This window comes from Sphaerisporangium sp. TRM90804 (genome assembly GCF_029846175.1).
GTDB lineage: Bacteria > Actinomycetota > Actinomycetes > Streptosporangiales > Streptosporangiaceae > Sphaerisporangium.
Genome location: NZ_JARWAC010000015.1, coordinates 1 through 411,633, shown reverse-complemented (window position 1 = coordinate 411,633; position 411,633 = coordinate 1). Strand labels below are relative to the sequence as shown.

Annotated in this window: 370 protein-coding genes, 6 tRNA genes, 3 pseudogenes and 1 riboswitch; of the genes and pseudogenes, 221 read left to right on the top strand and 158 right to left on the bottom strand. The window is 72.4% G+C overall.

Annotation, left to right across the window (positions count from 1 at the left end; genetic code table 11):
* The first annotated feature begins 536 nt into the window (after positions 1-536).
* Both trpS and PYR91_RS20455 read left to right on the top strand, forming a co-directional pair.
* A complete protein-coding gene (trpS, locus tag PYR91_RS20460; RefSeq protein ID WP_347943345.1) occupies positions 537-1,580 on the top strand; it encodes a tryptophan--tRNA ligase in 1,044 nt (347 codons plus the stop codon).
* Between the two features lie 142 nt (positions 1,581-1,722).
* Positions 1,723-3,483: a substrate-binding and VWA domain-containing protein gene (locus PYR91_RS20455; protein ID WP_279781752.1), complete on the top strand. Its 1,761-nt coding sequence runs from the start codon at positions 1,723-1,725 to the stop codon at positions 3,481-3,483.
* 178 nt (positions 3,484-3,661) lie between these two features.
* On the opposite strand, the gene PYR91_RS20450 is transcribed toward PYR91_RS20455, so the two are convergent.
* Positions 3,662-4,144, bottom strand: coding sequence for an Lrp/AsnC family transcriptional regulator (locus PYR91_RS20450; protein WP_279781751.1), 483 nt, complete (start codon positions 4,142-4,144; stop codon positions 3,662-3,664).
* Positions 4,145-4,306: 162 nt separating this feature from the next.
* Between PYR91_RS20450 and PYR91_RS20445 the strand changes: the two genes are divergently transcribed.
* Entirely contained in the window at positions 4,307-5,212 is a 906-nt protein-coding gene (locus PYR91_RS20445; protein ID WP_279781750.1) for a phenylalanine 4-monooxygenase, read from the top strand.
* Positions 5,213-5,477: 265 nt separating this feature from the next.
* Here the strand turns inward: PYR91_RS20445 and hisN are convergent, their stop codons facing one another.
* The 3 genes from hisN to aroA form a co-directional block, all read right to left on the bottom strand.
* Positions 5,478-6,263, bottom strand: coding sequence for a histidinol-phosphatase (gene hisN / locus PYR91_RS20440; protein WP_279781748.1), 786 nt, complete (start codon positions 6,261-6,263; stop codon positions 5,478-5,480).
* A gap of 141 nt (positions 6,264-6,404) precedes the next feature.
* Positions 6,405-7,400, bottom strand: a complete 996-nt coding sequence (rsgA, locus tag PYR91_RS20435; RefSeq protein WP_279781747.1) for a ribosome small subunit-dependent GTPase A — start codon at positions 7,398-7,400, stop codon at positions 6,405-6,407.
* A gap of 26 nt (positions 7,401-7,426) precedes the next feature.
* Positions 7,427-8,704 carry a 3-phosphoshikimate 1-carboxyvinyltransferase gene (aroA, locus tag PYR91_RS20430; RefSeq protein WP_279781746.1) on the bottom strand — a complete coding sequence of 426 codons (1,278 nt, stop codon included), beginning with the start codon at positions 8,702-8,704 and terminating at the stop codon, positions 7,427-7,429.
* Positions 8,705-8,818: 114 nt separating this feature from the next.
* Here aroA and PYR91_RS20425 point away from each other — a divergent pair, with 114 nt between their 5' ends.
* A complete protein-coding gene (locus PYR91_RS20425; protein ID WP_279781744.1) occupies positions 8,819-9,586 on the top strand; it encodes an SOS response-associated peptidase in 768 nt (255 codons plus the stop codon).
* A gap of 185 nt (positions 9,587-9,771) precedes the next feature.
* Positions 9,772-10,104, top strand: coding sequence for a TraR/DksA family transcriptional regulator (locus tag PYR91_RS20420; protein WP_279781742.1), 333 nt, complete (start codon positions 9,772-9,774; stop codon positions 10,102-10,104).
* A 16-nt stretch (positions 10,105-10,120) separates the two neighbouring features.
* Here the strand turns inward: PYR91_RS20420 and PYR91_RS20415 are convergent, their stop codons facing one another.
* Complete coding sequence (locus PYR91_RS20415) at positions 10,121-10,861, bottom strand: methyltransferase domain-containing protein (protein ID WP_279781740.1); 741 nt, start codon at positions 10,859-10,861, stop codon at positions 10,121-10,123.
* Between the two features lie 237 nt (positions 10,862-11,098).
* On the opposite strand from PYR91_RS20415, the gene PYR91_RS20410 reads away from it, so the two are divergent.
* The 9 genes from PYR91_RS20410 (at position 11,099) to PYR91_RS20370 (ending at position 18,179) form a co-directional block, all read left to right on the top strand.
* The gene (locus PYR91_RS20410) at positions 11,099-11,704 is read left to right on the top strand and encodes a sigma-70 family RNA polymerase sigma factor (RefSeq protein WP_279781739.1); all 606 of its coding nucleotides are present in this window, start codon (positions 11,099-11,101) and stop codon (positions 11,702-11,704) included.
* 76 nt (positions 11,705-11,780) lie between these two features.
* On the top strand, positions 11,781-12,056 hold the full coding sequence (rsrA, locus tag PYR91_RS20405; protein ID WP_279781738.1) for a mycothiol system anti-sigma-R factor: 276 nt from the start codon (positions 11,781-11,783) through the stop codon (positions 12,054-12,056).
* Between the two features lie 57 nt (positions 12,057-12,113).
* The gene (locus tag PYR91_RS20400) at positions 12,114-13,046 is read left to right on the top strand and encodes an NAD-dependent epimerase/dehydratase family protein (protein ID WP_279781736.1); all 933 of its coding nucleotides are present in this window, start codon (positions 12,114-12,116) and stop codon (positions 13,044-13,046) included.
* A gap of 106 nt (positions 13,047-13,152) precedes the next feature.
* Positions 13,153-13,296 (top strand): hypothetical protein, encoded by a 144-nt coding sequence (locus tag PYR91_RS20395; RefSeq protein ID WP_279781734.1) that lies wholly within the window; start codon positions 13,153-13,155, stop codon positions 13,294-13,296.
* 37 nt (positions 13,297-13,333) lie between these two features.
* Positions 13,334-14,689: an HD-GYP domain-containing protein gene (locus PYR91_RS20390; RefSeq protein ID WP_279781732.1), complete on the top strand. Its 1,356-nt coding sequence runs from the start codon at positions 13,334-13,336 to the stop codon at positions 14,687-14,689.
* A 65-nt stretch (positions 14,690-14,754) separates the two neighbouring features.
* Positions 14,755-15,963, top strand: a complete 1,209-nt coding sequence (locus PYR91_RS20385) for an HD domain-containing phosphohydrolase (protein ID WP_279781791.1) — start codon at positions 14,755-14,757, stop codon at positions 15,961-15,963.
* 135 nt (positions 15,964-16,098) lie between these two features.
* On the top strand, positions 16,099-16,272 hold the full coding sequence (locus tag PYR91_RS20380) for a hypothetical protein (protein WP_279781731.1): 174 nt from the start codon (positions 16,099-16,101) through the stop codon (positions 16,270-16,272).
* Positions 16,273-16,496: 224 nt separating this feature from the next.
* The gene (locus PYR91_RS20375) at positions 16,497-17,870 is read left to right on the top strand and encodes a biotin carboxylase N-terminal domain-containing protein (protein ID WP_279781729.1); all 1,374 of its coding nucleotides are present in this window, start codon (positions 16,497-16,499) and stop codon (positions 17,868-17,870) included.
* A gap of 96 nt (positions 17,871-17,966) precedes the next feature.
* A complete protein-coding gene (locus PYR91_RS20370) occupies positions 17,967-18,179 on the top strand; it encodes a biotin/lipoyl-binding carrier protein (protein ID WP_279781727.1) in 213 nt (70 codons plus the stop codon).
* A 14-nt stretch (positions 18,180-18,193) separates the two neighbouring features.
* Here the strand turns inward: PYR91_RS20370 and PYR91_RS20365 are convergent, their stop codons facing one another.
* Positions 18,194-18,571, bottom strand: coding sequence for a hotdog domain-containing protein (locus PYR91_RS20365; RefSeq protein ID WP_279781725.1), 378 nt, complete (start codon positions 18,569-18,571; stop codon positions 18,194-18,196).
* A 430-nt stretch (positions 18,572-19,001) separates the two neighbouring features.
* Between PYR91_RS20365 and PYR91_RS20360 the strand changes: the two genes are divergently transcribed.
* Positions 19,002-20,774 (top strand): serine/threonine-protein kinase, encoded by a 1,773-nt coding sequence (locus tag PYR91_RS20360; RefSeq protein WP_279781723.1) that lies wholly within the window; start codon positions 19,002-19,004, stop codon positions 20,772-20,774.
* A 58-nt stretch (positions 20,775-20,832) separates the two neighbouring features.
* On the opposite strand, the gene PYR91_RS20355 is transcribed toward PYR91_RS20360, so the two are convergent.
* The 5 genes from PYR91_RS20355 to PYR91_RS20335 all read right to left on the bottom strand — a co-directional run bounded on the left by PYR91_RS20355 (position 20,833) and on the right by PYR91_RS20335 (position 26,194).
* Positions 20,833-22,479: an acetolactate synthase gene (locus PYR91_RS20355; RefSeq protein WP_279781721.1), complete on the bottom strand. Its 1,647-nt coding sequence runs from the start codon at positions 22,477-22,479 to the stop codon at positions 20,833-20,835.
* A gap of 75 nt (positions 22,480-22,554) precedes the next feature.
* Positions 22,555-23,553, bottom strand: a complete 999-nt coding sequence (gene bioB / locus PYR91_RS20350) for a biotin synthase BioB (protein ID WP_279781720.1) — start codon at positions 23,551-23,553, stop codon at positions 22,555-22,557.
* Positions 23,554-23,581: 28 nt separating this feature from the next.
* Complete coding sequence (gene bioD, locus PYR91_RS20345; protein WP_279781718.1) at positions 23,582-24,298, bottom strand: dethiobiotin synthase; 717 nt, start codon at positions 24,296-24,298, stop codon at positions 23,582-23,584.
* A gap of 10 nt (positions 24,299-24,308) precedes the next feature.
* Complete coding sequence (locus PYR91_RS20340) at positions 24,309-25,043, bottom strand: GntR family transcriptional regulator (RefSeq protein ID WP_279781716.1); 735 nt, start codon at positions 25,041-25,043, stop codon at positions 24,309-24,311.
* Entirely contained in the window at positions 25,040-26,194 is a 1,155-nt protein-coding gene (locus PYR91_RS20335) for an 8-amino-7-oxononanoate synthase (RefSeq protein WP_279781714.1), read from the bottom strand. Before PYR91_RS20335 ends, PYR91_RS20340 begins: the two co-directional genes overlap by 4 nt.
* Positions 26,195-26,363: 169 nt before the next feature.
* Here PYR91_RS20335 and PYR91_RS20330 point away from each other — a divergent pair, with 169 nt between their 5' ends.
* Positions 26,364-27,821, top strand: coding sequence for a PAS domain-containing sensor histidine kinase (locus PYR91_RS20330; protein WP_279781712.1), 1,458 nt, complete (start codon positions 26,364-26,366; stop codon positions 27,819-27,821).
* Between the two features lie 66 nt (positions 27,822-27,887).
* On the opposite strand, the gene PYR91_RS20325 is transcribed toward PYR91_RS20330, so the two are convergent.
* A complete protein-coding gene (locus PYR91_RS20325) occupies positions 27,888-28,142 on the bottom strand; it encodes a WhiB family transcriptional regulator (RefSeq protein WP_279781710.1) in 255 nt (84 codons plus the stop codon).
* A 286-nt stretch (positions 28,143-28,428) separates the two neighbouring features.
* The gene (locus tag PYR91_RS20320; protein WP_279781709.1) at positions 28,429-29,382 is read right to left on the bottom strand and encodes a diacylglycerol kinase family protein; all 954 of its coding nucleotides are present in this window, start codon (positions 29,380-29,382) and stop codon (positions 28,429-28,431) included.
* 59 nt (positions 29,383-29,441) lie between these two features.
* On the opposite strand from PYR91_RS20320, the gene PYR91_RS20315 reads away from it, so the two are divergent.
* Positions 29,442-29,819 (top strand): hypothetical protein, encoded by a 378-nt coding sequence (locus tag PYR91_RS20315; protein ID WP_279781708.1) that lies wholly within the window; start codon positions 29,442-29,444, stop codon positions 29,817-29,819.
* A 6-nt stretch (positions 29,820-29,825) separates the two neighbouring features.
* On the opposite strand, the gene PYR91_RS20310 is transcribed toward PYR91_RS20315, so the two are convergent.
* From PYR91_RS20310 to sodN, 3 genes are all read right to left on the bottom strand, one after another.
* Positions 29,826-30,626, bottom strand: a complete 801-nt coding sequence (locus PYR91_RS20310; protein ID WP_114033944.1) for an RNA polymerase sigma factor SigF — start codon at positions 30,624-30,626, stop codon at positions 29,826-29,828.
* Positions 30,623-31,060 (bottom strand): anti-sigma factor, encoded by a 438-nt coding sequence (locus PYR91_RS20305; RefSeq protein WP_279781707.1) that lies wholly within the window; start codon positions 31,058-31,060, stop codon positions 30,623-30,625. Before PYR91_RS20305 ends, PYR91_RS20310 begins: the two co-directional genes overlap by 4 nt.
* Before the next feature lie 208 nt (positions 31,061-31,268).
* Positions 31,269-31,670, bottom strand: a complete 402-nt coding sequence (gene sodN / locus PYR91_RS20300) for a superoxide dismutase, Ni (RefSeq protein ID WP_279781706.1) — start codon at positions 31,668-31,670, stop codon at positions 31,269-31,271.
* An 89-nt stretch (positions 31,671-31,759) separates the two neighbouring features.
* Here sodN and PYR91_RS20295 point away from each other — a divergent pair, with 89 nt between their 5' ends.
* On the top strand, positions 31,760-32,107 hold the full coding sequence (locus PYR91_RS20295; protein WP_279781704.1) for a S24 family peptidase: 348 nt from the start codon (positions 31,760-31,762) through the stop codon (positions 32,105-32,107).
* Here PYR91_RS20295 and PYR91_RS20290 read toward each other — a convergent pair.
* Positions 32,065-32,619, bottom strand: coding sequence for a CGNR zinc finger domain-containing protein (locus PYR91_RS20290; RefSeq protein ID WP_279781702.1), 555 nt, complete (start codon positions 32,617-32,619; stop codon positions 32,065-32,067). The two genes, PYR91_RS20295 and PYR91_RS20290, sit on opposite strands and share 43 nt — an antisense overlap.
* A 460-nt stretch (positions 32,620-33,079) precedes the next feature.
* On the opposite strand from PYR91_RS20290, the gene PYR91_RS20285 reads away from it, so the two are divergent.
* Together PYR91_RS20285 and PYR91_RS20280 are read left to right on the top strand one after the other, a co-directional pair.
* Entirely contained in the window at positions 33,080-34,210 is a 1,131-nt protein-coding gene (locus PYR91_RS20285; protein ID WP_279781789.1) for an NADP-dependent malic enzyme, read from the top strand.
* Between the two features lie 522 nt (positions 34,211-34,732).
* On the top strand, positions 34,733-36,097 hold the full coding sequence (locus tag PYR91_RS20280; RefSeq protein WP_279781700.1) for a hypothetical protein: 1,365 nt from the start codon (positions 34,733-34,735) through the stop codon (positions 36,095-36,097).
* Positions 36,098-36,206: 109 nt separating this feature from the next.
* Here PYR91_RS20280 and PYR91_RS20275 read toward each other — a convergent pair whose 3' ends face one another.
* The 4 genes from PYR91_RS20275 to PYR91_RS20260 all read right to left on the bottom strand — a co-directional run bounded on the left by PYR91_RS20275 (position 36,207) and on the right by PYR91_RS20260 (position 42,680).
* Positions 36,207-37,301 (bottom strand): trypsin-like peptidase domain-containing protein, encoded by a 1,095-nt coding sequence (locus PYR91_RS20275; protein ID WP_279781698.1) that lies wholly within the window; start codon positions 37,299-37,301, stop codon positions 36,207-36,209.
* A gap of 356 nt (positions 37,302-37,657) precedes the next feature.
* Positions 37,658-39,193: a hypothetical protein gene (locus tag PYR91_RS20270; protein WP_279781697.1), complete on the bottom strand. Its 1,536-nt coding sequence runs from the start codon at positions 39,191-39,193 to the stop codon at positions 37,658-37,660.
* Positions 39,194-39,759: 566 nt separating this feature from the next.
* Complete coding sequence (locus PYR91_RS20265; protein ID WP_279781695.1) at positions 39,760-40,980, bottom strand: serine protease; 1,221 nt, start codon at positions 40,978-40,980, stop codon at positions 39,760-39,762.
* Positions 40,981-41,171: 191 nt separating this feature from the next.
* Positions 41,172-42,680: a hypothetical protein gene (locus tag PYR91_RS20260; RefSeq protein ID WP_279781693.1), complete on the bottom strand. Its 1,509-nt coding sequence runs from the start codon at positions 42,678-42,680 to the stop codon at positions 41,172-41,174.
* Between the two features lie 268 nt (positions 42,681-42,948).
* Between PYR91_RS20260 and PYR91_RS20255 the strand changes: the two genes are divergently transcribed.
* The gene (locus tag PYR91_RS20255) at positions 42,949-43,602 is read left to right on the top strand and encodes an SSI family serine proteinase inhibitor (protein ID WP_279781692.1); all 654 of its coding nucleotides are present in this window, start codon (positions 42,949-42,951) and stop codon (positions 43,600-43,602) included.
* 123 nt (positions 43,603-43,725) lie between these two features.
* Positions 43,726-44,352: a Uma2 family endonuclease gene (locus tag PYR91_RS20250; RefSeq protein WP_279781691.1), complete on the top strand. Its 627-nt coding sequence runs from the start codon at positions 43,726-43,728 to the stop codon at positions 44,350-44,352.
* Positions 44,353-44,383: 31 nt separating this feature from the next.
* Here the strand turns inward: PYR91_RS20250 and PYR91_RS20245 are convergent, their stop codons facing one another.
* On the bottom strand, positions 44,384-44,794 hold the full coding sequence (locus PYR91_RS20245; RefSeq protein WP_279781689.1) for a DUF2000 family protein: 411 nt from the start codon (positions 44,792-44,794) through the stop codon (positions 44,384-44,386).
* Positions 44,795-44,965: 171 nt separating this feature from the next.
* Between PYR91_RS20245 and PYR91_RS20240 the strand changes: the two genes are divergently transcribed.
* A complete protein-coding gene (locus PYR91_RS20240; RefSeq protein ID WP_279781688.1) occupies positions 44,966-45,889 on the top strand; it encodes an AraC family transcriptional regulator in 924 nt (307 codons plus the stop codon).
* Between the two features lie 170 nt (positions 45,890-46,059).
* Here PYR91_RS20240 and PYR91_RS20235 read toward each other — a convergent pair whose 3' ends face one another.
* Positions 46,060-46,899 carry a L,D-transpeptidase gene (locus PYR91_RS20235; RefSeq protein WP_279781687.1) on the bottom strand — a complete coding sequence of 280 codons (840 nt, stop codon included), beginning with the start codon at positions 46,897-46,899 and terminating at the stop codon, positions 46,060-46,062.
* A gap of 232 nt (positions 46,900-47,131) precedes the next feature.
* Entirely contained in the window at positions 47,132-47,887 is a 756-nt protein-coding gene (locus PYR91_RS20230; protein ID WP_279781685.1) for an Ig-like domain-containing protein, read from the bottom strand.
* Between the two features lie 729 nt (positions 47,888-48,616).
* Between PYR91_RS20230 and PYR91_RS20225 the strand changes: the two genes are divergently transcribed.
* A complete protein-coding gene (locus tag PYR91_RS20225) occupies positions 48,617-49,588 on the top strand; it encodes a zinc-binding dehydrogenase (protein WP_279781683.1) in 972 nt (323 codons plus the stop codon).
* A gap of 270 nt (positions 49,589-49,858) precedes the next feature.
* On the opposite strand, the gene PYR91_RS20220 is transcribed toward PYR91_RS20225, so the two are convergent.
* The 6 genes from PYR91_RS20220 to PYR91_RS20195 form a co-directional block, all read right to left on the bottom strand.
* Positions 49,859-50,632 (bottom strand): PadR family transcriptional regulator, encoded by a 774-nt coding sequence (locus tag PYR91_RS20220; protein WP_279781681.1) that lies wholly within the window; start codon positions 50,630-50,632, stop codon positions 49,859-49,861.
* Positions 50,629-51,423: a DUF4097 family beta strand repeat-containing protein gene (locus tag PYR91_RS20215; protein ID WP_279781679.1), complete on the bottom strand. Its 795-nt coding sequence runs from the start codon at positions 51,421-51,423 to the stop codon at positions 50,629-50,631. The genes PYR91_RS20220 and PYR91_RS20215 overlap by 4 nt, the downstream gene beginning before the upstream one ends.
* A gap of 105 nt (positions 51,424-51,528) precedes the next feature.
* A complete protein-coding gene (locus PYR91_RS20210) occupies positions 51,529-51,705 on the bottom strand; it encodes a DUF6104 family protein (protein WP_279781677.1) in 177 nt (58 codons plus the stop codon).
* A gap of 104 nt (positions 51,706-51,809) precedes the next feature.
* The gene (locus PYR91_RS20205; RefSeq protein WP_279781675.1) at positions 51,810-55,550 is read right to left on the bottom strand and encodes a multifunctional oxoglutarate decarboxylase/oxoglutarate dehydrogenase thiamine pyrophosphate-binding subunit/dihydrolipoyllysine-residue succinyltransferase subunit; all 3,741 of its coding nucleotides are present in this window, start codon (positions 55,548-55,550) and stop codon (positions 51,810-51,812) included.
* A 312-nt stretch (positions 55,551-55,862) separates the two neighbouring features.
* A complete protein-coding gene (locus PYR91_RS20200; protein WP_279781673.1) occupies positions 55,863-56,528 on the bottom strand; it encodes a phenylalanine--tRNA ligase beta subunit-related protein in 666 nt (221 codons plus the stop codon).
* Positions 56,529-56,615: 87 nt separating this feature from the next.
* A complete protein-coding gene (locus tag PYR91_RS20195) occupies positions 56,616-59,243 on the bottom strand; it encodes a glycoside hydrolase family 9 protein (protein WP_279781671.1) in 2,628 nt (875 codons plus the stop codon).
* A 280-nt stretch (positions 59,244-59,523) separates the two neighbouring features.
* Here PYR91_RS20195 and PYR91_RS20190 point away from each other — a divergent pair, with 280 nt between their 5' ends.
* From PYR91_RS20190 to PYR91_RS20165, 6 genes are all read left to right on the top strand, one after another.
* On the top strand, positions 59,524-60,096 hold the full coding sequence (locus PYR91_RS20190; RefSeq protein ID WP_279781669.1) for a helix-turn-helix domain-containing protein: 573 nt from the start codon (positions 59,524-59,526) through the stop codon (positions 60,094-60,096).
* Between the two features lie 56 nt (positions 60,097-60,152).
* On the top strand, positions 60,153-61,493 hold the full coding sequence (locus PYR91_RS20185) for an MFS transporter (protein ID WP_279781667.1): 1,341 nt from the start codon (positions 60,153-60,155) through the stop codon (positions 61,491-61,493).
* Positions 61,494-61,549: 56 nt separating this feature from the next.
* Positions 61,550-62,659, top strand: coding sequence for an MBL fold metallo-hydrolase (locus PYR91_RS20180; protein WP_279781665.1), 1,110 nt, complete (start codon positions 61,550-61,552; stop codon positions 62,657-62,659).
* Between the two features lie 157 nt (positions 62,660-62,816).
* Positions 62,817-63,332 carry an NAD(P)H-dependent oxidoreductase gene (locus PYR91_RS20175; protein WP_279781663.1) on the top strand — a complete coding sequence of 172 codons (516 nt, stop codon included), beginning with the start codon at positions 62,817-62,819 and terminating at the stop codon, positions 63,330-63,332.
* The gene (locus PYR91_RS20170; protein WP_279781662.1) at positions 63,329-63,835 is read left to right on the top strand and encodes a flavin reductase family protein; all 507 of its coding nucleotides are present in this window, start codon (positions 63,329-63,331) and stop codon (positions 63,833-63,835) included. The genes PYR91_RS20175 and PYR91_RS20170 overlap by 4 nt, the downstream gene beginning before the upstream one ends.
* A gap of 148 nt (positions 63,836-63,983) precedes the next feature.
* Positions 63,984-64,586 carry a DUF305 domain-containing protein gene (locus tag PYR91_RS20165; RefSeq protein ID WP_279781661.1) on the top strand — a complete coding sequence of 201 codons (603 nt, stop codon included), beginning with the start codon at positions 63,984-63,986 and terminating at the stop codon, positions 64,584-64,586.
* 137 nt (positions 64,587-64,723) lie between these two features.
* Here the strand turns inward: PYR91_RS20165 and PYR91_RS20160 are convergent, their stop codons facing one another.
* A complete protein-coding gene (locus PYR91_RS20160; RefSeq protein ID WP_279781660.1) occupies positions 64,724-65,782 on the bottom strand; it encodes a dihydrodipicolinate reductase in 1,059 nt (352 codons plus the stop codon).
* Positions 65,783-65,987: 205 nt separating this feature from the next.
* On the opposite strand from PYR91_RS20160, the gene PYR91_RS20155 reads away from it, so the two are divergent.
* The 9 genes from PYR91_RS20155 to PYR91_RS20115 all read left to right on the top strand — a co-directional run bounded on the left by PYR91_RS20155 (position 65,988) and on the right by PYR91_RS20115 (position 76,522).
* Positions 65,988-66,884, top strand: coding sequence for an SDR family oxidoreductase (locus tag PYR91_RS20155; protein WP_279781659.1), 897 nt, complete (start codon positions 65,988-65,990; stop codon positions 66,882-66,884).
* Between the two features lie 155 nt (positions 66,885-67,039).
* Positions 67,040-68,221 carry an ROK family transcriptional regulator gene (locus PYR91_RS20150; RefSeq protein WP_279781657.1) on the top strand — a complete coding sequence of 394 codons (1,182 nt, stop codon included), beginning with the start codon at positions 67,040-67,042 and terminating at the stop codon, positions 68,219-68,221.
* Positions 68,222-68,373: 152 nt separating this feature from the next.
* Positions 68,374-69,882 (top strand): sugar ABC transporter ATP-binding protein, encoded by a 1,509-nt coding sequence (locus tag PYR91_RS20145; protein WP_279781655.1) that lies wholly within the window; start codon positions 68,374-68,376, stop codon positions 69,880-69,882.
* Positions 69,879-70,943 (top strand): ABC transporter permease, encoded by a 1,065-nt coding sequence (locus tag PYR91_RS20140; RefSeq protein ID WP_279781653.1) that lies wholly within the window; start codon positions 69,879-69,881, stop codon positions 70,941-70,943. Before PYR91_RS20145 ends, PYR91_RS20140 begins: the two co-directional genes overlap by 4 nt.
* A gap of 178 nt (positions 70,944-71,121) precedes the next feature.
* Entirely contained in the window at positions 71,122-72,180 is a 1,059-nt protein-coding gene (locus tag PYR91_RS20135) for an ABC transporter substrate-binding protein (protein WP_279781652.1), read from the top strand.
* A 16-nt stretch (positions 72,181-72,196) separates the two neighbouring features.
* Positions 72,197-73,378 carry a Gfo/Idh/MocA family oxidoreductase gene (locus tag PYR91_RS20130; RefSeq protein WP_279781651.1) on the top strand — a complete coding sequence of 394 codons (1,182 nt, stop codon included), beginning with the start codon at positions 72,197-72,199 and terminating at the stop codon, positions 73,376-73,378.
* Positions 73,379-73,446: 68 nt separating this feature from the next.
* Positions 73,447-74,454 carry a sugar phosphate isomerase/epimerase gene (locus PYR91_RS20125; RefSeq protein ID WP_279781649.1) on the top strand — a complete coding sequence of 336 codons (1,008 nt, stop codon included), beginning with the start codon at positions 73,447-73,449 and terminating at the stop codon, positions 74,452-74,454.
* Between the two features lie 102 nt (positions 74,455-74,556).
* Positions 74,557-75,174: a PadR family transcriptional regulator gene (locus PYR91_RS20120; protein ID WP_347943331.1), complete on the top strand. Its 618-nt coding sequence runs from the start codon at positions 74,557-74,559 to the stop codon at positions 75,172-75,174.
* Positions 75,164-76,522, top strand: coding sequence for an NAD(P)/FAD-dependent oxidoreductase (locus PYR91_RS20115; protein ID WP_279781645.1), 1,359 nt, complete (start codon positions 75,164-75,166; stop codon positions 76,520-76,522). Before PYR91_RS20120 ends, PYR91_RS20115 begins: the two co-directional genes overlap by 11 nt.
* 59 nt (positions 76,523-76,581) lie before the next feature.
* Here the strand turns inward: PYR91_RS20115 and PYR91_RS20110 are convergent, their stop codons facing one another.
* Genes PYR91_RS20110 through PYR91_RS20100 form a run of 3 tightly spaced genes read right to left on the bottom strand, consistent with a single transcriptional unit; the run spans position 76,582 to position 78,385 of the window.
* Positions 76,582-77,667, bottom strand: a complete 1,086-nt coding sequence (locus tag PYR91_RS20110) for an alcohol dehydrogenase catalytic domain-containing protein (RefSeq protein WP_279781643.1) — start codon at positions 77,665-77,667, stop codon at positions 76,582-76,584.
* A 17-nt stretch (positions 77,668-77,684) separates the two neighbouring features.
* Positions 77,685-77,876 carry a ferredoxin gene (locus PYR91_RS20105; RefSeq protein WP_279781641.1) on the bottom strand — a complete coding sequence of 64 codons (192 nt, stop codon included), beginning with the start codon at positions 77,874-77,876 and terminating at the stop codon, positions 77,685-77,687.
* A gap of 41 nt (positions 77,877-77,917) precedes the next feature.
* Positions 77,918-78,385, bottom strand: coding sequence for a pyridoxamine 5'-phosphate oxidase family protein (locus PYR91_RS20100; protein WP_279781639.1), 468 nt, complete (start codon positions 78,383-78,385; stop codon positions 77,918-77,920).
* A gap of 149 nt (positions 78,386-78,534) precedes the next feature.
* Here PYR91_RS20100 and PYR91_RS20095 point away from each other — a divergent pair, with 149 nt between their 5' ends.
* Both PYR91_RS20095 and PYR91_RS20090 read left to right on the top strand, forming a co-directional pair.
* Entirely contained in the window at positions 78,535-79,182 is a 648-nt protein-coding gene (locus PYR91_RS20095; protein ID WP_279781638.1) for a class I SAM-dependent methyltransferase, read from the top strand.
* 98 nt (positions 79,183-79,280) lie between these two features.
* On the top strand, positions 79,281-79,742 hold the full coding sequence (locus PYR91_RS20090; RefSeq protein ID WP_279781637.1) for a nuclear transport factor 2 family protein: 462 nt from the start codon (positions 79,281-79,283) through the stop codon (positions 79,740-79,742).
* 123 nt (positions 79,743-79,865) lie between these two features.
* Here PYR91_RS20090 and PYR91_RS20085 read toward each other — a convergent pair whose 3' ends face one another.
* From PYR91_RS20085 to PYR91_RS20050, 8 genes are all read right to left on the bottom strand, one after another.
* The gene (locus PYR91_RS20085; RefSeq protein ID WP_279781635.1) at positions 79,866-80,834 is read right to left on the bottom strand and encodes an NAD(P)-dependent alcohol dehydrogenase; all 969 of its coding nucleotides are present in this window, start codon (positions 80,832-80,834) and stop codon (positions 79,866-79,868) included.
* A 61-nt stretch (positions 80,835-80,895) separates the two neighbouring features.
* A complete protein-coding gene (locus tag PYR91_RS20080; RefSeq protein ID WP_279781633.1) occupies positions 80,896-81,114 on the bottom strand; it encodes a helix-turn-helix transcriptional regulator in 219 nt (72 codons plus the stop codon).
* A complete protein-coding gene (locus PYR91_RS20075; RefSeq protein WP_279781631.1) occupies positions 81,114-81,539 on the bottom strand; it encodes a hypothetical protein in 426 nt (141 codons plus the stop codon). Before PYR91_RS20075 ends, PYR91_RS20080 begins: the two co-directional genes overlap by 1 nt.
* 92 nt (positions 81,540-81,631) lie before the next feature.
* Complete coding sequence (locus PYR91_RS20070; RefSeq protein WP_279781629.1) at positions 81,632-81,976, bottom strand: MmcQ/YjbR family DNA-binding protein; 345 nt, start codon at positions 81,974-81,976, stop codon at positions 81,632-81,634.
* Between the two features lie 42 nt (positions 81,977-82,018).
* Positions 82,019-83,275 carry an MFS transporter gene (locus PYR91_RS20065; protein ID WP_279781628.1) on the bottom strand — a complete coding sequence of 419 codons (1,257 nt, stop codon included), beginning with the start codon at positions 83,273-83,275 and terminating at the stop codon, positions 82,019-82,021.
* Positions 83,276-83,321: 46 nt separating this feature from the next.
* Entirely contained in the window at positions 83,322-84,134 is an 813-nt protein-coding gene (locus tag PYR91_RS20060; RefSeq protein WP_279781626.1) for a transporter substrate-binding domain-containing protein, read from the bottom strand.
* Positions 84,135-84,146: 12 nt separating this feature from the next.
* Positions 84,147-85,490: a hypothetical protein gene (locus tag PYR91_RS20055; RefSeq protein WP_279781623.1), complete on the bottom strand. Its 1,344-nt coding sequence runs from the start codon at positions 85,488-85,490 to the stop codon at positions 84,147-84,149.
* A gap of 232 nt (positions 85,491-85,722) precedes the next feature.
* Entirely contained in the window at positions 85,723-86,265 is a 543-nt protein-coding gene (locus PYR91_RS20050; RefSeq protein ID WP_279781621.1) for a TetR/AcrR family transcriptional regulator, read from the bottom strand.
* A 175-nt stretch (positions 86,266-86,440) separates the two neighbouring features.
* Between PYR91_RS20050 and PYR91_RS20045 the strand changes: the two genes are divergently transcribed.
* Positions 86,441-87,664 carry an FAD-dependent monooxygenase gene (locus tag PYR91_RS20045; protein ID WP_279781619.1) on the top strand — a complete coding sequence of 408 codons (1,224 nt, stop codon included), beginning with the start codon at positions 86,441-86,443 and terminating at the stop codon, positions 87,662-87,664.
* 13 nt (positions 87,665-87,677) lie between these two features.
* On the opposite strand, the gene PYR91_RS20040 is transcribed toward PYR91_RS20045, so the two are convergent.
* The 3 genes from PYR91_RS20040 to PYR91_RS20030 are packed head-to-tail and all read right to left on the bottom strand — an operon-like array spanning position 87,678 to position 90,709.
* The gene (locus PYR91_RS20040; RefSeq protein ID WP_279781617.1) at positions 87,678-88,760 is read right to left on the bottom strand and encodes a prenyltransferase; all 1,083 of its coding nucleotides are present in this window, start codon (positions 88,758-88,760) and stop codon (positions 87,678-87,680) included.
* Positions 88,757-89,470 carry a class I SAM-dependent methyltransferase gene (locus PYR91_RS20035; RefSeq protein WP_279781616.1) on the bottom strand — a complete coding sequence of 238 codons (714 nt, stop codon included), beginning with the start codon at positions 89,468-89,470 and terminating at the stop codon, positions 88,757-88,759. Before PYR91_RS20035 ends, PYR91_RS20040 begins: the two co-directional genes overlap by 4 nt.
* Entirely contained in the window at positions 89,471-90,709 is a 1,239-nt protein-coding gene (locus PYR91_RS20030) for a glycosyltransferase family 4 protein (protein WP_279781787.1), read from the bottom strand. It abuts the gene before it with no gap.
* 393 nt (positions 90,710-91,102) lie between these two features.
* Between PYR91_RS20030 and PYR91_RS20025 the strand changes: the two genes are divergently transcribed.
* Entirely contained in the window at positions 91,103-92,128 is a 1,026-nt protein-coding gene (locus PYR91_RS20025; protein WP_279781614.1) for a GDP-mannose 4,6-dehydratase, read from the top strand.
* A 30-nt stretch (positions 92,129-92,158) separates the two neighbouring features.
* Here the strand turns inward: PYR91_RS20025 and PYR91_RS20020 are convergent, their stop codons facing one another.
* Complete coding sequence (locus tag PYR91_RS20020; RefSeq protein ID WP_279781612.1) at positions 92,159-92,959, bottom strand: SAM-dependent methyltransferase; 801 nt, start codon at positions 92,957-92,959, stop codon at positions 92,159-92,161.
* Positions 92,960-92,961: 2 nt separating this feature from the next.
* A complete protein-coding gene (locus PYR91_RS20015) occupies positions 92,962-94,164 on the bottom strand; it encodes a cytochrome P450 (RefSeq protein ID WP_279781611.1) in 1,203 nt (400 codons plus the stop codon).
* 270 nt (positions 94,165-94,434) lie between these two features.
* Between PYR91_RS20015 and PYR91_RS20010 the strand changes: the two genes are divergently transcribed.
* From PYR91_RS20010 to PYR91_RS19965, 10 genes are all read left to right on the top strand, one after another.
* Positions 94,435-95,301 (top strand): fumarylacetoacetate hydrolase family protein, encoded by an 867-nt coding sequence (locus PYR91_RS20010; protein ID WP_279781610.1) that lies wholly within the window; start codon positions 94,435-94,437, stop codon positions 95,299-95,301.
* Complete coding sequence (locus PYR91_RS20005) at positions 95,298-96,596, top strand: L-fuconate dehydratase (RefSeq protein WP_279781608.1); 1,299 nt, start codon at positions 95,298-95,300, stop codon at positions 96,594-96,596. The genes PYR91_RS20010 and PYR91_RS20005 overlap by 4 nt, the downstream gene beginning before the upstream one ends.
* Positions 96,593-97,339 (top strand): SDR family NAD(P)-dependent oxidoreductase, encoded by a 747-nt coding sequence (locus PYR91_RS20000; RefSeq protein ID WP_279781607.1) that lies wholly within the window; start codon positions 96,593-96,595, stop codon positions 97,337-97,339. The genes PYR91_RS20005 and PYR91_RS20000 overlap by 4 nt, the downstream gene beginning before the upstream one ends.
* A 141-nt stretch (positions 97,340-97,480) precedes the next feature.
* Positions 97,481-98,536, top strand: coding sequence for a sugar ABC transporter substrate-binding protein (locus PYR91_RS19995; protein ID WP_279781605.1), 1,056 nt, complete (start codon positions 97,481-97,483; stop codon positions 98,534-98,536).
* Entirely contained in the window at positions 98,536-100,035 is a 1,500-nt protein-coding gene (locus PYR91_RS19990) for a sugar ABC transporter ATP-binding protein (protein WP_279781603.1), read from the top strand. Before PYR91_RS19995 ends, PYR91_RS19990 begins: the two co-directional genes overlap by 1 nt.
* Positions 100,032-101,072: an ABC transporter permease gene (locus PYR91_RS19985; protein WP_279781601.1), complete on the top strand. Its 1,041-nt coding sequence runs from the start codon at positions 100,032-100,034 to the stop codon at positions 101,070-101,072. The genes PYR91_RS19990 and PYR91_RS19985 overlap by 4 nt, the downstream gene beginning before the upstream one ends.
* A 53-nt stretch (positions 101,073-101,125) precedes the next feature.
* Complete coding sequence (locus tag PYR91_RS19980; RefSeq protein ID WP_279781600.1) at positions 101,126-101,428, top strand: L-rhamnose mutarotase; 303 nt, start codon at positions 101,126-101,128, stop codon at positions 101,426-101,428.
* 53 nt (positions 101,429-101,481) lie between these two features.
* Positions 101,482-102,435, top strand: a complete 954-nt coding sequence (locus PYR91_RS19975; RefSeq protein ID WP_279781599.1) for an aldo/keto reductase — start codon at positions 101,482-101,484, stop codon at positions 102,433-102,435.
* 39 nt (positions 102,436-102,474) lie between these two features.
* Positions 102,475-103,320 (top strand): amidohydrolase family protein, encoded by an 846-nt coding sequence (locus PYR91_RS19970; protein WP_279781597.1) that lies wholly within the window; start codon positions 102,475-102,477, stop codon positions 103,318-103,320.
* Positions 103,321-103,542: 222 nt separating this feature from the next.
* Complete coding sequence (locus tag PYR91_RS19965) at positions 103,543-104,121, top strand: superoxide dismutase family protein (RefSeq protein WP_279781595.1); 579 nt, start codon at positions 103,543-103,545, stop codon at positions 104,119-104,121.
* Positions 104,122-104,140: 19 nt separating this feature from the next.
* Here PYR91_RS19965 and PYR91_RS19960 read toward each other — a convergent pair whose 3' ends face one another.
* The 4 genes from PYR91_RS19960 to PYR91_RS19945 all read right to left on the bottom strand — a co-directional run bounded on the left by PYR91_RS19960 (position 104,141) and on the right by PYR91_RS19945 (position 108,406).
* Positions 104,141-105,745: a serine/threonine-protein kinase gene (locus PYR91_RS19960; protein ID WP_279781593.1), complete on the bottom strand. Its 1,605-nt coding sequence runs from the start codon at positions 105,743-105,745 to the stop codon at positions 104,141-104,143.
* Positions 105,746-105,859: 114 nt separating this feature from the next.
* Positions 105,860-106,531 carry a FadR/GntR family transcriptional regulator gene (locus PYR91_RS19955; protein ID WP_279781592.1) on the bottom strand — a complete coding sequence of 224 codons (672 nt, stop codon included), beginning with the start codon at positions 106,529-106,531 and terminating at the stop codon, positions 105,860-105,862.
* 98 nt (positions 106,532-106,629) lie between these two features.
* The gene (locus PYR91_RS19950) at positions 106,630-107,790 is read right to left on the bottom strand and encodes a steroid 3-ketoacyl-CoA thiolase (protein ID WP_279781590.1); all 1,161 of its coding nucleotides are present in this window, start codon (positions 107,788-107,790) and stop codon (positions 106,630-106,632) included.
* Positions 107,791-107,872: 82 nt separating this feature from the next.
* The gene (locus tag PYR91_RS19945) at positions 107,873-108,406 is read right to left on the bottom strand and encodes a TetR family transcriptional regulator (RefSeq protein WP_279781785.1); all 534 of its coding nucleotides are present in this window, start codon (positions 108,404-108,406) and stop codon (positions 107,873-107,875) included.
* Between the two features lie 403 nt (positions 108,407-108,809).
* Between PYR91_RS19945 and PYR91_RS19940 the strand changes: the two genes are divergently transcribed.
* The 5 genes from PYR91_RS19940 to PYR91_RS19920 are packed head-to-tail and all read left to right on the top strand — an operon-like array spanning position 108,810 to position 113,631.
* Entirely contained in the window at positions 108,810-109,895 is a 1,086-nt protein-coding gene (locus tag PYR91_RS19940; protein WP_279781588.1) for an acyl-CoA/acyl-ACP dehydrogenase, read from the top strand.
* Complete coding sequence (locus PYR91_RS19935; protein WP_279781587.1) at positions 109,895-111,049, top strand: acyl-CoA dehydrogenase family protein; 1,155 nt, start codon at positions 109,895-109,897, stop codon at positions 111,047-111,049. The genes PYR91_RS19940 and PYR91_RS19935 overlap by 1 nt, the downstream gene beginning before the upstream one ends.
* 25 nt (positions 111,050-111,074) lie before the next feature.
* On the top strand, positions 111,075-112,028 hold the full coding sequence (locus PYR91_RS19930) for a bifunctional MaoC family dehydratase N-terminal/OB-fold nucleic acid binding domain-containing protein (protein ID WP_279781585.1): 954 nt from the start codon (positions 111,075-111,077) through the stop codon (positions 112,026-112,028).
* Positions 112,028-112,435 carry a MaoC family dehydratase gene (locus PYR91_RS19925; RefSeq protein ID WP_279781583.1) on the top strand — a complete coding sequence of 136 codons (408 nt, stop codon included), beginning with the start codon at positions 112,028-112,030 and terminating at the stop codon, positions 112,433-112,435. The genes PYR91_RS19930 and PYR91_RS19925 overlap by 1 nt, the downstream gene beginning before the upstream one ends.
* A gap of 23 nt (positions 112,436-112,458) precedes the next feature.
* The gene (locus PYR91_RS19920; protein ID WP_279781580.1) at positions 112,459-113,631 is read left to right on the top strand and encodes a lipid-transfer protein; all 1,173 of its coding nucleotides are present in this window, start codon (positions 112,459-112,461) and stop codon (positions 113,629-113,631) included.
* Between the two features lie 12 nt (positions 113,632-113,643).
* On the opposite strand, the gene PYR91_RS19915 is transcribed toward PYR91_RS19920, so the two are convergent.
* The gene (locus tag PYR91_RS19915; RefSeq protein WP_279781579.1) at positions 113,644-115,476 is read right to left on the bottom strand and encodes a hypothetical protein; all 1,833 of its coding nucleotides are present in this window, start codon (positions 115,474-115,476) and stop codon (positions 113,644-113,646) included.
* 406 nt (positions 115,477-115,882) lie between these two features.
* Between PYR91_RS19915 and PYR91_RS19910 the strand changes: the two genes are divergently transcribed.
* The 5 genes from PYR91_RS19910 to PYR91_RS19890 all read left to right on the top strand — a co-directional run bounded on the left by PYR91_RS19910 (position 115,883) and on the right by PYR91_RS19890 (position 119,982).
* Entirely contained in the window at positions 115,883-117,046 is a 1,164-nt protein-coding gene (locus PYR91_RS19910; RefSeq protein ID WP_279781578.1) for an ABC transporter ATP-binding protein, read from the top strand.
* A complete protein-coding gene (locus tag PYR91_RS19905; protein WP_279781576.1) occupies positions 117,039-117,704 on the top strand; it encodes an ABC transporter permease subunit in 666 nt (221 codons plus the stop codon). The genes PYR91_RS19910 and PYR91_RS19905 overlap by 8 nt, the downstream gene beginning before the upstream one ends.
* The gene (locus tag PYR91_RS19900) at positions 117,701-118,372 is read left to right on the top strand and encodes an ABC transporter permease subunit (protein ID WP_279781574.1); all 672 of its coding nucleotides are present in this window, start codon (positions 117,701-117,703) and stop codon (positions 118,370-118,372) included. The genes PYR91_RS19905 and PYR91_RS19900 overlap by 4 nt, the downstream gene beginning before the upstream one ends.
* Before the next feature lie 33 nt (positions 118,373-118,405).
* Positions 118,406-119,320, top strand: coding sequence for an ABC transporter substrate-binding protein (locus tag PYR91_RS19895; RefSeq protein ID WP_279781572.1), 915 nt, complete (start codon positions 118,406-118,408; stop codon positions 119,318-119,320).
* A 260-nt stretch (positions 119,321-119,580) separates the two neighbouring features.
* On the top strand, positions 119,581-119,982 hold the full coding sequence (locus PYR91_RS19890) for a RidA family protein (protein ID WP_279781570.1): 402 nt from the start codon (positions 119,581-119,583) through the stop codon (positions 119,980-119,982).
* A 187-nt stretch (positions 119,983-120,169) separates the two neighbouring features.
* Here the strand turns inward: PYR91_RS19890 and PYR91_RS19885 are convergent, their stop codons facing one another.
* The 3 genes from PYR91_RS19885 to PYR91_RS19875 form a co-directional block, all read right to left on the bottom strand.
* Entirely contained in the window at positions 120,170-120,475 is a 306-nt protein-coding gene (locus tag PYR91_RS19885) for a hypothetical protein (RefSeq protein ID WP_279781568.1), read from the bottom strand.
* 304 nt (positions 120,476-120,779) lie between these two features.
* Complete coding sequence (locus PYR91_RS19880) at positions 120,780-121,070, bottom strand: hypothetical protein (RefSeq protein WP_279781566.1); 291 nt, start codon at positions 121,068-121,070, stop codon at positions 120,780-120,782.
* Positions 121,071-121,187: 117 nt separating this feature from the next.
* Positions 121,188-122,225, bottom strand: coding sequence for a hypothetical protein (locus PYR91_RS19875; protein WP_279781565.1), 1,038 nt, complete (start codon positions 122,223-122,225; stop codon positions 121,188-121,190).
* Positions 122,226-122,479: 254 nt separating this feature from the next.
* On the opposite strand from PYR91_RS19875, the gene PYR91_RS19870 reads away from it, so the two are divergent.
* The 5 genes from PYR91_RS19870 (at position 122,480) to PYR91_RS19850 (ending at position 127,016) form a co-directional block, all read left to right on the top strand.
* Positions 122,480-122,851 carry a YciI family protein gene (locus PYR91_RS19870; protein WP_279781563.1) on the top strand — a complete coding sequence of 124 codons (372 nt, stop codon included), beginning with the start codon at positions 122,480-122,482 and terminating at the stop codon, positions 122,849-122,851.
* An 8-nt stretch (positions 122,852-122,859) separates the two neighbouring features.
* On the top strand, positions 122,860-124,095 hold the full coding sequence (locus tag PYR91_RS19865; RefSeq protein ID WP_279781561.1) for an RNA polymerase sigma factor: 1,236 nt from the start codon (positions 122,860-122,862) through the stop codon (positions 124,093-124,095).
* A 448-nt stretch (positions 124,096-124,543) separates the two neighbouring features.
* Positions 124,544-125,287, top strand: a complete 744-nt coding sequence (locus PYR91_RS19860) for a 3-keto-5-aminohexanoate cleavage protein (RefSeq protein ID WP_279781559.1) — start codon at positions 124,544-124,546, stop codon at positions 125,285-125,287.
* 158 nt (positions 125,288-125,445) lie between these two features.
* Entirely contained in the window at positions 125,446-125,925 is a 480-nt protein-coding gene (locus tag PYR91_RS19855) for a flavin reductase family protein (protein WP_279781558.1), read from the top strand.
* Between the two features lie 185 nt (positions 125,926-126,110).
* The gene (locus tag PYR91_RS19850; RefSeq protein WP_279781557.1) at positions 126,111-127,016 is read left to right on the top strand and encodes a maleylpyruvate isomerase N-terminal domain-containing protein; all 906 of its coding nucleotides are present in this window, start codon (positions 126,111-126,113) and stop codon (positions 127,014-127,016) included.
* Between the two features lie 47 nt (positions 127,017-127,063).
* Here the strand turns inward: PYR91_RS19850 and PYR91_RS19845 are convergent, their stop codons facing one another.
* Entirely contained in the window at positions 127,064-127,537 is a 474-nt protein-coding gene (locus tag PYR91_RS19845; RefSeq protein WP_279781555.1) for a MarR family winged helix-turn-helix transcriptional regulator, read from the bottom strand.
* A gap of 58 nt (positions 127,538-127,595) precedes the next feature.
* On the opposite strand from PYR91_RS19845, the gene PYR91_RS19840 reads away from it, so the two are divergent.
* Positions 127,596-128,009, top strand: coding sequence for a cupin domain-containing protein (locus tag PYR91_RS19840; protein WP_279781554.1), 414 nt, complete (start codon positions 127,596-127,598; stop codon positions 128,007-128,009).
* Positions 128,010-128,060: 51 nt separating this feature from the next.
* On the opposite strand, the gene PYR91_RS19835 is transcribed toward PYR91_RS19840, so the two are convergent.
* The 3 genes from PYR91_RS19835 to PYR91_RS19825 all read right to left on the bottom strand — a co-directional run bounded on the left by PYR91_RS19835 (position 128,061) and on the right by PYR91_RS19825 (position 132,659).
* Positions 128,061-129,752, bottom strand: a complete 1,692-nt coding sequence (locus PYR91_RS19835; protein WP_279781553.1) for a S49 family peptidase — start codon at positions 129,750-129,752, stop codon at positions 128,061-128,063.
* A 9-nt stretch (positions 129,753-129,761) separates the two neighbouring features.
* Positions 129,762-132,053, bottom strand: a complete 2,292-nt coding sequence (gene glgB, locus PYR91_RS19830; RefSeq protein WP_279781552.1) for a 1,4-alpha-glucan branching protein GlgB — start codon at positions 132,051-132,053, stop codon at positions 129,762-129,764.
* Between the two features lie 135 nt (positions 132,054-132,188).
* The gene (locus PYR91_RS19825; RefSeq protein ID WP_279781551.1) at positions 132,189-132,659 is read right to left on the bottom strand and encodes a hypothetical protein; all 471 of its coding nucleotides are present in this window, start codon (positions 132,657-132,659) and stop codon (positions 132,189-132,191) included.
* A gap of 266 nt (positions 132,660-132,925) precedes the next feature.
* Between PYR91_RS19825 and PYR91_RS19820 the strand changes: the two genes are divergently transcribed.
* Positions 132,926-133,498, top strand: coding sequence for a DUF6506 family protein (locus PYR91_RS19820; protein ID WP_279781549.1), 573 nt, complete (start codon positions 132,926-132,928; stop codon positions 133,496-133,498).
* 476 nt (positions 133,499-133,974) lie between these two features.
* Here the strand turns inward: PYR91_RS19820 and PYR91_RS19815 are convergent, their stop codons facing one another.
* From PYR91_RS19815 to PYR91_RS19805, 3 genes are read right to left on the bottom strand one after another with little or no spacing between them, the layout of a single operon-like run.
* A complete protein-coding gene (locus PYR91_RS19815; protein WP_279781547.1) occupies positions 133,975-135,402 on the bottom strand; it encodes a phosphotransferase in 1,428 nt (475 codons plus the stop codon).
* Positions 135,399-137,111, bottom strand: coding sequence for a maltose alpha-D-glucosyltransferase (treS, locus tag PYR91_RS19810; RefSeq protein WP_279781545.1), 1,713 nt, complete (start codon positions 137,109-137,111; stop codon positions 135,399-135,401). The genes PYR91_RS19815 and treS overlap by 4 nt, the downstream gene beginning before the upstream one ends.
* A gap of 53 nt (positions 137,112-137,164) precedes the next feature.
* Positions 137,165-139,192 carry an alpha-1,4-glucan--maltose-1-phosphate maltosyltransferase gene (locus PYR91_RS19805; RefSeq protein ID WP_279781543.1) on the bottom strand — a complete coding sequence of 676 codons (2,028 nt, stop codon included), beginning with the start codon at positions 139,190-139,192 and terminating at the stop codon, positions 137,165-137,167.
* A 458-nt stretch (positions 139,193-139,650) separates the two neighbouring features.
* Here PYR91_RS19805 and glgP point away from each other — a divergent pair, with 458 nt between their 5' ends.
* The 16 genes from glgP to PYR91_RS19725 all read left to right on the top strand — a co-directional run bounded on the left by glgP (position 139,651) and on the right by PYR91_RS19725 (position 161,820).
* Complete coding sequence (glgP, locus tag PYR91_RS19800; RefSeq protein WP_279781542.1) at positions 139,651-142,251, top strand: alpha-glucan family phosphorylase; 2,601 nt, start codon at positions 139,651-139,653, stop codon at positions 142,249-142,251.
* Positions 142,252-142,437: 186 nt separating this feature from the next.
* Entirely contained in the window at positions 142,438-144,597 is a 2,160-nt protein-coding gene (locus tag PYR91_RS19795) for a glycogen debranching N-terminal domain-containing protein (protein WP_279781540.1), read from the top strand.
* A 58-nt stretch (positions 144,598-144,655) separates the two neighbouring features.
* Positions 144,656-145,801 carry a glycosyltransferase family 4 protein gene (locus tag PYR91_RS19790; RefSeq protein ID WP_279781538.1) on the top strand — a complete coding sequence of 382 codons (1,146 nt, stop codon included), beginning with the start codon at positions 144,656-144,658 and terminating at the stop codon, positions 145,799-145,801.
* A 242-nt stretch (positions 145,802-146,043) separates the two neighbouring features.
* Positions 146,044-147,132 carry a beta-eliminating lyase-related protein gene (locus PYR91_RS19785; protein ID WP_279781537.1) on the top strand — a complete coding sequence of 363 codons (1,089 nt, stop codon included), beginning with the start codon at positions 146,044-146,046 and terminating at the stop codon, positions 147,130-147,132.
* A 94-nt stretch (positions 147,133-147,226) separates the two neighbouring features.
* Positions 147,227-148,000 (top strand): enoyl-CoA hydratase-related protein, encoded by a 774-nt coding sequence (locus PYR91_RS19780; RefSeq protein ID WP_279781535.1) that lies wholly within the window; start codon positions 147,227-147,229, stop codon positions 147,998-148,000.
* Between the two features lie 128 nt (positions 148,001-148,128).
* Complete coding sequence (locus PYR91_RS19775; protein WP_279781533.1) at positions 148,129-148,638, top strand: SRPBCC domain-containing protein; 510 nt, start codon at positions 148,129-148,131, stop codon at positions 148,636-148,638.
* Between the two features lie 355 nt (positions 148,639-148,993).
* Complete coding sequence (locus PYR91_RS19770) at positions 148,994-149,659, top strand: hypothetical protein (protein WP_279781531.1); 666 nt, start codon at positions 148,994-148,996, stop codon at positions 149,657-149,659.
* Complete coding sequence (locus PYR91_RS19765; RefSeq protein WP_279781530.1) at positions 149,656-150,888, top strand: DUF6395 domain-containing protein; 1,233 nt, start codon at positions 149,656-149,658, stop codon at positions 150,886-150,888. The genes PYR91_RS19770 and PYR91_RS19765 overlap by 4 nt, the downstream gene beginning before the upstream one ends.
* Positions 150,885-151,727, top strand: coding sequence for a M55 family metallopeptidase (locus PYR91_RS19760; RefSeq protein ID WP_279781528.1), 843 nt, complete (start codon positions 150,885-150,887; stop codon positions 151,725-151,727). The genes PYR91_RS19765 and PYR91_RS19760 overlap by 4 nt, the downstream gene beginning before the upstream one ends.
* A gap of 5 nt (positions 151,728-151,732) precedes the next feature.
* Positions 151,733-153,385: an FAD-dependent oxidoreductase gene (locus tag PYR91_RS19755; protein WP_279781526.1), complete on the top strand. Its 1,653-nt coding sequence runs from the start codon at positions 151,733-151,735 to the stop codon at positions 153,383-153,385.
* A 4-nt stretch (positions 153,386-153,389) separates the two neighbouring features.
* Positions 153,390-153,914 carry a YbaK/EbsC family protein gene (locus tag PYR91_RS19750; RefSeq protein WP_279781524.1) on the top strand — a complete coding sequence of 175 codons (525 nt, stop codon included), beginning with the start codon at positions 153,390-153,392 and terminating at the stop codon, positions 153,912-153,914.
* A 369-nt stretch (positions 153,915-154,283) separates the two neighbouring features.
* Positions 154,284-156,422 (top strand): serine/threonine-protein kinase, encoded by a 2,139-nt coding sequence (locus tag PYR91_RS19745; RefSeq protein WP_279781522.1) that lies wholly within the window; start codon positions 154,284-154,286, stop codon positions 156,420-156,422.
* Positions 156,419-158,416 carry a serine/threonine-protein kinase gene (locus PYR91_RS19740; protein WP_279781520.1) on the top strand — a complete coding sequence of 666 codons (1,998 nt, stop codon included), beginning with the start codon at positions 156,419-156,421 and terminating at the stop codon, positions 158,414-158,416. Before PYR91_RS19745 ends, PYR91_RS19740 begins: the two co-directional genes overlap by 4 nt.
* A 98-nt stretch (positions 158,417-158,514) precedes the next feature.
* Positions 158,515-159,732, top strand: a complete 1,218-nt coding sequence (locus PYR91_RS19735) for a serine/threonine-protein kinase (RefSeq protein WP_279781519.1) — start codon at positions 158,515-158,517, stop codon at positions 159,730-159,732.
* Positions 159,733-160,073: 341 nt separating this feature from the next.
* Positions 160,074-160,853 (top strand): electron transfer flavoprotein subunit beta/FixA family protein, encoded by a 780-nt coding sequence (locus tag PYR91_RS19730; RefSeq protein ID WP_279781517.1) that lies wholly within the window; start codon positions 160,074-160,076, stop codon positions 160,851-160,853.
* A gap of 13 nt (positions 160,854-160,866) precedes the next feature.
* Positions 160,867-161,820 carry an electron transfer flavoprotein subunit alpha/FixB family protein gene (locus tag PYR91_RS19725; protein ID WP_279781515.1) on the top strand — a complete coding sequence of 318 codons (954 nt, stop codon included), beginning with the start codon at positions 160,867-160,869 and terminating at the stop codon, positions 161,818-161,820.
* A gap of 69 nt (positions 161,821-161,889) precedes the next feature.
* Here the strand turns inward: PYR91_RS19725 and PYR91_RS19720 are convergent, their stop codons facing one another.
* The 5 genes from PYR91_RS19720 to PYR91_RS19700 form a co-directional block, all read right to left on the bottom strand.
* Entirely contained in the window at positions 161,890-162,588 is a 699-nt protein-coding gene (locus tag PYR91_RS19720) for a hypothetical protein (protein WP_279781514.1), read from the bottom strand.
* Positions 162,585-163,451 carry an ABC transporter ATP-binding protein gene (locus PYR91_RS19715; RefSeq protein WP_279781512.1) on the bottom strand — a complete coding sequence of 289 codons (867 nt, stop codon included), beginning with the start codon at positions 163,449-163,451 and terminating at the stop codon, positions 162,585-162,587. The genes PYR91_RS19720 and PYR91_RS19715 overlap by 4 nt, the downstream gene beginning before the upstream one ends.
* Positions 163,448-163,807 (bottom strand): GntR family transcriptional regulator, encoded by a 360-nt coding sequence (locus PYR91_RS19710; RefSeq protein ID WP_279781510.1) that lies wholly within the window; start codon positions 163,805-163,807, stop codon positions 163,448-163,450. Before PYR91_RS19710 ends, PYR91_RS19715 begins: the two co-directional genes overlap by 4 nt.
* Before the next feature lie 162 nt (positions 163,808-163,969).
* A complete protein-coding gene (locus PYR91_RS19705; protein WP_279781509.1) occupies positions 163,970-165,181 on the bottom strand; it encodes an MFS transporter in 1,212 nt (403 codons plus the stop codon).
* Between the two features lie 722 nt (positions 165,182-165,903).
* A complete protein-coding gene (locus PYR91_RS19700; protein ID WP_279781507.1) occupies positions 165,904-166,413 on the bottom strand; it encodes a TetR/AcrR family transcriptional regulator in 510 nt (169 codons plus the stop codon).
* A gap of 57 nt (positions 166,414-166,470) precedes the next feature.
* On the opposite strand from PYR91_RS19700, the gene PYR91_RS19695 reads away from it, so the two are divergent.
* Both PYR91_RS19695 and PYR91_RS19690 read left to right on the top strand, forming a co-directional pair.
* Positions 166,471-167,631: a cysteine desulfurase family protein gene (locus PYR91_RS19695; protein ID WP_279781506.1), complete on the top strand. Its 1,161-nt coding sequence runs from the start codon at positions 166,471-166,473 to the stop codon at positions 167,629-167,631.
* Positions 167,632-167,676: 45 nt separating this feature from the next.
* On the top strand, positions 167,677-168,627 hold the full coding sequence (locus PYR91_RS19690; RefSeq protein ID WP_279781505.1) for a MerR family transcriptional regulator: 951 nt from the start codon (positions 167,677-167,679) through the stop codon (positions 168,625-168,627).
* Between the two features lie 139 nt (positions 168,628-168,766).
* Here PYR91_RS19690 and PYR91_RS19685 read toward each other — a convergent pair whose 3' ends face one another.
* Positions 168,767-169,819, bottom strand: a complete 1,053-nt coding sequence (locus PYR91_RS19685; protein WP_279781504.1) for a DUF695 domain-containing protein — start codon at positions 169,817-169,819, stop codon at positions 168,767-168,769.
* Between the two features lie 257 nt (positions 169,820-170,076).
* On the opposite strand from PYR91_RS19685, the gene mnmA reads away from it, so the two are divergent.
* On the top strand, positions 170,077-171,147 hold the full coding sequence (gene mnmA, locus PYR91_RS19680; RefSeq protein WP_279781503.1) for a tRNA 2-thiouridine(34) synthase MnmA: 1,071 nt from the start codon (positions 170,077-170,079) through the stop codon (positions 171,145-171,147).
* Between the two features lie 78 nt (positions 171,148-171,225).
* On the opposite strand, the gene PYR91_RS19675 is transcribed toward mnmA, so the two are convergent.
* Positions 171,226-171,861, bottom strand: coding sequence for an MBL fold metallo-hydrolase (locus PYR91_RS19675; protein WP_279781501.1), 636 nt, complete (start codon positions 171,859-171,861; stop codon positions 171,226-171,228).
* 97 nt (positions 171,862-171,958) lie between these two features.
* Between PYR91_RS19675 and PYR91_RS19670 the strand changes: the two genes are divergently transcribed.
* The 9 genes from PYR91_RS19670 to PYR91_RS19630 all read left to right on the top strand — a co-directional run bounded on the left by PYR91_RS19670 (position 171,959) and on the right by PYR91_RS19630 (position 184,629).
* Positions 171,959-173,002 (top strand): methionine synthase, encoded by a 1,044-nt coding sequence (locus tag PYR91_RS19670; RefSeq protein ID WP_279781499.1) that lies wholly within the window; start codon positions 171,959-171,961, stop codon positions 173,000-173,002.
* Positions 173,003-173,295: 293 nt separating this feature from the next.
* Complete coding sequence (gene ligA / locus PYR91_RS19665; RefSeq protein WP_279781498.1) at positions 173,296-175,554, top strand: NAD-dependent DNA ligase LigA; 2,259 nt, start codon at positions 173,296-173,298, stop codon at positions 175,552-175,554.
* A 192-nt stretch (positions 175,555-175,746) separates the two neighbouring features.
* Positions 175,747-177,816, top strand: coding sequence for an EAL domain-containing protein (locus tag PYR91_RS19660; RefSeq protein ID WP_279781496.1), 2,070 nt, complete (start codon positions 175,747-175,749; stop codon positions 177,814-177,816).
* A 151-nt stretch (positions 177,817-177,967) separates the two neighbouring features.
* Positions 177,968-178,267: an Asp-tRNA(Asn)/Glu-tRNA(Gln) amidotransferase subunit GatC gene (gene gatC / locus PYR91_RS19655; RefSeq protein ID WP_279781494.1), complete on the top strand. Its 300-nt coding sequence runs from the start codon at positions 177,968-177,970 to the stop codon at positions 178,265-178,267.
* Positions 178,264-179,754, top strand: coding sequence for an Asp-tRNA(Asn)/Glu-tRNA(Gln) amidotransferase subunit GatA (gene gatA, locus PYR91_RS19650; RefSeq protein ID WP_279781492.1), 1,491 nt, complete (start codon positions 178,264-178,266; stop codon positions 179,752-179,754). The genes gatC and gatA overlap by 4 nt, the downstream gene beginning before the upstream one ends.
* 17 nt (positions 179,755-179,771) lie before the next feature.
* Positions 179,772-181,259 (top strand): Asp-tRNA(Asn)/Glu-tRNA(Gln) amidotransferase subunit GatB, encoded by a 1,488-nt coding sequence (gene gatB, locus PYR91_RS19645; protein ID WP_279781783.1) that lies wholly within the window; start codon positions 179,772-179,774, stop codon positions 181,257-181,259.
* A gap of 548 nt (positions 181,260-181,807) precedes the next feature.
* Positions 181,808-183,733 (top strand): VanW family protein, encoded by a 1,926-nt coding sequence (locus PYR91_RS19640; protein WP_279781490.1) that lies wholly within the window; start codon positions 181,808-181,810, stop codon positions 183,731-183,733.
* Between the two features lie 48 nt (positions 183,734-183,781).
* Entirely contained in the window at positions 183,782-184,207 is a 426-nt protein-coding gene (locus PYR91_RS19635) for a helix-turn-helix transcriptional regulator (protein ID WP_279781488.1), read from the top strand.
* 5 nt (positions 184,208-184,212) lie between these two features.
* The gene (locus tag PYR91_RS19630; protein WP_279781486.1) at positions 184,213-184,629 is read left to right on the top strand and encodes a VOC family protein; all 417 of its coding nucleotides are present in this window, start codon (positions 184,213-184,215) and stop codon (positions 184,627-184,629) included.
* Positions 184,630-184,731: 102 nt separating this feature from the next.
* Here the strand turns inward: PYR91_RS19630 and PYR91_RS19625 are convergent, their stop codons facing one another.
* Complete coding sequence (locus PYR91_RS19625) at positions 184,732-185,907, bottom strand: PQQ-dependent sugar dehydrogenase (protein ID WP_279781485.1); 1,176 nt, start codon at positions 185,905-185,907, stop codon at positions 184,732-184,734.
* A gap of 81 nt (positions 185,908-185,988) precedes the next feature.
* Between PYR91_RS19625 and PYR91_RS19620 the strand changes: the two genes are divergently transcribed.
* From PYR91_RS19620 to ilvC, 5 genes and pseudogenes are all read left to right on the top strand, one after another.
* Positions 185,989-186,897, top strand: coding sequence for a 2-hydroxyacid dehydrogenase (locus PYR91_RS19620; RefSeq protein ID WP_279781483.1), 909 nt, complete (start codon positions 185,989-185,991; stop codon positions 186,895-186,897).
* A 224-nt stretch (positions 186,898-187,121) separates the two neighbouring features.
* A complete protein-coding gene (locus PYR91_RS19615) occupies positions 187,122-189,815 on the top strand; it encodes an EAL domain-containing protein (RefSeq protein ID WP_347943312.1) in 2,694 nt (897 codons plus the stop codon).
* 326 nt (positions 189,816-190,141) lie between these two features.
* Positions 190,142-191,899 (top strand): annotated as a pseudogene (locus tag PYR91_RS19610) (acetolactate synthase large subunit); the annotation flags it as partial.
* Positions 191,896-192,420 (top strand): acetolactate synthase small subunit, encoded by a 525-nt coding sequence (gene ilvN / locus PYR91_RS19605; protein WP_279781481.1) that lies wholly within the window; start codon positions 191,896-191,898, stop codon positions 192,418-192,420. The pseudogene PYR91_RS19610 and the gene ilvN, both read left to right, overlap by 4 nt.
* A gap of 61 nt (positions 192,421-192,481) precedes the next feature.
* A complete protein-coding gene (ilvC, locus tag PYR91_RS19600) occupies positions 192,482-193,468 on the top strand; it encodes a ketol-acid reductoisomerase (protein ID WP_279781781.1) in 987 nt (328 codons plus the stop codon).
* Positions 193,469-193,554: 86 nt separating this feature from the next.
* Here the strand turns inward: ilvC and dacB are convergent, their stop codons facing one another.
* The 4 genes from dacB to PYR91_RS19580 all read right to left on the bottom strand — a co-directional run bounded on the left by dacB (position 193,555) and on the right by PYR91_RS19580 (position 198,196).
* A complete protein-coding gene (gene dacB, locus PYR91_RS19595; RefSeq protein WP_279781479.1) occupies positions 193,555-195,117 on the bottom strand; it encodes a D-alanyl-D-alanine carboxypeptidase/D-alanyl-D-alanine-endopeptidase in 1,563 nt (520 codons plus the stop codon).
* 119 nt (positions 195,118-195,236) lie between these two features.
* On the bottom strand, positions 195,237-195,776 hold the full coding sequence (locus PYR91_RS19590; RefSeq protein WP_279781477.1) for a DUF1707 and FHA domain-containing protein: 540 nt from the start codon (positions 195,774-195,776) through the stop codon (positions 195,237-195,239).
* 91 nt (positions 195,777-195,867) lie between these two features.
* A complete protein-coding gene (locus PYR91_RS19585) occupies positions 195,868-197,187 on the bottom strand; it encodes an MFS transporter (RefSeq protein WP_279781476.1) in 1,320 nt (439 codons plus the stop codon).
* 115 nt (positions 197,188-197,302) lie between these two features.
* The gene (locus PYR91_RS19580; protein ID WP_279781474.1) at positions 197,303-198,196 is read right to left on the bottom strand and encodes a hypothetical protein; all 894 of its coding nucleotides are present in this window, start codon (positions 198,194-198,196) and stop codon (positions 197,303-197,305) included.
* 211 nt (positions 198,197-198,407) lie between these two features.
* Between PYR91_RS19580 and serA the strand changes: the two genes are divergently transcribed.
* The 3 genes from serA to PYR91_RS19565 all read left to right on the top strand — a co-directional run bounded on the left by serA (position 198,408) and on the right by PYR91_RS19565 (position 202,903).
* Positions 198,408-199,997 (top strand): phosphoglycerate dehydrogenase, encoded by a 1,590-nt coding sequence (gene serA / locus PYR91_RS19575; RefSeq protein ID WP_279781472.1) that lies wholly within the window; start codon positions 198,408-198,410, stop codon positions 199,995-199,997.
* 541 nt (positions 199,998-200,538) lie between these two features.
* A complete protein-coding gene (locus tag PYR91_RS19570) occupies positions 200,539-201,603 on the top strand; it encodes a 3-isopropylmalate dehydrogenase (protein WP_279781470.1) in 1,065 nt (354 codons plus the stop codon).
* A gap of 202 nt (positions 201,604-201,805) precedes the next feature.
* Positions 201,806-202,903, top strand: coding sequence for a branched-chain amino acid aminotransferase (locus PYR91_RS19565; protein ID WP_279781468.1), 1,098 nt, complete (start codon positions 201,806-201,808; stop codon positions 202,901-202,903).
* Positions 202,904-203,041: 138 nt separating this feature from the next.
* On the opposite strand, the gene PYR91_RS19560 is transcribed toward PYR91_RS19565, so the two are convergent.
* The gene (locus tag PYR91_RS19560) at positions 203,042-203,692 is read right to left on the bottom strand and encodes an O-methyltransferase (RefSeq protein ID WP_279781466.1); all 651 of its coding nucleotides are present in this window, start codon (positions 203,690-203,692) and stop codon (positions 203,042-203,044) included.
* Between the two features lie 326 nt (positions 203,693-204,018).
* Here PYR91_RS19560 and cimA point away from each other — a divergent pair, with 326 nt between their 5' ends.
* Together cimA and PYR91_RS19550 are read left to right on the top strand one after the other, a co-directional pair.
* On the top strand, positions 204,019-205,593 hold the full coding sequence (cimA, locus tag PYR91_RS19555) for a citramalate synthase (protein WP_279781465.1): 1,575 nt from the start codon (positions 204,019-204,021) through the stop codon (positions 205,591-205,593).
* A 68-nt stretch (positions 205,594-205,661) separates the two neighbouring features.
* On the top strand, positions 205,662-206,039 hold the full coding sequence (locus PYR91_RS19550) for a signal peptidase I (protein ID WP_279781462.1): 378 nt from the start codon (positions 205,662-205,664) through the stop codon (positions 206,037-206,039).
* Between the two features lie 89 nt (positions 206,040-206,128).
* Here the strand turns inward: PYR91_RS19550 and PYR91_RS19545 are convergent, their stop codons facing one another.
* Entirely contained in the window at positions 206,129-207,658 is a 1,530-nt protein-coding gene (locus PYR91_RS19545) for a heparinase II/III family protein (protein ID WP_279781779.1), read from the bottom strand.
* Positions 207,659-208,405: 747 nt separating this feature from the next.
* Positions 208,406-208,798: an antibiotic biosynthesis monooxygenase gene (locus tag PYR91_RS19540; RefSeq protein ID WP_279781461.1), complete on the bottom strand. Its 393-nt coding sequence runs from the start codon at positions 208,796-208,798 to the stop codon at positions 208,406-208,408.
* Between the two features lie 433 nt (positions 208,799-209,231).
* Here PYR91_RS19540 and PYR91_RS19535 point away from each other — a divergent pair, with 433 nt between their 5' ends.
* From PYR91_RS19535 to gltX, 3 genes are all read left to right on the top strand, one after another.
* Entirely contained in the window at positions 209,232-212,783 is a 3,552-nt protein-coding gene (locus PYR91_RS19535) for a HEAT repeat domain-containing protein (protein ID WP_279781459.1), read from the top strand.
* 96 nt (positions 212,784-212,879) lie between these two features.
* Positions 212,880-213,656, top strand: coding sequence for a fumarylacetoacetate hydrolase family protein (locus PYR91_RS19530; protein ID WP_279781457.1), 777 nt, complete (start codon positions 212,880-212,882; stop codon positions 213,654-213,656).
* A 28-nt stretch (positions 213,657-213,684) separates the two neighbouring features.
* Entirely contained in the window at positions 213,685-215,049 is a 1,365-nt protein-coding gene (gene gltX, locus PYR91_RS19525) for a glutamate--tRNA ligase (RefSeq protein WP_279781777.1), read from the top strand.
* Positions 215,050-215,161: 112 nt separating this feature from the next.
* On the opposite strand, the gene PYR91_RS19520 is transcribed toward gltX, so the two are convergent.
* On the bottom strand, positions 215,162-217,159 hold the full coding sequence (locus tag PYR91_RS19520) for a M3 family metallopeptidase (RefSeq protein WP_279781455.1): 1,998 nt from the start codon (positions 217,157-217,159) through the stop codon (positions 215,162-215,164).
* Positions 217,160-217,355: 196 nt separating this feature from the next.
* Here PYR91_RS19520 and PYR91_RS19515 point away from each other — a divergent pair.
* From PYR91_RS19515 to PYR91_RS19505, 3 genes are all read left to right on the top strand, one after another.
* Positions 217,356-217,427, top strand: a tRNA-Gln gene (locus tag PYR91_RS19515).
* Positions 217,428-217,631: 204 nt separating this feature from the next.
* Positions 217,632-217,707, top strand: a tRNA-Glu gene (locus tag PYR91_RS19510).
* Positions 217,708-217,746: 39 nt separating this feature from the next.
* Positions 217,747-217,819, top strand: a tRNA-Glu gene (locus PYR91_RS19505).
* Between the two features lie 173 nt (positions 217,820-217,992).
* Here PYR91_RS19505 and PYR91_RS19500 read toward each other — a convergent pair.
* Both PYR91_RS19500 and PYR91_RS19495 read right to left on the bottom strand, forming a co-directional pair.
* Positions 217,993-219,540, bottom strand: coding sequence for a hypothetical protein (locus tag PYR91_RS19500; RefSeq protein ID WP_279781453.1), 1,548 nt, complete (start codon positions 219,538-219,540; stop codon positions 217,993-217,995).
* A 421-nt stretch (positions 219,541-219,961) separates the two neighbouring features.
* Complete coding sequence (locus PYR91_RS19495; RefSeq protein WP_279781452.1) at positions 219,962-220,678, bottom strand: IclR family transcriptional regulator; 717 nt, start codon at positions 220,676-220,678, stop codon at positions 219,962-219,964.
* Between the two features lie 140 nt (positions 220,679-220,818).
* Here PYR91_RS19495 and leuC point away from each other — a divergent pair, with 140 nt between their 5' ends.
* The 4 genes from leuC to PYR91_RS19475 all read left to right on the top strand — a co-directional run bounded on the left by leuC (position 220,819) and on the right by PYR91_RS19475 (position 223,500).
* The gene (gene leuC / locus PYR91_RS19490) at positions 220,819-222,195 is read left to right on the top strand and encodes a 3-isopropylmalate dehydratase large subunit (protein WP_279781450.1); all 1,377 of its coding nucleotides are present in this window, start codon (positions 220,819-220,821) and stop codon (positions 222,193-222,195) included.
* A 12-nt stretch (positions 222,196-222,207) separates the two neighbouring features.
* Positions 222,208-222,795, top strand: a complete 588-nt coding sequence (gene leuD / locus PYR91_RS19485) for a 3-isopropylmalate dehydratase small subunit (protein ID WP_279781448.1) — start codon at positions 222,208-222,210, stop codon at positions 222,793-222,795.
* Entirely contained in the window at positions 222,774-223,034 is a 261-nt protein-coding gene (locus tag PYR91_RS19480; protein WP_279781447.1) for a hypothetical protein, read from the top strand. The genes leuD and PYR91_RS19480 overlap by 22 nt, the downstream gene beginning before the upstream one ends.
* A gap of 166 nt (positions 223,035-223,200) precedes the next feature.
* Entirely contained in the window at positions 223,201-223,500 is a 300-nt protein-coding gene (locus PYR91_RS19475) for an HU family DNA-binding protein (RefSeq protein ID WP_279781445.1), read from the top strand.
* Positions 223,501-223,570: 70 nt separating this feature from the next.
* On the opposite strand, the gene PYR91_RS19470 is transcribed toward PYR91_RS19475, so the two are convergent.
* A complete protein-coding gene (locus tag PYR91_RS19470) occupies positions 223,571-223,774 on the bottom strand; it encodes a hypothetical protein (protein ID WP_279781444.1) in 204 nt (67 codons plus the stop codon).
* A gap of 10 nt (positions 223,775-223,784) precedes the next feature.
* Positions 223,785-224,540 carry a TetR/AcrR family transcriptional regulator gene (locus tag PYR91_RS19465; RefSeq protein ID WP_279781443.1) on the bottom strand — a complete coding sequence of 252 codons (756 nt, stop codon included), beginning with the start codon at positions 224,538-224,540 and terminating at the stop codon, positions 223,785-223,787.
* A gap of 253 nt (positions 224,541-224,793) precedes the next feature.
* On the opposite strand from PYR91_RS19465, the gene PYR91_RS19460 reads away from it, so the two are divergent.
* A complete protein-coding gene (locus PYR91_RS19460; RefSeq protein WP_279781441.1) occupies positions 224,794-226,281 on the top strand; it encodes an MFS transporter in 1,488 nt (495 codons plus the stop codon).
* Between the two features lie 10 nt (positions 226,282-226,291).
* Here PYR91_RS19460 and cofC read toward each other — a convergent pair whose 3' ends face one another.
* Positions 226,292-226,975, bottom strand: a complete 684-nt coding sequence (gene cofC, locus PYR91_RS19455; protein WP_279781439.1) for a 2-phospho-L-lactate guanylyltransferase — start codon at positions 226,973-226,975, stop codon at positions 226,292-226,294.
* Positions 226,976-227,093: 118 nt separating this feature from the next.
* Here cofC and PYR91_RS19450 point away from each other — a divergent pair, with 118 nt between their 5' ends.
* The 4 genes from PYR91_RS19450 to PYR91_RS19435 are packed head-to-tail and all read left to right on the top strand — an operon-like array spanning position 227,094 to position 231,241.
* The gene (locus tag PYR91_RS19450) at positions 227,094-227,774 is read left to right on the top strand and encodes a lysophospholipid acyltransferase family protein (protein WP_279781437.1); all 681 of its coding nucleotides are present in this window, start codon (positions 227,094-227,096) and stop codon (positions 227,772-227,774) included.
* Between the two features lie 53 nt (positions 227,775-227,827).
* Positions 227,828-228,835: an NAD(P)-dependent glycerol-3-phosphate dehydrogenase gene (locus tag PYR91_RS19445; RefSeq protein WP_279781435.1), complete on the top strand. Its 1,008-nt coding sequence runs from the start codon at positions 227,828-227,830 to the stop codon at positions 228,833-228,835.
* Positions 228,836-228,849: 14 nt separating this feature from the next.
* Positions 228,850-230,085, top strand: coding sequence for an aminotransferase class I/II-fold pyridoxal phosphate-dependent enzyme (locus PYR91_RS19440; RefSeq protein ID WP_279781434.1), 1,236 nt, complete (start codon positions 228,850-228,852; stop codon positions 230,083-230,085).
* Between the two features lie 40 nt (positions 230,086-230,125).
* Positions 230,126-231,241, top strand: coding sequence for a D-alanine--D-alanine ligase (locus tag PYR91_RS19435; protein ID WP_279781432.1), 1,116 nt, complete (start codon positions 230,126-230,128; stop codon positions 231,239-231,241).
* A gap of 15 nt (positions 231,242-231,256) precedes the next feature.
* Here the strand turns inward: PYR91_RS19435 and PYR91_RS19430 are convergent, their stop codons facing one another.
* Positions 231,257-231,706, bottom strand: coding sequence for a DUF3515 family protein (locus tag PYR91_RS19430; protein ID WP_279781431.1), 450 nt, complete (start codon positions 231,704-231,706; stop codon positions 231,257-231,259).
* Positions 231,707-231,734: 28 nt separating this feature from the next.
* A complete protein-coding gene (locus PYR91_RS19425; protein ID WP_279781429.1) occupies positions 231,735-231,968 on the bottom strand; it encodes an Lrp/AsnC ligand binding domain-containing protein in 234 nt (77 codons plus the stop codon).
* 69 nt (positions 231,969-232,037) lie between these two features.
* Here PYR91_RS19425 and PYR91_RS19420 point away from each other — a divergent pair, with 69 nt between their 5' ends.
* The 3 genes from PYR91_RS19420 to thiD all read left to right on the top strand — a co-directional run bounded on the left by PYR91_RS19420 (position 232,038) and on the right by thiD (position 235,419).
* Complete coding sequence (locus PYR91_RS19420) at positions 232,038-233,006, top strand: thiamine-phosphate kinase (RefSeq protein WP_279781427.1); 969 nt, start codon at positions 232,038-232,040, stop codon at positions 233,004-233,006.
* A 76-nt stretch (positions 233,007-233,082) separates the two neighbouring features.
* The gene (locus PYR91_RS19415) at positions 233,083-234,573 is read left to right on the top strand and encodes a hypothetical protein (protein WP_279781425.1); all 1,491 of its coding nucleotides are present in this window, start codon (positions 233,083-233,085) and stop codon (positions 234,571-234,573) included.
* 48 nt (positions 234,574-234,621) lie between these two features.
* Positions 234,622-235,419 (top strand): bifunctional hydroxymethylpyrimidine kinase/phosphomethylpyrimidine kinase, encoded by a 798-nt coding sequence (gene thiD, locus PYR91_RS19410; protein WP_279781423.1) that lies wholly within the window; start codon positions 234,622-234,624, stop codon positions 235,417-235,419.
* Positions 235,420-235,503: 84 nt separating this feature from the next.
* Here the strand turns inward: thiD and rpmB are convergent, their stop codons facing one another.
* A complete protein-coding gene (rpmB, locus tag PYR91_RS19405) occupies positions 235,504-235,689 on the bottom strand; it encodes a 50S ribosomal protein L28 (RefSeq protein WP_279781776.1) in 186 nt (61 codons plus the stop codon).
* Positions 235,690-236,320: 631 nt separating this feature from the next.
* Here rpmB and PYR91_RS19400 point away from each other — a divergent pair.
* Both PYR91_RS19400 and recG read left to right on the top strand, forming a co-directional pair.
* A complete protein-coding gene (locus PYR91_RS19400; RefSeq protein ID WP_279781421.1) occupies positions 236,321-237,931 on the top strand; it encodes a DAK2 domain-containing protein in 1,611 nt (536 codons plus the stop codon).
* 359 nt (positions 237,932-238,290) lie between these two features.
* Complete coding sequence (recG, locus tag PYR91_RS19395) at positions 238,291-240,468, top strand: ATP-dependent DNA helicase RecG (protein WP_279781420.1); 2,178 nt, start codon at positions 238,291-238,293, stop codon at positions 240,466-240,468.
* A 716-nt stretch (positions 240,469-241,184) separates the two neighbouring features.
* Here recG and PYR91_RS19390 read toward each other — a convergent pair.
* The gene (locus tag PYR91_RS19390) at positions 241,185-242,180 is read right to left on the bottom strand and encodes a helix-turn-helix transcriptional regulator (RefSeq protein WP_279781418.1); all 996 of its coding nucleotides are present in this window, start codon (positions 242,178-242,180) and stop codon (positions 241,185-241,187) included.
* 248 nt (positions 242,181-242,428) lie between these two features.
* On the opposite strand from PYR91_RS19390, the gene PYR91_RS19385 reads away from it, so the two are divergent.
* The 11 genes from PYR91_RS19385 (at position 242,429) to ftsY (ending at position 253,157) form a co-directional block, all read left to right on the top strand.
* Positions 242,429-242,884 carry a hypothetical protein gene (locus tag PYR91_RS19385; RefSeq protein WP_279781416.1) on the top strand — a complete coding sequence of 152 codons (456 nt, stop codon included), beginning with the start codon at positions 242,429-242,431 and terminating at the stop codon, positions 242,882-242,884.
* 703 nt (positions 242,885-243,587) lie between these two features.
* Positions 243,588-244,157: a 16S rRNA (guanine(966)-N(2))-methyltransferase RsmD gene (gene rsmD, locus PYR91_RS19380; RefSeq protein WP_279781415.1), complete on the top strand. Its 570-nt coding sequence runs from the start codon at positions 243,588-243,590 to the stop codon at positions 244,155-244,157.
* A gap of 15 nt (positions 244,158-244,172) precedes the next feature.
* The gene (gene coaD, locus PYR91_RS19375; protein ID WP_279781413.1) at positions 244,173-244,649 is read left to right on the top strand and encodes a pantetheine-phosphate adenylyltransferase; all 477 of its coding nucleotides are present in this window, start codon (positions 244,173-244,175) and stop codon (positions 244,647-244,649) included.
* A gap of 48 nt (positions 244,650-244,697) precedes the next feature.
* Positions 244,698-245,273, top strand: coding sequence for a YceD family protein (locus PYR91_RS19370; protein ID WP_279781411.1), 576 nt, complete (start codon positions 244,698-244,700; stop codon positions 245,271-245,273).
* A gap of 1 nt (position 245,274) precedes the next feature.
* The gene (gene rpmF / locus PYR91_RS19365; protein WP_279781409.1) at positions 245,275-245,454 is read left to right on the top strand and encodes a 50S ribosomal protein L32; all 180 of its coding nucleotides are present in this window, start codon (positions 245,275-245,277) and stop codon (positions 245,452-245,454) included.
* 266 nt (positions 245,455-245,720) lie between these two features.
* Entirely contained in the window at positions 245,721-246,434 is a 714-nt protein-coding gene (gene rnc, locus PYR91_RS19360) for a ribonuclease III (RefSeq protein WP_279781774.1), read from the top strand.
* 4 nt (positions 246,435-246,438) lie between these two features.
* Entirely contained in the window at positions 246,439-247,293 is an 855-nt protein-coding gene (gene mutM, locus PYR91_RS19355; protein ID WP_279781408.1) for a bifunctional DNA-formamidopyrimidine glycosylase/DNA-(apurinic or apyrimidinic site) lyase, read from the top strand.
* A complete protein-coding gene (locus PYR91_RS19350) occupies positions 247,290-247,589 on the top strand; it encodes an acylphosphatase (protein ID WP_279781406.1) in 300 nt (99 codons plus the stop codon). Before mutM ends, PYR91_RS19350 begins: the two co-directional genes overlap by 4 nt.
* Positions 247,590-247,778: 189 nt before the next feature.
* Positions 247,779-247,970 (top strand): hypothetical protein, encoded by a 192-nt coding sequence (locus PYR91_RS19345; protein WP_279781404.1) that lies wholly within the window; start codon positions 247,779-247,781, stop codon positions 247,968-247,970.
* A 226-nt stretch (positions 247,971-248,196) separates the two neighbouring features.
* Positions 248,197-251,877 (top strand): chromosome segregation protein SMC, encoded by a 3,681-nt coding sequence (gene smc / locus PYR91_RS19340; RefSeq protein WP_279781402.1) that lies wholly within the window; start codon positions 248,197-248,199, stop codon positions 251,875-251,877.
* Positions 251,878-251,981: 104 nt separating this feature from the next.
* A complete protein-coding gene (gene ftsY, locus PYR91_RS19335; RefSeq protein ID WP_279781401.1) occupies positions 251,982-253,157 on the top strand; it encodes a signal recognition particle-docking protein FtsY in 1,176 nt (391 codons plus the stop codon).
* A 6-nt stretch (positions 253,158-253,163) separates the two neighbouring features.
* Here the strand turns inward: ftsY and PYR91_RS19330 are convergent, their stop codons facing one another.
* Complete coding sequence (locus PYR91_RS19330) at positions 253,164-254,228, bottom strand: PLP-dependent cysteine synthase family protein (RefSeq protein WP_279781399.1); 1,065 nt, start codon at positions 254,226-254,228, stop codon at positions 253,164-253,166.
* 293 nt (positions 254,229-254,521) lie between these two features.
* Between PYR91_RS19330 and PYR91_RS19325 the strand changes: the two genes are divergently transcribed.
* On the top strand, positions 254,522-255,115 hold the full coding sequence (locus tag PYR91_RS19325; RefSeq protein WP_279781397.1) for a sigma-70 family RNA polymerase sigma factor: 594 nt from the start codon (positions 254,522-254,524) through the stop codon (positions 255,113-255,115).
* A gap of 385 nt (positions 255,116-255,500) precedes the next feature.
* Positions 255,501-257,189, top strand: coding sequence for an MFS transporter (locus tag PYR91_RS19320; RefSeq protein ID WP_279781395.1), 1,689 nt, complete (start codon positions 255,501-255,503; stop codon positions 257,187-257,189).
* 124 nt (positions 257,190-257,313) lie between these two features.
* Here PYR91_RS19320 and PYR91_RS19315 read toward each other — a convergent pair whose 3' ends face one another.
* Entirely contained in the window at positions 257,314-258,150 is an 837-nt protein-coding gene (locus tag PYR91_RS19315) for a DMT family transporter (RefSeq protein ID WP_279781394.1), read from the bottom strand.
* A gap of 567 nt (positions 258,151-258,717) precedes the next feature.
* On the opposite strand from PYR91_RS19315, the gene PYR91_RS19310 reads away from it, so the two are divergent.
* Positions 258,718-259,605: a polysaccharide deacetylase family protein gene (locus PYR91_RS19310; RefSeq protein ID WP_279781392.1), complete on the top strand. Its 888-nt coding sequence runs from the start codon at positions 258,718-258,720 to the stop codon at positions 259,603-259,605.
* A 127-nt stretch (positions 259,606-259,732) separates the two neighbouring features.
* Here PYR91_RS19310 and typA read toward each other — a convergent pair whose 3' ends face one another.
* Positions 259,733-261,583, bottom strand: coding sequence for a translational GTPase TypA (typA, locus tag PYR91_RS19305; protein ID WP_279781390.1), 1,851 nt, complete (start codon positions 261,581-261,583; stop codon positions 259,733-259,735).
* A gap of 516 nt (positions 261,584-262,099) precedes the next feature.
* Here typA and PYR91_RS19300 point away from each other — a divergent pair.
* A complete protein-coding gene (locus PYR91_RS19300) occupies positions 262,100-262,894 on the top strand; it encodes an alpha/beta fold hydrolase (RefSeq protein ID WP_279781388.1) in 795 nt (264 codons plus the stop codon).
* Between the two features lie 245 nt (positions 262,895-263,139).
* Here the strand turns inward: PYR91_RS19300 and PYR91_RS19295 are convergent, their stop codons facing one another.
* The gene (locus PYR91_RS19295) at positions 263,140-264,576 is read right to left on the bottom strand and encodes an aldehyde dehydrogenase (RefSeq protein ID WP_279781386.1); all 1,437 of its coding nucleotides are present in this window, start codon (positions 264,574-264,576) and stop codon (positions 263,140-263,142) included.
* A gap of 404 nt (positions 264,577-264,980) precedes the next feature.
* Between PYR91_RS19295 and PYR91_RS19290 the strand changes: the two genes are divergently transcribed.
* The gene (locus tag PYR91_RS19290; protein ID WP_279781384.1) at positions 264,981-265,847 is read left to right on the top strand and encodes a hypothetical protein; all 867 of its coding nucleotides are present in this window, start codon (positions 264,981-264,983) and stop codon (positions 265,845-265,847) included.
* 294 nt (positions 265,848-266,141) lie between these two features.
* Here PYR91_RS19290 and PYR91_RS19285 read toward each other — a convergent pair whose 3' ends face one another.
* Positions 266,142-267,470 carry a GH1 family beta-glucosidase gene (locus PYR91_RS19285; RefSeq protein ID WP_279781382.1) on the bottom strand — a complete coding sequence of 443 codons (1,329 nt, stop codon included), beginning with the start codon at positions 267,468-267,470 and terminating at the stop codon, positions 266,142-266,144.
* A gap of 70 nt (positions 267,471-267,540) precedes the next feature.
* Between PYR91_RS19285 and PYR91_RS19280 the strand changes: the two genes are divergently transcribed.
* Positions 267,541-268,197, top strand: coding sequence for a TetR/AcrR family transcriptional regulator (locus tag PYR91_RS19280; RefSeq protein ID WP_279781379.1), 657 nt, complete (start codon positions 267,541-267,543; stop codon positions 268,195-268,197).
* Positions 268,198-268,225: 28 nt separating this feature from the next.
* On the opposite strand, the gene PYR91_RS19275 is transcribed toward PYR91_RS19280, so the two are convergent.
* Positions 268,226-269,158 (bottom strand): aldo/keto reductase, encoded by a 933-nt coding sequence (locus tag PYR91_RS19275; RefSeq protein ID WP_279781377.1) that lies wholly within the window; start codon positions 269,156-269,158, stop codon positions 268,226-268,228.
* Positions 269,159-269,238: 80 nt separating this feature from the next.
* Between PYR91_RS19275 and PYR91_RS19270 the strand changes: the two genes are divergently transcribed.
* Positions 269,239-269,640 carry a MerR family transcriptional regulator gene (locus PYR91_RS19270; protein ID WP_279781375.1) on the top strand — a complete coding sequence of 134 codons (402 nt, stop codon included), beginning with the start codon at positions 269,239-269,241 and terminating at the stop codon, positions 269,638-269,640.
* Between the two features lie 153 nt (positions 269,641-269,793).
* Here PYR91_RS19270 and PYR91_RS19265 read toward each other — a convergent pair whose 3' ends face one another.
* Together PYR91_RS19265 and PYR91_RS19260 are read right to left on the bottom strand one after the other, a co-directional pair.
* Positions 269,794-271,875, bottom strand: coding sequence for an ABC transporter ATP-binding protein (locus PYR91_RS19265; RefSeq protein ID WP_279781373.1), 2,082 nt, complete (start codon positions 271,873-271,875; stop codon positions 269,794-269,796).
* A gap of 127 nt (positions 271,876-272,002) precedes the next feature.
* Positions 272,003-272,149, bottom strand: a complete 147-nt coding sequence (locus tag PYR91_RS19260; protein ID WP_279781371.1) for a hypothetical protein — start codon at positions 272,147-272,149, stop codon at positions 272,003-272,005.
* Between the two features lie 879 nt (positions 272,150-273,028).
* On the opposite strand from PYR91_RS19260, the gene PYR91_RS19255 reads away from it, so the two are divergent.
* The 3 genes from PYR91_RS19255 to PYR91_RS19245 all read left to right on the top strand — a co-directional run bounded on the left by PYR91_RS19255 (position 273,029) and on the right by PYR91_RS19245 (position 276,136).
* On the top strand, positions 273,029-274,312 hold the full coding sequence (locus PYR91_RS19255) for an extracellular solute-binding protein (RefSeq protein ID WP_279781369.1): 1,284 nt from the start codon (positions 273,029-273,031) through the stop codon (positions 274,310-274,312).
* A gap of 73 nt (positions 274,313-274,385) precedes the next feature.
* Positions 274,386-275,264 (top strand): sugar ABC transporter permease, encoded by an 879-nt coding sequence (locus PYR91_RS19250; RefSeq protein ID WP_347943304.1) that lies wholly within the window; start codon positions 274,386-274,388, stop codon positions 275,262-275,264.
* Positions 275,261-276,136, top strand: a complete 876-nt coding sequence (locus PYR91_RS19245) for a carbohydrate ABC transporter permease (protein WP_279781367.1) — start codon at positions 275,261-275,263, stop codon at positions 276,134-276,136. Before PYR91_RS19250 ends, PYR91_RS19245 begins: the two co-directional genes overlap by 4 nt.
* A 46-nt stretch (positions 276,137-276,182) precedes the next feature.
* Here PYR91_RS19245 and PYR91_RS19240 read toward each other — a convergent pair whose 3' ends face one another.
* Entirely contained in the window at positions 276,183-277,193 is a 1,011-nt protein-coding gene (locus PYR91_RS19240) for a DUF5937 family protein (protein WP_279781366.1), read from the bottom strand.
* A gap of 71 nt (positions 277,194-277,264) precedes the next feature.
* Here PYR91_RS19240 and PYR91_RS19235 point away from each other — a divergent pair, with 71 nt between their 5' ends.
* Entirely contained in the window at positions 277,265-278,620 is a 1,356-nt protein-coding gene (locus tag PYR91_RS19235) for an MFS transporter (protein WP_279781364.1), read from the top strand.
* On the opposite strand, the gene PYR91_RS19230 is transcribed toward PYR91_RS19235, so the two are convergent.
* Positions 278,571-278,957 carry an ATP-binding protein gene (locus tag PYR91_RS19230; protein WP_279781362.1) on the bottom strand — a complete coding sequence of 129 codons (387 nt, stop codon included), beginning with the start codon at positions 278,955-278,957 and terminating at the stop codon, positions 278,571-278,573. The genes PYR91_RS19235 and PYR91_RS19230 overlap by 50 nt on opposite strands.
* A gap of 188 nt (positions 278,958-279,145) precedes the next feature.
* Between PYR91_RS19230 and PYR91_RS19225 the strand changes: the two genes are divergently transcribed.
* Genes PYR91_RS19225 through PYR91_RS19215 form a run of 3 tightly spaced genes read left to right on the top strand, consistent with a single transcriptional unit; the run spans position 279,146 to position 280,835 of the window.
* Positions 279,146-279,973, top strand: a complete 828-nt coding sequence (locus PYR91_RS19225) for a helix-turn-helix transcriptional regulator (RefSeq protein ID WP_279781360.1) — start codon at positions 279,146-279,148, stop codon at positions 279,971-279,973.
* Positions 279,964-280,152 carry a DUF397 domain-containing protein gene (locus tag PYR91_RS19220; RefSeq protein WP_279781358.1) on the top strand — a complete coding sequence of 63 codons (189 nt, stop codon included), beginning with the start codon at positions 279,964-279,966 and terminating at the stop codon, positions 280,150-280,152. Before PYR91_RS19225 ends, PYR91_RS19220 begins: the two co-directional genes overlap by 10 nt.
* A gap of 32 nt (positions 280,153-280,184) precedes the next feature.
* Positions 280,185-280,835 carry a formylglycine-generating enzyme family protein gene (locus tag PYR91_RS19215; protein ID WP_279781771.1) on the top strand — a complete coding sequence of 217 codons (651 nt, stop codon included), beginning with the start codon at positions 280,185-280,187 and terminating at the stop codon, positions 280,833-280,835.
* 105 nt (positions 280,836-280,940) lie between these two features.
* Here PYR91_RS19215 and PYR91_RS19210 read toward each other — a convergent pair whose 3' ends face one another.
* Both PYR91_RS19210 and PYR91_RS19205 read right to left on the bottom strand, forming a co-directional pair.
* The gene (locus PYR91_RS19210) at positions 280,941-282,695 is read right to left on the bottom strand and encodes an MFS transporter (protein ID WP_279781357.1); all 1,755 of its coding nucleotides are present in this window, start codon (positions 282,693-282,695) and stop codon (positions 280,941-280,943) included.
* A complete protein-coding gene (locus PYR91_RS19205) occupies positions 282,692-283,474 on the bottom strand; it encodes an SDR family oxidoreductase (protein ID WP_279781355.1) in 783 nt (260 codons plus the stop codon). The genes PYR91_RS19210 and PYR91_RS19205 overlap by 4 nt, the downstream gene beginning before the upstream one ends.
* Positions 283,475-283,545: 71 nt before the next feature.
* Here PYR91_RS19205 and PYR91_RS19200 point away from each other — a divergent pair, with 71 nt between their 5' ends.
* The gene (locus tag PYR91_RS19200; protein ID WP_279781353.1) at positions 283,546-284,478 is read left to right on the top strand and encodes a LysR substrate-binding domain-containing protein; all 933 of its coding nucleotides are present in this window, start codon (positions 283,546-283,548) and stop codon (positions 284,476-284,478) included.
* A 164-nt stretch (positions 284,479-284,642) separates the two neighbouring features.
* On the opposite strand, the gene PYR91_RS19195 is transcribed toward PYR91_RS19200, so the two are convergent.
* Complete coding sequence (locus PYR91_RS19195; RefSeq protein ID WP_279781351.1) at positions 284,643-285,359, bottom strand: haloacid dehalogenase-like hydrolase; 717 nt, start codon at positions 285,357-285,359, stop codon at positions 284,643-284,645.
* Positions 285,360-285,472: 113 nt separating this feature from the next.
* Here PYR91_RS19195 and PYR91_RS19190 point away from each other — a divergent pair, with 113 nt between their 5' ends.
* The 3 genes from PYR91_RS19190 (at position 285,473) to PYR91_RS19180 (ending at position 287,703) form a co-directional block, all read left to right on the top strand.
* Complete coding sequence (locus PYR91_RS19190) at positions 285,473-286,681, top strand: helix-turn-helix transcriptional regulator (RefSeq protein ID WP_279781349.1); 1,209 nt, start codon at positions 285,473-285,475, stop codon at positions 286,679-286,681.
* A 315-nt stretch (positions 286,682-286,996) separates the two neighbouring features.
* On the top strand, positions 286,997-287,284 hold the full coding sequence (locus tag PYR91_RS19185; RefSeq protein ID WP_279781347.1) for a hypothetical protein: 288 nt from the start codon (positions 286,997-286,999) through the stop codon (positions 287,282-287,284).
* Positions 287,281-287,703 carry a hypothetical protein gene (locus PYR91_RS19180; RefSeq protein ID WP_279781345.1) on the top strand — a complete coding sequence of 141 codons (423 nt, stop codon included), beginning with the start codon at positions 287,281-287,283 and terminating at the stop codon, positions 287,701-287,703. Before PYR91_RS19185 ends, PYR91_RS19180 begins: the two co-directional genes overlap by 4 nt.
* A gap of 194 nt (positions 287,704-287,897) precedes the next feature.
* On the opposite strand, the gene PYR91_RS19175 is transcribed toward PYR91_RS19180, so the two are convergent.
* The 7 genes and pseudogenes from PYR91_RS19175 to PYR91_RS19145 all read right to left on the bottom strand — a co-directional run bounded on the left by PYR91_RS19175 (position 287,898) and on the right by PYR91_RS19145 (position 293,961).
* A complete protein-coding gene (locus tag PYR91_RS19175) occupies positions 287,898-288,926 on the bottom strand; it encodes a LacI family DNA-binding transcriptional regulator (protein ID WP_279781343.1) in 1,029 nt (342 codons plus the stop codon).
* Positions 288,927-289,011: 85 nt separating this feature from the next.
* On the bottom strand, positions 289,012-289,176 hold the full coding sequence (locus tag PYR91_RS19170) for an ATP-binding protein (protein ID WP_279781769.1): 165 nt from the start codon (positions 289,174-289,176) through the stop codon (positions 289,012-289,014).
* 55 nt (positions 289,177-289,231) lie between these two features.
* Positions 289,232-289,495, bottom strand: a pseudogene (locus PYR91_RS19165) (HAMP domain-containing sensor histidine kinase); the annotation flags it as partial.
* A gap of 83 nt (positions 289,496-289,578) precedes the next feature.
* Positions 289,579-290,376: an IclR family transcriptional regulator C-terminal domain-containing protein gene (locus PYR91_RS19160; protein ID WP_279781767.1), complete on the bottom strand. Its 798-nt coding sequence runs from the start codon at positions 290,374-290,376 to the stop codon at positions 289,579-289,581.
* Positions 290,377-290,700: 324 nt separating this feature from the next.
* Positions 290,701-291,801, bottom strand: coding sequence for a DNA alkylation repair protein (locus tag PYR91_RS19155; RefSeq protein WP_279781341.1), 1,101 nt, complete (start codon positions 291,799-291,801; stop codon positions 290,701-290,703).
* Positions 291,802-292,322: 521 nt separating this feature from the next.
* Positions 292,323-293,039 carry a CoA-transferase gene (locus PYR91_RS19150; protein WP_279781766.1) on the bottom strand — a complete coding sequence of 239 codons (717 nt, stop codon included), beginning with the start codon at positions 293,037-293,039 and terminating at the stop codon, positions 292,323-292,325.
* Between the two features lie 64 nt (positions 293,040-293,103).
* The gene (locus tag PYR91_RS19145; protein WP_279781339.1) at positions 293,104-293,961 is read right to left on the bottom strand and encodes a CoA transferase subunit A; all 858 of its coding nucleotides are present in this window, start codon (positions 293,959-293,961) and stop codon (positions 293,104-293,106) included.
* Positions 293,962-294,206: 245 nt separating this feature from the next.
* Here PYR91_RS19145 and PYR91_RS19140 point away from each other — a divergent pair, with 245 nt between their 5' ends.
* The 5 genes from PYR91_RS19140 to PYR91_RS19120 are packed head-to-tail and all read left to right on the top strand — an operon-like array spanning position 294,207 to position 298,529.
* A complete protein-coding gene (locus tag PYR91_RS19140; RefSeq protein WP_279781337.1) occupies positions 294,207-294,341 on the top strand; it encodes a hypothetical protein in 135 nt (44 codons plus the stop codon).
* Complete coding sequence (locus PYR91_RS19135) at positions 294,338-294,616, top strand: hypothetical protein (RefSeq protein ID WP_279781335.1); 279 nt, start codon at positions 294,338-294,340, stop codon at positions 294,614-294,616. Before PYR91_RS19140 ends, PYR91_RS19135 begins: the two co-directional genes overlap by 4 nt.
* Positions 294,617-294,654: 38 nt before the next feature.
* Positions 294,655-296,082 (top strand): benzaldehyde dehydrogenase, encoded by a 1,428-nt coding sequence (locus PYR91_RS19130; RefSeq protein WP_279781765.1) that lies wholly within the window; start codon positions 294,655-294,657, stop codon positions 296,080-296,082.
* A 59-nt stretch (positions 296,083-296,141) separates the two neighbouring features.
* The gene (locus PYR91_RS19125) at positions 296,142-297,338 is read left to right on the top strand and encodes an MFS transporter (protein ID WP_279781333.1); all 1,197 of its coding nucleotides are present in this window, start codon (positions 296,142-296,144) and stop codon (positions 297,336-297,338) included.
* Positions 297,339-297,356: 18 nt separating this feature from the next.
* Positions 297,357-298,529 carry a glycerophosphodiester phosphodiesterase gene (locus tag PYR91_RS19120; protein ID WP_279781332.1) on the top strand — a complete coding sequence of 391 codons (1,173 nt, stop codon included), beginning with the start codon at positions 297,357-297,359 and terminating at the stop codon, positions 298,527-298,529.
* On the opposite strand, the gene PYR91_RS19115 is transcribed toward PYR91_RS19120, so the two are convergent.
* Both PYR91_RS19115 and PYR91_RS19110 read right to left on the bottom strand, forming a co-directional pair.
* Entirely contained in the window at positions 298,526-299,041 is a 516-nt protein-coding gene (locus PYR91_RS19115) for a cysteine dioxygenase family protein (RefSeq protein WP_279781330.1), read from the bottom strand. The genes PYR91_RS19120 and PYR91_RS19115 overlap by 4 nt on opposite strands.
* On the bottom strand, positions 299,038-299,931 hold the full coding sequence (locus tag PYR91_RS19110; protein ID WP_279781328.1) for an amidohydrolase family protein: 894 nt from the start codon (positions 299,929-299,931) through the stop codon (positions 299,038-299,040). Before PYR91_RS19110 ends, PYR91_RS19115 begins: the two co-directional genes overlap by 4 nt.
* Positions 299,932-300,130: 199 nt before the next feature.
* Between PYR91_RS19110 and PYR91_RS19105 the strand changes: the two genes are divergently transcribed.
* Positions 300,131-301,144 carry a LacI family DNA-binding transcriptional regulator gene (locus tag PYR91_RS19105; protein WP_279781325.1) on the top strand — a complete coding sequence of 338 codons (1,014 nt, stop codon included), beginning with the start codon at positions 300,131-300,133 and terminating at the stop codon, positions 301,142-301,144.
* Between the two features lie 39 nt (positions 301,145-301,183).
* On the opposite strand, the gene PYR91_RS19100 is transcribed toward PYR91_RS19105, so the two are convergent.
* Positions 301,184-301,561 (bottom strand): phage holin family protein, encoded by a 378-nt coding sequence (locus PYR91_RS19100; RefSeq protein WP_279781323.1) that lies wholly within the window; start codon positions 301,559-301,561, stop codon positions 301,184-301,186.
* 166 nt (positions 301,562-301,727) lie between these two features.
* Between PYR91_RS19100 and PYR91_RS19095 the strand changes: the two genes are divergently transcribed.
* The 4 genes from PYR91_RS19095 to PYR91_RS19080 all read left to right on the top strand — a co-directional run bounded on the left by PYR91_RS19095 (position 301,728) and on the right by PYR91_RS19080 (position 304,370).
* The gene (locus tag PYR91_RS19095; protein WP_279781321.1) at positions 301,728-302,003 is read left to right on the top strand and encodes a hypothetical protein; all 276 of its coding nucleotides are present in this window, start codon (positions 301,728-301,730) and stop codon (positions 302,001-302,003) included.
* 30 nt (positions 302,004-302,033) lie between these two features.
* Positions 302,034-302,432, top strand: coding sequence for an OsmC family protein (locus PYR91_RS19090; protein ID WP_279781319.1), 399 nt, complete (start codon positions 302,034-302,036; stop codon positions 302,430-302,432).
* 650 nt (positions 302,433-303,082) lie between these two features.
* Positions 303,083-303,230: riboswitch (cyclic di-AMP (ydaO/yuaA leader) on the top strand.
* A 304-nt stretch (positions 303,231-303,534) separates the two neighbouring features.
* Positions 303,535-304,173, top strand: a complete 639-nt coding sequence (locus PYR91_RS36405) for a hypothetical protein (protein ID WP_347943295.1) — start codon at positions 303,535-303,537, stop codon at positions 304,171-304,173.
* Between the two features lie 120 nt (positions 304,174-304,293).
* Positions 304,294-304,370, top strand: a tRNA-Lys gene (locus tag PYR91_RS19080).
* A gap of 152 nt (positions 304,371-304,522) precedes the next feature.
* On the opposite strand, the gene PYR91_RS19075 is transcribed toward PYR91_RS19080, so the two are convergent.
* The gene (locus PYR91_RS19075; protein ID WP_279781317.1) at positions 304,523-306,166 is read right to left on the bottom strand and encodes an FAD-binding protein; all 1,644 of its coding nucleotides are present in this window, start codon (positions 306,164-306,166) and stop codon (positions 304,523-304,525) included.
* Positions 306,167-306,453: 287 nt separating this feature from the next.
* Between PYR91_RS19075 and PYR91_RS19070 the strand changes: the two genes are divergently transcribed.
* A complete protein-coding gene (locus PYR91_RS19070; RefSeq protein WP_279781315.1) occupies positions 306,454-307,725 on the top strand; it encodes a cation:proton antiporter in 1,272 nt (423 codons plus the stop codon).
* A gap of 23 nt (positions 307,726-307,748) precedes the next feature.
* Here the strand turns inward: PYR91_RS19070 and PYR91_RS19065 are convergent, their stop codons facing one another.
* Together PYR91_RS19065 and PYR91_RS19060 are read right to left on the bottom strand one after the other, a co-directional pair.
* Positions 307,749-308,603: a hypothetical protein gene (locus PYR91_RS19065; RefSeq protein WP_279781313.1), complete on the bottom strand. Its 855-nt coding sequence runs from the start codon at positions 308,601-308,603 to the stop codon at positions 307,749-307,751.
* 260 nt (positions 308,604-308,863) lie between these two features.
* On the bottom strand, positions 308,864-309,892 hold the full coding sequence (locus tag PYR91_RS19060; protein ID WP_279781311.1) for an alpha/beta hydrolase-fold protein: 1,029 nt from the start codon (positions 309,890-309,892) through the stop codon (positions 308,864-308,866).
* A gap of 310 nt (positions 309,893-310,202) precedes the next feature.
* Between PYR91_RS19060 and PYR91_RS19055 the strand changes: the two genes are divergently transcribed.
* Positions 310,203-310,655, top strand: coding sequence for an STAS domain-containing protein (locus PYR91_RS19055; protein WP_279781309.1), 453 nt, complete (start codon positions 310,203-310,205; stop codon positions 310,653-310,655).
* 12 nt (positions 310,656-310,667) lie between these two features.
* On the opposite strand, the gene PYR91_RS19050 is transcribed toward PYR91_RS19055, so the two are convergent.
* From PYR91_RS19050 to PYR91_RS19035, 4 genes are all read right to left on the bottom strand, one after another.
* Positions 310,668-310,994, bottom strand: a complete 327-nt coding sequence (locus tag PYR91_RS19050; RefSeq protein ID WP_279781307.1) for an antibiotic biosynthesis monooxygenase — start codon at positions 310,992-310,994, stop codon at positions 310,668-310,670.
* Positions 310,995-311,139: 145 nt separating this feature from the next.
* Positions 311,140-311,718 (bottom strand): DinB family protein, encoded by a 579-nt coding sequence (locus PYR91_RS19045; protein WP_279781305.1) that lies wholly within the window; start codon positions 311,716-311,718, stop codon positions 311,140-311,142.
* Positions 311,719-311,800: 82 nt separating this feature from the next.
* A complete protein-coding gene (locus PYR91_RS19040; RefSeq protein WP_279781303.1) occupies positions 311,801-312,529 on the bottom strand; it encodes a 4'-phosphopantetheinyl transferase superfamily protein in 729 nt (242 codons plus the stop codon).
* On the bottom strand, positions 312,526-313,356 hold the full coding sequence (locus tag PYR91_RS19035) for a metallophosphoesterase (RefSeq protein ID WP_279781764.1): 831 nt from the start codon (positions 313,354-313,356) through the stop codon (positions 312,526-312,528). The genes PYR91_RS19040 and PYR91_RS19035 overlap by 4 nt, the downstream gene beginning before the upstream one ends.
* Positions 313,357-313,487: 131 nt before the next feature.
* Between PYR91_RS19035 and PYR91_RS19030 the strand changes: the two genes are divergently transcribed.
* The 4 genes from PYR91_RS19030 to PYR91_RS19015 all read left to right on the top strand — a co-directional run bounded on the left by PYR91_RS19030 (position 313,488) and on the right by PYR91_RS19015 (position 319,553).
* Positions 313,488-315,134, top strand: coding sequence for an ABC-F family ATP-binding cassette domain-containing protein (locus PYR91_RS19030; protein ID WP_279781301.1), 1,647 nt, complete (start codon positions 313,488-313,490; stop codon positions 315,132-315,134).
* Positions 315,135-315,303: 169 nt separating this feature from the next.
* Complete coding sequence (locus tag PYR91_RS19025) at positions 315,304-316,293, top strand: C40 family peptidase (protein ID WP_279781299.1); 990 nt, start codon at positions 315,304-315,306, stop codon at positions 316,291-316,293.
* 190 nt (positions 316,294-316,483) lie between these two features.
* Entirely contained in the window at positions 316,484-318,031 is a 1,548-nt protein-coding gene (locus PYR91_RS19020) for an oligopeptide:H+ symporter (protein ID WP_279781297.1), read from the top strand.
* A 64-nt stretch (positions 318,032-318,095) separates the two neighbouring features.
* Entirely contained in the window at positions 318,096-319,553 is a 1,458-nt protein-coding gene (locus tag PYR91_RS19015) for a glycosyl hydrolase (RefSeq protein ID WP_279781295.1), read from the top strand.
* Positions 319,554-319,608: 55 nt separating this feature from the next.
* On the opposite strand, the gene PYR91_RS19010 is transcribed toward PYR91_RS19015, so the two are convergent.
* The 3 genes from PYR91_RS19010 to PYR91_RS19000 all read right to left on the bottom strand — a co-directional run bounded on the left by PYR91_RS19010 (position 319,609) and on the right by PYR91_RS19000 (position 321,859).
* On the bottom strand, positions 319,609-320,304 hold the full coding sequence (locus tag PYR91_RS19010; protein WP_279781293.1) for an MBL fold metallo-hydrolase: 696 nt from the start codon (positions 320,302-320,304) through the stop codon (positions 319,609-319,611).
* 68 nt (positions 320,305-320,372) lie between these two features.
* Entirely contained in the window at positions 320,373-321,176 is an 804-nt protein-coding gene (locus PYR91_RS19005) for a VC0807 family protein (RefSeq protein WP_279781291.1), read from the bottom strand.
* Positions 321,173-321,859 (bottom strand): TetR/AcrR family transcriptional regulator, encoded by a 687-nt coding sequence (locus PYR91_RS19000; protein WP_279781289.1) that lies wholly within the window; start codon positions 321,857-321,859, stop codon positions 321,173-321,175. The genes PYR91_RS19005 and PYR91_RS19000 overlap by 4 nt, the downstream gene beginning before the upstream one ends.
* Before the next feature lie 158 nt (positions 321,860-322,017).
* Here PYR91_RS19000 and PYR91_RS18995 point away from each other — a divergent pair, with 158 nt between their 5' ends.
* The 4 genes from PYR91_RS18995 to PYR91_RS18980 all read left to right on the top strand — a co-directional run bounded on the left by PYR91_RS18995 (position 322,018) and on the right by PYR91_RS18980 (position 323,768).
* A complete protein-coding gene (locus tag PYR91_RS18995; RefSeq protein ID WP_279781287.1) occupies positions 322,018-322,299 on the top strand; it encodes a DUF6458 family protein in 282 nt (93 codons plus the stop codon).
* Between the two features lie 252 nt (positions 322,300-322,551).
* Positions 322,552-322,944: a ChaB family protein gene (locus PYR91_RS18990; protein ID WP_279781285.1), complete on the top strand. Its 393-nt coding sequence runs from the start codon at positions 322,552-322,554 to the stop codon at positions 322,942-322,944.
* Between the two features lie 102 nt (positions 322,945-323,046).
* A complete protein-coding gene (locus tag PYR91_RS18985) occupies positions 323,047-323,502 on the top strand; it encodes a hypothetical protein (protein ID WP_279781283.1) in 456 nt (151 codons plus the stop codon).
* A 2-nt stretch (positions 323,503-323,504) separates the two neighbouring features.
* Positions 323,505-323,768: a DUF4235 domain-containing protein gene (locus PYR91_RS18980; RefSeq protein ID WP_279781281.1), complete on the top strand. Its 264-nt coding sequence runs from the start codon at positions 323,505-323,507 to the stop codon at positions 323,766-323,768.
* Between the two features lie 147 nt (positions 323,769-323,915).
* Here the strand turns inward: PYR91_RS18980 and PYR91_RS18975 are convergent, their stop codons facing one another.
* From PYR91_RS18975 to PYR91_RS18965, 3 genes are all read right to left on the bottom strand, one after another.
* Positions 323,916-324,929, bottom strand: coding sequence for an SDR family oxidoreductase (locus PYR91_RS18975; protein WP_279781279.1), 1,014 nt, complete (start codon positions 324,927-324,929; stop codon positions 323,916-323,918).
* Positions 324,926-325,180, bottom strand: a complete 255-nt coding sequence (locus PYR91_RS18970; protein WP_279781277.1) for a hypothetical protein — start codon at positions 325,178-325,180, stop codon at positions 324,926-324,928. The genes PYR91_RS18975 and PYR91_RS18970 overlap by 4 nt, the downstream gene beginning before the upstream one ends.
* Positions 325,181-325,355: 175 nt before the next feature.
* A complete protein-coding gene (locus PYR91_RS18965; protein WP_279781276.1) occupies positions 325,356-326,237 on the bottom strand; it encodes a glycosyltransferase family 9 protein in 882 nt (293 codons plus the stop codon).
* 383 nt (positions 326,238-326,620) lie between these two features.
* On the opposite strand from PYR91_RS18965, the gene PYR91_RS18960 reads away from it, so the two are divergent.
* The gene (locus PYR91_RS18960) at positions 326,621-326,899 is read left to right on the top strand and encodes a BON domain-containing protein (protein ID WP_279781274.1); all 279 of its coding nucleotides are present in this window, start codon (positions 326,621-326,623) and stop codon (positions 326,897-326,899) included.
* On the top strand, positions 326,896-327,636 hold the full coding sequence (locus PYR91_RS18955) for a metallophosphoesterase (protein ID WP_279781272.1): 741 nt from the start codon (positions 326,896-326,898) through the stop codon (positions 327,634-327,636). Before PYR91_RS18960 ends, PYR91_RS18955 begins: the two co-directional genes overlap by 4 nt.
* 358 nt (positions 327,637-327,994) lie before the next feature.
* Here PYR91_RS18955 and PYR91_RS18950 read toward each other — a convergent pair whose 3' ends face one another.
* The 4 genes from PYR91_RS18950 to PYR91_RS18935 all read right to left on the bottom strand — a co-directional run bounded on the left by PYR91_RS18950 (position 327,995) and on the right by PYR91_RS18935 (position 329,735).
* Positions 327,995-328,144 carry a GPGG-motif small membrane protein gene (locus tag PYR91_RS18950; RefSeq protein WP_203983256.1) on the bottom strand — a complete coding sequence of 50 codons (150 nt, stop codon included), beginning with the start codon at positions 328,142-328,144 and terminating at the stop codon, positions 327,995-327,997.
* A 203-nt stretch (positions 328,145-328,347) separates the two neighbouring features.
* The gene (locus PYR91_RS18945; RefSeq protein WP_279781268.1) at positions 328,348-328,866 is read right to left on the bottom strand and encodes a DUF6328 family protein; all 519 of its coding nucleotides are present in this window, start codon (positions 328,864-328,866) and stop codon (positions 328,348-328,350) included.
* 108 nt (positions 328,867-328,974) lie between these two features.
* A complete protein-coding gene (locus PYR91_RS18940; RefSeq protein ID WP_279781266.1) occupies positions 328,975-329,220 on the bottom strand; it encodes a hypothetical protein in 246 nt (81 codons plus the stop codon).
* Positions 329,217-329,735, bottom strand: a complete 519-nt coding sequence (locus tag PYR91_RS18935; RefSeq protein ID WP_279781264.1) for a DUF1360 domain-containing protein — start codon at positions 329,733-329,735, stop codon at positions 329,217-329,219. Before PYR91_RS18935 ends, PYR91_RS18940 begins: the two co-directional genes overlap by 4 nt.
* A gap of 107 nt (positions 329,736-329,842) precedes the next feature.
* Between PYR91_RS18935 and PYR91_RS18930 the strand changes: the two genes are divergently transcribed.
* Positions 329,843-330,445, top strand: coding sequence for a nucleotidyltransferase (locus tag PYR91_RS18930; protein WP_279781262.1), 603 nt, complete (start codon positions 329,843-329,845; stop codon positions 330,443-330,445).
* A 113-nt stretch (positions 330,446-330,558) separates the two neighbouring features.
* On the opposite strand, the gene PYR91_RS18925 is transcribed toward PYR91_RS18930, so the two are convergent.
* On the bottom strand, positions 330,559-330,924 hold the full coding sequence (locus tag PYR91_RS18925) for a PRC-barrel domain-containing protein (protein ID WP_279781260.1): 366 nt from the start codon (positions 330,922-330,924) through the stop codon (positions 330,559-330,561).
* Between the two features lie 237 nt (positions 330,925-331,161).
* On the opposite strand from PYR91_RS18925, the gene PYR91_RS18920 reads away from it, so the two are divergent.
* From PYR91_RS18920 to PYR91_RS18895, 6 genes are all read left to right on the top strand, one after another.
* Positions 331,162-331,238 (top strand) — tRNA-Lys (locus tag PYR91_RS18920).
* Positions 331,239-331,414: 176 nt separating this feature from the next.
* Positions 331,415-331,858, top strand: coding sequence for a nuclear transport factor 2 family protein (locus tag PYR91_RS18915; RefSeq protein ID WP_279781258.1), 444 nt, complete (start codon positions 331,415-331,417; stop codon positions 331,856-331,858).
* Positions 331,859-332,033: 175 nt separating this feature from the next.
* Positions 332,034-332,933: a manganese catalase family protein gene (locus tag PYR91_RS18910; RefSeq protein WP_279781257.1), complete on the top strand. Its 900-nt coding sequence runs from the start codon at positions 332,034-332,036 to the stop codon at positions 332,931-332,933.
* An 83-nt stretch (positions 332,934-333,016) separates the two neighbouring features.
* Positions 333,017-333,880: an SDR family oxidoreductase gene (locus PYR91_RS18905; RefSeq protein ID WP_279781255.1), complete on the top strand. Its 864-nt coding sequence runs from the start codon at positions 333,017-333,019 to the stop codon at positions 333,878-333,880.
* Between the two features lie 497 nt (positions 333,881-334,377).
* The gene (locus tag PYR91_RS18900) at positions 334,378-335,601 is read left to right on the top strand and encodes a hypothetical protein (RefSeq protein WP_279781253.1); all 1,224 of its coding nucleotides are present in this window, start codon (positions 334,378-334,380) and stop codon (positions 335,599-335,601) included.
* Positions 335,602-335,687: 86 nt separating this feature from the next.
* Complete coding sequence (locus PYR91_RS18895) at positions 335,688-337,034, top strand: pentapeptide repeat-containing protein (RefSeq protein ID WP_279781251.1); 1,347 nt, start codon at positions 335,688-335,690, stop codon at positions 337,032-337,034.
* A gap of 102 nt (positions 337,035-337,136) precedes the next feature.
* Here PYR91_RS18895 and PYR91_RS18890 read toward each other — a convergent pair whose 3' ends face one another.
* The gene (locus tag PYR91_RS18890; RefSeq protein WP_347943287.1) at positions 337,137-338,801 is read right to left on the bottom strand and encodes an ATP-binding protein; all 1,665 of its coding nucleotides are present in this window, start codon (positions 338,799-338,801) and stop codon (positions 337,137-337,139) included.
* Between the two features lie 194 nt (positions 338,802-338,995).
* Positions 338,996-339,133 carry an FxSxx-COOH cyclophane-containing RiPP peptide gene (fxsA, locus tag PYR91_RS18885; protein ID WP_279781247.1) on the bottom strand — a complete coding sequence of 46 codons (138 nt, stop codon included), beginning with the start codon at positions 339,131-339,133 and terminating at the stop codon, positions 338,996-338,998.
* A 301-nt stretch (positions 339,134-339,434) separates the two neighbouring features.
* Here fxsA and fxsT point away from each other — a divergent pair, with 301 nt between their 5' ends.
* Positions 339,435-341,897, top strand: a complete 2,463-nt coding sequence (gene fxsT / locus PYR91_RS18880) for an FxSxx-COOH system tetratricopeptide repeat protein (protein ID WP_279781245.1) — start codon at positions 339,435-339,437, stop codon at positions 341,895-341,897.
* 18 nt (positions 341,898-341,915) lie between these two features.
* Here the strand turns inward: fxsT and PYR91_RS18875 are convergent, their stop codons facing one another.
* The 3 genes from PYR91_RS18875 to PYR91_RS18865 form a co-directional block, all read right to left on the bottom strand.
* The gene (locus PYR91_RS18875; RefSeq protein WP_279781243.1) at positions 341,916-343,262 is read right to left on the bottom strand and encodes an HEXXH motif domain-containing protein; all 1,347 of its coding nucleotides are present in this window, start codon (positions 343,260-343,262) and stop codon (positions 341,916-341,918) included.
* A complete protein-coding gene (locus PYR91_RS18870; protein WP_279781241.1) occupies positions 343,259-344,467 on the bottom strand; it encodes an FxsB family cyclophane-forming radical SAM/SPASM peptide maturase in 1,209 nt (402 codons plus the stop codon). Before PYR91_RS18870 ends, PYR91_RS18875 begins: the two co-directional genes overlap by 4 nt.
* Positions 344,468-344,626: 159 nt before the next feature.
* Positions 344,627-346,999 (bottom strand): serine/threonine-protein kinase, encoded by a 2,373-nt coding sequence (locus tag PYR91_RS18865; protein WP_279781239.1) that lies wholly within the window; start codon positions 346,997-346,999, stop codon positions 344,627-344,629.
* 325 nt (positions 347,000-347,324) lie between these two features.
* Between PYR91_RS18865 and PYR91_RS18860 the strand changes: the two genes are divergently transcribed.
* From PYR91_RS18860 to PYR91_RS18850, 3 genes and pseudogenes are all read left to right on the top strand, one after another.
* Positions 347,325-349,133, top strand: a complete 1,809-nt coding sequence (locus PYR91_RS18860) for a hypothetical protein (protein WP_279781237.1) — start codon at positions 347,325-347,327, stop codon at positions 349,131-349,133.
* A 43-nt stretch (positions 349,134-349,176) separates the two neighbouring features.
* A pseudogene (locus PYR91_RS18855) lies at positions 349,177-349,785 on the top strand (class E sortase); the annotation flags it as partial.
* On the top strand, positions 349,785-349,949 hold the full coding sequence (locus tag PYR91_RS18850; RefSeq protein ID WP_279781235.1) for a hypothetical protein: 165 nt from the start codon (positions 349,785-349,787) through the stop codon (positions 349,947-349,949). The pseudogene PYR91_RS18855 and the gene PYR91_RS18850, both read left to right, overlap by 1 nt.
* Positions 349,950-349,964: 15 nt before the next feature.
* Here PYR91_RS18850 and PYR91_RS18845 read toward each other — a convergent pair whose 3' ends face one another.
* Together PYR91_RS18845 and metE are read right to left on the bottom strand one after the other, a co-directional pair.
* On the bottom strand, positions 349,965-351,179 hold the full coding sequence (locus PYR91_RS18845) for a glycosyltransferase 87 family protein (protein WP_279781233.1): 1,215 nt from the start codon (positions 351,177-351,179) through the stop codon (positions 349,965-349,967).
* Between the two features lie 20 nt (positions 351,180-351,199).
* Positions 351,200-353,545, bottom strand: coding sequence for a 5-methyltetrahydropteroyltriglutamate--homocysteine S-methyltransferase (gene metE / locus PYR91_RS18840; RefSeq protein ID WP_279781231.1), 2,346 nt, complete (start codon positions 353,543-353,545; stop codon positions 351,200-351,202).
* A 295-nt stretch (positions 353,546-353,840) separates the two neighbouring features.
* Here metE and PYR91_RS18835 point away from each other — a divergent pair, with 295 nt between their 5' ends.
* The 4 genes from PYR91_RS18835 to PYR91_RS18820 are packed head-to-tail and all read left to right on the top strand — an operon-like array spanning position 353,841 to position 357,360.
* Positions 353,841-354,173, top strand: a complete 333-nt coding sequence (locus PYR91_RS18835; RefSeq protein ID WP_279781229.1) for a PadR family transcriptional regulator — start codon at positions 353,841-353,843, stop codon at positions 354,171-354,173.
* Positions 354,170-355,474 carry a hypothetical protein gene (locus PYR91_RS18830; protein ID WP_279781226.1) on the top strand — a complete coding sequence of 435 codons (1,305 nt, stop codon included), beginning with the start codon at positions 354,170-354,172 and terminating at the stop codon, positions 355,472-355,474. Before PYR91_RS18835 ends, PYR91_RS18830 begins: the two co-directional genes overlap by 4 nt.
* On the top strand, positions 355,471-356,451 hold the full coding sequence (locus tag PYR91_RS18825; protein WP_279781224.1) for a sugar phosphate isomerase/epimerase: 981 nt from the start codon (positions 355,471-355,473) through the stop codon (positions 356,449-356,451). The genes PYR91_RS18830 and PYR91_RS18825 overlap by 4 nt, the downstream gene beginning before the upstream one ends.
* Positions 356,452-356,460: 9 nt before the next feature.
* Positions 356,461-357,360 carry a LysR family transcriptional regulator gene (locus PYR91_RS18820; protein WP_279781223.1) on the top strand — a complete coding sequence of 300 codons (900 nt, stop codon included), beginning with the start codon at positions 356,461-356,463 and terminating at the stop codon, positions 357,358-357,360.
* A 15-nt stretch (positions 357,361-357,375) separates the two neighbouring features.
* Here the strand turns inward: PYR91_RS18820 and PYR91_RS18815 are convergent, their stop codons facing one another.
* Entirely contained in the window at positions 357,376-358,224 is an 849-nt protein-coding gene (locus tag PYR91_RS18815) for an NAD(P)H-binding protein (protein WP_279781221.1), read from the bottom strand.
* Between the two features lie 319 nt (positions 358,225-358,543).
* On the opposite strand from PYR91_RS18815, the gene PYR91_RS18810 reads away from it, so the two are divergent.
* Both PYR91_RS18810 and PYR91_RS18805 read left to right on the top strand, forming a co-directional pair.
* Entirely contained in the window at positions 358,544-359,137 is a 594-nt protein-coding gene (locus PYR91_RS18810) for a hypothetical protein (RefSeq protein ID WP_279781219.1), read from the top strand.
* Between the two features lie 108 nt (positions 359,138-359,245).
* Positions 359,246-359,797 carry a hypothetical protein gene (locus PYR91_RS18805; RefSeq protein WP_279781217.1) on the top strand — a complete coding sequence of 184 codons (552 nt, stop codon included), beginning with the start codon at positions 359,246-359,248 and terminating at the stop codon, positions 359,795-359,797.
* A gap of 9 nt (positions 359,798-359,806) precedes the next feature.
* Here the strand turns inward: PYR91_RS18805 and PYR91_RS18800 are convergent, their stop codons facing one another.
* Together PYR91_RS18800 and PYR91_RS18795 are read right to left on the bottom strand one after the other, a co-directional pair.
* Positions 359,807-360,973, bottom strand: coding sequence for a HAMP domain-containing sensor histidine kinase (locus PYR91_RS18800; RefSeq protein ID WP_279781215.1), 1,167 nt, complete (start codon positions 360,971-360,973; stop codon positions 359,807-359,809).
* Positions 360,970-361,662 (bottom strand): response regulator transcription factor, encoded by a 693-nt coding sequence (locus PYR91_RS18795; protein ID WP_279781213.1) that lies wholly within the window; start codon positions 361,660-361,662, stop codon positions 360,970-360,972. The genes PYR91_RS18800 and PYR91_RS18795 overlap by 4 nt, the downstream gene beginning before the upstream one ends.
* Positions 361,663-361,839: 177 nt before the next feature.
* On the opposite strand from PYR91_RS18795, the gene PYR91_RS18790 reads away from it, so the two are divergent.
* The 8 genes from PYR91_RS18790 (at position 361,840) to PYR91_RS18755 (ending at position 368,469) form a co-directional block, all read left to right on the top strand.
* On the top strand, positions 361,840-362,922 hold the full coding sequence (locus PYR91_RS18790; RefSeq protein WP_279781212.1) for a peptidoglycan-binding protein: 1,083 nt from the start codon (positions 361,840-361,842) through the stop codon (positions 362,920-362,922).
* Positions 362,919-363,653: an ABC transporter ATP-binding protein gene (locus PYR91_RS18785; protein ID WP_279781210.1), complete on the top strand. Its 735-nt coding sequence runs from the start codon at positions 362,919-362,921 to the stop codon at positions 363,651-363,653. Before PYR91_RS18790 ends, PYR91_RS18785 begins: the two co-directional genes overlap by 4 nt.
* Positions 363,654-363,738: 85 nt before the next feature.
* Positions 363,739-364,875, top strand: a complete 1,137-nt coding sequence (locus PYR91_RS18780; protein ID WP_279781763.1) for an ABC transporter permease — start codon at positions 363,739-363,741, stop codon at positions 364,873-364,875.
* Between the two features lie 300 nt (positions 364,876-365,175).
* Positions 365,176-365,457, top strand: a complete 282-nt coding sequence (locus PYR91_RS18775) for an ATP-binding protein (RefSeq protein ID WP_279781208.1) — start codon at positions 365,176-365,178, stop codon at positions 365,455-365,457.
* Between the two features lie 285 nt (positions 365,458-365,742).
* Entirely contained in the window at positions 365,743-366,621 is an 879-nt protein-coding gene (locus PYR91_RS18770) for an AraC family transcriptional regulator (RefSeq protein ID WP_279781205.1), read from the top strand.
* Positions 366,622-366,680: 59 nt separating this feature from the next.
* Positions 366,681-367,118: an SRPBCC family protein gene (locus PYR91_RS18765; protein WP_279781204.1), complete on the top strand. Its 438-nt coding sequence runs from the start codon at positions 366,681-366,683 to the stop codon at positions 367,116-367,118.
* A 175-nt stretch (positions 367,119-367,293) separates the two neighbouring features.
* Positions 367,294-367,920: a DUF2306 domain-containing protein gene (locus PYR91_RS18760; protein WP_279781202.1), complete on the top strand. Its 627-nt coding sequence runs from the start codon at positions 367,294-367,296 to the stop codon at positions 367,918-367,920.
* Positions 367,921-368,130: 210 nt separating this feature from the next.
* Positions 368,131-368,469: a LuxR family transcriptional regulator gene (locus PYR91_RS18755; protein ID WP_279781200.1), complete on the top strand. Its 339-nt coding sequence runs from the start codon at positions 368,131-368,133 to the stop codon at positions 368,467-368,469.
* 60 nt (positions 368,470-368,529) lie between these two features.
* On the opposite strand, the gene PYR91_RS18750 is transcribed toward PYR91_RS18755, so the two are convergent.
* Entirely contained in the window at positions 368,530-369,633 is a 1,104-nt protein-coding gene (locus PYR91_RS18750; protein ID WP_279781198.1) for a Gfo/Idh/MocA family oxidoreductase, read from the bottom strand.
* Positions 369,630-370,430, bottom strand: coding sequence for a sugar phosphate isomerase/epimerase (locus tag PYR91_RS18745; RefSeq protein WP_279781196.1), 801 nt, complete (start codon positions 370,428-370,430; stop codon positions 369,630-369,632). Before PYR91_RS18745 ends, PYR91_RS18750 begins: the two co-directional genes overlap by 4 nt.
* Positions 370,431-370,944: 514 nt before the next feature.
* On the opposite strand from PYR91_RS18745, the gene PYR91_RS18740 reads away from it, so the two are divergent.
* On the top strand, positions 370,945-371,769 hold the full coding sequence (locus tag PYR91_RS18740; protein ID WP_279781194.1) for an aquaporin family protein: 825 nt from the start codon (positions 370,945-370,947) through the stop codon (positions 371,767-371,769).
* Positions 371,770-371,864: 95 nt separating this feature from the next.
* Complete coding sequence (gene glpK / locus PYR91_RS18735) at positions 371,865-373,382, top strand: glycerol kinase GlpK (protein WP_279781192.1); 1,518 nt, start codon at positions 371,865-371,867, stop codon at positions 373,380-373,382.
* Between the two features lie 108 nt (positions 373,383-373,490).
* Here glpK and PYR91_RS18730 read toward each other — a convergent pair whose 3' ends face one another.
* Both PYR91_RS18730 and PYR91_RS18725 read right to left on the bottom strand, forming a co-directional pair.
* Positions 373,491-376,709, bottom strand: a complete 3,219-nt coding sequence (locus tag PYR91_RS18730; protein WP_279781190.1) for a hypothetical protein — start codon at positions 376,707-376,709, stop codon at positions 373,491-373,493.
* 508 nt (positions 376,710-377,217) lie between these two features.
* Positions 377,218-377,505 carry a hypothetical protein gene (locus tag PYR91_RS18725; protein WP_279781188.1) on the bottom strand — a complete coding sequence of 96 codons (288 nt, stop codon included), beginning with the start codon at positions 377,503-377,505 and terminating at the stop codon, positions 377,218-377,220.
* A 229-nt stretch (positions 377,506-377,734) separates the two neighbouring features.
* Here PYR91_RS18725 and PYR91_RS18720 point away from each other — a divergent pair, with 229 nt between their 5' ends.
* The 3 genes from PYR91_RS18720 to PYR91_RS18710 all read left to right on the top strand — a co-directional run bounded on the left by PYR91_RS18720 (position 377,735) and on the right by PYR91_RS18710 (position 379,767).
* Entirely contained in the window at positions 377,735-378,133 is a 399-nt protein-coding gene (locus tag PYR91_RS18720) for a tetratricopeptide repeat protein (protein ID WP_279781186.1), read from the top strand.
* A gap of 11 nt (positions 378,134-378,144) precedes the next feature.
* Positions 378,145-378,873: an amino acid racemase gene (locus tag PYR91_RS18715; protein WP_279781184.1), complete on the top strand. Its 729-nt coding sequence runs from the start codon at positions 378,145-378,147 to the stop codon at positions 378,871-378,873.
* Between the two features lie 264 nt (positions 378,874-379,137).
* The gene (locus PYR91_RS18710) at positions 379,138-379,767 is read left to right on the top strand and encodes a DUF1524 domain-containing protein (protein ID WP_279781182.1); all 630 of its coding nucleotides are present in this window, start codon (positions 379,138-379,140) and stop codon (positions 379,765-379,767) included.
* Positions 379,768-379,823: 56 nt separating this feature from the next.
* Here PYR91_RS18710 and PYR91_RS18705 read toward each other — a convergent pair whose 3' ends face one another.
* The 5 genes from PYR91_RS18705 to PYR91_RS18685 all read right to left on the bottom strand — a co-directional run bounded on the left by PYR91_RS18705 (position 379,824) and on the right by PYR91_RS18685 (position 384,853).
* Entirely contained in the window at positions 379,824-380,399 is a 576-nt protein-coding gene (locus PYR91_RS18705) for a hemerythrin domain-containing protein (protein ID WP_279781180.1), read from the bottom strand.
* A gap of 94 nt (positions 380,400-380,493) precedes the next feature.
* Positions 380,494-381,381 (bottom strand): carbohydrate ABC transporter permease, encoded by an 888-nt coding sequence (locus PYR91_RS18700; RefSeq protein WP_279781178.1) that lies wholly within the window; start codon positions 381,379-381,381, stop codon positions 380,494-380,496.
* Position 381,382: 1 nt separating this feature from the next.
* A complete protein-coding gene (locus tag PYR91_RS18695) occupies positions 381,383-382,483 on the bottom strand; it encodes a sugar ABC transporter permease (RefSeq protein WP_279781176.1) in 1,101 nt (366 codons plus the stop codon).
* Between the two features lie 41 nt (positions 382,484-382,524).
* On the bottom strand, positions 382,525-383,781 hold the full coding sequence (locus PYR91_RS18690; protein ID WP_279781175.1) for an extracellular solute-binding protein: 1,257 nt from the start codon (positions 383,779-383,781) through the stop codon (positions 382,525-382,527).
* A 73-nt stretch (positions 383,782-383,854) separates the two neighbouring features.
* On the bottom strand, positions 383,855-384,853 hold the full coding sequence (locus PYR91_RS18685) for a LacI family DNA-binding transcriptional regulator (protein ID WP_279781173.1): 999 nt from the start codon (positions 384,851-384,853) through the stop codon (positions 383,855-383,857).
* 137 nt (positions 384,854-384,990) lie between these two features.
* Between PYR91_RS18685 and PYR91_RS18680 the strand changes: the two genes are divergently transcribed.
* Positions 384,991-387,288: a glycogen debranching N-terminal domain-containing protein gene (locus PYR91_RS18680; protein WP_279781171.1), complete on the top strand. Its 2,298-nt coding sequence runs from the start codon at positions 384,991-384,993 to the stop codon at positions 387,286-387,288.
* A gap of 100 nt (positions 387,289-387,388) precedes the next feature.
* Here the strand turns inward: PYR91_RS18680 and PYR91_RS18675 are convergent, their stop codons facing one another.
* Positions 387,389-387,937, bottom strand: coding sequence for a DUF1707 domain-containing protein (locus tag PYR91_RS18675; protein WP_279781169.1), 549 nt, complete (start codon positions 387,935-387,937; stop codon positions 387,389-387,391).
* 157 nt (positions 387,938-388,094) lie between these two features.
* Between PYR91_RS18675 and PYR91_RS18670 the strand changes: the two genes are divergently transcribed.
* Both PYR91_RS18670 and PYR91_RS18665 read left to right on the top strand, forming a co-directional pair.
* Positions 388,095-388,946, top strand: coding sequence for a DUF4253 domain-containing protein (locus PYR91_RS18670; RefSeq protein ID WP_279781167.1), 852 nt, complete (start codon positions 388,095-388,097; stop codon positions 388,944-388,946).
* Positions 388,947-389,165: 219 nt separating this feature from the next.
* Positions 389,166-389,399, top strand: a complete 234-nt coding sequence (locus PYR91_RS18665) for a DUF5302 domain-containing protein (RefSeq protein WP_279781165.1) — start codon at positions 389,166-389,168, stop codon at positions 389,397-389,399.
* A 14-nt stretch (positions 389,400-389,413) separates the two neighbouring features.
* Here PYR91_RS18665 and PYR91_RS18660 read toward each other — a convergent pair whose 3' ends face one another.
* Together PYR91_RS18660 and PYR91_RS18655 are read right to left on the bottom strand one after the other, a co-directional pair.
* Complete coding sequence (locus PYR91_RS18660) at positions 389,414-390,505, bottom strand: hypothetical protein (protein ID WP_279781163.1); 1,092 nt, start codon at positions 390,503-390,505, stop codon at positions 389,414-389,416.
* A gap of 1 nt (position 390,506) precedes the next feature.
* Positions 390,507-391,775 carry a hypothetical protein gene (locus PYR91_RS18655; protein ID WP_279781161.1) on the bottom strand — a complete coding sequence of 423 codons (1,269 nt, stop codon included), beginning with the start codon at positions 391,773-391,775 and terminating at the stop codon, positions 390,507-390,509.
* Positions 391,776-391,998: 223 nt separating this feature from the next.
* Here PYR91_RS18655 and PYR91_RS18650 point away from each other — a divergent pair, with 223 nt between their 5' ends.
* Complete coding sequence (locus PYR91_RS18650) at positions 391,999-392,460, top strand: ATP-binding protein (protein ID WP_279781159.1); 462 nt, start codon at positions 391,999-392,001, stop codon at positions 392,458-392,460.
* 28 nt (positions 392,461-392,488) lie between these two features.
* Here the strand turns inward: PYR91_RS18650 and PYR91_RS18645 are convergent, their stop codons facing one another.
* The 3 genes from PYR91_RS18645 to PYR91_RS18635 all read right to left on the bottom strand — a co-directional run bounded on the left by PYR91_RS18645 (position 392,489) and on the right by PYR91_RS18635 (position 397,641).
* Positions 392,489-393,652, bottom strand: a complete 1,164-nt coding sequence (locus tag PYR91_RS18645) for an acyl-CoA dehydrogenase family protein (RefSeq protein WP_279781156.1) — start codon at positions 393,650-393,652, stop codon at positions 392,489-392,491.
* Positions 393,653-393,755: 103 nt separating this feature from the next.
* Positions 393,756-395,990: an accessory Sec system translocase SecA2 gene (secA2, locus tag PYR91_RS18640; protein ID WP_279781761.1), complete on the bottom strand. Its 2,235-nt coding sequence runs from the start codon at positions 395,988-395,990 to the stop codon at positions 393,756-393,758.
* 124 nt (positions 395,991-396,114) lie between these two features.
* Positions 396,115-397,641 (bottom strand): MDR family MFS transporter, encoded by a 1,527-nt coding sequence (locus PYR91_RS18635; protein WP_279781155.1) that lies wholly within the window; start codon positions 397,639-397,641, stop codon positions 396,115-396,117.
* Positions 397,642-397,957: 316 nt separating this feature from the next.
* Here PYR91_RS18635 and PYR91_RS18630 point away from each other — a divergent pair, with 316 nt between their 5' ends.
* Positions 397,958-398,890 carry a DMT family transporter gene (locus PYR91_RS18630; protein WP_279781759.1) on the top strand — a complete coding sequence of 311 codons (933 nt, stop codon included), beginning with the start codon at positions 397,958-397,960 and terminating at the stop codon, positions 398,888-398,890.
* Between the two features lie 226 nt (positions 398,891-399,116).
* On the opposite strand, the gene PYR91_RS18625 is transcribed toward PYR91_RS18630, so the two are convergent.
* The gene (locus tag PYR91_RS18625; RefSeq protein WP_279781153.1) at positions 399,117-400,259 is read right to left on the bottom strand and encodes an FAD-dependent monooxygenase; all 1,143 of its coding nucleotides are present in this window, start codon (positions 400,257-400,259) and stop codon (positions 399,117-399,119) included.
* Between the two features lie 54 nt (positions 400,260-400,313).
* Here PYR91_RS18625 and PYR91_RS18620 point away from each other — a divergent pair, with 54 nt between their 5' ends.
* The 5 genes from PYR91_RS18620 (at position 400,314) to PYR91_RS18600 (ending at position 406,199) form a co-directional block, all read left to right on the top strand.
* A complete protein-coding gene (locus PYR91_RS18620) occupies positions 400,314-401,078 on the top strand; it encodes a TetR/AcrR family transcriptional regulator (RefSeq protein ID WP_279781151.1) in 765 nt (254 codons plus the stop codon).
* A gap of 241 nt (positions 401,079-401,319) precedes the next feature.
* Positions 401,320-402,543, top strand: coding sequence for a phosphotransferase family protein (locus PYR91_RS18615; protein WP_279781149.1), 1,224 nt, complete (start codon positions 401,320-401,322; stop codon positions 402,541-402,543).
* Positions 402,543-403,763, top strand: a complete 1,221-nt coding sequence (locus PYR91_RS18610; RefSeq protein WP_279781147.1) for an acyl-CoA dehydrogenase family protein — start codon at positions 402,543-402,545, stop codon at positions 403,761-403,763. The genes PYR91_RS18615 and PYR91_RS18610 overlap by 1 nt, the downstream gene beginning before the upstream one ends.
* On the top strand, positions 403,760-404,938 hold the full coding sequence (locus tag PYR91_RS18605; protein ID WP_279781145.1) for an acyl-CoA dehydrogenase family protein: 1,179 nt from the start codon (positions 403,760-403,762) through the stop codon (positions 404,936-404,938). Before PYR91_RS18610 ends, PYR91_RS18605 begins: the two co-directional genes overlap by 4 nt.
* 91 nt (positions 404,939-405,029) lie before the next feature.
* The gene (locus tag PYR91_RS18600; RefSeq protein WP_279781143.1) at positions 405,030-406,199 is read left to right on the top strand and encodes an acyl-CoA/acyl-ACP dehydrogenase; all 1,170 of its coding nucleotides are present in this window, start codon (positions 405,030-405,032) and stop codon (positions 406,197-406,199) included.
* Positions 406,200-406,626: 427 nt separating this feature from the next.
* On the opposite strand, the gene PYR91_RS18595 is transcribed toward PYR91_RS18600, so the two are convergent.
* A complete protein-coding gene (locus PYR91_RS18595) occupies positions 406,627-407,193 on the bottom strand; it encodes a TetR/AcrR family transcriptional regulator (RefSeq protein ID WP_279781758.1) in 567 nt (188 codons plus the stop codon).
* Between the two features lie 288 nt (positions 407,194-407,481).
* Here PYR91_RS18595 and PYR91_RS18590 point away from each other — a divergent pair, with 288 nt between their 5' ends.
* On the top strand, positions 407,482-408,243 hold the full coding sequence (locus PYR91_RS18590; protein WP_279781141.1) for an NERD domain-containing protein: 762 nt from the start codon (positions 407,482-407,484) through the stop codon (positions 408,241-408,243).
* 60 nt (positions 408,244-408,303) lie between these two features.
* Here PYR91_RS18590 and PYR91_RS18585 read toward each other — a convergent pair whose 3' ends face one another.
* The gene (locus PYR91_RS18585; RefSeq protein WP_279781140.1) at positions 408,304-409,674 is read right to left on the bottom strand and encodes a VWA domain-containing protein; all 1,371 of its coding nucleotides are present in this window, start codon (positions 409,672-409,674) and stop codon (positions 408,304-408,306) included.
* Between the two features lie 168 nt (positions 409,675-409,842).
* Positions 409,843-410,712, bottom strand: coding sequence for a MoxR family ATPase (locus tag PYR91_RS18580; protein WP_347943273.1), 870 nt, complete (start codon positions 410,710-410,712; stop codon positions 409,843-409,845).
* 90 nt (positions 410,713-410,802) lie between these two features.
* Between PYR91_RS18580 and PYR91_RS18575 the strand changes: the two genes are divergently transcribed.
* Positions 410,803-410,876, top strand: a tRNA-Lys gene (locus tag PYR91_RS18575).
* Between the two features lie 226 nt (positions 410,877-411,102).
* On the opposite strand, the gene PYR91_RS18570 is transcribed toward PYR91_RS18575, so the two are convergent.
* Positions 411,103-411,633: RICIN domain-containing protein (locus tag PYR91_RS18570; RefSeq protein ID WP_279781139.1), on the bottom strand; the 531-nt coding region annotated here is incomplete at its 5' end.

Here is a 411,633-nt window from a genome sequence, read left to right as displayed (position 1 = left end):
GACACCGCCGGACAAAATTTTGAATGACAGGTGACGCGAGGGAGCCGTCCACGGATTGTGGGTGGCTCCCTCGCGTTTTCCTGTTCGCTGGTCGTGTGTTGAGGGCCGTCCACGGTGTGGGCGGCCCTTTTCGCGTTCACCGGAGTTTCGACAGAGCCTCGTCGGGACGCGGAGACGGGCCGGTTCCAGCTCGCGGAGGTGTCCCCCCGTACGGGGCTTTCTTGGCCTCCGGGCACGGCGCTACACTGGCCGCATGAGTCGTTTGTCGTGTCTGAGCTGGTGGCGCTCCTCGTAGGAGCGGCCATCACTCGTGCACGACCCGGGCCGTTCGCATGAACGGCCCTTTCGCTTTTCTCCTGCACGCGGGGGCCGCCATCGCGATCGGCGCAGCCCTCGCCAGACAGGAGAGACCCGTGATCACCCACCCCGCCGCCGAGCCCGCGACCCGGCACCGCTCTCTCGCCCTCTCCGAGCCCCGGGTGCTCAGCGGCACTCCCGGCGCGGACGACCCGCCCCGAGCCGGCACGGACGGGCTGATGGCCGCCCGGGAGCGCCGTGGCGTCCTGGAGGCGCGGATCCACGACGACCCGGGCCGGTTCCGCGTGCTGACCGGCGACCGCCCGACGGGGCCGCTGCACCTCGGGCACTATTTCGGCACCCTGCACAACCGGGTGCGGCTGCAGAACCTCGGCGTCTCCATGTTCGTCGTGATCGCCGACTACCAGGTGCTGACCGACCGGGACGTCGCCGACCGACTCACCGAGCACGTCGAAGGGCTCGTACTGGACTACCTGGCGGTCGGCGTCGACCCAGGCCGCTCGACCGTCTTCACCCACAGCGCGGTCCCCGCCCTCAACCAGCTTCTGCTGCCGTTCCTCAGCCTCGTCTCGGTCGCGGAGCTGGGCCGCAACCCCACGGTCAAGGACGAGATCACCCACTCCCGCCAGTCCTCGGTGAGCGGCCTGATGTTCACCTATCCCGCCCACCAGGCCGCCGACATCCTGTTCTGCAAGGCCAACCTGGTGCCGGTCGGGCAGGACCAGCTTCCGCACGTGGAGCTCACCCGCACCATCGCGCGCCGCTTCAACGGCAGGTACGCCGGCGCGGGCGCCTCGGTCTTCCCCGAGCCCGAAGCCCTGCTGTCGGACGCGCCGCTGCTGCTGGGCACCGACGGCACCAAGATGAGCAAGAGCCGGGGCAACGCCATCGCCCTGTCCGCGACCGCCGACGAGACCGCCAGGCTGATCAGAGGGGCCCGAACCGACGCGGAACGGCACATCACCTACGACCCCGAGACCCGCCCCGAGGTGTCCAGCCTGGTGCTGCTCGCCGCACTGTGCCTGGGCCGCGATCCCCGCGAGGTCGCCGACGAGATCGGGGCCGGCGGCGCCGCGGCCTTGAAGCGCACCACCACCGAGGCGGTGAACGAATTCCTGGCCCCCATCAGGCGCCGCAGGGCCGAATACGCCCGAGACCGGGCCGGAATCCGCCGGTTGCTGAATTCGGGCAACGAACGGGCCAACGCGGTGGCGGAGACCACGCTCGCCGAGGTGCGGGCGGCGATGAAGGCCCATTACTGAGACGGCCGGCGAATTTCGTCCGACTCTTATTCGGGCGCTCCTGTTGAATCGGCAGTCGGAAGCCGCCGGGCACGCTACCATTCGCGTACTCAGGGCAGATCTTCGCCGTATACGGCTGGTTCGCGCGCTAAGGGGTGATGTCGTGGCGGGCAGGCACCGCAATCCCGATCCCCTCGGCTATGACGCCTGGGGGCGCGACACCCCGTCCCCGCGTCAGCGGCCCGCGTACGGTTCCACGGCCGTCGACCGCGCGCGACGCCGCGTCATCGGCGCCCTGGCGGCGTGCGCGGTCCTGCTGGCGGCGCTGGCCGGCGGCGCGTACGGCCTGGTGTCGTCCCGGGTGGGGTGCGCGGAACGACCCCAGCTCCGTGTCATGGCGTCGCCCGAGATCGGGCCGGCGCTGGAGAAGGTCGCCCGGTGGTACACCGAGAACGGCGGCTGCGCCACGGTGGCGGTGCGCACGCGCCCGTCCGCGGAGGTGGCCGACGACATCGGCGCCCGCAAGGGCCTCACGGACGTGTGGGTGCCCGAGGCGTCGGTGTGGGTGGCGCTCGCGCGCCTTCAGGGCGCGGGCAAGGTGCTGCCCGTGCGCCCCATCTCGGTCGCGCGCTCGCCCGTCATCCTCGCGGTGACCCGCGAGACCGCGGCCAAGCTCGCCGCGCGGGGAGGCCAGCCCACCTGGACGCTGCTCGTCCCGACCGCGCAGACGAAGAAGCGGCTCCCCGGGGCGTTCACGACACTGCTGGCCCCGAACAGGTTCGCCTCGGGCCTGGCGGCGGTCAACGTGCTGAACGCGGTCGTGGCCGGTCGCCCCGACATGAGGACGATCGTGCGCGGCATCACGTCCAACCTGAAGAGGTCGGTGCTGCCGTCCGAGAACGCCCTGTTCGGCGTCGTGGACGAGCCGCGCGGCGGCGACCCGGTGCTCGTGTCGAGCGAGCAGGCCATCTGGCGGTTCAACGGCCGGCGGGGCGCGGCGCCCCTGACCGGGCTGTACCCGCGCGAGGGGGCCATCTCGCTTGACTACCCCTACGTGCCCGTAACCACCGACCCGGCCACGCGGGAGGCCGCCGAGCGCTTCCGCGCGGCCGTCCAGTCGGGCCCGGGCCAGGCGGTGCTCAGGGAGGCCGGGTTCCGCGACACCGGGGGCGGGGCCGGCCCCTCGATGGACGCCCGGCGGGGCCTGCGCCCGCAGCCCCCGCGCGAGATCCGGAATCCCGACGTCCAGACGACGCTGCGCGGCCTGCTGACGATGCGGATGCTGCTCGCCGACACCCGCGCCCTCCTGCTGCTCGACGTGAGCCGCTCCATGGCCGAGCGTGTGCCCGGGAGCACGGCGACGCGCATGGAGGCGACCGCCGGGTTCGCCGAGGAGGGGGTCCGCGGCCTGCCGAAGAACAGCGACATCGGCCTGTGGATCTTCTCCACCGGCCTGGGGGACGGCAAGGACTTCAAGGAGCTCGTGCCGGTCGGCCCGGTGAACCGGCACGGCCCCGAGGTCGTCGAGGAGCTGCGCGGGCTGCCCGGGCGCACCCGCGGCGGCACCGGCCTGTACGACTCGGTGCTGGCGGCGTTCCGGTCGGCCTCGCGCAGCCAGGCCGAGGGCATGCTGAGCACGATCGTCGTGTTCACCGACGGCAGGGACGACGACACGCGCGGCATCTCCCGCAAGGCACTGCTCGCCACCCTGGCGGAGGAGTTCGACGCGGTCAGGCCGGTCACGATCACGCTGATCGGATACGGCCCCGGCGTCGACGCCGGGGAGCTGCGTACGATCGCGCGGGCGACCAACGGCGCGGCCATGGTCGCCCAGACCTTCGAGCAGGCCCGGCAGCTCTTCCTCCAGGTGATGGCCAACCGTGTCTGCGTGGACCGCGAGAGGTGCGCCACCCGGCAGGAGTGACCGCCGGCAGGCCGAGCCCGCGCGAGGGGGGGCGATCAAGGCGGCTCAGGCTCCCGCGGCCGCACGGCTCCCGGCGGCCGCACCTCCCGGCGGCCTCAGCGCTCCCGGGGTCAGGGGCTCCCGGCGGGTTCCGGGGCTCCGGGGCTCAGTGCTCCCGGGCTCGGGGCTACCGGTGGGCTCAGGGCTCCCTGCGGGCGGCGACGTCCAACAGGGGCTCGATGCGGTAGGGCACCTGGGTCGACAGCGCGATGGTGGTGTCGGTGCGCTGCACCGCCGGTGAGGCGAGGATGCGGGCGATGATCTCCTGGAGGTGCGAGGTGGTGCGCGCGACCACCCGGCACAGCAGGTCGCCCTGCCCGCTGGTGCCGTAGGCCTCCAGCACCTCGGGCACCACCTCCAGCGCCTCGACGGCCTCGGTCAGCCTGCCCTGGGCGATCTGCAGGGACACGAACGCCATGATGGGGTAGCCCACCTCGGCCGTGACGACCGTGGGCCCGAAGTCGCCGATCACGCCGCGCGCCACCAGCTTGTCGACCCGTGACTGCACCGTGCCGCGGGCGACCCCCAGCAGTCGGGCGAGCTCCATCAGCCCGATGCGCGGGTGCGCGCGCATGGTGGCGAGCAGGCGGCTGTCCAGGGCGTCGATGGGACCGTGGGCCATGGCCCTGAGACTAGAGGGAGGCGAGGGGCGCGAACACCCGCGTGATGGTTCGCTGTGCGAAACGACCAGTCCGGGGCCGCCGGATGCCCCGAATCTGGGCTGGATGCCCATCCAAACTGCTCGCTCTTGCCAGCAAATGCGGCGATTGCCGTTAATTGTGGCATGTTCGAAGAAGGCCAGTACTTCGCGCCCGTGGCCACCGAGGACGACGGCTCCGTGGTGGTCCGCCTCGCCGCCGGCCATCCCGGCTTCGCCGACCAGGCGTACCGCGAGCGCCGCAACGCCATCGCCGCGCTGGCGATCGGCCACACCCGCGGCGACCCCGTCCCGGACGTCGTCTACACCGCCGAGGAGCACCGGGTGTGGGAGCTGGTCTCCCGCGAGCTCAAGATCAAGCACCGCCGGTACGCGACCGCCGACTACCTGGAGGGAAGCGAGCGCCTCGCGCTGCCCGCTGACCGGATCCCGCAGCTCCAGGAGGTCGGCGACCTGCTGGAGCCGCTGACCGGGTTCCGCTACCTGCCCGCCGCCGGTCTCGTGCCGCTCCGCGACTTCTACGGCGTGCTGGACGACGGGCTCTTCCACTCGACGCAGTACATCCGCCACCATTCGGTGCCGTTCTACACCCCCGAGCCCGACGTCGTGCACGAGGTGATCGGGCACGCCAACGCGCTGGCCTCCGACCGGTTCGCGAGCCTGTACCGGCTCGCCGGCGCCGCCGCGCGCCGGGTCGAGACCCAGGAGGCCCTGGAGTTCGTCTCCAAGGTCTTCTGGTTCACGCTGGAGTTCGGCGTGCTGGCCGAGGGCGGCGAGGACCGCGCCTACGGCGCCGGCATCCTGTCGTCCTACGGCGAGATCGAGGAGTTCCGCGGCATGGACATCCTCCCGCTGGACCTCGCGGTGATGGGCACCACCGGGTACGACATCACCAAGTACCAGGACGTGCTGTTCCGCGCCGAGTCGATGAGCCACCTGGAGGACGTGGTCGGCGCCTTCTGGGCCACCTGCGACGACGACAGCGTCGCCCGCCTGGTCGCCGGCAGGGCGGTCGTCAGGAGCGACGTCTAGGGGTGCTCCCGCGCCGTGACGGGCGCGTCACCGTTGGTGAACAGCACTCTGGCGGGGCGGCAAGGCGCGCCGTGATGGGGCGTGCCGTAGCGTCGAAGGTCCGACGGGCGAGGAGGACGGCGTGCTTCCAGGATGCGGCAACTGCAGTTGCTACCTCGACGACCGAGTGATCTCCCGGCCACCGGACGAGCGCTGACCGTCCGGCCGTGAGCGGGCCCGGCGCCTCCGCCGAAGGGCGGGCGCCGGGCGGCCGTGCCGGCGCGGGTCAGTCGCCGAGGCGTTTGAGCACCTCGCCGTGCAGCATGCGGTTGGCGCACACCAGGCTGCCGCCGTCGACGTCCGCGGCGCCCGACAGGTCGGTCCAGACGCCGCCGGCCTCCTCGATGATCACGGTGAGGGCCGCCATGTCCCACGGTGAGAGGTCGGGCTCGGCCGAGATGTCCACGGCGCCCTCCGCGACCATCATGTGCGACCAGAAGTCGCCGTAGGCGCGGGTGCGCCACACCGTGCGGGAGAGGTCGAGGAAGCCGTCCAGGCGCCCGCGCTCCTCCCACCCGCCGAAGCTGGAGTACGACAGCGACGCGTCCTGCAGGCGGCTCACCGACGAGACCGAGCAGCGGGTGGCCTTGGTGAGGCTGCGGCCGGTCCACGCGCCTCCGTCGACGGCGGCCCACCACCGGCGGCCGAGCGCGGGGGCCGACACCACCCCGGCGACCACCCGCCCCTCCTCGACCAGGGCGATGAGCGTGGCCCAGACGGGGACGCCGCGCACGTAGTTCTTGGTGCCGTCGATGGGGTCGATGATCCAGCAGCGGGAGCCGTACCCCCGGGTCCTGCCGAGCTCCTCGCCCACCACGGCGTCGCGTGGCCGGGCGCGCCGCAGCGTGCCGCGGATGGTCTCCTCGACCGCGCGGTCGGCGTCGCTCACCGGCGTGAGGTCGGGCTTGGTGTCCACCCGCAGGTCGACGGCCCGGAACCGGCGCATGGTGAGGTCGTCGGCGCTGTCGGCCATCACGTGCGCCAGGCGCAGGTCATCGCTAAAGCCCGTCACAGGGACAAACGCTATCGTGCCGTGCCCGCGTTCAGCAGTCCCAGGGCGTCACGGGCGGATCTCCGTACGTGATCGAGACGGTAGCGCCGGGTCCGCCGGGGTTCCGGCGGGGGCGCGGCTCCCGTCGGCGTGCCGCGGCCGTCACTCGTCGTCGGGGGCGCCGTCACGGCTGCCGAGGAGGCGGCGCAGCGACTCCAGGCGCACCGGGCCGGCGTGCCCCTCGGCGACCCAGGCGTCGAGCGCGCACTCCTCGCTGCGGTGGTTGCAGCCCTTCGGGCAGCGGGTCGCGCCCTCGGCGAGGTCGGGGAAGGCGGCGAGCACGTTGTCGATCACCACGTGGCCGAGCCCGAAGCTGCGCACCCCCGGGGTGTCGATGATCCACCCGCCGCCCGGCAGCTCCAGCGCGACCGCCGAGCTGGAGGTGTGGCGCCCGCGCCCGGTGACCAGGTTGACGTGGGACACCGCCCGACCGGCGTCCGGGACCAGCGCGTTGACCAGGGTCGACTTGCCGACCCCCGAGTGGCCCACCAGGACGCTGAGGCGGTCGTCGAGCTTGGCGCGCAGCTCGTCGAGGTCGCCGCCCTTCTGCACGATGAGGTACGGCACGCCGAGCGGCTCGTAGCGGGCCACGAGGTCGTCGGGCGCGGCGAGGTCGGCCTTGGTGAGGCAGAGCAGGGGGTCGATGTCGGCGTCGAAGGCCGCGACCATCAAGCGGTCGATCATGCGGGGGCGCGGGGGCGGGTCGGCCAGCGCGGCGACGATCACGAGCTGGTCGGCGTTCGCCACGATGGGGCGCTCGACCTCGTCGTTGTCGTCGGCGCTGCGCCGCAGCATGGACGTGCGCGGCTCGACCCGCACGATGCGCGCCAGCGAGTCGGGGCCGCCGGAGGTGTCGCCGACGACGCTGACCCGGTCGCCCACCACGATGCCCTTGCGGCCGAGCTCGCGCGCCCGCATGGCGGTCACCGGGACCACCCGCCGGTGCTTGTCGCGGACGTCGGGCTCGGTGAGCGCCGTGCCGACCAGGCAGGTGTAGCGGCCGCGGTCGACCGCCACGACGACGGCCGCCACGGCGTCCTCGTGCGCGGGACGGCGCCGGGTCCTCGGCCGGGAGCCCTTCCCCGGCCGGACGCGCACGTCCTCCTCGTCGTACTCCCGCTTCCTCAGGTGCCTTCCTCCAGCATCCGGGCCCACATGCGGGCGAACTCGGGGAGGGTCTTGCCGGTGGTGGCGATGTCCTCGACCCGCACCCCGGGGACCGCCAGGCCGATCACCGCCCCGGCCGTCGCCATGCGGTGGTCGGCGTAGGTGTGGAAGACGCCGGCGCGCAGGGGACGCGGCCGGATCACCAGGCCGTCGGCGGTCTCGGTGACGTCGCCGCCCAGGGCGTTGATCTCGGCCGCCAGGGCGGCCAGCCGGTCGGTCTCGTGCCCGCGAAGGTGCGCGACGCCGCGCAGCGTGCTCGGCGAGCCGGCCAGCGCGGCCACGGCCGCGATCGTCGGCGTCAGCTCCCCGACGTCGCGCAGGTCGGCGTCGATGCCGGTGATCGGCCCGGTGCCGGTGACCTTCAGGCCCTCGGGCGTGCGCGAGACGGCGGCGCCCATGCGCGGCAGCAGCTCGCGAAGGGCGTCCCCGCCCTGCGTGGTGTGCTCGGGCCAGCCGGGCACGGTCACGGAGCCGCCGGTGATCAGGGCCGCTGCCAGGAACGGGGCGGCGTTCGACAGGTCGGGCTCCACGGTGAGGTCGCGGGCCGCGATGGAGCCGTGCTCGACACGCCAGACGTCGGGCTCGGAGTCGTCGACCCGCACCCCCGCCGCGCGGAGCATGTGGACGGTCATCGCGATATGCGGCATGGAGGGCACCGGCGGGCCGCTGTGGCGGACGACCACTCCCTTGTCGAAGCGCGCGGCCGACAGCAGCAGCCCGGAGACGAGCTGGGAGGACGCCGAGGCGTCGAGGGTGACCTCACCGCCGGACAGCGGGCCGCGCACCGTGAACGGCAGGGCGTCGCCGCGCACCTCGGCGCCGAGCGCGCGCAGCGCGGCCAGGATCGGGCCCATCGGCCGGGTGCGGGCGTGCGGGTCGCCGTCGAAGGAGACCTCGGTGTCGGCCAGCGCCGCCATCGGCGGCACGAAGCGCATGATGGTGCCCGCCAGCCCGACGTCCACCGCCGCGCCGCCGCGCACGGGGCCGGGCAGGACCCGCCAGTCGATGGAGTCGACGCTCTCGCCGAGCGGGGTCAGCTCCGTGCCCAGCGAACGCAGCGCCGCCACCATGAGGTCGGCGTCGCGGCTGCGCAACGCCAGGCGCACGACGCCGGGCCCGTCGGCGAGCGCGGCGAGCAGCAGCGCGCGGTTGGTCACCGACTTGGACCCCGGCAGCCGTACGGTCGCCTCGACCGGGCCGGCCGCTTCCGGGGCGTTCCACAGGGGAGCTGGCATAGCCCCGAGCCTACCGGGACCGGCCTCCGATGACAGGCGACGCCCGGCCGCCGGACCACGCGCCACTTGACCGACTTATGACCATCGCGTCCCGGAGGGTGGCAGTCTTGTGGCATGTGCGGGAGATACGCGTCAGCGCGCAAGCGCCAAGAACTGGTGGAGGAGTTCCAGGTCGGGCTCGACGGCTCCTCCGAGGAGCTGTCCGCGGACTACAACGTCGCCCCGACCAAGAAGGTCTACGCCGTGCTCACCCGTCCCCATGAGGACGAGAAGAAGGGGAAGAAGGCGGAGAAGGGCGCGGACGCGCCCGAGCCGGTCCGCCAGCTCCGGGTGCTGCGGTGGGGGCTCGTCCCGAGCTGGGCCAAGGACCCGTCGATCGGCTCCCGGCTGATCAACGCGCGGGTCGAGACCCTGGCCGAGAAACCGTCGTACCGCAGGGCGTTCGCGCAGCGCAGGTGCCTGCTGCCCGCCGACGGCTACTACGAGTGGTACAAGGTCGACAAGAAGACCAAGCAGCCGTTCTTCATCCACCCCGCCGACGGCGGGGTCATGGCGATGGCGGGGCTGTACGAGTTCTGGAAGGACCCCGGGCGGGCCGACGACGACCCGTTGAAGTGGCTCACCACCTGCACCGTCATCACCACCACGGCCGAGGACTCCGTCGGGCACATCCACGAGCGCATGCCCATGCTGATCAAGCGGGAGAGCTGGGGCGACTGGCTCGACCCCGCGCTGACCGACCTGGACGACGTGCGGGCCATGCTCACCACGGCCGTGCAGACCGGGATGGAGTCCTATCCCGTCTCCAGCGACGTCAACAGCGTCAGGAACAACGGGCCGCGGCTCATCGAGCGGGAGAGCCCCGATAAGGCCCTGTTCTGAAACCGGCGGGCCGCATCGCCGAAAGGTTGACGCGCGGCGGTGTAAGCAGGCGTTCGAGTGGGCATCCGGTGAGGAAAGCGATGACTCGTACGCTGAGAGTCACCGCCTGCATGTCCCCCACAGCCAGGCGGGAGTTCCGGGGGATCCCGTCCGAGGCCGTGCTTTCTTCCCGGAGGTGCGGATTCGTGGACGACGCGACCGCTCGGAACCAACTGAAGAACATGCTCGCCGAACTCGACCGGTCGATCACGGTCCTGCGCGGCGATCCAGCGCCGCCGGACGGCAGGTCGGCGGCCGACGCCGGATCCGACCTCACCGGCGCCGACCGCGCGCAGGCCATGATCGACGTGGCCACCCGCCAGCGCACGGCCGTGCTCGACGCCCTCAAGCGGCTCGACTCCGGTGACTACGGCACCTGCGTCGACTGCGGCGACCCGGTGCCCGAGGGCCGGCTGGCGGCACGCCCGGAGGCCGCGCGCTGCGTCGAGTGCCAGTCGGTGCGCGAACGCCGCCGCTGACGCAGCCCGCCGGCGCTCACCCGGGCCTGCGGGCGCTGGCCACCAGGTGGATCCCCACCGTGTCGTCGTCGTCCGGGTGGGCCTCCAGCTCCGTGCGCACCAGCCAGTTCAGCGCCTTGGAGTCGTTGGCCAGCACGTGGTCGACCGTCGAGGGCGACAGCACCGTGCGCGGACGCACCCACTCCACCTCCAGACCGGCGTCGGTGAGCAGCTCGCGGAGCTGGGCGCTGGTGAAGCAGCGGGTGATGCTGCCGTCCGGCCAGGGCACGAGCATGACCTCGCTGGTCTGGCACAGGTGGGCCCAGTAGTTCTGCTCGGCCATGATCGCCATGCCGAGCACGAGCGAGTCGACGGAGGCCAGCACCCGCCCGCCCGGCTTCAGCACGCGGACGACGTCCTCCATGGTGGACTCGGCCATCAGCTCCAGCGACAGCACGCGCTCCTCGGCCACCACGGCGTCGACGCAGGCGTCGGGCAGGAAGCCGAGGTCGTCGGCCCGCACCCGGCCGATCCTGTTGGAGGCGTCACGCAGCCACGGCTCGCCGGTGCGGCGGAAGTCCACCACCTCAAGCACGTGGTGCCCCGACTTGGCCGCCTGGGCGGGCCAGCGGCCCCTGCCGCCCGAGAGGTCGAGCAGCAGGCACGGGCGCTGCGGCAGCCACCGTCTCAGCTGCTCGGCCACGACGGCGTGGTAGAAGGTCCAGTACGGCCCGAGCGTTCCAGAGCCGTTCAGTTCGCTGGCTGGGATGGGCAGCACAAGTCGCTCCTGGACGGTCGAGGCTCTCCGGGGATTGCCGCCAGCCGGTACGTATCTTTTTCCCCGTACCGGGTCGTTCGTCACCTTCTACTTACCGGGAACAGATGCTATGCCGCGCGTGTTGAAGACGGGCGTAAACACGCGAGGAGGTTCCGTCCCATGCTGATGGCCGAGGTCGGTGATCGGTCGGCTGTGCACCAGCCGGTATTCTCGGCTTTGTACAGCACGTATAAGGGGGTGGGTCCAGTCTCCAAGACAGCCGAGGAGACGCTGGAGCAGAGAAGCCAGCGGTTCGAGCGGGACGCTATGCCGTACCTCGACCAGCTGTACTCAGCCGCGCTCCGGATGACCAGGAACCCCGCCGACGCCGAGGATCTGCTCCAGGACACCTTCGCCAAGGCGTTCGGTTCGTTCCACCAGTTCCAGCAGGGCACGAACCTCAAGGCCTGGCTGTACCGCATCCTCACCAACACCTTCATCAACAGCTACCGCAAGAAGCAGCGGGAGCCGAAGCAGGCCGGCACCGAGGAGATCGAGGACTGGCAGCTCGCGCGCGCGGAGTCGCACACGTCGAGCGGCCTGAAGTCCGCCGAGATCGAGGCCTTGGAGCACCTGCCCGACAGCGACGTGAAGGACGCTCTGGCGGCGCTGCCCGAGGAGTTCCGCATCGCCGTCTACCTGGCCGATGTCGAGGGTTTCCCGTACAAGGAGATCGCCGACATCATGGGCACGCCCATCGGCACCGTGATGTCGCGCCTGCACCGCGGGCGACGGCAGTTGCGGACGCAACTCGAGGATTACGCGCGTGGACGCGGGCTTGCGCGATCGGAGGAGCCGTCGTGATCGTGCGCGGTGAGGCGGGGTCGTCACCGATGACGGCCGTTTCCGGCGGCGCGGCCGCCGGAGGGAGGTGTTGTCGATGAGCTGTGGAAACCATCACGACACCGACTGCAAGGAAGTGCTGGACAAGGTCTACACCTTCCTCGACGGCGAGATCGACGATCACCGCCGGTCCGACATCCGCCAGCACCTCGACGAGTGCGGGCCCTGCCTTGAGGAGTACGGGTTGGAGACGGTCGTGAAGCAGCTCGTCGCCAAGCACTGCGGGTGCGACACCGTCCCTGAGGACCTGCGGGCCAAGGTGCTCAGGCGCATCGAGTCCGTCCGTTCCCAACTGGCCGAAGCCACCGACTGACGGCCGCCGCCGCGGGCGGGGCGCGGCCCCGCCGGCGATCTTTACTAGGATGCCGGGATGCGGGTACTCGTCACCGGCGGTGCCGGTTTCATCGGATCCACCCTCGTCGACCGCCTTCTGGCCGACGGCCATGACGTCGCGGTCGTCGACGACCTCTCGTCGGGGCACAGGTCGAACGTCGACGCCGCGGCCGAGAGCCCGAACTTCCGCCTGCACGATCTCGACATCCGGCAGCCGGCCCTGGTGGGCCTGGCCGCCGGCTGGCGGCCGGAGGTCGTCTGCCATCTGGCCGCGCAGATCAGCGTGCGCGCCAGCGTCGCCGACCCCGTGCGCGACGCCCGGGTGAACGTCGAGGGCACGGTCAACGTGCTGGAGGCGGCCCGCGCGGCCGGCGCGAGGAAGGTGGTCTACGCATCCTCGGTGGCGGTCTACGGCCGCCCGGCCGCGATCCCGGTGCCCGGCGACGCGGCGACCGACCCGCGCTCGCCGTACGCCGCCTCCAAGCTGAGCGGCGAGAGCTACCTCGCGACCTACCGCGCCCTGTACGGCCTGGAGTCGACCACGCTCGTGCTCTCGAACGTCTACGGCCCGCGCCAGTCGCCCGAGGGTGAGGCGGGTGTCGTGTCGATCTTCACCGACGCGCTGCTGCGCGGTGAGCCGACCGTCGTCTACGGTGACGGCTCGCAGACCCGCGACTACGTCTTCGTCGAGGACGTCGTCGACGGCTTCGCCCGCGCGTGCGGGCAGCGGGGGAACGGCGGCAGGTTCAACCTCGGCACGGGCGTGCGCACGTCCGACCGCGAGCTGCACTCGCTGGTGGCCGCCGCCGCCGGGGCCGCAGACCGGCCGCGGTTCGAGCCGGTGCGCCTCGGCGACCTGCCGCACATGGCGGTCGACCCGGCCCCGGCGCTCGACGGCCTCGGCTGGCAGCCGCGCACCGAGCTGGCGACCGGCATCAAGGCCACGGTCGAATGGGCCAGGTCACGTTAGCTGCCGGTAGTGGTTTGATTACGCTTTGGATGCGATTCTTCGACTTCCCGTACGCGTCACGGCGGTTTCTGTAGCCTGAAGCCGGACTTCGATGGGGAGGGGGCGCATGATGAAAGCACTGGCCACACGCATGGTGTTGACCATTGGATCCCGCGCGCCGGGGTGGGGTCCCGGCCTGATCGCTCTGATCGCTCTGGTCGTGCTCGTCGGCGGCGCCGACGGCGTGCCGACGGGAATCTCCTGGACCTGAGCGCGGCCCGTGACGGCCCAAGCCCGAGGCGGTGGCAGTGCGTGATCTCCCCTGGCCGGCCAGGCTCTACCTCGTCGCCATCGTCGGGGTGGCCGTCGCGCTCATCGGGCGGGGCCTGGCCACCCCCGGTCACCTCGACGGCCGTGAGCTGCCCACCCTCCTCGTGCTGGCGCTGCTCTTCCTGGTCTGCGAGTCGGTTCCCACCCTGCTCAACGTCGAGCAGGCGGCGATGTCGGTCAGCTTCTCCGCGGCCCTCGCGGCGGTGGTGCTCGTGGGCGACGTCGGGGCCGCCATCGTCGGAGCGACCGCCGTGCTCAGCGTGCGGCCCGGCCTGCCCATGCACAAGCGCCTGTTCAACGGCGCCCAGTTCGCGATCTGCGGCTACGCGGCGGGGGTGGTCTTCGAGCGGCTCGGCGGCCCGCAGGACGCCCCGGGCGTCGACCGCTTCGCCGACCTGCTCGGCCCCTTCATGGGCGCGGCGGCGGTGTTCGTGCCGCTCAACTTCGTGCTGTTCGGCGTCATGCTCTGGCTGGCCGGGCAGCTGCGCGCCGACGAGGTGCCGGTGCGCAGCCTGGCCCCGTTCCTGGTCTCCTACCTCGGGTACGCGACGTTCGGCCTGCTGATCGCCGGCCTGTGGGCCACGGTGCAGTCGATCTCCGCGGTCCTGGTGCTGCTGCCGCTCTTCATCGCCCGGTGGGCCTTCGGCCAGTACCTCGCGCAGCAGCGCTCCTACGACGCCACGATCGCCGCCCTGTGCCAGGCGGTGGAGACCAAGGACTACTACACGCGCGGCCACTGCACCCGGGTCTCCAGCTCCTCGACGATGATCGCCCAGGAGATCGGCATGGGCCCCGAGCGGCTGCGGGCCATCGGGTACGCCGGCATGCTGCACGACGTCGGCAAGCTGGGCGTCCCGACCAAGGTCCTGCAGAAGGACGGCCGCCTCACCGAGGAGGAGCTCGCCGCCATCCAGCTCCACCCCATGCGGGGCCTGGAGATCGTGCAGGGCATCGACTTCCTCGACGAGGCGTTCGCGGGCATCATGCACCACCACGAGCGGCAGGACGGCAAGGGCTACCCCATGGGGCTGGCGGGCGCCGAGATCCCCGAGTTCGCCAGGGTGATCGCCGTGGCCGACGCCTTCGACTCGATGACCTCCGACCGCGCCTACCGCAAGGCCAAGTCGCTGGAGGAGGCCATGGCCGAGCTGCGCAAGGGCGCGGGCACGCAGTTCGACCCCGTCATGGTCAGCGCCTTCATCAGGGCGATCGACCGGCACGGCTGGACGCCGCCCGGCAGGCCGCCCGCGCCCGAGGCCGGCGAGATCGTGGAGACCATGGCCAAGGACCACGACGACCCCACCAGGCCGATCGAAGTGGTGTCCGAGCGGTGAGCACCGTCACGCGCCCCCTGCGGGGGCTCGACTCCGGCCAGCTCCTGCTGATCTGCGCCGCCGGCATGATCACCGTGGCGGGCGTCGCCCACACCGCGGCGGTCGGGCTGCTCGACCCCGAGATCGCGATCGCGTTCGGCGCGCTGGTGGCGGCGGGGGAGCTCGCCAGGCTCACCATGCCCGGCAACCGGGAGGTCGCGCCCATCGGCGCCGCCGCGGCCCTGGGCTACACCCTGCTGCTGGACGTCGGCGGCCAGCCCACCGGGCACTCGGCGCTCCAGGTGGTCGCGGTCATGTCGGCCGGCATGTCGGTGGGCGCGCTTCCGCACCTGGCGGTCGGCAGGCCGCCGCGGCTGGACGCCATCGCCCGGCGGCTGCTCACCGGGGCCCTGCTCGCCTTCGCCTACCGGCCGCTGGCCCCCGCGCTCTACGACACCACCGAGGGCGGCAGGCGCTGGTGGCTGGTGCTCGGCGTCATGGCGGTGCTCATCACGGTGATGCTGGCGGTCGACGTCGTGATCGCCGCCGTGCTGCGGGCCGAGCAGGTGCGCACGGCGCTGGGCGTGGCCGTCCGCGACGAGGTGGGCATGGCCGCGCCGCTCGGCGCCGCCGTCGCAGCCTCCGGCATCCTGCTGGCGCTGGCCTCCCACAGCATGAACCTCGCGGCCCTGCTGGTGTTCGCGGCGCCGCTGCTGGTCACCCAGATAGCCTTCCGCAAGTACGCCGGCATCCGGGCCACCTACCTGCAGACCGTGCGGGCGCTCGCCCGGGTGACCGAGGTCGCCGGCTACGTCGAGCCGGGGCACTCGCGCCGCGTCAGCCGCCTGTCGCTGGCGATCGGCCGCGAGCTGGGCATGGCCGAGCCGGAGCTGCTGGAGCTCGAGTACGCCGCGTTCATGCACGACATCGGCCAGCTCTCGCTGCGCGACCCCATCCCCGGCGGCGCCACGGTGCTCACCGAGGCCGAGCAGGCACGCAGCATCGCCGAGCTGGGGGCCGAGGTCATCCGGAAGACCGGCGTGCTCGGCCGGGTCGCCGAGATCGTCCGCCGCCAGGTCGACCCGTTCTCCGGGCCCGACATGCCGCCGCTGGCCAGCCGCATCATCAAGGCGGCCAACGCCTACGACGACCTGGTGGGCGGTTCCACCGACCGCGACCGCGCGGCGGCCACCCTGGAGCGGCTGCGGCTCGACGGCGGCGACGAGTACGACCCCGAGGTCGTGCGGGCGATGGCCAGGGTCGTCGACCGCCTCGGCCCGCTCCAGCACCACTGAGCCCCACGCACGGGACGCCTTCCGGCGCCCTCGACGTGGTGGGACGGCCCGAGTCGCTGACCGGCGCGGGGGCGATGGCCTTCCCCTCGCCGGAGGAGGCCGCCGCGCGCGTGGAGCGAGGGGGACCGCGCGCTGGTGGCCGACCGCCTCCACACCCGGTTCGTCGGGTCGCCCGAGGCCGTCGTCGAACGGCTGCGCGTCCTGCGCCGGGCGACGGGGGCGGACGAGCTGCTGGTCACGACCATCACCCACGACCACCGCGACCGCGTGCGCTCGCAGGAACTGCTCGCCACGGCCTGGCGCGGCTGAGGGGCGCGTCCGGCCGCCGCCCGTTCGGGGGGCGGCGGCCAGGGCCCGTGTGCGGGCTTTTCTGAGCGCTGACCGTGCCCTTTCGCGTGCGGGGAAACGGCCGCGCGGTCACCCGCCGGTTGTGTACTTCCTACAGACGGGACACGGGGGATCGGTGGTTTCGGGGGAAGGTTCCCGGCACCGCTCCACCCATAGGCTGGTGAGCCGTCGAAGGGAGCCGGCCGGTGTTCGAGAGCGTTCTGGTGGCCAACCGCGGGGAGATCGCGCGGCGCGTCGTGCGCACGGTGCGACGCATGGGTCTTCGAGCTGTGGCCGTGTACTCCGAGGCCGACGCCGACCTGCCGTTCGTCCGGGAGGCCGACGAGGCCTTCCTGCTCGGGCCGGCCGCGCCCGCCCGCAGCTACCTGGACGTCGCCAGGGTGCTGGAGGCGTGCCGGGCCACCGGCGCCCAGGCCGTTCATCCCGGTTACGGGTTCCTCGCCGAGAACGCCGCCTTCGCCCGGGCCGTCATCGACGCGGGCCTGGGCTGGATCGGCCCGGCGCCGGAGGCGATGGAGCGCATGGGCGACAAGATCAACGCGCGGAACCTGATGGAGGCCGCCGGGGTGCCGGTGGCCGCGGGAACCCGCGAGCCGGTGACCTCTGAGGCCGAGGCGCTGGCCGCGGCCGAGCGCATCGGCTACCCCGTCATGGTGAAGACGGCCGGGGGCGGCGGCGGCATCGGCATGGGCGTCGCGCACGACGCCGCGGGGCTGGCCAAGGCGTTCGCGACGGCCGCGCGGGCCGCCGAGCGCTTCGGCGGCGAAGGCGGCGACGCCGCCCGGGGGCCGGCGATTCTGCTGGAGCGCTACGTCGCGCGGGCGCGCCACGTCGAGGTGCAGATCCTCGGGCTGGCGGACGGCACGGTGGTGGCGCTGGGCGAGCGCGACTGCTCGGTGCAGCGGCGCCACCAGAAGGTGGTGGAGGAGTCGCCGTCGCCGGGCGTCTCGGCGGAGCTGCGCGAGCGCATGCTGGCCGCCGCGGTGCGCGCCGGGGAGGCCGTGGACTACCAGGGGGCGGGCACCGTCGAGTGCCTGGTGGACACCGAGGCCCAGGAGTTCGTGTTCCTGGAGATGAACACCCGGCTCCAGGTGGAGCACCCCGTCACCGAGCTGGTGACCGGCGTCGACCTGGTGGAGCAGCAGGTGCTGGTCGCGGCGGGGGAGCCCGCCACGGTCCCGGCGGCGCCGCGGGGGCGCGCCGTCGAGTCACGCGGGCACGCCATCGAGTTCCGGGTGTACGCCGAGGATCCGAAGCGGTTCTTCCCCGGCCCGGGGAAGATCGACGTCTGGGAGGAGCCGGCCGGTCCCGGCATTCGCCTCGATTCTGGATATGTCGCGGGAAACACCGTCACGCCGTTCTATGATCCGCTGATGGCCAAGCTGTGCGTTCACGGCGCCGACCGCGAGGAGGCGCTGGAACGGGCGCGCGAGGCCGTGGCCGCCTTCCGCGTCGAAGGGCCCAAGAACAACCTCCCCTTCTTCGTCGAGCTCCTGGAGAACGCGGAGTTCGTCTCCGGCGACTACGACACCGGGCTGGTCGGCCGGATGCGGGCATGACGCCGGCGGAGCCGTCGCGCGCCGGCGACCACGCGCGCGAAAGGGCCGGGCGGGGGCCTTCTGGCAGAGTTGAGACATCGATGGAGGGGAGTTCCGGTGGCGGAAGTACGGGCCGAGATGGTGGCGAACGTCTGGAAGGTCGTCGTGACCGAGGGGGACAGCGTCAGCGAAGGCGACACGCTGGTCATCCTGGAGTCGATGAAGATGGAGATCCCGGTGCTCGCCGAGGATTCCGGCGTGGTCATCGGCCTGAAGGTGGCGGAGGGCGACGTCATCCAGGAGGGCGACCTGATCGCCGTCATCGAGTGACGAACCGCCGCGGCTCAGGCGAGGCCGGCGAGGAAGCGCTCGCGGTCGACGACGACACGCTCGATGGTGGCCGTGGCCACCGTGCGCCGCCGATCGCGGGCGGTGACCTGGAAGACCAGGCGCCGCCCGTCGACCTCCACGAGCTCGGCGCGCACCTCGACGTGCGTGCCCACGGGGCTGGCCGCGCGGTGCTCCAGCAGCACCTTGGTGCCGACCGAGGTGTGCCCGGGCGGCAGGCGGTCGTGAAGGGCACGCGTGGTGACCGCCTCGGCGATGGCCAGCAGCCGGGGCGTGCCCAGCACCGGGACGTCGCCGCTGCCGACCTTGATCGCGGTGTCCTCGTGCTCCACCATGAACAGCAGCTCGGCGCGCAGCCCTGGCTCGATCGTCATGCGGGCCAGCCTAGAGGCGCCCATCGAGCCCCGCGCCGCCGGCCGGGGCCCGGCCCCGTTCCGTCGCGCCGGCTTGCCCGGTTGACGACCCCGGTGGGAGACGATGGAATACGCTTCTGGCGTGAGCCCTTACTGCGACCACTGCGGGGGTCCCCAAGGGGACGCCCAGCACCCCGAGTGTCGCTCCGCACGGCTTATGGAACCACCCCGCTACTGCGCGGCCTGCCGTCGCCGCCTGGTGGTGCAGGTGACCCCGCGTGGTTGGTCGGCCCGGTGCGCCGAACACGGGGTGACGGTCTACTGACCCCGGAAAGTCTGTGACCACAGGGTTTTGTGATGACGGCGTGACCTCGCCGCGACACTGATCCGCTTGGTTGGAGAACCGCGGGGTGGCTTCGGGTTAGAAGTGATTGGGGTTAGCGGGGGAGAAATGGTGGCCCAAGGGACCACGCTGGCGGGGCGTTACCGTCTGGACGTCCGGCTCGGCGCCGGAGGCATGGGCGAGGTGTGGCGCGGTGAGGACACCGTGCTCGCCCGCACCGTCGCCGTCAAGGTGCTGTTACCAGGCCGGATGGACGACCCCGGCTTCGCCGCCCGCTTCCAGGGGGAAGCGCGGGCGATGGCGACGATCAACCACCCGGGTGTGGTGGACGTCTACGACTACGGGGTGAGCGACGTGCCCGGCGACGGGCCCACCGCCTACCTGGTGATGCGGTTCGTCGACGGCGAGCCGCTCGACCGGCTGCTCACCCGGCTCGGCCGCATCGCGCCCGAGCCGGCCATGGAGCTCATCGCCCAGGCCGCCGCGGCGCTGCAGGCGGTGCACGACAAAGGCATCGTGCACCGCGACGTCAAGCCCGGCAACCTGCTGGTCCGCCCCGACGGCACGCTGGTGCTCACCGACTTCGGCATCGCCCGGGCCGACATGGGCCACCGGCTCACCGACGCCGGCATGGTGCTCGGAACGGCCGCCTACTGCGCGCCGGAGCAGGCCGAGGGCCAGCCGGTCACCCCGGCCGTCGACATCTACGCCCTCGGCGTGGTGGCCTACGAGTGCCTGGCCGGGTACCGCCCGTTCGACGGCGACACCCCGGTCACCATCGCGCTGAAGCACATCCGCGAGGAGCCGCCGCCGCTGCCGCCCGACGTGCCGCCCAGCGTGCGTCACCTCGTCGAGCGAGCCCTCGTCAAGGACCCGGCGCGCCGCTGGCACAGCGCCGCCGAGATGAGCATGGCCTCCCGCCAGACCATGCGCGACGACACCGGGCCCTCCTCGGCGGTGTTCGGCGTGGCCGGGCTGACCGGCATGGTCTCCTCCGAGCAGACCACGTCCGCCGGAGCCCACCCCGGGCACGGTCCCGCCGGCGTGCCCGAGACCGGCGCCCACGCGGCCCGGCCCGCCTGGCACGAGGGCGATCCTGGCGCCACCGCGGCGACGCCGCAGCCCTACATCATGGGCGCGTCCGGCTCCCTCGGCCCGGCCGCGCACGCGCCCCCCATGACACCGTCCCGGGGCTTCTCGACCTCCCAGGGGCCCGCCGCCGACCCCACCGCCGCCTCCGGGCCGCGTGGCGCGCGCGGCGGGCGCAGGGGCGTCAGGTCCAAGCGCCGCGGGCCGGGGCTGCTGGTCGGCGTCATCGCCGCCGGAGCCCTGCTCGGCGGCGGCGGGGCGCTGGCGTTCAACCAGTTGGCCAACACCGGCGCCCAGGCGGCCGGCGTCGTCGTGACACCGTCGGCCACCCCCGGCGAGAGCGAGCCGCCGCCCAAGCGCGGCACGCAGCGCAGCCCCCGCCCCACCCCGGTGCAGCGCCCCGAGACCGAGCCCGTCAGGCGCACCGAGGAGGCCTCGCCCTCCCCGAGCCCCACCGGCGCCAAGCCGTCCCCGACGCCGACCCGGAGCCCCTCCCCCTCACCGTCCCCCACCCCCAGCAAGTCGCCCACCGCCAAGAGGGTGGTGCCGGCGGTCATCAACATGAGTGAAGATCAGGCGAGGGCCAAGCTCAAGCAGGCGGGCTTCAAGGCCAAGGTCGACCTCAGCGGCGAGCCGAGCGGCGAGGGCTGCACCCGCGTGCTCGACCAGTCGCCCACGCCGGGCACGTCCCTGGGAATCGGCCAGGCCGTGACGATCGTCGTCCAGCAGGGCATCCCCTGCGACGAGCCCGGCGACGGCGAGACGCCGACGCCGTCCCCGACGCTTCCCTGACGGGCATGCCGGGTCGCCGGCACCGGGGCGCGCGCGCCGGGGTGCCGGTGGCCGGGCGTCAGATGCCGGAGGTGGCCCGCGGGTAGGCGACCTGCGGGTCGGTGGCGATGTTGACCATGTAGGGCACGCCGGAGTCGAACGCGCGGCGCAGCGCGGGCCCGATCTCGGCGGGGGAGGTCACCAGCTCCCCCGCGCCGCCGAGGGCGGCGACCACCTGGTCGTACCGGCACTGCGGCTGCAGCTCGGCGGCGACGTCGTAGCCGTAGAGCATCTGCATGGGGTGCTTCTCCAGGCCCCACATGCCGTTGTTGCCGCAGACCATCACGACCGGCAGCTTGTGGCGCACCAGCGTGTCGACGTCCATGAGCGACAGCCCCGCGGCGCCGTCGCCGAGCAGCAGGACCACCTGCGACGACGGGCGGGCGATGCGCGCGGCGATGGCGTAGCCCAGGCCGGTGCCCAGGCAGCCGTAGGGCCCGGGGTCGAGCCAGCAGCCCGGGCGGCGCGGCTCGACGTACTTGCCGGCGTACGACACGAAGTCGCCGCCGTCGCCGATGACCACGGCGTCGTCGGCCAGGACGCGGTTGAGCTCGCCGTAGATGCGCATGGGGTGGATGGGGTCGGCGTCGGACTCCAGCAGCTCGGCGTCGCCGGCCTTGGAGGCGGCGCAGGCGTCGTTGAGCGTGGTCAGCCAGTCTTGGTACGCCTTGGGCGACACGCCCGCCTCGGTGCAGGCCATGCTGAGGCCCCAGAACAGCACCGACAGGTCTCCGGCGGTCGACCCGGCGGTCTCGACGTGCGTGGCGAGCTGCGAGGGCGCGTCGCCCAGGTGCACGACCTTGGTGGGCGGCGAGCCGTCCCTGCCGCTGAAGACGCCGTAGGCGAGCCGGAAGTCGAGCGGGGTGCCGGCCACGATGACGAGGTCGGCCTGGGAGAACGCCATGCCGCGGGCGCGCGTGACGAGCAGCTCGTGTCCGGCGGGCAGGACGCCGCGCCCCTGGCCGTTGGCGATCACCGGGATGCGGAAGGCCTCGGCGAAGTCGCGCGCCGGGAGCTCGGCGCGGTCCATCCACACGTCGGAGCCGACCACGAGCACCGGGCGCTCGGCCTCGGCGATCAACCGCGCGATGGCGGCCAGCGCCTCGCCGTCGGGCTCCAGCGGGGACGGCGTGAGCGTCTCCGCCTCGTGCGGCGGAGAGGGCGCGAACAGGTGGTCCATGTAGAAGTCGAGGAACACCGGGCCGCGGTGCGGGGCGATGGCCGTGCGGAAGGCCATCTCGACGTCCTGGCCGATCGAGTCGGCCCCGCCGGCCGTGAAGGCCAGCTTGGTGATCGTCTCGAACATCGGCGGGTGGTCCATCTCCTGGAGCGCCCCGGAGCCCCACCGCGACTGCGGGGCCCGGCCGCCCATGATCACGACGGGGGAGCCGTTGAAGTGGGCGGTCGCCACACCGCTCACGCCGTTGGTGATCCCGGGGCCGGCGGTGAGCACCGCGAGGCCCGGCCGGCGCGTGAGCCGCGCCGTGGCCTCCGCGGCGAACACCGCGCTCTGCTCGTGCCGTACGTCGACGATGCGCATGCCCTGGTGGACGGCGCCGTCGTACAGCGGGAAGACATGGCCGCCCGAGAGGGTGAACATGACCTCGGCGCCATAGGCTTGTGAGACGGCGACCGCGATGTCGCCGGCGTGCTTTGCGGAGTCCATGATGTGCACTTACCTTTTCTGTCCCCGGTCAATCCTCAAGCCGGCTTTTCGCCCTGCTCGAGCCCGACTCTAGGGTCAGAGGGTCGGTGACAGCGCCTTGATGGGCATCTTGAGGTCGGCCAGGAGTTCCAGGTCGCGTTCCGGCGCCCGGCCGAGGGTGGTCAGGTAGTTGCCGACGATGATGGCGTTCACGCCGCCGAGCATGCCCTCGCGGGTGCCGAGGTCGCCCAGCGTGAGCTCGCGCCCTCCGGCGTACCGCAGGATCGTGCGCGGCAGGGCCAGCCGGAACGTCGCCACCGTCTTCAGCGCCTCGCGCCCCTCGACCAGCGGCTGGGAGGCGAACGGCGTGCCGGGGCGCGGGTTGAGGAAGTTCAGCGGCACCTCGTCGGGGCCCAGCTCGCCGAGCTGCCCGGCGAACTCCGCGCGCTGCTCGATGGTCTCGCCCATGCCGATGATGCCGCCGCAGCACAGCTCCATGCCGGCCGCGCGCACCATCTCGCAGGTCTGCCAGCGCTCCTCCCAGGTGTGCGTGGTGACCACGCTGCCGAAATGGGAGCGCGCGGTCTCCAGGTTGTGGTTGTAGCGGTGCACGCCCATCTCGGCGAGTTCGTCGACCTGCTCCTGGGTGAGCATGCCGAGGGAGCAGGCGACGTTGATCTCGACGGCCTCGCGGATCGCCTTCACGCCCTCGCGCACCTGCTCCATGAGCCGGGCGTCGGGGCCGCGCACGGCGGCGACGATGCAGAACTCGGTGGCGCCGGTGGCGGCGGTCTCGACGGCGGCGCGCACCAGGGAGGGGATGTCCAGCCACACCGACCGGACCGGCGAGGTGAACTGGCCGGACTGCGAGCAGAAGTGACAGTCCTCCGGGCAGCCGCCGGTCTTCAGGGAGATGATGCCCTCCACCTCGACCTCCGGGCCGCACCACGCCATGCGCACCTCGTGCGCCAGCGCCAGCAGCTCGGGAAGGCGGTCGTCGGGCAGTTCCAGGCACCGCAGGGCCTGGGCGGAGGACAGGCCCCGGCCCTCCTCGAGAACCTGAACCCGGGCGATTTCCAGGATGTCCATACTCATCGGTTCTGCTGCTCCCTTGTCGGTTGCGTCACAGACTAAGGGCTGCCCTGAACCGGGAAGGGTCGAAACCGCCGCCGAGGGGGGACCCCAGGCCGGCGCGTGCCGCTTCGGCGAACTCCGCGCGCCCGAGAGCGCCCGCGCCCTCGGGCAGCACGCCGGCGAGCGGCCGGGCGGCCAGCATCTCCAGATCGGGGACGTTGCACCGCTCGGCGAGGCCGGGCTCGTGCGGCCAGGACCCGATGACCACCCCGGCCAGGTCGAGCCCGCGCCCGGCCAGCGCCTCCAGCGTCAGCGCCGTGTGGTTGAGCGTGCCCAGCCCGGCCCGGGCGACCACCAGCAGCGGGGCGCGCAGCGAGCGGGCCAGATCGGCGATCGTGGCCCCCTCCTCGTCGAAGCGCACGAGCAGCCCGCCCGCGCCCTCGACGAGCACCAGGCGGTGCGTCTCCGCCAGCTCCATGACACGGTCGGCGACGGCCGGCAGGGAGACCGGCGGGCGTCCTGACGCGCGGGCGGCGGCCGCGGGGGAGAGGGGGTCGGGGAAGCGCGCGAACTCGAACGTGGTGGTCACGCCGGAGAGCCTGACCACCTCGTCGAGATCGCCGGCCTCGCCCGCCGCCACGCCGGTCTGCGCGGGCTTGACGACGGCGACCGGCACCCCGCGCTCACGAGCCAGCGCGGCCAGGGCGGCGGTGACCACGGTCTTGCCCACGCCGGTGTCGGTGCCGGTGACCACCAGGACGCTCACCGGCACCACCCTAGGGGCTGTTCCTCGGCGGCCTGCGGAGGCGGGTGACGAACTTGTAACGGTCGCCGCGGTAGAGCGACTGGGCCCACTCCACCGGGTCGCCGGCGGCGTCGAAGGCGTGCCGGGTCAGCAGGAGCATCGGCAGGCCGACGTCCACGCCGAGGACCTGGGCGTCGTACGGGGTGGCCAGCACCGTCTCTATGATCTCCTCGGCGTCGGTCAGCTCGACGTTGTAGGCGTTACGCAGCGTCTCGTACAGCGAGGCGTTGACCTCCAGCTCGCGCCGGAGCCGCGAGAAGCGCCTGGCCGACAGGTGAGTGGTGTCGATCGACATGGGCTCGCCGTTGGCCAGTCGCAGCCGGTGGATGCGCAGCACGCGCCCGCCCGGGTTGATGGACAGGCGCCGGGCGAGGGTCTCGTCGGCGGTGACGTAGTTGATGTCGAGGATCTTGGTGTCGGGTTCGAGGCCGACCGACCGCAGATCCCCGGTGTAGGAGGTGAGCTGCAGCACCTGCGCGACCTTCGGCTGGGCGACGAACGTGCCCTTCCCCTGGATGCGCAGCAGCCTGCCCTCGACGACCAGCTCGGTGAGCGCCTGCCTGACGGTGGTCCTGGACGTCTCGAACCGCACGGCGAGCGTCCGCTCGGGCGGCAGCGCCGCGCCCGCGGGCAGGGACTTGGTGAGCTCCAGGAGGCTGCGTTTGACGTCGTAGTACTTGGGGATCCGGGGGGAGTCTTCCGTCACACGTTCACCTTCATCTCGGCCACGGCGGTGAGCGCGCCTCCGATCACCGCGAGATCATCCGAACTCAGGTTGGCCCGCGCGGTCAACCTCAGACAAGACCGGCCGTGCGGCACCGACGGAGGGCGGAAGCACCCCGCGCGCACGCCGTGCCCGGCGAACGCCGCGGCCGCCGACAGGGCGGCGTCCGGCGGGCCGAGCACGACGGCCACGACGGCCGCCGCCGGGCCGGTGGCCGCGAGGCCGCGTTCGACGGCCGCGCGGGCCAGGGCCGACGCGTTGTCACGAGCCTGTCCTGCCAGCTCAGGATGGTCGCCCACGATACCAAGAGCCGCGAGGGCCGCGGCGGCGGCCGCCGGCGCCAGGCCGGTGTCGAAGATGAACGCCCGCCCGGTGTCCACCAGCGTGTCCACCACCTCGGGCGCGCCCAGGACGGCGCCGCCCTGCGAGCCGAGGGATTTGGACAGCGTGACCGTCGTCACCACGTCGGGCGCGCCGGCCAGCCCGGCCTGGTGCACCGCGCCCCGCCCGCCCCGGCCCACCACGCCCAGCGAGTGCGCCTCGTCGACGACCAGCAGCGCCCCGTGCCGGGCGGTCGCGTCGTGCAGGGCGGCCAGCGGGGCGAGGTCGCCGTCGACGGAGAAGACGGCGTCGGTCACCACCAGCGCGTGCCGCTCCGAGCGCCCGGCAAGGGCCTTCTCCACCGCCTCGACGTCCTTGTGCGGGGTGACGACGACCCGTGCCCGCGACAGGCGGCAGGCGTCGATGATGGAGGCGTGGTTGCCCTCGTCGCTGACCACCAGCCCGCCCGCGCCCAGTGTGGCGACGGCGGCCAGGTTCGCCAGGTAGCCCGAGGAGAAGACCAGCGCCCGCGGCGCGCCCAGGAACGCCGCCAGGCACTCCTCCAGCTCCGCGTGCAGGGTGGTGGAGCCGGTGACCAGCCGCGACCCGGTGGAGCCGGTGCCCCACTCCTCGGCCGCCCCCACGGCGGCCGCGATGAGCCGCGGGTCGCGGGAGAGCCCGAGGTAGTCGTTGGAGGCCAGGTCGAGCAGGCCGTCGTGGTCGGGTGTGCGGGGGCGCAGCGATCGCCGGAGCCCGGCCGCCTGACGTTCGGCGGCGGCCGTGCGCAGCCGCGCCAGAGGATCGGTGTTCATGGCCTCACTCGGATCGGCCGCCACGCGGCGGCCGGGGGTCGGGTGCGGCCGCCCCGGCTGGCCGGGCGCTGCACGAGTGCGCGGGCACGACTGTGCTCCACCGGGGAATCTTCCCAGCATGAGGCCGCTCGATTCGCCTTCGGCCCGGGTTAGCACGCATGATGCACACGTGCCGACTCTCAGCGACCTGGTGGCCCGCCACACCACCTGTGATCCCGCCGATCTGGAGTGGATGCACTCCCTGGTCTCCGACTGGCAGCTCCTGGCCGACCTGTCCTTCGCCGACCTGATCCTCTGGGTGCCGCTTCGCGACGAGTCCGCCTGGGTGGCGGTCGCGCAGATGCGGCCCACGACGGGGCCCACCGTCTACCACGACGACGTCGTGGGCACCATCGTCACGGCGGGCGAGCGGCCGCTCATCGACACCGCGTGGCGCGAGCGCCGCATCTGCCGCGAGGGCGACCCCGACTGGTCGAGCGGGGTGCCGGTGCGCGAGGAGACCATCCCGGTGCGGCGCGACGACCACTTCGTGGCGGTCATCCAGCGCTCGACCAACCTGTCGTCGGCCCGCACGCCGTCGCGGCTGGAGCTGACCTACCTGCAGAGCGCGTCCGACCTGGCGCAGATGGTCGCCGAGGGCCGGTTCCCCTTCCCCGAGGAGGGCCCGGTGCTCGTCCGCTCGCCGAGGGTCGGCGACGGCCTGCTGCGCCTCGACCGCTCCGGCCGGGTGACCTACGCCTCGCCCAACGCCCTGTCGGCCTACCGCCGGCTGGGGCTCAACGCCGACCTGGTGGGCTCCGAACTGGGCAAGACGACGGCGGCGCTGTGCTACTCCGGCGAGCCCATCAACGAAGACCTGATGCTCGTGGCCAGCGGCCGCACGCCCAGGGAGACCGAGGTCGAGGCGGGGGCCAACGTCGTTCAGCTGCGTGCGATCCCGCTCATCGTCGGCGGCGGCAGGATCGGCGCGCTCGTGCTCATCAGGGACGTCACCGAGCTGCGCCGCCGCGAGCGCGAGCTGCTGACCAAGGACGCCACCATCCGCGAGATCCACCACCGGGTGAAGAACAATCTGCAGACCGTCGCGGCGCTGCTCAGGCTCCAGGCGCGGCGGCTGCAGGTGCCCGAGGCCCGCGAGGCGCTGGAGGAGGCCGTGCGCCGGGTGGGCTCGATCGCGATCGTGCACGAGACGCTGTCGCACACGCCGGAGGAGATCGTCGACTTCGACGACATCGCCGACCGCGTCATCGCCATGACCCGCGAGGTGTCGGCGGCGAGCGTGGCGCCGCGCCGGGTGGGGAGTTTCGGGATGCTGCCCGCGATGATCGCCACCCCGGTGGCGATGGTCCTCACCGAGCTGTTGCAGAACGCCGTGCAGCACGGCTTCGCGTACGGCAGCGGCACCATAAAGATCATCGTGTCGCGCACGGAGGAGCGCCTGGACGTCACCGTGGCCGACGACGGCGTGGGGCTGCCCGAGGGCTTCGACGTCGACGCGGCCACCAGCCTCGGCCTGCAGATCGTCCGCACGCTGGTCGTGGGGGAGCTGTCGGGGCGCCTGTCCGTCAGCCCGCGTCAGGGCGGCGGCACGGAGGTGTCGCTGACCATCCCGGTACTGCCCGCGTGACGACGCGCCGGCGCGAGCGCGCACGGCGGGGCGACGGGGGCGAGTTACCTGGTTGTGCGGCGGGTTTCAGACGCTGGCGCGGGCACGGGCGCGAGCGGTGCGGCGCTTGAGGGCGCGGCGCTCGTCCTCGTTGAGCCCGCCCCAGACGCCGGCGTCCTGGCCCGACTCGATGGCCCACTTCAGGCACGGCTCGACCACCGGGCACGAGCGGCAGACCTGCTTGGCCTCTTCGATCTGCATGACAGCGGGGCCGGTGTTGCCGATCGGGAAGAACAGCTCGGGGTCCACGTCACGGCAGGCAGCGCGGTGGCGCCAGTCCATGCGTTCCACTCCTTCGTAGGTGGAGCTCGCGGCTCCGTCCGGGTGACGGATGTTTGTGAACACTTTCACTAAGCAGGGCGAAAAATTTGCCCGGACCACGGTGGGGGTCCAGGAAAGAGTTCCGCGTGAGCGCCGCTGACCTTTGAGAAGGAGTTGTTCCCAAACGTCCTACGTTCCGACGTCGTGTTGAGCTTTTCAGGCAACCCCAGGTCACGCAAGGGGTTTCGGAGAACGTTTTGCCGGTTATGGATGTCGGATGCATCACACTATGACCAGATGTGATGGATTAGACCAGAACTTGTAACGCGGCAGGAACGGAGCGGAAGGTCACCCGCTCGCACTCGCCCAGATAGTCGCCGTCGAGCTGGAACGCGACCGGCCGGTGCGCGGCGAGCGTGAACTCGTCCTCGTCGTGCAGATGCAGCAGATGCCCGGCCCTGGGGGCCCGGTCGCCCTCCCGGGTGATCTGCCAGACGACGTTGGCCATGGCCGCCGGACCCAGCCGGCGCAGGCCCAGCAGGTCGAGCCCTCTGTCGAACGCCGCGCGCGGGGTCGGGGTGACCGCGCGGGCGCCGATGTAGGACCAGGGCGTGGCGTTGGAGACGATCGCCATGAACACGCCCTCGACGGGCGCGCGCCCGGGCCGTTCCAGCCGCATCGCCGGGTGGCGCCGGTCGGTCATGAAGTAGTGCCGCAGGGCGGTGTAGACGTAGCGGGTGGGGGACGCCTTGTACCCCGCGCTGCGCAGCCCCTCGACCGCGCGGATCACCTCGGCGTCGTAGCCGAGCCCCGCGCAGAACGTGAAGTAGCGGCTGGAGCCCGGCGGGCCGGCGGCGCCGCCCTCGTCCCAGATCGCCTGGCCGAGGCTGATGGTGCGGCGCCTGCCCGCGCGGATCGCCTCCAGCACCGCGCCGGTCGCCTCCACCGGGTCGTTCGGCAGGCCGAGCGAGCGGGCGAACACGTTGGCGCTGCCGCCGGGGATCACCATGAGCGCGGGCCGGGGGCCGTCGAAGGCGAGCATGCCGTTGACGGCCTCGTTGATGGTGCCGTCGCCGCCGAGGATCGCGACGACGTCGAACCCCTTCTCGATCGCGGCGCCGACCAGCTCGCGCGCGTGCCCGCGGTAGCCGGTCTCCTCCACCGACAGCTCGACGCTCGCCCCCAGCGCGCGCACCAGCACGTCGCGCGTGCGCCGGTTCGTCGACGTCGCCTTGGGGTTGGTCAGGAGGAGTGCGCGCATGCCGCCAGCGTATCCACCGGCCGGTGGGCCGCCGCACCGGTCGAGTAGGGTGGCCGACTATGGTGAGCCGTCCGACGACGCTGGTCGTCGCCGCAGCGGTCCTGGCGATCGAGGGCGCCGCGGGCGTCGTGCTCGGCGGTTACGTCGGGGTCGAGACCGTCGCCGGCTCCCCGGCCGACGTCGGCGGCTCGGCCGCCGTCGCCGCGATCGGCGTCCTCATCGGCGCGGCGCTGCTGTGGGTCGCCTGGGGCCTGCTGCACGCGGCCCGGTGGAGCAGGGCGCCCGGCGTGGTCACGCAGATCTTCTCGCTGCCGGTGGCCGTCTCGCTGCTCCAGTCGCGGCAGTACGCCATGGGAGCCCTGCTGATGGTCCTCGCGCTGGCGGGGCTGGCGACGCTGCTCGCGCCGCCCACCACCCGCGCCCTGATCGAGAAGTGACGCGCGTCAGTCTTCGGCGGTCAGGCCCTCACGCAGCTGGGCCAGGGTGCGCGCGAGCAGCCGCGAGACGTGCATCTGCGAGATGCCCAGCTCGGTGGCGATCTGCGACTGGGTCATGTTGCCGAAGAACCGCAGCAGCAGGATGCGCTTCTCGCGCGGCGGCAGCCGTTCGAGCAGGGGCTTGAGCGACTCGCGGTACTCGACGCCCTCCAGGGACTCGTCGACGATGCCGAGGGAGTCGCTGACGGCGGGCGCGTCGTCGTCGCCGGAGTCGGGCGCGTCCAGGGAGACCGTGGAGTAGGCGTTGGCGGACTCCAGGCCCTCCAGCACCTCCTCCTCGCTCATCTGCAGGTGGGCGGCGAGCTCGGCCACGGTGGGCGCCCGGCCCTGCCGCTGCGACAGCTCGCTGATGGCCTTGGTGAGCGAGAGCTTCAGCTCCTGCAGGCGGCGCGGCACGCGCACCGCCCAGCCCTTGTCGCGGAAGTGCCGCTTGATCTCACCGACGATGGTCGGGGTGGCGTACGTCGAGAACTCCACGCCGCGGGCGAGGTCGAACCGGTCGATCGACTTGATGAGCCCGATCGTGGCGACCTGCGTGAGGTCGTCCAGCCACTCGCCGCGGTTGCGGAACCGCCGGGCGAGGTACTCGACGAGCGGCAGGTGAAGCTCGACCAGCTCGTCGCGGATGCGCTGGCGGCGCGGGTCGTCCGCGGGCAGCTCCGCCAGTTCGCCGAACAGCCCACGGGCCCGGACCCTGTCGGGAACGGTGCTGTCACTGCCCGCCACGGCACGCGTCCTCTCGGTCACAACGGCCTCGCTACGCCTCGGCGCTTGTGCAGGACGATGGCCATGCGATCGGGGGTGTCGGTCTCGGCGTCGACGTCGTCGGCCAGGGCGGTGAGCACCATCCACGCGAAGTCGTCGCGCTTGGGCTCGGCCCGGCCCACCGTGCGCACCTCGACCCTGACGATCATCTCCTCGCCGGTCAGCTCGAACTCGGCCACCAGGTCGGTGCCGGGCACGGCGTGGCCGAGCAACATGGCACAGGCCTCGTCGACCGCGATACGGAGATCCTCGATCTCGTCCAGGGTGAAGTCGAGCCGTGCCGCCAGCCCGGCGGTGGCCGTCCGGAGCACCGACAGGTAGGCACTGGCGGCGGGCAGCCGCACGCTCACGGCGTCACGGATCCCCGCGAGACCACCGGGGATGCCTTCTGCACGCGTCGCTGTCTCGTCGGTCACGTTCCTCCTCGCGCAGAGCTGCTGATAAGCAACTTACCGTCCCGTGGACCCCGGTGCGGGACTGGGACGCGCCGATAGTCGTGATCTTGCCCGATTGCGGCCGGTTTCCCTGACGCGCCGGTGACCCTGCCTTGACGTCCCGGTCGTGACAAGCCTCTGGCCTCGCGTGATCATGATGCCACGCGAGGCCAGAAAGGGGGCCCGGGACTCAGGCGGCCTTGGTCTCCCAGAAGATCTTCGAGATCTCGTCGATCTTTCCGAGGAGCTCCTCGGCCTTGGCCACCTCGACGGTGCCCTTGCCGCCGGCGGCGCCGGCCAGCTTGGTGGCCTCCCAGAAGAGCTGGTGCAACTGGGGGTACTGCTCCAGGTGCGGAGGCTTGAAGTAGTCGGTCCACAGCACCCACAGGTGGTGCTTGACCAGCTCGGCCCGCTCCTCCTTGATGTTCAGGGCGCGTGCGCGGAACACGGGGTCGTCGTTGTCGGCGTACTTCGTCATGATCGCCTTGACGGACTCCGCTTCGATGCGGGCCTGGGCGGGGTCGTAGATTCCACAAGGCAGATCGCAGTGCGCGGAGGCGACGTGGCCCGGCCGCAGCAGTCGTGCGAGCATCGGTTTCCTTCCGTACGTGGTGAGGGACGGCACTGTCCTGTTCCCAACCTACTCGCCTTGATTCCCTGCGGAGGAAGGGGATGCGATCCATGAGAGTGCGCATCGAGGGCGACTCGATGCTGCCGGTCCTGCGCCCGGGCGACTGGCTCGTGGTGCGCCGCGGCGCCCGGGTGCGGCCCGGCGACCTGGTCGTGGCCAGGCTGCCGGACGACCCGGCACGGATGATCGTCAAGCGCGCCGCGTGGCGGGACGGCGACGGCTGGTGGCTGGAGAGCGAGAACCAGCGGGCGCCCGGGCGAAGGGACAGCTGGGACTTCGGCGCGGTGCCGGGGTCCGCGCTCGTCGGCCGCGTGCTTTTCCGGTACTGGCCGCTCGCGCCGCGCCGGGCGGCGTCTCAGCCGCGGTGGCCGCTCAGGTGGCGCCGGCGGGCGCGGTAGGCGGCGACGTTGGCCCGGCTGGCGCAGCGCTCGGAGCAGTAGCGGCGCGAGCGGTTGGAGGAGGTGTCGAGGTAGGCCCGGCGGCAGGGGGCGGCCTGGCAGGCGCCCAGCCGGTCGACGCCGAGCTCGGTCACCAGGGCGGTCAGCCCCATGACGGCGCCGGCGGCGTACTCGTCGGGCAGGTGACCGCCCTCGGTGAGGTGCAGGTGCCACCGCTGGCCGTCGTGGCGGGAGAGCTGGGGGCGCACCGGATGGCGGGCCAGCAGGGAGTTGAGCCGGTCGACGGCCTCCTGCTCGTCGCCGCGCGCGGCGGCCGCGAAGACGGCGGCCAGCTCGCGGCGCAGCTCGCGCAGGATCTCCAGGTCGGCGCGGGTGAGGCGGCCCGCCTGCCGGGCGCGCCCGGCCTGGGCGAGCAGGCGCTTGGCCCCCTCCGGCGTGTCGAGCGCGTCACCGCTGTTGACCAGCAGGACCGCCAGCTCGGCGTATGAGGTCAGGTCCACGTCAGCGTCCACGGCTGTAATGGATGGGTGGGCATGACGAGTATTACACGGCTCACCGTCGCAGGGGTGGGGCGACGGTCACCCCGGACGCCCGCCTGCCGATCCCAGGGGGTCTCTGGGGTGCTGGTTGGACTAACAAAGTGCGACCTTCGGGTATGAGCGCGACAAGGGGGAGATTGGACGATATGTCGGGACCCCGGGCATTCGAAGCCGGTGTCCGTCCGCTGATTCGCCGTTTCGCCGGCATCGGCAGGCGTCTCGACATGTGGCACAATCGAGCAACGGGTGACCCCCGTACCCCCTCAAGAGACGACCGTCAACGACGACGGCCGCCGGGCGGCTACAGAAGCCTGGGCCTCGTTCGCCTGCGGCGTCTACCGAAGGAATCCGTCCTTACGACACAGGGGTCGCTGTGGCAGTCACGCCAGTCTCCGTCTCTCTCGAATCCCTCGATCTCGATCCCGCGTTCGCCATGCATCGCGGTGGCAAGCTCGAGGTCCGCTCCACCATCCCGGTCCGCGACGCCGACGATCTGTCCCTCGCCTACACCCCGGGCGTGGCCCGGGTCTGCAGCGCGATCGCCGAGCAGCCCGAGCTGGCCAAGGAGTACACCTGGGTCTCCAACCTCGTCGCCGTGGTGAGCGACGGCACCGCCGTCCTCGGTCTCGGCGACATCGGCCCCGCGGCGGCGATGCCCGTCATGGAGGGCAAGGCGCTGCTGTTCAAGGAGTTCGCCGGCGTCGACGCGGTGCCCATCTGCCTCGACTGCACCGACGTGGACGCCCTGGTCGAGACCGTGGTGCGGCTCGCCCCCTCCTTCGGCGGCATCAACCTCGAAGACATCAGCGCCCCCCGCTGCTTCGAGGTCGAGGACCGCCTGCGGGAGCTGCTGGACATCCCGGTCTTCCACGACGACCAGCACGGAACCGCCATCGTCGTGCTGGCCGCGCTGCGCAGCGCCGCGCGGCTGACCGGGCGCGCCTTCGGCGAGCTCCGCGCGGTCGTCGCCGGCGCGGGCGCCTCGGGTGTGGCCGTGACCAGGATCCTGCTGAACGCCGGCATCGGCGACATCGCGGTCTCCGACTCCAAGGGCATGATCTACCAGGGCCGTGAGGGCCTGAACTCCTCCAAGCGGGCCCTGGCCGCCGACACCAACCGCGGGGGCTACACCGGCTCCACCGAGGAGGCGCTGGCCGGCGCCGACGTGTTCATCGGCCTGTCGGGCTCCACGTTGCCGGAGTCCGCCGTGGCCTCCATGGCGGACGACGCCATCGTCTTCGCGCTGTCCAACCCGACCCCGGAGATCCACCCGGACGCCGCCCGCAGGCACGCGCGGGTCGTGGCCACCGGCCGGTCCGACTTCCCCAACCAGATCAACAACGTGCTGGCGTTCCCCGGCGTCTTCCGGGGCGCGCTCAACGTCCGCGCCTCCACCATCACCGAGAACATGAAGGTCGCCGCGGCCGACGCCCTCGCGGCGGTCGTCGGCGACGACGTGTCCGCCGACTACGTGATCCCGAGCCCGTTCGACCCCCGGGTCGCGCCCGCGGTGATCGCGGCGGTCGCGGCCCAGGCCCACGTGGACGGTGTGGCCCGCCTGTGAACGCTTGAGGCCGCCGCTTCGCGCGACGATCCCGCCCGCCCCCGTGGCCGGGCCGGGCCCCGTCCACCGGGAGCGGCCCTCGAGCCGCCTGAATGTCTACGGCGGCGTTGCCGCGACGCCGCCGTAGGCTCCACCCTCTTCTCCGCTTCCTCCGCGCGCCCCGCTTCTCTCCCGGCGCCTTCGTCTCCGCGCTCCGCGCCCCCTTCCCCTCGGGCGCCGCCTTTCCTTTGGGCGTCCCCTTTCCGTTGGGCGTCCCCTTCCCCGCCCCGCGCTCGCCGGGCCCGTCGTGTCTCCGTCCGCGGGCCGCGGCCGTCGTGCCCCCCTTTGCGGGCCGCTCCGTCCCGCGCCTCGGTCGCTCGGTCAAGTTTACGGAATGTCCGCCCCATGTCACGGATCGTGCTATAACAGGAACCCTCCGTTACTGTCGGGCGAGGGTGCGCACGTGACTTCACATACGTGCGTAAGGGCATGCGGCGGTCGGAGCGCCTTCGACCGGACGCACCCGTCCTTTGGGGAACGACCATGCGACGCGAACCGAACCACCTTCTGCGGCAGCTCATCGCCGAGGCGGCCTTCTCCCACAAGGGGCTGGCCCGCAGGCTCAACGAGCTGGGAGCCGCGCGTGGCCTCCCCGGGCCGCTGCGGTACGACCACAGCTCGGTCCTGCGCTGGGTGGCGGGCCAGCGACCGCGCGAGCCGGTGCCCGTGCTGCTCGCGGAGCTCTTCGCGCTGAGGCTCGGCCGCCCGGTCACCTCGGCCGACCTCGGCATGGCGGGGGGAGCCACGCCCCTCGACCTCGGACAGCACTTCGACCACGCGTGGCAGGAGGGTGTCGAGACCGTGACAGCACTTTGGAGGGCGGACATGGAGAGGCGCAGGTTCCTGCTCGACTCCGCCTTCGCCGTCGGCGCGGGCTCGGCCGGTGCCCTGAGCTGGCTGACCTCCCCGGGCGAGGGCGCGCCCGAGGCCACCGGCACCCGCAGGGTCGGCGCGCCCGACATCGCGGCCATCCACGAGGTCGCCCGCTCGTTCGGCGAGCTGGACAACCGCTTCGGCGGCGGCCGGGTGCGCGCGGCCGTCGTCCGCTACCTCGACTCGGCGGTGGCGCCGCTTCTCAAGGACGGCGCCTATGGCGAGGCCACCGGCAGGGCGCTGGCCTCCGCCGCCGCCGAGGTCACCCGGCTGGCGGGCTGGATGGCCTACGACCTGGAGAAGCACGGCCTGGCGCAGCGCCACCTCATCCAGGCGCTGAGCCTGGCGCGCGGCGCGGGCGACCACGGGCTGGGCGGCGAGATCCTCGCCGGCATGGCGCACCAGGCCATCTACATAGGGCAGCCCCGGCACGCGCTCGACCTGGCTCGGGCGGCGCAGGCGTCGGCCCGCCGCGCCGACGTGCCGTCGCTGCTGGCCGAGGCGTGCGTGCTGGAGGCCCACGCCCACGCCGCGCTCGTAGACGGCGCGGCCTGCGCCCTGGCGCTGCACCGGGCCGACCTCGCCTTCGACCGGCGGCGGCCGGGGGAGGAGCCCGAGTGGATCCGCTACTTCGACGAGGCGTATCTCGCGGCGAAGTACGCGCACTGCTTCCGCGACCTCGGCGACGGGCCCCAGGCGGTGCGGTACGCCCGCAGGTCGCTCGACATGGACGGACGCTACGTGCGTGGGCGCATGTTCAACCTGTCGCTGCTGGCCTCGGCGCACGCCCTGTGCGGGGAGGTCGACGAGGCCTGCCAGGCGGGCGCCTCGGCGCTGGATCTGGCGGCCGGCCTGCAGTCGGTGCGCACCCGGTCGTACGTCGCCGACCTGCGCAGGAGGCTGGAGCCGCTCGGCGGCGAGCCGGCCGTCGCCGCGCTGGTGCGGCGCACCAGGGAGCTGGCCCCGGCCGCGTAGGCCTTCCTGGCGGTCTGGCCCCGGCGGGGCGCGGGAACGCCGAAGGGCCCGGCCGGAGCCGGGCCCTCCTGGGTCGATCAGCGCCGGGGACGTCCGGCGCTCGGGGGCACTACTTGGCGAGCTTGCCGGTCCAGAGGTTGGCGGCCTTCTTGTAGATGCCGTAGGTCTCGCTGTCGAAGTACGGCGAGGTGGCGAAGTCGTAGCGGCTGTCGCCGTTGGAGTCGCCCACCAGGCTGGTCACGCCGTTGATGTAGCCCAGGCGCTTGGTGCTGCTGTACTGGGTGATCCAGGGGCCGCCGGAGGCGCCCGCGGTCATCGAGCACTTGATGCCGATCTGCGCCTCGGCCTTGAACGCGGAGGCGGGGCCCACGGCGGAGGTCTTGCCGTAGCAGTACTTCGGCGTCTGTCCGGTGAACGGCTTGTCGCCGTCGGGGTGCGGGCCCGCGGGGTAGCCGAAGGCGTAGACCGTGCGGCCGATGGGGGCGTTCCAGGTGAAGCCCTGGCCGCCGACGTTGTCGCCCAGGCGACCGGCGTCCTCCCAGACCGGCTTGTTCCAGCTGTCGGCGGTCACGCCGTTGTAGACGCTGACGAACGCGTAGTCGCTGTCGAAGTCCTCGTAGACGGCGAAGTCGTAGCTGGTGTACGCGGACTGGCCGACGTAGATCCCCCAGGGAGCCTTGGCCTGGTAGTAGCCCGGGATGAACACCCACTCGTCGAGCGTGTCGCGGTTGGAGTCGGTGTCGTAGACGCAGTGCGCGGCGGTGGCGACCAGGTTGCGGTACTTGGCCTGCACCGACGACGCGGAGCACCAGTAGTCCTTGCCGTCCAGGCGGAAGAACACCTTGCCGATGGTCCTCGGCAGGTTGACGTTCTTCACCTTGGTCGGGGTGACCTTCTCCATGCCGATCGGCGGGATGGTCCCCGACTTGCCGTCCGGCTCCGCCTCGCCACCGCCCAGCTTGATCTTGCTGGTGACGGCGCCGTCCTCGGTCAGCTTCGTGGCGGCCTTGAGGCGCTTGCCGTTGCCGGCGGTCCACGCCTTGACGGTCTTCAGCGCGGCGGCCTTGCTGGTGGCCAGCCCGTCCTTCGCCGGAGCGGCGGAGGAGGCGGCGCCGGCGGCCGTGGCCAGGGACGCGGCGATCATGCCGGTGGCGATGGCGACGCCGCCAAGGGGGAGCACGATGCGCTTGACTCGGGTGTTCAATGAGACTCCTTGTTATGCCGCAGGAGGTGACTCCTGCCCCACTGACCCCACGAAAGGGGCGGTTAAGAACCTATCGGGGCGGATCATAGGAATGGGCCTAAACCAACGGCCCCGATCACAGCCCGGCTGAACAGGCTTTTCTGACACGCCCCCGGGTGGGGAGGCGCGGGCGGCGAGCCACTGGTGGAAACGGTCCAACGACCCGTGCCCGCGGCCCGTGGCGAGCCCGGCTCGGCTCCCTGTGTGACGCGAATCACATGGGGGGAGCGGAGCCTCAAACAGCGCGGGACCCGGCACTTTCGTGCCGGGTCCCGCTGGTACCGCTATGCGGCGTCGTGCTCTAGCTGGCTAGACGATCAGGCCTTGGTGACGAGGTCGCCGTCGCCGGCCACGATCTTGCCGGACCAGAGGCTGGCGGCCGACTTGTAGATCGCGTAGGTCTCGCTGTCGAAGTACGGCGAGGTGCTGAAGTCGATCCGGCCATTGGCGTCAGCGTCACCGATGAGGCTGGAGACACCGTTGATGTAGCCGAGACGCTTGGTGCTGCTGTACTTGAGCAGCCACGGGCCACCGGAGGAGCCGGCGGTCATCGAGCACTTGAGGCCGATCTGGGCCTCGGCCTTGAACTTCGCGGCGGCCTTGGCGGCGAAGGTCTTGCCGTAGCACCACTTCGGCGTGAGGCCGGTGAACGGCTTGTCACCGTCGGGGTGCGGGGCCGCGGGGTAGCCGAACGCGAAGACCGGCTGGCCGACCTTCTGGTTCCAGGTGAAGCCCTGGCCACCGACGTTGTCGCCCAGGCGACCGGCGTCCTTGTACAGCTCGATCACGTAGGTGATCTTGTAGTACTTGGTGCTGCTGCCCGTCTTCACCTTGTACTGCACGAAGTAGTGCGTGATCGTGTACGCGGAGTCGACGATCTTCTTGTAGCCGGGACCGGCGTACTTGGTGTAGGTCTCCTCGTCGACGATCTCGGTGTTCGTCAGAGCGGGGGCCTTCTGGAAGTTGACGTTGGAGCCCGCAGCGGGAGCCTTGTCGAACTCTTCCTTCGTGACTTCCTTGGTGGCGATGTCGGCGTCGGCGGTCGTCCAGGGGACGATCGTCTCGCTGCCGGTGGTCTTGGTCCAGACCGGCGCCTTGGAACCGAACTCGTCGACGAGCTTGTCGTACTCGACCTTCGTGATCTCGGTGTCCTTGGCGTACTTGTAGCCCTGCCACTTGTCGTAGGCGTCCTTGGTGACGACCTTCTCGCCGGCGTAGGAGATGCCGTTGTAGACCGTGACGAAGGCGTAGTCGCTGTCGTAGTCCTCGTACACCGCGAAGTCGTAGTGGGTGTACGCGGTCTTGCCGACGTAGATGCCCCAGGGGGACTTGCCCTGGTAGTAGCCGGGGATGAACACCCAGTTGTCGAGGGCGCCTTCCTGGACGTTCTCGTCGAACACGCAGTGCGCGGCGGTGGCGACCAGGTTGCGGTACTTGGCCTGCACCGACGACGCGGAGCACCAGTACTCCTTGTCACCGACGGTGAAGAACACCTTGCCGATGGTCTTGGGCAGGTTGACGTTCTTGACCTTGGTCGGGGTGACCTTCTCAAGACCGGTGGGGGGAACGGTGCCGGTCTTGCCGTCGGGCTCAGCGTCGCCGCCGCCCAGCTTGACCTTGCCGGAGGTCTGCTGGTCGCCGGTGAACTGCGCGGCGGCCCTGAGGTTGGCGCCACGGTTGCTCTGCCAGAAGTCCGCGGTCTTCTGCGCGGTGCTCGCCGACGCGAGCGACACGGTCTTCTTGACGGGGGCGGTGGTCGCGTTGGCCGACGTGACCAGGGTGGCGCCGATCATGCTGGTGGCGGCGATGGCGCCACCGATGGGGAGGGCGAGACGCTTGACTCGGGTGTTCAAGAAAGCTCCTTGGGCTGGACGTGGAACGCATCTTGCGCCCCATGCGTCAGTAAAGGGATAGCCAGAACATACCGACAAGATCTTGTCCGCGGTAACCGGAAACGATGCGATTTTTACGCCTTCGTCCGGCCGTGATCTTGTCGTGATCGCTCGTTCGGTGAACATCTCCTGTCAAGTCGCCCCAACGCGGGGATATCCACCCAGATCAGAGCCGGAGTGGGGCCGAGGGGATCACTGTGACGGGAGTGAACCGTTCGGTAACGTCCGAAGGGTGGGTGTGACGCAGATCACACCGAAACCATGGAGCCGATGGCGGGGGTCGTTACGTCTAACGCCCTCACCCGCGGTGAGAAGCGGACATAACGGACGGAGGTGGAGCATCGTCCCCCCTGGAACGGAACAACGGTTTCCGCATGGACGAGCCGGAGGCGCGACCAGGCCACAGCGGTGCTCGACGGCCGGAGGGCGGGCCGGCGGCACCCCGGCGGCCCCGGAGACGACTGAGGGCCCGGCGGGTGCCGGGCCCTCAGCGAAGGGTCTGTCTCAGGTGATCACGCGCGCGGGCCTTAGTCGGTCTTCTGCCGGGCGGCGTACGCGTAGACCTGGTAGGTCGAGGTGGTGAAGTACGGGGAGGACACCCCGTCGTAGCGGCCGTCGCCGTTGAGGTCCCACGTCAGGCTGTTGACGCCGTTGAGGTACCCGATGCGCTTGGCGCCGCTGTACTTGATCACCCATGGGCCGCCGCTCGCCCCGGCCGTGAAGGCGCACTTCTTGAAGAGCACGCCGTTCTCCAGCGACCACTTCGCCGAGGCGACCTTGCTGGTGGCCGTGGTCAGGCAGGACTCCATCTTCCGGCCGGTGAAGGGCCGTGTTCCGTCGGGATGGGGGCCGGCCGGGTACCCGAAGGCGTAGGCCGCGACCACCGCCCCCCGGTTCCAGGCGAAGCCCTGGCCGCCGACGTTGCCCTCCAGGCGACCGGTGTCGACGCCCTTGTACATGGGCAGGCCCTTGAGGTCCTTCTTGACGACGCCGTTCGCGTCCTTGTACGGGTCCCAGCGGTAGCCGTGGTGGACGGTGACGAACGCGTAGTCGTAGTCGAAGTCGCCCATGACCGCGAACTTCTCGCTGAGGTTCAGCGTGTGGCCGACGAAGACGCCGTACGGCGTCGCCCGGTCGCCGGCGGTGTACGACGGGATGAAGACCCAGTACTCGACCGGCTTGGCGGTCTTGACGTCGAACGCGCAGTGGGCCGCCGTGGCCACGAGGTTCCCGTACTTCTTGGAGTGCAGGGAGGACGCCGAGCACCAGTACTCGGCGTCGCCGATGCGGAAGAAGACCTTGCCCACGGTCGGGGGCAGGTTCACGTTCTTGGAGGTGAGCGTCCGGGGGGCGGCCTTCGGCGGGACGGAGCCGTCCACGGCCCTGGCCTCTCCCGCCCGTGCCGCGCCGGTCGACGACGACGCTCGCGCGCCGGCCGCCGCGGTGGCGAGGGCCGAGCCCGGGGCGGTGGCGCCGGCGGTCGCGCTCCCGCTGGGGGAGGGCACCGCGCTGGTGGTGGTCCTCGGCTCGTAGCTGCTCGCCTGGTTCAGCCGCTCCGGAGTCCACCAGTCGAGGACCTTCTGCTTGTCTGCCTGGCTCTGCGCGAGCGGAATCGAGGTGATCCCGGCGGGCGCCGGCAGCTCCCGGCTCTGCGCCTGTGCCGGCCCCGGAAGGGCGGACAGCATCACGGCGGCGGCCGCCAGGGCGCCGCTGAGTGTGAGCGCGATCCGCTTCGCTCGGGGGAGCATCAGAACCTTCCGCAGGTGATAAGTCGAGCAGACAGGGGTGAAGGGCGATTTTTCCAGATCAACAGCGGGATGGCAGCGCCTTGGCCGGAGCTGGACTCACATCGTTATGAGGCGTGTGTGGTGAGTGATCGCTGGTGGTACGCCGGTGGGGGCCGGGCGGTGCCGACCCCCACACTCTGGCGCGGGACGCGTCAGCTGCTCGTAAACTTGCCGGTCCACTGGTTGGCGGCGTACTTGTAGATGCCGTACGTGTCGCTGTTGAAGTACGGCGTGGTGATGCGGTCGTAGCGCTTGTTGCCGTCGGTGTCGAGGGTCAGGCTCACGACGCCGTTGAGGTAGCCGGTCCGCGAGCTGCTCTTGTACACGATCAGGAACGGACCGCCGGTGGCGCCGGGCGTGAAGGCGCACTTGATGGCGAGCTGCTCCTCGGCCTTGTACTTGCTGACCGCGGGGGCGGCGGCCGTCTGGCCGTAGCACCACTTCATGGTCTCGCCGGTGTAAGCCTTGTTGCCGTCGAGGTGCGCCGCGGTCGGGTAGCCGAAGCTGAACTGCTTGGCCTTCGTGCTGCGGTTCCAGGTGAAGCCCTGGCCGCCGACGTTGTCGCCGAGGCGGCCGGCGTCCACGAAGGTCTTGAGGTAGAAGACGGTCTTGTAGTACTTGACCGACGTCGACTTCTTCACCCAGTACTTCACGTAGTAGTGGGTGATCGTGTAGGCGCTGTCGACCATCTTCTTGTAGCCGAGGCCCTTGTAGTTCTTGTACGTGACCTCGTCCACGATCTCCGTGGCGGTCTTGCCGGGGGCCTTGGCGTAGTTCTTCTTGGAGTTGGCCGCGGGCGCCGCGTCGTAGACGTCCTTGGAGACCTCCTTGACGACCCGCTCGCCGCCGGCGGTGCCCCAGGGGAGGACGACTTCGGCGCCCGTCGTCTTCGACCAGCAGTCGGCGGTCTCGCCGCCGTGCTCGTCGAAGCACTTCTGGTACTCGTCCTTGGTGATCTCGACGTCCTTGGCCCACTTCGGGCCCTTGGCGGCGTCGTAGGTGGTCTTGTCGACGACCTTGTCACCCGTCTGCTTCACACCGTTGTAGACGTTGACGAACGCGTAGTCGTAGTCGTAGTCCTCGTAGACCTTGAAGTCGTCGTGGAGGTTGACCTTCGCGCCGACGTAGACGCCCCAGTTCGCCTTCCCCTTGTAGTAGCCGGGGATGAAGACGAAGTTGTCGACGAACCGGTTCTTGTCGGTGTCGTACACGCAGTGCGCGGCCGTCGCGACCAGGTTGCGGTACTTCGACTGGATCGACGTGCCGGAGCACCAGTAGGGCTTGCCGTCGACGTTGAAGAACACCTTGCCCACGTTGGTGGGCAGGTTGACGTTCTTGGAGACTCCGGCCGTCTTGCCGCCGGCGCCGATCGGCGCGACCGAACCGGCCTTGCCGTCCGCGGACGCCTTGCTGGTGCTCTTCTTCAGCTTGCCGGAGAGCGTGGAGTCCTCAAGGTAGTTCTTGGCGGACTTCAGCTTGCTCGGCGTCCAGGATCCCGCGATGGCCTTCGCGTCGATCCCGCTGCTGGCGAGCTTGCCCGACTCCAGGGGAACGGGTTTGGCCTGCGCGCCGGCGGGGGTGGTGAGGGTGACGCCGATCATGCCCGTGACGACGAGTGCGCCGCCTAGGGGCAGGATCAGACGCTTGGCTCGGGGGTTCATTGCACTCCTTCTTTGTCATGGGATGCCCGGGAAGGTCCCATGCGTACGTAAAGAGACACCTGAGACCGTACTCCGGCGATCTTGGTCACACGTTACGAAAGTGGACAAAACTCACAGTCCGTTACCGGCTTGTTATGAAACGGGCGGAACCGGAGATGTAACTGGTGCGTCCAACTTCGCTTCGCGATCAGGGGACCGTCGCTGATCGGCGAGCGGACGCACGGGAAACCGGCGGCCACTCACCGTCCAGCGAGATCGGGGGATCCGAATGCGACACCTCTTCACCGTCCTGAGCACCGCGGCCCTGTCCCTTGGCGTCACCGGAGCCCCACCCGCCACCGCCGCCACGCCGACGTCCCGGCCCGCCTCCGCGGTCACGCCCGCGCGCCCGTTCCTCGCGCCGTCGTTCGCGCCGGCGGGCGCCCAGCCTTCGGCCCCCGGCGCCCGGCTGTCCATGCCCAGCGTCCGGCTGGCCGAGCTGACCCGGCTGGCCGAGCTGAAAGCGAAGCGGGCGAACGTCAAAGCGGCGCCGCACGCTCCCGGCACCGAGTCCCTGCGCGACGCCGCCCATGCGCACCACGGCGAAGCCGGCGTCCCCAAGCGCCAGCCCGTGAGCCGCGTCCTCCTGCTCACCATCGCGCGGGGCGAGAACGCCACCCCCGCCGACCGCGTCGCCTACCTCCAGTGCACGCCCAAAGGCGGCACCCACACCAAGGCCGACGAGGCCTGCCGCCAACTGGACCGTGTCTCCGCCAACCTCAACGACCTGCACGTCTCCCCGGACGCCCGCTGCACCAAGGAGTACAACCCCGTCACCGTCTTCGGCGCGGGCCTATGGGGCGGCAGCCGCCTCTCCTACGAACGCACCTTCGGCAACCCCTGCGAACTCCGCGCCTACACCGGAGCCGTCTTCGACTTCTGAACACACAGTCGTTGATCACCTTAGGTGTTCTTCCGCATACGCATCGCGATCGGGCTATGGTCGTCGCGCTGACTGGCTCGTCATGCTGAGACGGTGCAGACTGCTGGTGTGGAAGGAGACCGGGTGAGCGCGCTTCCCCAGGAGGGATGGCTCGTGCCACGTGGCGGGCGGGCTCATCTCGTGCTGCTTCCTGATCATCCCGGGCCTTACACCGTCGAAGACTGGCTCGCGCTTCCGGAAACCGAGGAGCGTGTCGAGTTGATCGACGGGAGTTTTGTGGTGAGTCCTGCCCCCGCCACCGACCACGCCCTTTGCGCGCAGCGGCTCGTCCGCATTCTTCTCGACGCGGCGCCGGATGACGTCGAGGTGGTAGAGGCGGCGAACGTCCAGGTGGGCGAGGAGGGGTTCATCCCTGACGTGGTCGTGGGCCGGGCGGAGCCGATCGCGCGGGGATCCGTCGTGCTGGGCGCGGACGACGTGCTGATGGTCGTCGAGATCGTCGGTCCGGGGAACGGTAAGCGCGACTACGTGGTGAAGCCTCCGTCTTATGCAGAGGCCGGTGTTCCGGTGTTCATGCGTGTCGAGTCGCACGGGCGTGGCGTCCGGCCCCTGGTGGAGGTGTTCCGGGAGCGCGACGGCAAGTACGAGCCGCTGGCCGAGGCCCGGGCGGGCCGGTCGTTGTCCGTCGCCGAGCCGTTCCCCATCGAGTTCGAACCGGCCGCGCTCGCGGGGGCCCGCCGGCCGCGTTAGGCCCAGGGCGAGCCTGGGCCCGGGGCGGGTGTCAGGTGTGGAGGGTCAGGCCCTTGAGGGTTTTGTCCAGCTGGGTGCGGGGGCCGTAGACGGCCAGGCCCACCAGGGGGAGGGCGTCGGCGGGGGCTTCCAGGACGGCGGCGCGGTTGGCCTCGTCGTGGGTGGTCTTGAACATGTCCTCTATGTAGACGGCCGTGGGCAGGTCTCTGCTCAGGGCGCGGGTGTGGGTGCGGGCCAGGGCCTCGGCGTCGGCGGAGTAGACGAGGATGGGCTGACGGATCATGGCGAGGTAGGTGTTGCCCGCCGCGTCGGCGTAGGGCTCGCCCATGACGTCCTCGGCTCCGCCCGCTATGGCGCTCGCCAGGAACGCGGTCACGTTGAGCTTCTGCCAGTCGGCCAGGTCCTCTCGGACGACGATGCCGATCTTGGTGTCGAAACGCATGCGACCAGGTTGGCGGGGCACGCGCCGTGGGTCTTGTACGCCGGTGCGCGGGCGGTCGTCCGCCGCACGCGGGCCGGCGGGCCATTCGCCGCGCGCGGCGGGGCCGGCGTGCGCCGCGTGTGGCGGGCCGGCGTGCGCCGCGTCTGGCCGGGTGGGTGGGGAGAATGGGGTATGGCTCGGGACTGGTCGCGGTACTGGCGTTCTCCGGATCGGTCGCTGGAGGCGATGTACGCGCACTTCGAGCGGCACGTCTATCACCGGCACAGCCACGAGGCGTACTCGTTCGGCATGACCGAGGAAGGGGCGCAGAGCTTCACCTGCCGGGGGGCGGCGCACACGAGTGCGGCGGGCATGATCATGGCGTTCAACCCCGACGACCCGCACGACGGGCACGCGACCAACGAGCGGGGGTTCACCTACCGCATGGTGCACGTCGGGCCCGAACTGGTGGCCGAGGTGCTCGGCGAGGCCGCCGGGCGCGAGGTGGGGCTGCCCCTGTTCACCGAGCCCGTCATCCACGACCCGGAGCTGGCGCGCAGCCTGCGCGCCCTGCACGAGGCGCTGCTCGGCGACGCGACCCCGCTGCACCGGGACGAGCTGCTGGACGCCGTCGTCCTGGCGGCCGCTCGACGGGCCTCCGCCCGTGTGCCGGCGTCTGCGCGTCTCCCTCGGCTGGACGGGGTGGGGGACACGTCCGCCGGGAGCGCCTCGAAGGCGGGGGGCGCGAGACCGGGACGGCTGGACGGGTGGGCGGTCGAGGGAGGGCGGGTGGACGTCGGCGCGGCCCGGGTGGTGCGGGAGGTGCTGCACTACTCCGACGACCGGGACCTCTCGGCCGCCGACCTCGCCTCGGCCGCCGGGCGCAGCCGCTTCGCCGTCTACCGGTCGTTCCAGGCGGTCTACGGCATGGCCCCCAGCGACTACCAGCGCCAGGTCCGCCTGCGCGAGGCCCGGCGCCTCGTGGCCGAGGGCCGCTCCCTCGCGGACGTCGCCGCCATGACCGGCTTCACCGACCAGAGCCACCTCACCCGCTGGTTCACCCGCTACTACGGCGTGACCCCCGGCGCCTACCGGCAAGCGGCCCCCACGCCCTGACCCGCCACGCGCAGGGGGCCGTCGGCTGGGCGCCCCCCGGCCGGCGACCACCAGCCGGCGACCTCGGCCGGCTCGCTGGTGCGGCTCCGCGCGCGTGCTCTCCGCGTCGCCAACCGATGCCCCGAGTAAGAACCTGAAGCGGTCCCGGCCAGGTGGCCGGGACCGCTTGCCTACTTGGTTATGACGATCATGGTGCCCAGGGGGGTGCGGGAGACGGCGTTGAGGGCTGGTTTGGGGAGGCGGACGCAGCCGTGGGAGACCGCTTTGCCGAAGGTGCTGTCGTCGGGCCAGCCGTGGAGGCCGATGGTGCCGGGGCCGCCCTCGTAGGTCTCGAGCTTCTCCGAGTGGGAGCCCAGGGGGAGGATCAGCGGGCTGTAGGTGACCTCGGGCGGGGTCAGGGAGGCGAGCAGGAAGGTGCGGCCCACGGGGGTGGGGGTGGCGGGGGCGCCGATGGCCACCGGCCAGGAACCCGTCTCGTGGCCGTCCTTGAGCAGGGTGAGGCGGCGTTGGGTCAGGTTGACGCGCACCTGGTAGGGGCTGCGGTCCTGCTTCACACCGCCGCCGCCGGTGTGGATCCAGCCGGTCGCGCCGTTGGGGCGGGTCGGCAGCAGGACGCGCGTCCACTCGGGGCGGGTCTCGATCACCGGGACCCAGGTCGGGTTGCCGAGCTGCTTGACCGGCAGCACCGCGATGGGCGGGCCGCCCGGCTCGGCGTACACGACCTTGGCGGCCGTGGGGTGCAGGATCCGGCCGTCCCCGCCGGACGTGGGTGCGGTGTCGACGCTCGCTTCGCTCAGCTTGCCGTAGGTGGTCGCGCGGGGGAGGGCGGCGATCTGCTTCTTGGTGAGCGCGACCGGGATGACCGGCTTCGGCGGCGCAGGTGGCGCGGCCAGCTCGCGGTCGGCCTTTCTGACGGTGAAGTACACGATCACCGCCAGGACGGCGACCACGGCGGCGACCGCCGCGGCGATGATGGCGATAGTGCGTACTGACTGACGGCGGACGTACATGTGACCCCCCGGGATGCTGCCGGCTGCGTCGGGACTGGGTGGGTGGCGGCGGGCGCAGGTGCCGCGCGGGCCTGCCGCTCGTGGAGGAAGGCCTTCGTCGCCGAGCCCGGGCGCTCGGTGTGGAGGTCGAACGCACCGGTGGGCGCGGTGTGGGACGTTCGGGCTTGCCGGGGGGGAAGAGCCTGAGGGCCCGCCGGAAGATCGGGCGGGCCCTCTGGGCGTCGTGCTGTGGTCAGCCGGTCACTGCGAAGTGCTTCACGACGGGCTTGTGGTAGTGCTTCTTGTGGTGCGGCTTCCTGTAGTGGTGGCGCTCCTCGGGGACCCACCGCTGCTTGCGGTGGTCCCAGTACTCGCGACCGCCGCCGCCCGTGTCGTGGTGGCCCTCGATGTGGCGGCGGATGCCCTTGTCGACGAGCGTGATCCAGTCGTTGTCACGCTTGTGCCAGTACTTCTCGCAACGACGGCGCAGCTTCTCCCACTCGCGGCCGCGCGACTCGGTGATGCCGCCCCCGTCGCCGCCCTCGTCGCCGTGGTCGTGCCTGAAGTGGCGGCAACGGTGGGCGAGGTTGTCGTCGTCGTCGTGGATGACGGTGGTGTCCTCATCGTCGTCCTCTTCGACGACCTCGTCGTCCCGATCCCGGTTCTTGTCGTGGCGGTCCCTGTCGAGGACGGTCTGGACGACGCCCGCGGACGTGCTGGTGAGGAAGCTGCCGTTGCCCTGGAAGACAGCGGTGATGGTGTGGGTGCCCTCGCTGAGCTCACACGTGGTGAGGGTGGCCTGGCCGGACCCCTGGAGCTGGGCGGTGCCCAGGTCCCGCGTGCCGCTGCGGAACACGACGGCTCCGGTCGGCAGGATCGCGGTTCCGGTGGCGGCCACCGTGGCGGTGAACGTCACGCACTGACCCTCCTTGGAGGGGTTCAGCGAGGAGGACACGGTCGTGGTCGTGGTGTACGGCTGCCGGACCCGGACGGCGAACGTCGCCGTCACGGGCGCGCCCGGAAGCACGACTGCTGCCTTCGTACCGAGGCCTTGCGGTGCCGCGACAGCGCCGGCGCTGCCTGGGGCCGCCGCGACCACGCCCATCGCGAGGGCGCCCGTGACAGCTGCTGTCAGCCACGAACGACCGACGTTACGGTGGTGAGAGCGGAGATGACCGACGTCTATCATAAAGCGGTCCTTTTCTTTTTGCAGTTCAAAGTAAAGGAGCACCTCGAAGCTGGCGCGCCTGCGTATTCGACCTTACTCATGGTCGACGTCCGTACCGTTGTCCGACATGCGGGAGATTCGCGCTAGCAGGCAAAAAATAGGCGATCGCTAGTCGGTGCTATATCCCTTTAAATCGGATATGTGAGATGACCCGAATCGCCGGAATCTCCTGGCCACGCTGGGCATACGGCCTCACCTGCGCGATCCCGCCGCGACTACAGGTAATCAGCGATGTTTTTCGAAGTCGCATTAGCCGACGGCGTGTCGGCGTGGGGTGGCGGGCGGATTTAGCCGGGTTTGCGGGATTATTCCAATAATCGCCGGGATGCGGGGGAATCCCGGCTCGCGCGAGCCGCGGAAAACGGGAGACCGGGTCACTGCCGGCGCCGCCACGAAGAACGGCGGCGACGCGAAACCCGTGCCCGGGGGCCGCGCCGCCGGGGCGCGCTCACCGCGGGAGCCGGCGGCGCCGCCCCGGACGGCCGCGGGGCGCGGAGATAGGGTTCCGGCATGTTCGCCGTAACCTGCACACGCACCGACGCCGACAACCCGCTCGCCGGCCTCACGCTCGGCGAGGTCCCCGACCCCGCCCCCTCCGGCGGGTGGACCACGGTGTCGGTCAGGGCCGCGGCCCTCAACCACCACGACCTGTGGACGCTCAAGGGCGTCGGCATCCGCCAGGACCGGCTGCCGATCGTCCTCGGCTGCGACGCGGCCGGCGTCGACGAGGACGGCAACGAGGTGATCGTCCACTCGGTGATCGGCACCCCCGTACACGGGGACGAGACCCTCGACCCCCGCCGCTCCCTGCTCTCGGAGGTCCACGACGGCACGTTCGCCGAGAAGGTCGCGGTGCCGCGCGCGAACCTGGTGCCCAAACCGGCGGCGCTGTCGTTCGAGCACGCGGCCTGCCTGCCGACGGCGTGGCTGACCGCCTACCGCATGCTCTTCGACAAGGCCGGGCTGGAGCCGGGGTCCACCGTGCTCGTCCAGGGCGCCGGGGGCGGCGTGGCGACCGCGCTCATCGCGCTCGGCCGGGCCGGCGGCTACCGGGTGTGGGTCACCAGCCGCTCGGAGGACAAGCGCGCCAAGGCGCTCGAACTCGGCGCCGACCAGGCGTTCGAGCCCGGCGCCCGGCTGCCCGAGCGGGTGGACGCCGTCATGGAGACCGTGGGCGAGGCCACCTGGGCCCACTCGCTGAAGTCGCTGCGCCCGGGCGGGAGAATCGTCGTCTGCGGCGCGACCAGCGGCGCGGTGCCGCCCGCCGACCTCGCGCGGGTGTACTTCCTGCAGCTGTCGGTGATCGGTTCGACGATGGGCACCCGCGAGCAGCTCGGACGGCTGGCCGTCCTGCTGGGGCAGACGGGCGTGCGGCCGCTCGTCGACCGCGTGCTGCCGCTGACCGAGGCCGCGGAGGGATTCGCGGCGATGCGGCGAGGCGAGGTCTTCGGGAAGGTCGTCTTCACCGTGGGCGGGGAGTGATCGCCGCCCGCCCGGTGGCGTACCGCGCCCGCCCGGCGGCCCGGGCCCGCCCGGGGCACGCCCTGCGCGTGTGGTGACCCCGGCCCGCCCGCGCCGCCTCCGGCCGCGGGGCCGCCGGGAGTGACGCCGCCGGGAAGACCGCCGGCGGCGGCGAGGCGATCGGCGGGGCCGGTGCGGAGACCGGCCCCGCCGGGGCGGGCTCGACCGGCAGGGCCGGCCCGGCCGGTGAGCCTCGCAGCAGCGGGGGGCGCAGGCCGTACTGGCCCATCATCATCGCAGCGCCGCCCGGATGCGGGCCGCGGCGTCGTACAACGCGTCCTGCGCGGTCGCCAGGGTCTCCTCGGTCACCGACGACGACGCCGCGGCGCCGCGGATCTCGTGCACGAACTCGGCGAGCATGGTTCCCAGCTCGGTGTCGTGGTCGCGCGACCCCCCGCCTTCGAAGGTCTCGCCCCAGACGCTGTGCAGCCAGTCGGTCTTCCAGCGCTGGGCGTCGTCCCGCCAGGCGCGCCGCTGGCGCTGGAGCTCCTGCTTGTGCTCCTGCCAGGTGCGCTTCTGCTCGCGCCAGATCCTGCGGGACTCGTCCTTGGCGGCCCGCAGCTCCTCCTTGGCGGCGCGGACACCGTCCTTGGCGTCGTGCTGATCCTTGGTGTTCTGGCGCACGTCGCGGGCCATCTGCGTCAGCTCGTCGCGCAGGGAGCGCACGGTGTCGCGCACGTCCTCCTTGACCTCCCGCGCGATGTCGCGGACGGAGTCGGAGATCTCCTGCTCCAGCTCCGCCAGCTCGTCCAGCCGGGCCTCCAGCTCGGCCCGGCCGCGGTCGGAGATGGTGAACACCTTCTTGCCGTCCACGACCTCGTGGGTGACCAGGCCCTCCTCCTCCAGGCGGGCGAGGCGGGGGTAGATCGTGCCGGGTGAGGGGGAGTACACGCCGAGGAAACGGTCCTGAAGCAGGCGGATCACCTCGTAGCCGTGCCGGGGGCTCTCCTCCAGCAGCTTCAGCAGGTACAGGCGGAGCCGTCCATGGGCGAAAACGGGGCTCACTGGTCTCTCCTCAGAAGGGTCACGTCGGCGGAGATGGTGGTGGCGGACACGGAGGCCATCCCGCCGCCGAGTCTGCCCGACAGGGCCTTCTGGCCGGGACGATCGCTGCCGTCCAGGCCGGGGAAGGCGGCCGTCAGGCGGCCCGACGTCGAGCGCAGGGTCACGTCGGTGTCGACGGAGTCGGGCAGGCAGATGACGATCTCGCCCGACACGCTGTGCAGGCTGACGTGCCCGGTGGGCGGCAGTTCGAGGTCGGCGGTGATGCGGCCGGAGACGGTGTTGGCGCGCAGCCGTCGCGGCGTGCCGCCGGCCACCGTCAGCTCGCCCGCGACGCTGGTGAAGGACAGGTCGCCCGCCAGGCCCCGGCTCTCGACGGCGCCGGACACCGTCTCGGCCTCGATCTCGCCGCTCACGCCGTCGAGCACGATCTCGCCCGAGACGCTCTTTACGTTGGTGCGCCGTTCGAAGCCGGCGACGACCGCGGAGGCGGAGATCACTCCCGCCTGCACCGGGCAGTCCTTCGGCACGGTGATCGTCAGCGTGGTGTCCCGCCGGCCGGGGCGGAGCCAGCCCAGCACGCCGTCCCAGGTGAGGTCCTTGTAGGCGATCGTCAGGCGGCCGTTCTCGTCGTGCTCGACCAGCAGGGGAGGCGTTCCGATGTCGCTCACCTCCAGCGTCGGCGGGCCATCGCTCGCCAGGACGGCCAGGCGGCCGGCCACGATGCGCACGCTCAGCGCGCTGACGTCGCCGAACCTGAGTTGTTCCGGCTTCTCGATGGTCCACTTGGGCATGGGCTCGCCCTTCGACGGCTCTTACGCGGTTGCCTACACAGAACACGATATGTCGCGTTGGCGAAAAGTCAAGATGTATCGCGTATGGTCCGCGGACGCGTAAGGCTACTCCTCCTCGTCGTCCAGGCGGGCCAGCCAGGTGGCGAGGCGCTCGACCGGGGTCTCGAACTCGGGGTTCAGGTCGACGAACTCGCGCAGCCGCTCGGCCAGCCAGGTGATGCCGACCTCCTCCTCCCCGCGCCGCTCGACCAGCTCCTCGATACCCCTGTCGGTGAAGTACATCGCATCTCCAGGACACAACACGAAATATGGAGAAGCCCCCCACGGAACCGCCCGTGGGGGACTTCCTCGGTCACGCGGACCCGGCGACCCGCGCCGGGCGGACGCTAGGTGAGGCTCTCGCTGACGATGTGCTCCAGCTCCGCGTCGTGGGCGGCGTGCGAGCCGACCGCCGGCGAGGAGTTGGCCGCACGGGACACCCGGCGCAGGCCCCGGCCGCCCAGCAGCCCGGGGTCTTCGGCGAGCTTCAGCGTGAGGTAGGGCCACGGGCCCATGTTGATCGGCTCGTCCTGCGCCCAGACCAGCTCGGTGTCCAGACCGTAGCGCGACAGCTCGGCCCGCAGCTCCTCGGCCGGGAACGGGTAGAGCCGCTCCAGCCGCACGACCGCGACGTCCGTGCGCTCCTGCTTGTCGCGGCCGGCCGCCAGGTCGTAGTAGACCTTGCCCGAGCACAGCACCACCCGCCGCACGTCGGACGGGTTGACCGTGGAGTCGCCGATCACCGGCCGGAACGCGCCGGAGGTGAACTCGGCCGCCGCGGAGGCCGCCGCGCGGTGCCGCAGCAGCGACTTCGGCGTGAAGACGATCAACGGCCTGCGGCGGTTCGACAGCACCTGCCAGCGCAGCAGGTGGAAGTAGTTGGCCGGGGTTGTCGGCTGGGCCACCGTCATGTTGTCCAGGGCGCACATCTGCAGGAAGCGCTCGATGCGGGCCGAGGAGTGGTCGGGGCCCTGGCCCTCGTAGCCGTGCGGCAGCAGCAGCACCACCGAGGACCGCTGGCCCCACTTCTGCTCACCCGAGGAGATGAACTCGTCGATGATCGACTGCGCGCCGTTGGCGAAGTCGCCGAACTGCGCCTCCCAGGCCACCAGGGCGTCCGGCCGCACGACGCTGTAGCCGTACTCGAAGCCCATCGCCGCGAACTCCGACAGCAGGGAGTCGTAGACGTAGAACTTCGTGATGCCCTCGTTGAAGGACTTCAGCGGCGTGTGGTCCTCGCCGGTGTTGCGGTCGACCAGCACGGAGTGCCGCTGCCCGAAGGTGCCGCGCCGGGAGTCCTGGCCGACGAGGCGCACGGGGTGGCCGTCGATCAGCAGGGAGCCGAACGCGAGGGTCTCGCCCATGGCCCAGTCGATGGCGTCCTCGGTGACCATCTGGCCGCGGCGCTGGAGCACCGGGGCGAGACGGGGATGCACCGTGAAGCCGTCGGGCAGGGTGAGCTGGGTCTCGACGACCCGCTTGACCGTCTCCTCGCTGATCGCCGACGGGGTGTCGTCGTGCGACCAGGGCACGAGCTCGTCGGGGGCGGGCTTGACGACCGCGCCGGGCTCCAGGGGCTTCTTGGCCGCCTCGCGGGTCTCGGTGAAGGCCCGTTCGAGCTGCTCCTGGTAGTCGCGGAGCGCCTGCTCGGCCTCCTCCACCGTGATGTCGCCGCGGCCGATGAGCGCCTCGGTGTAGAGCTTGCGGATGGACCGCTTGGCGTCGATCAGGTCGTACATCAGCGGCTGGGTGAAGCTGGGGTTGTCGGCCTCGTTGTGGCCGCGGCGCCGGTAGCAGACCAGGTCGATGACGACGTCCTTGCGGAACGCCTGGCGGTACTCGTACGAGAGCTTGCCCACCCGGACGACGGCCTCGGGGTCGTCGCCGTTGACGTGGAAGATCGGCGCCTGGATCATGCGGGCGACGTCGGTGGCGTACACGCTCGACCGCGAGGAGGCGGGCGAGGTGGTGAAGCCCACCTGGTTGTTGACCACGACGTGGACGGTGCCGCCGGTGCGGTAGCCGCGAAGCTGCGACAGGTGCAGCGTCTCGGCGACCACGCCCTGGCCGGCGAAGGCGGCGTCGCCGTGCACCAGGACGGGCAGGACGGTGAAGCCCTCCTCGCCGCGCTCCAGGAGGTCCTGCTTGGCGCGGACCACGCCCTCCAGGACGGGGTCGACGGCCTCCAGGTGGGAGGGGTTGGCCACGACGGACGCCGCGATCGTCTGCCCGCCGGGGGCGGTGAAGTCGCCGGAGGCGCCGAGGTGGTACTTGACGTCACCCGAGCCGTGGGCGCTGCGGGGGTCGAGGTTGCCCTCGAACTCGCCGAACACCTGGGCGTAGGACTTGCCGACGATGTTGGCGAGGACGTTGAGGCGGCCGCGGTGGGCCATGCCGATCACGACCTCGTCGAGCTCCTCCTCGGCCGCGGAGGACATCACCGAGTCGAGCAGCGGGATGAGGGACTCGCCGCCCTCCAGCGAGAAGCGCTTCTGCCCGACGTACTTGGTCTGCAGGAAGGTCTCGAACGCCTCGGCGGTGTTGAGCCGGTGCAGGATGTGCAGCTGCTCCTCGCGGGTGGGGCGGACGTGCGGCCGCTCGACCCGGCTCTGGATCCAGGCCCGCTCCTCGGGGTTCTGGATGTGCATGTACTCGATGCCGACCGTGCGGCAGTAGGAGTCGCGCAGCACGCCGAGGATCTCGCGCAGCTTCATCAGCGGCCTGCCGCCGAACCCGCCGGTGGGGAACTCGCGCTCGAGATCCCACAGGGTCAGGCCGTGCGACTTGATGTCGAGGTCGGGGTGCTTGCGCTGGTTGTACTCCAGCGGGTCGGTGTCGGCCATGAGGTGGCCGCGCACGCGGTAGGCGTGGATCAGCTCGATGACCCTGGCCGACTTGGCGACGTCGTCGTCGTGGCTGGCGGAGATGTCGGCCACCCAGCGCACCGGCTCGTACGGGATGCGCAGCGCCTGGAAGATCTCGTCGTAGAAGCCGTCCTCACCGAGCAGGAGCTGGTGGATGCGGCGAAGGAACTCCCCGGACTGCGCGCCCTGGATGATGCGGTGGTCGTAGGTGCTGGTGATCGTCATGACCTTGCTGACGGCCAGCCGGGTGAGCGTCTCGGGGGAGGCGCCCTGGTACTCGGCGGGGTACTCCATCGCGCCGACGCCGATGATCGTGCCCTGGCCGGGCATCAGGCGCGGCACCGAGTGCACGGTGCCGATCGTGCCGGGGTTGGTGAGGCTGATCGTGGTGCCCTGGAAGTCGTCGACGCCGAGCTTGCCGGCGCGCGCCTTGCGGACGACCTCCTCGTACGCCATCCAGAACTGGCGGAAGTCGAGCGACTCGGCGGTCTTGATCGACGGAACCAGGAGCTGGCGGCTGCCGTCGCTCTTCTGCACGTCGATCGCGAGACCCAGGCCGACGTGCTCGGGCTTGACCAGGGTGGGCTTGCCGTCGACCTCGGCGTAGGAGTGGTTCATGTCGGGCATCGCGGCCAGCGCCTTGACGATGGCGTACCCGATGATGTGCGTGAACGACACCTTGCCGCCGCGCCCGCGCGACAGGTGGTTGTTGATGACGATGCGGTTGTCGATCAGCAGCTTGGCCGGCACCGCGCGCACGCTGGTGGCGGTGGGGACGGCGAGGCTGAGATCCATGTTGGCGGCGGTGCGGGCGGCGGCGCCGCGCAGCCGAACCTCCTCGGCCCCCGTCGCGGGCTTCGCGGCGGCGGGCTTGGCCTCGGCGGCGGCCGGGGCGGGCCGCGCGGGCCGCGCGGGCTGCTCGGGCGCCGGAGGCGCGACCGCCGCGGGAGCGGTGTCCCGTGGGGCCGGCTTGGCCTCGGCGGCAGGCGGTGGCGCGGGCGCTTCGGAGGTCGCGGGTGCGGCGTCGGCGGTCGCTCCGTTGACCCCCCCGGGCGCCGGCACGCGGCTCGTTCCGGAATCGGGGTTGTAGTCAGCGAAGAAGTGCCACCAGGCGCGGTCGACCGACTCGGGGTCCTGGAGGTACTTCTGGTAAAGCTCGTCGACAAGCCACTCGTTCTGCCCAAAGCTGGCCAGCGGGTTTGTCCGCGACGACTCTGACGACACGGCCGAAATCGCCCTCTTCCGCAGATCGGCGTTGTTGATTAGAGAACCTGTCCAAGGCTACTCGCCGAAAACAGTGACGTGTGCGCTCTCGGGCTTGCTCTTCGCCCGATCCTCCCAGGACCATTCAAACTGGTCACGCCGGGGTGGTCACTCCGGGGGGTGAGGGCCTGCTTACCCGGGAGCCCGTTCTGTATCGCTCCAACGCCATGGTCACGCCCCCGGGGCCCTTCGGCGCGGAGGGCCGTCCGGCGTGATGGACACCCGGCCCGCCGCCGGGCGCGTGGGGGCTGTGGTGATGGCGCGTTCAGGCGGTCAGGCGGGGCTGACCAGGCGCGACTCGATGCGCACCAGGGGGCTGATCGTCCGCAGCAACCCCGCGAGCTCCTCGCCCGCCGCCGAGAGGGCCTCCAGCGGCATCGGCGCCAGCCGTTCGAGCAGGAAGAGCGCGTCCACGGTGTCCTCGGTGATGCGCGTGCGCACGCACTGGCGCCAGTTCCACCGCCGGCAGGTCACCCCGCGGTCGTCCCGCCAGACCACCTCGCCGATCTCGGGGTGGTCGACGACCGGCTCGCCCTTGTCGGTGGTGTCGAACGGCTCGTCGCCGGTCGCCCGGATGAGGCGGGCGGGGCCCTCGTAGCGGGTGAGGTCCTCCCCGCCGACGGGCAGGGCGTGGCGGACGCTGACGGAGTTGTAGGCGTCGACGATCAGGTTGACCTCGGGCGGCGGCGTGCGGCGCACCAGGGCGTCCACCGACGGGCGGGTGCGCTGCGGCTTGGCGCCGAACGCGCGGTAGGCGTCCTGCCAGGCGACGATGTGCTCGTGGGCGGGGGTCACCCCCGCGGCGCCGGCCTCGGCCAGCAGCTCCCGGGAGGCGGCGTCGGACGGCCCGTTGCGCAGCCCGTACGCGGCGACGGCCAGCACCCGGAAGTCGGGGCGCAGGGCGGCGACCGCCTCGTCGATCCAGATGGCTTCGATCACGCGCCAACCCTAACCGCGGCCCGCGGGTCTCGCGGAGCCCGCGGCCGGGGGCCCGGCCCGCCGTACGCGGCGGGCCGGGCTCGGGGGTCAGGCGCAGGCCGCGCCGTTGAGGGTGATCAGGTCGGGCGCCGGGTTGGCGCCGACGCCGCCCTTGCCGTTGAAGCCGAACGTGATCGAGCTCCCCGGCTGGATGCGCGCGTTGTGCGACAGGTTCTTCGCGGTCACGGTCGCGCCGCTCTGGCTGAGGGACACGTTCCAGGGCGCCTCGGTCTTCTGGCCGCCGAGGAAGGACCACACCAGCGACCAGCCGTTGATCGCCGTGGTCCCGGTGTTCTTGATCGTGACCTGGGTGGTGAAGCCCGAAGGCCACTGGCCGTGGGTGGTGTAGGTGACGTCACAGCGACCGGCCGCCCGCGCGGTGCCGTCGCCCTGGCCGGCGACGAACGCCGAGATCCACGCGAGCGGCGAGTTCCAGTTGATGGTCAGCTCGTTGGTGGACCAGGACTCGATGTCGTCGATGTAGCAGAACTGCGGCCGGCAGCCCTGCAGCTTCTCCGCGGCCGTCGGGTCCTGGAGGAAGGAGTTCGGGCCGCCCGCCAGGGTGCCGGCGGGCGGGTTGGGCAGGGCGGGGTCGAGCTGGTTGGCGTACCACCGGCTGTGCTGGTTGCGCGAGGCCACCTCGCCGTAACCGGTGACGTACGACTGGTTGAGCGCGTTGCGGCCGAAGATGTACCCGATGCCTTCCAGCACCCCGTTCCGGTACTTGGGTGTGCCGGTGATGTCGTAGGCGGAGGCCATCACCACCATCATGTTGAGCACCAGGTTGTTGGAGCCCCAGTCGTACTGGGCCGGGTTGTACGGCGTGCCGTACGGGTGGGCCTCCACCGCGGCGAGGTAGGCGTCGGCGCCCTCGACGACCGACGCGCGCACGTCGGCGCGGCCGGGCAGGTCGTTAGGGACGGTGGCCAGGTCGAGCCTGCCGAGAGCGGCGACGCTGCCCCAGTCGAAGCCGCGCTCGCCGAAGATGTCGGCCGTGTGCTGCGGCGAGGCCAGCACGTAGTCCTTGAACTCCCTCTCGCCGGTGGTGATGAACAGCTCGGCGGCGGCCCAGTAGAACTCGTCGGCGACGTTGTCGTCGTTGTAGGCGCCGCCGCCGGTCGCGTCGGACGGCGAGGCCAGGATGGCCGGGTTGGCCTTGGCGGCGGCCCACGCCCTGCGCGCGGCGCTCAGGTTGGCGGCGGCGAACGCCGCGTCGTACGGGGCGTACAGCCGCGCGGCCTGCGCGGCGGTGGCGGCCAGGTTCAGCGTGGCGGCCGTGGACACCGGGTGCAGCTCGCGCTTCTGCGGGTCCAGGTGGGGCATCAGCGGCAGCCCGGTCCAGTTCTGGTCGTGGATCTTGTGGTGCGCCATGCCCGCGTACGGCTTGCCGGCGGGCACCTGCATCTTGAGCAGGAACTCCTGCTCCCACCGGGCCTCGTCCAGGATGTCGGGGACGCCGTTGCCGCTCTCGGGCAGCGCCAGCATGCCGTCGCCCAGCGGCGCCGCGGTGGCGGCGTTCTTGGTGCGCTCGAACTCGCTCATGAGCTGGGCGACCGAGATGCCGCCGTTGACGACGTACTTGCCGTGGTCGCCGGCGTCGTACCAGCCGCCGGAGACGTCGAGGCGGTAGTCGCACACGCCCGGCTGGCAGGGCACGTCGGTGTCGCCCTGGTTGGGCGCGACCCCGACGTGGCCGGCGGGCCGGCCGTACCCGGGGCGCAGGTCGTCGCGGATGGCCACGCCGCTGCGCTGGGTGTAGTAGAACTTCAGCGCGTCGGTGCGAAGCGTCTGGTAGGCGGCCGGGCTGATGTCGAAGGGCCGGCTGGTCTCGCCGTCGGCGGTGAGGGTGTAGCCGGTGCCCGCCGTGGTGTAGGAGCCGAAGTCGATCGAGTGGACGTTCTGGCCGGAGCTGGCGTCCAGGCCGCGCGGCGTGGAGGTGCCGGACGCGACGACGGTGCCGCCGGCGTTCTTCAGCTGCCAGGGGAGCGCGGCCTCGGCGTCGGTGACGACGGTCGCGTCCTTGGGGCCCTTGGGCAGGTAGGCCACCTGGTTGACCCGGACCCGCGGGCCGGTGTCGGGCTCGTACTCCTCGGGCTCGGCCCCGCCGCGCAGGCTGATGTCGTCGACGCAGAACCGCCACGGCGTGGCGCTGCCGCCGAGCTGGAACACCACCTGGCCGTTCGGGAGGCTCACGGGCGAGGTGAACGTGAACGAGTGGGAGGTGGTCTCCGGGGTGAGCTGCGGGTTGGCCGCCAGGTACGCCGTGTACGGGTCGACGGGGAGCTGCACCAGGGCCCTGACGACCCTGGACGGGTCGGCGGCGCCGGAGAACGCGAAGGCGTAGGTCTCGTCCTGGACGAGCGGGATGTCGTCCTGGCCGATGATGACGTCCCACGGGTTGATCGTCCCGCCGGGGATGTCGGCGCACAGGCGCCCGTCGGCGGCGTCGAAGGCGATGTTGGCGGTGTGCCACCAGGGGGTGGTGACCCCGTCGTCGAAGGTCCCGTTGCGGATCTGCTCGGGCCCTTCCGGCTCGGCGGCCGTCGCGGACGCGCCCGCGGCGCCGGCCGCCGTCGTGTCGCGGGCCTCGGCCGGGGCGGACAGGAGGGAGGCGGCCAGCGTGGCCGCCGCGGTGACGGCGAGTGAGGCCGTCCACCGCCGGAATGGTCTGATCACGCGATTCCTCAAGGGTGCGATGCTGCGCCAGCGGGAGCCCGGGTGAGTGGGAGCGCTCCCAAATCCGCCGGAAGCGACGGTTTCCGCATGGTTCCAACGGGTCAGGGGGCCGTCAATGCCGGCCGTCGTCCCGCCGCGCCGCCGGAGGCGCATGGGCGCGCCATGGCCCGTGGGTGCGTCGTGCGGGCCGGGGACGGGCGCCCGGGAGATGAAAGTTTCAGCTCGCGGATATTCCAAAGGTAGCTTTGCAAAAGCAACTTTGCAAAGCTACCTTTGCCATATGAGCGACGACGTCTACCGCCTGAAGGACCCTCAGGCACTCAAAGCCGTGGCCCACCCCCTGCGGGTGCGTCTGCTCGGCTCGCTGCGCATGGACGGGCCCGCCACCGCGACCGAACTGGCGGCCAGGTTCGGAGAGAGCTCCGGCTCCACCAGCTACCACCTGCGCCAACTCGCCAGGTACGGCTTCGTCGAGCCCGATCCTGAGCCGCGCGACGCCCGCGAGCGCCGCTGGCGCGCGGTCCACCGCTACACCGCGTGGAGCGAGTCGGAGCTCGGCGCCAGCCCGGAGGGGCGGGAGGCGGCCGGGTTCATGCGCGAGCGCCAGTTCGAGGTGCTGACGCGCGACCGCGAGCGGTTCGAGCGCGAGCGGGAGGCATGGGGGCCGGAGTGGAGGGAGGCGGGCGGCATGTCCGACGACATCGGGCGCCTCACCCCCGCCTCGCTCTCCCTGCTGTTCGACCGCGTCTTCGACCTGGTGCGCGAGCTGGAGGCCGCCGACGAGGGCCTGCCCGGCACCGAGCGGGTCGCGATCCATCTCGCCGCCTTCCCGACGAGGGGGTACACCGCATGACCGCCCACACCGGGCCGTCCGCGCCGGCGGATCCCTCCCAGCCCTCCGATCGGCCCGTGCCGGGCACGAAGCCCTCCGGCGGAGGGCCCGCGACCGCCGGAGTCCACCCGGGCCGGCCGTCCGGCGGGCACGCCGGCCCACCGGGGCACGGCCGGCACCTGCTCTCGGCCGCCGCCGCGCGGCGGCGGTACGCGCTGATCAGCGCGCTGACGTGGCTGCCGCCGGGGCTGATGATGGCGCCGATGGTGCTGCTCATGACCTCGCGCGGGCTCAGCCTGGCGCAGGTCGGCGTGGTGATCGCCGTCTTCTCGACCGTCGTCGTGGTGCTGGAGCTGCCGACGGGCGGCCTCGCCGACGTGGTCGGGCGGCGGGCGGTGCTCGCGATCTCGGGCCTGGTGACCGTGGCCGCCCTCGGCCTGATGGCCGTCGCGACCTCCATGTGGCCGTTCGTCGTCTCGGCGGTCCTGAAGGGCGTGGCGAGGGCCCTGTCCAGCGGGCCCGCCCAGGCCTGGTACGTCGACACGCTGCACGCGGCCGAGGGGCCCGGCGCCGACCTCAAGCCCGGCCTGTCCAGAGGGGAGGCCGCGGGCTCGTTCTCGCTGTCCGCGGCGGTGCTGGCCGGCGGGTTCCTGCCGCTGGTCGCGCCCGGCGGCCTGGCGGCCCCGGTGGTCGCGGGCGCGGCCGCCGGCGCGGTGCTGTTCGTCGTGGTGCTGGTGGCGATGCCCGAGCCGCCCCGCCCCCGCCCCTCGGCCCGCGAGGTGCTGCGCGACGTGCCGGTCACCATCGGGACCGGCCTGCGGCTCGGCCTGCGGGACGCGGCCCTCGGCCGGCTGCTGCTGATCGCCCTGCCGCTGGGCGCCGGGCTCAGCGCGATCGAGATGCTCACTCCGGGAAGGCTCGCCGCACTCACCGGAGAGGCGGAGTCGGGCAGCTCGGCTTATGCCGTGGTCGCAGCCGCCGGGTTCGCCGCCAGTGCTCTCGGTAGCTGGCTGGCCCCCGGGGCCGCTCGGCTGCTGCGAAGCTCGACCCGGGCCGCCGTGGCGGGCGTGCTGGTCACCGCGCTGGCGTTCGGCGCGCTCGCCGGCTCCTCGGCTTTGACGGGGCTCGCGGGCATCGCGGCCGCGGCGGCGTCGTACACGCTGATGTTCGCCGGGCTGGCCGTGACGGGCGTGCTGCGCGCCGAGATGATGCACGGGCGCGTGGACGCCGCACGGCGGGCGACGCTGATGTCGGTCGACTCGCTCCAGCTCCAGTTCGGCGCCATGGCGGCCGCGCTCGGCCTGGGCTGGCTGGCGACCCGCGCGGGCCCGGCCCCGGCCTGGTGGGTGGTCGCCGGCGTCATCGCGCTGTCCTCGGCGCTGTTCCTGCGGCTTCCGCGCCGGACCCACCCCGAGTAGAACAACATTCGGTGAGCGGTGCACAATCGGTTGCGTCCATGCCGAAGGGAGCGGGGATGACCGACCAGGTGGCGAGACCGGCCGTGAGCGCGACGGCGAAGGCGGGACGCAGGGTGACGCCGGCCAACGAGGAGCAGCGGGCGGCGTGGCACGGCGGGACGCTGCCCGAGGTCGAGCGGGTGCGCCCGGGGCTGTGGTCCATACCGGTGCCGATCCCGATCAACCCGCTGAGGTACGTGCTGGTGTACGCGCTGGAGCTGCCGGACGGCGTGGCCATCGTGGACGCGGGCTGGAACACCGACGAGGCGTACGCGGCGCTGGACGCGGGGCTGGGGGTGGCCGGGTACACGATGGCCGACGTGCGGGCGGTGCTGGTGACCCACATCCACCCCGACCACTACGGGCTGGCCGGACGGGTCCGCGAGGCGTCGGACGCCTGGATCGGCCTGCACCCGGCGGACGCCGGCCTGCTGCGCGAGCGCTACGACGACTCGGCGATCGACACGCTGGTCGCGCGGGAGCGCGCGATGCTGCTGCGCTCGGGCGCGCCGCCGCTGCAGCTCGACGAGCTGAGCACGGCCTCCATGATGATCCGCCACTACGTGACGATGGCCGCGCCCGACCGGCTGATCGAGGACGGCGCCTCCCTCGGCCTGCCGGGCTGGGACCTTCGCGCGATCTGGACGCCCGGCCACTCGCCCGGGCACCTGTGCTTCGTCTCCCCCTCGCGGCGGGTGCTGTTCTCCGGCGACCACGTGCTGGCGAGGATCACGCCGATCGTCGCCGTGCACCCCCAGTCGGCGCCGAACCCGCTGGCCGACTACCTGGACGCCCTGGCGGCCGTCCGCGACCTGGAGGTCGACGAGGTGCTGCCCGCGCACGAGTACCGCTTCCTGGAGCTCGCCGACCGCGTCGACTACGTCATGGCGCACCACGCGGAGCGCCTGGCGGAGATCGAGGCGGTGGTGCGCGCCGCGGACGGCGTCGCGTGCTGGGACGTCGCCACGAGGCTTACTTGGTCGCGGCCGTGGGAGGAGATCCCGGCGTTCATGCGGCGGGCGGCCTCGAACGAGACCCTGGCCCACCTGGTCTACCTGAAGGCCCGTGACCGGGTCCGTCACGTGCCCGGCGAGCCGGATCTGTGGCACTCGGGACATTCCATGTAATCCGGGTAGGAAATATTGACATTACGGACGGGCCTCCGTAGCGTCGAGGACATCGACCGGGTCACCCCCACCGGGCGTCGGCACCGCCGAGCGACCTCGCTCCGACCGGCGGCGGCGGCGCCTCACGGGAACGGAGAGGACGAATGGTGAGCGGCAGATGAGCTTCGTGACGTTGGTCGCCAACCCCCGCCCGGGCTCGCGCACCAGGACGGCGGCCGAACGCGCCACGGACCTGGTGGCCGGGCGCATCGGATACACGGGGGAGCGCGAGGTCGTGGACCTCGCCGGCCTCGCGCCCGGGTTGCTGGCCTCCCCGCCGCCGGCCGAGGCCGGCAGGGCCCTCGAACTGGTGGGACGCGCGCGCGTCCTGCTCGTCGCGAGCCCGACGTACAAGGGCACCTACACCGGCCTGCTCAAGGTCTTCCTCGACCGGCTCCCCACCCAGGCGCTCGCCGGCACGACGGCCCTGCCCCTCCTGGTGATGGGCGACCCCCGGCACGCCCTGGCGGTCGAGACCCACCTGCGGCCCCTGCTGGTCGAGCTGGGCGCCACGGTGCCGACGCCCGGCCTGGCGCTGCTGGAGTCCGAGATCGCCTCGCTGGAGGAGGTGCTCGGCCCGTGGGCGGATCGGGTGTCGCCTCAGATCGCGCTTACGGAAGGGGTGAGCGCATGACCGAGACGCTTCCCGAGAGGGCGGTGGACGGCGACCGGTTCCGGCGCGCGCTGGCCCATCACGCGGCGGGCGTCGTCGTGGTGACCGCCGGTTCCCAGGGGGTGCCGGTCGGCCTGACCGCGACCTCCTTCTCGTCGGTCAGCCTCGCCCCGCCGCTGGTGTCGTTCTATGTCGACCAGGCCTCCACGACGTGGCCGAGGCTGCGCCAGGCCGACGGCTTCGCGGTCAACGTCCTGGCCGGCGACCAGGCCGACGTCGCGGCCCGGTTCGCCCGCAAGGGCGTCGACCGGTTCGCCGCGCCGACCCGGTGGACGCCCGGGGCCGACGGCGTCCCGCTGCTCGACGGCGTCTGCGCCCACCTGCTCTGCGCCCCGCACGCGACGATCGAGATCGGCGACCACATCCTGGTGGTCGGGCTGGTCACCGGCACGCTGATCGGCACCGCCGGACGCCCCCTGCTCTACCACCAGGGCCGCTTCGGCCGGTTCACGCCGCACCCCTGACCGCCCCCGCGACTGCCCGGCGTCCGGGCCGCCACGGGCCGATCGGGCGCGACGGTGAACGCCGCGGGCCCGGCGCGCGTATCCCCCGGCGAAGGGGCGGGCCCGGGCGGGCCCGCGCGAGGACGCCGCCGAGGGGACGAGGACGCCGATGGGCAAGGGTTTCAGCATCCCGGCGGCCGTCCTGGGCGCGCTGCTCGCGCTGCTCACCGCGGCGGGGTGCGCCTCCGTGCCCGGCCGGGCGGCGAACGCGCCGATGGCGGTGTCCGGCGCCGGGTACGGCATCAGCGAGGCCGACATCCCCTACAACCTCACCGACGTCCTGTTCGCGCGGGAGATGATGCTGCACTACCGGCAGTCGGCCGCGTTGGCGCGGCTGGCCGGCGGGCGCGGCCGGGACGCGTACGTCAAGAGCCTCGCGGCGAGGATCCTCGCCGAGGAGCCGGCCAAGGCCGAGGTGCTGGCCGGGCGGCTGAGGGCGTGGGAGTTCCCGGTGCCCGACCCGAAGAACCCGCCCAAGCACGAGATGCCCGGCATGCTGTCCCCGGCGCAGTTGCTGCTGCTGGAGCGCGAGTCGGGCCCCGGCTTCGACCGGCTGTGGCTCACCACGCTGGCCCGGCACGCGCACTACGGCGTGCTGCTCGCCGACAAGGCCGAGGCCGAGGGCAAGGACCGCGCCACCGTGGACCTGGCGCGCACGGCCGCCGCGGCCCAGCGCGCCCAGGTGGAGGAGATCACCGCCCGCGTGTCCTGACACCGCCGGCGGCGCCCCGGACGTGTGATCATCCGGAGACGCGATCGTCCCGGACGCGTGATCGTCCCGTATAAGCGGTCGTCCCGGACGCGCGCTCGTCCCGGACGCGCGCTCGTCCCGGGCCCGCCCCGCGCGGCTCAGGCCAGGCGCACCGCGCCCCGGCCGGTGGCCAGCGGGAGGTCGAGCACGGTGCGGATGCCCGGCGGCGCCGCGCACACCGAGGCGATGGAGTTGACCGCGTGCGCGGCGGCCCCCGCCAGCCCGTGGGAGACCTCGTCAATGGTGATCATCATCTGCGGACGGCCCTCCATGTGGATGGCGAAGCCCGGCGTGGGCCATCGCTTCACCCGCGAGGCGTCCGACTTGTACACGCACTCCACCGTCATGAAGGGCCGGCCGCGGATGAGCCCGGTGAACACCCAGCGGGAGGCGCACACCGTGCCCGGCGGCACGACGCCGGCGTTGATCGTGAGCTCCTCGGTGGCCAGCTCGTACTCGTCGCTCTCCTCGACCTCGTCCAGGTCGACGCCGAGCGCGCCCGCGACGAGCTGGACGCTCTCGGAGAACAGCGCCCGCTGCACGCTGCGGAAGGGCCGCACCGCCGTGGCGTAGTCCTTGGGCGCGCGGCCGAAGCCGATCAGGTCCATGACGATCTGCCGCGACGGGTGGCCGACGAAGTCGGAGCACTCGCGCACGTAGATGTGGTCGAGCCGGGCGGAGAGGCCGGACAGGGCCAGCGGCAGCAGGTCGCTCATGAAGCCCGGGTTGATGCCCGTGCCGTACACGGAGGTGCCGCCCTCACGGCAGGCGGTCTCCAGGCGGTCGACCACCCCGCGCCCGTACACCTGGGGGTAGATGAAGCCGGTGGTGGTGATCACGTTCTTGCCGGAGGAGAGCAGCGCGCAGACGGTCTCCAGGTCGCTGGTGTAGTCGCCGCCGAAGTACGCGGCGGGCAGCGGCATGTGCAGCACGCAGTCGGCCTCGGCGGCGAGCACGCGGTCGACGTCGTCGTCGCAGAGCACGCCCGCCTCGTCGAGCCCCACCAGCGCCCCGGCGTCCAGGCCCACCTTGTCGGGGTCGTAGACGAGCACGGCGGAAAGCTGGAACTCCGGGCGGGTGATCAGGCTGCGCAACGCATAGCTTCCGACGGCGCCCGTGGCCCACTGGATGACACGGAGGGGCGGCTGTGCGCGCATGCTGGGCCTCCAGCCCGGGTTTCGGACGGGGCCATGGAAGGGGGGTCGACGCTGACCACGCCCATGCGGGGTGGAAACTATAGCAGTTCTTCTCCCGTCTGATCACTATCCGAAACCGCACAAGCGGCCGTCCTGTACCGGCCCCCGGCGGCGCGGTTATCGTGTGAGCTCCAGAATGATGTTCTCCTCGAAGGAGTGGGCGGCAGTGTCGGAGCTCAGGTTCGATGGGAAGGTCGCGATCGTCACGGGTGCCGGCCACGGTCTCGGCAGGTCGCACGCGTTGCTGCTCGCCGAGCGCGGCGCCAGGGTGGTCGTGAACGACCTGGGCGGGGCCCTGGACGGCACCGGGTCCTCCACGGGCCCGGCCGCGGAGGTCGCCGAGATGATCACCAAGAACGGCGGCGAGGCGCTGGCCAACGCCGACAGCGTCGCGACGCCCGAGGGCGCCGAGGCCGTGGTGCGTGCCGCGGTGGACACGTTCGGGCGGCTGGACATCCTCGTGAACAACGCGGGCATCCTGCGCGACAAGTCGTTCGGCAAGATGACGGTCGAGGAGTTCGACGCCGTGCTGGCCGTCCACGTCCGCGGGTCCTTCCTGATGAGCAGGGCCGCGTTCGGCCACATGAAGGAGCAGCGGTACGGCCGCATCGTGAACACCTCCTCGCCGGCCGGGCTGTTCGGCAACTTCGGCCAGGCCAACTACTCCACCGCCAAGATGGGCCTGGTCGGTCTGACCAAGACGCTCGGCATCGAGGGCGCCCGCGCCGGCATCAAGGCCAACGCCATCGCGCCGATCGCCTGGACGCGCATGACCGAGGCGCTGCTGCCCGCCGAGTTCGAGCAGCGGTTCACCGCCGACCGGGTGAGCCCCCTGGTGGCCTTCCTGGCACACGAGAGCTGCGAGACCAGCGGCGAGGTGTTCAGCGTCGGCGCGGGGCGGGTGTCGCGCGTGTTCGTGGCCGAGGGGCCGGGGTGGCGCACCGACGACCTCACCATGGAGTCGATCCGCGACAACTGGGACGCCATCTGCGCCGAGGAGCCGCACCTGACCCCCACCACCCTCGGCGAGCAGGCCAGCGCGTCCATGAAGGCGATGCTTTAGCCGGTCGCCTCACCGGCGGCGACGCCCGCCGGTGAGCATCCGCACAGGCTTTCGTTTATAACGGCGAAAGTTATGAATTGTCATCGAAAAGGGCTTCCCGGGGCGGCGGAAGTGAACTAGCTTCGGCCTCACATCACTCCGTTCCCGGAGGCCCTGTGAAGCGACTGCCCGTACGCCCCGAGAACGTGCATCAGGCCACCTTGCTGCGCCTGCTGCGCGACGGGGCCCGGTCGCGTGCCGAACTCGGTGACGACGTCGAGCTGTCGCGTTCCAAGCTGAACCTCGAACTCGACCGCCTCATCGAGCTGAGCCTGGTCCACCAGGCCGGGCTCGCCGCCTCGCGCGGCGGCCGGCGGTCGGGCATGGTGCGGCTGTCGCCCCACATGCGCTTCGCCGGCATCGACATCGGCGCCACCTCGGTGGACGTCGCGGTCACCGACGGCGAGCTGCGGGTCTGCGGGCACGTGAGCGAGGCGTGCGACGTACGACAGGGCCCCGTGGAGGTGCTGGGCAGGGCGATGGAGCTGCTCGGCAAGCTGCGCCAGCAGGGGCACTTCACCCAGTTGCACGGCGCCGGCATCGGGGTGCCCGGCCCGGTCAGCTTCAGGGAGGGCGTCCCCGTGGCGCCGCCGATCATGCCGGGCTGGGACCGCTATCCGGTCAAGGAGGCGGTCAGCCAGGAGCTCGGCTGCCCCGCCATGGTGGACAACGACGTCAACCTCATGGCCATGGGGGAGCTGCACGCCGGCCTGGCACGGCAGGTGGACGACTTCCTGCTCATCAAGATCGGCACCGGAATCGGCTGCGGCATCGTGGTCGACGGCAAGATCTACCGGGGCGTGTCGGGCAGCGCCGGCGACATCGGCCACATGCGGGTCGACGACCAGGGCCCCACGTGCACCTGCGGCAACACCGGGTGCCTGGAGGCCTACTTCGGCGGCGCCGCGCTGGCCAGGGAGGCGATGCGCATCGCCCCGCGCTCGGTCTACCTCGCCGAGCGCCTGGCCGTGGCGGGCCGGCTGACGGCCGAGGACGTCGCCGCGGCGGCGGTACTGGGCGACCCCGGGGCGATCCAGCTGATACGTGACGGGGGCCGGCAGGCCGGCCAGGTGCTCGCCAGCCTGGTCAGCTTCTTCAACCCCGGTCTGGTGATCATCGCCGGCGGCGTGGCGCGCCTGGGCCACGTCCTGCTCGCGGAGATCAGGAGCGTCGTCTACCGGCGGTCGCTTCCCCTGGCCACGGGCAACCTGCCCATCGTGCTCTCCGAGTTGGGGGACACCGCGGGTGTGATCGGGGGAGCCCGGCTCATCAGCGACCACGTGTTCTCCGCCCCATGACCCCGCATCCGTGAACGATCCGTCCCGCCCAACGACCCCGCCCCGCCGTCTTCGCGAGCGATTCGCCGCGTCCGCCCGCTGAACCCCCCATCCCCCATCCCGACAGCCCCCACTGCCCCCCGACCGCGCGTAGAACCACCACCGGAGGCCCCGTGAGCGACCTGCTCGTCATGCGAGGGATCGTCAAGCAGTTCCCCGGCGTGCGCGCCCTCGACGGCGTCGACCTCGACGTCCGCGCCGGCGAGGTCCACTGCCTGCTCGGCCAGAACGGCGCGGGCAAGTCCACGCTCATCAAGATCCTCGCGGGCGCGCACCGGCCGGACGAGGGCACCATCACCCTCGGCGGCGAGGAGGTGCGGTTCGCCAACCCGATCGCCGCCATCAAGTCGGGCATCTCGACCATCTACCAGGAGCTCGACCTGGTCGACGGCCTGTCGGTGGCCGAGAACATCTTCCTCGGCCACGAGCAGGCGGCCTACGGCTTCACCCGCCGCGGCGAGATGAACAAGGAGGCCTCCAAGCTGCTCGGGCGCCTCGGCCACGGCGAGATCCGCCCCACCAGGGAGGTGGGACGGCTCTCCTCTGCGGGGAAGCAGATCGTCAGCATGGCCCGCGCGCTCTCCCACGAGACGCGGCTGATCGTCATGGACGAGCCCTCGGCGGCCCTGGCCCACGACGAGGTGGGCAACCTGTTCCGGGTCATCAGGGACCTCACCGCCCAGGGCGTGGCGGTCGTGTACATCTCGCACCGGCTGGAGGAGATCCGCGAGATCGGCGACCGGGTCACCGTGCTCAAGGACGGCAGGACGGCGGCGGTCGGGCTCCCGGCCCGCGAGACGCCCACCTCCACGGTCGTCTCGCTGATGACCGGCCGCGACGTCGAGTACGTCTTCCCCCAGCGCCCCGCGCCCGGCTCCCACGAGGGCCGCCCCGAGGTGCTGAAGGTGGAGGGCCTGACGGTGGCCGGCCACTTCGCCGACGTCTCCTTCTCCGTGCGCGAGGGCGAGATCGTCGGCCTGGCCGGTCTGGTCGGCTCCGGGCGCTCGGAGATCGTCGAGGCCGTCTACGGCGCGCGCCGCCCCAGCACCGGGCGCGTCGTGCTCTCCGGCGAGACGGTGCGCACGGGAAGCACCACCAGGTCGGTCCGGCTGGGCATGGGGCTGGCGCCCGAGGAGCGCAAGTCGCAGGCCCTGCTGATGAACGAGAGCGTCGGCCGCAACATCACGATCGCCGGGCTCGGCAGGTACGCCAGGTTCGGGTGGGTCGACCGCCGCGCGGAGCGCGAGGCCGCCGACCGCCTGGTCAAGACGCTCGACATCCGGCCCCCCGACTCGCGCCGCCCGATCAGGACCCTGTCCGGCGGCAACCAGCAGAAGGCGGTCTTCGCCCGCTGGCTGGTGGAGGGCCGCAAGCTGCTGCTGCTCGACGAACCCACCCGGGGCGTCGACGTGGGCGCGCGGGCGGAGCTGTACGCGGTGATCCGGCGGCTCGCGGACGAGGGCGTGGGCGTGCTGCTGGTCTCCAGCGAGGTCCCCGAGGTCCTCGGCCTCGCCGATCGGGTCCTCGTGCTGCGCGAGGGCAAGGTCATCCACCAGTCGGACGCACGCGATCTCGACGAGTCACGCGTACTAGACATGATCATGGAAGGGAGCGCGTTGTGACGGACGCACGCGCGTCGGGCGGCGGCTCGCAGAGCACGCCTCCACCGGTCGACGAGCACGCCAGGGTCGAGGCGGCCCCGGGGAAGGGCGGCGGCCGGCCCAATGGGGCGGGCATCCTGGGACGGGTGGGCGAGGCCCGCCACCTCGGCCTGGTGGTGGCTCTGGTGCTGCTGGCCGTGGTGGGCCTGGTCACCACCCCGGGCAGCTTCGCCACCTCGTCGAACCTCGTCAGCATCCTGGCGCTGGCCTCGACGATCGGCGTCATCACCGTCGGCATGACCTTCGTCATCATCGGCGGCGGCATCGACCTGTCGGTCGGCGCCATCATGGCTCTGGCGTCGGTGTGGGCGACGACCCTCGCCACCCAGTCGTACGGGCCGTGGGTCATGTCGATCTGCGCCATCCTGGTCGGCACCGGCGCCGGGCTGCTCAACGGCTTCCTGATCTCCTACGGGAGGATGGTGCCGTTCATCGCCACGCTGGCGATGCTGGTCGCCGCCCGAGGGCTCGCCCAGCGCATGTCCGACCGCAGGACCCAGCTCGTCCAGCCGGACAACAACGCGATCGTCGAGCTGTCGACCACGCGGGTGCTGGGGCTGCCGCTGCTGGTGTACATCTTCGCGTTCGTGGTCATCATCGGGTGGATCGTGCTGAACCGCACGACCTTCGGCAGGCGCACCTACGCGGTGGGCGGCAACCCGGAGGCCGCCCGGCTGGCGGGCATCGACGTGCGGCGCCACACGATGATGCTGTACGCGCTGTCCGGCCTGTGTTGCGGCATCGCCGCGGTGATCATCATGGCCCGTACCACCACGGGCTCCAGCACCCACGGTGACCTCTACGAGCTGGACGCCATCGCCGCCGTCATCATCGGAGGCACGCTGCTCACCGGCGGCCGGGGCACGATCATCGGCTCGATCCTCGGACTGCTGATCTTCACGCTCATCACCAACCTGTTCATCCTGAACGGCCTCAACACCAGCGACCAGCTCATCGCCAAGGGGCTGATCATCGTGATCGCCGTTCTCCTCCAGCGCCGCAGCCTGGAGACACGAACCTGACCGGGCCCCGGGCCCGCGGCGCCCCCTCGGGGGACCGCGGGCCCGGGGCCCGAAAACCGGCCACGCCGCCGGGCCGCCGGCCCCGCGGTCCTGGCGTCCCTGCTCAAAAAACCCGGCTCGGCGGAGCGGCGCTCCGCCGAGGCCCGGTACCCCCCATGAAAAGAAGGAGACAGTCACCATGGAAAAGCGTGTCGCCAGGCGAGGATTCCTCGCCGGCGGAGCCGTTCTCGGCGCGGGGGCCCTGGTCACCGCCTGCACCGGCAACGAGCCCGCGGCCGCCCCGAGCGCGGCCGCCCCGCAGGCCGCGACGGCCGGCACCGACAACGACAAGGCCGGCACCTCGGTCGTCATCGGCTTCTCCGCTCCCGCCGCGGACCACGGCTGGATCGCGGCCATCGCCAAGAACGCCGAGACGCAGGCCAAGCAGTACACCGATGTCGAGTTCAAGCCGGTCGAGCCGACCAACGACATCAACCAGCAGATCTCCGCGGTCGAGTCGCTCATCGCCGCCAAGGTCGGCGCGCTGGTGATCCTCCCGAACGACGGCGAGCAGCTCAACCAGATCGGCCGCCGGGCCATGGACGCCGGCATCCCGGTGATCAACCTGGACCGCGTCTTCCCGGACAAGCTGTCGTACCGCACCTGGATCGGCGGCGACAACTACGGCATGGGCGTGGCCGCCGGCACCTACATCGGCAAGAAGCTCAAGGACGCGGGCGCGTCCAACCCGGTCATCCTGGAGATCCAGGGCATCGCGACCCTGCCGCTGACCCAGGACCGCAGCAAGGGCTTCGCCGACGCGCTCAAGACCTACGGCTTCAGCGTCACCGCGAAGCAGGACGCCAAGTTCACCGTCGAGTCGGGCACCGCGGTCGCCAGCAACCTGCTCCAGGCGCACGCGAAGATCGACGCCATCTGGAACCACGACGACGACCAGGGCATCGGCGTGCTCGCGGCGATCAAGGAAGCCAACCGCAGCGAGTTCTTCATGGTCGGCGGCGCGGGCTCGGCCAACGCCATGCGGGACATCCAGGCGGGCAGCGGCGTCCTGGAGGCCACGGTGACCTACAGCCCCACCATGGCGTCCTCCGCCATCAAGCTGGCCAGGCTGATCGCCCAGGGTAAGGGTATGAGCGACCTGGTCGAGAACCAGGTACCGCAGTCCATCACGCTCGCCTCGGAGACCATCACCAAGGAGAACGTGGCGCAGTACCTGCCGCTGGGCTTCGAATCCTGAATCGGGGGTTTATCCAATGAGTGACACCAGGCCGGCACTCGGGGTCGGGATGGTCGGATACGCGTTCATGGGGCGCGTCCATTCCCAGGCGTGGCGCAGCGCCGGCGCGTTCTTCGACCTGCCGGTCGTGCCGGCCATGGCCGTACTGTCCGGAAGGTCGCCGGACCGTACGGCCGCCGCCGCCGCCCAGATGGGCTGGGCGGCGGTGGAGACCGATTGGAAGGAGCTCATCAAGCGCGACGACGTGCACATCGTCGACATCTGCACGCCGGGCGACTCCCACGCGGAGATCGCCATCGCCGCGCTGGACGCGGGCAAGCACGTGCTGTGCGAGAAGCCGCTGGCCAACACCGTCGCCGAGGCCGAGGCCATGGCGAAGGCGGCCGAGCGGGCCGCCGGGCGCGGCGTGCGCAGCATGGTGGCCTTCAACTACCGCAGGGTGCCCGCGGTCTCGCTGGCCCAGCGCATGGTGGCCGAGGGCCGGCTGGGGGAGGTGCGGCACGTCCGCGCGCAGTACCTCCAGGACTGGATCGTCGACCCGGAGTTCCCGCTGGTGTGGCGGCTGCAGAAGGACAAGGCGGGGTCCGGGGCGCTGGGTGACATCGGCTCCCACATCGTGGACACCGCCGAGTTCGTCACCGGGCAGCGGCTGACGGGCGTCTCGGGCCTCACCGAGACCTTCGTCAAGGACCGCCCGGTCGCGGAGGACTCCGCGGGGCTGGCCGCGGCCGGCCACTCGGAGACGACGGGGACGGTCACCGTCGACGACGCGGCCGTGTTCATGGGCCGCCTGTCCGGCGGCGGGCTCGCGTCGTTCGAGGCGACCCGCTTCGCGACCGGCCGCAAGAACGCCATGCGCATCGAGGTCAACGGCTCCCTGGGCAGCCTGCACTTCGACTTCGAGTCGATGAACGAGCTGTGGTACCACGACCACACGATCCCCGCCGAGGACGCCGGGTTCCGGCGCATCCTGGTCACCGAGGCGGGCCACCCGTACGCGGGAGCGTGGTGGCCGCCGGGGCACGGGCTCGGGTACGAGCACACCTTCACCCACGAGGTGAAGGACTTCCTGGAGGCGATCGGCGCGGGCACCGACCCGGCGCCGTCGTTCGCCGACGGGCTGCGGGTGCAGCGGGTGCTGGCGGCGGTCCAGGAGAGCGCGGACAACGAGGCCCGCTGGACGCCCATCGCCGGTTGACCGCCGCACACCGCTCGTCAAGCATCTAACCCCGAGACCCTTGGGCCCGTAAGCACGAAGGAGTGGACATGACGCGACCGATCACCCTGTTCACCGGCCAGTGGGCCGACCTCCCGTTCGAGGAGGTCTGCCGCCTGGCCGGCGACTGGGGGTACGACGGCCTGGAGCTCGCCTGCTGGGGCGATCACTTCGAGGTCGACAAGGCGCTGTCGGACGACGACTACATCCCCCGCAAGCTGGAGATCCTCGACAAGCACGGCCTGAAGGTGTGGACCATCTCCAACCACCTCGTCGGGCAGGCCGTCTGCGACAGCCCCATCGACGAGCGCCACAAGGGCATCCTGCCGGCGCGCATCTGGGGCTCCGGAGACCCCGAGCAGGTGCGCCTCGCGGCCGCCGAGGAGATGAAGGACACCGCGCGCGCCGCCGCCAAGCTCGGCGTCAGCACGGTGGTCGGCTTCACCGGGTCGTCCATCTGGCACACCGTGGCGATGTTCCCGCCGGTCTCCCCGTCGATGATCGAGGCGGGCTACCAGGACTTCGCCGACCGGTGGAACCCGATCCTCGACGTGTTCGACGAGGTGGGGGTGCGCTTCGCCCACGAGGTGCACCCGAGCGAGATCGCCTACGACTACCACACGACCGTGCGCACCCTGGAGGCCATCGGCCACCGCCCCGCGTTCGGCCTCAACTGGGACCCCTCCCACATGGTGTGGCAGGAGCTCGACCCGGTGGGGTTCATCCTGGACTTCGCCGACCGCGTCTACCACGTGGACTGCAAGGACGCCAAGGTGCGCTCCGGCGACGGCCGGCGCGGCCGCCTGTCGTCCCACCTGCCCTGGGCCGACCTGCGCCGCGGCTGGGACTTCGTCTCCACCGGCAGGGGAGACGTGCCCTGGGAGGACTGCTTCCGCGCCCTCAACTCGATCGGCTACGACGGCCCGATCTCCATCGAGTGGGAGGACGCGGGCATGGACCGCCTGTCCGGCGCTCCCGAGGCCCTCGCCTTCGTGCGCGGCCTCAACGCCATCACCCCGCCCACGGCGTCCTTCGACGCGGCCTTCTCCTCCGACTGACCCGGCCGCCGTCTCCCTGACGGGCGGTCGCCAGCACCTGGCGGGTGCCGTGAGCTTCCCCCTCCGGCACCCGCCGGCCCGCCGGAAGGCGGGCGGTTGACTATGTGCGAGTACTCGTGTGAGAGTACTCGCATGAGTAGTACCCGTCTATTCGTTCTCGGCGCGCTCGCCAGGGGAGGGCCCATGCACGGCCATCAGATCCGGCAGACCGCGCAGACCGACCGCACCGAGCTGTGGACCGACATCAAGGTCGGCTCCCTGTACGGCGCACTGCACCGCATGGCGGCCGAAGGGGTGATCGAGGAGATACGCACCGAGCAGGAGGGGAACCTGCCCGCGCGCACCATCTACGGGATCACCGACGACGGCCGCCTGGAGCTGGCGTCCCTGCGCGACGCCGCGCTCCGCGACACCCGGCTGGCCACCGACCCGGTCGACCTCGCCCTGCAGCTCAGCCAGGACGTCCCCACCCCGGTGCTGACCGCCGCGGTCCGCGACCGGCTGGGCGCCCTGGCGGCCGAGCTGGCCCGGTGGGCGCGGCTGAGGGAGGTGGCCACGCCGCACCTCACGACGCTGGAGGCCCTGGGCTTCGACCACACGCTCATGCGGCTGGAGACCGAGGTGGCCTGGCACGAGAAGCTGCTCGCGGCGCTGCCCGTCCCGGAAGGCGCGGCCGGTGTGGACGGCGCGACCGGCGCGGAGGTGTCCGATGGCGCCTAAGGTGATCGTCGTGGGCGGCGGCATCGGCGGGCTGTGCCTGGCGCACGCGCTGCGCGGCGCGGGCGTCGCCGTCCGCGTGTACGAGCGCGACCGCGACCCGGACGACCCGGTGCGCGGGTACCGCATCCACGTCAACCAGATGGGCAGCAGGTCGCTGCGCCAGTGCCTGCCCGCGCCGCTGTGGGAGGCGTTCCTGGCCACCGCCGGGCACCCCGGGCCGGGCTTCCGGTTCCAGGACGAGCGGCTGCGCGAGCTGCTCTTCGTCGAAGAGGCGCTGATGAGCGGCGGCTCCACCGCCCCCGCCGACGTCCACCACGCGGCGAGCCGCGCCGCGCTGCGGCGGCTCCTGCTGGCGGGCCTGGACGGCGTGGTGCGCTTCGGCAAGGTCTTCGAGCGGTACGAGACCGAGCCGGACGGCCGCGTCACGGCGCGGTTCTCCGACGGCACCTCGGCCACCGGCGACCTGCTCGTGGGCGCCGACGGCGCGAACTCGGCGGTGCGCCGGCAGTACCTTCCCGGGCCCGGCAGGGTGGTCACCGACGCCGTCGGGTTCGGCGCCCGCCTGCCCCTCACCGAGGCGACAAGGAAGTGGGTGCCGGCCGGCTTCCAGGCGGGGCTGAACCTCGTCCTGCCGTCCCGGGGGTGCGCCATGTTCACCGCGTCGTTCACCGGGCGCCGCCAGGCCCTCGGCTACCAGGGCGCCGAACGGCTCGACCGCGACCTGGCCCCCTACGGGCTCGACCTGGCCTCGCTCACCGACGACCTGGAGGACTACGTCCTGCTCGCCGTCATCGCCCACAGGCGCGCCATCCCGCCCGGCGCGGCGGGCCTGGACGGCGAGGGGCTGAAGAGCCTCGTGGCGGGCATGACGCCCGGCTGGCACCCCGGCGTCCGCAGGATGGTCGCCGAGGCCGACCCCGCCACCGTGCAGCTCATGCCGTTCAAGACCTCGACCCCGGTGCCCGCGTGGCCGACCACCGCCGTCACGCTGCTCGGGGACGCGGTGCACAGCATGCCGCCCGTCATGGGGTTCGGCGCCAACGTCGCCATGCGCGACGCCGCCCTGCTGTCCAGCGTGATCGCCGCCGTCCACCGGGGCGAGGACACGCTGACGTCCGCCGTCCGGTCGTACGAGAAGGAGATGCTCGACTACGGGTTCGGCGCGGTGCGGACGGCCGGGCGCATGACCGACCTGCTCATCGCGGGCAGCCCTCTCGTGCGGAACGTGGCCAAGGGCTGGCTCCGCGCCTGCGCCGTCGCCGGCCCGCTGAAGCGCATGAGCTTCGGCACCCGCTGGACGGACGAGACGCGGCAGGAGCCGGAGCGGGTGGCCGCCCGCCTCGGCTGAGGCGGGCGCGGCCCCCGGGCGTGCCGGGGGCGTCCAGGGGAGGACGCCCCCGGCGGGCCTCAGTCGAACATGACGACCTGGCGCAGCACCTCGCCGCCCCGGAGCGCCGCCACGGCGTCGTTCAGGTCGGCCAGGCGGATCCTGGAGCTGATCATGCTCTCCAGGTCGAGCCTGCCGGCCTTCCACAGGCCGGCGAGGAACGGGAAGTCGCGCCGCACGTCGCTGCCGCCGTACAGCGAGCTGAGCAGGTTCTTGCCCTCGAACAGCAGGTTGAAGGCCGACAGCGGCACCACGTCGTCCGCCGCGCCCGCGCCGACCACGACCACGTCGCCGCCGCGGCGGGTGGCCTGCCAGGCGGCCATGATGGTGGCCGACCTGCCGACCGCCTCGAAGCCGTAGTCGAACCCCTGGCCCCCGGTCAGCGAGCCGATGGCCTCCATGAGCTGGTCGGGGACGCAGGTGTCCGTCGCGCCGACCTTCTTGGCCAGCGCGTGCTTGGACTCCAGCGGGTCGACCGCCAGGATCGTCGTGGCGCCGGACACCCGCGCGCCCTGGATCACCGACAGCCCGACGCCGCCGCACCCGATCACGACCGCGGTGGAGCCCGGCCTGACCTTCGCCGTGTTGATCGCGGCGCCCACGCCCGTGGTGATGCCGCAGCCGATCAGCGCCGCGACCTCGAACGGGACGTCGGGGTCGACCTTGATCGCGCCCTGCCAGGGCACCGCGATCTCCTCGGCCCACGTGCCGCACCCGGCCATGCCGTACGCCGGGGTGTCCGCGCCGTAGCGGAACCTGGCCAGCGTGAAGCTCTCCATGACGTAGGTCATGCAGAGGAACGGCTGGCCCCCGATGCAGTTGGGGCATGCCCCGCACGCCGGCGTCCAGTTGAGGATCACGTGGTCGCCCGGCTGGACGGTGCTCACGTGCTCACCCACCTCGACGACCACGCCGGCGCCCTCGTGACCGAGGATCACCGGCAGCGGCATGGGCAGGACGCCGGTCATCACCGACAGGTCCGAGTGGCACACACCCGTCGCCTTGACCTTCACCCGCACGTCGGTGGGACGCAGCGGGGTGAGGGTGAAGTCGTCGCGGATGTCGAGTTTCTCGTCGCCTACGGCGTGCAGCAGCGCGGCTCGCATGGGACCTCCTAGGGGCCCTACTCCTCCAGGGAGAGGGCGGCTTTGGGGCAGGACCTGACCGCGTGACGCACGCGGTCGAGCTCCTGCGGCGGGGGTTCGGGGAGAAGGACGTGCAGGTTGTCGTCGTCGTCCACTTCGAAGACTTCGGGAGCCAGGCCCATGCAGACGGCGTTGGCTTCGCAGACGTCGTAGTCGACCTTGATCCTCATCGGGGAGTGCCCTTCTCGCGTGAGTACGGATAAGTGCGAGATTAGGCGGAAGCGGGGGCTGCCATCTTGCGATGATCCCAAGAGACCACGCGTGTCGCCTCCACGGAGTAGGCGACCCGCTTACGGGCGGTGATCTCCACGTAGTCGCGAAGCTCGCCCGCGGCCTCGGCGCCGGCCATCCGCCCGGTGATCGCCATCCCGGCCTCCAGGACCTCCTCCGGCGCGTCGATCAGGCGCGCGGTGCCGTACACCAGCACGCCGCGCAGCTCGGAGTAGTCCTCCCCAGTCTCGATCAGGCAGCTCACGCGGGGGTCGCGCTCCATGTTGCGCGTCTTCTGCGCCTTGCCGTACGTCCAGAAGACGATGCGGCCGTCGACGAGCGCGTAGAACATGGTGACCATGTGGGGCGTGCCGTCGGGGTTGATCGTGCCGAGCTGCAGCTTGCGCGCGTCCCGCAGGAACGCCGCCACCTCAGGCTCGGACATCGCTATGCGAGCACGCTGGTTCACCTGCAAAGTAGAACATGTTCCACCAGGGCCGACAAGGGCCCCTGTAATGCTGTTCGGCCCCCTATGGATCTACGAACGGGGTCGGCGGTGGGCAGGTCGAGGAGGGGCGGGTAAGGTTCACCCGCATCGCCGTACATAAAGGAAAAATCATGACTGATGCGTCCTTACCGGCGGACCTGCGCTACGTGGCCGAGCGCGCGAAGGGGTTCATGCCGCGCGAGGAGGGGATGATCCTCTTCGACGTCGCACGCGCGTACGGTCCCCGCGGCCCCATCTGCGAGATCGGCAGCTACTGCGGCAAGTCCGCGATCTACCTCGGAGCCGCCGCCCGCATGACCGGCTCGGTAGTCTTCACCGTCGACCACCACCGGGGGTCGGAGGAGATCCAGCCCGGCTGGGCGCATCACGACCCCACCCTGATGGATCCCCGCTTCGGCAAGATGGACTCCCTGCCCTTCTTCCGCACGGCGATCGCCTCGGCCGGGCTGGAGGAGCACGTGATCGCGATCGTGGGCCGCTCCGCCACCGTCGCCCGCCACTGGAACACCCCGCTGGCGATGCTGTTCATCGACGGCGGCCACGCGGAGGACCCGGTCACCCAGGACTACGAGGGATGGTCGCCGCACGTCATGCCCGGGGGAGCCCTGGTCTTCCACGACATCTACCCCGACCCCAAGCAGGGCGGCCAGGCCCCGTACCGCGTCTACCAGCGGGCGCTGGCCTCGGGCGCCTTCCGGGAGGTGCGCGCGGAGGGCTCCATCCGCGTCATGGAGCGCGTGGAACCCTCCGGCGGCTGAGCCGGGCGTAAGGCGTCGAAGGCTGACGCCGGGGTTTGCCGTGCCGGGGTACCGGGGATCGCGTCCTTCGTACCCGCCGCGCGACCAGGGGAAGCGCCATGGCACCGCCGTTCCCGCCGTTCACCCGTGAGAGCGCCCTCGAGAAGGTCCGGCTGGCCGAGGACGCCTGGAACAGCCGGGATCCCGAGACGGTGGCCGGGGGGTACACGCTGGACTCCCGGTGGCGCAACCGGGCGGAGTTCGTCCGGGGGCGGGACGCGATCGTCGCCTTCCTCGCGCGCAAGTGGGTCAGGGAGCTGAACTACCGGCTGATCAAGGAGCTGTGGGCGTTCGAGGGGAACCGGATCGCCGTCCGCTTCGCCTATGAGTGCCACGACGACTCCGGCAACTGGTTCCGTTCGTACGGCAACGAGAACTGGGAGTTCACCGAGGACGGGCTCATGCCGGCCAGGCACGCCTGCATCAACGACCTGCCCATCGCGGCGGCCGACCGCGCCTACCACTGGCCGCTAGGGCGGCGCCCCGACGGCCATCCCGGACTGAGCGACCTCGGCTTCTAGTCTCACGGCGCGGAAACACGGTGGCACCGGGCCACGCCGGCGCGCCTGACGCGCGAGCCGTGGCGCGGGGGCGCCGGACGAGGGGCAGCCGCCCGGCCGGTCACCCGGCCGGGCGGCTCGTGGTCACACGGTGATGACGAGCTTGCCGCGCGCGTGCCCGTCGCTCAGGTAGCGGATGGCGTCGGGCACCTCCACCAGCGGGTACGTCCTGTCGACGGCGGGGGTGACCTTCCCGGCCTCGATCAGCTCGGTCAGGTGCCGCAGGTCCTCCTCCCGCACCGTCGCGAACACGCCCCGCAGGTCGTGGCCGATGAACGGCGACATCACCAGCGCGCGCAGGGTGCGCAGGACCGCGCCGCCGACCCACATGCCGGAGTCCTCGCCGCCGACCATGACCAGGGTGCCCTTGGGCGTGAGGGCGCGCCGCAGGTGCGCCAGCGGGCGGACGCCCCCGATGTCCAGGATGAGGTCGTAGCGTGCCGGCCGGTCCGCGAAGTCCTCGCGCGAGTAGTCGATGACCTCGTCCGCGCCGATCGAGCGCACCAGGCCGGTCTTGGCCGTGCCGCACACGCCGGTGACGTGCGCCCCGAGCGCCTTGGCGATCTGCACCGCGAACGTCCCCACGCCGCCCGACGCGCCGATCACCAGCACCCGCTGCCCGTGGGCCAGGCGCCCCGCGCGCAGCCCCTGCAGGGCGGTGCAGGCCGACACCGGGACGGCCGCCGCCTGCTCGAAGGTGAGGTTCGCCGGCTTGGCCGCCAGCCTGCCCTGCTTCGCGCACGCGAACTCGGCGAAGGAGCCGCCGCAGGAGCCGAAGACCTCGTCGCCGGGCTTGAACCGGGTCACGCCCGCGCCGACGGCCTCCACCCGCCCGGCGACGTCCGAGCCGGGACGCGCCTTGGGCGCGCGGAGCCCGAAGCCCATGACGCGCATGAGGTAGGGCGTGCCGGTCATGGAGTGCCGGACGCCCTGGTCGACGCCTGCCGCGCGCACCTGTAACAGCACCTCGTCGTCCCCGGGAACCGGGGTGTCGACGTCTCTGAGCCGGAGGACGTCGGCTGAGCCGTAGGTGTCCTGGACGATCGCCTTCATGATGGTCTCCTGTGATCGTGGGGCGGGGGCCGGGGGCCCCGCGCGGGGGACGCGGAGGCGGTCACGCCTCGGCGTCGGGGTACTGGAAAACCTCGTCGAGCGAGACGCCGAACACCCGGGCGATCTGGAACGCCATCTCCAGGGAAGGCGAGTAACGGCCCTGCTCGATGGCGATGACGGTCTGGCGGGTCACGCCGAGCCGGTCGGCCAGCGCGGCCTGCGTCATCTCCCCGCACGTGAAGCGCAGGACGCGGATCCTGTTGGTGACCCTGGTCGCCATCACCGCTGGAAGCCCCGGCGGTAGGCGGCGACCTTCGCGATGGACTGGAGGATGGCCGACAGGACGAAACCCAGGTACATGGCGTTGGCGATCCAGAAGTGCGGCAGCCGCGCCATCGCCATGACCAACGCCGCGACGCCGCCGATGACGACGAACGACTGCCCGATGAACCCGCCGAACCGATGGATCTCCCGGTCGCGCTCGTCCTTCCTGCCGGCGTCCCGGGGCGAGGCGATGCCCAGCGCCATGTTCAGCACGATCGAGACGGCGATGGCGCCGCCCACGCTCCACAGCAGCGGAGCCTGGTACGGCACCTCGGCGAGCGGCGTGTCTCCGGCACGCCCCAGGACGACGGCGACGTAGACGGCGTACGCGACGATCGCGACCACGCCTAAGATCCACGCGCGCTTCTCTTCGGGTGCCATACCGTGAATGTAAAGCAACGCGGACATGATGTCTACTTTTCTTTACATCTCCCGGTGCGAGACGAGAACGCGGGACGGAGCGCCGCCCGGAGTCAGCGGGCGGACTCCAGGGCGTCGACCAGCCTCTTGGGCGCGGTCAGGCACCAGGCCTCGGTGACGAGCTCGCGCAGCTCCTCGGGATCGACCCGGTCGAGGTGGACGACGACCCAGCCGAAGCGGCCGGAGGTGTACTGCTTCTCGAAGACGTCGGGCCGCTCGGCCACCAGGGCGATCTGCTCCTCGATGGTGGCCTTGAGGCCGACGGTGGCGGTGCGCTCCCACAGGTAGCCGAAGCCCTTGCCGCGCACCTTGATGCCCGTCCACTCGGGGCCCTCGTGCTGCGTGACCTCCGGGAGGCTCGTCACCATGGCCAGGAAGTCGTCGATGCTCACACCCATGGCCCACGTCTACCAGGGCGGTACGACATTCCGGTCACGCCGCTACGACGCGGCGGGCCTCGGCGCGATGGCCAGGCCCGCCACGGTGACCGCCAGGGCGGCCACCACGTACAGGGAGACGGCGGTCGTGCTGCCGAAGCGGTCGAGCAGGACGATGGCGACGATCGGGGCGAGCGCGCCGCCCGCCACCCCGGCGAGCTGGTAGCCGAGCGAGGTGCCGCTGTAGCGCACGCGCGTGGCGAACAGCTCGGCGATGAACGCCGCCTGGGGGCCGTACATGGCGGCGTGGAACAGCAGGGCGACGCCCACCGCCAGCACGATGGCGGGGAAGCTCCCCTGGTCGAGCAGCGGGAAGAACACGAAGGCCCAGACGGCCGCGCCGGCCGCGCCCGCCAGCGGGACGACGCGGCGTCCGGCGCGGTCGGAGAGGTGGCCGAAGAGCGGGATCAGCACGAGCTGGGCGGCCGAGGCGATCGAGAGCGCGCTCAGGCCGGTGTTCCGCGAGACGCCCACGGTGCCGGTCAGGTAGGTGAGCACGTACAGGGTGAAGACGTAGAACGCGACGTCCACCCCGATGCGCGCGCAGAACGCCGCCGCCAGGGCGCGGGGGTGGGTGCGGACGACCTCGGCCAGCGGCCTGCGCGAGCGCGCCGCCACCTCGGTGAACAACGGGGACTCGGCGATGCCGGCCCGGATCCAGAGGCCGACCAGGGCGAGCAGCCCGGAGAGCAGGAACGGGACCCGCCAGCCCCAGGTCAGGAACGCGTCGTCCGACAGCGCCAGCTCGCCCAGCGCGAGCGCCCCGGCCGCCAGCAGGTTCCCGGCGGGCACGCCGGCCTGCACCCAGCTCGCGTCCAGGCCGCGCCGGTCGGGGCGGCCGTGCTCCATCGACAGCAGCACCGCGCCGCCCCACTGCCCGCCGAGGCTCAGGCCCTGCACGAAGCGCAGCACGACCAGCAGCACGGGCGCGGCCACGCCGATGGTCGCGTAGGTGGGCAGCAGGCCGATGAGGAACGTGCCCATCCCCATCACCAGCAGCGTGACCGCCAGCACGTTCCTGCGGCCCACCCGGTCGCCGAAGTGGCCGAACAGCACGCCGCCGATCGGCCGGGCGACGAAGCCGGCCCCGTAGGTGGCGAAGGCCAGCAGCGTGCCGGTCAGCGGGTCGGCGCCGGGGAAGAACAGCCGGCCGAAGACGAGCGCGGCGGCGGTGCCGTACAGGAAGAAGTCGTACCACTCCAGCGACGTGCCGAGCAGGCAGGCCAGGACGACCTTGCGCGACCGCGCGGCCGTCGTCATGCCCGCCGCTCCCGCCGCTCCCGCCGGGGCGCGCCGGAGGCCGCCGTCATTCGCAGCCCTCGAAGCGCGGCACGTGGACGGACGTCAGGTCCAGGCCGGTGCCGTCGAACCACTTGGCGATCAGGCGGGCGGCCGTGCCGTCCTGGTACATGTCGGTGATCGCGCGGTTGATCGCCTCGCAGCCGTCCAGGTCGCCCTTGCGGATGCCGACGCCGGTGCGCTGCTCGTTGAAGCGCGCGTTCACCAGGCGCAGCCGGCCCTTCTCGCGGGCGGCCAGGCCGGCGAGGATGACGTCGTTGGTGGTGATCGCGTCGAGCTCGCCCTCCTTGAGCAGGGCCACGCAGCGGTCGTAGTCGGCGGCCGGGACGAGCCGGGCCTTGACCCCGCGCTCCTCCACGACCCGCTCGGCCGCGTTGGACCCCTCGACGGCGCAGATGCCCTTCCCCTCCAGGTCGCGCACGCCGGCGATCCCCTCACGGTCGGCGCGCACCATGATGTCCTGGTAGGAGACGTGGTACGGGCCCGCGAAGGCGACCCGCGACTTGCGTTCCTGGGTGACGGAGAACGTGGCGAGCACCAGGTCGGCCCGCCCGTCGAGCAGCACCCGCTCGCGCTCGGCGGCGAGGACGGGGATCAGGCGGATGCCCGCCCCGAGCTTGCGCACCAGGTATCGGGCGACGTCGACGTCGTAACCCTCGAAGCCGCCGTCGGGCAGGCGCAGGCCGAGCCCCGGCAGGTCGGGCCGTACGCCGACCACCACGGTCCGCTTTCCCGCGACCGACTCGCGCTCGGGCGCGCCGCAGGCCCCCGCGAGCAGGACGGCCAGCGCGACGGCCGCCGGCAGCGCGCGCACGGACATGCCCTCCCCCTCTCAGCGGTACTCGTCGAGCCGCGGCCAGATGCCGGCGACGACCAGCACGGCGATGGACACCATCGCCACCGGCAGCAGGAACCACAGGTCGGCCAGGGCGTCCTCGCCCCGCGCGATCGACCGCTCGAAGGAGGTGCGGTGCTGCCCGGCCAGGTCCAGCAGCGTCGCGTCGTAGCGGTCGAAGTCCGAGGTCAGCGGGCCGAGCAGCACGCTCAGGGCCTGCCCGGTCTCGCCGCCGGAGGCCCGGCGGCGCAGGTCGGCGTCCGACCGCTGGAGACGGTCGTAGGCGGCGAGCACGGGCCGCGTCCCGGACGCGTCCCGCATGGCCAGGGCGGAGCCGAGGAACCCGGCGAACGCGGGCCGCCGCCCGCCCTCGGGCGCGGCGGCGGCCGCGGCCACCCGCTCGTGGTAGGCGTGCACGCTGGTCGCCTCCAGGTACAGCACCGACTGCGCGGCGTCCAGGTAGGTGTGCTCGTAGGTGTCGGCGCGCTCGGGGTCGAGCAGGTAGCGGGTCTGGTCGGCGTGCATGCCGTTGCCGATGGCGCGCGCCCTCGCCAGCAGCAGCACCGCGTCGAACCCGTCGCGCTTGGCGGCGACCAGGGCGTCCGCCTCGCGGGCCGAGACGTGCAGGCCGGTGAGGACGTACATCGCGGTGACGGCCGAGGCGAGCACGAGCGCGGGGCCGAACAGCCGCCGGAACCGCCGGGCCAGGTACACCTGCAGCGCCACCAGGCAGCCCAACGCCAGCACGCCGGCGGCGGCCACGACCGCGCGCCCGGTGGTGAGGGAGGAGCGGGTCTCGTCGTGCACCCGCCGGACGGTCGTGCCGCTCTCCAGGGTGAGGTTGTACGCCTGGGGGAGCAGCTCCTCGCGCATCAGGTCGGTGGCGGCGCGGTAGGTCCGCAGCACCCGCTCCGGAGGCGGGCCGGCGTCGTACCCCGCCTGTTCGGCCAGCAGCAGGGCCCGCGCGGCCGTCCGCTCGTACCGGCCGAGCCCGTCCAGGACGGCCTGGACCGTCCGGCCCTCCCGGGCGTCGTCGCCGGCGAGCGCGGAGGCCCTCAGCAGCGCGCGCCCGGCCTCGGTGCGGCTGCGCTCGTACCGCAGGAGCGCCTCGGCGCGCCGCTCATCGCGCCCGCCGCCCATCAGCAGCAGGAGTGCGACCTGGCCGTCCATGTCGCTCAGGGCCAGGTACAGCCCCGCGGTGGCCACCACCTGCGGCCCCGCGTCGTGGCCGATGGCGCGCAGTCCGGTGCGGGCGCCCTGGGTGATGACGGCGAGCGTGGCGAACAGCAGCACCAGCGCGGCCACCGTGACGCCGGAGATGAGCCGGATGCGCGCGGGCACCGCGCCGCCCCTCGCCTGCCCGCCGGGCCCCGCGCGAGCCGGGCCCCGGAGGACCGGCCGGGCCCTTGACGTCGTCGTCAAAGGCCTTGCACCTCCCGTATAGGACGAACGCGAAGAAACCCGACGCTTGCCTATCAGTGCGATATGCCGCCATTAAGGAGGCTCGCGAGATGGGTGTCAAGCGATCTACGAGGCCGCGTTCCGCCGCTTCCCGGGCACCCGGGGCGCTCGCTCAGCCGGGGATCCCCAGCGCGCCGCAGGCGGCGTCCACGGCGGCCGGGCGCAGCTCGTCGGCGGGCAGATGGGCGAACATGACGGTGCAGTCGGCCAGCCCTCCGACGGCCACCACGGCGCGCGCCTGGTCGGCGAGCGCGGGCGCCGGCCCCACCAGCAGCGTCACCAGCCGCTGCCGCCAGCCGGCGGTCCTGGACGCCAGGTCGAGGTAGGCCAGCGCGCTCAGCTCGCGCACGACCAGCAGCGTGACCTCGCGCTGCTGGTAGTACAGGTCGAAGTACCTCTCCAGCAGCCGCCGCGGGTCGACCCGCCCGGCGGACTCCTGCTCGGCCAGCAGCTCCTCGACCTGGTCGATCAGCGGCTGCACGAGGCTGCGGACGAGGTCCTCCCTCGACGCGAAGTGGTAGTAGAGCGCGGGCTTGGTGATGCCGAGCCGGTCGGCGATCTCGCGCAGGGACGTCTGCTGGATGCCCTGGGCGCCGAACAGCTCCAGGGCGGCCGCCTGGATGCGTTCCCTCGTGCCGCTCGGTCTCCTCGGCATCGTCCCTCCGTCGGCCCGGCCCGTCGTGGAGCCCGCGCGCCGGTGATCCGGCTGGCGGTCCGGGCGTCGCCGAGTTTACTGACTTACCGGTGAGTAAGTACTTGAGGCGGCCCGACCCGATGACTTACCTTCCGTTAAGTAAACAAACCGGCGCAGCGGACCGCGGAGGGCTCCGATGACAGCAGCGAACACCGACGTCCTGATCTCCGGCGCGAGCGTGGCCGGGCCCGTCCTGGCCTACTGGCTCCGGCGTCACGGCCTCACCCCCACCGTGGTCGAGCGAGCCCCGGCGCCGCGGCGGACCGGCGGTCACGCGGTCGACCTCTTCCGGCCCGCCGTGGACGTCGCCGAGCGCATGGGCGTCCTGCCCGAGATCGAGGCCATGCGGACGACGACGCGGGTCGTCTCCCTCGTCACGGGGGACGGCGGGCGACCGGTCGACATCGACGTCGAGCGGCTCATGGCGGCGGCGTCCGGCCGCCACGTCGAGATCATGCGCGACGACCTCGCCGAGATCCTCTACCAGCGCACCCGGCACGACGTCGAGTACGTGTTCGGCGACTCGATCGAGAGCCTCGACGAGGACGCCGGCGGGGTGACGGCGACCTTCGAGAAGGGCCCGCCCCGCCGGTTCCACCTGGTGGCCGGCGCGGACGGCCTGCACTCCACCGTCCGGCGCCTCCGGTTCGGCGACGAACGCGACCACGCGCACCACAGCGGGGCCTACCTCGCCGTCTTCTCCCTGCCCAACCACTTCGGGCTGGAGCGCCGCATGCTGGCCTACAGCGGCGCGGGCAAGGCCGTCGCCGTCTACGCCGCGGGGCGCGACGCCGAGGCCAGGGCCGTCTTCCTGTTCAGGCGGCCCACGGAGCTGCGGTACGGCCACCGGGACGTCGAGCGGCAGAAGGCGCTGTTGCGCGAGGCGTTCGCGGGGGACGGGTGGCACGTGCCCCTGCTGCTGAAGGAGCTGGAGCACGCCCCCGCGTTCTACTTCGACTCGATCACCCAGATCCGCATGGACACCTGGTCGCGCGGGCGGGTGACGCTGGTCGGCGACGCCGGCTACAGCCCGGGGCCCGCCGTCGGCGGCGGCACCACCCTCGCCGCCGTGGGCGCCTACGTGCTGGCCGGCGAGCTCAAGGCGGCCGGCGGCGACCATCGCAGGGCCTTTCCCGCCTACGAGGCGGAGCTGCGGGAGTACGTCCTGCGCACCCGGGAGGCCGGCATGGGCGCCGTCAGGAAGCTCATGCCCTGCACCCGCTTCCAGGCGCGGGCGCAGGCCCAGGCGGGGCGGCTGTTCGGGCTGCTCCCCGTCAGCGTGTCGCGCGGGCTGCTGGCGCTCCAGCGGCGCGGCGCGTACCTGCACGACGCCGTCCGGCTGAAGGACTACGAGGGCTGAGGCGGGGGCGCGCTCAGGTGCGGGTGGGGGCGGTGGAGCAGCCGCAGGCGGCGGGGTCGGACGCCGGGACCGTCGAGCGGCCGGCGTCGCGGAACAGGCCGGAGGCGGGCGTGGCGCCCGACAGCGCGTCGGCGGCCAGGACCACGGCGGCGGCGGTGTAGGCCGACTGCTCGTGCGGGAACCACTTGCGGTTCACGAACTGCCAGCCCGTCCAGTAGGAGCCGTCCTCGTGCCTGAGGTGCTGCATGTCCTGGTACACGGCCAGCGCCCGCGCGGTGTCGCCCAGCGCGTCGAGTGCCATCACCAGCTCGCACGACTCGGCGCCGGTGACCCACGGCTGGTCGGAGACGCAGCGGATCCCCAGCCCCGGTACGACGAACGTGTCCCACTCCCGCGCCAGCCGGTCGGCCCCGGCGGGGCCGCGCACGGCGCCGCCGAGCACGGGGTAGTACCAGTCCATCGAGAACCGGCTCTTGTCGGCGAACGCCTCGGGGTGGGCGGCGAGCGCGTGGCCGAGCAGGTCGGCGGCCAGCTCCCAGTCGGGCTGCGGCTCGCCCAGGTGCTCGCCGAGCAGCACGCCGCAGCGCAGCCCCTGGTAGATCGAGGCGCAGCCGGTGAGCAGGGCGTACTGGGCCGCCAGGCCCGCCGCCGAGCGCTCCCAGACGATCTCGCCGCGCGCCGTCTGCAGCCCCACGACGAAGTCGAGCGCCCGGCGCACCACCGGCCACATCGACCGCGCGAACGTCTCGTCCCCGGTGACCAGCAGCTCGTGCCAGACGCCCACGGCGGCGTACGCGGCGTGGTTGCTCTCGCCGTTCGCCTCGGTGGCCCGGCCCCGGACGATCTTCATCGGCCAGGAGCCGTCGTCGCGCTGGTGCGAGGCCAGCCACGCGTAGCCGCGCCGTGCCGGGCCGGTCAGCCCGGCGGTGGTGAGCGCCATCAGGCACTCGACGTGGTTCCAGGCGTCGACGTGGCCGTCCGGCCAGGGCACCCCGCCGTCGGGCTCCTGGACCGCCGCGATGCTGCGCGCCGTGGCGACGACCTGCTCAGCCGTGATGACCCCGGGGACCGAGGGGATCGTGCCCCCTCCCGTCATGCGGGCTTCCGGGCGTAGACCACCACGCTCTTGCCGATCAGGGGGTTGAGCACGGCCTCGGCGAGGCGGGTCGCGGCCGGGCGCTTCATGATGTCCCAGACCAGCAGCTCGTGGTAGGCCTTGGCGAGCGGGTGGGTGTCGTTGTCCACCCCGACGGCGCACTTGATCCACCAGTACGGGGAGTGCAGGCCGTGCGCGTGGTGGTGCGGGCCCACCACCAGGCCGGTGGCCTTCAGCTTGGCGGCCAGCTCGGCGAGCGTGTAGATGCGGATGTGGCCGCCCGGCGCGGTGTGGTACTCCTCCGACAGCGCCCAGCAGATGCGCTCGGGCAGGAAGCTCGGCACGGTGACGGCCACCAGGCCGCCCGGCTTGAGCACGCGGACGATCTCGCGCATGGCGGCGGTGTCGTCGGGGATGTGCTCCAGCACCTCCGCCGCGATCACACGGTCGAACGACGCGTCGGGGAACGGCATGGCCAGCGCGTCGCCGGTCACGGTCTCGCCGGTGGCGCCCTTCGGCACCTCGCCGGCCTTGTCCATGGCGGCGAACATCGACCCGACGCTCTCCAGCTCGGCCGCGTCCTGGTCGAACGCGACCACGTCGGCGCCGCGCCGCAGCACCTCGAAGGCGTGGCGGCCGCCGCCGCAACCCAGGTCGAGCACACGCTGGCCGGGGCCGACCGGCAGCCTCCCGAAGTCCACCGTCAGCACTTACCGCTCCCCTTTCGCCTTCCCGCGCGCCTGGATGGCCTCGCGGTACGCCTCGACGGTCCGCATGGCCACCACGCGCCAGGTGTACCGCTCCATCGCCCGGTCGTATCCGGCCCTGCCGACACGCTCGCGCTCCTCGGGGGAGTCGTGCAGGCGGCGCAGCACGCCGGCCAGCTCCTCGGCGTCGCCGGGCGTGACCTGCACGGCGGCGTCGCCGACGACCTCGGGCAGCGCCCCGGTGCGGCTGGCCACCAGCGGGGTGGCGCTGGCCATGTGCTCGACGGCCGGCAGCGAGAACCCCTCGTACAGCGAGGGCACGACGGACATCTCGGAGGTGGCGATCAGCTCGCCGAGGGCCTCGTCGGAGATGCCGTGCACGAAGGTCACCCGGTCGCCCAGGGCCAGCTCCTGGACGAGCTTCTCGGTGGGCCCGCCCGGGGTGGGCCTGCTGACGACGGTGAGGTGCACGTCGCGTTCGGTGGCGAGCTTGGCGACGGCGCGCAGCAGCGTGGCGACGCCCTTCATGGGGGAGTCGGCGCTGGCGACCGCGACGATCGAGCCCTTGCGCCGCGCCAGGTGGGGGCGGGGGTGGAAGTAGCGGGTGTCGACGCCCAGCGGGATCAGCCGCATGTTGCGCTGCGGCACGTTGAAGTCGCGGTGGATGTCGGCGAGGCTCGACTCGCTCACCGTGAGGATCGGGTTCAGGCGCGGTGCGACCATGCTCTGCATGCGCACGAAGCCGTACCAGCGGCGCATCGAGAGCCGCTTGAGCCCGGACGCCGCCTTGAGCTCGATGCGCCGGTCCACGCTGATGGGGTGGTGGATCGTGCCCACCACCGGGAAGAGCTTCTGGATGCCGAGCAGGCCGTAGCCGAGCGTCTGGTTGTCCTGGACGACGTCGAAGTCGCCCTGGCGGCTCCGCAGCTCGCGCAGGGCGCGCAGGCTGAAGGTCAGCGGCTCGGGGAAGCCGGCCGTCCACATCGTCCCGACCTCGAGCAGGTCGATCCAGTCGCGGTACTCGCGAAGGCCGGGGGTGCGGAACGGGTCCTCGTCGCGGTAGAGGTCGAGGCTCGGCACCTTGGTGAGCGCGACGCCCTCGTCCAGCTCGGGATAGGGCTGTCCGGACAGGACCTCCACGTGGTGCCCGAGCGCGACCAGCTCGCGGCTCAGATGGCGCAGGTAGACGCCCTGCCCGCCACAGGTCGGCTTGCTCCGGTACGACAGGAGGGCCACGCGCAGCGGGCCGTCCCCGGGTGCGCCGGCTCCGGGCCGGCCGGCCTGTTCCCCCGCGTCGTCTGGACTCGCCACGGACACCCCTTTCGACAGCGGTGCTCGGCAGCCACCCGTAAGGAGGCATGGACCGCGAAGGCCGATCTTAGCCGCGAACCCTACCATCCAGCAGGGGAGGGGTAGCTAACATGAAATTGTGCCTCAAATCACTCCTACCTGCCGCGAACTGCGAAGTCAGCCGAACCGAGCGCAGCTCGGTAGAACGCGTTCTACGCTGCTGGATCGCGCCATCCCGGCCCTCGCATAGCGCTTGCCGGGTGACATGACGGTACATTCGCGTCTTGTAGCCACGAGTTCGGGCGTCGCATGCCGGACGCATGCCCGAAGAACCAGGAGGACCCGTTGGCCAAACGCGCGCTGATCACTGGCATCACGGGCCAGGACGGCTCCTATCTCGCCGAGCACCTGCTCGAAGAGGGGTACGAGGTGTGGGGGCTGGTGCGCGGGCAGGCGAACCCCCGGGTGTCCCGGGTGCGCCGTCTGCTGCAGGACGTGCGGCTGGTCCGCGGCGACCTGCTCGACCAGGGGTCGCTCATCTCGGCGGTGGAGCGGGCCCAGCCCGACGAGGTCTACAACCTGGGAGCCATCTCGTTCGTCCCGATGTCGTGGGAGCAGGCCGAGCTGACGGCCGAGGTCACCGGCATGGGCGTGCTGCGCATGCTGGAGGCCATCAGGGTCTGCTCCGGGGTGACGTCCGCGCGGGCGGCCGGATCCGGCCAGATCCGCTTCTACCAGGCGTCGTCCTCGGAGATGTTCGGCCAGGTGCGCGAGACGCCGCAGAACGAGAGGACCCCCTTCCACCCGCGCTCGCCGTACGGCGTGGCCAAGGCGTACGGGCACTTCCTCACCCAGAACTACCGCGAGTCCTACGGGATGTACGCGGTCTCCGGCATCCTGTTCAACCACGAGTCGCCGCGGCGGGGCGCCGAGTTCGTCACCCGCAAGGTCACGCTCGGCGCCGCGCGCATCAAGCTGGGCCTGGCCTCGGAGCTGCGGCTCGGCAACCTGGAGGCGCGGCGCGACTGGGGGTACGCCGGCGACTACGTCAAGGCGATGCGCCTGATGCTCCAGGCGGCGGCCCCGGAGGACTACGTCATCGGCACCGGCCGCACGTGGTCGGTGCGCGAGCTCGTGGTCGCCGCCTTCGAGGCCGCCGGCCTCGACTGGGAGCGCCACGTGGTGGGCGACCAGTCGCTGCACCGGCCCGCGGAGGTCGACCTGCTATGCGCCGACCCCAAGAAGGCCCGCGTGCAGCTCGGGTGGGAGCCGGTCGTCTCCTTCGAGGAGCTCGTGGCGATGATGGTCGAGTCGGACGTCCGCCTGCTGACCGACGGCGGCGACCCCGAGCAGGACTCCTCCTGGCCGTGAGCCGGCCCCGGGCCGGCGGCCCGGGAACGCTCAGCGCCTGCGGCCCACCCCGGACAGCACCCACATCTTGGCCGGGTCGACCCTGCGGGCGATGCCGGGCCGCCATTCCGGCGGGGTGACCAGCCCGGGCTCGACCAGGTCGAACCCGTCGAGGAACCGCATGATCTCGGCGCGGGAACGGGCGATCCAGGGCGCGCCGGCCCGGGTGGAGACCGCGGCGAGCTCGGCGGTCTCCTCCGGGTGCGGGTCGGGCGTCACGTGCGACACGGCCAGGTAGCTGCCCGGCGCCATGAGCTCGCGCAGGCGGGAGACCACCTCGTACGGCTTGTCGCCGTCGGGCACGAAGTGCAGGACGGCCACCATCAGCACGGCCACCGGCCGGTCGAAGTCGATCAGCCGCCGAAGGTCGGGAGCGGCCAGGACGGCGTCGAGCTCGCGCAGGTCGCCGCGGACGAACGCCACGTCGTCCCTCGTGCCGATCAGCGCCGCCCCGTGCGCGACCACGATGGGGTCGTAGTCGACGTAGACCACCGACGACCCCGGCGCGGCCTCCTCGACCACCTGGTGGACGTTCTGCTGGGTCGGCAGCCCCGAGCCGATGTCCAGGAACTGGCGGACGCCGGCCTCGGCCGCCAGGTAACGCACCGCGCGGCCGAGGAACTCGCGGTTCTGCCGGGCCATCACCGGCATCTCCGGGGCCATGGCGAACACCTTCTCGGCCACGGCGCGGTCGGCGGCGTAGTTGTCCTTGCCGCCGAGCGCGTAGTCGTAGATGCGCGCCGCGCTCGGAGTGTTCGGGTCGACCCCCTCCGGCGCCGGGCGGTGCGGCACTCTCAGACCTTCACCGGCAGCGACTTGATGCCGTTGACGAAGTTGGACCGCAGCCGCTTGGGGTCACCCGTCATGGTGATGCCGGGCAGCCGCTGGGACAGGACCTCGAACAGCACGCGCAGCTCCAGCTTGGCCAGGTGGTTGCCCAGGCAGAAGTGGGCGCCCCCGCCGCCGAAGCCGATGTGCGGGTTGGGGTCGCGGCCGACGTCGAAGGACTGCGGGGCGGTGAAGACGTCCTCGTCGCGGTTGGCCGAGGAGTAGAACACCACGACCTTGTCGTTCTCCTTGATCGTCTTGCCGCGCACGACGGTGTCCTGCGTGGCGGTGCGCCGGAAGAGGTTCAGCGGCGACACCCACCGGACGATCTCGTCGGCCGCGGTGGCCGCGAGCGACTGGTCGCGCACCAGGCGCTCCCACTGCTCGGGGTGCTCGAACAGCGCCAGCATGCCGCCGGAGGCGGCGTTGCGCGTGGTCTCGTTGCCGGCGACGATGAGCAGCAGCACGAACAGGTCGAACTCCTGCTCGCTGAGCGTCTCGCCGTTCTCGTCGGGCTGCAGCAGCTTGGTGACGATGTCGGGGCGGGGGTGCTCACGGCGCTCGGCCGCGAGCTGGTTGGCGTAGGCGTAGACCTCCGCCGCGGCGTTCTGCCCCTGCTCGGGGGTGGTGTTGTAGTCGGGGTCCTCGGCGCCGATCATGCGGTTCGACCACTCGAAGAGCTTGTTGCGGTCTTCCGCCGGGGCGCCCAGCAGCTCGCAGATCACGTACAGCGGCAGCGGCGCGGCGATGTCGGTGACGAAGTCGACGTCGCCCTTGGCGGCGGCCTCGTCGGCCAGCGTGTGGCAGATCGTGCGGATGTGCTCCTCCAGCGTCCCGATCTGGCGCGGGGTGAAGCCCCGGTTGACCAGGGAGCGCTTGCGGGTGTGCTCCGGGGGGTCCTGGTTGAGCATCATCAGGCGCTGCAGCGCCATCTGCTCCTCGGGCATCTCGTTGAAGAGCGCGAGCCTGCGGTTGGAGGAGAACAGCTCGGAGTGGCGCGAGACGTGCACGACGTCCTCGTGCTTGGTGAGCGCCCAGAAGCCGGGCCAGCCGCGCTCGGAGTCGCCCTCGTGCCAGAACACCGGGTCGTTGGCGCGAAGCCACTTGAGCTGGTCGTGCGGAATGCCGTGCCGTGCGTACTGATCCTGGTCTACGAGGTTGATTTCCATATGTCCACCCGATTGTCAGATCAAGCGCTTGGCAGGAGACCGCGTGAAACGTGTTCTATTACGGGCGTGCGGGCACGTCAAGCGAGGCCGCGCCGTCGTCAGGCGGGCCGCGGGGGAACGGTGCACAACGCCCGATCCGATACTAAGGCCCGGCGAAACGCCCTTGATAGGCATCGGATGTCTCACCCGTTCTGACCTTGAGGGACTTGACGCTGTTAGATCTACGCGTAGTCTTCTCTGCACAAGACATCCGATGAATGTGAGGGGCGCGTGAAGCTACTGCGAGTCGGGCCGCCCGGCCACGAGCGTCCCGCGGTTCTGGACGGCGCCGGGAACCCGCGTGACCTGCGGGGCCTGCTCGGCCAGGGGGCCGACCTCGACGGGGCCTTCCTCGCCTCCGAGCGGGTGGCGCGCGTCCGCGACGCGCTGCTCGCCGACGAGCTGCCGCTTCTGGAGGCCGCGGGCGGGACGCCGCGCCTGGGCGCGCCCATCGCGCGTCCCGGCAAGATCGTTTGCATCGGCCTCAACTACCGCGACCACGCCGAGGAGACCGGCGCGCCGCTGCCCACCGAGCCGATCGTCTTCATGAAGGCGCCGAACACCGTCGTCGGCCCCGACGACCAGGTGCTGATCCCCCGGGGCAGCGTCAAGACCGACTGGGAGGTCGAGCTCGCCGTCGTCATCGGCCGCACCGCCCGCTACCTGGAGTCCGAGGAGGAGGCGCTGGCCTGCGTCGCCGGGTACGCCGTCGCCAACGACGTCTCCGAGCGCGAGTTCCAGCTCGAACGCGGCGGCCAGTGGGACAAGGGCAAGTCGTGCGAGACGTTCAACCCGCTCGGCCCCTGGCTGGTGACCGCCGACGAGGTGCCCGACCCGCAGGACCTCGGGCTGCGGCTGTGGGTGAACGGCGAGGCCCGGCAGAACGGCAGCACCAAGGACATGGTCTTCGGGGTGGCGGAGATCGTTCGCTACCTCAGCCGGTTCATGGTGCTGGAGCCGGGCGACGTGATCAACACCGGCACGCCCGCCGGCGTCGCGCTGGGAATGCCGGGGCAGCCGTACCTCCGCGAGGGTGACGTGGTGGAACTGGAGATCGACGGCCTCGGCCGTCAGCGCCAGGTCGTGGGACAGGCATGAGCGACCGGCCGGTCATCACCGCCCTGGAGACGCACGACGTGCGCTTCCCGACCTCCCGTGAGCTCGACGGCTCCGACGCGATGAACCCCGACCCCGACTACTCCGCCGCCTACGTCGTCCTGCGGACCGACGCCGGCGTCGACGGGCACGGCCTGGCCTTCACCATCGGCCGGGGCAACGACGTGCAGACCCACGCGATCAGGGCGCTGGAGCGCTTCGTCGTGGGTGCGAACACCGGCGACCTCGGCGCCCTGTACAGGGAGATGGTCGACGACTCCCAGCTTCGCTGGCTCGGCCCCGAGAAGGGCGTCATGCACATGGCGCTGTCGGCGGTCGTGAACGCGCTGTGGGACCTTGAGGCCAAGATCCAGGGCAAGCCGCTGTGGCTGCTGCTCGGCGAGACCTCCCCGGAGGACCTCGTCGCGCTGGTCGACTTCCGCTACCTCAGCGACGCCCTCACCCCCGGGGAGGCGCTGGAGATCCTGCGGCGCGCCGAGCCCGGCCGCGCCGAGCGCGTCGCCGCCCTCAGGGCCGGCGGCTACCCGGCCTACACCACCTCGCCCGGCTGGCTCGGCTACGACGACGACAAGCTGCGCCGCCTGTGCAAGGAGGCCATGGACGACGGCTTCACCCAGATCAAGCTGAAGGTCGGCGCCGACCTGGAGGACGACCGGCGGCGGATGCGCATCGCGCGCGAGGTCTGCGGCCCCGGCTTCCGCATCGCCATCGACGCCAACCAGCGCTGGGACGTGGCCTCCGCCATCGCCTGGGTCGGCGCGCTCGGCGAGTTCGACCCGTACTGGGTCGAGGAGCCGACCAGCCCCGACGACGTGCTCGGGCACGCCGCCATCGCCGAGGCCGTCGCGCCGATCAAGGTCGCCACCGGCGAGCACGTGCAGAACCGCGTGGTGTTCAAGCAGATGCTCCAGGCCGGCTCGCTGTCGGTCCTGCAGCTCGACGCGGCGCGCGTGGGCGGGGTGAACGAGAACATCGCCATCCTGCTGCTGGCCGCCAAGTTCGGCGTCCCGGTCTGCCCGCACGCGGGCGGCGTCGGGCTGTGCGAGCTGGTGCAGCACCTGGCGATGTTCGACTACGTGGCCGTCAGCGGCAGCCGCGACGACCGCGTCATCGAGTACGTCGACCACCTGCACGAGCACTTCGTCGACCCGGTGGTCGTCCGCGACGGTCGCTACCGGGCGCCGGAGGCGCCGGGCTTCGGCGCCGCGATGCGCCCGGAATCCGTCGCCGAGTACTCCTACCCCGACGGTCCCGTGTGGAACGGTGGTGCGCCATGAGCGAATTCGACGGACTCACCGCCCTTGTCACCGGCGGCGGCTCGGGCATCGGCCTGGCCACCGCCACCCTCCTGGCCGAGCGCGGCGCGCGGGTGGCCTGCCTCGACCTCAACCCGCCCGCCGAGCCCTTCTTCGGGGTGCGGGCCGACGTCACCGACGACGCCTCCGTCCGCGCGGCCGTCGAGGCCGCGGCCGGGCACCTGGGCGGGCTGGACATCCTGATCAACAACGCCGGCATCGGCGCCGCCGGGACGGTGGAGCAGAACCCCGACGAGGAGTGGTTCCGCGTCCTGGACGTGAACGTGCTCGGCATCGTGCGCGTGACCCGCGCCGCCCTGCCCCTGCTGCGCGCCTCCGCCCACGCCGCGATCGTCAACACCTGCTCCATCGCCGCCTGGGCCGGCCTGCCCAACCGGGCGGTCTACAGCGCGTCCAAGGGAGCGATCATGTCGCTCACGCTGGCCATGGCCACCGACCACGTCGACGAGGGCATCCGCGTCAACTGCGTCAACCCCGGCACCGCCGACACCCCGTGGGTGCAGCGGCTGCTGGACGCGGCGCCCGACCCCGAGGCCGAGCGCCGCGCGCTGGAGAACCGCCAGCCCATGGGCCGGCTGGTCAGCGCGGAGGAGGTCGCCGCCGCGGTCGCGTACCTGGCGAGCCCGCTGGCCGCCAGCACGACCGGCACCGTGCTCGCCGTGGACGGGGGCATGCACGGACTGCGTCCCCGTCCCAAACTCTGACGCGGTCGGCGGCACGTCCGCCGTCCGCCGCTCACCCCCCGGCCTGCTCCGCCGCCGGGCGAGCCCCACCAGAACCCCGGACCCCCGCGCGGGGGTCCGGGGACGCACCCCCCCGAACGACCCGTTGAAACGAGGCGGTAAGTGAGAACACGATCGTCGGCCATATTCGCCGCGCTGTTCACGGCCACCCTGGCCCTGTCCGCGTGCGGCTCGGACACGCCCACCTCCACCTCCACCGGCGGCGCCGCCGCACCGGCGGCGGGCGGCAAGGTCGGCGTCGACTTCCCGCGCGCCGACTCCGACTTCTGGAACTCCTACAACAAGTACGTGCCGCAGATGGCCGGTGAGCTCGGCATCGAGCTGATGCCGCCCACCAACTCGCAGAACGACGTCGCCAGGCTGGTGTCCAACACCCAGGCGATGGTGAGCCAGGGCGCCAAGGCCATCGTCATGGCGCCGCAGGACACCGGCGCCATCGCCACTACGCTCGACCAGCTCGCCGCCAAGAACATCCCGGTGGTCACCGTGGACACCCGGCCCGACAAGGGCAAGACGTACATGGTGGTCCGCGCCGACAACCGCGCCTACGGGCAGAAAGCGTGTGAGTTCCTCGGCGAGCAGCTCAAGGGCAAGGGCAAGGTCGTCGAGTTCCAGGGCTCGCTGGCGTCGGTCAACGGCCGCGACCGCTCCGAGGCGTTCGCCGAGTGCATGAAGACGAAGTTCCCCGAGATCGAGGTCTTCGCCGAGCCCACCGAGTGGGAGGGCACCAAGGCCGCCGCCGCGCTGCAGACCCGGCTCACCCAGCACCCCGACATCAACGGCATCTACATGCAGGCCGGCGGCGTCTTCCTCGCCCCGACGCTGCAGGTGCTGAAGTCCAAGAACCTGCTGGTGCCGCCGACCGACCCCAAGCACATCTTCATCGTCTCCAACGACGGGATCCCGCAGGAGTTCCAGGCCATCCGCGACGGCCAGATCGACGCCACGGTCTCCCAGCCCGCCGACCTGTACGCCAAGTGGGCGCTGTTCTACGCCAAGGCCGCGCTTGAGGGCAAGACCTTCGCGCCCGGCCCGACCGACCACGACAGCACGATCGTCGACGTCGGCGGCGGTCGCCTGGAGGACCAGCTTCCGGCCCCGCTCGTCACCAAGGAGAACGTCGACGACCCGGCGCTCTGGGGCAACCAGGTCAAGTGATGTCAGACACCTCGTCCCCGGCCGTCGAGGCCAGGAACATCACCAAACGCTACGGGCCCACGACGGCGCTCGACGACGCGGGGATCACCATCGCCGAGGGTGAGACGCACGCGCTCGTCGGGCGCAACGGGGCCGGCAAGTCGACGCTGGTCTCCATCCTGACCGGCCTGCAACGCCCGGACGCGGGCCGGGTGCTCTTCGCCGGGCGCCCGGCGCCCGCACCGGCCGACCGGGACGGCTGGCGGAGCAACGTCGCCTGCGTCTACCAGCGGTCGACGATCATCCCCACGCTCACGGTGGCGGAGAACCTGTTCCTCAACCGCCAGGCCGGCCGCGGGGCGATCAACTGGCGCGCCCTGCGCGCCAGGGCCCGTGACCTGCTCGACCAGTACGGCGTGCGGGTCGACGCCGGACGCATGGCCGGCGACCTGGACGTCGAGCAGCGCCAGCTCCTGGAGATCGCGCGCGCCCTGTCGTTCGGCGCCCGCTTCATTATCCTGGACGAGCCGACGGCGCAGCTCGACGGCCCCGCCATCGAGCGGCTCTTCGAGCGGATGAGGGCGCTGCGCGCGCAGGGCGTGACGATGATGTTCATCTCGCACCACCTGGACGAGGTGTACCGCGTCTGCCAGTCGGTCACGGTGTTCCGCGACGCCCGGCACGTGCTCACCAGCGCCGTGGCGGAGCTCCCGCACGACGAGCTGGTGTCGGCCATGACCGGCGAGGCCGCGGCCGGCTACCAGGCCCGCGCCCGCGCGACCGACGCCGGGGCCCCGGTCGTGCTCGGCGCCGAGAAGCTCACCCTGGCCGGCCGCTACCACGACGTCGACCTGAGCGTCCGCGCGGGCGAGATCGTGGGGCTGGCCGGGTCGGGCAGCAGCGGCAAGGTCGGGCTGGCGGAGACGCTCGTCGGGCTGCACGTCCCCGACAGCGGCACGGTGACGGTCAACGGCACCCGGCCGCGCCCGGGGGACGTGTCCTCGGCGCTGCGCGCCGGTCTGGGATTCGTCCCCCGGGACCGGCACAAGGAGGGCTTCGTGCCGCTGCTGTCGATCGCCGAGAACGCCACCCTGCCGATCGCCCACAAGCTGGGCCGGTTCGGGGCGGTGTCCCCCTCCCTGCGGCGCGCCAAGGGCGAGCGGATGATCGAGGAGCTGGCCATCGCGACCACCGGGCCGGCGCAGCCGGTCGGCGACCTGTCCGGCGGCAACGCGCAGAAGGTCGTCATGGCCCGCGCCCTGGCCGACGAGCCCCGCGCGCTGGTCGTGATCGACCCCACCGCCGGGGTGGACGTGCGGGCCAAGCAAGCACTGCTGGGAGCCGTCGAGGACGCCGCCGAACGCGGCGCGGGAGCCGTGCTCGTCTCCGACGAGCTGGACGACCTGCGCATCTGCGACCGCGTGCTGGTGATGTTCCACGGTCAGGTCGTGAAGGAGGTGCCACGCGGCTGGTCGGACGCCGACCTCGTGGCGGTCATGGAAGGTGTCGACGCGCGATGACTCAGACCACAGTGACGTCCCCGGGCTCCCCGGGCTCACCCGGATCGCCGAAGGGCCGGACCTCCGGCGGCGGGGCGGTACGGCTGGCGCGCTTCCGCGACCTGGCCCTCGTCCCCGCGATCGTGCTGCTCGTCATCGTGGGCGCGCTGATCGAACCGGCGTTCCTCAGCGGCGACAACCTGACCAACGTGCTCCAGCAGCAGACCGAGCTGTCGCTGCTGGTGCTGGCCGAGGCGCTGATCCTGATCGCCGGCAAGTTCGACCTGTCGCTGGAGTCCACCGTCGGCCTGGCGCCCGCGCTGGCCGTCGGGCTGCTCATCCCGGTCTCGGCCGGCGGGCTCGGCTTCGAGTGGCCCGCGGCCCTGGGCATCCCGCTCTGCCTGCTCATCGGGGCGGCCGTCGGGGCGTTCAACGGGCTGCTGATCCTGCGGTTCAAGCTGTCGGCGTTCATCGTGACGCTCGGCATGCTGATCGTGCTGCGCGGCCTGCAGATCGGCCTCACCGGCGGCCAGAACCTGTTCGCGCTGCCCGAGTCGTTCCTCTACCTGGGCAACGCCCGCTGGCTCGGCCTGCCGGCGTCCATCTGGATCTGCGCGGTCGCCTACGCCGTCGGCATCGTCACCCTGGGGTACTTCCGGCACGGCCGGTCGATCTACGCGATCGGCGGCAACGTCGACGCGGCCCGCGCGGCGGGCGTGCGCACCGACCGCGTGCTGTGGACGGTGTTCGTCATCGGCGGCCTGCTGGCCGCGCTCGCGGGCCTGCTCATGACCGGCCGGCTGGGCTCGGTCGCGGCGGGGCAGGGCGACGGCATGATCTTCACCGTGTTCGCGGCTGCGGTCATCGGCGGCGTCGTGCTGGACGGCGGCAAGGGAACGCTGTTCGGCGCCCTGTGCGGCGTGCTCGTCCTCGGGCTGATCAACAACATCCTCACCCTGGCCGGCGTGTCCGCCCAGTGGATCCAGGCCATCTACGGAGGCATCATCCTCATCGCGCTGATGCTCGCCCGTCTGACCAGTGGAAAGGCACAGGAGTAGCTGATGAGTCACCTATGTTCCCCGCATCCCGCGCACGCGGGAGGCGGTCGCTGATGCCGCGGATCGCCCTGCGCACCCGGCTCAAGCCCGGGGCCGAGGAGGCCTACGAGCGCGAGCACGCGACCATCCCGGCCGAGCTCGAGGCCGACATGCGCGAGGCCGGAGTGCGCTCGTGGACCATCTGGCGCGACGGGCTCGACCTGTTCCACGTCGTCGAGGTGGACGACTGGGCGGCCATGCAGGAGCGGATGCGCGACAGCGCCGCCGACCAGGCCTGGCAGAGTCGCATGAACCGCTTCCTGGACAGAGACTTCGACCCCTCGGCGATCCGCCTGCGGGAGGTCTGGAAGATGTAGGCGGGTCGGGGCGGCGCGGGCCGCCGCGATCACCGAGACATGAGGAGACGACAGTGCAAGACGCCATCGTGGGCCGCGGGGCGCGGGTGACGCGCTTCGGGTTCGGCGGCGCGCCGATCGGCAACCTGTTCTCGGCCGTCAGCGACGAGCAGGCCGTCGAGGCGGTCGGTGCGGCGTGGGCGGCCGGGGTGCGCCTGTTCGACACGGCCCCGCACTACGGGCTGGGGCTGTCGGAGCGGCGCCTCGGCGCCGCGCTGCGGCACCGCCCGCGCGAGCAGTACACGCTGTCCACCAAGGTGGGGCGGCTGCTCGTGCCGTCCTCGTCGGGCGGGCGCGACGACCAGGGCTTCGACGTGCCCGCCGACCGCCACCGGGTGTGGGACTTCTCCCGCGACGGGGTACGGCGGTCGATCGAGGAGAGCCTGGTGCGGCTCGGGCACGACTCGGTCGACATGGTGCTGATCCACGACCCCGACGACCACTGGGAGCAGGCGGTCGGCGAGGCGTACCCGGCGCTGGCCGAGCTGCGCGACCAGGGTGTGGTCAAGGCGATCGGGGTCGGCATGAACCAGTGGCGGATGCTCGCCGCCTTCGTCCAGGCGACCGACGTCGACGCGGTGCTGCTCGCCGGGCGGTACACGCTCCTGGACCGTTCGGGCGCGGCCCAGCTGTTGCCGCTGTGCCTCGACCGCGGCGTCGCGGTGCTCGCCGCGGGCGTCTTCAACAGCGGTCTGCTGGCCACGCACGACGCCGCGGGCACCTACGACTACGGGCCCGCGCCGCGTCCCGCCGTGGAGCTGGCGCGCCGTTACGCGGCGATCTGCGAGCGGTACGGCGTGACCCTCCCGCAGGCGGCACTGCACTTCCCACTGCGGCATCCGGCGGTGACGTCCGTGCTCGTCGGCGCGCGCTCCGCCGAGGAGGTGCGGCGCAACGCCGCCCTCGCCGCGGCTCCGGTGCCCGTCGAGCTGTGGGAGGCTCTGGACGCCGAGGCGCCGGTCGCCTGAGCCCGGCCCCGCCCGCCCGATCACGACGCAGGAGAGCCGATGATCATCGATGCCCACCACCACCTGTGGGACACCACCAGGCGGGAGTACCCCTGGATGGCGGCCGAGGAGCTCGCCCCGCTGCGACGGCCGTACCTGCTCGACGACCTGCGCGCCGAGACGACCGCCGCGGGGGTCGCCCACACGGTGCTGGTCCAGACGACCGCGTCCGATGAGGAGACCGAGGAGTTCCTGGCGACGGCCGCCGCCTCCGGCGGGCTGGTCGCCGGGGTCGTCGGGTGGCTCGACCTGACCGCCCCGGACGTGGCGGAGCGGATCGCGCGGCTGCGCTCGGGCCCCGGCGGCGAGCTGCTGGTGGGGATCCGCCACCAGGTGCAGGACGAGGACGCCGACTGGCTGGCGCGTCCCGACGTGCGCGCGGGCGTGCGCGCGGTGGGCGAGGCCGGGCTGGCGTACGACCTGCTCGTGCTGGCCCACCAGCTCCCGGCCGCCACCGAGCTGGTACGGCACCTGCCCGAGATGCGGTTCGTGCTCGACCACGGCGCCAAGCCGCTGATCTCCACCGGCGCGCTGGAGCCGTGGGCGGGCGACATCGGGGAGCTGTCGGCCTCGCCCAACGTGACCTGCAAGCTGTCCGGGCTGGTCACCGAGGCCGACTGGTCGGGCTGGGACGTCGCGGGCATCGCGCCGTACGCCGACCACATCCTGGCGTGCTTCGGGCCCGGCCGGGTGATGTTCGGCTCCGACTGGCCGGTGTGCGAGCTGGCCGCCACCTACGACCGCGTGCTCGACCTGGCCCGGCGCCTGACGGCGGGGCTGTCCGAGGGGGAGAGGGAGCAGGTTTTCGGCGGCAACGCCCGAACGGTATATAACCTTTTTTCCTGAAATAGCGGGCTAACGCCGGCCGGGGTAACGCGCCCCGGCGGCGGGGTGGAACGCGCGAACCCCTGGTGCGCGGCGGTTCGGCTGCGGGAACGCGAACCCTCGTGCCAGGGTTATTTGCCGAATTCTTCACTCGACACCTGCCTGACTTATCCGGCCGTTCGGGCATATGAATATTTGTTGCTCAAAGCTGCGATAAGTCGAACTAGGGGGAGCATTATGGCGGTGCGCACCGGGGTCATGGCCATGCTGATGCCGATGGTCCTGCTCAACACGGGCGCCGTGTCCGCGGAGTCGGCGGCGCCGCGAGCCGACGACAACAAGAGCACGGCGCTCGCGGTCGGGCAGTTCCAGCCGTACGCGGCCGGCCGCACGGCGGTCACCTACGACCCGAAGCTCGCCCCCTCGGGCGCCCTCGCGGCCGTCACCTACGTCCCCACCCACGACGGCAAGATGAACGTGATGCTGCGCACGCACGGGCTCGTCGCCAACCGCCGCTACGGCGCGCACGCGCACGTCAACCGCTGCGGCGCCAAGGGCGAGGACGCCGGGCCGCACTACCAGAACTCCAAGGACCCCGTCACCCCGTCCACCGACCCCAAGTACGCCAACTCCCGCAACGAGATCTGGCTCGACTTCACCACCGACGCGCGCGGCAACGGCCTCGGCAGGGCGCTCGTCGACTGGCAGTTCTCCGACCGTCAGGCCCAGTCGGTGGTCGTCCACGCCGACCACACCCACACCGAGCCCGGCAAGGCCGGCACGGCGGGCGCCCGCGTCGCCTGCCTCGACGTCGCCTTCTGACACGAGGACCCGGCGGGCGTCAGGGGGCGGCGACGGCCGTGCCGGAGTACCGGGGGGTCCGCTCGCCGGGCCGGGTCACCTCGAAGGCCATACGGCCGGGGCCCTTCCACGACAGCTCCACCGTGCTCGTGTGACACTGGGCGCCGCGCACGTCGGCGAGCCGGAAGTCCGGCGCCGAGGCCCTCCCGCCCGCCCTGACCAGGCGGCCCGAGCAGTGCAGGTCGGAGCCCCATCGCATGGTGCCCGGCCCGGCGGCCCCCTGGGGCAGGTCGATCTCCACCGGGAACACCCGGCCCGCCGTCGGATGCACGGCGCTGCCCGACCACCTGCCCGTGTACGACAGGCCGGAGTCGTCCTGTTCGGACATGCCCATCCAGAGCGCCGCCCCGGCCACCCCGGTCAGCAGCGCCAGGAAGAGCGCCGCGAGCAGGGGCAGGCGCGAGCGCGGCACGAACGCGGCGGGCGCGGGCTCAAGCGGGCTCGTCGACACCGCGGGGGTGATCAGGGTGTCCAGGACGCCGCCGTCCCCCGCGGCCCTCTCGCCGGAGCCGTGGCCGCCCGCCGTCGGCCGGTCGTCGCGCCCGCCCACCGGGACGTGCGCGCCCGGCTCGGCGGCGCGCGGGGGGACGCCGGGGCCGGCGGCGCGGTCGTCCTCCGGCACCGCCTCGTGCGCCACCGGGGCGTCGTCCGGGGCCCGGCCGGGCTCGGCGCCCCGCCAGGCCTCCCGGGGATCCCGGTCGGCCGCCACGGCCCGGGCGACCTCCGGGAGGCCGCCCGCCTCGGCGAACCCGCCCGGCGACAGAGCGGGGAACGGCACCGTGTTGCGGCCGATGAGGCGGCGCAGCACCTCCTCGGCGCTCGGCCTCCGGGCGGGGTCCTCGTGCAGGCAGGCCTCCACGATCGTGCGCAGCGTCCCCGACAGGGGGTCGAGGTCGGGCTTGCCGAACAGGATGCGCCCGAGCACGGCCTCGTAGAACTCGGCGGCGTAGGCGTGCCGCCCGCCGGCGGCGAAGGCGACCGTGAGCCCCCACCCGAAGATGTCGGCGGCCGTGCCGGCCCGCTCGCCCTTGAGCTGCTCGGGCGAGATGTAGGCGGGCGTGCCGACCGGAGCCCGGCCGGTGGTGGTCGCGGTGTCGATCACCCGGGAGATGCCGAAGTCGATCACCCGCGGCCCGTCGTGCCCGAGCAGCACGTTGCCCGGCTTGAAGTCCCGGTGGACCACACCCGACCCGTGGATCGCGGCGAGCGCCGTCGCGGTGCCGACCGCGATCCGGTCGAGCGACCCGCCCGTGCGCGGCCCCTCGGCGTTCACGTGCTGCTGGAGCGAGATCCCGTCCACGTACTCGCTGACGATGTAGGGCTGGTCGCCGTGCAGGTCGGCGTCGAGCACCTGGGCGGTGCAGAAGGGCGCCACCCGCCGCACCGCCTCGACCTCGCCCGCGAACCGGCGGCGCGCCACCTCGTCGTCCAGGCGGGAGTGCATCAGCTTGACCGCGACCGGGGCGCCCCCGGGCGCGGTCGCGAGGTACACGGTCCCCTGCCCGCCCTGCCCGAGCCGGCGCACCAGGCGGTACGCGCCGAGCCGCTCGGGGTCTACGGCACGAAGAGGGCCGGACGTGGACATAGGCCCATGCCTACCACGGCGCCGCCCACGCCGTGCGCCGACGTGATCACGCGCACGTGCCGACGGCCCGCCGGCGCCGCCCGGGCCGGGCGGCCGGAGAGCCGTTCCGCCCGGTCACAGGGCCCGGCGGAGCCACTCCTCGACGCCGGCCACGTGGACGGTGGCCCAGGCCCGGGCCACGTCGGGGCGGCCGGTGGCGATGGCCTCGTAGATGGCGGTGTGCTGCTCCCTGGTCTTGGCGGTGGCGCCCTCCTGGGTGAGGCCGCGCCAGATGCGGGCTCGCAGCGTGGGGCCGGAGAGGCTCTCGATCAGGGACGACAGCACGGTGTTGCCCGAGCCGGTGGCGATGCGCTGGTGGAACTCCAGGTCGTTGGCCACCAGCTCCTCGACGCTGGGGTCGTCGGGCAGGGCGTCCAGGATCGCGCGCAGCTCCTCGATGTCGGGCGGCGCCATGGCCGTGGCCGCCATGGCGGCGGCCTCGGGCTCCAGGATGCGGCGGACCTGGAAGAACTCCAGCACGGTGTCGTCGCGGTGGAAGTCGACGACGAACGAGAGGGCGTCGAGCAGAAGCCGGGGCTCCAGGCTGGTGACGTAGGTGCCGTCGCCCTGCCGCACGTCGAGCACGTTGATCAGGGACAGGGCCCGGACGGCCTCGCGCAGGGAGTTGCGGGAGAGCCCGAGGCGCTCGGCGAGATCGGCCTCCTTGGGCAGCCGCGCGCCCGGCGCCAGCTCACCCGAGACGATCATGCCCTTGATACGGTCGATCGCAGCGTCCGTGACCGCCACGCAGACACCATCCCTAGGGTTACGCGCTGTCGCGCCCAGACATCCGATGTCTAAGAGTGTAGGCGCTCACAGCGGCGGTTCGCGGACTATCGCGCCTCTCACACCCGTTCCAGCACCGTGGCGGTCGCCAGCGCCCCTCCCGCGCACATCGAGATCAGCGCGGTGGAGGAGCCCGACCTCTCCAGCTCGTGCAGGGCCGTGGTGACCAGGCGGGCGCCGGTCGCGCCCACCGGGTGGCCCAGGGCGATGGCCCCGCCGTTCACGTTGACCCGGTCGAGGTCGGGCCCGTGGACCGACGCCCAGGACAGCACGACGGCGGCGAAGGCCTCGTTGACCTCGAACCGGTCGACGTCGCTGATCTTCATGCCGGCCGACGCCAGCACCGTCGCGGTGGCGTCCACCGGGCCGTCCAGGTGGTAGTACGGCTCGGAGCCGACCAGCGCCTGGGCCAGGATGCGGGCCCGGGGCCGCAGGCCGTGCGCGGCGGCGGCCCGCTCGCTCATGAGCAGCACGGCGGCGGCGCCGTCGGAGATCTGCGAGCTGGTGCCCGCCGTGTGCAGCGCCTCCCCGCCGAGCACCGGCTTCAGCGCCGCGAGGCCGTCCAGCGTGGTCGCGCGCAGGCCCTGGTCCCTGCCGACCTCGCGGCTCTCACCGGTGGGGCCGCCGTCGGCGCCGAGCACCGGCGCGGTCACCGCGACGACCTCGCGGTCGAACCGGCCCTCGGCCCACGCCTCGGCGGCGAGCCGCTGTGAGCGCTCGCCGAACCGGTCGACGTCGTGGCGGGTGAGCCCGCGCCGCCGGGCGATGCGCTCGGCGGCGGTGAACTGGTCGGGCAGGTCGATCGACCAGTCGTCCGGGCGCGGGTCGGCGGGCAGGACGTTGCTGCCGAGCGGCTGGCGGCTCATGACCTCCACCCCGCAGGCGACGCCGGCCTCGATCACCCCGGCCTGGATGAGCGCGGCGACCAGGTGGACGGCCTGCTGCGAGGAGCCGCACTGGGCGTCGACGGTGGTCACGCCGGCCTGGTGGGGAAGGCCGGCGTACAGCCAGGCGTGCCGGCCGACGTGCCCGCCCTGCTCGCCGGCCTGGGTGACGCACCCGGCGAACACCTGGCCGATCACGGCGGGGTCGACGCCCGCCCGCTCGACGACGCCCCGCAGGGCCGCCGCGAGCAGGGCCTGCGGCTTCACCCCCGCCAGCCACCCGCCGCGCCTGCCGATCGGCGTGCGCACGGCCTCCACGATCACGGGCACGCCCATGCGGCCTCCTCGACTACGCTCCAGGCCCAGACTGTAACCCGTTCTAATTTCGGGTGGAAGCCCTCGCGGCGGGCGCCGGGCGTCAGGCGCCGAAGCCGGCGAGCAGCCGGTCGGCGGCGATCTCGATGCGGCGCTGGATCTGCTCGTACGTGCGCCGGCCGCGCAGCATCTCGAGCAGCTCGTGCACCCACACGCTGCCCAGCGAGCCGGCCAGCGCGACCTGCTCCTCGGTGGCCGACCCGAGGGTGAGCCCCTCGCCGGAGACACGCAGCAGCAGGCCTGCCATGCGGTCGCCGAACGGGGTGTCGACCTCGGCCATGATCAGCGAGCGGATCAGCGCGTCGGCCAGCTCGGGCTCGCGCATCAGGCCGCGGGTCGCGCGCATCAGCACGTCGACCGCGCGCCCCGCCGGGGTGGCCGCGCTCGGCGGCCGTCGCTCGATGCTGGTCTCCAGCAGGTCGATCTCCTCGCTGACGACCGCGACCACGAGATCCATCTTGGAGGGGAAGTAGCGGTAGAGCGTGCCGAGCGCCACGCCGGCGCGCTCGGCGACGGTGCGCATCTGCATGGCCTCGACGCCGCCGCGCGAGGCCAGCGCCGCCGCCGCCTGGACGATGCGCTTGCGGCGCTGGTGCTGGCTGCGGGTGCGGGCCCCCTGCGAGGCGGGCGCGGGAGCGCCGTGCGGCCCGCCGGGAGACGCTTCGTCGGCAGGGCCCTGGGAGGCGCCCGTTGCGCGGCCCGGAGTCTGGCGTCCCGGGTCGGGACGGTGCGTCACGTGGTCGGGGGGAACGGTCGCGGCGCCGGCATGCGAGGTGCGCATGAGAACACGTTACCGGGTTACCCGCAGGTAGGGCCGGTTGCGGGCCGGTCATAATGCGGGCCGGTCTTGCATGACGTTTGTGTTAAGTCCGTATGGAGGAAACCGCACACGGAAAATGGCTCTGGACACGGATTAGAATCTGTTCTAGTTTGCGCCTGACGCGCCTAAGGGGGCGACGGCACCGGGCAGGGGAGCGGTGATGGACTTCACCCTGGACGAGACGCAGGCGGAGCTGAGGACGCTGGCCGCGGGGGTGTTCGCCCGGGAGGCCACCCCGGACCGCCTGGCCGCGCACGAGCGCGGCGGCCGGCCGTACGACGACGCGCTGTGGCGCGCGGCGGCCCAGGCGGGGCTCATCGGCGCGTGCCTGCCAGAGGACACGGGCGGCGCCGGGCTCGGAGCCGTCGAGATGGCCGTCATCCTGCGCGAGGCCGGCGCCCACGTGGCGCCCGTGCCGTTGCAGGACGCCCTGCCCGCCGCCATGGTGCTCGGGCGGTACGGCTCGCCGGAGCAGCGCGCGCTCCTGGCCCGCCTGGCCGAGGGCGAGATCGTGCTGACGGCCGCGCCGCTGGAGCCCGGCCGTGAACTGGGGGCGCCGCCTCGCACGACCGCGCGGCGCTCGCCCGCGGGCTGGACGCTGACGGGACGCAAGACGATGGTCTCCCACGCCTCCCAGGCCGCGGCGGTCCTCGTCCCGGCCGACACCGGCGAGGGGGCCGGGCTGTTCCTGGTCGACCCCGCGGCGGCGGACGTCCGGCCCGCCCCCACCGCCACGGGCGAGCCCGCCGCCGTCCTGATCCTCGACGCCACCCCCGGCGAGCCGGTCGGCCCGGCCGACGGCGCCGCCGTCGCCGCGCTGCGCCTGCTCTGCCTGACCGCGATCACCGCCTGCGCCTCCGGCGTGCTGGCGGGGGCGCTGGAGCTCACCACCGCCCACATCCGCACCCGGCGCCAGTTCGACCGGGCGCTCGCGGAGTTCCAGGCGGTCACCGTGCAGATCGCGGACGTGTACATCGCCGGCCGGGCGCTGGACGTGGCGGTCTGGTCGGGGGCGTGGCGCGTTGCCCAGGGTCTGGACGCCGAGGCGGAGCTCGACCTGTGCGTGGCCGCCCACACGGTGACCGACACCGCCTTGGCCGCCCTCTACACCTGCCAGCACCTGCACGGCGGGATAGGGCTCGACGTCACCTACCCGCTGCACCGCTACTTCGCCTGGGGCAAGCACCGGGCCCACCTGCTCGGCGGCGTGGAGGCCCGGTTGGACACGTTGGGAGCGCTGGTCTGATGCTGGTCGACCTCACCGCCGAGCAGAAGCGGCTCCGCGCCGAGCTGCGCGAGTACTTCCAGGCCTGCCTGACCTCGGAGGACCGCGCCAAGATCGCACAGGACCCGTTCGGGGAGTCCTACATCGAGCACTGCCGCAGGCTGGGGCGCGACGGCAAGCTCGGCCTCGGCTGGCCCGAGGAGTACGGCGGGGCGGGCCTGGGGCCGATGGAGCAGCAGATCTTCGCCAACGAGATCGCGCGCGCCGACGTCCCGTACCCGATCATCACGCTGCAGACGGTCGGGCCCACGCTGATGCGCTACGGCACGGCCCGGCAGAAGGAGTTCTTCCTGCCGGGCATCCTCGCAGGCGAGTGCCACTTCGCGATCGGCTACAGCGAGCCCGAGGCGGGCACCGACCTCGCCTCGCTGCGCACCACGGCCGTCCGCGACGGCGACCACTACGTGGTGAACGGCCAGAAGGTCTTCACCTCCGGCGCCCACTACGCCCAGTACATCTGGCTGGCCGCGCGCACCGACCCCGGCGCGGGCAAGCACCGCGGGATCTCGATGATGATCGCCGACACGACCGACCCCGGCTACTCCTGGACGCCGATCATCACGATGGACGGCCGCCACCACACCAACTCCACCTACTACGCCGACGTGCGGGTGCCGGTCGACATGCTGGTGGGTGAGGAGAACAAGGGCTGGGACCTCATCGTCAGCCAGCTCAACCACGAACGGCTGACGCTCGGCCCGGCGGGCAACCTCGCCCGCGTGTACGACCGGTTCGCCGAGTGGGCCGAACGCACCGGCGCCGCCGAGGAGCCGGCCGTGCGGCGGGCGCTCGGGCGCGTCTACGCCTACTACCGCACCAACGAGCTGCTGAACTGGCAGGTCGCGGCGAGCATGGACCTCGGCTGGCTCGGGGCGCCCGACGCCTCCGCCACCAAGATCTACGGCTCGGAGCGCATGCAGGACGTGGGCCGGATCGTGGGCGAGGTGCTCGCGCGGTACGGCGACCCGTCCGACCCGTGGACCGCCGCCTTCGTCGAGAGCCTCGACCACGCGGTGAAGGGGGCGGTGGTGCTGACCTTCGGCGGAGGCGTGAACGAGGTGCAGCGCGAGCTGATCGCGATGCTCGGCCTCAAGCTCCCGCGCCCGCCCCGATGACGCCGTACCGCTCCGAGGAGGGACATTGACCACGACGGCCGAATCCGGCGTGCACCAGCGGCTCGCCGACCTCGCCGAGCGGCAGATCGCGGCGGGGGAGGTGCGGGGCGCCCCCGCCGCCGACCCGGTCAACCTGCCGATGATCCGCCACTGGGCCGCCGCGATGGGCGACGCCAACCCCGTCTACACCGACGAGGAGTTCGCCGCCGGCAGCGCGCACGGCGCGATCGTGGCGCCGCCGGCGATGATCCAGGTGTGGACGATGGCCGGGCTGGACGGCGGCGACACGGTGGGGCCGGTGGCGGTCATGCTGGCCGCGCTGGACGAGAGCGGGTTCACCGGCGTCGTCGCCACCAACTGCGAGCAGACCTACCACCGCTACCTGCGGCTGGGGGAGCGGCCGGTCGCGGCGACCCGGATGAGCGGGCTGTCGGGGCCGAAGACCACCGCGCTAGGTGTCGGTTATTTCGTGACGTGGGTGGTCACGTGGTATTCCGACGACGAGCCGGTGGCGGAAATGATGTTCCGGGTGCTCAAGTTCCGGCCCGTCGAGCGGAATCCGGAGCCCGCGAAACACGATCCCTATCCGCTCGCCCCGGCCGTCAACCGGGACACCGCGTTCTTCTGGGAGGGCGCCCGCCAGGGCGAGCTGCGCATCCAGAAGTGCGGGGACTGCGGCGAGCCGCGCCACCCGCCCGGCCCGGTCTGCCCCACCTGCCGGTCGCTGAACCGCACGTACACGCTCGCCGCCGGCGTCGGCGAGGTGTACAGCTACGTGGTGCATCACAATCCGCCGGTTCCCGGGCGGGAAATACCGTTTGTGGTAGCCGTAATCGCATTGCCGGAAGGTGTCCGCATTGTCGGGAACATTGTGGAATGCGCGGCAGAGAAGGTGGGTATCGGTATGCCGGTACGCGTGGTGTACCGGGAGATGGACGACGAACTGATCCTGCCGATGTGGATACCACGGGAGTCGTGATGCGCACACCCACCGAACAGGAGACCCGGGCCGGTGCGGCGCTCCCCGAACTGCGCATCGAGCTGACCCCCACCACGGTCGTCTCCACCGCGCTGGCCACCATGGACTTCACGCCCGTGCACCACGACGTCGAGAAGGCCACGGCGCAGGGGTCCAAGGACATCTTCCTCAACATCCTGACGACGATGGGCCTGGTCGAGCGTTACGTCACCGACTGGGCCGGGCCGGACGCGCTGGTCCGCGGCATCAACGTCAGGCTCGGCGTCCCCGCCTACGCCGGCGACGCGCTCATCCTCGGCGGCAGGGTGGCCGGCCGCGAGGGCGACGAGGTGACCGTCGAGGTGCGCGGGACGGTGAGCCTGGGCGACCACGTCACCGGCACCGTGCGCCTGCTCCTTCCCCGCTGACCGGCCAGAAAGGCACCCCCCACGTGTACTCGCTCTCCGGTCGCACGGCCATCGCGGGCATCGGCGCCACCGAGTTCTCCAAGGAGTCCGGGCGGTCGGAGCTCCAGCTCGCCGCGGAGGCCGTGTTCGCGGCCGTGGACGACGCGGGCCTGTCCCCGGCCGAGGTCGACGGCCTGGTGACCTTCACCCAGGACGCCAACCAGGAGATCGCCGTCGCCCGGGAGGTCGGCATCGGCGACCTCACGTTCTTCTCACGGGTCGAGTACGGCGGCGGCGCGGCCTGCGGAACGGTGCTGCACGCGGCCATGGCGGTCGCCACCGGGGCGGCGTCCACCGTCGTCTGCTACCGCGCGTTCAACGAGCGGTCCGGGCGCAGGTTCGGCCAGCCGGACCCCCGGCTCGGCGGGCAGCCGTCGTCCCAGGGCGTCGAGATGAGCTGGCACGTGCCGTACGGGCTGATGACGCCCGCCGGCTGGGTGGCCATGTTCGCCCGCCGCTACATGCACGCCTTCGGCGCCACGTCCGAGGACTTCGGCCGCGTCGCCGTGGCCATGCGACGGCACGCGGCCACCAACCCGGCCGCGTGGTTCCACGGCAGGCCGATCACCCTGGAGGAGCACCAGCGGTCGCGGTGGATCGTGGAGCCGCTGCACCTGCTCGACTGCTGCCAGGAGAGCGACGGCGCGGTCGCCCTGGTGGTGACCTCGGCCGACCGGGCCAGGCATCTGCGCAGGTCGCCGGCGGTCGTCACGGCGGCGGCCCAGGGGGCGGGGCGCGGGCAGATGATGATGACCAGCTTCTACCGGGACGACATGTCCGGCCTTCCCGAGATGGGGGTGGTCGCCTCAGCGCTCTGGTCGATGTCCGGCCTGTCGCCCAAGGACATCCAGACGGCCATCCTCTACGACCACTTCACCCCGTTCGTGCTGAGCCAGCTCGAAGAGCTCGGGTTCTGCGGCAGGGGAGAGGCCAAGGACTTCGTCGCGGACGGCGGCATCGAGATCGACGGGCGCCTGCCCGTCAACCCGCACGGCGGCCAGCTCGGTGAGGCCTACATCCACGGCATGAACGGCATCACCGAGGCCGTGCGCCAGATCAGGGGCACCGCCGTCAACCAGGTCGCGGGCGTGCGCAACGTGCTGGTGACGGCGGGGACCGGAGTCCCGACCAGCGGGCTGGTGCTCTCGCGCGAGTGAGGCCCGCCCCGCTCAGGGGGTGACGATGGTCGGCACGGCGAAGAACACCGCCAGCGCGATGGCCACGCAGATGACGAAGCCGACCAGCTCCCACAGCCAGTCGAAGTGATGCTCGCCCATCTTGATCGGCTTCGGGCGGTCGTGCCGCCTCGGCCGCGCGGACGCCCGCTCGGCGCCCCGCACGGGCGCGGCGGCGCCGGACGTCACCGCGGGCAGCGGGCCGGTGGCCGGGCCGGACGTCACCGCGGGGAGCGGGCCGGTGGCCGTGGCGTCCGTCGAGGGCGATTCCACCGCGGACGTCGCGACGCCGAAGACCTTGACGTCGGTGACCGCGCGCTCGGTGCCAGCGCGCTCGGCGGCCGGTGCCGTCACGGGGGCCGCGTCCGCCGCGGAGACGGCCTCGACCGCCGGGGACGGCGTCGCCTCGGGGGCGGCCGTCCCGAAGACGGCGCCTTCGGGGAGGGTGGCCTCGGGGTCGGCCGACTCATGGACGGCCGTGGCCGTGGAGGGTGCCTCGGGGACCGCCGTGGCGGGGCCGGTCACGGCGGAGTCCGGCTCGGGCCGGTCGGCCGGGCGCCGCCTGGGCGGGCGGCGCGGGGCGAACAGCCGGGCGAGACGGCCGCTGACCTGGCTCGGGATGCCTTCGGAGGCCTCAGGCTCCGGCCTGGCCGTTTCGGCGGGCGGCGCGCCGGCGGACGCCCGCGCCGGGGCGTGCGTGACGGGAGCGGGCGGGGCGGCCGGGACCGGCGGCGGCTCGGGCGCCGGGGGAACTCCGGCGACCGGCGCCTCCAGGACGTCACCGACCGGGGCGGCCAGCAGGAGACCCGGGGCGGGCGGGCGGACCGGCGGCTCGGCGGCCGTCCGAGCGGTCTCGGTCTCGGTCTCGGTCTCGGGGGCGGGCTCGCGGGCGGGCCTGCCCTCGCCGCCGGAGGGGGGACGGCCGACGCTGAAGGTGCGCTGGAGGGTGGGCCACTGCCCGCCGGCGAGAGCGTCGCCGAACAGTGACTTGGTGCCGCCCGGCCCGCCGCCCCGGGCGCCCGCCGAGCGGGCGATCTTGGGCATCGGCTCGGTCGTGGCCTCGTGCCTGGACCTGCGGCCGGAGCGCGGTGGCGCCGGCTCCTTGGCGGGGAAGACTCCGGCGTTGGTCACCGGGTTGGGCTCGGCGAGCGGCAGCGGCCAGCGGGGCGAGGTGGGCCACAGGCGCCTGGCCGGGGCCTGCGCCGGGGCGACCGGGGCCGCGTCCTCGGGGATGGAGTCGAGCACGCGTGAGCGCAGCGACATCGGGGGCGAGCGCCACGGCAGCCGGGCCAGCGCGCCCTCGGCCGTGGCGGCCCCGAGGGCGCTGATCGCCTCGGCCGCCGGCGGCGGAAGCGGGCGGCCCGACACGGCGGCGCTCACCGCGGCGGTGAGCGAGTGGGTGAAGCGCCGCAGGGCCGTCATCTCGAGCTGCTCGGCGGTGTCGGCGGCGACGTCGAGCACCCAGGCGAGCTCCACGGCGTCCAGGCCGCACACGGCCGACAGCAGCAGCACCTCGCGCTGGTGCGGGCGGATCTCGCGGGTCACCCGCTCGACCAGCGCCCCGGCGGGGTCGGCGACGGGATCGACCGAGGGCAGCACGTAGGCGACGTCACGCCGGTAGACCTCGCGGCGGGCGTGCGCGTACAGCGCGGCGCGGGGAGGCTCGACGGCCGGCACGTTGGTGAGGACGGCGACCAGGGCGTTGGCGGCGGAGGTGGTGTCACCGAGCTGGTCGTGGCAGTACGCGAACAGCCCGGCGGCGTGACGGTCGTAGAGCTCGGCGACCAGCTCGCCGCGCGGGCGGTGGTCGATGAGCGAAGTGGTCACAGCCGGTCCTCTGGAATTCTCGTGCGGGGCGTGTGGTTCGACGGGGGGTGCGGGGACGGACGGGGGCTCGGGTGCCCAATCATGCCAAGGCGGTGCCATGGGCCGCAGCCAACGATGCGACTTTGATAGATATCGCATCAGCACTGGTGAGCGGTGGTCGAAATGCCGGGAGTTTCGATCATGAATATCTACCGGCGAGTAGGTTCGGCGGTCCTCGACATGGTTCAAGAGTGATCACCCTAGTCTGCCCGGTGGCGATCACCTTAGGCTGTGCCGGGGGAATTCCAAGTGGACCCGCGGCCGGGCCGTCACCTACCGTGGGGGCTGCCCAGCGGGTGGTAGCCGTCAGCAGCCGACTCGATGATCCCGGGCCAGGCGGTCCCGGCCGACAAGCACGAGGTCGTGCGTGATCACTTTCGAAGGCGTCACCAAGCGCTTCGGCGACGGCACGGTCGCCGTCGACAACCTGAACCTGCAGGTCCCCACGGGGGCCGTCACCGTATTCGTCGGCCCGTCCGGGTGCGGGAAGACCACGTCGCTACGCATGATCAATCGCATGATCGACCCCACCGAGGGCCGCATCCTGCTCGACGGGGAGGACATCCGGAAGATCGACCCGCCCGCCCTGCGGCGGGGCATCGGCTACGTCATCCAGGCGGCGGGGCTCTTCCCGCACCGCAAGATCGTCGACAACGTGGCCACCGTGCCCTACCTGCTCGGATGGGACAAGAAGAAGGCCCGCGCGCGTGCGATGGAGCTGATGGAGCGCGTCGGGCTCGACACCAAGCTGGCCGAGCGCTACCCGTTCCAGCTCTCCGGCGGCCAGCAGCAGCGGGTCGGCGTGGCCCGCGCCCTCGCGGCCGACCCGCCCGTGCTGCTCATGGACGAGCCGTTCAGCGCCGTCGACCCGGTCGTGCGCACCAGCCTGCAGGACGAACTGCTCCGGCTGCAGGCCGAGCTGCAGAAGACCATCGTCTTCGTCACCCACGACATCGACGAGGCCATCAAGCTCGGCGACACCGTCGCGGTCATGCGCGTCGGCGGGCGCCTGGCGCAGATCGACGACCCGCCCACCCTGCTCGCCGAGCCCGCCGACGACTTCGTCGAGGGCTTCCTCGGCAAGGACCGCGGCATCCGGCGGCTCTCCTTCGTCCCGGCCGGTGGGCTCGCGGTGCGGTCGGAGCAGGGCATCCCCGGCTGGTCGGTCGTACTGGACGACGACCGCCGCCCGCTCGGCTGGCGCGCGGAGGGCGGCCGTCCGTCCGAGGGCAACGGCTACGACTCGCCGGCCAAGGAGGGCGATCCCCTGGAGGGGCCCGTCCTGAACGGTACGCGTCCCGAGCGGCCCCCCGCCGGAGAGGCGCGCACCCGCGCCGCCGCGGCCGGGCTTCAGCCCTTCGGCACGGTCGACCTGAACAAGGACTCCCTGCGGGCCGCGCTCGACGCGGCGCTGCTCGCCCCGTCCGGGTGCGCGATCGCGGTGGACGGCGAGGGGCGGTTCACCGGCATCGTCACCCGCGAGGCGCTGGACGCGGCGCTCGCCCGCGCGACGGGGCCGGCCGATGGGTGACGCCGAGCCGCTGGTCCGCTGGGACTGGATCGGCAGGAACTGGCCCGACATCCAGGGCCTCCTGGTCGACCACGTGATCATGGCGATCCTGCCGGTGCTGCTCGGGCTGCTGGTCGCGCTGCCGCTCGGCCTGGCCAGCGCCCGCTGGCGCGTCCTGTACCAGCCGACCGTCAGCCTGATGAACGTCGTGTACTCGCTGCCGTCCCTGGCGGTGTTCATCGTGCTCATCCCGCTCACCGGGCTGGCGAACCGCGCGACCGTCATCATCCCGCTCACCTTCTACTCCCTGGCGGTGCTGATCCCCGCCGTGGTCGACGGGCTGGGGTCGGTGCCCGCCCATGTGAGCCAGTCGGCGGTCGCCATGGGCTTCGGGCCGATGCGGCGGCTGATCCAGGTCGACCTGCCCATCGCCGTCCCGGTCGTGCTGGCCGGGCTGCGGGTGGCCACGGTCTCCAGCATCAGCCTGGTCAGCGTGGGCGCGCTGATCGGGCGTGGCGGCCTGGGATACCTGTTCATCGACGGCTGGCAACGCCAGTTCTCCACGCCCATCCTCGTGGGCATCGTGCTGGTGGTCGTGCTGGCCGTGCTGGCGGACGGGCTGCTCGTCCTCGCGCAGCGCCTGCTGACGCCGTGGGCCCGGGCGAGGAGGACCGCGTGAACTGGCTGTTCGACTTCTTCGGCGACGCGGCCAACTGGTCGGGGTCCGGGGGCATCCCGGTCCGGGTGCTGGAGCACGTGGAGTTCTCCGTCATCGCGCTGCTGTTCGCGATGCTCATCGCGATCCCGCTGGGCCTGCTGATCGGGCACACCGGCCGGGGGGCGGTCGTGGTCGTGGTCGCGGCCAACGCCGCCCGCGCCCTGCCCACCCTCGGCCTGGTGGTGCTGATCGTGCTGCTGGTGGGCGTGGGCACCACCTGGCCCGTGCTGGTGCCGCTGGTCGCGCTGGCCGTCCCGCCGATCCTGGTCAACACCTACGAGGGCATCCGCGGCGTCGACGACGACCTGCGCGACGCCGCGTACGGCATGGGCCTGCGCGGCCGCCAGGTGCTCCTGCGGGTGCTCGTGCCGGTGGCGCTGCCGCTGATCCTGCTCGGGTTGCGCATCGCGGCCATCCAGGTGGTGGCGACGGCGACCGTCGCGGCGTACGTCGGGCTGGGGGGTCTCGGCCGGTTCATCATCGACGGGCTGGCGACCAAGGACTTCCCGAGCACGATCGGGGGAGCGGTGCTGGTCGCCGCGCTGGCGCTGGTGGTCCAGCTGGGGTTCGCGCTGCTGCAGCGCCTCGTCGTCTCGCCCGGGGTCAGCGGGCGCGCCCAGGCCCGCTAGTCTTCAATACCGTTCGTTCTGAAAGGGAATTCCATGAGGCGAATATTCACCACCGCGGCGGTCGCCCTGACCGCCGCGCTCACCCTGGGCGCGTGCGGCGGCGGCGGGGACCCGCTCAGCGAGACCACCGCGGCCCCGGCCACCACCGGCTCCTCGGCGGGCGGCAAGGTCGTCATCGGCTCCGCGAACTTCCCGGAGAACGTCCTGCTCGCGTCCATCTACTCCCAGGCGCTCAGCGCCAAGGGCGTGCAGGTGGAGGAGAAGTTCAACATCGGCAGCCGCGAGGTCATCTACGACCAGGTCAAGGGGGGCGCGCTGACGGTGCTTCCCGAGTACAACGGCGGCCTGCTGAGCTTCATCGACCCCTCCAGCACCGTCGCGAGCACCGAGGAGGTCAACAGCGCGCTGGCCTCCAAGCTGCCGCCTGAGCTGGAGATCCTCGAATCCTCCCCGGCGGAGGACAAGGACTCCCTGACGGTCTCCAAGGAGACCGCCACCAAGAACAGCCTCACCACGATCGAGGACCTGGCGAAGGTCTCCAAGGACTTCGTGGTCGGCGGCCCGCCGGAGTTCAAGAAGCGCCGTGAGGCGCAGTTCAAGGACGTGTACGGCCTGACGTTCAAGGAGTGGAAGCCCACCGGCGAGACCACCGCGGACGCCATCAAGAGCGGCACCGTCCAGGTGGGCAACGTGTTCACCACCGACCCCAAGATCCTCATCAACGGCCTGGTGCCGCTGCAGGACCCCAAGAACGTCTTCAGCGCCCAGAACGTCACGCCGCTGGTCAACAAGGCCGGCGTCAACGACACCGTCCGCACCACCCTCAACGCGGTCTCCGCCAAGCTCGACACCGCCACACTGACCGACCTGATGAAGCGCGTGGCCGTCGACAAGGACGACCCGCCCGCCGTCGCGAAGGACTGGCTCACCCAGAACGGCCTGGCCTGACCCACCACCTGCCCCCGGCAGGTGAGGCGGCAAGCCGCCGACCAACCAAGGGCCACCCCGCCCGCCCCGCCCAAGCGAGGCCCCCGGGGTGGCCCTCACCATGCCCGCGCCCGCTCCCGGCGGTGTGACGCGCCGCTGCCCGAGGTGCTGGAGGCGATCACGGGTACAGGGCCGCCGTGGGCGGCGGGCGGCCCGTCCGACATGGCACAGTCTCATGTGCTCCCGATGTTTCCGGCCGCGCCGCATCCAGAAGGGTCACCATGACGCACATCGATTTCGCCACCCCCGCGACGCTGCACCCCACCCCCGGATACAGCCACGTCGCCAGCGTCCCGCCCGGCACCAGGCTCGTCTGGACGGCAGGCCAGGTTCCCATCGCCCCCGACGGCACCGTGGCACCGGCGGGCGACTGGGAGGCCCAGGCCCGTCAGGCGTATCAGAACCTCGGAGCCGCCCTGGAAGCCGGCGGCGCCACCTGGGCCGACGTGATCAAGCTCAACATCTACGTCGTCGACACCTCGGCCCTTCCCGCCCTCCGCGCCGTGCGAGACGAGTTCGTCAACGTGGACAACCCACCCACCAGCACACTCATCCAGGTGGCCGGCCTCTTCCGCCCCGACATCCTCCTGGAGATAGAAGCCATAGCGGCCCCGCCCGCCTGACCTCCCGGCCGAGGACGAACCTCCGACGACCTCACAACGAGGAGTGGAGACGCCCAGTCCACGGCATGGTCCCTCGCCCAGCCGCGCTCCGCGCGTCAGAGCGAGGGGCTGTGTCTTCTTGGGGGCAAGCCCCCAAGAACCCGGCGAGGGGCCTCCCGCCCCTCGTGCTCCCCGGCCCGGCGCGGGACTACAGGACGATCCGGTCGACCCGCACGGCGCGATCGCCCGGAACCGCGATCGGGTCGGCACCTCCACCACCCTGCCGTTCGCGTACATCCGCCGCGTGATCACGAACACCGGCACCCGCCCCGATGTCCAGAAGCGCGGCTTCCTCGGGTGTCGGCATGCGTGCGGCCGTCTCCTCGACGATGTCGTCGACGTGGAGGCCGAGCGCGCGCAACTGCGCGATGTTGCCGCCGGGCCAGGGCTCGTTGCCGGGATCCGCGACGGGTGTGTCCTCGACGTCGGCTCGAAGCAGACAGGAGCGGGACACATCTGACCCGGGGCGCCGTCGGCATAGAAGACGAACCGTCTCTCCAGGACCCCGGCACAGATCTCGACCCCGAACAACCTCGCCAGGCGCTCATCGGCCTCGATCCACTGGAAGGCCTGTCCAGCCCGTACCGGCTCCAGGTGATTCCCTGATCCGCCGTGAAGGAGGTCTGAGGCCTGGCCTGCGATCCAGCGTCGGCCCGGTACCGATCCATCGAGACCCGCCGCACCGGCGGCCGTCGCCGGATGAACGTCCCGACCCCTGGCGCGACTCCAGCACCCCTCGTCGTGTGCCGTGCCCGTTTTCACTCACACTGGATGCCTCTGAGGAGCCCGTTGGGGAGCAGCCACACCCGGCCGCAGTCGTAGGTGCCGGAGGGGATGGTGATGACTCCCGGCTCGTAGCCGCCGGAGCCGGTGCAGCCGGTGGCGTTGATCTCGTAGGGGCCGAGTATCGGGATGGGTGACAGGATCGCGTACCCGCTGCTGCAGGTGTAGGAAGCGTCCGCGTGCGCCGCGGCAGGGGCGATCAGTGGCGCGGCGAGCAGGCCGAGCACGACGGCGGTTCGGGTGAGGGGGGCGCGGAGGGAGGGCATGGCGTCCTTTCGCGGCGGTTTGTGGCATGCCACGCCTGCGTTCCCGAGTGATTGATCAGCAACCCCCTGTGTCCAATGGTGGCCACTTCGCGTCCGCGCATGGTGCGACGGCGCGGCTCAGGCTTGGGGCAGAGGGCCGGGCAGTCCTGAGGAATGCATGAGCGCACGTGCACGGTAGCCCTGCACGAGCACGGCCATGATGGCGAGACCGGCGCCGATGGCCGCCGCGTGCTGGACCACCGCCACGACCAGATCTTCCGCCGGGACGTAGCCACCTGGCCGCAGCAGCGTCATGGTAAGTTTCCAGCCGCTCCATGCGAACAGCGATCCCGACGCGGTGAACGCCAATGCCATGGGAATCCAGAACGGCAACCGTGAGGCCGACCGACGGCCGGCGATCAGCCGTACGCTCCAGGCGCCGATGAACGCCCAGATAGCCGAGTTGCCGCTCAGCAGCCGTCCGTTCAGGTCCATGGGGTCGAGGCGGGCGGGGTCCAGGCCGAGTGTCCCGCCGACCGCCCAGTACAGCCACAGGATCCCCAGTGCGCATGCGACCACCATGGTGGTTCGTACCATGTGCAGGTTCCACGGTGAACGGGGCAGAGCCGCAGCGGGCGAGGCGTCATCGAGACGGCCGACGAAGGCATGCGGCCAGCGCTCCCACATGTAGATCGGAAGGCCGACCGCCAGCCCCATCGCCATTCCGGCGAATCCGATGGAGATGAGGGCCGTGTCCCAGTCGTGCATCACCACGCCGCCTTCCGCACTGGTGGCTTCGGTACCGGTACCGGTACCGGCTCCGGCCGCGCCCAGAACGGCGGTCACCAGCATGTACGGCAGCATGGGAATGAGGAAACCCACCCCCGCCCAGGCGACGAAGATCAACGCGGCCGCGGGGAGGCGGCGGCCCCATGGCTGGGCCAGCGCCAGCCCCAGGACGACACCGATCAGCGACATCCCCACGGTGACCGCGTTGAGCACCACCCAGTCGGCCGTGTCGGTCCTGATCTCCGGCGACCCGTTGCCCGAGAGTAACGCGACGATCCAGATCGCCTTGACGACCAGATAGAGGGACAACGTCGACGCGGCGCTGTAGCCCGCGATCCTGCGCACAGCGCTCCACCGTGCGCTCACGCCCACTGATTCGTGGATCATTCACGGAGCATGTCACCCGCCGGGAACGTGTCCCGAACCGTTCTCAGCGCTTCCTCGGACACGCTGCTCGCAGCCGGCACGAGTAGGCCGGCGCGTGGAACCGTTCCCGTCGGCGTCGCGGCCGGTCGCTTGGCGTCTGCGGGCGTGGTGGGGGTTGACTGAGGTTGGCGGGTGGTCGGTGTCGATTCGGGGGGAGGGCGTTCGTGTAGAGGGTGAGGCCGGCAGGGTGCCGGTGGGGTTGTGAGGAGGCTCGTGTGAAGCAGTACCTGCTCAGCATTTACCAGCCGGACGGTGAGGCGCCGCCGCCCGAGGTGCTGGAGCCGATCATGCGCGATGTGGCCGCGGTGGGGCAGGAGATGCGGGCGGCCGGGGTGTGGGTGTTCAACGGCGGGCTGCACGCGCCGAGCACGGCGACCGTGCTCCAGGTCAAGGACGGGGACGTGCTCACCACCGACGGGCCGTACCTGGAGGGCAAGGAGCACGTCGGCGGGTTCACGGTCATCCAGGCGCCCGACCTGGACTCGGCGCTCGAATGGGGCGGCAAGCTCGCTCGGGCGGTCACCCTGCCGATCGAGGTCAGGCCGCTGGAGGACGGGTCGGAGAGCTGTGACGCCCCGCAAGGCTGACGTGCCGCGTGTCTGACTCGTCCACCTCCGAGGTCGAGCGGGTGTTCCGGCGGGAGTACGGGCGCGCGGTGGCCGTCCTGGTCCGCGTCTTCGGCGACATCGACATCGCCGAAGAGGCGGTCCAGGACGCGTTCACCGAGGCGGTGCGGCGGTGGCCGTCCGCCGGGCTGCCGCCGAGCCCCGCGGGGTGGATCATCACGACCGCCCGCAACCGGGCGATCGACCGCCTTCGCCGGGAGGCGTCTCGCGACGACCGGCACGCCCAGGCGGCCCTGTTGCACGCCCGCGGGGACGACAGCGGACCGGCCGAGGAGGGCCCCGTGCACGACGAGCGCCTGCGCCTGATCTTCACCTGCTGTCACCCGGCGCTCGGCACCGGCGCGCGGGTCGCCCTGACGCTGCGGCTGCTGGGCGGGCTCACCACCGCCGAGATCGCGCACGCCTTCCTGGTGCCCGAGCCGACCATGGCGCAGCGGCTGGTCCGGGCCAAGGGAAAGATCCGCGACGCCGGGATCCCGTACCGGGTCCCCCGGGACGCCGACCTGCCCGACCGGCTGCGCTCCGTCCTGGCCGTCGTCTACCTGGTCTTCAACGAGGGCTACACGGCCAGCTCGGGCGACCGGCTCGTCCGCGAGGACCTGTGCGCGGAGGCGATCCGTCTCGGCAGGCTGCTGACCGAGCTCATGCCCGACGAGCCGGAGGCTATCGGGCTGCTCGCCCTCATGCTGCTCACCGAGTCGCGCCGGGCCGCCCGCACCACCCCGGACGGCGGCCTCGTGCCGCTGCCCGAGCAGGACCGGCGACGCTGGGACCGCGCGCTAATCGCCGAAGGCCAGGCGCTGGTCAGGGCCTGCCTGCGGCGCGACCGGCCGGGCCCGTACCAGATCCAGGCGGCGATCAACGCCGTGCACAGCGACGCGCCGCACCCGGCCGCCACCGACTGGTCGCAGATCCTGCGGTTGTACGACCAGCTCCTCGTGTTCACCCCGACCCCGGTCGTGGCGCTCAACCGCGCGGTCGCGGTCGCCGAGGTCGAGGGGCCGGACGCGGCGCTCGCCCTCGTCGACGCCCTCGACCTCGACGCCCACCACCTGTTCCACGCCGTACGCGCCGACCTCCTGCGCCGCCTGCACCGCACCGCCGAGGCGGCGCGCGCGTACGACGCCGCGATCGCCCGCACCGGCAACGCCGCCGAGCAGGCCTTCCTGCGCCGTCGCCGTGAGAGCCTCGACGCGATCACCTGAGCGGCCGATTTCCCCGGGGGGCCTGTGGCCGGGCGGGGGCTCCGGCCACCGCCTCGGCCTGCTCGACCACCGCCCGATATTCGCCCCACCCGCACTCGCCCCACCCGCACGGGGCGCGTCTCGGCGGCGATCATCTTCTCCGCGGGCCGCGGCCGGCGGCGACTTCACCGTGCTTTCCGGCACCGTGGCCGCGCGGGACGCTTCGCTACCCGTCGCCGACCTTCTCGACCAGCTCCGATCGCCGAGACTGCACGCGTGGCAGCCGCCGGGCGGCGGTGCGGCCGGCGCGCTCAGCCATGCCTTCGGCATGCCGCCCCCTCCGGCGGACGTGCCGACATCGCGGAACTCACCGGTGGCGGCGAGGCGCGGGCCGACCAGGTCGAGCACCTGTGGCATGCCCGGCGCGGGAGGCCTCCCGGGTGGGGTCGCGAAGCGGTAGCGTGCCCGGATGCTGCTGAAAGCGTGTCTCAACGGCAGTCGGAGGCCCGGCGAGCATCCGCTTCTGCCCCTGACGCCCGAGGAGGCGGCCGCCGACGCCGTCGCCGTGCGTGCGGCCGGGGCGGGGGCCGTGCACGTCCACCCGCGGGACTCCGGTGGGCGCGAGTCCCTGGCCGCCGAGGACGTCGGCGCCGTGGTGGCGGCCGTTCGCGCCGCGTCGCCGGGGCTTCCGGTGGGGGTCTCGACCGGGTTGTGGATCACCGGCGGGGACGTCGTGCGCCGCAGGGAGGCGGTCGGGGCCTGGGCCCGGCTGCCGGAGGACGCCCGTCCCGGCTTCGCGTCGGTGAACCTGTCGGAGCCGGGCTTCCACGACCTGGCCCGCACGCTGCTGGAGGCCGGCGTCGCCGTCGAGGCGGGCGTGTGGTCGCCCGAGGACGCCGTCGCGCTCGCGGAGTCGGGCCTGGCCGACCGGGTTCTGCGGATCCTCGTGGAGGTGATCGACCCGCCGCCGGACGAGGCGCTGCCCCGCGCCGCCGCGATCCTCCACAAGCTGGACGACCTGGCCCTGCCCGGCGAGCGCCTCCTGCACGGCGAGGGCACCGCGACCTGGCCGCTCATCGCCGAGGCCGCCCGGCTGGGCCTGGCGACCAGGATCGGCCTGGAGGACACCCTGCTCACCCCGGACGGGCGGCGGGCCCCGGGCAACGCCGGCCTCGTCCGCCTGGCCATGGCGGCCGGTGGCCGGGGGAGGTGAACGGTCGTGCGGGTTCCGGCGCCGGTTCGTCCGTCCGTCCGTCCACGGTGGCCGGCTGCGGCCGGGCCGGGTGAACGGGCTCGCGGGTTGCCCCTGACGGGCTTGTGTGGCTCGATGCGGAATGGGCCGTGCGGCGAACAGTGGTAGGAGTGGGGACCATGAACCAGTTCACGGAGGCGATGCGGCAGCTTGTCGCGGGCGTGGTCGTCGTCACGGTGCGCGACGAGCGCGACGACATCGGCACGACGGTCACCACGTTCACGTCTCTGTCCGCGGACCCTCCGATGGTGCTGCTCAGCCTCGCCTCCTCCGGCTACCTCTGCGAGGTGCTGCTGCGGCAGGACCGGTGGGCGGCGAGCCTGCTGTCCGGCGGCCAGGCGGTGATGGCCAGCCGGTTCGCCACTCCGGGACGCCCCAGCGCCCGCCTGCTGCTGGCCGGCACGCCGCACCACCGGGGCCCGCGCACCGAGGCGTTCATCATCGGCGGCGGCGTCGCGGCGCTGGAGGCCGAGACCATCCGCGTCATCCCCGGGGGCGACCACACCCTGTTCCTCGCGCAGGTCCTCGACGTCGACTACGTCGACCCGTCCCTGCCGCCGCTGGCGCGGTTGCGCGGCCGCTACCGTCCGGTCGCGTAGCCGTCCCTCCGGCGCGGGGCCGCCTGTGTCCGGGGAGCGCAAGGCAGGAGAAGCCGGGCGCCTGGTGAGGGCGTTAGCGTGGCCGGATCCCGGCGTGCGCCCGCTGACGGGGGCGGGAGCCTCCCGTGGCGGCCGGCGGTCGCGGCCGTGGGCCCGGCGGGGCGGGACGGACCGGTGGAGGGAACATGGCCGGATCGATCGAGCACGCTCGGTGGGACACGGTGCGCCGGGCACTCAGGGACGCCGGGGAGCGGTTCGCCGCGATGGTCGGCGACGCGCCCTACCCGGACGCCATGGCGACGCGGGAGTGGACGATCGCCGAGTCGGCCGCGCACGTGACCGCCATCGCCTGGCTGTACACCGCCGTCGCGCGGGGCGACGACACCCCCAGCCCGTTCCCGGGCCTCGCGGGGCCCATCTCGGCCGTGACCGTGGACGGCGTCGCCGCGCTGAACGAGCTGGCCATGGAGCAGTTCCCCGAGCGCGACCCCCGGGTGCTGGCCGAGCTGCTGCGCGCCCACATCGGCGAGGTGCTGCGCGCCACCGAGAACCTCGACCCGGCCCTGCCGATCACCTGGCTCGGCGACTCCCGGGTGCCGCTGGCCGGCGTGCTCGCCCACCTGGTCAACGAGTTGCTGGTGCACGGCTGGGACATCGCCCGCGCCGCCCGGGCCCCGTGGCCGATGCCGCCGCACGAGGCCGCCCTGTTCTTCGACCTCTTCCTGGTCGGCATGATGCGCCACGACGTCGGCCACCTGCTGGACCACGGCCAGCCCGCCCGCGACCGGCGCGTCGCCGTGCGGTTCCACTCCCGGCACACCGCCCCGGCCACCCTGGTGCTGCGCGGCGGCCGGGTGTGGGTCGAGGACCCCGGCCCGGGCGTGGACGCGCACGTGGGCTTCGACCCGGCGACCCTCAACCTGATGCTGTTCGGCCGGGTGAGCAAGCCCCGCGCCGCCCTCACCGGCAAGCTGGTCGTCTGGGGCCGCCGCCCCTGGCTCCTGCCCGTCTTCCTGCGCACCGTGCGCCTGCCCGCCAACGCGCGGGCCCGCGCGCGGCCGCTTCCGCAGCCCGCGTCCGGCCCCGCCTGAGCGCGGGGACCCCGGTCGCCGACTCCGGCCCGCACGGTTCGGTTCGCTCACTGGTAGCCGCCGAACCAGCCGGGGACGTCGATGCGGAACACGTCGGACGGGGTCATGGTGCGAAGGTCGGCCTCCAGGGCGCGGAGGCGGTCCTCACCCAGGGTCGCGGCCCAGGCGGCACGCAGGTCGTCGAAGATGCGGGCCGACCTGGCCAGGCAGTCGAAGCCGCGTTCGGTGAGCCGGACGACCTTGCGGCGCGCGTCGTGCGGGTCGGTGCCGCGCTCGACGTAGCCGATGCGCTCGATCGTGTCGATCGTCTTGCCGGCGGCCTGCTTCGACACCCCGAGCCTGCGGCCCAGCTCGGCCGCCGTGATCCCCTGGGTGCCGATGGCCTGGAGCACGAAACCGTGCATCGGCCGCATGTCGGGGTGGCCCTGGCGGGCCAGCTCGGCGTGCAGCTCGTCGATGAGGACGCGGAAGCCCATGAACAGCCGGAGCGGCAGCTCGAAACCGGGCGGATCAGTTGACACGACGGACAACCCGGTTAACCATATAGACAACCATGTTGTCCATTGTAGGAGACCTCCCGTGCCTGTCATCCGTCACCAGCAGAACCGCAGGACCGAGACGCCCAACGCCGTGATGACCACGCTCGCCTCGCCCACGCAGGGCGGTGCGACGCTGTCGGTGTGGGGCGTCGACATGCGCCCGGGCCAGGCCGGGCCGCCGCACGCCTTCGACGTCGACCAGGTGTGGACCGTCCTGTCGGGAGGGGCGACCGTCGAACTCGGCGGCGAGACCTTCACCGTCGGCCCCGGCGACACCGTCGTCATGCCCGCGGACGCCCGGCGGCGGCTGCGCAGCGATCCGCAGACCGGCCTCGGCGCGATCGTCGCGGCCCCGGCCGGCGGCCGGGCGTACGCGGTGGCCGGGCCGATCGACGTCGCGCCGGAGTGCGCCGTCAGGGACGGCGACAAGCTCGTCCCCGCCTGGGTGGTCTAGGGACGCCCCGGGCGGGCGCCCGCCCGGCGGCGCCGGGCCGCCCGGGCGTCGTCAGCGGATGGTCCACCAGCCCGGCAGCATCAGGGGGCCGTACTGGGGCAGGCCGAGGTGGGCGGCGGCCTGGGTCAGCGGGCCCCAGGCCTCCAGGCTGACCCGGGTGAGCGCGGCGGCGCGGTCGTCACTGGACTCGGCGGGACGCAGGCGTTCGAGCGGGTGCAGGCGAGGGAAGGTGCGCACGGGGGCGTCGGCGGGCAGGCCGACCCGCTTACGGGCCAGGGCGACCGCGTCCTCCAGGCCGCCGAGCTCGTCGACCAGGCCGCGGGCGTGGGCGTCGGCGCCCGTCCAGACACGACCGCGCGCCAGCTCGTGCGCCCGCTCGCGGTCGATGCCCCGGCCCTCGGCGACCTTGCCCACGAAGTCGTCGTAGATGCGGTCGAGCCAGGCGTTGACCCGCTCCCACTGCGGCTCGGACCACGAGCGGTTGGTGGAGAACATGCCGGAGTTGGCGCCGATGTCCACCGCGTCGGAGGTGACCCCGATGCGGCCGAGCAGCTCGCCGAGCGCCGGCTTGCCGCCGAACACGCCGATGGAGCCGGTCAGCGTGCCGGGCTGGGCCACGATCACGTCGGCGGCCATGGAGACGAAGTAGCCGCCGGACGCGGCGAGGTCGCCCATCGAGATGATCACGGGCTTGCCGGCCTTGCGGGCCAGCACGACCTCGCGCCAGACGGCGTCGGAGGCCACGTAGGAGCCGCCGGGGCTGTCGACGCGGAACACGATCGCCTGGACGCTGTCGTCGCGGCGGGCCGCGCGGAAGGCGGCGCAGATGGTGTCGGACCCCATGGCGCCGCCGCCGCCGAGCGGGCTGCGCCCGCTGCGGCCGAGGCGGATCATGCCGTGGCCGTGGATCAGCGCGACCACCCGCTCGCCCGGCTTGTGCAGCTTGCCGGCGATCGGCCCCTTGGCGTACCGCCCGACGTACAGCAGCAGGTCGTCCTCGCCGCGGACCTCGTCGTACACCTCGTCGCGGTAGGCCAGCCGATCGACCAGCCCGGCGTCGACGGCCTCCTGCCCGATGAACGGGCCCTTGTCGATGAGCTCGCGCACCCGCTCGGGCGCCAGGCCCCGCCCTTCGGCGACGCCCGCGACGACCTGCTCGATGACCGACTCGGCGATGCGGGCCATCGACTCGCGATGCGCCTCGGTCATGTGGTCCTGGGTGAAGGTGTTGGCGGCGGTCTTGTACTCGTGCCGCTGCCCCACCTGGTAGTCGACCCCGGCCTTGACCAGCGCGTTCTTCAGGAAGCGCTGCTCAAGGGAGATGCCGGTGAGCCCGACGTCGCCGGACGGCTGGAGCAGCACGCGCTCGAACGCGCTGGCCAGGTAGTAGGGCACGGTGCCCGCGCCGAACTCGCCGAACGTCTCGCCGAACGCCACGGTGAGCTTGCCCGCGGCCCGGAGCTCGACCACCGCCGCCCGCAGCTCCTGCACCGCGGCGAGCCCGATCGGGCGGCCGCCGATCTTCACGATCAGCGCCTTCACCCGCGAGTCGCCGCGCGCGCGGCGCAGCCCGTCGAGCACGTCGGCCAGGCGGGTCTTCCGCATGGACAGGACGGCGCTCAGCGGATCGGACGGCGGCCCCTCGGTCAGACCCTCGGTGAGGTCGAGCTCGAGGATGAGCTGAGCCGTGCGCCGTTGCCGGAACCGTTCGACAGTGTCGATGATCGCCTTCGTCGCGTCCATAGCGCCACCCTAGGCGACGATCCGGCGAACGGGCGTGCCGCTTCCGGTGGTCTTCGCACCGCCGGTGTCCGAAGGCGGGGGCGGGGAGGCGGATTCGGGCGCGGGGGCCGCCACGGCGTCCCGCGGGGCCTCCTTCGGCGGCGCCGGTGCGGGCCGCCGCAGCCACAGCGCGCCCAGGGGCGGCACGCGAAGGCTGGCGGAGTACGGCAGGCCGTGCCACGGCCGCTCGACGGCCTCCACGGCGCCCAGGTTGCCCACCCCGCTGCCGGAGTAGTCGTAGGCGTCGGTGTTGACCACCTCGTCCCACCGGCCCCCGGCGGGCAGGCCGAGGACGTACGCGTCGTGCGTCTGCCCGGAGAAGTTCGCCACGCAGGCCACCATCGAGCCGTCGTCGCCGTGGCGCACGAAGGAGAACACGTTGCCCTGCGCGTCGTCGGCGTCGATCCACTGAAAACCCTTGGGGTTGTGGTCGAGCGAGTAGAGCGCGGGCGTCTCGCCGTACACGCGGTTGAGGTCGCGCACCAGCCGCTGGACGCCCTTGTGCGACTCGAAGTCGAGCATCCACCAGTCGAGGCCGCGCTCCTCGGACCATTCGAGGCCCTGGCCGAACTCACCGCCCATGAACAGCAGCTTCTTGCCGGGGTGCGCCCACATGAAGGCGAACAGCGTCCTGAGGTTGGCGAAGCGCTGCCACTCGTCGCCGGGCATCTTGCCCAGCAGCGACCCCTTGCCGTGCACCACCTCGTCGTGCGACAGCGGCAGCACGAAGTTCTCCGAGTAGGCGTACATCAGCGAGAACGTCATCTGGTGGTGGTGATACTGGCGGAACACCGGCTCGTGGTGCAGGTAGGCCAGGGTGTCGTGCATCCAGCCCATGTTCCACTTGAACCCGAACCCCAGGCCGCCCAGGTGTACGGGCCGCGTGACCCCCGGCCACGCGGTGGACTCCTCGGCGATCGTGACGATGCCGGGGGCCTCACGGTAGACGACCGTGTTCATCTCCTTGAGGAACTCCACCGCGTCGAGGTTCTCGCGTCCGCCGTACTCGTTGGGCGTCCACTCGCCTTCACGGCGGGAGTAGTCGAGGTAGAGCATCGAGGCGACCGCGTCCACGCGCAGCCCGTCGATGTGGAACTCCTTGAGCCAGTAGACGGCGTTGGCCACCAGGAAGTTGCGCACCTCGCGCCGGCCGAAGTCGAAGATGTAGGTGCCCCACTCGGTGTGCTCGCCGCGCTGGGGGTCGGGGTGCTCGTACAGCGGCGTGCCGTCGAACCTGGCCAGCGCCCACTCGTCGCGGGGGAAGTGGGCGGGCACCCAGTCGAGCAGGACGCCGATGCCGGCCTGGTGCAGCCGGTCGACCAGGTGGCGGAACTGGTCGGGGGTGCCGAACCGGGAGGTCGGCGCGTAGTAGGAGGTGACCTGGTAACCCCAGGACCCGCCGAACGGGTGCTCGGCCACCGGGAGCAGCTCCACGTGCGAGAAGCCCATGTCGCGCACGTAGTCGACGAGCTGGGTGGCCAGCTCGTCGTAGGACAGGCCGGGGCGCCAGGACGCCAGGTGCACCTCGTAGGCGGTCATCGGCCCGCGGGTGGCGTCGCGCGAGGGCCGCTCGCGCATCCACGCGTCGTCGTTCCAGGTGTAGGCGGAGGAGTCGACGATGGAGGCGGTGGCCGGGGGCTCCTCGGTGCGGCGCGCCATCGGGTCGGCCTTGGACCGCCAGACGGAGTCGGCGCCGAGGACGGAGAACTTGTAGTGCTCGCCCGCGCCGACGCCCGGGACGAACAGCTCCCACACCCCCGAGCGGCCCAGCGACCGCATGGGGTGGGCGGCGCCGTTCCAGTGGTTGAAGCCCCCCTCCACACGCACGCCGCGCGCGTTCGGCGCCCAGACGGCGAACGCCGTGCCCTCCTCGTCGTCGTGGCGGATGACCCGCGCGCCCAGGACCTCCCAGAGGCGCTCGTGGCGTCCCTCGCTGATCAGGTGCAGGTCGATCTCGCCGAGGGTGGGCCAGTGCCGGTAGGGGTCGCCGGACTCCTGCGGGGCCCCGGCGCCGTAGGTGGTGCGCAGGCGGTAGGCCGAGACCTTGTCCACACCCGGGAGCGTCACGGCGAACACGCCGTACGCCTGGTGGCTCATCTCGTGGACGGAGTCCTCGAGCACCAGCTCGACCTTCTCGGCCAAGGGTTTGAGCGCCCGGACGGTGAGGCCTTCGGGGGAGGGGTGCGCTCCCAGGAGGGCGTGCGGATCGTGGTGCGCGCCGCCCGCGAGCCGGTTCAGGTCGAGGTCGAGGTCCGCGTTCATCGGATCGCTACCGCTCCTTCGCGATGTGCTTCGTGTACGAGCTAACCCTGCCCCAGATCGCGGCCGCATCCCACGTTGTCGGACGTATCACAGCATGTACTGCGGAATGTGCTGCGCGCGCCCGCCGCGGCCGCCTCACCACGGCAGGACGCGGATCTCTCCGACGGTCAGGTCGGCGATCACCCGGCCGACGTCGAGCCAGGTGCCGCCGGGGAAGCGGATGAACAGTTGCAGGCAGCGGTGCGCCTCGCAGCCGTGCCGCCGGAAGATCAGCGTGTGCACGCGGAGGTCGCCGGGGGAGGACAGCCGCCGGCCCGCCGTCTCGGCGTAGGTCTCGCGGACGAGCCCGCCGAGTGTCGGGTGCGCCAGCAGGATCTCGGTGGCGTACGCCTCCTCCCACCGGGCCGGGGCCGGGCTCGGCGCCGGCGGGCCGCTGGGGGAGGGCTGCGCGGACGCGCTCCAGGCCCCGCCCGTACGCGACCCCTCGCCCGGCCACACCGGCCCCACGGCCAGCCCGAGCCCCACCCCGACGGTCAGCCCGATGCCCAGCCCCACGGCGAGGGAAGAGGTGCCCGCGCCCGTGAACGCCCTCGCGAGCCGTCTCACTGCCACCCTCGCCACCAGCTCTCACGCAGCGTCCCCGTACTGCTACGCATGGTAGCCGAGCGACGGGCGCGCACCCGAACGCCTCACGGTGGCGGCGGCCGTGGCAGCCGCGCCGCCTTGGCCGGTTGATCCAGGGCCGGTTGATCTCGGGCGGGTTGATTTCGGGCCGGGTCGAGTGAGCGAATGCGCAGAAGATCGTAAGCGGGGGCACCCTGGAAGGATCGGTACGAGCATCCGGACACGTGCTCACAGAAGGGAAGCCGACCGTGGGAAGCCACAGAGCGATCATCACGCTTGATCAGATGGAGCCGGTCGTCCATGTCGAAGGCGCCGACCGCATGACGATCCTGGGGGTGGCCGACGGCGACGCCGCCGCGCGCGCCGCGCTCAGCCTGGTCGCGGACGGCGTCCGGTCGATCGAGCTGTGCGGGGCCTTCGGCCCGCTGGCCGGGGCGCCGGTGCTGGAGGCGATCGACGGCGAGGTGCCGGTCGGGCTGGTGCTGTTCGGCATGGAGTCGCTGACCAGCGTGGCCGCCTACAAGGCCCGCGCCGAGGCCGGCGAGCCGATGACGGCCGCCTTCCTGTTCATAACGGCCGGCGCCGACCCGGCGATCGGCCACACGGTTCGCGAGCACGAGGGCGGGCGCGCCCTGTTCGTGGCCGTCCCGGACGAGTCCGCCGCACCCAAGGCCGTCGCGGACCTCCTGGCACAGGAGGACGTCCAACTCATCGAGCTGTACGGCGGCTTCACTCCCGCAGGCGCCGCCAGGGTCGTCGAGGCCGTCGACGCCCGGATCCCCGTAGGCCTGGCGACGTACGCCCTCACCCCTGACGGGTGAGATGGGTTGCGCGGCGTACGGCGGCGCCGTCTTCGCCGTACGTCGTCCCGCCGTCTCGGCGCCGGGAGGGGTAGCGGGGGGAGCGGGGGGTGTGCCGTGCGCGTGGGAGGTGTTCGTTATGCGCCCTCACCTCTGACGGGTGAGATGGGTTGCTCGGCGTACGGCGGCGCCGTCTTCGCCGTACGTTGTCTCGGCGCCGGGAGGGGTAGCGGGGGGGTGTGCCTTGCGCGTGGGAGGTGTTCGTTATGCGCCCCCACCTCTGACGGGGGGGAAGGTCGCGCGACGTACGGCGGCGCCTTCGCCGTACGTCGTCTCGGCGCTGGGAGAGGTAGCGGGGGGAGCAGGGGGTGTGCCGTGCGCGTGGGAGGGGTTCGGTTGCTTGGTGGGTGCTTGCGCGGCGGTGGGGGCAGGGTGCGGGGCGCGCTTGGGGAGGCTGTGCCGGAGGCGCCGTTTCGGGGAGGGGACGCGGGGGTGGGTCAGGGGGCCGGGGTGAAGGCGGCCAGGGGGATGGGGAGCCAGGCGGGGCGGTTGCGGGCCTCGTAGACGACCTCGTAGGCCGCCTTGCTGAGCTCCAGGGCGCGCAGGAGGACGGCGTCGTCGCCGGATACTCGGCCGCCGCCGGCCGAGTAGCCGGCGAGGAAGGCCGCGCGGTTGCGCTCGGCCCATTCGGCGGCCCTGGCGACGAGGGTGTCGGCCTGGTGGTGGTCGAACAGCAGGTGACGGGCCGCGTAGTCGAACGACCGCAGCATGCCGGCGACGTCCCTGAGCGGGGAGTCCAGGGCGCGGCGCTCGTCGAGCGGCTGGCCGGGCTCCCCCTCGAAGTCGAGCACGACCCACTCGCTGGGCGTGCGCATCACCTGGCCGAGGTGGAAGTCGCCGTGGACCCGCTGCACGGTGACGGGGCGCCCGACGGCGTCCAGCCGGTCGAACGCCTCGTAGGCGACCGCGGCGTGGTCCGCCAGCTTGGGGACCTCGGCGACGGCGGCCTCCAGCCGGCGCCGGAAGCCCTCGACCATGCGCTTGACCTCGGGCGGCTCGACCGTGCTCGTGGGGAAGGCGGCGGCCAGCTCCTCGTGCAGGTGGGCGGTGGCCACGCCGAGGCGGTGCGACTCGGCGGTGAAGTCGCCGCCGGCGTCGGCGGCGGTCAGCCCGGGCTCCGAGCCGTAAAGGTCGCGCACGCTGGTGAGCGCCAGGGCCCAGCCGTCGCTGGCGGTGGGCAGGAACTCCTGCGTGAACCCCAGGGTGGTGGCCTGGCCGTCGAGGTCGGTCTCGAACCAGCCGTACGGCTTGGCGATGTTGCGCGAGCCGCGCCGCGCGAGCGCGGACACCACCTCGACCTCGGGGTTGACCCCCGGGACGATCTTGCGGAACAGCTTGCAGATGTAGGCGTCGCCGAACACCAGCGAGGTGTTGGACTGCTCGGCGCCCAGCACGAGGCTGCGCGGCGAGGTGTCCATCTCCACGCCCGGCATGTGGCGGAACCGCAGCGGGCCGATGTCGGCGTCGTGGGCGATGGACGACAGCAGCAGGCCGGTCACGTCGGCGTCGTGCAGGGCGTCGTAGACCACGCCCTCGGACGTCTCACCGATGGCCACGTGCTTCAGCCGGTGCGGCAGCTCACGCCGGAAGCCCAGCAGGAGCTGGTAGCGGTCGGTCCGGGTGCCCTGACGGACGGTGATGACCATGTGGCGCACCGTGGCGCCCCGTGTGGCCTCGGGCCCGGAGAGGCCTTCCGTGGTCCTGGAGGAACCCTCCACATCGCTGTGGAAGGCTTCTGCAGGACCACGAAGGGGAAGCGGGGTGTCCGCCTCGACGGTCAGGCCGGTTATCGCACGGCCCTTGCCGGCGAACCACCGCTGACGGGTGATCCAGCCGGCAAGCAGCTCTTCGAGAGAATGTCTCACGTCTCCTCGGTTGCTGAGCTCGTGGGCGGAAGGGTGAACCAGTAGAACCCATGCCCCGGGAGCGTCAAAAGATACGGAAGTTCGCCGATCGGTGGAAATGGCACCCCTCCCGTGCACTCCACCGGCGTGACGTCCTCGAACCTCCGCAGATCAAGCTCGACGGGCTGCGGAAAGCGCGACAGGTTGTTGACGCACAGCACGCGGTCGTCGCCCAGCTCGCGGACGAACGCCAGCACGCTGGGGTTGGAGGAGTTCAGCTCGGTGAACTCCCCGAGCCCGAAGACCGGGTGCCGCTTGCGGATCTCGATCATCTTGCGGGTGAAGTGCAGGAGCGAGCCCGGGTTGCGCTGCTGCGCCTCGACGTTGAGCGCCTGGAACCCGTAGATCGGGTCCATGATGACCGGCAGGTACAGGCGGCCGGGGTCGCAGTCGGAGAAGCCGGCGTTGCGGTCGGGCGTCCACTGCATCGGGGTGCGCACGCCGTCGCGGTCGCCCAGCCAGATGTTGTCGCCCATGCCGATCTCGTCGCCGTAGTACAGCACCGGGCTGCCCGGAAGGCTCATCAGCAGTGCGGTGAACAGCTCGATCTGGTTGCGGTCGTTCTCCAGCAGCGGGGCCAGGCGGCGGCGGATGCCGACGTTGGCCCGCATGCGCGGGTCTTTGGCGTACTCGGCGTACATGTAGTCGCGCTCTTCGTCGGTCACCATCTCGAGCGTCAGCTCGTCGTGGTTGCGCAGGAAGATGCCCCACTGGCAGTTCTCGGGGATCTTCGGCGTCTGGGCCATGATCTCGGAGATCGGGTAGCGGGTCTCGCGGCGCACGGCCATGAAGATGCGCGGCATCAGCGGGAAGTGGAACGCCATGTGGCACTCGTCGCCGCCGCTGACGGTGTCGCCGAAGTACTCGACGACGTCGGCGGGCCACTGGTTGGCCTCGGCGAGCAGCACGCGGTCGGGGTAGAGGCGGTCGACCTCGGTGCGGACCCGCTTGAGGTAGGCGTGGGTCTGCGGGAGGTTCTCGCAGTTGGTGCCCTCCTGCTCGAACAGGTAGGGGATGGCGTCCATGCGGAAGCCGTCGATGCCGAGGTCGAGCCAGAAGCGCAGGACCTCCAGCATGGCGTCCTGGACGTCGGGGTTCTCGTAGTTGAGGTCGGGCTGGTGGTGGAAGAACCGGTGCCAGTAGTACTGGCCGCGCACCGGGTCGTACGTCCAGTTCGAGGTCTCGGTGTCGATGAAGATGATGCGGGCGTCGCTGTAGCCCTCGTTGCTGTCGGACCAGACGTAGAAGTCGCCGAACGGGCCCGTGGGGTCGTGCCGCGAGGCCTGGAACCACGGGTGCTGGTCGCTGGTGTGGTTCATGACGAGGTCGGCGACGACGCGCATTCCCCGCTTGTGCGCCTCGTCGACCAGGGTGATGAAGTCCCCGAGGTCTCCGAAATCAGGAAGAATCTTCATGAAGTCGGAGATGTCGTATCCGCCGTCTTTGAGGGGCGACTCGTAGAGCGGCAGGAGCCACAGGCAGTCGACGCCGAGCCACTGGAGATAATCCAGCTTGCCGATGAGACCGCGGATGTCTCCGGTTCCGTCCCCGTTGGAATCCGAGAATCCTCGAATGAGGACCTCGTAGAAGACCGCGCGTTTGTACCAGCGAGGGTCGCGTGGCTTCTCGTGTGTGAAAGTGTCCGGGACGGGCTGAGGCGTCGAGCTCACCTGTGGACTCCCCGCTGTGCTCATGCTCACGTTCGTCGTTCTCGCCAGAGCTCTCAGGCCTGGGCGGACGGCGTCGTTCGCAGTGTGAGGATGTGTGCTGGATGGACAAACGGATCGAGCCGCACGTAGTTGGACTGGCGCCATTGGTACGTCTCGCCGGTGAGCTCGTCGTCCACGAGGAACTCCGAGCTCCAGTCGAGGCCGAGGCCGGGCATGTCGAGCCGGACCGTGGCCTCGTGGGTGTTGTGCGGATCCAGATTGACGACGACCAATACAACGTCGCCTATGCCGTGCCGTCGTGAGGAAGCGTCATAGGCGCCCGGCAGCCGCTTGGAGAAGCAGATGATGTCGGGGTGGTCGACTTCGTGGAACCGTAGATTACGCAGTTCCTGAACCGCGGGGTGTGCTCTTCGGAACAAATTCAGGGAAGTTATGAAAGGCGCCAGGCTCCGGCCCTCGCGCTCGGCCGCCGCCCAGTCGCGCGGCCGGAACTCGTATTTCTCGCTGTGCAGGTACTCTTCGCTGCCCGGACGCACGGCGGTGTTCTCGCCGAGTTCGTAGCCCGCGTAAACACCCCACGCCGGAGAGGCCATGGCCGCCAGGACGGCCCGGATCTTGAACGCGGGCATTCCGCCGTGCTGGAGGTATTCGTGAAGAATGTCCGGAGTGTTGACGAAAAGATTCGGACGCAGGTAATGCGAAGTCTCGTGCGAGAGCTCCCCGAGGTAGCCCTCCAGGTCGGACTTGGAGTTCTTCCACGTGAAGTAGGTGTACGACTGGTGGAAGCCGACCTTGGCCAGCCCGCGCATCATCGGCGGGCGGGTGAAGGCCTCCGACAGGAAGATCACGTCGGGGTCGGTCTTCTTGACGTCGGCGAGCAGCCGCTCCCAGAACCCGACCGGCTTGGTGTGCGGGTTGTCGACCCGGAAGACGCGCACCCCGTGGGACATCCAGTGACGGACGACGCGCGCGACCTCGGCGTAGACGCCCTCGGGGTCGCGGTCGAAGTTCATCGGGTAGATGTCCTGGTACTTCTTGGGCGGGTTCTCGGCGTAGGCGATCGAGCCGTCGGCCCTGATCGTGAACCACTCCGGGTGCTCCTTGACCCAGGGGTGGTCGGGGGAGCACTGCAGGGCCAGGTCGAGCGCGACCTCCAGGCCCAGCTCGCGGGCCCGCCGCACGAAGGCGTCGAAGTCGTCGAACGTGCCGAGATCGGGGTGCAGCGCGTCGTGCCCGCCGTCCTGCGAGCCGATCGCCCACGGGGAGCCGGGATCGTCGTCGCCAGGGCTCAGGGTGTTGTTGCGCCCCTTGCGGAACGTCTCGCCGATGGGGTGGACCGGCGGCAGGTAGACGACGTCGAAGCCCATGCCGGCCACGGCCGGCAGCCGCTCGGCGGCGGTGCGGAAGTTGCCCGAGGTCGGCGGCACGCCCTCCTCGACCACCGCGCCCTCGGAGCGGGGGAAGAACTCGTACCAGGACCCGAACAGCGCGCGCCGGCGGTCGACCGTGACGCGGTACCGCGGCGAGCGGGTGACCAGGTCGCGCAGGGGGTGCGCCGCCAGCGCGGCGGCCGTGGCGGGAAGCTCGGCCGCGGCCAGGCGCGCCCGGGGGTCGTAGTCGTCGTCGCGCAGGCGCTGGGCGACGGTCAGCAGCGCCGCGCGGTGCTGACACTCGGGGCAGCCGACCTGCCGCACCGCCTTGGCGGCGCGCTCGTACAGGCGCGCGCCCTCCTCGCACATGAGGTCGACGTCCATGCCGCGGGGGATCTTGATCTCGGCGTCGTGCAGCCACGTGCCGACCGGGTCGCTCCACGCCTCCACGCGGAACTGCCAGTCGCCCTCCGTGGGCAGCGACACGTCGACCGCCCAGCGGTCGGTGCCGGGCGCCACCTCGCGCATGGGCAGAAGCGGCCCGCGGGCCCCGGCGGGGTCGATCAAGACGACCCCCGCCGCCACCGCGTCGTGTCCCTCGCGGAACACGGTGGCGGAGATCTCGAAGGTCTCGCCCGCCGCAGCCTTGGCGGGCCACTGTCCACACTCGACAACAGGGTGAATGTCCTGTATTGGGATTCGTCCGATCATCGCGTCTCAAGGTAGCGGCGACGCACCGGGCGCCGCCGGGGATTGTGAGGGCAGGAAGCGATCTTTGCTTTCAAGTAGAACCCGGCACGGTGGCCGGCGTGCGGGCGGGCGCGGTTGTACTACTACACACCCTAGGGTGGTTTTCGAGCGCCCCGGAGCGACGGTCGTCGTCACCTGGGCGGCAAGTCGATCGTGAGGTACCTACATGGGACTGCCCCCATCGTCCCTCTTCAAGCCTGATCGAGGGAAGTTAGGGGTACTGCGGAGACCTTTCATCGCCGACAGTTGCCCTGTGAGCGGAACCGTTACATGATCAATTTGAGGTCACGGTTGCTGGTCCGCTTTAGTGATGTTTGAGCTGATTTGGTAGTGGTGAGAGCGAATCGCATGACATCTGACATGTACTCAAGGGTGTTTCGGTCGCGCGTCGTGGCGCTGAGTAACTAGGGTCTGGCCTCGTGAGAGCAATCCGCAGGTTCACCGTCCGCACCGTCCTTCCCCTGGAGCTGGCCGCGCTCGGCGAGCTCGTCCACAATCTGCGCTGGTCCTGGCATCCGGAGACCATGGATGTCTTCGCAGAGGTGGATCCCGAGACCTGGGAGCGCGTCGGGCACGACCCGGTCGCGCTGCTTGGAGCGGTGGAGGGTGACAGGCTGGCCGAGCTGGCACGCGATCGCAGGTTCCTCCGCAGGCTGGCAGACGCCGCGGACGACCTACGCGAGTACATGACCGCGCCCCGCTGGTACCAGACGCTGCCCGACGCCCCCGCCGCCATCGGCTACTTCTCCCCCGAGTACGGCATCGCCGCCGCCCTGCCGCAGTACTCCGGCGGCCTCGGCATCCTCGCCGGCGACCACCTGAAGGCCGCCAGCGACCTCGGCGTGCCCATCCTCGGCGTCGGCCTGCTCTACCGCCACGGCTACTTCAGCCAGTCGCTGTCGGCCGAGGGCTGGCAGCAGGAGCACTATCCCAGCCTCGACCCCGGCGGCCTGCCGCTCAGCCTGCTCAAGGAGCAGGACGGCAGCCCCGCCCGCGTCGCCATCGCGCTGCCAGGCGGCCGCGCGCTGCACGCACAGATCTGGGTGGCCCAGGTGGGCCGCGTCCCGCTGCTGCTGCTGGACTCCGACGTGGCCGAGAACGACGCCGCCGCGCGCGACGTCACCGACCGGCTGTACGGCGGCGGCACCGACCACCGCCTCATGCAGGAGCTGCTGCTCGGCATCGGCGGCGTCCGGGCGCTGCGCGCCTACTGCCGCGCCACCGGCCACGCCGAGCCCGAGGTCTTCCACACCAACGAAGGCCACGCCGGCTTCCTCGGCCTGGAGCGCATCCGGGAGCTCACCGAGCACCGGCTGTCCTTCGACGAGGCGCTGGAGGCCGTCCGCGCCGGCACCGTCTTCACCACCCACACGCCGGTGCCCGCGGGCATCGACCGCTTCCCGTCCGAGATGATCGAACGGCAGTTCGGCGGCGAGAACGCCTGGCCGACCGTGCCGGTGGAGCGCATCCTCACGCTCGGCGCCGAGCCGGGCGACGGCGACGGCGACCGGTCGATCTTCAACATGGCCGTCATGGGCATGCGGCTCGCCCAGCGGGTCAACGGCGTCTCCGAGCTGCACGGCGAGGTCAGCCGCGGCATGTTCCAGGGGCTGTGGCCCAACTTCGACCTGGCCGACGTCCCCATCGGGTCGATCACCAACGGCGTGCACGCCCCCACCTGGGTGGCGCGCGAGGTCATGGAGCTCGCAGGCAAGGAGCTCCCCTCGCTGATCGAGAAGGCCCAGGGCTGGGAAGGGGTCCAGAAGCTCTCCGACGAGGACATCTGGGGCATCCGCGGCCGTCTGCGCCAGGCCCTGGTGGACGGGGCCCGCGAGCGGCTGCGCCAGTCGTGGCGGGCGCGCGGCGCCTCCACCGCCGAGCTGGGCTGGATCGACGACGCCCTCGACCCGAACGTGCTCACGTTCGGCTTCGCCCGCCGCGTCCCGTCCTACAAGCGCCTCACGCTGATGCTGAAGGACCCCGACCGGCTGAAGTCGCTGCTGCTCGACCCCGCCAAGCCCGTGCAGATCGTGATCGCCGGCAAGGCCCACCCGGCCGACGAGGGCGGCAAGAAACTGATCCAGCAGATCGTGAAGTTCGCCGACCGCGAGGACGTGCGGCACCGCATCGTCTTCCTGCCCGACTACGACATGCACCTCGGGCAGCTCATGGTCCAGGGCTGCGACGTCTGGATGAACAACCCGCTGCGCCCGCTGGAGGCGTGCGGCACCTCCGGCATGAAGGCCGCGCTCAACGGCGGCCTGAACCTGTCCATCAGGGACGGCTGGTGGGACGAGTGGTACGACGGCAACAACGGCTGGGCCATCCCCACCGCCGACGGCGTGGAGGACCCCGACCGCCGTGACGACCTGGAGGCCACCGCGCTGTACGACCTCATCGAGCGTGAGGTCGCCGACCGCTTCTACGACCGGGCGGGCAACGGCGACCTGCCGCGCCGCTGGCTCGACATGGTCAAGCACACCCTCAGCTCGCTCGGCCCGAAGGTGCTGGCCGGCCGCATGCTCCGCGACTACGTCGTCGACCTCTACGCCCCGGCCGCGGGCTCGGCCCGCGAGCTGTCCAAGGCCGACCACACCCGCGCCCGCGAGTTCGCGGCCTGGAAGCTGCGCGTCACCCGCGCGTGGCCGGGGGTGCGGGTCGAGCACATCGAGGCGTCGGGCATCGGGGACACCCCGCAGCTCGGCGCGGCCGTCGAGGTGCGCGCCACGATCGCGCTCGGCGAGCTGTCGCCGGACGACCTCAGCGTGCAGGCCGCCTACGGCAAGGTGGGGCTGCACGACGAGCTGGTGGGGCCCTCCTACCTCACGCTCGCGGTCGACACGGTGGGCGACGACGGGCGGGCCGTCTACACCGGCATCGTGCCGCTCGACCGCACCGGCGCGTTCGGATACACCGTTCGCGTGGTGCCCTCGCACGAGCTGATGTCCTCGCCCGCCGAGCTGGGCCTGCTCACGCTCCCCGAGGAGCCCGTCGGAATGACCAACGGCACCCTCCGGTAGCCCCGGGCCGCGGCGGCCGGCGCCTTCGGGCCCGGCCGCCGCGGTGTTCGCGCGCGGCGGGCGGGCCCGGCGGTTACGACGAACAGGTCAAAACCGGCTAATGGCCACGTCGTGCCTCGAATGGTCCTGCCGTCCACGGGGCAAGGCTCCCGGGAGAATCCATCCCAGGGGGAGCGTGATCCGATCATGGGTGGCTGGACCTTCCAGGGGCAGCCCGACACGCTCGGGGAGAGCACCACGACGCTGGTCGAGGGCGGGTCGTTCTGCGTCTGCGAGGAGAACGGCGACATCCTGACCGGGGGCGCCCAGGGCCTCTACTACGCCGACACCCGGCTGATGTCGCGCTGGGAGCTGCGCGTCGACGACGCCCCGATGGAGATCATGAAGATCCTCCCGGGCGCGCCCTACCACGCCACCTTCCTGGGCCGCACCCCGCCGCGCCCGGGCCGGGCCGACAGCACCATGCTCGTGGTCAGGGACAGGTACGTCGGGGGAGGGCTCCGCGAGGACGTCACCTTGCGCAACCTCGCCGACGAGGCCGCCGGATGCGTGCTGACCCTGCTGGTCGCCACCGACCTCGCCGACCTGTTCGAGGTGAAGGCCCACCGCATCCAGCACGCCCCGGACATCGAGACCGTGCTCGACCGGACGGGCCTGCGGATCTACTCGGCGAGCCGGTCGCGGGGCTCGCGGCTCATCGCCGAGCACGGCGAGGCGACGTTCACCACCATGCCCGGGATGCTCAGCTTCGAGACCGTCGTGGACGCGCACGCCGAGTGGCGGGTCACCCTGCAGATCAACCCCATCCTGGACGGCCAGGAGGGCACGGCCTGGTTCTCCACCCTGCACCCGCCGGAGCGGGCCGAGCCGGCCATGCGCCTGGCCGAGTGGATGCGCGCCAGCCCGGGCATCAGCACCACCGACGCCGCCCTGGCGCAGACGCTGCGCCGGTCCAGGATCGACCTCGGCAGCCTGCGCCTGTTCGACCCCGACCGCCCCGGCGAACTGCCCAGCATCGCCGCCGGCGCCCCGTGGTTCATGACGCTGTTCGGGCGAGACTCCCTGCTCACCTCGTGGATGGCGCTGCCACTGGACCAGACCATGGCTCTGGGCACGCTGCGCCGCCTGGCCGGACTGCAGGGCACCAAGGTCAACCTGCTCACCGAGGAGGAGCCCGGCAAGATCCTGCACGAGCTGCGGTTCGGCGTGCACCCGGCCTCGCCGCTCTTCCCCGGCGGGCAGCCCTACTACGGGTCGGTCGACTCCACGCCGCTGTTCGTCATGCTGCTCGGCGAGCTGCGCCGCTGGGGCCTGGCCGACGAGGACGTGCGCCGCCTGCTGCCGCACGCCGACGCGGCTCTGGAGTGGATGGAGGACTACGGCAGCCGGAACGACGGCTTCCTGTCCTACCGGCGCAAGACCGACCGCGGGCTGATCAACCAGGGCTGGAAGGACTCCCACGACGGCGTCACCTACGCCGACGGCAGCCTGGCCAAGGCTCCGATCGCGCTGGCCGAGGCGCAGGGCTACGCCTACGCGGCCTACATCGCGCGCGCCCAGCTCGCCCACGAGCTGGGCGACACGCACACCTGGCGGCGGTGCGAGAAGCGCGCCGCCGTCCTGCGTGAGGCGTTCAACGAGCGGTTCTGGCTCCCCGACCGCGGCTACTACGCGCTGGGCCTGGACGGGGAGGGCCGGTGCATCGACTCGCTGGCCTCCAACATGGGGCACTGCCTGTGGACCGGCATCGTCGAGGAGGACAGGGCCTCCCGGGTGGCCGAGCACCTGCTCTCGCCCCAGATGTTCAGCGGGTACGGCGTGCGCACCCTGGCCACCGACATGGGCGCCTACAACCCCATGAGCTACCACAACGGGTCGGTGTGGCCGCACGACAACGCCCTGGTGGCTGCGGGCCTGATGCGCTATGGCTTCGTGGCGGAGGCCCAGCGGGTCGCCGAGGGACTGCTGGAGGCCGCGCAGGCCTCCGGCGGGCGGCTCCCCGAGCTGTTCTGCGGCTTCGACCGCGGGGAGTTCCCCGCCCCCATCCCCTACCCGACGTCCTGCTCGCCGCAGGCGTGGGCCGCGGCCTCCCCGATCCAGCTCGTCCGCTCGCTGCTGCGCTTCGACCCGTGGGTGCCCTACGGCAAGCTCTGGATCGCGCCGGCCCTGCCCAGGGGGATGGGCCTGCTTCAGATCTCCAACCTGGCGGTGGGCGGGGCCCGGCTCGTGGTGAAGGTCCGGGACGGGGACGCCACGGCGGTCGTCCACGGGCTGCCGCCCGGCCTCGAAGTGATCAACGAACCGCGCCCGCCGGGCGACCTCACGGCTCCGGAGCCGGGCCGATGATCGTCACCGGCCCGCCGAAGGGCCCAGGACGCCGTGCCGCCCGGAGGTGGGTGCAGAGATGACCGTTTCGGTGGACCTGTCCGGGCCGCGGCCCGCGGACGACGGCGCCGGGCACACCGGCCCGCTGCGCATCGCGATGGTGGCGCCGCCGTGGGCGGACATCCCGCCGGCCGGTTACGGGGGCATCGAGGCGGTGCTCTACGACCTGGTCGGCGGCCTCGACCGGCTCGGGCACCACGTCACGCTGATCGGCGCGGGCAGGACCGCCGCCGGAGTGCCCTTCCTGCGCACCTACGAGCGGGCGCCGTCCGAGCGGATCGGCGAGCCGATGCCCGAGGCCCTGCACACCGCGATGGCGTCCCGCCTGCTGGAGGGGCTGGAGGTCGACGTCGTGCACGACCACACGCTCTGCGGCCCGCTCACCGCCGCGGGCAGGGCCGTCCCGACCGTGGCCACCTGCCACGGGACGGTCGACGGCGAGCTGGGCGCCTACTACCGGGCCGTCGGGGGCGCGGTGTCGCTGGTGTCCATCTCGCTGGCCCAGCGGATCTTCGCGCCCGACCTGAACTGGGCGGGGCAGGTGTACAACGCCGTCGACACCCGGACGTACCCGTTCCGCGAGCGCAAGGAGGACTGGGTGCTGTGGGTGGGCAGGTTCTCCGCCGACAAGGGGGCGCACCTGGCCATCGACGCCGCCCGTGCGGCGGGCCGCCGCATCGTGCTGGCGGGCAAGCTCGTCGAGCCGTCCGAGCACGCCTACTTCGAGCAGTACGTGCGACCCCGCCTGGGCCCCGACGCCCGGTACGAGGGCGAGGCCGACCGGGCGCGCAAGGCGGAGCTGATGGCCGACGCGCGGTGCCTGGTGTTCCCGATCACCTGGCACGAGCCGTTCGGCATGGTCATGATCGAGGCGATGGCCTGCGGCACGCCCGTGGTGGCCCTGGGGCGCGGCTCGGTTCCCGAGGTGGTCGCCGACGGCGTCACCGGGTTCATCCGCCGCGCCCCGTCCGAGCTGCCGGCCGCGATCGAGGAGGTGGGGCGCCTGCGCCCCCGCGACAGCCGCGCCCACGTCGAGCGCTGCTTCGACGCGGCCGCCATGGCCGCGGGGTACGAGCGGGTGTACCGCGGCGTCATCGCCCACACCGCCGCCGCCCGCGCGACCGCCGCCCGCGCCGCCGCCCGCCACTCCCTGCGCTCCCTGTGATCCGGCCGGTGGCGCCGTGACCGAGCAGGTGCCGTCACCCCGCCACCGCTCGCTCTGAGCCGGCCGGTGACGCCGGCCCGGGCGCTCGCCGCCGGCCCGCGGCCGTTCGCCATCGCCGGGCGCCGTCCTCACCGTCCGCGTGTCGGCGGCTCGCTCTCGCGCCCTCGCGCTCGCTGTGAGCGGGCCGTTGCCGCCAGTGGTTGGCACTTGCCACTCAATGGCGGCGATGGCATGTTGCCCTCGTGACACCATCGAACGCCGGCGGCGGCGCCCGGATCACACGATCCCTGTTCCTGCACGCGCCGATGCGGCGGATGCCGGAGGTCGTGCTGCGCCAGATGCTGGAGCGCGTCGAGCCCGGCACCCCGCCGGACGGCCCGCGCGGGCCGGTGGCGCGGCTGGAGCGGCGGCTCGCCGAGATGCTGGGCACGCAGGCCGCGCTGTTCTTCCCCACCGGGACGATGGCGCAGCAGGTCGCCCTGCGCGTCCACGCCGCGCGCCGCGGCCGCGAGGCGTTCGCCGCCCACCCCCAGACCCACCTGGACGTCTGGGAGCGGCGCGGGTACGCGATCGTGCACGGCCTGCGGTTCCACCCCGCCGGCGACCGGCACGAGCTGATGACCGCCGCCGACCTGGCCCTCATCGGCGAGCCGCTGGCGGCGGTCGTGTGGGAGCTGCCGCAGCGCGACATCGGCGGCCTGCTGCCCGAATGGCACGACCTGGTCGCCCAGGTCGCCGAGGTGCGCGCCGGGGGAGCGGCGGCCCACCTCGACGGAGCCCGGGTGTTCGAGGCGCAGGCCTACTACCGGCGCCCGCTGGAGGAGATCGCCGGGCTGTTCGACTCGGTGTACGTGTCGCTCTACAAGAGCCTGCAGGGCGTCCGAGGCGCGGTGCTCGCCGGCGACGTGCCGATGCTCCGCGAGGCGGCGACGTGGCGCACGAGGCTCGGCGGCAACGTCCACGACGCGTGGCCGCTCGCCCTGGCGGCCCTGACCGGGCTCGACACGCTCGTCCCGCGCATGCCGGAGTTCCGCGACCACGCCGTGGCGCTCGCGGCGGCGATCAACGCCGACGGCGCGGCCCTCGCCTGGCCCGACCCGCCGCAGGCCCCGATGTTCCACGTCCACCTCCCCGCCCCCCGCGCCGCCGTCGAGCGCGCCGGCGCCGCCATGATCGCCGAGCACGGCACCCAGCTGTTCCCCCGCCTGCGCACCTCACCGGACCCCACCCGATGCGCCTTCGAGGTCAGCGTCGGCGAGAACGCCATGGAGTTCTCACCCGCCGAGGTCGTCTCCCTCATCCGCGAACTCCTCGACCGCGCCGCCCGCTAGCGCGTCCCGGGCTTCGAAGGGAGGCGCGGCACGGCCGCTAGGGTGGTCCCCGCGCCGCGGTGATCGCGGTGTCGTGGCAGCCGAGGAGGGCGTGATGGGGGAGTTCGTGCGTGTCGAGGCCGCCGGCGGGGTGGCCACCGTCCGGCTGGACCGGCCCAAGATGAACGCGCTCAGCATCCAGGTGCAGGAGGAGCTGCTCGCCGCGGCACGCGAGGTGGACGCCGACCCGGGGGTGCGGGCCGTCGTGCTGTACGGCGGGGAGCGGGTGTTCGCCGCCGGGGTGGACGTCAAGGAGATGGCCGACATGTCGTACGCCGAGATGTCGGTGCGCTCGGCCCGCCTCCAGGAGTGCTTCACCGCCGTGGCCGCGATCGGCAAGCCCGTGGTCGCCGCGATCACCGGCTACGCCCTGGGCGGCGGCTGCGAGCTGGCCCTGTGCGCCGACTTCCGCCTGGCCGGCGAGGGCGCCCGGCTCGGCCAGCCCGAGATCGCCCTGGGCATCATCCCCGGCGCGGGCGGCACCCAGCGCCTGCCCCGCCTGGTCGGCCCCGCCCGCGCCAAGGACCTGATCTACACCGGCCGCCACGTCGACGCCGCAGAGGCGCTCGCCATCGGCCTGGTCGACCGCGTGGTCCCCGACGAGCAGGTCTACGAGGAGGCCGTGTCCCTGGCGTCCCGCTTCGCCGAGGGCCCCTCCCTGGCCCTGCGCGCCGCCAAGCGGGCCATCGACGACGGCCTCGACGCCGACCTCGCCACCGCCCTGGAGATCGAACGCCTGCACTTCTCCGGCCTCTTCGCCACCGAGGACGCCCGGGCCGGCCTGAAGGCCTTCACCGAGAAGACCAAGCCCACCTTCACCGGCCGCTGACCCAGGACGGCGCCCGCGGACGCCGGGGACCGTCGCCGATCACCGGCCGGAGCGGCCGTTCTGTCGCACCTTCGGCGTAGCATCCGGCACGGTGCCGAGTCGTGCGGCGTGACAGGTGAGGGGTGCTGATGGTGGGCGAGATAGGCGAGCCGGTGGCGGTGTCCCGGCGGGTCGAGGCGCCGGCGGCCGAGATCTTCCGGGTCCTGACGGATCCGCGCAGGCATCTCGACCTCGATGGTTCCGGCATGCTGCGGGGGGCCGTCACCGACGCGGTGGTCTCGGCCGTCGGCGACGTCTTCGTCATGAGGATGCACAACGACCGGCACGGCGACTACGAGATGAACAACCACGTCGTGGAGTACGAGGCCGGCCGGCGGGTGGGCTGGGAGCCGAAACCGGGTCGCGGCCATCCCGACGAGTCCGCGGCGGAGTCCCGGTGGGGGCATCGGTGGATCTTCGACCTGGCCCCCGACGGCGCCGGGGCGACGATCGTGACGGAGATCTTCGACGGATCCCGCCTGCCCGAGGGCAAACGCGCCGAGATGCACGACGGCCGCGCCTGGTGGATCACGAGCATGACGAGCACCCTGGAGCGGCTCGACGAGCTGTGCTCCGCCGATCGCCCGGCGGGGCGTTGAGGTGAGCGCTCAGGGCGCGTCCGGTCATGCCGATGCCGATGCCGATGCCGATGCCGGCGCCCGCGCGTCCGGCAGGCTCTTCCACGGTGGCTGACACCCACCCCCGACCGATCGCATCTTGACGCGAGGGGTGCCCACGGGCGCTTTCGATCTGCCGTAGGTCACCCCTCAGATCTGCCGAAGATCGTGGGCGGAGGTCCGAGGTCCGAGGTTCGGGAGGAGAAGGGTCCCCGTGTGCTCAGCCGGACGGATGGCGCCCTTCACCGTCGCGTCCGGCGGATGGTTTGGAAGGTGACATGCCTGGAATCGCCCTATGGCCAGAGTTAGATCCTTTCTCCCGGTAAAGTGACCGCTCATGGCGCGGTTGGTCATGCGGATGCTGGCGCCCTCGCGCGTCCGGCAGGCCCTCTTCAAGCGGTTCGACCTTCGGTACGTCACCAGGGGCGACCACCGGGGTGATCTCAAGGACGCCCTGTGGGAGGTTCAGGCACTCAAGCGGGACATGACGGCGCTGCGGCGTGAGGTGGAGCAGCTTCGGCGGCGGGTCGCGGCGGCCGGGACGGCGCCGGCGCCGGATCCGGCCGTGGGCGCGAAGGCGGAGGAGGCGCATCGGCTGGCGGCCGAGACGGCGTCGGCCGTCGACCATCTCCTGCAGGCGGAGGTCCTGCTCTGGCAGGCCGTCGACGACGGCCGGGAGCGGGCGGCGGGCGGTGGCGAGCGGGCCGCCGAGTCCGGTCGCGACGAGTCCGGTCGCGACGCGGCCGCCGACGAGCCCAAGGCGACTGACGAGCTCAAGACCGCTGGGGAGCCCAAGGCGGCCGACGAGCCCAAGGTCGCCGGTAAGCCCAAGGTCACCCGGGGGCGCAGGGTCGCGGCCGGTCCCAAGGCCGCCGAGCCCGCCAAGGCCGCCGGTGGGCGCAAGGTGGCCGGGGGACGTAAGAAGGTCGCCGACGCCGGGCGTGAGGAGATCGCCGACGCCGGGGTCACGACGGTCGCCGAGGGCGGGCGCGAGCAGGCATGAGGATCACCTGGACGTCGGAGGACGGGGTCTGGCGGCTGCGGCTGCGGCTCGACGCGGGGGAGGGGCTCACCGGGGTCGTCACGGACGGGCAGCGGGTGGAGCTGGCCACCGACACCTGCCACATCCGGCCGCCGGCGCACCTGGCCGGGGGCGAGGTCCATCCCGACCTGCTCGCGCTGGCCGCCTGGACGGTGGCCGCGCCGTGGACCAAGGGCCGCGTCCTGTTCGACCGGCCCATCTCGCACGCGCTGGCCGCCGCCTTCCACGACGGCTGGGGGGTGGACGCCGGGCCGGTGGGGGAGTCGCCCCGGGCGGGCGGGCGGCTGGCGATCTCCTACAGCGGCGGCGCCGACTCGGCCGCCGTCGCGACGATCCTGCCGGACGCCCCGCTGGTCCACTTCCAGCGGACACCGCACCCCCGCGTTCCCAACCGGTGGACGCACTACCGCTCCGACGTGCTCGCCGCCCTGGCCCGCCAGACGGGCAGGGACGTGACCGTCGTCCAGTCCGACCTGGAGTTCCTGCTGCGCCACCCGCGGCCGGGGTACCCCGAGCACCACGCGGTCATGGCCGGCGCCGTCCTGCTGGCCGGCCCGCTGGACCTCGGCGGCGTGGCGCTCGGCTACGAGCTGGGCTCGCGCTGGCTGGGCGGCGGCCGGTACGTCCACCGCTACACCCCCGACAACCCCATGTGGTCGGGCGCGGGCCGCTGGGGCCGCCTGTTCGCCGCCGCCGGCCTGCCGCTCGTCCTGCCCGCCGGGGGGATCAGCGAGGCGATGACCATGAAGCTGGCGCTCGGTTCGCCGCTCAGGGAGCAGGTACGCTGGTGTCTGCGCGGCGACGGCCAGGGGCCGTGCGGCCGATGCGGCAAATGCCTGTACAAGGAGCTCATCCAGGCCGCCGTCGAACGGCGCCCCCTGCGAACCGCGATCACCGCCGACCGGCCGGTGGCCGCGAAGTGGCAGCAGCCCCCGCCCTACGGCGGCCAGGAGATGATCGAATACGGGTGCGCGCACGTGCCCGGCATCGAGACCACGCCGTTCGCCAGGGCGGCCGAGCACCTCCAGGCGACGCCGGAGTCAACCCGGTGGCTGGAGCGGTGCTACCCTCCGGCCGTCGAGGAGGTCCCCGAGCCCTGGCGCAAGGAGATCGAGGCATTCATGTCCGGCACGTTCGGGTCCATGGAGGCGGCGGACACGGAACGGGTGGAGAGCTGGGGACGTCGATGAGGATTTACGTGTCGGTCGACATGGAGGGCGTGACCGGGCTCACCGACCCCGAGGAGATGCACGCCGGGGGCCGCGGCTACGAGCGCGGCTGTGAGCTGATGACCGCCGACGCCAACGCCGTCATCGCCGGCGCGTTCGAGGCGGGCGGCACCGCCGTGGTGGTCAACGACGCCCACGGCTCCACCAAGAACCTCCGCGTCGACCTGCTCGACCCGCGCGCGTCGCTCATCCGGGGGCCCGGCAAGCCCATGCGCATGGCCCAGGGGCTGTCCGGCGACTTCCAGGCCGCCGTCTTCGCCGGCTACCACGCCCGCGCGGGCGTCCAGCACGGCGTGCTCAACCACACGTGGATGGGCAAGGAGATCCAGAACGTCTACCTCAACGGCGAGGTCTGCGGCGAGACCCGGCTGGTGGCCGCGTTCGCCGGGTTCTACGGCGTGCCGGTCGCGCTGGTCACCGGCGACGAGGCCGTGTGCGAGGAGGCCCGGTCGCTGCTGGGCGACGTCGAGACCGTCGCGGTCAAGAAGGGCGTCGACCGCTTCGCCGCCGAGCTGCTGACGCCGAGCGTCGCCCAGCGGCTCATCCGCGAGGGGACGGCCCGCGCGCTCAACCGCCTCGCCGACCTGCGGCCCTACGAGGTCGCGCCGCCGTTCACCCTGGGCGTCGAGTGGAACTCCACGGCCATCGCCTCCGGCTGCGCCCTGGTTCCCGGCACCCGGCAGGCCGGGCCGCGCCACACCGAGTTCACCACCGACGACTACCGCGACATCATGGGCCTGCTCGGCGTCTACGCCACGATCGCGGGCCACGTGGCCTGCGGCTCGGGCGTCTACGGCTGACGCCCGTGGACGACGGATCATCGCGGCGCGCCACGCTCACACGCCGGTCGCTGCTGGCCGGCATCGGCGCGGCCGGCGGCGCGGGCGCCATGTACGCGGCGATGGGCGTGCTCGGGCTCGCCCCCACCCGGGAGACCGCGCCGGTGCGGCCCTCGGCCGGGGCCGGGGCGCCGACGCCGTACGCCCCGCCCAGCCGCTCCGACTTCTCCCTGCGCGGTGGCGGCGGGGGCGGCGGCGCGCCGGCCACCGTGCTGGTGCTCGGGGCGGGCGTGACCGGCCTCGCGGTCGCGTACGAGCTGGGCAAGGCCGGTTACGACTGCACGCTGCTGGAGGCCCGCGACCGGGTCGGCGGGCGCACGCTGACCCTGCGCGGCGGCGACACCGTCACCGAGCTGGGCGCCCCGGGCGCGGGGGCGACCCCGTCGGCCGCGGCGGGCGAGACCCAGAGGGTGACCTTCGGCGACGGCACGTACTTCAACGCCGGCCCGGCGCGCATCGCCCAGTGGATGGTGACGCTCGACTACTGCCGCGAGCTGGGCGTGCCGCTGGAGGTGTTCGTCAACTCCAACGCCAACGCCTACGTCTACACCTCCGGCACCAGGACCCGCCTGCGCACCGCCCGCGCGGACGCCCACGGGTACATCTCCGAGCTGCTGGCCAAGGCCACCGACGCCGGGGCGCTCGACGCGCGCCTCACCGGCGACGACAAGGCGCTCCTGCTGGACTTCCTGTCCGACTTCGGGGACATCGGCGCCGCGCACTCCTACACCGGCGGCGAGCGGCGCGGGTTCCGCGTCGACCCCGGGGTGGCGCCCGGCACCGAGCTGGGCCCGCCGCCCGCGCTGAGCGACGTCCTCGGCCTCGGGCTCGGCCGGATGCTCACGATGGACGCCGGCTACGAGCAGGCCAACCCGATGTTCCAGCCGGTCGGCGGCATGGACGCCATCGTGACCGCCCTGGTCGGGAAGGTGGGCGCCGGGCGCGTCCGCACCGGCACCCGCGTCACCGGGATCACCGACCGCCCCGGCGGCGTGGAGGTGGCCATCGAGGGCGGCGCCCCGCTGAAGGCCGACTACTGCGTGGCCACCCTGCCGCCGCACCTGATGGCCAGGATCCCGGGCAACCTCGGCGCCGGCGTCACGGCCGCGCTCGCCACCCCGATCCCGATGTCGGCGGGCAAGCTCGGGCTGGAGTACGGCACCCGGTGGTGGGAGATCGAGGACCGCCTGTACGGCGGCGCCACCGAGACCGACCTGGACGTCGGCCACATCTGGTACCCCTCCTACGGCTACCACACCCAGCGCGGCCTGATCGTCGGCTACTACAACACCGGCCCGCCGGCCGAGCGGTACGACGTCATGTCGCACCGCGAGCGCGTGCGCCGGGCCGTGGCCCTGGGAGGCGAGGTGCACGGCGCCAGGTACGGCGAGGAGGTCGTGGCCAGCGCCTCGGTGGCCTGGCGGCGGCAGCCGCACATCGAGGGCGCGTGGGTGCGCTGGCCGTCCATGGAGGCGTTCTCGGTGCTGCAACGCCCCGCCGGGCGGGTGTACTTCGCGGGTGACTGGCTCACCCACCTGATCGCCTGGCAGGCGGGCGCCTTCGAGTCCGCCCGTAAGGTGGTGACCGAGCTCCATCACCGCGTACTGAAGGAGGGGTGACCCCATGAGGCTGGGCACGCTCGAATGGGAGCCCGCGAAGGGCCGGCCCGACCTGCTCGCGGCCCCGGTGACCCGCGCCCTGGAGACCATGGCCGAGGACGTCGCGGTGGCCCCCATCGATCCCGCCCTGGCCGACACGGCGGCGTTCTGCGAGCGGTACGGCGTCGGCATGGACGACTCGGCCAACTGCGTGATCGTCGCGGCCAGGCGCGGCGGAGAGACCCGCCACGCGGCGGTGCTGGTGCTGGCCACCATGCGCGCGGACGTCAACGGCGTCGTCCGCCGCCATCTGGACGCCCGCAAGGCGTCGTTCGCCCCGCAGGCGGAGGCCGTGGAGTCGACGGGCATGGAGTACGGCGGCATCACCCCGCTCGGCCTGCCGGGCGACTGGCCGGTGCTGGTCGACACCGAGGTGACCCGCCGGCCGTTCGTCGTGATCGGCAGCGGAATCCGGGGCTCCAAGTTGGCGCTCGCCGGTGAGGCGCTCTCGCGGCTGAAGTCCGCCGAGGTGGTATCCCTGGCGCTGTGACGTGCGCCGCTCGACGAACCCTCTGCCTTTGGGAAACCCTTGGGGCGGGTTCGACCGTTGTACCGAGTGGGAATGTGGCCTCTTGGTTCACTCATGGGCGGGGTTTAAGCCGGTATGGTGCTACGTGCCGTCAAGGATCGCGGGCGCGTCCGCGTGCCGCTCTCGTGGTCGCGCGCAGCCCGGTGGCCCGCCGGGGGGCGGGCGCGGTGGCGACGGGGGTCGCCCTGACATGCCGGGCGAGGTTCCCCGAGCCGTCATCGCCGGGCCCGTTCCGCGCGGCACGGCCGTTGCGCACAGTGAGCGAAATGTGACCATAAGAGCAAGGCGCTTCCGACCGGCCACGAGTGCCGGGGCACCGTCGGAGAACAGATGAACCAGCACGACCGATTGGGTCCCTACCGGCTGCTCCGGCGGCTGGGCGAGGGCGGCATGGGCGTGGTGCACCTCGCGCTCGACTCCCAGGGCAGGCAGGTCGCCGTCAAGGTCCTGCGCGGCGAGGTCGCGGGGGACGACGTCGCGCGCAGGCGGCTCTCGCGCGAGGTCGAGACCATGCGCCGAGTGCGCAGCAGGTACATCGCCGAGGTCGTCGACGCCGACGTGACCGGCAGCCGGCCCTACATCGTGACCCGTTACGTCCCGGGCATGCCCCTGGACGACACCGTCAAGCAGAAGGGCCCGCTGCGGGTCGAGGGCCTGCTGCGGGTGGCGCGCGGCGTGGCCGAGGCCCTGGCGGCGGTGCACGCGACCGGCGTGATCCACCGCGACCTCAAGCCCGGAAACGTCCTGTTGCTCGACGGGGAGCCCGTCCTCATCGACTTCGGCATCGCGCAGGCCGTGGACGCCACCCGCCTGACCCAGACCGGCATGTTCATCGGCACCCCCGGCTACCTCGCGCCCGAGATCATCGAGGGCCACGAGGCGGGCCCTGAGGTCGACGTGCACGCCTGGGCCGGCACCATGCTGTTCGCCGCCACCGGGCTGCCGCCGTTCGGCAAGGGCACGCTGGAGATGGTCTTCTACAACATCACCGCGGGCCGGGCCAACGTCGACGCCGCGCCGCCGGTGCTGCGGCCGCTGCTGCGCGCCGCCTTCTCGCGCGACCCCGCCAAGCGCCCCAGCGCGGCCGAGCTCGCCGCGCGGCTGGCCCTCATCGCGCCGCCCTCGCGCACCGCGCAGGGCCGTCCGGTGCGGCCCGACGAGGCCCTGACGGTGCCCGACGTCTCCGGCGTGCCGGAGGTCGCCGACGTCCCGGGCACCGGCACGCCGCCGCCCCGCCCCGCCGCACCCGCCGCCTCGGAGGAGTTCGTCTCGCTGCTCGGCGACGCCCCGCCCAAGGCGGGGGGCGAGGAGCCGTGGCCGACCGTGCGGGTCACCGGCGACGAGCTGCGGGCCGCCGGGGGACGCGAGCGCGTGCCGCCGTCCGACCTGACCCCGGCCGCCGGGCGCCCGGAGGCCGACATCCCCACCCGGCACACCCCGCCCGCCTCGCCCGAGAGCCCCGCGGCCTCGCCGGCCGAGGGGGAGATCCCCACGCGCTACGCCCCGCCGTCCTCCTCCCAGCCGTGGAAGGCCGCCGAGCCGGCGCCGCTCGACCAGGGCGAGGTGCCCACCCGGCGGGTCAGGCCGGAGGAGCTGGCGGGCGTCGAGCGGGACGCCAAGCTCTACCGGGCCACCCCCGCCCGGCCGGAGCCGGGGACGGCGACCCCGCCGCCGCCGATGCCGCCGGTCGCGCACGGGCTCGACCCCTCCCCCGCGGCGCCGCCGGTGCGGCCGCACAACCAGGCGTTGTTCGAGCAGGCCCCCGAGATCTTCGAGAAGACCCCGCACGTGCGCCACCCCGCCGCGCCGCCGTACGTGCCCACCGTCCACCTGCCGCCGGAGGCCACGCCCGGGTACTCCCCGCCCGTCGCCAGGGAGCTGCCCGAGGGCTCGCCGGTGTACGGCGTCGCGGGCGCGCTCGTGCTGGTCGTCGCGGTCGGCGCGGCCCTTCTGGCGCCGGTGCTGACCGCCGCGCTCGTGCTGCCCGCGGTCGTGCTGCTGCGGGCCGCCGACCTCGCCGGCCCCGGCATGGGCGCCCCGCGCGCCTCGGACGTCCTGCGCGTGGCGGGGCGCCCCGGGGCGATGCTGAAGTCGCTGGCCGTCACCGTGGGGCTGCTGCCCTACGCGCTCATCCTGGGCGTGCCGGTGGCGCTGGTGCTGACCTTCCTGGTCGATCGGGTGCCGACGAGCACCGCCCTGAGCTGGGGAGTCGCCGTGTCCTTGTGGATCGTCTGTGCCGGGCCCGGCGTCGAGGGCCCCGGCCGTCAGATGCGCCGGACCCTCGCCGCCGCGTTACCGTCGAAGGGCATGGCCTTCACGTTCGTCGCCAGCATCGGGCTCGTGGCGGCGCTGGCCGTGTTGTACGCGGTCAGCACGCTCGTCGGGCCCGCGGGCGATGCAGTGTGGAGTCCACTGGACGTGAGCTACTGGATCGAACAACTGGAAGGCCTTCGGAGGAAGGCAGGATGACGGGGGATACCGTGCCCGACACGCTGCGCGAACTCGGTCCTTACCGGCTTTTGCGCCGGCTCGGCGAGGGCGGCATGGGCGTCGTCCACCTCGGCCTGGACGAGGAGGGCAGGGAGGTCGCCGTCAAGGTGCTCCACCGCCATGTCGCGGCCGACCTCAAGGCCCGCGACCGCCTCACCCGCGAGGTCGAGACCATGCGCCGCGTGCGCAGCCCGCGGGTGGCCCAGGTGCTGGACGCCAAGCTCACCGGCTCGACGCCGTACATCGTGACGCGGTTCGCGCCCGGCCGCACGCTGGAGGAGACCGTCCTGACCGACGGCCCGCTGCCGGCGAACGACGTCATACGGCTGGTGCGGGGGCTGTCGGAGGCGCTGATCGCCATCCACGCCGCCGACGTCGTGCACCGCGACCTCAAGCCGGCCAACGTGATGATCGTGGACGGCGACCCGCTGGTCATCGACTTCGGCATCGCGCACCTGGTCAACGCGACGCGGCTGACCCAGACCGGCATGTTCGTCGGCACGCCCGGCTACCTCGCCCCGGAGATCATCAGGGACGAGGAGATCACCCAGGCCGCCGACGTCCACGCGCTGGCGGCCACGGTGTTCTTCGGGGCCACCGGCAAGCCGCCGTTCGGCACGGGCTCCTTCGAGATGGTCTGTTACAACATCATGGAGGGCCGGGCCAGCATCGACAAGGCGCCCGCCTGGCTGCGCCCCTGGCTGCGCGCCGCCCTGAACGTCAACCCCGGCGCCCGGCCCAACGCGCAGGGCCTGCTGGCCATGGCGAGGGGGCTCGACGCGAGCGTGACCTCCCAGCTGCCGCCCCCGCCGAACCAGGGCGGCCAGACCCGCAGGCTCGACGCCCCGCACGGCAACGGGCGCGTCCCCGACGGCACCCGGGCCGGCGCCGGCGACTCCGGCCCCGACCGCACGCACGTGCTGAACGGCGCGGCGGCGCCGCCCGGCGACCTGCCGCCGACCCGGCGCACCAAGCCGGTGTCGGAGGACAGCTACTCCGACATCCTGCCGCCGGTGCTGTACGCCGAGCCCGAGCGCAGGCGCCGCGCGGACGCGCAGCGGTCGCAGCCGGCCGCGTTCGCGCCGCCGCCCGCCTACCAGCCGGGCCCGGGCGAGCCGGCGGCGCCGTACGGGCAGCCTCCCGGGCGCTACCCGCCCGCGCCCTACGCCGACCAGCGGGTGGCCGGGTACCCCCCGCCGCCGCCGAGCGGGCCGCCCCAGGGCGTCGCGGGGCCGCCGGCGAACGCCCGTCCCTACGCTCCCGACCAGGAGCACAGGCCGCCCGCGCCCGACCGGCCGCGCTACCGCGCCGGGCACCCGGTGCTGGCGGCGCTGCTGCTGGTCGTCGCGGTGGCCGGCGCGCGCATGCTTCCCGTGCTGGTCGGCACGCTGATGGTCGTGGTCGTGCTGTGCCTGCGGGTCGGGGAGTACCTCTGGGCCGACCTGGCGCAGCGCCGCTCGATCCGGGGCAACAGCGCGAGCGACCCGCTGCTGCTCGTGCTCGGCACGCCGTGGGCGCTGTTGAAGGCCGGCCTCATGACGCTCGTGGTCACGCCGCTCGCCGGCATGTTCGCGCTGTGCGTGTGGGGAGTGCTGTACTACCTCGCCGGCTTCAACGGGTCGTCGTCGGGGGCCGACACCGCCGCCGCGTACGCCGCGGCGGCGTTCGTCGCCGGGCTGTTCGTGCTCCCGGGTGGCGGCCCGCCGCGCAAGGCGGTGGCGCGCACGCTCACCGCGGTGATCCGCAGCCCGGGCGCGGGCATGGTCGTGACGATCATCGTCGGCACCGTCGCCTTCCTCGCCGTGGTGACGGCCATGAACGCCGTGCCGTCGTGGGTGCCGTGGCGCCCGCCGTCGGAGGCCATCAGCGCGCTCAGCCGCTCGGCGCGCGACAGCGTCACCGGTCTTCTCGGCGGCCTGGCCCAAGACCTGCTGGGCAAGCACGGTTTCGGCTTCTTCACCTTCGGCAGGTGACCGGCGGCCCATCCGGCGCGACACCACCACCGGCCTCACGATCGGTGCGCGCGGCACCCTCGTAGTGCACGATGGAGGGGACCGCCGGAAGGAGTCGCATGAGCGTGCCGACGGCCGGCCAGCTCGGCCCCTACCGCCTTCTGTCCCGTCTGGGCGCCGGGGGGTTCGGCGAGGTCCACCTCGCCCTCGACCCCCAGGGGCGCACGGTGGCGGTGAAGGTGCTCCACCCCCAGGTCGCCTCCGACCAGGCGGCGCTGGCCCGCCTGGCCCGCGAGGTCGAGACGATGCGCCGGGTGCGCGGCCCGCACATCGCCGAGGTGCTGGACGCCTCGATGGAGGGCACCCGCCCCTACCTGGTGACGCGGTACGTGCAGGGCCGGGCGCTCGGCGCGCTGGTGGCGGCCGATGGGCCGCTGCGCGGCGACGACCTCTGGCGGCTGGCGCGGGGCCTGGCCGAGGCGCTGGCGACCATCCACGCGGCCGGCATCGTGCACCGCGACCTGAAGCCGGCCAACGTCATCCTGGCCGACGGCGAGCCGAACGTCATCGACTTCGGCATCGCCTACGCGCTCGACTCGGCGTCGGTGACCACCTCGGGCACGGTGCTGGGCACGCCGGGCTACCTGGCACCGGAGGTGCTGGAGGGCGGGCGCACCGGGCCGGAGGCCGACGTGTTCGCCTGGGGCGCCACGCTCGCCTACGCCGCGACGGGACGCCACCCGTTCGGCACGGGGCCGGCGCCCGCGGTGGCCTACCGCGTCGTGCACCACGCGCCCGACCTCGGCGTCCTGCCGTCATGGATGGTCCCGTTGGTGCCCGACTGCCTGAGCCGCGACCCCGCCGCCCGCCCGACGGCGGAGGGGCTGTGCGTGCGGCTGGGCGCCGACCTGCCCGTCGTGCCCGCTCCGCGGCGTCGCCCGCCGTCCGACGGCGACGGGGAGGCCACCCAGGTGGCCCGCCCGGCCCGGCGCGAGGAACGCCCGCCCGAGGACGCCCGGGTACGGCAGCGCCGGCGGGTGCACCGGCGGTGGGTCGCGGGCACGGGCATCGTGACCGGCCTGACCGCCGCCGCGGTCCAGCGGTACGTCCCGGAGCTGACGCTGCTCGTCCTGGGCGCGTACGGCGTCGGCGTCGTGGTGGACGCCGGGGTCGGCGTCGCCGCCAAGGAGCGGGCCCGGGTGGTGTTCGACCTCGCGGGGGCGGCGGGTACGGTCGGGTTGTACGCGGCGCTGAGCTCGCTGTTCAGCCCTTCCACGCTGTTGCTCGCCCTGGTCACCGTGCTGATCGTCCTGGTGACGATCGCCTTCGCGGGCTGAGGGCGGGCCGGGCGCCGGCCCGCCGGCCGGTAGTGGAACAATGTTCTGTATGGTGAGGAGTGGCGGGTCTCGCGTGCCGCGTACGCGTGGTTTGCCGCTAAGCTACTAGCGGGTAACATAATGGTGTGGGAAAGGGGCCGGCCGCCGACACACGGAGGCCGCCTCGTGTCGTCCAGATCGTCGCCGTGCCCCCGGGCGCGTGACAGTCTGATGGCGGCTCCCGGTGCCGGTCACCGGAGCCGTCCGCAATGCGTGCGCGTGCCCCGCGCGCACGCGCCGAGGAAGCGGCGCCAGCCCAGTGATGCGGTGGCGCCTGTGAAACGGGAGGTCGGCCACCGGCCATGAACATCGTCGTCTGCGTGAAGCAGGTCCCCGACACGGCGACCGAGCGCAAGCTGAGGTCCGATGACAAGACGCTCGACCGTGACGCCGCCGACGGCGTCATCAACGAGCTGTGCGAATACGCCGTCGAAGAGGCGCTGAAGGTCAAGGAGGCCCACGGCGGCGAGGTGACGGTGCTCACCATGGGCCCGGCCAAGGCCACCGACACCATCCGCAAGGCCCTGGCGATGGGCGCCGACAAGGCCGTCCACGTCGTCGACGACGGCCTGCACGGGTCGGACGCGCTGTCCACGTCGCACGCGCTGGCCCAGACGCTGAAGAAGATCGGGTTCGACCTGGTCATCCTCGGCTCGGAGTCCACCGACGCGCGCATGGGCGTGCTCGCCGCCATGCTGGCCGAGCGCCTCGGCACGCCGCAGCTCACCTTCGCCCGCAAGGTCGACATCGACGGCTCCTCGATCACGATCGAGCGGGTCACCGACTACGGCTTCGACCGCGTGCAGGCCACGCTGCCCGCCGTGATCTCGGTGGTCGAGAAGATCAACGAGCCGCGTTACCCGTCCTTCAAGGGCATCATGGCCGCCAAGAAGAAGCCGGTGCAGACCTTCGGCATCGCCGACGCCGAGATCGACGCCTCCGTGGTGGGCCTGGGCGGCGCGAGCAGCGAGGTGGCGGAGTTCGCCGTCGCCCCGGCGCGCGCGGCCGGCACCGTCGTCAAGGACGAGGGCGACGGCGGCTCCAAGGCCGCCGACTTCCTCGTGTCGAAGAAGTTCATCTAAGGAGGGGGGACCGATGGCTGAGATCCTGGTTCTCGTCGAACACGTCGACGGTGAGGTCAAGAAGGTCACCCTGGAGCTGCTGACGCTCGCGCGCTCGCTCGGCTCCCCGTCCGCGGTGTGGGCCGGCCCCGGCTACTCCGCCGAGGCCAAGGCCAGGCTGGCCGAGTTCGGCGCCGAGAAGGTCTACGTCGCCGACGCCGCCGACCTGCACGACTACCTCGTGGCGCCGAAGGCCGAGCTGCTGGCCCAGCTCGTCTCCTCGGCCGCTCCGGCGGCGGTCCTGGTGGCCGCGACCGCCGAGAGCAAGGAGGTCGCCGGGCGCCTGGCGATCAAGACCGGCTCGGGTGTCATCACCGACGCAGTGGGCCTCGGCGACGGCTTCGTGGCCGAGCAGTCGATCTTCGGCGGCGGCGTCAACGTCAGGTCCAAGGTGGGCCGGGGCACCCCGATCTTCGCGGTGCGCCCCAACGCCACCACCCCCGAGGCGTCCACGGGCGCGGCGGCCGAGGAGCCGGTGTCGGTGTCGGTGTCCGACGCCGCCAAGGTGTCCAAGGTGGTGGAGCGCGTCAAGGAGGAGAAGGGCGCGCGCCCGGAGCTGACCGAGGCCGCGATCGTGGTCTCCGGCGGTCGCGGGGTCGGCTCCGCCGAGAACTTCTCCGTCATCGAGAGGCTGGCAGACAGCCTCGGCGCCGCGGTCGGCGCCTCCCGCGCCGCGACCGACGCCGGCTGGTACCCGCACCAGTTCCAGGTGGGCCAGACGGGCAAGACGGTCTCGCCGCAGCTCTACATCGCGGCGGGCATCTCCGGCGCCATCCAGCACCGGGCCGGCATGCAGACCGCCAAGACGATCGTCGCGATCAACAAGGACCCGGAGGCGCCGATCTTCGAGCTGGCGGACTTCGGGGTGGTGGGCGACCTCAACCAGGTCGTCCCGCAGCTCACCGAGGAGATCGAGAAGCGCCGGTAGCGCAGGCGGCACGCCCCTAGACGGCGCCGCGCCCCCGTGGGTGCGGCGCCGTGCGCGTCCCGGCCGCGGTCAGGCCTTGTTGCGCAGGGGCACGTCGCGGATCAGCGGCCAGGTGAGCGCGAGGCCCAGCACGAAGGCGCCGATCCCCACCCCGGCGGTCATCGCCGCCGACGGCGAGAGGTTCAGGTCGATCACCCGCAGGAGCGGCAGCCGCAGCTCGCCGCCGGTGGCGGTCTCGGCCAGCACGGCCAGCAGGATCCCGACCGGGATCGTCAGCAGGCCGCCCGCCCCCCACCGGTAGAAGCCGGCGCCGATGAACGAGCCCCCGATGATCCAGACCAGGAACTCCAGCAGGTACTCGGCGAAGACGAGCGGCACCTGGGTCGGCTCGGTGAACAGGTGGGCCTGGGAGATCACCTGCGGCCGGTCCAGAAGGCCGTAGAGCGCCGTCTCCAGCAGGTAGCTGATCGTGATCAGGGCGGACAGGAACGGCGCGAACAGCGCCACGGTGACCGCCGCCTGCGCGCCGAACTCGCGGCGCGTCTGCCCGTGGGCGATGTAGAGCGGCAGGAACTGCCTGACCAGGGTGACCCCGGTGAAGAACGCGTACCAGCGGGGGAGCTGGGTGGCCTGCTCCCAGGCGCTCTGGTTGAGCTCGCCGAACAGCTCGACCGCCAGCGTGATGACCGTGACGAGCACGAGGTAGCCGGCCCACAGCATGACGGCGAACCACATGTTGGCGGCGAGCAGGCGGCTGGGAAACCTCATCGGGGGCCTCCGGTCAGGTGGACGAACAGGTCTTGCATGGCGATCGGCCCGAGGTCGAGTCCCGACTCCACGGCCCTCTTGCGCCGGACGTCGTCGAGATGGCCGTACACCATCGCCGACTTGGTGGGGCCGAGCTCCCTGGCGCCGAGCACCGTCATGCCCTCGGTGAAGGCGTCCACCTGAAGGATCGGCCCGGTCACCGACGTCCCCCGGGACAGCAGCGTCTCGGCCTCCTCCTGGACGAGCAGCCGGCCCCTGTCGATGATCAGCACCTCCTCGAACAGGGAGCTGACCTCCTCGATGAGGTGGGTCGACAGGATGATCGTCCGCGGGTGGGCCATGTAGTCGGCGAGCAGCGCGTCGTAGAAGGCGTGCCGGGCGGGCGCGTCCATGCCGAGGTAGGACTCGTCGAACATGGTCAGCGGCGCGCGCCCGGCCAGGCCCACGATGACGCCCAGCGCCGACCGCTGGCCCTTGGACATGCCGCTGACCTCCTTCTTCGGGTTGATGGCGAAGGTGTCCATCAGCGAGGCGGCCAGGGCGGCGTCCCAGTCGGGGCGCAGCCACTTGGCGAACTCCAGGGCGTCCTCCGCCGAGCTGATGTCGACGGTCTCGCCCGTGTCGCGGATCAGGCTGACCCGCCGGGTGACGTCCCGGTTCTCGAACACCGGCGCGCCGTCGACGCGGACGGTGCCTTCGGAGTGCTTGCGGAAGGCGGCGAGGACCGACAGCAGGCTCGTCTTGCCCGACCCGTTGCGGCCGAGCAGCCCGTAGATCTTCCCCGGCTCCAGGGAGAAGCTCATGCGGTCGAGCGCCGTGACGTCGCCGTAGCGCAGCACAAGGTCGTGCGCGTCGACCCTCATCGCGCCTCCAGCTCCTTGATACGGCCGATCACGTCGCCAAGAGGGATGCCGATGGCCTTGGCCTCGGCCACCATCGGGTCGACCACGTCGCTGAAGAACCCCTCGCGGGCCTTGGCCCTCAGCGTGTCCCGGGCGTCCGGGCTGACGAACATTCCGATACCTCGCTTCTTGTAGAGAACACCCTCGTCGACCAGATGCTGGAACGCCTTCGCGGCCGTCGCCGGGTTGATCCGGAAAAACGCCGCGTACTGATTGGTCGACATGACCTGCTGGTCGCCCTTCAACTCCTCGCTCAGCACCTCCGCCTTGATGCGGTCGGCTATCTGGCGATAGATCGGGCTCCGTTCGTCGAACATGGCACCCTGCTTCACTGGTTCATTACTCCACTAATGAACCGTAGAACGAGAACGGCCGCCCCGTCAACGCCGGGGCGGCCGTATGCGGTCGGGACTGGTGTGCGCGGGGTCGCGGCTCGGGGTCCCTTAGGGGCCGGCGAGCGTCGTGGCCCGGCCGGGCGGCTACGCCGCCAGCGGGGCCGGCTCGGGCTCGCCGAGCGGCTCGGCGGCCTCGGACGCGGCCAGGGGGGCGCGGGCGCCCCGGGACGGCAGGAAGTGCGCGGCGACGGCGATGACCACACCGAGACCGGCGGCGACGCCCAGCGCCACGCGCAGCGTCGCGGCGTGCGACAGGAAGCCGATCACCACCGGCCCGAGCAGCAGGCCCGCGTAGCCCATCGCGCTGGTCTGCGCGATCGCCGGGCCCGGCGTGCGGGTGGCCGCGCCCGCGAGCGAGATCGCCATCGGCGACACCGTCGCGACGGCCAGGCCCACGAGCACCATCCCCGCCACCGCGACCACCGCGGACGACGTCGTGACCACGAGGGCGAACGACGCGGCCGTGCCGAGCCCGGCGGCCATGAGCAGGCGACGCGAGCCCACGCGCCCGCGCAGGCGGTCGCCGGCGAGCCGGGAGACCAGCATGCCGGCCTCGAACAGCGGGTAGCCGAGCGCGGCAACCGCCTCCGGGGCGCCGATGGTGTCCCGCAGGAACAACCCGTTCCAGTCGGCCACGGCGCCCTCGACCATGAAGGCGGCGAAGGCGACGGCGCCGAGCAGGTACACGACCGCGGGCATCCTCGGCCGGGCCTGGCCGGGAAGGCGCGGCGCGGCGGCGGGGTCGGGCAGGTAGGCGCGGCTGAGCAGGAACGCGGCGGGCGCCGACACGGCGGCGACGAGGGCCAGGTTGGCGCTGAAGGACAGGCCCTGCCAGATCGCCACGGTGCCGAGCAGGCCCGCCGACATGGCGCCGACGCACCACCCGGCGTGCATGCCGTTCATCAGCGGGCGGCCGTAGGCGCGCTCGACGGCGGCGCCCTGGGCGTTCATGGCCACGTCGACCACGCCGAAGAACATGCCGAACAGGGCGGCCGCCGCCAGCAGCAGCGAGAAGGTGGGGGCGAACGCCACGCCGGCGAGGGCCGCCGCGCACAGCGGCGCGCCGGCGCGCAGCACGGCGCGGCTGCCCACGCGTGCCATCACGGCGCGCATGCTCTGCATGCTCACCAGAGCGCCGAGGCCCCACGCGAGCAGGACGACGCCCACCGCGGCCTCGGATATGCCCAGCTTGTCGGTCATGGCGGGAATGCGCACGGTGAACGTGCCGCACATCAGTCCGGCGGCGGCGAAGGTGAGGACCACGCCGTGGCGGGCGGTCCTCAGTGCGCGAGTCATCACAGGCTCCATTTCGGTACGGGGGAGGAAAAACGGCGGGCTCGCGCGCGGCCCGCGCGGGGGGACACGCGAGGGGGCGCGGCGGCCGTTCGAGGTGGTCGTCAGGGTGGTCGTTCGAGGCGGCGGATCGGGGCGGCCGTCCGGGGGCATGCCGACCGGTGTCAGGCGGCTGGGGGCGTGCCGCGCCTCCGCCCTCATGACCACGGGCCCGGGACGGGTCCGTCGTACGAGGAGTGGCCTCGCCTGTGTGGCCTCACACCTCGGTCCTGTGGCCTCCCCGGACGCGACGGCGGTCCGGTGGACGCGGCAGACGGCTTTCGGGGGCGCCACGGAGGGCCGCGAGGGACGACGAGGCCCGACCGCCGGCTACGAGGACCCGAGGGCGTGACGAGCGGCCTGGACCGGCGGCCCACGACGAGCGGGCCGTGCGGACGCGGAACACCTCACCGCGCCGGGGAGGCGGCCGGGCCGCCCACCGTTCACGGGGAGGCGATCGGGCCGCTGCCCGCGTATGGGAGGCGGTCGGGCCGTTCCCCCCGCATGCGGGAGGCGGTCGGGCCGCTCCCCGGTAACCCGGAAAGCGATCGGGCCGCTCACCGCGTACGGAAGGCGGTCGGACCGCCCACCGCGTACGGGAGGTGCTTAGGCTGCTCCCCGGTAACCCGGGAGGCGGCCGGGCCGTCCACCGCCTACGGAGGGAGGGAGGCAGGCCGTCCGGCCGGTCAGCCGGGGGGCAGGAGCGCGCGCAGGCGCTGGTACAGCTCCTCGTACTGGGCCTCGTCGTAGAAGGCGGGGTCGTGGGTCGCGACCTCCCACAGGCCCTCGCAGGCGAGCCGGACGATCCGGGCGGCCATCGGGTCGGGCTCGGACTCCATGCCCTCCCGGTGCCACCGGGCCATCGCCTCGCGGAGCGGGGCGAGTAAGTGGGGGTCGCCGGCCGCGCCGGTGACCACCGCCCAGCGTCGCAGCCGGCCGCTCCTGACGGCGGCGAACGTGGCCGCGAGGTAGGCGCGGCTGTAGGAGCTCTCGTCCTGGGCGGCGACCAGCTCGTCGAAGTCGGCGACGAGGCGCTCGATCATGCCCCTGATGAGCGCTTCCTTGGTGCTGAAGTGGTAGAGAAGGCCGCCTTTGCTCACGCCGGCGCGCTCGGCCGCCGCGGACAGGGTGAGACACTGGGCCCCCTGCTCGGCCAGCAGGGCCTCCGCCGCGTTCAAGAGCTCGTCCCTTCTCATGCCCGGTACTGTACCGTCCGGACGGTACAGTCGGCAAATTCGGTAGTCTGGATGGCGATGGCATACCTCGACCACGCGGCGACCACGCCGATGCACCCCGAAGCGATCAAGGCGATGACCGCCCAGCTCGAACTGGTCGGCAACGCCTCGTCCCTGCACGCCTCCGGCCGGCGCACCCGCAGGGTGGTCGAGGAGGCCCGTGAGACGATCGCCGACGCTCTGGGCGCCCGCCCGAGCGAGGTCGTCTTCACCTCCGGCGGCACCGAGGCCGACAACCTCGCCATCAAGGGGCTCTACTGGGCCCGGCGCGCCGCCTCCGGAGCCGACCGCGTCCTGGTCGGCGCCGTCGAGCACCACGCCGTGCTCGACCCCGCCCACTGGCTGCACGAGCGGCAGGGGGCGTCGGTCGAGATGCTGGAGGTCGACGAGCACGGCCGCGTCCAGCCCGGAACGCTGCGCGCGGCGATCGAGCGCGACCCCGGCCGTGTCGCCCTGGTGTGCGTCATGTGGGCCAACAACGAGGTCGGCACCGTCCAGCCGGTCCGCGAGCTGGCCGCCGTCGCCGCCGAACACGGCATCCCCTTCCACAGCGACGCCGTGCAGGCGGTCGGGCAGCTCCCGGTGTCGTTCGCCGAGTCCGGCGTGGCGTCGATGGCGGTGTCCGGCCACAAGGTGGGCGGCCCGATGGGCGTGGGAGCCCTGCTGCTCGCCAGGGGCGTCGACCCCGTCCCCGTCATCCACGGCGGCGGGCAGGAGCGCGACGTGCGCTCCGGCACGCTCGACGCCCCCGCCGCCGCCGGCTTCGCCGCGGCCCTGCGCGTCGCGGTCGGCGACCGCGAGGAGAACACGGCCCGCCTGCGCGCGCTGCGCGAGGAACTGGTGGCCAGGGTGCGCGCCGCCGTCCCCGACGTCGTGCTGAACGGCCATCCCGACGACCACCTGCCCGGCATCGCCCACTTCACCTTCCCCGGCTGCGAGGGCGACGCGCTCCTGATGCTGCTCGACGCCAAGGGGGTGGAGTGCTCCACCGGCTCCGCCTGCTCGGCGGGCGTCGCCCAGCCCTCGCACGTCCTGCTCGCCATGGGGGCGGACGCCACACGGGCCCGCGGCTCCCTCCGCTTCTCCCTGGGCCACACGTCGACACGGGATGACCTCGACCGCCTGGCCGAGGTCATCGCGCCCGCCGTCGACCGGGCCCGCCGCGCCGGCCTGACCTGAGCCGCCCATGGAGTCTCCAGTGACTGGAGGCTTCATAATCGGCCCATGGCGCACAACCGCGACGGGTACACGATCGGGCGGCTCTCCAAGCTGTCCGGGCTGCCGGTGAAGACCATCCGGTTCTACTCCGACGCCGGCGTGCTGCCCGAGCGAGACCGCACGCCCGCCGGGTACCGGCTCTACGGCGAGGAGGACCTCGCGCGCCTGGAGCTGGTGCGCACACTGCGGGAGGTCGGGGTCGACCTGGCCACCATCAGGTCGCTGGGCGAGCGCGACCTGCGGCAGGTTCTCGCGCTGCACCTTCGCACCGTCGAGACCCGGCTCAGGGCGCTGCAGCGCACCCGCGCCGTGCTTCGGGCGACGCTGGACAAGCCCGACCCGTCCGAGGCCGACCTGCACCGTCTGAACTCCCTCGGCCGCCTCGGCGCGGCCGAGCGCGACGCGCTGCTGGACGCCTTCGTGGCGGAGGTCGGCGGCGGCAACGCCGCGCGCGAGCGGTGGCTGACCGGGCTGCGCGACGCCATGATCCCCGAACTGCCCGCCGAGCCCACGGTCGAGCAACTGGACGCCTGGCTGGAGCTCGCCGAGCTGCTCTCGGACGAGGAGTACCGGGCCGGCCTGCGGGCCCGCAGCGACGCATTCTGGAAGCGGCAGCAGGAGTCGCCGCCCATGGACCTCTCCGCCTGGCACGAGGTGAACGACGCCCTGGAGCGCACCGTGACGACGGCGATCGCCCGCGGCGTGGACGCCGGGTCGCCGGAGGCGGGCCCGGTGCTCGACGAGGTGATGGCCCTGCTCGGGAGGGTGTACGGCGAGCGCGACAGCCCCGAGTACCGCCGCTCGACGGCACGGGCGTACGAGGAGCACGACCCGCGTGCCACCCGGCAGTGGCAGCTCGCCGCCGTCATCCAGGGCACCCCGTGGCCGCCCCCGCAGACCGTCGTCCACGAGTGGATCGCCGCAGCCCTGCGCGCCCACGCGCCGACGGACACCTGACCGTCCCGCCCCCTCAGGCCCGATGGCAGGCCTCGTCCCGCCGCGCCCCGCCTCCGGCCCCGGGGAGGAGCCGGAACCGGCCGGGGACGGGCGAACCGGTCTAAGGGCGGATGGAAGAGCCGAGGCCGGCTCGGGAGAGTCAGCTCAGGAACGGGGAGACGACGAGCCAGCCCGGGTCGGGGGCGACGTCGACGGTGGGGGTGCCCTCGCGCCAGGTGGCGGCCAGCTCCTCGACGCGCGAGGCGGCGTCGCTGTCGGGGTCGGCGTAGACGTGGTAGACGCGGGCGCCCTCGGTGCTCATGTGGAGGGCGAGCAGCGCGTCGCCCCGCAGGCCGTCGAGCAGGCCGGACAGCCTCTCCTCGAACGCCAGGAGCGCCGCGGCGGAGCCGCCGGCGGGCAGGCCGTCCTCGTCGGAGTCGTCGTAGGGCAGGGTGACCGTGACGTGCTGGTCGAACAGGGGGTGGTCGACCGGGCGCAGCGGATGGCGCACGGTGGCGAGCAGGCGCGCGCCCGTGGCCGTCTGGCCCTCCATCAGCGCCCACTGCTCGTCCTGGTATCCCGAGGCGAGGTCGGCGACGACGGCCGGGAGGTGGACGGCGGACACGGCGTCGATCGGCTCGAACCCGGCGGCCACGATGTCGCCCACCCACCGGGCGACCTCGTCCTCGCCGAGGACCGAGTCGAGGGCGAGGACGGCGGCCTCCATGCGGGTGTCGTCGTCGAGGTCGGGGAAGAGCGGGTGGTAGACGGAGACGTCGACCCGGGGCGACCCGTTCGGCACCCGCAGCCCCAGCACCAGCTTGTCGAGCGAGAAGGCCCGCCCCGCGACGTCGAGCACCAGGGCCGAGACGTCCGCGCCGGCCGGGCGGGAGGGGTGGTACTCCCAGTCGGCGTCGGCGGGCGGTGCGGCCCGGGCCCAGCGGTGCGCCAGCGGGCGCAGCTCGGGATCGCCGCCCGCCGAGACGACCAGGGCGTGCCGCGCCGTCGTGCCCGGCACGACGTCCCAGACCAGCGAGGGGTCCAGGGCCGCGACCGCGGGCTCCACCCGCTCGGCGAGCCCCGTGACGTCACCCGTCCCGACCAGGGGGCCGAGCCCCGGCCGGGCCTGCTCCCACCACGCCCAGAATGCGGCGATGCCCTCTGCCGAGCCCTCGGCCCCGCCTGACTCGCCGTCCCGCCCGAACAGTCGCATGACCCCCGATCCTTCCAGCCCCGCCCCCCATACGCCAACGCGGCGCCCCCCGGAACACCGACTCGCCGACCGGCCGTATCCCGGCGCCCAGCTTCCTTCCGCCGCACGGCCGTCTCGCGGCGCCCGGCCTCCTTGCGGCGCACGGCCCGCCTCCTGGCACCCGGCCGCACCCCGTCCGCGTGATGGCCCCGGGAGCGGGGCCGAGAGGCGACGCCGGTACACGCCGTCCGGCGGTGGGCGGGTAACCTCGGTACGTTATGAGTCTTCGAGTGCTTGCCGCCATGTCGGGCGGCGTCGACTCCGCGGTGGCGGCCGCCCGCGCCGCCGAGGCCGGTCACGATGTCACGGGCGTCCACCTGGCGCTGTCGGCCAATCCCCAGTCGTACCGCACCGGCGCCCGCGGCTGCTGCACGCTGGAGGACTCCCGCGACGCCCGCCGCGCCGCCGACGTGATCGGCATCCCGTTCTACGTGTGGGACATGGCCGAGCGGTTCCACCGCGACGTCGTGGAGGACTTCGTCAGCGAGTACGCCGCCGGGCGCACGCCCAACCCGTGTCTGCGCTGCAACGAGAAGATCAAGTTCGAGGCGGTGCTCGACCGGGCGCTGGCGCTGGGCTTCGACGCCGTCGTCACCGGCCACCACGCCCGGCTGTCCGACGGGGTGCTGCGCCGCAGCGCCGACGCCGGCAAAGACCAGTCGTACGTCCTCGGCGTGCTCACCCGAGAGCAGCTCGCGCACGCGATGTTCCCGCTCGGCGACTCCACCAAGGCGCAGGTCCGCGAGGAGGCCGCCGCCCGCGGGCTCGCCGTGGCCGCCAAGCCCGACAGTCACGACGTCTGCTTCATCGCCGACGGCGACACCCGCGGCTTCCTCGCCGAGCGCCTGGGCGCCGAGCCCGGCCCGATCGTCGACGAGTCCGGCGCGGTCGTGGGCTCGCACGCCGGCTCGTACGGCTTCACGATCGGCCAGCGCAAGGGCCTGCACATCGACCGCCCCACCGCCGACGGCCGTCCCCGCTACGTGCTCTCCATCGAGCCCGTCTCCAACACCGTGACCGTCGGCCCCCGGTCGTCCCTGGCCGTGCGCTCCATCGTCGCCGAACGCCCCGTCTGGAACGGCCCCCTGCCCGCCCCGCACGCCCCCGTGGCGTGCGACGTCCAGCTCCGCGCCCACGGCGAGGTCTATCCCTGCCGGGCCCAGCTCTCCGGCGACCTCCTGAACATAGAGCTCGACACCCCCGCCACCGGCGTGGCCGCGGGCCAGGCGGCCGTCCTGTACCACTCCGACACCGTCCTGGGCTCCGCCACCATCACCTCCTCCACCTGACCGCCGGCGGCGCCGCACCGGGCTGGGCGAAGGCGCCATGTCAGGCGGGAGGGATGCAACCGCGCCGAAGGCGTCATGTCAGGCGGGGAGGGTCACGCTCTCGCCGGGCTTCAGGCGGCGGAAGTCGGCGTTCTGGGCCTTGGCCCGGCGCGCGAGGATGCCGTCGACCAGGGAGAGGCCCGCGTCGTTGTAGAGGCCGTCGTGGATGGAGTACGCGCGCTGGGGGGCGACCTCCAGCAGGTAGTCGACGTACTCCGCGGCCTTCAGCCAGGGGCCGGAGGTGGGGGTCAGCAGGGTGCCGACGGGGGTGCCGGGCACGGTGAAGGCGTCTCCGGGGTGGAAGAGCTCGCCCTCGACCAGGAAGCCGATGTTCTGCACCACCGGCATGTCCAAGGCGATCTTCGCGTGCTCGCGGCCGGTCACGCCGACGTCGAAGCCGGCCGCGGTGAAGGCGTCGCCGTCGCCGACCACGGTCACCTTGGCCCTGACGCCGTCGAGCTTCTCGGCGACCGAGGCGCAGGTCCAGATCGGCACCTCGGGGCCGAGGGAGGCCAGGCGTTCCACGTCCAGATGGTCGAAGTGCTCGTGCGTGATCAGCACGGCGTTCGCGCCGTCGAGCGCGGACGCCTCGGTCAGGCCACCCGGGTCGAGGATCAGGGTGGCGCCGTCCTTCTCGAGCCGCACGCAGGCGTGCCCGTGTTTGGTGAGCTTCATCTCCTCATCATCGCGCCTTCCCCGTCCCGCCGTCCGGCGGAGGGGCCGTGGAGGCTCGTCGCGGCCGGCCGCCCGGGAGTCCCTAAGCTTGCGGGCTGTGAGCGAGTATCCGTGGAGTCCGGCCGCCGCGACCGGGGTCGGCTCCCACCCTGGTCAAGATCATGTCGAGGCGCTGCGCATGGTCTTCGGCGAGCTGCCCGACCTGCCCTACCTTCCGGAGCTGCCGGGGCGGGGGGTGGGCGCCGACATGACGGGGCGCACGGCCTCGCTGCTGGTCGAGCTGCCGGTCGAGGTGCAGCCGTCCGGCTGGCGCTTCACCGACCGGCCGGGGCGGGACGTCCACCGGGCGCGCGACCACCTGTCCCGCGACCTGGACGCCCTTGAGGAGATCGCCCACGACTACGAGGGGCCGCTGAAGATCCAGGCCTGCGGGCCGTGGACGCTCGCGGCCACCATCGAGCTGCGGTACGGCGACAAGACCCTCGCCGACCCCGGGGCCGTGCGCGACCTCGCCGCGTCCCTGGCCGAAGGGCTGGCCGGGCACGTCGCCGCCGTCCGGGCCCGCGTGCCGGGGGCCACGGTGCTGCTCCAGCTCGACGAGCCGGGCCTGCCCGGCGTGCTGGCCGGAAGCGTGCCGACGGCCTCCGGCTTCGGGCGGCTGAACGCCGTCGAGCCCCCGGTCGCCGTCGAGCGGCTGCGCACCGTCCTGCCCGAGGACGTCTTCACCCTGGTGCACTGCTGCGCGCCCGACGTGCCCTTCGACGTGCTGCGCACGGCCGGTTTCCAGGGCGTCTCCCTCGACCTCGGCCTGCTGCGCCGCCGCGACGAGGACCGCGTCGGCGAGGCGATCGAGGCGGGGACGGCCTTCTTCCTCGGCGTGGTCCCCGGCACCGACGCCCCGCAGCGGGACATCGGGGTCGTCGCACGGCCCGCCGTCGAGCTGTGGAACCGGCTCGGCTTCGACCCCGCCAAGCTGGCGGGGCAGGTCGTGCTGACCCCGGCCTGCGGCCTCGCCGGGGCCTCCGTCCCCTACGCCCGCGCGGCCCTGGCCCGCTGCCGCGAGGCCGCCCGCGTCCTCGGCGAGGACCCCGAGGTCCGTGACGACCGTGAGGGCCGCGACCCGGGCCGGGGACGCCGCTGACCGGGCCGGCCGGAAGCCCGGTGACACCCGAGGCACCGGTGGCCGTGAGCCGGTCGGCCCACGGGGCCTCCGGATCGGGACGCTGGTGACGAAGGGGGAGTGGGGTGCCCCTTCGTGACCGGGGCTGTGCCCTCGGTGGCATTGACGCCACCCGCCCGATTCGTGGAGAAATGTCGGTGGCGGGTGGCATGGTGGGGGTAACGATTCCCCAGGTAGAGCGCCTGTACGGACGCGCGAGCGCTGGTCGCTGCCCGTAGCGTTCTCCTTGGGTTCGACGGACGAGGGGAGACGGCATGGCTGCCGAGGTGGAGGGCGTTCCCGTGGACGCGCTGGAGCGCCACGCCGAGCTGGCCGAGCTGGCCGATGACGCCAACTGGCGCTACTACGTGCTCGACGCGCCCACCGTGAGCGACGGCGAGTACGACCAGTGGATGCGCGAGCTGCGCGAGCTGGAGGAGGCGCATCCCAGCCTGCGGACGCCCGACTCGCCGACGCAGAAGGTCGGCGCGCCGATCTCCTCGGAGTTCGCGCCCGTCCGGCACCTGAGGCGGCTCGAAAGCCTCGACAACGCGTTCAACGCGGCCGACCTCGCCGGGTGGCAGGCCAGGGCCGAGCGGCTCCTGGAGATCGACCCGGGCCCCTACCTGTGCGAGCTCAAGGTCGACGGCCTGGCCATCGACCTGGTGTACGAGAAGGGCCGCCTGGTCAGGGGCGCCACCCGGGGCGACGGGCGGGTGGGCGACGACGTCACCCCCAACGTGCGCACGCTCGCCAACATCCCGCACCGCCTGACCGGCGACGACCTGCCCGACGTGCTGGAGGTCCGCGGGGAGGTCTACCTGACCCTCGACGGCTTCGAGAAGCTCAACGAGCAGCTCGTCGCGTCGGGGAAGCCGCCGTTCGCCAACCCCCGCAACTCGGCCGCCGGGTCGCTGCGCCAGAAGGACCCGCGCGTCACCGCCCAGCGCGACCTGAAGATGATCGTCCACGGGGTCGGCGTCTGGGAGGGCGGCACCCCGCCGCCGGCGACGCAGTCGGCGGTCTACGAGCGGCTGCGCGACCTCGGCCTGCCGGTCAGCGGGCTGTACCGCGTCGTCGAGAGCCTCACCGAGATCGAGGAGTTCGTCGAGCACTACCGCGAGCACCGCCACGACACCGAGTACGAGATCGACGGCGTCGTGGTGAAGATCGACAGAATCGAGCTGCAGCGCCAGCTCGGCTCCACCTCGCGCGCCCCCCGGTGGGCCATCGCCTTCAAGTACCCGCCCCAGGAGGTCAACACCAAGCTCCTGGACATCCAGGTAGGCGTCGGCCGCACCGGCCGCGTCACCCCGTACGGCGTGATGAAGCCCGTGGTCGTCGCCGGGTCGACGGTCGAGCGCGCGACCCTGCACAACGCCTCGGAGGTCGCGCGCAAGGGCGTGCTCATCGGCGACACCATCGTCCTGCGCAAGGCCGGCGACGTCATCCCCGAGATCGTCGGCCCGGTCGCCGCCCTGCGCGACGGCACCGAGCGCGAGTTCGTGATGCCCACCCACTGCCCCGAGTGCGGCACCGAGCTGCGCCGCATGAAGGAGGCGGACGTCGACATCCGGTGTCCCAACGCCCGCTCCTGCCCGGCGCAGCTGCGCGAGCGCATCTTCTTCGCGGCCGGGCGCGGCGCGTTCGACATCGAAGGGCTCGGCTACGTCGCCGCGACCGCGCTGACGGCTCCGCTGCCGCCGCAGGAGCCGCCGGTGCGCACCGAGGCCGACCTGTTCGACCTCACCATGGAGCAGCTGCTGCCCATCAGGTCGGTCGTCCGCGACCCCGACACCGGCCTGCCCAAGACCGACCCGGAGACCGGCGAGCAGAAGATCGTCACGTTCTTCGCCAACATGAGCGGCGAGCCCAGCAAGAACGCCGAGCGCATGCTGGAGCAGCTCGGCAAGGCCAAGGCGCAGCCGTTGTGGCGTGTGCTGGTGGCTCTGTCGATCAGGCATGTGGGCCCGACGGCCGCGCAGGCCCTGGCCGCGGCGTTCCTGTCGCTCGACCGCGTGTTCGGCGCCACGGAGGAGGAGCTGGCCGTCGTCGAGGGCGTCGGCCCGACGATCGCCGCGTCGATCCGCGAGTGGTACGCCGAGGAGTGGCACCGCGAGATCGTCGAGCGCTGGAAGGCGGCGGGGGTGCGCGCGCAGGACGAGCCCCCGGCGGCGCAGGGCCCGCAGCTCCTGGCGGGCCTGACGCTGGTGGTCACCGGCACGCTGGCCGGCTTCACCCGGGACGAGGCGGGCGAGGCCATCGCGGCCCGGGGCGGCAAGGTCACCGGCTCGGTGTCGAAGAAGACCGCCTTCCTCGTCGCGGGGGAGAACGCCGGCTCCAAGTTCGACAAGGCCACGAAGCTCGGCGTCCCGATCCTGGACGAGGACGGCTTCCGCACGCTCCTGGACGAGGGCCCGGACGCCGTAACCCCCGTGGCGGCCCCGGACGCGGAGGCGGGCGCCCTCGCCGAGGACGCGCCGGAGGCCGAGGCCGGGGGGCCGGCCCCCGAGGCCGAGCAGGCGACCGCCTGAGAGGGCGATGGCGGGAGGGGAGCTAAATATTTCAATAAAACGGCGATTGAGTCATCCGAGACCGGTGGTGATTGCGATAGCTGAAGAGGCGCTCTCCCGAAATATCCGGTGACGGACTGTGCCCAACCGGTTTCGCGAAGTGGCCCAGAGGTCGTACTCTCCCATAGTGACCTCTTGGGGGTTTACTTGCCTATGACGGACCCATCCGACACGCGCGACACCGGCCCGCGGCCTTACTCCCCGCTCTGGACCTTCCTGACGGGAGTCATCGTCACCGGGTTCGCCGCGCTGTTCGTCGCCGAGGTGCGCCTCGGCGTCGGCGAGCTGGTGGCGCTGGCGCGCACCTCGCTCTTCTGGGTGCTCGTGGTGCTGGTCGTGCTCGGGGAGCTCCGGCCCATCGTGGTGTCCAGCTCGCGGCTCGCCGGCGGCACCGCGACCTCCACGCTGTTCACCTTCGCCGTCCTGCTGTACCACGGCCTGTCGGTGGCGATCCTCATACACGCGCTCGCGCTGGTGGTGAGCGGCCTGCTCCATCGGCGGTCCTGGCACCGCACGGCGTTCAACGTCTCGCAGGTGACGCTGGCCTCCACGGCGGCCGCGGTGGTGCTCGGCGCCTTCGGGCACCATCCGCATCCGTCGTCCCCCTGGGTGCCCGAGGGCGCCGAGATCATCGCGGTCACGCTGGCGGCCCTCGCCTACTTCGTCGTCCGGGGCGTGCTGGTCTGCGCGGCCGTGGCCCTGCACGAGCGCCGGTCGGTGCTGCGGGTGCTCCGCGCGACCATCGGCCACCAGAGCCTGGTGTACGCCGCGCTCCTCGGCCTGGCCCCACTCGTGGTGGTGGTCATGAGCCGCTCCCCGGCCCTGGTGCCGCTGTTCGTGGCGCCGCTCGCGACGATGTACTTCACCGCCTCGCTGTCGGTCCGCCGCGACCACCAGGCCATGCACGACGGGCTCACCTCCCTGCCCAACCGCAAGCTGCTGATCCTGCGCACCGAGGAGGCCCTGGCCGAGGCCAGGACCGGCGAGCGCGTCGGCCTGCTGCTGCTCGACCTCGACCGGTTCAAGGAGGTCAACGACACGCTCGGGCACCCCGTGGGCGACCGGCTGCTGCAGATCGTCGCGCACCGGCTCACCCACAGCGTGCGGCCCGGCGACGTCGTGGCCCGGCTCGGCGGCGACGAGTTCGCCGTCCTGCTGCCCAAGGTGCGCGACGCCGCCGCCGCCCGCGAGGTCGCCGCGCGCCTTCGGGCCGCGCTCACCGAGCCGGTGCGGCTGGAGGGCATGGTCTTCGACCTGGACGCCTCGGTCGGCATCGCGCTGTACCCCGACCACGCGCCCGACTTCGAGCTGCTGCTCCAGCGGTCGGACGTCGCCATGTACTTCGCCAAGGAAGGGCGCACCGGGGTCGAGGTGTACGTCGCGGAGCGTGACCGCAACTCCCCCGAGCGGCTCAACCTGCTGGGCGACCTGCGCCGGGCGATCGGCGGCAGCGAGCTTCAGCTGCACTACCAGCCCAAGGTGTGCCTGAGCACCGGCGCGGTCGAGGGGGTGGAGGCCCTGCTGCGGTGGTGGCATCCCGGCCGCGGGCCGGTGTCCCCGGTCGACTTCATCCCGCTGGCCGAGCAGTCGTACCTGATGCGGCAGATCACCCAGCACGTGATCGACGCGGCCCTGGAGCAGGCGGCCCGCTGGTGGCACTCCGGGCTCAAGGTGCCCGTCTCGATCAACGTGTCGGCCCGCGACCTGCTCGACTCGGCGCTGCCCGACCTGCTGGAGGCCGGGCTCGACCGCCTGCGGCTGCCGCCGCGCGCGATCCAGCTTGAGGTGACCGAGCGCGTGTTGATGACCGACCAGGCCTACGCCGCCGACTCGGTGCACGCCCTGGTCGAGCTGGGCATCCCGCTCGCGCTGGACGACTTCGGCACCGGCTACTCCTCGCTGGTCCGGCTCCAGCGCCTCCCGGTGTGCGAGGTGAAGATCGACGGCTCCTTCGTCCAGCGGCTGGGCAAGTCGGTGGACGACGAGCGCATCGTGCGCTCGATCGTCGACCTCGTGCGCTCGCTCGGCCTCCGGTCGGTGGCCGAGGGGGTGGAGACCGAGGAGGTGGCCGGCCTCCTGCGCGAGATGGGCTGCGACGCCGCCCAGGGCTGGCGCTTCGCCGAGCCCATGCCCGCCGCGGAGGTCACCGAGTGGCTCAGGGCCCGCCCCTTGGCCGCGGTCTCGGCCGGCCGCTGCGAGTCGGCCGAGTTCACCGCCCTGTAGAGCGGTTCCCCGGCCAGGCGCCGTGAGAGGTGTGCGGCCTCTGCGGTGGTATGTCAGGCCCCCGTGGAACAGGTAATGGTTCGGTCACCTTCGGCCGCGAGCCCTAGGATGACACTGTCCGATTGCCATCCATGAAACGGGTTGACGACTCATGTCCGCCATAACCCGCGACGAGGTCGCGCACCTCGCCCGGCTGTCCCGGCTGGCGCTGGCCGACGCCGAGCTCGACCACTACGCCGCGCAGCTCGACCAGATCATCGTCTCGGTCGCGCGCGTCGCGGAGGTCGCGACCGAGGACATCCCGCCGTCCTCGCACGCGCTGCCGCTCACCAACGTCTACCGCCCCGACCAGGCGCGGCCCAGCCTGTCGCCGGAGCAGGCGCTGGCGGCCGCCCCCGCCGTCGAGGACGACCGTTTCCGGGTGCCGCGCATCCTCGGGGAGGAGGCATGAGCCTCACCGGGAAGACCGCCGCGGAGCTCGGCGCCCTGCTGGCCGCGGGCGAGGTCTCGGCCGTCGAAGTCGCCCAGGCCCACCTCGACCGCATCGCCGAGGTCGACGGCCGGGTGCACGCGTTCCTGCACGTGGGCGCCGAGTCGGCGCTGGAGCAGGCCCGCTCGGTCGACGCCAGGCGCGCGGCCGGCGAGGAGCTCGGGCCGCTCGCGGGCGTGCCGATCGCGCACAAGGACGTCTTCACGACCGTCGACATGCCGACCACGGCCGGCTCCAAGATCCTTGAGGGCTACCGCCCGCCCTACGACGCCACGGTCACCACGCGCCTGCGCGAGGCCGGGCTGGTCATCCTCGGCAAGACCAACCTCGACGAGTTCGCCATGGGCTCCTCGACCGAGAACTCCGCCTACGGCCCCACGTGCAACCCGTGGGATCTCGGCCGCATCCCCGGCGGCTCCTCCGGCGGCTCCAGCGCGGCGGTCGCCTCCTACCAGGCGCCGCTGTCCACCGGCACCGACACCGGCGGCTCGATCCGCCAGCCGGCGGCCGTCACCGGCATCGTCGGCATGAAGCCCACCTACGGCGGCTCCTCCCGGTACGGGCTGATCGCCTTCGCCTCCTCGCTCGACACCCCGGGCCCGTTCGCCCGCAACGTGCTGGACGCCGCGCTGCTGCACGAGGCCTTCTCCGGCCACGACGTCATGGACTCCACCTCCATCCACGCCGCCGTGCCGCCGGTCGTCGAGGCGGCCCGCCAGGGCGACATCGCCGGCCTGCGCGTCGGGGTCGTCAAGGAGTTCGCGGGCGAGGGCTACCAGCGCGGCGTGCTCGCCCGCTTCCAGGAGGCCGTCGACCTGCTGGAGTCCCTGGGCGCCAAGGTCGTCGAGCTGTCCTGCCCGAGCTTCACCTACGCCCTGCCGGCCTACTACCTCATCGCGCCGTCCGAGGCCTCGTCCAACCTGGCCAGGTTCGACGGCATGCGGTACGGCCTGCGCGTCGGCGACGACGGCACCCGCAGCGCCGAGGAGGTCATGGCGCTCACCCGGGCGGCCGGCTTCGGCCCGGAGGTCAAGCGGCGCATCATGCTGGGCACCTACGCCCTGTCCAGCGGCTACTACGACGCCTACTACGGCTCGGCGCAGAAGGTCCGCACGCTGATCGCGCGCGACTTCGAGGCCGCGTTCCACCAGGTCGACGTGCTGGTGTCGCCGACCACGCCGACCACCGCGTTCCCGATCGGCGAGCGCGCCGACGACCCGATGGCGATGTACCTCGCCGACCTGTGCACCATCCCGGCCAACCTGGCCGGCAACGCCGCCATCTCCGTGCCCTGCGGCCTGGCCGACGAGGACGGCCTGCCGGTCGGCCTGCAGATCATGGCGCCCGTCCTGGGCGACGACCGCTGCTACCGGGTGGGCGCCGCCGTCGAGAAGGCCCTGCGGGACCGCTGGGGCGGCCCGCTGCTGAAGGAGGCTCCGGCCCTGTGACGACCACGCGCACCGCCATGCCCTACGACGAGGCCCTTGAGCGCTTCGAGCCGGTGCTGGGTCTGGAGACCCACGTCGAGCTGGGAACGGCGTCCAAGATGTTCTGCGGGTGCCCCACCGCCTTCGGCGCCCCGCCGAACACGCACGTCTGCCCGGTGTGCCTGGCGCTGCCGGGCGCGCTGCCGGTGGCCAACGACAAGGCGATCGAGTCGACGATCCGCATCGGCCTGGCGCTCAACTGCACCATCGCCGAGTGGTGCCGCATGGCCCGCAAGAACTACTTCTATCCGGACATGCCGAAGAACTACCAGATCAGCCAGTACGACGAGCCCCTGTGCACCGACGGCTACCTCGACGTCGAGGTCGACGGCAAGACCGTCCGCATCGAGATCGAGCGCGTCCACCTGGAGGAGGACACCGGCAAGTCCACCCACGTGGGCGGGGCCACCGGCCGCATCCAGGGCGCCGACTACTCGATCGTCGACTACAACCGCGCGGGCATCCCGCTGGTCGAGATCGTCACCAAGCCGGTGCCCGGCACCGACCGCCTCGCGCCCGAGGTCGCCAAGGCCTACGTCACCGAGCTGCGTGAGCTCATGCGCGCGCTGGGGGTGTCCGACGTCCGCATGGAGGAGGGCTCCCTGCGGTGCGACGTCAACGTCTCGCTGATGCCGCGCGGGTCGAGCGAGTGGGGCACCCGCACCGAGACCAAGAACGTCAACTCCCTGCGCAGCGTCGAGCGGGCGGTGCGCGGCGAGATCGAGCGACAGGCGGCGATCCTCGCCGACGGCGGCCGCATCGTGCAGGAGACCCGGCACTTCCACGAGGACACCGGCGTCACCACCTCGGGCCGGTCCAAGGAGGAGGCGCAGGACTACCGCTACTTCCCCGAGCCCGACCTTCTGCCGATCGCCCCGTCCCCCGAGTGGGTCGAGGAGCTGCGCGCGGGGCTTCCCGAGCTGCCGAGCCTCCGGCGCCGGCGGCTGCAGGACGAGTGGGGCGTCTCCGACCTCGACATGGCGGCGATGCACAACGCCGGCGCCATCGAGCTGGTGGAGGCCACGGTCGGGCAGGGCGTGCCCGCCGCCGACGCCCGCAAGTGGTGGATGGGCGAGCTGGCGCGCCGCGCCAACGAGTCCGGCACGCCGCTGGCCGAGCTGCCGATCACGCCCGAGCAGATCGCCCGGGTGGTCGAGCTGGTGGCCTCCGGCGCGCTGAACGACAAGCTGGCCCGCCAGGTGCTCGAAGGGGTTCTCGCGGGGGAGGGCACCCCCGACGAGGTGGTCGAGGCCAGGGGCCTGCGCATCGTCAGCGACGAGGGCGAGCTGTCCTCGATCATCGACCAGGTGCTGGCCGCCAACGCCGACGCCGTCGAGAAGGTCCGCTCCGGCAAGATCGCCGCCGCGGGCGCCCTCGTCGGCGGCGTGATGAAGGCCAGCCGGGGCAAGGCCGACGCCGCCCGGGCCCGGGAGCTGATCCTGGAGAAGCTCGGCGTCAGCGGCTGACTCCCGCCGCGCACCCGCGCCGTCGTACGCGGCGCCGTCCTCGCCCGGCCGGGCGTCGCGCACCCGGCCGGGCGGCACGGCGCCGGGCGGTGGAACGATTCCGCCTCGGCCGATGCGCGGCGCGGCACGGGGGCCCGGGAAGCCCGATGGGGCCGGGGGGGATTTCCTCTGCCGGTGGGAACGGATTCATCCCCCGATGTAGAAGAATTCGGCAGTGAACCTGGTTTAGGGTGATGCGGGGGAAACGGTCTGCAGCGGGAGGAGACGGAGGCGTGCGGAACGCCGGAGCTTCCATAGACCCGCCGCCCGATCCGTTCGCGGCGGTTCGCCCGGACACCCCCGTGACACTGCCCGCCGACCGGCAGCTCGCCAAAGACGGCCAGACGGAGAAACCCCCCATCAGGCGCGGGAAGTTACCCCGCGGGGTGACCCCCCTCCCCCCCGGTGTATCGCCGGACATCTTCCCGCCGACGCCGCCGTCCGGCACGGGCGGCCAGACCCAGCCGAGCCTGCTTCCCCCTCCCGCGCCGCCCGCCGAGCCGTGGCCCATGACCGCGAGCGTGCGCCGCAGCGGCGACCCGCGAGAGTCCAGTCCCTCCGTCGTCATCGCCCCGGAGCCCGCCGAGGAGAGCGGGGGGCGGCTTCGCCTGCCGCTGGCGGTCCTGGGCGGGATCTTCCTGATCTTCCTGCTCGTCTACGGCATCCCCGCGACCTACATGTGGGGCAGGGTGCTGCCGGGCACCCACGTGTCCGACGTGCAGATCGGCGGCCTCAGCGAGACGGACGCGATCGACCGCGTGCGCGAGCGCTTCGAGGGGCACGACGAGGAGAGCGTCGCGCTCACGCTCGGCGGGCGCCGGGTGGCCGTGGTCGACCCGCGCGAGGCCGGGCTGACCATCGACGTCCAGGCCACCATCGACGACGCGCACACGGGGTTCCCGAGCCCGGTCGCCGTCTGGCAGGCGCTCACCGGCGAACGCGACCTGGCGCCGCGCGTCTCGCTGAACGCCACCAAGCTCGACCAGCGCATCCGCAAGGTCGCCGCCACCGTCGACCGCCCGGCCCGCGAGGGCTCGATCGTCTACGAGGGCACCACACCCAAGATCGTCGTGCCCAGGGACGGCGCGCTGCTCGACCGGCGCGGCACCGGAGAGGCGATCAAACGCGCCTTCCTCGACCCGCCCGCCTCGGTCGCGCTGCCGGTAGTCCGGGTGCGCCCGAAGACCCCGCAGGCGGCGTTCACCGGCTCGCTGGCCACGGCCCGCCGCGCGGTGTCGGCCCCGATCACCCTGGTGAACGGCGACAGGCGCGCGCGCCTGTCGCCGTCGCTCATCGCGGCCAACCTCACGTTCACCCCCGACCAGGACGGCACGGTGCGCCCCCGGTTCGACGCCGCCAAGGCGGTCGCCGGTCTGGAGACCACGCTCGTCGGCGTCGCCGAGGCGCCGCGCGACGCCGGGTTCTCCATCGTCGACGGCGCTCCCCGGCTCGTCCACGCCCGCAGCGGCAAGGGCGTGAACACCGACCAGCTCGCCGCGGCCGTGGTCAGGGTGGTCACCGAGGGCGGCGGCCGCACCATCCCGGTCTCGCTGGCCGTCACCGCGCCCGCGCTCGGCGACCAGGACGTGCAGGGGCTCGGCATCACCGAGACCATCGGGGAGTTCACCTCCCACTACCCGTGCTGCGCCCCCCGGGTGACCAACATCCACAAGGCCGCCGACCTGGTGGACGGCCGGCTGGTGAAGCCGGGCGAGACGTTCTCGCTGAACGAGGTGGTCGGCGAGCCGTCGGCCGGCCGCGGGTTCGTCCAGGCGCAGATGATCCAGGACGACCATCTGGTCGTCGGCATGGGCGGCGGCATCTCCCAGCTCGCCACCACGATGTACAACGCGGTCTTCATCGCGGGGCTGGAGGAGGTGGAGCGCACGCCGCACCGGTTTCACGTGTCCCGCTACCCCGTCGGTCTCGACGCGGCGGTGTCCTACCCCGAGCTGGACCTGCGGTGGCGCAACAACAGCGACAACGGGGTGCTGGTCAAGGCCGCCTACACCAGCACGTCGGTGACGGTGACCCTGTGGGGCACCCGGGAGTACGACCGGGTGGCGCTGGAGACCTCCGGCCGCACCGACATCACCCAGCCCGAGACGCGGACGGAGTCCGGCGCGGACTGCATCCCGATGGACGGCGCCGTCGGGTTCACCGTGACCGTCACGCGCGCCTTCTTCAAGAACGCCGAGCTGGTCAAGCGCGACCGGCCGGTCACGACGGTGTACGATCCCGAGCCCCGGCTGCTCTGCCAGCCCCGAGGGCGCGACTCCGGCGGCGAGTCGACCGAGAACGGCCGCCCGCCGACCGACGACGCCGTGCCGCCGGCGCTTCCCCAGCGCCCCACCGACGGCGACAGGGGGCGCGACAAGAAGCCCAAGTCGCAGGGGAAGCCCGACAAGAAGCCCAAGCTGAACTCCAAGCTCTAGCGGACGGCCGCGCTTCGGCGGGGCCCGGAGCTGTGGCATGGTGGTGGCGTGACGTTGGACGACCTCGTCCGGCTGCGCCGGGCCCGTGACCTGATCGACCGCGAGTACGCCAAGCCGCTCGACGTCCCCGCGCTGGCGCACGCCGCCCTCATGTCACCGGGCCACTTCTCCCGCAGCTTCCGCGCCGCCTTCGGGGAGACGCCGTACAGCTACCTGATGACGCGCCGCATCGAGCGGGCCAAGGCCCTGCTGCGGCGGGGCGACCTCTCGGTGACGGAGGTCTGCTTCGCGGTCGGCTGTACGTCGCTGGGGTCGTTCAGCTCGCGGTTCACCGAGCTGGTCGGCGAGAGCCCGAGCGCCTACCGGGCCCGCCGCCACGACGAGGGCGCCGCCATCCCGGCCTGCGTCGCCAAGATCCACACCAGACCGGTCAGGAATGGAGAAGCGAAGTCCGCCTCCCCGCCCGTAGCGTGAAACCCATGGACATCAAGCTTTCAACCTGCTTCATCGCCGTCGACGACCACGACAAGGCGATCGCCTTCTACCGGGACGTGCTGGGCCTGGAGGTGCGCAACGACGTCGGGTTCGAGGGGATGCGCTGGGTGACGGTCGGCGCGCCGTCGCAGCCCGACCTGGACATCGTCCTCGAACCGCCCCTCGCGAACCCGAACGCCTCGCCCGCCGACAAGGAGGCCATGGCGGAGCTGCTCGCCAAGGGCAACCTGCGCGGCGTCATCTTCACGAGCGACGACTGCGACGCCACCTTCGAGCGCATCCGCGCCGCCGGCGGCGAGGTGCTGCAGGAGCCGATCGACCAGCCGTACGGCGTCCGCGACTGCGCCTTCCGCGACCCGTCCGGCAACATGCTGCGCTTCAACCAGGCCCGCAAGCAGTGAGCCCCGGCCCGGCGGACCGGGCGCTTCCCCGCCGGCCGGGGTGAGGCGGGCCGGCGGGGGCGCCGACCGGCCCCGCCCCGGCGGGGCCGGCCGAGGCCGCCGTCAGCGGGCGGGGACGAGGAGGATGCGGTCGTCGCCGGGGGCGGGGTAGCCGCGGCCGTCCTGGTTGCTGGTGCTCACGTAGAGACTGCCGTCCGGAGCCGTCGCGATCGCGCGCAGCCGGCCGTAGCGGCCGTCGTAGTGGGCGACGGGCTCGCCGGCCCTGCCGCCGCTCACCGGCACCTGCCACAGCCGGGTGCCGCGCAGCGCCGCCATCCACAGCGACCCGTTCGCATAGGCCAGGCCGGACGGCGACGCCTCGTCGGTCGTCCAGGTCACCAGCGGGTCGGTGAAGCCGTCGCGGTCGCCCACGCCCTCGACCTCGGGCCAGCCGTAGTTGCGGCCCTTCTCGATCAGGTTGACCTCGTCGTAGGTGTTCTGGCCGAACTCCGACGCGTACATGCGCCCCTCGTCGTCCCAGGCCATGCCCTGGACGTTGCGGTGCCCGTAGCTCCAGATCACGTTCTGGAAGGGGTTGCCGGGGGCGGGCCGCCCGTCGGCGGTCATGCGCAGGATCTTGCCGCCCAGCGAGCCGAGCGCCTGCGACAGCGGCCGGTCGCCGGCCTCGCCGGTGGAGGCGTACAGGTAGCCGTCGGGGCCGAACTCCAGCCGCCCGCCGTTGTGGTTGCCGCCCTTGGGGATGCCGCTCAGGATGGTCCGCGCGTCGCTCAGGCCGCCGTCGTAGCGGTAGCGGACGACGCGGTTCTCGGTCTCGGCGGTGAAGTACACGAAGATCTGGCGATCTCGCTCGTACTCGGGGGAGACCGCCACGCCGAGCAGGCCGCCCTCCCCGGTGGCCACCACGCCTTCGACCACCCCCACCTCGGTGGCCTTCCCGGCCCGCGTCACGCGCAGCAGGCGCGCCGTGTCGCGCTCGGTCACCAGCGCGTCGCCGCCGGGCAGGAAGGCGATCGCCCACGGCACCCGCAGCCCGTCGACCAGCGTTCTCGGCTCACCCGGGGCGGGCGCCGTAGTGCCCTCCGGCGCCGGGGAACCCCCGGCGGGGGCGCTGGCGGCCGGGGACGGCCCCGCGCCGCCGCCCGCGCGTTCGGCGGCGCCCGAGGTGCACCCGGCCACCAGCGCGGGCACGAGCACGGCCGCCGCGAGCGCGAGCAGCCTCGCGACGGCGCGGCCCGGGCGTGCGACGGGTGTGGCCGGGCGGGACCATCGTTGTGTCATCGTCGACCTCCTGCGTTCCATACTGGTGCCTCGCCCGCGTGGTTCCCGATACGGGGGCCGCTTCTCTTAGGGTTGGCGTTCATGAAGATCTGGGCCCCCTCGCAGGCCATCGTCGACGCACTGGCCGACCTGCCCGACGTCGAGTGCGTCGTGTACGACGGCGGCCCCCGCCCGCCCGAGGGGGCGCAGGAGGTGGAGGTCTGGATCCCGCCCCTGATGCCGCCGGCCCTGACGGCCGAGCTCCTGGGCCGCATGCCGAAGCTGCGCCTGCTGCAGACGGTGACGGCGGGGGTCGAACGCTACCGCCCCCACCTGCCCGAAGGGGTGATCCTCTGCAACGCGCGCGGCGTCCACGAGGCCGGCACCGCCGAGTGGGCGGTCGGCGCGATGATCGCCGTGCTGCGCGACTTCCCCGAGTTCGCGGCGGCCAAGGAGCGCGGCGAGTGGGCGTACCACCACACGGGCGTGCTGGCCGACGGCACCGTGCTGATCGTCGGCTACGGATCCATCGGGCAGGCCCTGGAGCGGCGGCTCCAGGGGTTCGAGGTCGACATCGTGCGCGTCGCCAGGACGGCGCGCGAGGGCGTGCACGGGGAGGACGAGCTGCCGGGGCTGCTGCCGCGCGCGGACGTCGTGGTGCTCCTGGTGCCCGCCACGGGCGGCACGGCCGGCATGGTGGACGCCGCGTTCCTGGCGCGCATGAAGGACGGCGCGGTGCTGGTGAACGCCTCCAGGGGCGGGGTGGTGCACACCGGCGCGCTCGTCGCCGAGCTGCGGACCGGCCGGCTGCGGGCCGCGCTGGACGTCACCGACCCCGAGCCGCTCCCGCCCGGCCACCCCCTGTGGACCGCGCCCGGCGTGCTCCTCACCCCTCACGTGGCCGGCAGCACCCCGGCGTCGCTGCGGCGCTCCTGCAAGCTCGTCCGATCCCAGATGCTGAGATACCTGTCCGGTGAACCGCTGAACAACGTGATCACGGGTTCGTACTGAGCGACTTGACAGCCCGCGCTGACTCCGACCGATAGGAAAGCAAACCCAAGCCGTGGCTGCCTCGTGACCTCTGCTGCGTAGCGTCATTCGCATCGCGCGACCTTCCGGGAAACGCGGCACGGCGTTTATCGGATCGGTGACGACTGGATGGTTGCCACCTCCTCCGCCGCCGCGCCGGCGCGACACTGGCGATGTGACAGGGATGAGCCGCATGGGCGACGACGTTGAACGGCCTTCGTGACCGCAGGGTCCCGTTGACCGCCGCCGGGGTCGGCGCGGTGGTCCTCGCGGCGGCCCTGCTGGTCGAAATGCCCTCCACGGCCCTCGCCGCGATCGCGGGAGTGGCCGCCGGTCTCACGGCGGCCGTCTCCCTGGGCGTCGCCGCGTTCCGCGTCACGCCGCGCTCGGGGCGCCGCTCGGCCGCGTGGCGCTGGCTGGCCGCCGGCGCGGTCACCTGGCTGGCCGGGGTCGGCATGCGCCCGGTGGTGGAGGGCACGCCGTTCGCGGTCACCTTCGCCGACCTGCTGCTGCTCGTGGGCACCGTGCTGCTCGCCATCGGCTGCGGCCTCACCGTCCGCCGGCAGGCCTACGGCGGCTCGCTGCTGCACTACGCGACGAACGCCTATGTCAGCGGCGCGTCGCTGTTCGCGATCCTGTGGGTCGCGCTGCTCGGCCCGGCGTACGCGCGGGCCGAGGAGCCGATCACCCTCGTCTTACCCGTGATCTGCCTGTTCGCGACCTGCGCCGTCGCCCCGGCCGTGCTGTCCGCGCGGCCCGCCGGGCGGGGGGTCGGCCTCGCGGCCCTGGCGGTGCTCGCCGCGACCACCGTGGCCGAGGTGGCGACGGCGATCGGCCGGCTCACCGCGGCGGGCGGCGACGCCCCCGCCGTCACCGGCGTGCTGGCGCCGGCCGCCCTGCTCATGCTCGCCGCGGCCCCGTGGGCCTGCCGCGACCACGCCGCGCCCTCCCGGCCCGCCGCCACGGCCGTGCTCGACGTCGTGCCGCTGGCGCTGGCCGCCGTGGCGACCGCCGTGCTGGTCGTGCGGGTGCTCGCCGGCAGCCCCGACCCGTCGGTCGGCGTGCTGCCGATCGTGGTGGGCTCCACCGTGCTCGTGCTGCTCGCCAAGGTGCTCGTGCTCGCGCTGGAGTCCGCGGGCATGCGCGGCACGCTGGAGTCCGGCGAGCGGCGCCTCATCGAGCTCGCCGAGAACGCCGGCGACGTCGTCCTGGTGCTCGACCCCGACGGCGTGGTCCGCGAGATGGGCGCCGGCGTCGAGGCCATGTACGGCTACCGGCCGCAGGAGCTGGTCGGCCGCTCGATCTTCGACTACGTCCACTCCGAGGACGCCCCCGCCGTCCAGACCGCCCTGCGGGCGATGGCGGCCGAGGACGAGCCGTCGGCGGGCGGTCAGAGCGTCTGCCGCATGTCCTGCCGGGTGCGCGCGGCCGACGGCACCTGGCGGCCCGCCGAGTCCGTCGCCACCCGTCACCCCCGCGAGGGCGACGAAGACCTGGTGCTGATCTCCACGCGCGACGTCAGCGACCAGGTGGCGCTGCGCAACGAGGTCGCGCACCTGACCTTCCACGACGGCGTCACGGGGCTGCCCAACCGGTCGTACTTCGAGGAGCGCACCCGCGAGGTGCTGGCCCGCAGGGGCGCCGGGCACACGGCGGTCGTCTTCGTCGACCTCGACGGCTTCACCGGCGTCAACGACTCGGTGGGCCACGCCGGCGGCGACTACCTGCTCAGCCAGGCCGCCCGGCGGCTGCGCGCCGCCGTCCGCGCCGACGACACCCTGGCGCGCTGGGGCGGCGACGAGTTCGCCGTGCTGATGGAGTCCGGCGGCTCGGCCGGGGCGGGCGGCTCCGGCGGCTCGGGCGCGACGGACGCCCAGTCGGCGATCGACCTCGCCGAGCGGCTGGTCCGCGCGGTGTCGGCCGAGCCGTTCCGCGTCGCCGACCGCGACATCGCGCTCACCGCCAGCGTCGGCGTCGCGTTCGCCGAGGACGGCGTGCCCTCGGCCGACCTGATCCGCAACGCCGACGTCGCGACCACCCGCGCCAAGGAGCTGGGCGGGCGCAGGGTCGAGGTGTTCGCCGCGCACATGCACGCCGACGTCGTCCGCCGCCTGGAGCTCGCCGCCGACCTGCAGCGCGCGCTGCTCGCCGGCCAGTTCGCGGTGGAGTACCAGCCGGTCGTCGACCTGGCGACCTCGCGGGTGACGGCGGTGGAGGCCCTGGTGCGCTGGTGGCGCGGCGGCACGTTCGTCCCGCCCCGGCAGTTCCTCGGCGCCGCCGAGGACACCGGCCTGATCGTGCCGCTGAGCGAGTGGATCCTGCGGGAGGCCTGCCGCGAGGTCGCCGCCTGGCGGGCGTCGTCCTGGGAGATCGGGCTGTCGCTCAACCTGTCGAGCCGCCAGATCACCGCGCCCCGCTTCGTGGAGACCGTCGAGCAGGCCCTGGCCGAGAGCGGCCTGCCGGCCGGCGCCCTCACCCTTGAGGTGATCGAGGAGATGCTCGTCGAGGACGCCGAGGAGATCATCGAACGGCTCGCGCGGCTGCGCGCCCTCGGCGTGCGGCTGGCGATCGACGACTTCGGCACCGGCTACGCCTCGCTGGCCTTGCTGCGGCAGCTCCCCGTCGACATCATCAAGATCGACCCCTCCTTCGTGGACGGGCTGGGACGCGACGAGACGCTGACGCTGCTCACCCGCACGATCGTGCGGCTCGGCCACGACCTCGGCCTCATCGTGGTGGCCGAGGGCATCGAGCGGCCCGAGCAGCTCGAGCTGCTGCGCGAGATGGGCTGCACCCGCGGCCAGGGCTACCTGGTGGCCCGGCCGATGGCGGCCAGGGGAGTCGACTCCCTCATGCGCACCAGCCTGTCGCCGCTGTCGCCTTTGCAGAACACCGCCTGAACGGCCGGCGGCCGGGCGTTCGCGCCACGCCGTTCCCGCCTGTCCGTAACCGGGCGCGCCCACCGGCCGGAAAACAAAGCGGTCCATATCCTGAGACATGTGTCCGGGGATTTGACACCCCGGTCCCGGGAGGGGCTATCGTTGCGGCATGCATATCACTGGGGACACTCCTGCCGGGCTCGGTCGAGCCCTGCTCGAGGTAGTACTTCGCCGGCGCGCAGGGCGCTGACGAAGACTCCCCGACCTGCGCGCAGCCCCAGCACCGCCTTCACGGCGGGCGGGGCCTTTTTTATGGCCACACCCAGCTCAGTTACGCAAGGAACGAGCCGATGACCGAAGAGATGACAGGTGCACAGGCCCTCGTCAGGGCGTTGGAGCAGGTCGGGGCCGACACGGTGTTCGGGATCCCGGGGGGCGCCATCCTGCCCGCCTACGACCCGCTCTACGACTCCACCAAGGTCAGGCACGTGCTCGTACGCCACGAGCAGGGCGCCGGCCACGCCGCCGAGGGGTACGCGCAGGCCACCGGGCGCGTGGGGGTCTGCATGGCCACCAGCGGCCCCGGCGCCACCAACCTGGTGACCGCCATCGCCGACGCCTACATGGACTCGGTCCCCATGGTGGCGATCACCGGCCAGGTCGTGTCGCCGCTCATCGGCACCGACGCCTTCCAGGAAGCCGACATCTGCGGCATCACCATGCCGATCACCAAGCACAACTTCCTGGTCACCGACGCCGCCGACATCCCCCGCACCATCGCCGAGGCGTTCCACATCGCCGCCACCGGCCGTCCCGGCCCGGTGCTCGTCGACATCTCCAAGGACGCCCTCCAGGCGACCATGAAGTTCGTCTGGCCCACGCCGATGCGCCTGCCGGGCTACCGCCCGGTCACCCGGCCGCACTCCAAGCAGATCAGGGAGGCCGCGCGGCTGATGGCCGAGGCCAAGCGGCCGGTGCTCTACGTCGGCGGCGGCGTCCACAAGGCGCGCGCGTCGGCCGAGCTGGCCGAGCTCGCCGAGCTGACCGGCATCCCGGTCGTGACCACGCTGACGGCCCGGGGCACCTTCCCCGACAGCCACCCCCAGCACCTCGGCATGCCCGGCATGCACGGCACCGTGGCCGCGGTCGGCGCCCTGCAGCGCAGCGATCTGATCATCGCGCTGGGCACCCGCTTCGACGACCGCGTCACCGGCAGGCTCGACACCTTCGCCCCGCACGCGAAGATCATCCACGCCGACGTCGACCCGGCGGAGATCTCCAAGAACCGCCACGCCGACGTCCCCATCGTGGGCGACTGCCGCGACGTGCTGACCGAGCTGGTCGCGGTGGTCAAGAACGAGCGGGCCGAGGGCCGCGCCGGCGACTACGCCGCCTGGTGGGCGATCCTCGACGGCTACCGCGACACCTACCCCCTGGGGTACGACGAGGCCGAGGACGGCTCGCTGAGCCCGCAGTACGTCATCCAGCGCATCGGCCAGATCGTCGGCCCGGACGCCGTCTACCTGGCGGGCGTCGGGCAGCACCAGATGTGGGCCTCGCAGTTCATCAAGTACGAGAAGCCCGGCACGTTCATCAACTCCGGCGGCGCGGGCACCATGGGCTTCGCCGTCCCGGCCGCGCTGGGCGCCAAGATGGGCCTGCCGGACGCCGAGGTCTGGGCCATCGACGGCGACGGCTGCTTCCAGATGACCAACCAGGAGCTGGCCACCTGCGCCATCGAGGGCGTGCCCATCAAGGTCGCCGTCATCAACAACGGTAACCTCGGCATGGTCAGGCAGTGGCAGACGCTCTTCTACAACGAGCGCTACTCCAACACCGACCTGCAGTCCGTCCGCCGCATCCCCGACTTCGTCAAGCTGGCGGAGGCGTACGGTTGTGTGGGCCTGCGGTGCGACCGCCCCGAGGACGTCGAGGCGACCATCCGCAAGGCCATGGAGATCAACGACGTCCCCGTGGTGATCGACTTCGTCGTCAACAAGGACGCGATGGTGTGGCCCATGGTCGCGGCCGGCACCGGCAACGACGACATCAAGATCGCGCGGGACATGGCCCCCGTGTGGGACAACGAGGAGCAGGAATCATGAGCCGCCACACGCTGTCGGTCCTCGTCGAGAACAAGCCCGGAGTCCTCGCCCGGGTGGCCGCGCTCTTCAGCCGGCGGGGCTTCAACATCGACTCGCTGGCCGTCGGGCCGACCGAGCACGACGACGTCTCGCGCATGACGATCGTCGTCAGCGTCGCCGAGCTGCCGCTGGAGCAGGTCACCAAGCAGCTCAACAAGCTGGTCAACGTCATCAAGATCGTCGAGCTCGACCCGGCGCAGTCGGTGCAGCGCGAGCTGACGCTGATCAAGGTCAGGGCCGACGCCGAGAACCGCTCGCACGTGCTCGAGCTGGTGCAGCTCTTCCGCGCCCGCTGCGTGGACGTCGCGACCGACGCGGTGACCATCGAGGTCACCGGGACACCGGACAAGCTGGGCGCCTTCATCAGGGTGCTGGAGCCGTTCGGCATCAAGGAGCTCGTCCAGTCGGGCATGGTGGCCATCGGCCGCGGCGCCCGTTCCATCACCGACCGCTCGCTCCGGGCCCTCGACCGCAGCGCGTGACCCGTACGACGCGCCGGGGCGAGGGCGTACGAACCCATGAAAGGCAATCGCAGTGACTGAGATCTTCTACGACGACGAAGCCGACCTCTCGATCATCCAGGGGCGGCACGTGGCCGTGCTGGGGTACGGCAGCCAGGGTCACGCCCACGCGCTGTCGCTGCGCGACTCCGGCGTGGACGTCCGCGTCGGCCTGCCCGAGGGCTCCAAGAGCCGCGAGAAGGCCGAGAACGACGGACTGCGCGTCGTCGGCCCGGGCGAGGCGGCCGAGGAGGCCGACCTCGTCATGATCCTCGCGCCCGACCACATCCAGCGCCACCTGTACGCCGAGCACGTCGCGCCCAACCTCGTCGAGGGGGACGCCCTGTTCTTCGGGCACGGGCTCAACATCCGCTACGGCCTGATCGAGGCGCCCGAGGGCGTCGACGTCGCCATGGTGGCGCCCAAGGGCCCGGGCCACCTGGTGCGCCGCCAGTTCACGGCCGGCCGCGGCGTGCCCTGCCTGGTCGCCGTCGAGCAGGACTCCAGCGGCGGCGCCTGGCCGCTGGTGCTGTCGTACGCCAAGGGCATCGGCGGCACCCGCGCCGGCGCGCTGAAGACGACCTTCACCGAGGAGACCGAGACCGACCTGTTCGGCGAGCAGGCCGTGCTGTGCGGCGGCGTGTCCGAGCTGATCAAGACCGGCTTCGAGACGCTGATCGAGGCCGGCTACCAGCCGGAGGTCGCCTACTTCGAGTGCCTGCACGAGATGAAGCTCATCGTCGACCTCATGTACGAGGGCGGCATCTCCAAGATGTACTGGTCGGTCTCCGACACCGCCGAGTACGGCGGCTACACCCGGGGCCCGCGCGTCGTCACCTCCGAGACCAAGAAGGAGATGCAGCGCATCCTCGAAGAGGTGAAGTCGGGGCAGTTCGCCCGCGAGCTGGTCGAGGAGTTCGACGGCGGCCAGGGCGACTTCCGCAAGTACCGCGAGGAGCTGGCCGAGCACCCCATCGAGAAGACCGGCGCCAAGCTGCGCCCGATGATGAGCTGGCTCAAGGACAAGTAGCCGGCGGCACCGCACGGGCGCCTCGCGGGGGATCCTCGCGGGGCGCCCGTGCGGCTTTCAGCACCGCGCGGGCTCTCGTGCGGCGTTCAGCACTGTGCGGGCTTGATCCAGGAGCATTCGAGGTCGCCGGCGCCGGCGTTCTCGGCCACCTTGCTCCGCGGCGCGACCGCGGCGTCCACCGGGGTGTCCCTGTCGAACTTCGCGAGCCTGACCGCGATGGCGTCCTCCAGGTTCTTGGGGGAGGACGACAGGTAGTTGTTGAGCAGGATGGAGAACACCAGGGCCTCGCCCTCGGCGCTGGTCACGTAACCCGACAGGCCCGAGACGCTGGTGAGCGAGCCGGTCTTGGCGTGCACGTTGCCGGCCGCCGGGGTGCCGGCCATGCGGTTGCGCAGCGTCCCGCCGACGAACCGCTCCGAGCGGCCGGCGATCGGCATGGCGTCGTACCAGGTTTGGAACCACGGCTTGGCGCGCAGGGCGATGAGGAACTCGGTGAGCTCGCCCGGCGTCACCGCGTCGAGCCGCGACAGGCCCGAGCCGTCGCGCAGCCGCACCGTGTCGACGCCGTTGGCGCCGGCGAAGGCCAGCACGGCGGCCAGCCCGGCGTCCCAGGTGCCCTGGCCGGACACCTTCCGGCCCATCGCCTTGGTGAGGATCTCGGCGTGCACGTTGTTGCTGAGCTTCATGAACGGCACCAGCAGCTCGCTCAGCGGCATCGACCGCCGGTCGGCCACGCCCGTCGCGGCGGCGGGCGTCGCGCCCCTGCCGGTGGGCCCGAGGACGCGTACCCCGTGCCCGGCGAGGGCCCGGCGGAACAGCGAGGCCGCGTAGCCGGTGGGGTCGTCGACGGCCAGCCACTCGGAGTACTCCGAGGCCACCGTGCCGGTGATCAGCACCCGGTTGGTGCCGTGGACGCGGGTCACCGTCACGTCGGTCGCCGTGCCGGTGGTGGCGCGGTTGTCGATCTTGACGTAGTCGGTCTCCGGCGTGGTGGTGACCTTGACCGGGGCGCCCGGCGCGTCGCCGGGGGCCACGGTGACGATGACCGAGCCGGCGTCGTAGTCGGTGTCGGGGGCGGCGGTCAGCGCCGACACCTGGGCCGCGTAGTAGTACGGCTCGTCGTCCTGCGCCCAGTCGGTGCCGAGGCGCACGTCGTCGAACCAGGTGTCGTCGGCGACCAGCCTGCCGGTGACCAGCTTGACGCCGGAGGCGGCCACCTTGGCGGCGAGCGCGTCGTAGTCGGCGGCCAGCATGGTCGGGTCGCCGGTGCCCTTGAGGTACAGGTCGCCGGCGAGGGTGGAACCCACCCGCTTACCCGACCTCAGGACGCTCGTGGTGAAGCGGTGATCGAGCCCCAGCGTCTCCACGGCGGCCGCGGAGGTGAGCAGCTTGGTGTTGGAGGCGGGGACGAAGATCTTGCCGCTGTCCTGCGCGTAGAGCTGTTCGCCGGTGGCGGCGCTCTTGACCACCACGCCCGCGCGGGCGACGGTCAGGCGCGCGTCGGAGAGGATCTGGTCGAGATCGGCCACGAGATCGGCGACCCCGGGGGCCGGGTCGGCGGCGCCGGCCGGGGCCACCGACCCGGGCGCCCACAACAGCGAGAGGGTGAGGACTCCGGCCGTCAGCAGGCCGGTCGGGCGTCGGGGCATCCGCACGTGGTCCTCCAGAGGTTGACGGCTCGCATCATGCCGCGATCATCGGGAACCCGTACGCAGAGCGCAATACGGAAATGTACTGATATTTCGCGGTACTGAGGAGGGCCGTGCGGCTACTGCGGGACGGAGACGAGGAAGGCGCACTCGCCGAACGAGATCTCGTCGCCGATGCGGACCCGCGCCGGGCCCACCAGACGCCAGCCGTTCACCCGGGTGCCGTTGAGCGAGCCGAGGTCGACCAGCACCCAGGACTCGCGGTCGCGGCGCAGCTCGGCGTGCACACGCGACACCGTGAGGTCGGTGAGCACCAGATCGCACTCGGAGCCGCGGCCGACCACGTACCGCGTGCGGTTGTCGCCGGGCAGCGCCAGCCGGGGCAGGCGCGGGCGCCGCCACGCGCTCTCGACGCGCGTGGTGAGGTCGGAGACCGACGAGACCGCCTCGGTCAGCCTGCGGCGCCACCCCCGCTTCGCGGGCAGGTCGGAGACCAGGTCGTCCAGTTCGCCGCGGCTGCGGGCGCGCAGCGCGCGGTCGACCCGTCCCAGGAAGGTGTCGTGCGAGATCTGCCCGTCGACGGCGTGATCGCGGAGCTCGTTGATCGCGCGATCGCGGTCTCCGTCCGAGGCGCGCACAGGCGGGTGCGTCGAGCTCATCCCTTGAGTATCGGGTCGGCGGCGGCGAGGTGTCCAGATTATGGCGCCCGCGGTTCCCGGCGATCCCGGTCATTCCGGGCAGGCGCCGGGGTCACGCCCGCTCGTCCTGTGACGCCTGCTCCAGGTGGACGGCGGTGAGGTTGTACTTCAGCGTCATGAGGACGCCGGTGAGCGCGATGAAGGCCGGGACGAGCGTGAGCGAGATCACGATGGCGATCAGCGCGCTGCCGGGCTGGGTGACCGGGTTCTCCGGGTCGGAGGCGATGAACCCTCCGACGGCCAGCACCCCGCCGACCACGAGCGCCCCGAGTGCCAGGACGGCGTTCTCCACGGCGGTCCACAGCCCGGTGAAGACGCCGCCCCTGCGCCGGCCGCTCACCGCGGAGTCGTGGGCGATCACGTCGGCCAGCATGGAGAACTGCAGGAGCTGCAGCCCGGCGTACCCCACGCCGACGACCAGGATGCACAGGTGGGAGTACAGGGCCCCGAACACCGGGGTGAGCACGTTCAGCAGCGCGCCGGTGAGGAAGAGGGCCCCCGCGAGCAGCATCGCGCCGCGTTTGTCCATCTTGCGTGCCAGCCACACCCACAGCGGCATGGTCGCCAGCATCGGGCCCACCAGGGCGGCGAACAGGGTGCTGGTGGCCGAGGGCGTGTTCAGCGTGTAGGCCGCGAAGTAGGGCGCGCCGGCCAGCATGACGCCGGCGGCGAGGTTCTGCGCGCTGGACAGGCCCAGCAGCCACAGGAACGGGCGGCTGGCCCTGGCCGCGGCGAGCTGGGTCCGCAGCGACCCCTCGGGCTCGGTGCTGCCGACCAGCGGGGCGCGGGCCGTCCCGAAGAACGAGGCGAGCATCGCGGCGAGCAGGATGACCGCGAAGATGATCCCCATCTGCCGGTAGCCCTCGCGGGAGTCGGCGGCGATGGCCGGCGCGATGATGCCGCTGAGCGCGATGGCCAGCGAGATGAAGATCATCCGCCACTGGAGCAGCGACGTCCGCTCGTGGTAGCCGCGGGTCATCTCCGCCGGCATGGCCTTGTACGGCACCTCGTACAGCGCGTACCCGCTCGCGGCGATGAGGAAGAACACGCCGACGTACAGGGCGGCGGCCGGGCCGGTGAGCGGCGGGCCGGCGAAGGTCAGCGCGAAGCCGGCCGGCAGCACGAGCGCTCCGGCGAGCAGCCACGGGCGCCGGGGGCCCCAGCGGGAGACCGTGCGGTCGGACCACTGGCCCACCAGCGGGTTGAGCAGGAGATCCCATGCCTTCGGCGCGAAGACCACCACGCCCGCCAGCCACGCCGGGACGGCCAGGATGTTGGTCATGTAGAACAACAGCAGCAGGCCGGGGATGGTGCTGAACGTCGCCGTGCAGAACGAGCCGACCCCGTAGCCGAGGCGCACGCCCCGGGTCACGGCCGAAGCCTGGGGCGCTCGCGTCGAGGGGATCATTGCGTCATTACAGCCGAGTGGGCGGGCGGTGGCCAGACCTAATCGTCAGCCTCGTCGGCGGCCGGTCGCCGCGCCGCGCTCAGCTGTCGGACACGTCGGCGCACACGACGTGCGCGCCCAGCTCGATCATGCGGCGTTCGGTGTTGGCGTCGGCGACGCGGGCCATGAGCACCGGCGCCTCGCTGGCGGCGAGCTGGGGCAGCCGTGCCCTGACCATGCGGTGCAGGTCTCTGACGATGTCCTCGGCCGACCGCGTGTGCACCTTGACGTGCAGCATGATGCCCGAGGAGCCCGACACGGTGCGGGCCTCGGAGATCCAGACGTGGTGCACGAGCGGGAAGTCGCGCAGCAGCTCTGAGATCGCCACGCGCAGCGCGGGCAGTATCGGATGGCCGCAGCGCTTGTACCCGGGGTCGACCTGCTGCATCGGGCCCGACAGGTGGGGCCGGGGCGCGGGGATCCACGGCATCGCCGGCGCCTCGTGGGCGCTCTGGGGGATGGCGGCGGTCAGGGTCTCGTTCCGGCCGAGCGGCGAGGGCGGCACGGTGGTGCGGGAGACGGTGGCCATGGCGCCGGTCGCGTAGGCCGTCGGCGAGGCGCTCGACAGGGCCGGCGCGTGCTGCGTGCTGCGGGTGGAGTTGAGGTAACGCTGGAGGTCCTCGATGGGGACGGCCGCGGCGGCGGGCCCGGCGGCGTCGATGACGATCTCGCGCACGCCGGTGACGCGCTGGATGTCGAGGATGATGTCGGCGTCGCAGGCCGACAGGGAGTGGTTGCCGCGGTGGCGCGCGTAGGTGTGCGCGCTGGTGTAGCCGAGGAGGACCCGCTCGCCGGCCTGCGTCGTGCCCAGCACGACTGACCGGTCGGGTCGCACCGCGACCAGGATGCCCCACTCGGCGAGGGCCGCAAGAAGCCGGTGCGGGCTGCCGTGCTGCGCGAGCACTTCTCCGAGAGCGGGGTTCCCGATGCTCATACGAGACACGATAGGTAGTGAGACACAGCTTATCAGCCTAATCGTCAAGAAATGTTGTGATCAATACCAAGATGGCGGCCTTGGGGTGGGATCTAGTGTAGATGGGTAACCGCGAGCCGTCGTCTCGAATGGTGAGCGCTCGTGAGTCGTTTCACAAGCCCCGATACACTCGGTGCCTGTCCGTGCATCCGCACTTCCCGAAGGACCACCAGTGAACAAGCCCGTCGTCTTGGTCGCAGAGGAGCTCTCCGAAGCAGGTCTCGCCGTGCTCGGCGCGGACTTCGAGGTCCGTCACACCGACGGCGCCGATCGATCCAGTCTCCTGCCGGCGCTCGCCGAGGCGGACGCGCTGATCGTTCGCAGCGCCACCCAGGTGGACTCCGAGGCGCTGTCGCACGCCCCCCGCCTGCGCGTGGTCGCGCGGGCCGGCGTCGGGCTCGACAACGTCGACGTCGGGGCCGCCACCAAGGCCGGCGTCATGGTCGTCAACGCGCCGACCTCCAACATCGTCAGCGCGGCCGAGCACACCGTCGCCCTCATCCTCGCCAGCGCGCGCAACGTGGCCCAGGGCCACTCCGCCCTGAAGGGCGGGGAGTGGAAGCGGTCCAAGTACACCGGCATCGAACTGGACGAGAAGGTGGTGGGCGTCCTCGGCCTGGGCCGCATCGGCCAGCTCGTGGCCCAGCGCCTGGCGCCGTTCGGCGTGGAGCTCATCGCCTACGACCCCTACCTGCAGCCGGCGCGCGCCGCGCAGATGGGCGTCCGCCTGCTCTCCCTGGAGGAGGTGCTGGAGCAGGCCGACTTCATCACGGTGCACCTGCCGAAGTCCAAGGAGACCCTCGGGCTCATCGGCGACCGCGAGCTGCACATCGTCAAGCCGTCGGTGCGCATCATCAACGTCGCCCGCGGCGGCATCGTCGACGAGGCCGCCCTCTACACCGCGATCAAGGAGGGCAGGGTCGCCGGCGCCGGCATCGACGTGTTCTCCAAGGAGCCCTGCACCGACAGCCCGCTGTTCGAGCTCGACAGCGTCGTGGTCACCCCGCACCTGGGCGCCTCCACCCACGAGGCGCAGGAGAAGGCCGGCACGCAGGTGGCCCGCAGCGTCAAGCTGGCGCTGGCCGGCGAGTTCGTGCCCGACGCCGTCAACGTCCAGGGCGGCGCCGTCGCCGAGGACGTCAAGCCCGGCCTGCCGCTGGCCGAGAAGCTCGGCCGGGTCTTCACCGCCCTGGCCGGGGAGGTCGCCACGCGGCTGGACGTCGAGATCCGCGGCGAGATCGCCGCCCACGACGTGCGCGTGCTGGAGCTGGCCGCGCTCAAGGGCGTGTTCACCGACGTGGTGGAGGACGCCGTCACCTACGTCAACGCGCCGCTGCTCGCCAAGGACCGCGGGGTCACCGTCGAGCTGGTCACCAGCGAGGAGAGCCCCGACTGGCGCAACGTGGTCACCGTGCGCGGCGTGCTGGCCGACGGCCGCACGGTCTCGGTGTCGGGCACGCTGTCGGGCCCGCGCCAGGTCACCAAGATCGTCGAGGTGAACGGCTTCCCGATGGAGATCGAGCCCACCGACCACCTGGCGTTCTTCAACTACGTCGACCGGCCCGGCATCGTCGGCATCGTGGGCCGCATCCTCGGCGAGCGCGAGGTCAACATCGCGTCCATGCAGGTCTCCCGGGACGCCAAGGGCGGTGAGGCGCTCATCGCGCTCACCGTCGACTCCGCCATCCCGGCCGACGTCGTCGACCAGATCGCCGCCGAGATCGGCGCCGAGGGCGGCCGCACCGTCGACCTCACCGACTGACCGCTCCGCGTCACGCGTACGACCAGGAAGCCCGTCCCAGTGGACGGGCTTCCTGCGGTTCCGGGCCCGGACGACTCATCTCAGATAGCGAGATACTAGGTCGTCCTACAAGACATCTTCGCTACCTGCGGGTAACGTGTGGGAGGACGACGTGCCAGGTTCACGTACTCGTCACCTGCCGCTGCGGGGCCCGACCAGGGCCGGCCACCCGCCGCGGAACGCGCGTCGGCCGCCGAGCCCGTTCGATCCGCGACCCGGATCACGTGGCGGAGCCCCAGGCCCGGATTCTCGATCGGAGTCCGTTCCACGCCACCATCGCGCGATCGTCCGTCGCGCGCCGTCGAGCGAACGAGACCTTGCCATGTATGACATGTATCCCTGGAACCGTCCCGAAGAGCCACGTCACGAGGACGAGGCGCCCGAGCCCGTGCAGGTCGCCCTCGACCGCCGCGACAACGGCGGCGCCCCCGACCAGTGATAGGGGGGTCCGGATCGTGAGATGTGGTGTTCATCAACCGAGACGGGCCTGTAAGGTACGAGCATGCGGGATTCCCAGAGCATCCGTCTTGCCGTCATTCCCGGAGACGGTATCGGCAGCGAGGTGGTCGCCGAGGGGCTGAAGGTCCTCGACGCCGTGGGCCTCAAGGCCGAGACCGCCACCTATGATCTCGGCGCCGCCCGGTACCACGCCACCGGCGAGACGCTGCCCGACGAGGTGCTCGCCGAGCTCGGCGGCTACGACGCCATCCTGCTCGGCGCCGTCGGCGACCCCAGCGTCCCGCCCGGCGTGCTGGAGCGCGACCTCCTGCTCAAGCTGCGCTTCACGCTCGACCACTACGTCAACCTCCGCCCGGTGAAGCTCTTCCCCGGCGTGCGCACCCCGCTCGCCGCCTCAGGCCCCGGCGACATCGACATGATCGTCGTTCGCGAGGGCACCGAGGGGCCGTACGCCGGCGCCGGCGGCGTCATGCGCCGCGGCACCCCGCAGGAGATCGCCACCCAGGAGAGCTTCAACACCGCCTTCGGGGTGGAGCGGGTCGTGCGCTACGCCTTCGACAAGGCCATGGCCCGGCCGCGCAGGAAGCTCACCCTGGTGCACAAGACCAACGTGCTCACCTTCGCCGGCGACCTGTGGGCGCGTGTCGTCGAGCGGGTCTCCGCCGAGTACCCCGAGGTCACCACCGACTACTGCCACGTCGACGCCGCCTCGATGTTCTTCGTCACCCAGCCGCAGCGGTTCGACGTCGTCGTCACCGACAACCTCTTCGGCGACATCCTCACCGACATCGGCGCGGCCATCGCCGGCGGCATCGGCCTGGCCGCCAGCGGCAACATCAACCCCTCGCCGGTGGGCTCGCCGTACTGGGCGCCGAGCATGTTCGAGCCGGTGCACGGCAGCGCCCCCGACATCGCCGGGCAGGGCAAGGCCGACCCCACGGCCACCATCCTGTCCGTCGCCATGATGCTCGACCACCTCGGCATGGCCGACGAGGCGGCCCGCATCGAGCGCGCCGTCGCCGACGACCTGGCCGGTCGCGAGGTGGCCGGCGCGAGCCGGGTCACCCGAGAGATCGGCGACGACATCGCCGGCCGAGTATCCGGCTGAGAGGCCGCCCACGCCGACCGACGCGCATGGCGGCCCTGACCGGGGCGCCGTGCGCGTTTCGCGTTCCCGGGGTCGTGCGGCACCCTAACCGCTCCGTACGGGCACTCCCAGATGTCCAGATGATGCAGTAGTTTCCCGTTACCTGGTCCGTCGCAGAATGGATGCAGGCGAGACCACGAAGAGTAGAGAAGGAACCTTCGACATGACCACCGCTCAGCAGCTCAGCTATGACGTGCAGCTCACCGGCACCGCTCGCACTCCGGCCGAGCGCGAGCAGGTGTTCGCCGATCCCGGGTTCGGCCAGCACTTCACCGACCACATGATCTCCGTCGACTGGACCGAGGGGCGGGGCTGGCACGACGCCCGCCTCATGCCGTACGGGCCGCTGACCCTCGACCCGGCCACGTCGGTCTTCCATTACGCCCAGGAGCTGTTCGAGGGCATGAAGGCCTACCGGCAGACGAGCGGGTCGATCGTCTGCTTCCGGCCGTACGCCAACGCCACGCGGTTCAACCGGTCGGCCGTCCGCATGGCCATGCCCGAGCTGCCCGAGGACGCCTTCGTCGAGTCGCTGGAGCTGCTCGTCCAGACCGACCGCGAGTGGGTGCCCAGGGCCGAGGGCCAAAGCCTCTACCTGCGCCCCTTCATGATCGCGACGCAGCCGGCGCTGGGCGTCAACTACCCCTCGCGCACCTACAAGTACATGGTCATCGCCTCGCCCGCCGGGGCGTACTTCGCGGGCGGCGTCAAGCCGGTCTCGGTCTGGCTGTCGCGCGACTACACCCGCGCCGCGCCCGGCGGCACCGGCTTCGCCAAGTGCGGCGGCAACTACGCCGCGGCGTTCGTCGCCCAGCGCCAGGCCGTCGAGAACGGCTGCGACCAGGTCGTCTGGCTGGACGCCTTCGAGCACCGCTACGTCGAGGAGATGGGCGGGATGAACCTGTTCTTCGTCTTCGGCGACCGCCTGCTCACCCCCGCCCTGACCGGCACCCTGCTGGGCGGCATCACCCGCGACTCGCTGCTCACCCTCGCCGCCGACCTCGGCCTGACGGCCGAGGAGGGCAGGATCTCGATCGAGGAGTGGCGGGCCGGCTGCGAGTCGGGCGAGCTCACCGAGGTCTTCGCCTGCGGAACGGCCGCGGTGATCACGCCGGTCGGCTCGGTCAAGGGCGTCGACGGCGGGTGGACGGTCGGCGACGGCACCCCCGGCGCGCTCACCATGCGCCTGCGTGAGGAGCTGATGGGCATCCAGTACGGCACCCGCCCCGACCCGCACGACTGGATCCACAAGATCTGCTAGGACCCTCCGCCGCCCATGTCCTCCCGCTGGGCGGGCGGGCCGGTGAGCATCCACAGACAGGACCCCCGCCCCCTGGGCGCTCGTGAGGGCGCCCCGGGGTGGCGGCCGCCGGCCCTGGTGCCGGCCGGCTCGGGCCGATCAGTGCTTGCGCACGAACGTGAGGCCGTCGGCGATCGGCAGGATCGTGCTGGTCGCCCGGCTGTCGGCCAGCACCAGGTCGTTGAACTCGCGCATCAGCGCCGCCTCGCCGTCGGTGTAGTCGGCGACGCTGCCGTGCCGCAGCGTGTTGTCCACCAGGATGATCCCGCCGGGGGCCAGCCGCGACATGACGGCCTCGTAGTAGACCGGGTAGCCCGCCTTGTCGGCGTCGATGAACGCCAGGTCGATCTCCGGGCGCACCGGGAAGCTCGTCAGGGTCTCGGCCGCCGGGCCGATGCGCAGCTCCACCAGGTGGGCGACGTCCGCCTTCTCCCAGTACTTGCGGGCGATGGACGTCCACTCCTCGCTGACGTCGAAACACGTCAGCCTGCCGCCCTCCGGGAGCCCCCGGGCGATGCAGATCGACGAGTAGCCGGTGAACGTGCCCACCTCCACGGCGTTCCTGGCGCCGCTGATGCGGGTGATCATCGTGAGGAAGGTGCCCTGCTCGGGGGAGATCTGCATGACCGCGCTGTCGTCGGTGACGGCGACGGTCTCCTCGGCGAGCTCCCTGAGCACGGTGTCGGGCGGTGTCGTGTGGCCCTGGATGTACTCGGCGACACCGGGATTGATGAACGAGAAAGCCTTCATGGCCGCCATTCTCACCGTCCCGGGGCCCGGCCACCACGTCATCGCGGCATGTCGCGCCTAGGGGGACCCCAGTTCTCGCCACACGTTCCGTCTCGGATGGTGGGAGCGATGTGCCACATGCTGGCGCGATGTGGCACACTGAGCGCACCATGTTCTCTCGTCTGCACATTATCGGCAGGCGCGCCGGCTGAGTTAGGGAACCCACCGGCGCGCAGACCTCTCACGTCCGTGAGGGGTCTTTTTGTTTGGGCCTGGGTTCCGGCCCGAGTGGCCGTGCCCCGCGCGGCGAACGGAAAGCACCCCGACCTCCGAAGGAGAGGGCCACGATGGCTGACGACCGCTTCCACGTGTACGACACCACGCTCCGTGACGGCGCCCAACAAGAGGGGCTGTCCCTCAGCGTCGTCGACAAGCTCGCCATCGCCCGGCACCTCGACGGCATGGGCGTGGGCTTCATCGAGGGGGGCTGGCCGGGCGCCAACCCCAAGGACACCGAATTCTTCCGGCGGGCTCGAACAGAGCTCGACCTGAGGCACGCGCAGCTCGCCGCGTTCGGCGCGACCCGCCGAGCCGGTGTGCGGGCGGCCGACGACCCATTGGTCGCCGCTCTGCGCGAATCCGGCGCGCCGGTCGTGACCCTTGTCGCCAAGAGTCACGACCGGCACGTCGAACTGGCGCTGCGCACCACCCTGGCCGAGAACCTCGCGATGATCCGCGACACCGTCTCCCACCTGGCCGGGGAGGGGCAGCGCGTCTTCCTCGACGCCGAGCACTTCTTCGACGGTTACAAGTCCAACCCGGCCTACGCCCTGGAGGTCCTGCTCGTCGCGGCCGAGGCCGGCGCCGACGTCGTCGCGCTGTGCGACACCAACGGCGGCATGCTGCCGGACGAGCTGGCCGAGGTCGTCCAGAAGGCCGTCGGCACCGGCGCCCGCGTCGGCATCCACTGCCACGACGACACCGGCTGTGCGGTGGCCAACTCCCTGGCCGCCGTCCAGGCGGGCGCCACCCACGTCCAGGGCTGCGCCAACGGGTACGGCGAGCGGTCGGGCAACGCCAACCTGTTCACCGTCGTCGCCAACCTCCAGCTCAAGCGGGGCTTCGAGCTGGTGCCGACCGAGTCGCTGTCCGACATGACGCGCATCGCGCACGCGATCAGCGAGGTCACCAACGTCACGCCCAACTCCCACCAGCCCTACGTCGGCGTCTCGGCCTTCGCCCACAAGGCCGGCCTGCACGCCAGCGCGATCAAGGTCGACCCCAACCTCTACCAGCACATCGACCCGGCCGAGGTCGGCAACGACATGCGCATGCTGGTCTCCGACATGGCCGGCCGCGCGTCGGTCGAGCTGAAGGGCAAGGAGCTGGGCTACGCCCTGACCGCCGCCCAGTCGCGCGAGCTGATCGACCGGGTGAAGGAGCTGGAGTCCAGCGGGCACACCTTCGAGGCCGCCGACGCCTCCTTCGAGCTGCTGCTGCGCGACACGGTCACCGGCGAGCGCCGGCGGCACTTCACCGTCGAGTCGTGGCGGGTGATCGTCGAGCGGCGCCCCAGCGGGGACGTCGTCAGCGAGGCCACGGTGAAGCTGCTCACCAAGGAGGAGCGCATCGTCGCCACCGGCGAGGGCAACGGCCCGGTCAACGCGCTCGACCGCGCCGTCCGGCTCGCGCTGGAGAAGCTGTACCCCGAGCTGGCGTCGGTCGAGCTGATCGACTTCAAGGTGCGCATCCTGGAGGGCACGCACGGAAGCGGCGCGGTGACCCGCGTCCTGATCACCTCCAGCGACGCCACCGGCGAGTGGGCCACGGTCGGCGTCGACGAGAACATCATCGAGGCCTCCTGGCAGGCGCTGGAGCAGGCCGTCACCTACGGCCTCCTGCGCGCCGGCCACGGCACCTGACCCCTCTGGCCCCCGGCCTCGCTGCCCCCTTCTGCGGCGGGTCCGACGTTCCGGTAACCTCGCCGCTCGTGCGGGACGAGGTGTACGTGGGGCGCGCGGACGCGGACGCGGCGGGTGACCGAGGCTGGCTGCTCGGCCACTTCAAGCCGCCCGGCGACGTCCGGCACAGCGACGAGGTGGAGATCAAGTGGGGCGTGCACCAGCGCGGCGACGAGCGGGCGCGGTGGGTCGTGGGGGAGAAGCGCAAGGCGCTGCTCATCCTGATCAGCGGCCGCTTCCGCGTGGAGCTGCCCGGCCGCAGCGTCCTGCTGGCCGAGCGCGGCGACTACGTGGTGTGGGGTCAGGGCGTCGACCACTCCTGGTACGCCGAGGAGGAGTCGGTGGTGCTCACCGTCCGCTGGCCCTCCGTCCCCGGCTACGCCGTCTCCCCGCCGGATCCGGAGTGACCGCTCTCGGCCGGCCCGCCTCGGGGCGGCCTGCCCGTCACCTGGCCGCATTTCGCACCGGCTGATGACGGGCCGCTACGGCGGGGCCGCTACGACAGGGTTCCGGAGGCGGAGGCGCGGAAGGAGACGCTGCCGTCGGCGGTCTTGGCCGTGACTCGGGTGCCCGAGCAGGTGACGTCCGGGTCGCCCGTGCCGGGGACGACGATGGTGAGCAGGGACTTCGCGGCGGGGGAGACGACCACCGACGCGGGCACCTTGCGCATGTAGGACGGGGAGATCCAGCCCTGGTACGGGTTGGTCTTGCCGCGCACGACCGCCTGGCCGCCGACCGGCTTGCACGAGGGCATCGCGAGCTGCACGACCGTGGCCTTCCACCCGTCGCGGTCCTTCACGACGATCCGGCCGCCGCTGGTGGAGGTCGGCGACAGGTCGGGGTCCAGGTGCCAGTAGCTGCGTGCCCTGTTGCCCGACGGCACGGTGTCCAGGACGGCCATGAGGTCGTCGCCGTGGCTGACCAGAACCGAGCGGGTGCGGCTGACGCCGTAGGCCTTGTCGGTGAACTTGTACGCCTGCCGGTCGCTCTTGACCGAGGAGTGCGTCAGCGCCGTGGCCGTCCGGGCGCGGAACGGCTTGCCGACGACGACCGGCACGTTGTGCGCCTCCGGCGACATCGTCCAGTAGCGGTAGGCGGTGTTCTCGTAGGAGTGGAAGCCCGCCTCCACCAGCACGTCGCGCCCCTGCGCGGCGTAGGTGACGCCGAGGTGGTCCTCGTGCCCGTGGTACTTCAGCCCGGGCCCGAAGCGGATCGAGTAGTACGCCGACTCGGGCTCGTCCCACTCGGTGCGCCCGAAGACATACCCCGCCTTGAAGATCTGGACCTTCTTGGCGGGGTGCTCGTACCCGGAGGGCCTGACGTCGGCGGCGCCGTCGCCGATCGGCACCATGAAGCCGTCGGGCTTGGTGGCGTGGGTGATGTAGCCCGCCAGCGACTCCCAGCGCTTGGTGATCTCCGACGGCACCTTCCGGCCGCAGTCCTCGATCGACTCCATGGCGACCTTGAGCCGCTCGCGCACGTACACGCCGTACCGGGGCGCCTGCTCCAGCAGCGCGCCCTGCGAGTCGACGCCGAGCTTCACCGTCCCGGTCATGCGCCGGACGGCGAGCGACGCCCACTCCTTGCGGGCGGTGCGGCAGCCGATGCGCAGCAGCGCGATGTCCTGGTCGAGGCCGTGGTTGTGGCCCTTCTGGTACAGCCTCGGGTCGGCCAGCACCTTCCCGTGGTCCACCAGGCTGCCCGTGAGCCAGGACGCCTTGACGTGCTTGCTCAGGCAGACGAGCACCGGCGCGCGCAGCGCGATCGGGTGCTCGTCCCAGGCGTACCGGCTCGCCCGCGAGCTGCCGCGCGGGTTGCTCGCCACCCAGCTCTTGATCAGCTCGGTGGCGCGGGCCAGGTACTTCTCCTCACCGGACGTCTCGTAGTCGGCCACCAGCCTGCCGACCCACCGCAGCGACGAGAACACCATGTCCCAGGACCGGTTCTTGTATGGACTCCACCGCCAGTCGATCTTCTTACCGATCTTCACCGGCGCGAGGTCGAGGAACTGCACCTCCCCCGACATCACCTGCGCCGAGGTAGGCGTAGCGGGAATCCAGTCCCCCTGACACTCAGCCGTCCGCTTGGCCGCCCCCTCAAGGGCCGTCCGCTTGGCCGCTCCCTCAAGAGCACCAGCGGGCGCCGCCTGAGTAGCGACCACCCCGCCAGCCAACAGAACCGACAAGACACAACCGAGCAACCGAGTCCGGCGACGCACGCCAGTTCCTCCTAGACCAAGGTGTAAGACCCGAATGCTCTCCAAACCCCACCAGACCGGTCAAGCCACCCAACCCCCCAGAGTCACATCGTTAACAACCAGTTGCCCACCCACCGCCCCCGCCCCGTCCCACCGCTCTCCTAAGAGTCGCCCCGCCGCCACCCTGCGGGGCGTTCCGCTGCCTCTCCCGGTCCCGTTCCGCTGCCTCGCCGGGGGCCCGGTCCGCTGCCCCGGGCCGCTGCCCGGGCCCGGTCCGGCCTCCCGGCTCCGCCTGACCGCCCCCCATTCGGCGCCGCGACGGTGAGTACCACGGACGTCGAAGTCGGCGCCGCTTACGGCGCCCGGCCCGGCCGGCTGACCGGGCAGAGGTCTCGCGACAGCGGCCCAAGCAGGGCCGGCCCGCAGCCTCTCCCCGGGATCGGTCCGGTACCTCCCGGCTCCGCCTGACCGCCCCCGTTCGGCGCCGCGACGGTGAGTACCACGGACGTCGAAGTCGGCGCCGCTTACGGCGCCCGGCCCGGCCGGCTGACGGGGCAGGGATGTCGCGGCAGCGGCCTAGGCGGGGCCGGTGCTCTGGATGACTTCGAAGGACCATATTTCTGAGCCGGTGGCGGCGGGGCCGCGGGACTGGCCGTGACCGTGGCCTTCGGCCTGGCCGTGGCCGTGGCCCGCTTGACCATGGCCGTGGCCCTGGGCGGCCGCCTCGGAGGAGGCCTGGGCGTGGCCCGCTTGGAAGGCCTGGCTGGACTGCCAGCGCTGGAAGTCCTCCTCGCTGCGCCAGCGGGTGTACACCATGTACCTGTCGGTGCCCTCGACCGGCTTGAGCAGCTCGAACCACTCGAAGCCGTCGGAGGACTCCACCATCCCGGCCCGGCCGGCGAAACGGCGCTCCAGCTCCTCCCGCATCTCGGCCGGAACGGTCAGCACGTTGATCTTCACAACCGGCACAGGAACCTCCTCAGTAGCAACCGGTCAGGAACCGGCCGGCGACCGATCCCGCCCAACACGGGGCCGAACCGGACGGGGCCGCCCCACCGACGGCCATGATCCGGAAGCCCTGTCAACGACACCATACGTTCCACCCCCGCCGCCCACCCCGTCACCCGCTCACGCCGTCCTCGTCACGCCATGTGGCGCGGTGCCGCGGATCCCGCTAGGACCACGTTCGATCTCCCACACCGCCTCGGCCGCCTGCCCCCGGTACGGCGCGGTGCCGTGTCTCCAGCAACACGTTTCGGCATGGCGCTTCGACCATAATGCGGTATTCGTGCGGATTTACTGCGCGGACGGAACACATTCCCGGCGGCCGTATCGCTCATTCCGCAATACTCGGTGTTATTACCCCCCATACAGCAGCGCATAAGAATCTAGGATTCTCCGCATGAAAAAGGCGTACGTCTCGGCCACGTACCGGGACCTGGTCCAGGAGCGGGCCGCCGTACGGCAGGCGCTGGAGGGGATGCGCGTCCACGGCGTGGCCATGGAGGCGTACGTCGCCGACACCCGTCCCCCGCTGGAGAAGTGCCTGCGTGACGTGCGGGAGTGCGACCTCTACATCGGCGTCTTCGCCTTCCGCTACGGCTACGTGCCGGACGGCGAGACCCGGGCGATCACGGAGCTGGAATACCGCGCCGCCGTAGAAGCGGGCATTCCCTGCCTGATCTTCCTCCTGCACGAGGACGCCCCCAGACCACGCTCGATGATCGACCGGGACAGCACGAAGATCGACGCGCTGAGGGAGGAACTGGCCCGAGCTCATGGCGTCAGCTTCTTCTCCACACCGGAAGAGCTCGCCCGCCAGGTCGCGACGGCGGTCCACCACACGCTCGGCCCGCGGGAACCGGTACTGCCGTCGGGCCCGTACCTCGACCCGGAGATCGTCAAGACCTACTACAAACAGCTCGCCAAGCAGTACAGCCGGTTGGACCTGGAGACGCTCACCCCTCCCCAGTACGCCGACGAGATGCGCTTCGCCCTCGGCTCCGTCTTCGTCGAGCAGGACGTGCGCGAGGACCTGCCGCCCCTCGAACTCCCCAAGGAACTACGGCAGTGGATCCGCGCCGAGGGCAACATCGACGAGAAGGACATCCCCGAGGACATCGACATCGACGAGGTGCGCCGCCTCGCCCACGCCTACCGGGAACGGCCGTGCCGCGAGGTCTTCGAGTTCCTCACCTCCGCCGAGTCGCGGAACGTCGTCCTCCTGGGAGACCCCGGCGCCGGAAAGTCGACCCTGGCCCGGTACCTCACCCTCGCCCTGACCGGCCGGGCGGACGACGTCCCGGCCCTGGAGGGGCACCTGCCGCTGCTGATCGAGCTGAAGAGCTACATGGGCGCGGGATACGAGACCTTCCTGGACTTCGTCGACTACCTGCACCGCACCGAGACACGCGGCCTGCCACGCGGGCCCCTGCACAGCTACCTCTCCCAGGGCGGCCAGGCACTCGTCATCTTCGACGGCCTGGACGAGATCTTCGACCCCGAGCAACGGGCCACCGTCACCCGGCGCATCGCGGCCTTCGCCGCCCACTACCCCGCCACCCGCGTGCTGGTCACCTCCCGCATCATCGGCTACGGCAAGACGGTGCTCACCGACGCCGGTTTCGCGCACGCCACCCTGCAGGACCTCAGCACCGACCAGATCAGGGAGTTCCTCACCTCCTGGTACGCCCTCGCCCTGCACGACCGCCCCGCCGACGCGGGCCCGCGCACCGAGCGCATCCTCACCGCCGTCGAGAACGCCCGGTCGATCCGCGAGATGGCCGGTAACCCTCTGCTCCTGACCATCCTCGCCATCATCGGCCGCCACCAGGAGCTGCCCCGCGAGCGCTGGAAGGTCTACGACTTCGCCGCCACGGTGCTCGTCCAGCGCTGGGACGTGGAGCGATACCTGCGCGACAAGCGCCTGGAGAGCGAGTACGTCGGCGAGGAGGAGAAGCGTGAGCTGCTGCGGCGCATCGCGTTGCGCATGCAGGAGGGCGGCCGAGGCGGCACGGGCGGCAACTACCTGACCGCCGACGAACTCCGCGAGGAGTTCGAGTCCTACCTGCGCGGCAGCCGCTTCGGCTACACCCCCGCGAAAGCTACGGCCATCGCCAACGTGATGATCCAGCAGTTCCGCGAACGCAACTTCATCCTCAGCCGCTACGGCACCGAGCTCTACGGCTTCGTGCACCGGGCCTTCCTGGAGTACTTCTGCGCCGACGCCTACCGCTGGCAGCTGGAACGCCACGGCACCATGACCATGGACGACCTCAAGACCAACCTCTTCGGCACCCACTGGAACGACCCGGCCTGGCGCGAAGTCCTGCGCCTCATAGCCGGCATGGTCACCGACGCCCGCACCGCCGACATCGTCATCTACCTCGCCGACGAGGTGAACTGGCCCTGGCCCTGGGCGTTCACCACCACCGGCCCTCCGTGGAACATCGCGTTGGCCGTCCAATGCCTGGCCGAGAAACGTCTCTCAGGTGCCCTGGAGACGGCGGCGGAGCGCGTCCTGATCCGCGTGATCCAACTGATCGAACACCAGGTGGAAGACGGGGACGTTCGTACCAGTGCCCTGCTCGACGAGGAGATCGTCCCAGCCGTCGAATCAGTAGGCGTCCCGTGGCCTCATTCCGAGTGCTTCCTGGACTGGTACGTCAGGCGGGGCGCGGCTCTCCGGCATAAGCGTGCCCTCGAATGCGGCAGCAGAATCGTCGCCGCCGTCTGCCCCGAGGATGATCGACTGCTTGACATCCTCCTGGGGGCTGTTCGCACCACCTCCGACATCTATCCAGGGCTGATCGGCGATGTTCTGCGCCGGTGCGTCAAAAGGCCGCAGGTGTACGCCCGCTGCGTCCACTGGTCGGCTGATCGAGATCCCGTTGTTCGACGGGTCGCGGTGGGGGCGTTGGCCGGTCGAGTGGGTGATCCGGCGGCTCTGCAGATCTTGCTGAAGTGCGCCGTCGACGAGGGGGATGCGATATCCCGGCTGTGGGCCGTTTCGGCTTTGGCGGGTCGGATGGATGACCCGGCGGTGCTGCGGCTGCTGCTGAAGCGTGCTGTCGAGGACGGTCAGGCGCACGTGCGGTTCGTAGCGGTGGGGGTGTTGACGGGCCACTCCGATTCAGCGGTGCACGCGATGCTGCGGCGGCGCGCGGTTGAGGATCCGGACGAGTCCGTGCGGTCGGCGGCGGTACGCGCGCTGGCGGGAGTGGGTGATCCGCGGTTGTTGACGCGCTTCTTGCAAGATCCCGAAGAGGTGGTGCGGCAGACGGCTGTGGCGGCATTGGGGGAGGGCGATGACCCGGCGGTGCTTTCGATGATGCTTGAACGTGCCGTGAGAGACCGACACGCGAGCGTGCGACAAGCGGCGGTGTGGGCGTTGGGGGGCCGAATCGCCGACGCGGCTGTGCTGTCCGTGGTGATGGAGCGTGCCGTGAAAGATCCGGTGGAGGTCGTGCGATTGGTGGCGGTGCAGGCACTGGGGGAGGCGGCTGACGCGGCCGTGCTACCCGTGTTGTCGGGGCGCGCCGTGGATGATTCGGATCCGTCGGTACGAGCTGTGGCGTCGACGATGCTGGAGCGCCGGATCACCGATACGGCTGTACTGTCGCTGTTGCTGGGGCGTGCCGTGGAAGATCCCCACCGAGATGTGCGGCTGGCGGCGGTGGCGGCGTTGAGGGGTCGGGTCGCCGACGCGGCTGTACTGCCGGTGGTGCTGGGGCGTGCTGTGGAAGATTCTGACGAGTATGTGCGCCGGACGGCCTGGGGGGTGTTGGCGAGGCACTTCGGTTCCTCGCATGCTCTGAGCATGGCTGAAGAGCGGGCGGGCGGCAGTTTCGCGGACAGCTCGCCTTGGGTCTCGCGGATGGCTCTTTGTGTGCCGGAGTTCGAGGTGGACGACCTTCCTGATATCGCCTTGCCGAGCGGTCAGGAGCCGGAGTGACGGCGTTCCGCCGGTGATGGGGCCGTGTGCGCGGCTTGGCGTGGGAAGCGCTGAGGGTCGTCTTTCGGGGCCTGGTGGCGGCACTAGCCTTGGGGGGTGCGTATCGCTAGGTTCTCTACGGGTGACGGGGTTGCTTTCGGGGCGGTTGAGGGGGGGCAGGGGGAGGAGTTCGTCTCTCGGCTGAGCGGGCATCCGTTCGGGGAGATCCAGTTCACCGGGGAGCGGTATCCGCTTCAGGAGGTGCGGCTGGTGGCTCCGATGCTGCCCAGCAAGGTGATCGCGGTGGGCAGGAACTACGCCGAGCACGCGCGTGAGATGGGCAACGAGGTTCCCGAGGAGCCGCTGATCTTCTCCAAGCCGTCCACCGCCGTCATCGGGCACGGCGAGGCGATCATGTACCCGCACCGGCTGTCCGAGCGGGTCGACTACGAGGGCGAGCTGGCGGTCGTCATCGGGCGGCTGTGCCGGGAGGTGCCGATCGAGCGGGCGCATGAGGTGATCTTCGGGTACACCTGCGCGAACGACGTCACGGCGCGCGACCTGCAGCGCTCGGACGGGCAGTGGACCCGCGCCAAGGGCTTCGACACCTTCTGCCCGCTCGGGCCGTGGATCCAGACCCAGCTCGACCCTGCCGACCTGGCGATCACCACCACCGTGAACGGCGAACTGCGGCAGAGCGGGCGCACCTCACAGCTCGTGCACGACATCCCCAAGCTCATCGCCTACATCACCGACGTCATGACCCTCATCCCCGGCGACGTCATCCTCACCGGCACGCCCGAAGGGGTCGGGCCCCTGGAGGACGGCGACGAGGTCAGCGTGGGCATCGAAGGCATCGGCACTCTCACGAACCGGGTGGTTCCCCGTGACTGATCTCCCCGAAGGCTCCGCGGCCCCCACGATGCGGGTGCGCTTCGCGCCCTCGCCGACGGGCATCTTCCACGTCGGCGGCGCCCGCTCAGCGCTGTTCAACTGGGCGCTGGCCGAGCAGGCCGGCGGCCGGTTCGTGCTGCGCATCGAGGACACCGACGCGGCGCGCAACCGCCCCGAGTGGACCGAAGGCATCATCTCCGCGCTCGCCTGGATCGGCATCCACGGCGACTCGCCGTACTTCGAGGGCCCGTACTTCCAGTCGGCGTACGAGGCGCAGCACCGCGCCGCCGCCGCCAAGCTGGTCGCGGACGGCCGGGCGTACCACTGCACCTGCACCCGGGAGGACGTCAAGGCGCGCACCGGCTCCGAGCACCAGGGCTACGACGGCTTCTGCCGCGACCGCGGCCTCACCGAGGGCGCCGTCCGCTTCCGCACCCCCGACGACGGCGAGACCGTGGTGGACGACCTCGTCCGGGGCCGCGTCGAGTTCCCCAACCCCGCGATCGAGGACTTCGTCGTCGCCCGCGGCGACGGCTCGCCGCTGTTCGTGCTGGCCAACGTGGTCGACGACATCGAGATGCGCATCACGCACGTCGTCCGCGCCGAGGAGCACCTGTCGAACACGCCCAAGCAGCAGCTGCTGTGGGAGGCGCTCGGCGTCGCGCCGCCCACCTGGGCGCACGTGCCGGTCATCGTCAACGAGAAGCGGCAGAAGCTGTCCAAGCGCCGCGACAAGGTGGCCCTGGAGTCCTACCGCGACGAGGGCTACCTCCCCGAGGCCATGGTCAACTACCTCATGCTGCTCGGCTGGGGGCCGGGGGACGACCGGGAGATCATGCCCTGGTCCGAGATGGTGCCGCTGTTCGACCTCACCCACGTCAACCCCTCGCCGGCGTTCTTCGACGAGAAGAAGCTGCGCGCGTTCAACGGCGAGTACATCCGGGCGCTGTCGCCGGAGGTCTTCGCCGGGCGCTGCGGCCCGTGGCTCGACCCGAGCTGGGACCGTCAGACCTTCGCCAAGGTGGCCCCGCTGGCGCAGACGCGCATCGCCGTCCTGTCGGAGATCACCGCCAACGTCGACTTCCTCTTCCTCCAGGAGCCCGTCTTCGACCAGCCGAGCTGGGACAAGGCCATGAAGCCGGGCGCGCGGGAGATCCTGAGCGACTACCTGGCCCGGCTGGAGACCGTCTCGTTCGATCCCGAGTCGCTCAAGACCGCCCTGGAGGAGGTCGGCCTCGCGCACGGCCTGAAGCTGGGGAAGGCGCAGGCGCCGGTCAGGGTCGCGATCACCGGCCGCACGGTGGGGCTTCCGCTGTTCGAGTCGATCGAGGTCCTCGGCCGCGAGAAGGCCGTCGACCGCCTGCGCGCCGCCCTCACCCGCCTGGAGGGCTGACCCGCCGCCCTCACCACGCCTGGAGGGCGAACCCGCCGCCCCGGCCCGCCTCGACGGGCCGGCCCGCCGCGATGGGCCGCCGGAGACCACGCCCGGCGGCCCGCCGTACGGCTCACAGGAGGCCGCGGCGCTCCAGGAGGGGCTCAAGGCGCGGGTCGCGGCCGCGGAAGTTCCTGAAGGCCGTCATGGCCTCCACGCTGCCCCCCCGCGACAGCAGCTCCCTGCGGAACGTGTCGCCGTTGGCCCGGGTCAGGCCGCCGTTCTCCTTGAACCAGTCGACGGTGTCGGCGTCCAGCACCTCGCTCCAGATGTAGGAGTAGTACCCGGCGCTGTAGCCGCCCGCCCAGATGTGCGCGAAGTACGTGCTGCGGTAGCGCGGTGGCACCAGCGGCAGGTCGACGTTGGCGTGCCGCAGCACCCTGGCCTCGAACTCGCGCGCGTCGCCGGGCTCCTCGTCCTCCAGGGTGTGCCAGGCCCAGTCGAGCAGCGTGGCCGCGAGGTACTCCACCGTCCTGTACCCCTGGTTGTACTTCTGCGCCCGCAGCATCCGGTCGACCAGAGCCTGCGGCATGGGCTCGCCGGTCTCCCAGTGGCGGGCGTAGTTGGCCAGCACCTCCGGCCACACCGCCCACATCTCGTTCACCTGCGAGGGGTACTCCACGAAGTCGCGCGGCACGGCGGTGCCGGAGAACCGCGGGAAGCGCACGTCGGAGAACAGCCCGTGCAGGGCGTGGCCGAACTCGTGGAACATCGTGTTGACCTCGTCGAACGTCATCAGCGTAGGCTCGCCCGCCGGGGGCTTGACGATGTTGAGGTTGTTCACCACCACCGGCCGCGTGCCCTCCAGGGCCGACTGCTTGACCAGGCTGTTCATCCAGGCGCCGCCGCGCTTGGACGGCCGGGCGTAGAAGTCGCCGAGGAACAGGCCCAGCGGCGAGCCGTCGGCGTTGAAGACCTCGAAGACCCGGACGTCGGGGTGGTAGCCCGCCAGGTCGGACCGCTCGGTGATCCGCAACCCGTACAGCTCGCCCGCGGCGTGGAAGACGCCGTCGCGCAGCACCCGGTCGAGCTCGAAGTACGGCCGCATCAGCCGGCCGTCGATGGCGTAACGCGCCTTGCTCACCTTCTCGGCGTAGTACGCCCAGTCCCAGGCGGCGAGGTCGGAGCCGGCCTCCTCGCGCAGTTCCTCGGCCTCCCGGTGGGCGTTGGCCACCGCGGCCGGGGTGAGCTTGGCGAGCATCTCGGTGACGGCCCGCGCGCCGGGCGCGGTCTGGTCGGCGACGACGTACTCGGCGTGGTTCCGGTAGCCCAGCAGCCTGGCGCGCTCGGCCCTGAGCCGGGCGATCTGGACGACCAGTTCGGCGTTGTCACGCACGCCCCGCTCGGTGGAGGCCCGGTGGACGCGCTCGCGCAGGCCGCGGTCGGCCAGCTCGGCCAGCACCGGCTGCCCGGTGGGCAGGACGAGCGTGAGTACGTACTTGCCCGCGAGGCCGCGCGACCGCGCGGTCTCGGCCGCCGCCTTGATCGACTCCTCGGACAGGCCCGCCAGCTCGGCGACGTCCTCGACCACGACCGCCGAGGCGTTGGTGTCGGCGAGCAGGTTCTGCTCGAACCGGGTCGACAGCGTGGACAGCTCCTCGTTGAGCCGCTTCAGCCGCTCCTGGTCCGGGGGGCCCAGCTCGGCGCCGGCCCGGACGAAGTCGGTGACGTACCGCTCCAGCAGCCAGCGGCTCTCCTCGTCCAGCCCTTCGACGGGGATCGCCCCGATCCGGGCGAAGAGCCTGCGGTCGAGGTGGACGGCGTCCTGGTGCTTGGTGAGCTTGGGCGAGACGTCCTTCTGGATCTCCTGAACGGCCGGGTTGGTGTCGGAGGACGCCTGGTTGAAGAAGACCGTGGAGACGCGGTACAGGAGCTGCCCGGAGCGCTCCAGCGCCGCCACGGTGTTGTCGAAGGTCGCCGGCTCCGGGTTGGCGGCGATGGCCTCGACCTCCGCGAGGTGCTCGGCCATGCCGCGTTCGAAGGCGGGCGCGTAGTGCTCTTCGGTGATCTGCGCGAACGGCGGCAGCCCGTACGGCAGGGCACTGGGGACGAAGAAGGGGTTCTCGCTCAACGCGCGGGCTCCTCACATGGGATGGCTTCCCTTGCAGGGTTACACAGGCGGGTGCCGTCAGGCACCGGGAGGCCCGCTTCCGGGGCCCACCAGGGGGGATCCGCCGATTCGCCCGCCGTTTTGGTCCTGGCGGCCAAGCTGGGCTATTCTTTCGACCAGTCGCGAGCGAGTTCCGCCGCAGCGGGGTCGCGAGCATTGGGGTATGGGGTAATTGGCAGCCCGGCTGATTCTGGTTCAGCTAGTCTAGGTTCGAGTCCTGGTACCCCAGCAGGTTGCCAGAGAACGCGGATGCCTTTTCGAGGGCATCCGCGTTCGTCGTTTCAGGCCCACCTTTCTCTTCCCTCTCGGGCGGCACACAACCGGTTTGGCCGTGCTCTGCGAGGTGCGGTAGAGTTACGCCCGTTGCCGAGGCGTCCGCAGGGGCGCCTCAGTCGGTTCCGATCACCGGTCCGGCAGGGCACGCAGTGCGCAGGGTCCCGTCGTCTAGTGGCCTAGGACGCCGCCCTCTCAAGGCGGTAACGCCGGTTCGAATCCGGTCGGGACTACCACACTGCGCGCACGACCTGGCAACAGGTCGGGCATCGCACGGCTCCGTCGTCTAGTGGCCTAGGACGCCGCCCTCTCAAGGCGGTAGCGCCGGTTCGAATCCGGTCGGGGCTACCCACGTAACGCCGAACCCTCGGAAAGCATCGCTTCCGGGGGTTTCCGCGTTTTCCGGCCCGAATCAGCCCGGCGGGCCCACTACGAGTTCAGGCGCGAACCGGGCCGGCCCCGAAGCCCCGGCCGCACGTCCCGAAGCCGGCCGCACGTCGTCGTGCGGCCGGCCGGGCGGGTCAGGCGCGGTCGGCCGAGCCGGAGCGCGCCTTGAACAGCGCGCGCTTGGCCGTCTTGGCCACCTGCTTGTCGGGGTGGGCCTCGGAGATGGCCTCCAGCAGCTCCTCCACGTGCGGGTGCGGCACCTTCCAGATGACCTCCAGCAGGTTGCTCAGCACCGGCGCCGGGCCGATGTCGTGCAGGCTGCTGACGAACTCCGGCGCACCCAGACCCGCGGAGATCGTCCACATGTCGAGGATGAGCCAGTGCGTGTCGCTCTGGGTGGGCTCGGGGGCGTCCTCGACGCCGAGCTGGGTGAGGTGCGTGGCGGCGTACGGGCGCAGCGACGGCTCGTCGAGCACCCCGCGCCAGGCGGGGACGGCCACCGGCCCGAGCGAGCCGACCAGGCTGGCGGCCTGGACCCGGATCAGGGCGTCCGCCTCGTCCTCGGCGGCGGCCTCCAGCAGCTCCTCGGCGGCCGTGGCGGGGTCGCGCAGCTTCATCCAGGCGGCGAACTCGGAGTCGGCCTCCTCCTCGGGAAGGTCGGCGCTGAGCGACAGGAGGTCGAGGGCGGTCATGGCGTCGACCGCGGGGCGCGCGTCCACCTCGAGGTCGTCGTCGTCCAGCAGGTGGACCACGCCCTCCACGCCGAGCGGCGTGAGCCCCACCTCGTCGTCGTCGACGGCGATCATGCCGTAGCCGGACAGCCACTCGAGGACCGGCGCGAGCGGGTCGCCCGCCTCGGCCCACGCGGCGGAGCCGAGGTCGTCGAAGTCGGCGGCGGCCTCGGCCAGCTCCTCGGAGAGCTCCCCGAGCCGCCGCCGGCCGCCCGCGAGCAGCAGCCGGATCAGCAGCGCCCGGGTGAGGCCGGACAGCGCCAGGGTGAGGTCGTCGTCCTCCAGCTCGGGGTCGCCGTAGTCGACCGAGTGCAGGCCGAGCATCCAGGCGTCCAGGACGTCCTCGTCGTTCTCGAACGGCCACGCGGAGGTGTCCTCGTCGACGCTGACGGTGTCCTCGCCGTCGGGGGTGAGGAACTCCAGGTCGACGGCGAGGTTCCACAGGTTCCACAGCGCCGGGACGGCGTGGGCGAGCGGGACCTCGTCGGGCTCCGGAAGGCCGGCGACGGCGAGGGCCTCGCGGATCTCGTCGTCGCTGAGCAGGGTGTCCTCGCCGACCTTGCGGGAGGCGCCCACCCAGACCGCGAGGTCGCGGGCCGTGGCGATCAGCGGCACGGCGCGGGCCGCGGTGGCCAGCTCGGCGTCCGGACGCAGGCGGATGGTGGGCAGATCGGCCAGCTCGTCCGCGAAGGGCTCGAAGTCGCCGAGGCCCTCGACCTCCTCCTCGTCGAGATCCTCCTCTTCCTCTTCGTCCCATTCGCCTTCGCCGAGTGCCTCCTCCATCGCCTCGACGAAGTCGTCTTCGACCGCGTCGAGCTCGTCGAGAAGCTCGTCCAGGCCGTCCGAGGCTTTGGCCAGGCGGCCGGTCTCGGACAGGAACGTGAGGTAGGCACGTACGGCGGGAAGCATGGCGTCGGCCGCGGCGTCGGGATCCTCGACGACCTGAGGCATGCGTTCCACCAGGAGCGGGCGAAGATCATCCCGCTTCCAGACGTGGACGTCGTCACGAGCGATCAGGCGATGCCAAAGAGCGGCGGGCCCCACCATCTCGGGATCACTGTCCGGTGCGTTCTCCGGCGCCCAGAGAATGAACTCTTGAAGGAGGGGACGCAGCTCCGATGCGGCTGCCTCGATGCGATCTGTCACTCCGCCAGGCTAGTGCTTGACGGCGGCCGTCTCTAATCAGTTAGGACGGCTTGGGCGGGCAATCGCCGTACCTCTGCCCTGCGGGCTCGCACCGCCCTCACCTGTTGGGACGGGCCTTACCCGCGGGCCACGCGTGACCCGCGGGACGGCGCCGCGCGGGTCGCGATCAAGGTGACGGGGTGTGCGCGCCCGAACAGGGGGCGATGAGGGGCCTGCGCGGCGGCGATCAGTTGCCGCGGCGCATCGCGTCGCTGATGCGCTCGGCGGCGGCCACCACCGGCCCGGCGTGAATTCTGCCGGGGGTGCGGGTGAGGCGCTCGATCGGGCCGGACACCGAGACGGCCGCGATCACCTTGCCGCTGGTGCCGCGGATGGGCGCCGAGACGCTCGCCACGCCCTGCTCGCGCTCGCCGACGCTGTGCGCCCAGCTGCGTCTGCGCACGCTGGCCAGGGTGGCGGCGGTGAACTTGGCCCCGCGCAGGCCGCGGTGCAGGCGGTCGGGCTCCTCCCAGGCGAGCAGCACCTGGGCGGCCGAGCCGGCCGTCATGGGCAGCGAGCTGCCGACCGGGACGGTGTCGCGCAGGCCGCTCGCGCGCTCGGCGGCGGCGACGCACACCCGCTCGTCGCCCTGCCTGCGGTACAGCTGGGCGCTCTCGCCGGTGATGTCGCGCAGGTGCGTGAGGACGGGGGAGGCGACGGCCAGCAGGCGGTCCTCGCCGGCCGCGGTGGACAGCTCCGACAACCGGGGCCCCAGAATGAAACGACCCTGCGTGTCGCGCGAGACGATGCGGTGATGCTCCAGGGCGACGGCGAGACGATGGGCGGTGGGCCGGGCCAGGCCCGTGGCCTGCACGAGGTTGGCGAGGGAGGCGGGGCCCGCTTCGAGGGCGTTGAGCACGAGGACGGCCTTGTCGAGAACGCCGACTCCGCTAGAGTTGTCCATACCCCGATACTGCCGTCTCGCTATCCGAGATGCAACCGGTGTACCGGTGCCCACCAGGTACTCTTGTCCATATCCCGAAATCTTCGTCTTGAAGTATGAGACGCATCGGGGGAGGAAAAACGCGAGGAGGCGTTCACGACATGGGTCTCACTCTGGCCGAGAAGGTATGGGAGCGGCACGTCGTCCGCCGTGCCGACGGCGAGCCCGACCTGCTCTACATCGACCTGCACCTGGTGCACGAGGTCACCAGCCCGCAGGCCTTCGACGGGCTGCGGCTCGCCGGGCGCAAGGTGCGCCGTCCCGAGCTCACCGTGGCCACCGAGGACCACAACGTGCCCACCGTGCTCGGCCCGATCGCCGACCCCGTGTCCAAGGCCCAGGTGGAGACCCTCCGCAAGAACGCCGCCGAGTTCGGCGTCCGGCTGTACCCCATGGGCGACGCCGGGCAGGGCGTGGTGCACATCATCGGCCCGCAGTTCGGCCTGACCCAGCCCGGCATGACCGTCGTGTGCGGCGACTCCCACACCTCCACCCACGGCGCCTTCGGCGCCATCGCGTTCGGCATCGGCACCTCCGAGGTGGAGCACGTCCTGGCCACCCAGACGCTGCCGGTCTACCGGCCGAAGACCATGGCCATCGAGGTCAACGGCGAGCTGCCCTACGGCGTCACCGCCAAGGACCTGATCCTCGCCATCATCGCCCAGATCGGCACCGGCGGCGGCCAGGGGCACATCATCGAGTACCGCGGCGAGGCCGTGCGCAAGCTCTCCATGGAGGGCCGCATGACGGTCTGCAACATGTCGATCGAGGCCGGCGCCCGCGCTGGCATGATCGCCCCGGACGAGACGACGTTCGCCTACCTCAAGGGCCGCAGGCACGCCCCCACCGGCGAGGCGTGGGACACCGCGGTCGAGTACTGGCGCACGCTGCGCACCGACGACGACGCCGTGTTCGACACCGTCGTCGAGATCGACGCCTCCACGCTGTCGCCGTTCGTCACCTGGGGCACCAACCCGGGCCAGGGCGCGCCGCTGAACACCGCCATCCCCGCCCCCGAGGACACCGGCGACCCCGCCGCCGCCCGCCGGGCGCTGGAGTACATGGGCCTGACCGCCGGCACCCCGCTCACCGAGGTGCGCGTCGACACCGTGTTCGTCGGCTCCTGCACCAACGGCCGGCTGGAGGACCTGCGCGTCGTCGCCGACCTGCTGCGCGGCCGCACGGTCACCGCCCGCACGCTCATCGTGCCGGGCTCGATGCAGGTGAAGGCCGACGCCGAGGCCGAGGGCCTGCACGAGGTGTTCACCGCCGCCGGCGCCGAGTGGCGCGCGGCCGGGTGTTCGATGTGCCTGGGCATGAACCCCGACACCCTGTCCCCGGGGGAGCGCAGCGCGTCCACCTCCAACCGCAACTTCGAGGGCCGCCAGGGCAAGGGCGGGCGCACCCACCTGGTGTCGCCGCAGGTCGCCGCCGCGACCGCCGTCACCGGCCGCCTCACCGCGCCCGCCGACCTGTAAGGAGCCGTACGCATGGAAGCGTTCACCACGCACACCGGCCGGGCCGTGCCCCTGCGCCGCAGCAACGTCGACACCGACCAGATCATCCCCGCCGTCTGGCTCAAGCAGGTCAGCCGCACCGGCTTCGAGAAGGGCCTGTTCGCCGCCTGGCGTGAGGACCCGGCCTTCGTGCTCAACGACCCCACGTACGAGAACGCCTCGATCCTCGTCTCCGGGCCCGACTTCGGCACCGGCTCCTCCCGGGAGCACGCCGTCTGGGCGCTCCAGCAGTACGGCTTCCGCGTCGTGATCTCCGCCAGGTTCGGCGACATCTTCCGGAACAACTCCACCAAGATGGGGCTGCTGCCCGTCGTCCTGCCCGCCGAGGTCGTCGAGAAGCTGCAGGCCGAGGTCGAGGCCGACCCGGCGCTGGAGGTCACCGTCGACCTGGCCGCGCGCGAGGTGCGCTGGGCCGGAGGCTCGGCCGCCTTCGAGATCGACGACTACACCCGCTGGCGGCTGCTGGAGGGCCTGGACGACATCGGCCTGACCCTGCGCCACGCCGACGACATCTCGACGTACGAGAGCGGCCGGCAGCGATGGCTGCCGACGACGGTCTGACGGAGCCCGCGGGCCCCGAGGGCGAGCTGGCGCGGCGGCTGCGCGACGCCTACCGCCGCGTCGCCGCCGCTCCGCTCGCTCCCGGGGACAGGGAACGCTACGCGCGAAGGTTCGTCGTGATCTGCGACCTCGCGAAACGCGACGTGGGCCATGCCGCTGTCCGTTTGGATGCCTTTCTGACTGATCTGGACGCCGATTCGGACGCGAAGAGTAGGCGAAACATCGCGCAATGTGATTGAGTCCTGAGCCCTTGTCCCCTAATTTCAAGCGGGTAAGGGGTTTCTGACCGTTGACTGCTGGGTGCGTGCCGAAACCCCGCGCTTGGCCACACCGGATGAGCCGGGGTCGCGCATGGCAGGCGGCGAGGCTCATCTTCAGACAGCGGTGACAGGGGGAGCAACCTAGATGAACAAGCGAGAACTCGTGGACGCGATCGCTGATCGGGTCGGCGACAGAAAGACGGCCACCGAGGCGGTGAACGCGATCGTCGAGACCATCCAGCACGCGGTGGCGAACGGGGACAAGGTCTCGATCACGGGCTTCGGCGCGTTCGAGATGGCTCACAAGCCCGCCCGCCAGGCGAGGAACCCCTCCACCGGCGAGCCCATCAAGGTGGCCGAGAGCTGGGGGCCGAAGTTCCGCGCCGGCGCCGACTTCAAGGAACAGGTCAACGTGGCCGGCAAGAAGGCGTCCAAGAAGAAGTAGCCACGCATCGCCTCGCTCCGGCGCCCGGTCCCCGCGTGGGCCGGGCGCCGCCGTGTCCGCGGCCGGCGCGTCAGCCGGGCAGCGGGAAGGTCGACAGGGTGACGGCCGTGATGGCGCCGTCGTCGAGGCGGATGTTCACCCGCTGGCCGGTGCGCAGCAGGCGCAGGGGGCCGGCGTCGAAGGCGGCGGTGTCGAACGGCAGCTCGGTGCCGTCGTCGAGGAACACCGATCCGGACCTGGAGTCGGGGTCGAAGACCCGCACGGTGGCCTGCACGACCGCCAGCCTACCGCGAGGGTGGCGCGTCGCCCGGGGGGATGTAGGAGGCCAGGCCGCGCAGGATGATGTCCAGGGCGAGCTCGAACCGGGCGTCGTTGGACTCGTCGAACAGCTTGCCCGACAGCGCCACGATGTTGGGGAACCGCTCGTGCGGCAGCGCGTCGAAGTAGCCCTTGATGGTGGCGCGCATCTCCTCCCAGGTCTCGGCCTTGGAGTCGCGGCGGCGCTCGTCCCACATGCTCTCCTCGTGGACGAAGCCGTCCATGAATGTCGACAGGACGTCGCCGGCCGCCGCGGCGACGGTGTCGGGCAGCCCGGCCACGCGGAATATCGCCAGCAGGCTCTCGACGTGGACGAGCAGCTCGGGGGTGAAGGGCACGTGGGTCATGGAGATCTTCGCCATGTCGCGGTGCAGCAGGAGCCGCCGCCTGCCCTCGCGGGCGAAGTCCTTGACCTGTTCCTGCCAGTTCGCGGGGTCCGGAGGGGGCAGCTCGTGCCCCTCGAACAGCCGCTCGTACATGAGCCGCAGGACCTCGTCCTTGCCGGCGACGTGGGCGTAGAGCCCCGACACCGCCACACCCAGCTCGGCGGCGACCTGGCGCATGCTGAGGCCGTCGTACCCCTCGCGGTCGAGCACGACGTACGCCGCCTCGACGATGCGCTCACGGGTGAGCGGGACGCGCGCGGGGGAGGCCCGCCTGCGCGGTGACCGCTCCCAGGGAGGCGGGGGCACCGCGCCGTCGCCGGGCGCAGGGTCGCTCAACGCGTCACCGCTCTCTCGCGTCCGTGGTGATGACTCGGCCCGAGTCTAGTGGCCGGGTGCACGGCGACGATCGGGCCGGTACCCCCCCTGATTTCGAGATATGTCTTGTCTTGAGGAGGGTCGCGACATATCTTAAGAACGCCGCACTTGCTGGCGAACACTGTTCAATGATAGAACATCGCTCGCATAATATGAACAGTGTTCAGCACGGTGCGTCACATCCCTGAAGACACCGGAGACACCAGGAGCCGGCATGACCACCACCAACCCCCTGCGGCAGGCCCCGCCAGCTCCCGCCGCCTACCGATGGCGCTGGGCGGCGCTGTTCGTGATCCTCGCCGCCGAGGTCATGGACATGCTCGACGCCCTGGTCACCACGATCGCCGCCCCGACGATCCGCGCCGATCTGGGCGGGAGCGCGGCCACCATCCAGTGGCTCGCCGCCGCCTACACGCTCGCGATGGCGGTCGGGCTCATCACCGGCGGCAGGCTCGGCGACATCTTCGGCCGCAAGAGGATGTTCCTGATCGGCGCGGCCGGCTTCACGCTCGCGTCGTTGCTGTGCGGCCTCGCCCTGAGCCCCGAGATGCTGGTCGGCGCCCGCGTCATGCAGGGCCTCTTCGGCGCCGTCATGCTGCCGCAGGGCCTCGGCATGATCAGGGAGATGTTCCCGCCCAAGGAGATGCAGGCCGCGTTCGGCCTGTTCGGGCCGGTCATGGGCCTGTCCTCGGTCGGCGGCCCCATCCTGGCCGGCTGGCTCATCGAGGCCGACTTCTTCGGCACCGGCTGGCGCATGATCTTCCTGATCAACCTGCCCCTCGGCCTGGCCGCGATCATCGCCGGGCTGCGCATCCTGCCCGAGTCACGCTCGCCCCACCCGCTCAGGCTGGACGTCCCCGGGGTGCTGCTCGTCTCCCTCGCCGGGCTGCTGATCGTCTTCCCGCTCGTCCAGGGCCGGGAGCACGGCTGGCCGCTCTGGTCCTTCCTGATGATCGCCGCGTCGGCCGTGATGTTCGCCGTGTTCGGCCGCTACGAGGCGCGCAGGAGCCGGGCCGGCGGCGACCCGCTGGTGGTCGGCTCCCTGTTCCGCAAGCGGGCCTTCACCGGCGGCCTGGTCACCGGCATGGTGTTCTTCGGGGCCATGGTCGGCTTCACCCTCGCGCTCACCCTGTACCTCCAGATCGGCCTGGGGTACTCGACGATGCGAGCCGGCCTCACGCTGGCGCCGTGGTCGCTCGGCATGGTCGTCGGCTTCGGCCTCGCCCAGCCCCTGCAGAGGTTCGGCCGCAGACTGCTGCACGGCGGCACGCTGCTGATGGCCGCGGGTGTGATCGTGCTGATGGTCACGGTGCAGGTCGCCGGGGCCGGCGTGACCCCCTGGCAGTTCGTCCCCGCGCTGCTCGTGGTCGGCACCGGCATGGGCATGCTGATGGCGCCGTTCTTCGACATCGTGCTCGCCGGCGTGGACGACGAGGAGAGCGGGTCGGCGTCCGGCTCGCTGACGGCCGTCCAGCAGCTCGGCAGCGCGCTCGGCGTGGCACTGCTCGGCACGGTGTTCTTCGGCGTGCTCGGGGGCGACTCCGGCGGCGCGCCCGGGGGCGGGGCCGCGAACCCGGCGGCGGCTCAGCTCTTCACCACCGCCATGACCACCGTCCTGTGGGTCGTACTCGGCATGCTGCTGCTCACGTTCGCGCTCGCCTTCCTGCTGCCCAGGCACGCCCGCGAGCCGGCCGGCCACTGAGCGCCGCGTCTCACGAAGGAGTCCTCCAGACGGAGGACTCCTTCAGCGTCTCCACCACCGCGGCCGTGTGCGGGCCGACGCCGAGCGCCAGCGCCGCCGTCAGGTCGGCCGGCGTGTCGACGTCGCGCCGCAGCGACGCGATGCCGTCCGGCGTCAGCTCCTTGGCGCCGCCGGCCAGGTGCCGGGCGCGCGACTCGCCCCCGAACCTCGGAGTGAACGCCACGCCCGGGCGAACGCCGTAGAAGGTGGTGCCGACCTCGGCCGCGTCCGGGACGAACACCTGCTCGAAGTCGGCCGCCGCGGCCAGCGCCACGCCGAGCTCCCCGGGCCGCAGGGCGGGCAGGTCGGCCTGCAACGCCCCCACCGGGTCGTCCGGCGCCAGCCGCGCCGCCTCGGCGCCACCGGTGCGCAGCGCGGCGTTGAGCCCGGCGTCCGGGTCGGGCACCACGAGCGCGCCGAGCGCGGCGAGGGCCCGGGCGGGAACGGGGTCGGCGGTCACCACCACCACCCGCGCCACGCCTGGACAGGCCAGGGCGGCCGACACCGTGTCGCAGGCGATCGCCACGGCGAGCGCGGCCCGGTGCGGCCCGGTCGCGGCGGCCAGGCGGCTCTTGGCGGCGATCAAAGTCTTCACCGGCACCACCAGGGACCAACCGCGCCCATGGCTTGGCCCGCTCCGTTCGGTACCACGCATAGCCTTAGCATCCCGCCTCGACATTCCGTGGAGCCAACCGGGAGACTGATGGCGCACGAGGCATGACTGGAGGAAGTCAATGAGCCGGCCCGGACGACCGCCCATCCCCTTGGAAGCCTTGGTCGTAGCCATCGTCAAGCCACTTCTGCTGCTGTTCACCAGGCGCGACTGGCGTGACCGCGACAACCTGCCGCGCGCGGGGGGTGTGATCATCGCGGCCAACCACCTGTCGTGGAGCGACCCGCTGCTGCTGTCGCACTACGCCTACGTCAACGGGCGCTGGCCGGTGTTCCTGGCCAAGTCGGGGTTGTTCGAGATCCCGGTGATCGGGTGGATCATCAGGAAGTGCAGGCAGATCCCGGTGCTGCGGGGCAGCACCGACGCCGCCCGCTCCCTGCGCCACGCCGAGGACGCCCTGCGCGAGGGCGCCTGCGTCATCTTCTACCCCGAGGGCACGATCACCCGCGACCCCGGCCACTGGCCCATGATGGGCAAGACCGGCGTCGCCCGGCTGGCGCTGGTCACCGGCGTGCCGGTGATCCCGGTGGCCCACTGGGGCGCCCAGGAGCTGCTGCCGTACGGGCAGAAGGCGCCGCGCCCGTTCCCCCGCAAGACCATCCGCGTGGTCGCCGGGCCCCCGGTCGACCTGTCGAAGTACGAAGGCCTGCCCATGCGCGGCAAGGTGCTCAAGGACGCCACCGCCGACATCATGGCCGCGATCACCGCCCAGCTCGGCGAGCTGCGCGGCGAGAAGGCGCCGGACGTCCCCTTCGCCGAGCCCGAGACCCGGGCCGGGTGAGCGCCGTGGCCGGTGGGCCGCCCGGCGGCGCCAGGTGAGCGTACGGTGAGCGCATGACGAGGGCGGTCGTTTTCGGTACGGGTTCATGGGGCACGACGTTCGGGATGATCCTGGCGGAAGCGGGCTGCGCGACCACGCTGTGGGGGCGGCGCGCCGAGGTGGTCGAGGCGATCGACCGCGGGCACGAGAACCCCGAGTACCTCCCCGGCGTGCGGCTGCCGGAGAACCTGCGGGCCACCACCGACGCCGCCGAGGCGATGGAGGGCGCCGACTTCGTCGTGCTGGCCGTCCCCTCCCAGACCCTGCGCGGCAACCTGGAGCGCTGGCGCGAGCACCTGCCCGCCGACGCCATCCTGGTCAGCCTGATGAAGGGCATCGAGCTGCGCACGTCCAAGCGCATGAGCGAGGTCATCTGCGAGGTCGCCGGCGTGCCGCCCGAACGGGTGGCCGTCGTGTCCGGGCCCAACCTGGTGGGCGAGCTGGTGCTGCGCCAGCCCGCGGCCACGGTGGTGGCCAGCGTGGACGAGAAGGTCACCGCGCGGCTGCAGGAGGCCTGCCACCTGCCCTGGTTCCGCGCCTACACCAACACCGACGTGGTGGGGGTGGAGCTCGGCGGCGCGGTCAAGAACGTCATCGCCCTGGCGGTCGGCGTCGCGGCGGGCATGGGGCTGGGCGACAACCTCAGGGCGACGCTCATGACGCGCGGCCTGGCCGAGATCGCCCGCCTGGGCGCGGCCCTGGGCGCCGACCCGCACACCTTCGCCGGGCTGGCCGGCATGGGCGACCTGGTGGCCACCTGCACCTCCCCATTGTCGAGAAACCGTACCTTCGGCGAGAATCTGGGCCGAGGCATGACTATGGCCGAGACCGTGGCCGCCACCCGGCAGACCGCGGAGGGCGTCAAGTCGTGTGAGTCCGTCCTCGACCTGGCCAGGAAGCACGACGTGGAGATGCCGCTCACCGAGGTCGTCGTCGGCGTCGTCCACGACGGGATGACCCCGGGCGAGGCCGCGATGCTGCTCATGTCGCGCACTCCCAAGCCCGAACGCTATGGGGTGTGACACTGTCTCGACGAATGCGCAGACGACTCGGTGAGAACTCCAGGGCCGTGCACCTGCCGCCCGCCCCGATGCCTCGCCAGCTCCCGATCGGCCTGCCCGTGTGGCGCACCGCGGCCTGGAGCTTCGACAGCTCGGCCGAGTACGCCGACGTGCTGGGCGACCGCGTCCCCGGCTTCGCCTACAGCCGCATCGACAACCCCACCGTGGCCGCGTTCGCCTCGGGCATCGCCTCCCTGGAGGGCGCCGCGGCGCCCGAGGACGTCGTCGGGCAGGCGTTCTCCTCCGGCATGGCGGCCGTGAACGCCGTCTTCATGGCCTTCCTGCGCGCCGGCGCGCACGTGGTGGCACCAGCCCCGGTGTACGGCGGCACGTACTCGCTGCTGTCGAACGTGCTGTCGCGTTTCGGGGTGTCGGTCGACTTCGTCGACTACTCCGACCTGCGCCGCGTGCACGCCACCGTGCGCTCGTCCACCAAGCTGATCTACGCCGAGACCCTCGGCAACCCGACGATGGCGGTCGCCGACATCCGGGGGCTCTACCGCATCGCCCGCGAGGCGGGGGCGCTGCTGGTGGTCGACTCCACCATCGCCACCCCGGTGGTGTGCCGCCCGCTGGAGCACGGCGCCGACCTGGTGGTGCACTCCGCCACCAAGTACATCGGCGGGCACGACGACTGCACCGGCGGCGCCGTGGTCGGCCGTCCCGACCTGCTGGCGAAGATCCGCGAGGTGCGCATCGACACCGGCGCCACGCTCTCCCCGGACGACGCCTTCCAGCTCCGCCGCGGCCTGGAGACGCTGCCCCTGCGGGTGCGCCGCATGTGCGCCACCGCGATGGTGTTCGCCGCCGCCGTGGCCAAGCACCCGGCCGTCCGGCGCGTCGACTACCCGGGCCTGGCCGGCCACCCGGGCCACCAGCTCGCCCGCCAGCTCTTCGACTCCGGTCCCGAGGGCACGCGGTACGGCGCCTGCGTCACCGTCACCCCGCACGGCGGCTACGAGGCCGGGGTGATGCTGGCCGACGCCGTGCGGCTCGCTTGCATCGCGACCTCGCTCGGCGGCACGCACACCAAGGTCTCCCACGTCGCCTCCACGACCCACCGCCGGCTCGACGAGGCCGCGCTGACGGCGTCGGGCATCGACGCCGGCGCCGTGCGCTTCTCCATCGGCCTTGAGGACGCCGAGGACCTCATCGCGGACGTCACCGACGCGCTCGACGCATTGCGTTCGAACGCCGCCACGCGTACCTGACAAGCAGGGATGACAGGGACGCAAGGTAGATTCGGGCATCATGAACGAGCAGCATGATTCCCGGCCTCGCGTGCGGGTGGCCGTCGTGTTCGGCGGGCGCAACTCCGAGCATGCGGTGTCGCTGATGGGCGCGGGCAGCGTACTCGCTGCCATCGACAGGTCCAGGTACGACGTGATCCCGATCGGCATCGCGACGGACGGCCGCTGGGTGCTGGCCGCCGACGACCAACGGTTCGAGATCGAGGGCGGGGAGCTGCCGTCGGTCGCCGAGAGCGGCACGGCCCTGGCGCTGCCGTCCGGCGAGGGCGAGCTGATCGCCCTGGACGCCGGGCGGATCCCCGCGTCGCTGGGGGAGGTCGACGTGGTCTTCCCCATGCTGCACGGCCCCTTCGGCGAGGACGGCACCATCCAGGGCCTGCTGGAGATGGCCGGCGTGCGCTACGTGGGCTCCGGCGTGCTGGCCAGCGCGGTCGGCATGGACAAGGCCTACATGAAGGCCGTCATGGCCGCCGCGGGGCTTCCGGTGGGGCCGTACGTGGTCGTGCGCGACCGCGACTGGCGGCTCGAACGCGAGCGGGTGCTCAAGGACGTCGAGGCGCTCGGGTGGCCGGTGTTCGTCAAGCCGTCCCGCGCGGGCTCCAGCCAGGGCATCTCCCGGGCCGGGGACGTCGAGGAGCTGGTGCGGGCCGTCGAGTTCGCCCGCGAGCACGACCCGAAGGTCCTCATCGAGGCCGCGATCGAGGGCAGGGAGATCGAGTGCGCGGTGCTGCAGTCTCCCGGTGACGCGCCGCCCACCGCCAGCGTCCCCGGCGAGGTGCTGGTCGAGGGCGACCACGACTTCTTCGACTTCTCCGCCAAGTACATCGGGTCCGACATGTCGCTCGCGGTGCCCGCGGACATCCCGCCGGCGGTCTGCGAGGAGCTGCAGGCTCTGGCGGTGCGCGCGTTCGAGGCCCTCGGGTGCGAGGGGCTGTCGCGGGTGGACTTCTTCTACACCCCGTCGGGCGGCCTGGTGTTCAACGAGATCAACACGATGCCCGGGTTCACGGCGATGTCGGTGGCGCCGCAGCTGTGGGCCGCCTCCGGCCTTCCGTACGCCTCGCTGGTCGACCGGCTCATCCAGCTGGCCCTGGAACGCCCCCCGGGCCTGCGCTGAGGCTCCGGCGCCGGTTCAGGCCGGCGCCGAGATGGCGAACGAGTCGCGGATGGGACGCGCCAGGTCGACGAGTACGGAGGCGGCCTGGTGCTTGGCGGAGATCGTCACCTCGACGTAGCCGTCACGCGTGATGGCGGTGAACAGGGCGGGGCGGGTGGGGTCGGGGAACCACGGCACGCCGTCGATCTCGGGGATCTGCTGGGTGGGGTCCATGGCGGCGGGACGCGGCACGCCGCAGCGGACGGCGATCTCGCCGGAGCCCCACACGGCCACGTACGGCGAGGGCGGCTCGGAGGGGACGCGCTCGGCGCCGTCCAGGGTGCGCGGCAGCCGGTCGCGGAGCGTGGCGCAGGCCTTCGCCGCGACCCCGGAGGGGGTGGGCGGCTCGACCCTCACGGCCCCGCCGCACCCCGCCAGCGCGACCAGGACCACAGCCGCTGCCGCCCTCGCGACGACGACCCGCACCACGACTCCCCCCGGAAGACGGTTCTACTCAGATGTGCACGATGGGACAGGTGAGCGTACGCGTGATCCCCTCGACGGACTGGATCTGGGCGACGACGAGCTTGCCCAGGTCGTCGACGTTGTCGGCTTCGGCGCGGACGATCACGTCATACGGGCCCGTGACGTCCTCGGCCTGCGTGACGCCGTTGATCGTAGCGATCGCGCCTGCCACCTCCGCGGCCTTGCCGACTTCTGTCTGAATAAGGATGTAGGCCTGCACCATCACGTCCTCCCGGCGGGGCGATCTCTCTAGCAGTGGGCAATGTAGGTCCGTGCCGAACCGTCACCGTACATGGAACACACGTGGAGGTGTGATATCAGAGTTACAGATCTTGGTGAATTTGGGATCATTGCCCGTATTGTTGGACGATTGCCGCAATCTCCGGCGGTATTGCTCGGCCCGGGCGACGACGCCGCGGTGCTCATCGCCCCTGATGGGCGGGTCGTCGTGACGACGGACCTCCTCCTTGAGGGTAGGCACTTTCGCCGCGATTGGTCCAGTGCCCAAGACATCGGGCGGAAGGCGGCGGCACAGAACCTTTCCGACGTGGTGGCCATGGGCGCCGATCCCACCGCCCTTTTCGTCGGCCTGGGGCTGCCAGGAGACCTGCCGGCCGCCTGGCTCGACGGGCTGACCGACGGCTTCCGGGAGGAGTGCGCCCTGGTCGGCGCGAGCGTCGCCGGGGGAGACGTCGTCCGGTCCGAGCTGGTGGTGCTGGGCGTCACCGCGCTCGGCGATCTCGGGGGACGCGCGCCCGTCACCCGCTCGGGCGCGCGTCCCGGGCAGGTGCTGGCGGTGGCCGGGCGCCTCGGCCACGCGGCCGCGGGCCTCGCGCTCTACCAGGCGGGCAACGACGACCCGGCCTTCGCGGCCCTGGCCGGCGCCCACCGGCGCCCCTTGCCTCCGTACGCCTGCGGCCCCGCCGCGGCGGCCCTCGGCGCGACCGCCATGCTCGACGTGAGCGACGGCCTTCTGCAGGACCTCGGGCACGTCGCCCGGGCGAGCGGCGTGTTGATCGACCTCGACCCGGCCGCCCTGGAGGTCCCCGAGACGCTCGCGGCGGCGGGCGCCGCGCTCGGCGTGGACCCGCTGCGCTGGATGCTCACCGGCGGCGAGGACCACGCGCTGGCGGCGGTCTTCCCGGCGGAGGTGACACTTCCATCCGAGTGGCGCCCGATCGGCCGGGTCCTCGAAGGCGAGGGAGTGCAGGTCACGGGCTATGAGGGCCTCCCGGCCGGGTGGGACCACTTCCGTGAGTAACGTGAATATTGTGACAAACACGTGTTAAAGGTGTTATGAAGTGGGGCGCCGTGGTTTACCGAGAGGAAGGCGCTTCATGGGACGCGGACGCCATTCGTCCGGCCGTACAGGCTCGGACCAGGACGACGAGCGCGGCACCGAGGAGTGGCTGAAGGCGGCCGACGACCGCCGGGACCCCGACGACACCGCCGCGTGGCCAGGCCCTGACGCTCTGCGCGACGAGCCCGGGGCCGCCGGGTGGGCGGGCGGCGACGAGCCGGGAAGCGCGCGGGGAGCGGGGCCGGGCGAGCCGGCCGCCGCGATGTGGGCGGACGCCGGCCCCGATGAGCGGCGGATCGACGCCTGGCTGGGTGTGAGCGACGAGCTGCGCGAGCGGGGGCCCGAACCGGATGGCGACGGCCCCGGCGCGCGGGGGACGGGCGCCTGGACCGGCCCCGTCGACCTGCTGGGCGACGGCGTCCCCGACCACGACGCCGGCCCGGGCGAGCACGCGGCGGCGATGTGGGCGGGCGCCGGCCCCGGTGAGCGGCGGATCGACGCCTGGCCGGACACCGGCGCCACGGGCGACGACCAGCCCGGCGAGGACGCCCCGAAGGGGCCGCGCGCGCCGGCCTGGCTGGGCGCGCGGCCGTCCCGCGCCCAGGAGGGCACGGAGGTCGTGCTGACCGCCGAGCCCGCAGACGATCCGGCCGAGGGCGGCCCCGGCCCGCGGCGGCGCAGGAGGGCAGGCGTCGACCGGCCCAAGGCGCGGCGCGGACGCCGTCTGGCGGCCCTGTCCGCCGCCGCGGCCGTCGTGGCGATCGGCACCGCCCTGGTCGGGCTCAAGCTCGGCGGCGCGCCGCTCGACCTCACCGAGGCGCCCGACTGCCCCGCGGGCCAGGCGTGCGCGGCCATCGCCAGCGGCGCGCCCACGGCGGACGTGGCGCCGCCGGGGTTCGCCGACAACGGCGGTTCCACCCCGTCCCCGTCGGAGGAGGAGTCGGCCACGCCGACCCCCAGGAGCTCCGCCGCGAAGTCCACGGCCCCCGCGCCCAGGGCGAGCCGTACGGCCGAGCGAAGGGCGCCGGAAAGCTCAGGACGGCCCACGGCGGCGCCGGAGCGCACCAGGCCCGCGCCCCGGGCCGAGGAGGACCCCGCGCCCGATGAGGAGCCGACGGAGCCGCCGCCCGTCGAGGAGGAGACCGACGCGCCCCTGCCGGACCCGACGCTGAGGGACGAGGAGGACGCCCCGCTGGTCTCGACCGGCCAGGTGACCGTCGACCTCACGATCTCGGAGTCGACCGGCAGCGGCTACACCGGTGAGTTGGCGATCACCAACACCGGCCCCGAGCTGGAGGGCTGGGATCTGCGCGTGCGGGTCGGCGGCACCGTCACCGGCGTGAGCGGCGCCGACTGGTCCCAGCAGGGCGACACGCTGGTCCTCGGCTCCGTGGACACGCTCGGGCCCGACGAGCTCGTCGTGGTCGCCTTCTCGGCCCAGGGGGAGTCCGCGCCCCCCGGCGGGTGCGAGCTCGTGGGAGGAAGCTGCGACCTCAGGTCCGGGGACTCGTTCTCCGCGGCCCCGTAGCCGCGGTCCGGTGAACCAGGGCGCGGGGCGCCCTGGTTTCATGGATCGATGACCCCTCCCCGTGTGCTGACGATCGCAGGCTCCGACTCCGGCGGAGGCGCGGGCATCCAGGCCGACCTGAAGACCATGCTGGCGCACGGGGTGCACGGCATGAGCGTGATCGCGGCGGTCACCGCGCAGAACTCCCTGGGCGTCCAGGGGTACTGGGAGCTGCCGCCCGAAGCGGTGCGCGCCCAGCTCGACTCCGTGCTGGGCGACATCGGCGTCCAGGCGGTGAAGACGGGCATGCTGGCGTCCCCGGCGCTGGTCGCCCTGGTGGCCGAGGTGCTCGCCGGCGTGGACGCTCCGGTGGTGGTGGACCCGGTGGGCGTCTCCAAGCACGGCGACTCCCTGCTGGCGCCCGAGGCCGTCCAGACGGTCGCCTCACGCCTGCTGCCCGTGGCCACGGTGGTGACGCCGAACCTGTGGGAGGTGGAGCAGCTCACGTCGTTCAAGGTCGAGGACGAGGACGACCTGCGCCCGGCGGCCGACGCCCTGCTGGAGCTGGGCCCGGCCTGGGTGCTGGTCAAGGGCGGCCACCTCCCCGGCGCCCCGGTCGACCTGCTCACCGACGGCGTCCAGGAGTTCCGCTACACCGCCGAGCGCCACGACAACCGCCACACCCACGGCACCGGGTGCACGCTGGCGTCGGCCATGGCCTCCCACCTGGCGATGGGGGCGTCCGTGCCCGACGCCGTGGCGCGGGCCAAGGAGTACGTCACCGGGGCGATCGCGCACGGCTTCCCGCTGGGCGCGGGCATCGGCCCGGTGGACCACGCCTGGCGCTGGCGCGAGCCGGCCGGCTGAGGCGAGCCGGCCGGCTGAGAGGCCGGGCGGGAACGCCGAAAGGCCCGCCGCCCTGATCGGGTGGCGGGCCTTGCGAGCGCGGGGTCAGCGAGTGATCTTGCCGGCCTTGATGCACGAGGTGCAGACGCTCAGCCGCTTCGGCGTGTTGCCCACCATGGCACGCACACGCTGGATGTTGGGGTTCCAGCGGCGGCGGGTGCGGCGGTGCGAGTGCGAGATGTTGTTGCCGAAGGTCGGCCCCTTGCCGCAGACGTCGCAGACGGAAGCCACGGTCATCGCTCCTTTGATCAGTCGATAAGGCCCGAAACCGTGGAAGAAGCGGTGGTCGGGCATGCCGGGACACCGGCTGGCCATACGAGGATATCCGACGTCGCCAGGTGCACGCCAAACCAGGACGCGCGGACGGGGATACTCTCGTGGGCCCACCGTAGCGCACCCGCCGAGGGGTCGCGGTTCGCACCTGCGCCTTTCCCCGGTGGGCGACGGATCGCTGCTCACATCTCGATCAGCGGAAATATCATGAATAGTGCGGTTATACAGGTGTGTCGTCGCCTGTGCGGGAAGGCGCACGAGCACGCACGAACAGGCGCACGCGGACAGCGGGAGGCGCCCGCGCACGAGAAGGAGCCCCATGCCGTCCGAGCCCGCCCCCGGCGAGCCCCCCACAGGCGAGCCCGTTCCCGTCGCGCCCGCTACAGGCGAGCACGCTTCCGGGGCGCCCGCCAGAGGCGAGCGCGTTCCCGGGGAGTCCTCCACAGGTGAACCCGCCCCGGGCCCGCGCGTCTCCGGTGCGGTCGGGCCCGCATGCCTGATCGACAGCGGCCCCAGCGGCGAACCCGCTCCGGGTCCGCGTGTCTCCGGTGCGCCCTCCGCGGGCGGGCGCGTCCGGGGGGCACTTCACGTGCTCGACGCTCCGGCCGTACGCCTGTGGTCGCGGGCCTGCGCCGACGCGCTCGGCCGGAACCGCTCGCGGATCGACGCGCTGAACGTCTTCCCGATCCCCGACGGCGACACCGGCACCAACCTCCACCTGACGATGCTGTCGGCCGCCGAGGCCCTGGACGGCCTCCCGTACGACGCCGATGTGGAGACCACCTGGCGCACGCTCGCCCACGGAGCCCTGCTCGGCGCCCGGGGCAACTCCGGCGTGATCGTCAGCCAGGCCCTCCGCGGCATGGCCGAGGTGCTCAGGCAGACCGCCGGAGGCGGCCACGACCTGCGCCGGGCCCTGGTCAGAGCCGCCGAGCTGGCCCGGAGCGCCGTCGCCCGCCCCGTCGAGGGCACCGTGCTCAGCGTCCTCGGCGCCGTGGCCACGGCGGTGCGCGACGTCCCGGCGCGGGATGTGCCGGCGGAACTGGCCGAGGTGGCGGGCAGGGCGGTGGCCGCCGCGCGGGCGGCGCTCGGCCGCACGCCCCAGCAGCTCGACGTGCTGGCCCGCCACGGCGTCGTGGACGCGGGCGCGGCCGGACTGACCGTCATCATCGAGGCGCTGGCCGCCGTGATCACCGGCTCCGCCCCCGCCTCCGACCCCCTCCCGGCGGGCGCGGGCGTAGCCGGTCTCGCGACCGCCGGGCACCCGCGTGCGGACGGCGACGCGGACCCCGCGGAACGGGGCCCGGCGTACGAGGTGATGTACCTGCTGGAGGCCGGTGACGACGCCGTGGACCGGCTGCGCGAGGAGCTCGACCGGCTCGGGGACTGCCTGGTGGTGGTCGGCGGCGAGGGGCTGTGGAACGTGCACGTGCACGTGGACGACGCGGGCGCCGCGGTGGAGGCGGGCATCCGGGCCGGGCGGCCGTACCGGATCAGGATCGACCACCTGGAGGCCGCCGCGCGCACCCATCGGGCCGCGCACGGGCGTGGCGTCGTGGCCGTGGCCGCCGGCGACGGGATCGCCGGGCTGTTCGAGCGGGAGGGCGCCGTCGTGGTGCGGCGCGAGCCGGGGGCCGGGCCGTCGCTCGCCGCCGTGCTGGCCGCGGTCAGGGACGCAGGAACCGAGGTGGCGGTGCTGGCCAACGACTCCGCGACCGCCGCGGTCGCCGCCGCGGCGGCCGAGGTCGCCCGCGAGGAGGGCGTCGTGGTCAGCGTGGTCCCCAGCAGGGCCACCGTCCAGGGCCTCGCCGCTTTGGCCGTCCACGACCCGCTGCGGCGCTTCGACGACGACGTGGTGGCGATGGCCGACGCCGCCGCGCACACCCGGCACGGCCACGTGTGGGTGGCCGACCGCGAGGCGATGACCAGCGCGGGGCTGTGCCGCCCTGGCGACGTGCTGGGCGTGGTCGACGGCGACGTGGCCCTGATCGGCGCCGACCTGCGCCAGGTCGCCGGGGAGACCGTCTCGCGCATGCTGTCGGCCAGCAGCGAGCTGGTCACCCTCATCGCCGGCGCCGGCCCCGGCGCGGACCTGGCCGCGGCCGTCCGCGACCTCCTGGACACCACGCGCCCGGACGTCGAGATCACCGTCTACGAGGGCGGCCAGGGCGGCTACCCCCTCCTCATCGGCGTCGAGTGACCACCCGCCGGAGCCCGCGCCCGCCCGCCGTAGGTGCGGGAAGCGGCTTCCCGGGGCTGGCCGGGCCGGGGATGGGCACGCGGCTGGGCGTTCCAGGGCCCGCCGTGCCGGGGATGGGTACCCGGCTGGCGTTCCAGGGCCGTCCGGGCCGGGGAAGGGCGCCCGGCTGGGCGTTCCAGGGCCCACAAGGCCGGGGATGGGTACCCGACTGGGCGTTCCAGGGCCCACCGGGCCGGTGGGGGATACCCGGCCGGTCCGCGCGGCCGGGCTGCGGCTCGTCGTCCGATTTCCCGCGCCGTCGGCGCGCGGTGAACGGGTCGGCGTGTTCTTGTCGGCGCCGGGCGGTAGAACATGGTGACGTGACGCGTTTCGACGAGCCGCTCACCAAGGCGCTCGACCCGAAGACGGCGGGGCCGCTGGAGTCCTCGCTCAATCTCGCGACCGTCGGCGAGCTGCTGCGGCACTACCCCCGGCGGTACGCCGAACGCGGCGAGCTGACCGCGCTCGACGCCCTTGAGGCGGGCGAGCACGTCACCGTGGTGGGCGAGGTGTCGCGGCTGATGCGCAAGCCCATGCGCAACCGCTCGGGCACCTGGCTGGAGGTCGAGGTCGTCGACGGCAGGCGCAACAAGATCTACCTGTCGTTCTTCGGCCGGGTGTCCCACGTCGTGGAGGGGCGCCTCAAGCCCGGCACGCGCGCGATGTTCTCCGGCAAGGTCGGCAGGTTCGGGCGCGGCGAGGGCGGCAAGTGGCAGCTCAACCATCCCGACTTCGAGCTGTTCGAGGAGTCGGATTCCTCGGCCGCCGAGTTCGCCGCCGCGCCCGTGCCGATCTACCCGGCAGCCAACGGCATCTCCTCGTGGGTGATCCGCAGGGCGGTCGGCGTCGTGCTCGACACGCTCGGCCCGCTCGCCGACCCGCTGCCCGCCGAGGTGCGGTCCCGCCACCGGCTGGCCGGTCTGGCCGACGCGCTGGAGGCCGTCCACCGGCCGCGCGACCGCGGTGACGTCGGCCGGGCCCGCAAGCGGCTGAAGTTCGACGAGGCGTTCGTGCTGCAGTCCGTGCTCGCCCAGCGGCGCCGGGCCGCCGCCGCGTGGCCCGCCGTCCCCCGTCCCCGCCGCGACGACGGCCTGCTGGCCGGCTTCGACGGTCGCCTGCCGTTCCAGCTCACCGAGGGGCAGGTCGAGGTGGGGGAGGAGATCGCCGCCGAGCTGGCGCGCGAGCACCCCATGCACCGCCTTCTGCAGGGCGAGGTCGGCGCGGGCAAGACGGTGGTGGCGCTGCGCGCGATGCTCCAGGTGATCGACGCCGGGGGGCAGGCGGCGCTGCTCGCGCCCACCGAGGTCCTGGCGCAGCAGCACCACAGGTCCATCACCCGCATGCTCGGTGATCTCGGCACTGGCGGGGTGTTCGGCGGCACGGGGGTCGCCCTGCTCACCGGCTCGATGGGCGCGGCCGGGCGCCGCGCCGCCATGCTGGACGCCGCCTCGGGGGCGGCGGGCATCGTCGTGGGCACCCACGCTCTTCTCCAGGAGAAGGTGCGCTTCGCCGACCTCGGGTTCGTGGTCGTCGACGAGCAGCACCGCTTCGGCGTCGAGCAGCGTGACGCCCTGCGCGAGAAGGCCGGCGGCGGCCGTCCGCACGTCCTGGTCATGACCGCCACGCCGATCCCGCGCACGGTCGCCATGACCGTCTTCGGCGATCTGGAGGTCTCCACCCTCACCCAGCTTCCGGCCGGCCGCGCCCCGATCACCACGCACGTGGTCCCGGCCTCCGACAAGCCGCACTTCCTCGAACGCACCTGGGAACGCGTCCGCGAGGAGGTCGGCCTCGGCCGCCAGGCCTACATCGTCTGCCCGCGCATCGGCGAGGCCGAGGGCGACGAGGGCGACCTGGCCGAGCCCGCGGCCGACGACGAGCGGCGTCCGCCGCTCGCGGTGACCGACGTCGCCCCGATGCTGGTCGACGGTCCCCTGCACGGCCTGCGGGTCGAGATCCTGCACGGCCGACTGCAGCCCGACGAGAAGGACGCCGTGATGCGCGCCTTCACCGCCGGCGAGATCGACGTCCTGGTCTCCACCACCGTGATCGAGGTCGGCGTCGACGTCCACAACGCGTCCGTGATGGTCATCATGGACGCCGACCGGTTCGGCGTCTCCCAGCTCCACCAGCTCCGCGGCCGGGTGGGCCGCGGCGGCCTGCCCGGCCTGTGCCTCCTGGTCACCGACTTCCCGGCCGGCACCCCCGCCCGCGACCGCCTCGACGCGGTGGCCGCCACGCTCGACGGCTTCGAGCTGTCCCGCGTCGACCTCGAACAACGCCGCGAGGGCGACGTCCTGGGCGCCGCCCAGTCCGGCCGCAGGTCTTCCTTGAAGATGCTCCAGCTCCTCCGCGACGAGGAGGTCATAGCCCAGGCCCGCGAGGAGGCCGCCGCCCTCCTCGCCGACGACCCCCACCTGGAAGCCAACCCCGCCCTGAAGTCCGAGATAGACCGCCTCCTGGGCGACGACAGAGCCGAGTACCTGGAAAAGACCTGACCCCTCCCCCCGGTCGCCTGCCCACGCCCGCCACGTTTCCCCCCCCCCGCCCCTCTGGGCGCAGGGGGCGGGAGGGGAAGGCGCCCAGGCTGGCGCCGTCCCGCGAACGGTGCCTTCGGCGCGGTCTTCCAAGGGCGGGTCTGACCTGTCGGCTTCCCGCCGTGGCGCGGGCGCCGCTCTTGCCCGCTGGTCGCTTCCCGCGCAGGTGCCGCGCCGTACGGCGGCGCCGTCTTCGCCGTACCCGTGTCGGCCGCGTCGGCGCCGTGTGGGGAGCCTGGGGGGTAGAAAGGCACCCCGCCCGATGCGCACCCCGCGCTCGGGGCGGGCGGCATCGAGCCGGGCGCCGCTCTACGCCCGTCCTGACCTGCCCGGATCGGTCTGGTGCCGTCCCTGCGGATGGTGGCCTTCGGCGCGGTCTTCTGGAGGGCGGCTGTCACCTGCTCGCCTCCCGCCGTGGCGCGGGTGGCTGCCTTGGCCGCTGGTCGCTTCTCCCGCGCAGGTGGTGCGCCGTACGGCGGCGCCGTCTTCGCCGTCCCGGTGCCCGCCGCGTCGGCGCCGTGTGTTGGATGCGGCGGCGGGTTAGGACGGCGCTCCGGCCGATGTGGAAGGGACCCGCCCGTGCCGGCGGGTGGCCGGGCGGGGTGACCGCCGGTCTTCGTAGACACTCGTCCGCTCCAGACCATGCCGATTCGGCGGGCGGGTCGGTGGGGCTTGGGTCAGGCGCAGACCGGGAGGGACGGGTTGTCGTGGGTGCGTACCGCGGGGAGCCAGGCGGTCCCGCCCGGGACGGTGTCCAGGCGGACGCGGAGCCAGCGGGTCGTGCCGACACCGGTCTCGTCCTCCACGTGGTCGCCCTCGAACAGGACGCAGTCGGCGCTGAGGACGTCGTCGTGCCAGACGCGGTGGCTGACCACGTTGGCGGCGTCGTACTTCAGGTACGGGTCGCGGGCCAGGCCCATGCTGCAGGCGGGCACCCGCTTCTCGCTGGCCCGGCAGGCGCCCTCGATGTTGTAGACCCGCACGTCAGCGCTCGGGCGGGCACCCGGAGGGGTGCTCACGACGACCGGCGGGCCGGTGGGTGCGGAGGAGCGTGCCGGAGTCGCCGGGCCCCCGCCCGGCGGTGTCGAAGGGCCGGCGGCCCTCGACCCCTCACCCATCTTCGCCGTGATGACGATCGTCACGGCCAGCGTGGCGAGGGTCGCCGCCGCCGCCACGACGGCCAGCCCCGTCCGCCGGTCGCGCGACCGCGCGCCCCTGCCCGCCGGCGCCCCCACCGACACAGTGGACCGCCACTCGACGTCCACCATCCCGGCCTCCCGGGCCCCGGTGTCCCCTGGCCCCGCGCCTGCGCCCTGGGTGGCGTCGTGCCTGACGGCGGCGTCCTGGGTGGAGGCGCTTTGGGCGGCGTCGTGCCGGACGGCGGCGTCCTGGTGCTCGGGCGCGGTGGGTGTGGGGGACGAGCCTCGGGAGGCGTCGGCCAGGGCCCACAGGCGGTGGAGTTCTCGGAGTTCCTCGTTGCTCGCGCCGCACGCCTTGGCGAAGGCGTGCGCCGGGCCGTAGCTGGAGGGGATCTTGCTGCCCGCGCAGTAACGGTGCAGGCTGGAGCGGCTGATGCCGGTGCGGTTGGCGAGCACCCCGAAGCTCACTCCCGCGCGGTCCTTGAGCACCCGCAAACGGGCGGCGAACTGGTGCGCTTCCCCCGGATTCGTCATAGCGCCTCCATGATAAGGAGCCGCGCCTTCGGCCGCGGAACAGCCATCCCACCCGTGTCCCAGCAGGTCCATCTTCTGCGCAGCTCGCGGCGTATTGGGACGTCTCAGCATCCCACCTCGACCGGTTTCCTTGCTAGCGGTTACCGCTCCCGGCAAGCGTTGGGCCCGGCGGCGACGGGGCGCGGGAATCCGGTACCGCACCGCCGTCACCACCGGTCCATCCACAAGCACGAGGAGAGGAAAACACGATGAAGACGACCATCGCCAAGAGCGCGGCACTCAGCATCGCCGCGGTCGGTTCGCTGCTGGTTGTGCCCGCGGCCGTCCACGCGTCCCAGGCGAGCGCCGCCGCCGTCCCGGTCTCGTGCGCCGGGATGGTGAACCCGGTCAACGCCACGGGCACCGCCACCGCCAAGAGCGCCGCGATGCCGAACGGCCAGACGCTGGAGCTGCGGTACGGGCGCGTCGGCTCCACGCAGTACGCCTGGTCGCGCATTCTCAACTCCCGCAACGGCGACCGGCTCTGGATCGACATCTCCGGAACCGGTGGAAGCTCGTGGACGCAGTGCGACCTGCGGACCCTGAACAGCGCACGCAACTACGGCAACGCGCTGAAGACCAGCAGCAGCTCCCAGGTGTGCATGCGCGCCGGCGCTCGTCCGGCGGGGGCCTCGTCGTCCTACCTCACCGACTGGTGGTGCTGACGCCTGAGGGCTGGACGGGGTGCCGGCTTCCGTGCGGCGCGGCATGGCCGCTCGCGGGGGCCCGTACGGGCTCGGCGCCCCGGGCCGCGGCTGACGCGGCTGTGGAATGACCCAGGGCCCAGCCTTGGGACGGCCTCCCCCCGAATGCCGTCCCCGGCTGGGCCCACCCTCGGGTCAGGTGCCGAGGGCACCGGCGCGCGGAAGGGCTCACGATCACGCCGGTCGGCCTTCCCCTGGGTCACCATGAAGGCCGCAGAACTCATCATGTGGGTTCGACCGCCCCGGGGGAACGACCCTTGCGCATTCGTGCACGACACTTGGGCACTCTTGACCCAGGCGCCCCGCCCGCACGGGCGCCGGGCCCGGAAGGGCCGAGATTCCCCGGGGCGCGAGCTGGGGGGCGCGAGGCCAGGGGAGGGTGAAGCCCGGGAGTGGAGAGGCCCCGGGAGCGCGAGGCCCGAGAGCACGAGGCCCGAGAGCACGAGGCCCCGGGAGCGGAGAGGCCCAAGAGGCGCGAGGCCCCGGAAGCGGAGAGGCCCCCAAGAGCGCGAGGCCCCGGGAGCGCGAGGTCCCAAGAGGCGCGAGGCGCCGGGAGCGGAGAGGCCGCCAAGAGCGCGAGGACTCTGGGAGCGGGAGGCCGGGGGCGAAGGCGGGGGTCCGGGCGGGGGCGCGGGCGGGGAGAATGGGCGGGGAGAATGGGCGGGTGACCCGAGTCATCGCAGGGAGCGCGGGCGGGCGGCGCATCGCCGTGCCGCCGGGGCGCGGTACGCGGCCGACCAGCGACCGCGCCAGGGAAGGGCTGTTCTCCACGATCGGCTCCCTCCTGGGCTCGCTCGACGACGCCAGGGTGCTCGATCTGTACGCCGGGTCGGGCGCGGTGGGCCTGGAGGCGTTGTCCAGGGGCGCGGCGCACGCCACGCTGGTGGAGTCCGACACGCGGGCGGCGCGCACCATCAGGCAGAACGTCGAGGCGCTCGGGCTGGCCGGGGCGGTCGTCCTGGCCGACCGGGCCGAGCGTGTGGTGGCGGGGCCGTGCGCGGAGCCGTTCGACCTGGTGTTCGCCGACCCGCCGTACGCGGTCGCCGACCCGATGGTGCTGCGGGTGCTGGAGGGCCTGCGCGACAACGGCTGGCTCGCCGAGGACGCGCTGGTCGCGGTGGAGCGCGAGTCACGCGGCGGCGACCTGCGCTGGCCCGGGGGCTTCGCGGCCGAGAGGGTCCGTCGCTACGGCGAAGCGGCCGTTTGGTACGGTCGCGCCGCCGGGAACCAGTGAAACTGGGGGTACACCTTGCGTCGCGTCGTCTGTCCGGGGTCCTTCGACCCCGTCACCAACGGTCACCTCGACATCATCGGCCGCACGTCCAGGTTGTACGACGAGGTCGTGGTCGCCGTGCTGATCAACGTCGAGAAGAAGAGCCTGTTCACCGTGGAGGAGCGTGTGGAGACGCTCCAGGCGGTGACCAAGGAGTACGGCAACGTGCGCGTGGACAAGTTCCACGGCCTGCTGGTCGACTACTGCAAGCAGCAGGGCATCCCGGCGATCGTCAAGGGGCTGCGCGCGGTCAGCGACTTCGACTACGAGTTGCAGATGGCCCAGCTGAACTACCGGATGTCGGGCGTGGAGACGCTGTTCATGTCGACCAACCCCGAGTACTCCTTCCTGTCGTCGAGCAGGCTCAAGGAGATCGCGCGGTACGGCGGCGACGTTTCCGGCCTGGTGCCCGATCTGGTGCACCGGATGCTGGTCGAACGGCTGCGTGGTTGAACCCTGGTATTGTTGCTCATCGGCCTTGTACGACGGCGGTGGTTCGCCATGCCTCAAGAGATCGGGAAGACACTGCGTAGCCTCGACCCCCGAGCCCCCTGGGTGATCTCCACTCACGATCTGGGTCGGCGACCGGGGTCCATGCGCGAGTCGGCCCGAGCACTCCCGGCACCGGCGAACCTCGGCGTCGGCATGATCGGCGTCCCTCAGGGCGCCGACGTCGAGCTGGAACTCCGGCTTGAGGCAGTGATGGAGGGCGTGCTCGTCACGGGCACGGCGCGGGCGCCGCTCGGCGGAGAGTGCTCGCGTTGCCTGGATCCGCTGACCTCGGAGATCGAGGTCGGGTTCCAGGAGCTCTACTTCTACTCGGCGGAGGACGCCGCGGAAGACGACTCACTCCTCGACGGCGAACTGCTCGATCTGGAGCCGACCTTCCGCGACGCGGTGGTGCTCGCACTGCCGTTGAGCCCGGTCTGCGGTGACGACTGCCCCGGGCTCTGCACGGAATGCGGTGCCAAGCTGGCCGAGGCCGGCTCTGACCACCGGCACGAGAAGACCGACGCCCGTTGGGCGGCGTTGCAGGGCCTTAGAACATCGGATAACCAAAAGGACCAGGAGGGTTGACGTGGCCGTCCCGAAGCGGAAGATGTCGCGGAGCAACACCCGCTCCCGCCGCGCGCAGTGGAAGACCGCCGCGCCGGCGCTCGTTAAGTGCAACCAGTGCAGGTCGCCGAAGCTGCCGCACGTGGCATGCCCGACCTGCGGCACGTACAACCGCCGTCAGGTCATCGAGCCGTCGGCCTGATTCACGCCCGCGGCGGCCGGTGAGCCGGCCGGATGCCCGTCATCCGGCCGGGTAGACCGACCTCCGCGCAGGCGTGCGGTGGCGGTTCGCCCGCGGCCGTGGTGGGCGCCGGATTGCCGCAATCTCCCGGCGTCCACCACGTTTTCGGGCATTTCCCGCGTTCCATCCGCCATCGCGACCATGGTCGTGACGAATTCGCGTGACGGCCGGAGAATTGCGTCCGAGGAGGAGACGTGGCCGCAGGTGGAAAGCCGGTACCCGTAGAGATCGCGAGAGACGAGCTCGGCCGTGAGCTCGCCATCGAGCTGGACGAGGCATTGCTGGAGCGGGCGCTGACCCACCGCTCCTACGCTTACGAGAACGGTGGCCTGCCCACCAACGAGCGCCTGGAGTTCCTGGGCGACTCCGTGCTGGGCCTGGTGGTCACCGACACCCTGTTCCGCGGCCATCCCGACCTGCCCGAGGGGCAGCTGGCCAAACTGCGGGCCGCGGTCGTCAACATGAGGGCGCTCGCCGACGTCGCCCGCGCGCTCGACCTCGGCCGGTTCACCCGGCTCGGCCGGGGCGAGGAGGGCACCGGCGGCCGCGACAAGTCGTCCATCCTGGCCGACACCCTGGAAGCCGTGATCGGCGCCGTGTACGTCGACAAAGGGCTCGACGAGGCGTTCCGCGTCGTCCACCTGCTGTTCGACCCGCTGATCAAGCGCTCCGCCTCCCTCGGCGCCGGGCTCGACTGGAAGACCTCCCTGCAGGAGCTGACCGCCTCCGAGATGCTCGGCGTCCCCGAGTACCACGTCGACGAGAGCGGGCCCGACCACGCCAAGTCGTTCACCGCCGTCGTGCGGGTCGGCGGCCAGGAGTACGGCTCGGGCGCCGGGCGCAGCAAGAAGGAGGCCGAGCAGCAGGCCGCCGAGGCCGCCTGGAACGCCATCCGCGCGCGCGGCGAGGCCCAGCAGAAGCTGGAGAAGGCGACCACCTGACGCCATGCCCGAACTGCCGGAGGTCGAGGTGGTGCGGCGCGGGCTCGCCCGCTGGGTCGCCGGCCGCACCATCGTGATGGCCGAGGTCCTGCACCCGCGCGCCGTCCGCAGGCACGTGCCCGGGTCGGCGGAGTTCGTCGGACGGCTCGCGGGCCGCACGGTGACCTCCGCGGAGCGCCGCGGCAAGTACCTGTGGATGCCGCTGGACGCCTCCGACGCGCTGCTGGCCCACCTCGGCATGAGCGGGCAGCTCCTGGTCGTCGACCCGGGCTCGCCGCTGGAGAAGCACCTGCGCGTGCGGCTGGCCTTCTCCGACGACGGCCCCGAGCTGCGCTTCGTCGACCAGCGCACGTTCGGGCACCTGCTGGTGGCCCCCATGGCGCCGCTGGCGCGTCCGGTGCCAGAGCCCATCGCGCACATCGCGGCCGACCCCCTTGAGGAGGCCTTCGACGACGACGCGTTCGCGCTGCGGCTGGCCTCCCGGCAGACCGAGGTCAAGCGGGCGCTGCTCGATCAGTCGCTGATCAGCGGGGTGGGCAACATCTACGCCGACGAGGCGCTGTGGCGGGCCCGCTTGCACGGCGGCTTCCCCACTCGGGCGCTCACCCGGCCGAAGATCGACGAGCTGCTGGCGGCGGTCCGCGAGGTGATGGGCGAGGCCCTCGGCCAGGGCGGCACCTCGTTCGACAGCCTGTACGTCAACGTGAACGGCGAGAGCGGCTACTTCGACCGGTCGCTCAACGTGTACGGCCGGGAGGGGGAGCCGTGCGCCCGCTGCGGCGGCGCGGTCCGGCGGGAGGCCTTTATGAACAGGTCCTCCTTCAGTTGCCCCCGTTGTCAACCTCGGACGGCGGCGTGAGCGCCCCCGGCGGCGTCGACTCGGGTCGGGTACGGCTCAACGCGTGGGTGCGCGGCCGGGTTCAGGGGGTCGGTTTCCGCTGGTGGACGCGCGCGCGGGCGCTGGAGCTCGGGCTGGTGGGCTCGGCGTCCAACCTCGCCGACGGCCGCGTGGAGGTAGTCGCCGAGGGGCCGCGCGAGGCCTGCGAGCGGCTCCTCGCCCTGCTCAGGGGCGGTACGACCCCCGGCCGGGTCGACGTCGTGGTGGAGCGCTGGTCGGCGGTTCGCGGTGATTTCGGTGGTTTTGTGGAGCGCTAGCCGCTTCCCTGAAACCCCTTAAATGGTGTATATTTACATGTCGGGAGTGCCCATTGGTGTATTCATGGGGAGCGTTCAACTTGACCGCCTCCATCGCCGGTGCGACTCTTGAGAGGAAACACGCGCACCCCTCCCGCGGCAAGAAGTGCGCGACCCAGTTTGGTCACTCAGCGTGGAGGACCCTTAACCATGGCGAAGGCTCTACTCGGCCACGTCGGCGGTCTCGACCCTCGTATGGTCTCGGAAGTTCGCCGTCTCCAGCAGCGAATCCGTGATCTCGAGGCTGAGCTCACAAGGCTCCAGGCCCAGAACGACGCGCTCGCGCAGTCGCGCGACGAGGCGTTCACCCGTCTGCAGGACCGCGAGCCGGCCCTCACCTGAGGTTCGGTGCGGCAGTACACCGTCAGGGACGCCCCGCAAAGGCGTCCCTTGTCATTTCCCCATCCGGCGACGCCGGCCTCCGGCGCGCCCAGGGGCCCGCGTAGGCCGTCTCTCCCCGTCAAGGCTCCTCAGAGTGACTCCTGTCGACTCCTGAGCCGGTAGTCTGCCCCGCAGGGATCGGCCGGAGAGCCTTCCGGCGGTCCCGCAGCAGACGGGGAGGCGGCGGGTGTATCTCAAGAACCTCACGCTGCGCGGCTTCAAGTCCTTCGCCTCGGCGACCGCCCTGCGGTTCGAGCCGGGCATCACCTGCGTGGTGGGGCCGAACGGCTCGGGCAAGTCCAACGTCGTCGACGCCCTGGCCTGGGTCATGGGCGAGCACAGCGCGAAGTCGCTGCGCGGCGGCAAGATGGAGGACGTCATCTTCGCCGGCACCTCATCCCGCCCGCCGCTCGGGCGCGCCGAGGTCACGCTGACGATCGACAACACCGACGGCGCACTCCCCATCGACTACACCGAGGTCACGATCAGCCGGCTGATGTTCCGGTCGGGCCAGAGCGAGTACGCCATCAACGGCGACACCTGCCGCCTGCTGGACATCCAGGAGCTGCTGTCCGACTCCGGCATCGGCCGCGAGATGCACGTCATCGTCGGCCAGGGCCAGCTCGACACCGTGCTGCACGCCGGGCCCGAGGAGCGCAGGGCCTTCATCGAGGAGGCCGCGGGCGTCCTGAAGCACCGCAAGCGCAAGGAGAAGGCGCTCCGCAAGCTCGACGCCATGCAGGCCAACCTCACCCGCGTGCAAGACCTCGCCACCGAGCTGCGCCGCCAGCTCAAGCCGCTGGGCCGCCAGGCCGAGATCGCGCGCAAGGCGGCGGTGATCCAGGCCGACCTGCGTGACGCCCGCCTGCGCCTGCTCGCCGACGACGTCGTCCGGTTGCGCACCCACCTCGACCGCGAGGCTGCCGACGAGGCCGCCGTCCAGGCCAGGCGCACGGAGGTCGAGGGCGACCTGGCGCGCGGCCAGGCCCGCGAGGCCGAGCTGGAGGCCGCCGAGGGCGCCGTCCAGCCGCGTCTGGCCGCCGCGCAGGAGACCTACTACCGGCTGGCCGGCCTGAAGGAGCGTCTGCACAGCGTCCGCACCGTGGCCGCCGAGCGGCACCGCCACGCGGTCGAGGCCGCCTCCATCGAGCGGCGCGGGCGCGACCCCGAGGACTACGAGCGCGAGGCCGCCGAGGTGCGCGAGCGCGAGCAGGCGCTGGCGGCCGAGGTCGAGCAGGCCGAGGAGATCCTCCAGCAGGCGGTCGACCGCCGTTCCGACGCCGAGAGCGCCCTGGCCGCCGAGGAGCGGCGGCTGGCGGCCGAGGCCAGGGCCGCGGCCGACCGGCGCGAGGGCCTGGCCCGCCTGCGTGGCGAGGTCGCGGCGGTGCGCGGGCGCGCCCGGGCCGCGGAGGAGGAGATCGGGCGCCTGGCCAAGGCGGTCGAGGAGGCCCGGCAGCGCGGCGAGCGCGCCCGCGAGGAGCACGACGCCCTGCAGCTCGCCGAGCCCGCCGCAGACCCGTCGCTCGCCGCCGAGCTGGCGAAGGCGCAGCAGGACGCCGAGCAGGCCTCCGCCGCGGTCGAGGAGGCCCGTGCGGCGGCGCAGGAGGCCAAGGCCGCGGTGGAGGGCCCGCGCGGCGCCCTGGCCGCGGCGCGTTCGGCCGTGGCCGCCGCCCGCGGCGCCGACCAGGAGGCCCAGCGGGCGATCGCCGCCCTGGAGGCCCGGCGCGACGCCCTGCGCATGGGCCTGTCCCAGGGCGCCGACGGAGGCGCCGCGCTGCTGGCGGCCGGGCTCTCCGGCGTGCTCGGGCCGCTGGCCGCGATGATGTCGGTCGAGCCGGGGGCCGAGCCGGCGGTGGCCGCGGTGCTCGGCGCCGCGGCCGAGGCCGTGGCGGTCGAGTCGCTGTCGACCGCCGTGGACGCCATCGAGCTGCTGCGGTCCGACGACGCCGGCAGCGCCGGCCTCGTCGTCGCCTCGGGCGCCGCCGCCTCCCGGCCCCAGGCCGTCGACGGCGCCCGGTGGGCGGCCGATCTCCTCACGGTGCCCGACTCCTTGCGCCCCGCCGTGGAGTCGCTGATGCACGGCGTCGTCGTGGCCGACGACGTCACCGTGGCGCGCAAGCTGGTGGAGCAGCGCCCCGACCTGCGGGCCGTCACCTGGTCGGGCGATCTCGTCGGCGCCTACTACGCCAAGGGCGGCTCAGGGGGCGGCTCCTCGGTGCTGCAGGTGCGCACGGCCCTCGACCAGGCGATCGCCGACCTCGAGGCCGCGGGCGCCACCGCCGAGGTGCGCGCCGCCGCCCTGGAGGAGGCCGCGGAGGCCGAGCGCGCGGCCCAGGCCGCCCTGGAGGCCGCACAGGCGATGGCGGGCCAGGCCCAGACGGCCGTCGACGGCGCCCAGGCGGGGGTGAGCGCGGCGCGTGCCGCGCTCGACACCGTGCGGGCCCGGCAGCGCGAGGCCGACCAGCGGGTCGCCGCCGGGGCGCGGCGGCTGGCCCAGCTCGACGCGGCGGCCGTCGCCGCGCGCGAGGAGGGCGAGCGCCTGGCCAGGAGCGTCGCCGCCGCCGAGGCGGCGCGCGACCACCACCTCGCCGGGGTCGTCGAGCTGGAGGAGAACCTCGCCGAGGCCGAGTACGCCGACGAGCTGACGGCCGAGCCCACCACCGAGACGCGTGACGAGCTGGCGGCCGTCTGCGCGGTCACCCGGCAGGCCGAGATGGAGGCCCGCCTCGCCGTCCGCACGGCCGAGGAGCGGGTCAGAGGGCTGCACGGCCGCGCCGACCAGCTCATGCGGGCGGCCCGCCGCGAGCGCGAGGAGCGCGCGGGCGCCGCCGCGCTGCGTGAGCGGCGCCGGGCGCAGGCCCGCGTGGCCGAGGCCGTCGTGCGCGACGCCGGGCGGGCGCTGGAGGCACTGGAGGTCTCCCTGGCCCTGGCCGCCGGCGAGCGCGAGGAGGCCGAGCGGGCCCGCGGCGAGGTCGACGCCGAGCTCAAGGCCGTGCGCGTGCGGGTGCGCGAGCTGTCCGCCGAGCTCGACGGGCTGGTCAATCGCGTACACGGCAGCGAGGTGGCCCGCACCGAGCAGCGCCTGCGCCTGGAGCAGCTCCAGACCCGCGCCATGGACGAGTACGGCGTCGAGGTGGAGTCCCTGGTGGCCGAGTACGGCCCCGATCAGGCGGTGCCCGGCCCCGACGGCGAGCCAGCTCCGTACGACCGCGCGGAGCAGGAGAAGCGGGCCAGGATCGCCGAGAAGCAGATGAACCAGCTCGGCAAGGTCAACCCGCTGGCCCTGGAGGAGTTCGCGGCCCTGGAGGAGCGGCACGCCTTCCTCAACTCCCAGCTCGAAGACCTGCGCAAGACCCGGCGCGACCTGCTCACCGTCGTCAAGGAGGTCGACGAGCGCGTCGAACAGGTCTTCTCGGCGGCCTATGAGGACGTCGCCCGGGAGTTCGAGGCCATCTTCGGGCGGGTCTTCCCCGGCGGCGAGGGGCGCCTGGTGCTCACCGAGCCGTCCGACATGCTCACCACGGGCGTGGACGTCGAGGCGAGGCCGCCCGGCAAGAAGGTCAAGCGCCTGTCGCTGCTGTCGGGCGGGGAGCGCTCGCTGACCGCCGTCGCGTTCCTGATCTCCATCTTCAAGGCGCGGCCGTCGCCGTTCTACGTCATGGACGAGGTGGAGGCGGCGCTCGACGACACCAACACCCAGCGCCTGCTCACGTTGTTCGAGGAGCTGAGGCAGAGCTCGCAGCTCATCGTCATCACCCACCAGAAGCGCACCATGGAGATCGCCGACGCGCTGTACGGCGTGAGCATGCGCGGGGACGGCGTCACGCAGGTCGTCAGTCAGCGGCTGCGGGAGCGCGAGACCGCCTGACCGCCCGCGTTCCACCGGATAGGTCACGAAATGTCGTGATAAGCGGAGCGGTGTGGGCGAGCCGAGGCCCGACCATGCCCGGCCGTCTGGGAAACTGACTTCTTGTGGATGGGTATCTCGGCATCATTCTGATCGTCCTCCTCATCGCGGTCCTCGCGGTGGGCGGCATGCTCCTGCTCTTCAGGCCCAGGGACAGGCACGCCCCACCGGTCGCGCCCCCGCCGCCGGCCGCCCCTGAGCAGGAACGGGCCCCGGCCGCCGGGGTGGTCGAGGACGACGCCGCGACCACCACCGTGCCGCCGCCCGCCAGGCCGGTGGAGCCCGTGGCGCCCCCGGCGCCCGTCATCGAGATCCCGCCGCCGTCCGCCGGCCGCATGGCGCGGCTGCGCGCCCGGCTCGCCCGCTCGCAGACCTCCCTGGGCAGGGGGCTGCTGGAGCTGCTGTCGCGCGACCGCCTCGACGACGACGCCTGGGACGAGATCGAGGACAAGCTGATCAGCGCCGACATGGGCGTGGCGCCCGCGCGGGCGATCGTCGAGGAGCTGCGCACCAAGGTCAAGGTGCTCGGCTCGCGCTCGCACGACGAGGTGCGCGCGCTGCTGCGCGAGCAGCTCCTCACCCAGGTCGGCGCCGACATGGACCGCACGCTGCGCACCGAGCCGCACGGCGGGCGGCCCGCCGTCGTGCTGGTGGTCGGCGTCAACGGCACCGGCAAGACCACGACCACCGGCAAGCTCGCCCGCTCGCTGATCGGTGACGGCCGCACGGTCCTGCTGGGCGCGGCCGACACCTTCCGCGCCGCCGCCGCCGACCAGCTCCAGACCTGGGGCGAGCGCGTCGGCGCGGAGGTCGTGCGCAAGGACGAGGGCGCCGACCCCGCCTCCGTGGCTTTCGACGCCGTCAGCAGGGGCATCGACGACAACGTCGACGTCGTGATCGTCGACACCGCCGGCCGTCTGCACACCAAGACCGGCCTGATGGACGAGCTGGGCAAGGTCAAGCGGGTCGTGGAGAAGAAGGCCGCGGTCGACGAGGTGCTGCTGGTGCTCGACGCCACCACCGGCCAGAACGGCATGCGGCAGGCCCAGGTGTTCGCCGAGGTGGTGAACGTCACCGGCATCGTGCTCACCAAGCTCGACGGCACGGCCAAGGGCGGCATCGTGATCTCGGTCCAGCGCGAGCTGGGCGTGCCGGTCAAGCTGGTGGGGCTCGGCGAGGGCCCCGACGACCTGGCGCCGTTCGACGCCGAGGTCTTCGTGGACGCCCTGCTGGGCGAGTAGGGCCCTTCAGAACTCCAGGAACGAGCGGAGCCGCCGCAGCGGGGGGTCGATGTCGATCCCCCGCTCGGCGAGCCAGGCGTCGTCGTCGTAGGTGTGCCGGTAGCGTTCGCCGCCGTCGCAGATCAGGGTCACCACGCTGCCCCGCTGCCCGTTCTGGCGCATCTCGTTGATGATCTGCACGGCGGCGGCGACGTTCGTGCCGGTGGAGCCGCCGACGTCGCGCCCGGTGGCCTCGCGCACCCAGCGCATCGCGGCGATCGAGGTGGCGTCCGGCACCCTGACCATGCGGTCGATCACCGTGGGCAGGAACGACGGCTCGACGCGCGGCCGGCCGATGCCCTCGATGCGGGAGCCGGGCGCGGTCGCGCCGGTGTCCCCGCCGACCCACGAGGGGTAGAAGGCCGAGCCCTCCGGGTCGACCACGGCCAGGCGCGTGGCGTGCCGGCGGTACCTGATGTACCGGCCGATCGTGGCGGACGTGCCGCCGGTGCCGGCGCCGACGATGATCCAGGACGGCTCGGGGTGCCGTTCGAGGGCCATCTGCTGGTAGATGCTCTCGGCGATGTTGTTGTTGCCGCGCCAGTCGGTCGCCCGCTCGGCGTAGGTGAACTGGTCCATGAAGTGGCCGCCGCTCTCCTCGGCCAGGCGGCGCGACTCCTCGTAGATGGTGCCGGGGTCCTCCACGAGGCGGCACTTGCCGCCGTAGAACTCGATCAGGGAGATCTTCTCTGGGGAGGTGGTCGCGGGCATCACCGCCACGAACGGCAGGCCGAGCATGCGGGCGAAGTAGGCCTCGCTGACCGCCGTCGAGCCGCTGGAGGCCTCCACCACGGTCGTGGAGGGGCCGATCCAGCCGTTGGCCAGGCCGTACAGGAACAGCGAGCGGGCCAGCCGGTGCTTGAGCGAGCCGGTCGGGTGGACCGACTCGTCCTTGAGGTAGAGCTCCACGCCCCAGCGCGGCGGCAGCGGGAAGACGTGCAGGTGCGTGTCGCAGCTTCGGTTGGCGTCCGCCTCGACGGTGCGGATCGCCTCGGCCACCCAGGCGCGCGCGGCGCGGTCATGTCGGTCCACATGTCTCACACCCCTACGTTAACCTGTCTTGCCGTTCTGTGACCCTTAGCACACTTTCTTCCCATTTGAGCGTTATCTGTTACTATTATGAGACTTGTCCGGTCTGAGGTGTGAGGTAACCGCCCTGGGCTGACCGTGTGCAACCCCTGCCGACTGGCTGGCGCCCCTAACGTGACCCTTACCGGTGAACCGGGACCATGTCATCAGCCGTCAGATGGAGTAGAGCGGTAATTGAACCCGCATGGGTTCATGTCGGATGGGTAACGGGGGACAGCAGGCATGAGGGGGATGAGATGATCTCGATGACCGAACAGCAGCGGCAGACATGGTTCGAGCGCGACGTCATGCCCGTGACGAGTCAGCTTTACGCGTCCGCCATGCGTCTCACCCGGAACGTCGCCGATGCCGAGGACCTGGTGCAGGAGACCGTCACCAAGGCGTTCACCTCCTACCACCAGTTCCGCCCCGGTACGAACCTGAAGGCGTGGCTCCACCGCATCTTGACCAACAACTTCATCAACGACTACCGCAAGAAGCAGCGGTCGCCGAAGCTGTCGGCCGCCGAGGACATCGAGGACTGGCAGCTGGCCGCCGCCGAGTCGCACATGTCCACCGGGTTGCGCTCCGCCGAGACCGAGGCCCTGGAGCAGCTCCCCGACAACGCCGTGATGAACGCTCTGCGCTCCCTGCCCGACGACTTCAAGGTGGCCGTCTACCTGGCGGACGTCGAGGGGTTCGCGTACAAGGAGATCGCCGAGCGCATGGGCACGCCGATCGGGACGGTGATGTCCCGTCTGCACCGTGGCCGCCGCCAGCTCCGCTCGATGCTGGAAGGCTACGCCCACGAGGAGGGCGCCCTGCGCGCTCCGCAGTTCCAGGCCGCCTGAACGGCCGGGGCCGCTCCGGCGACCCCGTGAACCCGCCCTACCCGCGCCCACCCGACCCGCACCCGCTCCGCCCGCACCACAGGACGGCCCCGGCTTCCCGCCGACGGCCCGCGCCGCGTACGCGCCCAGATGACAGCGTCGTCGTCTGGGCTTCTTTCTTTTCCGGGCCGAAGCGCCGCCATCGCCGCCGTTCAGGCCGCGCTCCCGCGTACCCCGAGGTCAGACCGATCACTATTTTCTCCTTGACAAAAAAACTTGTCGGTGAGACGCTTGTGTCAGCTCGAAAGAGGCGCTGATGGAAGCCCGGCCGCGGTCGCGCTCCGGCTGCGCCGGTGAGACCTGCAGCCGCCGTACCGCGGAACACACCGACACGAAGGAATGTGAGATGAGCGTGAACCTGGAGGCCGGGCCCGGACCGCGGGCCGGTCGGCGCGAATGGATCGGGCTTGCCGTCCTGGCCCTGCCCACCCTGCTGCTGTCGCTGGACATCAGCGTGCTCTACCTGGCGCTGCCGCACCTCAGCTCCGACCTCGGGGCGAACGCCGCCCAGCAGCTCTGGATCCTGGACATCTACTCGTTCATGCTCGCGGGCTTCCTCGTGACGATGGGCACGCTCGGCGACCGCATCGGCCGCCGCAGGCTGCTGCTCGGCGGCGCGGTCGCCTTCGGCGTCGCCTCGATCCTCGCCGCCTACTCCACCAGCCCCGAGATGCTGATCGCCTCCAGGGCGCTGCTCGGCGTCGCCGGCGCCACCCTGATGCCCTCCACGCTCGCGCTCATCCGCAACATGTTCCGCGACCCCAAGGAGATGGGCACCGCGGTCGGCGTCTGGTTCGCCTGCTTCATGGGCGGCATGACCCTGGGCCCGCTGGTCGGCGGCCTGCTGCTGGAGCACTTCTGGTGGGGCTCGGCGTTCCTGCTCGGCGTGCCGGTCATGGTCCTGCTGCTGGTGGTCGGCCCCAAGCTCCTGCCGGAGTACCGTGACGCCGCCGCCGGACGGCTCGACTTCGTCAGCGTGGCCCTGTCCCTCGCCGCGATCCTGCCCGCCATCTACGGCCTCAAGGAGCTGGCGCGCGGCGGAGTGCAGGCCCTCCCCGTCGCCGCCCTGATCGCCGGCATCGTGTTCGGCGTGGTGTTCACGCTCCGCCAGCGCCGCCTCGCCAACCCGCTGCTCGACCTGCGCCTGTTCGCCAACCGCAACTTCAGCGCCGCGATGGGCGTCATGCTCATGGCCGGCATCGTCATGGCCGGCACGACCCTGCTGTCCAGCCTGTTCCTGCAGACGGTCGAGGGCGTGTCCCCGATCAGCGCCGGCCTCTGGCTGATCCCGCAGAACATCGCGATGGTCGTCGGGTCCATGGCCGCCCCGGCCCTGGCCCGCAGGTTCCGCCCGGTCTCCGTCATCGCGGCCGGCCTGCTCATCGCCGCGGTGGGCCTGGTCCTGCACAGCCAGGTCGACAGCGTCGGCGGGCTGCCCCTGCTGGTCGCCGGCCTGGTGTTCACCTCCTTCGGCATCTCGTTCCCGATGGCGCTCACCATGAACCTGATCATGGGCTCGGTGCCTCCGCAGCAGGCCGGCTCCGCCGCCTCGATCAGCCAGACCAGCGGCGAGTTCGGGGTGGCCATGGGCATCGCAGCCATGGGCAGCCTCGGCACCTTCGTCTACCGCACCCAGCTCGGCGAGGGACTGCCGAGCGGCGTCCCGCACTCCGCCCTGGAGGGCATCAGCGCCGCCCTGGCCACCGCCCAGCAGCTTCCCGGCCAGCTCGCCTCCGACCTGGTGGACGCCGCCCGTGCCGCCTTCACCAGCGGGCTCAACGTCGTCGCCGTCGTCGGCGCCGCGATCTTCATCGGGCTCGCCCTGCTCTCGGTCACGGTGCTCCGCGGCAACGACCAGCCCAACCAGGGCCCGCAGGCCGCCGACGAGGCCGCGCGGAACGACGCCGCCGTCGCGAACGACGAGCTCGCCGCCGCCGAGGCCGGGTTCGCCGTCGCGGACGCCGGCCCGGCCGACGGCCGCGAAGCCCTCGCCGAGCCGGTGGACGCCCCCCGCGTCCTGGCCCGCGTCGAGTAACCGCCCCGCCGAGCCCCGCCCCACCCGCCCGGTCGCCCCGCCCGAAGGAGGATCCGCCACCCGCGTCACCCCGGCTCCCCAGCCCGGTACGGCCCCCCCGTACCGGGCTTCGCCGTGTCCGGGGCTACGCGGTGGCGATCAGGGCCACCGCGCCCAGCGCAAGGCCCACGCCCGCGGCCTGCACGGCGCTGAGGCGCTCCCCGAGCACGTAGCGGGCCAGCAGCAGCGTGCTTGCCGGGTACAGCGACACCAGGACGGCGACGAGTACCAGCAGCCCGCGCTGGGCGGCCAGCAGGTAGAGCACGTTGGCGGCCATGTCCAGGACGCCGGCCGCCACGATGGCGGGCATGGCCCCCTTCCCGGGCCGCAGCGGGCGCCGGGTCGTCAGCGCCAGCAGGGCGATCGCCGTGACCGACACCATGCGGGCGCCGATCAGCGGCCACACGCCCGCCTCCTGGGGCACCTGCTTGAGCAGGATGAAGAACAGGCCGAACCCCAGCCCGGAGGCGACGGCCTGCATGACGGTCGGAAGGCGGGCCCCGCCCTCCGCGTCGCCCGCCTGCCGGCTGACCAGGATCACGGCCAGCAGCGCCAGCGCCACCCCGCAGAGCGCGAGCAGCGCGGGGCGCTCGCCCATCGCGAGGCCGGCCAGCACCGGCAGCCCGGCCGACGCGGTGGCCGTCGTGGGCGCCACCACCGACATCACCCCACCGGCCAGCGCCCGGTAGAACAGGACGAGCGCGATGCCGCCGGCCATGCCCGCCGCCATGCCCCAGGCCAGCGCGGCCGCGCTGGGCGCGCCCGGGAGCAGCGGCAGCAGGGGCAGCGCGAACAGCAGCCCGGTGATCTGGCTGACCACGACGACGGCGAGCACCCGAGACCGTTTGGTGGCGAACCCGCCGAAGAAGTCCGCCGCGCCGTAGACCACCGCGCACGTCGTCGCCAACAGGACCGCCGTCATCCGCCCTCACCTCTGTCCGGGTTCAACAGTGATTACAACCTATTGGGATCTGCGGTATGAGCTGTGCCGATACGTGACCGGTACGTGGGTGGGGGACGGTTTCCCGGCGGTGAAGGTCATCCTGTGACCGGCGAGAGGTAAAGAAGTGGCCACGGCTGGGTACATCACCGGTGTGTCGAGCGCTGATGGCTTACCCCGCCGGCCGACGGCCGGGCGCCGGGAGGTGGGGGTGTGACGGACCCCCGGGCCGCCCTGGCGAAGCTCCGCGTGGAACTCGAGGGCCTCGGAGTGGCCGATGCCTATGAAGTGTGCGACGACGCGGTCCTTTCGGTGTGGATCGGGTTGGTCGTCACCTTCAGGGATGGTTTCTACCGTTGGTCGGAGGGAGTGGTGATACATCGCCATTTGGGTACAGATCCGGTTGGATGCGCCATTAGGGTGGCGCGTCGTTACGCGGAGCTGCGCGCCGACGTCCCGCCCTGGTGGGAGGAGCTCGCCGCGACTCTGCGAGGGGGAACGGCCGAGAAGTACCCGTGACCCCTGCCGCTGTTCGGGGGGAGCGTGCGGGTGGCGACTATCCGGGTTCGTGGAAACTGGGGGCGGCTCGCGCTCGCCCTGCTCGTGGCGCCGTGGGTCTCGGGATGTGGGGGGCTCGTCGCGTCCCTGGGCGTGGCCGAGCAAGACGACATCGTACGCGTGCGCTCGACCGCGCCGGTCAGGCCGGCGAGCGATCCGCGCATGCTGGTGCTGCGGGTGACCGCCGCCCAGCCGGAATGGCCCGGCACCCGGCCCCTGGTGGCGCCGCCGCGGCGCGCGATCCGGTGCGAGCAGGTCAAGTGCGTGGCGCTGACCTTCGACGACGGCCCGTACGACCACACCGGCGCGGTGCTCGACACGCTGGCCCGGTACGGCGCCAGGGCGACGTTCTTCGTGGTCGGCCAGATGGTGACCCCGCAGAGCACCCATTACCTGCGGCGCATGGTCTCGGAGGGGCACGAGATCGGCAACCACTCGTGGGACCACCCGGCGCTGCCGTCGCTCGCGGGTGACGGCGTCCGCGACCAGCTCGGCCGCACCCAGCGGGCCGTGCGGGCCGCGACCGGCGTGACGATGCGGCTGTTCCGCCCGCCCTACGGCGCCACCGACGGCAAGGTCGCCGAGCAGGCGGCGCGGGCCGGGCTGGCGCAGATCATGTGGGACGTCGACACCATGGACTGGCGCGACCGCGACACCTCGCTGGTCACCCGGCGCGCCTCGGCCGCCGGGTCAGGCTCGGTCGTGCTGATGCACGACATCCACAAGACCACGGCCGACGCCGTGCCCGGCCTGCTTCGCGACCTGGCCGCACGCGGCTACGCCTTCGTGACGGTCTCCGAGCTGTACGGCGCCGACCTGGTGCCCGGCAGAAGCTACGCGGGCCGAACCGGCACCGACGGCGCTACGGGGCGCCGCTGACGCTCTGGAAAAGGATGCCCACGCGCGCCCGCCGCCCGGGGCACGGCCGGCGGGCCGCCGAGGCTTCCGGGACGCCGGCGCCGCCCGCCGTCCGGCGTGGACGGCGCGACGCCGAGCCTCGGTGTGGTCAGCCCCGCTTGGCGCGGGCGGTGGTGCGGGCGCGGCTGGGAGCGTCCAGCACGACCTTGCGAAGGCGGACGTGGTCGGTGGTGATCTCCACGCACTCGTCCTCGCGGCAGAACTCCAGCGCCTGCTCCAGCGACAGCGAGCGCGGCGGGATGACCTTCTCGGTCTCCTCGCTCGTGGAGGAGCGCATGTTGGTGAGCTTCTTCTCCTTGGTGATGTTCACGTCCATGTCGTCGGCCCGGGAGTTCTCACCGATGATCATGCCTTCGTAGACCTCGGTGCCCGGCGTGACGAACAGCGTGCCGCGCTCCTGGAGGTTCACCATGGCGAAGGCGGTCACCGAGCCGCTGCGGTCGGCGACCAGCGAGCCCGTGGCGCGGGTGCGCAGCTCGCCGAACCACGGCTCGTAGGCCTCGAAGACGTGGTGGACGAGGCCGGTGCCGCGGGTCTCGGTGAGGAACTCGGTGCGGAAGCCGATCAGGCCGCGGGCCGGGACCACGAACTCCATGCGGATCCAGCCGGTGCCGTGGTTGGTCATGTTCTCCATGCGGCCCTTGCGGACGGCCAGGAGCTGGGTGATCGCGCCGAGGTACTCCTCGGGGGCGTCCACCGTGAGCCGCTCGACCGGCTCGTGCAGCTTTCCGTCGATCGTGCGGGTGACGACCTGCGGCTTGCCGACGGTCAGCTCGTAGCCCTCGCGGCGCATCTGCTCGACCAGGATGGCGAGCGCGAGCTCGCCGCGGCCCTGGACCTCCCAGGCGTCGGGACGGTCGGTGGGCAGGATGCGCAGGGAGACGTTGCCGACCAGCTCCTTGTCGAGGCGGTCCTTGACCATGCGGGCGGTGACCTTGGAGCCCTTCACCTTGCCCACCAGCGGGCTGGTGTTGGTGGCGATGGTCATCGAGATCGCCGGCTCGTCGACGGTGATCAGCGGCAGCGGGCGCGGGTCGTCGGGGTCGGCGAGGGTCTCACCGATCATGATGTCGGGAATGCCGGCGATGGCGATGATGTCGCCGGGCCCGGCCTGCTCGGCCGGCTTGCGCTCCAGCGCGTCGGTCATCAGCAGCTCGCTGATCTTGACCCGCTGGATGCTGCCGTCGGTGCGGCACCAGGCGACCTGCTGGCCCTTCTTGATGACGCCCTGGTGCACCCGGCACAGCGCGATGCGGCCGAGGTAGCTGGAGGCGTCCAGGTTGGTGACGTGGGCCTGGAACGGCGAGGCGGGGTCGTACGTCGGCGCGGGGATCGTGCTCGTGATCGTCTCGAACAGCGGCTCGAGGTCGGGGGAGTCGGGCATGCCGCCGTCGTCGGGACGCGCGAGGCTGGCCCGGCCGGCCTTGGCCGAGGCGTAGACGATCGGGAAGTCGATCTGCTCCTCGGTGGCGTCGAGGTCCATGAAGAGCTCGTAGACCTCGTCGACGACCTCCTTGATGCGGGCGTCGGGGCGGTCGACCTTGTTGATGCACAGGATGACCGGCATCTTGGCCGACAGCGCCTTGCGCAGCACGAAGCGTGTCTGCGGCAGCGGGCCCTCGGAGGCGTCGACCAGCAGCACCACGCCGTCGACCATGGACAGGCCTCGCTCGACCTCGCCGCCGAAGTCGGCGTGGCCGGGGGTGTCGATGATGTTGAGGGTCATGCCGCTGTGCTTCACGGCGGTGTTCTTGGCGAGAATGGTGATGCCCTTCTCGCGCTCCAGGTCATTGGAGTCCATGACCCGTTCATCGACGTCCTGGTTGGCGCGGAACGCTCCGGACTGCCAGAGCATGGCATCGACCAACGTGGTCTTCCCGTGGTCGACGTGCGCGATGATCGCGATGTTACGCAGGTCGTCGCGGCTGTTCAAAGGCATGATGGAGTCTCGCTCTGGGTCGCTGGAGGCCGGCCGCCGAGTGATGCGGCCTCCACCATTTTAGGTGATCGCTGTTACCGCCGTGTGCCGGTCTTGCGCAAACAGGGGCATAACACGCACGAAGCCGGGTTTTCCTGCCCGGATCATGGCGGCTGCGGCCGCGAAAATGGCGATTGCCAGAAAATCACCCCAGGCCAACCTGCGAAGTCTTCCCGCGGCCGGGTGGGGGCGCCGGGCCCGGGGACTAACGCCGGGACGCCCGGGCAGACACTCTCTCATGGTGGACGAAGGATTTGACCGACTCGCCGCCTCCGCGCGCCAGGTCGCCGAACCGTTCGGCGTGTCCCCGTGCAGGCGAGACTTTCGCTGCAGGCTTGCCGTGTGGGCCCTCGTCATAGGGGCCTTCATCGTCGGATTGCTCATACCGATCACCGTCAAGGCCCAGACCGGGGCCGCGGGACCGCCGGGCGGCCATGCTTCCGCCTGCGCCGAGACGCTCCCGAATAAGCTCGTCGCATGCCTCTCGCCAGAGCATTCCCCGCGACGCTGATCACGAAGGACGGTGTGCGGCTGGACGCCGCGCACACCCCCTCGCGGGGCGAGGCCGAGTTCGGCGTCGTCATAGCCCACGGGTTCACCGGCTCCTGGCGTGAGCGCTCCACGCGGCGCATCGCGCACGTGCTGAGCGGGTTCGGCGGGGTCGTGGCGTTCGACTTCCGCGGCCACGGCCGTTCCGGCGGCCGGTCCACGGTGGGGGACGCCGAGGTGCTCGACCTGGACGCCGCGGTGGCGTACGCCCGGTCGCTCGGCTACTCGCGGGTGGCCACGGTGGGCTTCTCGATGGGCGCGGCGGTGGCCGTCCGCCACGCGGCGCTGCACCGCGGCACCGACGCCGTGGTGGCGGTCAGCGGCCCGGCGCGCTGGTACTACCGCGACACCCGGCCGATGCGCCAGGTGCACTGGGTCATCGAGCGGCCGTCGGGGCGGCTCGTCGCGCGCATCGCCAAGCGCACGCGCATAACGAAGGGCACGTGGGACCCCGTGCCGCTCGCGCCGCACGAGGCGGTCGGGCGGGTCGCGCCCACACCGCTGCTGATCGTGCACGGGGACGCCGACGCCTTCTTCCCGCTCGACCACGCCCACCAGCTGTTCGACGCCGCCCAGGAGCCCAAGGAGCTGTGGGTGGAGCCGGGCTTCGGGCACGCCGAGGCTGCCGCCACCCCCGGCCTGATCAGGCGGGTCGGCGCCTGGGCCGCCCAGGCCGTCTACGACGGCGGTTCACGCCCCGAGAGGTCCGCGACGGCCGGCTGACCTGCCGCGTCGCCTGGACCGCTCCATGCGCGGCCGTGCGGCCGTACGGGATTCGGTTCGCACCAATCGGGGACAGGCCGCGAACCAAATGCCAACAAATGTCGTCTACAACACGGGACGTATGAGATCCAGCGGGAGCGGCCGGCCATGAGCCGTCTCCCAGCGGGGGCGATCTCGGACATCTCTGATTCGCGGGCCGCCGCCCAGCGACGCGGGGGCGCGTTGGGCGGCGGACGCGAGCCGCCTCAGCCGAGGCGCGCGATCGACTTGAGCTCCAGGTAGGACTCCAGGCCCTCGGGGCCCAGCTCGCGGCCGAGGCCGCTGGCCTTGAAGCCGCCGAACGGCGTGGCCGGCTCCATGGTGTTCAGCATGTTCACGCCGTAGGTGCCGGCGCGGACCCGGCGGGCGATGTCCATGCCGTGCTCGGTGTCGGCGGTCCAGACCGTGCCCGACAGGCCGTACTCGCTGTCGTTGGCGATGCGGACGGCGTCGTCCTCGTCCTGGTAGGAGATGACGACCAGGACGGGCCCGAAGATCTCCTCGCGGGCGACGCGCATGTCGTTGGACACGCCGGCGAACACCGTCGGCGCCACGTACCAGCCCCGGTCGAACGGCCGGTCGAGGCCGCCGAGCACGGGCTTGGCGCCCTCGTCGACGCCGAGCTTGATGTAGCCCTCCACCCGCTCCTGCTGGCGCTTGGCGACCATCGGCCCGATGCCGGTGGCCGGGTCGCCGGGGTCGCCGACGGGCTGGCCCGCGACCATGTCGGCCACGGCGTGCACGACCTCGTCGTAGCGGGAGGCCGGCGCCAGGATGCGGGTCTGGGCCACACACGCCTGACCGCTGTTCAGCAGCGAGGCGATGGACAGGAAGCCCATGGCGGCGCCGAGGTCGCAGTCGTCCAGGATGATCGCGGCCGACTTGCCGCCGAGTTCGAGGCTGCAGCGCTTCAGGCCCTGTCCGCAGATCGACGCGATGCGGCGCCCGGCCGCGGTGGAGCCGGTGAAGGCCACCTTGTCGACGCCCGGGTGGGACACCAGGTACTCGCTCGTCTCGCGGCCGGCGGCCACGATGCTGACGACCCCCTCGGGGAAGCCGGCCTCCTCGATCATCTGGGCGAGGAGGTAGCCGTCCAGCGGGGTCTCCGGGGCCGGCTTGACCACGACGGCGCACCCGGCGATCAACGCGGGGGCCAGCTTGGTCATGATGACGAACTGCGGGACGTTCCACGGCACCACGGCCGCGACGACGCCGACCGGCTCGCGGCGCACGGTGACCGGGCCGAACATGCCGGGGCGCTGGTCTTCGACGGCGTACGTCTTCCCCAGCTCGGCGAAGTAGCGCAGCATGCCCAGCGGCTGCGGGGCCTGCGCGAGCTGGGAGAAGGTGATGGGGGAGCCCATCTCCAGCGTGATCAGCTCGGCCAGCTCCGACTGGCGGGCGGCGTAGAGGTCGGCCAGCCTGCCGACCACCTCGGCGCGCTCGGCCATCGTCATCCGCGGCCACGGCCCCTCGTCGAACGCCCTGCGCGCGGCCGCCACGGCGCGGTCCATGTCGGCGGGGGTGGCGTCCGGGACGCGGCCCACCACCTCCTCGGTGTGCGGGGAGACGACGTCGATCGTCCCGGCGCCCGCGGGGGCCACCCACTCGCCCCCGATGAAAAGACGGTCGTGCTGGAGCATTCCTGCCTCCTGGTCTCGAGGGCCGCGTACCTGATCGAGCGCATGTCGATGATCCCGCCGGAAGCGGGGCCCGGCGGCGTTCCCTGAGACAGAAACATGTTCTAGAGCGGTTGGCAAGAGCCCGGGACCCGCGGCGCCCGGCGCCGCTAAGATCGGGCGGCTGGAGACCGGGGCCGCTGCCAGGGCCCGCGGCCTGCCGGTACGCACCGGGAACGTTCACCCGCGGGACGGGCCCAATTATCCGGAACCAGTGCTCGGCGGGTTCATGAAGTGGTAGATACTTCGCCAATGGTGTACAGGTTCTTCCGATCGTGTGGCGGCTCCGGAGATCGGCATCTAGGGTCTCGGGGCGTCGAGAGGAGGGAGGGCTGATGCGGTCAGGCTCGATCGCCGCATTGGCGGCCATGTCGATTGCTCTGTCCTCGATGCCCGCCCTGTCGGCGGCCGAGGCCAAGCCCAGCCCTCAGGCGCAGCTCAACAAGCTCACCAAGCAGGCGTCCGACCTGCAGAAGGCCTACCGCGGCGAGATCGCGAGCCTTGAGGACACCCGGCGCGCCGCGCAGAAGGCCGGTGACCGCGTCAAGAAGCTGCGGGCCGACCTGGCCAAGGCCGAGGAGCAGGTCGCACAGTTCTACCGCAACTCCTACATGTCGGGCACGGTGGACGGCCCCCGGGTGCTGAGCTACGAGGGCGACCCCGACTCCATCCTCGGCCAGGTCGCCACCGTCACCTACCTCGCCGAGGAGAAGAACCAGCGCCTGAAGGTCATCGGCGACCTGATCAAGGAGTCGCGGGCGGCCAAGAAGGAGGCCGACGGCAAGATCGTCGACCTGAAGAAGGAGATCAAGGAGCTGGAGGACAAGAAGGAGGACGTCGAGCGCCTCCTGAAGAAGTTCGGCTTCCAGACCCCCGACGCCGGCAGCGGCCTCACCGCGCGCATGGTCAGCATCCGCAACGTCATCATGCAGAACTACCCCATGCCGTTCGGCGTCGGCTGCCTGCGCCCCGGCGACCCCGGCGAGCACGGCAAGGGCCGCGCCTGCGACTTCATGATGAGCACCGGCGGCCGCATGCCCGACGCCGCCTCCATGGCCCGCGGCGACGCCCTGGCCGAGTGGGCCATCGACAACGGCCGCGCGCTGGGCATCATGTACATCATCTGGCGCCAGCGCTACTACGACATCCGCACCGGCGCCGGCTGGCGCCAGATGTCCGACCGCGGCGGCATCACCGCCAACCACTACGACCACGTCCACGTCTCGGTCTTCTGACGATCAAGGCCCCGGGCTCCTGAGCGCCTCGCGACGCCGGCGCCTTGAGGTGCCCGCACGGTCCGCGCACCCACCCCAGATCCCCCGACCGGCGCCGGTACGGCGGGTTCCCGTGCGGTGAACGCGGCGCCGTGTGCGGCGGCCGGCCCAGGGGTTGGGCCAGGTTGAGCGTGCCCGCCCGTCGAGCCGCCACCCCGGATCCCCCGACCGGGGCCGGTACGGCGGGTTCCCGTGCGGTGAACGCGGCGCCGTGCGCGGCGGCCGGCCCTCCCGCGTGCGGGCGTCGTAGAGGGCTCAGTCGCCGTTCCACGGGGCGGGGCGGGTGGTGATGTGGTCTCTCAGCCAGTGGTAGGAGGCCTTGGGGGTGCGTTTCTGGGTGGGGAAGTCGACGTGGACGAGGCCGAAGCGCTGGGTGAAGCCCTCGGCCCACTCGAAGTTGTCCAGCAGCGACCACACGTAGTACCCGCGCACGTCCACGCCCTCGGCCATCGCGGCGCCGAGCGCCCTGATGTGGCCGTCGAGGAAGGCGACGCGCGCCTGGTCGTCCACCACGCCGTCCGGGCCGGGCTCGTCCGCCAGTGAGCAGCCGTTCTCGGTCACGTACACCGGCGGCAGCGCGTCGCCGTACCTGGCTCTGAGGCCCACCAGCAGCTCGCGCAGGCCGTCGGGCACCACGGGCCAGCCGAAGGCGGTGGTGGGGTGGCCGGTGACGCCGGCGTCCTCCCAGGGCAGCGGCAGGGTGCCGGACGGGGCGGCGATGCGGGTCGGGGTGTAGTAGTTCACCCCGAGCCCGTCCAGGGGCTGGGCGATGATCTCCAGGTCGCCGTCCCGGACCGCGTCGATGCCGTCCAGCTCGTACGCCGAGAGATCCGGATACGAACCCAGCAGGACGGGATCGTTGAACAACCTGTTGTGAAGCGTGTCGTACGCCTCGGCGGCCCGCGCGTCCTCGGGCGACGCGGAGGCCGGCCACACGGGCGTGCAGTTGTTGGTCAGCAGCACCCGCTCGGCGCCGGCCGTCCGGAGCGCCTGGACGGCCAGGCCGTGGCCGAGGAGCTGGTGGTGGGCGACGGGCAGCGCGTCCATGAAGAGCGTGTGGCCGGGGGCGTGGGTGCCCAGGCCGTACCCGAAGGCCATGTGGACGAACGGCTCGTTCAGCGTGATCCACAGCGGCACCCGGTCGGCCAGGCGCTCGGCCACGACGGCCGTGTAGTCCGCCAGGCGGTGGGCGGTGTCGCGGGCGAGCCAGCCGCCCCGGTCCTCCAGGGCCTGCGGCAGGTCCCAGTGGAACAGCGTGGCCGCCGGCACGATGCCCTCCGCGCAGAGCGCGTCGACCAGGCGGTCGTAGAAGTCCAGCCCCCGCTCGTTGACCGGGCCGCGGCCGTCCGGCTGGACTCTCGGCCACGATATGGAGAAGCGGTAGGAGTTCACCCCCAGCCCGGCCAGGAGCGTGACATCCTCGGACCAGCGGTGGTAGTGATCGCACGCGACGTCCCCGGTGTGGCCGTCGCGCACGCGGCCAGGCTGGCGCGTGAAGGTGTCCCAGACGGAGGCCCCTCGGCCGTCCTCCGTGGCGGCGCCCTCGATCTGGTAGGACGCGGTAGCCGTACCCCACAGGAACATGACGACCTCCGGCGATGCGAATGAATCTCATGTTAGGCATCGCGGGCGATGGCGGGAGGATGATGGGCAGATGACGAACGTCTCCGCAGGGACGCTGCGCCGCCGTCCCGCCCAGCGCCGCAGCGTGGAGCGGGTCGCGCGCATGCTGGACGAATGCGCCCGCCTTCTGGAGGAGGTCGGGTACGAAGGGCTGACCACCAAGGAGGTGGCCCGCAGGGCGGGCGTGCCGATCGGCACGTTCTACCAGTTCTTCCCCGACAAGCAGGGCCTGGTACGCGCCCTGGCCCTGCGCAACCTGGACGCGTTCCTCGCCCGGCTCACCACCCGGTTCGCGTCGGCCGGCATCACCGACTGGACCGGCGCCGTCGACCTCGCGGTGGACGAGTTCGTGGAGATGAAGCGCACCACGCCCGGGTTCGCCGTCGTCGACTTCGGCGAGGTGCTGTTCACCCCCGGCGGCCCGCCGGTGAAGGGCACCAAGCGGCTTCTGGACGCCGCCCTGGAGAACAACGTCATCGTCGCCGACCGCCTGCGCGGGCTCGTCGTCGACCTGCTCGGCGCCCCCACCGACCCCGGCCTGGCCCGGGCGCTGTTCGTCGCCGTGGAGGCCGCCGACGCCGTCCTGAAGCTCGCCTTCCGCGTCCGCCCCGGCGGCGACCCCGACCTCATCGCCGAGTGCAAGGTCCTGATCCGCCGCTACCTGTCCGACCACATCTCCGGCGGCTGACCCGCCACCCCCGGCCGCGGGGGTGCCGTCAGGCGAGGGCCGGGTCGTCCAGGCGGGCGCGCACCTCGTCGTCCAGCTTGAGGTCGACCGCCGCGAGGGCCTCTTCGAGCTGCGGCGCGGAGCTGACGCCGACGATCGGGACGATGTCCTGGGCGAGCAGCCAGGCCAGGACCACCTGGTTGGGCGTCGCGCCCAGCTCGGCGGCCACCTCGCGGAGCCGCGCCAGGCGGCGGGCCGTCCCCGGGTGGTCGTAGTGGGCCGGCACGGGCCGGTCGGCCCTGCCGCTGTACGCGCCCGCCAGCAGCGAGGTGTAGACCCACAGCCGCAGGCCCTCGGTGCGCACGTAGTCGAGCGTCTCCTCGCCGACCTGCACGTGCCCCGCCTCCGGCAGCCGCACGCCCGGCCTCGGGCGCAGGTAGGAGTGCCTGAGCTGCACGTGCGAGTAGGGCGCCCAGCCGTTCGCGACGGCCAGGGCGCGGGCGCGCTCCAGCCGCCAGGACGGGTGGTTGGAGGCGCCCACGGCCTTGGCGGCGCCGTCCGCCACCAGCCCGGCGAACGCCTCCACCTGCTCCTGGAGCGGCGTGCTCCGGTCCTGGATGTGCGCCCAGTAGACGTCGACGTGGTCGGTCCGCAGCCGGCGCAGGCTTTCGCGCACGGCGGCGCGGACGGTCGGCGCCGACAGGCCCTCGGCGGAGTCCAGCGTGCGATCACCGGGGATGGTGGGACGGCCGCCGCACTTGGTGCTGAGCACCACCCGGTCGCGGTTGCCCCGGGCGGACAGCCACGCGCCGATCGTGGCCTCGCTCTCGTCGCCCGTGGCCCCCTCCATCCAGAAGGGGTAGTTGTTGGATGTGTCGATCATGGTGCCGCCCGCCTCGACGAAACGGTCGAGGAGCGCGAACGACGTGGCTTCGTCCACGGCGGTGCCGAAGGGGATCGTCCCGAGTGCGATGTGTGTCATGCGCCACACCCTGCACGCTGGAGCGGACTCCAGGTCAACCCCATTGACCTGGAGCCCACTCCAGGTGCCATGCTCGGGGGGTGACCGTCTACACCCCCGGGCAGGTCGCGGAGGAGACCGGCTTCAGCCTGGACACTCTGCGGTACTACGAGCGCATCGGCCTGCTGGAACCGGTGGAGCGCAACGCCGCCGGCCAGAGGCGCTTCAGCGAGGAGGACGTGGGCTGGCTCGGCATGGTGCGGTGCCTGCGCGACACCGGCATGCCCATCGCCGCGATGCTCCGCTTCGCCCAACTCGTACGCAGCGGCGACCACACCGTGGCCGACCGCATCGGCGTCCTGGAATCCCACGACGCCGCCATCGAGGCCCAGATCACCCTGCTCAGAGAACGCCAGCGGGCCATCCAACGAAAAATCCAGTACTACCGCGACGTCCAGGCCGTAGCCGAACTGCGCGAAACCCCCGACCCCGCTCGCCGATAGCCGCCCTCCGGCTCGCGGCGCACCCCGGTGACCCGCCGCACGGCGGCGCCGCCTTCGCCGTAGGCCTTCTCGCCGGTGCGGCGCCGGAAGTGGGCACTGCGCGTGCGGAGAAACGGGTCCTCGTCCTGGCCGGTGGCGGAGGTCGGACTAGCGTCAGGTGGCGGTGGGGGATACGCCGTAGGCGCTGGCCTGGAGGGAGTAGAGGTCGGCGTAGATGCCGTTCAGGTGCATGAGGTCGTCGTGGGTGCCCTGCTCGGTCACCTTGCCGTGGTCGAGGACGTAGATGCGGTCGGCATGGCGGGCGCTGGCCAGGCGGTGGGTGATCAGCAGGACGGTGCGGCCGTCGGCGTGGCGGCGGATGCGTTCGAAGAGGGCGTGCTCGGCGCGGGCGTCCAGCGCGGCCGTCGGCTCGTCGCAGATGAGCAGGGGGGCGTCGCGGTAGAAGCCCCTGGCCACGGCGATGCGCTGCCACTGGCCGCCCGAGGGCTCGTGGCCGTCCTTGAAGCGGCGGTCGAGCAGGGTGCGGTAGCCGTGCGGCAGCTCGGCCACGACCTGGTCGGCGCCCGCCACCTCGGCGGAGGCGTGCACGGCGGCCTCGCCGCGCTCAAGGCCCATGGTGATGTTGTCCTTCGCCGAGAGCGGCCAGCGGGTGTGGTCCTGGGCGATGACCGCGATGTTGCGCCGCAGATCATCCTGGTCGACGGCGGCGATGTCGACGTCGTCCCACCGCACCTGCCCGCTCGCCGGCTCGTACAGCCCGGCGAGGATCTTGGAGAGCGTCGTCTTGCCCGAGCCGTTCTCGCCGACGAGCGCGACCACCTCGCCCTGGTCGATGTGGATGGACACGTGGTCGAGCGCGGCTTCGTCCTTACCTGGATAGTTGAACGTCACATCATCGACCGTGATGCGCTTGAAGGCGGGCGGTGACCGCCGGGGGCGGGCCGCGCCCATGCGCTCGCGCGCCTGGGCGCAGAAGTCGAGGAAGTCGGTGAAGTAGAGCCCCTCCTCGTACAGCCGGTTGGTGGCGTACATGAGGTTGGTCAAAGACGTCTGCCCCGACCTGATGGCCAGGACGGCCGTGCCCGCCACGGCCAGCGGGACGGCGGCGATCGCGAGCAGGACGCCGAGCGCGACGTAGACCAGGGCGGTGCCGAGGCCGCTGAGCGCCTCGCCGATGAGCTTGGCCACCGTCTGCCTGCGGGCCAGCCGCAGCACGACATCCTGCTCGGTGCCGGCCACGACGTCGTACAGCCGCATCAGGAAGCGGCGCATGGTGAACGAGCGCACCTCGGCGGCGGTCTCGCGGTCGGCCATGAGCTCGGTGAGGATCCACTTGCGGCGGTACACCGGGATCAGCGCGTACATGGTCGTGTAACGCATGCGTGCCGAGCGGACGGCGGCCCAGGCGTCGGGGATGACGGCCAGCACGAGCAGCGGCAGCAGCACCGGGTGCAGGATGCCGAGCACGCCGGCCGCGGCGGCGATGCCGATGAAGCCGGTCAGCAGGTTGATGGCGGAGCTCACCACGTTGTCGACGATGCTGACGCCGCGGGTGCGGGCCCGCTGGAGGGAGTCGTGGAACTCGGGGTCGTCGAAGCAGATCAGGTCGACCCGGCTGGTGAGGTCGTAGAGCTGCTTCTCGGCGATGCGGGACACCTGCGGCTCCAGCCGGGACTGCGCCCACCCGGCCCCGGCCTCCAGCGCCGACCGCAGCGCCGCGGCCACGCCGACGAGCAGCAGGCTGGGCAGGGCGGCCCTCACCCGATCGGGCGTGGGACCGGCCGAGAACAGCGCCTGGAGCACGCCGGTGGTGGCCAGCAGCCCGAAGGCCGTGAACAGGCCGCCCAGCACGCTGAGGCCCACCGTGGCGGCGGTGTCGCGCGGGCTCGCGCGCCAGGCCATGCCGACCGCCTGGCCGATGAGCGCGGGCAGCCTGCGGGCGATGGTGAGGAACCCCACGCCGGTCATCGTGGCGGTGTGGGTGTGCCAGTCGCTGAAGGTGACCTCGCCGAGATCGACCAGCGCCTCTTCGGCGGCGGGCGCCTCGGCGCCGGGCCCGGCCTGCGGAGGCGGGCGGGTGCCCTCGGACGGGCGGGGATCGGCGCCGTCGAGCCCGCGGAGGGCTCCGGAGGTGTCGGTGGGTGACGACCCGGGCGCCGGGGCGGAGGGGGATGCGTCCTCAGAGGAGGGGGCGGAGCCGTCGGCGGGCGATGATTGCTGACGAGAGTCGGCCATGTTCGAAGTGTGAACGCTGCCACCGACAGTTTACAGCGAGCGAGCAAAAGACTGCTGTTTTAGATGAAAGCCGCAATTATTGCGATTCGCCAACATGCGCGCGTCGCCGGATTGAGGGCTTTCGAGCTCAGAGCCCTTGACGCCGCGAGCCGCGGCACCGTTTGGCGGGGGTGGCGGGTTCGGGAAGCTCGGAGGCAAGGCGCTCCGCCTCATCGTGCAGTGCGGCGATGAGAAGGAGTTCGAGGCCCAGATCTTCCAGGTCGACGGTCTCCATCCGAGTCTCCCGAGGTGAGTGCTCCACCGGCCCGGAAAGCGTCCTCGGAGCCGGTGCTCGTGGAAGCTTACCTTCCGTGACGGCGGACGACGAACCTGGGCTCTGTTGATCACCGCTTGTATATAAAGGACAGGCCGAAACCGGGCCGTGGGTTGGCACTTGAAGTCGGCCCGCCCGGGTGCCTGATGCGGGGAAGGGGTCCGCGTCGTGCGTCAAAGCCGTCTCCCGCCGCCGGAGCGCCGGGCCCTGCCCGTGGACCGGCTCGGTGCGGAACGTGCCATCACCCGAGCGGACTACGTCAGCGGAGCGCCGTTCGTACGTATGATCACAGCAGAGTAGCCAATGTGATCATATTTACGGAAGATGTTAATCAGGGGTATCCCGGGTATCCGACAAGTAAAACGTTCAGCGGCGCTTGACCCCTCGCTTCACTCATCGGGAGATATCGCCGAACACCTTCGCATTTACTGGCATGATCAACACACTTCACAAGCGAGGATGCGAATCGGGCATGATTCCGGCGCGCTGCGTTCCTTGGATGTGACACTTGGTGATGGCCCTGCCGGGCGGTCCCATCGCGCCATGCGCGCCCAGGACGCCGCGTGGCCTTGCACGACACGGTGAGGTCGCCTCGGAGGGGTGGAGACCGAGCCCGGGTCGCGCGGCCCGTGAGCCCGGGCCGCGGCGTCTCCCGCTGATGCACGCGGCCCGGGCTCGCCTCCCGGCCGCCGCCGTGGGCTATATGGAGACGTTATTTCACCACCCTTGACGGCCGGGTCGTGAGGTGGCTTGATTGCCTACTGACAACGTTGTCACACATGGCCGGATCAGGGGACGGGCGTGCGTGTACAGCCCTCCCAACCTGGAAGGACCATGGAAATGCGACGACGGTGGATGTCGGCCGTCGCGGTCACCGTGGCGGGCATGCTCTCCCTCGCCGCCTGTGGCGGCGGCACGGAGCAGGCGACCGGCGGCGGCACGGCGAAGAAGCAGGTCGAGGTCTTCTCATGGTGGACGGGCCCCGGCGAGGCCGACGGCCTGAAGGCCATGAGGGACATCTTCCAGAAGCAGAACCCCGACCTGACCTTCTTCGACGCCGCCGTCGCGGGCGGCTCGGGGGACAAGGCGCGGGCTCTGCTGTCCAGCAAGCTGCAGGCCAACCAGCCGCCGGACACCTTCCAGGGGCACGCCGGAGCCGAGCTGCAGGGCTACATCAAGGCCGGCAAGCTGGAGCCGCTGAACGCCCTCTACGACGAGCTGAAGCTCAAGGACGTCTTCCCGCAGCAGCTCGTCGACCAGATCACCTACGAGGGGAACGTCTACTCGGTGCCGGTGAACATCCACCGGTCCAACGTCCTGTGGTTCAACCCCGAGATCCTCAAGGAAGCCGGGGTGGCCGGGGCGCCCAAGACGATCGAGGAGTTCGTCACGGCGCTGGAGGCCGTCAAGAAGACCGGGAAGATCCCGCTGTCCATCGGCTCTGAGTGGACGGTCGTCCACCTGCTCGAGAGCGTGATGCTCGGCTCCATGGGCACCGACGCCTACAACGGCCTGTGGGCCAAGGGCGCCGACTGGTCGGGCGCGGCCGTCACCAAGGCGCTGAACGACTTCAAGACGATCATGTCGTACGCCGGAGCGCCCCAGGACGACTGGCAGCCCGCCGCCAAGCAGGTCGCGGACGGCGCCGCCGCGTTCAACATCATGGGCGACTGGGCCTACGGCTACTTCCACAACCCTCCGGACGGCGGGCTCGGCAAGACCTCCAAGGAGGACTTCGACTGGGCGGCGTCGCCGGGCACCGATGGCACGTTCATGTGGCTGTCCGACAGCTTCACCCTGCCCAAGGGCGCCCCGAACAAGGAAGGCGCCATGGCCTGGCTCAAGGTCGCGGCCAGCAAGGAGGGGCAGGACGCCTTCAACCCCAAGAAGGGCTCCATTCCGGCGCGCAAGGACGCCGACAGCGCGCTGTACACCGACTACCTGAAGTGGGACCTGGAGCAGTGGGCCAACGGCAAGCTGGCCGGCTCCCTCCAGCACGGTGTGGTCGCCAACGACCCCTGGAAGACGGCCATCACCGAGGCGGTGGGCCTGTTCCTGCAGAGCAAGGACGCCGCAAAGCTCCAGCAGGCACTCGCCGAGGCGGCCCAGTCCAACAACCAGTGAACCAGCCGGTTCCCGTACGGCTCGCGCCCGCCCGGAGCGGGCGCGAGCCTTCTTGGGGGTGTACGTGTCGCGTGTGCGCAGATGGCTGCCGGGGCTTCTCCTGGTCACGCCGTCGATCATCGCGATAGCCGTCTTCGTCTACGGCATGCTCGGCTGGAACTTCCGGCTCGCCATGACCGACCAGCACGACGAGATCTCCACCGGTGAGTTCGTCGGGCTGGAGAACTTCGTCTCGCTCTGGGACCAGGAGCGCTGGGGCATCTCCGTCCGGCACGCGATCGTCTTCACGGCGGTCTTCGTCGGCGGCGCGCTGATCCTCGGGTGGCTGCTGGCCTTCCTGATGGAGAAGGGCATCCGGGGCGAGGGCGGGTTCCGCACGATCTACCTGTTCCCGATGGCCATCTCCTTCGTCGCCACCGGCGTGGTGTGGCGGTGGCTGATGAACAGCGGCCAGGACGACCAGGCGGTCGGGCTGAACCGGCTGTTCGACGGCCTCGGCCTGGACTTCCTGCAGAACTCGTGGTTCCGCGACCAGGACTGGGGGATGGCCGCCATGGCCATTCCAGCGATCTGGCAGATGTCCGGATATGTCATGGCGTTGTTCCTGGCCGGGTTCCGCGGCGTCCCCGAGGAGCTGCGTGAGGCCGCCCGGGTGGACGGCTGCCGCGAGTGGCAGGTCTACCGGTACGTCGTGCTGCCGTTCCTGCGGCCGGTCACGCTGTCGGCCCTGATCATCCTCGGCCACATCTCGCTCAAGGTCTTCGACCTGATCGTGTCGGTGTCCGGCAAGCAGATCATCACCGACGTGCCCGCCGTCTTCATGTGGGTGGCCGTCTTCGACTCCCACGACCCGGCCAAGGGCGCGACGATCGCCGCGTACATCGTGCTGTCGGTGACCGTCTTCGTCGTGCCGTACCTGATCTGGAACGCCCGCAGAGAGAGGCGCTCATGACCACGGCCGTCGCGGCCCCGCCCAGGGCGGGCAACCAGGCCCCGAAGGCCCCCCGCCGGGCCCGCTGGCCCGTCTACCTCAGGTTCACGCTGCTGCTGGGCTTCATCGTGGTCTTCCTGATCCCGGTGTACGTGCTGCTGGTGACCAGCTTCAAGCCGCTGAGCGAGGCCGACCCGAGCCAGGCGTGGAGCCTGCCCTCGGTGTGGACCACCGAGGCGTGGCAGGTCGCATGGGAGCGGCTCAAGCCGGGCATCGCTAACAGCTTCCTGCTGGCCGTCCCCGGCGCGCTGATCTCGGCCGCGCTGGGCGCGATGAACGGGTTCGTGCTGTCCAAGTGGCGGTTCCCCGGCTCCGACCTGGTGTTCACGCTGTTCCTGTTCGGCATGTTCATCCCCTACCAGGGGGTGATGATCCCGCTCGTCCAGCTCATGGTGACGCTGGGCGTGTACGGGGGCATCCCGGGGCTCGTGCTCGCGCACGTGGTGTACGGCATCCCGATCTGCACGCTGATCTTCAGGAACTACTACGTGACGATCCCGGACGAGCTGATGGAGGCGTCCAGGGTCGACGGCGCGGGGATGCTGCGGACGTTCTGGTCGATCGTGCTGCCGGTGTCGGGGCCCGCGTTCGCGGTCGTCATCATCTGGCAGTTCACCTCGATGTGGAACGACTTCCTGTTCGCGGTCTTCCTCACCGGCCCGACGTCCTGGCCGACCACGGTGATGCTCAACAACATCGCCGGTGCCCAGACCGTGCCGTACAGCCAGCAGATGGCCGCCGCGATCATAGCCTCGGTGCCGACGATGGTGGTCTACGTCCTGCTCGGCCGGTTCTTCATGCGCGGCCTGATGGCGGGCGCACTCAAGGGCTGATCCCCGGCGTCCGGCTCAGGCGTCGCCGGGCTCAGGCGTCGTCGGCTCAGGCGTCGTCAGGCCGGTCGCCGATCAGTGCCTCGCCGAGGGCCGTGCGGTGGTAGAGCACCGCGCGGCCCGTCCTGGTGCCGCTGATCAGGCCGGCGCCGCGAAGCGCGGCGACGTGGTCGCCGGCGCCGCCCACGCTGAGCGTGAGCAGCGCCGCGAGCTGCGTCGTGGTGGCGGGCAGGGCGTGCAGGATCGCCGACCGGGTCTTCCCGATGAGCCGGGCCAGCCCGTCCCTGCGCGCCGGGGGGACGGCGACGCCCCAGGCCGGGTAGGCCAGCGCGTACGGCCAGGCGTCCTCCAGGTAGGCGCCGACGCCGGTGCCGCACACGCTCGGCACGAACAGCAGGCCCCGGCCGCCGAGCCGGTGTGTCTCGTCGGAGCCGGCGTGGTCCATGCGCAGCTCGATGTGCGCCGGGTCGCGCTCCGTCCGCAGCCGGATGCGCGGGCTCAGGTCCTCCAGGGCGGCGCTCCACCCGTACGTCGCCAGCCGCCCGGCGCGCCGCACGACGTCACGTTCGAGGATCGCCTTGAACCGCGGCCAGTCGGGCGCGAGGATCTCGCGCCACGCGGCCTCAAGGGTGTCGGCGAACACCTGCGCCACGTCGGGACGCTCCAGCGTCGCCCTGATCTCCGGCGGCGGCGCGGGCAGACCGGCCAGGTTCCTCGCGATCTCGTCGTGCGCCTGCGCCGGGGGAGTGGCCCGGACGACCGCCAGCTCGTCCTCGATCGCGACGTTCACCCCGGACGGCGGCGGGCCGGTGAAGTCGGCGTTGTACGCGCCGCGGCGGAACAGCGTGACGAGCGCGGCCATGCCCGGCTCGCGCAGCAGCCGCACGTAGACGGCGCGCTTGCTCGCGGCCCACGGCTGGAGCACCCCGGCCTCATGGGAGCCGGAGAGGATCCGCAGGGCGTGCAGGGTCTCGATCAGCGGCGAGATGGCGAACCGGCTGGCCATGACGTCCTGCGGCCCGACCTCGATGCGGATCGTCCACCCCATGCTTCGTCCCACGACCTTTCGTCTGCGGACGAAAGCTTAGCCCCGCGCGGTCCCGGTGCCCCAGCATCGTTCCGGGAGGTGCCATGACGGGGGACCCGAGGCGGGCGACGTTCGGCGAGGTGTTCGCGGTTCGTGAGTTCCGCGTGCTGTTCGGCGGCTACGTGCTGATGGTGATGGGCGACAGCGTGAAGATGCTGGCGTTCTCGGTACTGGTGTACGACCGGACGGGGTCGGCGGGGCTGTCGGCGGCGGCCTGGATGAGCGGGTTCCTGCCGTACGTCATCGGGGCGGTGCTGTTCCTGTCGCTGGCCGACCGGATGCGCCCCCGGCGCCTGATGGTCGCCGGCGAGCTGGTGCGGGTCGCGCTCTGCCTGCTGCTGGGCTTCGCCGGGCTGCCGGTCTGGGCGATGCTGCTCATCGTGGTCGCCACGGGCGCGGTCACCCCGGTCTTCGGCGCCGCGCGCAACTCGGTGCTGCCCGACCTGCTGCCCGGGGACGCGTTCGTGCTCGGCCGTTCCGTCCTGATGGTCACGGCCGCGGGCGCGCAGATCGCCGGCCTGGCCGCCGGAGGCGCCCTCCTGGCCCTCGCCGGCCCCACCGGCGCCCTCCTCCTCACCGCCGCCCTGTCCCTGGTCAGCGCCGTCTTCCTCCGCTTCGGCCTCCCCGACCGCCCCGCCCGCTCCGAGACCGCGCCGGGCGACGGCGCGGGTCCGCTGCCCGGCCAGGGAACCGGCGTCGGGGGCCACGGGACGAGCCGGACGCGCGCCCCCGTGCCCGAGGCGCGGGTCAACCCCGTGCGGGCCACGCTGCGCGTCAACCGCCTGCTGCTGGCCGACGGCCGCATCCGGGGCCTGCTGCTCGCCGCGTGGGTGCCGGTCATGTTCGTGACCGGGGCCGAGGCCGTGGTGGTCCCGTACTTCACCGAGCGCGGCGCCCCGTCCCAGGTGGGCCTCGTCCTGGCCGCGTTCGCGGCGGGGATGGCTCTGGGGAACTTCGTCGTCGGCAGGTTCGCCGCCCCGGCGCTGCGCGAGCGCCTCACCCTGCCCCTGGCCGTCCTCGCCGGCCTCCCCCTGCTGGGCTTCGCCGCGTCCCCCGGCGTCGTCCTCTGCATGGTGATCGGCGTGCTCAGCGGAACAGGCCTCGCCTACGGCCTGGGCTACCAGCGCCGCTTCGTGGACGTGGTCCCCGAAGCCGTACGCGGCCAGGCGTTCGGCCTGCTCACCTCGGGCCAGATGACCACCCAGGGCCTCGGCGCCGCCCTGACCGGCGCCGCCGCCGAACTCATCCCACCCCACCTGGCCATAGCCGCCGCCGGCGCCTGCACCGTCCTCGGCTCCCTGGCCCTCGCGAGACACCTCAACCCGGCCCCGTCCCCACCACCCGAGCCGGTCAGAACTTCACCTCACACCACACCGTCCGCCCTGCCTGATCGTCCGTGACGCCCCAGCGCTGGGAGATCTCCTCCACCAGGAGGAGCCCGCGACCGCCTTCGCTCCAGAGGTCGCCGGAGACGTATGGACGGTCGGGGGAGCCGGTGTCTCTGACGCTCACCCTGATGGCGTGATCGCTTTCCGAGAGCGTCACCCAGATGGGGCCGCCGTGCCGTGAGCCCGAATGCAGAACGGCGTTCGCCGTGAGCTCCGTGGCGAGCAGCATGACGTCGTCCAACGCGGGGTGCCCCGAGCCGAGCCTCCCCCGGACGAAGGCCCGCGCCACCGGAACCGACGCCACCGTGCCGATGAGTTCCAGCGATCCCGACAACCTGTCCGTCGCCATGTCGCGCCTCGTTCCGATGTCGAGGTGACACGGGGAACCCTGCGAGATCGAGAGGAGTCCCATGCCATCTGCTGGTTTGCTCCTCTCAGCGTGACTTCTTTGATTACCTTGTGGAGTCGGATGGTTGCACTATGAACACACGGTCGGGTGCGGCGGCCGTGGTAAGCCGTGCGAGTGGAGGAGGGGTCATGCCGCAGCCGGTGGAATTGAACCCGGAGGCCTCGCCGTTGGCGCGGTTCGGCTTCGAGGTCAGGCGTCATCGTGTGGCGGCGAGCCTGACGCAGGGGCAGCTGGCGCGACTGCTTCTGTTCTCCACGAGCATGGTCGGCATGGTGGAACGGGCCGAACGCAAGCCTGAGAGGGCCTTCGCCCAGCGATGCGATGAGATCTTCCGTCTCGACGGCACCCTGTCCGAGCTGTGGCTGATGGCCGACCGGTGGAAGGACGCCGCGCCCTCATGGTTCCGCCACGGCCTGGACGCCGAGCAGGAGGCCACGGCCGTCCGATCCTGGGATCCGCTGCTGGTCTACGGCCTGATGCAGACCGAGGCCTACGCGCGGCACGTGCTCGCGGGGGAACCGGGGATCACCCCCGAGTTGCTTGAGCAGCGCCTCGCCACGCGACTCCAGCGCAAGTCCATCCTCACCAAAGCCGACCCTCCGACGGTGTGGGCCATCATCGACGAGGGCGTTCTGCACCGGCCCATCGGTGACCCCACCGTCATGCGGCGGCAGTTGGAGTATCTGCTGGAGATCGCGGAGCACCCTAGGGTGAAGATCCAGGTTCTCCCTTTCGAGGCCCAATCGACCTGCGGTCTGATGAGTGCCTTCGTGATCACGGAGCTTCCCGGGCACTGGACAACCGTCTGGGCGGAGTCTTCGATACAGGGGACCGTCACCGATGATCCCCAGACGGTGAAGGCGATCACCGATCGGTACGACGCGTTGCGTGTGGAGGCGCTGCCTCGGCACATGAGCTTGAGAATCATAAGTAAGGAGATGAGCAGGTGGATCTGAGCGCTGCGAGCTGGCGGAAGTCCTCCAGGTCGGGTTCGGACGGGGGATCCTGCGTGGAAGTGGCGGCGAATCTGGTCGGGGTGGTCGGGGTGCGGGACAGTAAGGACGTCGGAGGGCCGGTGGTCGTGGTCCGGGCGGAGGAGTGGCGGGTCTTTCTCGCGTCGGGGCTGGTGCGGTGACGCGATCGCCGGCGCAGGTGGTGGGGGAGGACATGGTGGGGATTCCCGCCGGGCGGATCCTCCTGCACGACGAGGGCACCAGGCGGAGCTGGAACGTCGAGGTCGAGGGGTTCCGGCTGGGGGCGTATCCCGTGACCCGCGAGCTGTACGAGGGCGTTCTGGGTGGGGAGGCCGCCGGGGCGGCGAGGGCTCGGGTGCCGGTCAGCGAGGTGTCGTGGCTGGAGGCCGTGCGGTTCTGCAATCTCGTCTCGCGGGAGGCAAGGCTCTCGCCGTGTTACTCGATGGGGGACGACCGGGACGGGCTGGACGTGGTCTGCGACCCGGGGGCCGGGGGGTACCGGCTGCCGTCCGAGGCGGAGTGGGAGTACGCGTGCCGGGCCGGTTCGCCGGGCGTCCGTTACGGGGAGCTGGACGAGATCGCCTGGCACCGGGGGAACTCCGGTGGCCGGGCGCACGACGTCGCCACCCGGGCGCCGAACGCGTGGGGGCTCTACGACATGATCGGCAACGTGTGGGAGTGGTGCTGGGACGTCTACGACCCCGGCGTCTACGGGCCGTACCGCGTGTTCCGCGGCGGGGGCTGGGGCGACCTGCCCCGGGCGTGCCGGGCGTCGTGCCGCCGCAAGAGCCACCCCACCTTCCACATCGACGACCTCGGCTTCCGGCTCGCCCGGTCGGTGTGAGCGGGTGGCGCTTCTACTCGGGCGACCTTGGGGAGGGCGAGCGCCCGTCAGTGTCAGCCGGTGGGCTCCTCGCTGGGGCGGCCCTGGGTGAGGGCGAGCGCCTGGTCACTGTGAGCCGGTGGCGTTTCTGCTCGGGCGGCCGAGGGTGAGGACGAACAGGGCGCCCGCCGCGGCCACCACGGCGGTGAGCAGCAGGCCGAAGGCGTAGCCCTCGACCAGGGCGGCCACCGGGCCCGCGCCGGTGTGGGCGGCGGTCCACGCGGTCGCCCCGGCGACCATCGCGGCCACGCCGACCGCCACGCCGACCTGCTGGAAGGTGTTCAGGATGCCCGACAGGACGCCCTGCTCCCCGGGCCGGCCGCCGGTCGTCGCCAGGATGCTGCACCCGACGAACGCCGGCCCCAGCCCGAGGCCGAACACCAGCAGGCCGGGCAGCAGATCGGCGAGGTAGGTGCTGTCGGCGCCGATGCGGATGAGCATCACCTCGCCCAGGCAGGCCAGGGCCAGCCCCGTGGCCGCGACGAACCTGGCCGGCATCCGGGCGGTCAGGCGGGGCGCCAGGATGCCGCCCGCCAGCGCCATGACGCTGGTGGGGGCGACGGCCAGGCCGGTCTGGAGTGGCGAGTAGTTCAGCACGCCCATCATGTACAGCATCAGGAAGAAGTTCTGGGCGGAGCAGACGCCGGCTATGCAGAGGGTCGCCAGGTTCCCGCTCGCGATCGTGCGGTGCGCCAGGAGACGCGGCGGGATCATCGGCACGGGCGACCGCCGCTGGATCAGCACGAAGCTCGTGAGCAGGACGGCCGACACGGCGAGTGACGAGGCGGCGGACGCCGAGGACGGGCCGCTCCGCTGCGCCTCGGTCACCCCGTAGATCAGCGACCCGATGCCCAGCGTGGCCGTCACCGCGCCCGGAACGTCGACACCGGCCCGGGTGGCGCGCGAGAGGCGGCGGGTGCCGTTCCCGGCGGGCGTTCGTGCCCCGCTCGCGTCGCCGGTCGGCGCGGCGAGTGCCCCGGGGCGTCCCGGCGCGTCGGCCCGCGTTTCCGTCGCCGGCGGGGCGTCGGCGCGGCGGGACGGCCGGTCGGCGGGCAGGATCCTGGACGCGGCGATGGCGATCACGCCCAGCGGGACGTTGACCAGGAAGACCGCCGGCCAGCCCAGGGTGTCGGTGAGGACGCCGCCGAGCACCAGCCCTGCCCCGGCGCCGGTGGCTCCCATGCCGCTCCAGACGCCCAGCGCGCGGTCGCGCCGGGCGCCCTCCGCGAAGGCGATCAGGAGCAGCGCCAGAGCCGTCGCGGAGATCAGCGCGGCGCCGAGCCCCTGCGCCACCCGCGCCGCCAGCAGCACGCCGGACGTTGGGGAGAGCCCGCACGCCGCCGACGCCGCCGAGAACACCGCCGTGCCCGTGACGAACAGGCGGCGGCGTCCCAGCAGGTCGCCCGCGCGACCGGCCAGCAGGAGCAGGCCGCCGAAGGTCGCGGCGTACAGCGTGACGACGTACTGCAGGTCGGCGGGCGTCATGGACAGGTCGGTCCCGATGGCGGGCAGCGCCACGTTGGCGATCGTGGCGTCCAGGACGACCATGAACTGCACCGTGCACACGAGGAGGAGCACCCCGACACCGGCCTCCCCGGCCGCCGTGTCCCGGGCTCCGGTCGGGGGATGGTCAAGGCTCGCCTGGCCGTCGCCGTCCGCGGTGCCGTCCCCGCCGGCGCCCTGGAAGCCGGTCGGACGGCGCTCATGGCCGGCTTGGGGCTCTGCGTGCGTGGTGCGGTCGCCGCCGTCCGTGTCCGTGGCGTCCGCCGGACGGGGGGCGCGGTCCGTCGCCTGGACGTCGTCCGGTGGCGGGGTGGTCACGCGGTGAGTCCGCCGTCGATGGGCATGCGGACGCCGTGCAGGTAGTCGGCCTCGGCGCTCGCCAGGAAGAGCGTGGCGGCGACGACGTCGTCCACGGTGGCGATGCGGCCGGCCGGGATGGTGGGGAGGATCTGGGTCTCCACGTCGACGTGGGCGCGCACCGGCAGGGACATCGGCGCGTCGACCATGGCGGGGCTGACCACGTTGACGTTCAGACCCTGGGGGCCGAACTCGTGGGCCCACGTCTGCGTGAGGTTGTCCAGCGCCGCCTTCGACGAGTTGTACACCGACGTGCCGGCCCAGCTCTTGATCGTCCCGATGCTCCCCACGTTGACGATCTTGCCGCCGCGCCGCCGCAGCAGGTGCGGCAGGGCGGCCTGGGTGACGAAGTAGGTGGCCTTGTAGTTGAGCGAGACGACGCGGTCGAACTCGTCCTCGGTGACGCTTTCGGTGGGCCCCGCGCCGAAGGCGGCGGCGTTGTTGATCAGGATGTCCAGCCCGCCGAACGCCGTGACCGCGCCGGAAACCGCGGCCTCCCGCTCCGCCCGCACGGTGAGGTCGGCCGCGATGAAGTGGGCCCGGCCGCCCGCCGCGGTGATCTCCTCGGCGATGCGCTCCCCGAGCTCGGCACGCCTGCCCACGAGCGTGACCGACGCGCCCTCGCGCGCGAACGCCCGTGCTACGGCCTCGCCGATTCCGGACGTGGCGCCGGTGACGAGGGTGGATCGGCCAGCGAGACGGCCCGGGCCGGTCGTGGCGGGAAGGGTCTCAGTGCTCATGCTCTGGACGTTAACCAGACCTGATCCATATGGTCAAAGATTGAATCTTGATAGATCGATAAGCTGGACGCATGAACTTCGACCTGCGGCACCTCGAAGGCTTCGTCGCCGTCGCCGAGGAGCTGCACTTCGGCCGGGCGGCCGAACGCCTGCGCATCGCCCAGCCCGCCTTGTCCCAGCAGATCCAGCGGCTGGAGGCGTCGCTCGGGGTCGAGCTGCTCGTCCGCGAGCGGCGCCGCACCCGGCTGAGCGACGTGGGGGAGCTGTTCCTCGTCGAGGCCCGCCGCACGCTGGCACAGGCCGAGACGGCGCGGTCGGTGGCCCGGCGCGCGCAACGCGGCGAGCTGGGCCGGCTGCGCGTGGGCTACACGCCGAGCACGTCGTCGGGGGCCTTCCTCGCCATGCTGGCCGGTTTCCGTGAGCGCTACTCCGACGTGCAGGTGGAGCTGAGCGAGCTGGCGCAGGGCGGCCGGTCGCAGCCGCTGGACGACGACGTGGTGGACGTCGCCTTCGTCGCCAGGCTCGGCCTGTTCCCCTGCTCGCCCGGCCTGGGGAGCCGCGAGCTGTCGGTCGAGCCGTTCGTCGCCGCCCTTCGCGCCGATCATCCGCTCGCCGCCCGGCCGACGCTCGACCTCGCGGAGCTGTCGGACGAAGGCTTCGTCGTCCTCGAACCGCAGGGCTGCGCCGAGTGGCACGAGACCCTGAACGAGATGTGCCGCCTAGCCGGTTTCGCCCCGCACATCGCCCACCAGGTCGGCGAGCTCTCCACCCAGCTCATGATCGTCGCCGCGGGCCTCGGCGTGGCCCTCGTCCCCGCCTCCACCCGGGCCCTGCGCGGAGAGGGCGTCTCCTTCGTCCCCCTGACGGGCCCCACCACCCAGATCACCTCGGCGGTCCTCTGGCGCTCCAACGACCGCTCGCCCGTCCTGCGCCGCTTCATCGAATGCCTGAACCCGGCGACCGAGGCCTTCCACCCCATCCGCGAACCGATCCCCCAACACTGACCAGCTCACTCGGCCCGTTCCTCCGCCGACGCCACGCCTTCCCAGCGCCCCCTCGGAAATGGTGCCTTCGGCGCAGCCTGTCGAGGGCGCCCCTCACCGGGCCTCGACCCGCCATCGCGCACGCCGCCTGGTCGCCGCCCTGGGACGTGTCGCCGGCCTGCGCCTCACCCGGACGGACGTTTCCCGTCGTTGTTCACGAGTGCTATCAGGGAAGCCGTGTCGACAAGGCTCGGCAGAACATGGTCGGCCCCGGCTCGACGCAGGTCGTCCACCGAACTGCGCCCCGACGCCACCGCGATCACCGTGACCCCGGCCTCCTGGCCGGCTTCGACATCGGCAGGGGTATCCCCGATGAGAATCGCATTCGCCGGGGTGGCGGGCTCGCCGAACTCGAAGCTCGCTCGCCCCAATGCGATACGCACCAGTTCCGCACGTACATCGTCATCTTCGCCGAAGGCGCCGATGGGCCATGTGACATGCCTATCAAGTCCAAACAATTCCATCTTGATTCGGGCCACCTGACGAACATTGCCCGTCAGTACGGTTTGGACGACGCCGGGGAGTTCGGCGAGCGCATCAAGCGCGACTGCCGCTCCAGGTAGCGCGTATCCGCGCTCACGCAGTTCCGCCGACCTTGCCCTGTGCGTCTCGGCGAGAGCTTCGGCGAACCTTTCGAAATCGCTCCGATCTGTTGTCAGGCCGTGCAGTTTCGCCGTCTCCCTGAAGATCACCGATTCGGTGATCCCGTCCACTTTCGCCTGCTGCCGCATCGGAACGCCGGTGGTCTTCTTGAAAGCCTCCGCGGAGAACTCGCGGCCGACTCCCCGGGTGTCCACGAGTGTGTGGTCGATGTCCCAGAGCACAATCCGACGAGCCGACATGTTCTCCTCCTGCCGCGACCCCCGAGGGGTCAGACTGTCATACGGACACGGGTCTCCTCACGCCGATCTTCCTACGGTCCAGCTCAACGCATCAGCGAGAAGAGGTTGCCGGGATGGGTTCACCCAACCTCCCGATTGGCGAACGGGTTCGCTACTGGCGCGAAAAGAAGCAACGTAAGCAGGCTGCGGTCGCCGGACTGTGCGGGATCACCGAGGAGTATCTGTCGCAGATCGAGCGCGGTCTCAAGGTGCCGTCCCTGCCGGTTTTGCACTCTCTCGCGGTCGAGCTCGGCGTGCCGATGTCGGCTTTGCTGGGTGAGTTGAACCGAAGTGAACCCCCCGCCAGGGCTGCCGACGTGGACCCGCATGTCGTAAGTGCCTTGTTGGGCTACCGCTTGCCCTGCGGTCCCGAGCCGACGCCGACCGCCCTTCTTCGAGACCGCGTCGAGGCGGCATGGCGCATGTGGCAGACCAGTCCGACCCGGTTCACCGATGCGGCAGCCGTCCTGCCCGGCCTGATCAGCGACCTCGAACGTGCCGTTCAGGCGGTTCGGCTCGGCGCTGACGATTCCGCACGGCGTGAAGTGCAGCGCGTGGCAGCCGACCTGTACTTCATGCTCCGGTCCTACTGCCGCCGTGTCGGCCGTGTCGACTTGTCCCTCATGGCCGCCGACCGTGCGCTGCGTGCCGCAGAGGAAGCTGATGATCCCATTCGAATCGGTGCCGCGCGATGGAATCTCGGACATGTCCTCCTCGCGAGTGCCGAGCATGAGGCGGCGGAGCAGATCGCGGCTCTGGGAATCCGGCAGCTTGCCCAGGCGGCGCCTGAGGACGCGAACGCGGTCGCTCTTGCGGGCGCACTGGAACTGATCGCGGTCGTCGCCGATTCCCGCCGTAAGCGCTGGACCAAAGCTCGAGATCGTCTGTTCACCCGGGCCACGGCACAGGCTCAGCAAGCGGGCGAAGGCAACGTCATGTGGACCGTCTTCGGACCGACGAACGTGGAGTTGCACAGCATGAGCATCGACATGGAGGCAGGCAAAGCCGCCGAAGCGCTGCGCCTCGCGGATCAGATCGATGCCAGTCGGCTCCCCTCCATCGAGCGCCGTTTCACGTTCCAGCTCGAAGTGGCTCGCTGCCACGACATCCGACGCGAAGACCCCGCAGTGCTGGTTCACCTGTTGGACCTGGAGCGACTGGCTCCGGAAGACCTGACTCGAAGCCCTCTCGCCCAGGACATCATCACTCGCCTGCGGCGCCGTGTTCGGCCCACGTATCGACGGCAGGTCAACGCGCTCGCACAGCGTCTGCAAGTACCTTGACCTGCCGAACCACGGGTTATCCGAACTGACTGTTCGGGTGGTCCCCCGTCTTCGTGCGTACCGTCGACATGTCCACGTGATGGACAAGGCTGTGACCGTGCATTTGGCGGATCCCCGCTGACGTATCCCAGACGCAGTCGGACGGGACGTCGTTCGCGTGCCCCGGCACATCGGCCTAGCCACGCTTCATCACCTACCGCAGCACGATTCGCCGATCATCGTCGATCGGAGCGAGCGCACGACATACCGCAGGAAGTGAGGTGCTGCCCCATGGGAAAGCCTGAATTCACCAATACGGTAGGCGCCCCATCACGTGTGTCCAAGCCTCCCGGCGGCCGGCACCGCGACGGGGTGCTGCCCGACCAGTTCGTCTCTCGCCGGTTCGACCAGGTCAAGAAGGCCGCCGCCGCGCAGCTCGATCGCATGGAGCCCGGCTGGCTGATCCTCTACGGCGAGTGGACCCGCGAGTTCGTCGCGTTCGCGCGGTGGGCTGCTGAGCCGGTGCGTGTCGCTTCGGCCACCGTGGACGAGTTACGGGGCTTGATGCGGGAGGCCGAGCTGGGGAAGATGTTCCGGTCAGTGGCCCGGCGGGGTGCGGCGTGACCGACCCGTACGGCTTCTCGCCGAGCGCGAGCATCTCGGTGGGCGGGTACTTCCCGAAGACCACCGGCCGGTCGCCGAGCCCTCGTCAGCGCCCGGTGATTCCCGAACTGGCCGAGTTGGTCGAACGTCAGATCAAAGCGATCCACCAGACTTACCCGGCATGGCTCGTCGTCCGCCTGGTCGATGACCATGGTGTCCCGCAGGGCTGGACGGCGACCCGGCACGCCGAACTGACCGATGGCCAGCTCGCGATGGGTCTGCTCCCGTTTCTCGCCGCGGGGGATGCGCCTGCTCTGGTGATGGCGCTGGCCGCCCAGGACGCCATCGCTCATCCGGCCGGGTACGCCGAGATCGCCTCATGGCGGGTGATCGCCACCAGTGGCCCGAATGCTCCGGCTGACGGGAGGGGTTCCAAATGAGCGAGCCAGAGGTCCTGTGGCTTGCGCGGCGGTGACGGAGTGGGCTGGATGAGGGTCGCTCTGGGCAGGCTGCGCCGAAGGCACCATTTGAGGGACGGCTGTCTGGAAGGGACGGCTGTCTGGAAGGGACGGCTGTCTGGAAGGGACGGCTGTCTGGAAGGGACGGCTGTCTGGAAGGGACGGGTGCGGGGTGGTCAGGGGGCGGGGGGGAGTTCGCCGGAGCCTCGGGGGATGAGGCGGGTGGGGAGCTCTACGCGTTCGGTGGGGCCGTTGTCGCCGGACAGGCGGCGGAAGAGCAGTTCGGCTGAGGTGCGGCCGAGGGCGGGGGGGTCTTGGGCCACGACCGTGACGGCGGGGACGAGCAGGTCGGCGAGGTCGAAGTCGTCGAAGCCCACGAGGGCGACCCGCGAGGGGTAGCGCGCCAGGGCGCGCAGGGTGGTGAGGGTGGTGCGGCCGTTGCCGGTGAGCAGGGCCGTGGGCGGGTGCGGCCCCGTCATCAGGCGGGCCACGTCGGCGTCCACCCGGGCCTGGTCGGGCGGGCCCATCGCCACCAGGGACGCGTCGTAGGGCACCCCGGCCGCCTCCAGGCCCTGGCGGAACCCGCGGTGGCGCTCGGCGGCGGTGAAGATGACGGCGCTGTCGCCGACGAAACCGATGCGGCGGTGGCCGTGGGCGATCAGGTGGGCCACCCCCGAGCGGGCGCCGCCGGTGTTGTCGCACAGCACCGTGTCGACGTCGACGTCGGGCCCGGCGGGGCGGTCGGCGAAGACCGCGCGGATGCCGGCGGCCAGCTCGGGACCGAGGTAGGCGTGGTCGGACCCGGCCGGCACGACGACCAGCCCGTCCACCCGGCGGGCGCAGAAGGCCAGGACCAGCTCGCGCTCGCGGCGGGGGTCCTCGCCGGAGGAGCCGGTGAAGACGAGCGAGCCGTGGCTGCGGGCGACGTCCTCGACGGCGCGGCTGAGCCCGGAGTAGAAAGGGTCGGCGACGTCCTCGATGATCAGGCCGATCGTCGCGGTGCGCCCCCGGCGCAGCACGCGCGCCCCCTCGTTGCGGCGGTAGCCGAGCCGCTCGATGGCCTGCCGGACGCGCTCGGCGGTCGCCGCGTTGACCCCGGGTTCGTCGTTGACGACCCGGGAGACCGTCTTCAGCGCGACCCCGGCCGTGGCCGCGACGTCGTTCATCGTGGGCCGGCCGCGTCTCGTCTCTGCCACGCGGTGCATCATCGCGCATTCACTCCGTGTTGACAACGTTGTCAATGCCGGCTCCGGCATGTCGCGCGCGCGGCGGACGGTCGCCGTGAAACGTTCACCGGCGCACCGCGGACGATGTCGGCAGCCGGACGGAGAACGTGGAGCCCTCCCCGGGGACGCTGGTCGCCGACAGCGAGCCGCCGTGCGCCTCGACCAGCTTGGGGGCGATGGCCAGGCCGAGCCCGCTGCCGCCGGTCCGGCGGTCGCGTGACTTGTCCACCCCGCCAGAACCGCTCGAAGACCAGCGGCAGGTCGTCCGGGCCGATCCCCGAGCCAGTGTCCGTCACGTCGATCACCACCTCGCCGCCTTCAACGCGGGCGCGCAGGCGCACGTCCCCTCCTCCGGGAGTGTGCCTCACGGCGTTGGACACCAGGTTGCCCACCGCCTGCCGCAGCCGCACCGGGTCGGCGAACACCTCGGTGCCGCCGTCGGCGCGCGTGGACAGTGTGACGCCCGCCGCGTCCGCGCCGCCCCGGTGCGCGGCGGCGACCTGGGCCAGCAACCCTCCGGCGTCCACCGGCTCCCGGTGGAGGCTCATCTCGCCCGCGTCGGCCAGCGCCAGGTCTCGCAGGTCGTCGATGATGCGCTGGAGCAGCAGGGCCTCCTCAAGCAGCGACGACATCAGGGCCCGGTCGCGGGCAGTGCCGTGCGGGGGCCGGCGCCGGTGGCGTGCAGGTCGGCCTCGATGCGGGCGGCGGCGGCCAGCAGCGGGGGGAGCAGGTCGCGGCGGGCCGACTCGACGGTGGTGCGGCTGGCGTGTGAGGACACGTTGACGGCGGCGACCACCCGGCCCGCCCGATCGCGCACGGGCGCGGCGATCGAGCGCAGGCCCTCCTCCAGCTCCTGGTCGACCATCGCCCACCCCTGGGACCGCACGCGCCCCAGCTCGGCCTCGAGCGCGGCCCGGGAGGTGACGGTGCGCGAGGTGTGCCGCTCCAGCGTGGCCCGGGAGAAGTAGGCCTCCAGTTCGGCCGGCGGCGACCAGGCCAGCAGCACCCGGCCCATCGAGGTGGAGTGCGCGGGGAACCGCGTGCCGATGCTGATCGTCACGCGCATGATGCGGCTGGTCGGCACGCGGGCCACGTACACGATGTCGGGCATGTCGAGCACCGAGACCGACGCCGACTCGTGCACCTCGGCCACCAGCCGCTCCAGGTGCGGCAGGGCCACCTCGGGCAGCGACAGGCTCGACAGGTAGGCGTACCCCAGCTCCAGCACGCGGGGGGACAGCGAGAACAGTCGCCCGTCGGTGTGGACGTACCCGAGCTCCACCAGCGTCAGCAGGAACCGGCGGGCGGCCGCCCGCGTGAGCCCGGTGGCCCGGGCCACCTCGCTGAGCGTCAGCTCGGGATTGGCGGCGTCGAAGGCCCTGATGACCGCGAGCCCGCGGGCCAGCGACTGGACGTACTCCTCCGCCATGTGGTGGCCCCCTTCCGCGCTGACCGTTATACCAGTGCGCGCCGCCCCGCCCGCGCCCAGGAACGGCACGCCCCCGCCGCCGGGGTCGCTCAGGCGCACAGACGCTCAGGTGCTCAGTTCCAGAAGCAGATCCGGCTGAGGGAGGCCTGGTTCCTGCTCGCCACCGACCCGGGCGGCCGGCGGACGCATCAGCACGATCGGCGGACCACGGTTCCCGTGGGCCTTTGAAGCGGCGCCGCGACGGTGGGGGGTGTCGCGGTGAAGACGGCGCCGTCAACGGTGCTCAGCCGGGCGGGGTTGGGTGGGCGAGGCTGGCGGTGCCTGTCAGACGGAGAGGTTGAAGGAGACGCGGCCGTGTCTTGTGCCGTTGACCTGGAGTTCTATGGCGTGTTCGCCGGGGTGGTAGCGGCGGGTGGTTATGGGGCGGAAGGAGTGGCGCTTGGCCGTCTCGTAGCTCTGGGCGGGGGTGAGGGTGCGCTCGGCCAGTTTGAAGACCTTTTCGGCCTGGGTGCCGTTGGCCTTGCGGAAGTGGATGACGTAGTCGATGGCGACCCGGGCCGGTTCGGGGGTGGTGTTGGTGACGGCGACGGTGAAGGTCAGGTCGCCGCCGCCGGGAACGTGGTGTTCCAGGAGGTTCGGGCCGGAGACCGCGAGGGGGGTGTCCACGTCGAAGCCCATCAGCGCCAGGGCCGCGGGGTGCGCTTTCTTGATCAGTGTGCGCAGGGCGTGGCGGACCAGGCGGGGGGTGGTGTCGGCGGGGTCGGCCAGCCAGCGGGCGGCCGTCGCGGCCGCGAGCTCGGGGTCGATGCGGCTGATGTCGTTGAGGTGGTTGGCCACCGATCGGCGGACGGTCTCGGAGTCGTCGCGGCGCAGCGCGTCGAGGATGGGGATCGTCTTGGCGGGGTCGGCTGTCAGGGCGGGCACGCCTCGGGCCCACGGCAGCCGGGGGCGGGTGCCCTCGCTGGCCAGCCGGCGCACGTGTGGATCAGGATGCGCGGACCAGAGCCGAGCGGCCTCCAGCGTGCGCGCGAGGTCGGTGTTCAGGAAGGTGCGGAGGGCGAACTCCGACGTCAGGCGGGGGGTCAGCTCCGCCAGCAGCTTCAGGCCGTCGTCGAGATCGGCCGCGGAACCGGAGGCGCAGGCGAGCGTGGCGACCGCTTCGGACACCGGCCACACGAGCCACCCGGAGAAGCCGGGCCGTCGCAGCGCCGCGCGGAGGACCTCGGCGGCCGGCCGGTAGCCGGCCGGGAGGTCGAGCAGCAGCGCGTCGCGCACGGCACGGGCGCGCTCGCCCAGGCCGAGCTCGCCCAGCTCACCGGCGACCTCGGCGACGTGGCGCCACTCGCGGCCGGGCGCGGCCACGCGCAGCAGCCCGGCGAGGGTGTCGACGTCGGCGCTGCTGAGCAGCTCGTCGGCGGTCGGCATGAGCGGGGCCTCCGTGGGGTTCGAGAACAGCTTGCGGACGCCGTTCACCCAGCTCGGCGGCGTCTTCCCGGATGCTAACCCTCGCCGCCGACAATCCCGGAACCCCGCCCGACGGCCGACCCGCCGGGGCGGGTCCGAGCACCGCACGCCGACCGCGGGACTCATCCCCGGACACCGCACGGCGGCACGAAGCGCCGGGGCGCGTCCGATTGAGTTCAGCGGCACGGTGTGGTGGAGGGCGGTGAAGCCGTTCTCGGTTGTCTTCCGGCGGCTGAGGACGGCCGCTTGCGCCACCGTGGGTGGGTTCGGTCGAGGGTCGCCCTTGAGGAGAGTGCCGGAGGCGCCTTTTCGAGGGGGTCGACGGATCGGTGGCGACGACGGCAGAAGTGCCGCGAGCTGTGCCGCCGCCATGAAGATCATCGCTAGCCGGACCTGCGTGAGGCCTGACGGCAGGGGCGCTTCGATTCGCTACCGGTGGAGGTGGCGTCGTTTGCCGGTGGGGACCGGGAGTCTGCGCGGGGTCAGGTCAGGGCGCGTAGGGCCTGGAGTTCGTCGGGGGTGGGGGGTTCGGTTCGTTGGAGGGTGGGGGCGGCCGTGAGGGGCCAGGCGGTGGCCTCCTGGGCTTGGGCGAGGGTGGTGCCGGGGTGGAGGTGGGTGAGGCGGAGCTCCTCGGTGCCGGGGTCGGGTTCGAGGATGCCCAGGTCGGTGATGACGGTGCGGGGGCCGTGGCCGCGCAGGCCCAGGCGGGCGCGGTCGCCCGCCGCTCGTCCGAAGCCGACCGAGGTGACGAAGTCGACGCGGTCGACGAAGGCGCGGCGGCTCTGGCGGACGATGACGATCACCTCGCCGCAGGAGGCGGCGATCTCCGGGGCGCCGCCCGCGCCGGGCAGCCGCACCTTCGGGTCGGCGTAGTCGCCGATCGCGGTGGTGTTGATGTTGCCGAAGCGGTCGATCTGGGCGGCGCCGAGGAAGCCGACGTCGATGCGCCCGGGCTGCAGCCAGTAGTTGAAGATCTCCGGGACGCTCACCACGGTGTCGGCGGTCTCGGCCAGGATGCCGTCGCCGATCGAGAGCGGCAGGTGGTCGGGCTTGGCGCCGATGGTGCCCGACTCGTAGATCAGCGTCAGGCCGGGGGCGTGCGTCCTGCGGGCCAGGTTGGCCGCCGTGCTGGGCAACCCGATGCCGACGAAGCACGAGAGCCCGTCGTGGAGCCGCCGGGCGGCGGCGATCGTCATCATCTCGTCGGCGGTCCAGCTCACCGTCGCCTCCCCGTCGGGCCCACGTCCGCTCGGCGTGGGGGGTTCACGCGTGGTTTCCTGGGGCTTCGGGGGCGCGAGCGGCCGGGGGCGGCGGGGTGCCGGCGGCCTGCGACAGGACGTTGTCCCGCATCCAGGAGAGGAACGTGGACTGGTCGCGGCTGATGGCGTCCCAGGCGGAGTAGAAGGCGTTGTCGCGCACCGAGTAGCCCTGGGTGTAGGACGGGTGGGAGCCGCCGGGGGCGGGGGAGACGTAGTCGACGGCCCAGGACGGCAGCACCACGGCGCCGGGGACGGGGGTCAGCGTGTCGACGATCTCCTCCACGGTCACCAGGGAGCGGCGGGAGGCGAGCACGACCTCCTTCTGGACGCCGGTGATGCCCCAGAGCTGCACGTTGCCCCGCCGGTCGGCGCGCTGGGCGTGCACGATGCCGGCGTCGGGGGTGATCGCGGGCACCGCGGTCAGCTCCTCGCCGGTGAACGGGCAGGTGATGGGCTTGATCGTGGCGGTGACGCCGGGAAGGTCGGTGCCCCGGTACCCGCGCAGGACGGCGAAGGGCAGGCCGGACGCGCCGGCGACGTAGGCGTTCGCCATGCCCGCGTGGCTGTGCTCCTCGATCTCCAGGGAGCGGCTCTGCACGGCGTCGCGGAAGCGGTGCAGCGACCCGACGCCGGGGTTGCCGCCCCAGGAGAAGACGAGCTTCCTGGCGCAGCCCATGCCGATCATCTGGTCGTAGACGAGGTCGGGCGTCATCCTGATGAGGGTCAGCCCGCCGCGGCCCTGGCGGATGATCTCGTGCGCCGCGGCGAACGGGATGAGGTGGGTGAACCCCTCCAGCGCCACGCTGTCGCCGTCGTGCACGACCTCCGCGACCGCGTCCGCGAGCGGAACGACCTGGGCCACGCCACCTCCAGCCTGCTCGCAGAGCCGACACTGTTCGCCAGGCGAACGGACATTCTCGCCCTCGACGCTACTGACCACCCCCCGACCCGGTCAACCTCTCGCCAGGTCGGCCCGGTCGTGGAGTGTCGGTATGTTACGGCGGCGTTGACGGGGCAGGGCGAGCGGCGTAGCTTGCACAGCAAACGTTCTCGGGCAGAACTTTTGTTCGCTCAGCGAACGGGCTCCCACCTGCTCCTGGAGTGCTCATGCGCCGCTCGGTCCGCGCCGCCGCGATCGCCCCGCCGGCGACGACGACCGCCCGCGACTCCCCGGGGAGCCCTGCGGCGGCCGGCGGCGGGGACGCCGCCGGCGCCGACACGTCCGCCTGGGCGGGCGGGTGATCATGCTCTTGTCCTCGCCGGCCGTCGTCACCGAGGACCTGAAGATCGGCTTCCCGCCGGAGCGCGATCAGCTCCCCACCCGCGGCCTGCCGCGCTTCGCCGAGCCGCGCGGCCACGTCCGCGCCGGGACCCGGCGCGCGAACGGCCCGATGAGCGTCCCGGCGGCGCGCCGCCGTCCTGGCCGAGGGCCGGCGGGACGCGCGGTGAGCGGCCGGGGGTCCCACGGCTCGTACCGGTCGACCGACCGGAGCTCCATCCACCCGAGAGGGGATTGATCGTGGACTTCCTCGATCCCAAGGTCTGGACCGGCTCCATCTACGGCGCCGACGGCTGGGCGCCGTCGCTGGCCGGGGACGCGCCCGTGGTCGAGCCCGCGACCGGCCACGAGATCGGCCGCGCCGGAGTCGCCGGCCCCGGCGACGTCGCCGCCTCGGCCGCTCGCGCCGCGCAGGCGCAGCGCGCGTGGGCCGCCACCTCCTTCGAGGAGCGCGCGGCCGTGTTGCGCCGGGCCGGGCGCCTGTTCGAGGAGCACGCGGCCGCCATCGCCGGCTGGCTGGTGCGCGAGGCGGGCAGCGTGCCCGGCAAGGCGGGCTTCGAGACGCACGTGGCCGCCCAGGAGTGCTACGAGGCCGCGGCGCTGGCGTCCCAGCCGCCGGGCGAGATCCTGCCCACCGCCAAGCGGCGGCTCAGCCTCGCGCGCCGCGTGCCCGCCGGGGTCGTCGGGGTGATCGCGCCGTTCAACGTGCCGCTGATCCTGGGCATCCGCTCGGTGGCGCCCGCGCTGGCGCTCGGCAACGCCGTGGTGTTCAAGCCCGACCCGCGCACCGCCGTCTGCGGCGGCGTCGCGGTCGCCCGCGTGTTCGAGGAGGCGGGCCTGCCGCCTGGCCTGCTGCACGTCCTGCCGGGCGGCGCGGAGACCGGGCAGGCGATCGTCACCGACCCGAGGATCCGGGTGATCTCCTTCACCGGTTCGACCGCCGCGGGGCGGGCGGTCGGGGAGCTGGGCGCCCGCCACCTCAAGCGCGTCCACCTGGAGCTCGGCGGGAACTCGGCACTGGTCGTCCTGGACGACGCCGACCTCGACCTCGCCGTCTCGGCCGCCGCGTGGAGCTCGTTCTTCCACCAGGGCCAGATCTGCATGACGGCGGGCAGGCACCTGGTGCACGCCTCGATCAAGGACGAGTACGTCGAGCGGCTCGCGGCCAAGGCCGACGCCATGCCGGTCGGCGACCCGGCGACCCAGGAGGTCGCGCTCGGCCCGCTGATCGACGAGCGCCAGCGCGACAAGGTGCACGCCCTGGTCACCGGCAGCGTCGACGGCGGCGCCCGGCTGGCCGCCGGCGGCACCTTCGAGAGCCTGTTCTACCGTCCCACCGTGCTCACCGACCTGACGCCGGCCGCGCCGGCGTACGCGCAGGAGGTGTTCGGGCCGGTGGCCCCGGTCATGCCGTTCTCCTCGCCCGAGGAGGCCGCCGCCCTGGCGGCCGACAGCGAGTACGGGCTCTCGCTGGGCATCCTCACCCGCGACGCCATGAAGGGCCTGGCCCTGGCCGACCTGGTGCCCACCGGCATCGTGCACATCAACGACCAGACGGTGGACGACGAGGCGGTGGCCCCCTTCGGCGGCGTGGGCGCCTCGGGCACCGGCTCGCGCTTCGGCGGCACCCGGGCCAACGTCGAGGCGTTCACCGAGACCCAGTGGGTGACCATGCAGGGCGACATCGCCCGATATCCGTTCTGACCGCGCGAGGTTCAGACCCTCGTGGGCGCTTGTGTGACGTTCGATAGGCTCCGGGGCTCATGAGGCGTCCGAGACCCGCGGTGGTGCTGCTGCTCGCGGGCCTCGTGCTCGCCTCGCTCAACCTGCGTCCCGCGCTCGCCGGAGTGTCGCCGCTGCTCGGCGACATCATGCGCGACCTGTCGCTCACCCCGGCGGCGGGCGGGGCGATCACCACCGTCATGGTGGTCTGCCTGGGCGTCGCGGCCCCGCTCGCGCCCGCCATGGTGTCGCGCATCGGCGTCGACCAGACGCTGCTGGCCGCGCTGGTCGTGCTGGCCGCCGGGGTCGGGCTGCGCGGCGCGGGCGGCGTCGTCGCGCTGTACGCGGGGTCGGCGGTCGCCGGGACGGCCATCGCGACCATGAACGTGATCATGCCGGCGGTGGTGAAGCGGCACTTCCCCGGCAGGGTCGGCGTGCTCACCGGCGTCTACGTCTCGGGCCTGGTGACCGGCGCGGCGGGAGCCTCGGCGCTCATGGTGCCGCTCGCGGAGGAGTACGGCTGGCGGGCCGCGTCCGCGTCGGTCGCCGCGCCGGCGCTGGCCGCCGCCGTGCTGTGGGCCCCGCAGGCGTTCGCCCCGCGTCACCGCGAGACGGGCGGCGGACGCCGGCCGTACGCCACGCTGCTTCGCAGGCGCGTCACCTGGTACGTCATGGGCTTCATGGGTGTCCAGTCGATGACGTTCTACGTCATGCTGGCCTGGCTGCCGACGATCTTCCGCGACGCCGGGCTCCCCGCCGACCAGGCCGGGTACCTGCTGGCCCTCACCAACCTCGCGCAGATCGCCGCCACGCTCACCGTGCCCGTCCACGCGGGGCGGGCGCCCTCGCAGGCGCCGCACGTCGCCGTGGCGGCCGTGCTGACCGCGGTCGGGTACCTGGGCGTGCTGCTCGCCCCGGCGACGGCGCCCTGGCTGTGGATGGTGGTGCTGGGCCTCGGCCAGGGCGCGTCGATCGCGCTCGCCCTGCTGATCATCACACTGCGGGCCCCCGACCCCGCCTCGGTGACCGCGTTGTCGGCGGTCGCGCAGTCGTCCGGCTACGTGCTGGCCGCGCTCGGCCCGCTCGCCGCCGGGCTGCTCCACCAGCTCTCCGGCGGCTGGACGGTGCCGCTGGCCGCCGGGCTCGGCGCCTGCGTCGTGCAGCTCGCGCTCGGCCTGCCGGCCGGGCGGGCCGAACCCGGGCGGCACCCGCGTGTCACGCGGGAGGCGGGGGTGTGACCTGGCCTACCATCGATCGTGATCATCATTCGCTGGCTCCTGGCCGGCGCGGTGTCGATCGTCCCGCCGGTGGCGCCCGCGGACGCCGCCGGCCCCTTCGCCGTCACGACGCCCGCCGGGGCGGCCGTCCCCCGCCCCGGGGCGACGCCCCCCGGAGCCGGAGCCGAGGGCACGGCCGGCGGGAAGGCTCCCGAGCCCCGCCCCGCCGTGATCGGGCACCGGGGCGCGTGCGCGTACCGCCCGGAGCACACGCTGCTGTCGTACGAGACCGCGATCCGCATGGGCGCGGACTTCATCGAACCCGACCTGGTGTCCACCAAGGACCACGTGCTCGTCACCCGGCACGAGAACGAGATCTCCCAGACCACCGACGTCGCCCGGCACCCGGAGTTCGCGTCCCGCAGGACCACCAAGGTCATCGACGGCCGCACGCTGACCGGCTGGTTCACCGAAGACTTCACCCTGGCCGAGCTGAACACGCTGCGCGCCGTCGAGCGCCTGCCCGGGCTGCGCCCGGTCAGCGCCGCCTACGACGGCCGGGAGCGCGTCGCGACCTTCGAGCAGGTCGTCGCGCTCGCGCGGCGGCGCGGCGTGGGCGTGTACCCGGAGACCAAGCACCCGGGGTACTTCGCCGCCATCGGCCTGCCGCTGGAGCGGCCGATGCTGGCGACCCTCGCCCGGCACGGCTGGCGCGAGCGGTCCGACCCGGTGTTCGTCCAGTCGTTCGAGACGGCGAACCTCAAGGCGATGCGCGGCAGCACGCGGCTCCGCCTCGTCCAGCTCCTGGAGGCCTCCGGGGCGCCCCGCGACCTGATGGCGGCGGGCGACCCGCGCACCTACCGCGACCTGGCCACGCCCGCCGGGCTGCGCGAGATCGCCACCTACGCCGACGCGGTCGGCGCGCACACCCACCTGCTGGTGCCCCAGGACTCGGCCGGCCGCCGGCATCCCGCCACCACGCTGGTGCGCGACGCGCACGACGCCGGCCTGAAGGTCCACGTGTGGACGGTACGGCCGGAGAACTCCCACCTCCCGGCGGATTTCCGCACGGGCGACCCGGCGTCCCCCGGCCACGCGCGCGCCCACGGCGACATGGCCGGCTGGCTCCGCGAGCTCCACACCCTCGGCGTCGACGGCGTCTTCACCGACGACCCGGGCGTCGCCAGGCGCGTCCGGGACACGCCCGGCTAGACCAGCGCCGCCTCGTCGGCGCCGACCTGGCGGAGCTCGTCGGCGTAGCTGACCGAGGTGCGGCGCATGACGCCGTCGTCGCTGATCGAGTACTGGCCGAGGCGCCACAGCGGGGGGGAGTAGGCGTGGATGGACACGCTGGCCTCGGCGTGGCCGTTGATGCGGTGGATGTGCTCGGGGCCGAACGACAGCGTCTGGCCCTCGGAGACCAGGGTCTCCAGGTGCTCGCCGCCGATGCGGGGGTTGGCCTCCACGAGCGTGCCCGCGAGCACCCGCACCGCGCCGGAGGAGACGTCGTGGTCGTGCCAGCCGGTGTCGTCGTCGCGGCGCCAGCAGATGACCCAGATGTCGACGTAGGAGTCGCGGTAGAGGGAGGTGTAGTGCCGCGCCTCGCCGGCTTCGCCGAACGAGACGGTGTGCGACCACAACTCCGGCCGCCGCGCGAGGTCGTCGACCAGCTCCCGCAGCTCGTGCTTGCCGAGGAAGCGCTCAGGCAGGGACTCCCAGCTCATCGCGCTCGGCTCCTTTCTCTTTCCAGTAGGCGTGCCGGGTTGGTGACCGACATCTGGTGTTCGGCGGCCTCGCCCAGGAGGGTCTCGGCCGGTGAGGCGTAGGGGCGGTCGGAGCCGAGGACGACGACCTCGACGCCGAGCACGCGGGTGACGGCGTCGATGGCCTGGTGGCCGTAGGAGGAGGTCTCCAGGAACACGTCGGGGTCCACGACGCCGCGGGTCGTGCCGCCCCGGGCGATGAAGCGCTCGACGTGCAGGGGGGCCAGGCCGGCGAGCAGCGCGAAGCAGACGCGCAGCCGCGGGTGCCGGGGGCGGCCGAAGGCGTGGAAGGCGTACCAGGCGGCGTGCATCTGCTGGACGTACGGGACGACCGCGGGCCACCACCCGGGCGTGCCGGGCGCGGACGCCGGGCCGGGGTGGACGAACAGCGGCAGGCCGCGCTCTTCGAGCAGGTCGAGCAGGGCGGCGGCGCGGGTGAGGCCGTCGGCGTCGAGCAGGGCGGTCGCCGGGAGCTGCAGGCCCGCGAAGCCGCGGTCGAGCACGGCGGCCGTGCGGCCGGGGTCGATCTCGGTGACGCAGGTGGAGGCCCAGGCCCCGAACGCGGACGGCAGCCCGAGCGCGCCCTCGTGGTAGGCGGTGAGCAGCGGCCAGGCCTCCCCGGCGGGCAGGTGCTCGATGCCGAGCGGGCTGGACAGCGAGACCAGCGCGAGGTCGAACCCGCGGTTCAGCTTGAGCCGCCGGTCGAGGTCGTGGTCGGCGGGGTTCACCTCGTAGGGCTCCTCGCCGTCGAGGAACAGCGTCCAGCCGTCGAGGTAGGGCGGCGCGGCGCGCCGCCGCAGCGCCTCCACGAACTCGCGGGTCCAGATGTGCTGGTGCACGTCGATGCTCATCGTCATCACCTCCTCGCAGGTCAGAGTGTACCCGACTATTCCTACTATCTTTGTAGGCAATCTCTCGGGACCACTCGTGAAGCGGTTCACTGATTCGTTTCAGTGAACCGCTTCACCTACCTTCCCGTCAAGTCTTTCCCGCGCCGGTCCGGTCGAGCCGGATGCCTCACCGGCGGGGGGGTGGGCATAGGCTGTGGACGTGTCGCGTTCCCAGCCGCGCAAACGGGCGACGATCCGCGAGGTGGCCCAGGCGACCGGTCTGTCTCCCGCGGCGGTCTCCTACGCGTTGCGCGGCATGCAGGTCTCCGAGGAGACCATCGAGCGGGTGCGTCAGGCCGCCGCCGAGCTGGGGTACGAAGCCGATCCCATCGCCCGTGCGCTGGCGAGCGGGCGCACCGGCATGATCGGCCTGCTGTGCGGCTCGCTTGAGGACCTTTGGCAGCAGTCGCTGGCGGTCGGCATCGGGCGCGGGCTGCGGGAGAAGGACCGCTACGCCCTGATCCTCGACGCCGCCGGCGACCCGGCGCGGGAGCGCAGCCTGGCCCACCAGCTCCGCGACCAGCGGGTGGACGGCATGATCGTCCAGCCCGTCGACCCCGCGGCCCCCATGTGGGCCGCGCTGGCCGACACGCTTCCCGTGGTCGCCATCGGCGACGCCCTGACCGGCGCGAGGACCGCGGGGGAGGTGGTGTTCGACAACCGCAGGGGCGTGACGCTGGCCCTGGAGTACCTGAAGGGCAAGGGCCACCGCCGCCTCGCCGTGCTCACCCCCACCCGCCCCAGCACGCCCGACCGGCCCGCCGACGTCCACGTGACCGCCGAGGCCGAGCGCCTGGGCCTCGACATCGACGTCGTGACCGCCCCGCACGGGCTGGGGCCCACCACCGAAGCGGCGCGCGCCGTGCTCGCCTCCGGCTCGCGGCCGACCGCCGCCTTCTGTTTCTCCGACTCCATCGCCTACGGCGTTTACGCGGCGGCTGGGGAGGCGGGCCTGACGGTTCCGGGCGACATCTCCGTCATGGGGTATGACGACCACCCCATGTCGGGCCTGCTCACCCCGGGCCTGACCACCGTCGACTGGGACATCGACGGCATCGTGCGGGCCGCCGTGCGCCTGGTCGTCGCGGCGGCCGACGGGCAGACGCGCAGGCGCCGCGTCATCCAGGCCCCCGAGCTTCGTGAACGCGGGTCGGTGGGCCCGCCGGCGGGCTGACGGCGTCCGGCGGCCAGGCCCGGCGTTCCGCGGGCGGGCTCAGTCGTCGTTCAGGCCGAGCAGCAGGTCGGCCAGCCAGCTGATGAGGCCGACCAGGATGGCGCCCCAGAAGGCGGCCCAGAAGCCGGTGACGGCGAACGGCAGGTCGAGCTGCTCGGCGATCCAGCTGGTCAGAAGCAGGAGCAGCGCGTTGACGATCAGCGCGAACAGGCCGAGCGTCAGCACGTAGAAGGCGCACCCGATGGTCTTGATGATCGGCTTCAGCACGGCGTTCACGATGCCGAAGATCAGCGCGACGGCGATGAGCGTGCCGGCCGTCGTCGCCGTGGTGCCGCCGGAGACGTTGATCCCGGGCACCAGATACGTGGCCGCCCAGAGCGCGCCCGCGACGACAAGGATCTTGAGGATGATCTTCACGCGGTCGATGCTCGCACGGGTCGCCTGGTGATCGGTAGGGTCTCACGGCCTGTCGAGCTCCTGTTTGGCGGTCCGAGCCCGTTTGACGACGGAAACGTGGGCAAGTTGATCGCCAAGATGTGCATATCACCCCTTTGACGGGGAGAAGTGGGGAAGGAGGTGTCCGATGGACCAGGACGAGCTGCGGTCGCTGTCGCCCAAGGAGCTCCACGACAGGGCGGTCCACTACGCCGTGGCGCACGGTGACGTCGGCTTCCTGTGGGAACTGTTGAAGATCATTCCCGCGGCCGAGGCCGCGAGCGGCCACGGTGGCGAGGCGGCCAACGACCTCAGCCGGGTCTCGGCGCTGCTCAGCGACGCCATGGCCTCCGGCGAGGGTCACCTCGGCGAGGCGCTGCGCCCGGTCTACGTGGATTATCTGTCCAAACACCCCGACGCCTGAGCCGGCGTCCGGAGGCCTAGGCTCGCTTCCATGGCATCGGTGAATGTGGAGCGTACAGAAGACGGCTTCGTGGCGCGCAACGACCGTGGCGCGCGGGTCGCGATCGGCGGCGGCGAGGAGGAGGGGGTGTTCACCCCCGTCGAGTTGCTGCTGGCGGCGGTGGGCGGCTGCAACATCGTGACGGTGGAGCCGCTCACCGCGCAACGCGGCCACCGCCTGATGCGGCTGGCCATGACGGTCGAGGCGTCCAAGATCGAGCCGACGCTGCTCGGCCCCGTCACGATCACCTACGACGTCCAGCTGCCCGAGGACGACCCCAAGGCGGACGAGATCTATCGGGCGGTCGCGCACCGCGTCCACGAACGGCACTGCACCGTCAGCAGGTCGCTGGAGAAGGGCACCGAGGTCAGGGTCGTACTGCCGGAGTGACCCATGGCTCCCGGGTGCGACCAGGCGGGTCACGTCCCGGGAGTTAGACCGAATCTATACCTTGCGATGACGACCCCCTCAGGCCCCGGTATGTAGTGTTAAGGCAGGTCAAGGGGGATGCGTTAGCGCCTGGAAAGGCGCGCGAGAGCTATCTGCCACAAGGACGCGGTGGGGGACCGCGTCCGTCCTGCGGGACCGCCCGGTGTCTTTGGGGGAAGGCATCGGCGCTGGACCGTAAGAATCGGGGCCGGACAGGCGGGGGACTGTCCGGCCCCGACTCATGCCCCGCCCCGACTCATGCCCGGCCCGTGGGTACACCTGGCCCGGCTGTACGCCCCTGAGAGTCCTGGCCGCGGCGACGCCCTCCGCCCCCCGCCGCTTAGGCCGCCCCCCGCCGCTTACGCCGGCTTCGCCTCCGCCCGCCGAAGCGCCGCCTGCCCTCTCTTCCCAGGCGGTGTCGCCACGGGCTCCCCGGGCTGCCGACTCTCAAACCGGAGGATGCTCCCTTTATGCCTTTATATGCAGATTCATAGACTTTGGGGGGTTAAGGTAGATCTTATTCCCCTTTCGTACGGTATCGTTTGCTTTGTCCTGACCCTGTGGGTAAGGTTCTGGCCAACCGGGTGGTGACCTGGTCTTCCGCCGGAAGCCGCCACCCAGCGTCGAGTCCCCAAGAGCGCGACACGCTCGGCGGGAACCGGGAACCCAATCTCATCGGGGTGAATCCGCGAAAGCGGTAGGGCGACTCCTTAGTCCGAACCCGTCAGCTAACCCGGTAGACGCGTACGGAAAGGAGACCCGAGTGGAGTACTTCACTCCCCACGAATCGCCACTTGGGCGACCCTAGATCTCGGATCACGCCGTCAGAAGCGGCAGACGAGTCGGCTCATGGCAGTCGTCCCCCGGCGAACACCTCGCCACTCACGGACGGTGCCGGCCAAGCGCCACAGCTTACCGACCTTCTTAGAAGAAACCGTGCCCCTCGGCACCGCGATCGACGATGTCTCGCGAACCGGCCGGCAGCGCTTTCCCTCACGCCCCCGAGGCTTCTTCGTCATACGGAGCGTGTTCCATGCCTTCTGATGAAAGATCCTAACTCCCCATGACCTTTTTCCAGAACTCCCCCAAACACCGCTTCGGATGCGGGATCGCGGCCGCCGCCTTCACCTGTGCGAGCGTCCTCGGCGCGACGGCGGTCCACGCGGACAGCAAGCAGCGGCCCCTAGACCCCGCACCCGAGACCACGCAGACCACGGAGATCGCCGAGCCCATCCTGCTCAAGGGCACCACCAAGGCCTCCTACTACTGGGACGACGCCTCCGGCCGCATGGGCGACACCGGCCTCCCTGCCAGCGGCAAGCCCATGCAGAAGGGCCTGTTCGCCAGCCCGAGCTGGCCCCTCCTCACCGAGGGCTACGTGATCTACAAGGGCAAGAAGGCCCCGTTCTTCATCGGCGACCGCGGCCCCGGCATCCCGTCGAACAACGGCGTCATGCTCGACATGGACGGCAAGACCTTCGCCGAACTGGTCGGCGGCAGCTTCAACATGTCCACCCTGACGGTCGCCGGCTTCGGGCCGGGCCACGTCGAGGTCGAGTACGTCGTGACCAAGTGGGGCCCGGGCGTGGGCAAGAAGGACCACCCCGTCCCCTTCTCCAGCGGCGCCTGGAGCGTCCGCGACAACGACCCCGCCACGCCCCCCGCCGCCCCGGCCACCCCCGTGGCCGCCACCGTCGAGTGACCGCTGAAGCACCCTTCGCCGCCGGACCCCCGCCGTCGCCCCGCCGGCGAGCGCCTGGCCACCCCCCATCGCACACGATGTGCGCGCCCTCGCCGGGGCTGCTAAAGTCACCGTAGTCACGCGCCGCTAGCTCAGTTGGTTAGAGCAGCTGACTCTTAATCAGCGGGTCCGGGGTTCGAGTCCCTGGCGGCGCACCACGGCCAAGGCCGATGACAAGGGCATTCTCGTCACCGACGAGGGTGCCCGCAGTCATTTCAGGCCCTCTCGCGGGCCGCTGGCCGGGGGCGGTCCGTCACTTCCCGCCCTCCCGCCGGGGTCCGTCACCTCCGCGATCTTCCCGTGGCACCGCTCACGGGCGGGCCGGGGGGCGAATCGCCAGGGCGTGGCGGAAGACGTCGCGCGGGTCCCACCGGGCCTTCACCCGCTGGAGGCGGGGGTAGTTGTCCCCGTAGTAGATCGTCGACCACGGCACGCCGGAAGTGTTCCACCGAGGGTCGGCGTGGTCGGCGTCCGGGTAGTTGATGTAGGCGCCGCCGAGGTTGCCGCCGGGCACCGGTACGCCGCCGGTGCCGGCGAAGGTCTGCCGGTGGAACCGGCGGATCCACTCCAGGTGCGCCGCGCCGTCCCGGCTCGCGTCCCAGGTGCTCAGGTGGAGCACCTTGAGGATCGACGAGCGCTCCGCGGTCGCCGTCGCCGACGGGGCCACCGCGTTGACCGCGCCGCCGTACGAAAGGAGCCACAGCAGGCCGCTCGACGAGACGTCCCCGGGGGTGCCGAGGTGGTCGTAGGCGACGTCGGCCTGCTCCTCGGTGAAGCGCGCGCGCAGGTAGGCGGACTTGCCCTTGTAGCGCCCCGACTCCGCCTCCTCGCCCAGCGACAGGGTGCGCGCCGCCTGGAACCACGGGTACCGCTCGAACGGCGTGACGAACACCTCGGGGGTGACGCCCTCGGCGACGGCGGCGAAGAAGTCGCCCATCAGCTTCTCCGCCCCGGGCACCCCCGCGTCCATCTGCGCGGGGAGCAGCATCCCGCCCGGGTCGTCGCCCGCCTGGCGGCCGGGGATCAGCAGCGAGCCCCACAGGGTGGCGTACGGGCCTCCCGGAGCGCTGTTGCGCTCGTGCCACTCGCCGTGGTTGCGCAGCAGCCTGCGGAACGATTCCCGGTCCATGCCGTTCCACGACCAGACGGCCGTGCCGGACAGGACGGTGGCCGGAGGCTTCGGCAGCAGCCTGCCCGGGTCGTTCCCCCTGGCGCCGGGGTCGCGCATCCAGTACCGGGTGACGACGCCGAAGTTCCCGCCGCCGCCCCCGGTGTGCGCCCACCACAGGTCGTGGTTGGGGTCGGCCGGGTTCCTGGTCGCCACCACCGCCCGGGCCCGTCCCGAGCGATCCACCACCACGACCTCCACGGCGTGCAGGTAGTCGACCGTCAGGCCGTCGCGCCGCGACAGCGGGCCGTACCCGCCGCCCGCGATGTGGCCGCCGGCGGCCACGCCCCCGCACTGGCCGCCGGGGATCGTGACGCCCCAGCCCAGGTAGAGCTTCCGGTAGGTCTGCATCAAAGTGGCGCCGGCCTCGACGGCGAACGCGCCGCGCTCCTCGTCGAAGTAGACCTCCGACATCTCGCACAGGTCGATCACGACCTGCGCCCCCTCGCCGACGAAGTTCTCGTAGCAGTGGCCGCCGCTGCGCACGGTGACCCGCCGGTTCGCGCGCACGGCGTCGCCGACCGCCTTGACCACCTGCTCGGTGGAGCCGACGAGGTGGAAGTACTCCGGCTCGTGACGGAACCGCTGGTTCGTCCTGCGCACCGCCAGATCCCCGTAACGGGGGTCAGCCGGCCGCACGACGACCGGCCCGAGCGGCGGCGCCGCCCCCGCCGCGCCCGCCGCCCCCGCCCTGGCCGCCGCGGGCTCGGCGATCCCCGCCGCCACCACCCCGCCGCCGAGCGCCGCCGTGCCGCCGATGAACCCCCGCCGGGTGACCTCGCTCATGTGAACCCCCTGGTACGTACCGGAAACGCCGCCTCCCCCGACGCTAGGAGCTCGGCGGGGGCGGGGGAATGCACCCAGTTGCACACGAGGGGTGGAGGTAACTGCACCGGCCGCGCCCGGGGGCGTCGCGGTGGAAGGACGATCCTCAGCGTGGCGGGGGGTCGTCGTCTCCGTCGCGCCGCGCTCTATGGACCGCGGCCGAGTACCGGCCCGGTCGCTGCTGATCTGGCTGGCTTTGTGTGGCAATTCATAGATATTCGCCGGTCTGACGGGCAGGTGGACCGGCGATGACCAACCCTGACCTGATCTTCGCCCTCGGGGGCGCGGGCGCGCTGCTCGCCGCGGTGTTGCCGGCGGTGCTCAGCCGGCGGCCGTTCTCCCTGCCCCTGGCCTGCGTCATCGGCGGCGTCCTGATCTTCCTGCTGCCGCTTCCGCTACCCGAACCGGACCCGGTCGCCCACCGGGTCGCCCTGGAGCACATCACCGAGATCTGCGTGGTGATCTCCCTGATGGGGGCCGGGCTGGCGATCAACCGCAGGGTCTCCCTGCGCGGCTGGTCGACCACCTGGCGGCTGCTGGGCCTCACGATGCCGCTGACGGTCGCCGCCGTCGCCACCGCGGCCGCGCTGCTCATGGGGCTGCCGATCGCGGCGGCCCTGCTGCTCGGCGCGGTGCTCGCGCCGACCGACCCGGTGCTCGCGTCCGATGTGCAGGTGGGCGAGCCGGTCGACGCCGAGAACGCCGACGACGAGGTGCGCTTCTCCCTCACCTCGGAGGCCGGACTCAACGACGGCCTGGCCTTCCCCATCGTCTACGCCGCCATCGCGCTGGCCGCCGCCGGCGGCACGGGGTGGCTCGGCGAGTGGGCGCTGGTGGACGTGCTGTACCGGACGGCCGCGGGCGTGCTCGGCGGCCTGCTGATCGGCGCCCTCCTCGGCCGCCTGTTCTTCCACACCCAGCGGGAGAACCTGCGCCTGGCCGAGCACCGCGACGGCTTCGTCGCCCTGGCGGCCACCTTCCTGGCCTACGGCATGACCGAACTCGTCCACGGCTACGGCTTCATCGCCGTCTTCGTCACCGCCTGCACGATCAGGAACGCCGAACGCGCCCACGGCTACAACGCCGTCCTGCACGGCTTCATCGAGCAGGTCGAGCGCCTGCTCACCGCCTGGCTGCTGCTCCTGCTCGGCGGCTTCGTCGCCGCCGGCGGCCTCGCCGCGCTCACCTGGCAGGGCGCCGCCGTCGGCCTGCTCCTCCTGCTGGTCATCCGCCCGGCGGCCGGCTGGCTCACCCAGCTGGGCGGCCGCACCGGCCTGCGCGAGCGCGCCGTGACCTCGTTCTTCGGCATCCGGGGAATCGGCTCGCTGTACTACCTGGCCTACGCCCTCAACCAGGCCGACTTCGGCATCCCCGAGGAGCAGCTCTGGGCCGTGGCCTGCTTCACCGTCCTGGCCTCCGTGGTCCTGCACGGTGTCACCGCCACACCCGTCATGTCCCGCCTCGACCGCCTGCGCGCCCGCACCCCCGACCCCAAGCCCTTGGTCCCCGAAGAGGCCTGATCGCACCGGAGGCCGCGCCGTCGTCAGGGGATGTCGTAGTGGGCGCGGACCTCGGCCAGGAAGGCGGGGCGGTCGGTGGCGGTGGTCAGGGCCTGGTCGATGTGGGTCAGGAGGCCCACGGCGCCGGCGAAGTGGACGGCTCGGACCGGGGTCTGGGGGCCTAGTTCCCGCAGGGTGGGCTCCCAGGTGTTCGCGGCGGTCATGGGCAGGGCCGAGGCGTCGTCGGCGCCCGTCAGGGGGCCGTTGAGGGTGGAGGAGAGGGCCAGGAGGTTGAAGACCTGCTCCTCGCGCCAGCGGGTCGGCTCGGCGAGGAAGGCGCAGACGAACTCGTCCACCTGCTGGGTGCTGGCGCCGACGGCGCCCGGGGCGCCTGTGCGCAGGGCCTCGACGATTCGCTGTGCCGCCTGCACGGTGAGCTTCTTCTTGTACCGCACGATCTTGCCGTTCAGCGAGACGTCGTAGTGGTTCTGCTCCGCGCGCTGCAGACGGTAGTGCTGGCCGAGGAAGGCGAAGGGCCCGCTCTGGTTCCCCGCCGTGGCGAACATGGCGCGCTGGGCCTCGATGAGGGCGTGCTTCTGACGGAGGTCCCTCAGCCCCTTCGCGTCGGCGGGGGTGGCCGGCGCGCTGACCCGGGGCAGCAGGTCGGAGGTGACGAGGCGGACCAGCAGCCACTGGAAGAGCTGCCGGTCGTGCCGGAACGCGTAGGTGACCTTGGGGGCGAGCATGTCCCGCAGGAGGCGTGTCAGCTCGGCGACGAGCCAGGGGCGGTCCTCGTGGAGGGCCGCCGTGAGCTGGAGCAGCGTGGCGGCGTCCTCGTAGGCCGCGGGGCCGGCGCCGGGGTCGCCGACGGTGATGTGGCCTTGGGGGTGGACATGCATGCTGCGGTCACCTTTCGCGGGGGAGCGGCGCGGTCGCTCACGGTGACGTCCCGGTGGAGCGTTCCAGCTCACGTCCGCACGCGGGCCGGGATTCCTGACGGGCGGCGGCGCCGGGTCGTGTGCACGTGGGTTCGCCCAGGCCAGCCCGGGAGCGTGACTCCCGAAGGTACGGGATGCCGCTCGGCCGGTAAAGGGACGATTACTAATTGTCCCCCTTTAAGGAATTATTTCTGTTTTGTGATGCAGAGAGGCGCTCGTGGTCAGTCCGACAGGCGTTCGGCGAGCCAGGCCAGGGACATGGGGTAGCGGTAGTCGATGGCGCCGTGGCCGGCGTCGAAGAGCTCGAAGCGGATGGTGTCCTTCGGGATTCCGTTGTCCAGCAGCGCCTGGTGGAATGCCTGGGCGCCGAGGTCGAGGAAGTACTCGTCCCGCGTTCCCGCGTCGATCCAGATGGCCCGCATCGACCTGAGCGCCTCGACGTGGGCGGGCACCATGCGCACAGGGTCCCAGGCGAGCCAGCGCTGCCAGACCTCGTCGCGCAGCGCGCCGGTGTGCGGGTCGAAGGGAAGCTCCGGCACTCCGTCGGGGCGGGGCGAGAAGGCCGCCGAACAGCCCATGATCATCAGCAGTGCGTCGTCCGCCTCTTCGGTGAACGCCGTGCGCGACCGGAACTCCTTCCACCACCGGTGGATGTCGCCGTCGTAGGCGCGAAGGTAGCGGGCGCCCTTGGCGAACTCCGACAGGTAGCAGTACTCGTACAGCGCGTCGCCCGCGTGGGTGGCCAGGGCCCCGAAGACGTCCGGGCGCAGCATAGGGGTGATCATCGCGCCGAATCCGCCGCTCGACTTGCCGGTGATCGCGCGCCGGTCGCGCTCGGCCATGGTGCGGTAGCGGGCGTCGACCCAGGGCACCACCTCGTCACAGAGGTAGGAGTGGTAGCGCCCCGTGCCCGGCGAGTCGACGAACTGGCTGCCGCCGTAGGACGTCCAGGCGTCCACGTAGACGACGATCACCGGCGGCGCCTCGCCCCGGGCGAACACGTCGTCGGCGGTCTCGGGGAACGGGCGGCGGAACGGCATGCGGTTGCGCCACATGGCCAGGTGACCGGTGTACCCCTGGATGACGTACACGCAGGGGTACCGCCGGTCGGGCTCCTCGTCGTATCCCGGCGGCACGTACACCCACAGCGGACGCTCGTGCGGGTCGCCCAGCGGGTTGCCGCGCAGCAGCTCGCTCTCGATCACGTGCTCGTCGATGCGTCCGACGAGATCGGCCCGCCAAGGCAGCATGGTGTCCTCCTTCGGTTCTCACCGGGGTGTCACCGGCCCCCTGAGCATTCTGCCGCCCCGCGGCACCCGCCCGGGAGGGCGGGGGAGCCTGGGGCCACCGTAACCCGGCCGGCCTCGCCCGCGGGCGCCGCGGGCGGGTTCCGGCCGGCCCGCGGCGCGGACGCCGGCCGCCCCGTGCCCGCCCCGTCCGCAGGCGGCCCGGGGCACCCCTCCGACACACGATAGGGGATAGGCGAATCCTGTTTCACGTATAATGGAACGGCTGTGTAAAGCCGGTGCACCGGTGTGGCGCGTCACGTGCCACCCGGCCATGGAGGACACATCGATCTGCGGCGGGAGAACCGCGGTGAACATGCTCTACGACGACGAGCGGTTGCGTGTCGCCCTGGTCGCCCCGGGAGAGGTGCGGCTGACCGGTGACATCGACTTCTCCAACAGCGCCCATCTCGCGGCCGGGCTGGCCGCCGCGACCGCCGAGCACGGTGAGCTGGCCGTCGACGTCGCCGGAGTGACCTTCGTCGACCTCTCCGGGCTCCGCGCCCTGCTCCAGCCGTACGCCCTGCCGGAGACGCGCTGGTACGGCAGCCGCTCGCCGGTCGACGCGGCCGAGCCCGCGCACGCCGCCGCTCCGGTCGGGAGCGGCGTCCCCCAGGGCAGCCCGCCCGAATTGCGCAACATCCCACCGCGCATGCGCCGCCTGATAGAGATCATCGGCTGGCGCCTCCCCGCCCGTGCCAACGGCGGAGGCCCCGCGGCGCGCTAGAACCGGGCGGGTTCAGACGGGGAGCCGGGCGGAGGCGCCCGCGGGGAGCTTGGCGGCGAGGACGTCCACGCGTTCGATGGTCGCCGGGCGGCTGAGGAACTCGTCGGACCTCGCCTGAAGGGCGCCGACGACCCTGCCCGCCAGGTGCGCCCGGCGGGCGTCGTCGTCGTCGAAGACGTCGAAGACGCCGAAGGTGGTGCAGTTGATGCGTACCGCGAACCAGGCGGTTGTCTCGTGCTCCTCCTCGACCTGGTCCAGCACGTCGCGCAGTAGCCGCGCGACCAGGTGCTCCTTGCCGGGGCGGGCGTACAGACGCACGAGCAGACCGACGGAGGCCATCGTGATCCCCCCTCGCGGAGCGAGACCGCTGAATACCGTCTTCCTCCCGTACCCGATGGCTCGGCACGGCGAACGCCGCCGAAGTGAACCTTGCCCAGGTTTGGTGAGATTCTTGGGCAATCGGGGCAACCGCTGACCGGAACCGCTACTCGGCGGCCTCGCCGGGCCGCCACGGCTGGATCCACGACGTGGCCGGCCAGCCCTCGGCCGCCGCCATGAGCGGGTAGGCCGTGGCGCCGTCGATCGACTCGCGGACGATGTCGGCGTGGCCGGCGTGCCGGGCCGTCTCGGTGATCAGGTGGAGCAGGACCCAGCGCACCGACCAGGCCTCGACGTCCGGGGGGCACCACGGCACGCCCCTGGGCGCCGGGACCGCCTGCCCGAGGTCGGCGATGCCACGCACGACCTCGTCGGTCTCCCGGGCGGCCGACTCGTGTTCGGCCAGCACGCCGTCGAGCGTCTCGCCGGGGCCCATGACGAACCCCTTCTGGTAGGCGTCCGGCGAGGGGCGCGGGCCGCGCCGGATGGTGTTCATCCAGGTCCGCTCCACGGACGCGCAGTGCTTGATCAGGCCGCCGACGCTCAGCGCGGAGGCGGTGGGCGTGGCCCGGGCCTGCTCGTCGGTCAGCCCGTGGGCGGCGGTGCGGAGAACGTACCTGTGCTGGGCGAGGTAACCGAGGAGGCCTTCGCGCTCATCGGCGACCGGCGGGACGATCACGGGCATGCGGCGGCACCCTTCCGCGGGATGGATCCCTCTTCGACGACCCCTGATCCTCTCACCGGGCGCGACGTTCCGCGGGGGTGGGTCAGAGGGCCGGCGGGTCGGGCAGGGCCGGGCGCTCGGGCGGGAGTACGGGGAAGGCGCGGGGGCGCGGAGCCGGGGCGGGCAGGACGATGGCGGTGAGGATCAGGCGGTCGCGGACCAGCCAGCGGCCGGAGAAGCCCGTCAGCTTGGCGCCGTTGACCCAGGGGCCCGTCACGAGGATGCGGGCGTGGAAGGAACGGCGGTCGTCGTCGAGCTCGATCGCCACCTCCTCGAAGTCGAGCCAGCGCTGCGCCAGCGGGAACCACGCCTTGTACACCGACTCCTTGGCGCTGAACAGCAGCCGCTCCCAGCAGACGTGCCGGTTGCGGCGGGAGAGCTCGCGCAGGTGCTCGCGTTCGGCCGGCAGCGACACCGCGTCCAGGACGCCCGGCGGCAGCGCCTCGTGGGGCTCGGCGTCGACGCCGATCGTGGTGGCGCGCGTGGAGAGGGCGAGCACCGCGCCCCGGTAGCCCGCGCAGTGCGTCATGCTGCCCACGACACCCTTCGGCCACTGGGGCTCGCCCCGCAGCCCGGGCAGGATGGGCGCGGCGGGCACGCCGAGGCGCGCCATCGCGCGCCGCGCGCACAGCCGCGCGGTGGTGAACTCCTTGCGGCGCTTGTCGACGGCCGCCGAGATGATCTGCTCCTCCTCGGGGAAGAGCGGCGCGTCCGCCGGGTCGTCGAACATGTCGACCGACGCCACGTACGAGGGGAGGATGCTCTCGATCACGCGTTGGCCCCCTGCGGCGCCGGGAGGATGCGCCGGATCGCCTTGGCGCCGTCCCAGCCGTACTGGCGGCGCTCACGCGGGTAGCCGAGCGAGACCTCCTCGAAGCGGACGCCGTCGTGCCAGGTGGTCCTCGGGATGTGCAGGTGGCCGTAGACGACGGTCGCCGCGTTGTAGCGCAGGTGCCAGTCGGCGGTCTCGACCGTTCCGCACCACTGCGCGAACTGCGGGTAGTGCAGGATGTCGGTCGACGCGCGGACCATGGGGAAGTGGTTCACCAGGACCGTCGGCAGGTCGGGGTCGCGGGCGTCCAGCCGGATGCGCGTCTCGTGCAGCCGGGCCCGGCACCAGGCGTCGCGCGACGGGTGCGGGTCGGGATGCAGCATGAACTCGTCGGTGCAGACGACGCCGCTCTTCTGCGCCCAGGCGAGCGCCTCCTCCTTGGTGGTGCCCGGCGGCCGGAAGGAGTAGTCGTACAGCACGAACAGCGGGGCGATCGTCACCGGCCCGCCGGGCCCCTCGTAGACGGCGTAGGGATCCTCGGGGGTGAGCACGCCGAGGCGCCGGCACATGTCGACCAGATGGCGGTAGCGCTCCTCGCCGCGCAGCTGCACGGGATCGCCCTTGGGGGTCCACAGCTCGTGGTTGCCCGGCGCCCAGATGACGGTGGCGAATCGGTCTTTGAGCAGGGAGAGCGCCCACTCGATGTCGGCGAAGAACTCGCCGACGTCGCCGGCGACGATCAGCCAGTCGGCGTCGGACTCCGGCCACAGATCCTGCACGATCTGGCGGTTCTCCGGGTAGGCGACGTGGAGATCGCTGATCGCCATGAGTCTGCCACTGGCCACGCCGCCGCTCGTCACATGGCGATGGTAGCGGCGGCGCCGCCGGGCGGGAACGTCTGCCAGGGTCCCTGCGGGGTCATGCCCGCCCAGGCCGGAGAAGGGGTTAGCGTTTCACCATGACCGCCACCATCGTCGCCAAGGACCTCGCCGCCGGGCACGGCGACAGGTCCCTCTTCTCCGGCCTCGACCTCGCCGTCGCCCAGGAGGACGTCATCGGCCTGGTCGGCGTGAACGGGGCGGGCAAGACGACGCTGCTGCGCATCCTGGCCGGCCTGACCGCCCCCGAGCACGGCTCCGTGCAGCTCAGCCCGCCGTCGGCGGTCGTGGGCTACCTGCCGCAGGAGCGCGAGCGCCGCCCCGGCGAGACCGTCGACGCCTTCCTCGCCAGGCGCACCGGGGTCGCCGCCGCGCAGCGCGAGCTCGACACCGCCACCGAGGGCCTGGTGGAGGGCCGCCCGGGCTCCGACGACGCCTACTCCACCGCCCTGGAGCGCTGGCTCGCCCTGGGCGGCGCCGACCTCGCCGAGCGCGCCGAGGAGGTCGTCGCCGAACTGGGCCTCACGGTCGGGCTCGACCGCCCGATGACCGCGCTTTCCGGCGGGCAGGCGGCGCGGGCGGGCATGGCGTCCCTCCTGCTGAGCCGCTACGACGTGTTCCTGCTGGACGAGCCCACCAACGACCTCGACCTCGACGGGCTCGACCGGCTGGAGCGCTTCGTCACCGGCCTGCGCGCCGGGACGGTGGTGGTGAGCCACGACCGCGAGTTCCTGTCCCGCACGGTGACCAGGGTCGTCGAGATCGACCTGCCCCAGCAGCAGGTCAACGTCTACGGCGGCGGCTACGAGTCGTACCTGACCGAGCGGGAGGTCGCGCGCCGCCACGCCCGCGCCGAGTACGACGAGTTCGCCGACACCCGCGCCGGGCTGGAGGCCAGGGCGCGCACGCAGCGGGCGTGGATGGAGAAGGGCGTGAAGAACGCCCGGCGCAAGGCGCCCGACAACGACAAGATCGGGCGCAAGTTCCGCAGCGAGGCCACCGAGAAGCAGGCGGCCAAGGCCCGCCAGACCGAGCGGCTGATCGAACGGCTCGACGCGGTCGAGGAGCCCCGCAAGGAGTGGGAGCTGCGCATGGAGATCGCCGCGGCACCCCGGGCGGGCGCGGTGGTCGCCACCCTGCGCGGGGCGGTGGTCCGGCGCGGCGGGTTCACGCTGGGCCCGGTCGACCTGGAGGTCGGGTGGGCCGAGCGGGTGGCGGTCACCGGGGCCAACGGGTCGGGCAAGACCACCCTGCTGGCCGCGCTGCTCGGCCGGGTGCCGCTCGACGAGGGGAACGCCGCGCTCGGCCCGGGTGTGGTGGTGGGCGAGGTCGACCAGGCCCGCGCCCTGTTCCTCGGCGACGAGCCCCTGCTGGACGCCTTCGGCGCCGCCGTGCCCGACCTCGCCCCCGCCGACGTCCGCACGCTGCTGGCGAAGTTCGGGCTGCGGGCCGCCCACGTGCTGCGGCCGGCGGCCACCCTGTCGCCCGGCGAACGCACCCGCGCCGCGCTCGCGCTGCTCCAGGCGCGAGGGGTGAACCTGCTTGTGCTCGACGAGCCCACCAACCACCTCGACCTGGTGGCCATCGAGCAGCTCGAGTCGGCGCTCGACTCCTACGCCGGCACCCTGCTGCTGGTCACCCACGACCGGCGCATGCTCAAGGCCGTGCACACCTCCCGTCACCTGCGCCTGGCGGGCGGGCAGGTGCGGGAGGCCCTCGCTCCGTGACCTGAGGGCCCGGCGCGAACCCGCCGAGATCCCGCCGCGAAATTCGGTGCCGTCTCCGGTGAACCGGCCGCCGCCGCGCCGCGTACCTCCTGGTGCGAATCGCCGTGCCCGTATGCGCGCATGTCCGCGTAGCGGGTGACGGCGCAGGTCATCTGGGAAGGGAATCGCGGTGCCCGTGCTTAGCGTCCGGAAGAAAGTCGTTCCGGTGGCGGCCGGGCTGGCCGCCGCCGTGTTGCTGACCTCTCCGGGGAGCGCGATCGCCGAGCCGCGTCCCACCGTCGCCCAGGCCGAGGCCAAGCTGGCGAAGCTCGAAGGCCAGGCCGAGAAGATGGTCGAGCGCTACAACACGGTGGACGACAGGTACAAGAAGGCCAGGAAGGGCTACCAGAAGCTGGACGACGAGCTGAAGGCCGAGCGCGCCAAGGTCGAGGACCTTCGCGAGAGCGTCGTCACGGCGGCCTCGGGCATGTACCAGTACGGGCAGCTCATGAGCGTGGCCGGCGTGGTCTCCCAGGACGACCCGTCGGGGCTGCTCGCCGGGCTCGCCGTGGCCGGCCAGGTGTCGGCGGAGCAGGCCGAGACGCTGGAGGAGTTCGACGTCGCGACGCGCGGGCTGCGCGAGCGCCGCGACAAGGCCAAGGGCGCCTACGACGACCTCACCGAGCTGCTCGACGAGGTGCGCGGCGAGCGCAAGGAGGTCGAGAAGCTGGTCGGCGAGCAGGAACGCCTGCTCCGGCGGCTCAACCGGTTCAACGCGGGCAACCCCAACAGCGCCGGCGTCACCTACAAGGGGCCCGCGTCCGGCAACGCCAGGGTGGCGCTCCAGTTCGCGTACAAGCAGGTGGGCAAGCCGTACCGGTTCGGCGGGACCGGGCCGGACTCCTACGACTGCTCCGGGTTCGCCCAGGCTTCCTGGGCCAAGGGCGGGGTCAAGCTGCCCCGCACGACCTACCAGCAGTGGGCGTGGGGCGCCAAGCGGCGGGTGTCGGTGAACGACCTCCAGGCCGGCGACCTGGTGTTCACCAACGGCCTCGGCCACATGGGCATCTACGCCGGCGACGGCAAGATCGTGCACGCCCCCCGCACGGGCGACGTCGTCAAGATCGTCCCGTTCGACTCCTACTGGCGCGGCCGCCTGGTCGGAGTCGTCCGCCCCTGAGCCCGGCGCGCCACCTCGGGCGCGTCCCGCGACGAAAGGCCCTGACCACCCGGGTCTTCGCCGCTTCCTGTCGCGGCGACCGCTGAGCGCGGACGCGGCGTCTTCTCGGGAGGCTCGTGCGGTCCGCCAGGGATTCTCGAGTCCGTGCGCGTACAGGTGTCACCGAGGGTTCGTGCTGAGGAGGACGCGCATGGACAAGGTGACAGCCGGCGGGGCCCCCGGGACCGGTGACGGGTACGACGGCGTGGTGTCGGTGCGCGCGATGCCGCGCTGGTACGGCACGCTCTTCGTCACCGACACCCTCGAACGCTTCGGCTTCTACGGCATGCAGGCCATCCTGGTGCTGTACGCGGCGGCCCCGCTCTCGCAGGGCGGGCTCGGCCTGGCCGCCGCCGACGCCGCGTCCCTGTTCGGGGCGTGGATCGGCCTGATGTTCCTGCTGTCGCTCGGCGGCGGCTGGGCGGGCGACCGGCTGCTCGGCCAGCGGCCGGCGATGCTGGCGGGCACCTTGCTCAGCGGTGCGGGTTACCTGATGCTCGCCGTCCCCTCCGGGGTGATGACGGCGGTGGGGCTGGGCGTGCTGGCTATCGGCGGCGGCCTGTTCAAGCCGAACCACCAGGCGCTGATCAACCTGATGTTCGGCGGCAGCAGGGGGCGCGAGTCGGGCATCTCGCTCATGTACGTCGGCGTCCAGGTGTCCGCGCTGATCGCGCCGCTGGTGACCGGCTACCTCGGTGAGCGGGTGAGCTGGCACCTGGGCTTCTCGGTCGCGGCGGTGGCCGCGCTCGCCACCGGCGCCGTGCTCGCGTCCGCGGCGGCCCAGTTCGGCGGCGTCGGCGACCGGCCGCCGCGCCCGCTGGGCGCCCAGGAGCGCCGCGTCGCCGCCGCCCGGGCGGCGGTCGCCGGCACGGTGCTGGCGGTGGTGCTGGCGGCCCTGGCGATCGCGGGCGCCCTGGGCCCGCGAACGGCGATCATGTGCACCGGGCTGCTCAGCGTGGTCCTGCCGCCCGCCGGCTACCTCATGCTGTACCGGAACCGCGAGCTGAGCGGGGCCGACCGGCGCCGGCTCCGCGCGTTCCTGGCGGTGCTGCTCGGGAGCGCGCTCTTCTGGATGATCATCGCGCACGCGGCGTCCCTGCTCACGCTGTTCGCCCGCGACCACGTCGACCTGGACGTCCTGGGCTTCCGGGTGCCGGTCGGCTGGCTCCAGGCCGCGACCCCGCTGTTCATCCTGGTGCTCGCGCCCATGATCGCCTCGGCGCTGCCCCGCATCGGCGGCCGACGCCACGTCCCGGTCAAGTTCGCCACCGGCCTGCTGCTGGTGGGCGGCGGGTTCCTGCTGATGTCGGTGGCGGCCGGGCTCGCGGCCGGGGGCGCGAGGATCTCCCCGCTCTGGCTCATCGTCGTCTACCTGACCCACGCGTGCGGCGAGGTCGTGGTCGCGGCGGTCACCATCTCGGCGCTGGCCGACGTGCTGCCCCGCCCGTTCATGGGCCGGGTCGTCGGTGTGTACTGGCTGTTCGCCGCGCTCGGCGGCGGCCTGGGCAGCGGGGTGGTGCGCCTGGCCGAGGTCGTGCCCGAGGACCTCTACTACCTCGGCCTCGGCCTGCTCGCGACGCTGGCCGGGCTCGCGTTCCTGCTGCGCCGGGCCGCGCTCAGCCGCGCGCTGGCGACCGGCGACCAGGGGGAGGCGGCGGCGGACGGCCCCGGGCCGCGCACCTCGTCGGCGGGAGTCTGAGAAACCGGTGAGGTTTGTGTTGTCCGGGTGAGGACGGGCGGTCTCCTGTACAGGAGTGAACCCCATGTCCCCGACGAAGGACCTCATCCCCATCATGAGTGCAACTGTTCCGCACGGCATCACAGCGGGTCGCACGGCCCGTCGGCGGCTTCGCCCGGTCGCGTCCGCCGTCACGCTGGCGGCGGTGCTGGGCGCGTCGCTGGTGAACGGAGCCCTGCCCGCCGGTGCCGCCGAAGCCCCCCTGTCCCAAGGCCGCACCGTGACCGCCTCCTCCTCGGAGGGGACGGCGCTGTCGCCCGCCGCGGCGGTGGACGGCAAGAGCGGCACCCGCTGGTCCAGCGCCTTCAGCGACAAGCAGTGGCTGCGGGTGGACCTGGGCGAGGTCGCCGAGATCGACAGGATCGTGCTGAACTGGGAGCGCGCCTACGCCACCGCGTTCCGCGTCCAGACCTCCACGGGAAGCGGCGGCTGGAAGACGGTCTACTCCACGACCGCCGGCAAGGGCGGCGTCCAGACGCTGGACGTGTCGGCCAGCGCCCGGTACGTGCGGCTGTACTCCACCAAGCGGGCCACCCGGTACGGGGTCTCGCTCTGGGAGTTCCAGGTCTTCGGCGAGGGCTCGGCCACCCCGGCGCCCAGCGCCACCCCGACCAGGCCCGCCCCCAGCTCCAGCCCCTCCAAGCCCGCGCCGAGCACCACGCCGACCAAGCCGGCGCCGAGCACCACGCCGACCAAGCCGGCGCCCAGTGCGAGCCCGAGCAAGACGCCCACCAAGCCCTCCGCCGCCTCCGCCAAGAAGGGCGTGGGCGTGTGGCAGATGCCCGGCGTGAGCACCGCGCTCGCCAACTCCAAGGCGAGCTGGTACTACACCTGGGCCGTCAACCACAACGGCGTCACCACGCCCGCCGGGACGCAGTTCGTTCCGATGATCTGGGGGGCGGCCAGCGTCACCGAGGCGAACCTCGCCCAGGCCAAGGCCGCGGGCCCGTACCTGCTGGGCTTCAACGAGCCCGACTTCGCCGAGCAGTCGAACATGAGCGTGGACCAGGCGCTGTCGCTGTGGCCCAAGCTGATGAACGCCGGAAAGGTGCTGGGCAGCCCCGCCGTCGCCTGGGGCGGCGACCGCGCGGGCGGCTGGCTCGACCGGTTCATGACCGGCGCGGCCGAGCGGAACTACCGGGTCGACTTCATCACCCTGCACTGGTACGGCGGCGACTTCCGCACCGAGGCCGCGGTGGGCCAGCTCAAGTCGTACATCCAGAACGTCTACAACCGGTACCGCAAGCCGATCTGGCTGACGGAGTACGCCCTGATCGACTTCTCCAACGGCGTCAGGTTCCCCACCGAGGCGCAGCAGGCGGCGTTCGTCACCGCGTCGGCCGAGATGCTGGAGTCGCTGCCGTACGTGCAGCGTTACGCCTGGTTCGGCCTCGGCGCCGACGACGACAAGCCCAGCAGCGGCCTGTTCCACAGTGACGGCAGCGCCACCCCGGCGGGCCGGGCCTTCCAGGCCATCCACTGACGCACGCGCACCGGTGGCGGCCCGTCCTTCCCACGGGCCGCCACCGGTGCGGTGATCACGCGAAGTCGCGGGCCGCCGCCTTGAGCGCGGCGGGGACGTCGCCGGTGACGGGCGCGCCGTGCCCCACGCAGGCGAGCGAGGTGTCGAGCCCGGCAAGGTCGCGGAACGACCGCATGGTGCGCTCGCGGTCGAGGTTGAAGACGCCCAGCGTCACCCGCCCGTCCACGTGCGCCACGGTGTCGCCGGTGAACAGCACGCCGTGGCGGGGCAGGTGGACGGCGATGCTGCCGTCGGTGTGCCCGGGCGTGGCGACGACGCGCGCCCCGCCGCCGAAGTCGATGACCTCGCCGTCGTCGAGCTCGTGGTCGACGGGGCAGGGCGGGGCCGGCGGCAGGCCCGAGGCGACGCGGGCGTGCAGCTCGCGCTCCCAGTCGAGGAAGTCGGGCGGCGGGCCCGGCACGTCCCCGCGGATCACGGGCGCCTCCAGCCGGTGCGCCAGGACGGCCACCCCGCCCCAGGCCCTGATCTCGGCCGCCGAGCCGGTGTGGTCCTCGTGGAAGTGGGTCAGCACCACGCGGGTGAGATCGCTCCTGCGGTGACCCAGCGTGGTGAGGGCCTCGGCGATCTCCTCGCCCGAGCCCGCGATGCCGGTGTCGACCAGGGTCAGCGAGGAGCCGTCGCGCCACAGGTACGCCTGGCCGAAGCGGGGCTGGAGCAGGTGAAGGCCGGGGCGAAGCTCGGTGATCTCCATACCGCGACCCTAGGTCGGCGGCCCGGCGAGCCGGCGCCCTTCCGCGCTGGGCGGAAGGGCCCGCGCGGTCAGGGGCCGGCGCCGGCCGCCGCGGCGGCGGCGTCCCGCTCGCGCCGCAGCGGTTCGTACAGGCGTGACCAGGGGTTGTAGAGACCGGCGGGGACCATGTAGAGGTTCGTGACGACCTGCATCAGCACGACGAACACGGCGTACTGCGCCAGGTTGAGGGCGGGCACCGCGTCCACGGGCAGCGTGTAGGCCATCACGATGCGCACGACCGCGTCGAGGATCAGCCCCACCCCCCACATGGCGCCGACCACCCGCCACAGCCGGCGGAAGCGCGGCAGCCGCTCCCACAGCACGTCCCAGCCCGGGCGGCCCGGGCCGACGCGGTGGCCCAGCAGCGCCCGCGCGAAGGGCAGGACCAGAGGACGGTTCCGCGCGCTGACCAGAATCCACACGCCCGACACGAGCGCCAGCACCCCCTCCTTGGCGAGCAGGAAACGAGGGCTGTCGCTGATCAGCGAGGTCGCGACGGTCGCCACCGTCATGACGGACACGAAGATGGACAGGTGGCTCGGCCCGCGTCTCCCGCGCAGGCCGAGCAGCCCGCTCACGCCTGGGGCCAGCGCGCTGACCAGGAGCGCGGCCTGGTAGCTCAGTCCCGCCCATCGCAGCACGTAGTAGAGCCCGACGGGGATCGCGATGTCGACCGCCAGCGCCGCTCCCGAGCGCACCCGGCGCGCCTTGGACGGCGTCGCGGGCCGGTCGCCGGTCGTGTGCGGCTCCCTCACCTCGGGGGCCGTCGTCGTCGCGGGGTCGCCGGTCGTTCCGGTCTCGTGGTGCCGCGCGTCGTCCGGCGGGGGAGTCATCGGGCGGCGCGGGTGGCGAGGTCGAACAGGGTGACCATCTCGTCGGCGCAGGCGTCGACGTCCCGGCCGGGATCCGCCTGCAGGAGGAAGGGCAGGTTCTCGATGGCGCGCTGGACGGTCATCGCCATCACGCGGGTGTCGAAGGCGCGGAACTCGCCCTCGTGCTGCCCCCACCGCAGGATCTTCTCGACGTGCTCGAGCGTGTCCAGGTCGGCGGCGGCGTCGTGCGATCGGGTCGCGCCCTCGCCCTGGAAGTTCAGGAAGATCTCCATGAGCGCCGTCATCTGCGCGCGGTGCGTGGCGATGTAGCCGACCAGCGAGCGGATGTAGGCGCGCAGGGCGCCCGAGGCCGTGCGCTCGGCGCCGACCCGTTCGGTCATGAAGCCGCCCATGTCGGTGTAGACCTCGGTGAGGATCTGCCTGATCAGCTCCTCCTTGCCCGCGAAGTGGTAGGAGATCAGCCGTGTGCTGCTCAGGCCGGCGTGGGCGGCGATGCGGGCGAAGGACGCCTGGTTGTAGCCCAGCTCGGCGATGGTCTCGATCGCGGCCCGCACGATCTGGGCGCGTCGCGCGGCGCCCGCGGGGGTGTCCTTCCGCCCGCCGGCCGCGCGTGGCGGGCAGGCGTCGTCCGTGCCGGTGCCCTCCGGCTCGGTCTTCCTGGGCGGAGGCTGATTTACTCGCATGAGTAAAAAGTAACTCAGATGAGTAACGCGGGCAAGGGTGTGGCGGCAGCCCGTGGCCGTCCGCGGTGCGCGGCATAGGTGAAGGTTCGCCGGTGGAAGCGACGTTTGAGATTCGTGGGAGGGAAAGAAGGGGGACGAGGACCGAAGGAGGCAATTCCATGACCATCGCCGGAAGCATTTTCCTGATCATGCTCGGTGCCATCCTCACCTGGGCGGTCGAGTTCGACCTCGCGGGTGTGGACATCAACGTCGTCGGCGTGATCCTCATGCTCGGCGGGATCGCCGGCCTGCTGTTCGGCATCTGGCGGATGACCACCGTGCGCCGGACCGCCGTCACCCGCACCAACACCCCGGTCGCCCCCGTCTCGCCGGTCGTTCCGGCCGACGGCACCCGGACCCAGGTCTACGAGGAGCGCCGCTACGACGACCCCATGGTGTAACCGGCGTCCGGATTCCTGGAAGAGCCCGGACCTCGGCGCCGCGGCCGGTGGGCGCCGCACGCGGATCGGGCGGCGTGTCCCGGTGGGCGGAGTCCGCCATGCCTCGCCTCTGACGCGAAGGTCATGACAGGTTCCGGAGCTGGACGGTGTCGCCCAACGTTCTGGCAGGCCGGCGCCTCGGACTGCCAGGCTGAAGCCGACAGACCGACGTGGCGGCGCCGGCCTCGCCCGCCACGGGCCAAGGAGGTAACCATGCCCGCGAAGCGTGAACTGCCGTCGACCCTGGAGCGCTCGCCCAAGGAGGCCCAGGAGACGTGGATCAAGGCGCACGACTCCGCCGTGCAGACGTACGGCGAGGGTGAGAGGGCGCACCGCACCGCCTTCTCCGCGCTGAAGCACTCCTTCGAGAAGGTCGGCGACCACTGGGAGCCGAAGGCGAAGAAGGGCCCGTCCGACGCCCAGGCCGCGCGCAGCACGCCCAGCAAGGGCGAGACCGCCGAGGGTGTGGACGCCAACGCCAGCAAGCAGCACCTCTACGAGATCGCGACCAGGCTCGGCGTCGACGGCCGGTCGAAGATGACCAAGGAAGAGCTCGTCGAGGCCATCAAGAAGGCCAACCGGAGGGCCTCCGCGAAGGCGCGGTGACCCGCCGCAGTCCTGCGTTCATCTCACGGTCATCCAGCGGGCGCGAACCCGTTAGACCCTGCGCCGAAGGGGTAGCGGGGGTCCATGGCGAAGGGAGAGATGATGGCGGATATCAAGAGTGACGGACTGGCCGGCGTCAAGCAGCACGCGGCCGAGCTGGGCGCCGTGGCCGGCGACAAGGCCGGCGAGCTGGCGTCCAAGGCCGGCGAGAAGGCGGGCGACCTGGCCGCCAAGGCCGGCGACAAGGCCGGCGACCTCGCGGCGAAGGCGCAGGACCGCGCGGGCGATCTCGCCGCCAAGGCCGGCGACAAGGCCGGCGAGCTGGCGTCCAGGGCCGGCGACAAGGCGGGCGACCTCTCGGTCGTCGCCGGTGAGAAGGCCAGCGAGCTCGCGGGCCGCGCCGGGGAGCTGGCCGAGAAGGCCAGGGCCAACATGCCGCCCGAGATGCGCGACGCCACCGACAAGGCCCTCGCCCAGGCCAAGAAGCGCCCGTGGGCCGCCGCCGCCCTCGCGCTGGGCGCGCTGCTGGTCTGGCGCATGCTGCGCGGGAAGAAGTAGCCGTGAAGAAGCTCGCCTACAGGTCGGTGAGCGCGCTGTCCGGCATGGCCGGCGGCTACGTCTCCGCGATGATCTTCAAGCAGGTCTGGAAGCTGGTCGCCGGCAAGGACGACGCGCCGGACGCCCTCTCCAAGGAGTACCGCTGGAGCGAGGTGCTGTTCGCCGCCGCCATCCAGGGCGCCGTCTTCGGTGTCGTCAAGGCGGCGATCGACCGGGCGAGCGCCCAGTCGATCGAGAACGCCACGGGGACGTGGCCCGGCAAGTAGCCCGCCCCCTCCCGGACTGAAGGCCGTGCGCGGACCCCGCGCACGGCCTCTCCGCGTCCGCCCCCGGGAGCACACCGTCGGTGACGGTCCCGGGCGCGCGAAGACGGGCACCGGCGTGAAGCCGGTGCCCGCACTGGTCACCATGGGTCAGCGGCGCCCTCTGAGCGCCGCCAGGGTGGCCAGCGCGGCGCCGCCCGCGCCGGCGAGCACGGCGCCGCGGTGCTGCGAAAGCCACACCTGCACGCTGCGGTCCTTGGAACGACGGTCGAACCCGCCGTGCGCTCCGTAGTCGCGGTTCTCGTCCGCCGGATCCCACAGGTTGGCGACGCCGGTGGGCCGCTTCTCGTCGGTCTGCTGCGAGCGCACGCCCGTGCGGCCGAGGTAGCGGTCGATCAGGCCCGGCGCCAGCCGCTCGCCGATGATGGTGGCCACCGTGCTGCCGCCGACCCAGTACTCCCGCCTCGACGGATGCTCGGCGGCGTACACGATCGCCTGGGCGGCGACCTCGGGCTGGTAGATGGGCGGCACGGGCTGCGGGTGGCGGCGCAGGCGCGACAGCACCCAGTCGAACTGGGGCGTGTTCACGGCCGGGAGCTGCACCATGGTGATCCTCACGTCGCTGCGCTCGTCGAGCAGCTCGGTGCGCACCGACTCGGTGAACCCCTTGATCGCGTGCTTCGCCCCGCAGTAGGCCGACTGGAGGGGAATGCCGCGGTAGGCGAGCGCGGAGCCGGTCTGCACGATGACGCCCCTGTTGCGGGGGATCATCCTGCGCAGCGCGGCCCGAGTTCCCCACACGTAGCCGAGATAGGTGACGGCCGTCGTCCGCTCGAACTCCGCCGGCTCGACCTCGGTGAACGGGGCGAACACCGACGAGAACGCGACGTTGATCCACACGTCGATCGGGCCCAGCTCCGCCTCGACGGCGTCCGCCGCGGCGTCGACCTGCTCGTGGTCGGCGACGTCGGCCGGGAACACCTTGGCGATGCCTCCCTCGACGCCCACCTCGGTGGCCGCGGTGGCGAGGCCGGTCTCCCCGCGGGCGATGAGCGCCACCTTGGCGCCCCTGTGCCCCAGCATGCGCACGACCGCGCGGCCGACGCCACCACTGGCGCCGGTCACGACGACCACCTTGCCGGTCAGCACATCGTCCCCCCTCACGTCATCGACTGCGCTCCGCCGCCGAGGCGCCGCTGGCGGCGGATCGCCAGCACCATGTCCACGATCGCGATCACGGCTACCACACCCAGCGCGACGGCGACGATCGTCGCCCCCGCCACGAAGGCGAGCACGCCCAGCGCGAGCGCGATGAACACCACGAACGAGGCCAAGCGGATGTGAAGCACGTCACGGGGCGTCGCCCTGACCATGGGCTTGCCTGTCTCGGACCGCTGCTCCGGAGTCTCGGTCATCCGGGTCCCCCTTTCTGCTGATCCTCCCCTACCCGACAAACCTGACGTCATGTGCGGTCCCGGGCGTACCACGGGGCCGGCGGGATGGCACCGTCCTGACCTTTCGCCGCGTGACGTCGTCTTCGAGCTACCGTGCAGGCCCGGGTCCAAACCTGCGCCGCCGCCGGGGCATGGGTCAGCGGACCGGCGCCGACAGGGCCTTTCGGGCGGCGGAGACGACGTCGGCCACGGCGACCGCGCGCGGATCGCCGCCCCCGGCGAGCACCAGGTGCTGGGGCCGGTCGGGCGGCGGGCCCCAGCGGCCCGGCGGCCGGGGCCCGAAGACGGCGACCGACGGGGTGCCGTAGGCGGTGGCCAGGCGGGCCATGCCGGTGTCCCCGCTGATCACCAGCCGCGCGCCGGCCACCAGGGCGCACAGCTCGCCCAGCGACGTGCGCCCGGCGAGCACCGCCGACGGCGGCAGCACGGCCTGGGCGGCGACGAGCAGGGCCATGGGACGCTCCCGGGCGCCGCCGGTCACCACCACGCGCAGGCCCTCCGCGGCCACGGCACGCGCGACCTGGGCGAAGCGGTCGGGCGGCCAGCGCCGCGCCGGGTCGTCCCCGCCCGGGTGGATCACCACGCCGCCGGGGGCGGGGGAGGGGTGGGCGGGCGCGGACAGCAGGAGGTCGGCGGGGTCGGGGCGCGAGCCGTACCACCTGACGAGCCGGCACCAGCGTTCCACCTCGTGGTCGTGCTCCTGCCAGCGCGGGCCCTTCAGCCGGGGGAACGCGGGGTTGGCGTAGGCCCACAGCCGCAGCGGGCGCGCGTCCATGAGCAGGCGGTGGCTGAGCGGCCCGCGTCCGTGCATGTTGACCGCCACGTCCGGCCGCCGGCCGTTCCACGTGAAGGCGTCCAGGCCGGACGTGGGATGGATGTGGTCGACCGCGCCGGTCAGCGCGGCCAGGTCGCGCAGGCACTCGGGCGCCGCCAGGGCGACGCTGAGGCCGCCGCGGCGCAGCGCGCGGAGGGCGGGGACGGCGGTGAGCAGGTCCCCGATGCCCCGAGCGCGTAGCACCAGCGCGAGGCTCATCGTGGGGAGAGGGGGCTCGCGTGCCCGGACACCATCGCGATCTTCACCGGTCTCCTCCTGGTCGGCCGATTCGCCTGTGTGTCCGGCTTCGAGAGCCGGATCGGCGGCCCGGCATGGGCACGCGCGCGGCGCGCGGGCGCGTGTCGCGGGTGTCCGGCCGCGGCGGGCTTCGGCGGTCTTCAGTTGTGACCATGACGGGTCGCCGGCGAGCGCTTTCCGCCGCGCCGTACCGGCGGTGGCGAAGCGCGCTACACCGACAAACACGGTCAGGGCACCGTTTTATCCTCGAATCGAGGGACCAAACCTCTCCCGTTTCGCCCTCGCCATGACGGGCAGGCGAGACGGTATCCGATCGGAGGGGGTAACCGATGTCCGACGCTCGACATCATGAAGCGCCACACCCCGACGCACCGCATTACGTGGCCGCCCGCGTCCAGCGGGCGCTCGCCGAGGACGACCGCACCCACGAGCTGGGGATCCGGGTCGACATCCGCGGCGACCAGCTCTACCTGCGTGGAAAGGTCGAGGGCGGCGAGCGCCGTCGCCAGGTGGCGGCCGTGGCCGGTGAGACGGCGCCCGGCCTGACGGTGCACAACGAGGTCACCGTGGTGGAGGTCAGGGAACCGGGTGAGGAGGAGACCCTGTGAAGATCCGAGTCGCCGCCGTCGGTGACGTGCACCTCGGGGAGGACATCCGCGGGCGGTACCGGCGGACGCTGGACGGCATCGAGGAGCGCGCCGACGTCCTGCTGATCGCCGGGGATCTCACCCGCCACGGCACGCCGGAGGAGGGGCGCATCGTCGCCGAGGAGTTCCGCGACCTGCCCGTGCCGGTGGTGACCGTGCTGGGCAACCACGACTACCAGTCCGACGCCGAGGAGGAGGTCGCCGACCTGCTGCGCGAGGCCGGCATCCAGGTGCTCCAGGACGATTCCACGATCGTCGAGTGCGGGCCCGATGGCGTGCGGCTCGGCCTGGTCGGCGGCAAGGGCTTCGGCGGCGGCTTCGCCGGCAAGTGCGCGAGCGAGTTCGGCGAGCCGGAGATGAAGGCGTTCGTCCGGCACACCAGGGAGATCGCCGACCTGTGGCAGAAGGCTTTGAAGGGCCTGGACGCCGACTACCGGGTCGTGCTGAGCCACTACTCCCCGGTCAAGGACACCCTGGCGGGCGAGCCACTGGAGATCTACCCCTTCCTCGGCAGCTACCTGCTGGCCGAGGCGGTGGACTCCGAGGGGGCCGACCTGTTCATCCACGGGCACGCGCACGCCGGCGAGGAGAAGGGCGTGACGCCCGGAGGCATCCGCGTCCGCAACGTCGCCCTGCCCGTGCTGGGCCGCGCGTACGCCGTCTACTGCCTCGGCGGCGAGGACCCCGAAAGCTGTTGAGAGTCCGCCCGGGCGAGCCGGAGAGTCCGCCCGGGCGACCCGCCGCCGGGCCGGGCCACTCGGCTCCGGGCGTGGAAATGCCGCTGAGCCGCCGGGTTCTCCCTCGGCGGCTCAGCGGAGTTCTTGGGATAGATGCTGTCAGGACAAGTACGTATTCATCGGAAACCTGCGGCGTATCGTGCGCAGGGGACATCGGCCGACGGCCGGGACGGGCCGTGGCTTGAGGGCGTGGCTCACCGACGGCAGGACCCGCCGGTCAGGTGCTATTCGAGCGGCACGGCAGCCGGTGACGTCCGCCGGCGGACCGGCTAGGCCGGCCCGCCGCTACCGCGGTCCACTCGTTGCGCTTTCTGTGTTGTTAAGGATTGAAGATGCTGACGCCACCCGGGCCGACGAGGAATCCGAGGACGATGAGGACGATCCCCCACAGGAGATCGCGGCGTGCCAGGATGACGTAGATCCCGGCGATGACCAGTACGACGGCGATGATCCAAAGAAGTGTAGCCATGGACATCCATTGCCCTGACAAATGAGCCTTTAACGTTTTTGCGGATCAACTCTTGCTATCGCGCGAGCAATGGTGAAGTCACAGCCAAGCGGGCCGCCGACCATGGCAAACGGGCGCCTCCCAGGGTCAGTGCCGTGAGAAGCGCCCGTCATGCGCCGGTGCGCGTCGTTCCGGGGCGCCCGCGTGCGCCCCGTGGGAGCCGGTCAGACGCTGTCGCGCGTGCTCCCGCCGTGGCGCGACAGCGTGACGAGCGGCTGGACGAACCAGAGCCAGGCGCTCAGCCCCGCCACGGCGCCGGCCAGCAGGGCCGCGGGCAGCGTGCCGAGGTAGGACTCGACGACCAGTCCCGTCGAGCAGGTCAGGGCGAGGGCGAGCGCGATGCCGCCCACCACGCTGAGCCGGTTGGCCCGGTGGAGCATCAGCTCCTTGAGCTTGCTGCGGAACATGATGCGGTGCTGGGTGGCCGGGGCGATGAAGCAGATGGAAGCGATCGCCGCGCTCAGCATCGCCACGTAGAACAGCCAGCGGCCCGTCTGGTCGACCTTGTCGAACCCGGCGGAGAAGGGAAGGGTGAGCAGGAAGGCGAACAGCACCTGCACACCCGTCGCCGCGACCCGCAACCCCTGGAGCAGCTCGCCGAGCTCGCGGTCGACCCGTTCCTTGTGGGTCTCGTCGGACTCGGGGTCGGGGGCGGGGGTCGGGGGGAGGTCACTCAACGTCATCGGGGGGTCTTGCTCCTTCCAGGCCCGAAGGCCCGAACCGTACGCCTGACCGGCGCCTCGGAGTCCACTCATCCGCGCCGGTAGGCCAGAACCATACGCCTGTGGGCGTTACCTGGGGGTACGGCCCCTTCTGCGGCGGTAAGTCACAACCATCCGCCTGACCGTCACGAGCGCGGCCCCCAGGGCCGCGTACGCCATGATCCCCAGCAGCACGGTGAGCCAGGCGGCTCCCGCCTGGCCCGCCACCACGCTCAGCAGGGTGCAGGCCAGCAGGGTGAGCAGGGCGAGCGCCAGCCGTTTGGCGTACGGGGTCTCCTGCAGCGCCTTCAGCGTGCCGAACGAGATCTCGCTCATGACCCCTCCGCCGCCTTCATCAGGCGCGCGTACCCGAGCTGGAGCCAGTCGGAGACGGCGACGGCGGACATCACGGCGCCGGCGAGCCGGGTGACGCCGGGGGCGAACACCAGGCCGGCGGCGTAGGCGGTGGCGATCCACTGGGAGAGGCAGAAGGGGCAGGTGAGCAGCTCGCCCATGGCGTGCTTCGTGCCGTGCCCGCGCACCTCCTCCTTCAGCTCGGCGGGCCCGCTAACCCCGGTGTAGCGGGTGAAGGGCGCCCGCAGCGGGCTGGTCACCGCGTCCTTGGCGAGCGTCCGCGACAGGCGGTGCGTGGTCAGGCCCATCAGCGCGAGGTCCATCACGGAGACGCGCTCGGGCGCCTTCGCGCCCGTCAGCTTTCCGACCGCCAGCAGCCCCGCGACGGCTCCCCCGTAAACGCCCAGGACGCGTAGATAGGAGCCGAGTGGCCGTTCAGCCCCGTTCGCGTAGGCGTGCTCCGCTTTGCGGAGGGTATCGGTGAGGTTGTTGGTCATATCTCGCGCCTACCCTGCGCGCGCCCCGCCATGCCGTGCGTTTGGGCCGGGAAAGGGCGGGTACGGAGGGTCGATCTTCTAGCTTCCACTGCGGTTTGGGGGAGTCGTTGGGCAGTCATACGCATGAGGTCACCGACGCGATCATCGACACGTTGAAGCGCGCCGGATCCGTGCTCAAGAGCGAGGGCGTGAGGTTCGCCCTCGCCGGAGGGTGCGCCGCCTACGCGAGGGGGGCCGCCCCATCGCTGCACGACGTCGACTTCGTGCTGGTCGAGGAGGACGTCCCCCGCGCCCTGGAGGTTCTGAGGAAGGAGGGGTTCCGCACCGCCAAGCCGCCGGAGGACTGGCTGGTCAAGGCCTTCGACGAGCAGGACACGCTGGTAGATCTGATCTTCAGGATCGAGGAGCGCGCGATCACCCCCGAGATGATCGCACGCGCCCAGATGATCAACACCGGGGCGCTGAGCGTGCCCGTGATGGACGCCACCGATCTCGTGATCTCGTGGATTCTGCCGATGTCCGAGCACAGCTGCGACTACGGCTCGATCCTGCCGCAGGTGCGCGCGCTGCGGGAGCAGGTGAACTGGGACCAGGTGGCGGTCGCCGCCTCGGTGTCGCCGTACGCCTCCACCTTCCTCACTCTGCTCGACCGGCTCGGCGTGGCGTGCCCCAAGCCGCCGGCCGACAACGCCGACACGACCTGGCCCTGACGCTCCTCCGGCGGAGCTGGAGCCGTACACGACCGAAGGCCGCGCCGTGAGGCGCGGCCTTCCCTCGTACAGGGTGTCTCTGGCTTGGCCGACGGGCCGTCGTGCGGCGCCCGTCAGATGGTGCCGGGCCCGAAGGGGAACCGGCCGTAGTACTCGCCAACCTTGTCGCGGTAGGCGGTCTCCTTGTAGCCGGCCTCGTCGAACTCCGGCGCGTCCTTGATCTCCTGCTTGGTGCGGGCGACGAAGACCTTCTTCTCCTGCGGGTCCACCTGCGTGACCGTGCTCGCGGGGAGGAGGACCTTCTTGCCGAAGATCCAGGGGCCGGTGTCGACGATCAGATAGCTCTCGCCGACCTCGTACGTCGCGTCGTCGATGGAGCCGATCCTGCCGTCGGTGGCCTCCACGTGGTAGCCCACCACGTCGAAACTCTGGCCGGTGCCGGTCAGGGCCGGGCTGTAGGTCCACAGATCCTGCTGCATTTCCTGCTCCCTTCGATTGGATTCGTCGGGCACCCTTCCGCCTACCCGGCCGGCCCGCGGCAAACGTCGTGCCGCCGGCAGAGCCGCCTTACCCTGAGGACAGCCCGGCCGATCAACCCCCGCCCACCAGGGGGGATCCGTCCCGGGCCGGTCACGGAAGAAACGCCCGGGGAACGCCGGCGGGCGGCCCGCCGGCACAGGCACCCCCGTAGTACCGCTAACCTAGACGTGTCACTCGCGCCGCTAGCTCAGTTGGTTAGAGCAGCTGACTCTTAATCAGCGGGTCCGGGGTTCGAGTCCCTGGCGGCGCACCACGGCATCATCGGGCACCCTCCCACGAGGGTGCCCGTCGTCGTTTCCGGCCCCGTCCATCACCTGGCCGTCCCCCTCTCGCCGCAGCACCAAACTGCGGCTATTGTGATGAAAGAGACATTTCCGTCAGACCGCATGAAACCGGTCTCCGACGCCCCCCGGAAGAAGGACCAGCCCGATGTCTGATGTCATCCACTGTCTGGACCGCCTTCGCAAGGCGTTCAACCGCCACGACCTGGACGAGCTGGGCAACTGCTTCGGTTTGCACGCGGTCCTGGTCGCGCCGGACGGCATCGGACAGGAGCGAGACGAGATCGCCTCGTACTACGGCCAGTTCATGGAGGCGTTCCCCGACTCCCGGTGCACGCCGCAGTCGGTGCTCCCGACGATCGACTCTCTGGCGGCGGAGTACACGCTCACCGGCACCCACAAGGGGCCGTGGCTGGTACCGGGCGGCGGGGTGATCGAGGCGACGCTACGGCCGATCGCCATCCGAGCGTGCAGCGTCTCCTACGTGGAGGACGGGCTCATCGTCAGCCACCGCATCTACTACGACCAGTTCGAGCTGGCGGCCCAGGTCGGCGCCCGCCTGTGCTTCGCGGACGCGGAGGCCGTCTGCTGATCGCCCGGCCCGGCCGCCGGGCGCGGGGTGTGTCGGTTCGCTGATGTCGTCGCCGCTTGTGGTGGAATCTCCGTGTGCCCCCCGGAAAGATCCACGAGCGTGGTCGTGCTGGGTGCCGGAGGGCGGTGTGCGGCTCCGTGCGGCTCCGCGACGAGTCCGACACGAGGAGCGGTCGATGTTCCTGCACACCAAGCACCTGCAGTACGAAGCGAAGCCCGAGAAGCCGGACCCCGTCTACGCGCACAAGCTTCAGGAACTGCTCGGCGGCGCGTACGGCGAGATGACCGTCACCATGCAGTACCTGTTCCAGGGGTGGAACTGCCGGATGGCCGGCAAGTACAAAGATCTGATCATGGACATCGCGACCGAGGAGATCGGTCACGTCGAGATGATCGCCACGATGATCGCCCGTCTGCTGGAAGGCGCTCCGGCCACCGCGGTGACCAAGATGGCGATGGCCGACCCCGTGGTGGGGGCGGTGCTCGGCGGCATGGACCCGCAACAGGTCATCGTCGCCGGCGGCGGCGCGCTGCCGGCCGACAGCAACGGTTATCCGTGGAACGGCCGCTTCGTCATCGCCAGCGGCAACCTGCTCGCGGACTTCCACGCCAACGTCGCCGCCGAGGCCCAGGGCCGTCTGCAGACCGCCCGCCTGTACAACATGACCGACGACCCGGGCGTCAAGGACATGCTGAAGTTCAACCTCGCCCGTGACACCCTGCACCAGAACCTGTGGCTGAAGGCGATCGAGGAGCTCCAGGCGGACGGCCTGGAGGGGGTCGTCGCCCCCGACGCGCTGTTCGACGAGGAGCACGCCGAGCACGCCTCCACGATCTGGGACCTGTCGGAGGGCACCGAGGGGACGCAGGGCGGCTGGGCGTCCGGCCCGCAGCCGGACGGCCGGCACGAGTTCTCCTACCTGCTCGACCCGCAGCCGCTCGGCGGCATCGGGTCGCCCCCGCCGCCCGATCCCAAGCTCTACGCCACCTACGACGGCAGCCTGGGCGAGCCGCGCGGGCCCGCCCTCGGCACCGAGGCCGGCCCGCTCGGCAAGCTGAAGGACAAGCTCACCTGACCATCCCCCGGCGCGGGCCGCGCGCCCGCGCCGGGGCCGCCGGGTCGCCGTTTGCCGTGGCCAGGCGGGGGTAACCGGCGAGAATGTCAGACGATCAGACTTCGACGCCGCCCGCGCAGACCCAGCCGTATCCGGGCCACACCGCCCACATGCACCCGGAGCCGGAAGACGAGATGCGCGACTACGCCGGGCGCGGCCTGCTGGAGGGCAGGCGGGCCCTCGTCACCGGCGGCGACTCCGGAATCGGGCGCGCCGTGGCCGTCGCCTTCGCCAAGGAGGGCGCGGACGTGGCCATCGCCTACCTGAGCGAGCACAAGGACGCCGAGCACACCAGGAACCTGGTGGAACAGGCCGGCCGCCGCTGCGTCGCCATTCCCGGCGACCTGGCCGAGCTCCAGCACTGCGAGCACGTGGTGCGGCGGACCGTCGAGGAGCTCGGCGGGCTGGACGTGCTCGTCAACAACGTGGCCACACAGGCGCCGGTCCAGTCGCTGGAGGAGCTGTCCGACGAGCAGTGGGAGCGCACGTTCGCCGTGAACATCCACAGCTACTTCCGGGTGACCAAGGCGGCCCTGCGGCACATCCCGAGGGGAGGCGCCATCATCAACACCTCCTCGATCAACGGCCTGCGCGGAAACAAGACGCTGCTCGACTACTCGGCCACCAAGGGCGCGATCAACGCCTTCACCTACGCGCTCGCGCAGAACCTGGTCGAGCGCGGTATCCGCGTCAACGCGGTGGCCCCCGGCCCGGTCTGGACCCCGCTGATCCCCTCGACCTTCCCCGAGGAGAAGGTCGAGAAGTTCGGCGAGCAGGTGCCCATGAAGCGCCCCGCCCACCCCGACGAGATCGCGCCTTCGTTCGTCTTCTTCGCCTCCGACCGGCTGTCCTCGTACTACACCGGTGAGATCCTCGCCCCCATCGGCGGCGAGACGCTGCCGGGTTAGCGAACGGCGCCCGCGGTCCGGTCGGGCCGCGGGCGGGGCTCGCCTTCCGGGGTGCGCCGGGCGGCCCCCGGACGGCGGGAGCGGGACGTGGTGCGCCGTGTCCCTGTGCGGCCACGAGGTTGACACCCATTCATGTATTTCCTACTTTAAAATAGTAAGTGTCCCATGCGCCCGGTGACCCCCACCGCGCGATGCTCACGCGCCGCAGGCGTGTGGCGAGGAGACGAGGAGAGCATGCCCCGTTCGCAGGAAGTCCCGCACGGTCATCCCCTGCGCCTCGTGGCCAGGCTCGTCATCGACCTGCGCAGGACGGCCGCGGGGCTGTGTAGCTGATCTCCCGCTGAAGCCCTCCGCTCCCGGCGCCCGGCGCCGGTCGAGCGGCACGCCTTCCCGAAGGGGACGGCCGATCGAAGACCGCCGTATGCGCACCCGCCCGGGCCGCGGAACCCTCGCGCGCCCTCGCGACCGCGCCGTAGCGCACGCGAAAGGCCTCAACGATGTCCGCTGACCTGCTCGGCATGCACGAAGCCGGTTCCCGCGCCGGAACCGGCCCGGCCGTCCCCGCCACGGACGCCGCGCACCGCCCACGACCATCCCGGAGGAACCCGGCCCCCCGCGAGGCCGTGCCCGGCCGCGATGGGACGGCCGCAGGCAAGGCCGTCACCGGCGGGACGGGCACCGGTGAGGTGGGCGCCGGCCGGGCCGAGTCGGACACCGCCCCGGTCGCGGAGCAGCGGGCGCTCGCCGCGTTCGCGGCGCGGCGCGACCTCGTGTACCTGCCGAGCCTGATCGCCGCCGACCTGACGCTCGAACGGCTGCGGGCCGGGCAGGCGGTGATCGTGCGCGGCATGGGGCCCGGCTTCACCCGCCTGCTCGCGCCGCTCACCGTGGGGCGCGGCGGCCGGTTCACCCGCGACCGGGACGGCGAGCCGGTCTACCATCCCAGCGGCCGCGAGCCCCTGCTGTACGTGGGATCACGCAGAGGCGTGCCGCCGCACGCCCAGGCGGGGTACGGGTTCCGCGGCCAGACCGGCCCGCCGCGGTTCCTCACCGAGGCCGAGCTCGCCGGACCGCCCGGCGACTTCCGCCGCGACCTGTGGCCGGCGGTGGCCAAGGAACTGGGCTACGCCTACTACCGCGAGCTGCTCACCGCCCACCCGTCGAGGACGCGCATGCGCTGGCCCGACTTCGAGGACGCCTACGCCGCCGAGCCGTGGGGCGGCAAGGAGATGCGCGCGCTGATCCGCAAGGCCGCGCCCAAGCCGTCCGACCGGCTCGACCTCGACCGGCTCGACCGCCCGCTGCGCGGCATGCGCTTCGGCGACTCCGCCGGCCTGCAACGGTGGATGCACGGCTACATGGCCGCCGGCCTGCGGCGACGGACCGACCCCGCGCACAGCGCCGACCTCGCCATGGCCGAAGCGCTGGTGGCCCTGCACGCCGTCCTGCCGCCCGACCCGTGGTTCGACGGCCTGGTCTCCCTGGTCGCCGACGGCCCGCCCGCGCCCCGCCTCGCGGAGCTGCGCGCCGTCGCCAGGGCCGGCGTGCTCACCTTCCTCGGCGAGAGCCCGCGCGTCGAGGCCGACCAGCCGAGCGGCGCCTGGCGGGCGTCCGGCGCCTCCGCCCCCGGCACGGTGCTGGCAAGGGCGCTGATCGAGACCCCGATCCCCGCCCCGGGAAGGAGCAGGCTCGCCGGCGCCCGGTTCCGCGCCGCGGCGTGAGACGCATCGCCGATGACGGTTCGTACCGGTAGCAAAGCCCCGATTCCCCGCCACGGGCGCGACCCGGTTTCCTACAGTGAACGGGTATGCACGCAAAAGCGCGTCGCAAGACACTGTGGCGGAGGGCCGGCTGGACGCTCCTCGGCGTCCTGGCCCTCACGGTGCTGGTCGGGGCCACCGTGGCGGCGTACTGGCCCCTGGCGGACGCCGTCGCCGTGCACGACTCGCGCGGGCTCACCGGGACGGCGCGCACCAAGGCGCTGATCCAGGCCCGCAAGGACGCCCGCGGGCAGTTCATCCAGGCCGGCACGTGGCTGCTGGCCGCGTTCGCGTTCGTCTTCACCGCGGCGAACTTCACACTGGCGCGGCGCCAGGGCGACCTCAACCGGGCCGCGCTCGAACTCACCCGGGGCACCTTCCAGCTGAGCGAGCAGGGCCAGGTCACCGAGCGCTTCACCCGGGCGATCGACCAGCTCGGGTCGTCCAACGTCGACGTGCGGCTGGGCGGCGTCTACGCCCTGGAACGCGTGGCGGTGGACTCGCCGCGCGACCAGCCCGCCATCGTGGCGGTGCTCGCCGCCTTCGTGCAGCGTCGTTCGCGCATGGAGCCGGAGCGGCTGGGGGACGACCCGGCGGGCGAGGCGCGCGCGGCCGTCTCGGTGATCGCCCGGCGCGACACCGGCGCGGACGGCGGCAGGGTCAACCTCAGGAGGGCCAGGCTGCTCGGGCTGGCCCTCGACGACGCCCGGCTCACCGGCGCCGACCTGTACCAGGCCGATCTCGGTGAGGCGGTGCTGGTCAGGGGGCGGCTGGCCGGCGTCGTCGCGGGGGAGGCGAACCTGCGCGGGGCGCACCTGACCGAATGCGACCTGCTCGGCGCCGACCTCACCGGCGCCACGCTCTCCGAAGCCGTTCTCACCGACGGGCGGTGGGACGAGGCGACCCTGGTGAAGGCCGTGCTCCCGCGGGCCCGGCTGTGCCGGGTGAGCCTGCGCGGGGCGGTCATGACCGAGGCGGTGCTCGACGGCGCGGAGCTGGAGGAGTGCGATCTCACCGGGGCGAAGCTGGGCAGGGCGGGGCTCACGGCCGCGAAGCTCGTCGGGACGGAGCTGGCGGGCGCCGACCTGACCAGGGCCAACCTGTCGAGGGCCGTGTGCCGCGACGCGGGCCTGGAGGGGGCCGACCTCACCGACGCCGTCGTGGCCGGCGCCGACCTCACGGGCGCCCGGCTGCGCGGCGCGACCCTTCTTCGCGCCAACCTCTCCGGCGCCGTGCTCTCCGGCGCCGACCTGTCCGGGATCGACCTGACCCGGGTGAAGGTGGCGGGTCTCAACCTGGACGGCGCGATCGTGGAGGCGGACCCGCCGCTGCCCGCGGGGTGGCGGCGCGGCGCGGACGGGCGGGTACGCAGGGACGCCGGCGGAACGCCCTGACCCGGCCGGGCAGGACTCGGGCGCCGCCCCTTCGGGCGGGCAGGACGCGGCCGTCACCCTCCGGGCTGGGAGGACTCAGCCGCTGCTCCGTGGGCGCGGGAGTCAGCCGCCGCCCTGCGGCCGGGTGCGGGTGTTCTCCGCCGCGGGTGACCTCGCCGTCCGGGCGTTCGTCCTGCCGGGCGCGGAGAGCGCCCGCATGAGCTCACCGGCGACGCTGGAGTTCCCCGGCAGCCGGGACACGGCCGATCTCAGCATCACCACCGCGGTCGCGGTGTCGCCGGTCAGCAGGTGCAGGCGGCCCACCGCCGCCAGCAGGGCGCCCGCCGCCGCCGTGTCCCTCAGGGCCTCCAGGAGCGACGCGCCCCGCAGATAGTGGTCGGTGGCCAGGGAGACCTCGTCGCGGCTGTAGGAGATGTCGCCCAGGAGGGTCTCGGCCTCCGCCTGGGCTCGCAGACTGCGGCCGGGGCCCTGCCGCAGCACCTGGCGGGCGTGCCAGGAGGCGAGATCGGGCTCGCCGTCGGCCAGCGCGTTCGTCGCGGCGCGCAGGCGGTCGGCGGGCGCGGGGGCGTGCTGCCCGGCCGAGGGGGCGGCGAGCAGCTCCACGGCGAGCCGCAGCGGGGGGACCACGCGGTCGTTCGGCAGCTCGAACCACCGGGAGCCGGAGCGGGTCTCGGCCTTGAGCAGCCGGTGGTCGTGCAGAGTGCGAAGGACGTTGTTCGGCATGCCCGCGGTCGCCTGCGGCCCCTCGCCGACCGGGCGGCGGGCGCCCTCGGGGGTGACGAAGGTGTCCTGGATCCAGCCGCAGAGCCGGCCGGCGTCCATGTTGAGATAGTCGGCCACCCCGCGCACGGCGCTGCCGACCGCCGCCGTGGCGAGCCAGAGGTCGACGCTGCCGATGCGGTGGGCGTCCTGCACGGTGACGGAGGTGAGGTCGCCGGGCAGGTGCTGCCACAGCCACGCGCAGACCGCCTGCAGGTGCAGGGGATGGACGGTGCTCTCGCGCACCGGCCGCCTGCGGCCGAGATCGTCGGTGACCCACCCGGAGAGCAGCTCGTCGACCAGGGCCTCGGCGGTGCCGGGGCTGAGCGACAGGCGGGTGCCCTTCAGCGGGCGCCGCACGGCCTCGACCGCGGCCGCCCTGCCCAGCGCGGGCAGGTGCTGAGAGGCGACGTCGTGCCGCCGGTCCAGCCCCATGTCGCGCAGGAGATCGGCGAGCCGGTCGTCCTGGACGGACACCAGGAGGTTCACCTGGGGGTCGGCCTCCAGCGCCTGGAGGAGCTGGCCGAGGAGCGGCATGCGGCCGGCGCGCGGGGCGGGCGATCCGCGGTAGAGATCCTCCGCCTGGTCGAGGCAGAGGAGGAGGGGGGAGCGCGACGGCTGCGCGCGACGGTGGCGGGCCAGAAACTCGGAGATGGTCAGGCGGGAAAGCGCGAGCGGGTCACCGGCGGGATCCCACGACCACAGCAGCGACAGGACGTGGGAATTGTGCTCGGGCAGCGCTGCCGCGGGGAAAACTCGGGTGGGCAGGGCGCGCCCCGCGGGGAAATGCTCGATGTTCCGATCGGCGATTATCGGGATCGCGCCCGCGTTCACGAGTGAGGTTTTGCCGACGCCCGGCGGCCCGTACAAAATGGTCACCCTATGGGTGCGCCACAGATCGGCGACACGGAGGGATATTTCGTCGCGGCCGAAGAAGAGATGGCGCTCCGACGTCTCGAACGCGCGAGTTCCTGGGTAGGGGCGCCCAGCCGCTCCCCCCTCGCTCACGGAGGGCTCGTCGGCGGGGTGTACGGCCGCGGGCACGGGTGCGGGACGACGCACGACCGGGCCCGGAACACGATCAGCATGCTAGCCCGCCGGGCCGCCGAGCCGGGGCGCTTTGCACAGGTGGAGCGGGGCAGGCCCGGGGGCGCGGTGTCGGCTTTCGGCGGCTCGTTCATGATCGCGTGCCCCGGGAGCCGTCAGAGGCTGGCCAGAAAGGCCAGGACGGGATCCGAGGTGTCCTCGGCGCGCCGCATGATGCGCGCGAGCGCGTGATGCAGGCTCGTCGGGCCGAGCGCTTCGAGGTCGGTCAACGACAGCCCGGTAAGGTCGATCATCTGCGTTTCCACCGGATCTGAGAAGTCGGGCATTATCCCCCCTGGCGCGTCGCCAGCCCCATCATCCCTGATCAACGGGCCGGTGGCCATCATCTCGCCGACTTCGCAGGAGTATTTCTATGCTTTATCCCTTATGTCGCCTTCGGTGGGCGGACATCGATCCGGCCTGACTCGACGCCCGCCGCGCCGTTGTCGATTGTCTAGGATGAGGGATTGAAAGCCGAATATGCAGACGGCAGGGGATATCGTGAGCCTCGGTGGATCGAACGACCGGCCTCGGGCGCCCAGGGTCTGGGGTTCGGTGCCGAAACGCGACAAGAACTTCACCGGACGCGTCGAATCGCTCGCCCACCTGAGAAACCAGGTAAGCCGCGGCGAGCGCCGAATCCTGCTGCACGCGCTGCAGGGGCTCAGCGGCGTGGGCAAGACGCACCTCGCCGCCGAGTACGCGCACCGCTACCGCGACGACTACGACCTCGTGTGGTGGATCCTCGCCGACCAGCCCCATCTCGTGCCCGGCATGCTCGCCGCCCTGGCACCCCATCTCGACCTGCCGGACGCGGCGGCCGTCGGGGTGCGGGAGACCGCCGTCGCGGTGCTCGACGCCCTGCGCCGCGGCGAGAAGTACGAGCGGTGGCTCCTGGTCTTCGACAACGCCGGAGACCCCGAGTCCCTGCTCGACCTCCTGCCCGACGGCCCGGGCGACACGCTGATCACCTCGCGCGACCAGGCGTGGGAGGGGGTGGTCAACACCCTCAACGTCGACGTCTTCCGGCGCCACGAGAGCATCGACTTCCTCCACCGCCGCGTCCGCGGGATCACCGAGTCGGAGGCGCAGGCGCTCGCCGAGGCCCTCGGCGACCTGCCGCTTGCGCTGGAGCAGGCGGGCGCGCTGATCTCCCAGAGCGGCATGCCGCCCGAGGAGTACCTCAGCCTGCTGAAGACCCAGACCACCCGGCTCATGGACGAGGGCAAGCCGCCGAACCACTTCTCGGTCACGGCGACGTTCCGGCTCTCGGTGACGCACCTGCGGGAGGTCTTCCCCGAGGCCGTCGTCCTGCTGAGCTGCTGCGCCCACTTCGGCCCCCAGCCGATCCCCCGCGAGGTGCTCAGCGAGGGGCGCTCCGCCGTCGCCGACCCGCTCGCCCCCATCCTGCGCGACCCCCTGATGTTCACCAAGGCCGTCAGCACGCTCGGCAGGTACGCCCTCGTCAGCGCCGACATGCCGGGGCGCACGCTGCAGGTCCACCGCCTGGTGCAGGCGCTGGCGCGTGACGAGCTCACCGGCGAGGAGGGCGAGGAATTCCAGGAGGCCGCACACCGTCTGCTGGCGGCGGCCACCCCGAGGGATCCCGACAGCGCCGTCACCTGGCCGCGCTTCGCCGCGCTACTGCCGCACGTGGAGTCCTCCGAGGCCGTCCGGTGCGCTGTGGGCGAGACCCGGTTCATGATCAGAAGCTTCGTCCGCTACCTGTACATCGCCGGGGACGCGCCCACCGCCCTGCGGTACGCCCAGCAGGCGCTGGAACACTGGTCGGCCGACCCCGCCACCGCGCCGGCCGACCTCGCCGCGATGCGGCGCCACCTCGGCGTCGTCCTGCGCGACCTCGGCCGGTACGCCGAGGCGTCGGACGTCAACAGGCGGGCCGTGGCCGACGCCGAGGCGCTGTTCGGCTTCGAGAGCACCGAGACCCTGCGGCTCACCAACAGCCACGGCGCCGATCTGCGCGCCGTCGGCGACTTCCGCGGCGCGCTCAGCCTCGACGACGACTGCGTGCGGCGGCTGCGCGAGTTCCTGGGCGAGGGGCACTACAACACGCTGCGCGCCGAGAACAACCTCGCGATCGACCTGGCGCTGAACAGCCGCTTCGAGGAGGCCAGGGAACTCGGGCTCAAGGTCTACCAGGGCGAGCGCGACATCCAGGGAAGCGACGCGCATCCGCTGGTGCTCATCGTGAAGAACAACCTGGCCCGTGCCATCCGCCTGTGCGGTGACTACGAGGACGGCCGGATACTCAGCGAGGACTGTCACGGCTCGTCGGTCAACGTGATGGGGGCCGACCACCCTTCGACGCTCCTGATGCTCAAGGACGTCGCCATCGCCCAGCGTCGGGTGGAGGGCGGCACCGAGGAGGCCGTCGCCCTCGCCGCCGAGGTGCTCGCCGCCCATGAGCGGGTGCGCGGCCACGCCCATCCCGACACGCTGGCGGCGGCCGTCGCCCTCGTCAACGCGCTGCGCGAGGCGGGCCGGCTGGAGGAGGCGATGAGCCTCGCCACCGAGACGGTGGACGTCTACCCGCGGGTCTTCGGCGCCGACCACCCCTACACGCTGGGATGCCGGGTGAACGTGGCCCTGCTGCGGCGTCTGTCCGGCGATCCCCAGGGCGCGCGGGAGGCCGACGAGGCGACCCTCGCCAAGCTGACCTCCCTGCTGGGGCCCGACCACCACTACTCCCTGATGTGCGGCGCCAACCTGGCGAGCGACCTCGCCGCCCTGGGGGAGACCGACCTCGCGCGTCTACGGGGGCAGGAGACCCTCGACCGCATGCGGTCGGTGCTCGGCCGCCTGCATCCCCTCACGCTGGCCTGCGCCGCGAACCTCGCGAGCGACCTCGCGAGCCTGGGGCTGGAGGCCGAGAGCGCCCGGCTCCTCGCCGAGACGCTGGAGGAGTACGCGCGTACTCTCGGCCCCGGCCACCCGCGGGCGGTGGCGGCACGGGAGGGGCGGCGGCTGCCCTTCGACTTCGACCCGCCGCCCATCTGACGAACGCCGCCGGCCGGTCTAGCGGGCGTCGCTCCAGCGCGCCCGGTGGGTCTCGGCCGCCGCGCGGGCCGAGGCCACGGCGGCGGCGGGGACGGCGTCGTCGCGCCATTCGCCCAGCGCCGACCGCATGCCGGCCAGGAAGCCGAGCCCCAGCCGGTTGAACCGGTCGCTCCCGGCGAGGACCTCCACGGTCTGCGCCGTGGCGTCCCGCCAGCGGGTGAACTCGACGTGGGACGCCAGGCCGGGCTCGTCGTCGTGGTGGCGCTGACGCCGCCAGAACGCTGCCACGCCGAGGTGGGCGTACGCGCCGTGCAGGAGCCCGCCGATCGGGCGGGGGTCCTCCCGCCAGGGCGCGTAGAACAGCGTCTCGGCGCCGGGGGCCGGCGGCTCGATGAGGTCCACGAGGTCGAGGATCGCGGCGAGCTTGGCGTGCTGGATCTCGTGCGCGAACGTGAGCGCCAGCGCCGTGGCGTCCGGCGGGCGCGAGGTCGCGACGCAGCCGAACGTCTCCCGCGAGGTGGCGCTGGAGCCGCCCGCGGCCCCGCCGCGCAGGGGCGTGAGCACCGTGGTCATGGTGCGCACCTCCTCGGCGACGGCCCGGTGACGCAGCACGAGCAGCTTCCACGCCTCCTGGAAGACCGCCTGCCAGTGGGCGGCCTCCGCGCCGTCCAGGCGTGGCGCGAGCGGTGCCTCCGGTGGGAAGCGGTGCTCGTCGAGATCGTCCACGAGCACCTGGAAGGGCACGCCCTCCGCGGTCGCCGACAGCCGTCGCATGCCCTGCCAGGCGTCGCCGTCCCGGGTGTGGTCCCGCGGCACCGTGACCGTCGAGCGCGGGCCGACGATCTCGGCGCCGGTCGCGTGGACCCGCACCAGGCACGTCGCGTCGCCCGGCGGTGACCCCGGCTCCGGCGCGTCGAAGAAGGCGCGCCCGACCGACGGCAGCATGAGGGTGCCGAGGCCGCCGCGTCGTTCCATGGGGACGGCCACCGTGCGCGGGATCCGCTCCCGGATCGCCACCGCCGCGGCGACGCAGGCCAGACGCTCTGGCGCGGCCGGCTCGCCTCGCGCCATGCGCCGCACCGTGTCGAGGGCCCACCCTCCGGTCGCGGGGTGGGCCAGCACGTCGTCCACCGTCCGGGGCGCCCTGCCCTGCAGGTCGGTGAGCAGCCGGTACGCCCCCCGGACCGGGCCGGTCGAGGGGTGGCCGCCGGCGGTGACGGCCTCGACGGCCGCGCGCACGAGCAGGAGGTGCTTGCCCTTCTCGGCCGCGGCGAGCCAACGGCCGGCCGCCGCGCCGCCGCCTCCGCGCGCCAGGGCTTCGAACATCTCCGGAGGCATCAGCAGCCGTCCCGGGCGCCCGCTCACCTCGCCCGCATTCCGGCGATGTCGGCGGCCAGGCGCCCGCGGACGTGGGTGATGAACCGATAGAGGTCGGCGCAGTAAACGGACGGATTGGCGAAACCGTGCCCGGCCCGATATCGGTGCGCGTACAGTCCCGCGCCGCAGACGCGGTGGATATCACATGACCGGCAGGTCGCGGCCAGGGCGGCGGCGCCGATTTGACGGGCGGCGAAAGCGGGCCGCACCAGCGCCTCGTCGAAACTGTCGGACGCGACGTGCAGCCCGGTGTGGGCGGCGCCGGCATACGCCGATTTGAGGAAATCCGACTGCTGGACGCCGCCGTCGGTCTCGACGACGAGAATGGCGACCGGTTCGAGGCCGAGCCCTTCCATGGGGGACGTTCCGTCGAGCAGCAGGTGAATGACTTCCTCGAAGAGGCGCACCCGCACTTCGCGGACGGGGGTGTCGTACCAGCGGTCGAACGCTCGCACGAGCCAGTCGGCATAAGGCGTCGCACCTGAGCCGGGAACCATTCCGGGAGGCGGTTCCGTCCAGTTACCGTGCGGCAGGAGAAAATCGATCGCGGGCGGGTCGAATTTCAACAGGGCCTGGTAGGCGTCGACGGGGTCGTTGGCCAGGTCGACGGTGCACAGCAGCCCGCGGAACAGCCGGCGGTAGGGCGCGGACGACAGCCGCCGCAGGGCAGCGGTCACCGACGCGTGGCTTCCCTGCCCGTTCGGCCTGCGGCGATGCCGGTCGTGGGCGGTCACGTCGCCGTCGAGGCTCACCGCGACCTGTATGTCGAGCTCGTCGAGCAGGCGGAGGTTTCCGGCGTCCAGCGACACTCCATTGGTCTGCAGGGATATGCGGACGGCGGTAATCCCCCGCAGGGCCGATCGCGCCCGGCCGGCTATTAACGACAGCAGTTCGCGACCGGCCAGCAACGGTTCGCCGCCGTGCAGAATGAGGTGCACGGAATCGAGCCGGTGCGCCGACGCGTGCTCGGCGATCCTTCGCACGACATGGCCGACGGTCTCGGCCGACATTCGCGTCGGCTGGCCGCGCCAGCTCTGGTCGGCCATGGTGTAGACGTAGCAGTAGTCGCAGGCGAGGTCGCACCTGCTGTTGATCTTCAGAACGTATTCCCGGAATGGCGCGGGCCGCCACCCGCTGGAGATCAGGGCCCGCACGTCCAGCGTTTCGGGCCATTCGTTTCCGTTCTGGCGCATCGCTGATCTCCCGTACCATCGGAATGGCTGAGACACCGTCTTTAGTGTGATGGCCGGAAAGTGCCGGCGCAACGACGCCCCGCGCCATATGCGCGGCCGGTCACCCGTCACGCGCCGCCGCGGTGTCCCCGCCGTTTTCCGGGGCGCCGGGCTCGACGGTCAGCCGCGTTCCGGCGGGAAGGGCGGGGCGAGGCTCCAGACGCGCACGGTCTCGTCGCGGCTGCCGCTGAGGGCCACCGGGGTGCCGTTCCTGGTGCCGACGGCCACGGCCCAGACACAGTCGGTGTGGCCGGTGAAGGGCGCGCCGATCTGCTTGTGAGCGGACAGGTCCCAGGCGCGGACGGTCCGGTCGTCGCTGCCGGAGACGGCGACGGGGAGGCCGTTCACCTCGCCGAACGCCACCGACCAGATCACCCCGTCGTGCCCGGTCATCGTGGCGCCGAGCTGCCGGCGGGTGAGCAGGTCGAAGACGCGGACGGTCTTGTCGGCGCCGCCGGTGACGGCCACCGGGGTGCCGTCGACCTGGCCGAACGCGATGGCCCGCACCCAGCCCTTGTGGCCGGTGAGGCGGCCGGTCTCCTTTCCGGTGGTGAGGTCCCAGACCCGCACGGTCTTGTCGTCGCCGCCGGTCACGGCGACCGGACGGCGGTCGACCTCGCCGAAGGCGATCGCCCACACGGTGGCGGAGTGCCCGGTCATCGGCGCGCGCAGCGGGTTTCCCGTGGCGATGTCCCAGAGGCGGACGGTGCGGTCGGCGCCGCCGGTGATGGCGACGGCCCTGCCGTCCAGCCGGCCCACCGCCACGGCCTTGACGTCGTCGGTGTGCCCGGTGAGCGGGGCGCCGATCTGCTCGCCCTTGAGTACGTCCCAGACGCGCACGGTGTTGTCGTCGCTGCCGGTGACCGCGATGGGCCTGCCGTTCAGCTCGCCGTAGCCGATCGACCTTACCCAGCCGGTGTGCCGGGTGATGGCGTCACCGAGCTGCTCGCCCTTGACGAGGTCGAAGACGCGCACGGTGGTGTCGTCGCCGCCGGTGACCGCCACCGGCGTGCCGTTCGCGTCGCCGACCGCGATGGACCGGATGTCATTGCTGTGTTCGGTCAGCTTGTACACCGGGGCGGCGAACGTGGCGGCCGGCGCGGCCTCGGTGCCGCCGGTACCGGACGGGGCGGGCGAGACCGGCGAGGAGAGCGTCGTGCCGACGCGCGACGAGGAGCCCCGCGGGGTCTCGCCGGGCAGGAACTGGAACGCCAGCAGGCCCGCCACGGCGAGCGCGCCCGCGCCGGCCGCCACCAGCGCGCGGCGCGGGATCCGGCGGCGGGGACCCGCCGGCCGGGAGGCGACGGTCGCGGCCTCCGGGACGCCCGAGCCGGCGGGCGTCCCGGGCCGCGTGGGAGCACCGGCGGCGTCCGGGCCCGGCGGGGGCGCGGCGGATCCGGGGGAGGTGGGGGAGGTGGGAGCCCCGGCGTCCGGAGGCGGCGCACCGCGACCCCCCGGGGCGGTGGCCGGACGTGCCGGCGTGGCGGGGCGCTCAGGTGCGGCCGGGTGCCCGGTGCCGGCGTGCCCGGGCGTGGCCCGCGGCCCCGCGCCGCTCGGGCGCGTGGTGCCGGGAGGGGGCGTCCGCGAGAGGGACGGCGGGGGGAGCTGAAGGGTGGCCGGGGCGGCGGGCAGGCCCTCGCCGGTGAGGGTACGGAAGATCTCGGCGGTCGCGGGGCGGTTCGCCGGGTCCTTGGCGAGGCAGGCCGCCAGCAGGGGGCGCAACGGGGCGGGGACGCCCGACAGGTCGGGCTCGCGGTGCAGGATCGCGCTGACCACCACGGGGAGGGTGTCGCCGGGGAACGCGCGGTGCCCGGTGGCCGCGTAGACCATCGTGCACGCCCAGCTGAAGACGTCCGCGCTCTGGCCGCTCGACTCGGTGGTGAACTGCTCGGGCGCCATGTAGGGCGGGGTCCCGACGGCTCCGGTGCGGGTGACGGCGGTGTGGTCGAGCGCGCGCGAGATGCCGAAGTCGATGACCACCGGCCCCTCGGGGCCGAGGATGACGTTGCTCGGCTTGAAGTCGCGGTGCACGATTCCCGCTCGGTGGATCGCGGCGAGCGCGCTGATCGTCGCGACGGCGAGCCGGTCGAGGCCGCCGCCCGCGCGCGGGCCGTCCCTGGAGACCAGGACGTCCAGCGAGACTCCGGGGATGTACTCGCTGACGATGTAGGGCCGGTCGTCCTGCAGCCCCATGTCGAGCACCCTGGCGGTGCAGAAGGGCGCGACCCTGCGGGCGACGTCCACCTCGCGCAGGAACCGCCTGCGGGCGTCGGCGTCGTCGGCCATCCAGGCGTGCAGGACCTTCACGGCCACGTCGCCGCCGGACGGCGATCGCCCGAGATAGACGACCCCCTGGCCCCCTCCGCCGAGGCGGCGGATCAGCCGGTAGCCGCCGATCTCGTCGAGTTTCTCCAGGTCACGCGGGGGAGGACCGGACAATGCCCCACCTCTTCCGCGTACATGGTGAAACACAGCGTGATCAGGTTGTTTCATGATAATGCTTCGCCGACGATAGCGCTCTGGCTTGGTTTGGCGGGGAAATCCGGCGCCTTCGGCCGGGTTCGGGCGCGGTGCCGCGCGCGCTTGCCGGTACGCCGGGTTTTCGGGCGACCACGGCAGGTGGTTTTTGTGGGCGAAAAACCGTATTCCCGCCCATAACCCCCGCTTGTGCGCGACTATGGCAGTGATAGGCCCGCCAAAGCAGGATTCGATAACTGTTCCGTGGCCTGTGGCACAGGGCGGTCTCGCCCGGCCGGTGTCCTATGGCTTCGGTGAACAGGCCGGTGACGTGCCGGTTCCCCCACAGGATGGTTTCTCGATGAGTTCGTCCATCGGCCGGCGGCAGCCGGCGCGGCGGCGCGTGGGATGGCTGATCGCCTTCGGCGTCGTGCAGATGGTCGCCGGAGGGGTGGCCACCGTCGGCGCGCTCGCCTCGGCGCCGCTCGCCCCGGCGTCCGCGCGCGAGGTCACCGGGGGCTCGCTGGTCTGGACGCTGAGCGACGCGCTGGACCCGCCCTCCGAGGAGCAGTCCGGCACGCCGGACGGCCAGGCCGAGGACGACGTCGAAGTCCAGCTCGGCGGGGGAGCCGTACGCGACGGCGGCGCGATCCGCTTCCCGGCCACCGGGGGCTCCTATGATCCCGCCGCGGGAACGGGCACCGTGTTCTACGACGGCAGCGTCACCCTGACCAGGGGCGACGCGCGGGTGGTCATCGCGGGGCCGGTGGTCGAGCTGGCCGGCGCGTCCTCGGCGCTCCGCGCCCTGACGATCCCGCCGGACCCGCCCGTGGACCCGTCCGAGACCCCCGCCCCCGAGACCCCCGCCCCCGAGACCCCCGCACCCGAGACTCCCGCACCCGAGGAGACGCCGCCCGGCGACGGCCCGCCCGCGCCTGAGGACGGCCCGCTCGATGACGCGCCGCCGGTCGGAGCCGACGGCCCGCCGCCGGCCGAGGACGCGCCGGGGGACCTCCCGTCCGACGGCGCCGCACCGCGGGACGAGCCCGCCGCCGGATCGCAGAACATGCCGCTCGCGGCCCCCGAGCCCGAGGACACCGGCACCGTCACCCCGGCGCCTCCGTCGGACGGTCCCTCCTCGACCGCGAGCCCCTCTCCGCTCACCCAGCTCGCCACGCTCGTCGTCGACACGGACGCCGCCGTCGTCGAGGGGACGAAACTGACGTGGACCGCCGTGCCCGCGCAGGCCACCATCGCCGCGCACACGCTGTTGCGCGAAGTGCTGGGCGCCGGCTTCGAGTTCACGCCGCTCACGGTCAGCCTCACCTACCGGCCGCCCCCCAGCCCTTCGGGAAGCACCACGCCCTCCTCGGACCCGTGTCCCACGGGTTCCGCGTCCCCCTCGGTGACGCCCTCGGGCTCGGGCAGCCCGACGCCGTCGGGCAGCACATCCCCGTCCGTGCAGCCGTTCGGCCGGGGCAGGCCCAGCGAGTCCGTGACCCCGACCCCCTCCGCCACGCCGAGCGGCCCGGGAACCCCGACCCCTTCTGTGACGCCCAGCGTCCCGGGGACCCCGACCCCGTCCGTGACTCCCAGCGGCCCGGGAACCCCGACGCCTCCGGTCACGCCGAGCGACTCGGGGACCCCGACCCCGACCCCGTCCCCCGAGTGCCCCACTCCCACTCCCCCCATCACGCCGACGCCGACGCCGACCGTCACGTGCCCGACCCCCACGCCGACGCCCACCCCCAGCGCGACGCCCACCCCCAGCGCGACGCCCACCCCCAGCGCGACGCCCACCCCCAGCGCGACGCCGACGCCCACCCCGACGCCCAGCGCCACGCCGACGCCCAGCGCGACGCCGACGCCGAGTCCCTCCAGCACCCCGACGGACTGCCCCACCACCCCCACCCCGACACCCACGCCGACGCCCACCGACTCCTCCAGCTCCACGCCGTCGCAGACCCCCACCAGCTCCTCACCCCGGCCGACGCGGACCGTCACGGAGTTCACCACGGCGCCCACGCAGGTCAGCACGGAAGAGCTGGCCGTGACCGGTGACGGGTACGTCATCCCGCTGATGACCGTGGGCATCGGGCTCATCGTCGGGGGAGGGATCACCCTGCGCGCCTCCCGGCGGACCGCCTACCTGCCGGACGACGACCAGTGACGGACACCGTCGAGCGTGACGCGCCCTCGCACGACAGGCCGGCGAGCTGATGGTCACCATCGGCGTGGTGGTGCTGCTGTTCGCGGCCTACGCGGTGTACGGCAAGGCGTGGCGGATCGACGCCGAGCAGCACCAGATGGCCGACGAACTGGACAAGCGCTGGAACCGGGGGGCGGCCGCCGACAGCCCGGTGCCGGGCCAGCCCATGGCCCGCATGTACGTCCCGCGGCTGGACAAGAAGTGGGCGGTCGTCGAGGGCGTGCGCCAGGCCGACCTGCGCAGGGGGCCGGGGCACTACAAGAAGACCGCGCGTCCGGGGGAGATCGGCAACGTGGGCATCGCCGGTCACCGCATCTCGTCGGTGTTCTGGGACGTCGACCGGCTGCGCAAGGGCGACGTCATCGTGGCGGAGACCCGCACGGGGTGGTTCGTCTACCGGGTGGTCCGGCAGCGGCTCGTGCTGCCCGGCCAGGTCGAGGTGATCGCCCCGAACCCCGACAAGCCCGGACAGCCGCCGACCAAGGCGATGCTCACCCTCACCACCTGCAACCCCAAGTTTCAGAACTGGCAGCGCCTCGTCGTGCACGCCGAGCTGGAACGCGAGCAGGCCAAGTCGCTCGGCCGCCCCGCCGAGCTGAAGGGGCTTCAGTGATGTACGCGTGGATCTGGCGGCGGCTGCCCGGCGGGCGCGCCGCCAAGGCGGCCTGCTCGGCGGTGCTGCTCGTGGCGGCCGTCCTGCTGCTGTGGTTCGTGGTGTTCCCCGTGGTGGACGGCCTGCTGCCGCTGAACGACGTCGCGGTGGGCGAGGCCGAGTAGGGCGAGCGGCCGGCGTCAGGCGGGCGCGGGCCGCGGCACGGTGGCCCGCCACAGGCGGCGGCACGACACCGCCGCCGCGGCGAGCAGCAGCCCGTTGCGCAGAGCGAGGATGGCCACGCCCAGCGGCGTGCTCGCCTGGACCGCGTCGAAGAGCAGGGGGAACTCCAGCATGGTCGCCGCCGTGGCCGCCAGCACCAGCGCCGCGACCGGCCGCTGGCTGGTGCCGCGCACGGCGAGGCAGGCGGCGGCCAGGCCGACCAGCCACACCATGTACTGCGGGCTGATGACCCGGCTGGTGACCACGAACAGCAGGATGGCGGCCATCGCGGCGTCGACCGGGGTGGCCGCGGTCCACGTCTCGGCCCGCCCCCGCCAGTACAGCAGCCAGCTCAGGCCGGCCAGCGTGGCGGCCAGCGAGAGGCGGGCGACCCCCTCGGCGTACGGGCCGAGCATCTCCATCGAGCCGTAGTTGTAGCTCACCATGCCCGGCCACCCGAACCAGCGGGCGACGTGGAAGCCGAGCGCCCAGACCGACTCCACCTCCACGCCTCGGCCCCGCTGCGCCGTGATGAAGTCCAGCCCGCTGCCCCTGAAGGCGAGCAGCACCAGGAGCGTCGACACGCCCGCGCCGGCCGCCGCCCCGGCCAAGGCCCGCACGGTGGCGCGGCCGGGCGGGGCGCCCAGCAGGGCGACGGCGGGCCACAGCTTGAGCCCGGCGCCGATCCCGAGCGTCACGCCGTACCGCAGGGGGGAGGCCGAGAGCTGGAGCAGGCCCGAGACGGCGATCGCGGCGACGATGAGGTCGAACCGGGCGTAGACGACGGGGCCGAGCAGCGGCACGCCGAACAGCCACACCCAGGCCCCGGCCCGGGTGTGCCCGTCGGCGACCGCGGGCGCTCGTACGAGCGCGGCCATGGTCAGCGCGTCGAAGGCGACCACGATGACGAGGAAGGCGTTGAAGTAGTCGAACGGCAGCATGCCCGGGGCCCAGATGACCAGCGCGGCGGCGGGCGGATACTGCCAGGTCACGTCGCCGACGGGCAGGGTGCCGGTCTTCAGGGTCTGGTGCCAGGCGTTGTAGACGCCGACCACGTCCCAGCTCACGCTGTGGAAGACGGGCAGGATGTCGAGCACCATGAGCAGCAGCAGGACGCGGGTCCCCAGCCACAGGTACGTGATCGTCAGGGCTTTGCCGGTGGCGATGCGCCGTAACGGGACCTCGTCTCCCACCCGTGGGAATCTACTTGTCTTCAGGGAGCATTCGCTACATCCCCTGCCAAATCCCCTGAAATCCCCGCTTCCTCAGTGCTGAGCGCGCCACGAAGGCGGTGGGCGGTGGCGACCATGGTGCCGAGCGCGGCCTCCACCTCCTCGTAGGTGCGGGTCTTCAGGCCGCAGTCGGGGTTCACCCACAGCTGGGCGCCGGGCAGGGTCCGCAGCGCCTTGCGCAGCGCCGCCTCCACCTCCTCGGCCGCGGGGACGCGGGGGGAGTGGATGTCGTACACGCCCGGTCCGAGGCCCCGGCGGAAGCCGCCCACGGCCGGTTCGTCGAGCACCCGCGAGCGCGAGCGCGCCGACTCGATGCTGGTCACGTCGGCGTCCAGGGCGTCGACGGCGCCGAGGATCTGGTCGGCGTCGGAGTAGCACAGGTGGGTGTGGATCTGCGTGCGGTCGGCCGCGCCCGACGTCGCCCGCCGGTACGCCCCGACGGCCCACTCCAGGTAGGCGTCCTGGCGGTCGCGGCGCAGCGGCATCATCTCGCGCAGGGCCGGCTCGTCCACCTGGATGATGGAGACGCCCGCCGCCTCCAGGTCGCGCACCTCCTCGCGGATGGCGTCGGCTACCTGGAACACCACGTCGCGCAGCGGGAGGTCCCGCCGGACGAAGGACCAGGCGACGATGGTGACCGGCCCCGTCAGCATGCCCTTGACCGGCTTGGCGGTGAGCGACGACGCGTACTCGGCCCAGCCGACGGTGATCGGCGCCGGCCGCCGCACGTCGCCGTGCAGGATGGGCGGCCTGGTGCACCGGGAGCCGTACGACTGCACCCAGCCGTGCCGGGTGACGGCGAAGCCGTCGAGGTGCTCGGCGAAGTACTGCACCATGTCGTTGCGCTCGGGCTCGCCGTGGACGAGCACGTCCAGCCCGAGCCGCTCCTGCACGCGGATCGCGCGCTCGATCTCGTGCCGCACCCGGCGGTTGTACTCGGCCTCTCCCAGCTCCCCGGCCGCCAGCGCGGCCCGCGCCGCCCGCAGCTCGCCGGTCTGCGGAAACGACCCGATCGTCGTCGTCGGCAACGGCGGCAACCGCAGGTGCGCCGCCTGCGCGGCCGCCCGCACCTCATACGCCGACCGCTCCCGCGCGACGGGCACGCCGGCCGTCCCGGCCCGCGCCGTCCCCGCCTCCGGAGCGTCCGCCCGTGACGGGACGTCCGCGTCGCCGGGACGCGGCGCCGCCGGCACGGTCGCGCCGCCGGCGGGGGTGGCGGCCAGGCGGCGGGACAGCTCCACCACCTCGGCGACCTTCTGGTCGGCGAAGGCCAGGCGGCGCCTCAGCTCCGGGTCCAGGCCCGTCTCGACGTCCACGTCGTAGGGCACGTGCAGCAGCGAGCAGGACGTGCTCACCGCCACCTGCCCGACGCGTTCGCGCAGGGCGGCCAGCGTGGCCAGCGCCCGGTCGGCGTCGGTGCGCCAGACGTCCCGCCCCGACACCACCCCGGCGACGAGCGTCTTGCCCGCCAGGGCGTCCGCCCAGGCCAGGCCCGCCGGGGCGCCCCGCACGAGGTCCACGCCGACGGCCTCGACCGGCGTGCCCGCGAGTACGGGGAGCGCCTCGCCCGGGTCGCCGAAGCTGGTGGCGACGAACAGGCCGGGACGGTCCGGCAGCGAGCCGAGCCGTTCGTACGCGGTCCGGACGGCGTCCAGCTCGGCGCCGGTGCGGTCGGCGGCGAGCGCGGGCTCGTCGAGCTGCACCCAGTCGGCGCCCTCGGCGGCGAGCGCCTCCAGGACGCGCTCATAGGCGGCGAGCACGTCGCCGAGCCGGTCCAGCGGCACGAACCCGGCCGGGCTGCCCGGCGCCGCCCGCGACAGCAGCAGGAACGTCACCGGCCCGACCAGCACGGGCCGGGTCGCGAGCCCCAGGGCCCGCGCCTCCCGCACCTCGGCGACCGGCTTGGCGGGGAGCGGCTGGAAGACGGTGCCGGTGCCGATCTCCGGCACGATGTAGTGGTAGTTGGTGTCGAACCACTTGGTCATCCGCAGCGGCGCCACGTCCGCCGTGCCGCGCGCCATGGCGAACGACGTGTCCTCGACGGTCCCGCGCCGGTAGCGCTCGGGCACCGCGTCCAGCATCACCGCCGTGTCCAGCACCTGGTCGTAGAGCGAGAAGGTGTTGGACGGCACCCCGCCGAGCCCCAGCGAGTCCAGCCGCCGCCACGTCTCCCGGCGCAACCGGGCCCCCGTCCGCCGCAGCTCCTGCACCCCGGCGTCCCCGCGCCAGTAGGCCTCCAGCGCCCGCTTCAACTCCCGATGCCGCCCGATCCGGGGATACCCCGAAACCGTGGACGCGGGAAAGGACGACGTGACTCCGGCGGACATGCAAGCTCCCTACGACGAGACGATCAGATCCCCGCATCGTCCCCGCCCCCGGCCCGGCGTCACCGCGATCTATTGATGGTGGTTATGGCCTCTCTGTGTCACCACCCGGGTCCCGGACGCTCCTCCGGCCACGGGCCTCATCGCCTCAGCAGTGGGTGGCCGTCCTACCCGGGCCGTCCGGCGCGGGGGGCCGGCATCCCGTCCGTGCGATCGATAAGCGCCGCTTATCGGCGGAAGGGAGGTGCCGGTGGCGAGGCTCTTGCACCCGCTCGACCCCTATGTAAGAGTCTTACTCATGCCTCCACAGATAACCGTCGCGGTGGCGACCGTGCTCGGCGTCTTCCTCGAAGACCCGGCCAGGGTCCGCTACGGCTACGACCTCATGAAGGAGACCGGCTTCGCCAGCGGAAAGGTCTATCCGCTGCTGGCCCGGCTGCGCGGCGCGGGATGGCTGACCGTGACGGAGGAGGACGTCGACCCGGCGGTGGCCGGCCGACCGGCCCGGCGCGGATACCGGCTGACCGCCGAGGGCACACAGGTCGCCCGGCGGGAGCTCGCCAGGCTCGACGAACGGCTCCGGCCGGCCCGCGACCCGCGCGGCATGCGCCCGGAGGGGGGACTCGCATGAGCGGTGTGCTGCTGGCGGGCGGTGTGATCGTCACCTTCGTCGGCCTGCTCGTCTACGACATGCTGCAGGGCCTGATCAACGAGGAGGTCAGGGTGCGACTCGGAAGACTGCCCTTCACGATCCTGAGGCTCGCAGCCCGCCAGTTACCCGAGGAGTTACGCCAGGAGATCTACGAGAACGAATGGGTGGCGGACCTGCGGTTCCTGCTCAGCGAGGACGCCGAATCCGGGCCGATCACCCGGCTGGTCACCGCCAACCGGTTCGCGTTGTCCCTGCTCCTGCGGCGAGGGGGCGCACGCACCGCGAAAGAGCTGTACGCGCACACCGCGCCGTCCATGCGCGAGTTCACCGACATCCGCCACCTGCCCCGCAACCGCCGCAGACGGTTCCACGCGCTCACCGCGCGGCTGAGGGAGCTGTCCGCCCTTCCGGTGGGGAACCTGGACGACGGCGCCCTCGCGCGCCTGGCGGCGGGCATCGCGATCGCCTGCCAGGCACTGGTCGACGACCGTGCCGAACGTCCGGCCGCGGCCCTCGCCGCGCCCCTCCTCAGCGCGTCGCACCCGCTGGCCTGGCGCCTGGGGCTCGACCACCCGGCCATGCTCGACCTGCGCCGCGCCCACGCTCACGCTCGGCTCCAGATGGGCCACGCGGTGGCCGAGGGGCTGCTCCGCGAGCTGCGCCGGGACGAGGCCAGGCTCTTCGGCCGCGAGGACCCACGCACGTTCCGCACCCGGCACCTCCTGTGGTGGGCCGCGGCGATGGCGGGACGCCTCGCGGAGGCGGAGGCGGGCCTGCTCGACCTCGAAGCCCGCATGGCGCGCCTGGCCGACCCCGACCTGCCGCTGCTCCGGCACATCCAGTGCAAGCGGAGCTGGGTGCAGGGCTTGCTGGGCAAGGTGCGCGAAGCGGTGGAGGGGTACGACAGGGTCACCGCCGACCGGTCGAGGGAGCTGGGCGCCCGGCACGTCGACACGCTCGACACCAGGCACAGCGAGGGCAAGATGTTCGTCCTCGGCGGGCACGCCGTGCGGGGGCGCGACATCCTGCGCCCGGTGCTGCGCGAACGCAGGCGCCTGCGTGGCCGCGGGCATCCCGACACGCTGGAGACGGCGAAGTACCTCGCCGTGGCCCGCTTCTCGGCCGGCCCCCCGCGCGGCGCCGTGGCGCGCCGCCTTCTGCGGGCACGACTCCAGCGCATTCTCACCGCGCAGATCCGCTCGCGGGGGGCCGACCACCCCGACACCCGCGACACCCTGCGATTGCTCGCCAAGTACACCACCCGCGAGGAGACTTCATGAAGCTCGGCTTTCTCACCGCCTGTCTCGGCGGGCAGTCGCTGGAGCAGGTCGCCGCATGGGCGTCCGCAACCGGGTACGACTGCCTGGAGGTGGCGGTCTGGCCGCCCGGCGGCGCGCACGAGCACAACGCCGCCCACCTCGACGTCGCGAACTTCACCGCCGCGGACGCCGAGCGGGTCGGCGAGCTGATGAGCCGGTACTCCCTGACGATCCCCACGGTGACCTACTGCGACAACAACCTGCACGCGGACGACCGGCTACGTGAAAGCATTCACCGGCACCTGCGGTCGGTGATCGACACCGCCGCGCTGCTGGGGGTCCGCAACGTCTGCACGTTCATCGGGCGGGACGTCAACCGGTCGGTGGCCGACAACCTGAAGTCGGGCGAGCGGCACCTGCGCCCGCTGGTGGAGTACGCGGGGGAACGCGGGGTGCGGCTGCTCGCCGAGAACTGCCCGATGGAGGGGTGGCACCCCGACGGCTACCCGAGCAACCTCGCCTACTCGCCCGAGCTGTGGGACTGGATGGCCGACCTCGGGTTCGGCCTCACCTACGACCCCTCCCACCTGCCCTGGCTGGGCATCGACCCGATCGACGCGCTGCGGTACGCCCTGCGGCGCGGCATGGTCGTCCACGTGCAGGCCAAGGACATCGAGATCGACGAACGGGCCCGCACCCGTTACGGCGTCTTCGGCAAGACGGTCGGCCGCGCCTCGCCCACCGACGTCGGCTGGTGGCGCTACCGCGTCCCCGGCCGCGGCGGGCTCGACTGGAACCGCGTCATCGACACCCTCTACGCCCACGGGTACGACGGCACCGTCTCGGTCGAGCACGAGGACCCCGTGTGGGGCGGCACGCTCGCCAAGACCCACGAGGGGCTGCGCATCGCCGCCGGAACCCTGCGCCCCCTCATCGGCCCCGAGGCCCACGACCCCGGCGCCGCCGGCCCGGGCCCGGGTGGCGGCGCCGGGTGGTGATACTGGAGCGTGGAGTCGGAGCTTGGCCTTCGTGACGTGCGGTGTTTCGTCTGTGTGGCGCGGGTGCTGAGCTTCTCGCGTGCCGCCGCCGAGTTGGGGATGTCGCAGCCCGCGGTGAGTCAGGCGGTGGGGCGGCTGGAGCGAGCCTCGGGGGTCCGGCTGTTCGAGCGGACCAGCCGGGAGGTGCGGCTGTCCACGGCGGGGAAGGGGCTGCTGGCCCGGGCGGAGGCGTTGCTGGAGGCGGCCGCCTCGTTCTCGGCGGAGGCGGCGCGGCTGGCAATCTCTCCCCGGCCGGTCATCCGGCTCGCCTACGCGCCGCTGGTCGGGGGGCTGGCCGCGCGGGCCGCCCGTCGCCTCGGCGAGGGCGAGCCCTCGGTCGACGTCGAGCTGCGGGCCATGGGGTGGCGCGCCGCCACCCAGGCGCTCACGCGCGGAGAGGTCGGGGTGGCCATCCTCGGGGCGCCGTTTCCCGTGGGGTTCACCACCGGCGTCCGGTTCCACGTGACGGTCGGGCACCTCGCCGTGCCCGCCGGCGACCCGCTGGCCGGGCTCGCGCGGCTGACGCCGGCGCAGCTCGGCCGGCACCGGGTGCTGCTGCCGCGCAACCGGCCGCCCGGCGGCATGTGGGCCCGGGTGGCGGCCACGCTGCGCGGCGAGCACCAGCACCGCGTGGTCGGCGAGGACATCGACGACTTCACGGCCGTACTCGACCTGGTGGCGGCCGGGGCCGGGCTGCTGCCCGTGCCGCACCTGCTCGCCGCGTCGATCCGGCGGGACGACGTGCGCTTCGTCCCGTTCGACGCCGGCGACCTCCGCCTCACCTTCGGCCTGGCCTGGCCCCCCGGGCGCGTCCCCTCCGAGGTGACGACGCTCGTCCACACCGTCCAGCGCACCCTGTGGACCAGGTGAACGGCCGCACTTCTCTCAGCGGAAGTCGGCGGCGTGGTCGACGGCCCACTGGCGGAACGTCGCGGCGGGTCTGCCGAGCACGTCACGCACGGTGGAGGTGACCGGCTCGGGGGAGGCGGCCATCGCGGCGTGGGCGTCGAGCACCTCCTCCGCCGTGGAGGCGGGCCAGCCTTCGGCGACCATCTCCCGGTGCGCCTCCCGCCGCGTCAGCTCCTCCCAGCGCGCGGGGCGGCCGACCGCCTCGCCGATGAGGGTGACCTGCTCGGCCATGGTCACCGTCTCCGGGCCGGTCAGCACGTACCGAAGCCCGGCGTGGCCGTCCTCGGTCAGGGCGCGCACGCCGACGGCCGCGATGTCGCGCTCGTGGATCAGCGACCGGGCCGCCTTCCCGTGGGCGCCGCGGACGACGCCGGTGGCGCGGATCCTCGGCGCCCACAGCAGCGTGTTCGTCGCGAAGCCGGATGGACGCAGCAACGTCCACCGCGCCCCCGACTCCTCGATCAGGCGCTCCAGGAAGGCGTGGGAGCCGAGGATCGACCCGGGCACCCCCTCCTGGTCGGCGGACGTGCCGTTCGCCGACACGTAGACGACGTGGCCCGCGCGCTTGGCGATCGCCTCGACGACGGCCGGCGCGGCGCGGTCGGCCGACAGGGTGGGCCAGACGAGGAACACCGACGCGACCCCCTCCAGGGCGGCGTCCAGCGAACCCGGGTCGCCCAGGTCGCCGCGCACGACCTCGGCGCCGCCGGGCAGGCGGGCCGAGGCGGGGTCGCGGGTGAGCGCCCGCACGGCGGCCCCGGCGTCCAGGAGCTGGGAGACGACGTGCCGGCCGACGTTGCCCGTCGCTCCGGTGACCAGGATCATGAGCGGTTCCCTTCGTCAGCGGTCGGTTCACGCCCAGCATGTGACCTCAACAGAAGTTGAGGTCAACCGGCGCTGAGGCGGCCGGTTCAGGCCCGCGCGCGACCTCGGCTGAAGTTGAGGTCGACCGGCGCTGTGGCGGCCGGTTCAGGCCCGCGCGCGACCTCGGCTGAAGTCGGCACGAGCCGTGCGGCGGCGCGCCGCACGGAGCCACGGAAGGTAAAGCCTGAGGTCGTGCCCCGTGGGTGCGTGGTAAAGCGCCCCTACCGGGGAAGAGAAGTGGCTGGCGCCTGGGGAAGGCCGCCGACAGGAGGTGGTCCCGATGCGGAACGCGGGGCGATGGCTGACGCTGCGGGCGCGTCTGTACCGGCCGGACGGCAACCGGCTGCGGCGGCGCTCCGATCGGCTTGAGAGCTTCGCCGTGCTGGTCTCCCTGCTGCTGTTCGCGGGCGGCTTCGCGCTCGCCTTCGCGGTCGGGGACTCCGTCTACCGCGGCGGCGTCGCCGCCGAGCGTTCGGGCCGGTGGGTGTCGGCGCTGGCGGCGCGGGACGCTCCCGTGCCGCGTGTGTCCGCCGAGGGCATGTCCGCCCAGCCGCCGGTCGCCGTCACCTGGACCGAGCCCGGCGGGCGCACGGTGAGCGGCGAGGCGCCGGTGGTGTCCGGCACCAAGGCCGGCGCCGTCGTCCAGGTGTGGCTCGACGCCTCGGGCACGCCCGGCGCCGGGCCCCCCGACCACGGCGTCACGCTGGCCCGCACGGTGGCGAGCGCGCTCGGCACCGTGGCCGTCTGCGGCGTCCTGCTGCTCGGCTGCCTCGCGCTGGTGCGCCGCGCGCTCGACCGCGGCCGGTACGCCGACTGGGACCTCGCCTGGTTCGCCGCCGACCAGCGCCGCTGGCACAAGCCCGAGACCTCCTGACCCTTCCGAGGGCCCAGGCGCGGCACGCTTACCCGTCGCTAATCCCCGCCCGCGTAGACATTGGTCCTGTTCCCGGGCGCGTGTCCCGGGGGCGGGAGGAGGACGCAGATGACGGTCCGGCGGCTGGCCCTGGTGGCCGGAGTACTCCCGGTGCTCGTGCTGGCCGGGTGCGGAGCGGCCGAGGCGCCCCAGGTGGCCTCGGCGTCGGGGGCGAAGGGGAGCGCGGCGGCGTCGCCGTCGGCCTCGCCGGCGGTGTCCAGCGACCCGCTGAAGTTCGCGCAGTGCATGCGTGAGCACGGCATCGACATGAAGGACCCCGAGCAGGGCGGCAGGATCTCCATCAAGATCAAGAAGGGGGACGAGGGCAAGCTGGACACGGCGCAGAAGGCCTGCGGCAAGTACATGCAGGGTGGCGGCGACGGCCCCGGCCGGGACGACCCCGCGGTCAGGGACGCCATGCTGAAGTTCGCCGCGTGCATGCGCGCCGAGGGCCTGGACGTGCCCGACCCGGAGCCGGGGAAGGGGGGCATCCGCATCAGGAGGGACGACAGTGTCTCCGAAGAGGTGTTCGAGCGGGCGCACAAGAAGTGCGAGCACTTCATGCCGGGCGCCGCAACCGGCAAGGGTGGCCCGGCCGGCGAGACCCGCTCGGGCGGCTGACCCGGGCGGTCAGGCCGCGGGGAGGTGGACGGTGACGCGGAGGCCGCCTTCGGGGCGGGCGGCGGCCTCCACGCGGCCCCGGTGGGCGGTGACGATCGCCCGGACGATCGACAGGCCGAGGCCCGAGCCGTGGGCGGAGCCGACGCGGTCGTGCAGCCTGCGGAAGGGCTCGAACAGCTCGCCGACCTCGTGCCCGGGGATCGGGACGCCGGAGTTCTCCACCCGGACCACCACCTGCCCGTCCTCGCGGGTGACGGCGGTCTCGACCGTGCCGTCCTTGACGTTGTACTTCAGCGCGTTCTCGACGAGGTTGTACACGCACCGCTCGATCAGCACCGGGTCGCCCGCCGCCACGGCGGGGTCCAGGCGCGCGGTCATGACGACCCGCCGCCGTCGCGCCGTGGCACGCAAAGAGTCCTCGACGGCCCGCACCACCTCGTCGACCTGCACGGCCCTGCTGGCGACGACCTCGTGCTCGGAGCGGGTGAGCAGGAGCAGGCCCTCGATCAGCCGCTCGTGCCTGGCGGTGGTGGCGAGCAGGGCGGTGCCGAGCCGCACCAGGTCCTCGGACGGTTCGGGGTCCTCCAGTGCCACCTCCAGCAGCGTCCGGTTGATCGCCAGCGGGGTGCGCAGTTCGTGCGAGGCGTTGAGCACGAAGCGCCGCTGGGTGTCGAAGGCGCGCTGAAGCCGGTCGAGCATGGCGTCGAAGGTGTCGGCGAGGCGCTTGACGTCGTCGTTCGGGCCTTGGAGCGCGATCCGCTCGTGCAGGGTGCTCTCCGACAGCCGCCGGGCGGTCTCGGTGACGCGGCTCAACGGCCGCAGCGCCCGGGCGGCCACGAAGTGCCCGAGGATGATCGCCAGCACGCCGACCGCCACCATGACGAGCGCCGAGTTCTGCAGCAGATCGCCGAGCACCTGCTCCTTGCCCTGCTCGATCCGGTAGGCGAAGTCCCTGGTGATGCGCAGGGCGAACACCTTCGGCCGCCCATCGGGGACGGGCACGGCCGAGTCGATCGGCGGCGGGTAGAACTCCCGCTCCAGCGCGCTCGCGGTCAGCAGGTACGTCACCAGGAGCAGCGCCGACCCGGCCGCGAAGAACAGGCCGCTGTAGATGACGGTGAGCCGGGCCCGCAGGCCCACGCCGCTGCGCGCCGTCCGCAGCAGCCGGCGGATCATCCCCCCTCCCCGGGGGCGGGACCCGCCGAGGGGCGGCCCAGCCGGTAGCCCAGGCCCGGGACGGTGCGCAGCACCTCGGGCGGGCCCAGCTTCCTGCGCAGGGTGGTGATGGTGACGCGCAGCGCGCCCGTGCCCGACTCGACGTTCTCGTCCCACGCCCGCGCCACCAGCTCCCGCGCCGACACCGTCGTGCCGTCGGCCCGCATCAGCTCGGTCAGCATGGCGAACTCCTTGCGGGTGAGCGCCACCGGCCGGCCGTCTCTGACCACCGTCCGCGCCCCCAGGTCGAGCCGCACCCCGTCCCGCTCAAGGACGGCTGGCCGGGTGCTCGCCGTGCGGCGCGCCAGCGTGCGGATGCGCGCGACCAGCTCGGCGAACGCGAACGGCTTGACGAGGTAGTCGTCGGCCCCCAGCGCCAGCCCTTCGATCCGGTCGCCGACCCGCCCCGCGGCCGTCAGCATGAGCACGCGGCCCGCGCCGCCTCCGGCGGCCAGCGTGCGGCAGACCTCGTCGCCGTGCAGTTCGGGAAGGTCGCGGTCCAGCACGATCACGTCGTACCGGACGTAGGCCAGCCTCTCCAGCGCCTCCGCGCCGTCGTACACCACGTCCACCGCGATGGCGCGGCGGCGCAGCCCCCGGGCGATGGCGTCGGCGAGCTGGTCCTCGTCCTCGACGACGAGCACACGCATCGCGGCCCCCTTCCGATGGATCGACGTTCCAGCGTGGCGCACCAGGCGTTAGGCACCGGTAAGGAGTGGAGTCGCCGGATACGACCGTGTCACCGGTCTTATCCGCCGCTAATCGCCTTCCCGCTAGAACTCGTCCCTGTCGGTGGGCGTGGGTCCCACGGCGCGGAGGTGAGGGGAATGAGGGTCAGACGGCCGGGTGTGATCCCGGCCGGGGTGGCGGTGGCGGTGGTGCTCGCCGGAGCGGCGGCGACGATGGCGATGACCGACGCCGGCGCCGCTCCGGCGGCGCCGACCGGCGTCGTGCCCCCGGCCACGGCCGAGATCACCCGCGGCGACCTCACGGACACGACGTCGGTCGGCGGCACGCTGACGTACGTCGGCGAGCGCCGCGTCTACGCGGGCGGCCGGGGCACGGTGACCGCCGTCCCCAAGGAGGGCGCGACGGTGACCCGGGGCCGCGCGCTGATGAAGGTGGACCGCCGGCCCGCCGTGCTCATGTACGGCGAGCTGCCGATGTACCGGACGCTGGCGCTGGGCGTCTCCAACGGGCCCGACGTCGAGCAGCTGGAGCGCAACCTCCGGGCACTCGGCTACGGCGACGACATGACGGTGGACACCGACTTCACCTGGGCCACCACGCGGGCCGTCCTGGACTGGCAGGACGACCGGGGCCTGCCCGAGACCGGGTCGGTGGACGCGGGCCAGGTGGTCTTCCTGCCCGGCCCCGTGCGGGTGGTGGACGTCAAGATGGAGGTCGGCGACGCGGTGGCCCCCGGGCGCCAGGTGCTCGCCGTCACCTCCACCCGCCGCATCGTGCACGTGGACCTGGACGCCGCCGACCAGTCGCTGGTGAAGAAGGGCACCCCCGTGTCGGTGGAGCTGCCGGGCGGGCGGGAGGTCGAGGGCCGGATCAGCAGCGTCGGCACGGTGGCCAAGGCCTCGGGAGAGGAGGGCGAGCCCGAGAGCGACGGTGAGGCGACCGTCGACGTGGAGATCACCCTGCGCTCCGCGGGGAAGGCCAAGCTGCTGGACCAGGCGCCGGTCACGGTCACCGTGGAGAGCGAGCGGGTGAAGGACGTCCTGTCCGTCCCGGTAGAGGCGCTGCTGGCCCTCCGGGAGGGCGGTTTCGGCGTCGAAGTGGTCGAGGGGGCCACCTCGCGGGTGGTCGCGGTGGAGACCGGCGTGTACGGCGGGGGCCGCGTCGAGATCTCCGGGACCGGCCTGGCCGAGGGCATGAAGGTCGGGGTGCCGGAACGGTGACCGCCATCGTCGAGCTCACCGGCGTGCGCAAGGTGTACGGCGGCACGGTGGAGGCGCTGCGCGGGGTGGACGTCACCATCCTGCCGGGGGAGCTGGCCGCGATCGTCGGCCCCTCCGGATCGGGCAAGTCCACCCTCCTTCACCTGATCGGCACGCTGGACCGGCCCAGCTCGGGCACGGTCCGCATCGCGGGCTACGAGGTCGGGAAGCTGACCGACCGGGAGCTGTCCGCGCTGCGCGCCCGGCACATCGGGTTCGTCTTCCAGCAGTTCCACCTGGCGCCGGGGACGACGGCGCTGGACAACGTCGCCGACGGCCTGCTCTACACCGGCCGCCGCGTCCGCGAGCGGCGGGAGCGGGCGGCGGCGGCGCTCGAACGGGTGGGGCTCGGGCACCGGCTGGGCCACCGGCCGCACCAGCTCTCGGGCGGGGAGCAGCAGCGGGTGGCCGTCGCCCGCGCCGTGGTCGGCGACCCGGCGCTGCTGCTGGCCGACGAGCCGACCGGCAACCTGGACTCGGCGGCGGGCTCGGACGTGCTGGCGGTGCTGCGCGACCTGAACGACTCGGGCACGACGGTGACGGTCATCACGCACGACATGGACGTCGCCGCGTGGGCCCCACGCCGCATCCGCGTCCGCGACGGCCTCATCGCCTCCGACGACCACCCCGCCGACGGCCAGGAGGCCGATGGCGTCCCGTCCCCCGCGGGGAAGGGGGGCACCCGTGAGTAGGCTGTCGCGCTCGGTCGGGGAGGGGCCCGCGCGGGCGGTGCTCGTGCCGGCGCGGCTGTCCGGGGGCGACGTCCTGCGGGTCGGGATGGCCGGGCTGCGGACGCGTCCGGCGCGGGTGGTGCTGTCGGCGCTGGGCATCGCGATCGGCATCGCGACGATGGTGGCCGTCATCGGCATCTCGTCCTCCTCCCGGGAGGACCTGCTGCGCAGCCTGGACGCGCTCGGCACGAACCTGCTCACCGTCCAGCCGGGCCAGACCCTGTTCGGGGACGACGCCAAGCTGCCCGAGGGGTCGGCCGCGATGGTGCGGCGGATCGGCCCGGTGACGACTGCCGCGGCCACCGGCACGACCGACGTCACCATCCGCAGGACCGACCGGGTGCCCACCGAGGTCACCGGCGGCATCGCCGTGCAGGCGGCCGAGCAGGACCTGCTCACCACGCTGCGCGGATCGGTCCGCACGGGCACCTGGCTGAACGCGGCCACGGCCGAGCAGCCGGCCGTGGTGCTCGGTTCGGTGGCGGCCCGGCGGCTGGGGATCGAGCGCACGGGCGTGCACGTGTGGATGGGCGACCGCTGGTTCAGCGTGATCGGGATCCTGGCGCCGATGCCGCTGGCGCCGGAGATCGAGCGCTCGGCCCTGGTGGGATGGCCGTCCGCCGAGCGTTACCTCGGCTTCGACGGCCATCCGACCACCGTCTACGAGCGGTCGGACGACGAGGCGGTGCAGGCCGTCCGCGCGGCGCTGCCCCGCACGGTGAACCCCGAGAACCCGGACGAGGTGGAGGTGAGCAGGCCGTCCGACGCCCTTGAGGCGAAGGCCGCGGCGGCGGGGGCGTTCACCAACCTGCTGCTCGGGCTGGGCGCGGTCGCGTTGCTGGTCGGCGGGGTCGGCGTGGCGAACACGATGGTGATCTCGGTGCTGGAGCGCCGCCGCGAGATCGGCCTGCGCCGGTCGCTCGGCGCCACCCGCGGCCAGGTGCGCGTCCAGTTCCTCGCCGAGTCGCTGCTGCTGTCGGTGCTGGGCGGCCTGACCGGCACCCTGCTGGGCGCGGCCACCACCACGGGCTACGCCCTCTCCCGGGGCTGGCCCGCCGTGGTACCGCCCTGGGCGATGGCCGGCGCCCTGGGCGCCACCCTCGTGATCGGCGCCCTGGCAGGCCTCTACCCGGCGATGCGCGCCGCCCGCCTCCCCCCGACAGTGGCCCTCGCCGGCACCTGAGGCGGACCGGGAAGGTGGCTGGACCGTCCCCCCCAAAGGTGCCTCCGGCGCAGCTCTATCCAGGCGGCGCTCTGGTCACCGGGGCCCGTCCGTCGCGCGGGCCGCGCGCCGGGGGTGGTGACTTGGGGGCCGACGTACGGAAGTACGTCACCGTGGCGGGGACGGTCGCCCTGGTCGGGCGGGTGTGATGTGCCGGGTCCGTCCCCGGAATGGTGCCTTCGGCGCAGTTCTATTCAGGCGGCGCCCCGGTCACCGCCACCCGGCCGTCGCGCAGGCCGCGCGCCGATCGAGGACGACGTGGTGCTTCTGGTCGGCGAGCTCGTCGCCAATTCCGTGAAGCACTCGGAGTCGGGGCGGAGGCCGGGCGGCGTCGTGAGCCTGCGGGTGTACGACGACGGTCGCACGGTACGGGTGGAAGTGGTCGATGAGGGTTCCGCCACCGACATCCCGCGGATCCCGTCGCAGGTCGACCCGTTCCGTGAGAGTGGACGTGGGCTCTGGCTGGTCCGGGAGCTCTCCTCGGCGTGGGGGTGGAGGAAGGATCCCACGAGCCGAACCGTGTGGTTCGAAGTGGCGGATTGACGAGGAGCCACCTTCGGCGCGTGGGTTGCGCGGAGGACGGTCATCGGTGGGCGGAGTGGCTCCTGAGGAGAACGGCGCACGAAGGCACCATTCTGGGGACGGGACGCGTCTCACGCCGGGGCGGTTTGTCCGGGTTGCTCTGGTGCAGGCCGCGCGCCGGCGTCGTCGCGGTCGTGGTCGTCGCGGTCGGGGTCGTCGGGGTCGTCGGGGTCGTCGGGGTCGTCGCGGTTATCGCGGTCTCGCGCTGCGGGCCTTGATCTGGGCACCGGCGAATAGACTCGCGGTATGTTCGAGTCGGCTGACTTCGATCTGGCTCCCTATGCCGGCCTCGACGCGGCGGCGTACGTGCGGCATACGTACAACAGCTGGGACGACGTCGGTTGGCGGTCACTGCTCGTGCAGGGCTTCACCCACGCGGCCGAGGCCGAACACGTTCCGCTTCCCGCGGTGTCCGATCTGCATCTCGTGCTCTGCGTGGCGGGGAACGCGGACATGTCGATACACACGGGTGGGAAGCCTGTTCGGCGCCGCTGGGTTCCGGGGCACCTGGAGCTCATGGTCCCCGGTCGCGCCACTTCCATGAGCTACCGGGCGACGTCCAGGTTGAGCACCATCCAGGTACACATCCCCTCGCTGACCGTCAAGCGGACCACCGGAGCGCTCGGCGGCCGTGAGCCCGACTTCGAAGCGCTGTCCGCCGCCCTCCGGGCGGGAGATCCGGTCGTCGAACAGCTTCTGCGCTCCCTGGCGGGTGCCAGCGGCGTCAGCGACCTGTACGCGGAGTCCGCGGCGGCGTTCCTCTCGACGCACGTGCTGACCGCCGGCAGAAACGAGCGCCTGCCCGGTCCCGAGCACGCCGCCGTCCGGGCGGGCGTCGCCATCATGCGGGAGCGCCTGGCGGAGCCTCTGACGCTCGCCACGATCGCCGCCGAGGTTCACCTGAGTGTGTACCACTTTGTCCGCGTCTTCCGGGAGGCCACCGGCCAGACACCGCACCGGTACCTCATCCAGTTGCGGATCGAGCGGGCGCGGCGGCTCCTGGTCACCACTTCCCTCAGCGTTGAGCAGATCGCCGGGCGCTGCGGGTTCGCCAGCCCAGGCGCGTTGTCATCGGCCTTCCTGCGCCACACCGGCGTCCGTCCCTCGGCCTACCGCAAGAACTGATCGATCCTCGGCAATCGCGCGCATGTCCCCTCAAGGCGGCGATGCCTACGTTTGGGCACATGCCGTACTCCTATGGCGTGACCGCACGCTCGCCGGCTGCTCCTGAAGCCGTGTTCGCGGCGCTCACTCACGCGGCCACCTGGCCGCTGTGGTCGCCGATCGACTCCGCCGACGTCCAGGGTGGTGATCCCGCGGACCGGCAGCAAGTAGGCGACACCCGGATCTTCCGTACCGGCCGTAGTGTCGCGCTGGAGCGGATCGTCGAACTGATCGCCGACCGGCGGTTCGTCTATGACAACGTGGGCGGGCCCTTCAGGTCCTACCGCGGGACCATCGATCTCGCGCCGGCGCCCGGAGGGGGCACCGACATCACCTGGTGCGGCGCCTTCGACCCCAAGACGCCGTTCTCGGGGCCCTTGTGGCGGTGGTACCTGACCCGCTTCATGCAGCGTATGGCCGACGGCCTGGCCGCATACGCCAAGGGCGGAACCGTTTAGTCAGCGCCTTACCGGCGGCGCCTCCGGCGCGGTGCGTGTACCCCCGCCGCGCTCGGCGGCTGACTTCCCGCGCCTTCGAGGGACCACGCATGAAGTGAAGGGACACACGATGACCAGGACGAATCCACGCTCCCTCCGTCGCCGACGGTGGTGGACGCTGTGGGGGGTGATGAGCGTGTCCGCGATCGGCATCGCCGTCCAGGCGGTGCCGCCGTACGTGTCCGGCAACCCGGCCGCCGTCCCGTTGCCGCTCAACCCGGACGTGGCGCTGCATTATCTGGTCCTGACGGCACATGCCCTTCCCGGTGGCCTCGCCCTGTTCATCGGGCCGTTGCAGTTCATGAGCAAGCTCCGCCTCCGCCGGCCGAAGTTGCACCGCGTCATCGGACGGGTGTACATGATCTCCATCGTGATCGCCTCCGTCGCGGCCGTGTTCGCCGCCGCGGTCACGATCAGCGGCTTCTCCGTCCAGGTCGCCTTCTCCATCCTCGTGGCGGCCTGGCTGTACACGCTGGCCATGGCTTACCGGTCCATCCGCCGGGGCGAGGCGCAGGTGCACCGGATCTGGATGATCCGCAACTACGCCCTGACGTTCGCCGCGGTCACCCTGCGCGTCTACCTGATCGCCGGGCTGCAGCTGCTCCCCTCGGTGGAGTTCGAAGCGATATACACCACCGCCGTATGGGCGTCGATCCTGGGCAACGTGCTCGTGGCCGAGTACTTCATCGTCCAGTGCACGCGGGCGCCGTCGGCTCGCCGTCAGCAGCGCCGGGACTCCCCGCTGGTCACGACGACAAGCTGACGGCCGTGTACCTCGCCGGTCCCGTCGGCCGATGGGCACGATGGGATCCCCCGGGTGGCGGGGGTGGAATGCGGAGGGATCTGGAAGGTGTCAGACGTTGAGGGGGGGTAGGCGGGGGGTGAGGGCGGGCAGACAGCCCTCGTCGTCCTTTCCGGGAGTGCCGGGCGGGGCGGTACGGAGCCTGAGCCGACCACAAAGGGTGGCACCACGATGCGAAAGTTCTCCCTCGTAGCCCTGTCCCGCCAGCAGCTCGAGCGCGCGGCCGAGTCAACCGTGGGGCTCGCGGCCGACACCGTCATCGGCGGGCACGAGCGTGTCCTGCGGCAGACGGTGATCGCGCTCACCAAGGGCTCGGTGCAGGGCGATCACGACCCCAACGGCGAGGCGACGGTCTACGTCCTGTTCGGGAGGGTGCGCCTGGTCACCGACGAGGCGTCGTGGGACGCGATCACCGGAGACCTGCTCCTGGTTCCGGGGGTCCGCCACCGCCTGGAGGCGGTGGAGGACTCGGCGGTCCTACTGACCGTGGCCATGCCCAACTCCGCCTGATCGGGCACACCGACCCGCGCCGCCGCTCCCGGCCGCCTTCGCGGCGGCCGGGAAGGGGCGTCAGGCCAGCGTGGCCGCGTGCGGGTCCCAGTCGGTGGGCAGCGGTTCCGGGAGCGGGACCGTCGACTGGACGGTGCGGAACTCGGCCCGGTCGGCCGACTCGATGATCGCCGTCATGACCTCCAGCACGTGCAGGGCCAGGGCGCCGGACGCGCGGTGCGGGCGGCCCGCCCGCAGCGCCTGGGCCATGTCCAGCACGCCGAGGCCCCGCCCGATCGTCGTGCCCTGGACGGGCAGCTCGCGCCAGTCGTCGTCCCCGGCGCCGCGCACCTTCACCGGCCCTTCGAAGGTGTTGGGGTCGGGAAGCGACAGCACCCCCTCGGTGCCGATGATCTCGATCGTCTTGCTGTCGTCGGTGGAGTCGAAGCTGAACGTCGTGGAGGCGCTGGGCCCGGCGGCGAAGTCGACCAGCGCCATGACGTGCGTCGGCACCTCCACCACGAAGCTCGTGCCGCCCTTGGGGCCCGACCCGATCACCCGGCGCGGCCGGGCCTGCCGCGCGGAGGCCGCCACCCGCGACAGCGGGCCGAGCATGGAGGCGAGCGCGGTCAGGTAGTACGGCCCGAGGTCGAACAGCGGCCCGGCGCCGCGCTGGAAGAGGAACTCCGGGCTCGGATGCCACGACTCGGGCCCGGGGTTGCGCAGCACCACGTTGGCGGCGACCGGCGTGCCGATCACCCCGGACGCCAGCGCCCGCGCCGCCGACTGCAGGCCGGCGCCGAGGAACGTGTCGGGCGCGTTGCCGACGCGCAGCCCCCGGGCGTCCGCCTCGGCCAGCAGCTTCTCGCCCTCCTCCAGGGTGAGCGTCAGCGGCTTCTCCCCGTACACGTGCTTGCCGGCGCGCACGGCGGCGGTGGCGACGGCGGCGTGCGCGGCCGGGATGGTGAGGTTGACGACGAGCTCGACGTCGCGCAGGGCGAGGATCGTCTCGACGTCACCCGACACCGGCACGCCGTGCTTGCGCGCGGCCTCCGCGGCCCGGCCGGTGTCCAGGTCGGCGACGCCGAGCACCCGCAGGTCGGGGAAGGCGGTGAGGTTGCGCAGGTAGGCGTCGCTGATCACTCCGGCGCCGACGACGGCGACGCCGACGGGCCCGCCGCTCACCTGCTCTCCAGACCGGTCAGGTAGGCGTGGCTGCGGGCGAGCGCCTCGACCACGTCGGTGGCGCAGGAGTCCAGCTCGACGATCCGCCACGCGTCCGGCCTGGCGGCGAGGATCTCCGGCACGGCGATCGTGCCCTCGCCGACGGCGGTGTGCGGCTCGCCCTTGACGCCCGGGCCGTCCTTCACGTGCAGGGCCAGCACGCGGTCGCCGAGGCGGCCGAGCAGCTCCGGCACGTCGGCGCCGCCGACGGACGCCCAGTAGGTGTCGATCTCCAGGAAGACCCGCGGCTCCAGCAGCGCGGCCAGGGCCTCGATGGCGTGCACGCCGTCCACCCGAGGCTCGATCTCCCACCAGTGGTTGTGGTAGCCGATCCGCATGCCGTACGGCGCCGCGCTCTCGGCCAGGCCGTTGAGCAGGTCGGCCGTGCGCTGGAGGCCGTCGCGGGTGGTGAACTCCTCCTCGGCGATGCCGCCGGGGATGATGACCAGGTCGGTGCCGATGGTGGCGACCGCGTCGAGGACCACGGGGGGCTCCTCGCTCAGCAGCGCGTAGGCATGCGTGCTGGAGACGGCGAGTCCGAGGTCGTCGGCCACCTGCCGGAAGCCTTTGGGGTCGTCCATCGGGTCGTACGGCTCCACGGCGCCGTAGCCGATCTCCGCTATCCGCCTCAAGACATCATCGCGATCGTCCTTCATCTGGTCGCGAACCGTGTACAACTGCACGCCCAGCGGTGTCGCCATCAGGGTCGTGTCCTCCTGGATCAGGCGGGGGGACGTGCTCGCGCGGGCGCGCGTCACCGTCCCCCATCCGAATTGACGGGTTAAACGCTAAGACGCCGGTTTTGGAATGACAACGGGTGGTCCACGTGGATTCACGGATCCCCTGGTGGCGAGGGCACGGCCCCGCGAGTTCCGGTCGGGTTGGACGTCAGGTCATGACCGGACCGGTCGAGCGTCGACGACGCCGGCGCGGGGACGCCGGTGCCGAACTTTGTTCCGTCAGGTGGGGTGCCAGGGTTTCGTCAAGATCGGGCGGGGAACGGAAATCCTGTGTCAACAGCCTGTTGCCACGGTGCTTCCTTCGTTCGAGGCCGGTAACGCGGCGTGCCGTCGACGGGCATGCCGGGGAGGGGCGGAAAAAGCTTTACCGAGCCTTGGGCGTAGAAGGCACCGTGCGGGGTGCAGTGTTGCTGCTGGTCACGGCATCGTGCGTGGGGCGGGAGCCGGTCGGCCGCATCCTCGCGCACCGATGGGACGCGACACGCCGGGCCCATCCCAGGCGGCCCGGACGGCGACGCAGTAAGGAGAGACCATGGCCAGACCGAAGGAAGCCCCCGGCCTGATCGGCGAGCTGGCCGCGGAGTTCGCGGGCACCCTCATCCTCATCCTCTTCGGAACCGCCGTGGTCGCGCAGGTGGTGGCGGGCGGCATCGGCGACCACGACAGCATCGCCTGGGCGTGGGGCCTCGGCGTCACCCTCGGCATCTACGTCGCCGGGCGCGCCAGCGGCGCGCACCTGAACCCCGCCGTCACCGTCGCGCTGGCCGTCTTCAAGGGCTTCGAGTGGCGCAAGGTGCTGCCGTACGCGCTCGCGCAGACCGCCGGCGCGTTCCTGGCCGCGATGCTCGTGCGGTGGAACTACGACGAGGTGCTGTCCAAGGTCGACCCCGGGCACACCATCGCCACGCAGGGCGTCTTCTCCACGCTGCCGGGCAACGGCACCCTGCCGGTGCACGAGTGGGGGGCCTTCCGCGACCAGGTGATCGGCACGGCCATCCTGCTGTTCCTCGTCCTCGCGGTCACCGACATGAACAACACCTCTCCGGCCGCCAACCTCGCCCCGTTCGTCATCGGCCTCATCGTCGTGGCGATCGGCATGGCCTGGGGCACCAACGCCGGCTACGCGATCAACCCGGCCCGCGACTTCGGGCCGCGCCTCGCCTCGTTCCTCACCGGCTACGAGACGGCCTGGCGCGACCAGTACGGCAACCTGTACTTCTGGGTGCCCATCCTCGGGCCGCTGATCGGCGCCGTGCTGGGGGCCGGCCTCTATCAGGCGCTGATCGCCCGCTTCCTGCCCTCCGTGGAGGAGCCCGAGCCGGGTACCGTCCCCACCGAGAGAGAAGCCGTCAAGTAAGGACGCCGACCGGCGCCGCAACGGAGCGTGCGCCGGTCCAAGGTCACAAGCAGTGCCGGCCACAGGCCAGAAGGCCACCAGGGAGGCAACGATCAATGGCTGACTTCGTCGGAGCGGTCGACCAGGGCACCACCAGCACCCGCTTCATGATCTTCGACCACGGCGGCAACGAGGTCGCCCGCCACCAGCTCGAACACGAGCAGATCCTCCCGCAGGCGGGGTGGGTCGAGCACAACCCCGTGGAGATCTGGGAGCGCACCCGCGCGGTGGTGGAGACCGCGCTCGGCAAGGCCAACCTGTCGGCGGCCGACCTGGTCGCGCTGGGCATCACCAACCAGCGCGAGACGACCGTGGTCTGGAACCGCAGGACCGGGCGGCCGTACTACAACGCCATCGTCTGGCAGGACACCCGCACCGACCGCATCGCCAGCGCGCTGGAGCGCGAGGGCAAGGGCGAGGTGATCCGCCGCAAGGCGGGGCTGCCGCCGGCCACGTACTTCTCCGGCGGCAAGATCAAGTGGATCCTCGACAACGTCGACGGCGTACGCGCCGCCGCCGAGGCCGGGGACGCGGTGTTCGGCAACACCGACTCGTGGCTGCTGTGGAACCTCACCGGCGGCACCGACGGCGGCGTGCACGTCACCGACCCCACCAACGCCAGCCGCACGATGCTCATGAACCTGGAGACGCTCGACTGGGACGACGAGCTGCTGTCGTTCTTCGACATCCCGCGCGCGATGCTGCCCGAGATCCGCCCCTCCTCCAACCCCGAGCTGTACGGCGTCACCCGTGCGGGCGGGCCGCTGCGCGGCGAGGTGCCGCTCTCGGGCGACCTCGGCGACCAGCAGGCGGCGACCGTGGGCCAGGTGTGCTTCGGCGTCGGCGAGGCCAAGAACACCTACGGCACGGGCAACTTCCTGCTGCTCAACACCGGCAACGAGCTGGTGCGCTCCGAGCACGGGCTGCTCACCACCGTCTGCTACCAGTTCGGCGGCGAGAAGCCGGTGTACGCGCTGGAGGGCTCGATCGCGGTCACCGGGTCGGCCGTGCAGTGGCTGCGCGACCAGCTCGGCATCATCTCGGGCGCGGCGCAGAGCGAGTCGCTGGCCCGCCAGGTCGACGACAACGGCGGCGTGTACTTCGTGCCCGCCTTCTCCGGCCTGTTCGCGCCCTACTGGCGGTCGGACGCGCGTGGCGCCATCGTCGGCCTGTCGCGGTACAACACCAACGCGCACATCGCCCGCGCCACGCTGGAGGCGATCTGCTACCAGACGCGCGACGTCGTCGAGGCCATGAAGAACGACTCCGGCGTGCCGCTGGACGTGCTGCGCGTGGACGGCGGCGTCACGGCGAACGACCTGTGCATGCAGATCCAGGCCGACGTGCTCGGCGTGCCGGTGTCCAAGCCGGTGGTCGCCGAGACCACGGCACTCGGCGCGGCCTACGCGGCCGGTCTCGCGCTGGGCTTCTGGGGCTCCACCGAGGAGCTGAAGCGGAACTGGAACGAGGACCGCCGCTGGCTGCCGACCTGGTCCGAGGAGCGGCGCGCCGAGGGGTACACCGCCTGGAAGAAGGCCGTGGAGCGCACCCTCGACTGGGTCGACGTCGACTGAGCCCCCGGCGCACGGCGAGGCCGGCCGCGTCGAGGTGCCGACGCGACCGGCCCGCCCGGCGGCCCGCCCACAGGCCGCCTGTCCGGGGAGTCGTTCCTCCTCAGGAGGTCACGGGCAGTTGTGGACGGCGCTCCTGGCTGAGGCGACCACCACGTCGGCCACCCCCGGGACGCTGACGCGCAGGCCGTTGACCAGCATCCCCGCCGAGGCCCCGGCGACCGGCTTCTGCTCGTTCATGGTCACCGTGATCGTGCCCACCCTGATGGTGCTGTTGGGAGCGACCGTGCCCACCGGCTGCGCCACGCCGCCGATGGTCAACGACCCGATCTCCACCGTGCCGGCCGCGGCGGCGGTGTACGGCCCCACCTGGCACCGGGTGGTGGAGGTGGCCTTGACGTTGCCGATCCGCACGGCCGGCAGCCCGGGAAGGCCGATGTCCACCGTCCCCGTGGTCGCCTGGCCCGTGGAGGCGCCCGCCCCGGTCACCACGCTCGCCTTGAGCGCGGAGGCGCCGACGAGCGGCAGGGACAGCGTGGCCGCCGTCCGCTCGGTGGCCGACCTGGAGGCCGTGGACACCTCGCCGGTGTCGGCCACGACGGTCTGCGGCAGCAGGAGCGTCTTGACCGACAGCGCGTACGACCGGCCGGAGTGGTACAGCAGCTTGGCCGTCCCCGAGGCGGACGACGGCAGGTAACAGGCGTCGCCCGCGTAGGCCGCCGTGACGGCCGCGCTCGTCGCCGTGGCCGGCTGGGCCACGACGGCGATCTCGCACCGCGCCACGCCCGCCGCGTCCGTCGTCGCCGTGCACGACTGCGCCGAGGTTCCGGCGCCGAGGGTCAGGACCACCGCCCGGCCCGCGACCGGGCCGCCGGCCGCGTCGGTGAGCGTGGCCCGCAGCGTGGCCGGGTGGTCGTTGGCCACGTTGGCGGGGCCGTCGACCTTCAGGCCGGTGGCGACCAGCACCCGCGTGTCCGCCCTCGCGGTGTCGTTGGCCGCGCCCGGGTCGGGGCCCGCCAGGTTGTCCACCACGGCCGTCGCCGTGATCGTGCAGGTGACGCCGTCGTGCACCACCTTGTCGGGGACCTTCGCGCGGATCGTGATCTCACGGGCGGCGCCCGGGATCAGCTCGTCGAGGCCGCAGCGCAGCACGGCGCCGTCCCTGGCGCACGGGACGCTGCTGTCGACGAAGGACACCACGGCCGGCAGCGTGGTCGTGACCACGACCGAACTCGCCGGGTTGGGCCCGTGGTTGGTCGCCGTCACCTTCCAGGTCAGCGTCTCCCCGCCCTTCACGGGGTCGGGGGCGGCGCTGATCGCCACGCCGACGTCGGTGCTGTTGGCCGCCTCACGGGTGCGGTCCAGGTCCTCGCGCGTCGGAAGCGGCTCGAAGTCGGGCTGGGCGACGATCGGCTCCACGGCCTCGGACCTGCGGGGGCCGCCGAGGAAGCCCGGGTAGGCGATCGAGGCGGCGACCCTGTTCCAGTCGTGGAACCCGGTCAGCGTGTCGGCGCTGCTCATCAGGGGGACGCAGCCGCGCGGCCTGCGCACGCCGAACGCGTCGGGCGGGCCGGCGGTGTTGATGTTCACCGGCGGCGTGACCGTCGTGTCGGTCTTGTCGCCGTCGCCGTTCCAGTCGGGCTCGTCGTTCAGCTCCTCGGTGATCTTGCGGCCCTGGACGCCGGGCGTGGCCGGATCCTGGTCGAGGCCGTCGACGAAGCGGTAGCGGTTGGCGTTGTCGTTCGGGTCCAGGCGCGTGCCGGGCTCGGTCAGCGCGGTCTCGACGAGCTGACCGGGCACCGTGCCGCGCGAGGTGCCGTCCAGGGCGAGGCGGGGCGGCGAGAAGTCCAGGACGGTGCCGCCCCCGACCCGCGGGACGCCGCCCTGCAGGTCGTAGTTCATGACGCTGACGTAGTTGGGCTTGCAGTTCACGGTCGTGTCGCCGCCGTGCTCCAGCCCCAGGGTGTGGCCGAGCTCGTGCAGCAGCGTGCCGCCGTCGTGGTTGTAGTCGACGAAGAAGCGGTTGTTGGTGCTCGCCTGCCCGCCGATGCCGCAGCCGGTGTCCGGCCCGCCGCCATCGGTGTCCACGTCCTGGGTGGTGCTGATGGCGTACCGGAACACCCCGCGCCGGACGGCGGCGAACTGGGTGTTCGCGGCGTTGACGAAGGCGGTGTCGATGCCGCAGTTGCCGAGCGCGCCGATCAGGGCGCCGCCGCCGAGGTTGTCGCCGACCAGGCAAGCCGGGTTGCCGGTGTCGGCGTTGTTGCAGTCGCCGGGCAGCGGGTCCTCGACGCTGGTGTCCAGGAAGGCGCAGTCGGGGTCGGCGCCGTCGGTGAGCAGGTCGCCCCCGTTGTCGCGGTCGTCGGTGCACGTGCCGGCCGGTTGCTGGCGCCGGGCGGTCGTGTCGACCAGGGCGCCGGTGTCGACCCACAGGTTGATGCCTCGGGACCCGTCGGGGTTGTCCACCGGGGCGGCCCGCATGGCGTTCTTCATCGCCTGGACGTCCGCCCTGGTGGGCGCCTGGCCGGCGGAGTAGTCCAGCTCCAGGAAGACGTCCTTGCGCAGCGGGTCGGCGCCGAGCCTTCTCAGGTCCAGGGCCATGGAGCCGTCGGGGTTGCGGATGCCGTGGATCTCGGCCAGGTTGCTCAGGCCGTCGCCGTCGCTGTCGGTGCTCGCGCCGACGGTCGAGGTCAGGGTGAAGCCGATCCGCGTCTGGCGCCCGTCGTTGACCCGGGGGATGCCGTGGTCGCCGTCGCCCTCGGCGCAGGTGTGGCCCACCGGCCGGCCGTCCCGCAGGCACGGCGTGCCGACGGCGAGGTCGTCGCCGGTGAACGTGTTCGTGACGACGTCGTAGAGGAGGTTCAGCTCCACGTCCTCGTTACGCGGGCTGATGTCCATCTGGTCGTCGTCGAAGTTGAGGTCGCTGTCGTAGTCCCAGATCTGGATGGTGACCGGCACCGTGGTGGCGTCGCCCGGGATGTCGACCACGCGGCTGAAGAACCAGCCGTTGGGAGCTTCGGAGGTGCCGAGGGGCTCGAACTCGTCGTCCTCGATGCGGGGGCCCCTCGGGAAGGTCACGTCGCCGATCTTGACGACCGGGTAGTAGTCCCCGTCTCCCGAGGCGTCGTCCGGGTTCTCGATCTGCTTGAGGTAGTCGACGCGGACGGCCAGCGTGACGCTGGTGTCGGCCGCGGCGGGGCCGGGCATGACGCCGGTCAGCCCGGCGAGCAGGACGCCGGCGACCAGCGCCGGCCCCCATCTCCCGCCTGTGACGCGTCTCGCGCGTGCCCTGGTGCGTGCCGGCGGCGCGGCCGCCGTGGTGTGTGTCATCGAGACCCCTCCCAGATGCCGTCGATGCGGTGGCCTCGCGCACGGCGCCCCGAGATCGGCGTCCGTACCCCACTCCGTCAGCCGTCGCCGGATGCGTGAGGACCATGCGATACGTCGCGAATAGCTGGCCATATGGCAGCAAGGGAGAGTCTGTGATGGCTCGCGGGGGAGTACATGAGTACCTCCCTACTCAAACCCCCGCGCCCGTCCTTGAGGGCCGGCGTTGGCCGTGAGGGCGGTGTCCGGGCCCGCGCGGCGTTCGGTGGCGCGAGCGATGGCAGGGGAGGGCCCGGCGGGGAGGGCGGTGGCTGGTGCGGGGGCCGTTCGCGGCTGGGGCCTCGGTTTCCGATGGCGGTCGACGTCACGCCTTGCGGGGAAAGCGGGCCGGATACTCAGCCTGGCCGGGAATTCGTGCGGTTCGCCGTTTCTTGGACGGCTGGTGGATTCTCGGATTTACCTGTTTATTTGTTGTACGGTGAAGGCGGGCCTGGCTTTTTCGCTTTCCGTGTCAGTCCCAGGTGGTGCCGTTGTCGTCGGCGGGGATCTCGCCCTCGGCGAGCAGCTTGGCGGAGTCCCAGGTGGTGCCGTCGTCGTCGCTGGTGGAGGCGGAGTCCCAGGTGGTGCCGTCCTTGTCGGCGGGGGTGTCCCAGGTGGTGCCGGCGACGACGTGGGTGCTTGGGGCGTACTCGGCGGCCTGGCTCGTGGCGGCGTAGAGGCCGATCGCGGCGGTGAGGGAGACGGCGGCGGAGACGAAGCCGGCGGAGATCTTGGCGGTGAGGGAGGTCGTGGAGTTCATTTCTTTTTCCTCTTTCGGTGGTTGTTTTGTTTTCTTCTCGCACCACCAACTCTCCGCTTTTCGAGGCTTCGGAACCAGATGAATGGACGGCAGCAAGCTGCCCGCCGCTGGCACTTTGCTGCCACCCCCCGCGCCCCGTTCCACAGGCCCGAAGAAAGTCCAGCTCAGCGCGGTTCTCCGTACGCTGACGGGAAGAGGTTGACTCGCGCCGTTGTTGAAAGATCGCCGGGTGTCCAGCGAGTCCGGACGGCGCCTGGTGAAGGGAGACGAGTTGATGATCTACGACGAGTACCAGCGGGGGCAGGCGTTCTTCGACGCCAAGGACTTCCCGGAGGCGGCGCGCATCCTCGGCCAGGTCGTCGACCGCCACCCCGACAACCGTGCCGCCGTGGAGCTGCTGGCGAGGGCCTACTTCCACAGCGCCCAGCTCACCCGGGCCGAGCGCACCCTCAAGAAGCTCATCGACCTGGAGCCGGCGAACGCCTGGGCCTATGAGGCCCTGGCCCGCACCCTGGAGCGCAGGAACCTGCCCGACGAGGCCGCCGGCTACCGCAAGCTCGCCGTGGCCATGGGCGCGGAGCAGGAGCCCGGCGCGGAGGTCTCGATCTTCGCCGCCGACCTCGGCTGAGGCCCGGCCGCGTGAGGCACCTGGGCGTTCTCGCGCACAGCGCGGAGGGGGCCGCGCTGTGCTTCCTGGCCTTCTGCCAGGAGGGCTTCGCGGAGCTCGGCGCGCATGAGCATCCTGATGTGACGCTGGACTGCATCGCGCTGGCGCGCAGCATGCCGTCCTGGGACGCCGGCGACCACCCGCCGATCCGTGAGACGCTCGCGCAGAGCGTGCGCCGGCTGGCCCGGGCGGGGGCGGAGTTCTTCGTCTGCCCCGACAACACCGCCCACATGGCCCTGGAACTGCCGGGGGAGGATCTCGCCCTGCCCGGGCTGCACATCGCCGAGGTGGTGGCCGGCCGCGCGGCCCGGGACGGCCGCCGCCGGGTGGGGGTGCTCGGCACCCGCTATCTGATGGAGGGGCCCGTCTATCCGGAGGCGCTCGCCCGGCGCGGGCTGGACGCCGTGATCCCGGGCCCCGGGGACCGCGAGCTGGTCGACCGCGTCATCTTCGAGGAGCTGCTGAACGGGGTGTTCGCCGAGCCCTCACGGCGGGAGTACGGCCGGGTCATCTCGCGGCTGGCCGAGCGGGGCTGTGACGCGGTGGCCCTGGTGTGCACGGAGATCCCGCTCCTGGTGACCCCTGCCGCGTCGCCGCTGCCGACCCTCGACTCGACCCGGCTGCTGGCGCGCGCGGCGTTCGAGGTCGCCGTCGGGCGGCGCCCGCTGCCGTCGTGGCGCGGCGGCCCCGTCGAGGGCTGACGCCTCCCACCTGTTCACGCCGGGTTTCCGGGGTGTTCCCCGCGCTCTCGCGCTCGGCATCCGCGCCTTCCCGCCCATCTCCGCTGGCCTGTGACGGCCCGCCGGATTGTTAGGGCAGGGCCTCACCAACTTGACTGATTCCCGTCAGCAAATGCTGATATTTGGCGATATGTCGTGTAATGACATTGTCCGTTCTGTCTCGTCAACCCCCCATGGACCTGGCACTCCTCGCCGCGCCGGGTCCGGAGACAGAAGGAGAGACTCGTGCGTCGAGTCCCCGTCCTCGCCGCGACCGCCATCGCGTTCGCCGCCGTCGCCCTCACCCCGAGCACCGCCCACGCCCTCACGCCGCCGAACATCCCCTCGGCGAGCACCGCCCGCTCCGAGCTGGCGGCCCTCACCGTCGACGTCGAAAGGAACTCCGGCAGCTACAACCGGGACCTGTTCCCGCACTGGAGCACCGTCTCCGGCGCGTGCAACACCCGGGAGACCGTGCTCATCCGCGACGGCGTCGGAGTCGTCACCAACTCAAGCTGCGCCGCGACCTCGGGCAGGTGGACCTCGCCCTACGACGGCGCCACCTGGACCGCCGCGTCGGACGTCGACATCGACCACATGGTGGCCCTGGCCGAGGCCTGGCGCTCCGGCGCGTACGCCTGGACGACCTCCCGGCGCCAGTCCTTCGCCAACGACCGCACCAACCCCCAGCTCTGGAGCGTCACCGACAACGTCAACCAGGCCAAGGGCGACTCCGACCCCGCCCGCTGGAAGCCCCCGCTGACCTCGTTCTGGTGCACCTACGCCCGGGCCTACATCGACGTGAAGTACGAGTGGGGCCTGACCGTCGACAGCGGCGAGAAGTCCGCCCTGTCGTCCATGCTCGACCGCTGCTGACCGGCGTCCCGGCCCGGCCCTTCCCGCCGTCCCCCCGGGCGGCGGGAAAGGCGCGCTCAGTGCCGGCTGCGGCCGCTGACCAGGTCGCGGATCCGGTCGGCGGCCCCCACGAAGGGGCCGGTGGCCTTGAGGACGCCCGGCCTGGGCGGGGTGTGCGGGTGCGGCCGGGTGGGCGCGATCCGCTTGGCCCGCTGGAGCTTGGAGCCGAGCTCGTCGGCACGCTCGGGGCTGATCACCAGGCGCAGCTCGGGCCAGACCTCCCGCTCCTCGTAGGCGATGTGCTCGCGGGCCGCCTCGATGAACGCGCTCAGCATCTCCTCGTGCCGGACGTTCCCCGGCTCGAAGCCGATCAGGTCGTTGAGCACGAACTTGGCTTCCTGCTCCTGCCTGACGGCGTGCTCGGCCAGCTCACGGCCGTTGGGCACCAGCTCGCGGACCGCCGGCCAGAAGTACTCCTCCTCGACGGCCTCGTGCTTGGACTCCTCGGTGATGAGCCGCTCGACCTGCCGCTTGCGTCTCGCCAGCCGATCGCCGTCGCTCATGCCGCGCGCGGCGGGCCCCGACTCCAGCTCGGACATCATGCTCTTGACCTCTTCGTGGTCCCGTTCGAGGACCTCGAACACGTTCGCCATGGCTGTGCCTCCCGTACCGGTGGCGTGTTCCCTCCCTTGGGCGTTGCCTGCATTTGTGCAGGTAAACATGGGTTCGAGGCGCTATGGAAGGGGTTCAGCCCTTCTCGGAGCCTTCGTTGGCCCCCCGGACGAAGTACCGCTGGAACACCACGAAGATCACCGCGACCGGGATCGTCGCCAGCACGGCGGCCCCGAGCTTCAGCGGGTACTGGGTTCCGGTGCCCAGCGACCCGCTGACCAGGTCGGCCAGCCCGCGCGGCAGCGTGAACAGCCCCGGGCTCTGGACGGCCACCAGGCTGTGCGGAAACTCGTTCCACGTCCCCTGGAACGAGATGATGGTGAGCGTGATCAGCGCGGGCCTGCCCATGGGCAGCACCACCGACCAGAAGGTGCGCAAGACCCCGGCGCCGTCGATGCGCGCCGCCTCCTCCACGCTGACCGGGATCGACTCGAAGAACTGCTTCATGATGAACACGCCGGCCGCGTCGGCGAGCACCGGCAGGATCAGCGCCGCGTAGCTGTCGTACATGCCGAGCTGGTTGAGCACCAGGAACTTCGGGATGAACAGCACCACCCCCGGCACGGCGATCACCGCGACGATCGCGCCGAACATCGCCCGCCTCCCGCGGAAGCGCAGCCGCGCGAGCGCGTACCCGGCCATCGAGTCCAGGAGGACCCGCGCCACGGTGACCGCGACGGTCACCAGCAGCGAGTTGCCGAGCCACAGCGGCAGGTCGGTGCCGAGGAACACCCGCTCGTAGGCGTCGAGCGTCAGCGGGTGGGGCACCGGCGACAGCGGGTCGGCGGCCGCGTCGGGCTCGGTCTTCAGCGAGTTCGCGATCTGGATGACGAACGGGTAGAGGAAGACCAGCGCGAAGAAGATCAGGGTGGCGTAGCCGAGGAAGGTGCCGGCCAGGCCGCGGCGCTCCCCGGGGCGGCGGGGGACGGCTCGCGGTGCCATCCGGTCGTCACGGGCCGACATGTCAGGACCTCCCCGGGCGTGCGCCGCGGCGCGAGGACGCCGGCGCCGCGGCACGGTCGCGCATCACCCAGCGCTGGAGCAGCGCGAGCAGCACGATGATGACGAACAGGATGAAGGAGATCGCCGTTCCCGACCCGTAGTCGAAGTCGCGGAACGCCGTCTGGTACGACAGGAACGCCGGCGTCAGCGTCGACTTGGCCGGGCCGCCCTGGCTCATCACGTACACCTGGTCGAACACCTGCCAGGTGGAGATCAGCCCCAGCGTCAGCACCAGGAAGACGGTGGGCTTGAGCATCGGCAGCGTCACGTACCGGAAGCGCTGCCAGCGGCCCGCCCCGTCGATGAGGCTCGCCTCCTCCAGCGTGACCGGGATGTCCTGCAGCGCCGCCAGGAACATCAGCATGAACGTGCCGGACGTCGTCCACACGACCAGCGTGATGATCGTGCACATCGCGACGCTCGGCCCCGACAGCCACTCCCACCACGACAACCCCAGCGGGCCGCCGCCGGTCAGCGCGGCCGGCGGGGCGTCCAGGTCGGCCAGGCCCAGGCCGCTCAGCAGCAGGTGCAGCACGCCCCGGGCGTCGGAGAACCACTGCGGGCCCCGGATGCCGAAGACGCCGAGCAGCCCGCTGACCGCGCCGGAGTTGGCGAACATGAACAGGAAGACGACGCTGATCGCGACCGAGCTGGTCACCGAGGGGAAGAAGAACGCGCTGCGGAAGAACGCCCTTCCCTTGAGCATCCGGCGGTTCACCACCAGGGCGAGGCCGAGCGCCAGGACGGTCTGCGCCGGCACGACGATGGCCACGTAGTAGACGTTGTTGCGAATGCTCGTGACGAAGTTCAGCCGGCCCAGGTCGTCCTCGGTGAACAGCCGGGTGTAGTTGTCGAGCCCGACGAAGGGCACCCGCCCGGTGAACGGGCTGCCCTGCCCGTTCCACGCGGTCAGGCTCACCCACAGCGCCATGAGGATCGGCAGCAGCATGAACAGGCCGAGAATCGCCACCACGGGCGCCAGGAACAGCCAGCCCGCCAGGTTCTCGCGCGTGGCGGACGTGCGGCGCCCCAGGCGGCGGCCGCGTCCGACGGTGATGTCCACGTCTTGCCTCTCTCGGTGGCGATTCCCGCCCGTCCGGCCGCTCAGTTCCCCAGTGCCGACTGGATGTTCTTCTGCAGGCGCTTGAGCAGCTCCGCCGGCGCGGTCGACTCCAGCTGCTGGAGGCCGCCGTCGAAGTCGGCCAGCACGCTGTCCATCTTCGGCGCGTTGACCGCGCCCCGGCCGTACCCGGCGGCGTCCACGAAGGGCGCGTCGGCGGGGAACGCCTTGACGAAGGCGTCCTTGGCCGACTGGCGCGAGGGCGTGACGCCGAACGCCTTGGCGAACGTCATCTGCTGGTCGGCCTTGGTCATGGCCTCGACGAAGCTGATCGCCTGCTCCTTGTGCCGGCTCTTGGCCGCGACGCCCCAGCAGGTGGTGAACGACAGCGTGCCCTTGCCCGCCGGGCCCGCGGGCAGCTCGTAGGCGGTGTACTTGACGTCGGGGAAGTCCGCCGTCATGGCGCCCTTGATCCAGTTGCCCTCGATCGCCATGACCGCCTTGCCCTTGCCGAACGCCTCGCCGCCCCACCCGGCGTCCAGCTCCTTGGGGTAACGCGCCAGGTCGTCCTTGAGCAGCGTCCTGACGTACTCCAGCGCCTTGAGGTTCTCGGGGGAGTCGGCCGTCGCCTGCTTGCCGTCGGGGCTGGCGATCCAGCCGCCCGCCTGCACCATGAACGCGCCGACCCGGTCGCGGGTGTCGCCCATCACCAGCGGCGCCATGCCCTCGGCCTTGATCTTCTCGGCAACCGAGGTGAGCTCGTCCCAGGTGGCCGGGATGTCGGACTCCTTGAGGCCGGCCTTCTTCCACAGGTCGTCGTTGACGATCAGGGCCAGCGTGGAGAAGTCCTTGGGAACGCAGTACAGCTTGCCGTCGCGGCTGAAGGACGTGCGCAGGTTCTCGTAGAAGTCCCGCGGGTCGGAGATCTTGTCCCCGTACGGCTCCAGCGCGCCGACGCCGGCGTAGTCGGGGAAGCGGGAGGCGTCGACGTAGAAGACGTCGGGCGGGTTGTCGCCGGCGAAGGCCTGGCCGAGCTGCTGCACGAGGTCCTGCGCGGGCGTGACGGTCGCCTTGTTGCCGGTGGCCTCGGCCCAGGCCGCCGCCGCCTCGTTCACCGCGGTCGTCTCGGCCTCCCCGGAGGAGCCGATGAGGATGCGCAGGTCCGCCGGGCCGCTGCTCTGCGGCGCGGCGCCCTGCGCGCCGCCTTCGTCGAAGCCGCTGCCGCATGCCGCCGAGGCGAGAAGGGTGCCGCAGGTCGCGACGGCGAGCGCCGCCGTCCGGAGGTAGCCGCGATTCTTCATGACACTGTCCTGATCGTCGTGGTGGTGGGTCTGTCGTTGGCGGTGGTCGCCGGCCGTCCCGCTGGGCGGCCGGTCAGGCCGACAGGCGGCGTACCAGCGCGGGTTCCAGCAGCACCTGCGCTGGCGGCCCGTCGCCGTCCCCCGGCCCGTCGAGCTGGCGCGCCAGCAGGTCGACGCAGGCCGCCGCGGCCTCGGCCAGCGGCTGGCTGACGCTGGCGAGGCCGACGGCGCGGGCCACGGGCGTGTCGTCGAATCCGACCACGGCGATCCGCCGGCCGGTCCGCAGCGCGCCGAGCGCCAGCGAGTCGCTCACGCAGACCAGGGCGGTCACCGGGCGGGCGGCGTCGAGCAGCGCGTGGGCCGCGGCCTCGCCCTCCGGGACGCCGTCGGCGGTGGTGTGGTCGAACTCCGCCGGGTCGATGCCCTCGGCGGCCAGCGTGCGGGCCCATCCGGCGCGGCGGTCGTCCCCGACGCCCGAGCCCGCGGGCCAGCCGAGGAACCCGATGTGCCGGTGGCCGGCGTCGAGCAGGTGGCGGGTGGCCATGGCGGTGCCCGCGGCGCCGTCCACGTCGACCCACGGGTACGCGAGCTCGGGCGGCGCGCCCCACGGGCGGCCGAAGGTGACGAACGGGATGCGCTGCCCCCACAGCCACGCGGTGCGCGGGTCGCCGTAGTCGGTGCTGGTCAGCACGAAGGCGTCGGGCTCGTACACCCCGAGCAGGTCGTCGAACGTGGCGAGCTCGGCGTCGTGGTCGCCGGCCGTGTACAGCAGCACGCGGTAGCCCGCGAGGGCGGCCGACTCGGTGAGGCCGTGCAGGAAGCGGTCGAACACCGAGCCGTTGATCCCGTCCTCCTGGGCGGGCTCGACGCGCACGGCGATCAGCCGCGACCTGCCGGTGCGCATCTGCCGGGCGGCCTGGCTGGCGCGGTAGCCGAGCGCCTTCACGGCCTCGCGCACGCGCTGGCGGGTCTCCTCGCGGACCAGTTCCGGGGAGTTGAGCACGTTGGACACCGTCTGCCGCGACACCTTCGCGCGCCGGGCGACGTCGGCGATCGTCACCTTGTCGGCCATGGTTACCTTTCCGCCATTTGAACGTTCAAGACGGACTATGGCACGATTGGATCGTTCAAGTAAAGGCAATGTTTCGCAGGCGTCACGCCCCGGTCATTCCCGGGCGTGGCGTTCGCCTGAGAGCCAGGGGGCCATGCGTGTTCGACCACGGAGCCGCGCCGGAAGCCGAGACCACCTCCAGCGTGGCGGGCGGATCGCCGGGGCCCGAGGCCGGTGCGCGCCCGCGGCCGGTCGCCGCGGCCGGCGCGCGGGCTGGTGCGGAGCGGCCCCTGCAGCCGTTGCTGCACGACCTGGTCGGCGCGGTGCTGGCGCCCAGCAGCGCGCTGGGCGGCGCTGACGGGCAGATTCGCGCGGCCGGGGCCCAGGGCCTGTTCCACGCCGACTCGCGTGCGCTGTCGCTCGCCGTCCTGCGCGTCGACGGCCATGAGCCCGAACCCATCGGCCACGCACTCACCGGGCCTGGCGGGGCGCGGTTCGTCTCCCTCCTGCGCCGGCTCGGCGACCCGGGGCCCGACCCCACCGTGCGCGTCGACCGTGCCCGTCAGGTCACGGCGGGCGGCATGGCGGAGACCATCGAGATCGTCTCCAGCGCCTCGGTTCCCGTCGCGGGCACCGTCACCCTGGCCCTGGGCTGCGACTTCGCCCCCATCGAGGTGGTGAAGTCCGGCGGCGCCCCCGTCTCGGCCCCGGCGGCCGGCGGCGCGCCCGGCACCCTGTCGTGGACGTCCGGCCGCATCCGGGTACGGGTGACCGGCCACGACGGCGCCCTGGCGGAGCCGGCCCAGCGGCACGCGGAGGGGCGCGCGGAGGCCGCGCCGGACGATCACGCGGTGTCGCGCGACGGGCATGTCCTGGTCCGGCCCGACCGCGGCGCGGGCGTCCTGACCGAGGGGCCGGACGGCGCCGCCGAGGGCGGGCGGCTGCGGTGGGACGTCGAGCTGCCGCCGCGCGGGCGGGTGCGGCTGCGCTGGGAGGTCGCCGTCCACGACCCCGAGGCCGTGGTGACCGCGCCCACCGGCCCGGTCGAGTGGAGCAGGCCGAGCGTCGCCGCCGCCGACCACCGGCTGCCGCGCCTGCTCGACCAGTCCCTGGACGACCTGGTCTCCCTGCGGCTGGCCGAGGCCGGCGCCCCGGCAGACACCTTCCTCGGCGCGGGCGTGCCGTGGTTCCTCACCCTCTTCGGCCGCGACAGCATCTGGGCCGCCCGCATGCTGCTGCCGCTCGGCACCGGCCTGGCCGCGGGCACGCTGCGCGTCCTCGCGCGGCGCCAGGGCCTGCGCGCCGGCCCCGCCTCGGGCGAGGCGCCCGGCAAGATCATGCACGAGCTGCGGCGGCACGAGTTCGCGCTCGGGGCCGACGGCCCGCGCCTGCCCGCCGCCTACTACGGCACCATCGACGCCACCCCGCTGTGGGTGAGCCTGCTGCACGACGCCTGGCGGTGGGGCATGCCCGAGGCCGACGTCGCCGAGCTGCTGCCCGCCATGGAGGCCGCGCTCGGCTGGCTCGGCGGCGACGCCGACGCCGACGGCGACGGGTTCCTCGAGTACATCGACACCACCGGCCGCGGCCTGGCCAACCAGGGCTGGAAGGACTCCGGCGACTCGGTACGCTTCCGCGACGGCCGGCAGGCCGAGCCGCCCATCGCGCTCGCCGAGGTGCAGGGGTACGCCTACGAGGCCGCACGGCACGCCGCCGCGCTGCTGGAGGCGTTCGGACGGCCCGGCGCGGCCCGCTGGAGCGAGTACGCCGACGCGATGGCCGAGCGGTTCCGCGCCCGCTTCTGGGTCGAGGGGCCGCACGGCCGGTACCCCGCCCTGGCCCTCGACCGCGACAAGCGCCCGGTGGACGCGCTGACCAGCAACATCGGGCACCTGCTCGGCACCGGCCTGCTGTCGGAGCACGAGTCCGCCGACGTCGCGAACCTGCTCGGCTCACCCGCCATGGCCGGGGCGTTCGGGCTGCGCACCATGTCGGCCGAGGACGGCGCGTACAGCCCGCTGTCGTACCACTGCGGGTCGGTCTGGGCGCACGACACGGCCATCGTCGTGTCGGGCCTGGCCCGCGCGGGGTTCGGGACGCACGCGGCCCGGCTGGCCGAGGGCCTGCTCGCGGCGGGGGAGTCGTACGGCTACCGGCTGCCGGAGCTGTTCGCCGGGGACGAGCGGGAGGCGGTGGTCAGGCCGGTGCCCTACCCGGCCGCCTGCCGCCCCCAGGCGTGGTCCGCGGCGGCGGCCGTCGCCGTCCTGCACGCGGCCGTGGGCCTGTACCCGGACGTGCCGGGGGGCCGGGTGGCGCTGCGCCCGATGGCCGGCGCCCCGCTCGGCGCGATCACGGCCCGGGGCCTGCGCGTCGCGGGCGCGGACGTCGCCGTCACGGTCGCCCCCGACGGCACGGCCGTGCTCACCGGCCTGCCCCCGGGCCTGTCCCTCGCCTGACGCCTTCCGGGGGCGCCGGGGCGTCGCCCGGGGCCTCCTGGGCGCACCGGGCGATCCCGGCGGCCGGGGGGCGCCGTGACGCGCGCCGCGGGGCGTGGCGTCAGCGGCGGGGGTGCTTGAACTTGAGGGTGCCCATGCCGACGCGGCCGTTGACCCGAAGCACCGGCATGCCGGCGACCGACGGGGCGTCGGCCTTGTTGACCACGCTGCCCATGCCGGTCGTCACGTTCTCGACGCGCACGGTCCAGCCCCGGGGGACGATGACGGTCATGCCGCCGCCGCCCAGCGTCGCGTCCAGCGCCACCTCCCGGTGCCGGCAGGTGGCCCGCGTGAAGTCGATCTTCAAGGAGCCCCAGCCGCACTCGGCGACGAGGCGCGCGGGCACCACCCACTCGCCGACCTGCTGGATGCTGCCCGAATGGGAGCGCAGCACCAGCGGCTCCTCGGTGGACGACAGAGCCAGCCCCCCGGGCAGGTCGCTCGTCACCAGGGCCAGCTCGGCGTAGGTCTTCGCGCGGTACGTCGCGTCCAGCCGCTCGTTCAGCTCGTCCAGGGAGATGCGGCCCTCGCCGGCGGCGACCCTCAGGCGCTCGGCGGCCTGTTCGCGGTCGTCGTCCGACGCCCGCACATTGCCTACAACGTCCGTCATACCGGTCACGGTAGTCGAGGATGCCGATCATTCTGTAGCTCCGTACCGTAGAGATCATGGCCGCGGAACGGGACAGGACGGGTGGTTGTGCGGTACCACGGAGGGCGTGGCGGAATCCCCTCGAACCACCGTATCGGCGACCCGACATCCTAGAGGCGTGATCGGCTCCGGGACGGTGGAGATGGACGATGGACGGCGCGGGCGTCTGCCCCCGGCGGTGCGCCCGCTGTTCGACGACGGCGGCGGCGGTCGCACGCTCGCGGTCGAGCTGCCGGACGGAGCGGTGGTGTTCCCCGACCCGACCTACGCCCGGTTCCCGGCGCGCAAGCGCCCGGCGTTCTGGCTCAGCGAGGGCCCGGTCAGCGGCGAGCTGTGGGCGCGGCTGCGGGCCGAGCACCCGAACTCGGGGCTGTGGCCGGTGCTGCTGGAGGACTCCGTGCAGCCGTGGTCGGTCGGGCAGATCGCGCCCGACGCCGCCACCGAGATCGACAACTTCCACGTCGACGCGTTCATGGAGGAGGTCTGGTCCGACTGGGTGGAGCGCGCCTCGGCCGACCAGCTGGAGATCCTCGACCCCTTCGGCCCGGTCTGCCCGGAACCGGCGGCGCCCGCCGAGCCGAGGTACGACCCCGGCGAGCTGGCCGACCACTACGCCGCCACGCTGGCCGAGCGCGGGGCGCCGCTCGGGCTGGCGGCCGTGCAGCGGGGCGCCGACGCGCTGGCCGTCATGGGCTGGCAGGGCGCGCTGCACCACAACGAGTGGAACGTCCCGCTGGCCGCCGTAGTCCGGAGCTGGGAGGACCGCTTCGCCGCGCGCCTGGTCGGCATGGGGTTCAACACGCTGGAGCTGAGCGTGGCGGCGCCTCCCCGCACGCCCCGGCACGCCCTGGATGTCGCCGCCGAACACTGGACCTTCTGCCCGGACGCCATCCTGCAGGGGGCGGGCACGCTCCTCGACTACGCCGAGCAGATCGTCGGACGGCACACCTGGTCGTTCTGGTGGGACTGAGCACCCCGCCGCTGTGACGCTGATCATGCCGTTCGGTCAGGACATGTCAGGCCAGGCGTATGAATCCGCTCGTGCGGCCGTGAGATGATTGCCCCGTGCTTCGCCCAGGCATGGTGTGACGGTGATCGCCGGCGAGGCGCACGACACCGTCGTCAGGGGGCCGGTCTCCGCGCGTATGTGCGAGGGGGAGGGCCGCCCGCTGAACAGCAGGAGGTCCACATGACTGCCGACGCATCCGGAACCACAGCCGACGAGCCGGAGCAGGACCGCGCGCCGGAGGCCGAGGGCTCCGAGGACGAGCTGAAGCGCAAGTTCCGCGAGGCGCTCGACCGCAAGCGCCAGAACCAGGCCGAGAGCAACGACACCGGCAAGGGCAAGGGCGGCTCGAAGATCCACGGCACGCACGGGCCCGCCGCCAGCAAGCGCTCCTTCCGCCGCAAGAGCGGCGGCTGACCACCCGCCCCGGGTCATCCCCGGCCCGGGGCGCAGGTCACCCCTTCGGCCGCCGTACCGGGGGGTTCCGCCACCCGTGAGGCCGGCGGCTCCGGCACCGCCGAGGCCGCCGGCCTTCGCGCGGTAGGGGCCGTGGAGGCCGCCGGGCCCGGCGCCGGAAGGCCGGGCCACCCTTGTGGCGTGGCCGCCGGCGACGGCGACGCGGTGGCGCCGGGGATCGCGCGCGGGGGCGCGCACTCCGCCTCCCGGGGGCCCGTCCGGAAGAGCCAGAGGGCCGCCAGCACGGCGACGACCACCACGCTCACGGAGACGAGGAGAACCCGGCGCCCGTTCCATCCGCCGGGCTCGTACCACCCGCGGCCGGGGGCTTCGCCCCTCCTCCGCTCGCCCCGACCGGTGACCTGGCCGTCTCCGACGGTCACTCGGTCGCCCCCGTGGGTCACCCGTCCGTCTCCGACGGTCACTCGGTCGCCCCCGCCGGTCACCCGCCCGTCCTCGCCGGTCAGCCGCTCATCCCTGCCGGGCACCCGCCCGTCTCCGCCGGGCGCCGGGGCGGGCCTTCCCGCGCGGCCGGGGCGCCGTCCCGGGGGCCGCGCGTCCGGCGCGGGCCCGACGGGGCTGCGCGGGACGAAACCGTGGCCGGGCTCCACGGCGAAGCGCTCCTCGTCCGCCAGGAAGCGCCGGTACGTGCCGAGCGCCGTCTCCAGGCAGAGGCGCAGGTCGGCGCCGTCGACGTCCCCGGCCGCCATGTCCCCGGCGCAGGTGAACCCGTAGACCAGGTGGAGCGGGCGGCTGTTCTCGTCCCGCGGCTCGCGGTCGGCGGGCAGGGCGCCGGGGTCCGTGAGGTCGGCCGCCGTCAGCAGGTGCGTGGCGTGCACGACGGTCAGCGGCGGGTCCACGCCCTCGGTCAGCCGCGTGACGGCCGGCCGGGAGCCGGGCGCGCCCGGGGCGACCGAGCCGTCCAGCGCCCCGTGGGCGCGGCGGGCCACCAGGAAGTCGGGCGCCAGCAGCACCCGGTAGCCGCGGCGCCGCCCCCGGGCGACGAGGAACGGCCAGGCTCGCGCGGCGGGGGAGCGCTCGCCCTTGGCGGGGAGGCGGGCGTCCATCTCAGAGGCCGTGCGTGAGGCGGCTGTGCGGCAGCCGGTCCTCCAGGATGTCCACCTTGCGGCGCATGTCCTGGATGACGCGGTGCCGGGCGCGCCGGAGGTTCTCCATGCGCCGCTCGGCCTCGCCCAGCTCGGTGGCGAGGGCCCGCTCCCGCTCGCCGGGCGCGCCGGCCCGGGAGTCCAGGAAGAGCCCGAGCAGCGCGTCGCCGGCCAGCCCCGCGACCGGGCCGAAGCCGGCGAGCAGGGTGCGGCCGGCGAGGTGCCCGGCGAAGACGCCGAGGGAGGTGAGCGCCTCCAGCGGTCCCTGCCGCGTCCTGCGACGCAGCTCGGCCTCCAGCGCGCGCCTGCCCTCGTGGTCCAGCCTGCTCTCGACGTGCTCGAACAGGTCGGGGACGACCGCCGAGAGCGGGATGTCGACGTTGGTGGGGTGGACGTCCTGCCGCGACGTCTTCACGATCTCCCCGGCTTCGTCGATGGTCGCGAACCCCGGCCCGACCGCGCTCACGGGCACGAGGCGGACCACCCGCGTGCCGCCGCGCAGCGCGACCAGGGTCCGGAAATGGTCGTTGGACGTCAGCACGTCGCGAACGATGCTCAGCCGCGTGGCCTCGTCGGGATGCAGGTCGGCCAGCAGGTCCCACTTGGTGATGATGAACGTGATCGGCCGGTCGGCGTGGATCATGGCCGGCAGCAGCGCGTCGAGCGTGCGCCGCAGGTGGGCGCCGCCGGCGGCGTTCCGGTCCAGGTGCTGCTTGATCCAGTAGCCGTCGATGACGCCGAACAGCGCGTCCGCGGACCGGGCCTGCTCGAAGAGCTCCTCCTGGCGCTCGCTGGAGCCGTCGTCCTGCACCTCGCTGAGCAGCTCCCCGGCGTACTCCAGGTACTTGAGACGCAGGATGTCGTGCGCGGCGCCGGAGACGAACGTCTGCACGGTGAAGGTGAACTGCCTGCTCTCGCCCTTCAGCGTGCCCCGGGGCCAGGAGTGGGACGACCTGGTGTCGGCCATCTCGGCGTACCACTCGTTGAGCAGCAGCCGGTCGCGCGGCGGCACGGTGAGGAAGTACGACTGGCCGGCGGGCGTCTGCAGACGGTTGTACATGCTGGCCAGCAGCAGGGTCTTGCCCGAGCCGGCCAGGCCGAGTGCCACGATCTGGAAGGTCGGGGCCTCCTCGGTCACGGTGATCGGCCGGGCCGCCCGCCGTCCGCGCAGTCGAGAGGCGCGGACGGCCAGCACCACGGCGAGCACCACGAGCAGTACTGCGACGATCATGCCCACGTCCACTCCCTCCGCTTGACCGGCGCGGGCGCGCCTCTACGAGCGTCGCGGGTCGCGGGTGCGTGGGCCTGAGTACACCCCTACTCAAATCAGGCGCGCCCCCTCCGCGCCCCGGCCCGGCGAGGTTTCAACCCGACAAATAATCATGTTTCAAGTGATTCACATCGCGGACTCATTGCCGTAATCTGAGTGGGAGCGCTCCCACAAAGGAGGGGCAGTGTTCCTCACCTCCCTTGCCGCCGGACTGTCCGCGCCGAGCCATCTCGGGCCCCTGCCTTTGCGCACGGCCGAGTGGGTGCTCGCCGCCGACACCCGCAGTGTCCGCGCGGCCCGAGTGCTCGTCTGCCGGGAACTGCAGCGCTGGGGCGCCGGCCGCCTCGTCGACGACTGTTCCCTCATCGTGAGCGAGCTGGTGACGAACTCGATCAGGCACGGCGGCACGGCGTTCTCGCTGCGGCTCGGCTCCGACGGCACCTGGGTCTACGGCGAGGTCTTCGACCCCGGCGAAGGGCTGCCCCGCGAGGCCCCCGACGACCTCGACGCGACGGGCGGCCGAGGGCTGGTCATCGTGGGAGCCCTGGCCGACGAGTGGGGCGTCGTCCCGTCCGGCGGCGGCGGCAAGACCGTCTGGTTCGTCACCGGCACCGACACCTACCCGCAAGGGCGCGCGTCCGCGTGACCGGACGCCCCGCCATGCGCGGCGGCGGTCAGCGGAAGGCGTCCAGGCCGGTGAGAGCCCTGCCGAGCGTGAGGGCGTGCACCTCTTCCGTGCCCTCGTAGGTCGCCACGGTCTCCAGGTTCACCATGTGACGCATCACCGGGTACTCCAGGGTGATGCCGTTGGCGCCGTGGATGCTCCGCGCGGCGGCCGCCACGCGCTGGGCGGCGCGCACGTTGGCGAGCTTGCCGAAGCTGACGTGCGAGTGGTGGGCGCGCCCGGCGTCCTTCAGCCGCCCGACACGCAGAGCGGTCATCATCGCGTGGTTGACGTCGACGAGCATGTCGGCCAGCTTGCGCTGGGTGAGCTGGAAGCCGCCGATCGGGCGGTCGAACTGCACGCGGGTCTTGGAGTAGTCGACCGACGCCAGCAGGCAGGTGCGGGCCGCGCCCGCGACGCCCCACACGATGCCGAACCGCGCCTCCGACAGGCACGACAGCGGCGCCCTGAGCCCCTCGGCGCCGGGCAGGAGGGCGTCCCCGGGCAGCCGCACGCCGTCGAGCACCAGCTCGGAGGTGATGGAGGCGCGCAGCGACAGCTTCTTGTGTATGACGTTGGCGCTGAAGCCGGGCGCGGAGGCCGGCACGAGGAAGCCGCGGATGCCGTCGTCGGTCGCGGCCCAGACCACGGCGACGTCGGCCACCGAACCGTTGGTGATCCACATCTTGGTGCCGTCGAGCACCCAGTCGGCGCCGTCGCGCCGGGCGCGGGTGCGCATCGAGCCCGGGTCGCTGCCGGAGTCGGGCTCGGTGAGGCCGAAGCAGCCGAGCGCCTCCCCGGACGCCATGCGCGGCAGCCACTCGCGCCGCTGCTCCTCCGAGCCGAACCGGTGGATCGCCGTCATCGCCAGCGACCCCTGCACCGAGACGAAGCTGCGCAGCCCGCTGTCCACGGCCTCCAGCTCGCGGCAGGCCAGCCCGTAGCTGACGGCGTTGGTGCCGGCGCACCCGTACCCGGACAGGTTCATGCCGAACAGCCCGAGCCGCCCCAGCCCCTTGGCCAGGCCGCGGGGGTCGGGGATCGTGCCGGCGTCGAACCAGTCGGCGACGTGCGGCAGCAGCTCGGCGGCGCCGTAGTCGCGGACGGCGTCGCGGATCGCGCGCTCCTCGTCGGTCAGCTCGCGGTCAACGTCGAGGAAGTCATGCGGGTTCATGTGCCTCACCGTCAAGGGTCGCGGAGGTGCTCGTCGGATGCCGCTCCTGTTACCAGCACCCAATCACAGTCCGCCCCGGGCGCCGCCACGCGCCCGGGATCTCCTAACGGCGCCTGTCGCGAGGGGCCAGGTGCTTGAGCGCCCGATCGAAGGCGTCGCCGAACGGGTTGTCCTGGACGAGGTAGGTCCAGGTGGCGGTGGGGCGGGTCAGGCCGCTTTCGAGCGCGTCGATGCCCTCTGAGGTGATCGTCGCGGTCTGGAAGGTCTCGACGGAGCGGCGTTCGACCTCGTCCATCAGGCGGCGGTACGCGGCGACGGCCTCGCGGTTGAACTCGTCGATCGGCACCAGCCTGTGGCCCAGCGAACGCAGGTGGATGCCCTCGCGCACGTCGGCCATGAAGCCCAGGTGCTCGGTCCAGCCGCGGTCGAGGTGGAACAGCACGATCTCGCGGGCGACGGCGCGCAGCACGGCGTCGTCGACGTCCGCGCTCAGCTCCTGCCAGCGTTCGGCGCTGGAGGCGGCCAGCGCGTCGGCCCCGGCGTCGCCGCGCAGCACCTTGTCGCGCTGCTGCAGCACCAGCTCGCGCTGCCGCTCCAGCAGCCGCGTGTAGCGCCAGGTGTTGCGGTGGATCTCCATGTGCGCGCCCTCGGCGACACGCTGGGCGTGGGCGACGATGTACGTGGCGCGCTTGTGCCGGACGACGCCGTCGGAGTCGGGGGCGGGGAGCTGCTCGTCGGGGGCGTAGTGCGTGATCAGGTCGTCTTCCAGGCTCACGAAGAACACCGACCCGCCGGGGTCGCCCTGGCGGCCGGCGCGGCCCCTGAGCTGGTCGTCCAGGCGGCTGCTGGCGTGCCGGCCGGAGCCGATGACGTACAGGCCGCCGAGCTCGCCGACGCCCTCGCCGAGCCGGATGTCGGTGCCGCGGCCGGCCATCTGCGTCGAGACGGTGATCGAGGACCGGGCGCCGGCCTCGGCGATGATCGCGGCCTCCTCGGCGTCGTTCTTGGCGTTGAGCACGACGCAGTCGAGGCCGTTGGCGCGCAGCTTGCCCGAGAGCCGCTCGGACTCCGAGACGTCGAGCGTGCCGATCAGGATGGGGCGGCCGGTCGCGTGGACGGCGGTGATCTCCTCGACCAGGGCGCGGTCCTTGTCGGCGACCGTGCCGAACACGCGGTCGGGCTCGTCGACGCGCACGCACGGCTTGTTGGACGGGATGACCGCGACCTTCAGGTCGTAGAACTCCCGGAACTGGTCTTCGACCGCCACGGCCGTGCCGGTCATGCCGCAGATCTGCGGGTAGCGGCGGACGAGGCCCTGGATGGTGATGGAGTCGAGGATCTCGCCGGTCTCGCTGGCGGGCAGCGCCTCCTTGGCCTCGACGGCCGCCTGCAGGCCGTCGGGCCACCGCTGCAGCGTCGCGACCCGGCCGCGCGACTGGCTGACGAGGTGGATGCGGCCGTCGCGCACCAGGTAGTCGACGTCGCGGCTGAGCAGCGCGTGGGCGTGCAGGGCGAGGTTCACCTGGGTGAGGACCTCGGGCGACTCGTACAGGTTGATGTCGCCGAGAGCCTTCTCGACGGCGTCGATGCCCTTCGCGGTGAGGGAGACGTTGCGTCCCTGGTCGTCCAGCTCGTAGTGGTAGCCGCGCGACAGCCGCCGGACGACCTCGGCGGCCTCGGGGGCGTCCACGCCGGGGTCGGCGGCGCCGGCGAGGACGAGCGGCACGCGGGCCTCGTCGACCAGGACGGAGTCGGCCTCGTCGACCAGCGCGACGCCGGGCTCGGGCACGATGACGTCGGCGGGGTCGGTGGCCATGCGGTCGCGCAGGACGTCGAAGCCGATCTCGCTGACCGAGGCGTAGGTGACGTCCTTGGCGTAGGCCTCCCTGCGCTCCTCGGGCGTGGAGTCCTGGCTGATCCAGCCCACCGAGACGCCGAGCGCCTCGTACAACGGGCCCATCCACTCGGCGTCGCGCCGGGCGAGGTAGTCGTTGACGGAGATCACGTGGACGCGCTGCCCCCGCAGGGCGTACCCGGCGGCGGCGATCGCCCCGGAGAGGGTCTTGCCCTCGCCGGTGGCCATCTCGGCGACGCGGCCGGACATCAGGGCGAGCGCGCCGACGAGCTGCACGTCGAACGGGCGCATCTTGAGGGTGCGATCGGCGGCCTCGCGCACGATGGCACAGAACTCCGGCAGATCGTCCACCGGCGGCCGGGGGAGGTCGGTCAGTTGCCTGATCCGCTCCTCACGGGTGCCCGCCTGGGTGGCAACGCGCTCAAAAGGGCTGATCGGCGCGCTTCCCGGGCGATCCAGGAGATTTCTGATTTTTTGCGATATCGAGGCCACGTACCCTCCAACGCCTCCAACTCTAACCGCGTTCCCGCCAGGGTCCGGCCCGCCGCGCGCGTCCAAACCGCCCCTCTCAGGGCCCGCCGGGCCCGCGCCGGGGCGTCCCGGCAGGTCAGGTGCTGTGCGCCGGGACGTCCGGCCGCGCCGACCCGTGCCGGTCGGAAAGCGGGATCTCCTTGACGAAGAACGCGAGCACGCAGCCGACCGCCACCACCGGCGCCACATACAGGAAGATCGGCGGCAGCGCCTGGGCGTAGGCCCTGGCGATCGTGTCGCGCACGGGCGGCGCCAGATGACGCAGCACCTGCGGCGTGACCGCGTTGACGTCCCGCACCGGCAGCCGCGCCCCGCTCGCCGCCAGCGCTTCGGCCAGGCGGTGGGTGAACAGGGCGCCCACCAGCGACGTGCCCAGCGACGCGCCGGTCTGCCGGAAGTAGTTCACCGCCGAGGTGGCGACGCCCACGTCCCGGTGCGCGACGGAGTTCTGCACGATCAGCACCAGCGTCTGCAGCACCATGCCCAGGCCGAACCCGGCCACGAACATGTACACCGCGTTCAGCACCATCGAGGAGTAGGCGCTCATGCGGGACAGCAGCACCAGCCCGGCCGCGAACACCCCCATTCCCACGATCGGGAAGACGCGGTAGCGACCGGTCGCCGAGATCAGCCTGCCCGACCCGATCGAGGTGATCGTCATGCCGGCGACCATGGGCAGCATGAGCAGGCCCGACTGGGTGGCGCTCGCGCCGTTCACCATCTGCAGGAACGTCGGCAGGAACGCGATGGCCGCGAACATGCCGACCCCGAGGCACAGCGAGATCGCCGCCGGGAGCGCGAACAGGTTCTCCTTGAACAGGCGCAGCGGGATGACCGGCTCCGGCGCGGCCCGCTCGGCGAACACGAAGGCGACGGCGAGCACGACGGCCATCGCCGCCAGCACGATGATCGTGGGGGAGTTCCAGGGGAACTCCGTGCCGCCCCAGCTCGTCACGAGCACGACGCAGGTGGAGGCGCCGGCCAGCAGCGCGGTGCCGAGGACGTCCAGCTTCGGCCGCGCCCGCGGCTTCGGCACGTCGAGCAGCATCGTGACGAGCGTCAGCGCCAGCAGGCCGAGCGGCAGGTTGACGTAGAAGCACCACCGCCAGCTCGTGTGGTCGGTGAGGAAGCCGCCCACCAGGGGGCCGATCACCGACGACAGCCCCCAGACGGCGCCGATGATGCCGGTGTACCGCCCGCGTTCACGCGGTGAGACCAGGTCGGCCACGATGGCCTGCACCCCGATCATGAGCCCGCCGCCGCCGAGCCCCTGCAGGGCCCGGAAGCCGATCAGCTCGGCCATGTTCTGCGCGAGCCCGCACAGCACGGAGCCGACCAGGAAGATCACGATGGCGGCCTGAAAGACGATCTTCCTGCCGACCAGGTCGCCCAGCTTGCCGTAGATCGGCAGCCCGATCGTCGCGGCGAGGATGTAGGCGGTGACGATCCACCCGATGTGGTCAAGCCCCCGCAGATCCCCCACGATCGTGGGCAGAGCGGTGGAGACGATCGTCTGATCGAGCGCCGCCAGCAACAGCGCGACCATCAGCCCGAAGAACACCACATTGACCTGCCGCCCGGCCCCCGCCCCCTCGACGTCCATCCCCCACCCCACCCCTCCAAGCACACCGCCGACCCGCCCCGCCTCCAAGACTTAGCACGCCCCACCCACCCCACCCCCGAACCCCACCCAACTTGCCCACCCCCCAAACCCCCCATGACTCCCCCACAACGACCCCCGCCCCCCGCCCGGGAGGAGCCGTTGAAACTTGCAGGATGCGGGCAGGTCGAAAGTTACAAGTTGCGGGCAATGGGCACCGAGCTACCCGTGTTTGTCCTTAAGCTGGCTGGGTGCTCCCGCTGACTCCCTCGCCCCTGCCCCGCGCTGCCCGCCGTCTGCCCGCGGGTGGTCGCTCGTGATGTGGGTGGGAGTGTCCATCGCGCTGGTGGGCGCCCTGGGGTACGCGGCCGGCGCCGCACTGCAGCAGTACGAGGCGGTGCGCGCGGGAGCCTCGCTCAAGCTGGTCAGGCGGCCCCGGTGGGTCGTCGGCGGCATCATCGGGCTGCTGGGTGCGGGGATGCACGCGGTCGCTCTGGCCCTCGCCCCGCTCGTGCTGGTGCAGCCGGTCAGCGTGGCGACGCTGGTCTTCGCCGTCCCGCTCGCGGCGGCCCTGCACGGCAGGCGTCCCAGCAAGGAGGAGATCCTCGGCTCGGTGGCGGTCGCGGCGGGTCTGCTCGGGCTGATGCTCCTGATCCCGCACAGCGACGTCCGCCCCGTGATGTCGACCCCCGAGGCGCTGGGCTTCCTCGCGTGTGTGGCGCTCGTGGCCGGCGTGTGCGAGCTCGCGGCGCGGCGCGCCAGCGGCTCGGGCAAGGCGCTGCTGCTGTCGGTCGGCGCGGGAGCGGTCACCGCGTCGGTGTCCACGCTCGTGCGGGTCGTCGGCGGCGGGCTGGACGGCGATCTGTCCCGGCTCCTGCACTGGTTCACGGTCGCCATCCCGATCCTGCTGGTCTGCGCGATCATTCTGCTGCAGAGGTCGTACGCCATCGGCCACTTCGGCATCGCCTACGCCGGCGTGCAGGTGGTCGACCCGATCACCTCCGTGCTGGCGGGCACCATCCTGCTCGGCGAGCCGGTCCCGAGCGGCGTCGGCAACGTGATCCCCGCCCTCGCCGCCGCCGCCGTCCTGATCGCCGGGACGATCACCCTGAGCCGGCTCACCCCGGACACCACCCACGCCGTCACCACGCCCCACCCCGAGATCCCCGTCCCCATTCCGGCCCAGCCCATCGCGGGCACGATCCCGGCCCAGCCGTCCTCGGACGAGCAACTGAGCCCCTCCCGCCGGTAACGCGGTCCCCGCCCGGGGCCGTTGTCGGACGGGCACCTGAGCCTTCCGTGCGCCGGTAACGCGGTCCCCGCCCGGGCGGGTTTCGGACGAGCACCTGAGGCCCTTGGCGGCCGTCGCGTGGTCCCCGGCACCGGGAAGACGATGTGGGGCCTCCCGTAGTGCGGGTCTCGTCCCGGCTCCGGCCGGGCGGATGGGTTCCAGCCCCTTCCGCCGTCGGCGCTCTGCTTCAGGACGCCGGTGGGCGCCAGGTGAAGACCTCGTCGAAACTGCGCAGGCCGGCGGACTCGCCGAGGCGGCCGGCCAGGGATACGGCGGCGTCTCTGGCGGCGACGGCGAGCGGGTTCGACCAGAGGGTCAGGCGGCAGAGCGCCCGCGACCTTTCCATGATCTTGGTGGTGCGGGGGAGCCGCGCCGAGGTGTACGCGGCGAGGTCGGGCGTTCCGCCGGCCCGGCCCGCGACGTGGGCCAGGACGACCGCGTCCTCGATCGCCTGACAGGCGCCCTGGCCCAGGTTGGGGGTCATCACGTGCGCCGCGTCGCCCAGCAGGGCCACCCGGCCGGTGTGCAGGGCGGGCAGGGGGGACAGCCAGTAGATGTCGTGCTGGAGGACCTCCTCCTCCCGTGCCGCCTCGATCAGGCTCGGGATCGGGTCGTGCCAGCCGCGGAACAGCCGGAGCAGTTCCTCTCGCCGGCCGCCGCCATCCCCGTGGCGGGGGTTCATCGGGGCGGTGGCGTAGCAGTACACCTGGTCGTTCACGAGCGGCATGACGCCGAACACCTTCCCGCGACCCCAGGTCTCGCCGCCGCGGATCTCTCCCTTGGGGCGCGGGACGACGATGCGCCAGCTCGTCACGCCGGCGGGGGCCGGGCCGGGGTGGGCGGGGAACAGGGAGCGGCGGACGGCCGAGTGGATGCCGTCGGCCGCCACGACCAGGTCGGCCTCCAGCTCGCCCGCGCTCGTGGTGACCCGCCCCGTGGCGGCGTCGACGCCGTGCACGGTGGTGCCGAGGCGCAGGGACTCGGGGGCGACCCGTCGTGCGAGCACGTCCACCAGGATGGTGCGCAGCAGCAGCACGGTCGGGTCGCCGAACCGGGCCGCCGCGGCCTCGGCGGTCGAGCGCAACATCCACCGCCCGCCGGCCCGGCGCAGGCCCGCCTCGCCTTGCAACGCCGCCAGCTCGCGCACCTCGTCGCCCGCGCCGATCGTGTCCAGAGCCTTCAACGCGTTGGGCGCGATCGCGATGCCGGCGCCGACCCGCTCCAGCGACTCGGCTCGTTCGCAGACCGTCACCGACCAGCCCTGCCTGGTCAGGGCGGCCGCGGCGGTGAGCCCGCCGATCCCGCTACCGATCACTACCGCATGAGACATGACCCCTCCTTCACTACACCTGTAGTGAGGCTACTACAGGTGTAGTCTGGCCCTATGCGCAGGGAGGAGCTGGTCGCGGACGCCGCCATAACGCTGCTGGTCGAGAGGGGTATGCGCGGTCTCACCCACCGCGCCGTCGACGAGGCGGCGGGGCTGCCGCTCGGTTCAACGTCCAACCTCGCCCGCACCCGTGCCGCCCTACTGGCTCTCACCCTGGCCCGGCTCACCGCCCTGGAGGAGGGCTACTTCGCCGCCGTCCCCGGCGCCGGCACCGTCCCCGACGCGGGCGCCGTTCCTGGTCCGGGCGCCGTTCCCGGCGCGGAGGTCATTCCCGGACCGGATACCGTCGTCCCCGGCGCGGGCGCCGTTCCTGGTCCGGGCGCCGTTCCCGGCGTGGACGCCGTCCCCGTCCCGGATGTCACAGTCCCCCGTCCGGACACCGTCCCGGCCCAGGAGGTGGACCTGGGGCCCGAGCGGCTCACCGACTTGGTGGTCCAACTGCTGCACGGCCAGCTCACCACCGGCCGTCGCACCACGATCGCCCGGTACGAGCTGGCCCTGGAGGCCACGCGCCGCCCCGAGCTGCGCACCATCTACGCCCAGGCGGGCCGCCGCTTCCGCGAGGTCGCCACCGCCATGCTGGCCGCCGCCGGCTCCCCCGACCCGGCACGCCACGGCAGGCAGCTCGTCGCCTACGGCGAGGGCGTCATCTTCGACGCCATCGCCGGCGCCGGCGCCGTCCCCACCCTGCAAGAACTCACCGCCGGCACCACCGAACTCCTCCGAGGAATGCTGTCCTGCGCCCACCCGGCGCCGTAACCCCCCGGGCGGGCCACCGCACACGGCGCCGCCTTCGCCGCCCGGGGTGGGGCGGGGGTGAGGGGGCGTGGTTCGCTGTATGGGGTTGGGGGCGTGGCGGCTTCTGGGAGTCGGGGCGTGCTTTGTCGGGTGAGGGCCGGGGCCGTGGTGGCGGCGAGGGCGGGGGTGTCGGGTGGGGGAGGTCGACAGGCATACCGGCCGGTCGGTACGCTCCTCGGGTCGGGACCACAGGGGGAGCGCGATGGCCGCACATACCGAGACAGGGCCGCCGGGGCTCGATCTCGACCGGCTGAGGGAGTATCTGGCCGGTCACGGCCTGGCCGGAGGGCCTCTGGTGGGTGAGGTCATCCACGGGGGGAAGTCGAACCTGACGTACGTCGTCCGCGATGGCGACCACAGGTTCGTCGTGCGCAGGCCGCCGCTCGGGCACGTGCTCGCCACGGCGCACGACATGGCCCGCGAGTACCGCGTCATGACGGCGCTGCGCGACACCGGTGTGCCGGTCCCGCGCACCTACCATCTGTGCGACGACCCGGGCGTCCTCGGCGCGCCGTTCTACGTGATGGAGTTCGTCGAGGGCGGCCAGCCGCCGGCGACCCCCGAGATCGAGGCCGAGCTGGTCGACATCCTGGCCCGGCTGCACGCCCTGGACCCCGCCAAGATCGGGCTCGGCGACTTCGGCCGCCCCGAGGGCTTCCTGGAACGGCAGGTCAGGCGCTGGAAGCGGCAGCTCGACGCCTCCCGCAGCCGGGAGGTGCCCGGCATCGACGAGTTGTTCACCCGCCTCGACGACGCCGTGCCCGTCACGCAGCGGCACACGATCGTGCACGGCGACTTCAAGCTCGGCAACACGCTGATCGCCCACGGGCGGGTGCGCGCCGTGGTCGACTGGGAGATGTCGACGCTCGGCGACCCGCTCACCGACCTCGCCCTGTTCCTGCTCTACGGCGACTTCGCGGCCCTGGACACCGGCGGGACGACCCCTGCGGGCCCCGAACACGGGACGACCGCCGCGGCCGGCGCACACGGGGCGGCTCCTGCCGGTGGCACGCCCGGGACGCTCCCGGCGGGCGGCGCGCACGGGACGGCTCCCGTGGGTGGCGCGCACGGGACGGCTCCCGTGGGTGGCGGACACGGGACGGCCCCTGCGGGCCCCGCGCGTGAGGTGGCCCCCGCGGGGCTCGTAGGCGAGCCGGCCGTTGGTGGCGGCGTGGGTGAGGCGGCCATCACGGGCCCCGCGCGCGAGCGCGGTGGTGAGCTGGCCGCGCGGTACGCCGCCGCGGCCGGTCTCGACATCTCGCGGCTGGGCTGGTACGTCGCGCTCGCCTGTTTCAAGCTCGCGGTGATCGCCGAGGGCATCCACTTCCGCTATACGCAGGGCCTCACCGTCGGCGAGGGCTTCGCGCAGATCGGCGAGAGCGTCGCGCCGCTCGCCGCCCACGGCCTGAACGCACTGGAGGAGTGATGGACTTCGCGTTCGACACCAAGACGGAGGAACTGCGACAGCGGCTGCTCACGTTCATGGACGAGTGCGTGTACCCGGCGGAGGCCGCCTTCGAGCGGCAGGCGGCCGAGAGCGGGTGGAGCGCCCCGCCGCTGATGGAGGATTTGAAGCAGGAGGCGCGCACCCGGGGCCTGTGGAACCTGTTCCTCCCGGGGGAGCACGGCGCCGGGCTGACCAACCTCCAGTACGCGCCGCTCGCCGAGATCATGGGCCGCAGCCCGCACATCGCGCCCGCCGCCACCAACTGCGCGGCCCCGGACACCGGCAACATGGAAGTGCTGTCCATGTTCGGCACCGAATGGCAGCGCAAGACCTGGCTCGACCCGCTGCTGGCGGGCGAGATCCGCTCGGCGTTCGCGATGACCGAGCCCGACGTCGCGTCCTCGGACGCCACCAACATCGCGACGTCGATCGTCCGCGACGGCGGCGAGTACGTCGTCAACGGCCGCAAGTGGTTCGCCTCCGGCGCGATGAACCCGCGCTGCGCGATCTTCATCGTGATGGGCCGGACGTCCCAGGACGGGCCGTCCCGCCGCCGGCAGAGCATGCTGCTGGTGCCCCGGGACACCCCCGGCCTCACCGTCAAGCGCGGCATGCACGTCTTCGGGTACACCGACGCCGACCACGGCGGCCACGCCGAGCTGCTGTTCGAGGACGTGCGCGTCCCCGTGGACAACCTGGTCGGCGAGGAGGGCGGCGGCTTCGGCATCGCCCAGGCCCGGCTCGGCCCCGGCCGCATCCACCACTGCATGCGCCTGATCGGCATGGCCGAGCGCGCCGTCGACCTGATGTGCGCACGAGCCCTGTCGCGGACGGCGTTCGGCGCGCCGGTGGCCCAGCAGGGCGTGGTACAGGACTGGATCGCCGAGTCGCGCGTGAAGATCGAGCAGCTCCGCCTGCTGGTGCTGAAGACCGCCTGGCTCATGGACACCGTCGGCAACCAGGGCGCGCACACCGAGATCCAGGCCATCAAGATCGCGACACCGGTCGCCGTCGAGTGGATTCTCGACAAGGCCATCCAGGTCCACGGCGCGGGCGGCGTCAGCCAGGACTTCCCGCTCGCCGCGCTCTGGGCGGCCGCCCGCTCCCTGCGGCTGGCCGACGGGCCGGACGAGGTGCACAAGCGCTCGCTGGCGCACCGGGAGCTCAAGAAGCACACGCCGGAAGGGGACCGTCCGTGACACTCGACGAGGCGGCGATCAGGGACCGCGCGCGCGCCCTGCTCGCCGAGCACGACCCGGCGCGGACCGACCGCGTCACGTTCCTGCGGGCCCGGTTCGACGCCGGGCTCGCCTGGGTGCACTACCCCGAGGGCCTCGGCGGCCTCGGCGCCCCGCGCGAGCTCCAGCAGGTCGTGGAGCGAGAGCTGGAGGGGACGCCGCAGCTCGACGTCGGCAAGATGGGCATCGGCCTGGGGATGGCCGCGCCGACGATCCTCACGTTCGGCACCGAGGAGCAGAAGCGGCGCTACCTGCGGCCGCTGTGGACCGGCGAGGAGATCTGGTGCCAGCTCTTCAGCGAGCCGGGCGCCGGGTCCGACCTCGCCACCCTCGCCACCCGGGCCGTCAGGGACGGTGACGAGTGGGTGGTCGACGGGCAGAAGGTGTGGACGTCCGGGGCCCACCTCTCCCGCTGGGCCATCCTCGTCGCGCGCACCGACCCGGACGTGCCCAAGCACCGCGGCCTGACGTACTTCGTCTGCGACATGCACGCGCCCGGGGTGGACGTCCGCCCGCTGCGGCAGATCACCGGCGAGGCCGAGTTCAACGAGGTCTTCCTCACCGGCGTCCGGCTCCCCGACACGCTGCGGCTGGGCGAGGTCGGCGAGGGCTGGCGGGTGGCGCAGCACACCCTCATGAACGAGCGGGTGGCGATCGGCGGCGCACCGGGGCGGCGCGGCGGCGGCCTGATGGGCATCGTCGCCCGGACCTGGCGCGAGCGGCCCGAGATCCGCACCCACGACCTGCACGGGCGCCTGCTCCATCTCTGGGTCGAGGCCGAGGTCACCCGGCTCGCCGGCGCGCGCCTGCGCGAGCAGCTCGCCGCGGGCGCGCCCGGGCCGGAGGGCTCGGGCATGAAGCTGGCCTTCGCCCGCCTCAACCAGGCGCTGTCCGGCATCGACGTCGAGATGCGCGGCGAGGAGGGGCTCGGCTACGACGACTGGACGTTCCGGCGCTCCGACACCGTCGACTTCGTGGGCCGCGGCCCCGGCTACCGCTACCTGCGGGCCAAGGGCAACTCCATCGAGGGCGGCACGTCGGAGATCCTGCGCACCATCATCGCCGAGCGTGTGCTCGGCCTGCCCGCCGAGCCGCGCGTCGACAAGGACGTCCCGTGGAAGGACCTGCCGCGATGACCCCGCCGTACCCCGGGGCGGTGGAGTTCCCGCGCCCAGTGACCGCCGAGCCGTGCGTCGACAAGGACGTCCCCTGGAAGGACCTGCCGCGATGACCCTGCTGTACTCCGAGGTTGAGGAGGAGCTGCGGGCGGCGGTCCGCGGCCTGCTCGCCGACCGGCACCCTCCCGCGACGGTGATCGCCCGGGTGGAGGCGGCCTCGCCGTACGACGCCGACCTGTGGAAGACGCTGGCCCGCGACATCGGCGTGGCCGGCCTGCTCGTCCCCGAGGAGCTCGACGGCGCCGGAGCCACCGCCCGGGAGGCCGCCGTCGTCCTGGAGGAGCTCGGCCGGGCCGTCACCCCCGTGCCGTTCCTCACCAGCTCCGTGCTGGCCACCCAGGCCCTGGTGGCCGCCGCCACGGACGCCGCCGCCCCGTTGCTCACCGCCCTGGCCACCGGCCAGACCACCGCCGCCCTGGCCGTCTCCTTCGCCACCTCGCCGTACGTCTTCCCCGCCACGGGTGCGCCCGGCACGGCCGCCGGGGGAGCGGTGACGGCCGGAACGGCCGGCGGTGCCGCGAGCGCCGGAACGGCCGGTGAGGCGGTGACCGTCGGGGCGGACGGCACGCTGAGCGGGCGGGTGCGGGCCGTCGCGGGAGCCGACGTCGCGGACGTGCTGATCGTCCCCGCCTCGGGGGCCCTGTACGCCGTGGACGCCGCCGACGCGGCCGTGAACCCGCTGGTCTCCCTGGACATGACCCGCCCGGTCGCCGACGTCACCTTCACCGCCGCACCGGCCCGGAGGGTGGCCGAGGACCTGGAGCCGTTGCGGACCGCCCTGCGGTACGGCGCCGGGCTCCTGGCGTCCGAGCAGCTCGGCGTCGCCGAGTGGTGCCTCACCACCACCGTGGCCTACGTCAAGGAACGCCGCCAGTTCGCCAGGCCGGTCGGGTCCTTCCAGGCGCTGAAGCACCGCCTGGCCGACCTGTGGATGGAGATCGTGCAGGCGCGCGCCGCCGCCCGCAACGCGGCGGACGCCCTGGCCACCGGCACCGACACCGACACAGCCGTCGCCATCGCCCAGGCCTGGTGCGGCACCGTGGCCGTGCACGCGGCCGAGGAGTGCGTGCAGCTCCACGGCGGCATCGGCATGACGTGGGAACACCCCGCCCACCTGTACCTGAAGCGCGCCAAGGCCGACGAGATAGCCCTGGGCACCCCCGCCGCCCACCGCACCTCCCTGGCCACCCCCGCCGGCCTCCCCAGCCCACCCGCCTGACCCGTCCCCCCGACGGCACGGCTGCCCGCCGTAGACGGCGCCGACTTCGCCGTTCCTCTCCCCGCCGTCCCTCTCCCCGGCGCCGTGGGAGAGGTCCCTGGGGGTGGAGGCGGGTGGTGGAGGCGGCGGCCTGCACCTCCACCAACGTTCCGCAGTCAACCGGCCGCCGTCGCCTTCAAATGGTGCCTTCGGCGCAGCCTGTCGAGGGTGCCCCTCATCGGGCCTCAGCCCGTCGTCGGCGCGGTAGCGCTAAGCCGCCGGAAGGCATCACCGAACCGCGACGACCAGGGGCGGCGCGGGGCAGGGCGGATGCTTGCGCGGTGACGGATGGAACGGGGGGAGCGTCGCCCCTTGGGAGGCTGTGCCGAAGGCCATGGGTGGAGGCGGTGCGAGAGGTGGGGGGCGGGCTTCCGAGGGGGGCGGGGAATCAGGTCGGGGGGCGGAGGGAGGAGAGGAGGAGGTCGGCGAAGTGGCGGGCGATGGTGGCGCCGGGCAGGGGGCCGTCGGCGTGGTACCACGTGCCCAGGTGGTGGACCGAGCCGAAGAAGTAGTCGACGACGAGGTCGGCGGGGACGTCGTCGCGGAAGACGCCGGCGCGCTGGCCCTCCTCGACCAGGTCGCGGAAGCGTTCGTGGTAGCGGCGGCGCTCGGCGCGGACGGCCTTCTGGGTCTCGGGGGCGAGCTGGTGCATCGACCGGAAGAAGATCTTGGTGTCGTCCAGGTTGTCGACCGAGGTGACGATGACGTCGGCGGCCGCCGCGTGCACCCGGTCGGCGATCGGCTCGCCCGCGCCGGCGAACATGGCCAGCCGCTCGGTCTGCAACCGCAGCACGCGCGCGTAGATCTCGCGCAGCAGGTCGTCCTTGGAGTCGAAGTAGTGGTACATCGCGCCCTTGGTCACCCCGGCGGCCGACACGATCTCCTGGACGGAGGTGTTCTCGAACCCCTTCTCGGCGAACAGGCGCGTGGCCACCGCCAGCAGCCGTTGCCGCACCGGCTCGTCCCTCACCCCGCCGGTGCCGTCAGAAGCCGCCGGTTCCCGCACTGCGCCGCGCGCCATGTCGCACGCCTCCCCCTGGGTCGATCCCCCCTTAGCGTACCGACTGGTCGGTCAACGACAGGCGACATCACCTTCGAGCGTGCGGAGTTGGTTCTCCGGCCCGCCTTGTCACCGCCGCGCTCTGTGTCGCAGGGGAGTTGATTCCGTAACCTTTGTAAAGTTGGGACTCCTGGTTGGGTATCCACCAACTGTCAGCAGAGCCCGAAATCGTGGGGGTTTCCGGTGCCCAATGGGTCCATCTACGTGCCGCCCAATGACAAGTACAAGTGGGGCACGCCCTCGGTCATGTACGAGCTCCGTTGGCGCGAGACGAGGCCGGAGCGCCGCCGCCGCCGCCACGTCATGGCGGTGGCCGGAGCGCTCCTGTTCCTCGCGTTCGCGTTCTACCGGACGCTACCGATGCCGTTCCTGGTCGGGCTGCTCGGCGGCGCCGCCGTCTGGGCCGGGGACGCGATCGTCTCGTGGCGGATGTTCGAGGCCACGGCCGTGTGGCGCGGCAAGCGCAGCGGCGCCGTCCGGACCGGGCGTGTGCTGCGGCGCAGGCTCCGCCGCCAGGGCTACCGCGTGCTGGACGGCCGCGCCGTCCCGGGCAAGGCGTCCATCGACCACCTGGTGATCGGCCCCGGCGGGGTGTGGGTCGTCGACAACGAGGCGTGGGCCCCCGACACCGACATCGCGGCGTACGGCGGCAAGCTGTTCCTGGGCGAGCGGTCCGGTTCCACGGTGGCGGCCGCGCTGGTCGACGTCGCCCACTCCATGACCGAGCTGCTGTCGCGCGAGTCGGGCATCCCGATCGAGGCCTATCCCGTGCTCGTCGTGCACGGAGGCCGCCTGAGGACGGGCATGCTGACGGCCGAGGGCATGACCCTGCTCACCCCGCGCAAGGCCGCCGCGTGGATCCTCGGCGACGCCCACGCCGAACTGGACGAGGAGCACGTCGAACTCCTGGCCCGCACCGCCGCCCGCATCCTGCGCCGCATGTGACGCCATCGGCCGCCACCGGCCGAGCGCACCTCTCCGCCGCACCGGGGAGGTGCGTCCCGGTCACCGCAGGTCCTCGACGAACGCCGCGAGCTGGGTGACGTTGCGGCACTCGCGCATCTCGACCACGCCGCCGTACGCCGTCGCCAGCGAGTCGCCCGTGTCCCACTGCGCGCGGGGCTCGGGGTTCAGCCAGTACGTGTGGCGCGCCTCGCGCGTGAGGCGTCGCACGGTGTCGAGCCTCGGCGGCTGGTAGTTGCACCGGGCGTCGCCCAGGATGAGCAGCGACGTCTTCGGCCCCACGGCGTCGCCGTACCGCGCCGCGAACCGCTCGAACGCCTGCCCGTAGTCGCTGCGGCCGAAGCGGCTGATGTCGGCCTCCGCGGTCATCCGGGTGATCGCGTCCAGCACGTCGGCGCCGGGGGCGAAGAAGCGGGTGATCTCGTCCACCGTGTCCACGAAGGCGAACGCGCGCACCTTCGTGAACTGCTCGCGCAACGCGTACGTCAGCAGCAGGGTGAAGTGCGAGAACGTGGACACCGAGTCGCTGGCGTCGCACAGGATCACCAGCTCGGGCTTGTGCGGCCGGCGCGGCCGCATGTGCGTGACCAGCGGCACGCCGCCGGTGCCGAGCGAGGCCCTGACGGTGCGCCGGAAGTCCAGCCGCCCGCGGTGCCCGAGGCGCTGCTTGACGGTGAGACGGGTCGCGAGGCGCCGCGCCAGCGGGTGGACCTCGCGCCGCAGGGCCTCCAGGTCGGTCTTGGCGGCCCGGAGGAAGTCGATCCGGTCCACCGGGGGACGCACCGCCGACCGGGCGATCCTGTCGATCCCGGACTCCTCGGCGATCCTCCTGCGCACGTCCGCGGCGACCGCGTCCTCGAACCCGGAGACGGCGTCGGCGAGCCGCCGGCGGGCGACCTTCTCGGCCAGCCCGCCGCGCTCCTCACCGGCGAGGGCCTCGCGCAGCATCCCGGCCATCAGCGTGCCGGGGGACAGGGCGCGCAGCACGGGGTAGGAGAACCACGCCTGCCGCCCCGGCGCCGCGGGCTGCCGCCCGAACCGCTCGACCGCCGCCCGCACGAACTCCCCGAACGCGGGGTCCCCTGAGGCGCCGGCGCCGTCCCGCAGCAGCTCCGCCAGCCGCTCCCGCAGCTCGGAGACCTCGGCCCGCTCCAGATCCGGGCCGTCGCCCGCGTCCCGCCTCGCCGGGCCGGTGACCGGAGGGAACCACAGGTCGAACAGCGTGTCGAACCCCGGCCGGTGCACCGCCCGCTTGACCAGCGTGGCGGCGTACGCCTCCCGCAGGGTCTCCCGCTCGGTGAGCTCGATCACCCGAAGCGCGCGAGCCGCGTCCAGCCCCTCGGCCGGCGACACCGGTATTCCCGCCTCCCGCAGGGCGTGCACGAACCGCACATGCCGCTCAAGCAGCGACATCGCCCACCTCCTCCGTCACAAGGGCCGGAGCCCGGTCCCGATGAGCTGAAACCGGCCTGCAGCCGTCCGATACCCGCCGCCCCTGACGCGGGACCGCTCGCGCCACCGCATCAACCGCGCCGCCGTGTGGGCGATGGGCCGGGTGACGCCGCACAGGCAGGCGGCCCGTCACCGCGCGGGCAGCCCCAGTTCCTTCACCGCGCGGGCGTGGTCGGACGCGTGCTTGAGCACCACGCCCAGCGTGCCCGCCGTCGTCGCCTCGTCCAGCTCGGCACGCCCGAGGGCGAGCAGCGTGCGTGCCCAGTCGATGGTCTCGGCGATCGAGGGGGACTTCTTCAGCTCCAGGGCCCGCAGCGTGGCCACCGTGCGGGCGAGCCGCTCGGCCAGCGCCGCCTCGATGCCAGGGACGCGCGCCAGCACGATGTCCCGCTCCCGCTCGGGGGTGGGATAGTCCAGGTGCAGGTAGAGACAGCGCCGCTTCAACGCCTCCGACAGCTCCCGCGTCGCGTTCGAGGTGAGCACGACGTACGGCAGCCGCGTCGCGGCGATCGTGCCCAGCTCGGGAACCGTCACCTGGTAGTCGGAGAGGATCTCCAGCAGCAGCCCCTCCACCTCGACGTCCGCCTTGTCGGTCTCGTCGATCAGCAGGACCGTCGGCCCGGTACGCCGGATGGCCTTCAGCAGCGGCCGCTCAAGGAGGAACTCCTCGGTGAAGATGTCGTCATGCGTCTCCTCCCAGGCCCGCTCCCCTGAGGCCTGGATGCGCAGAAGCTGCTTCTTGTAGTTCCACTCGTACAACGCCCGGGCCTCGTCCAGCCCTTCGTAACACTGCAGCCGGATCAGCTCCGCCCCCGCGGCCTCTGCCACGGCCTTGGCGAGCTGCGTCTTACCCACCCCCGCCGGCCCTTCGACCAGCAGCGGCTTGCCCAGCGCCGCGGCGAGGAACACCGACGTCGCGATGCCGTCATCGGCCAGGTAATCCACGGCGGCGAGCCGTTCCCCCGCCTCAGCGGGCGAGTCGAACCACGACGTCATCATGCTCCCGTCCCCAACCCGAATGTTGTTCTAGCGTACCGTCCCACACCCGGACGAACCTCCCCCGACATGCGCTAGTCTTGGTGCCCGTGAGCGCCGCTAGCTCAGTTGGTTAGAGCAGCTGACTCTTAATCAGCGGGTCCGGGGTTCGAGTCCCTGGCGGCGCACCTGAACTGGGCACCCTCCACCGTGTGGAGGGTGCCCAGTGGTGTTTCCGCGCCGGTGCGCGCCCGTCGCGCGGGGTGCGACGGCGCCGGGTTGGCCGGCCCCTCGCCCGCTCGTTGGCGCTCCTCGGGTGTGAGCGGGACGTTCCGCGTGCTCCGCGCGGCCGGAAACCGGGCACCGGCCCAGGCGGGTCGCCTGGGCCGGCGCTGATTCGGGAGCGGTCGGGGGTTACGCCCGGGTCCACCTCTGGTTGGCCGAGCCGTTGCAGGAGCTGATGGTCACGCCGGAGGAGTTGCCGGTGCCGGTGACGTTGAGGCACAGGTTGTTGGCGGCGCTGGTGACGGTGCCGTTGGAGTTGAACACCCACTGCTGGTTGTTGTTGCCGTGGCAGTCGTAGAGCTGGACCCGGGTGCCGGAGCCGGCGTTGGTCGGGGAGTCCAGGCACTTGCCGAGGGTCTGCAGCTGCCTGCCCGAGGTGTGGGTGAACCTCTGGTTCGCGTTGGTGTGGCAGTCGTAGATCTGCAGCTGGGTGCCGTTGGCGGTGGCGCTGTTCGGCGAGTCGACGCACCGGCCCGCGCCCTCGTTGCGCAGCCGGAACGACGCGCCGGGGGTGGGGGTCGCGGTCGGGGTGACGGTCGGCGTCACGGTCGGGCTGGCCGTCGGGGTGGGGTCAGCGCCGGTAAGGCCGAAGAACTGGACGGCGATGGCGGCCATGCCGCTGGAGGGGAGGTTGTGGCCGGCGCCTTGGATGCTGTAGGC

Excerpts from the sequence above, each read along its gene's own strand:
- PYR91_RS18815 (WP_279781221.1), bottom strand. The coding sequence starts at position 358,224 with ATGATCCTGGTCACCGGAGCGACGGGCAACGTCGGCCGGCACGTCGTC.
- PYR91_RS18770 (WP_279781205.1), top strand. The coding sequence starts at position 365,743 with ATGTTCGAGTCGGCTGACTTCGATCTGGCTCCCTATGCCGGCCTCGAC.
- PYR91_RS20085 (WP_279781635.1), bottom strand. The coding sequence starts at position 80,834 with ATGAAGGCGATCGTCCAGGACACCTACGGCTCAGCCGACGTCCTCCGG.
- PYR91_RS20450 (WP_279781751.1), bottom strand. The coding sequence starts at position 4,144 with ATGGCCCACGGTCCCATCGACGCCCTGGACAGCCGCCTGCTCGCCACC.
- PYR91_RS19715 (WP_279781512.1), bottom strand. The coding sequence starts at position 163,451 with ATGAGGGTCGACGCGCACGACCTTGTGCTGCGCTACGGCGACGTCACG.
- PYR91_RS36405 (WP_347943295.1), top strand. The coding sequence starts at position 303,535 with ATGACCTTTTTCCAGAACTCCCCCAAACACCGCTTCGGATGCGGGATC.
- PYR91_RS18790 (WP_279781212.1), top strand. The coding sequence starts at position 361,840 with ATGAGGGTCAGACGGCCGGGTGTGATCCCGGCCGGGGTGGCGGTGGCG.
- PYR91_RS20045 (WP_279781619.1), top strand. The coding sequence starts at position 86,441 with ATGACAGCAGCGAACACCGACGTCCTGATCTCCGGCGCGAGCGTGGCC.
- PYR91_RS19720 (WP_279781514.1), bottom strand. The coding sequence starts at position 162,588 with ATGAGGTTTCCCAGCCGCCTGCTCGCCGCCAACATGTGGTTCGCCGTC.
- PYR91_RS18915 (WP_279781258.1), top strand. The coding sequence starts at position 331,415 with ATGTCTGATGTCATCCACTGTCTGGACCGCCTTCGCAAGGCGTTCAAC.
- PYR91_RS19895 (WP_279781572.1), top strand. The coding sequence starts at position 118,406 with ATGAGGCGAATATTCACCACCGCGGCGGTCGCCCTGACCGCCGCGCTC.
- PYR91_RS20225 (WP_279781683.1), top strand. The coding sequence starts at position 48,617 with ATGTTCGCCGTAACCTGCACACGCACCGACGCCGACAACCCGCTCGCC.
- rsrA (WP_279781738.1), top strand. The coding sequence starts at position 11,781 with ATGAGCTGTGGAAACCATCACGACACCGACTGCAAGGAAGTGCTGGAC.
- PYR91_RS19020 (WP_279781297.1), top strand. The coding sequence starts at position 316,484 with ATGGACAAGGTGACAGCCGGCGGGGCCCCCGGGACCGGTGACGGGTAC.
- aroA (WP_279781746.1), bottom strand. The coding sequence starts at position 8,704 with ATGCCAGCTCCCCTGTGGAACGCCCCGGAAGCGGCCGGCCCGGTCGAG.
- PYR91_RS19200 (WP_279781353.1), top strand. The coding sequence starts at position 283,546 with ATGAACTTCGACCTGCGGCACCTCGAAGGCTTCGTCGCCGTCGCCGAG.
- PYR91_RS19730 (WP_279781517.1), top strand. The coding sequence starts at position 160,074 with ATGAACATCGTCGTCTGCGTGAAGCAGGTCCCCGACACGGCGACCGAG.
- PYR91_RS19285 (WP_279781382.1), bottom strand. The coding sequence starts at position 267,470 with ATGTTCCTGTGGGGTACGGCTACCGCGTCCTACCAGATCGAGGGCGCC.
- PYR91_RS19735 (WP_279781519.1), top strand. The coding sequence starts at position 158,515 with ATGAGCGTGCCGACGGCCGGCCAGCTCGGCCCCTACCGCCTTCTGTCC.
- PYR91_RS20445 (WP_279781750.1), top strand. The coding sequence starts at position 4,307 with ATGTTCGAAGAAGGCCAGTACTTCGCGCCCGTGGCCACCGAGGACGAC.
- PYR91_RS20245 (WP_279781689.1), bottom strand. The coding sequence starts at position 44,794 with ATGCGTTTCGACACCAAGATCGGCATCGTCGTCCGAGAGGACCTGGCC.
- PYR91_RS19320 (WP_279781395.1), top strand. The coding sequence starts at position 255,501 with ATGAGCGTGAACCTGGAGGCCGGGCCCGGACCGCGGGCCGGTCGGCGC.
- PYR91_RS18870 (WP_279781241.1), bottom strand. The coding sequence starts at position 344,467 with ATGCGCCAGAACGGAAACGAATGGCCCGAAACGCTGGACGTGCGGGCC.
- PYR91_RS19315 (WP_279781394.1), bottom strand. The coding sequence starts at position 258,150 with ATGACGGCGGTCCTGTTGGCGACGACGTGCGCGGTGGTCTACGGCGCG.
- PYR91_RS20005 (WP_279781608.1), top strand. The coding sequence starts at position 95,298 with ATGAGCGACCGGCCGGTCATCACCGCCCTGGAGACGCACGACGTGCGC.
- PYR91_RS20260 (WP_279781693.1), bottom strand. The coding sequence starts at position 42,680 with ATGAACCCCCGAGCCAAGCGTCTGATCCTGCCCCTAGGCGGCGCACTC.
- PYR91_RS19880 (WP_279781566.1), bottom strand. The coding sequence starts at position 121,070 with ATGCCCTCCCTCCGCGCCCCCCTCACCCGAACCGCCGTCGTGCTCGGC.
- PYR91_RS20065 (WP_279781628.1), bottom strand. The coding sequence starts at position 83,275 with ATGACGACGGCCGCGCGGTCGCGCAAGGTCGTCCTGGCCTGCCTGCTC.
- PYR91_RS19535 (WP_279781459.1), top strand. The coding sequence starts at position 209,232 with ATGAAAAAGGCGTACGTCTCGGCCACGTACCGGGACCTGGTCCAGGAG.
- PYR91_RS19435 (WP_279781432.1), top strand. The coding sequence starts at position 230,126 with ATGAACGAGCAGCATGATTCCCGGCCTCGCGTGCGGGTGGCCGTCGTG.
- PYR91_RS19625 (WP_279781485.1), bottom strand. The coding sequence starts at position 185,907 with ATGACACAACGATGGTCCCGCCCGGCCACACCCGTCGCACGCCCGGGC.
- PYR91_RS20425 (WP_279781744.1), top strand. The coding sequence starts at position 8,819 with ATGTGCGGGAGATACGCGTCAGCGCGCAAGCGCCAAGAACTGGTGGAG.
- PYR91_RS19750 (WP_279781524.1), top strand. The coding sequence starts at position 153,390 with ATGAGGCTGGGCACGCTCGAATGGGAGCCCGCGAAGGGCCGGCCCGAC.
- PYR91_RS18620 (WP_279781151.1), top strand. The coding sequence starts at position 400,314 with ATGCGCAGGGAGGAGCTGGTCGCGGACGCCGCCATAACGCTGCTGGTC.
- PYR91_RS18690 (WP_279781175.1), bottom strand. The coding sequence starts at position 383,781 with ATGAAGAATCGCGGCTACCTCCGGACGGCGGCGCTCGCCGTCGCGACC.
- mutM (WP_279781408.1), top strand. The coding sequence starts at position 246,439 with ATGCCCGAACTGCCGGAGGTCGAGGTGGTGCGGCGCGGGCTCGCCCGC.
- PYR91_RS19235 (WP_279781364.1), top strand. The coding sequence starts at position 277,265 with ATGACGGGGGACCCGAGGCGGGCGACGTTCGGCGAGGTGTTCGCGGTT.
- PYR91_RS19860 (WP_279781559.1), top strand. The coding sequence starts at position 124,544 with ATGCTGCTGAAAGCGTGTCTCAACGGCAGTCGGAGGCCCGGCGAGCAT.
- PYR91_RS18900 (WP_279781253.1), top strand. The coding sequence starts at position 334,378 with ATGTCCGCTGACCTGCTCGGCATGCACGAAGCCGGTTCCCGCGCCGGA.
- PYR91_RS18935 (WP_279781264.1), bottom strand. The coding sequence starts at position 329,735 with ATGACCAACAACCTCACCGATACCCTCCGCAAAGCGGAGCACGCCTAC.
- PYR91_RS19985 (WP_279781601.1), top strand. The coding sequence starts at position 100,032 with ATGACTCAGACCACAGTGACGTCCCCGGGCTCCCCGGGCTCACCCGGA.
- PYR91_RS20165 (WP_279781661.1), top strand. The coding sequence starts at position 63,984 with ATGGGCAAGGGTTTCAGCATCCCGGCGGCCGTCCTGGGCGCGCTGCTC.
- PYR91_RS18615 (WP_279781149.1), top strand. The coding sequence starts at position 401,320 with ATGGCCGCACATACCGAGACAGGGCCGCCGGGGCTCGATCTCGACCGG.
- PYR91_RS19950 (WP_279781590.1), bottom strand. The coding sequence starts at position 107,790 with ATGGGCGTGCCCGTGATCGTGGAGGCCGTGCGCACGCCGATCGGCAGG.
- PYR91_RS19420 (WP_279781427.1), top strand. The coding sequence starts at position 232,038 with ATGGAACACACGTGGAGGTGTGATATCAGAGTTACAGATCTTGGTGAA.
- PYR91_RS19295 (WP_279781386.1), bottom strand. The coding sequence starts at position 264,576 with ATGCTCCAGCACGACCGTCTTTTCATCGGGGGCGAGTGGGTGGCCCCC.
- PYR91_RS19560 (WP_279781466.1), bottom strand. The coding sequence starts at position 203,692 with ATGAAGGCTTTCTCGTTCATCAATCCCGGTGTCGCCGAGTACATCCAG.
- PYR91_RS19925 (WP_279781583.1), top strand. The coding sequence starts at position 112,028 with ATGCGCACACCCACCGAACAGGAGACCCGGGCCGGTGCGGCGCTCCCC.
- PYR91_RS18825 (WP_279781224.1), top strand. The coding sequence starts at position 355,471 with ATGAAGCTCGGCTTTCTCACCGCCTGTCTCGGCGGGCAGTCGCTGGAG.
- PYR91_RS20215 (WP_279781679.1), bottom strand. The coding sequence starts at position 51,423 with ATGCCCAAGTGGACCATCGAGAAGCCGGAACAACTCAGGTTCGGCGAC.
- PYR91_RS19590 (WP_279781477.1), bottom strand. The coding sequence starts at position 195,776 with ATGAGCTCGACGCACCCGCCTGTGCGCGCCTCGGACGGAGACCGCGAT.
- PYR91_RS18945 (WP_279781268.1), bottom strand. The coding sequence starts at position 328,866 with ATGACGTTGAGTGACCTCCCCCCGACCCCCGCCCCCGACCCCGAGTCC.
- PYR91_RS19075 (WP_279781317.1), bottom strand. The coding sequence starts at position 306,166 with ATGAGCGAGGTCACCCGGCGGGGGTTCATCGGCGGCACGGCGGCGCTC.
- PYR91_RS19155 (WP_279781341.1), bottom strand. The coding sequence starts at position 291,801 with ATGCCGACCGCCGACGAGCTGCTCAGCAGCGCCGACGTCGACACCCTC.
- PYR91_RS18725 (WP_279781188.1), bottom strand. The coding sequence starts at position 377,505 with ATGAACTCCACGACCTCCCTCACCGCCAAGATCTCCGCCGGCTTCGTC.
- PYR91_RS19500 (WP_279781453.1), bottom strand. The coding sequence starts at position 219,540 with ATGCCTCAGGTCGTCGAGGATCCCGACGCCGCGGCCGACGCCATGCTT.
- PYR91_RS18910 (WP_279781257.1), top strand. The coding sequence starts at position 332,034 with ATGTTCCTGCACACCAAGCACCTGCAGTACGAAGCGAAGCCCGAGAAG.
- PYR91_RS19850 (WP_279781557.1), top strand. The coding sequence starts at position 126,111 with ATGGCCGGATCGATCGAGCACGCTCGGTGGGACACGGTGCGCCGGGCA.
- PYR91_RS19480 (WP_279781447.1), top strand. The coding sequence starts at position 222,774 with ATGGCTGCCGACGACGGTCTGACGGAGCCCGCGGGCCCCGAGGGCGAG.
- PYR91_RS19300 (WP_279781388.1), top strand. The coding sequence starts at position 262,100 with ATGCCTCTCGCCAGAGCATTCCCCGCGACGCTGATCACGAAGGACGGT.
- PYR91_RS19675 (WP_279781501.1), bottom strand. The coding sequence starts at position 171,861 with ATGAAGCTCACCAAACACGGGCACGCCTGCGTGCGGCTCGAGAAGGAC.
- bioB (WP_279781720.1), bottom strand. The coding sequence starts at position 23,553 with ATGAGTATGGACATCCTGGAAATCGCCCGGGTTCAGGTTCTCGAGGAG.
- PYR91_RS18755 (WP_279781200.1), top strand. The coding sequence starts at position 368,131 with ATGCGAAAGTTCTCCCTCGTAGCCCTGTCCCGCCAGCAGCTCGAGCGC.
- PYR91_RS19705 (WP_279781509.1), bottom strand. The coding sequence starts at position 165,181 with ATGACTCGCGCACTGAGGACCGCCCGCCACGGCGTGGTCCTCACCTTC.
- PYR91_RS19765 (WP_279781530.1), top strand. The coding sequence starts at position 149,656 with ATGAGGATCACCTGGACGTCGGAGGACGGGGTCTGGCGGCTGCGGCTG.
- PYR91_RS18995 (WP_279781287.1), top strand. The coding sequence starts at position 322,018 with ATGACCATCGCCGGAAGCATTTTCCTGATCATGCTCGGTGCCATCCTC.
- PYR91_RS20320 (WP_279781709.1), bottom strand. The coding sequence starts at position 29,382 with ATGCGCGCACTCCTCCTGACCAACCCCAAGGCGACGTCGACGAACCGG.
- PYR91_RS19000 (WP_279781289.1), bottom strand. The coding sequence starts at position 321,859 with ATGCGAGTAAATCAGCCTCCGCCCAGGAAGACCGAGCCGGAGGGCACC.
- PYR91_RS18940 (WP_279781266.1), bottom strand. The coding sequence starts at position 329,220 with ATGAGCGAGATCTCGTTCGGCACGCTGAAGGCGCTGCAGGAGACCCCG.
- PYR91_RS19245 (WP_279781367.1), top strand. The coding sequence starts at position 275,261 with ATGACCACGGCCGTCGCGGCCCCGCCCAGGGCGGGCAACCAGGCCCCG.
- PYR91_RS18895 (WP_279781251.1), top strand. The coding sequence starts at position 335,688 with ATGCACGCAAAAGCGCGTCGCAAGACACTGTGGCGGAGGGCCGGCTGG.
- PYR91_RS20015 (WP_279781611.1), bottom strand. The coding sequence starts at position 94,164 with ATGGAAATCAACCTCGTAGACCAGGATCAGTACGCACGGCACGGCATT.
- PYR91_RS19990 (WP_279781603.1), top strand. The coding sequence starts at position 98,536 with ATGTCAGACACCTCGTCCCCGGCCGTCGAGGCCAGGAACATCACCAAA.
- PYR91_RS19010 (WP_279781293.1), bottom strand. The coding sequence starts at position 320,304 with ATGGAGATCACCGAGCTTCGCCCCGGCCTTCACCTGCTCCAGCCCCGC.
- sodN (WP_279781706.1), bottom strand. The coding sequence starts at position 31,670 with ATGCTCGCACGACTGCTGCGGCCGGGCCACGTCGCCTCCGCGCACTGC.
- PYR91_RS19205 (WP_279781355.1), bottom strand. The coding sequence starts at position 283,474 with ATGAGCACTGAGACCCTTCCCGCCACGACCGGCCCGGGCCGTCTCGCT.
- PYR91_RS20355 (WP_279781721.1), bottom strand. The coding sequence starts at position 22,479 with ATGGACTCCGCAAAGCACGCCGGCGACATCGCGGTCGCCGTCTCACAA.
- PYR91_RS19005 (WP_279781291.1), bottom strand. The coding sequence starts at position 321,176 with ATGACTCCCCCGCCGGACGACGCGCGGCACCACGAGACCGGAACGACC.
- PYR91_RS20000 (WP_279781607.1), top strand. The coding sequence starts at position 96,593 with ATGAGCGAATTCGACGGACTCACCGCCCTTGTCACCGGCGGCGGCTCG.
- PYR91_RS19940 (WP_279781588.1), top strand. The coding sequence starts at position 108,810 with ATGGACTTCACCCTGGACGAGACGCAGGCGGAGCTGAGGACGCTGGCC.
- PYR91_RS19275 (WP_279781377.1), bottom strand. The coding sequence starts at position 269,158 with ATGACACACATCGCACTCGGGACGATCCCCTTCGGCACCGCCGTGGAC.
- PYR91_RS19175 (WP_279781343.1), bottom strand. The coding sequence starts at position 288,926 with ATGCACCGCGTGGCAGAGACGAGACGCGGCCGGCCCACGATGAACGAC.
- PYR91_RS18830 (WP_279781226.1), top strand. The coding sequence starts at position 354,170 with ATGAGCGGTGTGCTGCTGGCGGGCGGTGTGATCGTCACCTTCGTCGGC.
- PYR91_RS20135 (WP_279781652.1), top strand. The coding sequence starts at position 71,122 with ATGGAAAAGCGTGTCGCCAGGCGAGGATTCCTCGCCGGCGGAGCCGTT.
- PYR91_RS19835 (WP_279781553.1), bottom strand. The coding sequence starts at position 129,752 with ATGGACGCGACGAAGGCGATCATCGACACTGTCGAACGGTTCCGGCAA.
- PYR91_RS18850 (WP_279781235.1), top strand. The coding sequence starts at position 349,785 with ATGTACGCGTGGATCTGGCGGCGGCTGCCCGGCGGGCGCGCCGCCAAG.
- leuD (WP_279781448.1), top strand. The coding sequence starts at position 222,208 with ATGGAAGCGTTCACCACGCACACCGGCCGGGCCGTGCCCCTGCGCCGC.
- PYR91_RS19370 (WP_279781411.1), top strand. The coding sequence starts at position 244,698 with ATGCCTCAAGAGATCGGGAAGACACTGCGTAGCCTCGACCCCCGAGCC.
- PYR91_RS18905 (WP_279781255.1), top strand. The coding sequence starts at position 333,017 with ATGTCAGACGATCAGACTTCGACGCCGCCCGCGCAGACCCAGCCGTAT.
- mnmA (WP_279781503.1), top strand. The coding sequence starts at position 170,077 with ATGAGTCTTCGAGTGCTTGCCGCCATGTCGGGCGGCGTCGACTCCGCG.
- PYR91_RS20255 (WP_279781692.1), top strand. The coding sequence starts at position 42,949 with ATGCGACACCTCTTCACCGTCCTGAGCACCGCGGCCCTGTCCCTTGGC.
- PYR91_RS19875 (WP_279781565.1), bottom strand. The coding sequence starts at position 122,225 with ATGATCCACGAATCAGTGGGCGTGAGCGCACGGTGGAGCGCTGTGCGC.
- PYR91_RS19390 (WP_279781418.1), bottom strand. The coding sequence starts at position 242,180 with ATGACGAATCCGGGGGAAGCGCACCAGTTCGCCGCCCGTTTGCGGGTG.
- PYR91_RS20190 (WP_279781669.1), top strand. The coding sequence starts at position 59,524 with ATGAGCGACGACGTCTACCGCCTGAAGGACCCTCAGGCACTCAAAGCC.
- cofC (WP_279781439.1), bottom strand. The coding sequence starts at position 226,975 with ATGCGTGGTACCGAACGGAGCGGGCCAAGCCATGGGCGCGGTTGGTCC.
- PYR91_RS18925 (WP_279781260.1), bottom strand. The coding sequence starts at position 330,924 with ATGCAGCAGGATCTGTGGACCTACAGCCCGGCCCTGACCGGCACCGGC.
- PYR91_RS19710 (WP_279781510.1), bottom strand. The coding sequence starts at position 163,807 with ATGTTCGACGAACGGAGCCCGATCTATCGCCAGATAGCCGACCGCATC.
- PYR91_RS19770 (WP_279781531.1), top strand. The coding sequence starts at position 148,994 with ATGGCGCGGTTGGTCATGCGGATGCTGGCGCCCTCGCGCGTCCGGCAG.
- leuC (WP_279781450.1), top strand. The coding sequence starts at position 220,819 with ATGGGTCTCACTCTGGCCGAGAAGGTATGGGAGCGGCACGTCGTCCGC.
- PYR91_RS20040 (WP_279781617.1), bottom strand. The coding sequence starts at position 88,760 with ATGACGGGAGGGGGCACGATCCCCTCGGTCCCCGGGGTCATCACGGCT.
- PYR91_RS19325 (WP_279781397.1), top strand. The coding sequence starts at position 254,522 with ATGATCTCGATGACCGAACAGCAGCGGCAGACATGGTTCGAGCGCGAC.
- PYR91_RS18625 (WP_279781153.1), bottom strand. The coding sequence starts at position 400,259 with ATGTCTCATGCGGTAGTGATCGGTAGCGGGATCGGCGGGCTCACCGCC.
- PYR91_RS20180 (WP_279781665.1), top strand. The coding sequence starts at position 61,550 with ATGACCGACCAGGTGGCGAGACCGGCCGTGAGCGCGACGGCGAAGGCG.
- PYR91_RS18970 (WP_279781277.1), bottom strand. The coding sequence starts at position 325,180 with ATGACCGAGACTCCGGAGCAGCGGTCCGAGACAGGCAAGCCCATGGTC.
- PYR91_RS20285 (WP_279781789.1), top strand. The coding sequence starts at position 33,080 with ATGCATCGCGGTGGCAAGCTCGAGGTCCGCTCCACCATCCCGGTCCGC.
- glgB (WP_279781552.1), bottom strand. The coding sequence starts at position 132,053 with ATGAACGCGGACCTCGACCTCGACCTGAACCGGCTCGCGGGCGGCGCG.
- gatA (WP_279781492.1), top strand. The coding sequence starts at position 178,264 with ATGAGCCTCACCGGGAAGACCGCCGCGGAGCTCGGCGCCCTGCTGGCC.
- PYR91_RS18655 (WP_279781161.1), bottom strand. The coding sequence starts at position 391,775 with ATGATCGTCGCAGTACTGCTCGTGGTGCTCGCCGTGGTGCTGGCCGTC.
- PYR91_RS19125 (WP_279781333.1), top strand. The coding sequence starts at position 296,142 with ATGAGGCGTCCGAGACCCGCGGTGGTGCTGCTGCTCGCGGGCCTCGTG.
- PYR91_RS20090 (WP_279781637.1), top strand. The coding sequence starts at position 79,281 with ATGGCACCGCCGTTCCCGCCGTTCACCCGTGAGAGCGCCCTCGAGAAG.
- PYR91_RS20075 (WP_279781631.1), bottom strand. The coding sequence starts at position 81,539 with ATGGCACCCGAAGAGAAGCGCGCGTGGATCTTAGGCGTGGTCGCGATC.
- PYR91_RS18805 (WP_279781217.1), top strand. The coding sequence starts at position 359,246 with ATGACGGTCCGGCGGCTGGCCCTGGTGGCCGGAGTACTCCCGGTGCTC.
- PYR91_RS18950 (WP_203983256.1), bottom strand. The coding sequence starts at position 328,144 with ATGGCTACACTTCTTTGGATCATCGCCGTCGTACTGGTCATCGCCGGG.
- PYR91_RS20050 (WP_279781621.1), bottom strand. The coding sequence starts at position 86,265 with ATGCCGAGGAGACCGAGCGGCACGAGGGAACGCATCCAGGCGGCCGCC.
- PYR91_RS19095 (WP_279781321.1), top strand. The coding sequence starts at position 301,728 with ATGGACCAGGACGAGCTGCGGTCGCTGTCGCCCAAGGAGCTCCACGAC.
- PYR91_RS18765 (WP_279781204.1), top strand. The coding sequence starts at position 366,681 with ATGCCGTACTCCTATGGCGTGACCGCACGCTCGCCGGCTGCTCCTGAA.
- PYR91_RS19160 (WP_279781767.1), bottom strand. The coding sequence starts at position 290,376 with ATGGCGGAGGAGTACGTCCAGTCGCTGGCCCGCGGGCTCGCGGTCATC.
- PYR91_RS20240 (WP_279781688.1), top strand. The coding sequence starts at position 44,966 with ATGGCTCGGGACTGGTCGCGGTACTGGCGTTCTCCGGATCGGTCGCTG.
- PYR91_RS20170 (WP_279781662.1), top strand. The coding sequence starts at position 63,329 with ATGACCGAGACGCTTCCCGAGAGGGCGGTGGACGGCGACCGGTTCCGG.
- PYR91_RS19960 (WP_279781593.1), bottom strand. The coding sequence starts at position 105,745 with ATGTCCACGTCCGGCCCTCTTCGTGCCGTAGACCCCGAGCGGCTCGGC.
- PYR91_RS19215 (WP_279781771.1), top strand. The coding sequence starts at position 280,185 with ATGGTGGGGATTCCCGCCGGGCGGATCCTCCTGCACGACGAGGGCACC.
- PYR91_RS19980 (WP_279781600.1), top strand. The coding sequence starts at position 101,126 with ATGCCGCGGATCGCCCTGCGCACCCGGCTCAAGCCCGGGGCCGAGGAG.
- PYR91_RS20080 (WP_279781633.1), bottom strand. The coding sequence starts at position 81,114 with ATGGCGACCAGGGTCACCAACAGGATCCGCGTCCTGCGCTTCACGTGC.
- PYR91_RS19780 (WP_279781535.1), top strand. The coding sequence starts at position 147,227 with ATGGGGGAGTTCGTGCGTGTCGAGGCCGCCGGCGGGGTGGCCACCGTC.
- PYR91_RS19545 (WP_279781779.1), bottom strand. The coding sequence starts at position 207,658 with ATGTCGGGGGAGGTGCAGTTCCTCGACCTCGCGCCGGTGAAGATCGGT.
- PYR91_RS19065 (WP_279781313.1), bottom strand. The coding sequence starts at position 308,603 with ATGCATGTCCACCCCCAAGGCCACATCACCGTCGGCGACCCCGGCGCC.
- PYR91_RS19045 (WP_279781305.1), bottom strand. The coding sequence starts at position 311,718 with ATGCCCGTGATCGTCCCGCCGGTCGCCGATGAGCGCGAAGGCCTCCTC.
- PYR91_RS19460 (WP_279781441.1), top strand. The coding sequence starts at position 224,794 with ATGACCACCACCAACCCCCTGCGGCAGGCCCCGCCAGCTCCCGCCGCC.
- PYR91_RS19225 (WP_279781360.1), top strand. The coding sequence starts at position 279,146 with ATGCCGCAGCCGGTGGAATTGAACCCGGAGGCCTCGCCGTTGGCGCGG.
- PYR91_RS20130 (WP_279781651.1), top strand. The coding sequence starts at position 72,197 with ATGAGTGACACCAGGCCGGCACTCGGGGTCGGGATGGTCGGATACGCG.
- PYR91_RS19685 (WP_279781504.1), bottom strand. The coding sequence starts at position 169,819 with ATGCGACTGTTCGGGCGGGACGGCGAGTCAGGCGGGGCCGAGGGCTCG.
- metE (WP_279781231.1), bottom strand. The coding sequence starts at position 353,545 with ATGTCCGCCGGAGTCACGTCGTCCTTTCCCGCGTCCACGGTTTCGGGG.
- PYR91_RS19695 (WP_279781506.1), top strand. The coding sequence starts at position 166,471 with ATGGCATACCTCGACCACGCGGCGACCACGCCGATGCACCCCGAAGCG.
- PYR91_RS20365 (WP_279781725.1), bottom strand. The coding sequence starts at position 18,571 with ATGACGATCGAGCCAGGGCTGCGCGCCGAGCTGCTGTTCATGGTGGAG.
- PYR91_RS19415 (WP_279781425.1), top strand. The coding sequence starts at position 233,083 with ATGGGACGCGGACGCCATTCGTCCGGCCGTACAGGCTCGGACCAGGAC.
- trpS (WP_347943345.1), top strand. The coding sequence starts at position 537 with ATGGCCGCCCGGGAGCGCCGTGGCGTCCTGGAGGCGCGGATCCACGAC.
- PYR91_RS19805 (WP_279781543.1), bottom strand. The coding sequence starts at position 139,192 with ATGATCGGACGAATCCCAATACAGGACATTCACCCTGTTGTCGAGTGT.
- PYR91_RS18780 (WP_279781763.1), top strand. The coding sequence starts at position 363,739 with ATGGCCGGGCTGCGGACGCGTCCGGCGCGGGTGGTGCTGTCGGCGCTG.
- PYR91_RS19060 (WP_279781311.1), bottom strand. The coding sequence starts at position 309,892 with ATGCTGCCTTGGCGGGCCGATCTCGTCGGACGCATCGACGAGCACGTG.
- PYR91_RS19580 (WP_279781474.1), bottom strand. The coding sequence starts at position 198,196 with ATGAGCATCGGGAACCCCGCTCTCGGAGAAGTGCTCGCGCAGCACGGC.
- PYR91_RS19760 (WP_279781528.1), top strand. The coding sequence starts at position 150,885 with ATGAGGATTTACGTGTCGGTCGACATGGAGGGCGTGACCGGGCTCACC.
- PYR91_RS18630 (WP_279781759.1), top strand. The coding sequence starts at position 397,958 with ATGTGGGTGGGAGTGTCCATCGCGCTGGTGGGCGCCCTGGGGTACGCG.
- PYR91_RS20265 (WP_279781695.1), bottom strand. The coding sequence starts at position 40,980 with ATGCTCCCCCGAGCGAAGCGGATCGCGCTCACACTCAGCGGCGCCCTG.
- PYR91_RS19150 (WP_279781766.1), bottom strand. The coding sequence starts at position 293,039 with ATGATGACGATCGCCGCCGCCCGGCGGCTCCACGACGGGCTCTCGTGC.
- PYR91_RS19110 (WP_279781328.1), bottom strand. The coding sequence starts at position 299,931 with ATGAGCATCGACGTGCACCAGCACATCTGGACCCGCGAGTTCGTGGAG.
- PYR91_RS19385 (WP_279781416.1), top strand. The coding sequence starts at position 242,429 with ATGAAGACGACCATCGCCAAGAGCGCGGCACTCAGCATCGCCGCGGTC.
- PYR91_RS18610 (WP_279781147.1), top strand. The coding sequence starts at position 402,543 with ATGGACTTCGCGTTCGACACCAAGACGGAGGAACTGCGACAGCGGCTG.
- PYR91_RS20395 (WP_279781734.1), top strand. The coding sequence starts at position 13,153 with ATGATGAAAGCACTGGCCACACGCATGGTGTTGACCATTGGATCCCGC.
- PYR91_RS19790 (WP_279781538.1), top strand. The coding sequence starts at position 144,656 with ATGACCGTTTCGGTGGACCTGTCCGGGCCGCGGCCCGCGGACGACGGC.
- dacB (WP_279781479.1), bottom strand. The coding sequence starts at position 195,117 with ATGCCCCGACGCCCGACCGGCCTGCTGACGGCCGGAGTCCTCACCCTC.
- PYR91_RS18705 (WP_279781180.1), bottom strand. The coding sequence starts at position 380,399 with ATGGCGAACGTGTTCGAGGTCCTCGAACGGGACCACGAAGAGGTCAAG.
- PYR91_RS19345 (WP_279781404.1), top strand. The coding sequence starts at position 247,779 with ATGGCGAAGGCTCTACTCGGCCACGTCGGCGGTCTCGACCCTCGTATG.
- PYR91_RS19050 (WP_279781307.1), bottom strand. The coding sequence starts at position 310,994 with ATGGCCTCCGTCGGTCTGCTCGTGCGTCTGTACGCCCGCCCCGGCAAG.
- PYR91_RS18800 (WP_279781215.1), bottom strand. The coding sequence starts at position 360,973 with ATGATCCGCCGGCTGCTGCGGACGGCGCGCAGCGGCGTGGGCCTGCGG.
- PYR91_RS20235 (WP_279781687.1), bottom strand. The coding sequence starts at position 46,899 with ATGTACGTCCGCCGTCAGTCAGTACGCACTATCGCCATCATCGCCGCG.
- PYR91_RS20325 (WP_279781710.1), bottom strand. The coding sequence starts at position 28,142 with ATGGACTGGCGCCACCGCGCTGCCTGCCGTGACGTGGACCCCGAGCTG.
- PYR91_RS19745 (WP_279781522.1), top strand. The coding sequence starts at position 154,284 with ATGAACCAGCACGACCGATTGGGTCCCTACCGGCTGCTCCGGCGGCTG.
- PYR91_RS18585 (WP_279781140.1), bottom strand. The coding sequence starts at position 409,674 with ATGTCGCTGCTTGAGCGGCATGTGCGGTTCGTGCACGCCCTGCGGGAG.
- PYR91_RS18990 (WP_279781285.1), top strand. The coding sequence starts at position 322,552 with ATGCCCGCGAAGCGTGAACTGCCGTCGACCCTGGAGCGCTCGCCCAAG.
- gatB (WP_279781783.1), top strand. The coding sequence starts at position 179,772 with ATGCCCTACGACGAGGCCCTTGAGCGCTTCGAGCCGGTGCTGGGTCTG.
- PYR91_RS19690 (WP_279781505.1), top strand. The coding sequence starts at position 167,677 with ATGGCGCACAACCGCGACGGGTACACGATCGGGCGGCTCTCCAAGCTG.
- PYR91_RS18580 (WP_347943273.1), bottom strand. The coding sequence starts at position 410,712 with ATGATGACGTCGTGGTTCGACTCGCCCGCTGAGGCGGGGGAACGGCTC.
- PYR91_RS20315 (WP_279781708.1), top strand. The coding sequence starts at position 29,442 with ATGGTGAGCCGTCCGACGACGCTGGTCGTCGCCGCAGCGGTCCTGGCG.
- PYR91_RS20110 (WP_279781643.1), bottom strand. The coding sequence starts at position 77,667 with ATGCGAGCCGCGCTGCTGCACGCCGTAGGCGACGAGAAACTCGACATC.
- PYR91_RS19565 (WP_279781468.1), top strand. The coding sequence starts at position 201,806 with ATGACCACCGCTCAGCAGCTCAGCTATGACGTGCAGCTCACCGGCACC.
- PYR91_RS18635 (WP_279781155.1), bottom strand. The coding sequence starts at position 397,641 with ATGGACGTCGAGGGGGCGGGGGCCGGGCGGCAGGTCAATGTGGTGTTC.
- PYR91_RS19570 (WP_279781470.1), top strand. The coding sequence starts at position 200,539 with ATGCGGGATTCCCAGAGCATCCGTCTTGCCGTCATTCCCGGAGACGGT.
- PYR91_RS20120 (WP_347943331.1), top strand. The coding sequence starts at position 74,557 with ATGTGCGAGTACTCGTGTGAGAGTACTCGCATGAGTAGTACCCGTCTA.
- PYR91_RS20360 (WP_279781723.1), top strand. The coding sequence starts at position 19,002 with ATGGTGGCCCAAGGGACCACGCTGGCGGGGCGTTACCGTCTGGACGTC.
- PYR91_RS20125 (WP_279781649.1), top strand. The coding sequence starts at position 73,447 with ATGACGCGACCGATCACCCTGTTCACCGGCCAGTGGGCCGACCTCCCG.
- PYR91_RS19035 (WP_279781764.1), bottom strand. The coding sequence starts at position 313,356 with ATGGCGATCAGCGATCTCCACGTCGCCTACCCGGAGAACCGCCAGATC.
- PYR91_RS19970 (WP_279781597.1), top strand. The coding sequence starts at position 102,475 with ATGATCATCGATGCCCACCACCACCTGTGGGACACCACCAGGCGGGAG.
- fxsA (WP_279781247.1), bottom strand. The coding sequence starts at position 339,133 with ATGATCGACCTTACCGGGCTGTCGTTGACCGACCTCGAAGCGCTCGGC.
- ilvN (WP_279781481.1), top strand. The coding sequence starts at position 191,896 with ATGAGCCGCCACACGCTGTCGGTCCTCGTCGAGAACAAGCCCGGAGTC.
- PYR91_RS19620 (WP_279781483.1), top strand. The coding sequence starts at position 185,989 with ATGAAGATCTGGGCCCCCTCGCAGGCCATCGTCGACGCACTGGCCGAC.
- PYR91_RS19260 (WP_279781371.1), bottom strand. The coding sequence starts at position 272,149 with ATGGAGACCGTCGACCTGGAAGATCTGGGCCTCGAACTCCTTCTCATC.
- PYR91_RS19030 (WP_279781301.1), top strand. The coding sequence starts at position 313,488 with ATGACCGCCACCATCGTCGCCAAGGACCTCGCCGCCGGGCACGGCGAC.
- PYR91_RS19630 (WP_279781486.1), top strand. The coding sequence starts at position 184,213 with ATGGACATCAAGCTTTCAACCTGCTTCATCGCCGTCGACGACCACGAC.
- PYR91_RS19230 (WP_279781362.1), bottom strand. The coding sequence starts at position 278,957 with ATGGCGACGGACAGGTTGTCGGGATCGCTGGAACTCATCGGCACGGTG.
- PYR91_RS20385 (WP_279781791.1), top strand. The coding sequence starts at position 14,755 with ATGATCACCGTGGCGGGCGTCGCCCACACCGCGGCGGTCGGGCTGCTC.
- gltX (WP_279781777.1), top strand. The coding sequence starts at position 213,685 with ATGCGGGTGCGCTTCGCGCCCTCGCCGACGGGCATCTTCCACGTCGGC.
- PYR91_RS20280 (WP_279781700.1), top strand. The coding sequence starts at position 34,733 with ATGCGACGCGAACCGAACCACCTTCTGCGGCAGCTCATCGCCGAGGCG.
- PYR91_RS18700 (WP_279781178.1), bottom strand. The coding sequence starts at position 381,381 with ATGTCGGCCCGTGACGACCGGATGGCACCGCGAGCCGTCCCCCGCCGC.
- PYR91_RS19425 (WP_279781429.1), bottom strand. The coding sequence starts at position 231,968 with ATGGTGCAGGCCTACATCCTTATTCAGACAGAAGTCGGCAAGGCCGCG.
- PYR91_RS19055 (WP_279781309.1), top strand. The coding sequence starts at position 310,203 with ATGGAGGACACATCGATCTGCGGCGGGAGAACCGCGGTGAACATGCTC.
- PYR91_RS20070 (WP_279781629.1), bottom strand. The coding sequence starts at position 81,976 with ATGGGTGTGAGCATCGACGACTTCCTGGCCATGGTGACGAGCCTCCCG.
- PYR91_RS19855 (WP_279781558.1), top strand. The coding sequence starts at position 125,446 with ATGAACCAGTTCACGGAGGCGATGCGGCAGCTTGTCGCGGGCGTGGTC.
- PYR91_RS20105 (WP_279781641.1), bottom strand. The coding sequence starts at position 77,876 with ATGAGGATCAAGGTCGACTACGACGTCTGCGAAGCCAACGCCGTCTGC.
- PYR91_RS19725 (WP_279781515.1), top strand. The coding sequence starts at position 160,867 with ATGGCTGAGATCCTGGTTCTCGTCGAACACGTCGACGGTGAGGTCAAG.
- PYR91_RS18675 (WP_279781169.1), bottom strand. The coding sequence starts at position 387,937 with ATGACGGACGTTGTAGGCAATGTGCGGGCGTCGGACGACGACCGCGAA.
- PYR91_RS18600 (WP_279781143.1), top strand. The coding sequence starts at position 405,030 with ATGACCCTGCTGTACTCCGAGGTTGAGGAGGAGCTGCGGGCGGCGGTC.
- PYR91_RS19440 (WP_279781434.1), top strand. The coding sequence starts at position 228,850 with ATGCGCAGACGACTCGGTGAGAACTCCAGGGCCGTGCACCTGCCGCCC.
- PYR91_RS19740 (WP_279781520.1), top strand. The coding sequence starts at position 156,419 with ATGACGGGGGATACCGTGCCCGACACGCTGCGCGAACTCGGTCCTTAC.
- PYR91_RS18660 (WP_279781163.1), bottom strand. The coding sequence starts at position 390,505 with ATGGACGCCCGCCTCCCCGCCAAGGGCGAGCGCTCCCCCGCCGCGCGA.
- PYR91_RS19775 (WP_279781533.1), top strand. The coding sequence starts at position 148,129 with ATGGTGGGCGAGATAGGCGAGCCGGTGGCGGTGTCCCGGCGGGTCGAG.
- PYR91_RS20060 (WP_279781626.1), bottom strand. The coding sequence starts at position 84,134 with ATGTCCGTGCGCGCGCTGCCGGCGGCCGTCGCGCTGGCCGTCCTGCTC.
- PYR91_RS20115 (WP_279781645.1), top strand. The coding sequence starts at position 75,164 with ATGGCGCCTAAGGTGATCGTCGTGGGCGGCGGCATCGGCGGGCTGTGC.
- PYR91_RS18730 (WP_279781190.1), bottom strand. The coding sequence starts at position 376,709 with ATGACACACACCACGGCGGCCGCGCCGCCGGCACGCACCAGGGCACGC.
- PYR91_RS18960 (WP_279781274.1), top strand. The coding sequence starts at position 326,621 with ATGTCCGACGCTCGACATCATGAAGCGCCACACCCCGACGCACCGCAT.
- PYR91_RS18835 (WP_279781229.1), top strand. The coding sequence starts at position 353,841 with ATGCCTCCACAGATAACCGTCGCGGTGGCGACCGTGCTCGGCGTCTTC.
- PYR91_RS19495 (WP_279781452.1), bottom strand. The coding sequence starts at position 220,678 with ATGGACAACTCTAGCGGAGTCGGCGTTCTCGACAAGGCCGTCCTCGTG.
- glpK (WP_279781192.1), top strand. The coding sequence starts at position 371,865 with ATGGCTGACTTCGTCGGAGCGGTCGACCAGGGCACCACCAGCACCCGC.
- PYR91_RS19070 (WP_279781315.1), top strand. The coding sequence starts at position 306,454 with ATGACCAACCCTGACCTGATCTTCGCCCTCGGGGGCGCGGGCGCGCTG.
- PYR91_RS20095 (WP_279781638.1), top strand. The coding sequence starts at position 78,535 with ATGACTGATGCGTCCTTACCGGCGGACCTGCGCTACGTGGCCGAGCGC.
- PYR91_RS19890 (WP_279781570.1), top strand. The coding sequence starts at position 119,581 with ATGACGCACATCGATTTCGCCACCCCCGCGACGCTGCACCCCACCCCC.
- PYR91_RS20175 (WP_279781663.1), top strand. The coding sequence starts at position 62,817 with ATGAGCTTCGTGACGTTGGTCGCCAACCCCCGCCCGGGCTCGCGCACC.
- PYR91_RS19445 (WP_279781435.1), top strand. The coding sequence starts at position 227,828 with ATGACGAGGGCGGTCGTTTTCGGTACGGGTTCATGGGGCACGACGTTC.
- ligA (WP_279781498.1), top strand. The coding sequence starts at position 173,296 with ATGGCTGCCGAGGTGGAGGGCGTTCCCGTGGACGCGCTGGAGCGCCAC.
- PYR91_RS19290 (WP_279781384.1), top strand. The coding sequence starts at position 264,981 with ATGTCGATTGCTCTGTCCTCGATGCCCGCCCTGTCGGCGGCCGAGGCC.
- PYR91_RS19015 (WP_279781295.1), top strand. The coding sequence starts at position 318,096 with ATGTCCCCGACGAAGGACCTCATCCCCATCATGAGTGCAACTGTTCCG.
- PYR91_RS18860 (WP_279781237.1), top strand. The coding sequence starts at position 347,325 with ATGAGTTCGTCCATCGGCCGGCGGCAGCCGGCGCGGCGGCGCGTGGGA.
- PYR91_RS19255 (WP_279781369.1), top strand. The coding sequence starts at position 273,029 with ATGCGACGACGGTGGATGTCGGCCGTCGCGGTCACCGTGGCGGGCATG.
- PYR91_RS18665 (WP_279781165.1), top strand. The coding sequence starts at position 389,166 with ATGACTGCCGACGCATCCGGAACCACAGCCGACGAGCCGGAGCAGGAC.
- PYR91_RS19905 (WP_279781576.1), top strand. The coding sequence starts at position 117,039 with ATGGGTGACGCCGAGCCGCTGGTCCGCTGGGACTGGATCGGCAGGAAC.
- PYR91_RS19795 (WP_279781540.1), top strand. The coding sequence starts at position 142,438 with ATGGGTGGCTGGACCTTCCAGGGGCAGCCCGACACGCTCGGGGAGAGC.
- PYR91_RS20210 (WP_279781677.1), bottom strand. The coding sequence starts at position 51,705 with ATGTACTTCACCGACAGGGGTATCGAGGAGCTGGTCGAGCGGCGCGGG.
- gatC (WP_279781494.1), top strand. The coding sequence starts at position 177,968 with ATGTCCGCCATAACCCGCGACGAGGTCGCGCACCTCGCCCGGCTGTCC.
- PYR91_RS19140 (WP_279781337.1), top strand. The coding sequence starts at position 294,207 with ATGCGCCGCTCGGTCCGCGCCGCCGCGATCGCCCCGCCGGCGACGACG.
- PYR91_RS19190 (WP_279781349.1), top strand. The coding sequence starts at position 285,473 with ATGGGTTCACCCAACCTCCCGATTGGCGAACGGGTTCGCTACTGGCGC.
- PYR91_RS19640 (WP_279781490.1), top strand. The coding sequence starts at position 181,808 with ATGACCGCGAGCGTGCGCCGCAGCGGCGACCCGCGAGAGTCCAGTCCC.
- PYR91_RS19280 (WP_279781379.1), top strand. The coding sequence starts at position 267,541 with ATGACGAACGTCTCCGCAGGGACGCTGCGCCGCCGTCCCGCCCAGCGC.
- PYR91_RS18740 (WP_279781194.1), top strand. The coding sequence starts at position 370,945 with ATGGCCAGACCGAAGGAAGCCCCCGGCCTGATCGGCGAGCTGGCCGCG.
- thiD (WP_279781423.1), top strand. The coding sequence starts at position 234,622 with ATGACCCCTCCCCGTGTGCTGACGATCGCAGGCTCCGACTCCGGCGGA.
- PYR91_RS20295 (WP_279781704.1), top strand. The coding sequence starts at position 31,760 with ATGAGAGTGCGCATCGAGGGCGACTCGATGCTGCCGGTCCTGCGCCCG.
- PYR91_RS18795 (WP_279781213.1), bottom strand. The coding sequence starts at position 361,662 with ATGCGTGTGCTCGTCGTCGAGGACGAGGACCAGCTCGCCGACGCCATC.
- PYR91_RS18685 (WP_279781173.1), bottom strand. The coding sequence starts at position 384,853 with ATGGCCGACAAGGTGACGATCGCCGACGTCGCCCGGCGCGCGAAGGTG.
- PYR91_RS19265 (WP_279781373.1), bottom strand. The coding sequence starts at position 271,875 with ATGGCCGACTCTCGTCAGCAATCATCGCCCGCCGACGGCTCCGCCCCC.
- PYR91_RS19115 (WP_279781330.1), bottom strand. The coding sequence starts at position 299,041 with ATGAGCTGGGAGTCCCTGCCTGAGCGCTTCCTCGGCAAGCACGAGCTG.
- PYR91_RS19475 (WP_279781445.1), top strand. The coding sequence starts at position 223,201 with ATGAACAAGCGAGAACTCGTGGACGCGATCGCTGATCGGGTCGGCGAC.
- PYR91_RS20160 (WP_279781660.1), bottom strand. The coding sequence starts at position 65,782 with ATGCGCGCACAGCCGCCCCTCCGTGTCATCCAGTGGGCCACGGGCGCC.
- cimA (WP_279781465.1), top strand. The coding sequence starts at position 204,019 with ATGGCTGACGACCGCTTCCACGTGTACGACACCACGCTCCGTGACGGC.
- PYR91_RS18985 (WP_279781283.1), top strand. The coding sequence starts at position 323,047 with ATGGCGGATATCAAGAGTGACGGACTGGCCGGCGTCAAGCAGCACGCG.
- typA (WP_279781390.1), bottom strand. The coding sequence starts at position 261,583 with ATGCCTTTGAACAGCCGCGACGACCTGCGTAACATCGCGATCATCGCG.
- PYR91_RS18865 (WP_279781239.1), bottom strand. The coding sequence starts at position 346,999 with ATGAAACAACCTGATCACGCTGTGTTTCACCATGTACGCGGAAGAGGT.
- PYR91_RS19195 (WP_279781351.1), bottom strand. The coding sequence starts at position 285,359 with ATGTCGGCTCGTCGGATTGTGCTCTGGGACATCGACCACACACTCGTG.
- PYR91_RS19935 (WP_279781587.1), top strand. The coding sequence starts at position 109,895 with ATGCTGGTCGACCTCACCGCCGAGCAGAAGCGGCTCCGCGCCGAGCTG.
- PYR91_RS18645 (WP_279781156.1), bottom strand. The coding sequence starts at position 393,652 with ATGAACCCGCATGACTTCCTCGACGTTGACCGCGAGCTGACCGACGAG.
- PYR91_RS18810 (WP_279781219.1), top strand. The coding sequence starts at position 358,544 with ATGCGGAACGCGGGGCGATGGCTGACGCTGCGGGCGCGTCTGTACCGG.
- PYR91_RS19090 (WP_279781319.1), top strand. The coding sequence starts at position 302,034 with ATGGCATCGGTGAATGTGGAGCGTACAGAAGACGGCTTCGTGGCGCGC.
- PYR91_RS20400 (WP_279781736.1), top strand. The coding sequence starts at position 12,114 with ATGCGGGTACTCGTCACCGGCGGTGCCGGTTTCATCGGATCCACCCTC.
- PYR91_RS19660 (WP_279781496.1), top strand. The coding sequence starts at position 175,747 with ATGACGGACCCATCCGACACGCGCGACACCGGCCCGCGGCCTTACTCC.
- PYR91_RS20335 (WP_279781714.1), bottom strand. The coding sequence starts at position 26,194 with ATGAACACCGATCCTCTGGCGCGGCTGCGCACGGCCGCCGCCGAACGT.
- PYR91_RS19700 (WP_279781507.1), bottom strand. The coding sequence starts at position 166,413 with ATGAGAAGGGACGAGCTCTTGAACGCGGCGGAGGCCCTGCTGGCCGAG.